The sequence below is a fragment of the Vibrio superstes genome, assembly GCF_003569005.1.
In the GTDB taxonomy this organism is placed as follows: domain Bacteria; phylum Pseudomonadota; class Gammaproteobacteria; order Enterobacterales; family Vibrionaceae; genus Vibrio; species Vibrio superstes.
On record NZ_BCUR01000001.1, the window covers coordinates 115,343 to 576,715 of the forward strand.

Annotated in this window: 362 protein-coding genes and 7 pseudogenes (2 of these 369 only partly in view); 126 read left to right on the forward strand and 243 right to left on the reverse strand. The window is 43.8% G+C overall.

The features are described from left to right. On the forward strand, positions 1-442 hold the 3' end of the coding sequence (locus tag D5I41_RS00520) for an ABC transporter ATP-binding protein (RefSeq protein WP_119007993.1). 1,151 nt of this gene lie to the left of the window's left edge; the window shows 442 of its 1,593 coding nt (coding positions 1,152-1,593); the start codon falls outside the window, past its left edge; its stop codon occupies positions 440-442. Between the two features lie 314 nt (positions 443-756). Continuing rightward, the gene (locus D5I41_RS00530; RefSeq protein ID WP_119007994.1) at positions 757-2,217 is read left to right on the forward strand and encodes a protein adenylyltransferase SelO; all 1,461 of its coding nucleotides are present in this window, start codon (positions 757-759) and stop codon (positions 2,215-2,217) included. A gap of 36 nt (positions 2,218-2,253) precedes the next feature. On the opposite strand, the gene D5I41_RS00535 is transcribed toward D5I41_RS00530, so the two are convergent. Both D5I41_RS00535 and D5I41_RS00540 read right to left on the reverse strand, forming a co-directional pair. After that, positions 2,254-2,634, reverse strand: a complete 381-nt coding sequence (locus D5I41_RS00535) for a hypothetical protein (protein WP_017028105.1) — start codon at positions 2,632-2,634, stop codon at positions 2,254-2,256. Positions 2,635-2,720: 86 nt separating this feature from the next. After that, positions 2,721-3,134, reverse strand: a complete 414-nt coding sequence (locus D5I41_RS00540; protein WP_017028104.1) for a glycine zipper family protein — start codon at positions 3,132-3,134, stop codon at positions 2,721-2,723. A 573-nt stretch (positions 3,135-3,707) separates the two neighbouring features. On the opposite strand from D5I41_RS00540, the gene D5I41_RS00545 reads away from it, so the two are divergent. Together D5I41_RS00545 and D5I41_RS00550 are read left to right on the forward strand one after the other, a co-directional pair. Further along, positions 3,708-4,130, forward strand: coding sequence for a hypothetical protein (locus D5I41_RS00545; protein ID WP_119007995.1), 423 nt, complete (start codon positions 3,708-3,710; stop codon positions 4,128-4,130). A 48-nt stretch (positions 4,131-4,178) separates the two neighbouring features. Further along, positions 4,179-4,436 carry a hypothetical protein gene (locus D5I41_RS00550; RefSeq protein ID WP_119007996.1) on the forward strand — a complete coding sequence of 86 codons (258 nt, stop codon included), beginning with the start codon at positions 4,179-4,181 and terminating at the stop codon, positions 4,434-4,436. Positions 4,437-4,462: 26 nt separating this feature from the next. Here the strand turns inward: D5I41_RS00550 and D5I41_RS00555 are convergent, their stop codons facing one another. The 3 genes from D5I41_RS00555 to D5I41_RS00565 all read right to left on the reverse strand — a co-directional run bounded on the left by D5I41_RS00555 (position 4,463) and on the right by D5I41_RS00565 (position 6,888). Next, complete coding sequence (locus D5I41_RS00555; RefSeq protein WP_119007997.1) at positions 4,463-6,166, reverse strand: SgrR family transcriptional regulator; 1,704 nt, start codon at positions 6,164-6,166, stop codon at positions 4,463-4,465. A 66-nt stretch (positions 6,167-6,232) separates the two neighbouring features. Then, the gene (locus tag D5I41_RS00560; protein ID WP_119007998.1) at positions 6,233-6,454 is read right to left on the reverse strand and encodes a DUF3389 family protein; all 222 of its coding nucleotides are present in this window, start codon (positions 6,452-6,454) and stop codon (positions 6,233-6,235) included. Next, positions 6,451-6,888 (reverse strand): hotdog fold thioesterase, encoded by a 438-nt coding sequence (locus tag D5I41_RS00565; RefSeq protein ID WP_119007999.1) that lies wholly within the window; start codon positions 6,886-6,888, stop codon positions 6,451-6,453. The genes D5I41_RS00560 and D5I41_RS00565 overlap by 4 nt, the downstream gene beginning before the upstream one ends. Positions 6,889-7,050: 162 nt before the next feature. Between D5I41_RS00565 and D5I41_RS00570 the strand changes: the two genes are divergently transcribed. Together D5I41_RS00570 and D5I41_RS00575 are read left to right on the forward strand one after the other, a co-directional pair. Next, positions 7,051-7,839, forward strand: a complete 789-nt coding sequence (locus D5I41_RS00570; RefSeq protein ID WP_119008000.1) for a M48 family metallopeptidase — start codon at positions 7,051-7,053, stop codon at positions 7,837-7,839. Positions 7,840-7,981: 142 nt separating this feature from the next. Continuing rightward, positions 7,982-8,554: a PhnA domain-containing protein gene (locus D5I41_RS00575; RefSeq protein WP_119008001.1), complete on the forward strand. Its 573-nt coding sequence runs from the start codon at positions 7,982-7,984 to the stop codon at positions 8,552-8,554. Positions 8,555-8,624: 70 nt separating this feature from the next. Here the strand turns inward: D5I41_RS00575 and D5I41_RS00580 are convergent, their stop codons facing one another. Beyond that, positions 8,625-10,352, reverse strand: coding sequence for a potassium/proton antiporter (locus tag D5I41_RS00580; RefSeq protein ID WP_119008002.1), 1,728 nt, complete (start codon positions 10,350-10,352; stop codon positions 8,625-8,627). Positions 10,353-10,600: 248 nt separating this feature from the next. On the opposite strand from D5I41_RS00580, the gene D5I41_RS00585 reads away from it, so the two are divergent. Then, positions 10,601-11,968, forward strand: coding sequence for an NfeD family protein (locus D5I41_RS00585; RefSeq protein WP_119008003.1), 1,368 nt, complete (start codon positions 10,601-10,603; stop codon positions 11,966-11,968). Positions 11,969-11,977: 9 nt separating this feature from the next. Continuing rightward, complete coding sequence (locus tag D5I41_RS00590; RefSeq protein ID WP_119008004.1) at positions 11,978-12,760, forward strand: slipin family protein; 783 nt, start codon at positions 11,978-11,980, stop codon at positions 12,758-12,760. A gap of 95 nt (positions 12,761-12,855) precedes the next feature. Here the strand turns inward: D5I41_RS00590 and D5I41_RS21165 are convergent, their stop codons facing one another. Further along, positions 12,856-13,062 (reverse strand): hypothetical protein, encoded by a 207-nt coding sequence (locus D5I41_RS21165; RefSeq protein ID WP_147094836.1) that lies wholly within the window; start codon positions 13,060-13,062, stop codon positions 12,856-12,858. Between the two features lie 355 nt (positions 13,063-13,417). Between D5I41_RS21165 and D5I41_RS00595 the strand changes: the two genes are divergently transcribed. Beyond that, positions 13,418-14,371, forward strand: coding sequence for an ATP-grasp domain-containing protein (locus tag D5I41_RS00595; RefSeq protein ID WP_119008005.1), 954 nt, complete (start codon positions 13,418-13,420; stop codon positions 14,369-14,371). A gap of 242 nt (positions 14,372-14,613) precedes the next feature. Here D5I41_RS00595 and D5I41_RS00600 read toward each other — a convergent pair whose 3' ends face one another. The 6 genes from D5I41_RS00600 to D5I41_RS00625 all read right to left on the reverse strand — a co-directional run bounded on the left by D5I41_RS00600 (position 14,614) and on the right by D5I41_RS00625 (position 20,987). Next, the gene (locus D5I41_RS00600) at positions 14,614-15,597 is read right to left on the reverse strand and encodes a helix-turn-helix domain-containing protein (RefSeq protein WP_119008006.1); all 984 of its coding nucleotides are present in this window, start codon (positions 15,595-15,597) and stop codon (positions 14,614-14,616) included. A 14-nt stretch (positions 15,598-15,611) separates the two neighbouring features. Continuing rightward, positions 15,612-16,532: a lipid kinase YegS gene (yegS, locus tag D5I41_RS00605; protein ID WP_119008007.1), complete on the reverse strand. Its 921-nt coding sequence runs from the start codon at positions 16,530-16,532 to the stop codon at positions 15,612-15,614. 115 nt (positions 16,533-16,647) lie between these two features. Next, the gene (gene mrtJ, locus D5I41_RS00610; protein WP_119008008.1) at positions 16,648-17,145 is read right to left on the reverse strand and encodes a JDVT-CTERM system glutamic-type intramembrane protease MrtJ; all 498 of its coding nucleotides are present in this window, start codon (positions 17,143-17,145) and stop codon (positions 16,648-16,650) included. A gap of 115 nt (positions 17,146-17,260) precedes the next feature. After that, a complete protein-coding gene (locus tag D5I41_RS00615) occupies positions 17,261-18,985 on the reverse strand; it encodes a choice-of-anchor F family protein (RefSeq protein WP_119008009.1) in 1,725 nt (574 codons plus the stop codon). Between the two features lie 430 nt (positions 18,986-19,415). Then, on the reverse strand, positions 19,416-20,519 hold the full coding sequence (locus D5I41_RS00620) for an NADH:flavin oxidoreductase (protein ID WP_119009199.1): 1,104 nt from the start codon (positions 20,517-20,519) through the stop codon (positions 19,416-19,418). Between the two features lie 213 nt (positions 20,520-20,732). Further along, positions 20,733-20,987, reverse strand: a complete 255-nt coding sequence (locus tag D5I41_RS00625; protein WP_186811091.1) for a DUF3297 family protein — start codon at positions 20,985-20,987, stop codon at positions 20,733-20,735. A 489-nt stretch (positions 20,988-21,476) separates the two neighbouring features. Between D5I41_RS00625 and D5I41_RS00630 the strand changes: the two genes are divergently transcribed. Beyond that, positions 21,477-22,073 carry a hypothetical protein gene (locus D5I41_RS00630; protein ID WP_119009201.1) on the forward strand — a complete coding sequence of 199 codons (597 nt, stop codon included), beginning with the start codon at positions 21,477-21,479 and terminating at the stop codon, positions 22,071-22,073. A gap of 161 nt (positions 22,074-22,234) precedes the next feature. Here the strand turns inward: D5I41_RS00630 and D5I41_RS00635 are convergent, their stop codons facing one another. From D5I41_RS00635 to D5I41_RS00675, 9 genes are all read right to left on the reverse strand, one after another. Beyond that, complete coding sequence (locus tag D5I41_RS00635; protein WP_119008010.1) at positions 22,235-22,978, reverse strand: alpha/beta fold hydrolase; 744 nt, start codon at positions 22,976-22,978, stop codon at positions 22,235-22,237. A 164-nt stretch (positions 22,979-23,142) separates the two neighbouring features. After that, positions 23,143-24,579, reverse strand: a complete 1,437-nt coding sequence (locus D5I41_RS00640; RefSeq protein WP_186811090.1) for a hypothetical protein — start codon at positions 24,577-24,579, stop codon at positions 23,143-23,145. Positions 24,580-24,721: 142 nt separating this feature from the next. Then, the gene (locus D5I41_RS00645) at positions 24,722-25,870 is read right to left on the reverse strand and encodes an iron-containing alcohol dehydrogenase (RefSeq protein WP_119008011.1); all 1,149 of its coding nucleotides are present in this window, start codon (positions 25,868-25,870) and stop codon (positions 24,722-24,724) included. A 107-nt stretch (positions 25,871-25,977) separates the two neighbouring features. Then, on the reverse strand, positions 25,978-26,874 hold the full coding sequence (locus D5I41_RS00650; RefSeq protein WP_208639132.1) for a sulfite exporter TauE/SafE family protein: 897 nt from the start codon (positions 26,872-26,874) through the stop codon (positions 25,978-25,980). Positions 26,875-26,938: 64 nt separating this feature from the next. Next, a complete protein-coding gene (hpfG, locus tag D5I41_RS00655) occupies positions 26,939-29,443 on the reverse strand; it encodes a (2S)-3-sulfopropanediol dehydratase (protein WP_119008012.1) in 2,505 nt (834 codons plus the stop codon). A gap of 157 nt (positions 29,444-29,600) precedes the next feature. After that, positions 29,601-30,545 carry a (2S)-3-sulfopropanediol dehydratase activating enzyme gene (hpfH, locus tag D5I41_RS00660; protein ID WP_119008013.1) on the reverse strand — a complete coding sequence of 315 codons (945 nt, stop codon included), beginning with the start codon at positions 30,543-30,545 and terminating at the stop codon, positions 29,601-29,603. Positions 30,546-31,183: 638 nt separating this feature from the next. Continuing rightward, complete coding sequence (locus tag D5I41_RS00665; protein ID WP_119008014.1) at positions 31,184-32,164, reverse strand: LacI family DNA-binding transcriptional regulator; 981 nt, start codon at positions 32,162-32,164, stop codon at positions 31,184-31,186. Between the two features lie 657 nt (positions 32,165-32,821). Next, on the reverse strand, positions 32,822-34,375 hold the full coding sequence (locus D5I41_RS00670) for an AbgT family transporter (RefSeq protein WP_119008015.1): 1,554 nt from the start codon (positions 34,373-34,375) through the stop codon (positions 32,822-32,824). Beyond that, entirely contained in the window at positions 34,375-35,550 is a 1,176-nt protein-coding gene (locus tag D5I41_RS00675) for a M20 metallopeptidase family protein (protein ID WP_235868833.1), read from the reverse strand. Before D5I41_RS00675 ends, D5I41_RS00670 begins: the two co-directional genes overlap by 1 nt. A 369-nt stretch (positions 35,551-35,919) precedes the next feature. On the opposite strand from D5I41_RS00675, the gene D5I41_RS00680 reads away from it, so the two are divergent. From D5I41_RS00680 to D5I41_RS00695, 4 genes are all read left to right on the forward strand, one after another. Beyond that, entirely contained in the window at positions 35,920-36,510 is a 591-nt protein-coding gene (locus D5I41_RS00680) for a YiiX/YebB-like N1pC/P60 family cysteine hydrolase (protein WP_119008017.1), read from the forward strand. 609 nt (positions 36,511-37,119) lie between these two features. Then, positions 37,120-38,112 (forward strand): porin, encoded by a 993-nt coding sequence (locus tag D5I41_RS00685; protein ID WP_119008018.1) that lies wholly within the window; start codon positions 37,120-37,122, stop codon positions 38,110-38,112. A gap of 355 nt (positions 38,113-38,467) precedes the next feature. Further along, the gene (locus D5I41_RS00690; RefSeq protein ID WP_119008019.1) at positions 38,468-39,721 is read left to right on the forward strand and encodes an aromatic amino acid transport family protein; all 1,254 of its coding nucleotides are present in this window, start codon (positions 38,468-38,470) and stop codon (positions 39,719-39,721) included. Between the two features lie 318 nt (positions 39,722-40,039). After that, complete coding sequence (locus tag D5I41_RS00695) at positions 40,040-41,401, forward strand: L-serine ammonia-lyase (protein WP_119008020.1); 1,362 nt, start codon at positions 40,040-40,042, stop codon at positions 41,399-41,401. 67 nt (positions 41,402-41,468) lie between these two features. On the opposite strand, the gene D5I41_RS00700 is transcribed toward D5I41_RS00695, so the two are convergent. The 4 genes from D5I41_RS00700 to D5I41_RS00715 form a co-directional block, all read right to left on the reverse strand. Further along, entirely contained in the window at positions 41,469-42,881 is a 1,413-nt protein-coding gene (locus tag D5I41_RS00700) for a lipid-binding SYLF domain-containing protein (protein WP_235868834.1), read from the reverse strand. Between the two features lie 398 nt (positions 42,882-43,279). Beyond that, entirely contained in the window at positions 43,280-44,041 is a 762-nt protein-coding gene (locus tag D5I41_RS00705) for a transporter substrate-binding domain-containing protein (RefSeq protein ID WP_119008022.1), read from the reverse strand. Between the two features lie 335 nt (positions 44,042-44,376). Then, positions 44,377-44,568 (reverse strand): hypothetical protein, encoded by a 192-nt coding sequence (locus D5I41_RS00710; protein WP_017028078.1) that lies wholly within the window; start codon positions 44,566-44,568, stop codon positions 44,377-44,379. A gap of 258 nt (positions 44,569-44,826) precedes the next feature. Continuing rightward, positions 44,827-46,542, reverse strand: coding sequence for a bifunctional metallophosphatase/5'-nucleotidase (locus tag D5I41_RS00715; RefSeq protein ID WP_119008023.1), 1,716 nt, complete (start codon positions 46,540-46,542; stop codon positions 44,827-44,829). Positions 46,543-46,765: 223 nt separating this feature from the next. Between D5I41_RS00715 and D5I41_RS00720 the strand changes: the two genes are divergently transcribed. After that, on the forward strand, positions 46,766-48,394 hold the full coding sequence (locus tag D5I41_RS00720) for an ATP-dependent endonuclease (RefSeq protein WP_119008024.1): 1,629 nt from the start codon (positions 46,766-46,768) through the stop codon (positions 48,392-48,394). A gap of 328 nt (positions 48,395-48,722) precedes the next feature. Further along, entirely contained in the window at positions 48,723-49,145 is a 423-nt protein-coding gene (locus tag D5I41_RS00725; protein ID WP_119008025.1) for a hypothetical protein, read from the forward strand. A gap of 94 nt (positions 49,146-49,239) precedes the next feature. Here D5I41_RS00725 and D5I41_RS00730 read toward each other — a convergent pair whose 3' ends face one another. Both D5I41_RS00730 and D5I41_RS00735 read right to left on the reverse strand, forming a co-directional pair. Further along, positions 49,240-49,809 (reverse strand): YceI family protein, encoded by a 570-nt coding sequence (locus D5I41_RS00730; protein WP_119008026.1) that lies wholly within the window; start codon positions 49,807-49,809, stop codon positions 49,240-49,242. Then, the gene (locus tag D5I41_RS00735; protein WP_162892806.1) at positions 49,806-50,354 is read right to left on the reverse strand and encodes a cytochrome b; all 549 of its coding nucleotides are present in this window, start codon (positions 50,352-50,354) and stop codon (positions 49,806-49,808) included. The genes D5I41_RS00730 and D5I41_RS00735 overlap by 4 nt, the downstream gene beginning before the upstream one ends. Positions 50,355-50,558: 204 nt before the next feature. On the opposite strand from D5I41_RS00735, the gene D5I41_RS00740 reads away from it, so the two are divergent. After that, entirely contained in the window at positions 50,559-51,200 is a 642-nt protein-coding gene (locus D5I41_RS00740; protein WP_119008028.1) for a hypothetical protein, read from the forward strand. Positions 51,201-51,206: 6 nt separating this feature from the next. Here the strand turns inward: D5I41_RS00740 and D5I41_RS00745 are convergent, their stop codons facing one another. The 3 genes from D5I41_RS00745 to D5I41_RS00755 form a co-directional block, all read right to left on the reverse strand. After that, positions 51,207-51,938, reverse strand: a complete 732-nt coding sequence (locus D5I41_RS00745) for a dienelactone hydrolase family protein (RefSeq protein ID WP_119008029.1) — start codon at positions 51,936-51,938, stop codon at positions 51,207-51,209. A 229-nt stretch (positions 51,939-52,167) separates the two neighbouring features. Next, positions 52,168-52,449, reverse strand: a complete 282-nt coding sequence (locus D5I41_RS00750; RefSeq protein WP_119008030.1) for a hypothetical protein — start codon at positions 52,447-52,449, stop codon at positions 52,168-52,170. Between the two features lie 19 nt (positions 52,450-52,468). Next, complete coding sequence (locus tag D5I41_RS00755) at positions 52,469-52,669, reverse strand: hypothetical protein (protein WP_119008031.1); 201 nt, start codon at positions 52,667-52,669, stop codon at positions 52,469-52,471. Between the two features lie 525 nt (positions 52,670-53,194). On the opposite strand from D5I41_RS00755, the gene D5I41_RS00760 reads away from it, so the two are divergent. The 3 genes from D5I41_RS00760 to D5I41_RS00770 all read left to right on the forward strand — a co-directional run bounded on the left by D5I41_RS00760 (position 53,195) and on the right by D5I41_RS00770 (position 57,495). Continuing rightward, positions 53,195-54,244 carry a helix-turn-helix transcriptional regulator gene (locus tag D5I41_RS00760; protein WP_235868835.1) on the forward strand — a complete coding sequence of 350 codons (1,050 nt, stop codon included), beginning with the start codon at positions 53,195-53,197 and terminating at the stop codon, positions 54,242-54,244. 189 nt (positions 54,245-54,433) lie between these two features. Further along, the gene (gene gltS, locus D5I41_RS00765; RefSeq protein ID WP_119008033.1) at positions 54,434-55,660 is read left to right on the forward strand and encodes a sodium/glutamate symporter; all 1,227 of its coding nucleotides are present in this window, start codon (positions 54,434-54,436) and stop codon (positions 55,658-55,660) included. A 227-nt stretch (positions 55,661-55,887) separates the two neighbouring features. After that, positions 55,888-57,495, forward strand: coding sequence for an ABC-F family ATPase (locus tag D5I41_RS00770; RefSeq protein WP_119008034.1), 1,608 nt, complete (start codon positions 55,888-55,890; stop codon positions 57,493-57,495). Positions 57,496-57,573: 78 nt separating this feature from the next. Here the strand turns inward: D5I41_RS00770 and D5I41_RS00775 are convergent, their stop codons facing one another. The 6 genes from D5I41_RS00775 to D5I41_RS00800 all read right to left on the reverse strand — a co-directional run bounded on the left by D5I41_RS00775 (position 57,574) and on the right by D5I41_RS00800 (position 63,775). Beyond that, positions 57,574-58,338 carry a hydratase gene (locus D5I41_RS00775; RefSeq protein WP_119008035.1) on the reverse strand — a complete coding sequence of 255 codons (765 nt, stop codon included), beginning with the start codon at positions 58,336-58,338 and terminating at the stop codon, positions 57,574-57,576. 175 nt (positions 58,339-58,513) lie between these two features. Then, a complete protein-coding gene (gene gnd / locus D5I41_RS00780; protein ID WP_102448643.1) occupies positions 58,514-59,962 on the reverse strand; it encodes a decarboxylating NADP(+)-dependent phosphogluconate dehydrogenase in 1,449 nt (482 codons plus the stop codon). A gap of 24 nt (positions 59,963-59,986) precedes the next feature. Then, on the reverse strand, positions 59,987-60,703 hold the full coding sequence (gene pgl, locus D5I41_RS00785; RefSeq protein ID WP_119008036.1) for a 6-phosphogluconolactonase: 717 nt from the start codon (positions 60,701-60,703) through the stop codon (positions 59,987-59,989). Continuing rightward, positions 60,700-62,202 carry a glucose-6-phosphate dehydrogenase gene (zwf, locus tag D5I41_RS00790; protein WP_162892766.1) on the reverse strand — a complete coding sequence of 501 codons (1,503 nt, stop codon included), beginning with the start codon at positions 62,200-62,202 and terminating at the stop codon, positions 60,700-60,702. Before zwf ends, pgl begins: the two co-directional genes overlap by 4 nt. Before the next feature lie 386 nt (positions 62,203-62,588). After that, positions 62,589-63,446 (reverse strand): glutathione-dependent disulfide-bond oxidoreductase, encoded by an 858-nt coding sequence (gene yghU / locus D5I41_RS00795; RefSeq protein ID WP_119008038.1) that lies wholly within the window; start codon positions 63,444-63,446, stop codon positions 62,589-62,591. Positions 63,447-63,544: 98 nt separating this feature from the next. Next, a complete protein-coding gene (locus tag D5I41_RS00800; protein ID WP_119008039.1) occupies positions 63,545-63,775 on the reverse strand; it encodes a DUF3820 family protein in 231 nt (76 codons plus the stop codon). A gap of 86 nt (positions 63,776-63,861) precedes the next feature. Here D5I41_RS00800 and D5I41_RS00805 point away from each other — a divergent pair, with 86 nt between their 5' ends. Continuing rightward, positions 63,862-64,797: a hypothetical protein gene (locus D5I41_RS00805; RefSeq protein WP_119008040.1), complete on the forward strand. Its 936-nt coding sequence runs from the start codon at positions 63,862-63,864 to the stop codon at positions 64,795-64,797. Between the two features lie 591 nt (positions 64,798-65,388). After that, the gene (locus tag D5I41_RS00815) at positions 65,389-66,324 is read left to right on the forward strand and encodes a universal stress protein (protein ID WP_119008042.1); all 936 of its coding nucleotides are present in this window, start codon (positions 65,389-65,391) and stop codon (positions 66,322-66,324) included. 36 nt (positions 66,325-66,360) lie between these two features. On the opposite strand, the gene mnhG is transcribed toward D5I41_RS00815, so the two are convergent. The 10 genes from mnhG to D5I41_RS00865 all read right to left on the reverse strand — a co-directional run bounded on the left by mnhG (position 66,361) and on the right by D5I41_RS00865 (position 75,653). After that, positions 66,361-66,657 (reverse strand): monovalent cation/H(+) antiporter subunit G, encoded by a 297-nt coding sequence (gene mnhG / locus D5I41_RS00820; RefSeq protein ID WP_119008043.1) that lies wholly within the window; start codon positions 66,655-66,657, stop codon positions 66,361-66,363. A gap of 18 nt (positions 66,658-66,675) precedes the next feature. Then, positions 66,676-66,954 carry a monovalent cation/H+ antiporter complex subunit F gene (locus tag D5I41_RS00825; protein WP_119008044.1) on the reverse strand — a complete coding sequence of 93 codons (279 nt, stop codon included), beginning with the start codon at positions 66,952-66,954 and terminating at the stop codon, positions 66,676-66,678. Beyond that, entirely contained in the window at positions 66,947-67,423 is a 477-nt protein-coding gene (locus D5I41_RS00830; protein ID WP_119008045.1) for a Na+/H+ antiporter subunit E, read from the reverse strand. Before D5I41_RS00830 ends, D5I41_RS00825 begins: the two co-directional genes overlap by 8 nt. After that, positions 67,420-68,916 carry a proton-conducting transporter transmembrane domain-containing protein gene (locus D5I41_RS00835; protein ID WP_119008046.1) on the reverse strand — a complete coding sequence of 499 codons (1,497 nt, stop codon included), beginning with the start codon at positions 68,914-68,916 and terminating at the stop codon, positions 67,420-67,422. The genes D5I41_RS00830 and D5I41_RS00835 overlap by 4 nt, the downstream gene beginning before the upstream one ends. Continuing rightward, the gene (locus tag D5I41_RS00840) at positions 68,913-69,266 is read right to left on the reverse strand and encodes a Na+/H+ antiporter subunit C (protein WP_119008047.1); all 354 of its coding nucleotides are present in this window, start codon (positions 69,264-69,266) and stop codon (positions 68,913-68,915) included. The genes D5I41_RS00835 and D5I41_RS00840 overlap by 4 nt, the downstream gene beginning before the upstream one ends. Beyond that, positions 69,266-71,929, reverse strand: coding sequence for a hydrogen gas-evolving membrane-bound hydrogenase subunit E (gene mbhE, locus D5I41_RS00845; protein ID WP_119008048.1), 2,664 nt, complete (start codon positions 71,927-71,929; stop codon positions 69,266-69,268). The genes D5I41_RS00840 and mbhE overlap by 1 nt, the downstream gene beginning before the upstream one ends. A gap of 106 nt (positions 71,930-72,035) precedes the next feature. Beyond that, positions 72,036-73,424 carry a sensor histidine kinase gene (locus tag D5I41_RS00850; RefSeq protein WP_119008049.1) on the reverse strand — a complete coding sequence of 463 codons (1,389 nt, stop codon included), beginning with the start codon at positions 73,422-73,424 and terminating at the stop codon, positions 72,036-72,038. Continuing rightward, positions 73,424-74,179: a response regulator transcription factor gene (locus D5I41_RS00855; RefSeq protein ID WP_119008050.1), complete on the reverse strand. Its 756-nt coding sequence runs from the start codon at positions 74,177-74,179 to the stop codon at positions 73,424-73,426. Before D5I41_RS00855 ends, D5I41_RS00850 begins: the two co-directional genes overlap by 1 nt. A gap of 63 nt (positions 74,180-74,242) precedes the next feature. After that, complete coding sequence (locus D5I41_RS00860) at positions 74,243-74,959, reverse strand: spondin domain-containing protein (protein ID WP_119008051.1); 717 nt, start codon at positions 74,957-74,959, stop codon at positions 74,243-74,245. A 10-nt stretch (positions 74,960-74,969) separates the two neighbouring features. Beyond that, positions 74,970-75,653, reverse strand: coding sequence for a spondin domain-containing protein (locus D5I41_RS00865; protein ID WP_119008052.1), 684 nt, complete (start codon positions 75,651-75,653; stop codon positions 74,970-74,972). Between the two features lie 167 nt (positions 75,654-75,820). On the opposite strand from D5I41_RS00865, the gene D5I41_RS00870 reads away from it, so the two are divergent. Next, positions 75,821-76,129: a DUF1272 domain-containing protein gene (locus D5I41_RS00870; protein WP_208639133.1), complete on the forward strand. Its 309-nt coding sequence runs from the start codon at positions 75,821-75,823 to the stop codon at positions 76,127-76,129. 38 nt (positions 76,130-76,167) lie between these two features. Here the strand turns inward: D5I41_RS00870 and D5I41_RS00875 are convergent, their stop codons facing one another. The 3 genes from D5I41_RS00875 to D5I41_RS00885 form a co-directional block, all read right to left on the reverse strand. Beyond that, on the reverse strand, positions 76,168-77,067 hold the full coding sequence (locus D5I41_RS00875; protein WP_119008054.1) for an EamA family transporter: 900 nt from the start codon (positions 77,065-77,067) through the stop codon (positions 76,168-76,170). Positions 77,068-77,341: 274 nt separating this feature from the next. Next, positions 77,342-78,373: an L-threonine 3-dehydrogenase gene (gene tdh, locus D5I41_RS00880; protein ID WP_119008055.1), complete on the reverse strand. Its 1,032-nt coding sequence runs from the start codon at positions 78,371-78,373 to the stop codon at positions 77,342-77,344. Then, the gene (locus D5I41_RS00885) at positions 78,373-79,569 is read right to left on the reverse strand and encodes a glycine C-acetyltransferase (RefSeq protein WP_119008056.1); all 1,197 of its coding nucleotides are present in this window, start codon (positions 79,567-79,569) and stop codon (positions 78,373-78,375) included. The genes tdh and D5I41_RS00885 overlap by 1 nt, the downstream gene beginning before the upstream one ends. Positions 79,570-79,731: 162 nt before the next feature. On the opposite strand from D5I41_RS00885, the gene D5I41_RS00890 reads away from it, so the two are divergent. The 3 genes and pseudogenes from D5I41_RS00890 to D5I41_RS00900 all read left to right on the forward strand — a co-directional run. Continuing rightward, complete coding sequence (locus D5I41_RS00890) at positions 79,732-80,673, forward strand: LysR family transcriptional regulator (RefSeq protein ID WP_119008057.1); 942 nt, start codon at positions 79,732-79,734, stop codon at positions 80,671-80,673. A gap of 114 nt (positions 80,674-80,787) precedes the next feature. After that, entirely contained in the window at positions 80,788-82,188 is a 1,401-nt protein-coding gene (locus D5I41_RS00895) for a glycoside hydrolase family 1 protein (protein WP_119008058.1), read from the forward strand. Between the two features lie 86 nt (positions 82,189-82,274). Further along, a pseudogene (locus D5I41_RS00900) lies at positions 82,275-82,496 on the forward strand (integrase core domain-containing protein); the annotation flags it as partial. 3 nt (positions 82,497-82,499) lie between these two features. Here D5I41_RS00900 and D5I41_RS00905 read toward each other — a convergent pair. Genes D5I41_RS00905 through D5I41_RS00915 form a run of 3 tightly spaced genes read right to left on the reverse strand, consistent with a single transcriptional unit; the run spans position 82,500 to position 86,186 of the window. After that, positions 82,500-83,576, reverse strand: coding sequence for an HlyD family secretion protein (locus tag D5I41_RS00905; protein ID WP_119008059.1), 1,077 nt, complete (start codon positions 83,574-83,576; stop codon positions 82,500-82,502). Beyond that, the gene (locus D5I41_RS00910; RefSeq protein WP_186811093.1) at positions 83,546-84,862 is read right to left on the reverse strand and encodes a glycosyltransferase family 2 protein; all 1,317 of its coding nucleotides are present in this window, start codon (positions 84,860-84,862) and stop codon (positions 83,546-83,548) included. The genes D5I41_RS00905 and D5I41_RS00910 overlap by 31 nt, the downstream gene beginning before the upstream one ends. After that, the gene (locus D5I41_RS00915; protein ID WP_119008061.1) at positions 84,855-86,186 is read right to left on the reverse strand and encodes a TackOD1 domain-containing metal-binding protein; all 1,332 of its coding nucleotides are present in this window, start codon (positions 86,184-86,186) and stop codon (positions 84,855-84,857) included. The genes D5I41_RS00910 and D5I41_RS00915 overlap by 8 nt, the downstream gene beginning before the upstream one ends. A gap of 190 nt (positions 86,187-86,376) precedes the next feature. Here D5I41_RS00915 and D5I41_RS00920 point away from each other — a divergent pair, with 190 nt between their 5' ends. Next, the gene (locus D5I41_RS00920; protein ID WP_119008062.1) at positions 86,377-86,697 is read left to right on the forward strand and encodes a heavy metal-binding domain-containing protein; all 321 of its coding nucleotides are present in this window, start codon (positions 86,377-86,379) and stop codon (positions 86,695-86,697) included. 6 nt (positions 86,698-86,703) lie between these two features. After that, positions 86,704-87,468 carry an ion transporter gene (locus D5I41_RS00925; protein WP_119008063.1) on the forward strand — a complete coding sequence of 255 codons (765 nt, stop codon included), beginning with the start codon at positions 86,704-86,706 and terminating at the stop codon, positions 87,466-87,468. Here D5I41_RS00925 and D5I41_RS00930 read toward each other — a convergent pair. Then, the gene (locus tag D5I41_RS00930; RefSeq protein ID WP_119008064.1) at positions 87,460-87,978 is read right to left on the reverse strand and encodes an NUDIX hydrolase; all 519 of its coding nucleotides are present in this window, start codon (positions 87,976-87,978) and stop codon (positions 87,460-87,462) included. The two genes, D5I41_RS00925 and D5I41_RS00930, sit on opposite strands and share 9 nt — an antisense overlap. A 127-nt stretch (positions 87,979-88,105) precedes the next feature. Here D5I41_RS00930 and D5I41_RS00935 point away from each other — a divergent pair, with 127 nt between their 5' ends. Next, positions 88,106-88,408, forward strand: a complete 303-nt coding sequence (locus D5I41_RS00935; protein WP_119008065.1) for a putative hemolysin — start codon at positions 88,106-88,108, stop codon at positions 88,406-88,408. Positions 88,409-88,477: 69 nt separating this feature from the next. Here the strand turns inward: D5I41_RS00935 and D5I41_RS00940 are convergent, their stop codons facing one another. Next, positions 88,478-88,876, reverse strand: coding sequence for an OsmC family protein (locus D5I41_RS00940; RefSeq protein WP_119008066.1), 399 nt, complete (start codon positions 88,874-88,876; stop codon positions 88,478-88,480). Between the two features lie 354 nt (positions 88,877-89,230). Here D5I41_RS00940 and D5I41_RS00945 point away from each other — a divergent pair, with 354 nt between their 5' ends. Further along, the gene (locus D5I41_RS00945; RefSeq protein WP_017029576.1) at positions 89,231-89,440 is read left to right on the forward strand and encodes a cold-shock protein; all 210 of its coding nucleotides are present in this window, start codon (positions 89,231-89,233) and stop codon (positions 89,438-89,440) included. A gap of 94 nt (positions 89,441-89,534) precedes the next feature. After that, positions 89,535-90,077 (forward strand): YaeQ family protein, encoded by a 543-nt coding sequence (locus D5I41_RS00950; RefSeq protein ID WP_017029577.1) that lies wholly within the window; start codon positions 89,535-89,537, stop codon positions 90,075-90,077. Positions 90,078-90,159: 82 nt separating this feature from the next. On the opposite strand, the gene D5I41_RS00955 is transcribed toward D5I41_RS00950, so the two are convergent. The 6 genes from D5I41_RS00955 to D5I41_RS00980 all read right to left on the reverse strand — a co-directional run bounded on the left by D5I41_RS00955 (position 90,160) and on the right by D5I41_RS00980 (position 95,655). After that, entirely contained in the window at positions 90,160-90,822 is a 663-nt protein-coding gene (locus D5I41_RS00955) for a potassium channel family protein (protein WP_119008067.1), read from the reverse strand. Beyond that, the gene (locus D5I41_RS00960; RefSeq protein WP_119008068.1) at positions 90,822-91,922 is read right to left on the reverse strand and encodes an AI-2E family transporter; all 1,101 of its coding nucleotides are present in this window, start codon (positions 91,920-91,922) and stop codon (positions 90,822-90,824) included. Before D5I41_RS00960 ends, D5I41_RS00955 begins: the two co-directional genes overlap by 1 nt. 224 nt (positions 91,923-92,146) lie before the next feature. After that, the gene (locus D5I41_RS00965; protein ID WP_119008069.1) at positions 92,147-93,472 is read right to left on the reverse strand and encodes an APC family permease; all 1,326 of its coding nucleotides are present in this window, start codon (positions 93,470-93,472) and stop codon (positions 92,147-92,149) included. 18 nt (positions 93,473-93,490) lie between these two features. Next, positions 93,491-94,369 carry an acetamidase/formamidase family protein gene (locus D5I41_RS00970; RefSeq protein ID WP_119008070.1) on the reverse strand — a complete coding sequence of 293 codons (879 nt, stop codon included), beginning with the start codon at positions 94,367-94,369 and terminating at the stop codon, positions 93,491-93,493. 384 nt (positions 94,370-94,753) lie between these two features. Beyond that, positions 94,754-95,032: a peptidylprolyl isomerase gene (locus D5I41_RS00975; RefSeq protein WP_065210762.1), complete on the reverse strand. Its 279-nt coding sequence runs from the start codon at positions 95,030-95,032 to the stop codon at positions 94,754-94,756. Between the two features lie 161 nt (positions 95,033-95,193). Then, positions 95,194-95,655 carry a TetR family transcriptional regulator gene (locus D5I41_RS00980; protein ID WP_119008071.1) on the reverse strand — a complete coding sequence of 154 codons (462 nt, stop codon included), beginning with the start codon at positions 95,653-95,655 and terminating at the stop codon, positions 95,194-95,196. A 216-nt stretch (positions 95,656-95,871) separates the two neighbouring features. Here D5I41_RS00980 and D5I41_RS00985 point away from each other — a divergent pair, with 216 nt between their 5' ends. Next, a complete protein-coding gene (locus tag D5I41_RS00985; RefSeq protein WP_017029585.1) occupies positions 95,872-96,171 on the forward strand; it encodes a DUF406 family protein in 300 nt (99 codons plus the stop codon). 67 nt (positions 96,172-96,238) lie between these two features. Here D5I41_RS00985 and D5I41_RS00990 read toward each other — a convergent pair whose 3' ends face one another. Beyond that, positions 96,239-97,369 (reverse strand): 1-acyl-sn-glycerol-3-phosphate acyltransferase, encoded by a 1,131-nt coding sequence (locus D5I41_RS00990; RefSeq protein WP_119008072.1) that lies wholly within the window; start codon positions 97,367-97,369, stop codon positions 96,239-96,241. Between the two features lie 185 nt (positions 97,370-97,554). Here D5I41_RS00990 and D5I41_RS00995 point away from each other — a divergent pair, with 185 nt between their 5' ends. After that, on the forward strand, positions 97,555-98,160 hold the full coding sequence (locus tag D5I41_RS00995) for a hypothetical protein (protein WP_235868836.1): 606 nt from the start codon (positions 97,555-97,557) through the stop codon (positions 98,158-98,160). A 43-nt stretch (positions 98,161-98,203) separates the two neighbouring features. Here the strand turns inward: D5I41_RS00995 and D5I41_RS01000 are convergent, their stop codons facing one another. After that, positions 98,204-98,638 carry a hypothetical protein gene (locus D5I41_RS01000; protein ID WP_119008074.1) on the reverse strand — a complete coding sequence of 145 codons (435 nt, stop codon included), beginning with the start codon at positions 98,636-98,638 and terminating at the stop codon, positions 98,204-98,206. 89 nt (positions 98,639-98,727) lie between these two features. Further along, a complete protein-coding gene (locus D5I41_RS01005) occupies positions 98,728-99,249 on the reverse strand; it encodes a nicotinate-nicotinamide nucleotide adenylyltransferase (protein ID WP_119008075.1) in 522 nt (173 codons plus the stop codon). Positions 99,250-99,344: 95 nt separating this feature from the next. Here D5I41_RS01005 and nadE point away from each other — a divergent pair, with 95 nt between their 5' ends. Beyond that, entirely contained in the window at positions 99,345-100,172 is an 828-nt protein-coding gene (nadE, locus tag D5I41_RS01010; protein ID WP_119008076.1) for an NAD(+) synthase, read from the forward strand. A 92-nt stretch (positions 100,173-100,264) separates the two neighbouring features. Here nadE and D5I41_RS01015 read toward each other — a convergent pair whose 3' ends face one another. Further along, positions 100,265-101,101, reverse strand: coding sequence for an MOSC domain-containing protein (locus tag D5I41_RS01015; protein WP_119008077.1), 837 nt, complete (start codon positions 101,099-101,101; stop codon positions 100,265-100,267). Between the two features lie 154 nt (positions 101,102-101,255). Here D5I41_RS01015 and pyrC point away from each other — a divergent pair, with 154 nt between their 5' ends. From pyrC to D5I41_RS01045, 6 genes are all read left to right on the forward strand, one after another. After that, on the forward strand, positions 101,256-102,287 hold the full coding sequence (pyrC, locus tag D5I41_RS01020) for a dihydroorotase (RefSeq protein ID WP_119008078.1): 1,032 nt from the start codon (positions 101,256-101,258) through the stop codon (positions 102,285-102,287). 209 nt (positions 102,288-102,496) lie between these two features. After that, the gene (locus tag D5I41_RS01025) at positions 102,497-103,123 is read left to right on the forward strand and encodes an SGNH/GDSL hydrolase family protein (RefSeq protein WP_119008079.1); all 627 of its coding nucleotides are present in this window, start codon (positions 102,497-102,499) and stop codon (positions 103,121-103,123) included. A gap of 390 nt (positions 103,124-103,513) precedes the next feature. Then, positions 103,514-104,581, forward strand: a complete 1,068-nt coding sequence (locus tag D5I41_RS01030; RefSeq protein ID WP_119008080.1) for an extracellular solute-binding protein — start codon at positions 103,514-103,516, stop codon at positions 104,579-104,581. 90 nt (positions 104,582-104,671) lie between these two features. Next, positions 104,672-105,787 (forward strand): ABC transporter ATP-binding protein, encoded by a 1,116-nt coding sequence (locus D5I41_RS01035; protein ID WP_119008081.1) that lies wholly within the window; start codon positions 104,672-104,674, stop codon positions 105,785-105,787. Beyond that, entirely contained in the window at positions 105,784-106,626 is an 843-nt protein-coding gene (locus D5I41_RS01040) for an ABC transporter permease (RefSeq protein ID WP_119008082.1), read from the forward strand. Before D5I41_RS01035 ends, D5I41_RS01040 begins: the two co-directional genes overlap by 4 nt. Before the next feature lie 8 nt (positions 106,627-106,634). Continuing rightward, positions 106,635-107,501 carry an ABC transporter permease gene (locus tag D5I41_RS01045; RefSeq protein WP_119008083.1) on the forward strand — a complete coding sequence of 289 codons (867 nt, stop codon included), beginning with the start codon at positions 106,635-106,637 and terminating at the stop codon, positions 107,499-107,501. A 373-nt stretch (positions 107,502-107,874) separates the two neighbouring features. Here D5I41_RS01045 and D5I41_RS01050 read toward each other — a convergent pair whose 3' ends face one another. Next, positions 107,875-109,473 carry a BCCT family transporter gene (locus tag D5I41_RS01050; RefSeq protein ID WP_119008084.1) on the reverse strand — a complete coding sequence of 533 codons (1,599 nt, stop codon included), beginning with the start codon at positions 109,471-109,473 and terminating at the stop codon, positions 107,875-107,877. A gap of 501 nt (positions 109,474-109,974) precedes the next feature. On the opposite strand from D5I41_RS01050, the gene D5I41_RS01055 reads away from it, so the two are divergent. After that, positions 109,975-110,373 carry a hypothetical protein gene (locus D5I41_RS01055; RefSeq protein WP_119008085.1) on the forward strand — a complete coding sequence of 133 codons (399 nt, stop codon included), beginning with the start codon at positions 109,975-109,977 and terminating at the stop codon, positions 110,371-110,373. A gap of 316 nt (positions 110,374-110,689) precedes the next feature. Here the strand turns inward: D5I41_RS01055 and D5I41_RS01060 are convergent, their stop codons facing one another. Continuing rightward, complete coding sequence (locus D5I41_RS01060) at positions 110,690-111,625, reverse strand: DMT family transporter (RefSeq protein ID WP_119008086.1); 936 nt, start codon at positions 111,623-111,625, stop codon at positions 110,690-110,692. Between the two features lie 91 nt (positions 111,626-111,716). On the opposite strand from D5I41_RS01060, the gene D5I41_RS01065 reads away from it, so the two are divergent. Then, entirely contained in the window at positions 111,717-112,733 is a 1,017-nt protein-coding gene (locus tag D5I41_RS01065; RefSeq protein WP_119008087.1) for a LysR substrate-binding domain-containing protein, read from the forward strand. 171 nt (positions 112,734-112,904) lie between these two features. On the opposite strand, the gene glpK is transcribed toward D5I41_RS01065, so the two are convergent. After that, positions 112,905-114,425, reverse strand: a complete 1,521-nt coding sequence (gene glpK, locus D5I41_RS01070) for a glycerol kinase GlpK (RefSeq protein WP_119008088.1) — start codon at positions 114,423-114,425, stop codon at positions 112,905-112,907. Between the two features lie 288 nt (positions 114,426-114,713). On the opposite strand from glpK, the gene glgC reads away from it, so the two are divergent. Then, positions 114,714-115,931, forward strand: coding sequence for a glucose-1-phosphate adenylyltransferase (gene glgC, locus D5I41_RS01075; RefSeq protein WP_119008089.1), 1,218 nt, complete (start codon positions 114,714-114,716; stop codon positions 115,929-115,931). A gap of 3 nt (positions 115,932-115,934) precedes the next feature. Here the strand turns inward: glgC and D5I41_RS01080 are convergent, their stop codons facing one another. Then, positions 115,935-116,288 carry a DUF3024 domain-containing protein gene (locus D5I41_RS01080; protein ID WP_119008090.1) on the reverse strand — a complete coding sequence of 118 codons (354 nt, stop codon included), beginning with the start codon at positions 116,286-116,288 and terminating at the stop codon, positions 115,935-115,937. A 148-nt stretch (positions 116,289-116,436) separates the two neighbouring features. Here D5I41_RS01080 and D5I41_RS01085 point away from each other — a divergent pair, with 148 nt between their 5' ends. Next, a complete protein-coding gene (locus D5I41_RS01085) occupies positions 116,437-117,261 on the forward strand; it encodes a phosphate ABC transporter substrate-binding protein (protein WP_119008091.1) in 825 nt (274 codons plus the stop codon). Between the two features lie 233 nt (positions 117,262-117,494). On the opposite strand, the gene D5I41_RS01090 is transcribed toward D5I41_RS01085, so the two are convergent. From D5I41_RS01090 to D5I41_RS01105, 4 genes are all read right to left on the reverse strand, one after another. Then, positions 117,495-118,181: a MaoC family dehydratase gene (locus D5I41_RS01090; protein WP_119008092.1), complete on the reverse strand. Its 687-nt coding sequence runs from the start codon at positions 118,179-118,181 to the stop codon at positions 117,495-117,497. Positions 118,182-118,337: 156 nt separating this feature from the next. Next, a complete protein-coding gene (locus tag D5I41_RS01095) occupies positions 118,338-119,030 on the reverse strand; it encodes a class I SAM-dependent methyltransferase (RefSeq protein WP_119008093.1) in 693 nt (230 codons plus the stop codon). Between the two features lie 4 nt (positions 119,031-119,034). Then, positions 119,035-121,395: a Lon protease family protein gene (locus tag D5I41_RS01100; protein WP_119008094.1), complete on the reverse strand. Its 2,361-nt coding sequence runs from the start codon at positions 121,393-121,395 to the stop codon at positions 119,035-119,037. A 232-nt stretch (positions 121,396-121,627) separates the two neighbouring features. Next, entirely contained in the window at positions 121,628-140,914 is a 19,287-nt protein-coding gene (locus D5I41_RS01105) for a retention module-containing protein (protein ID WP_119008095.1), read from the reverse strand. A 1,231-nt stretch (positions 140,915-142,145) separates the two neighbouring features. Here D5I41_RS01105 and D5I41_RS21340 point away from each other — a divergent pair. Further along, positions 142,146-142,373: a hypothetical protein gene (locus D5I41_RS21340; protein WP_017032370.1), complete on the forward strand. Its 228-nt coding sequence runs from the start codon at positions 142,146-142,148 to the stop codon at positions 142,371-142,373. 362 nt (positions 142,374-142,735) lie between these two features. Next, entirely contained in the window at positions 142,736-143,035 is a 300-nt protein-coding gene (locus D5I41_RS01115; protein WP_017032371.1) for an isoamylase early set domain-containing protein, read from the forward strand. A gap of 76 nt (positions 143,036-143,111) precedes the next feature. On the opposite strand, the gene D5I41_RS01120 is transcribed toward D5I41_RS01115, so the two are convergent. The 5 genes from D5I41_RS01120 to D5I41_RS01135 form a co-directional block, all read right to left on the reverse strand. Further along, positions 143,112-143,885, reverse strand: a complete 774-nt coding sequence (locus D5I41_RS01120) for a sulfite exporter TauE/SafE family protein (protein ID WP_119008096.1) — start codon at positions 143,883-143,885, stop codon at positions 143,112-143,114. Positions 143,886-143,915: 30 nt separating this feature from the next. Next, the gene (locus D5I41_RS01125; RefSeq protein ID WP_119008097.1) at positions 143,916-146,330 is read right to left on the reverse strand and encodes a beta-mannosidase; all 2,415 of its coding nucleotides are present in this window, start codon (positions 146,328-146,330) and stop codon (positions 143,916-143,918) included. Positions 146,331-146,567: 237 nt separating this feature from the next. After that, entirely contained in the window at positions 146,568-146,693 is a 126-nt protein-coding gene (locus D5I41_RS21480; protein WP_017029604.1) for a hypothetical protein, read from the reverse strand. Between the two features lie 105 nt (positions 146,694-146,798). Next, on the reverse strand, positions 146,799-148,115 hold the full coding sequence (locus D5I41_RS01130; protein WP_162892767.1) for a Na+/H+ antiporter NhaC family protein: 1,317 nt from the start codon (positions 148,113-148,115) through the stop codon (positions 146,799-146,801). Between the two features lie 1,124 nt (positions 148,116-149,239). Further along, the gene (locus D5I41_RS01135) at positions 149,240-150,223 is read right to left on the reverse strand and encodes a zinc-binding dehydrogenase (RefSeq protein ID WP_119008098.1); all 984 of its coding nucleotides are present in this window, start codon (positions 150,221-150,223) and stop codon (positions 149,240-149,242) included. Between the two features lie 105 nt (positions 150,224-150,328). On the opposite strand from D5I41_RS01135, the gene D5I41_RS01140 reads away from it, so the two are divergent. The 3 genes from D5I41_RS01140 (at position 150,329) to D5I41_RS01150 (ending at position 153,850) form a co-directional block, all read left to right on the forward strand. After that, positions 150,329-151,231, forward strand: coding sequence for a LysR family transcriptional regulator (locus D5I41_RS01140; RefSeq protein ID WP_119008099.1), 903 nt, complete (start codon positions 150,329-150,331; stop codon positions 151,229-151,231). An 87-nt stretch (positions 151,232-151,318) separates the two neighbouring features. Continuing rightward, the gene (locus tag D5I41_RS01145) at positions 151,319-152,521 is read left to right on the forward strand and encodes an OmpP1/FadL family transporter (RefSeq protein WP_119008100.1); all 1,203 of its coding nucleotides are present in this window, start codon (positions 151,319-151,321) and stop codon (positions 152,519-152,521) included. A gap of 372 nt (positions 152,522-152,893) precedes the next feature. Continuing rightward, positions 152,894-153,850 carry a LysR family transcriptional regulator gene (locus tag D5I41_RS01150; RefSeq protein ID WP_119008101.1) on the forward strand — a complete coding sequence of 319 codons (957 nt, stop codon included), beginning with the start codon at positions 152,894-152,896 and terminating at the stop codon, positions 153,848-153,850. Between the two features lie 9 nt (positions 153,851-153,859). Here the strand turns inward: D5I41_RS01150 and cra are convergent, their stop codons facing one another. Next, on the reverse strand, positions 153,860-154,849 hold the full coding sequence (gene cra / locus D5I41_RS01155) for a catabolite repressor/activator (protein ID WP_119008102.1): 990 nt from the start codon (positions 154,847-154,849) through the stop codon (positions 153,860-153,862). A gap of 292 nt (positions 154,850-155,141) precedes the next feature. Between cra and fruB the strand changes: the two genes are divergently transcribed. Genes fruB through fruA form a run of 3 tightly spaced genes read left to right on the forward strand, consistent with a single transcriptional unit; the run spans position 155,142 to position 158,978 of the window. Beyond that, positions 155,142-156,281 carry a fused PTS fructose transporter subunit IIA/HPr protein gene (gene fruB / locus D5I41_RS01160; protein WP_119008103.1) on the forward strand — a complete coding sequence of 380 codons (1,140 nt, stop codon included), beginning with the start codon at positions 155,142-155,144 and terminating at the stop codon, positions 156,279-156,281. A gap of 10 nt (positions 156,282-156,291) precedes the next feature. Further along, positions 156,292-157,242, forward strand: coding sequence for a 1-phosphofructokinase (gene pfkB / locus D5I41_RS01165; protein ID WP_119008104.1), 951 nt, complete (start codon positions 156,292-156,294; stop codon positions 157,240-157,242). Between the two features lie 11 nt (positions 157,243-157,253). Then, a complete protein-coding gene (gene fruA / locus D5I41_RS01170) occupies positions 157,254-158,978 on the forward strand; it encodes a PTS fructose transporter subunit IIBC (RefSeq protein WP_119008105.1) in 1,725 nt (574 codons plus the stop codon). A 76-nt stretch (positions 158,979-159,054) separates the two neighbouring features. Here the strand turns inward: fruA and D5I41_RS01175 are convergent, their stop codons facing one another. Both D5I41_RS01175 and D5I41_RS01180 read right to left on the reverse strand, forming a co-directional pair. Beyond that, positions 159,055-159,411, reverse strand: a complete 357-nt coding sequence (locus tag D5I41_RS01175; protein WP_119008106.1) for a hypothetical protein — start codon at positions 159,409-159,411, stop codon at positions 159,055-159,057. A gap of 57 nt (positions 159,412-159,468) precedes the next feature. After that, positions 159,469-161,316: a M3 family metallopeptidase gene (locus D5I41_RS01180; RefSeq protein ID WP_119008107.1), complete on the reverse strand. Its 1,848-nt coding sequence runs from the start codon at positions 161,314-161,316 to the stop codon at positions 159,469-159,471. An 824-nt stretch (positions 161,317-162,140) separates the two neighbouring features. On the opposite strand from D5I41_RS01180, the gene nfsA reads away from it, so the two are divergent. Both nfsA and D5I41_RS01190 read left to right on the forward strand, forming a co-directional pair. Continuing rightward, complete coding sequence (nfsA, locus tag D5I41_RS01185) at positions 162,141-162,863, forward strand: oxygen-insensitive NADPH nitroreductase (protein ID WP_119008108.1); 723 nt, start codon at positions 162,141-162,143, stop codon at positions 162,861-162,863. A gap of 1 nt (position 162,864) precedes the next feature. Next, positions 162,865-163,419, forward strand: a complete 555-nt coding sequence (locus tag D5I41_RS01190) for a DUF1415 domain-containing protein (protein WP_119008109.1) — start codon at positions 162,865-162,867, stop codon at positions 163,417-163,419. A gap of 66 nt (positions 163,420-163,485) precedes the next feature. On the opposite strand, the gene D5I41_RS01195 is transcribed toward D5I41_RS01190, so the two are convergent. From D5I41_RS01195 to D5I41_RS01225, 7 genes are all read right to left on the reverse strand, one after another. Beyond that, positions 163,486-163,791 carry a hypothetical protein gene (locus D5I41_RS01195; RefSeq protein ID WP_119008110.1) on the reverse strand — a complete coding sequence of 102 codons (306 nt, stop codon included), beginning with the start codon at positions 163,789-163,791 and terminating at the stop codon, positions 163,486-163,488. A gap of 1,453 nt (positions 163,792-165,244) precedes the next feature. Beyond that, positions 165,245-166,624, reverse strand: a complete 1,380-nt coding sequence (gene dbpA, locus D5I41_RS01200) for an ATP-dependent RNA helicase DbpA (RefSeq protein ID WP_119008111.1) — start codon at positions 166,622-166,624, stop codon at positions 165,245-165,247. 80 nt (positions 166,625-166,704) lie between these two features. Then, positions 166,705-167,886: a hypothetical protein gene (locus tag D5I41_RS01205; RefSeq protein ID WP_119008112.1), complete on the reverse strand. Its 1,182-nt coding sequence runs from the start codon at positions 167,884-167,886 to the stop codon at positions 166,705-166,707. A gap of 8 nt (positions 167,887-167,894) precedes the next feature. Further along, the gene (locus D5I41_RS01210; protein ID WP_119008113.1) at positions 167,895-168,614 is read right to left on the reverse strand and encodes an ABC transporter ATP-binding protein; all 720 of its coding nucleotides are present in this window, start codon (positions 168,612-168,614) and stop codon (positions 167,895-167,897) included. 11 nt (positions 168,615-168,625) lie between these two features. Further along, on the reverse strand, positions 168,626-169,843 hold the full coding sequence (locus D5I41_RS01215) for an ABC transporter permease (protein ID WP_119008114.1): 1,218 nt from the start codon (positions 169,841-169,843) through the stop codon (positions 168,626-168,628). Continuing rightward, a complete protein-coding gene (locus D5I41_RS01220; protein ID WP_119008115.1) occupies positions 169,833-171,062 on the reverse strand; it encodes an ABC transporter permease in 1,230 nt (409 codons plus the stop codon). Before D5I41_RS01220 ends, D5I41_RS01215 begins: the two co-directional genes overlap by 11 nt. A gap of 3 nt (positions 171,063-171,065) precedes the next feature. Beyond that, a complete protein-coding gene (locus D5I41_RS01225; RefSeq protein ID WP_119008116.1) occupies positions 171,066-171,851 on the reverse strand; it encodes an outer membrane lipoprotein-sorting protein in 786 nt (261 codons plus the stop codon). A 493-nt stretch (positions 171,852-172,344) separates the two neighbouring features. Between D5I41_RS01225 and D5I41_RS01230 the strand changes: the two genes are divergently transcribed. Together D5I41_RS01230 and D5I41_RS01235 are read left to right on the forward strand one after the other, a co-directional pair. Continuing rightward, the gene (locus tag D5I41_RS01230; RefSeq protein WP_119008117.1) at positions 172,345-173,286 is read left to right on the forward strand and encodes a porin; all 942 of its coding nucleotides are present in this window, start codon (positions 172,345-172,347) and stop codon (positions 173,284-173,286) included. 152 nt (positions 173,287-173,438) lie between these two features. Next, entirely contained in the window at positions 173,439-174,059 is a 621-nt protein-coding gene (locus tag D5I41_RS01235; RefSeq protein ID WP_119008118.1) for a glutaredoxin domain-containing protein, read from the forward strand. Between the two features lie 79 nt (positions 174,060-174,138). Here the strand turns inward: D5I41_RS01235 and D5I41_RS21485 are convergent, their stop codons facing one another. From D5I41_RS21485 to D5I41_RS01250, 4 genes are all read right to left on the reverse strand, one after another. After that, complete coding sequence (locus D5I41_RS21485; RefSeq protein ID WP_268978182.1) at positions 174,139-174,273, reverse strand: hypothetical protein; 135 nt, start codon at positions 174,271-174,273, stop codon at positions 174,139-174,141. Positions 174,274-174,565: 292 nt separating this feature from the next. Beyond that, positions 174,566-174,913 (reverse strand): hypothetical protein, encoded by a 348-nt coding sequence (locus tag D5I41_RS01240; protein WP_119008119.1) that lies wholly within the window; start codon positions 174,911-174,913, stop codon positions 174,566-174,568. A gap of 15 nt (positions 174,914-174,928) precedes the next feature. Continuing rightward, positions 174,929-176,269: a peptidoglycan DD-metalloendopeptidase family protein gene (locus D5I41_RS01245; RefSeq protein WP_119009204.1), complete on the reverse strand. Its 1,341-nt coding sequence runs from the start codon at positions 176,267-176,269 to the stop codon at positions 174,929-174,931. A gap of 168 nt (positions 176,270-176,437) precedes the next feature. Then, positions 176,438-177,067, reverse strand: a complete 630-nt coding sequence (locus tag D5I41_RS01250) for a hypothetical protein (protein ID WP_119008120.1) — start codon at positions 177,065-177,067, stop codon at positions 176,438-176,440. 377 nt (positions 177,068-177,444) lie between these two features. On the opposite strand from D5I41_RS01250, the gene D5I41_RS01255 reads away from it, so the two are divergent. Together D5I41_RS01255 and D5I41_RS01260 are read left to right on the forward strand one after the other, a co-directional pair. Beyond that, complete coding sequence (locus tag D5I41_RS01255) at positions 177,445-177,687, forward strand: hypothetical protein (RefSeq protein WP_119008121.1); 243 nt, start codon at positions 177,445-177,447, stop codon at positions 177,685-177,687. 299 nt (positions 177,688-177,986) lie between these two features. Next, positions 177,987-179,651: a mechanosensitive ion channel family protein gene (locus D5I41_RS01260; protein WP_119008122.1), complete on the forward strand. Its 1,665-nt coding sequence runs from the start codon at positions 177,987-177,989 to the stop codon at positions 179,649-179,651. A gap of 105 nt (positions 179,652-179,756) precedes the next feature. On the opposite strand, the gene D5I41_RS01265 is transcribed toward D5I41_RS01260, so the two are convergent. From D5I41_RS01265 to malE, 4 genes are all read right to left on the reverse strand, one after another. After that, complete coding sequence (locus D5I41_RS01265; RefSeq protein ID WP_119008123.1) at positions 179,757-180,809, reverse strand: DUF1254 domain-containing protein; 1,053 nt, start codon at positions 180,807-180,809, stop codon at positions 179,757-179,759. A gap of 342 nt (positions 180,810-181,151) precedes the next feature. Continuing rightward, positions 181,152-182,042 carry a maltose ABC transporter permease MalG gene (malG, locus tag D5I41_RS01270; RefSeq protein ID WP_119008124.1) on the reverse strand — a complete coding sequence of 297 codons (891 nt, stop codon included), beginning with the start codon at positions 182,040-182,042 and terminating at the stop codon, positions 181,152-181,154. Positions 182,043-182,053: 11 nt separating this feature from the next. Then, the gene (gene malF, locus D5I41_RS01275; RefSeq protein ID WP_119008125.1) at positions 182,054-183,646 is read right to left on the reverse strand and encodes a maltose ABC transporter permease MalF; all 1,593 of its coding nucleotides are present in this window, start codon (positions 183,644-183,646) and stop codon (positions 182,054-182,056) included. A gap of 70 nt (positions 183,647-183,716) precedes the next feature. Then, a complete protein-coding gene (gene malE, locus D5I41_RS01280) occupies positions 183,717-184,895 on the reverse strand; it encodes a maltose/maltodextrin ABC transporter substrate-binding protein MalE (protein WP_119008126.1) in 1,179 nt (392 codons plus the stop codon). 710 nt (positions 184,896-185,605) lie between these two features. Between malE and malK the strand changes: the two genes are divergently transcribed. After that, a complete protein-coding gene (gene malK / locus D5I41_RS01285; RefSeq protein ID WP_119008127.1) occupies positions 185,606-186,730 on the forward strand; it encodes a maltose/maltodextrin ABC transporter ATP-binding protein MalK in 1,125 nt (374 codons plus the stop codon). 53 nt (positions 186,731-186,783) lie between these two features. On the opposite strand, the gene D5I41_RS01290 is transcribed toward malK, so the two are convergent. From D5I41_RS01290 to D5I41_RS01340, 11 genes are all read right to left on the reverse strand, one after another. Next, positions 186,784-187,608 (reverse strand): spore coat protein U domain-containing protein, encoded by an 825-nt coding sequence (locus D5I41_RS01290; protein WP_119008128.1) that lies wholly within the window; start codon positions 187,606-187,608, stop codon positions 186,784-186,786. Beyond that, positions 187,605-190,028, reverse strand: a complete 2,424-nt coding sequence (locus D5I41_RS01295; protein ID WP_119008129.1) for a fimbria/pilus outer membrane usher protein — start codon at positions 190,026-190,028, stop codon at positions 187,605-187,607. The genes D5I41_RS01290 and D5I41_RS01295 overlap by 4 nt, the downstream gene beginning before the upstream one ends. Before the next feature lie 9 nt (positions 190,029-190,037). Next, entirely contained in the window at positions 190,038-190,721 is a 684-nt protein-coding gene (locus D5I41_RS01300; RefSeq protein WP_119008130.1) for a fimbrial biogenesis chaperone, read from the reverse strand. Positions 190,722-190,810: 89 nt separating this feature from the next. Next, positions 190,811-191,455 carry a hypothetical protein gene (locus D5I41_RS01305; RefSeq protein WP_119008131.1) on the reverse strand — a complete coding sequence of 215 codons (645 nt, stop codon included), beginning with the start codon at positions 191,453-191,455 and terminating at the stop codon, positions 190,811-190,813. Between the two features lie 90 nt (positions 191,456-191,545). Continuing rightward, on the reverse strand, positions 191,546-192,235 hold the full coding sequence (locus D5I41_RS01310; protein ID WP_119008132.1) for a helix-turn-helix transcriptional regulator: 690 nt from the start codon (positions 192,233-192,235) through the stop codon (positions 191,546-191,548). Between the two features lie 346 nt (positions 192,236-192,581). Continuing rightward, the gene (locus D5I41_RS01315) at positions 192,582-192,782 is read right to left on the reverse strand and encodes a restriction endonuclease subunit S (protein WP_119008133.1); all 201 of its coding nucleotides are present in this window, start codon (positions 192,780-192,782) and stop codon (positions 192,582-192,584) included. A 159-nt stretch (positions 192,783-192,941) separates the two neighbouring features. Further along, positions 192,942-193,691 carry a phosphate ABC transporter ATP-binding protein PstB gene (gene pstB / locus D5I41_RS01320; protein ID WP_102490256.1) on the reverse strand — a complete coding sequence of 250 codons (750 nt, stop codon included), beginning with the start codon at positions 193,689-193,691 and terminating at the stop codon, positions 192,942-192,944. Between the two features lie 43 nt (positions 193,692-193,734). Beyond that, on the reverse strand, positions 193,735-194,598 hold the full coding sequence (gene pstA / locus D5I41_RS01325; protein WP_119008134.1) for a phosphate ABC transporter permease PstA: 864 nt from the start codon (positions 194,596-194,598) through the stop codon (positions 193,735-193,737). A gap of 5 nt (positions 194,599-194,603) precedes the next feature. After that, positions 194,604-195,518 (reverse strand): phosphate ABC transporter permease subunit PstC, encoded by a 915-nt coding sequence (pstC, locus tag D5I41_RS01330; RefSeq protein ID WP_119008135.1) that lies wholly within the window; start codon positions 195,516-195,518, stop codon positions 194,604-194,606. 120 nt (positions 195,519-195,638) lie between these two features. After that, complete coding sequence (locus tag D5I41_RS01335; RefSeq protein ID WP_119008136.1) at positions 195,639-196,460, reverse strand: phosphate ABC transporter substrate-binding protein; 822 nt, start codon at positions 196,458-196,460, stop codon at positions 195,639-195,641. Between the two features lie 553 nt (positions 196,461-197,013). After that, on the reverse strand, positions 197,014-198,348 hold the full coding sequence (locus D5I41_RS01340) for a DEAD/DEAH box helicase (RefSeq protein ID WP_119008137.1): 1,335 nt from the start codon (positions 198,346-198,348) through the stop codon (positions 197,014-197,016). 265 nt (positions 198,349-198,613) lie between these two features. On the opposite strand from D5I41_RS01340, the gene D5I41_RS01345 reads away from it, so the two are divergent. Beyond that, on the forward strand, positions 198,614-198,898 hold the full coding sequence (locus D5I41_RS01345) for an Lpp/OprI family alanine-zipper lipoprotein (protein ID WP_119008138.1): 285 nt from the start codon (positions 198,614-198,616) through the stop codon (positions 198,896-198,898). 94 nt (positions 198,899-198,992) lie between these two features. On the opposite strand, the gene D5I41_RS01350 is transcribed toward D5I41_RS01345, so the two are convergent. From D5I41_RS01350 to D5I41_RS01360, 3 genes are read right to left on the reverse strand one after another with little or no spacing between them, the layout of a single operon-like run. Beyond that, positions 198,993-199,907, reverse strand: a complete 915-nt coding sequence (locus D5I41_RS01350) for a L,D-transpeptidase family protein (protein ID WP_119008139.1) — start codon at positions 199,905-199,907, stop codon at positions 198,993-198,995. Beyond that, positions 199,897-201,333 (reverse strand): deoxyribodipyrimidine photo-lyase, encoded by a 1,437-nt coding sequence (phrB, locus tag D5I41_RS01355; protein ID WP_119008140.1) that lies wholly within the window; start codon positions 201,331-201,333, stop codon positions 199,897-199,899. Before phrB ends, D5I41_RS01350 begins: the two co-directional genes overlap by 11 nt. Positions 201,334-201,345: 12 nt before the next feature. After that, on the reverse strand, positions 201,346-202,323 hold the full coding sequence (locus tag D5I41_RS01360; protein ID WP_119008141.1) for a YbgA family protein: 978 nt from the start codon (positions 202,321-202,323) through the stop codon (positions 201,346-201,348). A 155-nt stretch (positions 202,324-202,478) separates the two neighbouring features. Between D5I41_RS01360 and D5I41_RS01365 the strand changes: the two genes are divergently transcribed. Continuing rightward, positions 202,479-203,924, forward strand: a complete 1,446-nt coding sequence (locus D5I41_RS01365; protein ID WP_119008142.1) for an IS1 family transposase — start codon at positions 202,479-202,481, stop codon at positions 203,922-203,924. 25 nt (positions 203,925-203,949) lie between these two features. On the opposite strand, the gene D5I41_RS01370 is transcribed toward D5I41_RS01365, so the two are convergent. After that, positions 203,950-204,840 carry a DMT family transporter gene (locus tag D5I41_RS01370; RefSeq protein ID WP_119008143.1) on the reverse strand — a complete coding sequence of 297 codons (891 nt, stop codon included), beginning with the start codon at positions 204,838-204,840 and terminating at the stop codon, positions 203,950-203,952. 178 nt (positions 204,841-205,018) lie between these two features. Here D5I41_RS01370 and D5I41_RS01375 point away from each other — a divergent pair, with 178 nt between their 5' ends. Then, positions 205,019-205,405, forward strand: a complete 387-nt coding sequence (locus tag D5I41_RS01375) for a DUF3302 domain-containing protein (RefSeq protein ID WP_119008144.1) — start codon at positions 205,019-205,021, stop codon at positions 205,403-205,405. Further along, positions 205,405-206,535, forward strand: a complete 1,131-nt coding sequence (locus D5I41_RS01380) for an HlyD family secretion protein (protein ID WP_119008145.1) — start codon at positions 205,405-205,407, stop codon at positions 206,533-206,535. Before D5I41_RS01375 ends, D5I41_RS01380 begins: the two co-directional genes overlap by 1 nt. A gap of 816 nt (positions 206,536-207,351) precedes the next feature. Here D5I41_RS01380 and D5I41_RS01385 read toward each other — a convergent pair. From D5I41_RS01385 to D5I41_RS01395, 3 genes are read right to left on the reverse strand one after another with little or no spacing between them, the layout of a single operon-like run. Further along, positions 207,352-208,536 carry an MFS transporter gene (locus tag D5I41_RS01385; protein ID WP_119008146.1) on the reverse strand — a complete coding sequence of 395 codons (1,185 nt, stop codon included), beginning with the start codon at positions 208,534-208,536 and terminating at the stop codon, positions 207,352-207,354. Beyond that, positions 208,533-210,461, reverse strand: a complete 1,929-nt coding sequence (locus tag D5I41_RS01390) for a monovalent cation:proton antiporter-2 (CPA2) family protein (protein WP_119008147.1) — start codon at positions 210,459-210,461, stop codon at positions 208,533-208,535. Before D5I41_RS01390 ends, D5I41_RS01385 begins: the two co-directional genes overlap by 4 nt. Beyond that, entirely contained in the window at positions 210,458-211,078 is a 621-nt protein-coding gene (locus D5I41_RS01395; protein WP_186811133.1) for an NAD(P)H-dependent oxidoreductase, read from the reverse strand. The genes D5I41_RS01390 and D5I41_RS01395 overlap by 4 nt, the downstream gene beginning before the upstream one ends. Positions 211,079-211,442: 364 nt before the next feature. On the opposite strand from D5I41_RS01395, the gene nhaD reads away from it, so the two are divergent. Together nhaD and D5I41_RS01405 are read left to right on the forward strand one after the other, a co-directional pair. Next, positions 211,443-212,864, forward strand: a complete 1,422-nt coding sequence (gene nhaD, locus D5I41_RS01400; protein WP_119008149.1) for a sodium:proton antiporter NhaD — start codon at positions 211,443-211,445, stop codon at positions 212,862-212,864. Positions 212,865-212,953: 89 nt separating this feature from the next. Further along, positions 212,954-214,060: a M20/M25/M40 family metallo-hydrolase gene (locus D5I41_RS01405; protein WP_119008150.1), complete on the forward strand. Its 1,107-nt coding sequence runs from the start codon at positions 212,954-212,956 to the stop codon at positions 214,058-214,060. 644 nt (positions 214,061-214,704) lie between these two features. Here the strand turns inward: D5I41_RS01405 and D5I41_RS01410 are convergent. Further along, a complete protein-coding gene (locus tag D5I41_RS01410; RefSeq protein WP_119008151.1) occupies positions 214,705-215,724 on the reverse strand; it encodes an IS110 family RNA-guided transposase in 1,020 nt (339 codons plus the stop codon). Between the two features lie 709 nt (positions 215,725-216,433). On the opposite strand from D5I41_RS01410, the gene D5I41_RS01415 reads away from it, so the two are divergent. From D5I41_RS01415 to rsgA, 5 genes are read left to right on the forward strand one after another with little or no spacing between them, the layout of a single operon-like run. Then, the gene (locus D5I41_RS01415; RefSeq protein WP_119008152.1) at positions 216,434-217,348 is read left to right on the forward strand and encodes a polyprenyl-phosphate transporter; all 915 of its coding nucleotides are present in this window, start codon (positions 216,434-216,436) and stop codon (positions 217,346-217,348) included. Further along, entirely contained in the window at positions 217,348-217,785 is a 438-nt protein-coding gene (locus D5I41_RS01420) for a hypothetical protein (RefSeq protein WP_119008153.1), read from the forward strand. Before D5I41_RS01415 ends, D5I41_RS01420 begins: the two co-directional genes overlap by 1 nt. Beyond that, positions 217,782-218,387, forward strand: coding sequence for an SCO family protein (locus tag D5I41_RS01425; RefSeq protein WP_119008154.1), 606 nt, complete (start codon positions 217,782-217,784; stop codon positions 218,385-218,387). Before D5I41_RS01420 ends, D5I41_RS01425 begins: the two co-directional genes overlap by 4 nt. Beyond that, the gene (locus D5I41_RS01430; RefSeq protein WP_119008155.1) at positions 218,384-218,815 is read left to right on the forward strand and encodes a copper chaperone PCu(A)C; all 432 of its coding nucleotides are present in this window, start codon (positions 218,384-218,386) and stop codon (positions 218,813-218,815) included. The genes D5I41_RS01425 and D5I41_RS01430 overlap by 4 nt, the downstream gene beginning before the upstream one ends. Further along, positions 218,816-219,847 carry a ribosome small subunit-dependent GTPase A gene (rsgA, locus tag D5I41_RS01435; RefSeq protein ID WP_119008156.1) on the forward strand — a complete coding sequence of 344 codons (1,032 nt, stop codon included), beginning with the start codon at positions 218,816-218,818 and terminating at the stop codon, positions 219,845-219,847. 203 nt (positions 219,848-220,050) lie between these two features. Here the strand turns inward: rsgA and D5I41_RS01440 are convergent, their stop codons facing one another. Together D5I41_RS01440 and D5I41_RS01445 are read right to left on the reverse strand one after the other, a co-directional pair. Further along, complete coding sequence (locus D5I41_RS01440) at positions 220,051-221,433, reverse strand: alpha-amylase family protein (protein ID WP_119008157.1); 1,383 nt, start codon at positions 221,431-221,433, stop codon at positions 220,051-220,053. Positions 221,434-221,790: 357 nt separating this feature from the next. Continuing rightward, positions 221,791-222,210: a hypothetical protein gene (locus tag D5I41_RS01445; protein WP_119008158.1), complete on the reverse strand. Its 420-nt coding sequence runs from the start codon at positions 222,208-222,210 to the stop codon at positions 221,791-221,793. Between the two features lie 163 nt (positions 222,211-222,373). Between D5I41_RS01445 and D5I41_RS01450 the strand changes: the two genes are divergently transcribed. Further along, complete coding sequence (locus tag D5I41_RS01450) at positions 222,374-223,012, forward strand: D-Ala-D-Ala carboxypeptidase family metallohydrolase (RefSeq protein WP_119008159.1); 639 nt, start codon at positions 222,374-222,376, stop codon at positions 223,010-223,012. Between the two features lie 482 nt (positions 223,013-223,494). On the opposite strand, the gene queE is transcribed toward D5I41_RS01450, so the two are convergent. From queE to D5I41_RS01470, 4 genes are all read right to left on the reverse strand, one after another. After that, complete coding sequence (gene queE, locus D5I41_RS01455; protein WP_065599310.1) at positions 223,495-224,142, reverse strand: 7-carboxy-7-deazaguanine synthase QueE; 648 nt, start codon at positions 224,140-224,142, stop codon at positions 223,495-223,497. A 19-nt stretch (positions 224,143-224,161) separates the two neighbouring features. Then, positions 224,162-224,524: a 6-carboxytetrahydropterin synthase QueD gene (gene queD / locus D5I41_RS01460; protein ID WP_017031424.1), complete on the reverse strand. Its 363-nt coding sequence runs from the start codon at positions 224,522-224,524 to the stop codon at positions 224,162-224,164. 155 nt (positions 224,525-224,679) lie between these two features. Beyond that, on the reverse strand, positions 224,680-225,681 hold the full coding sequence (locus tag D5I41_RS01465; RefSeq protein WP_119008160.1) for a porin: 1,002 nt from the start codon (positions 225,679-225,681) through the stop codon (positions 224,680-224,682). A 660-nt stretch (positions 225,682-226,341) separates the two neighbouring features. Next, positions 226,342-226,920, reverse strand: coding sequence for a class I SAM-dependent DNA methyltransferase (locus D5I41_RS01470; RefSeq protein WP_119008161.1), 579 nt, complete (start codon positions 226,918-226,920; stop codon positions 226,342-226,344). Positions 226,921-227,094: 174 nt separating this feature from the next. Between D5I41_RS01470 and D5I41_RS01475 the strand changes: the two genes are divergently transcribed. The 3 genes and pseudogenes from D5I41_RS01475 to D5I41_RS01485 all read left to right on the forward strand — a co-directional run bounded on the left by D5I41_RS01475 (position 227,095) and on the right by D5I41_RS01485 (position 230,221). After that, positions 227,095-227,973, forward strand: coding sequence for a LysR family transcriptional regulator (locus D5I41_RS01475; protein WP_119008162.1), 879 nt, complete (start codon positions 227,095-227,097; stop codon positions 227,971-227,973). Between the two features lie 171 nt (positions 227,974-228,144). Then, positions 228,145-228,804, forward strand: a pseudogene (locus D5I41_RS01480) (cation efflux transmembrane domain-containing protein); the annotation flags it as partial. A gap of 232 nt (positions 228,805-229,036) precedes the next feature. Continuing rightward, positions 229,037-230,221 (forward strand): NnrS family protein, encoded by a 1,185-nt coding sequence (locus D5I41_RS01485; RefSeq protein ID WP_119008164.1) that lies wholly within the window; start codon positions 229,037-229,039, stop codon positions 230,219-230,221. A 35-nt stretch (positions 230,222-230,256) separates the two neighbouring features. Here the strand turns inward: D5I41_RS01485 and D5I41_RS01490 are convergent, their stop codons facing one another. The 8 genes from D5I41_RS01490 to D5I41_RS01525 all read right to left on the reverse strand — a co-directional run bounded on the left by D5I41_RS01490 (position 230,257) and on the right by D5I41_RS01525 (position 241,865). Then, entirely contained in the window at positions 230,257-231,126 is an 870-nt protein-coding gene (locus tag D5I41_RS01490) for an MBL fold metallo-hydrolase (RefSeq protein ID WP_119008165.1), read from the reverse strand. Between the two features lie 167 nt (positions 231,127-231,293). Continuing rightward, entirely contained in the window at positions 231,294-232,145 is an 852-nt protein-coding gene (locus D5I41_RS01495) for an alpha/beta hydrolase (protein ID WP_119008166.1), read from the reverse strand. 76 nt (positions 232,146-232,221) lie between these two features. Then, positions 232,222-232,737 (reverse strand): hypothetical protein, encoded by a 516-nt coding sequence (locus D5I41_RS01500; RefSeq protein ID WP_119008167.1) that lies wholly within the window; start codon positions 232,735-232,737, stop codon positions 232,222-232,224. Positions 232,738-232,769: 32 nt separating this feature from the next. Then, positions 232,770-233,144, reverse strand: coding sequence for an MAPEG family protein (locus D5I41_RS01505; RefSeq protein WP_119008168.1), 375 nt, complete (start codon positions 233,142-233,144; stop codon positions 232,770-232,772). A 97-nt stretch (positions 233,145-233,241) separates the two neighbouring features. Continuing rightward, positions 233,242-234,057, reverse strand: a complete 816-nt coding sequence (locus tag D5I41_RS01510) for a hypothetical protein (RefSeq protein WP_119008169.1) — start codon at positions 234,055-234,057, stop codon at positions 233,242-233,244. Between the two features lie 195 nt (positions 234,058-234,252). After that, positions 234,253-236,430, reverse strand: coding sequence for a 1,4-alpha-glucan branching protein GlgB (glgB, locus tag D5I41_RS01515; RefSeq protein WP_119008170.1), 2,178 nt, complete (start codon positions 236,428-236,430; stop codon positions 234,253-234,255). Between the two features lie 564 nt (positions 236,431-236,994). Next, positions 236,995-239,181 (reverse strand): 4-alpha-glucanotransferase, encoded by a 2,187-nt coding sequence (malQ, locus tag D5I41_RS01520; RefSeq protein WP_119008171.1) that lies wholly within the window; start codon positions 239,179-239,181, stop codon positions 236,995-236,997. Positions 239,182-239,411: 230 nt separating this feature from the next. Continuing rightward, positions 239,412-241,865: a glycogen/starch/alpha-glucan phosphorylase gene (locus D5I41_RS01525; RefSeq protein ID WP_119008172.1), complete on the reverse strand. Its 2,454-nt coding sequence runs from the start codon at positions 241,863-241,865 to the stop codon at positions 239,412-239,414. A 581-nt stretch (positions 241,866-242,446) separates the two neighbouring features. On the opposite strand from D5I41_RS01525, the gene malT reads away from it, so the two are divergent. After that, positions 242,447-245,152, forward strand: a complete 2,706-nt coding sequence (gene malT, locus D5I41_RS01530; RefSeq protein WP_119008173.1) for an HTH-type transcriptional regulator MalT — start codon at positions 242,447-242,449, stop codon at positions 245,150-245,152. A 112-nt stretch (positions 245,153-245,264) separates the two neighbouring features. Here malT and D5I41_RS01535 read toward each other — a convergent pair whose 3' ends face one another. Together D5I41_RS01535 and D5I41_RS01540 are read right to left on the reverse strand one after the other, a co-directional pair. Continuing rightward, positions 245,265-245,813, reverse strand: coding sequence for a sugar transferase (locus tag D5I41_RS01535; RefSeq protein ID WP_186811119.1), 549 nt, complete (start codon positions 245,811-245,813; stop codon positions 245,265-245,267). 25 nt (positions 245,814-245,838) lie between these two features. Beyond that, complete coding sequence (locus D5I41_RS01540) at positions 245,839-246,789, reverse strand: UDP-glucose 4-epimerase family protein (protein WP_119008174.1); 951 nt, start codon at positions 246,787-246,789, stop codon at positions 245,839-245,841. 119 nt (positions 246,790-246,908) lie between these two features. Here D5I41_RS01540 and D5I41_RS01545 point away from each other — a divergent pair, with 119 nt between their 5' ends. Then, complete coding sequence (locus tag D5I41_RS01545) at positions 246,909-248,771, forward strand: nucleoside-diphosphate sugar epimerase/dehydratase (protein WP_119008175.1); 1,863 nt, start codon at positions 246,909-246,911, stop codon at positions 248,769-248,771. 378 nt (positions 248,772-249,149) lie between these two features. Here the strand turns inward: D5I41_RS01545 and D5I41_RS01550 are convergent, their stop codons facing one another. Further along, positions 249,150-250,301: a glycosyltransferase family 4 protein gene (locus D5I41_RS01550; protein ID WP_119008176.1), complete on the reverse strand. Its 1,152-nt coding sequence runs from the start codon at positions 250,299-250,301 to the stop codon at positions 249,150-249,152. Between the two features lie 74 nt (positions 250,302-250,375). On the opposite strand from D5I41_RS01550, the gene D5I41_RS01555 reads away from it, so the two are divergent. After that, a complete protein-coding gene (locus D5I41_RS01555) occupies positions 250,376-251,461 on the forward strand; it encodes a CDP-glycerol glycerophosphotransferase family protein (RefSeq protein ID WP_119008177.1) in 1,086 nt (361 codons plus the stop codon). On the opposite strand, the gene D5I41_RS01560 is transcribed toward D5I41_RS01555, so the two are convergent. The 13 genes from D5I41_RS01560 to D5I41_RS01620 all read right to left on the reverse strand — a co-directional run bounded on the left by D5I41_RS01560 (position 251,456) and on the right by D5I41_RS01620 (position 268,886). Then, entirely contained in the window at positions 251,456-252,559 is a 1,104-nt protein-coding gene (locus tag D5I41_RS01560; protein ID WP_119008178.1) for a CDP-glycerol glycerophosphotransferase family protein, read from the reverse strand. The genes D5I41_RS01555 and D5I41_RS01560 overlap by 6 nt on opposite strands. Positions 252,560-252,561: 2 nt before the next feature. Next, the gene (gene tagD / locus D5I41_RS01565; RefSeq protein ID WP_119008179.1) at positions 252,562-252,957 is read right to left on the reverse strand and encodes a glycerol-3-phosphate cytidylyltransferase; all 396 of its coding nucleotides are present in this window, start codon (positions 252,955-252,957) and stop codon (positions 252,562-252,564) included. An 11-nt stretch (positions 252,958-252,968) separates the two neighbouring features. Continuing rightward, positions 252,969-253,760, reverse strand: coding sequence for a hypothetical protein (locus D5I41_RS01570; RefSeq protein WP_119008180.1), 792 nt, complete (start codon positions 253,758-253,760; stop codon positions 252,969-252,971). Continuing rightward, the gene (locus tag D5I41_RS01575; protein ID WP_147094857.1) at positions 253,747-255,489 is read right to left on the reverse strand and encodes a hypothetical protein; all 1,743 of its coding nucleotides are present in this window, start codon (positions 255,487-255,489) and stop codon (positions 253,747-253,749) included. The genes D5I41_RS01570 and D5I41_RS01575 overlap by 14 nt, the downstream gene beginning before the upstream one ends. Before the next feature lie 70 nt (positions 255,490-255,559). Then, entirely contained in the window at positions 255,560-256,678 is a 1,119-nt protein-coding gene (locus tag D5I41_RS01580; protein ID WP_119008182.1) for a CDP-glycerol glycerophosphotransferase family protein, read from the reverse strand. Positions 256,679-256,691: 13 nt separating this feature from the next. After that, positions 256,692-259,883 carry a hypothetical protein gene (locus D5I41_RS01585; protein WP_119008183.1) on the reverse strand — a complete coding sequence of 1,064 codons (3,192 nt, stop codon included), beginning with the start codon at positions 259,881-259,883 and terminating at the stop codon, positions 256,692-256,694. 93 nt (positions 259,884-259,976) lie between these two features. Beyond that, the gene (gene pseI / locus D5I41_RS01590) at positions 259,977-261,029 is read right to left on the reverse strand and encodes a pseudaminic acid synthase (RefSeq protein WP_119008184.1); all 1,053 of its coding nucleotides are present in this window, start codon (positions 261,027-261,029) and stop codon (positions 259,977-259,979) included. Next, positions 261,022-262,554, reverse strand: a complete 1,533-nt coding sequence (gene pseG / locus D5I41_RS01595) for a UDP-2,4-diacetamido-2,4,6-trideoxy-beta-L-altropyranose hydrolase (protein ID WP_119008185.1) — start codon at positions 262,552-262,554, stop codon at positions 261,022-261,024. Before pseG ends, pseI begins: the two co-directional genes overlap by 8 nt. 8 nt (positions 262,555-262,562) lie before the next feature. After that, entirely contained in the window at positions 262,563-263,243 is a 681-nt protein-coding gene (gene pseF / locus D5I41_RS01600) for a pseudaminic acid cytidylyltransferase (protein ID WP_119008186.1), read from the reverse strand. A 1-nt stretch (position 263,244) separates the two neighbouring features. Next, positions 263,245-264,405 carry a UDP-4-amino-4,6-dideoxy-N-acetyl-beta-L-altrosamine transaminase gene (gene pseC / locus D5I41_RS01605; protein ID WP_119008187.1) on the reverse strand — a complete coding sequence of 387 codons (1,161 nt, stop codon included), beginning with the start codon at positions 264,403-264,405 and terminating at the stop codon, positions 263,245-263,247. A 3-nt stretch (positions 264,406-264,408) separates the two neighbouring features. Continuing rightward, on the reverse strand, positions 264,409-265,422 hold the full coding sequence (gene pseB, locus D5I41_RS01610; protein WP_119008188.1) for a UDP-N-acetylglucosamine 4,6-dehydratase (inverting): 1,014 nt from the start codon (positions 265,420-265,422) through the stop codon (positions 264,409-264,411). Between the two features lie 525 nt (positions 265,423-265,947). Beyond that, on the reverse strand, positions 265,948-266,349 hold the full coding sequence (locus D5I41_RS01615; RefSeq protein WP_235868837.1) for a hypothetical protein: 402 nt from the start codon (positions 266,347-266,349) through the stop codon (positions 265,948-265,950). 215 nt (positions 266,350-266,564) lie between these two features. Then, complete coding sequence (locus D5I41_RS01620; protein WP_119008189.1) at positions 266,565-268,886, reverse strand: glycerophosphodiester phosphodiesterase family protein; 2,322 nt, start codon at positions 268,884-268,886, stop codon at positions 266,565-266,567. Positions 268,887-269,136: 250 nt separating this feature from the next. On the opposite strand from D5I41_RS01620, the gene D5I41_RS01625 reads away from it, so the two are divergent. Then, positions 269,137-269,892 carry a DeoR/GlpR family DNA-binding transcription regulator gene (locus D5I41_RS01625; protein WP_119008190.1) on the forward strand — a complete coding sequence of 252 codons (756 nt, stop codon included), beginning with the start codon at positions 269,137-269,139 and terminating at the stop codon, positions 269,890-269,892. A 227-nt stretch (positions 269,893-270,119) separates the two neighbouring features. Here the strand turns inward: D5I41_RS01625 and D5I41_RS01630 are convergent, their stop codons facing one another. From D5I41_RS01630 to D5I41_RS01660, 7 genes are all read right to left on the reverse strand, one after another. Beyond that, positions 270,120-271,334, reverse strand: a complete 1,215-nt coding sequence (locus D5I41_RS01630; protein ID WP_119008191.1) for a type II toxin-antitoxin system HipA family toxin — start codon at positions 271,332-271,334, stop codon at positions 270,120-270,122. Then, positions 271,334-271,597, reverse strand: a complete 264-nt coding sequence (locus D5I41_RS01635; protein ID WP_235868838.1) for a helix-turn-helix domain-containing protein — start codon at positions 271,595-271,597, stop codon at positions 271,334-271,336. Before D5I41_RS01635 ends, D5I41_RS01630 begins: the two co-directional genes overlap by 1 nt. 268 nt (positions 271,598-271,865) lie before the next feature. Further along, a complete protein-coding gene (locus D5I41_RS21490) occupies positions 271,866-271,988 on the reverse strand; it encodes a hypothetical protein (RefSeq protein WP_268978201.1) in 123 nt (40 codons plus the stop codon). Between the two features lie 699 nt (positions 271,989-272,687). After that, positions 272,688-273,944 carry a type II toxin-antitoxin system HipA family toxin gene (locus D5I41_RS01640; protein ID WP_119008193.1) on the reverse strand — a complete coding sequence of 419 codons (1,257 nt, stop codon included), beginning with the start codon at positions 273,942-273,944 and terminating at the stop codon, positions 272,688-272,690. Then, positions 273,941-274,255, reverse strand: a complete 315-nt coding sequence (locus D5I41_RS01645) for a helix-turn-helix domain-containing protein (protein ID WP_119008194.1) — start codon at positions 274,253-274,255, stop codon at positions 273,941-273,943. The genes D5I41_RS01640 and D5I41_RS01645 overlap by 4 nt, the downstream gene beginning before the upstream one ends. A 586-nt stretch (positions 274,256-274,841) precedes the next feature. Further along, on the reverse strand, positions 274,842-275,204 hold the full coding sequence (locus D5I41_RS01655; RefSeq protein WP_119008195.1) for a hypothetical protein: 363 nt from the start codon (positions 275,202-275,204) through the stop codon (positions 274,842-274,844). Positions 275,205-275,229: 25 nt separating this feature from the next. Then, positions 275,230-276,606 carry an ATP-binding protein gene (locus D5I41_RS01660; protein ID WP_235868839.1) on the reverse strand — a complete coding sequence of 459 codons (1,377 nt, stop codon included), beginning with the start codon at positions 276,604-276,606 and terminating at the stop codon, positions 275,230-275,232. 594 nt (positions 276,607-277,200) lie between these two features. Here D5I41_RS01660 and D5I41_RS01665 point away from each other — a divergent pair. From D5I41_RS01665 to D5I41_RS01680, 4 genes are read left to right on the forward strand one after another with little or no spacing between them, the layout of a single operon-like run. Further along, positions 277,201-280,836 (forward strand): ATP-binding protein, encoded by a 3,636-nt coding sequence (locus D5I41_RS01665; RefSeq protein WP_162892769.1) that lies wholly within the window; start codon positions 277,201-277,203, stop codon positions 280,834-280,836. Further along, positions 280,836-281,462 (forward strand): hypothetical protein, encoded by a 627-nt coding sequence (locus tag D5I41_RS01670; protein WP_119008197.1) that lies wholly within the window; start codon positions 280,836-280,838, stop codon positions 281,460-281,462. The genes D5I41_RS01665 and D5I41_RS01670 overlap by 1 nt, the downstream gene beginning before the upstream one ends. 2 nt (positions 281,463-281,464) lie before the next feature. Next, entirely contained in the window at positions 281,465-282,721 is a 1,257-nt protein-coding gene (locus D5I41_RS01675) for a hypothetical protein (protein ID WP_119008198.1), read from the forward strand. Further along, the gene (locus tag D5I41_RS01680; RefSeq protein WP_119008199.1) at positions 282,718-283,566 is read left to right on the forward strand and encodes a DUF7281 domain-containing protein; all 849 of its coding nucleotides are present in this window, start codon (positions 282,718-282,720) and stop codon (positions 283,564-283,566) included. Before D5I41_RS01675 ends, D5I41_RS01680 begins: the two co-directional genes overlap by 4 nt. Positions 283,567-284,152: 586 nt before the next feature. Here D5I41_RS01680 and D5I41_RS01690 read toward each other — a convergent pair. The 5 genes from D5I41_RS01690 to D5I41_RS01710 form a co-directional block, all read right to left on the reverse strand. After that, positions 284,153-284,662, reverse strand: coding sequence for a GNAT family N-acetyltransferase (locus D5I41_RS01690; protein WP_119008200.1), 510 nt, complete (start codon positions 284,660-284,662; stop codon positions 284,153-284,155). Next, on the reverse strand, positions 284,653-284,919 hold the full coding sequence (locus D5I41_RS01695; RefSeq protein WP_119008201.1) for a type II toxin-antitoxin system TacA family antitoxin: 267 nt from the start codon (positions 284,917-284,919) through the stop codon (positions 284,653-284,655). The genes D5I41_RS01690 and D5I41_RS01695 overlap by 10 nt, the downstream gene beginning before the upstream one ends. 292 nt (positions 284,920-285,211) lie before the next feature. Continuing rightward, on the reverse strand, positions 285,212-286,492 hold the full coding sequence (locus D5I41_RS01700; RefSeq protein WP_371860111.1) for a type II toxin-antitoxin system HipA family toxin: 1,281 nt from the start codon (positions 286,490-286,492) through the stop codon (positions 285,212-285,214). Between the two features lie 20 nt (positions 286,493-286,512). Continuing rightward, entirely contained in the window at positions 286,513-286,761 is a 249-nt protein-coding gene (hipB, locus tag D5I41_RS01705) for a type II toxin-antitoxin system antitoxin HipB (protein ID WP_119008203.1), read from the reverse strand. 550 nt (positions 286,762-287,311) lie between these two features. After that, complete coding sequence (locus D5I41_RS01710; RefSeq protein WP_147094856.1) at positions 287,312-288,754, reverse strand: hypothetical protein; 1,443 nt, start codon at positions 288,752-288,754, stop codon at positions 287,312-287,314. A gap of 1,529 nt (positions 288,755-290,283) precedes the next feature. Here D5I41_RS01710 and D5I41_RS01715 point away from each other — a divergent pair. Beyond that, a complete protein-coding gene (locus tag D5I41_RS01715) occupies positions 290,284-290,808 on the forward strand; it encodes a hypothetical protein (protein ID WP_119008205.1) in 525 nt (174 codons plus the stop codon). A gap of 189 nt (positions 290,809-290,997) precedes the next feature. On the opposite strand, the pseudogene D5I41_RS01720 reads toward D5I41_RS01715, so the two are convergent. The 5 genes and pseudogenes from D5I41_RS01720 to D5I41_RS01740 all read right to left on the reverse strand — a co-directional run. Further along, positions 290,998-291,156, reverse strand: a pseudogene (locus D5I41_RS01720) (GNAT family N-acetyltransferase); the annotation flags it as partial. 7 nt (positions 291,157-291,163) lie between these two features. Then, positions 291,164-291,373 carry a BrnA antitoxin family protein gene (locus D5I41_RS01725; protein WP_119008206.1) on the reverse strand — a complete coding sequence of 70 codons (210 nt, stop codon included), beginning with the start codon at positions 291,371-291,373 and terminating at the stop codon, positions 291,164-291,166. Beyond that, positions 291,366-291,662, reverse strand: coding sequence for a BrnT family toxin (locus D5I41_RS01730; protein WP_119008207.1), 297 nt, complete (start codon positions 291,660-291,662; stop codon positions 291,366-291,368). The genes D5I41_RS01725 and D5I41_RS01730 overlap by 8 nt, the downstream gene beginning before the upstream one ends. 151 nt (positions 291,663-291,813) lie before the next feature. Continuing rightward, positions 291,814-291,882 (reverse strand): annotated as a pseudogene (locus D5I41_RS01735) (GNAT family N-acetyltransferase); the annotation flags it as partial. Then, on the reverse strand, positions 291,879-292,151 hold the full coding sequence (locus D5I41_RS01740; protein WP_119008208.1) for a type II toxin-antitoxin system TacA family antitoxin: 273 nt from the start codon (positions 292,149-292,151) through the stop codon (positions 291,879-291,881). The gene D5I41_RS01740 and the pseudogene D5I41_RS01735, both read right to left, overlap by 4 nt. A gap of 421 nt (positions 292,152-292,572) precedes the next feature. Here D5I41_RS01740 and D5I41_RS01745 point away from each other — a divergent pair, with 421 nt between their 5' ends. From D5I41_RS01745 to D5I41_RS01765, 6 genes are all read left to right on the forward strand, one after another. Further along, positions 292,573-294,153 carry a site-specific integrase gene (locus D5I41_RS01745; RefSeq protein WP_119008209.1) on the forward strand — a complete coding sequence of 527 codons (1,581 nt, stop codon included), beginning with the start codon at positions 292,573-292,575 and terminating at the stop codon, positions 294,151-294,153. Beyond that, positions 294,143-297,016 carry a tyrosine-type recombinase/integrase gene (locus tag D5I41_RS01750; protein ID WP_119008210.1) on the forward strand — a complete coding sequence of 958 codons (2,874 nt, stop codon included), beginning with the start codon at positions 294,143-294,145 and terminating at the stop codon, positions 297,014-297,016. The genes D5I41_RS01745 and D5I41_RS01750 overlap by 11 nt, the downstream gene beginning before the upstream one ends. A gap of 10 nt (positions 297,017-297,026) precedes the next feature. Continuing rightward, entirely contained in the window at positions 297,027-298,250 is a 1,224-nt protein-coding gene (locus D5I41_RS01755) for a hypothetical protein (RefSeq protein ID WP_119009207.1), read from the forward strand. A gap of 240 nt (positions 298,251-298,490) precedes the next feature. Then, positions 298,491-299,654: a tyrosine-type recombinase/integrase gene (locus tag D5I41_RS01760; protein WP_119008211.1), complete on the forward strand. Its 1,164-nt coding sequence runs from the start codon at positions 298,491-298,493 to the stop codon at positions 299,652-299,654. A 241-nt stretch (positions 299,655-299,895) separates the two neighbouring features. Next, positions 299,896-300,051: a hypothetical protein gene (locus D5I41_RS21170; protein WP_162892771.1), complete on the forward strand. Its 156-nt coding sequence runs from the start codon at positions 299,896-299,898 to the stop codon at positions 300,049-300,051. A 244-nt stretch (positions 300,052-300,295) separates the two neighbouring features. After that, the gene (locus D5I41_RS01765) at positions 300,296-300,781 is read left to right on the forward strand and encodes a methylated-DNA--[protein]-cysteine S-methyltransferase (protein WP_119008212.1); all 486 of its coding nucleotides are present in this window, start codon (positions 300,296-300,298) and stop codon (positions 300,779-300,781) included. A 132-nt stretch (positions 300,782-300,913) separates the two neighbouring features. On the opposite strand, the gene D5I41_RS01770 is transcribed toward D5I41_RS01765, so the two are convergent. Next, positions 300,914-302,983, reverse strand: coding sequence for a YjbH domain-containing protein (locus D5I41_RS01770; protein ID WP_119008213.1), 2,070 nt, complete (start codon positions 302,981-302,983; stop codon positions 300,914-300,916). A 212-nt stretch (positions 302,984-303,195) separates the two neighbouring features. On the opposite strand from D5I41_RS01770, the pseudogene D5I41_RS21360 reads away from it, so the two are divergent. Further along, positions 303,196-303,459, forward strand: a pseudogene (locus D5I41_RS21360) (site-specific integrase); the annotation flags it as partial. A gap of 123 nt (positions 303,460-303,582) precedes the next feature. Here D5I41_RS21360 and galU read toward each other — a convergent pair. The 16 genes and pseudogenes from galU to D5I41_RS01855 form a co-directional block, all read right to left on the reverse strand. After that, on the reverse strand, positions 303,583-304,461 hold the full coding sequence (galU, locus tag D5I41_RS01780) for a UTP--glucose-1-phosphate uridylyltransferase GalU (protein ID WP_119008214.1): 879 nt from the start codon (positions 304,459-304,461) through the stop codon (positions 303,583-303,585). Positions 304,462-304,552: 91 nt separating this feature from the next. Next, positions 304,553-305,557, reverse strand: coding sequence for an NAD-dependent epimerase (locus tag D5I41_RS01785; RefSeq protein WP_119008215.1), 1,005 nt, complete (start codon positions 305,555-305,557; stop codon positions 304,553-304,555). Between the two features lie 9 nt (positions 305,558-305,566). Beyond that, positions 305,567-306,733: a nucleotide sugar dehydrogenase gene (locus D5I41_RS01790; RefSeq protein WP_119008216.1), complete on the reverse strand. Its 1,167-nt coding sequence runs from the start codon at positions 306,731-306,733 to the stop codon at positions 305,567-305,569. A gap of 125 nt (positions 306,734-306,858) precedes the next feature. Beyond that, complete coding sequence (wecA, locus tag D5I41_RS01795; RefSeq protein ID WP_119008217.1) at positions 306,859-307,956, reverse strand: UDP-N-acetylglucosamine--undecaprenyl-phosphate N-acetylglucosaminephosphotransferase; 1,098 nt, start codon at positions 307,954-307,956, stop codon at positions 306,859-306,861. Positions 307,957-309,334: 1,378 nt separating this feature from the next. Continuing rightward, positions 309,335-309,459, reverse strand: a pseudogene (locus tag D5I41_RS21615) (IS3 family transposase); the annotation flags it as partial. A 490-nt stretch (positions 309,460-309,949) separates the two neighbouring features. Beyond that, complete coding sequence (locus D5I41_RS01805; protein WP_119008218.1) at positions 309,950-311,071, reverse strand: glycosyltransferase; 1,122 nt, start codon at positions 311,069-311,071, stop codon at positions 309,950-309,952. Beyond that, complete coding sequence (locus tag D5I41_RS21560; RefSeq protein WP_162892772.1) at positions 311,065-312,039, reverse strand: acyltransferase family protein; 975 nt, start codon at positions 312,037-312,039, stop codon at positions 311,065-311,067. Before D5I41_RS21560 ends, D5I41_RS01805 begins: the two co-directional genes overlap by 7 nt. 2 nt (positions 312,040-312,041) lie before the next feature. Continuing rightward, positions 312,042-313,061 carry a hypothetical protein gene (locus tag D5I41_RS01815; RefSeq protein ID WP_147094855.1) on the reverse strand — a complete coding sequence of 340 codons (1,020 nt, stop codon included), beginning with the start codon at positions 313,059-313,061 and terminating at the stop codon, positions 312,042-312,044. A gap of 110 nt (positions 313,062-313,171) precedes the next feature. Beyond that, entirely contained in the window at positions 313,172-314,071 is a 900-nt protein-coding gene (locus D5I41_RS01820) for a glycosyltransferase (RefSeq protein WP_119008221.1), read from the reverse strand. Then, complete coding sequence (locus tag D5I41_RS01825) at positions 314,064-314,948, reverse strand: GT-D fold domain-containing glycosyltransferase (protein ID WP_119008222.1); 885 nt, start codon at positions 314,946-314,948, stop codon at positions 314,064-314,066. Before D5I41_RS01825 ends, D5I41_RS01820 begins: the two co-directional genes overlap by 8 nt. Further along, on the reverse strand, positions 314,941-316,197 hold the full coding sequence (locus D5I41_RS01830) for a flippase (RefSeq protein WP_119008223.1): 1,257 nt from the start codon (positions 316,195-316,197) through the stop codon (positions 314,941-314,943). The genes D5I41_RS01825 and D5I41_RS01830 overlap by 8 nt, the downstream gene beginning before the upstream one ends. Then, the gene (locus D5I41_RS01835) at positions 316,197-317,012 is read right to left on the reverse strand and encodes a glycosyltransferase (RefSeq protein ID WP_119008224.1); all 816 of its coding nucleotides are present in this window, start codon (positions 317,010-317,012) and stop codon (positions 316,197-316,199) included. Before D5I41_RS01835 ends, D5I41_RS01830 begins: the two co-directional genes overlap by 1 nt. Before the next feature lie 50 nt (positions 317,013-317,062). Further along, positions 317,063-318,076: an acyltransferase family protein gene (locus D5I41_RS21565; protein ID WP_119008225.1), complete on the reverse strand. Its 1,014-nt coding sequence runs from the start codon at positions 318,074-318,076 to the stop codon at positions 317,063-317,065. 495 nt (positions 318,077-318,571) lie between these two features. After that, positions 318,572-320,755, reverse strand: a complete 2,184-nt coding sequence (locus tag D5I41_RS01845) for a polysaccharide biosynthesis tyrosine autokinase (protein WP_119008226.1) — start codon at positions 320,753-320,755, stop codon at positions 318,572-318,574. Between the two features lie 71 nt (positions 320,756-320,826). After that, entirely contained in the window at positions 320,827-321,252 is a 426-nt protein-coding gene (locus D5I41_RS01850) for an arsenate reductase/protein-tyrosine-phosphatase family protein (RefSeq protein ID WP_119008227.1), read from the reverse strand. Positions 321,253-321,277: 25 nt separating this feature from the next. Further along, on the reverse strand, positions 321,278-322,555 hold the full coding sequence (locus tag D5I41_RS01855) for a polysaccharide export protein (RefSeq protein WP_119008228.1): 1,278 nt from the start codon (positions 322,553-322,555) through the stop codon (positions 321,278-321,280). Positions 322,556-323,565: 1,010 nt separating this feature from the next. On the opposite strand from D5I41_RS01855, the gene D5I41_RS01860 reads away from it, so the two are divergent. From D5I41_RS01860 to D5I41_RS01885, 6 genes are all read left to right on the forward strand, one after another. Further along, the gene (locus tag D5I41_RS01860) at positions 323,566-324,738 is read left to right on the forward strand and encodes an IS3 family transposase (protein ID WP_119008229.1); all 1,173 of its coding nucleotides are present in this window, start codon (positions 323,566-323,568) and stop codon (positions 324,736-324,738) included. 525 nt (positions 324,739-325,263) lie between these two features. Continuing rightward, positions 325,264-326,175, forward strand: coding sequence for a sulfate adenylyltransferase subunit CysD (gene cysD / locus D5I41_RS01865; protein WP_268978199.1), 912 nt, complete (start codon positions 325,264-325,266; stop codon positions 326,173-326,175). A gap of 428 nt (positions 326,176-326,603) precedes the next feature. Beyond that, entirely contained in the window at positions 326,604-328,019 is a 1,416-nt protein-coding gene (cysN, locus tag D5I41_RS01870) for a sulfate adenylyltransferase subunit CysN (protein WP_119008231.1), read from the forward strand. 3 nt (positions 328,020-328,022) lie between these two features. Beyond that, positions 328,023-329,756 (forward strand): SLC13 family permease, encoded by a 1,734-nt coding sequence (locus D5I41_RS01875; protein WP_119008232.1) that lies wholly within the window; start codon positions 328,023-328,025, stop codon positions 329,754-329,756. 283 nt (positions 329,757-330,039) lie between these two features. Continuing rightward, the gene (gene cysC / locus D5I41_RS01880) at positions 330,040-330,636 is read left to right on the forward strand and encodes an adenylyl-sulfate kinase (protein WP_119008233.1); all 597 of its coding nucleotides are present in this window, start codon (positions 330,040-330,042) and stop codon (positions 330,634-330,636) included. Next, on the forward strand, positions 330,629-331,606 hold the full coding sequence (locus tag D5I41_RS01885; RefSeq protein ID WP_119008234.1) for a DHH family phosphoesterase: 978 nt from the start codon (positions 330,629-330,631) through the stop codon (positions 331,604-331,606). The genes cysC and D5I41_RS01885 overlap by 8 nt, the downstream gene beginning before the upstream one ends. A 478-nt stretch (positions 331,607-332,084) precedes the next feature. On the opposite strand, the gene D5I41_RS01890 is transcribed toward D5I41_RS01885, so the two are convergent. Together D5I41_RS01890 and D5I41_RS01895 are read right to left on the reverse strand one after the other, a co-directional pair. Next, positions 332,085-333,737, reverse strand: coding sequence for an SWIM zinc finger family protein (locus tag D5I41_RS01890; protein WP_119008235.1), 1,653 nt, complete (start codon positions 333,735-333,737; stop codon positions 332,085-332,087). Positions 333,738-333,950: 213 nt separating this feature from the next. Beyond that, entirely contained in the window at positions 333,951-335,174 is a 1,224-nt protein-coding gene (locus D5I41_RS01895; RefSeq protein ID WP_119008236.1) for a sugar transferase, read from the reverse strand. Between the two features lie 210 nt (positions 335,175-335,384). Between D5I41_RS01895 and D5I41_RS01900 the strand changes: the two genes are divergently transcribed. Both D5I41_RS01900 and D5I41_RS21570 read left to right on the forward strand, forming a co-directional pair. After that, on the forward strand, positions 335,385-336,308 hold the full coding sequence (locus D5I41_RS01900) for a glycosyltransferase family 2 protein (protein ID WP_119008237.1): 924 nt from the start codon (positions 335,385-335,387) through the stop codon (positions 336,306-336,308). Positions 336,309-336,313: 5 nt separating this feature from the next. Continuing rightward, the gene (locus tag D5I41_RS21570; RefSeq protein ID WP_119008238.1) at positions 336,314-337,150 is read left to right on the forward strand and encodes a glycosyltransferase; all 837 of its coding nucleotides are present in this window, start codon (positions 336,314-336,316) and stop codon (positions 337,148-337,150) included. A gap of 52 nt (positions 337,151-337,202) precedes the next feature. Here D5I41_RS21570 and D5I41_RS01910 read toward each other — a convergent pair whose 3' ends face one another. From D5I41_RS01910 to D5I41_RS01940, 7 genes are all read right to left on the reverse strand, one after another. Next, the gene (locus tag D5I41_RS01910) at positions 337,203-338,108 is read right to left on the reverse strand and encodes a polysialyltransferase family glycosyltransferase (RefSeq protein ID WP_119008239.1); all 906 of its coding nucleotides are present in this window, start codon (positions 338,106-338,108) and stop codon (positions 337,203-337,205) included. Positions 338,109-338,142: 34 nt separating this feature from the next. Continuing rightward, complete coding sequence (locus tag D5I41_RS01915; RefSeq protein ID WP_119008240.1) at positions 338,143-339,405, reverse strand: oligosaccharide flippase family protein; 1,263 nt, start codon at positions 339,403-339,405, stop codon at positions 338,143-338,145. A gap of 28 nt (positions 339,406-339,433) precedes the next feature. Then, positions 339,434-339,997, reverse strand: a complete 564-nt coding sequence (gene rfbC, locus D5I41_RS01920; RefSeq protein WP_119008241.1) for a dTDP-4-dehydrorhamnose 3,5-epimerase — start codon at positions 339,995-339,997, stop codon at positions 339,434-339,436. Positions 339,998-339,999: 2 nt separating this feature from the next. Further along, entirely contained in the window at positions 340,000-340,914 is a 915-nt protein-coding gene (rfbD, locus tag D5I41_RS01925; RefSeq protein WP_307723781.1) for a dTDP-4-dehydrorhamnose reductase, read from the reverse strand. After that, on the reverse strand, positions 340,871-341,740 hold the full coding sequence (gene rfbA / locus D5I41_RS01930; RefSeq protein WP_119008243.1) for a glucose-1-phosphate thymidylyltransferase RfbA: 870 nt from the start codon (positions 341,738-341,740) through the stop codon (positions 340,871-340,873). Before rfbA ends, rfbD begins: the two co-directional genes overlap by 44 nt. A 4-nt stretch (positions 341,741-341,744) precedes the next feature. Then, complete coding sequence (rfbB, locus tag D5I41_RS01935) at positions 341,745-342,824, reverse strand: dTDP-glucose 4,6-dehydratase (RefSeq protein ID WP_119008244.1); 1,080 nt, start codon at positions 342,822-342,824, stop codon at positions 341,745-341,747. A gap of 280 nt (positions 342,825-343,104) precedes the next feature. Then, complete coding sequence (locus tag D5I41_RS01940) at positions 343,105-343,467, reverse strand: GIY-YIG nuclease family protein (RefSeq protein ID WP_119009208.1); 363 nt, start codon at positions 343,465-343,467, stop codon at positions 343,105-343,107. Positions 343,468-343,944: 477 nt separating this feature from the next. Here D5I41_RS01940 and D5I41_RS01945 point away from each other — a divergent pair, with 477 nt between their 5' ends. The 4 genes from D5I41_RS01945 to D5I41_RS01960 all read left to right on the forward strand — a co-directional run bounded on the left by D5I41_RS01945 (position 343,945) and on the right by D5I41_RS01960 (position 346,060). Beyond that, on the forward strand, positions 343,945-344,370 hold the full coding sequence (locus D5I41_RS01945) for a hypothetical protein (RefSeq protein ID WP_119008245.1): 426 nt from the start codon (positions 343,945-343,947) through the stop codon (positions 344,368-344,370). A gap of 11 nt (positions 344,371-344,381) precedes the next feature. Next, a complete protein-coding gene (locus D5I41_RS01950) occupies positions 344,382-344,687 on the forward strand; it encodes a hypothetical protein (RefSeq protein WP_119008246.1) in 306 nt (101 codons plus the stop codon). A gap of 2 nt (positions 344,688-344,689) precedes the next feature. Further along, on the forward strand, positions 344,690-344,992 hold the full coding sequence (locus D5I41_RS01955) for a hypothetical protein (protein WP_119008247.1): 303 nt from the start codon (positions 344,690-344,692) through the stop codon (positions 344,990-344,992). A 123-nt stretch (positions 344,993-345,115) separates the two neighbouring features. Then, a complete protein-coding gene (locus D5I41_RS01960) occupies positions 345,116-346,060 on the forward strand; it encodes a VirK/YbjX family protein (protein WP_119008248.1) in 945 nt (314 codons plus the stop codon). Positions 346,061-346,278: 218 nt separating this feature from the next. Here D5I41_RS01960 and D5I41_RS01965 read toward each other — a convergent pair whose 3' ends face one another. Together D5I41_RS01965 and D5I41_RS01970 are read right to left on the reverse strand one after the other, a co-directional pair. Beyond that, positions 346,279-346,563, reverse strand: coding sequence for a GIY-YIG nuclease family protein (locus D5I41_RS01965; RefSeq protein WP_119008249.1), 285 nt, complete (start codon positions 346,561-346,563; stop codon positions 346,279-346,281). Between the two features lie 357 nt (positions 346,564-346,920). Further along, positions 346,921-347,517, reverse strand: a complete 597-nt coding sequence (locus D5I41_RS01970; protein WP_119008250.1) for a nucleoside triphosphate pyrophosphohydrolase family protein — start codon at positions 347,515-347,517, stop codon at positions 346,921-346,923. A gap of 327 nt (positions 347,518-347,844) precedes the next feature. Between D5I41_RS01970 and D5I41_RS01975 the strand changes: the two genes are divergently transcribed. Both D5I41_RS01975 and D5I41_RS01980 read left to right on the forward strand, forming a co-directional pair. Beyond that, entirely contained in the window at positions 347,845-356,460 is an 8,616-nt protein-coding gene (locus tag D5I41_RS01975; RefSeq protein WP_119008251.1) for a VCBS domain-containing protein, read from the forward strand. A gap of 54 nt (positions 356,461-356,514) precedes the next feature. After that, positions 356,515-357,249, forward strand: coding sequence for a hypothetical protein (locus D5I41_RS01980; protein ID WP_119008252.1), 735 nt, complete (start codon positions 356,515-356,517; stop codon positions 357,247-357,249). Between the two features lie 603 nt (positions 357,250-357,852). On the opposite strand, the gene D5I41_RS01985 is transcribed toward D5I41_RS01980, so the two are convergent. Next, the gene (locus tag D5I41_RS01985; protein WP_119008253.1) at positions 357,853-360,636 is read right to left on the reverse strand and encodes a TrlF family AAA-like ATPase; all 2,784 of its coding nucleotides are present in this window, start codon (positions 360,634-360,636) and stop codon (positions 357,853-357,855) included. Between the two features lie 185 nt (positions 360,637-360,821). Continuing rightward, on the reverse strand, positions 360,822-361,151 hold the full coding sequence (locus D5I41_RS01990; protein ID WP_147094864.1) for a hypothetical protein: 330 nt from the start codon (positions 361,149-361,151) through the stop codon (positions 360,822-360,824). 187 nt (positions 361,152-361,338) lie between these two features. Here D5I41_RS01990 and D5I41_RS21330 point away from each other — a divergent pair, with 187 nt between their 5' ends. From D5I41_RS21330 to D5I41_RS02010, 5 genes are all read left to right on the forward strand, one after another. After that, positions 361,339-361,509 (forward strand): hypothetical protein, encoded by a 171-nt coding sequence (locus D5I41_RS21330; RefSeq protein ID WP_208639134.1) that lies wholly within the window; start codon positions 361,339-361,341, stop codon positions 361,507-361,509. Positions 361,510-361,747: 238 nt separating this feature from the next. Then, positions 361,748-362,116, forward strand: a complete 369-nt coding sequence (locus D5I41_RS01995; RefSeq protein WP_119008255.1) for a hypothetical protein — start codon at positions 361,748-361,750, stop codon at positions 362,114-362,116. A 141-nt stretch (positions 362,117-362,257) separates the two neighbouring features. After that, the gene (locus D5I41_RS02000) at positions 362,258-362,509 is read left to right on the forward strand and encodes a hypothetical protein (RefSeq protein ID WP_119008256.1); all 252 of its coding nucleotides are present in this window, start codon (positions 362,258-362,260) and stop codon (positions 362,507-362,509) included. After that, on the forward strand, positions 362,506-362,712 hold the full coding sequence (locus tag D5I41_RS02005) for a hypothetical protein (RefSeq protein ID WP_119008257.1): 207 nt from the start codon (positions 362,506-362,508) through the stop codon (positions 362,710-362,712). Before D5I41_RS02000 ends, D5I41_RS02005 begins: the two co-directional genes overlap by 4 nt. Next, a complete protein-coding gene (locus tag D5I41_RS02010) occupies positions 362,699-363,055 on the forward strand; it encodes a hypothetical protein (RefSeq protein ID WP_119008258.1) in 357 nt (118 codons plus the stop codon). The genes D5I41_RS02005 and D5I41_RS02010 overlap by 14 nt, the downstream gene beginning before the upstream one ends. Here the strand turns inward: D5I41_RS02010 and D5I41_RS21365 are convergent. The 17 genes and pseudogenes from D5I41_RS21365 to D5I41_RS02100 all read right to left on the reverse strand — a co-directional run. Further along, positions 363,055-363,789, reverse strand: a pseudogene (locus D5I41_RS21365) (IS3 family transposase); the annotation flags it as partial. The gene D5I41_RS02010 and the pseudogene D5I41_RS21365 sit on opposite strands and share 1 nt — an antisense overlap. Positions 363,790-364,019: 230 nt before the next feature. Next, entirely contained in the window at positions 364,020-364,409 is a 390-nt protein-coding gene (locus D5I41_RS02025) for a hypothetical protein (RefSeq protein ID WP_119008261.1), read from the reverse strand. 379 nt (positions 364,410-364,788) lie between these two features. After that, positions 364,789-366,954, reverse strand: a complete 2,166-nt coding sequence (locus tag D5I41_RS02030; protein WP_119008262.1) for an AAA family ATPase — start codon at positions 366,952-366,954, stop codon at positions 364,789-364,791. After that, on the reverse strand, positions 366,951-367,388 hold the full coding sequence (locus tag D5I41_RS02035) for a VPA1267 family protein (protein ID WP_119008263.1): 438 nt from the start codon (positions 367,386-367,388) through the stop codon (positions 366,951-366,953). Before D5I41_RS02035 ends, D5I41_RS02030 begins: the two co-directional genes overlap by 4 nt. Next, positions 367,388-368,065, reverse strand: coding sequence for a gamma-mobile-trio protein GmtX (gene gmtX / locus D5I41_RS02040; RefSeq protein WP_119008264.1), 678 nt, complete (start codon positions 368,063-368,065; stop codon positions 367,388-367,390). The genes D5I41_RS02035 and gmtX overlap by 1 nt, the downstream gene beginning before the upstream one ends. After that, positions 368,065-370,734, reverse strand: coding sequence for a gamma-mobile-trio integrase GmtZ (gene gmtZ / locus D5I41_RS02045; RefSeq protein ID WP_119008265.1), 2,670 nt, complete (start codon positions 370,732-370,734; stop codon positions 368,065-368,067). The genes gmtX and gmtZ overlap by 1 nt, the downstream gene beginning before the upstream one ends. Next, entirely contained in the window at positions 370,734-372,191 is a 1,458-nt protein-coding gene (gmtY, locus tag D5I41_RS02050) for a gamma-mobile-trio recombinase GmtY (protein WP_119008266.1), read from the reverse strand. Before gmtY ends, gmtZ begins: the two co-directional genes overlap by 1 nt. Before the next feature lie 164 nt (positions 372,192-372,355). Continuing rightward, positions 372,356-373,648 carry an HlyD family type I secretion periplasmic adaptor subunit gene (locus D5I41_RS02055; protein WP_119008267.1) on the reverse strand — a complete coding sequence of 431 codons (1,293 nt, stop codon included), beginning with the start codon at positions 373,646-373,648 and terminating at the stop codon, positions 372,356-372,358. Then, complete coding sequence (locus D5I41_RS02060; RefSeq protein WP_119008268.1) at positions 373,645-375,690, reverse strand: ABC transporter transmembrane domain-containing protein; 2,046 nt, start codon at positions 375,688-375,690, stop codon at positions 373,645-373,647. The genes D5I41_RS02055 and D5I41_RS02060 overlap by 4 nt, the downstream gene beginning before the upstream one ends. Further along, entirely contained in the window at positions 375,687-377,309 is a 1,623-nt protein-coding gene (locus D5I41_RS02065) for an ABC transporter transmembrane domain-containing protein (RefSeq protein ID WP_119008269.1), read from the reverse strand. Before D5I41_RS02065 ends, D5I41_RS02060 begins: the two co-directional genes overlap by 4 nt. Positions 377,310-377,621: 312 nt before the next feature. Beyond that, positions 377,622-393,023, reverse strand: coding sequence for a VCBS domain-containing protein (locus D5I41_RS02070; protein WP_119008270.1), 15,402 nt, complete (start codon positions 393,021-393,023; stop codon positions 377,622-377,624). 154 nt (positions 393,024-393,177) lie between these two features. Beyond that, complete coding sequence (locus D5I41_RS02075; protein WP_119008271.1) at positions 393,178-394,584, reverse strand: FAD-dependent oxidoreductase; 1,407 nt, start codon at positions 394,582-394,584, stop codon at positions 393,178-393,180. 389 nt (positions 394,585-394,973) lie between these two features. Continuing rightward, positions 394,974-395,678 carry a phosphonate utilization transcriptional regulator PhnR gene (gene phnR, locus D5I41_RS02080; protein WP_119008272.1) on the reverse strand — a complete coding sequence of 235 codons (705 nt, stop codon included), beginning with the start codon at positions 395,676-395,678 and terminating at the stop codon, positions 394,974-394,976. 64 nt (positions 395,679-395,742) lie between these two features. Further along, entirely contained in the window at positions 395,743-397,485 is a 1,743-nt protein-coding gene (locus D5I41_RS02085; RefSeq protein WP_119008273.1) for a putative 2-aminoethylphosphonate ABC transporter permease subunit, read from the reverse strand. Between the two features lie 2 nt (positions 397,486-397,487). Next, positions 397,488-398,609 (reverse strand): putative 2-aminoethylphosphonate ABC transporter ATP-binding protein, encoded by a 1,122-nt coding sequence (locus D5I41_RS02090; protein WP_119008274.1) that lies wholly within the window; start codon positions 398,607-398,609, stop codon positions 397,488-397,490. Between the two features lie 997 nt (positions 398,610-399,606). After that, positions 399,607-400,968 (reverse strand): (R)-1-hydroxy-2-aminoethylphosphonate ammonia-lyase, encoded by a 1,362-nt coding sequence (pbfA, locus tag D5I41_RS02095; protein WP_119008275.1) that lies wholly within the window; start codon positions 400,966-400,968, stop codon positions 399,607-399,609. Positions 400,969-401,035: 67 nt separating this feature from the next. Beyond that, positions 401,036-402,040, reverse strand: coding sequence for a putative 2-aminoethylphosphonate ABC transporter substrate-binding protein (locus D5I41_RS02100; protein WP_119008276.1), 1,005 nt, complete (start codon positions 402,038-402,040; stop codon positions 401,036-401,038). A 236-nt stretch (positions 402,041-402,276) separates the two neighbouring features. On the opposite strand from D5I41_RS02100, the gene phnW reads away from it, so the two are divergent. From phnW to D5I41_RS02120, 4 genes are all read left to right on the forward strand, one after another. Beyond that, the gene (gene phnW / locus D5I41_RS02105) at positions 402,277-403,380 is read left to right on the forward strand and encodes a 2-aminoethylphosphonate--pyruvate transaminase (RefSeq protein ID WP_119008277.1); all 1,104 of its coding nucleotides are present in this window, start codon (positions 402,277-402,279) and stop codon (positions 403,378-403,380) included. Next, entirely contained in the window at positions 403,380-404,780 is a 1,401-nt protein-coding gene (locus tag D5I41_RS02110) for an aspartate aminotransferase family protein (protein ID WP_119008278.1), read from the forward strand. Before phnW ends, D5I41_RS02110 begins: the two co-directional genes overlap by 1 nt. Then, a complete protein-coding gene (gene phnX / locus D5I41_RS02115) occupies positions 404,773-405,603 on the forward strand; it encodes a phosphonoacetaldehyde hydrolase (protein ID WP_119008279.1) in 831 nt (276 codons plus the stop codon). Before D5I41_RS02110 ends, phnX begins: the two co-directional genes overlap by 8 nt. 206 nt (positions 405,604-405,809) lie before the next feature. Further along, entirely contained in the window at positions 405,810-406,475 is a 666-nt protein-coding gene (locus D5I41_RS02120; RefSeq protein WP_119008280.1) for an HAD family hydrolase, read from the forward strand. Positions 406,476-406,560: 85 nt separating this feature from the next. On the opposite strand, the gene D5I41_RS02125 is transcribed toward D5I41_RS02120, so the two are convergent. Together D5I41_RS02125 and D5I41_RS02130 are read right to left on the reverse strand one after the other, a co-directional pair. Further along, the gene (locus D5I41_RS02125) at positions 406,561-407,769 is read right to left on the reverse strand and encodes an MFS transporter (RefSeq protein ID WP_119008281.1); all 1,209 of its coding nucleotides are present in this window, start codon (positions 407,767-407,769) and stop codon (positions 406,561-406,563) included. Between the two features lie 8 nt (positions 407,770-407,777). Further along, complete coding sequence (locus D5I41_RS02130; RefSeq protein WP_119008282.1) at positions 407,778-407,960, reverse strand: hypothetical protein; 183 nt, start codon at positions 407,958-407,960, stop codon at positions 407,778-407,780. Between the two features lie 163 nt (positions 407,961-408,123). Between D5I41_RS02130 and D5I41_RS02135 the strand changes: the two genes are divergently transcribed. From D5I41_RS02135 to D5I41_RS02155, 5 genes are all read left to right on the forward strand, one after another. Then, a complete protein-coding gene (locus D5I41_RS02135) occupies positions 408,124-408,414 on the forward strand; it encodes an ArsR/SmtB family transcription factor (protein WP_119008283.1) in 291 nt (96 codons plus the stop codon). 125 nt (positions 408,415-408,539) lie between these two features. Beyond that, positions 408,540-409,562, forward strand: a complete 1,023-nt coding sequence (locus tag D5I41_RS02140) for a permease (RefSeq protein WP_119008284.1) — start codon at positions 408,540-408,542, stop codon at positions 409,560-409,562. Positions 409,563-410,154: 592 nt separating this feature from the next. Continuing rightward, entirely contained in the window at positions 410,155-411,456 is a 1,302-nt protein-coding gene (locus D5I41_RS02145) for a carbohydrate porin (protein ID WP_119008285.1), read from the forward strand. Positions 411,457-411,758: 302 nt separating this feature from the next. Then, on the forward strand, positions 411,759-412,766 hold the full coding sequence (locus D5I41_RS02150) for a LacI family DNA-binding transcriptional regulator (protein ID WP_119008286.1): 1,008 nt from the start codon (positions 411,759-411,761) through the stop codon (positions 412,764-412,766). Between the two features lie 391 nt (positions 412,767-413,157). Then, positions 413,158-414,039 carry a DMT family transporter gene (locus D5I41_RS02155; protein ID WP_162892808.1) on the forward strand — a complete coding sequence of 294 codons (882 nt, stop codon included), beginning with the start codon at positions 413,158-413,160 and terminating at the stop codon, positions 414,037-414,039. A 32-nt stretch (positions 414,040-414,071) separates the two neighbouring features. Here the strand turns inward: D5I41_RS02155 and D5I41_RS02160 are convergent, their stop codons facing one another. Beyond that, positions 414,072-414,812 carry a FadR/GntR family transcriptional regulator gene (locus D5I41_RS02160; RefSeq protein ID WP_268978185.1) on the reverse strand — a complete coding sequence of 247 codons (741 nt, stop codon included), beginning with the start codon at positions 414,810-414,812 and terminating at the stop codon, positions 414,072-414,074. 198 nt (positions 414,813-415,010) lie between these two features. On the opposite strand from D5I41_RS02160, the gene D5I41_RS02165 reads away from it, so the two are divergent. The 3 genes from D5I41_RS02165 (at position 415,011) to D5I41_RS02175 (ending at position 418,454) form a co-directional block, all read left to right on the forward strand. Further along, positions 415,011-416,246, forward strand: coding sequence for a M20 family metallo-hydrolase (locus D5I41_RS02165; protein ID WP_119008288.1), 1,236 nt, complete (start codon positions 415,011-415,013; stop codon positions 416,244-416,246). Between the two features lie 71 nt (positions 416,247-416,317). Continuing rightward, positions 416,318-417,697, forward strand: coding sequence for a YfcC family protein (locus D5I41_RS02170; protein ID WP_371860124.1), 1,380 nt, complete (start codon positions 416,318-416,320; stop codon positions 417,695-417,697). A gap of 43 nt (positions 417,698-417,740) precedes the next feature. Beyond that, positions 417,741-418,454: a DUF1028 domain-containing protein gene (locus tag D5I41_RS02175; RefSeq protein ID WP_119008290.1), complete on the forward strand. Its 714-nt coding sequence runs from the start codon at positions 417,741-417,743 to the stop codon at positions 418,452-418,454. A gap of 22 nt (positions 418,455-418,476) precedes the next feature. Here the strand turns inward: D5I41_RS02175 and D5I41_RS02180 are convergent, their stop codons facing one another. The 13 genes from D5I41_RS02180 to D5I41_RS02240 form a co-directional block, all read right to left on the reverse strand. Further along, positions 418,477-419,319, reverse strand: a complete 843-nt coding sequence (locus D5I41_RS02180; protein WP_119008291.1) for a DUF5718 family protein — start codon at positions 419,317-419,319, stop codon at positions 418,477-418,479. Next, the gene (locus tag D5I41_RS02185; RefSeq protein WP_119008292.1) at positions 419,316-420,557 is read right to left on the reverse strand and encodes an allantoate amidohydrolase; all 1,242 of its coding nucleotides are present in this window, start codon (positions 420,555-420,557) and stop codon (positions 419,316-419,318) included. Before D5I41_RS02185 ends, D5I41_RS02180 begins: the two co-directional genes overlap by 4 nt. A 20-nt stretch (positions 420,558-420,577) precedes the next feature. Continuing rightward, positions 420,578-421,810, reverse strand: a complete 1,233-nt coding sequence (locus D5I41_RS02190; protein ID WP_119008293.1) for a pyridoxal-phosphate-dependent aminotransferase family protein — start codon at positions 421,808-421,810, stop codon at positions 420,578-420,580. Next, a complete protein-coding gene (locus D5I41_RS02195) occupies positions 421,807-423,378 on the reverse strand; it encodes a gamma-glutamyltransferase family protein (RefSeq protein WP_119008294.1) in 1,572 nt (523 codons plus the stop codon). The genes D5I41_RS02190 and D5I41_RS02195 overlap by 4 nt, the downstream gene beginning before the upstream one ends. Further along, positions 423,375-424,568 (reverse strand): amidase, encoded by a 1,194-nt coding sequence (locus tag D5I41_RS02200; RefSeq protein ID WP_119008295.1) that lies wholly within the window; start codon positions 424,566-424,568, stop codon positions 423,375-423,377. Before D5I41_RS02200 ends, D5I41_RS02195 begins: the two co-directional genes overlap by 4 nt. A 10-nt stretch (positions 424,569-424,578) precedes the next feature. Then, positions 424,579-425,580, reverse strand: coding sequence for a bile acid:sodium symporter family protein (locus D5I41_RS02205; protein WP_119008296.1), 1,002 nt, complete (start codon positions 425,578-425,580; stop codon positions 424,579-424,581). Positions 425,581-425,615: 35 nt separating this feature from the next. Beyond that, positions 425,616-426,434 (reverse strand): MurR/RpiR family transcriptional regulator, encoded by an 819-nt coding sequence (locus tag D5I41_RS02210; RefSeq protein WP_119008297.1) that lies wholly within the window; start codon positions 426,432-426,434, stop codon positions 425,616-425,618. A 27-nt stretch (positions 426,435-426,461) separates the two neighbouring features. After that, positions 426,462-427,190 carry an amino acid ABC transporter ATP-binding protein gene (locus D5I41_RS02215; protein WP_119008298.1) on the reverse strand — a complete coding sequence of 243 codons (729 nt, stop codon included), beginning with the start codon at positions 427,188-427,190 and terminating at the stop codon, positions 426,462-426,464. Beyond that, positions 427,177-427,827 carry an amino acid ABC transporter permease gene (locus D5I41_RS02220; protein WP_119008299.1) on the reverse strand — a complete coding sequence of 217 codons (651 nt, stop codon included), beginning with the start codon at positions 427,825-427,827 and terminating at the stop codon, positions 427,177-427,179. The genes D5I41_RS02215 and D5I41_RS02220 overlap by 14 nt, the downstream gene beginning before the upstream one ends. A 12-nt stretch (positions 427,828-427,839) precedes the next feature. Continuing rightward, a complete protein-coding gene (locus D5I41_RS02225; protein WP_119008300.1) occupies positions 427,840-428,508 on the reverse strand; it encodes an amino acid ABC transporter permease in 669 nt (222 codons plus the stop codon). Between the two features lie 13 nt (positions 428,509-428,521). Further along, a complete protein-coding gene (locus D5I41_RS02230) occupies positions 428,522-429,325 on the reverse strand; it encodes a transporter substrate-binding domain-containing protein (protein WP_119008301.1) in 804 nt (267 codons plus the stop codon). A 537-nt stretch (positions 429,326-429,862) separates the two neighbouring features. Then, positions 429,863-430,882: an IS110 family RNA-guided transposase gene (locus tag D5I41_RS02235; protein WP_119008151.1), complete on the reverse strand. Its 1,020-nt coding sequence runs from the start codon at positions 430,880-430,882 to the stop codon at positions 429,863-429,865. 391 nt (positions 430,883-431,273) lie between these two features. Further along, positions 431,274-431,786, reverse strand: coding sequence for an NUDIX hydrolase (locus D5I41_RS02240; RefSeq protein WP_119008302.1), 513 nt, complete (start codon positions 431,784-431,786; stop codon positions 431,274-431,276). A 528-nt stretch (positions 431,787-432,314) separates the two neighbouring features. Between D5I41_RS02240 and D5I41_RS02245 the strand changes: the two genes are divergently transcribed. Beyond that, the gene (locus D5I41_RS02245) at positions 432,315-433,685 is read left to right on the forward strand and encodes an L-serine ammonia-lyase (RefSeq protein ID WP_119008303.1); all 1,371 of its coding nucleotides are present in this window, start codon (positions 432,315-432,317) and stop codon (positions 433,683-433,685) included. A gap of 733 nt (positions 433,686-434,418) precedes the next feature. On the opposite strand, the gene speB is transcribed toward D5I41_RS02245, so the two are convergent. From speB to D5I41_RS02280, 7 genes are all read right to left on the reverse strand, one after another. Further along, the gene (speB, locus tag D5I41_RS02250) at positions 434,419-435,336 is read right to left on the reverse strand and encodes an agmatinase (RefSeq protein ID WP_119008304.1); all 918 of its coding nucleotides are present in this window, start codon (positions 435,334-435,336) and stop codon (positions 434,419-434,421) included. Beyond that, entirely contained in the window at positions 435,337-437,247 is a 1,911-nt protein-coding gene (gene speA / locus D5I41_RS02255; protein ID WP_162892774.1) for an arginine decarboxylase, read from the reverse strand. It lies immediately after the preceding gene. A 654-nt stretch (positions 437,248-437,901) separates the two neighbouring features. Next, on the reverse strand, positions 437,902-439,650 hold the full coding sequence (locus tag D5I41_RS02260; protein WP_119008305.1) for a formate--tetrahydrofolate ligase: 1,749 nt from the start codon (positions 439,648-439,650) through the stop codon (positions 437,902-437,904). Positions 439,651-439,808: 158 nt separating this feature from the next. Continuing rightward, positions 439,809-440,366: a hypothetical protein gene (locus D5I41_RS02265; protein WP_119008306.1), complete on the reverse strand. Its 558-nt coding sequence runs from the start codon at positions 440,364-440,366 to the stop codon at positions 439,809-439,811. 133 nt (positions 440,367-440,499) lie between these two features. Further along, a complete protein-coding gene (locus D5I41_RS02270) occupies positions 440,500-441,990 on the reverse strand; it encodes an L-fucose/L-arabinose isomerase family protein (protein WP_119008307.1) in 1,491 nt (496 codons plus the stop codon). Between the two features lie 12 nt (positions 441,991-442,002). Further along, positions 442,003-443,025, reverse strand: a complete 1,023-nt coding sequence (locus D5I41_RS02275) for an aldose epimerase family protein (RefSeq protein WP_119008308.1) — start codon at positions 443,023-443,025, stop codon at positions 442,003-442,005. Positions 443,026-443,192: 167 nt separating this feature from the next. After that, positions 443,193-444,593, reverse strand: a complete 1,401-nt coding sequence (locus D5I41_RS02280) for a glycoside-pentoside-hexuronide (GPH):cation symporter (protein ID WP_119008309.1) — start codon at positions 444,591-444,593, stop codon at positions 443,193-443,195. Between the two features lie 544 nt (positions 444,594-445,137). On the opposite strand from D5I41_RS02280, the gene D5I41_RS02285 reads away from it, so the two are divergent. After that, the gene (locus D5I41_RS02285; RefSeq protein WP_119009211.1) at positions 445,138-445,497 is read left to right on the forward strand and encodes a glutaredoxin family protein; all 360 of its coding nucleotides are present in this window, start codon (positions 445,138-445,140) and stop codon (positions 445,495-445,497) included. Between the two features lie 158 nt (positions 445,498-445,655). Here the strand turns inward: D5I41_RS02285 and D5I41_RS02290 are convergent, their stop codons facing one another. The 3 genes from D5I41_RS02290 to aptA are packed head-to-tail and all read right to left on the reverse strand — an operon-like array spanning position 445,656 to position 449,260. Further along, on the reverse strand, positions 445,656-446,405 hold the full coding sequence (locus D5I41_RS02290; RefSeq protein WP_119008310.1) for a type 1 glutamine amidotransferase: 750 nt from the start codon (positions 446,403-446,405) through the stop codon (positions 445,656-445,658). Between the two features lie 7 nt (positions 446,406-446,412). Beyond that, positions 446,413-447,909 (reverse strand): CoA-acylating methylmalonate-semialdehyde dehydrogenase, encoded by a 1,497-nt coding sequence (locus D5I41_RS02295; RefSeq protein ID WP_119008311.1) that lies wholly within the window; start codon positions 447,907-447,909, stop codon positions 446,413-446,415. Positions 447,910-447,913: 4 nt separating this feature from the next. Next, entirely contained in the window at positions 447,914-449,260 is a 1,347-nt protein-coding gene (aptA, locus tag D5I41_RS02300; protein ID WP_119008312.1) for an omega-aminotransferase AptA, read from the reverse strand. A 237-nt stretch (positions 449,261-449,497) separates the two neighbouring features. Here aptA and D5I41_RS02305 point away from each other — a divergent pair, with 237 nt between their 5' ends. Together D5I41_RS02305 and D5I41_RS02310 are read left to right on the forward strand one after the other, a co-directional pair. Further along, on the forward strand, positions 449,498-450,046 hold the full coding sequence (locus D5I41_RS02305) for a cupin domain-containing protein (protein ID WP_017031590.1): 549 nt from the start codon (positions 449,498-449,500) through the stop codon (positions 450,044-450,046). A 16-nt stretch (positions 450,047-450,062) separates the two neighbouring features. Beyond that, the gene (locus tag D5I41_RS02310; RefSeq protein ID WP_119008313.1) at positions 450,063-451,550 is read left to right on the forward strand and encodes an aldehyde dehydrogenase; all 1,488 of its coding nucleotides are present in this window, start codon (positions 450,063-450,065) and stop codon (positions 451,548-451,550) included. A gap of 216 nt (positions 451,551-451,766) precedes the next feature. On the opposite strand, the gene D5I41_RS02315 is transcribed toward D5I41_RS02310, so the two are convergent. The 8 genes from D5I41_RS02315 to D5I41_RS02350 form a co-directional block, all read right to left on the reverse strand. After that, complete coding sequence (locus tag D5I41_RS02315) at positions 451,767-452,147, reverse strand: hypothetical protein (protein ID WP_119008314.1); 381 nt, start codon at positions 452,145-452,147, stop codon at positions 451,767-451,769. 309 nt (positions 452,148-452,456) lie between these two features. After that, positions 452,457-452,999 carry a cupin domain-containing protein gene (locus tag D5I41_RS02320; protein WP_017031594.1) on the reverse strand — a complete coding sequence of 181 codons (543 nt, stop codon included), beginning with the start codon at positions 452,997-452,999 and terminating at the stop codon, positions 452,457-452,459. Between the two features lie 48 nt (positions 453,000-453,047). Further along, positions 453,048-453,890, reverse strand: a complete 843-nt coding sequence (locus D5I41_RS02325) for an ABC transporter permease subunit (RefSeq protein ID WP_119008315.1) — start codon at positions 453,888-453,890, stop codon at positions 453,048-453,050. Beyond that, positions 453,887-454,804 carry a putrescine ABC transporter permease PotH gene (potH, locus tag D5I41_RS02330; RefSeq protein ID WP_119008316.1) on the reverse strand — a complete coding sequence of 306 codons (918 nt, stop codon included), beginning with the start codon at positions 454,802-454,804 and terminating at the stop codon, positions 453,887-453,889. The genes D5I41_RS02325 and potH overlap by 4 nt, the downstream gene beginning before the upstream one ends. Continuing rightward, the gene (gene potG / locus D5I41_RS02335) at positions 454,801-455,943 is read right to left on the reverse strand and encodes a putrescine ABC transporter ATP-binding subunit PotG (RefSeq protein WP_119008317.1); all 1,143 of its coding nucleotides are present in this window, start codon (positions 455,941-455,943) and stop codon (positions 454,801-454,803) included. Before potG ends, potH begins: the two co-directional genes overlap by 4 nt. A gap of 56 nt (positions 455,944-455,999) precedes the next feature. Further along, on the reverse strand, positions 456,000-457,109 hold the full coding sequence (locus D5I41_RS02340; RefSeq protein WP_119008318.1) for an extracellular solute-binding protein: 1,110 nt from the start codon (positions 457,107-457,109) through the stop codon (positions 456,000-456,002). Positions 457,110-457,166: 57 nt separating this feature from the next. Continuing rightward, on the reverse strand, positions 457,167-458,531 hold the full coding sequence (locus tag D5I41_RS02345; protein ID WP_119008319.1) for an aspartate aminotransferase family protein: 1,365 nt from the start codon (positions 458,529-458,531) through the stop codon (positions 457,167-457,169). 60 nt (positions 458,532-458,591) lie between these two features. Next, positions 458,592-459,923: a glutamine synthetase family protein gene (locus D5I41_RS02350; RefSeq protein WP_119008320.1), complete on the reverse strand. Its 1,332-nt coding sequence runs from the start codon at positions 459,921-459,923 to the stop codon at positions 458,592-458,594. 235 nt (positions 459,924-460,158) lie between these two features. On the opposite strand from D5I41_RS02350, the gene D5I41_RS02355 reads away from it, so the two are divergent. Next, positions 460,159-461,373: the 5' portion of a glutamine synthetase family protein gene (locus D5I41_RS02355; protein ID WP_119009212.1), read on the forward strand. Its footprint extends 198 nt past the window's final position; 1,215 of the gene's 1,413 nt are visible here — the first part of the coding sequence; its start codon is at positions 460,159-460,161; the stop codon falls past the right edge of the window.

Consider the following 461,373-nt stretch of genomic DNA (forward strand, 5'->3'; position numbering starts at 1 on the left):
TATTGGTGAGGGGTTGCGAGTCCATCAAGACCTAACGGATAGTGAGATTGACGCTGAAATTTGTCGAGTAATGCAAGAGGTAGACCTCGACCAAGAAACGCGCCACCGATATCCCAATGAATTTTCTGGTGGACAAAGACAGCGCATCGCAATTGCTAGAGCATTAATCCTTAAGCCTGAATTTATCCTACTGGATGAACCAACGTCCTCTTTAGATCGCACTGTACAAGCACAGGTGTTAGACCTTCTCAAGCAGCTGCAACGAAAGTATGGTTTAACTTATCTGTTTATCAGTCATGACCTCAACGTTGTGCGTTCCCTGTGTCACGACACTATGGTGCTAAAAGCAGGACAAGTCGTAGAATACGGTGAAACAGAGCAAGTATTTAATGCCCCCAAGCACGACTACACACAACAATTAGTGACATTGTCACAGATGTAATCTGTCATATCCGAACGATTAGGGTCTGTTGATCTTTTGAGTTTATTTTTGTAGCGATTTGTTGGGTATTTACACAAGGCAGTCACTTTTAGGTGTGGTGGTTCCACATGAAAAGGGACTAACGCCGTAGAAATGCCCAACTAACGCTACCCGAAGGGCTCGGCAAGAAAGGCTCGGCTAGAAACCATTTACTCGTCGTTGAGCGTCTTTTGCTTAGATGACTAGGCGGCAAGCCCCTCGCCTTGATTAAATGGTTTCTAGTCGAGCAAAATTCAATCGCAAAAGGTCAACAGACCCTAAGGTTAACTCAATTTATGAAAAGCTTAGATCAGCTCGATTACTGCCATACTTACGCCGATCTAGGCCCTTCACTCTCAAGCAGAGTCAATCCAACACCGCTCAGCGGCTCGTATCTTATTCATACTAATCAGCGCCTCGCAAAACAATTAGGCATTGATATTGAGTCCGTCGGCGATGAGATACTGATACAGCTCCTGTCCGGACAAGGTATCCTTGAGTCTTGGTCACCCATAGCGATGAAGTACACTGGCCATCAATTTGGTCAATACAACCCAGATCTTGGTGACGGTAGAGGACTCTTGCTTACAGAGTTCATCAACGATAATGGTGAGAAGTGGGATTTTCATCTTAAAGGAAGTGGACAGACTCCCTATTCGCGAGGTGCAGACGGACGAGCGGTGATTCGTTCAAGTGTTAGAGAGTACCTAATCAGTGCGGCCATGGATGGACTGAGTATTCCTACCACTCAAGCCCTAGCTATCTCTGGCGCAAGCACACCGGTACGAAGAGAAGAGATCGAATCAGCGGCTACCCTACTGCGGATTGCCCCAAGCCATGTTCGATTTGGTCACTTTGAATATCTCTTTTATAGCGGACAGCACAGCGAGATAAAAGCATTAGCGGATTACATTATTCTCTGGCACATGCCTGAATTAAAGGACTCTGAGGATAAATACGCGGCCTTTTTCCAACAGGTCACCAAACGCACGGCAAGCATGATCGCTCATTGGCAAGCCTATGGCTTTTGTCATGGCGTAATGAACACCGATAACATGTCGATACTGGGCCTAACCTTCGACTATGGTCCCTTTGCCTTTCTCGATACCTATTTATCCAAGCACATCTGCAACCACAGTGATTACAGCGGTCGCTATGCCTTCCACCAGCAACCTGGGATTGGGCAGTGGAATCTATCCGCGCTCGGTTACGCCCTTTCATCGTTAATCGATAGCAAACAGATAGAGGCTTCTTTACAAGAATATTCTACACATATTCAAGCAGAGTACCGACGTTTGATGCGAGCACGCTTTGGATTAGACAGCGAACATGATAGCGACCCTGAGCTTATCAACTCGTGTTTAGAATTGATGGAAAAGCTAGGGCTAGATTTTAACTTTACGCTGAGAGTCTTATCTGAAACAGGTCCTGACAATTGGGCAGACATCGGGCTTGATAGCACATTAAATAAGCCCGAGTTCATTGCTTGGCTTAGAGAGTACCAACAACGTATAGCGCTAGATTATGGTAACGATCAACAGCGACAACATGCGATGCAAGGGGTCAACCCTAAATACATTTTGCGCACTCATCTGGCGCAAGAAGCCATTGAGCAGGTGGAAAATGGAGAGTTTGATATCTTAGAGACTTGGCTTACTGTGTTAGCAAACCCCTTTATTGAACACGTCTGCCCCACTCATTGGTCACTGCCACCAAGCAACGACCAAAAAGGCATTTGTCTAAGTTGTTCTTCTTAAACCTTGTTGAAATCGCAGTTATTTAACTGCATTTATTTAACTGCACTGGTCAATATATTGATTCATAACCTGCTTTTGGTACTTACCCATATCGCCCGAGTGATACGCGTTCGCTTGCTCCCAACCTAGCTGTCTTGCAACTTCTGACGTGGAGGAAATCAACGCCTCGCCATCACTAATACCTGGATTCAGAGCCAAAGTCGTCACAGTAGCTTGTTCGATATGTCTGAACATCCTGTCCTCATAGTGACTAATATTTGCTTCTTTTGCTAAAAAAGCGGCATAGCCTCCGCATCGAACTTGTTCGACAAATGTCTGTTGCGTAGGAGGTGGATTCACCGTAAGCGCCATCGCCTTTGTTGCGGTAAATAAAGCCAAAATAGAACTGACACAGCTCAAATAGATAAATTTTTTCATGGTTAAGTGGCCCTAGTTAACTTATAACGAAATGAACCCAGATAAACGGCTTATCAGGTTCATAAAACGATAATTAAAAGAAACAATTAGTTGAGAGCGGTATAACCACGCCCTGACATACAGTTACGGACCACTTCAGAGTAAGCCTCTTGGTTGCTCGCCTCTACCGCATTGCGCTTGCCTCGGTTTCCAAGAATACCAAGGGTCATGCCTACCGCAGCACCGGTTTTAGCCGCACTCGAGCCTGAATTGCCTGATACACTTCCCGCTACCGCACCCGCAGTTGCACCTCTAGCACCACGCTTAGCCGTTTCCTGCGCTACATTATCCGCCTCTTCTTGAGGCGCTTGAAGCCCCAGTCCTTCACAGTACACCATGTCTTCGCTGAAAAGATCAGAATCATATTGTCCTTGATCATAAACCAATCCATGGGCACTAACAGGAAGAGTAAACGCTGTGCTAAGTACACCAACTAACAGGGTTGCTCGAAGTTTTTTCATATCAAATGCTACTCAATTTGCCACACAAAAGATGGGACGTATTGTGTGGCAAACTCAGTTTTGTATATATAAAGCGAGCTTTAGTTGATTTATTCACTCAGCTTATGAAAGAAACCTTAAATTGAATACAAGATGTAAATCTGCGACTTCATTCGAATCACAATGCCGCGAATCGCATCCAGAAAGCTCATAAAAAACGCTGGTTTATCACCACTGATCCATGCTAAGCCTACAGGAATGTCATACTCCTCACTCTCATGAATCTTTAAGTTAAGCGCACAAAGTGATAGCCCAACTTAAATAGACATCTCATTATTAATCCCACCGTCAAACAAACTAAACACCATTGCGCAAAATGTGTATTGCGACCCTAATCCAATCTCTATAATTCATCGCATCTACACAGTGGTGATGAGCTCAAGGCGAGCTAATTAGAGGTGAGCAAACTGCACAGTCAATCCAGGATGATGAAACTGCATAAGTCTCATTTGATGAACAACACCATGAATTAAACGACCTGCACTGATTTAACAAATAAATCACTGCATATTAATCATCGTAATAGGAATCAAAATGAACGTTAATGCTATTGAAAAAAGTCTAATCGGTATTATCTCTGTTGCTATCGCAAGCCAGTGGGCTTGGGTACACATTCCAAGTGTAAAAGAAATCATCTTTGTGGGGCTACTGATGCAACTGTGTCTGAGCTTTTTCATCGGCCTTGAAGCGTGGAGTGCCAACAAGTGGAAACAAAAAGGCGATGCCAAGAAATACAAGATTGGTCGAGGAATTACGTCTTATATTTCCTTAGTTGGCGGTAAATTTGTCACCATGGGCATCATCGCCGTACTGTTTAAATCTGTAGCATTTACAGGCTGGGTTGGCGGGGTTGTCGCTTTCTTCGGCATTATCTTCCTCATTATGGGAATGGAAAAAGCATACGCTTTGCTCGTCGAGAAGTTAATCAACCCTATGGTAGAGCTGGACAGTAAATAACAGCAGAGTAACAGCGTAATACAACCTCAGTGACTTGAAGATGCTCTTATGAAAAAGAAATTGATGTTAGTTGCAATATTAACTTTGCTAGCGGGTACCGCAACCGCCTCGGAATGCAGAACCAGCACAGTAAAACGAGTAGCGGTTTGGACCGTTACTCTGCCCGTGCCGCTGAACACGGTTTGGACATGGCTGTACTTTACCGGCGAGGATCTTTATTGCTACGCCGTTGAAGAAGAAAACCAGAGCCACATAATCGAACTTAACCAAGAGTACATCAAAACTCTTGGTTATATGGATAAATAGCAAGCTCTATCCTCTGAACCAAGGACTTAAACTCTCTGTATCTCATTAGGTTGGTTTAGCTTTACCCACACCTTAGAAAAGTCGAACCATCCTAGCGCGTTACACTTCGCATTTTGTAGCGCTCCACAATGATCTCTACTCACCCCTAGCCAGCAGTGAAACATTGGTATAATCAATTGATTCTCCACCAAATAGCGACCTAACTCCCTTGCTGGGAATCTAGCATTAGGTTGCCCTTGCCACTCCTGAATTACTTGATGAATGTATTCAAATTGGTTATCGGTACTTAACTCATTGAGATTACTGTAGTCGAGTAGCCAGCCTTGTAAAGTGTCGTCCCTATGAGTGCCAATCCCCATAGGTTTAATCCAAAGGTCAACCGCATCAATGTCGTCAGGAATATGATCATAGCGTATGAACTGTACCGCGAGTCCATCTTGTTTAAGCAGCGATGCTATAGCCTTAGAAAGAGTTGGAAATACTGGATGTTCACTATGATAGGCGATACTGACCGTCTCTATTTGAGGTGGAGCTAACTGCCTTTGTGGCTTGCTGTGGTACCAGCCTGGTTTAAGACCATGTGCCGGTAGTAGCCCAAGCTCTACTATAGATTCTTGAGAAAGCTGAGCGAACAAATTAAAACTTGTGAGCTTAGAAGCAAAATACTCTTGCCACTGCTTGTCTCGACCGAGTCCACTGCGTTGGTTTACTGAAATATAGGTGCATCCTGGATCTAAGGCTACGTCGTCGTCCGTTCGCTGTGTCGGCATATTCGGTTGAGACAAGCTTGGATAGACAATACTTGAGTGAATCTCATCAATAACCCAAACCTCAACTCTATCAACCAATGGTCTAAAGCCAAAATAGCTATCAAAGGCCTCAAGAATCAATCTCTTGTCATCATTGACAGACACTCGGTAAGGGCCTGTTCCGCTCGGCAAACGGTCGAAATCTTCAATCTCTCCGCTGTTATACGGAAGCACCTTGGCTACCGTTTCGGCTAGTAACAAATCAAAATGATAATCCGCCCGACTAAGCTCTATATCAATGACCAATGGAGAAGGCGTGGTGACGTCTTGAATATGAGCAAACAATGGCAAGTTTGCCAACGACTTTAAATGCTCAACCACATGCTCAGTTTCAAGCAACTGACCATTATGGAAGCGAACTTTGGCCCTAAGATAAAAGCGCCAATGACTACCTTCAACATTGTCCCATGAATGGGCGAGATCTTGAGTCAGCTTATCGTTTTCATCCAGTTGTGTAAGACCGCTAAAGACTTGATGAATGATGTTTTGCTCTGAGCGTCGATGAGGCTTTCTCGGGTTTAGCATTGAAAGCTGACGATAATAAGGAAGGCTGAGAACCTGCTGTCCTTGTCTGTGCTGGACGCCTAGATAATCCTGAATCACTTGAGTTAAACGGTTTGCGTCTTGATTAAGAACTTGCAACGCCTGCCCTATACGGCCTTCTTCAAGATAACGTTTAGCTAGACCCTCCCCTACATCTTGTCGGTTCTGCTTGAAGATAAGCTGAGATTGCTTCCCTCGCCCTGCAGAAGGATGCCACTCAATCCATCCCTCTTCACTGAGCTTGTTCAGTACGATGCGCGCGTTTCGTCTAGTACAGAACAAAATCTCTGTGATGTCTTCTATACGCGTATCGCTATCTTCACCATTAAAGTGCTCAAATAGGGTTTCAAACTGAGTTCGAAGTCGCGGGCTACTCATAAAGAGGAAATTCCAGTCAATTAGAAAATTATCAATTTCCTCATTTTAGCACGAAGTGGAGAGTTTTTATGTTATCGCGATGCCGGTAACTTGCGAAATTTCTTCAATGATTTCAGTAGGAAGCTTAATAGAAAATCGGCTTTGGGCATCTAATATAACCAATACTTGCCCCATCAACTGAATTGCGTCAGTTTGTGCTTGGAAGGTTAAACGTTGCTCGCCATCCAGTCGAATCATGATCTCGTGGGCGTTAATGATGATTTTCCCCAATTCAAAATCTAGGGTCATACCTTGCCCTTCTTTTTCGGGTTTCGAACCATCACTGTATGACGGGAGATACACACCAGATTACCCTGCTCATCTCGAATCTCAATGGACCAAATATGTGTCGTGCGCCCCAAATGGATAGGTGTTGCGACTCCAGTAACAATGCCGCTGCGTACCGCCTTGAGATGATTCGCATTCACTTCAAGACCGACGCAATGGCTGTCCCCCTCGCAGCAGTGATACGCTGCATAAGAACCCAGCGACTCAGCTAAGACTACGGAAGCCCCTCCATGTAACAGTCCAAATGGCTGATGTGTATTGGGGCCAACGGACATGGTAGCGGTTAACGAATTACCAGACACCTCTGTATAAATAATGCCTAAATGCTCTATAAGGGTATTTTTTGACTGAGCATTAAGAGATTCTGGACTGATGTCGCGTTTCCATATCGTCATCGATGTCTTTTCCTTAGATTTTGATAGTTTCTGTTATCTTATTCTTTTTAAACACTTTAGTGTCTAATTTTTCCTGAATTGTAGGAAAATCTAACGACATCGACCACACTTGTTGTACATCAACAATCATGGTTAGCGCAAAGATAGAAAAGGATCCCTTCTATGCGACTAAAAACACTAATACTATCGTTGGCATCTGCAGCTTTCATTACCGCTTGCGCCACCTCCCCAACAGGACGCAATCAAGTGATCTTATTTTCAGATAACCAAATGTCTGAACTTGGTAGCCAATCATTTGAACAAATGAAATCGGAACTCACCATTAGTAAAGACGCCAAGACCAATGCTTACGTTCAGTGTGTCACTAATGCCATTTTAGAGCATGTTCCTATTCAAGGTAGTTTTAGCCAATGGGAAGTGGTCGTATTTGACAGTGAGCAGGTGAATGCCTTTGCCCTACCTGGTGGCAAAATCGGTGTTTATACCGGTCTATTGAACGTTGCGGTAAACCAGGACCAACTGGCCACTGTCATCGGTCACGAGATTGCGCACGTACTCGCCGATCACAGTAATGAGCGTATGTCTCACGCCCAACTTGCCAATACTGGGCTGCAAATTAGCAATGTGGCACTCAGTAATCAGGAATACAAAAATGAAATAATGGCCGCCATGGGAGTTGGCGTTCAGTACGGGGTTTTGTTGCCCTACGGCAGAACCCAAGAAAGCGAAGCAGACATCGTTGGATTGGAGTTAATGGCTAAAGCCGGGTTTGACCCCTACCAAAGTGTCGATTTATGGAAGAACATGGCCAAGGCTTCAGGGGGCAATCAACCGCCAGAGTTGCTATCAACTCACCCCTCTCACGACACCCGAATCAAAGACCTAACAGCAAAAGCAGCGTCTGAGCCTAAATTCACTGGACAAAAGCCCAACTGCTCAAGGCCAAGCTGAGTTTATTGTTCTAAAGTAAACAGATATGAACACGATGACATAGAAAACTTATTCTAAATCAACATTGATCGCGAACCGCTTTCATTACCGTGGCGAAATATGGATAATGACGCCAAATTACAAGAGATAACAAGGTTAATACATGTCTATTGAATCAACACTACGTCAACGCAGCGGCGACAAATGCGAGCTTTGTGGCGCAACTAATGATCTACAACCCTTTGCTGTTGCTCCTCACTCTCAAGCAACCGTAGACCACGGCGCACTGCTATGTGACACATGTCGCGCTCAAGTTGAAGACGCAGATCAGATGGACGTAAATCACTGGCGTTGTCTAAATGACAGTATGTGGAGCCAAGAGCCACCAGTACAAGTTCTAGCATGGCGTCAATTGACTCGTCTTACAGGCAAAGGCGAAGCTTGGGCTCAAGATCTTTTGGACATGATGTACATGGAAGAAGAGACTAAAACGTGGGCTGAAACTGGCATGGAAAACGACGGTAAAAAACACGTTGATTGCCATGGCGCACCACTAGCAAAAGGTGACACGGTCACCATAATCAAAGATCTTCCAGTAAAGGGGTCTTCAATGGTGGTTAAAATCGGCACCATGGTGAGAAACATTGGACTTGCGCAAGACGATCCAGAACTCTTTTCTGGTAAAGTTGAAGGTCAGTCTATGTGGCTTCGTTGCGAATTTTGCCGTAAGAAGTAGACAGTAAAGTAGATACAAATAAAAAGCGCTAGCCTATTGGTTAGCGCTTTTTTATTGCTTGGTTAGAAAACTATTCCACGTCGGGTTTTTCGTTATCTGGCAAACCCAAGCCGATTTTTGTCACTTTATGGTCTTTGACATCCGCCACTACCCAATGCAGTCCATACCAATCAAAGCTATCGCCGAGCACAGGGTATGCACCTAGTTTAAGCTCGACCAGTTCCTTTAGTGGCATATCGCCTTCCTCTTCTAAAACGGAAAGGCCATAGTAACCCGTTACATCACTCACGCGGCAGTTGATATCTAAGAAGAAATCACCAAAGAAGCGTGGAACAACCTCATCTTCTGGTGCCTCACTGAACAACAGGCTTAAAGCGTCGAGATCCTTGTCTTGTCCTAGCACACAAAGGGTATCATTGGCTTGTAAAACGGTACTTCCTGATGGGTGTAGCAACTCCTCATCACGAAATAGCGCCGTAATGCGTGTTCCTTCAGGCATAGTCAGTCGCTTTAAAGGCTCTCCCACACACCATTTTTCTTCTTTTAATCGGTAGACAAACATTTCCCACTCACTGGCGCGAAAAATCTCAATGCCACTTCTTGATATCGGCGTTGGCTTAGGAGGTAAAGTAACATCTGCCATTCGTGCCGCTTTCATCAAGGTCCCACCTTGTACGAGCAGAGATACCATCACCACGAAAAAGGCAATATTGAAGTACAGCTCGGCATTGGGAAGTCCTGCAACCATTGGGAAAACGGCTAAAATGATAGGCACCGCGCCCCTTAAACCAACCCAAGAAATGAATTTACGTTCTTTGCTAGTAAAGCTCTTAAATGGCATCAAGCCAATCCATACCGCTAGTGGTCTAGCAAACAAAATCATGCCGAACGCCAGCACCAGTGCTGGAACCATAATCTCTAGCAAAGTCGCTGGTTTCACCAGTAAACCTAACACCAAGAACATCACAATCTGACTCATCCAAGTCATGCCATCGAGCACGTTCAGTATCGAATGTCGGAAACTGGTCGGCTTATTACCAATTAGCAAACCCGTTAAATAGATAGATAAAATACCACTGCCACCTAGCTTGTTGGACAATGCAAACAAGGAGATACCACCTGCGACTACCAGAACCGAGTACAAGCCTTCGTGCAACTCTACTCTATTGATGAGTGCCCATAGCAGCCAACCGCCACCAAGGCCGACCAAGGCTCCTACTCCAAACTGCATACCAAAACTAGTGGCTAAGAATGACAAGCCAAGATCAGCTTCAGGATTACCAAGTACCGCAATCAGGGTGACCGTCAAGAAGACCGCCATTGGGTCGTTGGTACCAGACTCAATTTCTAAGGTAGAGCCTACTCGCTCGTTTAGACTTTGTCCCTTCAGCATAGAAAATACGGCAGCTGCATCCGTTGAGCCGACAATTGCTCCGACTAAAATACCTTGCAATAAGGTCAGATCGAATAACCACGCTGCCATTAAACCAGTAAAGGTTGAAGTCAGCGCTACGCCTATGGTTGCGAGTGACAATGAAGGCCAGAAGGCCACCTTGAAACTGGATACCTTGGTTCGCATGCCACCATCAAGAAGGATAATGGCCAATGCAAGATTGCTGATTAAATAAGTTAATGAGTGATCATTGAAATCAATCTGACCTGGCCCATCTTCACCCGCAAGCATACCGACAACCAAAAAAATAAGTAGAATCGGCACACCTAGCTTGGAAGATGCTCTGGTCAAAAGAACACTGAGTACTATAAGAACCGCTCCTGTTAAGAACAGGCTATCGATCATATTTACGTCCAATTGTTCCTCACTTTTCGTTACAGTTCATTGAGTAAAAATTATAACAAAGTAATTCTTATAGCTCTTTGCTATATTACGATGTGAAATATCTTGCAACAGTTCTATGCAAGGCTTTGCCCGATTACCGATGCAAACTATGTAAAATATCAAACTCTTCATCATTAATATCAAGGCTTACCCCACCCAGACTATACTTACTCTAGATGTTCATCAGATCCCTGTAAAAGGAGGACTGCATGAGATTACTTCTATTATGGCTTATGTCATTGCTATTGTTTGCTGGTCAAACTCTTGCAAGCACTATTTGGGTCATTCCAGTCAAAGGCCCCATCGGCCCTGCTGTCAGCGACTACCTCTCTCGAGAAATCCAACAAGCACATGTCAACGACGTTAGCCTAGTGATACTAAAAATGGATACCCCTGGCGGTCTAGACAGCGCTATGCGAGATATCATCCATTCAATCACCACATCATCCGTGCCAATCGCGACTTGGGTGGGGCCTTCTGGCGCAAGAGCGGCCAGCGCTGGAACCTATATCTTGTTAGCGAGCCACGTCGCAGCCATGGCTGAGGCTACGAATCTTGGCGCCGCCACTCCCGTCGCCTTAGGTGGTTCGCCCAAGCCGCCAGGCACCAGCGATGAGGCTGACAATTCAAGCTCTAACAAAACAAAAGATGGAACCAGTGATAAAAACCAGCAAGTCCCCGCCAAGACAGCTATGGAAAAGAAAGTAATTAATGATGCCAAGGCCTATATCAAGGGTCTTGCAAAACTTCATAACCGAAATGCCGAATGGGCCGAAAAGGCCGTCAGTGAAGCCGCCAGTCTTGATGCAATTGAAGCATTGGAACTCAATGTTATTGATTATGTGGTTAACACACCCAACGAACTTGTCGCCGCTATTGAGGGCATTACTGTTACTGTGAACAACCAACAAGTGACATTGTCACTATTGCCAGCAAACTATGAACAACGAATTCCTGATTGGCGCGCCGAAATGTTAGCGGTTATTACCAATCCCAATGTCGCTTATATCTTGATGCTCATCGGTATCTACGGCTTGTTGTTGGAGTTCTATAACCCTGGCATTGGTTTACCTGGGGTTCTGGGGGGCATTTGTCTGCTTTTAGCGATGTATTCGCTGCAGATGATGCCCGTCAACTATGCTGGTCTCGCCTTACTGTTACTTGGCATAGCCCTGATGATTGCAGAAGCATTTAACCCAAGCTTTGGAGTATTGGGGCTCGGTGGTGTGGTTGCATTTGTGCTTGGTTCGATATTTCTTATGGACAGTGACCTACCTAGCTTCCAGATAGCCATACCGTTGATCCTCGGTGTTGCCATATTTTCAGCGGCTCTGATCATCATCACCCTTGGCATGCTAATGAAGGTTAGAAATAGACGCGTGACCACAGGCCTTGAGACCTATCCAGGAAAAACGGCCATCGTCAGTGAAGACTTTATTAACGGAAAAGGCAGAGTCCAATTAGATGGAGCGCTCTGGCATGCTCTAGGTAATACAGAACTCAAACATGGAGATAAAGTCACCATCGAATCGATCAATGGACTGACCCTAACGGTGAGCCCAAGTGCCAAAAAATAGGAGGCGCGTATGCTTTACACAACAGCAGTCATTGTCGTTCTCGTTATTGCCTTAGCAACACAGGTCTTCAAGGTGTTAAGGGAGTACGAGCGAGGGGTGGTCTTTTTTCTTGGTCGATTCCAAGAGGTTAAAGGCCCTGGGCTAATCATTTTAATTCCCATCGTTCAGCAAATGGTACGCGTGGACCTGCGAACCATCGTATTGGATGTCCCAACGCAGGATCTTATTACCAAAGATAACGTCTCGGTACGAGTCAATGCCGTGGTCTATTTCCGTGTCGTTGACCCACAGATGGCCATCAATAATATCGAAAGCTACAGCGATGCCACCAGCCAGCTTTCACAAACCACGCTTCGCTCGGTTCTGGGCCAGCATGAGTTGGATGAGTTGTTGTCTGAGAGAGAAAGGCTTAATAAAGATCTTCAGGCCATACTCGACCAGCAAACCGATGATTGGGGCATTAAAATCGCGACCGTAGAGGTTAAGCATGTGGATCTGAATGAAAGCATGGTACGAGCCCTCGCCCGCCAGGCAGAGGCAGAGCGAAATCGCCGTGCAAAAATCATTCATGCTACCGGTGAGTTAGAGGCATCTAACAAGCTTAAAGAGGCCGCCGAAATGCTCAATAAAGCGCCAAACGCCTTACAACTTCGCTATATGCAAACGCTCACAGAGATCACTACGGATAAAACATCGACTATTGTGTTTCCAATGCCCATCAATCTAGTTGAAGCTGTGAATGACATCGCAAAGGCAATAAACAAAGAGAATGGAGACAAGGAGAAGGGATAAGCGCACTGACTGGCCTTTAAAAATTTTTTATCGTGTAAGTCTTTCTACAGGCACCTTGTTTATTTTAGGGTGCCTGTTCGTGATAAAGACCTAATCTATTTAGCGTCAACCATGCTAGCCAGATTCAGGTTTTCAGCCTCGATACGCTCAAGTATCTCATCTTCATGCTTCTGCTTTTCATGCATCGCATCTATTAACTTGCGATCGAGCTCAGCAAAATACCTATTTTCGTCTGCTCGGCCGTGTAAGCGTAGTTTTTCTGTAAAGTCCATGACAGTCACCTCTACAGTTTGTCCTAACACTATAATACCAATCGTAGTAAATAACTGCTCATTCTAGCTTGTTAAAACACTCGATAACGGCGTTAGAATTTTTGATTGTAGAATAACGACTTATCAAAAAGTTCTGCCTAGTTATCCAGCGTTTTTCCTACGCTATTTCTCACCACTTACTTACTGTGATTGGTATAAGTATAGTTGCTGGTAAGCGATCCTACTCTGGCATTCGAGCCAATTCCCCCTGTTCTCCAATCAAATTAATCGGTTATAAGTTAGTCCGATTTCTTATAGGCAACGGCGTTTTATCGCTAGCTTTCAATCTCAGAGTTGGCAATAGTTATTTGATTAGGAACAACACCAGTAAACACAAGGAACAGGTATGAAATCGATCTATATATTGCACGAGAATGAGGAATGGATTGTGCCTCTTCGTGAAGCATTCGATAAGTTGAATGTACCTGCCAAGGAATGGTTTGTTAACGAGGGTCATATTGAGTTTGATACCGTTCCAGAAGATGCGGTTTATTACAATCGAATGAGTGCATCATCACACACTCGCGATCATAGGTATGCCCCCGAATTAACGCGAGTTATTGATAAGTGGCTTGACCTTAATAACGCTACCGTAGTGAACGGAAATGGTGTGATAGATCTGGAGGTATGCAAGATATCTCAATATACCGCGTTGCAAAAAGTAGGGATCGCAACACCTAAGACTCAAGCGGTCGTCGGAGCTGATTTCATTGTTTCGGCTGCAGAGAAGTTTAATACTTGGCCCCTGATCATTAAGCCAAACCGTGGTGGTAAAGGACTGGGTGTTGAAAAGTTCAATTCACTAGACGATGTTAAGCTTGGCCTCAGACGACTCAAAGCAGATAGCCCGCTCGATGGTATTTGGCTACTACAAGAGTATGTAAAATCCACTGAACCTTACATTGTTCGCTGTGAGTATGTCGGCGGTAAGTTTCTATATGCGGTTAAGGTTTCAACTGAGGGTGGGTTTGAGCTATGCCCTGCAGATGGGTGTTCAATTGAAAATGCATTTTGCCCCGCTTTTGAAGACGATAAACCAGCGCCAGAAAAAGATAAGTTTGAAATCACCAATATCCTCGATGATTCACCGTTAATTAAGCTTCACGAGCAATTCCTAGCTGATAACCAAATCGATATCGCAGGAATAGAGGTAATCTGCGATCAGAATGGAAAGTGGTACTCCTATGATGTAAATACCAACACCAACTATAACTCTAAAGCTGAGATAAAAGCTGGCGTGCCAACATCTGGTATGGAAGCTATTGCTGACTATTTAGTGAAACTGGCTGAATCGTCGTAATCCTCGCCTTTGATGAAATGGCTTTTCGAACACTTCTAAGCCATTTCATCGAGCTTGTTCATCTAATACCAATCGTAGTAAATAACTGCTCATCCTAGCTTGTTAAAACACTCGATAACGGCGTTAGAATTTTTGATTGTAGAATAACGACTTATCAAAAATTTCTGCCTTGTTATCCAGCGTTTTTCCTACGCTATTTCTGACCTCTTACTTACTGTGATTGGTATAACGATTTTATCGAGCTAGTGTGTTTGACCTGGCGTTCTGCCGGTGACTCTTTTATACATTCGAATAAAAGAAGACGCGTTGCTGTAGCCTAAATGTGCTGCTAAATCTTCTATTTCAAACCTGCCCTTCTCGTATCTAAGGTCGAACAACTCAACGCAAAGAGTATTCGTAATCTCCTTAAGTGAGACTCCTTCTTTGCTTAGCCTATGTTGGATTGTTCGCTTTGGTATCCCAAATACGTCTGCGACCTCCGGAGTCGCCACATTACCAAACCCTATATAGGGTCTTATCCCTAGTTTCAGCTCTTCAGAAAAAGTCGTGGTTTGTAGAGGCCTAGGTGCGGTACTTTTAGTTCCTCTGGTCTTTTTGACCCTTTGCTGCAGGAACTCACTATCTAGTGCCAACATTGTATGGGGTTGAGAGATATACACCTGAGCATCGCCGACACCTAATAAGCTAGAAAGGCTCATGTTCGATTCATGTTGCAAATATAACGCCTTAACAAACCCTTTTTGCTGAGAAACATAACGTAAAAACGCACAAGTGATGGCAATGACAAACAACTCAGTCACTAATGAGTGTCGAGAATTATGGGTAAAATGGGTAAATTCACTGGCGCTGAGCGTATAGGTTACAAAGGTGTCACCATCGACCGCTATCTCAAACTTTGCGTTATCCGCGCCTGATTTTAACCAAGTTTTGAACCGCTCAAGTGACTCTAAAATTGTTTGATTTGCACTTGAAAGCTCGGCAGGCAAATATCGCACGATCTCCATACCCACCTTCTCATAAAAGTGAGTGATTTCTGATCGCTCTATATTATCTGCGATGACCAAAACTAGATGTGTGCAGGGAAACCTAGGATGTACTATCAAGTCTTCACGCTCTAATCTAGGAGCGAACAGTTTGAGAGCATCACTTACTCCTGGTAAATGCTTGTAATCGTGTCCGATAGAATACAAAGCCCTTGCGGTTTCGATATAAAATAGTTGTGTCATCTTGATACTTAGCTTTAGGCCTTATTTCGATTACGCAATATTGGAGTCGTGTCTGGGAGCACCAATTTAATACTACTAGGGAGTACTTTTATCGTCACATCTTGCGGTGACATTGGCTCCCCGTCTAAATTAACTGGCATAGACTGTTCGGAATGCCACTCAATCGTTTGAATACTGTGTCTATGCACAAATTGAGTAGAGGGGCCTTCCTGTAATTCTTGAAGCTCTTCGAGGACGATAGGAATATCGCTAGCAATGAAACCCTCGATATAGAACAGCTCAAACACTCCGTCATCAATATACGCCTGTGGAGCTAATGGCTGCCCGCCACCCGCGGTTCTGCCGTTGCATACAGCCCCAACCACCACATTCGCAAGTGTCGCTTTATCATCGTGAATGACTGTGCCAGGAAAGGGCTGAAAGTTTATAGCCTGAACTAGGCCAGACAGCGTATAAGCACCTCCTCCTAGAAAGTTCTTCAGTACAACCGGAGTCGTCGCTGTTACCTGAGCGCCAAACCCTGCCGTTGCAATATTCATGAAGTATTTTTCATTGGCTGAACCTGCATCAACCCAATAACTCTCTCCCGATATCGCCAAGTTAAGAGCATCAATAGGTTCTGATGGGATCTCACACGCTGTGGCAAAATCATTAGCCGTCCCTAGAGGCAAGACAGATAATTCTAAATGGTTAAGATCATGCTTAAGAACCGCACTGACCACTTCGTTGACTGTGCCATCGCCGCCTCCTACGATTAGCCGCTTAACACCTTGTTCGGCAGCCTCTCGCACCAGTCGCTCAACATCCCCCTCTTCCCATGTAGGACGAACTTGAAGGTCATACCCTTGCTCTCGGAGAGCATAAACCGCCTCTCTAACGCTCTCTAGACCGGCCTTTTTTCCATTAAGTATCAATCGAGTCAACATGTTAACCACTCCTTAGTCACTACCATAATCTAGCAGGTATAACGGGAGTAAGGTACAGCAAAGCAAGCAGACGGGGATGCGGATGGCTTAAAGTTTCCTCTGAACAGCCTGAGCACTTAATGGTTCAAAAGCTGTAACTGATTAAGATTGGGAGTAAAAAATACACTGCGTTGTAGAAGATATGCAGAACAATAGAGGGATAGACGCTGTTGTGTTTATCTCTAAAATATCCAAACAACAAGGACGGGAAAAATACACCTATAGACCAGATTGGAGCATGGCTAGATAAATGAAACGCAGTAAACAATAAGGAGCAGCAAAGGTTTGCTCTTGTGAAGCCAATCAGGTGCTTTCGCCCCCAATCCAACCTTAATAACCTGCCCTGCAATATACCCCTAAACAACAGTTCTTCAATTACAGGCGACACCAGCACGGCCACTAATAATGTCTGCAAAAATTGTTCTGCGTTTAAATCTGGGACATGATCAGAAAATAGTAACAGCCCAACAGCGATTCCAAACAGCCAAGCCGCTGTAAACTGTCGATCAGAAACCCATCGCCTATCACCTCGCAAAGCAAGTTCATCTAACACGCCAAATCTGCTCGGTTTTAGGTAGTGCATGAAGGCATAACCTCCCTTGTTGTTGCAAAAAGGCCGACACCTTTTTCTATTGAGGCCGGCTTGGTCATTTACCGATTCTGAAAATCCATCGCACGCCACGATGTTGAGTTAACAACTAGCTAGCTCGTGAACAGTGCTGGCGCCAGAAAATTTGGACCAGTGCAATGACAAATAGCAGTAACAATGTTGGATCTATCCGTCCGTTCTTACTTAAGGTACAGCCACCGCCACCTTCAGTAGCCGTTAAACCTATTGCTTCAGCAAAGCCATCAACCTCGCTCTCGCTAACCACATCATCTTCGACTTCAATGATTTCCTCAGCTTGCGTAGCCGCACCATAAGGCGGCTCATGACAACTTCCAAAGAATCCAGTGCACCACGCTGGAGGCGTTTGGTTAACAGATACAACAGGGATTAGTCTCACGGTGAATGTGCCACCAGGAATACCATTGCCTACCTTGATAATGTAATTGATACCTAGATTCAGTACATCCTCTATTTCACCCATTTCGTACAATCCGTTCGGGTTAGCCGCTAGCCAGTCTATTTCAGATTGGTCAATGACAGGGAATCCCTCATCATAGCTCCCACGCCAGTTGTTGCCATCCCACCAAGCCATTAAAGTAGGATCTGTCTCTGGATCATTATCGTCGTCAAAGAATACCGCACTTGGCTGCCATTTTGATGGAAGCCATTCCCCAAAAGGAAGCCCCTCAATAATGCCTAGGGTTTCATGGTAATGACTGTCTAACGCAGCGGTTGAATAAATCATATCCGAAGCCATTAGCTCTGGTAAGCCACCATCAGTCATAGGGTTCGGGTAACCCGCACACGCATCAATAGCTGTAGATACGCAGCCTTGCTGCACATCAAAGCCTGCTATACGCATATCAAAAAAGCCATTACTAGTGAAATGCTTATCCGGTGCACCAAACAGCCCATGAGAGAATGTAGCCAGTTTATCGCTTTCAAAGATATCTGAGCCATCATAAACAAGTTTATCGTGCCCGCCGGAAGCACCCTCTCCTTTTCCTAAGGAAAGATGAAGCACATTCGATATACCAGTCTCACTGGCCGATTTGAATTCGCCACCACGTCCTGTGCCCACGATGACTTTGTAACCGCTTAAACGTCTACCTGTGTAGTTGTTAATTTTACTAAAGACTTGATAGGAACGAAGTGCTATTTCAGCTTCAATATCCACCACTTCATCTTGCACATTGAACACAAGATCTATTCCATGACCATCGCCTTCGTCGATATCTTCCACAGAGGCCGGAAGCATGGCAACTTTAAAGCGTTTATGAGTCTGAAATGAACTAGAGCAGATAACAGGTTGAGGATGTGCTGAATCTAGGAAATTAGCATCTTCAATTTCAGAATTATCTGGACTCAAAAAGGAAGATCCAATAATGCAGTTCTGTGGCTTACCATGGGAGACCTCAGAATCACCCGTTACGATTTTTATCGCACTCGGCTCTCCGACTGGCCAGTCTTTGCCTGTAATGCGCGCCATGACCTGGCCTTCATCACCATTGACTAAGCTCTCAAAGTTATCACCATAGGTCATCAAACTGTAGATACCAGAGGCTTCGTTAAATGATCCAAACTCTAGACCATCTTCGTCTCGCAATATGACATCGACATTGTCTAGGTTCCAGCCACCGACACAAGCAGTTAGCTCTCCGGGTACTCCGCAGTCACCAATAAAGGCATCTGGTAACGTATCACTATTAGAGTTTTGTATTATCGCTGCATAGGCATTTGCAACGAAGAATAGACTTGAGAACGTCAAGCCCATTGCACCATAGGTGCTTCGCCCAATCCTTTCCTTGTTCATAATAGTCTCCACTATCGCTAGCTAGATAATCATCCATAGTGCGTAAGGAAAGGCTCTTTATAATTTAAGATAGGAGCAACCCCATCAGGCGTTAAATGCATTGATGACAACATCAAACTGGGCTGTTACTGCTTAGCATCTAGCGATTTTTCCGCTTGTGATAACAGTCAAGTTGAGGTGAACAATGTATTTAAGTGATTGGTATATTACCACTCCCTAATGCACCCTCACTTTAAATCTAGCAAAGGAAAATCATTACTAAAGTACGATAAAGGCATCGATTCCATTACCTAACCAAACCTTGATCTAACCCCGTATTTTGGCGAGGAAAACAACAGGATAGTGCAGCAACTTTTTCGCTACAGACACAAAAAACGGCTTGTAGTGTGTAGACTACAAGCCGTTGATTTCTGTTTTTATTACAGGGTTATCATCGCTGTTTCTTTCGGCGTTTAAATACCACGCAAAAATTACCTCGCTTAGTGCGGCATTTTGAGCAGCGCTCACAATCAACAGGTGCTCGGTCGCCCTCTGTCCAGCGCTTTATGAGTTGAGGCTCTGCCAGTAAAGGCCGAGAAACCGCAAAGAAGTCGATGCCAGTGTTGTTGGCTATGTTTTCAATCGCATCAAAGTCACTTAGACCGCCGACAGTAATCACTGGTACTTTGACGTCTTGGCTGATGACATCACCGTATTCGTGAAAGTAGCCCTCTTGTTGCAATGTGTAACCGTCAAACGACTCACCGACCATCTCGCTGGCTTTGCCATGAATATTCCCTGAAACAATAATGGCATCCACGCCAAGCTGTTCTAGCTTCTTACAGATAGCGCGAGTTTGTTCAAAACTTTGTCCGCCTTCAAAGAACTCGGTAGCGGTTAGCTTGATAAGAATTGGAAAGCCTTCCCCAACAAGATCACGTGTTCTTTGATAGATCTCAACCAAGAATCGCATACGATTTTCTAAGCTGCCACCATACTCATCGTCACGGCGGTTGTAATACGGGCTTAAGAACTGATTGATCAAGTAGGTATGGGCAGCATGAATCTCTACTCCATCAAAGCCGGATTTTTTCGCTCGCAGGCTCGCTTGCGCGAACGCGTCAACGATGAGGTTGATTTCGTCTTTGCTCATCGCTTTCCCTTGAGTATTGGTACCACGCTCTGGGATATCACTTGGGGCGAATATCACTCGCTCGCCGAGGTTATATGTGGTCTTAGTACCACCGTAAGCAATCTGTTTAACAATCTTGGCATCGTACTGATGAACAAGATCCGTTAGCTTCTTGTAGCCCTCAATAAACGAATCATTGTAGATACCCATCATTCCAGCATTTGGCTTTTCGTTTTCTACGATATTCGCATAGCCCGTTACGATAAGGCCCACATCACCTTTAGCTAGCTCTTCATAGATGTCATACAGCTTCTCGGTCATATAACCTTCTTCTGTCGCCATGTTTTCCCATGTTGCGCTACGCACAAAACGGTTTTTAAGGGTCATATTGCCAATCTGGGCTGGTGAAAACAAAATGCTCAAGGTCATTCCTCTAGTTTGAAACTGCCTTGAAGGCAGCGCTGAAAAGTGTGATCTAGATCGGATGACTGACTTTACTGATGAATTACAAACAAAACCTTAATCTAGATTAAGTTATACGCTGATGGGCAGGCTCTATGGGTAAGTTGAAAGTTAATGATAAAAAAACGGCCCATGAACGAATTCATGAGCCGTTTAGATTCATAAGGAAAAGCTTTACACGTAGTAAGCTTCAACTTCCCCTTTCAGGGTGATAAGGATCGGCTGACCACGACGATCTAGCGCTTTAGGAGAAGGGATTTTTACCCATCCTTCGCTAATACAGTATTCTTCTACATCGTTACGCTCTTTACCGTTAATGCGAATGCCGATGCGATGGTGAAAGCACTCTTCCACATAGTGAGGGCTACGAGGGTTACCTGAAAGGTGATCCGGAAGAGTTGGCTTTTCGTTAGTGTCGCTCATTTTCATGGCCTGAAATAGTAATTGTGTGGCTCATTGTAGACAAAGCCGGCCTTGCACTCAAGAAGCGTCTAACAAGCATGTCGACGACTGAATACCAGTTGAACAAACCTTGAGCTTATAGCGCTAGTTCAATAGAAGGTGCTTGTTGATGAGTCGATACAGGTTGTTTCTTTACCATCTGTGATACATACGAGCCTGAAGGTGGGTATACCTGCGTAGTAGTGTCTAAAGCACTCAAATGAACCAGTCTTAATACGTGTACTCGCTTGATCTGGCAACAAACGCTTAAGTTGCCAGTATCAAATAGGCCAGACAAGATACTCAACCAACTCAGTAGCTCAAGCCTTCTTATATTTTCTCGCCATGAGTTTGCATTCTGCTGACAGGAAAACGACCTAAAACTAAACCAAAACAAACACGCCCCTAACCGTCTGTAGGCTCAATATGTTTAACATTGCTGTTAATCGCGACACCTTTCGTTTCAAGGAAGATATTATGAATAAAACAGCATTTTTGTTGAGCTCAACGCTAATCGTCATTCAAGGTTGTACTAGTAACTCTGTTACAGAACCAGTAATTCAACCTACTAATGCTCAAGTACAAAACCAGAAGCCTACGTCATCTATAGATATAGCGAAATTTTCAGAAGAGAAGAGAGCTTGGCTTGCCAGCGAGGCGTGGAGTTATCACGGAAATGGACTGACAAGAAATATCGGTTGGAATGATCAAATGCAAAAGGGTGACCTAGACTTTGTGGCTAGCTACAATGCTGGACAAACCCAGTGTCAGGGAGAGATTTATATTGCAGGTCCTCTCTATGGCAACAGAATCAGCGGGATTTTAAATATCAATGGCCAAGACGTTCATTTCAAATACGTCAGTAAGGTCAATGATAAAGCCCGCCTTTATCAGCCAAAGAACCCCGCTGGATTAAGTTTCTTACTAGCCGAGTTTGAGAAAGGAAACCCTGTGGTTGTGAAATCCGATATCGGCGTATCTGCCACCTTCCCAAGTACCGATTTTAAAGAAGCTAAACAGGCCATTGATAGTGAGTGTCAGGCGAAGATACTGAGAGATAAAAACGCACTCTAGGTTGTATTTGATGTCAATTTGCCTCCTAAACTGGAGGCAAGACAATTTATACTGTGAGACTAATGTTCTCTTGGAGGATGAGACTTAAATCTAGAGTATTGATACCCAAATAACTGAGTTGACTATCAAGGTGATGGTATTAACTTAAATTAGCGTTATTGTTATTCCGTAACGCTATTGATAAAGTCACTCAGTATTAGATTAAATTGTTGTGGTTTTTCCAAATGCACATTGTGAGCACTGTTACTTACTACTGACAAAGAGCAATTTTCGATCTTTGTCCACAATTCATAAGGTTGCTTATCCCACTGATAACTTTTATCTGAATCGCCCCAAATAACGAGCGTTGGAGTTTTAATCATTTTTAGATACTTTTCACCACTCCACTCATACATTGCCTCGAGTCCGTTGACATAGCTTTCGAAGCTAACATTTTCGATTAATGATAATGACTTTCTTATCTCTTCTTTACTTTCATCTCTATCAACAAACCAACTATCAACAGCAGCATACATGGCATTCTTGTAAGTGTTGGGAGAAGACTTTCTAATACTCAAGAGCAGTGTTTCAAATCGACCGGGTAAAGTGCCATCTGGACCGGTCCCATATAAAATAAGGGACAGCAAACGGTTGGGTATTAGGTGTGCAATTTCCTGTACTATCATCCCCCCCATTGAGTGGCCTAGAAGGTGAAATTCTGTCAATCCTAGTTGATTGATTTGTTTTATTACATCCAATGCATACTCGTTAATACTCTTACACGCCACCTCACTTGACCTGCCACTAAATCCTTTTAGTGAGATTGGAAAAATATCATAATCGCACAATAATCCTTCGAGTTGGTAATCCCAATACTCTTTACCACTGAGGAATCCATGCACCAATATTAGGTTAGTTTTTTTCACACTATTAACTCACATTTTATATAACTAATTACGTTCAGAATAATAATTATTCGACTATGAAAAACTATTATGACAGGTATAAACAATAGAGGAGACACAATGTAGATAACATATTCTCTACATTGTACCTCTAGTATAATTGAATGTTAGTAGTTCACTTGAAATTAATTAGTGACTTTTTGATAGATGGGTTTTAATTCAGCAGTCTTTTCTTCATCAACTCTTTCAGGCTCAAGACTAGAATCAAAAGACTCAAGCTCCGCCGCAATCTCACTCTCGTGTCGATTACTTCTACCAAGGTTAACAAATAAGCAAAGAATAATACCAGCAGCCAATCCCCAAGCAGCGCCTTTCATCGCAATAACTGCTGCCATCACACCTGCAATACCCAGGTCATTCACTGTTTTAGACTTTGTCACACCAACTCGGAATGACACAAAACCCTGAATCAACAATGTTGCCGCTAATGCTATACCTAACACTGGCTTAACCAAGGTTACTATGGGTAGTAAGAAGTACCCTAACGTTGTTCCGTAGCGGTATGAGATAGCGCCACTATTAATAGAGCCCATCGTTTTTGGACCAAGTTTAAATCGTTCACATACAACCACTTGCATTGCGGCCGCCAGTGGTCCACACAAGGTGATTGTAGGCCCAAAGATACCCATTAATACATTGCGTGCGCCGAAAATAATATTTGAACGGTTAGCATTGAAATCAATGACTTCATCCGGACGTTTTTTGCTAGCATCATCTAGTAAACATTTGGCTTGAATAACATCACCAAACAAAATGACGTAAGTTGAAACAACAGCAGGCAAACCAATGATAAACATTTCTAGAGGTGGCAAACCTAAACCAAAGATAGTCCAATTATTAAATAGCTCACCAAAGGCCAATGTAGTGAAACCCCACTCAATCTGAGGCCATGGCACCTCACCCATGACAGGACCTACAATAAGTGCCAGCAAAATGATGGGCAAAGACCCTAAATCAGCTAATACTTTAGTAAATTTATTGAGGTTTCGCTGGCTTTTAAAATGACTAGAAAAAAGTAGGTAAAATCCAACACCGGTACAAATAATAATCGAAATTGGGGCCTGTTCAAAACGACCACCCTCGACCAATATGGAGTTAACTGCAGCAATACCGGCACCCATAATGATACCTGACTTCATTGCGTTTGGTACAATGGATGCGACCTTCTGCCCCAAGCCTGTTATCCCAAGTAAAATCGCAATGACACCTAATGATATTTGAAATGCAATCAGCGCTTGTACCCTTTCAACACCCATTGCAAATTGATTAAGATATAATATAACAATTGGAATGGCTGGTGTTATCCATCCAGGGATAATTGGATCACCCAGTAGTACATGCAGAAAGTAAAACATACCATTGATCACTACGATAGTCATCGCAACATCAAATGGCATACCTAGGTATTCTTGCAAGATAGGGATCATTCCCAAACAAACAGCACAAAGTAGCAACCCCTGCATGAAGTCAATTTTTTCAAATCCTACATGAATAAAGGGGATCCTGATTTTAAAGGGGCCAGCCGGAATATAAGGCTGCTCCTTTCCATATTCTCTTTTCATAAAAACAAACCCAAAATATATAATTAAATATATAGTCACTTAATTTGAAGTGTTGCTAGTAGCTAAATTCAGTAGCCATATATTTAATTACATCAATGTAACCCCTTGAATAATAGTGTTATTCAAGGGGTTAATTCTTTAATTAGATCGCTTGCTCATACAATTCGATCATATCTTCTAGAGAAGTCTCACGCGGATTACATAGCACGTTACCGCTCTTCATTGCATCTTTTGCCATTTCTTCTATCAGGTCTGCTTTTACACCAACCTCAGAGAGTGTTCTTGGAATGTTTAGATCATCATTCAGTTTCTGAATCTCTTCGATTAACATTTCTGGCGCGAAGTTTTCTACAGGCTCTTTACCTTGACGAATAAAGTTGTAGATCACCTCGTATCGGCCTTTATCTGCCACTGCATTAAATTTCATCACGGTAGGCAACAAGATTGAGTTAGCCACACCATGTGGAACGTGATAGAAAGCGCTCACTGGATGGCTCATTGCGTGTACATTACCCAAACGTGCCCAAGCGAACGCGATACCAGCAAAGTTACTACCTGTCATCATTGCACAAGCAGCGTCCTCATCTTCTCGATTCTCAACAAACTTACGTAGATTAGCACCGATCAACTCCATCGCTTTTTCAGCCATTGTATCGGTAAATGGCGATGCATTTTTTGATACATATGCTTCTATCGCATGAATCAGTGCATCAACACCACAAGCCGCTGCAATTGAAGCTGGAGCTGTCATGATAAGTTGAGGATCAAGAACTGCATATTTTGGTAGCGTTTCGTAGCTAACGATGGAAAATTTGTAGTTAATAGCCTCGTCAGTGATCACTGAAGATGCTGTTGCCTCGCTACCTGTGCCAGCGGTAGTCGGAATTGCAATCATAGGCACGATAGGACCAGGAACTTTATTCAGGCCTTCGTAGTCTTTAATGTCCCCGCCAAACTTGGCTAAAATACCTACAGTTTTCGCAACATCTAGAGGGCTTCCGCCACCTAGAGCAACGATACTTGTTGCACCACACTCTTTATAAAGCGCAGTAGCTTCATTAACGATAGTGATTGTTGGGTTGGGTTTAACATCTAAGTAAGAAGTGCACTTAATACCGCCTGCCTCGATGATATCTTGTACTTTCTTCACTACACCTATGCTTTCAAGGCCACGGTCAGAAATTAGAAATACATGGTCAGAATCATTATTTCTTAGGATTTCAGGTAGTTTACCTAAGCTGCCAATACCAAACTCAATGTTCTGTGGAATTTTAAAATTAAAGTCTTTCACGACATGTTCCTTTAGAAAACAAGTACAGCGCTGAACTGTACTTATTTCAGTTTAAAAGTGTTTATTTTTTATCAATAAACAGCGTAATTTATTCAGTTTAAAGTGATTTAGTTAGCTTGAAGCTTTGCAAAGTTTACTTTGCGCTTCTTCATTACATTCAGTGCGTAACTACCAATCACAAGCACGGCACCAACTAGTGATATCATTTTCATATCAGCAGTCCATGGGATATTACTTAGCAGCATATTTGCACCGATTAGAAGCAATACAACGTAAACGATACGAAGGAATTGTTCGCGGTTGATTTTTTCTAGGAAACGCATACCAAAGTAGAAACCAATACCAGCTAGAGGAAGACCAATCAGTAGTGCGCTGTTTAATTCTGTTGTGAATGCGCCATTTTGATGTTGGTTAAATAGGTTCCACGTGTTCAACACAACCCAAAGCATTGTCATTGTGTTGCGGAATTTTTTCTTGTCCTTTACCGCTTCTAACGTATAAACAGTGATTAGTGGACCACCAATATTAAATGCACCGTGAACAATGCCACCCAAGATCAAGCAGCCATAGCGGAAAATTCTTTTCGGTAAAGTGTCAGCTACATCTTCTTCGTCAGCATCTTTAATGATGAGAGGTTTAATTACATGTTTATGCAGGTTCATTACTGCAATTACGGTAACCATCGCGCCAATCAGGATTTTCGCTGTTTGTGGTGAGATTTGATAAAAAAGGTATTGGCCAATCAGAATACCAGGGGCACACAGTGCTACGATCTTAGCCAGATCCTTCCAAGAAATATCTTCTCTTCCTTTGATCGCAAGATAGTATAAGAAAGGAATAGTAATGGCTGTACCATAAGGTACTCCCATTGTCGTGCCCAGTAGGCCATTGGTCACTGCGGCTGCAATTACTGTACAACCAAAACCCGTTGTACCCTGCACAAAAAAGCCGATTACCTGCATTAGACCTACGAGTAAATAGTCTAATTTATAAATGAATTCCACGAAATTTCTCCAAACAGGTGGATAGCAAACTATCCACCAGATTTAATATTAATATTTAAATTGATTAGAAACGAAGTTCTGTACGGTCAATAAGATCATCTTGCAATGGCTTACCGAGCTCTACGAAATAAGCACTGTAACCAGCAACACGAACTAGCATGTCCTTGTATTGTTCAGGGTTCATTTGTGCAGCTCTCATTTTATCTGCACTCATAATGTTGAACTGAACATGCATGCCTTTCTTAGACATATACTCATCAATGAAGCTAACCAAGATATCTCGACCTTCGACGCCCGCTACCGCATCTTCAGGGAAACGAAGATTTAATAATGTGCCGTTTGTTGCTTTGCTGTGGTCTACTTTGGTGACTGAGTTTACAACCGCTGTTGGACCCGCAAAATCGTGTGAACCCCCAGCAGTATGAACCGGCCCCATATTATCTGAGATAGGCTCTTGGGCTTTGCGACCATCCAGAGATGCATTCATGAATAATCCCATACCCACGTTGGCGTTTACCGTATATACGCCTGGGCTAAATGCACCACCACGTGATGTTGGGCGACCAGCTATATTTTTGCAGTAACATTCAAACATGTATTTGAACAGTTCGTCTGCCTCATCTATGTCATTACCGTAGTGAGGGATCTTCGAACTGTTTACTAAGGCATAAAGCTTGTCATGTCCTTCCCAATTGTCTCGAAGTGCGTCCAGTAATTGTTTACCTGTATATGACTTATCTTCGAACATGAGTTTTTTGATTGTGGCTAGGGAGTCAGCACATGTTGCAATTCCAGCAGCCTGAGGACCAATGCCATTGTATTTGACGCCACCTGCAGTCATATCGCGACCGGACTCGATGCACCCATCAAAGTACGCAGAAATAAACGGTGTTGGTTTCAAAGTTGCATGAATCTTGTCAGTAATGTTTAAGCTACTGCAAAGTTGGTCGCACCAAAATTCAAATTGTTTCTCAACACTTTCTAGTACTTCGTCAAAAGATTGGTACGTTTCTAGACTACCAGTGTCCGGAGCTAACTGAAGCTCGGTGTTTGGACCCGCAACAAGACGCCCGTTATTGAGAACCATTTCCATCATTTTTGCAGCATTCACATAACCAGCATCTTGCCAGCCGTGCTCTTTACCTGGAATGGTTGGCTCCACACACCCGACAACAGCGTAGTCGCGTGCCTCTTCTAACGTTACACCTTTCAACTGCATTGCTTTAATAGCAGGAGTATCGTTAAACAATTTAGGGTGACCGTAACCTGCGCGAATACATTCCGTCGCTTTCACTTTTAACTCATGAGGCGTATTTTCATGCATGCGCACACAAACCCAAGGGTTCATCATGCGAGTATGAACTGATGCTTCAAGCAACAGCATAGTTAGGTCATTGGTCGCATCATTACCATCAGTATCAACGCCGCCAATAGTCAAGCTTTCACCACCAAAACCACGACCATTACGTACTTTTACAGTACCCTTGTCTTTCAGTTTTGTAGGGTTGTTCATCTTGACATAAAGCACTTCTAGTAGTTCTAGAATGAACTCTTTAGATGTACCATTCTTTTCAATGTCAGCTAGGTAAATTGGGTGTAGCCATTGGTCCATACGACCGTATGAAATCGAGTGACCGTTACCTTCAATTTGTGTCAGTGTGGTAGCAAAGTTAAACAACTGAATTGCTTGCCAGAATGTTTGTGGCACACCGCCTGCAATTTGATAACAGTTTTCTGCCATTGCTAGCAATTCTTGCTTTCTTGTTAAATCAGATTCCGATGCCGCCATCTCGATTGCCAAATCAGCGTAACGTGTTACATACTTCTTAGCCGCGTGCTGTGTAATCAGTGTTGCTTTGTAGTAATCACGCTTTGTTGCATAATCAGCATCTCTTTTCGATAGCTTCGACATAGCAACTTCGACTTGCTCAATAACACCATCAAAACCAAGTGTCATTAGTTTCGCGAAGTCCATGGCAAAGTGGCCAATACCCGCAAAGTGATAGTTATTCGTCTGGAAGATTTTCTCTCCCATATGAGAACCATTCTTTTGATCTTGGTCGAGCGTTGCAGTAATCATTTCGTTTACTGTCTTACCTTTCCAGTAAGCACAAAGCTCCAAAATTTCAGCACGCTCTTCTTCATTGCGGATGTAAAATTGGTCGTTCTCGCGTTCTTCGAACGGTGCATTGTTAATTTCATCAATGATCCAATCTACCGAAAACTCTGGGTAGATCGGTGATGCTTTAGCTGGTGCTGCAATCTCACCGAGAATTAAGTCTTCGTCATAAATGTATAGAGAAGTATTTAATAAAATATTCTCGAATGCATAAGCACTTTGAAGAATGCGAGTTTCAACTTCATGGTTCTTAAAAGCCTGAGTGACTAAACGTAGCCTTTCCACATCTACATCGTATGGGCGATCCAAAAATGTTTGACGCAAACGGTTAACTCGTGGATAAGGAGACCAATCATCATGTCCAACTTCATAACCTAGGCCGTATACTTTATCAAAAGTATCAACTCCCCTAGCATCGGTAACTTGCCCCTTTACAATAGTTTCTTCCATCTATTAATTCCTTATTTTTAAAATGCAATAGGGGAAACATGAGAATAAACCTAAGCAGAAGGCTCATATTTCCCCTATTACATCTTTAATATTTTTTAACTTAGTTTAATTTAAAAACGGAACATTTAGCTCTAATTGAAACAACTCAATATGATTTCTATTTTTCTTTAGTTCCGACAACGCAATGAATACCTCTAGATTTAAAATATTCGGCTATCTTGGTAATCCTAACTTGAAATTCCTCTCGGTCAAAAACTAGGCTCTCCATTTTATAATCTAGCCCTAGTGAGTGATATTTCTCTTCACCAAGACGCATGAAACTCAATAACTGCAAGGTTCTTACTTTGTTGCCCAGTTCATTGATTATGAAATCTGCTGTAGCCTCAATGTTTATTTCATCATCATTAACATTGGGGATAACCGGTATTCTTAAAATAAACTCTTTTTCTTGTTCAGAGAGCTTTTTTAGGTTAGCTAGAATTCGTTCATTATAAACACCGGTATGAGCCTTATGTTTATCGGAATCCATATGCTTAATGTCAGAGATAACTAGATCTGTATACTTCAGTATTTTTTCAATATGAGCCCACTTACCATAAAAGCTTGATTCTAAGCACGTATGTATATCTTCTGACTGACAAACACTAAAAAGGTCAGCAACAAAATCAGCTTGCCCAATTGGGTCCCCACCAGAAACAGTAACACCACCACCCGAACGTTGATAAAACCCCTTGTCCCTACGGATTATCTTCATACATTCATCAATAGACTTAGAGCTACCCCATTGTTTAATTGCATCTGATGGGCATTCTTCGTGACATTTCATACAGTTTGTACACTTGCTTCTGTCAATATCAGCAAGCTTATTATCAGAGAAGTTCAACATGCTTTTGTCTGGGCAGACATCAATACAAGCACCACATTTATCTTTGCCAATACACTTGCTTTTATACACTCCTGGCTGGGTGTAATGTTTGAAGCTTTCTGGGTTGCCACACCAGTCACAACGCAATGGGCACCCCTTTAAAAACAACTCTGTACGAATACCAGGGCCATCATCAATGGTGAATAGCTGTATATTAAATATGTTTGCCTGGTGCATCGAATTTAGCTCTTTTTTATACAGATTCATTGTGTTGAATACTTCATTGCATACGTATGCAATGAAATTTACTCTCTTCCAAAATGAATTTATTGATATAAATCATGATCAAATATCATCTTAACTAAGAAGGAATCACTATGAGACATTCATCACATTGATATAAATCGTACGTTATTTGTAATGACCACTGAAGAAATAGTTAAAAGTAGCGCTTAGTTGTATGCGCCATTGTTACAATGGTGGCGTGAATGCATATTTACACGTACCCATCATTAACATCAGTGATTTTAAGGGATGAGTTCGCCTATCTACGCTAAGGAATAATTATCTCTCTGAAAAAAATGGAATATTATTGATAACCTTAATATCGGCTGTATAACTGACATCATGATGTTGGATAAAGGTTATAAATGAGGACGAATGAAAAGAAAGAGTTTGCCGTCTCTAAAGTGAAACGGACAAACCCTGAGTACTAGTATTATTTTAGGACAAGCGCTTAGTCAAACTTGTGTCTATTGAGCAACTAGGATTGATTAAGGATGAGAATATTTAAAGTACCAAATAACAAGTAAACCAGGTTTAATCATTAGCCATTGTTTTATTACGGTGTTCTATAAAAAGCTTACTACTAGCGACTAAGACGAACGCTCTACAAGCGTACCTTTATAAAAAATATACTTACCTGTTTCTTCTTCACTTCCGCTAATCCTTTCAAAAAGATCTTCGACTGTGGACTTACAGATAACATCTGTAGGCGGTTTAATAGTAGATAGCTGGTATGAAGGCCAAGATGCCATAGGTATATCATCTACGCCAATAATTCGAATACCACTGTGATGGTGTATTTTTAAACCTTCTATGACACCAATCGCGATAATGTCATTGGCACAAAATACCGCATCTATTTTGTTAGTATCATTGACCAATTGATTGGCGGCCAACATACCAGAATCAATATCAAACGATGCCGATATTCTCACTGGCTCACTTAACCCTAACTCCATCGCTCGCTGACAAAAGCTTGACCACCGTTCTTCACAGGTCATTGAGCCTTTCTCACTACCAATAAACGATAAAGACGAGCAACCTTTTTCAAAAAAGTATTCTGCTACTTGTTTACCCGCATCACTATTGTCTAGACCAATACTATTTGCTTTGAAGTCATCGATATACCTATTGATAAAACTTAAATACACGCCATAACGCTCACATTGTTCAATAATATTACTTGTTAAACGACTGGTAGCGACAATTAAGCCATCGACTTGATATTCAAATGCCCTTTGAATGGCTGAATCGAGATCGCCATTAGAGATAGGACACAAGATTGCGTGTCCTCCTTGTCTTTGAACCTCTGATGCTAAGATACGCGCTTGTAAGTCGTACATAGGATTTGAACTGCTATCCAAAGCTATCGCAATAAGCCCAGATCGATTTGAAATTAAACTACGAGCCAGTGCATTCGGTTTATAACCCAATTTCGCTGCACCTTCTAATATAAAGGTTCGCTTCTGTTCGCTAATACTTGCCTTTGGATTGAAAGCGCGAGAAACCATCGATTGAGATACACCTAAGTATTTTGCAATATCATTTGAGGTCAGATTAGACTTCTTCATTCACTTTACCATTTGTACCTATTAATATTGTTTAACTTTATTTAAAGTTAAAATTAAATTAACAATCCTTGAGAGGCTTATAAATAACTGTTACTAAGTGCTACATCTTGTTAATTATAATAATTATCAATTTAGAAAGCATAAGTTGTTCATTTTACTGTATCTTTGCTTGAACGTACAATCTAGCTTCTATTGTTGGAAAATCCGAGTTTTTATGGATAAGTTACATAATGGTAACTGGTTGGAGGATTAGATTGTGTTTTTACGATCTAATCATAGCAATAGGCGATAGTTTCTATCCTCAAAGGTAGGAGTTGATACAAACAGCCCCGATTACCAATAAAGTTCAAATATAACTAACATTCGTGGCTACGTTTTTCCTTGAGAGTTGCTAGGGTTTGTTGACCTTTTGAGGTTGTTTTTATAGCGGTTTGTTGGGTATTAATACAAGGCTGCCGCTTTTAGGTGTGGCGGTTCCACATGAACAGTGACTAACGCGGTAGGAATGCCCAACAAAGCGCTACCCGAAGGGCTCGGCAAGAAAGGCTTGACCAGAAGCCGTTAACTCATCGTTGAGCGACTTTTGCTTAGATGACTAGGCGGCAAGTCCCTCGCCTTGAATCAATGGCTTCTGGTCGAGCAAAAGGTCAACAGACCCTAGTTAATATACATAGAAACACCAGGACCAACGTCCAATCCCAATCCTGTCCACAACAACAAAAATGCAGTCCAGAACACTAGGAATCCAATAGCAAGTGGCAACATAGTCGCCATCAATGTCCCAATTCTCAGGTCGGGTTTATAGCTTTGCATATAAACCAAAGCCACGCTGAAGTACGGTGACATAGGAGATATTATATTAGTTACGCTATCACCGATTCTAAACATTGCCAGCGTAAAGGCAGGCTCAATATTCAGTTGCATCAACATAGGTATGAAGATCGGTGCAAACAACGCGAATTGAGCGCTACCGCTTGTCATAAAGATATTACATATACAGGCAATTAATATGAATCCAATGATGAGTAAGTAACCATCAACACCTGCACTTTGTAAAAATTGAGCCCCTTCGTAAGCAACTAAGTTTCCTATCCCTGTCCATTTGAAATACGCAATGAACTGCGCAATAGCGAGGAAAAGGACTAATGTAGTAGCCAGAGTTTTTACAGACTCGGCCATCAAAGCTGGAATGTCCTCAACCTTAGATATTTTACCTACCGCCTTGCCATAGGTAATGCCTATACCAAGAAAATAGAAGAACATGAAAGGTACTAAGCTTTTAAGGAATGGCGATGGTATCAACCCCCCTTCCTCATTCCGCAGAGAAGAGGTTTCAGGAAGAACCAAAGCGGCAACAAACACCATATAACCTAAAGTAAACAGAACCACACGTTTGAGTCCTACTTTTTCTTCCTTAGTCATATTGATATCGGCGGTGGGCTTTTCTTTCACCATAGTAGACAGCGGATGTAGCTTATTGAGTCGAGGCTCAACAATTTTGTCGATGACCAAGGTACCCACTATCGCGAGCACAAATACTGACGAAGCCACAAAGTAATAGTTATCTACAGCACTTACATAAGCGTCAGGATCAATGATTCGAGCTGCATCCGTCGCAATCCCTGCAAATAGAGCATCTCCAACCGTAACAAATAGGCTAGCGTCAAAACCGGCTCCCGCGGCGGCATATGCGGCGGCAGCACCAGCGAGCGGGTTCCTACCTACTGAATGGAACACCATAGCCACTAATGGAATCAAAATTAGGTAGTTGGCATCAGAGGCAATCGACCCACAGATACCCGCTAGAAACACACAAAAAGTGAGCAAATGTCTAGGCGCTTTCGCAACCGTTTGAGTGAGTAACGTTGAAAGTAATCCAACTCGCTCAGCAAGCCCGATACCCAACATTACCGTAATGATCGTTCCAAGAGGCGGAAAATTTACAAAGTTCTTCACGAAGTTTGTAAACATATAGGCAATGCCTTCCCCTGAAAGCAGTGATTTTATAGGTGTTGCTTCAGCCGTTTTCGGGTTATATGTGTTTACCCCTAGGTAGTTGAAGATGGCAGAGATGAGCATTACCCCAACGGCCAAATATACAAAGAGTAGAAAGGGATGTGGTAACTTGTTACCCGTTCGTTCAACCCATGCGAGAAAACGATTGTCTTTTATCGTTTCAGGTTTTGTTGATATTTCTTTTACGTTCTCCATTAGTTTTCTCTCCCTAGATAAAATTTAGCCAAATCCATATAAACCTGCCTAGCAACAGCGATATTGTCATCGTTAAAGTCGTAATGTGGGTTGTGGAGGTATGCAGAATTCTCTCCATTGCCTATGAAGAAGTAACATCCCGGACGCTCAAGCAAGTAGAAGCTAAAATCCTCCGCACCCATGGTCGGCATATAATCAATCTCCAAGAGTTCATCTGCTGCAAAACTAGGCTCACAGGCTTTTAACAAGTCAGTTGTTTCATTACGATGATTCACTAGTGCAGGTATGGAAAGTTCAATATCGAATTGGTAAGAACAACTGAACTGAGAACACACGTGTCTCAAGGTGTTTTCAATCTCTTTTAGCAAAAATTCTTCTGTATCTTTGTGATCAGTACGTACGCTTAGCCAAAGCTCAGCACTTGAACTGATCACATTGATGGCCTCACCAGAATGAAATTTTGAAACGGTAATTGCTGCAGAATTGAGAGGGGATAATTTCCTAGAGATAATGGTTTGCACTTGAGTTACAAAACTGGCTCCGGTGATGATGGGATCATTGGTCAAGTGGGGCATTGCTGCGTGCCCTCCCTTGCCGAAAATCTTAACGCAAATACTCGTGTTCCCCCCCATTGCGGAGCCGGACTTAACAAACACTAGTCCTTGCTTAAATCCTGGACGATTATGATATCCAAAAATCTTATCTACAGTAGGGTTCTCCAAAACCCCATCATCAATCATAGCTTTCGCGCCAGCACCCCCCTCTTCAGCGGGTTGCATGATGATAACAATGTTCCCAACATAGGCTTTTTTGTTTGCTATTAAAGATTCAGCGGCACAAAGAAGACTCGCTGTATGACCATCATGACCACACGCATGCATTCTTCCTTCATTTTTAGATTTGTGTTCAAAATCATTAAGTTCATGAATAGGAAGCGCGTCTAGATCGGCACGAAATGCGATTGTAGGCCCAGGCCGTCCCGTATATAAAACCGCTTTGACTCCCGTTTTACCAAGGCCTCGCGTAACTTCATAACCTAGAGAAGATAAGTGGTCTGCGACTAATTCAGACGTGTCAAATTCTTCATATTTTAATTCTGGGTAACGATGAAGTTGTTTTCTTATATCAATATACTTATCTACATTCTCGTCCATATATAACGCATCTCTATTCATTAGTGTTAACCACCACACTAAACAAACGAGCAACATTTACCCGATTAAAATGTAACAATTTGCATATTTTTCAACAACAAGCAGCCCTAACCCACTGCTATTAAGCATTCTAGCCCTGGTCAGACAACTATGAAATTTAGTCTGTCATTAATACGACCAACCCTGTTCAGAGTATGATTCTGAGTTGTGTCTTTGGTTCTTGAGGGCATAGTACTGTCTGCAGACAAGCTTGAGGCATTGAGGTAAGTTTTCATGGGTAGACATAATACGGCTTCAATTTACGGACTTACGGACTTACGGGGCTCACTTTGCAGATTTGATTGCTACGCTTACTACTCTTGATCACGTAACCAGGTACAAGGAGTGTTCATGAAAGCTGGCGATCTAATATTTACCCAATTGGGTTCCCCTTCGAATGCAATATCATCAGTGACAGAGGGCTTTAAAGGTGCTCGCGTCAACCATGTAGGCATCATAGTAGACACCAATAAGGGCAAGTTTGTTTTGGAAGCGTTCGACCCTGAAGTCCGACTCACCAGTATCAGTGTTTATTTAAAGCGTTCTTGGTTTGGGACACCTAATCCGCGCTACATTGCAGCTAGGCTTAAAGAACAATACCAAAATTTAATACCAGCAGCGATTAAGTATGGCCTAAACCAAAGGGCCGTACCTTACGATGAACGCTATCTCACTGATGAAGATGCGCTTTATTGCAGCGAGCTTATCGTTGATATGTTTAAGAACGCCAATGATGGGGTTGAGTTCTTCCCAGAATCTCCTATGAGCTTCCGGGATACCGAAACTGGGGAATTACATGACTACTGGGTTCGTCACTACAACGAGCAATTCGGTATGCCTGTACCTACCGGAGAGCCGGGCTCAAACCCCGGGAATATGAGTAAAGACAGCAAACTTTATATCTATGACGTGGTGGGAGATATCAGTGGCTACGAACAATAGCAAACGACCACGAATAAAGTGCAAACCGTCATCCACTCCGACTGTAACGGTGCATACAGGGTGAAGGTAGAATTAGAGAAATAAAAAAGGCCCTATATTAGAGCCTTTTTAGTTTGATATTTTCTATATTCCTTATAGACAATGACAAATCCAATCTGAAGTAGTTTTATACTCAACCAAATCATTGAAATCCTCGTATTGTCATTTGTAATTATACACAATCTGTAACAAAAACACACGGAGTTGTTCACCTTAAACTCAACTCAAACAAAGATGATTGAATTTTGGTAACTTTTTAGATTATATTCACAGCACCAACCAATGAATTTTTATGCACACAACCTACCAACCACTCTCATAAAAACCACATTCATATTCGATAATTTTGTTTCTGGATTAACATTTAGATTCTAGGATTCTTACTCATATACAAACACTTAAGTAATCACAACCAAAATATATGAAACCTCAACCACCTGCCATCAATTCCTTATATTTCATTCAATATAAGTTTCTATTTATGCACCTTATATCGAACCGACAAAATATATAGGCTTTAGTTCCAGCACCAATTCAGAATTTTTGTGCTGGACACTAAAGGATATAGAAATGAAAAAATTGACTCTGACTGCTATCGCAGTTGCATCAGCATTCGCTGCATCAGCTAACGCTGCTGAAGTATACAAAGCAGACAACTTAGCTCTATCTCTAGGCGGCCGTGTTGAGGCTCGTAGTGAGTTCTCTGACCAAGGTAAAGACAATAAAGTAAACCAAAAGCAGCAAGAGCTTTCTCGTGCTCGTCTTAACTTTGAAGCGAAGACTCAAATCACTGAAGATGTTCATGCTCGTGGTTTTGTAGAAAAAGAGTTTACCAAAGACAACACAAACGATACTCGCTACCTTTACGTTGGCGTTGGTGACGAAAACACTGAACTGCAATACGGTAAAACAGATGGCTCTCTTGGTCTGATCACAGATTACACCGACATCCTAAATACCTACGGTTCAGAAGCATCCAGCAAATCTGCAACGGCTGACCGCGCAGATAACCAGCTACTTTATGTTGGCAATTATGGTGACTTAACAGTTAAAGCTAATGTGAACGGCGGCGGCGCGAAAGTATCTAAGTCATTCTTCGATAACAATGGTGTTGAGATTCCAGGTCAAAAGATCGATGCAACCATTGATAAAGGCTACGGTGCTGCAGCAAGCTATGACTTCGGCATGTTAAAAGCCGGTGCCGGTTATGCAAAAGAAACCTATGACGGCAATGCTAAGGATAGCGACAACGTATTAGTCGGTTTAGGCGCTGATGTAACAGATGCGCTGTACCTTGGTGCTCTTTACGTGAACGGTTCTCAGTTGGGTGATGATTTCCAAGGCTATGAGCTAGCAGGCTCTTACGACTTTACTGACAAGTTAACCCTTGCTTCTACATTCACAAGTGCAAACTTCGACTCAGAGAAAGAGGATCGTAACAGCGCGACTGTCGATCTAGGTTACCAGTTCACTAACTACTTCCTAACGTATGCTGGTGTGAGCAAGAAGTTCACCCAAGACGAAGAACTTAAAGGCATGTTAGGTGCAAAAGTTACTTTCTAAGAAAAAAAACGCTTAGTTAAACTTTAGCCATCTTTATGGAGCTCTCGATCAGGGCTCCATTTTTCTATGCACCTTATTGACTATCTCTTCTCGTTCTACTGTACACCCCTACAATATTCATCCTGTTTTTCCGCAAACGATTGCATAATTCAAAACCTCAATACCATTAGTTTTATTAATGATAAGACAAAAATAATCTATCGTGTAGCACGCGAAATTCGTGATCCAATCCAAATATATTCCCCCTACTTACGGTACTTCCTCAAGGATTGATTTTGATCACATTAAATATGTCGCCGTTGCAACACAATGCGCCCCGAAATCAATCACATCCCTTTTTTACGAGAATTATATAATGACAACTACGATTATCGCAGAACAAGTATCAGGGAAAACACGTAAATGGACTTATCAAGACATCACATGGTGTCTCTCTCTTTTTGGTACAGCTGTAGGTGCAGGCGTACTTTTCCTACCAATCAAAGCGGGCGCTGGTGGCTTTTGGCCATTAGTTATTCTAGCCCTAATTGCAGCACCTATGACATGGTTTGCTCATAAGAGCTTAGCTCGTTTTGTTCTTTCATCTAAGAACGAAAATGCGGACATTACCGACGTCGTTGAAGAACACTTTGGAAAGACTGGCGCAAACATTATTACCTTTGCCTACTTCTTTGCCATCTACCCAATTGTTCTAATTTACGGTGTGGGTATCACTAACACTGTCGATTCTTTCATGGTGAATCAACTTGGCATGGAATCTGTTCCTCGCTGGTTACTTTCTGGTGGTTTAATTGCTCTAATGACAGGTGGCGTGGTATTCGGTAAGGAACTGATGCTAAAAGCAACATCTGCAATGGTATATCCACTTGTACTTATCTTGCTGGCGCTATCGATTTACCTAATTCCAGACTGGAATACGTCAATGATGTCAGTGACTCCTGAATGGACCACACTGCCTTCTACTATTTGGTTGGCAATCCCAATCATTGTATTCTCTTTTAACCACAGCCCAATCATTAGCCAGTTCACTAAAGAACAGCGTAAAACCTACGGCGAAGATGCACACAAGAAAACGGACATGATCACTGGCGGCGCGTCAGCAATGCTGATGGGTTTCGTTATGTTCTTCGTATTCTCGGTAGTGTTGTCTCTATCTCCTGAGCAACTAGCGCAAGCACAAGCTGAGAACATCTCTGTACTTTCTTACCTAGCGAACGTTCATGCGTCGCCAATCATCTCTATATTGGGTCCAGTAATCGCGTTCGCAGCCATCACTTCAAGCTACTTTGGCCATTTCCTAGGTGCTCATGAGGGTTTGGTTGGTCTAGCTAAATCACGCTCAAACGCTTCTGCAAGTAAGATTGATAAGGTTGCTTTAAGCTTCATCGTACTAACTACTTGGATTGTCGCAATTATTAACCCTAGTATTCTTGGCATGATTGAAGCGATTGGCGCGCCAATGATTGCTGCAATTCTATTCATTATGCCTGTGTTTGCGATGTACAAAGTTCCAGCAATGAAAAAGCTAGCAACCACTAAAGCGGCTCGAATCTTCACGCTTATCTGCGGTATCGCAGCGATTACCTCTGCAACGTACGGCATCTTCTAATAAACCTTGATGCTCAATAGCCCTTAGCTTATGGCTAGGGGCCTGACTTTCATACACAAGTATTGATAGTCGAGCTAAATGTGATCTAACAAAGTGTATCCCTTATTAGATCACTACTTTGAATAAACGTCTTCCCCGAGTGCGTTTCTGGGCCGGCATTTCGGTCGGGGACCTTATCAGCAGAGCTGTGTAATCAGATTCCCGATAAAGGCATTCGGGAATGACGGAAATCCTAAAGTCTGATTTGGGTTCAAGAGACAGACTAGGGGCTTTTTATTCTGCTCTCCCCCTTTATTTCATAATAAGGCATGAATAATCATGATCAGTATTTTTGATATTTACAAAATTGGCGTTGGTCCTTCTAGTTCTCATACTGTAGGTCCTATGAAGGCTGGCTATGAATTCGTCGAAGAACTCAAGCACATGGCAATCTTACAGTCAGTCACCAAGGTAACGGTAGATGTCTATGGCTCACTATCATTAACAGGCAAAGGTCACCATACCGACATTGCTATTATCATGGGCCTTGCGGGTAACCTTCCGCAAACCGTTGATATAGATTCGATAGATGGATTTATCAAAAATGTGGAGCAAACAGGTAAGTTGGCTTTTGATGCTGGCAGTCACACCGTTGATTTTCCTGTCTCTGGTGGCATGAACTTCCACTCTGAAAACCTAGCGCTGCATGAAAACGGCATGCAGATCCATGCATGGGCTAACAATGAGCTTGTACATAGCAAAACCTACTACTCTATCGGTGGCGGATTTATTGTTGACGAAGCCTCTTTTGGCCAGTCTGAAGCGCTAACCGTTGAGGTCCCTTACCCTTTTGATTCGGCAACCTCGCTTGTTGCACAAGCGGTTGAAAGCGGACTTTCTATTAGTACCTTGGTACTTAAGAATGAGAAAGCGCTGCATTCAGATGAGGCTATCTCCAACTATCTAGCCGCTATCTGGCAGACTATGTCTGATGGCATCGAAAGAGGCATGAATACAGAGGGCGTATTACCTGGACCACTTCGTGTTCACCGCCGCGCACCTTGTCTTTACAAAAAGCTTTCCACTTCTGCCGGCACTAACGCAGACCCTATGGCTGTAGTAGATTGGATTAACTTGTTTGCATTTGCTGTCAATGAAGAAAACGCTGCGGGCGGTAGAGTGGTAACCGCCCCAACCAATGGGGCGTGTGGAATAGTTCCTGCTGTACTGGCTTACTACGATAAATTCATTCAACCAGTGACAGCAAAAGAGTATACCCGTTACTTCGCAGCTTCTGGTGCAATCGGTAGTTTGTACAAGCGTAACGCCTCTATCTCAGGGGCAGAAGTTGGTTGCCAAGGTGAAGTGGGCGTTGCATGTTCCATGGCCGCAGCAGGTTTAGCTGAGTTAATGGGCGGCAGTCCAGAGCAGGTTTGCATGGCAGCGGAAATCGGTATGGAACACAATCTTGGCTTAACATGCGATCCAGTTGCTGGACAAGTTCAAGTGCCATGTATAGAAAGAAACGGCATTGCCGCAGTGAAAGCAGTTAACTCTGCTCGTATGGCATTAGGTCGCACCTCTGCCGCTAGAGTCTCGCTTGATAAGGTTATCGAAACCATGCTTGAAACAGGAAAGGATATGAACGCTAAATACCGTGAGACCTCTCAAGGTGGATTAGCTATCAAGGTGCTTTGCTAAAAAGCATTTTTCAAATGGATATAATGGCCCAACCTTAGGTTGGGCCTTTGTTTATCTACTCTTTCCACTAGAAGCGATGCGTTAGAGAGGACACAAACTGGCGCTTATCCGATCCATTCTGCCCATACTCAGCTTGGATTGCCCACGAGCGATTGAAGTTATAGCTTGCTCCTACTAGGCCCATCCATTTGTCGATGTTTTCTTGTTCGATCTTGTAGTTGATGTGCTTATCATCTGGAAGACCACCATAATGCTCACCATATATGGTCAAGTTGCTGTCTAGATAACTAACACCTACATACACATCAACGCTACTCGTATCTTTCAGCGGAATCTGTTTACCAATTCGTGGGCTAACACTAATTACTAGCTCTTCTGCTCTCGCATTTTTCATATCAACGTAGCTAACGGAAACGGGTATGGCTAAGAAATAATCTTGCCACCCTGCAGCAAAAGTTGCTCCTATGGTGTAGTTCCAGCCATCTAAATCAACATCTAATGCATGTTTCCACCCATCAGTGTTACAAATTTCTGGCCTCAATGCTTCAGGTCGTTGACACATATCTAAGCCACCCACCAACGAGCCATCAGATTCAAATTCAACATGAGCCATACCGTTTACTTTTCCTACAGTGGCAAACACATTCATGAAAGGAAAGATCCAAGCATCGAGTTTCAGTTGAGGTGTTTGACTATGGGAATAGTTGTTATCAAACGATATAAACTCTACTGGCTGGGTAGCACCATTATTGATGCCGGAGAAGCCAGCCTCAAGATTCGAAATCGTCATATCTTGCTTAGTTTCGGCATAAAGGATGCTAATCCCAAATGGCAAAGGCAGGCTAAACCCTTGATCAACCACATCCTGAGCGAAGAATGGTAATGGCCTATCCCATTTCGGATTCGACTCATCACCGACTGACTCATGATTCGCAAATTTCGCATTACCCACCCCAGTTTCGGTCAGTTCTTCGTTTACCGATACCGACATCAAACGGGCACTGCCCACAGCTGAGGCACTAGACTCGAACACCAAATAAGTAGGAATCTCGCTGTCTTCTAAATAATAGACCTGCTCAGTCTCGATACCACTGGCGCTTATATTCCAGTCAGTCCCCCAAGAAGACTCGCTAAACCCCTCACTAAATTTTTCAAGGTTCTCAGGGGTATCAAGAACAGAGATCATTCTGTAGCTACTGAGGCCAATTCCAGCGCCTACATCGTAACGATACAGGTCAATGTAGGTGGTAGAGTCATCAACATTGCTATACACAGCACCTATACCTGTGCCTCCACCGACTAATGGCACCTTAATGTTCGACATTACACCCGTCGCATACCCTTCTGCTTGTTCTAGTTGAGCATGAATTTCTGGGTAGACCTCTGCCAGTTCTTCTATCAACTGCTCACTTTCATCATCGATTGATTGGCGGATCTCTTCTCTCTCTTCATAGGGGATCGAAGAGCTACAAGCCGTCATAAAAAATGCCATAAAACTGGTCAATAAGAAGGGAGTGCGCATAGAGTCATAAGCCAACGGGTTATAAAGTGCGCGAAGATTATCACGGTGAAGATGGCCAACCCATCACTCAGGCTTATACCGATCCTCACTCTTATTTAAGTATTCAATTGAGCCTAGTTATGAATTGAAGAGCGACACAAGAAAGATGCCTTTCAATGTAGAGTATTTCTTGCAACTACTATCATTGACATCAATGTGTCGAACGAAGAGACGGGGGTAAGGTTTTATCAGGAAAAATAGTTATCTAACATGAAAACGGTAGCTTGATAATGGCCATGTAACATTACCACCCACTACCGTTGTTATGTTCAGTTCCAGCTAATATGGAAACAAACTTATGGATATCTCACGCTAAACTATTTAAGGGCGTTCTTTTCCATCAGGTCTTCTTCAACACCTTTTAGTTTCATCTCATCCATGATGAAGTTGACAGTATTGAGAAGTCGTTGCTCCCCTTTAGGGATCAAGTAACCGAACTCGCTCTTAGTGAACGGGTCAGCACAACCTGATGCCTCTAAACGCTTATCAATGCTTTGATAATATAGAGCTTCTGGCGTCTCGGTGACCATCACATCTACCTTACCTTCTGCAACCGCTTCTGGTACATCTAGGTTATTTTCATAGGTGGTGAACTTAGCGCTAGTCAGGTGCTCTTTGGCAAACAGCTCGTTTGTACCACCAATGTTGTAGCCCACCTTGGTGCTGGCTTGGTTTGCCTCTTCTAGGGTATCGTATTTTTCTGCGTTGCCTTTAGCTACCAAAAAGCACTTGCCAAACGTCATGTAGCCTTGAGTCTGCTCAGCGTTCAACTGACGTTGCATCTTACGAGTAATACCACCCATAGCAACATCATACTTATCTTGCGCTAAACCATCCAATAGCTCTTTCCAGGTGGTCTCAACAAACTCAACCTTAACACCAAGCTGATTAGCCATATGCTTTGCCACATCAATATCGTAACCACTGAGTGTCTCGCCATCGTGGTAAGAGAATGGGCGATAGTCACCTGTAGTACCTACTCTTAGTACACCCTCTTTCTGGATATCATCTAGACGGTCAGCGTGTGCAACACCCACGGTCATCAGGCCCAGAGAGAGACCTAAGATTAGTGTTTTCATGAATTAGTCCTTCTTAACAACTGTAAGCCAGACTATACACTAAAAATAAAAATTAATTCCAGAGTATTTATTTACAAAACCAATATTTTCAACTAAGCAATTGAGTTTGCCGACTAAGAGTTCAATTTTGACTGTGCTAAGCACCGAGAAATCTCAAATAGAAATTATGATTCTGCATGAAAGCGGTAATTTGTGACAAGTAGTGTTTGGCAATGTCACCATACCATTCACTCTCGTCTATGCTTTCAACTACCGCTAATTTCCGAATAACCATAAAAAAGCCCTGCTCTCAAAGAGAGCAGGGCTTTCGAATAACGTGCAGTATGGCTAATCTATTAGCGCGTCATACCCAAATCTTTTTGCATGTGATCAGAAAGATCAGATGCATAGTAGGTTGTGGTAGTCTGACCTTTGCCGAAAAGAATATCAACAAGGTGCATCATCAATCCTTTGAAATCAATAGAATAGCTCTTTGCTTCCTGAGAGCTTGGTACTGCGACGGTGTTAAGATTCATTACTTGCGCCATGAGTGCCTCTTTAATTTCTGGTAAGTTTCAATAAGTTATGGCGCAAATATAGGCAAAATCAGCTTAAGAATAAAACGAGTAAAATTCAGCTTTCGGATTAGTTTTTCTAATTTTACAATACAATAACAAGTGCAAAAATCAACCTACAGAATAGATGCATAAATCCGCAATTTACGCATTATTCTATGAATATAAATTCCCACGGCCAATTGAAGGCTGTTTTTGTTTACAAAACAGTCACAATAAAAAAGTTAAAATTTATGTGGTTAGGCCTAATTTAATTTGTGTCTCAAACCGCAATGCTTCTCTTGATACAAACTCTAGGAAACAATCAGCCATCGACATCTCAGTCACCGTCCAATCGTCACGGCAGTTCAGTATCGCCGAATACCCTTCCTTACCCTTCATTGTGTAAGCTGAAGACGTGCCCCAATAGACTTGATCGTCGCGAATGTCTGTCCAGCCGCGAACCTCATCGTAGATCCTTAAGTTTTTTACACGCTGACCTTTTATCGCATCAATCACTACCTGATAATCCAACTGATAGGAATACGGGTAGCTCCCCGAACCTGTGCCACTTTCATCCACTGCGTTATCAATAGCCCCTTCCAGCACATCCTTGATATGACGTCCTTCAATGGAATAAACGCCAATGGGTACGATAAATGGCAGTAATTTACCGGCAATATCAGCCTTACTGATTGGCCCTGCATTTAAGGAGCAGCGCACACCACCCGCATTATGTATTGCAAAATCTATGCTGTGACCACGATGACGCATCGCATGGTAGAAAGACTCTGCAACTAACGAGCAGATCTCACTTGGCCCTTTTTCATCAGGGATCCTTACGTGCCGCAGCCCAGACTTAAGATGGCCTACAACACTCGTTTGCAGCGCATGCACCTCTGGTTTATAGGTTTCAGTCAATAGTTGATGTATCGCAGGGTCTTTTTTACAGCGCACGATATTAGGGTGAGACTGAAGATAGTCGAAGACTTGGTTATATTCGCCATCACAATCACAATCGCTCATCGTCGCATCAAGGCACAACCGACGGCCAATCAGAAGCTCATTTCGACCATCAAATGCAACGACCTTACCCGATTCATCAAAATCAATATCACAATGGCCGATGGCTTGTGCATGCAGACCTGCTTGCACAACGTAAGTGTTATTAACGCGTTTTCCGTACTCATCTCGGCACGGCAAGCCTAATTCGCTAAAATCACCCTGCAGTACGTGAGAATGCCCGCCAATAATCAGGCTAATACCCTCAACACTCTCAGCAAGCTTCAGATCGGCATCATAACCAAGGTGACTAAGCAGTATGATTTTGTTGATCCCTGATTCACGGATTTGTTCAACCGTGTTGATGGCCGTTTGCTTGGCATTGACGAACGGAGTGTCGGGATCAGGGTTTGCAATATCCATCATCTTATCTATAGATAAACCAAAGATAGCAATCTGCTCACCATCCACTTCGTGGATCAGCCACTTGGCGCTTTTAGATTGTGGTTGATATGAGTGTACGCTTGGGGTTTCGCTAAGTCTTAGGGGCTTGCTCTCCAGTTCATTGGAGAGATCCCAGTTGCCACACAATAAAGGGAAGTTGATTTCATTGGCAAACGTTGCAAGGGGACCGTTGCCCATGTCCAGTTCATGATTTCCCAATGTCATTGCGGTTAGGTTGAGTTGATTCAGCAGCCTTGAATTCGCTTCTCCCTTGAATAAAGAGAAATACAGTGTCCCTTGAAAGCAGTCACCTGCGTGCAAAAAAAGAAACTCTCGACCTGCTTGGTCGGATTGTTGTTTAAGCTCTTGCGAACGAGTTTTTATACGTGCGAATCCCCCTACGCTGACATAAGGGTTTAGCATTTGATTATTGATATTTAAAGACAGTTGTAGTGTTGTTGGCTCAAAATATGAGTGGGTATCGTTGATGTGAGCGACCCGTATCCTTGTCACTTTTTTCATTCTTTTCTTCATTCATTCATCTCTAGTTTCAAGGCTATTGTAGTCGGGCGAATATGACAAACCAATGACTATTTTTTCGAGCCTGTACAACCCTGTATCTTCGAGGCCTCTTTAGGTTCTAATTTCCCTAGAAGAACGCAAAATATCAATTAGTTAGAAACATGCGAAGCTTCGCAGTGCAAATCCGGTCTGTTTTCTATAATGAAAGAAAAAGGGGTAGATTATGCAATTAGAGCGGATCGAAATCTCTGGCTTTCGGGGCATAAGGCGTCTCTCTTTGCCTTTTGAACAACTGACAACCTTGATTGGAGAAAACACATGGGGTAAATCCTCCCTACTCGACGCCCTATCTGTTGCCTTACCCACTAATGCTGAGCCCTATCAATTTGAAATGCGCGATTTTCATGTAGATTACTCAATCTCACACCCTCAAACCCAGCATCTTCAGATAGTGCTAAAACTGCGCGCTAGCAGTAACAATGAGCCAAGGTCCGGTCGCTACCGCAAAATAAAGCCCGCATGGAATGAGCGCTCAAATGGACGATCTGAAATCATTTATCGGCTCAGCGCCACACTAGAGGGTACTAAAGTCACTACCCACTACGCCTTTTTAAATCGCGAGGGAATCCCAAAGCAGTTGCACCACACTACTAAGCTCGCAAAAGAATTGATGATTTTGCATCCCGTCATTCGATTGCGTGATTCAAGACGTTTTCAACGCCTTGAAAAGTCGCCTCAACCTGACTCTAAGATAGAACGTAGAATAAAGAATACCTGTCGACGACTGATTTCACACCCCGGCCTTATCAGTAAAGAAGAAATGAAAAGCAGCGTTAAGACCATGCACGACCTTGTTGATCACTACTTTTCCTATAAAACTCACTCAAGGCACGACCCTAGAGCACTGCGAGATGGGATTTTTACGTCCAGTGCAGGCAGCAAGATGTCGCTGAAGCAGTTTGTCGATCAAACCAAAGACCGACAAACTCGTTTGCTGTTAATGGGGCTGTTGAACAATTATCTGCAAGCAAAGGGAAACACAGAGCTACGACGCTGTGCAAGACCCTTACTGATCGTTGAAGACCCTGAGGGTCGGCTTCATCCAACTCACCTTGCTCGGGCTTGGGCATTACTGCAAATGATGCCGATGCAGAAGATACTCACCACCAATTCGGCTGTTTTACTAGGTGCAGTGCCTCTGCGAAGTATTAAACGATTAGTTCGAAAATCGGATCGCACTGAAGCTAAGTACATTCGCCCTGAGATGCTCTCTTCTGACGAGCTAAGACGTGTCGGATTCCATATACGCTTTCACCGCTCTAGCGCCTTGTTTGCAAGGTGCTGGTTACTAGTTGAAGGTGAAACAGAGGTCTGGCTATTTAACGAATTAGCCAAATTATGTGGCTATGATCTTGCCGCCGAGGGAGTACAAATCGTTGAGTTTGCTCAATCAGGGCTAAAATCGCTACTCAAAGTTGCCCGTGCGTTTGATATCGACTGGCATGTCGTGACAGATGGTGACGCCGCAGGTAAGAAATATGCAGCCTCTGTAAGAACAATGCTCCATGGCGAGCAAGAAAGGCACCGACTGACTGAGCTCCCTGATAAGGATATTGAGCACTACCTCTATAACAATGGATTTGAGAAGTTCTTTAGAGACATGGTGAAGATCCCATATGACCACCCTATCCCTGCAAAAAAAGTGATTGTTCGAGCACTTAAAAAACATGCAAAGCCAGACGTAGCTTTGGCCATTGTTGAATACTGTGAGACACATGGCGATGGCATAGTGCCACTGCTCATTCGCTGGACGCTCAAACGAGTGATCAGTATGGCTAATGGGAACACTTAACTTTTCTGAATAAACGAAGGAGTGATAACGCTCCAAAACGGTATTGTTTAATAGATCTATAAGTCGTGCTTATGAATTAACTAAATACAACCTTATATATCCTATTTTCTTTTCATATAAGATACGCCTAAATATTTTGAACGATGTGGGTTACACGGCGCTTGCGCCATGAAGAGCCGACGCAATGTTTATAAATTTAGGCAGACTTATACCAATCGTAGTAAATAGCACAATCGCTATCCATAGATAGTGATTACTTTCCATGAGAAAACATCTCTTACAACAGATTTACGATGCCTAAATTACCCATTTATATTGGAGCTAAACTATGAAAAAACTATTTACATTCATCGTACTTCTGTTTGTTTCTACTTCTGCACTGGCTGATTATCCTAGTTTTGCTGATTCTGCCAATGCGACAGCAGACGAAGTACAGGCCGTCAAAAACAACAATGAACCACACTCTGAACCTGCATACGTTGAAGCCGACTATGCCGAATCGGTTAGTAAAGCCAAGTCTGATTATGAACAACGTTTAGACTACCTAGAAAATACCGATTATGAAAAATTAGAGAAAAAAGCCACGCGCGGATCGGCAGGTTTTATTCTTGCGAGTGTGGCTACCCTGGCAGCCATTGGTAATCCGGGACTAGTTGCAGCAGGTGCTGCCGTTACTGTAGGTAGTGTGTTTTATGTAAAAGACACACACAAAGCTTTAAGCGACAAGCGCACATTAGGTCATGAATTATAATTACGCTTAGACAGAATCAATGAGCTCTCATTAATAAAAAAACCTCGCTTGACTGAATCAAGCGAGGTAAAAGAAAAGGTACAGATATTAAAAGTTACTTTTTCTTGCCTTCAACATGTAATTCCATATCTACATAACTTGAAGTACCCATAACTGGAATATTAAAGTCAGCCAATTCTAGGCGGGTTGTGCCCATAAAGCCAGCGCGTTCGCCGCCCCATGGGTCTTTACCTTGACCAATAAAGTTAGCGTCAATGGTAATTGGTTTAGTTTGACCATGCAGTGTCAAATCACCCATGATTTCTAGATTACCATCACCCTTGTCGACAACTTTAGTACTGTTAAATACAGCATCACTGTACTTAGACGCATCAATGAAGTCGCCACTTCGAATGTGCTTGTCACGCTCTGCATGGTTAGAGTCCAAGCTCGTTGTATCAACCTTCACTTCTACTGAAGAGGCTTCAACGTTCGCGGGATCATAGCTAAATTCACCAGAGAAGCGGTTAAAGCGTCCCTTAATGTAGCTATAACCAAGGTGACTTACCTTGAAGTTAATAGATGCATGCGCACCTTGGGTATCAATTACATAGTCTGCCGCGTTAGCGTACAGAGGTGTAGCCATCGCAAGTGCCAATCCTAGAGCAGCCGTTAATTTCTTCATTTTGAACCTCCTATCATTTTGCGTAGCGTATCGTCTTTATCTATAAAGTGATGTTTAAGTGCAGCTAAAGCATGGATAGCTGCCAATCCAATCAGGGCAAATGCCACATAATAATGTACTGTGCCAGCAAGGTCGGCTTGTCCTTCAAACAGCTTCCCTAGTCCTGGTACTTCGAACCAGTCAAATACAGAGATGCCTCTGCCATCTTCCGTCGATATCAAATAACCTGAAGCAAACAAAACAAACAGCAAAAGATACATGAAATGGTGTGCTGATTTGGCTGCTTTCACTTCAAAGGCATTGCCTTCAACTTTAGGTGCGCCTGTTATTGCCTTCCAAACGACACGAAAAATGGTTAACCCTGCGAGAATAATCCCTATTGATTTATGCCAGAACGGCGCGGTTTGATACCACTCACTATAGTAGTTCAGATCGACCATCCACCAGCCCACAGCAAACATTCCAATGACGGTTACAGCAGAAATCCAGTGAATAATGCGAGCGGTGCGATTATAGGTTTTCAACGTACTACTCCTTTGCTCCATAAGTAACTCAGTCACTTAACCGTTTCCTTTATTTAACAACTAGACTACAAGATAGAGCTAGTATGCGCGAACTAAATAAAACTACGATTGGTTGAATTTGACAGACTTATTCAAAGAATTTGAAGGAACTCTGCGATTTACTTAAGCTTACAATTTAAACTATAGTGAAATCATTGACATAATATCTAATAATCGGACGAAAATTTGCTCAAAGACATCGTTATTCAGGCTCTTAAAGCAGTTCAAAACGACTGTCTTTCCCTGTCAAAGCAGCACTACCCAACCGTGCACAATCGAGGAATAAGTAACAATCACTTAACCTCTCTGGTAGAACGTCGCCTGCAGGTAATTGCGACGCAGTTTGGCACTTCTCTATCAAGTCATTCAATTGAGCTAGGAACAAATGATGTTAGTGAAAACACAGCCTATCGCCGCATCACACTCCCCTATGGCAGTGTGTGGCTGTTTCCATATTCGATAAAAACTGCCAATAAGGTATTCAAGGGACAGCTTTCTAAAACCCTAAATCTGTGGAGAGAAGAATATGCCTATGCCATTCAACCGAATGATTGTGTGGTACTGGTGTGTGATCATTGGCTAAATCGAATTAACACCAGCCAACAACTTCTTGACTGGTGGCACAATCAATTGCCTGATGATTTTGCGATGTATGCTCAGCAAGGGATCCTGCTAGCGCAATCTTCAACACCAAAGCTTGATGATGTGATGCAATCCCTCAATCTTCAACCTTGCTATAAAGCTCACGCTCATCCTCTTAAAAAAGAAGAGGACGGATCTTCTGTGAAAAGATACGTCCAACTTTATGCAATATTTGAGTGTAAATGAGAGCTTCTACTTAGTCACTTCAGCCAAAACCTCATTAAATCTTACCCATGACTTCATATCTGCGTCTTCGCGGTATCGCTCTGACCCAAATACGGTAAAGGCATGAGGTGCACCGCCATAAGAAACCATCTCATGCTTGATGCCTGTTTTTTCTAGCTCATCAGCAAGCATGGCGAAGTCTTTCATAGTGATAGCGGTATCGGCTGTGCCGTGGAAGACAACAACGGGTGCTTTGGTCATTTTATAGCTTTGACCTTTTGGTGTAGTGAGTCCGCCATGGAAGGTAACGAAGGCTTTCGCATCTGCACCTGCACGAGCGGCTTCAAGTACTGCTGCGCCACCGAAGCAATAGCCCATTACAACCGTGTTATCACCGCCACCATTAAGCATCTCACCTTTTCGCTGGCTTTCCGCCATTAGCTTTTGCAGTTTCGCTCGATCTTTATAGAGTTCACCTGTGTGCTGCTTCTTGTCTTTTACTTCTGTTGGACGCACACCCTGCCCAAAAAGGTCGGCCGCAAACACGTTATAGCCTTGCTTGTTAAGCATTTCCGCTCGCTTGATCTCGTAGTCTGTTAGACCATCCCAATCGTGAACAAGCAATACCAGTGGCGCTGAATCTGAAACCTTAGACCAGTAGCCCTGATAAGCTTTACCATCTACTTCATAAACAACATCTTCACCGGCTACAGCACTAAAAGAACCGACTAATAACGCTGCAGTTAAAAAATGACGCATGACACCCTCTCCTTCCCTATGAGTTAAGTAGAGTGTAGTACGTAATTTTTAATAATAGGGATAATTTGGATTCGTATTTAGTTTAAAATCAGAGGCATAGATAACTCTATGTCAATGACCGGGGAGTCTGGTGTGAAACATTAGCCCGCCCCTTTTAGTTAGATATCTAAAATGATGCCTACACTAGGGCGATTCTTTAGTTATAGTACCGCGAGGGGTTTCTACTGAGTCATACCTTACATCTATTTCGAATAATATTTCTAACCACTTCTTGTCCTACTTCAGCACTTTTCCGTATCTCAAATTCTAGGTTTAGATCGCACAGATCACCGATAATTTCATCGTATCGGTTTTGCAACTCAACAATAACAACACTTAGCTCCGCTACTTCTATAGTCAGAGTATGAATGACTTCCATTGCTCTCTTGTGGCTATAGTATTGATCCATCGTCTGTTGTAGGTTTCGCTCTAATTCTTTATCACTCATTTTTTCGTATTTAGTTTGTTGCATTGTTCTTATGCATACCCTGTTATTTTGGTTCGTTTTGAAGTAGAGCAGAGATCTCAACGGGCCTAATTACACTGAGTGCCTCGAAATCCATCATGATTGTTTTAAAGCTTTGATCCGTAAATCCGTCCACCGATATTTCTGCTTGGACTGCGAATGATGCGATCATCACTACTGTAGAAGCGATGCCTGTTGCTATTGCTGATATGATTGACTTTCTCATGCTGTTTTACCTCTCGACGTTGCTGTTAACGCCTCGCCAATTACATCAGGTTAGCGTTTGCTCTTAGGTTTGCCTTGATCGATCTTGTGACAACATCGTCCCGAACTATTCACTGCCACTTAATTTTTCGATTCTTGACCCAATAGATTTTGCCCCGTTTTTTTGCAGGACAACACGGTTATCAGTTATTCGTTTGGGCAATCATCAGGAGAACGGCTTTTAGTCGCTTTGATTGCACCTATACGCTTAGCTATATATAAAATACAAGATCACGCAGTCACACCTCACAGGAGCAATAACCCTTTACTCAAGCCCCTCATTAACAATGCCGTTATCCTCTTTGCGCACTTTATGAACATTTCAGGTGTTATTAAAATTTGCGATAAGAACTAAGATTCTTTTCAAAAATGTTAGTGAATTCGTATATCATTGATAAATGGACAAAAGCATTGAATACGTCCAAGTTAATTGTGAAGTGGGAAACAACGTAATTATCATTTATTCACGCAGTTGAGAGCTATCGAATTGAAATCAAAAGCATTTAAACCAGCAATATCAGAAGAGTTTGATCAAGAAGAAGATTTTGCAACTGGATTTATTCCTCTGGTTAGAGCCGACGCTTTGAACGTTTTAGTCGTGGAATTTGAAAAAAGGGGGATAGATCTCACCGAGCCCCTTAAAGAGGCTAACATCAGTCGCGAGATGCTGAGCGACAATCAAAATATGATTGCCTCTAAACCAATAATGGTGCTTACAGAGCTGATCTATAAAAAAAGTGGTTTGTTTCCGTATGTCGAATCGATCAGGCACACCTTGAGAACAGTGTTGATACCTGAATTCGTTAAAACACTCCCAAAAAACCTAACCATTAGAGAGGTGCTTACCAATTTCAACCTTCTGATCCGGGACTCTATCCCAGCATCGTCACAGTTTTTAGAAGTGGATGAAACAACAGCATGGTTCAGTACAGCAAACAGAGAGCAAGGCGTAACGGACTGGCGAGAAATATTTACAGTTATGTACTGTGTCGAGCTCATGAGGTCTCTTACCAACAACGTCGAGTGGTTGCCTAAATCAGTCTCCTTAAGGCAATTTAAAACTGGAGATTTTGCTAGAAATATTCCTAGCAATGTGCAGCTACTTTTCTCTCAGAAACTAACCAAAGTCAGCATAGACCTGGAGTTACTCGAGCAAATCATCGATACCCCCTACCCTGAGCCTGAACCAAGAGAAATCGTTTGGCACAGCACCTTTACCGATACCTTATACACAGCGCTACAACCCTATGTGAATGAACAAAGCCTAAACATTGATATGGCTGCAAATCTATTTGAGATGAGCACAAGAACACTTCAAAGAAAACTACAACAAGAAAAAAACTCCTTTCGAGCCATTAAAAATAGCCTGATGTTTAACACGGCTTGCGAACTGATGAGCCGCAACCTTAGCCTTACCCAAGTCTCCGTTCAGCTTGGTTACGCAGACATTTCACACTTTTCTAGAGCCTTTAAACGATTCTCTAGTTTGACACCCAAGCTGTATCAAACCGCATTGATAAAAGATAGGGATAGTTGAAAAATTGAGCAAACACAGCCATTTAGTGCACCATTGGCACTAAATGGTAATTGAATTAACGGCTTTGTTGCGTATAATCCGCTCTCCTGATTTTTGGACTAACCTGTAACGATGTGTGTGCAACTTTCGTCTATAGTTATCCAATACTCGCCTCCACAGCGGCGTCTTGTCGTGCATTAAAGGAGTTATATGAATACTACTTATACTATTGGCAGCCTAGAATCGTTTTTAATTGCTATTTTCGTACTCTTTCTAGGCCAGTTCATTAACAGAAGGGTTCCCTTCTTAAAAAAATACAAAGTGCCAGAACCGATTGTTGGTGGCCTTATCATTGCTGTCATCATCACTGTTTTGCACTTTAACGGTATCAATCTAGATTTCACACTACCTCTAGAAAAAATACTAATGCTGATGTTCTTTACTACTGTGGGTCTATCCGCAAGCTACTCTCAACTGCTTAAAGGCGGTAAGAAGGTGTTCATCTTTTTAGGGGTGGCTTCCGTTTATATCATCATCCAGAATGCCATAGGTGTTAGCCTTGCCAGCATGATGGACTTAAATCCTTTGATGGGGCTGGTAGCAGGTTCAATCACCCTCTCCGGCGGTCACGGTACTGGCGCAGCTTGGGCTGCAACCTTCGAGGAGCTATACGGGCTGAAAACACTTGAGTTTGCAATGGCTTCTGCCACCTTTGGTTTAATCGTAGGTGGTTTGATTGGTGGACCTGTTGCTCAGCGCAGAATCAATAAACACAACTTGATTTCTGAGTACGGCGACGGCTCTCAGCACCATGAGAAATTTCCCGACGTCGTGACCTATAACGAAACTGAAGAAGATAAGGTAACCCCTCGTCGCGTCATTGAAACCATGTTTATGGTTTTGGTCTGCGTTGTGGGTGCGACTTACATCAAGGAATACACATCAGGTTTAGGTATCGGTTGGCTAAAGGGTATCCCCGACTTTGTATTTGCTCTGTTCCTTGGTGTTATCCTAACTAACATCTACGAATTTACCGGTGCATACAAGTTCAATACCGACACCGTTGATATCATCGGTACCGTATCATTAGCGCTGTTCCTAGCAATGGCGCTGATGAGCCTGAAATTGTGGGAGATCTTTGATCTTGCTATGCCACTGTTGGTCATTCTAGGCGTGCAAACCTGTGTGCTTGCGGTATTTGCCTACAACATCACCTTTAGGGTCATGGGCAGTAACTATGACGCCGCCATAATCACCGGCGGTCACTGTGGTTTTGGTATGGGTGCGACACCGACAGCGGTAATGAACATGGGTTCTCTAGTAAACCACTATGGGCCCTCTCCACAAGCCTTTATGGTAGTACCAATTGTGGGTGCGTTCTTCATCGATATCGTAAACTTATTGGTTCTACAGGGGTATATCGCCTTCTTAGGCTAAAAACTCTTCTGTTCTCCAATCTAAAGCCAACTTTTATAGTTGGCTTTATTTTTATCTATTCAAACCCTCATTGATTACGAGTGTTTCATCGTAATCATTTATGTGATCGCCATCTCACAACTGTCTTTTGTTGAATAAATCTGTATAATCCCCCGCCTCATAACTCCCTGTTTTGTCGCGTTCTCTGACCAAGCAGAATCCAATTTAAAATACTCAGGAATAGCTCTTTGATATCTACCGCAAACATCACAATGCAATTTGGCGCAGAACCGTTATTTGAAAACATCTCTGCTAAATTTGGTAACGGCAACCGTTATGGCCTTATTGGTGCTAATGGATGTGGTAAATCAACCTTCATGAAGATCTTGAGTGGCGCATTAACGCCAAGCTCAGGCAATGTCTCTATAACTCCTGGGTTGAAACTGGGTGTGCTAAGCCAAGACCAGTTCGCATTTGAACAATACAATGTGATTGATGTGGTTATCATGGGTGACCGCAAGCTTTGGGAAATTAAGCAAGAGCGCGACCGTATCTACTCTCTTCCAGAAATGAGTGGAGAAGACGGCATGAAAGTGGCCGAACTAGAAAGCGAATTTGCTGAGATGGACGGCTACACTGCAGAAAGCCGTGCTGGCGATATTCTCCTTCAAGCCGGTATCGAAGAAGAGTTTCACTTTGGTTTAATGCAGCAGGTTGCTCCTGGTTGGAAGTTGCGTGTACTACTAGCGCAGGCACTGTTTGCTAACCCAGATATCTTGCTGCTAGATGAGCCTACCAACAACTTGGATATTCACACCATCAACTGGCTGGGTGAAGAGCTAAATCAACGTAAGTGCACCATGATCATCATCTCGCACGATCGCCACTTTCTGAACTCTGTATGTACTCACATGGCCGATATCGACTATGGTGAGCTACGCATCTACCCAGGCAACTACGAATACTTCCTTGAGGCTTCTGGACTTATTCGTGAGCAGCTTTTATCAAGTAACGCTAAGAAAGCGGCAGAAATCAACGAACTACAAGACTTCGTAAACCGCTTTGGTGCAAACGCTTCTAAAGCAAAGCAGGCCAGTTCTCGCGCGAAAAAGATGGACAAGATCAAGCTGGATGAGGTTAAGTCATCAAGCCGTATTAGCCCGTCCATTGACTTTGGCGAAGGTAAGAAACTGCACCGTCAAGCGCTTGAATTACAAGACATTGGACACGCATTCGATGATGAGCTTCTGTTTGAAGCAGGTAACCTACTCCTTGAAGCTGGCAGTCGTCTTGCGGTTATTGGCGAGAATGGTGTTGGTAAGACGACCTTCTTACGCTGCCTAGTGAATGAACTAGAGCAAAAGCACGGCGTAGTTAAATGGTCAGAAAATGCCTCTATCGGCTACTGCCCGCAAGATAGCACTGCAGACTTCGACAATGACCTAACCATCTTTGATTGGATCTCTCAGTGGCGCACCGTTAAGCACGATGATCTTATGGTACGTGGCATTTTAGGGCGTCTACTGTTTACTGCTGATGACGCTAACAAGAAAGCGAAGAACTGTTCTGGTGGTGAGAAAAACCGTCTACTATTTGGCAAGCTGATGATGCAAGACATCAACGTGTTGATTATGGATGAACCCACAAACCACATGGACATGGAAGCCATCGAAGCGCTGAACTCTGCTCTTAAAGAGTACCAAGGCACACTTATCTTCGTTAGTCATGACCGTGAGTTCGTTTCTTCGCTAGCGACCTCTATCATCGATATTAAAGATAAGAAACTGGTGAACTTCCAAGGCACTTATGACGAGTACCTGGACCATCAAAAGAAAGAGCTAGCAGTTACCTTGTAACGCAAAGCTAGACAAGCACGCATTAAAAAAGCAGAAGCCCTAGGGCTTCTGCTTTTTTTCAACAAACAAAGTCTGAATTTACGCCTTAGCGTTAAATACCACTTCGTATTCACCAATACCGTCGTACTTGATGGTCGTTGGCTTATCAAATGCAACTTCTACGATGCCGCAGTAAGAGCCAGTGATAATAGTTTCGCCTGCTTTAAATTCAACGCCACGGCGAGTCATGAAGTTAATTAGCCAATAGATTGGGCTTTGTGCTGACTGGTTCGGGTGCTCACCGTCAAACGTTTGAACGTTATCACCTTGCGCTACGCTTACCGCTACTTTTGCAGCGTTGAATGCTTTTTCACGAGCAATTTCTGGACCTACGAATAGACCTTGGTTAACCATACAATCAGCCAGTTTCTCGTAGAATTCTGCATCGCTATCTGCAGCAAAACGCGCTTGCATAAGCTCTAGAGCCATATGACAAGAACCGATTGCATCGTTGATTTGATCTTCGGTGTACCCTTCTGGGTTAGCGGGTAGGTTTTTGCCTAGCGTAAAGCCAATTTCAGGTTCAATACGCGCTACGCCATTGTCAGCAAACAGCTCACAAGTGTCGCCTTGTAGCACGCTATCAGAAAAGATAGGCGCTACGATGTACTTGTCTTCAGATAGAGGGTTTAGACACTTCCAACCACCGACTTGACCGTTCTTAGCTTCAACCATTGCAGCCTGAACTTGCAGTGCGTCTTCAAGAGAAGTTGGACGAATGTTTTCAGCTAGACGTGGAGCTTTAGTGCCCGCTACGCGACGACCTAGTAGCTCAGAGGCAGCGTCATTAAAAAAGTTTGTCATATTGTATTACCTGTTTGTTATTTTAATTAATGATATAGGAAATCAAGTGCTCTGAATAGGCTACCTACGCCCCCTTGAACCCTCTTGAAACAAAAAAGGTGACTTGAAAACAAGTCACCTTCTCAACATCAATCTCAAATTGTGCGCTCTAAAAATAAGCGCTAAAGATTAAGGTTTAAACGTCGTACGTTGTAGACGCAGTGTCGCCGCCTGTACCTGTCCAGTTAGTGTGGAAGAATTCGCCACGCTCACGGTCGATACGCTCATAAGTGTGAGCACCGAAGTAGTCACGTTGAGCTTGCAGAAGGTTCGCTGGCAGACGTGCTGTAGTGTAACCATCAAGGAAAGACAGCGCTGAAGTCGTACAAGGCATTGGGATACCTACTTCTAGAGACTTAGCCGCAACCTTACGCCATGCACCTAGACAGTTCTCTAGGATTGCTTTGAAGTAAGGGTCTGAACCAAGGAATGCAATCTCAGGATCAGTATCAAACGCATCACGGATATTGCCAAGGAACGCAGAGCGAATAATACAACCGCCACGCCACATTAGTGCTACGTTACCGTAGTTTAGGTCCCAACCATTCTCATTTGACGCTTCACGCATCAGCATGAAACCTTGTGCGTAAGAGATGATCTTTGATGCTAGAAGGGCTTGACGAAGTGCATCAACCCACTCTTGCTTGTCACCTGTTACAGGCTCAACCGTCTTACCAAAAAGCTTCTCTGCCGCTACGCGCTGATCTTTCAGTGAAGACAGGCAGCGAGAGAATACTGATTCAGAGATAAGCGTTAGCGGAATGCCCAAGTCTAGAGCGTTGATACCCGTCCATTTACCTGTACCTTTTTGACCAGCGGTATCTAAAATCTTATCAACCAGTGGTGCGCCATCTTCGTCACGGTACTTTAGGATGTCAGCCGTGATTTCAACAAGGTAGCTATCTAGTTCTGTGGTGTTCCACTCAGCAAATACCTTCTGCATCTCGTCAGCAGACATGCCAAGGCCGTCTTGCATGAACTGGTATGCTTCACAGATAAGCTGCATGTCACCGTATTCGATGCCATTGTGTACCATTTTAACGAAGTGGCCTGCGCCATCGTTACCTACCCAATCACAACAAGGCTCGCCCTTGTCGGTTTTCGCAGAGATGCCTTGAAGAATAGGTTTCACCGCTTCCCATGCTTCTGGAGAGCCGCCTGGCATAATAGAAGGACCAAAACGAGCGCCCTCTTCACCACCAGATACACCAGTACCGATGAAATGAATGCCCTTCTCACGAAGGTAAGCAACACGGCGGTTAGTGTCCGGGTAGTTAGTGTTACCACCATCGATGATGATGTCACCCTTGTCTAGTAGAGGGATAAGTTGCTCAATAAAGCTATCTACAACATCGCCCGCACGAACCATAAGCATCACCTTACGCGGCGTTTCTAGCTTATCTACCATCTCTTGCAACGAGTATGCACCAACGATGTTAGTGTCCTTCGCTGGGCCTTCAAGGAACTGATCTACCTTCGCGGCAGTACGGTTGTGTGCAACAACTTTAAAACCGTGATCGTTCATGTTTAAGATAAGGTTTTGACCCATTACTGCGAGTCCAACTACACCAATATCACCTTTCATACACTCTCTCCTAATATTCTTATCTTAAGCAATCTTGCTTGCTGCATCTGAATCTAAAAACCACTCTGTTTCACCCGTAATGGAGTGAATCTTTGCCGCTGGATATGGCAACTCCTCAGCAGGAGTGTGGTAGATCTCGTTTACGATGTCGGTTTTGCCTGCGCCAAGCACCAAGTAGCTGATACGTTTTGCCGCTTGAAGTACTTGAGCTGACTTAGAAATACGCAACTGGCCCGATTCTGGGTGTGCAGCAACGATAGCCAGCTTTTCTTCACTGTAATCTGTTTGGCCAGGGAATAAAGAAGCGGTATGTCCATCCGCGCCCACACCTAGTAGGATCCAATCAAACACTGGAACACCGTTTTCTGAAGGGATAACTTCCAGCATTTCACTCGCAAAACGAACCGCTTCTTGCTCTGAGTCGTTTTCACCAAGAATACGATGAATGTTCTGCGCAGGGACGCCTACAGGCGTAAATAGCAATGCGTTAGCTTCACCAAAGTTACTTTCTGCATCATCAGGTGCTACACAGCGCTCGTCACCCCACCAGAAATGAAGGTTCTGCCATTGGATATCGCTAGCATAAGGCTGTGTTGCTAATAGTTTAAACAACATTTTCGGCGTGCTGCCACCAGACAAAGAGATATGCACTGCTCTGCCTAGTTGGCTAAATGCTTTTAGCTCCTGCGCAAGTTGTTCTACTACCTGTGCTGGAGTCTCAAAAATTTTAGTATTCATCATAACTCGCAATAATCTGTATCGGTTAAGTTCTTGCACGGATAGCGCCAAGCTCTATCATCACGCTCTAGCAGATCATGAGACTCTTTCGGTCCCCATGTACCACTAGCGTAACCAAACAAGGCTTGTGGGCGCTCTTTAAAGTCCAGAATAGGCTGGACATATTCCCAACATGTTTCGACTGCATCTGAACGCGCAAACAAGGTTGCGTCGCCATTTAATGCATCAAGCAACAAGCGCTCATAAGCTGTTAGCATATGGGCTTCATTCAGCGTCTTGTAGTGGAAGTTCATCTTCACTTCTTTGGCGTGGAAACCTGCACCCGGCTCTTTCAAACCAAAGCTGATTTGAATACCTTCATCCGGTTGAATACGGATAATAAGCTTATTCTCGGGAGCATCTTGACCAAACACTGGATGAGGCGTGTCTTTAAAGTGGATAACCACCTCGGTGACGCGCGTCGGAAGTCGCTTACCAGTACGCACGTAAAAAGGAACACCATTCCAACGGCTGTTGTTGATGTATGCCTTCAGTCCTATGTAGGTCTCTGTACGAGAGTCATCGGCAACACCGTTCTCATCACGATAGCTAGGTAGGAATTCGCCTCGTACTTCAGATTCTGTGTATTGCCCCAATACCAAATTTTTAGTCAGGTCATGCTCATCAAGTGGCTTGAGGCTTCGTAGTACCTTGACCACTTCGTCACGAATGGCGTCCGCGTCTATGCGAGGAGGTGACTCCATACCCACCATTGCTAACACTTGTAGCAAATGGTTTTGGAACATGTCGCGCACAGCGCCTGAGCCATCGTAGTATCCACCACGCTCTTCAACACCTAAGAACTCAGCACCGGTAATTTCTACATACTCGATGAAGTTTCGGTTCCAAAGAGGCTCAAACATGATATTCGAGAAACGGAACACCAGCAGATTTTGAACCGTTTCTTTTCCAAGATAGTGGTCAATTCGGTACAGCTGCGTTTCTTCAAAATGAGTGTGAATTTTCTTATCCAACTCTTTTGCAGAAGCAAGGTCATAGCCGAATGGTTTCTCAACGATCAAACGCTTCCAACCATCATCCTCTTTATTCAAGCCGTGCGCCGCAAGGCTTGCAGGGATCACTGAATAGAGACTCGGTGGTGTCGCTAAGTAGTAAAGAACGTTACGTTGTTCCAATTGGTAGTGAGCAGCAAGTTCATCTTGTCTCGCTACAAGCTTGGCGTAATCAGCAGTGTCTGAGGTATTGATCGCTTGGTAGTGCAGATGGTTCATGAACTCATCTAATACCACTTGTTCTGTTTGTTCGAATTCTTGAAGGGACTTCTTAATCTTCTCGCGGTAGCTTTCATCACTGTATTCAGTGCGACTTACGCCAAGAATGTAGAACGATTGGGGAAGTTGACCGCTTTGGTACAGTCGATATAACGCTGGGATTAGCTTACGGTAAGTTAAATCTCCAGAAGCACCAAAAATTACTATGCTGCTTTTATCAGGTATTACCATCATGTGTCCTTAAGTACCTTTAAGGGTTGCATACATCCATCACGTCGTCGGGGGAAACCGCGGCCGAATGGGTCAAAATGCACTATGAAAAGAATTCTACACCGAATGGGCTGAATTAAAATAACTTGTCACTTTCATAGGGCGACAAATTGTAAAAAATAGACAAAAAAAATCTCCGATAACTTTACGGAGATTGCCTTGTGTTACAGTCTAGCTATATATGAGCTCAATACAAACGTTTTTCATTCGTAACTTTAGTTTACCGCCCTACCTGTTCAATATCTGGACAGGAAAACTTGTCATCGAGTCTATCGCCATCATGAGAGACAAAAAGCCAATGGCAATCCACTGGCTCTGCTGGCATTCGTAGTTTAAAAACTAACACTCTAAGGTCGTAACTTTAGCACCTTATCAATATCTTCGGCGCTGTGACGCTCTGGGACTTGATCCCATTCTTCACCAAACGAACGGTTTACAACACGCCCACGCTTAAAGCCTTTGCGCTGCTCAAGTTGTTTTGCCCAACGAAGCACATTGGTATAGGTCTCAACCTGCAAGAACTCTGCAGCATCATAAAGATTACCCAAAACCAAATTGCCATACCATGGCCAAATCGCCATGTCTGCAATGGTGATCTCTTCGCCCGCGACAAAAGTATTATCCGCTAATTGTTTATCGAGCACATCCAACTGACGCTTGGCTTCCATCGAAAAGCGGTTAATTGGGTACTCTTGCTTTTCATCAGCGTAAGCATAGAAGTGTCCAAAGCCACCTCCTAGAAACGGCGCTGACCCTTGTGCCCAAAACAGCCAATTGAATGTTTGGGTTCTCTCTGGACCAGATTTAGGTAGGAAGCGATCAAACTTCTCTGCCAAATGAACAAGAATGGACGCTGATTCAAATACGTTGACGGGATCACTGCCAGATTTGTCGACTAATGCAGGGATTTTTGAATTTGGGTTTACACCCACAAAACCCGATGAGAATTGGTCTAGCTCACCGATGTTAATTAAGTAGGCATCGTATTCCGCATCTTTAATTCCTGCGGCTAGAAGCTCTTCAAATAAGATAGTGACTTTCTGGCCGTTAGGCGTCCCAAGCGAGTACAACTGAAATGCATGCTCACCGACTGGCAGGTCTCGCTCAAATCGTGCACCAGATTCAGGGCTGTTGATATTCGCCCACTTATTGCCACCCTCCGCATCATTGATCCAGATTTTTGGCGGTACATATTGTTCAGTCATAATATCTCCTTGAATTTGGCTTAGCCACTTAAATGAACGATCGCTCAATATAGATCATACTATGTCTACTCCTTCGAGAAGGCAAGAGTTTTCACACCCTAATACCTATCCTGATCGTCTTTCAATGGCTTCACCACTGAGTCCAACCCTTCGACTTTTAGCGCTAAACACAACTGCAGTAACTGCCCTAGTTCACCAGACGGCCACTCTGACTTATTTTGGAACCACAACAGGTACTCCTCGGGTAAGTCAATGAGCACCCTACCCGCAAACTTACCAAACGGCATTTTCATTCGAGCAAGCTTAAGTATATTTTCTTTTTCTAACATTTTTTAAAACCAAATCAAACACTTCATGACATTTATTGTTACATCTACGATAATAAGAATCAGTGACACAAACTAAAGGAACCAGTTTGCGCAGAGCCATTTTCATCACATTCCTACTCACAGGATTATCCGCCCCCTCTTTGGCTGAAGATACTGAAGAGATGTGCTTGAGCAAACCCGAGGACGATAGAGCCATCTCCAGAGCTTATCACTATCTAAACACCAAGTTTTGCCAGCCTGCTGTTTGGTTTGATGATTTCTTTGCTGATGAGCGTGTCACTGAGGATGCAAGAGCGGGCACCTCTGTGCGCTGGAAAAATGATTTTACTCAATTTGAAAATGACGGCTTTAAATACAATACCAGGATCGATGCCAAGTTTAACTTACCCAAAGTAACAAACCGCCTTAAATTGATCATCGAATCTGATGGCGAGGACGACTTGTTTGATCTTTTTCCTCGCAACGCGGAAGAAGTGGAGAATAGTATTGGTCTAAGGTATGACATCTATGCCAAGGGTTACAGCAGCTTTAATATTAAAGCTACCTTTAAGCCTAAGATTGAGGCTCGTTATCGCTTTACTTATCCTCTTGGAATCAACACCGTTAGTCGTATTACACAAAAACTCTACCAAGAAACAGAACTGACTGGAGAGTCCACTCAGTTTGATATCGACCAAGCCCTGTCCAAAAACTTCTTACTACGCTGGACTTCATTTGCCGAATTCAATCGTGATCACGCCGACGATACGAGTATCTGGGATTTAGGTACTGCCTTTGTGTTGTATCAATATCTCTCGAAGACTCAGGCCATCAACTATACCGTAAGTACCACAGGTACAGACTATCCGCGCTCATTCATTGACAATACTCTGATCGGTATGACCTATCGCCATAATGTTTTCTTTAAATGGTTCTATTACGAAGTGACACCTGAATACAACTGGTATAGAGAGTACGATCAAGGCTTTGAAGAAGAAGCGAGTATTCGTTTAAGATTAGAGATTCGCTTTGAAAACTTCTAGAGCAAGGTGAGCTTGTTCGGCTCACCTTGATAAATCATTGTTGTGGCAACTGAGGGGGCTGTCTCTGTTTGGATTCGCTCAAACACGATGGCTTCACTTTAGTCTCTGGTTTCACGCTATCGTAACCATTGAATCGACAATCACCTATTTCGTTTCGAGGACATACATGGATCCCACTTCGGGAAACCATTTCGCTGTAACATGATGGACATACTTTCATACTTCCTCCTTGCCAGTGTCGCCAAAGCCGTTCGAGCTAACGAAAGTAGATAATCTGTCGCCCTTTACGCTTCTGACTTGCCTATACTCACTTTGAGTAACTACCACTTTCGGGGTATGCGAATAATTTAGACCACACGATCATGGAAATGTTTTTAAAGAAATAAAGATCAAACAGAGATTTAGAGATAACTCCATAGTTATCAATGAGTAATTAAAAACACAAAGGGATCGGTTTTTCTAAGCTTAAAACCCAATTTGAATAGGACAAGGATCGACTTTAAACTTTACTATCAATAGTTCGATAAACAGTTAGGACAATACAAGACTCGGCACTTTAAACACTAATGCCTTATGCCCACGGAGGTGTATATGAAAAAGTTTAAGAATATTCTATTTGTTAGCCAAGGATTATCTAATCACAGTGACTCTATCGGCCAAGCGTTGAGACTTTCTTACAATAATCAAGCTCCGTTGAAAGGCATAATCTTTTGTCCTCCACTTCCAGTTAATCTTTCTCAGTATCAGTCCAGTTACGAGAACTCTCTCATTCATAATGTCAGCGAGCACATTAAAGACAGTAGAGAGACCCACAATATCCCCGAAGACGATGTTTCTTTCCCTCTAGAAGTTGTCAGTGGAGAGAAGCCCGCTATCAATATCATTCGTGCGGTGCATAAGGGCGAACACGATCTGCTTATTAAGGATGCAGAGCCATTAGATGACGATGGCGAAGGCTTCAAAGCCATAGACATGACACTACTTAGAAAATGTCCGTCTCCCGTGTGGCTAAACCGCGCTAGCAGCAAACCTAGAAACAAACGAAGAGTGGCTGTTGCCATTGACCCCGTTATCGCAAGCGACGAACACAGAGGGCTGTGTATGCGTCTGATGGAGTTATCACGCTCAATCGCAGATAGCTGTGACAGCCGATTGCACGTTTTATCCTGCTGGGAGTATCAACTAGAGCGCTATTTGGACAGCCATGCTTGGATCAAGATTGAAGATAAAGAGCTCAACGCTGAAATAGACAAAGCCAAAGTGGAACACAGCGCAGCCCTTGACCACCTTATCAAGGAGTCAGGCGTAAGCGGTGAGATTATAGTGCACCACTTACACGGTGTTCCTGATGATGTTATTCCGCATTGGGTAGACGAGCATGAAATTGACATTCTTGTTATGGGCACGCTAGCACGTACCGGAATTCCTGGATTTGTGATTGGCAATACCGCAGAGAATATTGTTCGCTCTGTCACGTGTTCTCTAGTTGCATTAAAACCAAAAGGTTTTGTGACACCATTTGTCTAATGGCCTTAACCTCACTTTCAAAGGGTAGCCTACGAGCTACTCTTTTTTTTGCCACATCTTATACCCACTTTGCTTCATCGCTTTGCCAAGTAAATGCGCTGCCACCGGTGCAGTCAGAAAGATAAACAACATGGTACCAATCACTCTTGATATCACCGTGATATCAGGGATAGCGAACGCTACAGCCAGCAAAAGCAACCCTAAGCCTACTGTCCCGGCCTTAGTGGCGGCATGCATTCTTGTAAAGAGATCAGGGAGCCTAAGTACCCCTAAACTTGCGACTAGTACAAACAAACCACCCAAGCACAGAAGTACACCAATCAACCATTCCATAACAATCCCCCCATAGCCTTACCCCTTCCCACTTTGCTTCGCTATTAGCCGAGCAAAGGCTATCGTGCCCAGAAACGCCACCAATCCAAGCGTTATGGCGATATCAAGAAGCGCCATCTGACCGCTATATAATGTGTACAAAGCAATAGAGCCAATGGTAATGAATGCGATCAGATCCAGTGCGACTACGCGGTCTGCTAACGTGGGGCCTATAGCCAAACGCACTACTGCCATAACAAAGCTTAAAAACAGGCAAAAGCTGCATATAACGATGCTGATCATCAGCCAATTATCCACGTGTCATCTCCAATATGCGTTTCTCCAATCCCTGCTTAATATCTCGTGAAACCTTTTCGTGGTCCGGTGCAAACATCGCATGGACAATAAGATGTTTTCTATCAGAGGAAACATCAAGGCTTAAGCTACCTGGAGTCAAAGAGACCATATTGGCTAGCAAAGTGATCTCTAAGTCAGTTGAAACGTCTAGTGGCACATAGACTATGTCTGGATCACTCAAGTGAGTCGGAGTGATAACGTCCCATGTTACCCGAATAACTGACACAAACATCTCGTATAAAAAGAACAGTAATAGGTTTAGCCCTGCTCGAAATCGCTTGAAATAGCTTGTTTTCAAACCAAATGGCTGGCTTAACGCCAAGGCTAGAAACCCTACGATAAAACCCAACACAAAGTCTGTGACATTGTAACTACCATTTAAAAGCATCCAGGCTAACGCCAAGAAAAGATTGAGAAATAAATAAATCACACGCCCTCCTCAAGTACCGCTTGTAGATACTCTGTGGGTTGCAACAATTGCTCTGATGCTTGCATCGCAAACTGGAAAAAAGGCTCAGCAAACAAGCCAATGATAAGGCTTAAGGTGGTAAGCGTTGCAATAGGAAGCAAGTAAGCCACGGGGATCTTAAGTGGCTTTTTTTCATTTATAGGTAAAGATGAATCTGGCTTCCAAAATGCCTCGCTCCAAATCTTGGTCATCGAATAGATAGTCAGCAATCCAACAAACAGTGCAACGCTTGCCAGCAGGTATAATTCGACGTCTATGCTCGCTTTTATGACCAAGAATTTCCCCCAAAAACCGGACAAAGGAGGGAACCCTGCTAATGAAAATGCGGGTACGATAAATAAAAATGAAAGCAAGGGTGAGCTTTTGTAAGCCCCTCCCAGTTTATTCAATTCGCTAGAGCCGTATGTGTACTGCAGGACCCCTCCAATTAGGAACAAGTTCGCCTTAACCAGAATATGGTGAATGACATAGAAGATTGCTCCTGCTATTGCTATCGGTGTAAAAATAGCCAACCCCATTAACATGTACCCGATCTGGCTAATAATATGAAAAGACAGGATTTTCTTTATATCGAACTGACTAGCAGCGCCCAAGACACCTGACAGCATAGTCAAGCCTGCCACCCAAATCAGCAAAGGTTGTAACCCACTGTCTACTAAAGGAAATATCAAGGTATAGATGCGTAAGAATACATAGACGCCCACCTTAGTAAGCAATGCTGCGAACAGAGCGACGACTGCGCTAGGTAAAGTATGGTATGACGCAGGTAGCCAAGAAAATAGCGGAAAAAGTGCTGACTTAATTGCGAAAGAAAACAGAAGTAAAACAGCCAGAACCCGTTGTAAATCAGGCTCAACCTCTGACATCTTAAAGTGGAGATCCGCTAAATTTAGGGTACCCGTCGCCCCATAAACAAGACCTATTGCGAGTAAGAATGCCAAGGTAGAGATCAGATTCAGCAACACATATTTTACGGCGCCGTCTATCTGCGCTTTTGAACCATCTAGCACCATAAGACCGAAAGAGCCGATCAACATCACCTCAAACCAAACATAAAGATTAAAAATATCTCCGGTTAGAAATGCCCCATAGACCCCTGATAAGAGCACATGGATTAAGCCGTGATACGAGCCATACGATGGCTTCTCCTTCAGATCCCCTATCGCGTAGACAACAACGACGAGTCCAATGATGGCCGTGATCATCACCAAAGAAACGGACAGTAAGTCAGCAACAAAAACAATACCAAAAGGTGCCATCCATTGACCAAAGGCCACCGCCGTAGGCCCAAAATTAATGATATCTAGCACCAACAACCCAGCAATAATCAACTGAGCCAATGCCCCTAAAACACTGACTGCGTTAACCAGATTTGTTCGGGTTCTAAAGAAAAACAGCAATACCGCGACTAGCAAAGAGCCAACGGTTGGAAGAGTCAGCCATAAAGAGGTCACTTATCGTCCTCCGAGGCTGTCATGTCATCAACATCGGCAGAACCTGTTTCCATGTAGGCTCGGTAGAAAAGTAGAAGCGCAAATACCAGTAATCCAAAACCGATAACAATCGCGGTTAAGATCAGCGCTTGAGGTAAAGGGTTTGCAAACCCATCAGCAGGCACTCGCCCATCGACCTCAATTAAAGGAAGCTCCCCCGGTGTTAGTCGTCCAGCGGTGAAGATAGCAAGATTGATGGCGCTACTGAGTAATATCAGCCCAAAGAGAATCCTCAATAAATGCCTTTCTAGCATTAGGTAAACGCCTATCGCAACAAAGATCCCAACGACAAAGCTCCACAATACCTCCATTAATCGAGCTCCTCATTTACGCGTAGCAACATGCCCATTACCCCCCCTATAACGGCCAGATATATGCCGATATCAAAAATAAAGGGGGTGCCTAGAGGGATGATCTCTTTCCACCAGAGTCCGGTTAAAAATGGTTGTTGAAACAGCAGAGCCAGTGCCCCTGCTCCGATGCTGACGGCGATGCCAAACACTGCGATGGTAAATGGTGGATAGTGAAGACGATTAACAACGTATTGAGGGGATTCTGCGAACATAAGCAACGCAAAGCCAATAACAGCAATGAGCGCGCCTATAAACCCGCCCCCGGGCGCATTGTGACCGCGAAGGAGCAAGTAGATAGAAAAGACCAGCATTAGCGCTGCCACAATGTGCGAGGTAGTCGCAAATATCAAAGACTGAATACGATGAGAATGATACTTGTGTGTCTTCAACAAACTCACAGCGGAGAGTCCCGCTACGACAACGACGACCACCTCTCCTAATGTGTCAATGGCGCGAAAGTCCACCAGAATGACATTCACTACATTCCTTCCAAATCCTCCTAGCAAGCTATTGTTTGCATAAAAGTCAGACACCGTACTCTCTAATGGTATCGAGGTTACTCTAACCAATATTGCGGTGACAGACACGCCAATAACAGTGGCGATAGCCATATGCAGTGCCTTTCGACGATGACTGTGTTTCTTTACCGAACCTATGGTTGGCATATGCTTGATCAGCAAGACCACAAATATCACCATGAGCGTTTCGACTAGCAATAAGGTTTTGGCTACATCTGGCGCGCTATAAAGCATGAACACCAGCGTCGTCATAAAGCCAACAATGCCTAGAGCTGCCACAGAGAGCAGTCTTGAGGTTGATATAGCGCATAGCAATGCCGACACCACTAGCGCAATCGCTAATGCAAACTCGTAGTATCTAACTTGTAGTAAGCCAGTCTTGATACCCTGCACCATAGGTAACGGGTCAACAACGAGAAGTAGAGCCAGTATAGAGAACGACAACAAAACGTAGCCGCTCAGGCTCTTATGTTGCAGCCATGAGGTTTGAACCGCTGCAAGTCTCAACATCGCGCCAACCAAGCGATCAAAGACCTTGTTGGCATCTGGAAATGGGACGCTATTGAATCGGTTTGAAATCGGCGTAATACCTCGATAAACAAGATAACCCAACACCAAGGTTACCCCGCTTAATAACAAGGGAATGTTGAAACCCTGCCAGAGCTTCACCCCTTGTAATTCCGTGCTAAGTGCAATCGCATTACTGCCCGGCACGATAAGGTGAGTGCTGAACCACTCCAGCCCGAATACAGGAACCGAAAGACTGGCTAGTGCTAGCAATAACGGCGGAATCCATAACCCAGCGTCCTTTTCCACAGGCTGAGTTTTAGTCTCGCTAGAGGGCGCGCCTAAGAACGGCTTTATGATCAAGGCCAGCGCTAATGCCACCATAATTGCATTGATAAACAATAGAACCACAACAATAGGTACGCCAAGCTCTAAGCCCGCTTTGTACATATATTCTTTGCTCAAAAAGCCCATAAATGGCGGCAATCCGGCTTTCGAAAACGCAGCCAAACCCGCGGCTACAAGGCTAAGACCTAACAGAGTTTTTAACCCGCTCAACACTCTCATGTCCCGTGTGCCCGTCGCTTTATCGATATTGCCAACCACCATAAACAGCGCCGCTTTATAAAACGAATGGGCAACCACAAACAAGATAGCGGCGGCTAGTGCAAGATCAGTTCCCACCGCCAGCAGCAAAGTGAGCTTGCCTAATGCGACATTAGTGCTGTAAGCCAGCATCATCTTGAGGTCGGTTTGTTTTAACGCTAGTAGTGCGCACCATATCGCTGTCACACTGCCAAATGTGCCTAAGGCATAAAACCAAACCTCACTGTCGCTATAAACTGGTGATACTCGCGCCAGTAGATATATGCCCGCTTTGACCATAGTTGCAGAATGAAGATACGCACTCACCGGTGTTGGAGCCGCCATTGCGTTAGGAAGCCAAAAATGGAAGGGAAACTGCGCAGATTTTGTGAAGGCACCTAACAGCACCAATACTAGCGAAGGTAAAAACAGAGAATGGTTCTGCATTTCACTGGCTTGCGCGATGATAGCGGTTAACTCATAACTACCCGCCATCTTGCCAAGCATTATCAAACCCGCAAGCAAAGCTAGACCACCAGCCCCTGTCACCAATAAAGACTGCAGCGCATTTTTACGTGACTTTGGATTCTCGTGATTAAAGCCAATCAACAGGTATGAGGTTAACGTGGTCAGTTCCCAGAATACGAATAGCAACAAGATGTTGTCACTGATAACCACGCCTAGCATGGCCAACATAAATAGGGTCAGGTAAAGATGGAAGGCAAAGCGAGAGGCTTTTCCACGCAAATATGACCAAGCGTATATTTGAATGAGTACCCCGACCCCACTGATCAGCAGAACAAATAGGAAAGATAAACCATCGAGATAGAAAGAAAGATTGATGCCCAGACTAGGAACCCAAGGAACACTCACACCCCTGCCTTGCTCTGAGCTGAATAGCACGAATGCTGCATACAGTATGAGCAATGGAAGTAATGCAAAACCTAATAATAGGGGCTGTCGACGATGATCACTTTCGTACAGCGGCTTAACTTTCGCATCTTGAGTCATTTGATCCTTACAATGCATATCAAGGGCATTTCGAGTCGCAGTACCGCTGAAACTGCACCCCAAAGCCAATTTACACGTTTCGCCGTTGTATAAAGTTTAGCCTTTCTTACACCAAAGGCACCAAACCTGTTGATGGCAAGGTGAAGCTCTGTTGATATTCATTGTCTGTTTGCTTTGTTTCAAGATAGCTGTGGTGAAGCATTAGGATTGACTGCACTATCTTAATACCAATGCCTAACGAGCCCCCTTGAGCATTAGGTTCAACATGGTTAGTAAATCTAAATCTGATATCAGCCTTATTGGTCGTAAGCTCTGCATGACAGCACACTGTTGAGTGTTTAGGGCTATGCCTTAGCGCATTTTCAAGCAAATTAGCCACCAAGCGCTCTAACAACACCTTGTCTCCTATAGTTTGCAGTTCAGGAGCAACATCCTGTTTCAGAATCACTTGCTTGCGGTCAAATTGACTCTGCATTAGCTGCGCACTTTGAGCAATCAAGGTAACGATGTCTACCGGATGGTATTCGTAGCTGAGCAACGGCGTTTCTTGCTTTGCCAATTGCAGCATAGAATGCAACTGATTGGAGAGTTTGTCGCAATTGCGGTAAGCCACCTCAATCAACGGGTCTTCTTTGTTCTGCAGTTTCCACGTTTCCAAATAACCTAATACGCTGGAAAGCGGCGTTTTGAGATCATGACTGAGCTGCAAAAGCATCTGCCTTTGATGCGATGATTGATATTCCAGCTGCAAAAACTGCTGCTGAATATGCTTTGCCATCAAGTGATAAGAGTCCGCAATAGGCGCAAGCTCCTTTACCTGATGCTTAAAGTCTGGCGTCAATTGAAAGTCATGCTCTGCCTGATATTGAAGTTGGTTAGTCACCCTTTGGATTGGATATAACAGGCTTTTCTCTACCAAGAGATACACGCCAAAAGCAAAACCAATAATAGATACTAGTACTAGGCCGGCCAAAGCAACATAGGGAGGATCAACCTGAGAGGCAGCAATAGCGCTGTGCTGAGTGCTACCTATGACCACGTAGAGATAGCCCATGATGGTCGCTCCCTCCTTGAGTGCAGACACCGAAAACACCTTGTTGTGTTCAGGATTTCTAGGGTCTTCTCCAAGAATGGGAAATGGTTCGTCGTTAAGGAACTGGGTGATAGGCTCTAGGTCAACGTAGCTTTGTAACTGTGCTCCCTCAGGAGCGGCATGGGTAGTAATGTTCCCTTTGGCGTCCAAAAAATAGATCTCAAAGTCTGGGCCGAGCAACATTAAGGTATGAAAAATGGATTTTAAGGCAACTGGATTGTAGTCCGAGCCGATCATCAGGGGATTGTCTTCTCGCATATGAGTGGCAAGTTGCTTATGCAAGCTCTGCTTGGTTCGAAGTTCTATGGTCTGTTTTTGCCAGTTGTAGGTGAACGCAATCAAGGCAACAGCCAAACAAAACCAAATACTGGTAAACACCATCAAGCGAGACTTAAAGCTCATCATTCGACTCCACCTGTTAGGGTCTGTTGATATGGCTGGAACTTATACCCGACGCCCCAAACGGTTTGAATAAAGCGATGCTCAGAGCCTGAGAGTTTGAGCTTTGTACGAAGGCGATTGATGGTGCTACAAACCGTATGATGGTAGCCAGAATGTTCGGTGTTCCACACATACCCGAGCAGCTCATCCTTGCTGTACACCCTGCCTGGTCTTGAGGCGAGAAACTTAAGCAGAGTGAACTCAGTAGCTGTTAGTGTTATGTCCCTATTATCCAGTGAGACTCGGTGAAGTTCTGGGGTTATTTTGAGTAGTCCGAAATTCATCGCAGTATCATCAGGCTCGGCTTGTGTGGGTTTTTCTGAAACCTGGCTTACTCGTCGTAAGATATTGCGCACTCTAGCTTGAAACTCTAGAACACTGAATGGCTTAGTAATGTAGTCATCAACACCCGCCTCTAACCCATCAACCTTGTCCATTTCACTGTCTCTGGCCGTTAGCATAAGCACTGGTGTCCAATTTTGCTCTTGCCTTAGTTTATGGCAGATATCTAAACCATCTCCATCAGGCAGTCCCCTATCAAGAATCAGCAAATCAAAGTTGAACTGTTGATTGAGCCTTAGCGCCTCATTACAACGAGCGACTCTAGTCACCGTGTGACCCTGAAACTTCAAATGCATCAGCACTAATTCGGCTAGATCATCGTCATCTTCGACTAATAGAATGTTCGCCATCAGATTCGTCGCTTGTGATTCCATGAAGCCTTCCCTACTCGTTTCTATCGCCCCTGAGCACTAGACCGCAGTAAGGAAGGATTACTTTCACTCGATTCGAGTGATGGTGATTTTTGCTCCCGGGTTTAGGAAGCGATGAGTCGCCACAAGAGCGGAACTTGCTAGACCATCATCACTCGTGATCACACCAGAATGAAAAGCCACCACATCGTCGTCATTGCGCGCAGCATTAAATCCTTCACCTCCACCAGCAGGGCCAGGGATGGTTGACGCAAGTTCGTCATTGAGCTCTGTACCTGCATCCCAAACGTTCATATTCATCTCAAAGCTTGCCCCTACCGCTAGGGTTTGTATGGATATCCCTGATTCGCCGACAAACGCGTCATTGGTATTAACGAACATCGACGCTACCGACACATACCCCGAGAGATCAGGATCAATGGTGATGGTTAACTCATCTGACATTCCCGGCATGACTAAGCCATTACCCGATAACCCCTGCTCAACATTGCTGTTGCTGTCCATCAGGGCGACAAGCTCTGCATTGCTACCTGCCTCTGCCATTTGCTCCAAAGGTAGCGATGCACTTTGGCCGACTTCAAACAGTGAAAAGTTGTCGTTGTGAGTCAATACTGCCAATGGTGACATGGGTTGATTGGCGCTTAGGTTAATCACAGAGACCGTATAGCGCTGGCTTTGAGTAGAAGCATCGCTCGCGGCGATTGCAGCAACATCGTTATCATCGTCGGAACATCCAGCCAGTACGCCCATAGAAAATGCGGCTAATAAGATTCGATTTTTCATTTTAGCCCCCTTACTTCACAACAATAGTGATGGTTGCAACTGGGTTTAACCAACGGTGTGAGCTACTATCAAGATCACTCTTACCACCTGCAGAATCAGCATCTCCCAGATTTCCTGGATGAACATGGACAACCGCATTGGTTACCGTAGTTTCAACGCCTATAGCGCCTGAACCAAAGGTGATAAAAGGCGGATTAGGCATATTGCTGGCTATCTCATCATTAGCTTCTGTGCCAGCGTCGTATCCGCTTAACGTCGCTTTATAAGTGCCCGATGTGGTTGGGATCTTCCAACTGTCAAGCCCTACAAACCCATCGTTGGTGGGCAAAAGCATCGCTGACAAGGACAAATACTCGAGATCGCCACTGTCTAAGGTAAAGCTAGTGCCGACTCCTGGGTCTAATATGCCTCCGGCAGGGTTTTCAATCACCACCCCACCAGCATTTCCAATAACGGTAGATAAACCCGAGATGTCTCCGCCTTCAGCCATGATTTCTACCTCCGTAGAAGCCGCTTGACCGGTTCTAAACATGAATAAATCAGAGCTGTGGGCCGCCACTATTAGCGGAGTAAAATAGATGCCCTTGGTGGCATTAGTTACTGTGATTTCAAGTTCCGCTGCATTGACACCAGCCGAGCCAAGTGCATATGCAACAGACGAAATAGCTAATCCAAGTTGAGTACGTTTTTTCATTTTGAATCCATCCTGTAATGACCTTGTTTTGGTATTAATAAGGATGAACCGCAGATCGTTCAGCAATGTCTCTGAAATCTCATAAAACTCTCACAAGTTTATAATCAGTTTCAATCAACACAGAGAGTGTCACCTATACTGCAAAGGGTAAGAATGAGGAAGACTTGATGCTTGAGATAAGACCCAATTGCGAACACTGCGACAAAGATTTACCCGCAGAATCGACGCAGGCTATGATTTGTAGCTACGAATGTACCTTTTGCAGAAATTGTGTAGAGGACGTTTTGTTTAACGTATGTCCTAACTGCGGTGGCGGTTTATGTTCAAGACCCATTCGCCCCGCCGAGGAAAGACGAGCTAAGCTCAGTACCTCTCACCAACCACCTTCAACAACAAGAGTTATGAGCAAATATTCGGAACAAGAAATGAGTGATTTTGCTAATAAATACAAGCATATTGCCCCAGAAAAACGTTAAAACTCTTTCTCGAAACACGATGCGTTTAAAAAGCAGCACTAGACAAGCGCAACCACTAGACCAGTGACAACTAATGAAACCCCTAGCCCTCGCACGAAAAACCAACGCTCATTTAAGATAGTGATCCCCAGTGCAAGCCCAAACACAATACTCACCTGTCGAAGCGCAACAATATAGCTGACGTTTTCCACCAAAGTCATTGAATACAAAACGATTCCGTAGGTCAGTCCCATCATTATTCCAGCAATGGATGAGCCCTTCCAATGACGCTTTGCATTTACGATTTCCGACTTGTTGTTTGTCAAAAAAAGCCAGCACAACAACACCGAAGATGTACCAAGAAACTGCATACCCAGATAGAAAATAGCGATCTGCTGTGAGCTTAATCCCGATGTTTCCAGCACTAACCAGTTAAGCGCTTCCTTGTCCAAAATGGAGTACAACGTCGTACCCATAGCGGCAATTACTGCCCACAGTACGCCAATATTTGCATACGCAGATAGGTTTAAATCTCGAAGATTTTTGAGAGGAACCAGTAAGCACCCTATCGTCAAGATACTAAAGCCTAGCCAAGCGTTACCTGATAGCGCCTGACCTATTATGAGCGTGCCGATGCCCACCAAGAGTACAGGTAAAGCACGCACAATCGGATACATCATGCCAACGTCACCATGCTCATAAGCTTTAATAACGCTCACCAAGTAAATAGCCTGTCCAATACAGCTGAAAACCAACAGTCCCAGAAAATCAGCAGAAATATTGGTAATACCAATTGCCCAGGCGCACCACGCAAGATAGGGTGAGAGCAAAATAAAGGGGGTTGATGATGCGACCAACGCAAAAGAATATCCCGAACCGGAACCAGATTTACCTAATACGTTCCAACCAGCATGAAGCAGCGCTGAAAAAACAACCAAAACAATCGCGATAATACTCAAAGCGCTTCCTAAATAGACAGTTTATCTATTTTACTAGTGGGGTCCATTACTCTAGGTAACCTAGGAAAAGACGGATTCTAACTAGCGATTGTGACTCTTCAATGACGTTACCTTTACAGCGTTTGCCTGGCAGTTTCGATCTAGGTCAAATAGAGATAGGCTTTGTATACGAGGCAATAAGTGAGGGTACGGATAAACGAAAAAGCCCTAAGGATCCTTAGGGCTTTAGAAAGACTGACACTCTGAATAGCTTAAGCTAGAGAGCTAAAACACGTTATTCCCAGTCAAGGATAACCTTACCAGACTGACCGCTACGCATAACGTCAAAGCCTTTTTGGAAGTCGTCTACCTTGTAGTGGTGAGTGATGATTGGCGATAGATCTAGGCCAGATTGAATCAATGAAGCCATCTTGTACCAAGTCTCGAACATCTCACGCCCGTAGATGCCCTTAATAACCAGCCCCTTAAAGATCACTTGGTTCCAATCAATACCCATGTCTGATGGTGGAATACCTAGTAGTGCAAGGCGACCGCCGTGATTCATGGTTTCTAGCATGGTGCTGAATGCAGCTTGAACGCCTGACATTTCAAGGCCTACATCGAAGCCCTCGGTCATGTTTAGCTCAGCCATCACATCTTTTAGGTTTTCTTTGGCAACGTTAACAGCGCGAGTAACACCCATTTGACGAGCAAGGTCTAGTCGGTATTCGTTCACATCAGTAATCACAACGTGGCGTGCACCAACGTGTTTTGCCACTGCTGCTGCCATGATACCAATTGGACCTGCACCTGTGATCAGTACGTCTTCACCCACAAGATCAAATGATAGTGCAGTGTGAACCGCGTTGCCGAACGGGTCAAAAATTGATGCTAGGTCATCAGAGATGCCTTCAGGGATCTTAAATGCGTTAAACGCAGGGATCACTAGGTACTCAGAGAATGAACCGGTGCGGTTAACACCCACACCGATAGTGTTACGACATAGGTGCGTACGACCACCGCGGCAGTTACGACAGTGACCACAAGTAATGTGACCCTCGCCAGAAACACGGTCACCCACTTCAAAGCCACGGACTTCTTGACCAATAGCAACCACCTCACCCACGTATTCGTGGCCGACTACCATAGGAACAGGAATGGTGTTTTGTGACCATTCGTCCCAGTTGTAGATGTGTACGTCAGTGCCACAGATAGCGGTCTTTTTGATCTTGATAAGCAGGTCGTTATGCCCCATTTCAGGCATATCGACTTCATTCATCCAGATGCCTTGTTCAGGCTTAAGTTTAGAAAGTGCTTTAATCTTCATTATTTGATCAACCCCATGTCGCGACCTACTTCGATGAATGCATCAATAGCACGGTCTAGTTGTTCACGAGTATGCGCCGCAGACATTTGCGTGCGAATGCGAGCTTGGCCTTTCGGTACTACTGGGAAAGAGAAACCAACAACGTAGATGCCTTTTGCTAGCGAACGCTCAGCAAACTCAGCGGCAACCTTTGCATCACCCAACATAATTGGAATGATCGCGTGGTCAGCACCACCCATAGTAAAGCCTGCATCTTCCATACGTGCACGGAAGTGTGCAGCGTTGTCCCAAAGGTGGGTGCGAAGATTGCCACTTTCTTGAAGAAGGTCTAGAACACGTAAAGAAGCCGAAACAATCGCTGGCGCTACAGAGTTAGAGAACAGGTACGGACGAGAACGCTGACGAAGCCAGTCAATCACTTCTTTCTTACCAGAAGTGTAGCCACCTGATGCGCCGCCCATAGCCTTACCTAGAGTACCTGTGATGATATCGATACGATCCATCACATTGTGGTAGTCGTGCGTACCTGCGCCTGTTTCACCCATAAAACCTACTGCGTGAGAGTCATCAACCATGACTAACGCTTCGTATTTATCGGCAAGGTCACAGATAGCAGGCAAGTTTGCTACAACTCCGTCCATTGAGAACACGCCGTCGGTAACAATCAGAGTATTACGCGCACCCGCTTCTTTGGCAGCGATGAGTTGCTGTTCTAGTTCTTGCATGTTGTTGTTTGCGTAGCGAAAGCGCATTGCCTTACACAAACGAACGCCATCAATAATCGACGCGTGGTTCAGCGCATCAGAGATGATGGCATCTTCTTTACCTAGAATGGTTTCAAACAGACCTGTGTTTGCATCAAAGCAAGAGGTGTAAAGAATCGTATCTTCCATTCCAAGGAATGCAGATAGCTTGTCTTCAAGTTGTTTGTGGATGTCTTGAGTACCGCAAATAAAGCGCACAGACGCCATACCAAAACCGTATTTATCCATACCTTGCTGAGCTGCTTTGATAAGCTCAGGGTGGTTAGCCAGACCTAAGTAGTTGTTTGCACAGAAGTTAAGTACATCTTCACCCGTAGAAATAGACACAGACGCTTTTTGTTGAGAAGTGATAACGCGCTCAGACTTGTACAAACCTTCAGTTTTTACTTCGTCGATTTGTTGTTGGATTTGGTTATAAAACGCAGAAGACATGATTCTTTGATCCTTTCAGTAAGGGGGAATGCCAAGCAAGATATCTAGCTTGCTCAGAGCAAAATCTTTTCCTGATTTACAGTGTAAAGAGATTCTAGTTCAAAGATGTTGGGAGTATAATGCCTTCTACGGAAAATCATTTGTGAATTGTAGGCACATATAATGAAAACCACTCAGCTTGTTGCCCTTTTGCCCGACCTTGCCACCTATACCTTAGTGGTTCAACAAGGTAACTTTACCAATGCTGCCAATAGCTTAGCTATGACCCCCTCCGCAGTGTCTAAGACGATCACTCGTCTTGAAAGCGCATTGGCGGTGAAGCTTATTGAACGTACCACTCGTACTCTTCGCATTACTGAAGAAGGTCAAAAGGTCTATGAACAAGCAATACAAATGCTTAGTGCCGCCGAGCAAGCTGTAGAACTGTCCACAAATAGCCACTCCCAAGCTCAGGGGAGCCTCTTAGTCTCTGCGCCAGAGGCCTTTCTTAGTGTTGTCTTGCAGCCCTTAATCATCGACTTTTTGAAAAAGTATCCTGATATTCAGATAAAGGCGCGCGCTATTGACGGTGCGATCGATATTCAAAAACAAGGCATTGATGTTGCCTTTAGGCTGTCAGAACAACCAGATGAACACTTAGTCCTTAAAGAGCTGGGTGAGACTCATTTGATCTTGTGCGCTTCTAAACCCTACTTAATGAAGCATGGCACACCAAAGCAACCCAGTGACCTGTTAGAGCACAACTGTTTGTATCTGGCGGAAACCGAACACGACAACATTTGGACATTTCATAAAGACGATAAATCTCAGTCAGTTACCGTATCTGGACGCTATGCCGTGAACCAAGCAAATCTTAGGTTTGAGGGCGTAAAAAGCCACCTAGGTATTGGGCTATTTCATGATTTTGTTGTCGCGAATGCCGTAGCTACAGGAGAAGTTGTACAAGTGCTTGAGGATTGGACACTCACCAGTAACTATCATGGCAATGTGCTCATGCAATACGCGCAAACCAAATACATGCCAGAGCGCCTTCGCTTGTTTATCGACTTTATTAGTCAGGCACTTTCCACTAGTACTCAATCACCCTTATCCTTTAAGTTTTAACGCGCTCAAAGGATAAAAATCTTTTGATATGAATTGAGCGGAAAAAGACTATATTCGGCTACGATTTACTATCTACAACTAAAATGACAATAACCATACTCATTGGAGCACACCATGATTCAGTTTCCCGAGCACTTTCTGTGGGGCGGCGCAATCGCTGCCAACCAAGTTGAAGGGTCATTCCTAGAAGATGGCAAAGGTCTATCAACATCAGACATGCTACCCAATGGCATCCTTAGCCCTCACCAAACAAGAGATGAGCGAGTGCCTGGGATCAAAGACTTGGCAATCGACTTTTACCATCGCTATCCAGAGGACATTGCCCTATTTAAAGAAATGGGCTTTACCTGTCTACGCTTATCCATTGCTTGGACGCGTATTTATCCAAATGGCGACGAAGCAGAGCCAAACGAAGTTGGCCTCGCCTATTACGATCGTATTTTTGACGAGTTAGCCAAACATAACATGACACCCTTCGTGACACTGTCACACTATGAAATGCCTTACCACTTGGTGGAAAAGTATAACGGTTGGGGCGATCGACGTGTCATTGCCTTCTTTGAAAGGTACGCTCGCACTGTATTCGAACGCTTTGGCTCTAAAGTAAAGCTATGGCTGACCTTCAATGAGATCAACATGTCGCTACATGCGCCATTTACTGGCGTTGGTCTTCAAGAACAAGCCTCTAAGCAAGAGATTTATCAAGCCATACACCATCAACTGGTCGCGAACGCAAAAGCCGTGAACCTGTGTCATGAAATTATTCCAGACGCTCAGATAGGTAACATGCTTTTGGGGGCGATTAATTACCCGTTTACTTGTAATCCAGATGATGTGATTGCTGCCATGCAGGAAAATAATCAGTGGTTATTCTTTGGCGACGTACAGACTCGCGGTAGATATCCCGGCTACATGCTTCGCTACTTCAGAGAAAACAGCATTGAGATAAAGATGCAGGCAGACGATCTCGATATCATTGCCTCTGCTAGCGTCGACTTCATTTCCTTTAGTTATTACGCCAGTGGTTGCGCCTCAGCAGACCCTATGCAAAAAGAGGTCGGCAATATCGTCGATAGTGTGCCTAACCCTCACCTTAAAAAGAGTGAATGGGGTTGGCTCATCGACCCTAAAGGATTGCGCATTCTTTTAAACCTACTTTACGATAGATATCAAAAGCCGTTGTTTATTGTGGAGAACGGCCTAGGTGCTATCGACACCCTAACGCCACAAGGTGAAATCATTGATGACTATCGGATTTCTTATCTCAATGACCATTTAGTACAAGCGCATGAAGCGATATTGGATGGTGTCGAGCTAATGGGCTTTACCTCTTGGGGGCCTATTGATTTGGTGGCGAACTCAACAGCAGAAATGAGTAAACGCTATGGCTATATTCACGTAGATAGAGACAATAATGGAGAGGGAACACTCGTGCGCACCAAAAAGAAAAGCTTCTATTGGTACAAAGACGTTATTACAAGCCGCGGAGCAACACTAAAGTCGCAAACCTCCTAAGCTAAGGTAAAAAATATCGAGGCTTGCTATGAAGTGGTCAAGTAAAACTGGCCCCTGTGGGGTCAGAGCAAGCTTGAGTGATGTTTGTTGGTACTTGCTGGGATAATGCTGCAGTGGAAAGGTTCCTTGGTAGCCTAAAGCATGATTGGCTATTTAAAGTGCATCACCCCACTCGAGAGCCTATGAAGAAAGATGTCGTCGCTTACATGAGGTATTACAACCTCGAAAGGCTGCATTCGGCAAACGATGATCAATCGTCAGTTAACTACGAAAAGTCTCTGCTTGGCGTAAACCAGAACAAATTATAAGAATCAAAAATAAACCTCTACCGGCATACCCTCTACCAGCTTGTATGATTCTGGTAGGCTTCCTATAAACTCAACCGATACTCGCATGAGCGCTTTTTTTCCCTCAAAGGGCTTAGCTAACTGTTCAGGTAACTTTGTGGCAAGTTGAACCGACGTACTCACCTCCGCTTTATAGTTTTCTCCATTAGGAAGTTTCACTTCAACAGGCTGTCCCATCTTAGCGCTGGATACATATTTCGGGTCAAGGTAGGCAATGACATGTGGTGTGGCATCCTTCCCTGCGATAGTCATAACGGTGTCAAGCTCGCCCACTTGCATACCTACCTTTCCTGCTACATCTAATATCGTCGAATCAAAAGGAGCTTTAACTTGAAGAGACTGTCGAAGCTCAACCTTAAAATTGAGCTCTTTTTCCAATACCCGAATGACATTTGCCACATCGCCTGTATATTTTTCCTTAGCTAAATTCAGCTCGGCTAGACGCAACTCTATCATTGAATTCGTAAGTTTACTTTCAGCAGCAGCGTAGTTACTCAATATTGCCGAGTAATCAGAGCTGACTTCACCTTTACTGTAGTAGGCATCAAATTTTCTCTTTATCGCTTCCATTTCATTTAACGTATTGCGTGACTGAGTTACCGCGCCTCTATAAAGCTTTAAGGTTGAATCATCTTCTTGTTTTAAAATCTGTCTTAATAGTTGAATCTCACGTTCTAGAAACAAGATTTCTGAATCTAACACCGGATCATTCAACTCGAACAGAACGATTCCCGCGGCTACATTGTCCCCGGTTTTAAAGTGAACTTTGTTGATTAGCCCTGATGTTTTGACGTTAAGATCCAACGAGTTGTAACTTACTACTGCTGGTGCCACAACAAATACTTGTTGTTTAACAATCCACCCTAAGCCGAAAAGTGCAGGGAATAAAACAATAGCCACCAACACAAACCACCTAATTCGGTAGCCTGTGCGTTTGGTACCACCATAAAGAACCTTTAGCCCTTTTTCTGTGGCAGGATTCTTTTTCTTATCGAGCATGAATTCAATTTTCAAAATCTTTTCCCCCTTTTCAGCACCCACCAAGGTGCCATACTCGACTCTTCATGAGAGCGCCTTATTAACTCATTAAATATGGAGAAGGCGGTGATCGACCGAGCAAACAATGCATATGATGGATAAGCAAGTAGCCAACCTATCAGATTGATATCTAGAGATTTTCTCTCTGAAATTAACACCCAATAAATAGAGAATTTAATAACGACTATGGCTAGGTAAACAAGATAGATCAGTATGAAAGCGGATATGGTAAAGACAATTGGGTACACAATTAATACATACATGCTGTACATCACGACCAGCACAGGTATCAGTACATTTTGCAGTACTCCATACACTAACGTGTAAAGAAATACCGGCCAGGTAAGTAGCTTCGGTGTCATGCCTTTCATATGTTTTCTGAAATACAAGAACAGCAAATCACCATCCCAACGAAGCCGCTGCAACGTAAAATCTCTTATTGTGCTAGGTGCATCGGTATGACCTATTGCGTGTGGGGTGAACGCCAATCGAATATTGGGATAACGAGCATGGTACTGTTTGAACCTAAAAGTAAGGTCGAGGTCTTCAGCGGTATGAGTATCCCAGCCTCCAACTCGTTTCAATACCGTTTTTCGAAATGCTCCAAAGGCTCCTGAAATATTATTCAAAAGCCCAAATTCTCGAGTTCCTGTTTTTCCCGCCTGCATGGACATCATATATTCCAACGCTTGCATACGCGTTAATAGGTTATCTTGCCAATTGCGAACCCTCAGAGCACCTCCACTAGCAACAACATTTTCGTTGTTAAACTGCTTTGCTATATTAAAAGCCATGTCGTTATCAAATGAAGTATCGCCATCGACGTTGATAACAATTTCATTCTTCGCTTTGTATAAGCCAGTGTTCAGCGTAGACACCCTGCCGCCGCGCTGCCATTTAGGCACGACTCTGACTAAACGGTCTTTTCTGTGCTGATGATGTTGCTGGGATTCCACAGCGGCAGCATAGGTATGTTGATTTTGCACCGCTCCATCAACTACAGCTAGGATTTCTATGTTTCCTGGATAAATTTGTTCCACTAATGTATCGATGGTTTTTTTGATTGCATCACCTTCACCATAACAAGTGATAACAATGCTTAAACTGGGCGCTCGATTTAGCTCTCTATGTTGGTTTCTCCAATACCATTTAAACACTCCAACAAGCATCATTAATATCAGAGGTAACTCAACCAAGATAATAAGAGGGAAGTAAGTAATGAGCACCTCTGTATGAGTCCAAATGCTCCCCCACATACTCCTTAAAACATAGACAACAGAATCAAGCATCCAGCTCACTCGCTTTAGCTTTGAACCAAGTGTTTGAATCATCGAACTCTTGGTCAGGCAGGTACCAATGCCTCACCCGCAGTCCTATTTCATTTGATTCGATCTTGTTAGCAAACTCTGACAACCGTTCACGAAGGATTTCTATGGAGTTCGTATCGCAAATCGGCAGGAAAACGAAAAGTACCTCTTCACTATATTGACAGCTAAGGTCTGTGGTTCTGAATAGTGACTCTAACTGTTCGGATAGTTGAGCCAAAAACTCAACATAAGCCACCTCTCCAAATTTTTGGATAAATTCCTCGATATTAATAATCTTCAAACCTATGAGAAGATCAGTGTGACTGTGACGAATGGATAGCTGGTTCTTCCAAGACACAACCGATTCAAAAAGAACAGGGTCAACTGTCCCTGATAAACGGAAGGAGACTTTTGATGGGGCCTGGTTAAGTAGAAAAAGATGCGCTCTATCACCACTCAAATAGTTGAAGTAAGTTTGGGTTATAAGCGACTCTACATTGTTTTTATGGCCGCAACTTAAACAACGAGCTATTACACGGGCTTCCGCAAATTCATTCTGGCAACTATTACACTGCATCAGCTCTAGAGGGCGGTCGTAATCCACGCCAATATGTTTCAATAAAGTATTGCAGTTAGGACACTGTAGGGCGTTGTGCTTAGCAAATGTTTTTGCGTCATCTACATGACCACAAGTAAAACAGTGTAAAGCATCATTTGAAACAGTATCGACAGAGCTACACGAAGGGCACGCATCGACATAATTCAAGTGTCCAGAATGACACTTCTGGCAATAGCGAACCCTATCAATACACTCTCCCTTTTCTAGTAACTCTTGCTCTACCTGTTTAAAAATATATCGAAATGGGGTGCGTTCTAATTGATAGTAAGCATCTATCAGAGGATAACGATAGATTGCTCTAGTGCCAGCATCTCTGATTGGTTTAAGTGCACGCCTTTCATCTAGCCACAAATATGCCAGTAATGTATCGCTAGGCTGCTCACTTAGGTAGCTGAGTTTTTCTGGAACACCTCGGATCTGGTCTGGTTCATACACTCCATCGCTCAAGTAAGGGCTTAATGTGCTAGCTTGCACTGAATACAAACGCCAGCTCCATCCAAACTCCGATCTGTGTATTTTTTTTAGTAGGGAGTCTTGCTCCAATGAAGGGACATTGATAAGACAGATAATCCCCCGCCTTGCCAATAACTGGTCTTCATCGGTTTCATACTCGACAGCCCAGCCCATAGGAGGAATCACAGCTTGAGCTTCGCCGAATATCACTAGAGTCTTATTTTCATCAGACACTCTTCACTCCTTGAAAAACAAAATCTTCATCCGTTAACGTGCAAGCTTGGATAGCCTATGATTAGCACACTATTTAATATATATTTCTGTTAAAGGATAGAACAATAAAACGCTGATATGCTTATAATTTCTTAATTTCATTCGGTATTTATGTACATTTGAGATAATTAACACCTAAAAGGAATAAAACATGCTAATGACCACTACACAATCCGTTGAAGGCAAACGTGTTCTCCGCTACCACGGCGTCATTGCGGGTGAAGCCATCTTAGGTGCAAACTTGTTTAAGGACATGTTTGCCGGCATTCGTGACATGGTCGGTGGTCGCTCTGGTACCTATGAAAAAGAGTTAGAACGCGCCCGCACTATCGCGATGCAAGAGTTAGAAGATAAAGCTCGTGAAATCGGTGCAAATGCGGTTATTGGCATCGATATAGACTACGAAGTACTAGGCAAAGACAACGGCATGTTGATGGTCAGTGCAAGTGGTACCGCTGTCACCATCGGCTAACTCAGTATGCCAAAGTCTGAAAGACACGACGCTAAGCACGAATTAGGGCCACTGCAGTTCGTCACCTTAATCCTTTCGGTGTATGTACTCATTGCACTGTTTGTGGAGAATGCCTTTACCCTAGATTCAGACACCTCTGAATTATTGGCAATGATAGATACCATGGTGTGCATGGTTTTCTTGGTGGACTTTTTTCAACGCTTCTACCGTGCGCCCAATAAACTGCAGTACATGAAATGGGGCTGGATCGACCTGCTATCGAGCATTCCGTTAGTCGATGCTCTACGTTATGGACGCTTTGTCCATTTGGTTCGGTTCTTACGCATTCTAAAAGCGGTTCGCTCTACCAAGCTCATCTTATACTACCTGTTTCGAAATAGGCGCTCTGGCACCTTCTCAATCGTCGCGAGCGTCTCGGTATTAGTGGTCATCTTTGGCGCTATTGGGATTCTGCAGTTTGAAAAAGGGCTGACAGACTCCAACATTCACTCAGCCGGAGACGCACTTTGGTGGTCTTTTGTGACCATTACTACCGTTGGCTATGGTGATTTCTACCCTGTGACGACACAAGGCAGATTGGTAGCAGCTATTTTGATGACCGCCGGTGTGGGTCTTTTTGGTACATTTACCGGTTTAGTGGCCAACTGGTTTATGACCGAGACGGAACAGGCTGATAGTAGTGAACGAACGGCAGTTAAAGCAGAGATCAAAGCCCTTCACACGAAGATTGATGAGCTAAAAGATCTCATCAAAGACCAAAAATCAAACTAGTTCTTTAGCAATAAGGTGCAGTAAGAAGGTTTCACGTTCAATGCTTAAACCCTTCTTCGCACTATTGGCTATTGTATGTTCATTGTGAGCAATAGCTTCATGGATATTGACCCACTTTGCCTGCATACCATTTTTGATCTCATAGTCTTCAAAGTTTGGCGCACCTAATTCTGGGTCGACGTGACAGGTATAGCAGTAGGAATGCATGTGCATCACATCCGCATCGTCTTTATACCAAGGACGAAACTCTTCAAACACACCAAACGGTTTGATGTTACGAATATTTTGCGCGCCTGTTTCTTCTTCTAGTTCACGTACTAAACCAGCAATCACATCTTCTCCCTCATCAATTCCGCCACCAGGCAATGAGTAATCGTGATAACGCTCGGTATATAGCAGCAGTATTTGATCGCCCATCAAAGCGATGGCTCGCGTTGCACGGCGCTGTATGATGGTTTTTTGATCGAGTTCGCTTAAATCAGGATGGATGTTCGTTTTTAAATGGCGCATGAGAATAACGGATAAATTGAATTTCCCAATATTTTAACATGTAACCAGAGGTTAACTATTGAATTAATTAAGATATCTCGTACACTGAAAAAGATAAGTCAAAACAAATAGTTCTTTGGAGCCAATAATGAAGAAAATCCTTCTTTTATCTGCAATGAGTGGCGCTGTGTTGCTAGCAGGTTGTGCAAGCGAACCAGACGAGTACACGGTAGAGGACTGGGATCCAATTACAAGTAAAGCGTCTATGTACTGTGTACAGGAAGACCATGAGATCCTGCGTGCCTCAGAGGAAGGTAAACGAGTCACTTACTGTGAGATCTCTGATGATGAGAAGCATGAGATCTGGGAGTACTACTACATGAATCATGAAGATGAACGTCCCGAGAATCAAAAGCAGAGTGAAGATGAAATGAGAAAAGCCTCAAACTAATTTCTCTAACGTCAGTTATAAAAATGCCCCGCTAACTTCCATTAGCGGGGCATTTTCTATTTTATCTGCTTATACAATTTCCCAAGAGTGCGTCATTTCCACACCCTTATCTAACATCAAGCAAACCGAGCAATACTTTTCTAAAGAGTCTTTCGCTACTTTAGCAACAATCTCAGGATCAAGGTCAACACCCGATACTTCAAAGTGAATGTTAATACTAGTGAAAAACTTAGGCGCTTCGTCACGACGAGAGCTACTCAGTTTCGCTACGCAACCCGTTACTTTTTGCTCTGCACTTTTTAGACCGTCTACCACGTCTACAGAACTACAACCGCCTGCTGCGATCAATACCATTTCCATCGGGCTTGGCGCTGTCTTGCCACCGCTGCCATCTAAAACCACTGAATGGCCAGATTGAGACTCACCGATAAACTTAAAATTATCTACCCAAGATACGGTTGCTTGCATAATCAAATCCTCTTTTAATTTCGCCTCATTCTACACGCTCATAGTGCGAACTCAACAATCGAAATGATGACGATGTCATGACATGTCGTGCAAGTTTAAGTTTCAGCATGAAAAACTTGAATACACCTAACAATTTTGAACAATGCATCCCTGACTATGCCATTGATATCATTGACTTATAGACTTCCGCAGATACACTGAATCAGGCAAGAGAAAGTTTTGCTTTTGAAGTTGTGCAGTACAGTTGGAGACTAGTCGCCGTTGTATTCACCATCGGTCAATGCAATCTGTTTTCAAGCACTTAGTATGGTCGGATTTGACCAAGTTTAGTTATATCGCAAAGGAAAATTGACAATGTCAAACACAGTTACTGGTACCGTAAAATGGTTCAACGAAACTAAAGGTTTCGGTTTTATTCAACAAGAAAACGGTCCAGACGTATTCGCTCACTTCTCTGCTATCCAAGGCGACGGTTTCCGTACTCTTGCTGAAGGCCAAAAAGTAGAGTTTGTTGTTACTACAGGTCAAAAAGGCCCGCAAGCAGAACAAATTCGCGCTGTATAATTGCGCCAAGTAAGCCAGTGCTTCACTGGCTTACTTTTCTCCTCTCAACTCTATATAATCAAACGCCTAAATCCTATTTTTTGGAACTCCCACTTTGGCGCTCAAACCCACTATTTATAAGTTTCGCGTAAACCTTGCCGACACTAATCGCAATCAATTTGATGACATTAATCTTACTGTAGCCAAGCACCCTTCTGAAAATGAAGTACGAATGCTGGTCCGCATCTTTGCATTTTGTCTAAATAACACCCCGAACCTAACCTTTACTAAAGGGTTGTCTGAGCAAGAAGAGCCTGATATTTGGGAGCTTTCTGATATTGGCGATATTGTCACTTGGATAGAGGTTGGCGAGCCGTCAACGGATCGAGTTAAGAAAGCGGCGCGCAAATCAAAGCAGACTCACTTCTATACCTTCAATGAAAACAAGTCCGATGTTTGGTTTAACAAAAATCAATCCGTGCTTCGCGAGTATGATGCGAGCATTACACAGTTTGACTTCGCTCCTATTGAAGAGCTAGTTTCAGGACTTGAACGAACCAACGATTTGAGCCTAATGATTTCGGGTAACAGCATGTTTGCCACTCTTGGCGATGTAAACACTGAAATCACCATTACAGAGTTGCAGGTTAAGTCTTAATACCAATCTGCTCGGTACAAATTAAAAGGGCCTGCGTTCGCAAAAGCGTTAGCAGGCCCTTATATTTTCCAGCTATTGGTCTCTATTTCTTTTCATTCACTTGGGTTAAACCAGCACTCACTAAGCTCGATACTAAGATTGCTAGGTAGAACACCCCTGCAATTGCCTCGAAATACGCGACAAAGCGAGTTAAAGGCTCGGTTGGCGCTATAACGCCGTAGCCCACAGAGGTCATAGTGATAAAGCTGAAGTAGATCATTCTAGAAAGGTTGTCTAGCCAAGGCCCATGTTCGATTCCATTAAAGCCCCCCTTCAGGACCTCTAACAGCAGCAGTTGCACGAACGCAAACCACAGCCCCATCATCAAATAGATACAGATTGAACCCACTATCTGATTTTTATCTATTTTCGGCGCGGTTAATACCAATTTGGTTGCATGCCTTAGATACTGTCCAATAAACAAAATCAAAGCACCTAGCGAAACAATAGCAAGATTCGCTGCTTCTAAAATAGAGGCCACCGAAGACAGCAACACAAGCACGATCAGAAAGCCTAACCAGCCCCGAACCCCCGTCTTCTTCTTTTCGATACCAAGAGTCGATGCCGACATACAAAACAACAAACCGACTAACACGATCCCCTGCCCTGTCTCAAAAAATTGTTCGAGAATTGCACAACCGAATAACAGTACAATCAAAGCGACAAACAGATGTAAAAAGTTATCGCGCTCGGACATCTTTGCCATTACTTACTCTCTTCTTCCACAGGTTCTGCTTCTAGCTGCTCTACATCAACCTCAGATTGAGCTAACCAAGCCACAAACAATCTATGAGTCACAGCAAGAACAACCGCACCTACAAACAAGCCAACGATTCCAGACATAGCCATACCACCGATAGCACCCAGCAGGATAACTAACATAGGGATATCTGTTCCACGTCCCATTAGCATAGGTTTAAGCACCGCATCACTGGCACTGACCAGAACACACCAAACCGTGAACACGCCTGCGACTAAGGTCGAATCAGTAGTCCAAGCGAAAATCAATGCAGGAATCAGCGCTAAGATTGGCGGAAGTTGAATAATCGCAACAATCAACACGGCCAGCATCCAAAGGCCCGCAAAAGGAATACCTGCAAAATAGAGACCGATACCCGCCATGATTGACTGGGTAACCGCAACGCCAATGACGCCTTGAACCACACTACGTACCGTCGCTACCGATAGCTTGGTAAATTGAGCGCCATACTCACCCGCTAGACGCACTGATACTTGCTGAAAAGACTTTTCACAAGCTTGAGCATTAGTCATAAAGATACCGGCAATTAATAGTGAAATCACAAACTGTAATACACTACCGCCGACACTACCAATGGCAGAGGCGACACTACCCAGAATACTCTTAATCTGTTCTGAATGCTGAAGCATTGCATTAGTTAAGTTTGATGAAAAGCCAAGCAAAGTTGAATAGAGCTTGTCACCTACCACAGGCCATGACTTAATGCTCTCAGAAGGTGGCTTAAGCTCTAACGTACCTTCTTGGATCTGCTGATAAACATCACCCGCGGTGCTAAATAAACTATCACCAATCAGATAAGCTGGAACCACCAACAAGATCACACCCGTGAGTGATAATAGCCAACTGGCCTTGCCTTGAGATAACCCCGTTTTATTTTGAATTCCCTTAACCAAAGGGAATAGTGCCGTTGCGATAATTGCGCCCCAGATAACAAGCAAAGCAAAAGGCCTTAATATTTGGAAACACCAAAAGAGAAGCATGCCGACGATAATTATCTTAATAAAGGCATCTATGGCTTGTCTGGAAAAATCTTGCGAAGAGTTCATGAAAAGTCCTTGTAATACAATCTACTAAAGGTAGTTTAGATGATTCTACAGGTTATATAGACATAACCATCATCTTTTTTGCATCAAACAAGAAAAACACCCGCAACATAGTCACAACAAATAAATGCAGCGCAAATGATAAGGCTCAGCAATAAGTTAAGGCTCTACAAACAAAAAAGCCGCTCACAAACTGAATGTGAGCGGCTTCCTTTTATAATTAATCTCTAATCCAGAGCTTCAATATTAATTGAAACACCGCGATACTTATTAATAGCGATAACAATGACGCCAACAACTAACCACGCCAATCCTAACATTTTTGCGCTTTGATCAAGCGCAATCCAAACATAAGAGAGTATAACGATGCCACAAAGCGGCGAGATACGTTCAATAAATACGTTTTGGCATTTGTTTTTGATGTTGCACCAAGATAAAACAGCAAGGTGAAGCAAGATAAAGCCTGTTAAAGCTCCAAAGTTTACAAAGGAAACAAATACGTCCAAGTGGTCCTCAAACAAGAACACTAGTACTGCCGATACCAGACCCGACATTGCAATCGCTACGTGTGGTGTCTTAAATCTTTCATTCAGTGTTGCAAGTGAGCGAGGCAAAACACCGTCGTTGGCCATGCCAAATATCACTCGTGACACCGCTGTTTGAGATGCCAGTGCATTGGTGATACCCCAAGATAGAGCCGTTAATAACGCACACGCTGTAGAGAGATAACCACCACCCACAATTTTTGCAATCACATACCATGCATTACCGCTATTCGCTTGAAAGACATCAGGGTTAGGTAAAACCCAAGCGGCAAAAACCACTTGTGCCAAGAACAGTACTACAGCAATACAAAGAGAAACAAAGGGAACATAATGAGTTTTTACGCCATCTTTCGCCTCTTCTGTTAACGTAGAAACACCATCAAAGCCCAAGAAAGACATCACAGCAATTGACACTGCGCTGAACACCATGCCCACAGTAAAATGCTCTTTCTGGAAGAAAGGCGCCATAGTGAAACCTTGGCTATCAGGAAACTCACCTGTCGATAATCCGCGATAAGCCATGACAACAAAAATACCAATCAAAAGCAGCATAAAGGCAAGGAAGACTTTATTAACCTTATCAGTAAAGTTGAGCCCCACAAATGCGGCAACGGTATTAAAACTGATAAATACCGCAGCCCAAACCAACGCTGGCACTGAGGGAACAATCTCATGCATTGCAATAGTTGCTACTATATACAGCAATGCTGGAATGATGATGTAATCGAGCAACATACACCAACCGCCAATAAAGCCGATGTTTGCGCCTAGTCCACGTTTGGCATACTCATACACAGAGCCTGCTTTTCGAAACTCTTTCATCATTCGGCCGTATGACAAGGCTGTAAATAGCATTCCAACAAAACCAGTTAGATAAACCATCCCCACCATGCCATGGCTGACATTGAATACGTCACCATAGATGCCAAATGGGGCGATGGGTACCATGAAGATCAGTGCGTAGATCAGTAGCCCACCAAAACTCATGTTCTTCTTTAATTGAGGCATATCCATATCTCCTTTAAATTATTTTAACCAGCTAAGATTGATGGTGACTTTGGCCGTTTTTAGAGGGTTAACAATCTGTGAAACGCCCAAGTCTGCACCGACACTCATCCATCGAGAGGCCACATGAGCCGTCATTTCATACTCTGTCATGAGGTATTGATGGGCTTTCTCTACAGCATGTGTTGCAGCCGCGTCCAGATCAGGGTCTGAGGCAATAAACGTAAACAAGTCTCCGTTTAACACCGCTGGAGTGGGTAAATTTGATTGCTTAAGTACTTCGACAGACAGAGTCACCTTTCCAGGGATTTCTATGCCCGTACCTGACAGCTCCCCATCGCCCATAGCAGCATGAAGATCGCCCAATGAGAGCAAGCCACCTTGGTGGTTCACGGGAAGGTAAACAACAGAGCCTTGCTTTATTTCCTTGGTATCCATGTTCCCGCCGTGTTCACCAGGGCTTCCACATGCAATAGCACCCTCTGCTGGCGCCGTACCTATGACACCTACCATTGGAGATAGCGGAACATTTAGATTCGGCGCTATTTCTGCACTGTTTCCATTGATGGTTACAGGGTGAACAACCGAAGCTGAAAGTTTATGAGAAAGGCTACCAAACAGTTCAGATGACACCATTGAGCCTTTATCGGCTAATTCAATTTCATGGATGGTGACAGCTAACACATCCCCCACTTCTGCCCCTTGTACAAATACAGGTCCTGTCGCTGGGTTTACTTTTGCAAAATCGATTTCTTCTAACACATAGCCTGCTCCTTCCATTTGATTTCTAAAACAATCAAAGGTGTCGACGGTAAAGCGTTGGCTCAGTTCGATATGAACTACTGGGGTGTTGTCTTTGCTCATCGCATAAACATAATGCTCGGTGCTGATATGGGTCATATTCAATTCCTGTCTGCTCTGTGCTTTTAAAAACGGGTAAAAGCTTTTGGAACATTCAGTCTAGTGAACCCCTGGTGTTATTGTATGATGAAATGATTGTTTGAATAAATGGAAGGAACTTAGGTGATGGGAGACAAAGACATTGAAGCATCAAGGTTTAATTCTTTCAAAAAATGAACCCAACCAAAATCAATATTTAGCAGGGCTATAAGACGTATCTAGCACCCAGTACTGCCCCGATAGCAAGAGCCCCTATGGAACTGGGTTCGATAAATAACTGAGTCTTAGTCTACCAATCCATTTTGCCTATTTTAGAAACAAAAACGGCAGAGCCAAAGCTCTGCCGTTTAAAAATAGAGTATCTAAGACTAGGGCCTGTTGACCCTAAGTTCTATAAAGCACTTTTACCACATGCCAACCAAATTTAGTCTTAACTAAATGCGGTACTAAGGTTTCACCAGTAAAACAGATTTTATCAAACTGAGGCACCATCTGACCTTTTTTAAACTCACCAAGGTCACCGCCTTTCTTACCTGATGGGCAGTTAGAGTATTTGCGCGCCAGGGTTTGAAACTTAGCGCCCTTCTTTAACTGTTTGATGATGTCTTCAGCTTGGTCTTTGTGTTTAACCAGGATATGTAGTGCGTGCGCGGTGCGTGCCATGGTGGTGTCTCGATATGTTCAATTTGGACGCATTATACAAAATATCGAGGCACTTGTTAGCCCCAAGTTTGCCAATGACATCGTTTGTTGCAAGGAGCAGAAGTTAAAGACCCTAGATCAAAAACGCTGAGCAGTTAACTCAGCGTTTTAATGAATCTTGTTTATTTGGCTAGCTGTATTATGGTGCGACCAAACAGCCATTCAAGCTCTTTCTCACTCTCTTCACCATACAATTCTTTTAGCATAACAAATAATCTATCGATGCCCTGCCTTGCAAACTCATGGGCACAATCAGAGGTAACAATGTGGTGGAACATCAAACGTAGAATTGCCAAGAACTGTGGCTTTTCAAGGGAGTCGATCCAGCTTTGTGAGAACCCTTGCAGGCCTGATTCTAAATTTAGGTGCTCTAAGAATAACTTATAGATTCGGCCATCTAAAGCCGTTGTGAAGTCAGTTTTCTTTGGAAAGTGATGACTAATGCCAGTTCGAGATACACCAGTCGCATGACTTAAAGTAGTGTATGACATCTTGTCATAGCCAATAGTCAATAATTGCTCAACGACTGCATCCATGATTTTGTTAATGGTGATTTCTGTATCTTCTTTACTGCGCTTTGGCATTACACCGACCTTTATGAATTGACTTATCTTGATTAAGTTAATACTCATATAGTTATAGCGTAGATTCAATATACGGAACCTTATTCTGACAATCTAATGACATAACTCAGTAACCAGTTTCAGTTCCTGAAATTAATAGTTACACCTCAATGGATTTTTGTAGATGTAGCTCACATAGCTATGTAAACTGAGGCCAACCGTTATAGGAGATAAACTATGTCAAAACTAATTAAAGAGCCTGAAGTATGTGAAGCATGTGGCGTTGCAGGCGAGATGGGTTTTATTATCAACGAAGGTGATGAAGTTTCAGAAGTCTCTTTGTTTGCTGCAAGCAAAGAAGCGGTAGAAGCTGAATTCACAAAATACCTAGAGCTTGCTAAGAACGTAAACGCAGCTGTCGAGCATGAAGTTGAAATTGAAGAAAAAGAACAATTTGAACTTCACGCTAAGCTTAAATTTGAAGTCAGTGCTGAAAAGCTAATCTTTGATCTTAAGAGCCGCTCTATTTCTCGCTAAGAGCATTCAAAATGAAAAAAGGTCGAACTCAGTTCGACCTTTTTATTTTCGCCCTTTCAAACTCGGCTTAAGCGACTTGCTCAGACTTATCTTTAGATAAGTTTCTTACTGGGTTTGCATAACCATCAATAAGGTACGCTTTAGCGCCCTCTTCCAGTTGAGCCAGTTTCGCCTCAAGCTTGTCTCTCGTTACTTGGTCAATACTGTCATCTTCAACACCAGCGGCAAGCAGATTAATAGGGAAAAGTTTGTAGTTATCATGAATTTGACGGTCTATTTCATCCGCCAATGCATCGGCATTATCAATATCGCTATTGATCACATCACCAAAGCTCACATTAATGCGACCTTTGTATCCTGTAATGCCTTTAACAATGCTATCGATGTCTTCAAACTCAGATTTCTTATATTCACCTAGGGTTGCTTTTTGATGCAACTCGTTGGCTTTGGCAATATCACACGGATCAATCTCATAAGAGATGGCCACAGGGACTATTTTAAGGGATTTAACGTATTCAGAGAACGATAGCTTACGCTTGCGTCCCTCTAATTGAATCATCTTAAGAATTGCTGGATCAGTGAAATCATTGCCATCTTTAGCGCGCCCTTCTTTTTGTGCGATCCAGATAGAGTTTCCTGTTTCCAATGAGTGCTTGATATAAGAAGACAAAAGCCCTAACGTCTTCATCATTTCACGTGGCCCTTTAGCAGAACGCTTAACGATGAAACTCTTATTGATCTTCATTAACTCTGTAGAGCACGGCTTACTTAACAGGTTATCACCAATCGCAATACGCATTGTCTGATGGTTTGTGTGGTGTAACCCATAGTTCACCAACGCCGGATCCATCGCAATATCACGGTGATTAGAGATAAACAGGTACGGTGTATTTTGGTCTAGCTTATCAAGTCCTTCAAAGTTGACGTCATCTGTCGTGCTGTCCAGTGCTTTCTGAAGGTATTTTTCTACTTCGACTTGCACTGCATCGATAGAGTTGAGTTTTCCCCAACGATTCTTTAGATACAGTTTCACCAGAGGAGACATGAGCGCCTGAAACCATTTCGCATGGTTGCTGAACTTTTGGTTCAGTATTGCTGAGATAAATTCTTCGTCATTAATTAGTCGCTGGATTGCTGGGGCAATCTCTTCATCGTTATAAGGGCGAATCTCTTGGTAAATATCGTTCTCGGTAGACATATTCTTCTTCATTCTCTAAAAATCACGCCGATTTTACGCACTTACGCGACAATTTACAGCTAGATCGTTGATGATTTTGTAAGGTCAGACCATATAACCATACCATCTTGTCTCTTTTATTACTTTATTAGGGCACCAGAAAGCGCTAACCTAATGAAAACCCTGCTCAACAGATGCTGAACGACATGCATTACGCTATACAATTTGAAGATAAACAGTTCGAATACCTGTCTCTTACCTCAAGAAAACCCACCCTAAAGCACCAACTCATTCATGTTGTTGAGGGTTTGGTCAGCGTTAGATTAGGTAAGATTGAATATGCTATTGCAGCCGGTGATACCTTTTGGCTTCCTGCAAACTGCTTGTCTGCTTTAAGCTACTTTCCTAATAGTCGATGCAAGGTTGTCGAAGCGTCACAACGTTTAAGCAAGCCCTTTCCGCATCAAGCAGGCTACGTGAAACCTAACACGCTAGTGTTATCGTTGCTCGACAAACTGTCTGAAGTATCTAGTCTTTCAGAGCATCAGCAGGTTCTGCTGACTGCATTGCAGTACGAATTGCTAGAAATGCACCCTAACCTACAAACCACCGCATTAAGCCACAAACTGAGCCACTGGGACAGCGCAGGTAAAGATCTATCCGCTGAATACCAGATGGTTATGAGAATAAAGGAAGCAGAGAAACTACGCCTATCAGGTAAAAAAGACGCTGCTATTGCTGAGGTTTTGTTTGCAGGGAACGAACAAGGCTACAAAATGGCTCGAATGGCTGTGCTGGGCGACACTCTCTAACGCAACTAAAAAGCGCCTTCATAAGGCGCTTTAAGAATGTCTCTTAAAATGGCACTTCCACTTGTACATGGAAGACATCTTCGTGACGCTCATGCCATTGGTAATCGAGTCGAACACGCGGCTCGTTTTTCTCTCCAATTCCGACACTCAATTGCACGCCGTGAGTTTTGATCCAATCTTCATATGACAGTTCGTCATCGTTGATGGTCATTTCGTAAGGACGAAATACCCCTAACCCGAAGAAGCTTTGATCTACTTGTTGAGTTAACAAAGGATCATCGACATTGTCCATCATCCAATCAGACCAGTAACCTAAGGTTGACGGTTCTTCTTTGATATTGGTAGAAACCAACAAATCGTCAACGATCTCGTCAACCGCTTCGATTAGGTTTTCACAAAGGGTAAGCGAAGAGTCAACAAGGACGAGAGAACGGGTAGGATCGCGATCAGACACACAGGCCTCAGAAGTTCCTGCCATAAAAGTGCCACATACTAGTGCTAGTGTTGTATGTATCCGCGTCACTGCGTTACCAATCCTTGTAAAACATAGTTTCTGTCATCCCAACGTTAAATATTGCTGTATAACTCCTGATTTTGCAATATTTTGACAACATTTTTACTTGTTAAGTGTTTGATTTCTTGACCTTGTGCAAGCTTTTCACGTATTTCCGTACTACGAATAGCCACTGTTTCCGGGCAAGCAAGCACATTCCAACGCTTCATTATTTCGTCCGCTTTATAAAATTTAGCAAAACTAAACAGGTTGTCTGGCCCCATAACAAACGTCAGCTCTGCATCAGGATTGTCTTGCTGTAGAGCGCTTAAAACCTGAAATGTAGTTACCCCACCCTGCTCTCTATTGAGACCTTCTTCGATACGTGACAGGGCGACATTGTCACAGGAAATATCTCCAATGAAGGCTTCAATCATAGAACATCGTACTGAGTAATCGAGCATTTGCTTGCCCCATGCATGGGCAATACTTGGCACCAATAACACTTGGTCAAAATGCGCTAAACGCTCTATAACACTCAGATGACCAAAGCTTGGTGGATTAAAGGCACTACCAAATACCGCTATTTTTTTCATGATCGCGTTTTCTCTAAGGGTTTGGAAATTGAGACAAAGTGGAATTTGCAATATGATACCAAAAGTTGCCTTTCGATATTTAGGACATTTAACTCATGGAACAAGAAATTCGCCAAGAGATGCGCGTACTACCAAGCATCGACGTTGACTTTGAGATTGAACGACGCGTTAACTTTATCAAACGTAAATTGCTGGAGTCAGGATGCAAGTCTGTGGTTCTTGGCATCAGTGGCGGTGTCGACTCCACTACCTGTGGTCGCCTAGCTCAACTCGCAGTAGACCAGCTCAACCAAGAAACTGACGACAACTATCAATTTATTGCAGTTCGTCTACCTTATGGCACACAAAAAGATGAAGATGAAGCTCAGCTTGCACTTTCTTTCATCAAGCCAACACACTCAGTATCAGTTAACATCGCTGATGGTGTAGATGGGCTACATGCAGCCACTGGCGTAGCACTGCAAGGAACGGGTCTAATGCCTGAATCGGCTGAGAAGATCGATTTCGTAAAGGGTAATGTGAAAGCTCGCGCTCGCATGATCGCTCAATACCAAATCGCAGGATATGTTGGCGGTCTGGTATTAGGTACTGACCACTCTGCTGAAAACATTACCGGTTTCTACACTAAATTTGGTGATGGTGCGTGTGACTTGGCGCCTCTGTTTGGTTTAAGCAAACGTCAAGTGCGTCAATTGGCCAACACACTGGGAGCTCCTGAATTGCTAGTGACTAAGACGCCAACCGCTGACTTAGAAGAGCTAGACCCACAAAAAGCGGACGAAGATGCGCTAAGCGTAAGCTACGATGACATCGATAACTTTTTGGAAGGCAAGCCTCTAGCGGAAGATGCAAAACAAACGCTGATTGATATCTATAAGCGCACTCAGCACAAGCGTGAGCCGATCCCGACCATCTACGATTAATAGCAATCGTAGCAAACGCAATTAAAGACAAAGGCACCGGAAGGTGCCTTTATTGTACCAATCACACTAAGTGAGTGATCAATTGGGTATTATCATGCATCAGCATCGGGATAGAGCACCGGAGTGCGAGTCTCTAATATACGTACCTCATCCCCTACTTCAATAATGCCCTCGTTCAAAGCAACGAGGTTCATACCAAAGTAGATTGCTCCTTTTTCATCAGCGCGGAATCGAGACAACGTAGCCGTAGGTTCTTTATCTGCCATTTTATCGCCCGTTACCGGATCGACCGAGGTGAGGATACATCGCTGACAGGTTGAGCCAACCTGAAATTCAACTTCACCAATGGCAATTCGCTCCCAACCATCTTCAGCAAAAGGCTCTACGCCATCGACGACTATGTTTGTTCTAAACTGGGACATGGTTTGTGGATGCGAGGCGCGGCGATTGAGCTCATCTAAAGAACCCTGAGAAATCACCAATAGCGGATAAGCATCAGCAAAGCTCACTCTTGTTCCTAACTTTTCTCGGAAACGATTAGACTCTTCACCGCAAAACAGCAGTTGAGCATCCGAACCAATAACCTTGGTAAACCAAGCGTTCGCTTTTTCGGTTGTAGTGTAAGCGAAGAAGCGGTCGTTCCAAATTTTGCACTCAAATTCATCACGACCAAAATCGCAGGTGGCAAGGTGGAGATTATTCACACCAGGGGCACTTAAAACGATACCGTCGGCTAGTAGAGTACTTTTAATGGTGACCATCTTTGGGAACTTACGAGCTGTCATCATTCTTCCAGCAAGATCGGTGACCACAAAGCGTCGATCGAAACTGATCCCCTCTAAGCCAACCCACGCTCTAGACTGCTCGATACCCGATGTCGATTTCACCGGAAATATATTAATGCCCGATAATTGCGCTTTATCCTTCACTTTATACCCCTAACTGTCTCTTTGTTAATGCAATCTGGTTGCATTTTCGCTATCATGCGCCCGCATTCAAGTAACCGTTTGCGTGGCATAGTCACCTTACCATAACCACGGTTTCTTCTTACACCTTTAGGAATATTTTGGCGGGAGCAAAACGATGACCAACTTAACTATTACACGTCCTGATGACTGGCATGTTCACCTTCGTGATGGCGATGTACTAAAAGATACCGTGCGCGATATTAGCCGCTACAATGGCCGTGCCTTGGTTATGCCAAATACCATTCCACCTACCACTAATACAGAGCAAGCTATCGCTTACCAAGCTCGTATCAACGAGCATAACCATAGCGATACCTTCCAACCTTTGATGTCTCTTTACCTAACAGATAACACCAGCAAAGAAGACATCCAAGAAGCAAAAGCATCTGGTCAAGTGGTTGCATGTAAGCTTTACCCTGCAGGCGCAACAACAAACTCAGACTCAGGCGTAACAGACGCAAAGAAGATTTACCCGGTTCTAGAAGAAATGGAGAAGCAAGGCCTCCTGCTTCTTATCCATGGTGAGGTAACCACTCACGATGTTGACATCTTCGACCGCGAAAAAGAGTTCCTAGATACTGTACTAGCGCCGATCGTTAATGACTTCCCGAACCTAAAGATTGTTTTAGAGCACATCACTACCGCTGATGCAGTAGAGTTTGTGAAGAACGCAAACGACAACGTAGCAGCAACGATTACAGCGCATCACTTGATGTATAACCGTAACCACATGCTGGTCGGCGGTATCCGTCCACACTTTTACTGCCTGCCAATCCTAAAGCGCAATACGCACCAAAAGGCCCTAGTTGAAGCAGCAACCAGTGGAAACAAGAAGTTCTTTATCGGTACTGACTCTGCCCCTCACGCAAAAGGCCGTAAAGAAACAGCGTGTGGATGTGCTGGTTCATACACAGCGCACGCTGCAGTAGAGCTTTATGCTGAGGTATTCGAAGCAGAAGGCAAGCTTGAAAATCTAGAAGCGTTTGCTAGCCATAACGGCCCTGATTTTTACAACCTTCCTCGCAATAGCGATAAAGTTACCCTGACTAAAGCTGAGTGGGCTGTGCCTGAAAACATGCCATTTGGCGGAGATATTGTCGTGCCAATTAAAGGTGGTGAGATGATGACTTGGAAAGTAGAAGCGTAAGCAGATACGATTCCAAACTAAATAAGTTTCTCAGGGTTGCCATGGCAACCCTTTTTCATTTTTGCCATAGAGTAAACATCATCATTTATTGCCGTCATTAATCCTACGCAAAGCTTGGCTGCCTATTAATCACCTTCGCTTGTCTTTGACAAACGTGCAGAACCTTGTCATAAAGTGAGCTTACCGTTGGTTAACTGATTGGAAAATAAATGAAAACGATTCTTTGTTTTGGTGATTCAAATACTTGGGGATATTCGCCAGATCTACCGCGTCGATACAATACGAATGAGCGCTGGACCATGCGATTGCAATCTGAACTTGGAACAAATTATCGTATTATCGAAGAAGGGTTAAACAGCCGAACTACCGTATTAGAAGACCCCTATGAGCCAGGTAAGAATGGGCTCCCGTATCTGCAGCCCTGTCTTGAGAGTCACCACCCCGATCTCGTTGTTATCATGCTCGGCACCAATGACCTAAAATCACGCTTTAACGTCACCGCCAGCGATATATCAAAGGGAGCAGCAAGACTGGTTCAACTAGTGCAGAACTTTCAGCATGATTTTATGGCTAAACCACCCGAGGTTTTACTGATTTCTCCTGCTCTTGTACTCGAATCCGACCCTTTTAAAGAGGGGTTTTTCGGTGCGGAAGTAAAATCAAAGAAACTCGGCCACTACTTTAAGCTTCGCTCACAAGAGCTCAATTGCCATTATCTTGATGCTGCTAAGATAGTCCATCCATGTCCTAAAGAAGGGATACATTGGCAAGCTGACCAACATAGCAAGCTCGCAAAAACCTTGGCGCTTTTGTTACCCACATTATTAAATGAGTAATATCAGAACTCGAACTGTGAAATACAGTTAAGCAGTTGCTCAACATTTAAAAGCCAATTTAAGAGCTCTGTCGATGTCCAGTATTGTCTCCCTTCACTAAGCATGGATCAGTAAACCATTACTCAAAGCACATTATCTACTGCTTAATAGGACGGGATTAGGCATGCAATCCTGTCCGGTCATCATCATTTCTCGTTGCTCAATCGCCAACAACGACAAGCATGTCACAATGTCACAAGCCTCCCGCTACTGAAGTGACCCCAGTATCATCTTTTGCGATCGTCTTTTTTGTGAAACCTGCTGTTCATATTTTGGTCATGTATTGATGACACAGTTTCAACGATACAAGAAAGACCAATCAAAACAACGCAGTTCAGTTAGGAACAGACTATGACCACTAAGCTACGCACACTTGCTACCCTTGCATTGACCAGCGCTATCTTTCCGGCAATGGCACAAGCGGATACCCTACGACTTCTCACTTGGGGAGGCTATGCCCCTGATGAGGTGGTTGATATGTTTGAAAAAGAGACAGGCATAGAGGTTAAGGTAACCACTTCTAATAACGAAGACATGATATCCAAACTTCGCGCTACCGGAGGTTCTGGTTTCGACCTGGCTCAGCCATCTCAAGACAGAATTGCGGGTGCTCAAGCCGAGTTCAATATCTATAAACCACTCGACTTATCTAGAATCAATGCCAAGCAATTCATTCCTTCAATGCTGGATTCAACGCAAGCCATCACCAGTTTAAATAACCAAACCTATGGCGTTCCTCATATTTGGGGAACCAGCGGGCTTGTGATTAATACCAAACAAGCGTCTAACGTTTCTGATTACGCTGACTTATGTAACACCGACTATCAAGGCAAGGTCAGCTACCGTCTTAAGCGCCCAACCTTGATTGCCTTTGCCTTTGCTATGGGAGAAGACCCTTTTGCGGCCTACGCCGATCAAGCTCAATATCAAGAAGTATTGAATAAGGTCGAAGCCAAGCTGATTGACTGTAAGAGCAATGTCAAAACCTACTGGAGTGGGTCTGATGCCTTGATGAACTTGCTACGAACCGAAGAAGTGGTCGCGAGTATGGCCTGGGATGCAGGCGGTTGGAAGCTCTCTCAAGAAAATCCAGACATCGAATACATTGCTCCTTCATCTGGCGCTCTAGGCTGGATTGATACCTTTGCACTGCCACGTAAAACGAAGAATGAAGCCGCTGCTTATCAGTGGATTAACTTTGTAATGCGCCCTGAAATAGCAGCAAAAATCACGGAATCTGCAGGCAACTTTACGGCATCTCAAGGTAGCGACGAGTACGTAAACCAAGACCTAAAGGCGTTATTCCAGAAGAGCTTCTCTAAAGTAGCGATTGATAACATCAAGTGGTATCCAGCTGTGCCTGCTGGGCTTGAGGAAATGGAAGGCATGACAATGGATCGCATCAAAGCCTCCAAATAATCAGGCCTAACGGCATGTAAGCTAGTAACGCCCCCTGCTCATTATTCTTGTAGCAGGGGCTTTGTTTTCTCAGAATATCGACAACCATTTATGCCCCAGCCCGACTACGTTCTACAATGCCATCAATTAGGCAAACAGTTTGCGGAGTTTACCGCGGTACACCCTCTTGATCTGAACATTCGAACCGGTGAGTTCTTCTCAATACTGGGGCCCTCAGGATGCGGAAAAACAACGCTATTGCGCATGCTAGCAGGGTTTGAATCCCCAACACACGGACGAATTACGCTCAACTCACACGATGTAACCGATACCCCGCCAAACAAGCGACCATTAAATATGGTGTTTCAGCACCTTGCACTGTTTCCGAATATGAGCGTAGCCGACAATATTGCATTCGGGCTAAAACAACGAGGTGAGCAAGCCGGACATATTAAGCGCAAGGTCCAGGATATTCTGCAGCGGGTGGACCTTAAAGGCAGTGAAACCAAGCAGACTCATCAATTGTCTGGAGGACAAAAGCAACGTGTCGCATTGGCGCGTTCATTAGTGCTAGAGCCCAAAGTTCTATTGCTGGATGAGCCCTTAGGAGCACTGGATCTAAAGCTTCGCGAACAGATGAAAATTGAACTCAAACACCTACAGAAATCCTTTGGCACTACCTTCATTTATATCACTCATGACCAAAGTGAAGCCTTAATGATGTCGGACCGGATTGCTGTGATGAATGCTGGCCACTTTGAACAAATGGGCACACCTAGCGAGCTATACATGCGGCCATCAACGCCCTTTGTGGCGGAATTTGTCGGTGAGAACAACCGCATCATAAGCCAAGTCGCAGACATTACACCTTCAACCCTAACCGTGGTCACTCAACAAAATACAACACTATCCCTGCCCCGCTCTTGTTGCCAAACGCCACTCACCACTGGCCAAACAATTCAGCTCTATCTTAGGCCAGAGGCTCTATCGATGAGCGATGATTCCAAAAAAGGTGACCCCTTATCCGGTCAACTTAAGGAGTTGTTATTTGATGGCGCGACAAGTGGCGCCATTGTCTCCACCGTTCTTGGTGAGCTTCGATTATCCATTACCCCTAGCCAACTGAACGAGTTGCAGTCAAAGCAAGGTATCGCAAGCGCTAATTCGACCACTGTGAATCTAAGGTGGGATCCAAACCAAGCCATTGGCCTAGGGATCGCCAAATGAAGAATAAGTGGATTCTCGGGTTATTTCTGACCCCCGCGTTGGTATGGTTATTCGCCTTGATAGTGATCCCACACCTTCAGTTGATAGAGTTGGCGTTTTCCGATAGAAGTGGCGGTTGGACACTCAAGCACTTTAACGTCTTTTTTCAACACAGCCTCTACTGGAATACCTTTGTCCGGACCGCTTGGATGTCAATATTGGCCACCCTATTGACCCTAGTGTTAGCTTTTCCAGTGGCTTATTACATTGCCAAAGTAGCCTCTGGCGCGAATAAGATCATCTTATTGATGGTCTGTATTCTTCCATTCTGGCTCAGCGAGTTGATCCGTGCTTATGGCTGGATGATCATTTTAAGAGAATCAGGGCTCTTGAGTAACGCATTGGTATGGGCCGGTTTAAGCGCTCAACGTATCGAGTTTTTGTACAACGATTACGCCATCATTATGGGGCTTGTTTATAATGGACTGCTCTTCATGGTGGTGCCTCTCGTCAGTGCTCTCGACAGCTTAGACGATAGTCATATTGAAGCGGCTTTCGATCTTGGAGCCAGTCGTTGGGTGGCGTTAAAAGATATCGTCATTCCTCACGCCCTACCCGGCATCGTTTCTGGGTGCATCATCGTGTTTATGCTTAGCTTGGGAAACTACCTGATACCCAACCTAATGGGGGGCAAAGATAGCCTGTGGTTCACTGAACAGATTTTTACGCAATTCATCACACGCTTTAACTGGGAACAGGGTTCTTCTCTTGGGTTACTGCTCTTGGTATTGTCATCAGTGATGGTATGGGTTGGATTAAAAATCAGTGGCCAATCCTTACAGTCCACCGTGGGGCGCTAGGAGCACATATGATCCCTTCCGTACCATTTAATCGTTCAAGAAAGGCGTTATATCAATGCTTTATTGCTCTATTTTTTATCTTTCTACTTCTACCACTCGCCGTGGTGATTGCGTTCTCTTTTCATGATGCAACCTACCCGTCGCTGCCTTGGAAAGGAGCCAGCACTGTTTGGTACTTAGGTGACGCCTCTCCTTACGTGGGGTTATTCAACGACAAGCGTTTGCTATCTAGCGTCATAACAAGTACTCAAGTCGCTTTAGGGGTAACCCTAGTCTCGACACTGTTAGGGCTTTGCAATGCACACTTGTTGGTACGATTTCAGTTTCGTTATAAAGAACTGCTGTCGGTACTGATGCTGGTCCCCTTGGTCATCCCCGGTGTTATTTTAGGCATCTCCATATTAGTTACATCTAGCTCGATAGCGAATAGCGTTGACGATCTCTTAGCTTGGGAATGGCAATGGGCGAGGCCTGGGCTGGTGTTAGTGGTGTTGGGTCAGGTTGCCTTTATTACGTCTATCACAACCCTGGTCATATTGGCTCGGTATCGACGCTTTGACTCTAGCTTAGAGGAAGCGGCCCTCAATCTGGGTGCCACACCCTGGCGTGCATTTCGGGCTGTTACCTTACCCTTCTTAAGCCCAACACTCATCAGTGCCGCTATCGTCGGTTTTTTGATGTCCTTCGAAAACTTTAACACCACATTGATGTTAGTAGGCTCCGACTCCCCTTTGACCGTCGAAATGTATCAACGAGTTCGAGAAGGCACGACTCCAGTTGTTAATGCTGTCTCTGTAGCACTAATGCTGGGATCTATCGTGCTTGCAAGCCTATATACCTGGTTACAATATAGGGCTCAAAAAACGAGGTTATGAATCACTATGACTAAGGTCACCGTTTAACCCAAACCCTATTGAGAGTTACCGCTATTACTTCTATTAAAGTGACTGTTATTGAAGTGACTGTTATTAAGGTGACTATCGGGTAGTACTGACACAGATATCTCGTTTCGTATCATCGCCTCAATTATGGCGACCGCCGAGGCAGACAGGGCCCAGTATACCAAGCCCATATTAAGGGTTGGGATGTGGGTTTATACCAATCACACTAAGTAAGTGGTCAAAAATGGCGTAGGAAAAAGAGGAGATAGTATCTATAGCTTGAAAAACGTCGAGTAGGTATTAATCAAAGATTGCATTCAAGGTCTAGCAAGCTTGCTAGACCTTCTTCATAAGATAGCGAAAAGAATCAGCTATGAGCTTCGGAAGTGTACATAAGTTGGAGTTCGGTTTTCATTCCCATGAGCAGGCTTACGCACATCGCTATTAGGAGAATAGTAAACGGCAATGCAGTAGAAATGGCTCCCGCTTGCAGTGCTTGGATCGACTCCGTACCACCAACCCAGAGCAGTACAGCAGCTATCGCACCTTGCAGCGCGGCCCAAAATGCTCGTTGAGTGACTGGGGTATCCACTTTGCCACCCGATGTTATGCTATCAATCACTAACGATGCAGAGTCGGAGGTTGTGACAAAAAACACCATAATTAGCACGATAGACAATAGAGATAGGATAGAGCTTAGAGGAAGTGCCTCATAAGCATAGAATAGTGATAAGGTGATATCTGAAAGACCGTTCTCCCCTAGTTCTCCTACATTATGAATAATTTGTTCAATCGCTATCCCACCGAACGCTGACATCCACACCCAAGTGATTAACGTAGGGATCAGAATAACAGCTGACAGAAACTCACGAATCGTTCTGCCTTTCGATACGCGCGCTATGAACATACCAACACAAGGTGAGACTGAGATCCACCACGCCCAGTAAAATACGGTCCAACCCTGCATCCATGACTCATCGACCCGTCCATGCGGATTACTTAATGGCAAAAATGACTCAACGTAGCTAATGAGTGCTGTGCCCATATAGCCAAAGAATACCGAACCGCTGGCAATAATCACGATTAACAAGAGTACAAATGCGGCAATGAGATTGATATTACTGAGTTGCTTAACACCGCCGTTTATACCGCGAATAACTGAAACAATAGCCAATGAAGACACGAACAATACGATGCCCAATTGCAGTTGTTCTGTTACCTCAAAACCAAATACATACCCCAAGCCACTTGCAGCCTGCTGTGCCCCCAATCCAAGTGAAGTCGCCAAGCCAAATAATGTTGCAAGAACCGCTAACACATCAATGACGTGACCGGGCCAACCCCACGTTCTATCTCCCAAGATTGGGTAGAAGACAGATCGAATGGAAAGAGGTAGACCTTTGTTATAAGCAAAAAAGGCCATTGATAAGCCGACAATTGCATAGATAGACCAAGGGTTCAGACCCCAGTGATACATAGTGGTACCAAACGCAGTGCGAATTGCTTGCTCACTATACGCTTCTACACCAAGTGGCGTTTCAAACCAGCCAGTAAAGTAGGCGACAGGCTCAGCAACACCCCAAAAAAGTAAGCCAATACCCATACCAGCGGCAAATAACATAGCCACCCAGGATAGATTAGAGTGTTCTGGTATCGCTTTTTGACCACCTAAACGAATTTTGCCAAATGGCGAGACCACAACACCTAAACAAAAGAGTAGAAAGAGGTTACTGGACCAGATAAATAGAGCATCAAAGGTGTTGATGATTTGCCATTTGATTCCATCTAATGATGCTTTGGCGGTTGCTGGATCGGTAACAAGTAATGCGATGAGGAAAAAAAGGACTAGACCGGCGCTAGCACCAAATACAGGATTATGTATATCAAAACCTAGTTTGTTAATGTTGTCCTGCCCAACTTCATAGTCGGTATTTTCTATGCTGTATTTGTCTGTAAATTGACTCATGAAACTCCAATTCTGTGCATCTGCACGCTAAAATGAGCGCGTACATTAACAAAATCAATGGGTCATAGGGAGCAATGCGACCTAGGTGTAAATTATTACTTACAATACAATAACCGCTTTCATGGTTAAGTGTAATCATCCACCCTGTTAAAGTAAGAGAATGTAACCTTAAGGTGCCCGACCCCTTAAGAAAGTGATCGCATGCCATAGTGTGCCGAGTCTCTTCCGGCTATTAGTCAGGGCTAAAATCCTTCAATTAAGCATACTCAATTCAGGTAAGAGAAGGTATTAGGGAGGCTCAAACACTTGTTATCACCGTATGTCCATACGGAGAAGACCCCTACTGCGTAAAAGGCCATGACACAAGCTTGATACTAATCTTCACCTAGATAATTTTGAGTCGATTAAATACGGCTAAAAATGTGTTGTACGGTTGTTCAATAGTCATCCATTAAACGTGCCGTTAATGTATTTGATACGAATCAATATGAAGGCATTATTATGAAAACTATAACTACTATCTTAGTTACTTCCCTGTTCTTAACTCCAATGGCAATGGCGGCTAGCCATGCACCAACCACAACCTTGTTATCGCCCGAATCGGCCTCATCATTGACGTCATTACATAGCACCGTGACCTATGATTCCCATGGGGGCCGCATTGCAATTGAGCACGTTTGTAATCAGTCTTCTAAACAGGACATTTACGACTCACACGGAGATCGAATTGATGAGGTTCAAGGCTGCAGCCATCAAAGCTTGAATGGTAATAATTATTCTTTTGTTAGCCCTGATGAAGAGAGAAATTCACACTTTTCCTGGAAAGACCCTGCTAATAAAACTGGGGGCGACTATGCATGGGTAAGCCCAGATGAAGCACGAAATGCACATTTTGCATAAACGGACGGTACGCAAAGCACTTCGTTCTAGAAAGAGAGACTGTGATAAGGTCAACTGTACATACGTTTGAATAAAATATACTCCTCGTCTTTAAACAAGCTGACATGGTTAAAAATCTCGGCTATCCATCAAACTGATAAAAATCTATTTGAATGGAGATCACAGACACGCCCGAGTTGACCGCTTACTTCTATTTTTTTGGCTCCGCTAACGAGTCTGATTCATGGTGAATAGCAACACTTACTCTCTAAGTTTTGCCAACTGCCGGTTGGGGGCAATCGCAGCGTTGCAGTCGGTTGATCATTGATGCTCAAGTTCAACTCTGCTGGAATCTCTTTAGCGGCATACTCAACTTCAATTTTAATCGCTTCGAAGAGAACGTTGTATATACGCTTGCGATTACAATCATGCTTATTCCGATAGTTTTCTGTTGAGAGAAGGCGTCTTCAAAGAACAGTATCTGCCAAACTGACGAGAACAAGAGATTCGTGTATATCAAAGGCGCAAGCTGTGAGCCACTATCCGCTAATTGATACGCTTTTGAACGGAAGATCTGCGTATTGATCACCAGCACTGCTAGCAATAAAACGAGAAACAACACATTCCAGTTCAATAGAGTGTGAAGATTCCAAAGCCCCTCCCCTTGAGATTGCCAACCCACCATTAATGTAATGGGAAGCATCATGGCGCTCGCAAATAGAAAGGTCCAGATATTAGTTTCTACTGGTTTCAGGGTGCTTTTTGATGCCTGATATAAGGTTAATTGTGATCCTGCGTTAAATAAACCTGCCAGTAAACCTAACACTAACTCTGCTTTAAGGTGAAACTGAGACAAATCACCCGCCATCAAGATAACCCCGATAAAGGTCAGCAATAGAGCGACTATTGTTGTTCGTTTTATACTCGCACCAAACCACATTTTTTCTAGCAAAGGAATGAACAATGGCCCAGTACTAAATAGCACGATACCCTCGACCAAAGACAGCGTTTGCAATGACATTAAAAAGCACCACTGAGAAGCAGCAATGCAAGCACCACGCACCAATAGAACCTTGAGCATCCCTCGTGGTAATGGGCTCAGTCGACGCGAAGTAAGAAAGAAGTATAAGAGCACACACGGCACAGCGAAACGAGTGAAACTGAGCAGTTCAATGGGAACAGCTTGCCCTAGATATTTGGATAATAAGCCTGTTACCGACAAACTGAATGTCGATAGCAGCATGAAGGATGTTGCTTTGATCAAGTCAGACATTGTGATCACCTCCTAATGTGACCATATTAGGAAAGTGACAGTCCAAAAAATAGCGAGTAATATTAACGAGACCTGTAAGGAAAACTTACCAATGACAAAGCTCGTTCCCTTAAAATCTATTTATGCATTTGTTGCCGTTGCTGAGACCGGCAGTATGACAGAAGCCGCAGGTATATTGTTTGTGAGCCATTCAGCGGTTAGTCAGGCGATCAAGTCACTCGAGTCGCAACTTAATAAACCCCTTTTTAGTCGAGTTGGTCGACGTGTTGTCCTCAATGCTGATGGTAAACGCTACTATCGAAAAGTGGCACCGGCACTAGAGCAGATTGTAAACGCAACCCAAGAGCTCATGCGTGTTACGAACGACAACCGACTAACACTGAACATGGTCAATTCACTCGCTATGCATTGGTGGATACCAAGAGTGCCGAGCTTTCAATCCTTCTCTCCTACTCTTGATGTAAGAATATCCACTTTAACTGGGCCCTTTGACTTAGAGCGTGAGGGGGTAGATATAGCTCTCGTTCATGGCGTCCCAAATGAATGGCAGGATTATCATTGTGAAAAATTAGGACGAGACGATCTAGTGCTGGTGTGCAGTCCTTTGTTACTAAAAGACCTTACTTTATCAATGAAAGAATTAGCTAAAGGCGTGTCACAGCCACAACGCCCAAACCCGTTTAATCCTATCCCTATAGAACAATTAAAACATTTGCTAGATTGCCAACCTGTAATTGGCGTGATCAATAGTCGAAGGCAACACGACTGGCAAGTATGGTGTGACAGTCACGATGTTGAGTTGCCTCATTTTCAGAGCCATCTTACCTTCAATATTTCCATACAGGCAGTGCAAGCCGCCACTCGCGCTTTAGGTATCTTGGTGACACACCGCCTGTTTGTAAAAGACGACATTAGCCATGGATTATTAATTGAACTAGGCAAGCCAGTGGCAAACCCGCACCAAGACTTTTATTTCGTTTGCGAGAAAAGCAAACTAAAACAAGAAAGTGTACTAAAGCTAAGATCATGGTTACAAAGTGAATTTTCTCAATCTGAAGCGGTTTTCAATGTAGAGGAAGTGGCCCCTCTAAGAGAGGGTTTACAATAAACGCTGTTCTGAAGGCTGCTATTCAATAAAGAAAGCAAGCCTGCATTAAAGATGAGAACGAAATCAAAGTATAGGAAGCAAGAACCGCAAAAGAGTAGTGCCAACTCAACGAATTGGCTTGCCTTTGTTCTTAGCTTTCGAACAAGAAAATAATCTAGCCCACCAAGAGGGTTATTCATCATCATCCTCGTGAAGATCACTCCACATTTGGGCGCATTTAATGGCTCGCTGCCACCCGGCATAACGCTTACGTCTTTTTGTCTCATCACACACGGGATTGTATCGGGTTTCTATCTCTGACTTGGCTTGTAGCTCTGAAAGATCTTTCCAGTACCCAACGGCCAAACCTGCGAGGAAGGCAGCACCTAGCGCCGTTACCTCAGTAATTTGTGGTCTTTGTACCTCGCAATCCAAGATATCTGACTGGAACTGCATCAAGAAGTTATTCCTTGAGGCGCCGCCATCAACTCGAAGCTCATGCATCTTAATATTTGCATCCGCCTGCATCGCCTGAATCACATCACAAGCTTGATAGGCAATGCTCTCTAGCGTAGCCCTAACGATATGCTCCGCACTGGTTCCGCGCGTTAAGCCAACCATAGTACCCCTTGCATAAGGGTCCCAATAAGGTGCGCCAAGCCCCGTAAACGCAGGGACCACATACACTCCCTCAGACGAGTCGACCTTGTTGGCAAAATACTCTGAATCCTTGGACTCGTTTAGCAGTCTTAGTTCATCTCTAAGCCACTGCACTGAAGCGCCCGCCATGAACACTGCCCCTTCTAGCGCATAGCAAGGTTCTCCCTGCGCATTGCATGCAAGCGTGGTAAGCAATCCATGATTTGAGTTTACCTTGGTTTGCCCTGTATTCATTAACAGGAAACAGCCTGTGCCGTAGGTGTTCTTTGCTTGCCCTGGTTCTACGCTGCAATGACCAAAGAGCGCCGCTTGCTGATCACCGGCTATACCCGCAACCGGGATCTTCAATCCTCCGTCTTCACCAATGCAGGTCTCCCCAAATAGACCAGAAGAGGGTTTAACCTCGGGTAGCATGGACCTAGGAATATCCAGCAAGTCTAAAATCTGCTCATCCCATTCAAGATTGTTGAGATTGAACATCATGGTGCGCGAGGCGTTGGTATGATCAGTGGCATGCACCTTACCGTGTGTGAGTTTCCACAATAACCAAGTATCAACCGTCCCAAATAACAGTTTTCCCTTGTCAGCAAGCTCCCTTGCTCCGGGAACATTATCCAGAATCCACTTTATCTTGGTCGCCGAGAAGTAAGGGTCTAGTACCAAGCCTGTGGCTTGCTGTATGTATTCCTCCCAGCCTTGTTCTTTATACTTTTCACACATTTGGCTTGTACGACGGCACTGCCAAACAATGGCGTTATAAACAGGCTTACCCGTCTCTTTATTCCACACAACAGTGGTTTCGCGCTGGTTGGTAATGCCTATCGCTGCAACTTGTTCCGCTTTAATAGACAGCTTGTCGAGTACATCGATGAGAGTAGATCGCTGTGATGAATAGATTTCCAAAGGGTCATGTTCTACCCAACCCGCTTCTGGGTAATACTGGGTGAACTCACGCTGTGAGGTCGCAACGATATTTGCTTGAGCATCAAAGACTACCGCTCTTGAGCTAGTAGTTCCTTGGTCTAGGGCAACAATGTAAGAGCCTGTGGCCATGGGGTTTCCTATCAATACTAAATAAATTAACTATAGATTGTGTTTCAACTGGGGGAATAATTAGGTTGGCACAAAAAGAGAATTGTTTGTGTGATTCATATTGGAACTTTATTAACCCACATCGACAGTTAATTGCACCAAAATTGATCGCGTGCACTAAATAGCTATTCATATTGGTGCATTAGTTGAATTTCACCAGTCAAAAGCTATAACAAACAAGGGCTTGTAATATGGCTTAGTTATTGCACATTACTAGTACCCCCATAAAAATAACAAGGAAGTGTCGCAATGCAAGATACATTAACCGTCATTTTGGCTGGTGGAATGGGCTCCCGCCTCGCACCGTTGACTCAAGATAGGGCAAAGCCTGCTGTGCCCTTTGGTGGAAAATATCGAATCATCGATTTCACCCTGAGTAACTGTCTGCACTCTGGACTCCGTCGCCTTCTCGTTCTCACCCAATACAAATCTCATTCACTACAAAAACACTTGCGTGATGGATGGTCGATCTTTAACCCTGAGCTAGGTGAATACATCACCGCTGTTCCCCCACAAATGCGCAAGGGAGAGACTTGGTACGAAGGCACTGCTGATGCTATCTATCAAAATCTATGGCTGCTCTCTCGCAGCGAAGCAAAGCATGTTGTCGTGCTGTCCGGCGACCACATCTATCGTATGGACTACAAACCCATGCTAAAACAACATAAAGAAACGGGCGCTGCGCTGACTATCGCGTGTATGGAGGTGCCTGTAGAAGAAGCCAGTGCATTTGGAGTAATGGATACTGCTCCCAACAATCAAATTATCTCCTTTTTAGAAAAGCCTTCCGATCCCCCTACTCTGGCTGATGACCCTACTAAAAGTTTGGCTTCGATGGGTATCTATATTTTTAGTATGGATGCACTCGTGGAAGCGCTAGAGCAAGACGCCGCTATTGCTACTTCTAGTCACGATTTTGGCCACGATATCATTCCAAAGCTGATTGATACTGAGGGCGTTTATGCACATCGCTTTGGCTGCGAAGAAGGACGAGTCTCTCAAGATGCGTATTGGAGAGATGTGGGTACTATCGACTCTTTCTATCAAGCCAACATGGATTTATTGGATCCCGTTCCGCCTATCGACCTCTATCAAGACGATTGGGGGATTCGCTCGTACGAGCGTCAACGTCCACCATCAAGAACCGTACCTTCGGTAACGGGTAACCAAGGCATCTCCATTAACTCTATTGTGGCGAATGGCGTTGTGATTAGCGGTGGTTCCGTTCAGCGCTCTATTTTGTCGTCTAATGTCAAAGTCGGTGACGGAGCGACCATAATTAACAGCATTCTGTTTGATGAGGTAAAAATCGGCGAACACTGTGAGTTACAGAACTGCATTATAGACAAACACGTTATTGTCCCTGATGGAACAAGGATTGGTTACGACCCTCAGCTCGATAGCGAGCGATTCACTATTTCAGAGCAAGGTATTGTTGTGGTACCTGAGGGCTATATCTTCGAATAACGGTTACCAAATCAGCCCTTGGGGATCTTGCTCTACTTCTTCAAATAACTGATGCAGTTGATTTCCAAGACGCTCAATTGAAGGGTGGGTATGCCACCCTTCAAACATTTCATATTGGTCTCTATGTGCGACCAAAAGCGTCCATTTCTCATCACGCAGAAGAATTTTCGCTACTAGATATCGATAGTCAGCATGTTTAGAGTCGAGTTTAAACTGAGAGTGATAAAACTGAATTCCGTTTTCAACCAATTTAAATTCCGCCTTCCCTAAATCGACACTCACACTATGGTTGCGTGAATGGCATGCATCAGAAGCAAATTTTACTAATTGGTGTAGCTCTAATTCAGATAACTCCATCTAATACCTCATCTTTTTTTATCCTGATCTTCTAAACTAGATAATACGGCATGAAGTGATGCAGATTCTCCATTTATGTCACAGTTCTGTAACACAACCGTCTTACTCTGTTGCGATAGATACAATTATAGTTTGAAGAAGGAAACTTATGTTTAGGGTGATTCTCACGGCACTGATGTGTCTGACACTTGGTACAGTTAAAGCAAATGCAGCACAAATCAACGTTAGCGGTTCAACTTCCGTTGCGCGTGTAATGGATATCTTAGCTGAGAATTTTAATAAGACTCATAGTGAAACGTTTATTGCAGTTCAAGGTGTGGGTTCTACAGCAGGTGTTGCGTTGGTGAGAAACGACGTAGCCGAAATCGGTATGAGTTCACGCATGCTAACTGAGCGTGAGTATAAAGATAACCTTGTGGTTAAACAGTTTGCTTACGATGGACTTGCAGTGGTGGTTAATCACCAAAATGCGGTACAAAACATCACTCGCGAGCAACTTTACAAGATCTACACCGGGAAAATCACCAACTGGAAGGAGTTAGGTGGGGACGACAGAGCAATTGCTGTGGTCACTCGTGAGGTATCTTCTGGTTCTCGTTATGCATTTGAAGACCAAATTGGTTTGTCTCGAGTTCTCAATGACCGTCGCGTATCAACAATTAGCCCTTCTGCACTTGTGGTTAGTACTAACAGCATGATGAAGACACTTATCAGTGACAATCAGCAAGCTATTGGCTTTATTAGCATGGGCTCTATCGATGCCTCTGTTAAGCCCCTCAATTTTGATGGCGTTGTTCCAAACTCAGTAAACCTACTGAACAAAGAATACGACCTAGCCCGTCCATTCCTGATCTTCTACCATCAAGATCTTGAAGACAAAGCGGCACTGAAGTTCGCTCAGTATGTGACTTCTAAAGAAGCGCGTTCAATCATTGAGAATCAAGGCTACACGCCTTATGAAGACAAAGATTAATACCAATCACAGTAAGTAAGAGGTCAGAAATAGCGTAGGAAAAACGCTGGATAGCAAGGCAGAACTTTTTGATAAGTCGTTATTCTACAATCAAAAATTCTAACGCCGTTATCGAGTGTTTTAACAAGCTAGGATGAGCAGTTATTTACTACGATTGGTATAAGATTAAACAACGCATATAAACGAAAGAGGCCAAGCTTAAAGCTTGGCCTCTTTCGTTTATATAGTATTAATTAGAAGTACAATCGAATCACAGACTCGGCGACACAAGCGGGCCTGCGAACACCTTCGATCTCAACCTTCAGCTCACGAGTGATTTCTAGCCCCTTCTGAATAGGAACCACTTTTACCAAACTACTACGAGCACGAATTTTGCTACCTACTCTGACTGGGTAAGGAAAGCGTACGCTGTTCATCCCCATATTGACCGTCACTTTCGCTGTAGGGAACAGCGGCTTATCTGGATCGACAGCATCAGATAAACGCGGTAATAGAGCTAGTGTTAAAAAGCCGTGGGCAATAGTCGTCTTAAATGGTGACTCTTGCTCTGCTCTATCAGGATCAGTGTGGATCCATTGCATGTCTTCAGTCACTTTACCAAACGCATCAACACGTTCTTGGTCAATGCTAAACCACTCGCCAATATGAAGCTCTTCACCAATTTTTGCAGAAAGCTCAATGTACAAAGCCTCTGCTTCCGGCTTCATTTCAATGGTGTCTTTAACTGGGTTTTCTACTTCTTCATTGACTGCAGGCTTATGAAAGTCTTTACCCCAAGAGCGGAAAAGGTGCTGTGCGTGCGCACGGTTCACCAACTCACTCCAATACTCTCGAAGTGAAGGGGACATCCTATCCATAAACTCCATATGGTGTCTCGTAAGATTGCCACGTTTGTGTTTAAGAATATCAACAACTTTCATGCATGCTCCAGTGAAGCTTTAAATAGCCATAACGCGCCAAGTTTGAACTAAATCACACTTTAACTCAACATGTGATTGTCCACTCAACAGTAAAATACCAATAAAAACTGCAATTTACCCCTAATTAAGTACATCTTTCATACAGCACTGAAATAATTATGAAACACATCTGATGTAAATGAAACTAGGATTTTTACTTAATCTTTCATAGGCTTCCGGATTAATTTCAGCGATCGCAGACGAAGGGGCTCCCTCCGAAACAGCAGAAACTAAAAAACTAGCCGAAAAGATAGAGCCAAACAAGTCCTGTAAACTTCTACGATAAAAGCTGACCTCGACAGGTTCGCCTATGGTATCCCATTCCTCAGTAATACGCTCAATAGCAAAATAGTTACCACTGGGAGAAGATTCAAAATCATTGACTGGATGGTGCGTAGAAAAAAGAAACTGACCACCAGGCTTCAATACACGCTTCACTTCTTTGAATAAAGAGACTAGGTCTTCTATGTAGTGAATCACCAATGGCGCAATCACCCAGTCATAAATGCCGTCTTCTTCCCTTGGCAAACCCTCACTAAGGTCTTGAGTATAGGCTTGAAACGGATTTGCATTAGCCTTGGTCAACTCAACCATCTCTTCAGATAAATCAAGACAAGTGACAACTCCCCCTCTCGCTTGAATCTCTTTTGCATGCTCTCCTGAGCCGCACCCTACATCCAATACCTTTTGACCCTGTTGAATATCTAACAAGGCTAAAATAGAAGGCCTTTCTAAAAGTGCGTTATAAATATTGTTCTGCACAACGCCCGCATACTCATCTGCGAACTTGGTATACATAGGATTACTCACCTGCTTATTTCCTTAATGAATTTAACTTAGCCTGCGCGATACCATAAATAGTATCAATAGGATAACTGCCTTCATCCGTGGCAATACCTGCGTCCTTACCTGTAAATAGTTTAATGGCTTCAGAGACATGCTCTATTGCCCAAATATGAAACTCGCCTTTTTCCACAGCTTCGACAATGTCAAAGCGCAGCATCAGATTTTGAATATTTGATTTTGGAATAATCACCCCTTGATCTGAGCTTCGTCCCTTTATTTTACACACATCAAAGAAGCCTTCGATTTTCTCATTAACTCCACCGATAGGTTGCGCCTCCCCAAACTGATTCATCGAACCAGTAATCGCGATATTTTGACGATTCGCTTGCTTGGAGAACGCCGAGACGACAGCACAGAACTCGGCCATACTGGCGCTATCACCATCAACGCCGCCATAAGATTGCTCAAAGGTGATATTGGTGGTCAGTGGGATCTTGGCCGTTTTACCAAATACGGAAGAAAGGTATGCCGTCAAAATCATCACACCCTTAGAGTGAATACTTCCTCCAAGGTCGACATTACGTTCGATGTCGATTACCTCACCACTACCGTAAGAGGTCGTCGCGGTAATGCGATTTGGCGCACCAAACATGTGATCGCTAGTGCTTAGTACAGATAAGGCGTTCACCTGCCCTACCGCTTCACCGTGTGTATGAATTAACGTCGTGCCATTAACGAAGGTTTCCATTACGCTTTCTTGCAATCGACTAACCCTAGACAGTTGATTTAACAATGCCTTTTCAACGTGGGTGCCTCGAATAATATTGGCTCTTGCGGATCTCGCTATGTAATTAGCTTCGCGAAGAAGATTGGCAATATTGGCAGAGTGCAATGAGATTTTGTTCTGATCACCTGCTCGTCTTGAGCTGTGTTCAATAATTCGCGCTATGGCTTTTTTATCACAATGCAGCAGCTTATTATCGTGAACAATGCTGGAAATAAAACGGGTGTAATGAAGCTCAGAGTCGGTATCACGCTTCATTTCATCTTCGAAATCTGCGGTGACTCTAAAAAGCTCCGCAAACTCTGGATCGTAGTGCTGCAATAGCTGATAGGTTCGATAATCCCCAAACAGAATTATTTTCACGTCGAGTGGGATCGGTTCAGGGTCAAGAGACACTGCGCCGGTCATGGTCACTTGCTTCTCAAGCGCCGTTAAGCTCAACTCCCGAGAACGAAGTGCACGCTTCAGGCCATCCCATACATAAGGTTGCTCTAACACCTTGACCGCATCCATTAATAGGACGCCACCGTTGGCTTTGTGTAAGGCTCCTGGACGAATGAGTGAGAAGTCCGTGAATACCGTGCCTTTAAAAGTCGCCGTTTCCACATAACCAAATAACGAATGATAGTTAGGGCTTTCCTCAACGATAATAGGTAGATCGTCTTTGGGTTGAGAGACCAAGACATTGACCTTATAGCGACGTGGCAGCTTCTTATCTAGCGATGCAGTTGCAATCTCGCCTTGCTCGTTACTCTCTTCAAGAAAGATTTCTACGTTTTCAACAATGTCTGCTTGCAGCTCTGCAAAATGCTGTTTTACTTCAGGGTGTTTCTTATATTTTGCCTTTAACTCTTTGATAAAGTGACCAATAACATCCAGTGTCACATCAGAATTTAGCTTTTGAATTTTGTCTGAGTATTGCTCTTCCCACTCAGTAAGGTCGCGGATAATGTGACGCAGTGAGATCTCAAGGGTATCAATGATCTTCTCAAAGTTTGCCTGGGTTTTCCTATCTAGCTGTTCAAAAGCTTCTTCCGTATACGGCTCCTCACCATCGAGAGCAACGAACTGGTAATCACCTTGAGTGGTAATAGAGAGGCTAATACTCTTCTCTTTTGCTTCTTTAGTAAGATGCTCCAAGGCGCTATTTTGTTTATTGGTTAACTGATTCTTTAGACGATCAGCTCGGGAAAAATACATCTCGTTATCGAACGCCAAGGGGATTGCCTTGAGCAGTTTGGTCATCAACTTCTCAATATCCACACGAAGGCTTTGCCCGACTCCACGCGGTAGCTTCAATACCTTAGGCACACGAATATCGTCAAAGTTAGCAACGTAGCACCAATCATAAAGCTCATGCAGATCAAAGGGATGGCGTTTTAGATAGCGCAGAATCATGGTGCGCTTACCCAGCCCATTTCGACCAATGGCGTAAATGTTGTAACCCTTTTCTCTTATAGACATAGCGAACTCAACCGCAGATTGTGCTCGCTCTTGTCCCACTATCTCATCAATAGGTGGGATATCTTTGGTGGATTTACATGGGAATGCGTCGAGATTAGCCTCTCGATAAAGCGCTTTAGACGATAGAGAAGATGTAGCCATAGTCACCTCAATGTGAAAAATGGTGAATAGAGAGATGGATTTACAAGTAATCGAATCTCTGGAGCGTGATATTTCTGGGACCTACAGACTGGGTATCCAATCCCTTGTGATGCAATCAGTACTTTCAGTGTAATACTGTTTTGAGAGAGTTAGTGTGACAAATAAAGCTATTGGCCGACAAGCGGCCAATAGTTAATCGATTTAGCGAAAAAACTTGTGGTTGATGCCTGTTTTAGCTGTCCCCACCATGCTTGAAGACCTGATTATCGAACATAGTGGTTAACAAGTCTTTATTAAGGTCACCGCCGTAATCCAGTTGGGTATTCAAACCCTTGACCAATATGGATTGCGTTTCTGTGTCGCTTGCGACTTCAATCTGAACATCATCGGTGTTTTCAACGACTGATGCTTTAAGCTCATCGCTATCAAGAGCTGCTAACAGCACATCCACATCATCAATGGTCGCTAGTTCTTCGAGAATGCTGGTAAGATCAATGCTGTCACCATCGCTGAGATTGAAGTCAGTGATAACATCTTCGACACCGTCATCCAGCAACTCCCAAACAAACAGGTCAGCGCCTTCTCCGCCGGTGAGAATATCATTACCCAAACCACCGATTAAGATATCATCACCGTCCCCACCAATGAGTTCATCATCAAAATCAGAACCTCTTAGAGTGGATGCTTGGTCTCCATCAACGACGACGCTAGCCTCTAATGCGCCAGAAGCATCAAGCTCATCACCATCTGCAGAAACTGTCACTGAATAGCTCACCGTAGCAGACTCTGCTGTAAGACTAGGGTCACTTTCTGTTGAGACAGCAACGACATCAAACCCTAGTTGCCCCACTCCAGGTATCACCAAAGGATCCACCACTACAACTGTCGCATCCATTAGCGCTTCTGAATCCAATATCCAAGTACCGGGATCAGAGCCTTGAGTCACACCTCCCGAGGTCGACAGCACTGTTAAGGTGCTATCTAAACCGCGAACCTCGATTGTTAGAGTCTCACTTGCATCAGACAGGGCTGCCATCAAACCAACAAGAGGAATGCCTCTAGACGCTAACGCCGCATCTGAGATGATGGTATTCAGACTGCGCTGATTCGCGCTATCAATCGTTAGCGTTGGAGCATTGGCCACCGGAGTAATCTTAATCTCAATCGTATCCTGATCTTGGCCATTAGTACCGCCTTCATCAAAGACACCATTATCATTGGTTGTGACGGTTAACTCAGCGCTATCCGTACCCTGTGGGTTGCTATAAAACACACCATCCGCAGCATCGGCTTCAGCCAACACGGCATTGACTTGATCTATTGGCCCTTTCAAGGTGACTGAGTTTGTACTGTTGGCGGTAATGGTCACAGAACCATTACTAGTAACAATATTAATCGTCCCAACATCAACATTGAGGACAACCTCTATATCGTCTCCTGCATTCGCACCGGTATAATCGACATCGCTCACCTGTATGCCTTCAACTTTGACACTACCGCCCTCCTCGACGGTTATCTCAGCCGGTGCAGTATTAACAGGCTCATCATTGACTGCTGAAACCTCAATATCGAATTGTTTAGTCGCGATTTCTTCACCACCGCTAAAGTTACCATTGTCATTCACGGTGACCGTGGCAGTGACAGTCCCAAAGGAATCTGTCTCAGGAGTAAAGTTGATACCGTTCGCCAGTGCATTGTTGATATCTGCAATTGTGCCAGAGATCTCTATGCTTCCCGCGGGTAATGTGGCTGTTTCAATAGTGATACCGAAGTCGGTTTCAACGTCACTCAAGAAGTTGAGCAAACCTGAATCCACTCCAACTGTCACGTTGTAAATAGCGGTAGGGTCATCCCCTTCATCGACATCCGAGACTTGAATATCAGTGATCAGAGTATCCGCATCCTCTAGTCCATCTTGGGTAAGGATGTCAGCAATCTCAGGTGTATCGTTTACTGGATCAACCGTAATCACAAAATCATCACTAGCGGTTTCTGGCTCATCTGGTGCACCAAAATTGCCCTGATCATCGACAGTGACTGTTACCGTCACATCCCCTTGATAATTCGCATCCGGGGTAAACAACAGGCCACTACTCAGCAGGGTGTTAATATCACCGATAGTACCCGTTAGAACCACCTGTCCATCAGTGATGTCGATAGTACCTAGGAAAGCATCCTTCGATACTTGGCTAAAGTCGAAATCGCCATTAGCGTCAGTCGCTATAGTCAGTACATAGTCAGCGGTCGGGTCATTAGACTCATCCACATCAGAGATCTGCAGGTCGGTAATAGAGAGCGTATTGTCTTCATCTACGTTTCTATTGCTGATACCTGCTAGCTCAGGGGTGTCATTAGTTGGCGTGACCTCAACCTCAAAGGTTGTCTGGTTGGTGTTTGGCTCTCCTACAACGCCTAGATTGCCATTATCATCCACCTCTACCGTTACGGTCGCTGTGCCGTTGTAGTCGGGCGCTGGTGTGAAGGTCACGCCAGAGGCAAGGAAGTTGTTAACCTGATCAACCGTACCATCAATAGTCACGCTCTGCGTACCTACGCCCGAGATAACCACGCCAAAGCTTACAGGGTCACCTATAAAGCTAAAGCTACCGATACCTGATGGAACAGAGATGGTTACCGTGTATGGCGCAGTAGGGTCATCCACTGTATCCACATCACTGATAACAATGTCGGTGATGTCCACCGAACCCTCTTCAGATACCGTGGTATCCGTAATTGGATCAATCAGTGGTTGATCATTTTCTGGCTCAACGTCGATAACGAAACTGCCCGAGTTATCGTTAGGTTCGCCTACGATACCTAGGTTGCCACCATCGTTGACCGTGATATCCACATTCACGTCGCCGTTGAAGTTTGCTTCTGGATTGAAGCGCACACCATCAGCAAGTGCTGCGTTAATCTGATCAACCGTACCTGTCACCGTAATCGAGGTAGATGGCGTATTTGGCGCTAAAGTGATGCCGAAATTAGCTTCTGCATCTGGACCAAAGTTCAGCAAGCCACTGTCTACCGTAATCGTGAAGGTATAGATAGAGGTTGGATCATCGGCGGTATCAGGGTCTGAAATGGATAAATTAGTAATATTGTACTCATTATCCTCCAGAGCAACTAAGTCGTTTACCCCGCCGAATACAGGCTGGTCGTTCACCTCTTCAATGGTGACATCCACCACCTGCACCACTTCTGGACCTAAGAACTCATTACCATTGAAGTTCTTGTCTACCGACTGAACCTTAATGGTTAACTGCGCTGGGTCCCAGTTAGATGAGTTGTTGTCCCCCGGATTGAACACTAATTTGTCGAGCTCTTGAGCATCCACATTCAGCGTCCAAGTGCCATTACCGTTGTCAGTAAACAAGGTGCCATCGGCCAGTTTGATCTCACCACCATCTGGCACGCCCTCTACCGTAATACGTAGGATTTCTGGTGCATTTTCTGTATAACCCGTACCAGCGCCATTTCCTGGCAATGAATAGTCGTTATCCACGATGTAGGCGTTGAGCAAGATATCTATATCTTCATTTTCAGTGCCTTCAACCGAATCAACAATGTCATTATCGACCTCATCACCTACGGGATTCACCACTAAGGAGAACTCAGCATTATGTTCTGTTGGAACACCTAACAGTTTTTCCTGAGTAAACACGATAATGCCAATATCAACCGTGCCACTGAAGTTTTCAGCGGGTGTAATTTCAATATTATCAAAAGAAATACTGGTGGCACTTGGATCGTTCAACTGTATAGTCCAGAAACCGTTACCGTTGTTCTTGATAACAAATCCATCTGCACCATCTTCATTTAGAGATTTAACCAAGAAGCCCTCAGGTACACCCGACAGACGGATAGAAATAAACTCTTCTGATCCATCCTGATCGACAAGAGACACTTTGAACGGGTCACCATTCACTTGATTCAGACTAATTTCCGTATCTTCATCACCTGTAATGACAATCCTATTAGAACGGTCGCCACCGGTTACAACAATAGGGTCAAGTACAGGGATAATCTCAAAGCTCACCTCACCACTGAACGGTTTACCTGGGTCCTCATCTGGCCCTTTGATATAGCCATCAGTCTCATCGAATATGGTTTTGTCGGTAATGGTTCCCGATACCGTGAGTGATACCGTGTTATCTCCATCGCCTTCCGGGAAGTGCTCCGCTGGTTGGAACTGAACATCCTTCAAAAAGTCATCCAGTGCCGTTGGGTTGCCCGAATCATAGGTCAGGGTCATAGAGGTCACTAGATTCCCATCGGGATCCACCAACCAACCCTCAGTCGGATCAGTCACAGAAATAGTAATGGACTGAACCGTTTCTACACCACGATTGTCATTAGAATCTCGGTCTGTTGAGGTCACACTCAGATCTAGATGAATAAGGCCATCTTCATATGCTATATCGGGCTGATAGACCTCGGTATCGGAGGTGTCCAAAGGATTCACTGGGAGCAAATCATCGTTAAGGCCACTTGTGCCTACCACAGTAACATCGATATTTTGGCGACTCTCTACCTCTGGTGAGATAGCGATTGGCACTTCAAGCTCAAAGCTCTTCTCATCACCAGACTCCGTATCTGTCGTCACTGCAGTGAACTTAAGCACCACATCACCGGCATAGTCATCCGGCGCAACAAGGAATAGTTGGTCAGTACCAGATATCGAACCATCAGCATTAACTTGAGCGAGATAGATGTACTCACCATTTACATAGTCAAAGTCAGCCCCTCGAATGACGAAGCCTGCTGGAAGATCGGAAGTCTTGAACACGATAGAGAGTTCATCAACAACGCCATCAAAGTTCTGCGCTTGGATGATACCCTTGCTAAGGATCTGGCTGCCTAGGTCAATATTACCTTGGTCTTCTACGCCCAGAACGATGTCATCAGCGTCGGTGTTTGCAATAATCTCGGCTGCTATGGTGTCGTTACCATTTACAGTTTCTGGGAAGGTGATGGTTACATCGGTTTCTTTAAATACGCGAGGACCATTACCCTCATCTTCATCACCACGATCGTACACCCGGGCAACGAAAGTTACGGTCAATTCAGAGAAGTTAGTATCACCATCGCCCGGAATCACCAAGCCATTGGGTGCAAGAATCTCGAAGCTATTCTCATCGGTAATAACCCAGGTGCCATCACCATTGTTCACCGCGCCAAGCACAATAAGTTGGTCAAGAATAGCTTGGTCTGTAGTGTTAAAATCAATAACCAAGTCTTCAACAATCTCAGATGGTTCATCCACAGGGATAGCCTCGTTATCTGAGATATCAAGGTCTTCCATATTGACGCTGTAGCGGCCGTCCTCGTTGTTGTTATTGTTAATGGTAAAGCTTATCCTGCCATCGGCATCAGCCGATATTTCAGTTAATGGCGTGCCAAGGTTGTCTTGGTTGAAGATGCCAATAGTCGCGTCTGACTCTACAACAGGGTTCACTATGACATCGATAGTACCGGTGATCTCTTTTAGAGCAATCCCCTCATTAGGGTCTTCTCCTTGGGTGAGCTCATAGTCTTTTTCGGTAATTTCAAGTGTCGCAGTTAACTCGAAGTTTGAACTGTCATCCTCTGGTGGCTTGATCTCAAGTACTGTTTCACCTGCCAGCAGTTTTAACAGACCGCTGTTGCGAATCACGTCACCGTTGCCATCAAGCACCTCTTCTAGGCCGATCTCGACAATCCAATCACCTTTAGCGCTATCGAAGAACGGCGTAAATTCGTCACCATCCACACGAATGATTGAACCTTCCGGCACGCCTTCGAGCCTTAGAAGTAGGATCTGTTCGTCCGCATCAGGGAAGTCAGAGCCCGTAGGCTGCCAGTTGATGGTAATAAACTCATCTTCATTACCCTCAGCTCTGCCTGTATAAGTGATCTCGGCATCGATCACAGGCTTCACCTTGATTTCGATGTTGCCTTCAAAGATCTCAGTATCACCATCGTTTTCGGTAATAACTATGGTGACATTAAGCTCAATATTCTCGGTTGAAGACTCTACTGGGCGCACGATAATACCAGAATCTATCCCTGCCTCAGTTAGGTTTGCCTGATAGATTGGCTGACCGTTATCGTCATAACCCACGAACACTAGGTCAATGGCGTTATTCTCTTCATCGATAAGCTCAACACCCTCAGGGATGTTAGAGATAAGCACGGTGACCGACTCTGAGTCATCCATAGGTGAATCGGCCAGTTCGCCCGACAGCACCTTAAAGTTGAGAGGTATATCTTGGTTCTCATCTACTGTGGTCGTGATACCCGTTCCAATACCTTGGTCATTGCGGATAACCTCCCACTGATCACCGACCCCTTCAACATCAATGAATGGGAAATCGGCCACACCTTTGAGATCAACCACGACCTGACGCGAGTCCAAAACGCGATCGTTAGTCACCTCAACAAGGGTGCCTCCGCCGTTCTGCTCGTCAGCAGGGTTTAGCACCATCGCAGTATCGCGAATAATGCCAGTTACAGTGAATTCGAAGTCCACATTACTGTGGATGAAAGGGACGAACTCAACAAACTCCAGCTGATCATACGGGATCTCATATACCCCAGGAGAGATCTCAACAATGGCGCTATCACCACTACCAATCCAATTAAGTGTGGCCGGATTGCCATTGCTGTCGACGAGGTTCGATACCTGAACAAACAGAGACTCAGAGCCATCCATGTCTTTGGATGCCGTCATATCAATGTGCTGATCGAGTGTAGTCGTCGTATCCTCATCGATAACGATACGAGTAACAGTCAGGTCGCCTTCATCAGCAACAGGATTAACATTCACAGTAAAGAAGCGCTCTTCTGAGCGAGCCTCTGGCACCTCTGCATTAGGATCACTTTCTGTTGTGATGGCCACGACTTTAAGTTGCAGTGACCCACTCCAATCTTCGGCTGGTGTGACCGTTACCTTGCCAATGTCGTCAGAAGAGATAATGTAGAAGCCGTTGGCGTCAGGTGTTTGCTCGACGCCATCAATTAACAGCATCTGGCCGACATCGGAAGTAAAGCTTACCTCATAGGTAATGGTCTCAGAGCCGTCGGCATCTTGGGTTTGAGCCAGAATTGCAAGGCTCGCTTCTTCGTCCTCACCAATGGTTACCTCATAGTTACCCTCAGATGGCTCCCAAGTAGCGGTATCGGCAATCGCTTTCACTTCAATGGTCAGGTCGCCGCTCAAAGTCTCGCTCACAGAGCCGTTGCGCACAACTTGGACATCAAACGAGTAGTTGTAGTCTGTCCCTTCACTGCCTTGATGACGCGCAGGTACAAAGAACAGGTTCTCTACCGACCAGTTCTCGTTATCCGCTGTGGAGGTGTCAAGAAGCGCCTTAGATAGCACTACCTCACCGCCATTGACTGGCAACAGAATGTAATTCGTACCATCGAAGTAATAGAAGTCACCCTCTGCAGGGTCGACATTCTTGATGGTGATATCGCCCAGTTCTTCGTTGTTATCAAAGTCGCCAGTATTCACGCCGATGTTCACCTTGATAGGTGCATCGCCTGCTGGAATATTATCTTGTGGGTTGGTATCCCCATCGGTGATAGTGCGGCCAGCATCCTCACTGCCACTCGCCTCTGATAGGGTGATCTGAGAGGTAATATCATCAACTGTGATGGTGATAGGTTTGGTATCGGTATCGTCATCGCTATCGGTTGCGGTTACGCTAACATCGAGACTAACGGACTCACCGTTTTGCTGCACATCATCGGCTGCGGTAAAGCGGATACGGCCATCCGGATGCACCTCAAGTACACCCATCAATAGGCTTGGGTCGACTGGACTCGCTGGATCACTGCCATCGCTATATAGATTAAAGCTTTGGAAGCCACCATCAGGGTCGATAGTTAGGTTGGTCGCACCGATAGTTATCTGAGTAAGCAGACCATCATCAGCGCCATCGGTATCTTGTCCACTCTGACGCAGAACATTGATGCTCGCTTGGTCATCCCCCTCTACCACAGAGATAGATTTACTCACTACCTCAGGCACATCATCCACGACATTCACAACTAGATTCTTAGTCGCTGAATCATCGCCATCCATGTCTTGTACGAATACTGGCAGGTTGATGCTTAGGGTATCCGCTGCATCTGCAATTGGATGGTCGATAGCTCGGATAAGCTCAAAATCAAACTTACCGAAGTCTGAACTGGTTAGGTCGTTGTTGATCTGGATAGAAAGGATATCCAACTGCTGACCATTGACGTTCGCCACGCCCATATAGCCACCAGCAACCGTGATAAAGGTAATCGCCACACCTTGATAGGTCAGCGGGAAAACCTGTGTCTGATTGCCGTTATCGACATAACTTGCAGTGATGTTATTCACGTCTACGTAGAACGCCTCAACATCATCAGTCCCTTTCAAGAAGGTCACTGTGGAGTTGCCACTTTCTTGGGTTCCGTCTGGATCATTACCACCCTGGATAGGAGGAACATCAGGCTGTTCTTGATCGATATTGCTCTCTTCAAGAGTGACTACTGGTACCGCATCAACCTCTGGGTCACGACCATCATCAATACGGATGTTCACATTCGCCGAGGTGATGTCACCATCACTATCTGTTGCGTCTACGGTTAGGCTTAAGTCATTAAAATCAGACGCATTGTTGTCTTGTTCAAGTGCCTGAACCTGTTCAATGGTATAGGTTCCATCTAGATTGACGGTAGCGATAAGAACGACATTACTTGGTTCGCCCGCGATATGTACCGTCAAGGTTGTACCATCGGCGCTCAGCAGCAGCTCAATACCTTGGTTGTTACTCACAAGGCTGGTCCAAGCCGGATCGGTAAGCACGCTTTGATTGAAACGTACTGTAGAAACCGCATCGATACCCTTAACCAAATCCACTGCGCCACTGACAGGATCAGCATTCACATCAAGGATGACGTTCTCATCCACGACCTCATTTTGATCTGTGGAGTTCGGGTCTGTACCATCAGTGATGACAAGGCTGATGTCCTTGGTCACGGTATCATTATCAGTATCGGTTGCCTCTACGGTCACGCCCAAGCGATTGGTATCGTCGGATGCAAACTGATCCAGTGGCAGTTTCTGCTCAAAACTAAAGTTGCCATCAATGTCGATGCTGCCCACTAAGACAACATCTTCATTGGCATCATCGGTCACTAAGGTGATGGTCTGACCATCTGCGCTGATGACCACCTTAGTGTCCATACCGTTAGAGGTCAGTGCGTCCCACACCGTTTGTTGAGTTGCAGTGAGTGAGAACACTACAGAATCGATAGCATCGACACCTGCAGTCAAGCCCACATTACCGGTGATCGGGAAGTCGACCGCGCCAATGATATTGTCTTCATTCCAAGCAAGTTCTATATCGTCATTGGTAAAGGTGAGGTCTTCACCATCGTTGATGCGAACCCTAGCGCTAGCTCTCGTAATGTCCCCATCGGTATCTTCAAGCTGGACACGGAACGACAGGTCTACCCTGTCGTTATTGTTGGTTTGATCGATAGCCTGAAGCTGCTCAACGGTGTAAGTGCCGTCAAAGTTACCGTCTCCGTCTACATTTAGGCGAACGGTCAATACTGGGGTGTTTGGCGCCTCATCCAGAGACAAGGTAATCAATGTGCCATTTTCAGTAATGGTGAACGAAGTGTCCTTTCCATTACTGGTGATGGCATTCAAGTTGTTGGTCTGGCCATTGGTTAGATTGAAACCAAAGCTTTCCAGCGCATCACTACCATCGGTCAGTCTCATATCGCCCGTGATTGGTAGATTTGCAGTACCAATATCATCATCACTGAAGGTAACACGGCGATTACTCAGACCAATGTTCGCACCATCCTCTACCTGTAGAGAAATACTATTGGTGGTCACATCGCCATCGCCATCGGTTGCAACGACATTGGTGGCAAGTCTGGAGATATCATCATTGGCTGTCTGGTCAATAGACTCGAACTGCTCGATCACATAGTTACCGTCGATATCCATGGACAGGGATAGAACCTGGGTGCCGTCGGCTAGTTCAAGTACCAGTGAACGCTCACCCTCTACTAAGGTTGTCGCCTCTCCATTACTGGTAATCGCCTCCCAAGCAGCGCGTTGATCAGCCGTCAATTCAAATTCAAGGCTTGCTAACTCATCAGGGCTGAGGGTCAGTCCAATATCGCCGGTAATTGGCTGAGAAACAGTGCCAACATCATTTTCATTCCAGCTTTCGACCTGATCCGTTGTCTGGATATCCGTACCATCATCAATGGTCACTGTGATACTTGAATTAGTGATGTCCCCATCGGTATCGGTGAAGATTACACCTACACTGAGATTGGATTGGTCCGTGCCACTGTTGTCTTGGTCGACGGCGATAAACTGCTCGAGTTTAAAGGTACCATCTATGTTTAGAGTCAATTGAAGCGCGATTGCGCCGTTATAGCGAACTACTAGTGACTGGTCGTTTTGCTCAAAGACCGTTGCTTCGCCATTAACGGTTATGCCCTGCCAAGCAGTAAGTTGGTCGGAAGATAGGTCAATCACTGCTGTAGCGATGGCGTCACTACCTTGATAGTTGAGATCACCCTCATACTGATAACCCAATTGGCCTATCTCATCTTCGCTCCAGGACACATCGGCTGGATCGGTTGTTATGACAGTACCGTCAGTAATCGTAATATCAATATTAGAAGGTGGGCGGTTTGTAATAGGATCAACATTGTCATCGCCATCGGTGTCTTCAACAACAACGTCAAACACTAAATTAACTTGATCGGTATTGTCTTGATCTATTGGTAATGTCTGATTGATGCTGTAGGAGCCGTCGCTACCAAGCGTAACCACTAGCACATCTTGACCCGATTGACTGACAATTATCTGCGTGTCTGAAACTGACACTTCGGTTGCTTGGTCGTTACTGGTTAAGTTCTCTAGTGCACTGAGTTGATCTGCAGTCAGTTCAAATCGAATACTCGCGATATCATCACTACCAACCGTCAAGTTCAGGTCTGAAAATATCGGGAATATCGAACTTAAATCGTCTTCACTCCATACCTGAGAGTCGCTTTCTATCGTCGGATCATCACCGTCAGAAATAGTCAGTGCAATAATCCCCTCAACAGGGCCACTGGTCATATCACTGTCATCGACCAGCACAGGAATGTCTAACAACAAGGTTTCCAGTGTTTCATGATCTAGTGCTTGATACTGAGTGACTCGATAATTCCCCTCTAGACCAAGAATCTCGACCTCTAATACCTTGTTTAATGGATCGCTACCTATGTAGACCGTGAGCAATGTATTACCGTTCGACAGTACTAATGTGGTTTCTTGATCGTTGCTAACTAAACCAGTCCATTCGATTGCGTTGAGCACCTCGGGGTCTATTTCTACAGATTCGACCTCATCGGTACCAACAACAATATCAAAGCTTTCATAGAAACTCTGCTCTCCGGAGATCTCAACAATATCAATCATACCGTCGATGACAATAGGGTCCGCTCCATCAAAGATATTTAGCTTGAGTGAACCGATATCAAAATCACCGTCCGTATCGGTAACTACAACACCTACCTCAAGTGATAAGGGCCCATCTAGCGGTTGGTCAACGGCATCACTTTCAGTAATGGTGTAACTACCATCAGAATTTATTTTAACGTTTAAAACAACTTGCGATGTATCGCCTGATTTATAAACCGTAACCTCATTGGACGTGATGATTAGATCTGTCTCTTGCCCATCACTCGTTATTGAATTCCAAGGTGAATCTATTGGAATCGGCGCAAGCTCAACGCTGTCAATATTATCAACGCCTTGCGTAATGGTCATAGTGCCTGTAAAGCTTGAACCATCTGTCACTTCGACAAAGTTCACTATTGAGTCTGAAATTTGAGGATCGGCGCCGTCTGTGATTTTGAGGATAATATCAGCGGTAGCAGTATCGTCATCAAAATCGGTCGCAATCACACCAGCCACCAGCTCATTAATATTGGAGAGCACATCCTGATCGAGTGGCAGATTTTGCGTTAGGGTGAAGGTTCCATCAGAATTGATGACTAACTCTAACGCAACCGCATTGGAATCACTTGCGAGCGCTACTGTGATGGTATTGCTAGCGACGGTGACTGTTGTCGCTGCATCGTTGCTGGTTAAAGCGCTCCAAGTGGCATCAGTGGCAACGGCAGGGTCAAACTCATAGCTCTCAATGGAATCACTATTTGGCGTAAATACGATAGCGCCGTTAGTAACTGTCGGCAGTCCCTCTTCCTTAATATTAACGTTGGCATCGGCGCCAGTTGGTGGAATGGCATCGTTAATGGTGATGTTAATATTGGCTGTGCCAGAGTCACCATCGGTATCCTTAGCAAGTACAGGCAGCACTAGGTCGTTGATGTCGGTGCCATCCGCCTGCTCTATCGGTCTGTGCTGGGTAATGTCGTAATTGCCATCGTTATCGATAGTGACGGTCAATACAGGAGCTTCGGAGTCATTTGCCGTGACGGTTAGCGTCTTGCCGTCATCAGAAAGCTCGACAGTTACCGACTCGCCCTCACTCATTAATCCAGTCCAGGCGCTATCTGCTAGTACCGCAGGATCAAACTCTATGCTTTGAATATCATCACTGCCAGCAGTGAAAGAGATCGTACCGTCTGCTGTAACCTCACCCGTGGTTTCGGTCCACTCCACATCACTATCTACACCCGATGGGTCATCGCCATCAGTTACGTTCACCGTGATAGTGGCTGAGGTTGTATCTAGGTCACTGTCGGTCACATCTACTGGAATCAGCAATTTATTTAGATTGCTGACGACGTCTTGGTCTAGAGGCTCACGCAGGTCGATGGTGTAGGTACCATCGATATTTACAATCACCTGCATCACGATAGTGCCGTCTTCAAGTGAGACAGTTAGCGTGTCATTGATGCCGGTTTGATTAGTAGAAGACAAGACAACATCGGTGTCCTCACCATTGCTCGTTAAGCCTAGCCATGGGCTTGCCATATCAAGCACTGAGTTATTGATAGCAATTGAGGTAACCGCATCACTGCCCTCGGTCAGCGCTAGATCGCCTTCAAACGGCTGCTTTGTCAGGTCGCCAATATCATTTTCGAAGATATCTGCAACATCATTGGTCAGGCTTGGATCGCTGCCATCGTCAACGCCAAAGCTGATGCCAGTGCGAGTCTCATCACCGTCGGTATCGGTGATCACAACACCAACATCAAGAACGAGTTCATCAGGATTGATTGGGTCATCGTCATCTTGATCGATGGCTGCAAACTGATTAATGCTGTAGGTGCCATCAGGGTTGAGTACCAACTCTAGAACAGGGTCGCCAGTTAGGGTGTTCACAGTAACCGTATTGCCAGTCACCACAACATCCGTTTCCTCACCATTACTGGTGATTGCCTCCCAAACGGCTAATTGATCATCAGAAAGCTCTACTTGAACGCTCTGTATCGCATCACTACCCTGATAGTTAAGGTCTCCTGTAACAGGTAGAACTGTGCCATCACCAATGCTGTCCTCGTTCCAGCCCTCATCTCCCGGAGTGATATCAAATTCATTGCCATCGTTGATGGTGATATCTATCGTTGTCGAGACTACGTCACCATCAGTATCGGTGACTTCCACACCCACCTGAAGCTCATTCAGATCATCAGTTTGATCCAGAGCTTCTAGCTGCGTAAGGGTGTAATTACCAGAGATATCAATGGTAAGAGTCAGAACGGGAGTACCGTCTGTAAGTTGAACCGTTATGCCATTGGCGGTAAGCACCAATTGAGTCGTTTCACCATTGCTGGTCAGTGCTTCCCAATCAGCTCTCTGTGCATCGGTGAGGGTAAATTCAACAGATTTGGTCGCATCGCTGCCCTCAACCAAACCAATAGAACCAGTATCAGTAGCTGTGCCGTCATCAACATCGTCTTCATCTAATTCAATATCAGGTGCCGTCAAAGTGGCATTGTCACCATCGGTGATCTTAATGTTGATGTTGGCAGAACTTGAATCGCCATCGAAGTCGGTACCGATTACAGGCACTAGCAAATCGTTGATGTCATCATCTGATAGCTGATCTAAGCCATCATTCTGTACGACCGTGTAGGTGCCGTTATCGTTAAGCGTCACAACCAGCACATCAGTTGTCGCTGTAGAAAGGGTTAAGATCTTACCTGTGGCATCCAAACTTAGGCTCGTTGTTTCGCCATTACTGGTTAACGCCTCCCAAGTTGCATCATTCAATACCGCAGCGTCAATCACAATGGTCTCAACCGCATCAGAGCCTGGCGAAAACAAGATGGTGCCGCCGTTAGATTGGTTAGCATCCCCCGTTTCCGTATATTCAACCGTGCTGGTTTCAGCTATTGGCGCCACGTTATCCAGAATATTAATGGTAATATTAGCTGTGCCTGTATCCATCTCTGAATCACTGGCCACAACTGGCAGGATAAGCTTGGTTAGATCACTACTGTCTTGCTCAATAGGTTGAGACTGAACAACGTCATAATTGCCATCATTGTCAATAGTAACGCGAAGTACTTCAGCGCCAGAGTTAGAGGTCACTATTAGGGTCTTAGAGTCGGCCAACTCTAGGGTTACGCCTTCACCGTTTGTGATCAATCCGAGCCAAGTTGCATCATTAAGCACCGCGGGGTCGAAGGAGATATCCGCGATCTCCTCACTACCAGGCGTAAACACCACCTGCCCGTCAGCAGAAACTACCCCTGTAGTCTCTTGCAGTGTCACCTCATCGCCAACACCGCTAGGATCATCACCATCGTTGATTGTGATGACCACATTGGCATTGTTAAAGTCACCGTCCGCGTCATTTGCGGTTACAGGTAACGTGAGCTCAATAGAGTCGCCGTTTAGTTGGTCGATAGGACCTAGCTGTGTGATGCTAAAGGTGCCATCGAGATTGACTTGAATCTCAAGGATTGGAGCATCGTTATCTGAACGGGTAACAATCAAAGTATCAAATACATCGGTTTGCAGAACTGAACTGAGTTCAAGCTCTACCGAGACACCATTACTGGTCAATCCTGTCCACTGGCTATCTGAAAGAACACTGTTATCGATAACCACAGACTCAACCAGATCGCTACCTTTCACTAGATTAAGACTGCCCGTCTCCGGCATATAATCAGGCGCACCAATATCATTCTCGTCCAAGGTTGCCGTGGTATCGGTAATGCTTGGGTCATCACCATCGGTAATGGGCATCGAGATGGTAGTTGGCGTTACGTCACCGTCGGTATCGGTGGCGTCCACCTGAAGGGTCAGGTCATTGATATTGCTGGTTGTGTCTTGCTCTAGAGCCTTGAGTTGCTCGATAGAGTACGAACCGTCGAAGTTTATGGTTGCGCGCAGAACAATTGCGCTCTCATCGCCAGCAATGTGAACAATCAGTACCGTGCCATCATCGCTCAGTTTCAGCTCTGTTGCTTGGTTGTCTGAGGTTAGCGCCAGCCACGCGGCATCGTCTAGCACATCGCCATTGAACTCAACCGTTGCGATAGCATCCACACCCTGACTCAGGACAATATCGCCTGTTTCATTGGATGGGATATCGTTCTCGTTAAGAGGTGTAATAACGTTACCTGGGCGGCTCGGATCCATACCATCATTGACGGTTACACTAATAACCGCAGTATCAAAATCACCGTCGGCATCAGTTGCGGTAATCGTTGCGGACAACAGGTTTTGGTTATCTAACGGCTGATCTAGCGGTAGGAATTGGGTGATGGAATAGTTGCCATCAAGACCGATATCAAAGCGCAGCACCTCAGTGCCATCGGCCAGGGTCAACACTAGACTGCCGTCTGTAACAGTGAGCGTGGTTACTTGGCCATTACTGGTTAGCGCTTCCCACCCGGCTTCTTCATCAGAAGTCAGCGTCACATCCATAGACTCGATGATATCGCTGCCTACACTTAGGCTAACTGAACCGGTTTCAGCCATTGGATTATCAGTCGCATCATCAAACAGCTCCACAGAGCTATCCGCAATAACAGGATCATTACCATCAATAATGTTGATGGTGATATCTTCACTCACTGGGTCGTTATCGGTATCGGTAACAACGACTGGAAGCGTTAATGTTAGGGTGTCGCTGCTGTTATGCTCAAGGGCTTGATACTGAGTGACCGTGTAACTGCCATTTAGGTTCACCTCTGCTTGCAGCACAATATTCGTCGGATCGCCAGCAATGTGCACAATCAGCACATTGTCTGTCACCAAGACTTCGGTATCTTGATTATTGCTAACAAGGCCCGTCCATGCGCTATCAGCCTCAACTGCAGCCTTATCAAACACCACGGTATCGACATTATCACTGCCCATAGCCACAGACACAGTACCAGAAACAGATACCTCGGCACCGGTTTCATTAATATCAGGCGCAGTGCTCGGTACTAGGCTTGGGTTATCACCATCAGTGATGTTTACATTGATCTCAGTATTGATCACGTCACCATCAGTGTCGGTCAAATCAACCTGTAAACTCAATAGAAGCTCTTCAAGCACAGAATGGTCGAGTGCTTGGAATTGGGTAACTCGGAAATTACCGTCAAAGTCTAGAAGTTCGACCTCCAGCACTACATCGGCACTGTTTCCTGCAACAAACACCGACAGCAAGGTGCCATCTGAACTGAGTGAAAGCTCGAGCACTTGGTCATTACTGATAAGACCTGTCCAATCAGCATCGGTCAGCACAGCACTGTTAAACACAATAGTCTCGATTGCATCCGCGCCTTGCTGTATCTCAAAGCTATCTAAGAAGGTTTGCTCCGTGGCTTTCTCAACAAACTCTACAGTTGCATCACCGACTGTAGGGTTTTCACCATCGAGTATGGTGATGGTGATATCGGCATTGGTGAAGTCGTCATCGGTATCGGTAACCACAACAGGCAAGGTTAGAATGATATCTTGTGAATCTTCATCCTGGTCGATGGATTCGAATTGCCTGATCAGATATCGACCACCGATGCCTATGGTGATTTCTAGAACCGGCACTTCAACCGGTGGCAGTGAGTCTGGCTCGATATAGAAAACCGTCAGAACATTATCGTCTAGACGCAATTCGGTATCTAAACCGTTAGACTTAATGCCAGTCCAAACTGGATCTGATTCAACAGCGGGGTCAAACACCACGCTTGCAATATCATCCGAGCCCTTTTCAATTCTGATCGTTCCTGCAGCATTGCGAACCGCGTCTTCCAACTCAGTAAAGGTGACGCTTGAATCTGAGGCTGATGGGTCTGTCCCATCAGTGACCCTGATAGTAATCACTTCACTACCTGTATCGCCATCGAAGTCGGTGGCAATCACGGTAATTGGCAATTCAAGGAAGTTATCGAGTGGCTGATCGAGTGCCGCATTTTGCACTACGGTATAGGAGCCATCAGTGTTGATGGTCACCGTCATCACCACTTCACTTGGTTCACCAACGGTAGAAACTGTTAATACGGTATTGTTGTTGCTTAATGAAACGGTCACAGGCGTATCGTTAGAGGTCAGTCCATTCCAAATAGGATCCGTTTCAGTGGATGAAGCAAACTGCACCGTTTCTATGGCATCACTGAAGATCGTGAAATCAATCTGACCATCGATAGTCTGGCCTACATCGCCTGTTTCTTGGTACTCAACTTCACTCGCAGCACCTTCAGGGCTGATATTGTCGCGTATGACTAGGTTGATGTTCTCAGTGACTGAATCGCCATCGGTATCTGTTGCTGTGGTTGGGATAACCAAACGCAGGATTTCACTGTCCTGCTCAATCGCACGATATTGAGTCAAGGTGTACTCGCCACTGTCGTCGATAACAACCTGTAGAACCGGATCACCTCCGAGGGTTTCAACCAAGATGGTTTTACTATCTTCTGAAACCGTGACTCGAGTGATTTGACCATTACTAATGATGCTTGTCCAAGCCCTGTCACTGACAACACTTTGCTCAAACGAAATATCGGCGATATTGTCACTGCCCTTGGTGAACTCTATGGTACGAGTCTCGGTTTGTTCACCAACAGCTTCGATGTAGTCGAGCAAGCTTGGTATGCCCGTTGGGTCATCCCCATCTTCAATAATAACGGTGACCACAGATGGAGTACTATCACCATCGTAATCCACCACATCAACAGGAACGAATAACTCATTTATGTTAGACGCCAAATCTTGATCAAGTGGTTGCCCCAAGGTGGCTATATAAGTGCCGTCAATGGCTACGACGACTTCCAGCACTATAACACTAGGATCATCAGCCAGTGTCACTACAATTTTGTCTAGGTTAGATGAGGTACCTTCTTGTGTGTCGGAGCTGAGAGTTAAGCTTGTTGCCATGCCATTTGATGTTAATGACAGCCATGCAGGGTCGCTTAGAATAGACTCATTAATTGTTAAGAATTGGGCTGTATCACTGCCCAAGGCGAGCCCAGTATCACCACCAGCCGCATTTGTCCCAGGCTCTGATTTCTCACTGATGGTAGTGGTGCTTGTGGTAGTCGCTGAATCAAAATTAGGGTTAATCCCATCTGCGACTACTGTAGTAAATGAGATGGGTTCGACTAGCTCGAATCCATTGGAGTCTTTACCGGTAATATCAAATCCGATGTTTAGCTTGTCATCGGAGATTGAAATGTACTCGCCATTAAAATCGATATGATCAATGGGACCTGAAATTACTGTGGTAACGACAAGGTCTATGCCACTTTCTAGCTGATTAGGGGTGATAGTAATCGAAAGTACTTCCTCACCGCCCACTGAACCCACAATCGCATTAGCTGTTGAATCGTATATGAAGGTCACAGCCTCACCAGCCGAGGTGATGTTAGCATTAAGCTCGGCAAGGACTTGGTCTACATCCAGCGGTGCAACCTCAAAACTGGAGGCATCCAACGCGAATGTAGCTTGTTCTATGAAAAAAGAACCAGTGACAGTTTGTGGGTAAGTGCTTTGAGATAGGGAGCCTTCAACAAGAGCCGTAGCGATACTCCCTCCACCCTCGGCAAAACTTATGTTTATACCATCGTCATCTATCGGCGGTAACTCATGTAAGAATGGGTCGGTTTGAAATTGAGTTTCGGGGTGGGTTTCAATGTAGTTCATTTCGACGGAAACAAATCCGTCATTGGCTGCATGCTCAGCGTTAACGTTTTTTCCGGCAGCTGCGGCCTCTAAAGCTTCAGACGGGTCTTCTCCGTTCAAGATAGCTTGTTGCACTAGCGCGATGTCTTGCTCGGTGTACTGCGCTTGTTCTTGCTCAAGTTGTAATGCGACATCTGTTTGAGATGAAGCTAACTGACTCGCTTCTTCTGGGCTAACACTCGCGACACACACTGCGCAATTTTGGTCAAAAATCTCAGCCTTATCGCCATACTGAACCATCACTTTGGCATTTTCGCCAATTAAAAGTACGTCACCTTTTTGTAGGGTGTCGCCTTTCTTGATCTCTCTTGCGGCGCTTGACGCATTTATGACAACAGCCTTGCCGTGAGTCTCTACCACAGATACATCTGTGATCAGTACTTGCTCTTCCATAGCCTACATCCTTGCTTCCGCCTCGACGATCCTTAATCAAGGCAGTACTACTAACATTAAAACATCGAAAACACGGTTCTTTTTCACCTTCATAACATCTTAGCAACTTACCGTCAATTTGGAACCTTTTTCACCTATGTTAGAAGGCAAAAATTGTGTTACAAATTTATTTCTACGAAAAACGGTTGCATCTTGGTCTGTATTCATCAAACGGCTTTTAAATTAGTGAGTTATATACTTCGTAAAAAGTAAGGAAGTTACAATAAAAGAGCCTTAAACAACACGAAAGAGCACACTATATTAGGGTTTAGAAAATCAATGACGGTTTCTAGGCTTTTTCATTTCGGTGATTTTTCTCCTCTATCTCTTCTTAATCCGTTTTATTTTATCGAATCACTGACTTATACGACTCTAATGTTTCCTTTCGAAGAATCACCATCAAAATGCAGGTAAACAAAATATTATGCTGAGAATGTCAGTATTATCATTATTGGTAGGCGATGAGGTTATTGTCGATTTGATCACAAAAATAGGTTGAACTCGTCAATATCGCAGACTAGCGATTTATGCACGAAAACAAGTTAACTTAATGAAAAGCAATGACATTACAGCAATTGAATACATCGTAAAGTGCAAGATGGGTATCGAATAAAAAAGGTAACGGTCTCGGAATGTACAATTTTTATCAAAAGGGAATTTAGTTTTAGACACGCTCTGTTTTAGATTTTGGATCGCGTGTCGTTGCACAGCAAATTTTAGCAAATCCATCGTTCATTACCCACCTTTTGTAATGAACAACGAGCAAAACCGCTTAAGATTTAGACACTGCTCCTTGAGTATTATTGAGGATGTTTTACCTCTAATAACCAGCCATCCACGAAAGCTATCGTTCAATTGTTACCAGAAAATCCAAAGAACCATCGTATCTCTACTGTGACGACTAAAATCTTTGATGCATAAATACTCATTCAAAATGAGTTAAGTTATTTTATACGAGAGTAAACGTTTACAATACAAACAGCTCACTATTTACACACCCCCTACAGAGTAATATTCTGCTTATTTTACAATAGACAAAACCACCATCCATTCTGTAACAGGGCACGTCTTATATGAAGTGAAATGTATCGCATCCTTCTTTTGATCAAGCTCAAAAATTGAACGAATCACTATATACTACCAAAGTAGTAGGAGTTACACTGTTGCTGTCTTGACAATGGGAGGTTTAGACATGAATAAAGACTCATTCGGCATTTGCATAAATAGTGCGATGTTAAAGAAAAATGAGCGAACAACGTTCACCCATGTTCGAGCATATCAAGCTACCGAGTCTGAGTTGGACTTAAGAGTGTTACTTGCTATCCCCCAGATCACCGGGAAAGATCTTTTAAATACCATTCAGCATTCGAGAGACTTAATATGGCGCGCTACATATCAATGTAACGCAGAATACGAGTAAACAAGTACGCTACATTTGTCATAGTAAAAAAAGAGAAAAGCCCGCCAACATTATCCATTGTTTGCGGGCTTTTTGTTGGTCGAATAAAGCTGAGCAGATCCAGGGCAATTGATGTGAAACATACCCCTATGTTTAAAGGGCTTTAACATATCAACTATTTTTCTCAGTGATGACTTAGCTTGTAATTTATCAACGTAATAGTCTCTATCCCTATTACAAATACATACATTTTTTTTAGAACAGAGCAACTTATTGATAAGAGTCTTAAAATTTAGTTATAAAATTACAAAATTACTTGCAGTTCATATTTTAATCGCTGAAAATTAAAATAGCGTTGGATTACATATATAAGGAATATAGCCGTGCTTAAAAAACGATTTTTCAAAACCAAAGACGAAGTTGAAGTAACTTTTGAGTGGCCAAAGACAGAAGAGCAATCAATCTCTGTTGCCGGTGACTTCACTGATTGGCAACCTGTTGCGATGAAGTACAACAAAACCAAGAAAGCATTCAACTTTAAAACTCGCTTCCCTAAAAATGAACAATTTCAATTTCGCTACCTAATCGATGGCGAAGTATGGGAAAACGACCCTAAAGCAGATGATTATGTACCAAACGATTGTGGTACAGATAACAGCTTGGTTTCTACAGCAGAAGCTTAATTGTTGGCACCGTAAAGCAATACACAAAGGCTCGGTCATATGACCGAGCCTTTTTCGTGTGTGATATCAAAACAACCTATAGATAAGTGCTATAGAAGAAATAGACTGTTATGGAAACGCTGATCGCGATGACAGTATTCTTTACCCATATCTGTGGAAGCCTACGTGAAATATGCGCCGCATAGTAACCTCCAACCAAAGTACCAACCAAGACCACTAGCGTCGCGTGCCAATCAATAGCCCCTTGAACAATAAAAATAACAATAGCCGTTAACGACACACCGCATGAGATTAGCAGCTTCACGCCGTTCATAACGTTGATGTCACGATAGCCAGCGATGACCAGAAAGCTGAGTGATATGATCCCAAGACCTGCATTAAAGAAACCACCATAAGTGGCAACCACCAGCAAACCAGCCCAAACCAAAACCTGCCCTATCTGAGAAGCATGTTTATAGCGACTCGCAGTAGCCTGCAATAGTTGATTGAATCTAGGTCCGATAATAAATAGCACAGTCGCAAACAGCAAAAGCCACGGAACTACCTTTAAAAACGTATTCTCTTCGACGGTCATCAATGACCAAGCCCCTAGCCCTCCCCCTAACACGCTAAACAGTATTATCTTGGGTAGGTTTTGCCTGTCTTTGGCAATGTCTTCTTTGAACGCGTACGCGCCACTTAGGTATCCAGCAGTGGATGCGAGGGTATTGCTGGCATTAGCCATTACCGGAGGGACACCACTTAACATTAGCGCAGGAAAGGTGACAAAGCTCCCCCCTCCCGCGATGGAGTTCATCACGCCGCCAATCACGCCTGCGATAAACAATAAAACCAGCTCCAATATTCCCACTTAACATCCCTTAGGCAATGACTACACACTTTAATAGCTGTTCGATAGGTCGTACACTTGCAGGCTTTCCAGCATCAATGCCTGGTCTTCTCCGATATAGCGTACCCTCTTGTGTTCATTAGGTAGTAGGGTAAAGCTAGAGTCAGAGAAGCGCCCTGCTCCATCATGCTCTAAATGCACGAAAAAGGCCGGCATATCTGTTGATAGCAAAATAGAATCTCCATCCACTTCAACCTGTATATTGGCATGCTGCAGATTTAGAGACTTGAATCTAGGGGACGTAAACCAAGTGTTCTGATTTACTTCACTCTCTGTCTCTATGCTCACATGGAAAAAGCTGTTGTGTTGGTCATTTTTCCACTCCGCCTTTGGCAGTTGCCACGCAACAATATTTTGGTCGGCCAGAAGGTTGAGATCGAGAGACCATTCGCCAAGTACCTCACCATGCCAGTCAACTCGAACAACACGTCCTGTGACTTGTTTATTCTCGCGACTGTTGTTACTTAAATGCATTGTAATTGCGTCTTCGGTCTCCACAAATGGGCAATATACCGGAGAATAAAAGCGCTTGGCGTGATAGTGCAGTTGCTTCCAGCGCCCTGAGTATTCAATACTAGACCAAGAACTTACTGGCCAATTATCATTCAATTGCCAGTACAACATCCCACGACAAACTGGGCTTTGAGCGCGCCAATACTCACACCCCGTCTTGATAGCAATCGCCTGCTGCACTTGACTAAGATACAACATCTGCTCAAACCCCTGAGGGAAGCGAAAATAACGTGTAAACATCTCTGTGATAATGCTATTACCACTGTCATTTTTCTGATGGCTTTCAAATGTCGGTGAAGTAACATTCCAATCGCTCTCAGGCACAAAAGTTTTGACCTCAGCAAACGACGGCCACGACTGGAATCCAAATTCAGAGCAGAAGCGAGGCTTGATGGCAAGATAGGCATCAAAAGAGCCACCTGAGTGCCACACATCCCAAAAATGCATATCCCCTCGATTGTCTTCGTGCCATGCATCACCAAAGTCAAGCCCTCCATTGCAGGGCGAACTTGGCCAAAAACAGCGAGATGGATCTTCTATTGCAATGATCTCATGTAACTTACGGTTGAAGCGGTCATAGTTAACCGCGTACTTATCGCGATTGTTTCGTGATTCTTCGTACCAGTTTAACGCGCCGATTACCTCATTATCTCCGCACCAAATAGCAATGCAGGTATGGTCTCGAAGCCTTTGGATCTGATCGCGTATTTCAGGCTCTACGTCAGCGATAAACTCTGGCGTTGACGGGTACAAAGAACAGGCAAACATCATATCTTGCCACACTAAAAGACCTAGCTCATCGCACAAGTCATAGAAATAATCAGATTCATACTGGCCACCACCCCAAACTCGAATCATATTCATATTGGCATCAACAGCACTCTGCAGAAGCATTTCATAACGCTCTGCAGTCTGCTTGGACGGCATCGCATCCACAGGGATCCAGTTTGCCCCTTTGGCCATAATAGGAAAGCCGTTAACCCTAAACTCCATCGCCGAACCAATGCTATCGGATTCGTTATTAAGTTCTAAGCGACGCAGTCCAACCCGTTTATTAATCTCCTGTTCATCAACGCTCACGCGAAGTTGATATAGAGGCTGATCACCATAACCTACAGGCCACCACAGCTTGGGCGACGCTTCATAAAATCGCGCAGTCGTTTTGCCTTCTGCCGAAGATATTATGGTCGTGCTTTGAGAGCCAAAACTAATCTCAATAGGTACTCCCGCTACCGTCTGATGAGCAACGGTTATCAAGACTTCAACGCTGCCATCAGCTAACCAGTTTTGATCTGTCTGAACCTGCTCTAAACGAAGTGTGTTAATCAGTTGAATCTGTATGGAGTCATAAATGCCTGATACCACTAAACAGATACCCCAATCCCAGCCAGAATGGCACTGCGTCTTTCGGATAAGATTCATGTGGGGCAGCTGATTATTTGCGCCCATAGAGGAAGGAATAGGAAAAGGCAGCTGTTCCGCTCTGCGTTTCGCTTCTGTATCCACCCTAGAAAAATAGACCTGTATTCGATTTTCGCCTTCCATTAGAAACGGCTTCAGGTCAATTCGATGAATTCGAAACATGTTGCTAGTAGTAAAGACGGTTTCACCATTGACCACAAATGTCGCTAAGGTATCGACTCGACTTACGAGTAGATCTAAAGACTGGCATGCTAGTTGCTGTGCTGAAACGTCAAAAGTCCGCTCAATGACCCACTCACACTCAGCCACCCACTGCACGTCTTTTTCATTTATCCCATGGTAAGGATTATCGATAATCTCAGCATTCATCAGGGCATGATAATTATCACCTGGTATTGTGATTGGAACTGAAATTTCCGGCCGTTGGGGAGATGAAAGAGACCAGTCTCCATCTAGGATAATCGTTGACATTCAAGGTCCTCAGTAACTGTATTTGAAATCAGAGAGTGACCGCAGTCTATCGCGTTTATATCATCGAAGATGTTGTTTTTATGAAAGAAAATATGATGTTGTGAAGCGTGCCACGTTTGTTTTACTCGCTAGAATTGAAAGGGGTTAGAGCGTCACAATCCTAATAAAAAACGTCCATAAATGGACGCTTATTCGTGAACAGACTTTTCAGATTCTAATGGTTTTGATTGGAATGTTTTAGAAAGACAATACATCAATCATAAAGTCGAAGAAACCAATCATATCCTCTGTGAAAAACGTACCAATAAGGACAAATGTACTACTTACTATCAGCGTTTTTTCTAGAGTTGTTAATTGAGGCATTCCTTTCTCCACTGCTCGAGTACGATAAGAGCCACTTTATTTACATGACTCTTATTGTGCTGAATTACTTGAGGTCTGTTGACGGCTTTATTGTCTATTTCTAGATTAACGCTTACCTATGATAATGGTCAATGCTGCTGCAATCGCCAAGAAGAAACAATAATATGAATTAGCTACCACCGCCAGTGGCGATAGGCCAAAGATAGAGCCTAATAATAAAATCTGAGCGCCGTACGGTAATACGCCTTGAATAACGCAAGAGTAGATATCTAACAGACTTGCGCTTCGTTTCGCGGGTACCTGGTTCTCTTGTGCTAATTCTTTGGCCACACCACCAGCAACAATAATGGATACCGTGTTATTAGCAGTACAAAGGTTGGTTAAACTCACCACCGAAGCAATTCCTATCTCCGCTCCGCGTTGACTGTTCTTGTGACCACGGATCATTCGACTCACTCGGTCGGTAATGTACGCCAAGCCGCCTTGCTGCTTCATTAACGCACTGATACCGCCAATCAACATCGACAATAGGAATATCTCCTGCATATTACCAAAGCCTGTGTAGATATCACTTGCAAAGCCGCTCATGGTATAGTCAGTCGCAGATACAAATCCAATGGCTCCTGCTAGCACTATACCTAAACTCAGTACCACAAACACATTCACACCTGATACCGCCAATACTAAAATGGTCAGATAAGGTATCACCTTAATCCAATCTACCGCTTCAACACTCGGTACTTGTGATGCCTTACTATTAATTCCAAACAGCACCAGTGCGAACAGCGCCGCAGGCAAAGCAATACGGATGTTTTCTTTGAACTTATCGCGCATCTGACAGCCTTGCGAGCGAGTGGCCGCAATGGTGGTATCAGAAATAATCGATAGGTTGTCACCAAACATAGCTCCGCTCAATACGACACCCGCAGTCAGTGCCACATCCATATCAGCAGCATTGGCAATACCAAGAGCCACAGGCGCAACAGCAGCAATAGTACCCATGGAGGTCCCCATCGAGGTAGCAATGAATGCTGAGATAATGAATATGCCTGGCAAGATAAGCGCTGTTGGGATCATTGCCAATCCCAGGTTTACCGTCGCTTCCACACCGCCGGTAGCACTCGCTACAGCGGCAAAAGCACCGGCTAGCAAGTAGATAACACACATAGCAATAATGTCAGTATGCCCAACACCTCGCAGAAACTGTTCAATCGCGGTATTCAGCTTGTCTTTGCTTAACACAATACCCAACACAACAGCAGGTAATGCCGCTACCGGCGCAGGCAATTGATAAAACGCCATCTCCACTTCTTGAAGTGTCATGTAGACACCCGTGCCAATGAAAAGCGCGAGGAATAAAAACAGAGGTAATAGCGCCTTAAAAGAAGGCGATACAGAGTTAGAAGGAGTAGCGTCAGACATGTTACAAAGATCACAAAAACAAAAGAGCGCGTAGACTAGTGGCATACAGTTTTATTGTCAACGTCTAGACGTCTAAACCCCCACAATTCCTAATTAGTTTGTTGGATCTTGAAATCATTAATGATACGGCTCGTTTTATGAAAGAGATTCCCGCTAAAAGCCAGCGGGAATGCGGTCTTTAATACGACCATAAAGTAGTTATCATCACCCGCACAGCCAAAACGTACCGTCATCCTCGAAGTCTTTAATCGAGGATCTTAGTGAGTTGTGAGTGTGAAGATGATAAAAGGCAAGGGATGTTATCAGCGAGTTGGTCACCATCTAAGATTCTGGATAGTTGCACATCACCGCACTACCGCACCGTCATGCCCGAAGTGTTTTCCGGGCTGGCGCACCAGTCGGGCATCTGCTATGCCAAGTAACTCGCAATCAAAGTACCTAGGCCTCCAATAGAAGCACTCGGAGTGCAACGAACTTTTGTCATGCCCGAAGTGTTTTCCGAGCGGGCTTACCAGTCGGGCATCTACTACACCAAGTAACTCGTAAAGGAAGTACCTAGACCTCCGATAACAGCGCTCGGAGGTGACGAGCTTTTGTCATGCCCGAGTGTTTTCCGATCTGGCGCACCAGTCGGGCATCTGCTATACCGAGTAACTCCCAATAAAAGTACCTAGACCTCCGATAGAAGCACTCGGAGGTGACGAGTTTTTGTCATGCCCGAAGTGTTTTCCGAGCTGGCGTGCCAGTCGGGCATCTGCTATACCAAGTAACTCGTAAAGGAAGTACCTAGACCTCCGATAAAAGCATTCGGAGGTGACGAGCTTTTGTCATGCCCGAGTGTTTTCCGAGCTGGCGTACCAGTCGGGCATCTGCTATGCCAAGTAACTCGCAAAGAAAGTACCTAGACCTCCGATAACAGCACTCGGAGGTGACGGACTTTTGTCATGCCCTAAGTGTTTTAACGAGCTTTGTCATGCCCGAAGTCTCTTATCGGGCATCTGCTGTACCAAGTAACTCGCAATAAAAGTGCCTAGACCTCCGATAAAAGTGCTCGGAGGTGACGAACTTTTGTCATGCCCGAAGTGTTTTCCGAGCTGGCGTACCAGTTGGGCATCTTCGGTCACTTAAAACGTGACTACAACCTTCCCTACCGTTCTCTGCTCTCTAATTTTTGTTAGTGCATCGCCCGCTTCATCTAAAGAGATGATTTGTAGTTGAGGTATGGTAATTTCACCTTGCTCTAAAAGCAGGTTAAACGCATTTCCTGCGCTGACAATGGCGTTACGACCTCGGCGATGATTGACATGTCCAGACCCTAGGCTTAGTTGATGAAAACTTAACCCTCTCAGAAAAGCATTCTCGTACGCTTCGGGGCGAACAACCTGCACTAGTTCTACCATTTGACCTTGATAGCCTAATACCTTACTGCACAAGATATCGTTGTCTCCTCCCACACAATCAAGGGCGACTTCGACGCCTTTGCCTTGCATAATTTCATCAACCTTCGCGACAACATCCGATTCAAGGTAGTCAATGCAATGCGTGGCACCCAGCTCTTCAACAAACGCATGATTCTTAGCTGAGCAGGTAGTAATAATCGTCGGCACTTTATAATGTTTCGCTAGTTGGATCGCAAAGCTGCCCACTCCGCCTGAACCACCTGCGATGAAAATAGAGTCTCGTTTGGCAATATCCAGCTTATCTACCAACGCGCACCATGCTGTCCAGCCTGCACAAGGGGTTGCTGCAGCGACTGCAGAATCCGTATCAGGATGCTCAATTAAAGTGCGAGAGTCTTGCACGGCATATTCGGCAAACCCGCCTTGAGTTCGGCGCATATTACCGTGGTACAGCACTCTGTCGCCTACGCTCCATTCAATGACTTTATCTCCGACCTCGACTATCTCTCCGGCTACATCGAGACCACCTACAAAATCGTCGTTCATGTTTTCAACCATACCTTTCCATAAATGCACCTTGGCATCCACAGGATTAAGAGCAACCGCATCGACCTTTACCACCACATCCCAACCCGTCTCTATCTGAGGCATAGAGAGTAGCTTGAGGATGAATTGATCACGGCTAGCATTGTATGTGAGCGCTTTCATTCAAATTTCCTTTTAAATTACCTGTCTAGCACTAAGTTTATCTTGCATTAACTGCATGTAAAATTATGATTTATAAATAACTCAATAAAGAATATTTATAACAATATGTTGAACCCTACCTGGCTTAAAACCTTCAAAACCTTAGTCGAAGTCAACCATTTCACCCGCACTGCGGAAGCACTCTTCATGACTCAACCTGGGGTTACTCAACATATACAAAAACTAGAACAAGCCTGCGGTACTCCTCTACTGATCAAGAAAGGCAAAAGCTTTGAGCTTACAGAGCAAGGCCATATCGTTTACAAATACGCCTGCGATCTCATGGAGCAGCAGCAGAACCTGCTCAATACCCTACAAACTGATGACCCGTATAGCGGTAGTATCAAACTTGCGTGCTCTGGCGCACTGGCACAATGGTTATTTCCCAAATTTATTGCACTGCAGGCCGAGCATCAAAACCTAAAGGTAAAATTTGAGGCGGCACCTAACAAACGCATTTGTGAATACGTGCAACAGGGACACTCACTATTCGGTCTGGTCACCCAAGTTCCCAATCAAGCGGAGTTTGAGGTCACTAGAATAGGTACAGAGTCACTTTGCTTGGTATTACCAAAGAAACATTCCAAATCCAGCCTCAATAGCGAGGTTTTACAACAACTTGGATTGGTTGATCACCCAGATGGGCAGCAGTATCTCGCCAAGTATTTAGAAGAATGTGGGAACAAAGAACTAGCTGACATTTCTATTCGCGAGCTGAAGCGCATTACTTACATCAATCAGCTGAGTCAGATCTTGTACCCCGTGGCACAAGGCATAGGTTTCACCGTTTTACCCTTGAGTGCTGTTCTTTCTTCTCCCTTTTACCCAGAACTCTATATCCACGAGCCAAATACAAATGTCGAAGATGAGCTGTACCTAATATCAAAGAAAGATCGACCGCTACCTAGTCGATACCACCAATTTATTACCCTAATCCAAGACTCAATTAACGAATCAAAATCCACTTGAGTAATATCTGAAATAAATTTTTGTCATTACTCAACATAACACTGCCCCTATATCCTATTAGAAGTTTCTCATTTCAGGGTTGGTGTTATGTCGTTTGCTCGTTTTCGCTGCAATCATATTTCTATCGCAATAGGTCTTGCTGTTGCGTCTTCTACCGCCAGTGCCAGTGGTATTTTTCTCGCTGAAGCAAGCTACGCTAATATGGGCACCGGTGGTGCAGGCGATGGCGTTTATACTGGTAATGCAGCTGCGATATGGACCAATCCAGCAACACTAAGCTTTATGGACGAAGAGCGTCACACTATCAATGCGACAGTGTTGAATTTGGATATGGAGTATAACGATTCAGGAAACCGTGAAGGTGCTGACTCGAATAAGACCATGCCTGTTATTAGCTATTTTAGTAACCATCATATTAACGATCAGTGGGCATACGGCATTGCATTTTCAAGTCGCGGTGGTGCTGCGCTCGACTATGGTTACGAGTGGGCGGGTGCGAATCAATTGACCGACGTAGCTCTCATTACGTATCAGTTCAATCCATCAGTCGCCTATCGAATCAATGATAACGTTTCTATCGCTGCAGGCTTGCAACTAGACTATGCACTGATCAATGCGAACACAAAAGCGATAGAGCTAGAGACCTCAGATAGCTTCGCTTACGGCTATAATCTTGGCCTCATGTTTGATGTTTCTGAACAAACAAAGGTCGGCATATCCTATCGCTCTCAACTTGAACATGAGTTTTCCGGTGATTCAAACCTATACACCAGTGACAGAGTATTGAATGGAACCTATGGTGCGCCTTTAATCACCCCAGCAACGGTTGACATTAGCGCCAGTTACAAAATTAACAGTAACGTGACACTCATGACCTCTATTCAATGGCATGATTGGAGTAAGTGGCAAGATACCATTGTTGATTTGAACTATGGTGGCCAAGGTACTGCGTATGAAATTCCACGAGGATTTGAAGATGTATGGCACTTTGGTTTCGGTGGTGAATACAAGCTTCGTAATAACTGGAAAGTAAAGGCGGGCTACTCATACGAAACATCACCATTAGACGACGCATCGACACAATCTCCTGACCTACCTGTTGGTGAGCAGCACAGGTACTCTATTGGTTTATCTAAAACTTGGGATGAGAACACGCTGGATATCTATTATCAGTATGCAGATTTCGGCGAAATGGATATCGCGCAAAACAATAACCCTGACAATATCAAAATGCTCAATGGTCAGTTTATTGGACAAGTCCACTTCGTAGGACTCGGCTACACCTTTTAATCATACTTCGAAAGAGTGGCTTGATAGCCACTCTCATAACTTTAAATCGACGGACTAAAACAACCCCACGGATGGAGCAACGACTAACAGAAGGTAACAAATTTGTACTTCATCAAAGCTCCTAACCCTCAAGATATACAAACCCTGCTCACTCTACCTATCTATTCTCTAGAAAGACTTTTCAGCCGCCTACCCTGCGAAAGCAAAGAGCGCTTAATTCGTGCCATGTTAGAAGAAAAACTAACTTAATGATTAATTTACAGTTTTAGCTACAAAATTTCGTACCAAGACTGCTTTTTGTGAGAATTCCATCTATAGTAATATTCGTCTAAAAGTTTTTACTCTTAAACTAATATAACTTGAGTGTATAACATGAAATCTCTTGAACAGCAGTTGTCTCGACTGGACTTGAACCTACTGGTCTCATTAAGCGTTTTATTGAAAGAAAAGAATGTTTCCAGAGCAGCAGAAGTGCTTTATCTGTCGCAACCGGCTATGAGTCGTACCTTAAAAAGGCTTAGAGATGTGTTTGATGATCCTCTTTTTTATAGAGAATCGGCGGGGCTGCAACCCACAGAGAAAGCACTTACCCTTCAAGAGCCGCTAAGCGAAATATTGCTATCGGTAAACAAGCTGATTGATAGCACTCAATTTTCACCGCAAAGCTGTGACCAAACCTTCCGTATTTCACTCCCCCCTTTGATGAGTCGTCAGTTGTCTGTACCACTGATCAAAGAGCTCATGCGTATTGCACCCAACGCCAGTCTACTTGAGTATCCCGCAGCACTCGATCCAACAACCTTACTCAAAGACCGCGCTGTAGACTTCTCTATACATATTGAACAGCCAGGTAATAGCCAAGAGTTTCCCTGTGAGTTAATAGGTAGTACCCATGCCGTATTCTATGGCATTTCAGGTCACCCTTTGTCGAATAAAAGTGACACTACACTACAAGATTGTCTCAAATATCAGTTTGTCGATCTCATCCTAGACTTGAGGTCAGTGTCAGGATCTCACAACCCTATTGATTCTTACTTAGAAAACAAAGGATTGAAGCGGGATATTGTGTTTAAAAGTGGCCAACTCAATACACTGATAGATGCGATGCAAGGCTCAGACAAACTGCTTATTTCTACGCATACTTTGCGAAGTGTTGATGACTTCAAGCAACGACTCGATCCTGTATTTGAGATCAAAGGAGATCCCAAAATGGATATCAAGGTGTACTTGGTGGAGCATAAGCGCACATTAAACAGTGCAGCGCATCAATGGCTCAAACAACTGATCTTAGATACCTTGCGCGATAAGGCATTCCCAGCTGAGTATTGATCACTGTTTTTAGGAACGTTTATTACGAACCTTCAATGCCCTCTCAATAAATTCCACTCCCGGTTCATAGCGTTTAGCACTAGCATTCAATGCCAGTGCTAACGCACTATCTGCGATCTCTTCGAAGCGCTGTGCCATGGTGTTCACTTTTAATGGAATAAAATCTAACAAGCGGTTATCACCAAAGGTTGCTATTTGTATACGCTGAACAAGCTCTGCATCTGGCAACACAACATCTAATACGCCCTCAAGCAAAGTATATGACGTGCACACAATCGCATCAGGAAGGCAATCGAGAGTGACCCACTCTTGCACAAGACGTCGTCCTTCATCTGCCGAAAAATGCTCGCCATAGGCCAACCTCAAATCGATACCTTTATTCTTAATCGCAGCTTCTAAACCCAGTTGACGATCTCTAGATACTGGCAAGTTAGGCAAAGCGCCTATTAAGCCAACACTCTTCACTTCACTGCTTAGGATAGACGTTGTCAGTTTCAAGGCTGCCTCAAAGTCTTCACTCACCACACAACTGAACACCTCATCATCTAACGGGCGATCGAGCGCAATCACTGGCGTACCTTTTTGCAGTAGTAATTGATAATACTCATTGGCATCAGGCATGGATGTTGCCACAAACAAAGCATCAATCCTGCGACTCACAAGCGCTTCTGCCAAGGCCTGTTCAGTTTTAGGGTCATCATCAGAGCAACCAATGAGGATCTGGTAACCCGCTTGTCGCGAGTTTTGCTCTAATAGTTTTGCAAGCCGTGCATAACTTGCGTTCTCTAGATCAGGAATGATCAAGCCAAAAGAGCGGCTGCTACCAGCTCTCAAGGAAGAAGCAGCATGATCTGGACGGAAGTTGTGCTCATCAACCACAGCCATTACTTTCTGCTGTGTTTTCTCGCTGATGCGATACTTTTTGGCCTTACCATTGATCACATAGCTTGCAGTCGTTTTTGATACACCAGCCAGTTTAGCTATCTCTTCTAAAGTCATTCATGATCCTAATGATTTGTGCACTTGATCATAGTTATCCAGATCAATGCTTTCTTTTTATTGAACTATAAGCTGAATCGGTTAACTATAAAAGCTGAAACGGTTAAGCATGATTAAAATTGCTGATGACTACCACTATTTTGAAGCATTAGTATAGATATATAGAGTTGAACCAAGGATTTCATCGGTTGCACAATCGATTGAAATTTTTATTTGCTGATTTGCTGAACCGATTTAGCATCAATATAAAGCACGACTTGAGAGTGCGATTTTACATAGAACTGAGGCGGATATGCTCACAATAAATGAAAATGATATTAGGTTGCAGCAAAGTGCAGCGGATAAAACAGCGGCTATTCAAGAAATCGCAAAAAGCCTAACCAATAAAAACCTTGTCGACTCGGGCTATCTGGAAGGAATGCTTAACCGTGAGTCACAGAACTCTACATTTTTAGGCAATGGCATCGCCATTCCTCATGGCACTGTAGACACTCGTTCACTGGTTCACAATACCGGTGTCTCTGTGCATCATTTCCCCGAGGGGGTTGATTGGGGCGACGGCAATACGGTTTACCTAGCCATTGGTATTGCTGCTAAATCTGATGAGCACCTTGGTATCCTAAAGCAACTCACTAAGGTTCTCTCCGCTGACAGCGTTGAAAATAAGCTTAAGCAGGCTGAAAATGCTCAGCAGATCATTGCCTTGCTTAATGGCGAAGTTCAGCTAAAAGCAGACTTTGATGCCTCGCTAATTCAGTTGAACTTCCCTGCGAGCGACATGTTGCAAATGGCTGCAGTTGCAGGTGGTCTACTTAAAAACACTGGATGTGTTGAAAACGAATTTGTTGCTGATCTAGTGACCAAATCCCCTACTCCCCTAGGTCAAGGTTTATGGCTAGTAGCAAGTGACAAAGGCGTTAAGCGTACAGCTATGTCGTTTGTTACCACATCAAACCAATGTGAGTTTGAGGGAGAAGTCGTTAAAGGACTGGTTGCCTTTTCTGCCAACAGCAATGTGCATCAGTCCATGCTCAACATCCTTGTGGACGCTGTCTCATCAGGTCGACAAAATGAACTTTTACAAGCGTCCGCAGAAAGCCTGATGACTTTATTTACAGGTGAAGAATCGCCTGTTTCTTCAGACACCAAGCCTTCAGATAATTGCGCTGTATTCACCATCAAAAATGCTCATGGTTTGCATGCTAGACCAGGCGCAATGTTAGTCGCTGAAGCCAAAAAGTTTGAATCTAAGATCACTGTTTGTAACCTAGATGGTGAGGCAAAGCCCGTTAACGCGAAAAGCCTAATGAAGGTCATTGCCATGGGCGTGAAACATGGTCATCAACTTCAATTTGCTGCCGAAGGCAAAGACGCAAAAGAAGCGCTTGATAGCATCGGCAAAGCCATTGAATCTGGCCTTGGCGAGGGATGAGGAATTAACTATGACAACAACGAAAGTAGTAACCGTAACCCTTAACCCGGCATTAGATCTCACAGGTAGCTTGGAGTCGCTAAATCAAGGCTCTGTAAGCTTGGTTAAGTCAGGCACATTGCATGCTGCAGGTAAAGGCGTAAACGTCGCCAAGGTACTTAGTGAGCTGGGCGCAGAGGTCACGGTCACAGGTTTTCTAGGAAAGGATAATCCTGAGCTGTTCATCCAGCTTTTTAATGATATCAACGCGCGTGATGCCTTCGTTCAAGTAGAAGGGGCAACCCGCATCAACGTGAAGCTTGTTGAGGATAGTGGCAAGGTCAGTGATATTAACTTTCCTGGCGTACAAGTCACTCAAGGCGATATTGACCGCTTTGAAGAGACTCTCTTTGAGCTTGCTAAAGACCACGATTATTTTGTGATAGCGGGCAGCCTTCCTCAAGGTGTCAGCCCTGAACTGTGCGCATCTTGGGTCAAAAGACTCCATTCAATGGACAAGAAGGTGCTGTTCGACAGCAGTCGCGCAGCTTTGTCTGCAGGCCTCGAGGCACAGCCTTGGCTGATCAAGCCGAACGATGAAGAGTTAGCTGACTTTGTTGGAAGATCACTGAATAACGCAAACGAGTGCCAACAAGCGGCCCTTGAACTGGCTAATAAAGGCATCGAAAACATTGTTGTGAGTATGGGAGCACAAGGTGTGATGTGGCTTAACCAAGGTCAATGGTTATTCTCAAAGCCACCAAAAATGGAAGTTGTGAGCACCGTTGGTGCCGGTGACACCTTAGTCGCGGGTCTATGTTGGGGGCATATGCAAGGCTTGGAAAAAGAAACGCTACTGCGCTTTGCTACCGCCTTATCAGCCTTAGCGGTATCGCAAATCGGAGTCGGTATCCCAAGCCAAACACGGCTTGAACAGACCATTAGTCAGGTCAATGTACAACAAACAATAATATCAAAATAAAGGACTGCCCTATGAACATTGCAATTATCACAGCCTGCCCAAGTGGTGTCGCGAACAGCATCATTGCTGCAGGCCTTTTAGACAAAGCCGCTAAAGCGCTACACCTTGATGCAAAAATCGAATGCCAATCTAAGGTCATTGAAGGCTATGTCCTTAGCAAGCAAGATATAGATGACGCTGAAATTGTCATCATCGCTTCAGACACAGCGATCGATACATCACGCCTTGTGAACAAAAATGTCTTTCAAGGCAATATCAAAGATGCGGTTAAAAATGCGAGTGCGTTTATCGAACACGCTCAACAACATGCCGTAACACTAACCAGTGACGCTGTATCCACTGGCAGTATCGAGTCTTCTGATAGCAAGAAGATAGTCGCGATCACCGCCTGCCCTACGGGTGTCGCACATACCTTTATGGCTGCTGAAGCCCTCGAAGACGAAGCTGTTCGTCAGGGCCACCAAATCAAGGTTGAAACCCGAGGTTCTGTTGGTGCTAAAAACCAGCTCACAGAGCAAGACATTGAACAAGCGGATCTTGTGATCATAGCGGCAGACATTGATGTGCCACTGGATCGCTTTAACGGTAAACTGCTTTACCGCACCAAGACAGGGCCCGCCCTTAAGAAAACCAAGCAAGAAATGGACAAAGCCTTTTTGGAGGCAACGCCTTATCAAGCTACAGGAGGCGCTTCTGCCGAGGTCTCTACAGAAAGCAAAGGCGTGTATCAGCACCTTATGACTGGCGTGTCACACATGTTACCCGTGGTGGTAGCAGGTGGTCTTATCATTGCGCTGAGTTTCGTATTTGGTATCGAGGCATTTAAGCAAGAGGGGACATTAGCGGCGGCCTTGATGAGTATTGGTGGCGGCTCCGCCTTTGCTCTGATGATCCCTGTTCTTGCAGGCTATATCGCTTTCTCAATTGCCGATCGCCCTGGATTGGCTCCGGGCCTTGTGGGCGGCATGCTAGCCAGCACACTTGGTGCTGGTTTCCTTGGGGGGATCGCGGCAGGTTTTATCGCAGGTTACAGTGCCAAGTTTATTGCTGATAAACTGTCTTTGCCGCAATCAATGGAGGCACTCAAGCCAATCCTGATCATTCCATTTGTTGCGACTCTTTTCACTGGCCTGGTCATGATCTATGTGGTGGGCAGCCCAGTAGCCGCAACGATGAGCGGTCTTGAGAACTTCCTAAATACCATGGGGGCAGGTAACGCCGTTATGCTAGGTATTCTGCTAGGCGCAATGATGTGCTTTGACCTAGGCGGTCCAGTAAACAAAGCAGCCTATGCCTTTGGTGTTGGCCTACTCGCTTCACAACAATATGCGCCTATGGCAGCTATCATGGCGGCAGGTATGGTACCTGCACTCGGTATGGGACTGGCAACCTTTTTAGCGAAAAGCAAATTTGAAGCCAGTGCGCGTGAAGCAGGCAAAGCATCATTTGTATTAGGCTTGTGCTTTATCTCTGAAGGCGCAATTCCATTTGCGGCCAAAGATCCAATGCGCGTGATACCTTCTTGTATGGCTGGCGGCGCTTTAACGGGTGCGCTTTCTATGCTGTTCGGTGCCGAGCTGTTAGCACCACACGGTGGATTGTTTGTTCTGCTTATTCCTAATGCCATCTCTCCTGTATTGATGTACTTGGTTGCGATTGCCGCAGGTACCGCCGTTACCGGATTTAGCTATGCGTTCTTGAAAAAACGCGACGAGCAAGTTTTAGCATCTGCGTAAACTCATCTAAAGGTTAAAAGGCCAGATTCGCTGATGAAACGAATCTGGCCTTTTTTACTTTCTACTTATTCGAGATCTACTGTTCAGTTTCAAGCCAGCTCTCGATGACCTCTCTAGCCTCAAAACACTCTCCCTGTAGCGTTTGTGTATGCGCATCAAAAGGCTGGCCGATAAACGTTGTGCGAATCATTTTCCCTGTTGCCAGTTCAATATGAGTGCTTACCCTACCCTGAAAATTCTGCAATAACGCAAAATCATTGCTCACGAATACCAGTTGGCTTGAGTAGTAGAGGAAATAGTCTGGCGTAGAGCTAAGCTTGCAGGTCAATGTTAGCTGTTCGTTTGCCATTGCTTCAAAAGCCATTACATTCAAAGACAGGGCACTCACTATTAAAAGAGAGGACAGCTTACTGATTCGACAAGCATGGCTCATGAAAGGCTCCCGTTCACCTTAATACTGATAAGTATAGATAAACAGGAGCACTCTCAATTAACGTCCATAGTATTCAACAATATACTGCTCAAAATCGTGGCACATTTGCTCATCACTTAGCTCGTTGTTCGCGAGCTCTTTATCACCATCCACAATGCTGATTTTTGCATTAAGAGAGTGAACGCAAGCTCGAGGCCTGTTTGCAAGCACAGAGATTTTATCCTGCTCTATCTGCCATGCCTGTTCAGACGTCAAATTACATTCGTCAGCAAGGTATTTGGCATTAAATCCCTCGCCCGTTAGCTGAATTATGGTTTGGTTGTGATTGACCGCATTGCCTTGATGCCAGTAATGCTCTTCTAGCAAAGGCCCTATCTCAGGATTATCCGTTAGGTACCCAAACTTATTAGTGAAATAAGCTCTGGTTTGATATACCGCCATATGTGCCAACAGGTAACCTTGATAGGCACAAGCCGACTCATCCGATAGTAAGTGAGGTATTGCCATTAGCGGTCTTGGGCTGCACTCCAGACCTAGGATGTTTTTCTCCATTTCACGCGCTAATCGAGTGATGTTTTCAGGCGTGAGTTCTTCATCCGCTAATTGGTACAAGGCTCGTTCAAAATACGGCACCACTAGAATGCTGCGCTCAGTATAGGCTTTGAAAGGCTGCTTACTTTCTATCATCGCTTTTATCACTGAATCGGGAATGGCCACGCCATTTTCGTCCAATGCATAGAGCTTTAGCCAGTCACCATCTTCTAAGAGGCTGTCACAAAACATTGATTGTGTTTCTGCATAGGCCATTGATGTCGGAGCAAACTCTTGAGAAAAGCACGGAGCATTCATCTTCACGTTGGCAAAGTGTGCAGCGTGTCCGCCCTCATGGAACAAGGTGTTAATGCCATCGTAGCCACTGCCTACCTGATCGGGTTTAGCGTTACTAGTGAAGTTAACCTTAGCGGGTACCCATTGTGAGTTGTCGTAAAACGATGGGATAGGTCCATGGCAAAATCCATTAGGGTATTTGCCTTTGCGATCGAGCAAATCTAGGGTCAGCTCCGCATTAGAATAGTTGATATTCAATCGACCAAACGATTCAATCCATCGGCGCAACGATTGTGAAAATGGTACATACGGGTCAAGATCACGCATTGCGTCACCCGAAAAAGAGTACACAAAATTGTGACCTTCAAGGGCTTGCTGTCCTTTATCACTTGCCAATTGTTTAAGACTACTCAAGTTACTTTCGCGAGTTCGTTGTTCAAAATCATCCAGTATGGTGAACAATTCTGTTGTGGTCATTTGCTCTGTTTTCACAATCGAATAGTCAAAGAAATTGTCATATCCCAATGAGCGAGCGAATTGATTGCGCAGTTTAACTAGGTCCAAAAGTCCATTCACCAGTAACCATTGCTCAAGATCTAGCATAGCCTGATGCGATGACTTTCTAACCGACTCATTATCGCTAGTACGGATATTGGCAGCAAGTACGGGAAGTGACCCTTCTTGCTTATTGCCTTGTGCATCAATAAAGATTTGGGTGTGCTGCTGTTTCCTTTCAAATAGCTCAGACTCAAATTTAATTAAATCAGCCTTCAACTCTCGCGCTTCACGAGTAGGCAAAGCATGAGCTTTAAACGTAGCAAGCCATCCCTCAAGCCCAGCCTTAACGACATCAGCCTTATCGTTTAATGGCGTCGATTGAAGCTTTTCCAGTTGCAGTTGTATTTCTGAGAGTCTATCGGCATTGCTTAAAAATTGGTTCCAGTGGGTTTCAGCTTGAGCCGAACCCGCTTGATCGTTTGAGATGCCCATATAGGTTTCCCAGAATAGATCCTCTTTTTGGCGATGGACCGCCAAATATTCTTTGTTCAACGAGTCTAGATATTGATGTGGATGCATGCGTTTTCTCATTCCCTTGAGTGATCATTAAAGGTAAGTTCTATAGAAAATAGTGTAACCATATAGAATAGATATGGATACTAGTTGCGGGTAATAAAGCCTGCCTCATCAATCAGTTTACTGCAAAAATACAGATGCTCCCTAATGTCTATAGGCTCTGTAAGAGATCTCTCACAACAGTGTGGGAATAAAGTGTTTTTTAGTATAGACACCTTCCTGTGATTTCACGTAACCCATTGTTATTATTCTAAATAACTTATTTTCAACAATGATCGTTCAGTTATTTTTTATCGTATAAGCTCGTACACCGTTGATAAGAATCACCAGTACAGTAATATGTTTCTTGTCGACAGGGAGTTGGCAGGAAAGGAAAACCTAAAGGACTGGGTATCTTCAGGAAGAAGATTCGATTACTAGGAAGTAGTCAACACGGAAGTAGAGCCTTAGGATAGGCGAAAGATTCAACACTGGACGTTGAGTTCAAGGACACCGTCAGGAAGACGATGCAAAAGGATTGGGTTAATGGACTTAGCCTGAGCAAGGATAGTATTAGGGAATGTGTTTGTAGCGGGATTGCTGCGTTTAAAAATTTGCCCCACCAGCTTGCTGTGTGGGGCTTCTTTTTATCCACTACTCTCTTATACCAATCGTACTCAATAACTACTTGTCGAAAAATCCTGCCTTGTTCTTGAGTATTTTCCCTACGCTAATTCTGAGCACTTACTTAGTGTGATTGATATTACCTCCCACTCCTCAATAAGTTACTTTTCTCTGTTACTCATTATTGTTACTCTGAAATCCAACGATTTCGCATGGAAAGCAAGATGAATAGCACCATCAACACTCTACTCAGCCACCGTTCAATTCGCTCTTTTACCGAGCAGCCAATAGACTCTAGCCTTCTCGACACTATTCTTAACTGTGGCCTAGCGGCGTCCAGCTCTAGTTTTATTCAGTGTGTGTCGGTTGTTCGCGTTTCAACTGCTGAAAACAGATCAAAACTTGCCGAATATGCAGGGGGGCAACCCTATGTGGAAAGCTGCTCGGAATTTCTAGTCTTTTGTGCGGATTACAATCGCCACCAGCAAATTCATCCTGAAGCCCAGTTAGGGTTTACCGAACAAACTCTGATTGGCTCTATCGATGCCGCAATGATGGCGCAAAACTGCTTAACTGCAGCGGAATCTCTTGGCCTTGGTGGGGTTTACATTGGTGGTCTGCGAAATAACCCGCATAAGGTAACGGAGCTTCTAGCCCTTCCTAAACATGTCATTCCTCTGTTTGGGCTTTGTTTAGGCTATCCAAACCAAAACCCAGAAACCAAGCCACGCTTACCTAAGTCTATTGTCGTGCATCAAGAACATTATCAGCCAATAAGCTTGGATGAATTGGCACAATATGATGCGCACATTCAAGATTATTACGCGACGCGTACAGACAACAAAAAAGCGGTTTCATGGTCAACACAGATCACCCAGACACTCAGCAAGGAAGCACGCCCATTTATGCATGACTTTCTGCAGAAACAGGGATTCAACACAAAATAATATGAGTATGAATATACAGCAGGTTGAAAAAGAAACTCAGGATTGGCTTGAGCAAGTGGTCATAGGCCTGAACTTATGCCCTTTTGCGCATAAACCAAATAAGAACAAGCAAATAAAGATTGCGGTAACAGAAGCCACCTCAGAAGAGGCACTTCTAGAGTTTATCTTGTTAGAATTGCGAGAGTTGGACAGCAAAGAGCCCAAAGAACTTGAGACCACATTGGTGGTCGCCCCAGCAATGCTTGAAGATTTTATGGATTATAACTTCTTCTTAGATTGGGTTGATGCGTTGTTGAAGCAAGAAGAGTATGAAGGGATCTATCAAGTAGCCAGCTTTCATCCTGATTACTGTTTCGGTGGCACAGAGCCAGAAGATGCGGAAAACCTCACCAACCGCTCGCCTTATCCCACTATCCACTTGATCCGTGAAGAATCTATGGAAAGGGTTTTAAAGCACTATCCTGATCCTGAAGCGATTCCAGACAATAATATTGCGAGAGTGGAAGGTTTGACTGCTGAAGAGAAAGCGAAACTCTTCCCGTATTTGATTAGGTAGTCAGAAGTAAAGCTTTAACAAAAAGGTATGGATTCGCCAATATAACGACATCCATACCCCAAAAGTTTACTGATTCAACAAGCTTCTTAGCTGCGCAACCTCACCCTCAGGCAGGTTGAAGGGCGTATTATTCAATACGCACTTTACCGTCACTTCCGCTGGAGCATGTCTGCTCCCTTTTGTAGATAAGAACTTATAGACTTTTCCGTTGCGATCAAATAACCCTTGGCAATAGGTGTGAGTCTTTCTATATGGCATTAGCTTCAGAGGTGGATTTTGCTCTGAAGGCACTGTTACAGCAGCCCTTGCCTTTGTGCTGGCACTCATCGCATCGGTTTCAATATTAGTCTTCAAGTCATTATGTGTAGACATAGGTGCTCCTAGAAAAAAACATCCATGCTTATTTTGTCCTGTGGAAATCTATCAGCCATTGCGGCTGCTCCAAGGGAAGGCCTTGGACTCACCTAAAATAACCTGTTCAACAAACGCACAGAAATGATTTTGATATATCTCTGTTATTCTTTGAGCTTATATCATTGGTCAAAGATACCTACGCATCTGCGTTGTTCATCTTTGCTGAGTCATACACTTGATAGATGCCCCACTGGTACGCCAACTCGGAAAACACTTCGAGCATGACGAGGTTCAGCTCTGTCATCTCCGAGCGCTCCTATCGGAGATCTAGTGATTCCAGTACGAAGCAAACAGGATGGAAAGATGCCCCACTGGTACGCCAGCCCGGAAAACACTTTGGGCATGACGAGGTTCGACTCTTGTCATCTCCGAACGCTCCTATCGGAGATCTAGTGATTGCGTTACGAGGCAAACAGCATGCAAAGATGCTCGACTAGTACGCCAGCTCGGAAAACACTTCGAGCATGACGAAGTTCGACTCTGTCATCTCCGAGTGCTCCTATCGGAGATCTAGTGATTCCAGTACGAAGCAAACAGGATGGAAAGATGCCCAACTGGTACGCCAGCCCGGAAAACACTTTGGGCATGACGAGGTTCGACTCTTGTCATCTCCGAGTGCTCCTATCGGAGATCTGGTGATTGCGGTACGAGGCAAACAGCATGCAAAGATGCTCGACTGGTACGCCAACTCGGAAAACACTTCGAGCATTCAATGCCGTCATCTCCGAGCGCTCCTATCGGAGATCTAGTGATTGAGCTCAAATAGTAAGCGATGAGAAGTGCATGTTGCTTCAACAAACAAGTAACTATGAAATGAAGTTCGTCTGTCCACATTTAGAGCATATATACTTTCGTTTGTTTCTTTTTAAGAACAACTTCTCAACCAGGCTTCTCCTTTCTCTGAAGTATGGGAGTTGAGCAGCGCAATTTTTGCAACGATGTACCATTTGCATAACCTTTCTATAGATCCTATGAATAAAACAGTAAGTAATTTATATTAAAATTTTATGTAAATGAAGTTTATGGCACAGTGTTCACTATAAAAAATAGTAATTGAATATTAATAAAATCATACCTTTACTATTTTTAGTACGATATTCGATAAAATAACAAGCAATTGATGAATCATCAGGCAGGAGTATATTTTGCGTACATAAGCATTTCTTTAACTATCTTGCACTGAATTAAAATCCAGAAAACTGATTGAAGTAGCCAGCCACCAATAAGGTATCACATACGCATAAAGTAAACCACATGTTCTTAGCGAAAAGCAGAAAGTCATCGTACTAAGCAAGAATAAAAACGAGAGAAGATAAAATCTAGAAGGTTAGAAAATACTAGCAGAAGAGATATAAGCAATAATAAAAAGCCCCATCAGCTCAATGTAAACTAATGGGGCCAAACTTAACGATTAAGAAAGAATACGGGCTCTAAACTTACGGCCTTTCATTTTGCCGTTTTCGATCTTCTTGTGTGCAACCTTAGCCAATGACTTATCGACAGCTACGTAAGCACGCATATCAAATAGGTTGATTTTACCTACCATTTTACCGTCAATGCCATTTTGACCCGTTAAGGCACCAAGAATGTCCCCTGCTCTCACTTTTTGCTTCTTACCACCAGAAATTTCGATGGTCACCATGGTTGGTTGAAGCGGTGTATTGTTTGAGGTCTGTGGAAGCGCTTCTGGTTCGATGGCAATATCCATGTATTCATCGATCATGGCAACGCGGTGATGCTCTTTGTCATTGAAAAGACTGCACGCAACCCCTTTACTGCCTGCACGGCCAGTACGACCGATACGGTGAACGTGCACTTCAGGATCACGAGATAGCTGATAGTTAATGACCGCATCCAGGTTCTCTACATCAAGTCCACGTGCTGCTACGTCTGTGGCAACAAGAATCGAGATGCTCTTATTTGAAAACTGAACCAGCGTTTGGTTGCGCTCACGTTGCTCTAGGTCACCGTGCAGGTCAATAACGCTAAAGCCCTTATAATGAAGCTCATCGGCTACTTCTTGAACTTCTCGCTTGGTATTACAGAAGATCACCGCAGACTCAGGTTGGTGCGTCAGCAACAATGTTTCCAATGCTTGCATACGCTGCTCATTATCATCTACTTTGTAGAAGTGTTGAGAAATAGTGCTTTGCTCATGGGTAGACTCAACCTTAACTAATTGTGGGTCTTGCATAATGCGAGCCGCAACCTGCTGAATTTTTTCAGGGAATGTGGCACTAAATAGCAAAGTCTGGCGCTGTTTCGGCGCTTCAGCAACAATCGCATCTAAAGCATCCTGAAAGCCCATGTCTAACATTCTGTCAGCTTCATCCAACACTAGAGTATTCAGCTCTGCTAGATTGATACGACCTCTTTCCAAGTGATCAAGAATGCGACCAGGTGTACCTACCAAAATGTGTGCACCGTGCTCCAAAGAGCCAATTTGAGGCCCCATAGGCACACCACCACATAAAGTGAGTACTTTTATATTGTGAATAGTACGTGCCAGTTTTCGGATTTCTTTTGCTACTTGGTCAGCCAACTCACGAGTTGGGCACAATACCAATGACTGCACGCGAAATCGCTTCACATTCAGGTTGGTCAAAAGGCTTAGACCAAACGCTGCTGTTTTACCTGATCCAGTTTTGCCCTGACCAATGACGTCTTTACCATTTAACATCAGTGGCAAGCTTTGCGCCTGTATAGGCGTCATCTCGGAATACTCCATCGACGCCAAATTATCAAGCAATGGCTGAGATAAAGGTAACTTAGAAAATTTATTGTCGCTCAAGGGAGATTCCTTTTATGGATTAGGTAAGTAGCGCTGTTTCAAGGGTGACGACCCTAAAGGGTAGACACACTAATTGCAAGTTAAAAGTTCCACCCTAGATTAGCAAAGATCAGGGTATTCGGTGTTTGGCCAAATAAGCTGTCACTGGCACCATCAAAACGTTGCGCTACTAGCACTAATTGCCAATCATTCGATAGCGAAGAGGTACTAGAAACACCAAGATAAAAAGAGTCATCATCGTAGTAAGAACCCGAGAATACAATGCGGTTCAGCGGCGTAATCTCAAACCCTAGATCTGCATAAGCAGTAAATTCGGTAAAGCTCAAAGTTCGTGCAGTTAAGGGTAGATTAAGAAAGACGATAGCGTTTTGTACGTCTTGAGGCTCAGTGATATGTAGCAGTGCCACCGTGCTCATCCAGTTTCTGGCACCTGAGAAGTTATATCCAAGCTCTACACTAGAAACCACGGATGTCGTTAGCGGCTGTAAATTGCCATCCGCTGTTTGCCATTCATCCTTAGTGGGGCTAAATAGCGTACTTTCGGCCTTCAACGAAGCACCCGCAAGGTCAGTAGCAAGCCCTGCCCCTATGACAAAATCAAGGTTAGCCTTTCCAACAATGACCTGGGCATCCCAGTTCGCCACATTAAACAGGTAGCGTGCAGAGTAACTGTGCAACTCACTATCTTCTGAAGGGCTAAATGCGAGATTTAGCTCACTGGCGTAGCCTAGCTTTCTGGTCAAATAAAGTGCATCTGTGCCAGGTCGTTCGGGATAGTCCACATCGTATATAGAGTAAGAATTAAAGATATCGTTGGGATTCCAAATGGTATTCATACCCCAATTGATACGAAACCGCCCCACTCTCCCCTGATAATTGTCGCTATGCCAATCTGCATAAAGCCGATCAAATTGAGAGTTGGCGAAAAAATCGCTGCCCTCACCCCAATTAAACGTGAGGTCTAGATAGCCTGGGTCGAACCCAATGACTTCACGATATAACTCACTTTGCGCTGAGTCCCCCCAGAACAAACGATTTCGAACGCTAGCATTAAAGCGTAATTGGCTACTAAAGCGATACTCAAAATCCAACCGATTATGGACTTGGTGATCAAAGAGATCCTCTCCGCCATCAATAAGTGTGCCTGTCATCATATAGTTAACATAACCCGACAACTCCCAGTCTTTCTCTGGTTCTAACCCTGGAATTTGCGCCTGCAATAAAAGTGGCAACAAGAGTAAGGAGACGATGAAGACACGCATGGCTTTGCTCACTCAGCCATTGGAATCAAATGGGGACGATAATCGGGATTTAAGCTGTCTTCGGTCACTGCGCCGTCATCAATCACTATCACCCTAGCGGCTCGCGAGATAACCCTTGGATCGTGAGTTGAGAAGATAAACGTCGTGCCCTCAGATTCATTGAGTTGCTGCATAATATCCAGTAGATCGGCGGTGCTTTTCGCATCAAGGTTGGCGGTGGGCTCGTCTGCCATTACGAATTTAGGATTAGGTGCTAATGCCCTTGCCACTGCGACCCTCTGTTGCTGCCCGCCGGATAACTGAGAGGGTCTCTTATGCAAATGACTGCCCAAACCCACTCTCTCTAGTAACTTACTGGCACGAGCCCTACTCTCTGACGCTGTTGCCCCTTGCAGTTGCATAATGAACTCGACGTTCTCCAGTGCAGTCAGCACCGGCAGTAAGCTGTAGTCCTGAAAAATGAATCCCACTTGGTCACGGCGAAATTGAATCTTCTCTTTCTCACTCAAACTGGTAATAACAAGATCATCTATCTTTACTTCACCTTTTGTTGGCGTATCCAACCCCCCTAACATATTGAGTAAGGTTGTCTTGCCCGATCCTGAAGGCCCCATCACCGCAACAAACTCTCCTTGCTCGATGGATAAATCCACTTTCTTAAGAGCATCCACTGGAAAGTCAGTGTTCGGGTTGTAGATTTTCGTTAACTTACGCACTTTGATCGTCATGGCTCGCTCGCTCAATGTTTATCATTCATTGCTTGGATTGGACTTTGCTTAATAATTTGCCTAGCTGGATACAAGGCTGAAAGCACGCTCACCAACAAAACGGAAAATGCTAAAGTAATGTATTGGGAAGACGTCACTTGTGGGTAGAACACGGTATCGATACCAAACTCAGCAAGCCCTTCGGATGCAATGCTGAGATCAATGCCTGTTGTTTGTAAAATATCGGTAATACCAAGCGCCAGAAGCACGCCAACACCTGCGCCAGTGAGCCCTAAAAAGACCGCCTCTAATACGATCAACCCTCTTACTTTCTCTGGCGCCATTCCGACCGCCATCAGCACGCCAAACTCCTGTGTGCGCTCAAATACCGACATGAGCATAATATTAATGATCCCAAGCCCCATAGCTGCCACAAAGATAACAAGGAGCAGATAGTTAAAGGATTGCATGCTCGATATGAGCGTCTTTAAGTAAGGTTGCAGAGTCTGCCAGTCTTCTACACTCACCTCGGCGTTTAGCAGATCAGAAAGCCTAATCGCCAATGCAGGGGCGAGTTGATAGTCCTCCATGGCAATCGCTATTTCGTGGATACCAGAGACTCCCGTGAACTCAGTGAGGTCGGACTTTCTGACAAACACGCTATTGTCATCAAACGAGGCGCTAGGGCTAATAAAAATCCCTTTAACCCGAAAAGCACCACCGGTCACCTCACCATGAGTGTCGCTAAAGGTCAGTACAACCTTAGACCCAAGCTTCAGTTTCAATCTATCAGCCAGTTTGTTTGAAAGTACGATAGGGCTTCGTCCTTCTGCGCTAAGCCATTGCCCCGCTACAAGCTTGTCTTTTATGGGCGTAACTTGCGCTTCTTGCTCTGGTAATACACCCAATATCCTTATCCCTCGATTGGCCCTGGCTGATGCGATCATTCCAGTAACTATATGTCTTTCGCTATAGCCTGTGACAGCACTCTCACCACCTATCAACGCCTGTATGGACTCTGTATCGTTTATAACGAGATTGACATCAGGTTCTAGGGAGTAATCTGGGTGGTGAATTTGAATCGCATTGGTTTGCCATTGAATCGCGTTGCCTAACATATTGGTCATCAAACCCGACATGAAGCCAATCATTAAAATTACGCTAAGTACGCCAATGACAATTGCTAATAATATGGTTGAAGTACGAAGTGGGGTTCGCCATAGGTTTCTCCAGGCTAGCTTAATGAGCATGGAACCCTCCCTTGAGTCCAGAAACCGCATCGAGCCTCATCACCCTCCACATTGGATACACCAAACAAATCATGGTTATAGCCGCCACTATGACGATTTGCTCTTGAAACAAAGCAGGGTCTAGCGAAACGGGCATCACGGGCTCATATCCCATGTCCAACATCGCCTGGGCCATCTCGCCGGCTAAGCGTATTGGTTGATGGAAGAAATAAAGGAGTAAAGGCGAAGCTGTCAATACCCCTACCGCAATACCTAACAAACCAATCATGCTGGATTCAATAACGATTAACCGAAGTAACTGAGCTCGAGCCATGCCGGTGGCAAGCATCACAGAGAATTCTCTCAAACGCTCTAGAGTCATCATTAGCAAGGTGGCAAACAGAGCAAAGCCAACAACAATGTACAATAAATACATCATAACGAGGCCTCCTACTCTATCTAAGACAATACTTTGTTCAAGCTCTGGGGATAGATCTCGCCAATCACGTATGGATACGCCCTCGGGATAAGCATCACTGAGTTGTTGTATAACGAAGGGCAATTTAGAAAGGTCGCTCAACCCAATAACCCATGAGGTCACCTGATTTCCCGCGCTAAACAGCTTTTGAGCATCAATCAGCGAAAGATACACCTGCTGGTTGTTCATCTCCTTTATGGGGTAATGAACAATGCCTTTGATCTCGAAAAGCCCTGCCGCCATTTGCCCGTGATGGCCTTGTCCATAAAAGACAATATCATCTCCAACCGTGAGTCCAAGATACTGGGCGACACCCTCGCCAACTATCACGCCAGTGGCGTCCTCTGACCAATACTCTCCCTTAATAATGCGCTCGCTCAGATTGGAATAGGTATCCTCTAAACTTGGGTTAATTCCTGAAAGCATTACGCCCTTTGAACGCTGGTCGCTGGCCGCCAATATAAAGCTATCTATACGAGGCAATAGGTAATCAATAGCGTCAACTTGACGGATATCAGAGATAAACTCATCTGAAGCGGGCAATAGCTCATCAATGCTATTGTTCTCTTTGTACTCAGGATTTTGCAATTGAACAACACCCGTACCCATCTTAGCGCTATTTAAGATATTGTGGGTGTACTGCCCTTCTTGGAAGGCTCGCATGACCAGCGACAAAAATAGCGTCAACGCAATCGCGGACGCCGTTAGAATGGTCCTACGTTTTTGACGCCAGATATTCCGCCATGCTAAGCGCAATAACATGCGTTAATCTCTCAATGCGCGCATTTGACTCTGAGAGAAAAATGCGTCATCAATATCAAAATCAAACTGGGCGGCGTGAATCTTTATTTCAGTCTGATGTCCCTCTTTATCCGCAGGTATCATGGACATTCTCGAGGCGACATTGCGGCCTCCCATGGGCTTGATATCAAAGGTTTTCATCGTGTTGACGAGTTCTGCAAATTCATCGTAAAACTCTACCTTACGCTGTAATAAATTATCCTTTGATATCCACAATCGAACTTTGTCCCATACCACCGGAGCATCCGGTTTTGCACTAGCATCAATGACGTAGCACTCTACGCCGTCGAACTCTTCACTGCCAGTAAACGCATGTTGATAGTCCACCACGATAGAACTTTGGTTAATTAAGTCATCATTAGTAAAATCAGAGCCCATCCAAGATTGTCCTAACATTGATGGCGCTATTTTTATGACTTTTTCAATGCTGGGAATCCAGTTCCACATTTCATTGTGACGCTTGAGTGAGGCACTGCCTTTATCTTTCGCTGGTGCGGTGACGAGTACCAAGGATAAATCTAAGCCCTTACTCCAGGATTTCATACTCATACTCCGAGTCCAGGTCGGGCGAGTGATGGTCATCGTCATTTCGCTGTATCCAGATTCACCTCGCATTTGTTGATCGGATAATCTAACCACTTCAGAGGCGGACATTGTATTTGCAATGACAGGCACGGAAGGAAAAAGTAGTACCAACCATAAACCTAATAACGGTAGCAAAACTCTTTTACTAGAGTCTCCGAAGCGCATATTCTTTCCCCAAGATCCTTGTTGGTGATAGATAAAGTAAATACCAATTTCTCAGGCTACGCTCTGACCCCGCTCATGAACTGTTCAATACACCAAAACCAATGCGTGATGGAGATCACAAATGCCCTCAATTACTTGAACTGAAACAGTTTTTTCTCTGTGGAATAAATGCCTACACGTTTTCACATCAAAAAATGTCCGACATTCCAATCTGATATCGCAACACAATTTTCTCTAGTTGTTTAATTTCAAAGACTTAACATTACAGCGTCCCATATACGCACCATTGCGCTCACAGTTTTACTTGTAAAAACAATAGGTTAAATTCCAATCAATTAATAAAACTGCCATGAATTCGTAACCTAGTCGTCATTTTTGAGTCATTAGACATTCATATTTGGAATCTAAATTAGTCGCAAATCAAACGGGCAAACGGCCTAGATAATTAACTTCTGAGTGCGAACTCATTTTAAACACTATAGGAAATTCCAAAATGAAAAAGGCAGCGTTAACTACTGCGATTCTTGCTGTAATGGCTTCTGGTTCTGCAGCAGCAGCAACAGTTTACAAGGACGACACTTCTGAGCTGAAAATCGGTGGTCGTGCGGAAGCTCGTTTCAACATTTCTGACAATAACAAATCGGCTGATGACAGCGCTTTTGCAGACAAATCTCGTGCTCGTCTAAACATCGTCGGCAAATCTCAAATCAACGATAGTTTGTACGGCTTTGGTAAATACGAAGCAGAGTTCGATACTGATTCAAAGATCACAAACCGTTACGCGTTTGCAGGTCTTGGTACTAACTTCGGTGAGTTCTCTTACGGTAAGCAAGACTCTGCTCAGGTAATGCTGACAGACATCACAGATACCATGGCAACGTTCGGTGCAGATTCTGCCGACATCGTTGATGGAAACAAAGACAAGCGTGCTAACAACTTTTTATACGCTGGTGAGTTTGGTGGTTTCGATATCCAAGCTAACTACCTAGCAAACGACGAGAAAGATACAGACAGCTACGGCATCGCTGCTATGTACGGTTTCGATTTTGGTCTTGACCTAGGTCTAGGTTACGTTGGTCAAACTAACGGTGACGATGATGACAGCCAGATCAACTTTGCTGCTCAATACACTATTGCTGACTTCACTGTTGGTGGCTTCTACGGTCTAGGTTCAGTTGCAGACGAAGACGTTAACGCGTTTGAAATCTCAGCACTATACAAGCTAAACCAGTGGACATTTGTTGCGGTTTATAACTACAACGACGTAGATACTGCTATCAAGCAAGTTATTACTGGTCTAGATGAAGTAGACAACTTCGCTATCGAAGCTGTGTACAAGTTCAACGGCAACCTACGTACTTACGCAGGCTACAAGTTTGAGCAAGTTGACAACCAAGATGACCAAATCCAAGCGGGTATCCGTTACGATTTCTAATCCGACCTTCAGTTAACTCTGACAAGTCCTTTTGGCCGAGCTTTATGCTCGGTCTTTTTGTTTCTGATAAAAAATGAAACTTATCTGAAAGATTTTCCTTAACAATATGTTCTACTGTAATAAGAGACGCATATCGCACAAGGAAACGCATGATGAGCAAGCCAATCAAAATCACTCTATATCGCTGGGCCGGAAGCTGGGGACCGTTCAAGGTCAATATCCCTTGTGGCGAGTGCACATTAACGAAAGACATCCTAAAAGATACCTTTAAAAATGAGCTTGCTGATGTAGACGTGGAGCTTGAGGTAAAGGATTGGTTGAGTCATTGGTGGGAACCTTTGAAACTCGGTGCATGGCACGCCCCGATTTTAGTCGTCGAAGGTAAGGTAATCAGTCAAGGTGAAGCGTTAAACCGAGGCGTTTTAGTACAATCTGTGATAGCTGAGTGGACAAAGCGCGACGATTTACAAGGCAATATTGTGTATGGTAAAGCGACCTGCCCATATTGCGTAAAAGCCAAAGAAATGCTCGACCAAGCAGGCGTTCCCTACATCTATCATGATGTAGTCAAAGACAGTGCGGCGCTTTATAGAATGATCCCTGAGGTTAAGGCTCACATCGGCCAAAAAACTCCAGTGACGGTTCCTCAGATATGGATGAATGGCAACTATATCGGTGGCGCCGATAACCTGGAAAAGTGGCTACCTACTAAGGAAAACACTGTCATTCCTAATAATGTCGTCGATATACCCGCTAGAGCCGGTAATGACTGAGAAACCCAAAAACTAAAAAAGGCGCTGATAGATAACTATCAGCGCCTTTTTTCAATTCCGTTTGCGTTTTTGGTAACGCTTACTTCGCTAGTCTCTTCATCAGCTTTTTAAACATTGAAGGTTTACGACGAACAATAGCGCTATCAAACTGAGATTCAATTGCTTTACGCGCAAGCTGTTGGCCAATTAGCATACCACCAAAATCATTGTTCATATTCCCACCCAAAATGTAATTAAATTTCTTTTCTGGGGTAATTGTAGCGCTGAATGAGACAAAAACAAGACATTCATCACATAAATATGTAATTTATTTTCATTACCGATTGAATTTCAACCGAAATTTAAAGATAAAGTGACATACGAAACCTAATAGCTATTAATAATCAATAACTTAAGGATTTTACATCGTCATCCTTAATATTGTACTAAATTTACACAAGTAGGCTATAAGACAAAAAAAATCCGCCTAAGAGGCGGATTCTTCTTAATGAGTATTTGTCTTATGATCAACTGCGCTTTGGTTGCTGATACGTTTTACCCGCTAGTTGGTAGGCGTCACGTTGCTTAACATCAAAGTAAGCATCAAAGAACCAAGCGACAAAACGGATCACGTGCTCATCTGTATTCATGATGTGCTCTACAAATTCTTGCAGGTCATCACCTTCTTGTTGTGTAGTCACATGATATACACGTTGCTCACCATCAACCTCAGCAACTGCAAACTGCCCCTTAAGTGATAGCGCAACCTCAGAGACTTCTTCATACTCACACTCTTGCAATAGCAAAAGGGCAGAAGGAAGATCAGCACATTGGCTGGCTGATTTTACGAGTTGCTCAAACTCATTCTGGTTCATTCAAATTTACCTAGATTAAAGTGATTCTTGTTGCTTATTATTCTGCGGATCATTTTGACTCGCAAGCAATACTTCTTGTTCCTTCATCATTTGCAGTAAAGCATCTCGATTTGCTGCAAATTTAGCCATTTCCGCCTTTGGCACAGATTCCGCCATCGGTATATTTGCGGTCATTGCATTCACAGGACGGTTTCGAATCAGCAACTCGTAATGAAGGTGCGGTCCTGTCACTCGGCCAGTGGCGCCAGATAAACCAATCTGTTGCCCTCTTTTCACCTGTTGTCCTTTCTTGACTTGAATACGGCTGAGATGGAGGTAACGCGTTTTATACGTCGAACCATGCTCAAGTACGATGTATTTGCCGGCATAAGGGTGATTACGAACCATAATCACTTTACCGTCACCCGCAGCCATTATAGGTGTACCGACACCTACACCAAAATCAGTGCCATTGTGCGGCGATACTCTGCCGGTCACTGGATGAAGTCTATGAGGATTAAAACCCGAAGTAATTCTATGGCTTTTAACTGGGTAGCGCATAAAGGCACGTTGTAGGCTCTCACCATTTTCGTCGTAATACTGCCCATCTGTATGTAGATATGCACTAATGACTCGGCCTTGATTGAAGATGTTAATCGCCTCTATCTCGCGGCTACCTGTTTCTTTACCATCTACCGTTTGCACTTTATGAACGATAGAAAACTTGTCACCCGCGCGCAGGTCACGCGTGAAACTCATCTTGTCTTTCAAAAGGTCAGTAACTTCTCGTATCTCATTGATGTTCATCCCCAACTGATTCGCCGATTGAGAAAAACTGCCATGAACATTGCCAACTAAAGCCGCTGTTTTCCATTCTCCTTCAATAGACACATCTTTGAAGGTATAGGCTTCATCATCGACACGAGTAAACTGCACCTTATCGGCTGGGTTAAATTCCAGCTCCATCTTATCTAATGCACCAGATGCTTCGTCTATCCAAAACGTCAATTTATCGCCAGGACGCAATGTATCAAGGGACAGGTGGTTTAAATCTTCTTCCATGATGCTAAGAAGACTTTTATACGAAACACCCAATTTGGCAAAGATAACACTTAGGTTATCGCCTTTTTTAATGGTGTAACTGTAGGTAGGTCTAGCCTCTATTGCACCACTATTTTCAGCTGATTCGACAGCAGGCATTGCTGTGCTTTCTATATTGAGATCTACAAATTTACGCTCACCTTGAGACTGTGACCATACTGCACTAACGCCAAAAATTAATGGCAAAATCAACAGGGCCTTTTTGAGTCTTGACCGAGATTGTTGACTAAGTTGATTAAGCTTGAACACCAAGTTACCTACTAAAATAATCTGTATGAACACGAAAACATTAAGCATGTTGTCATGTTCACTATCTATAAATGACGAGCTTTGAAGCTCAAACTAAACGTCTATCTTCCTAAATGGGCAAGTAGCACGGCCTTGGTAATCGTGTTTTGATGAATCCATTCCGTAGATAGTTAAACAACACATACCCACAAAAGTTCAATCTCTTTGTTCGAACAGGTGCGTTCCAACGATGGAGAACTTTTTACTTATCAGCTCATTAGGCTCATCTGACATGGCTTGCTCCAGTGCATGTTGCTTGAAGCTAAGATTGACTGCCCCCCCTTCAAGGGATAAAGATTTAATCTCAATTCGATCGCCAAGGAACAGCTCTTGTATGACTGAGAAATGTTCTCCTTGTTTTTGATATACACCAAGGTAATAAAACGCACCACTACCAGAAGTTGTTACAATAGAAGGCACGAGCCAAAGCGTTGGATGCAATCCATCTTGCTTCACCTCGCATATCCAGTGCGTATCAAGTAACAACTTCCCATAAACTTGATTGTAAGAGTAATCAGACTCATACAAGTAAGGATCCGCAGAACCACGGCGAAATAACAGGCTAGAACGAATGCTCACATCTACCATTGCGCCAGGCTTGACCATTATGGTTCTAGGTAGATTAAAACCCGTTTTCTCACACTGACTTTCCAAAACCACATATTCTGGTTGGCCAAAATCAATCCCATCCCTATAGTGACGCTTGGCGTGAGCGTTTGTTATTCCTACTGATAAACTCGCTGCTAGCACCGAGCAAACCGTAACAAACTTTATAATGTTCGACATATAACTAAACTAACCTAATCCCTGTCCTGAGCTATCCGTATGTGCACATTACTGTGAGCCGCGTATTCTAACAGGCTATACGGGGTTTTATAACTGACTTTTGTCAATCTTTGATTGCATAGCAAAACGCGCTTAAACGCTTGGCGTGCCTAGCCTCTCTAAGTTATTGTCATACGGTGAAATACTCTTATTTATCACCGCACCGGCTTCTTTCGAACAACCCTCTCAATTCATCATTTGAAATGATTTAAATATTTCTGAAACCTTACTGTAATCATTTATTCATTTTTTTCTGTTTAAATTCATCAGCAAAATCTCAAATTCAAAGCTGTGATTGTGGGTACCTGTTGCAAGCTAATGCAAAACTAAGAGACAAAATGGAAGATCTAAAACTAGGAATTGATGTCATTAGAGACCAGAAATCGGTCGAATATCACTGGGTTAGAACAATGTATGTGGAAGGCTATTCTGAACAACAAATCGATCACTATATCAATCAATGTTTTGGGGGTGATTCTGTATTTGCACACCTATTTAGAAAAGTCGCTTTGCATCAAGAAAGTGTGTATGTATTGATGCAGCACTTAGGTCACGCCCCATCAAATATTGAAAACATCTAATCCGCTTTAGTGGAGATGCTCACCATCAGGCATCTCCATTGCCATAACTCATCACTGTTTAAAAGAATAGATAACCCTTTTGCCGATTCACCCATCATCAGTTCCTTAGCCTCTGTGCACCATACCTACGAGCAAATCAGCCCCACCCCCTATGTTGTGACAAGTTATGAGACCCAACTTATGCAACCTTCATCAGACGATGTGCAACATATTGCCCTCATTCGATGCAGAGTTATGTATTACACTCATATATAACAACAGCTTAAACAAAGACTGACTTAGGTCTTTTCGAGAGAACTATGGGCATATTTTCTTACCGACACCGAATACTCGTTACGATAGCACTGTTTGCAATGACCTTTGCTTTGAGTTCGTATAGCTTTGCACAAGACCAAACTAAGCCGCCTACACGTTCAGAACAAGAACTAAAAAAAATCAATAAAGAGCTAAACGAGCTCACTGATACTCTGGCTATATCCAGTGGAGAAACAACAGATGCATTGCAACTTAAGCTGTTTCAAAAGAATGAACAACTACGAGCATTATTAGCGACTGCGGTAGGCCAAGATTCTCTCCCCAAACAAGAACTGATCAGTCAGATCGAGCTACAAAAGAAATATTCAAAGGGGGCGACCGATTATCTAGAAGATAAAATCAAAGAACTTAACCTCAAGATTGACGCTGCGAACAATGAAGAACGTTTGTCTTTGATCAATGAGTATCAAGAACTGCAGCACTACCTCAACACAGTGATCAAATCCAGTTGGCAAAATATTACCTGGCTACAAAGACTGGGCCTAGATGACAGCGACCGTGAAGAGCAATTAAGAGTAGGTATAGTGCACCGCCTGCGTTTGACCTCTGCTTCAGTTGAGTATTTTAGCCAGCAAATTGGAGTCATTGGTAAGCAACTCTCGGTCAGCCCAGAATCGGAAAAGGCAGGTTTGCAACTTAGTCAGTTAGTGGTAAAGCAACGCATGACCATCGCAATCGAGAGTTTGAGCACGCTAATAACTGTTGCAGACCAACTTGACATCGATACCTCAGAGCACAAACGTCTACTGTTTGAAGTTACCGGCAGCATTACTCAAGACCTACTTGACGGCAAAGTGATCCTGACAATTCTGTCTCACTGGTCTACCTCTGCTTTGGAGTGGTTCAGTACCACCGCACCACAACACCTATTTCAACTGTTTATCTTCGTTCTTCTTATATTCATTACCAGAATCGTGGTGAAGTTAGTCCGACAAGTCATCAAGAAAACGGTATCAACCAAAAACTTAAATATCTCGCATTTAATGCAAGACTTCTTTATTGGCATATCCGGAAACATAGTGTGGATCATTGGCATTATGATCGCTCTGTCACAGTTAGGGCTTAATCTCGCCCCTGTGTTAACTGGGTTTGGTATCGCCGGAGTCATTATTGGTTTTGCTCTTCAAGATACGCTTTCAAATTTTGCAGCCGGTATGATGTTGCTTATCTATCGACCTTTCGATGTCGGTGATTTTGTATTCGCTGGGGGTGTAGATGGCAAGGTAAGTCACATGAGCTTAGTCAACACTACCATCAAAACATTTGATAACCAGATCATCATTATTCCTAACGGGAAGATCTGGGGGGACGTAATAAAAAACGTAACCCACGAACGTCTACGACGAGTAGATATGGTGTTTGGTATTGGTTATGCCGATGATTTGCTAAAGGCCGAAAGAATCCTAACAGAAATCGTTGCCTCCCATCCCGCCACTCTAAAAACCCCAGAGCCAAACATTCGTGTTCATACCCTCAACACTTCATCGGTAGATTTCATCGTACGACCCTGGGTAAAAACCGATGATTATTGGGATGTCTATTGGGATATAACGAAAGAGGTAAAATTGACCTTTGACCGAGAAGGGATTTCGATCCCTTTTCCACAACAAGATGTGCATTTGCACATGGTGGAAAAATCAGAGTCTTAACCGTAGGGCGCTTATTGAAGGGTTTATCAATAGTATCAAAATAATCCTTTGAGCATAAAAAAGGCCCTGCGATGCAGAGCCTATTTCTAAATCTTGTTGTAGATGTTACGCTTTTTTAATCGCAGTAATGATCGCATCTTTCTCAGATTTAATCACTGCCTCTGTTGCACCGTAGTGACGTGTAGTGATAGTGAAGTCTTGACCATTAGTATCGATATTGTTGATCGCATCTTGACCACAATTGAAAGAAACGGTAACGGTTTTGTCTGAATTCACTTCCCAAGAATGTGAGTTTTGAGCTTTAGCTCCATCAATTAGGTATTTTTCCATGTCATATGCAGTAATCGAGGTGAAGAATCGGTTTTCAGGGTCTTCGAAGGTTGTTGTATAACACGCTGAACCATTGATTACTGGAGAGTTCACGTATTTGTTGCCTTCTAGAGCAACAGGTGATGCCCCGCCCCAACCAGCGGCGTTCTCAAGGTTCCACTGGGTTAGATCTGTTACTTGCTCTGGAGTACGAGGGAAGGTGTAGGTAAATACGCCTTCTTTCTCAACGATGCCATCGACGACACGCTTACGTTCCCCAACTTGCTTTTCTACAGCGTTGAAGTCGTAGTTTGGGATTTGGTAGTCAGTTGCAAAGTTGAACTTAGAGGTATCAACCTTCGCTAGACCTTCACGTGATTTTTCTAGACCATTTTCTACACCAGAACGGTAGATTAGGAATGCCGTACTTGAGTCAGTCACTGGAACAGTATGCACTCCATCGTCAACGATTAGGTATTCACCGTGACCGTTTTCAGTGACAACCTGAACCGACATGTAAGTGTCACCTGTATCAGGGATGTCGAATGTGACCTGGCCGTCTACTGCCTTAACGATAGCGACGCCGTAGAGAGTGTCATCGTTCATTTGTACAGTCGGTGCTTTGTCGCCACGTGGCGGTAGGTTTTGAAGCACTGCGAATTGTTGGTTCGCTTTACCTGCAGCCATCCAGTTGCGATACATACGAGCAGTTTCAGCATGCGCAAAGTTCTCTTTTGTTACCTTTAGAGTTTCAACTTGAGCTGTGATTGTTGGTTCACTATCAAATGCAGAGCAAGCCATAATCGAAGAGGTAGCTATCGCTATTACAGTCAGTTTTAATGCTTTCATATGTTCTCTCAATCCAGAATAAATGTATGTCAATTTAATATTAAAAAGTGAGTACCGATAACCACTTACATTGTTAATCAGGTATTCACTGAAGATATGAAAATAATAGATTTATTCGCAGAGTAAGTTAAATGACTCTTTTTAATACCCACTATAATAACCGTGCATTATGCATGAAAGTGGATATACATTATTCGCTAGTCGGGTAATAGAGCAGAGATATATCGCAAAACGAGCTTCTCCCACTTCTGAGCTGAGGATTTAATAAGAAAGTAGCTTTACTGAGAACATAAAAAAGGGGAGCAAGAAGCTCCCCTAATCATTTAATCGCACTAAAGTAGATTAACCTTTAACACCACCGGCAGTTAGACCGCCAACCAACCAGCGCTGTGCTAGTAGGAATACGATAGTGATTGGCAATGCCGATAGTACAGCAGCTGCAGCGAAGTCACCCCACAGATAGTTTTGAGGGTATAGGTATTGCTGCATACCTACCGCTAGGGTGTACGAGTTAACATCTGATAGTAGTAGAGACGCTACCGGTACTTCACCCACTACTGCGATGAACGACAGAATGAATACTACCGCTAAGATTGGCACTGATAGTGGCAACAGAACCAAACGGAATGCCTGCCAAGGTGTCGCGCCATCTAGTGCTGCCGCTTCTTCAAGAGAATTATCAATGGTTTCAAAGTAACCCTTAATAGTCCATACGTGCAGCGCAATACCACCTAGGTAAGAGAAGATCAAACCGCCGTGTGTATTCAAGCCTAGGAACGGTATGTACTGACCTAGTTTGTCAAACAACGCATAGATAGCGACTAACGCAAGTACCGCTGGGAACATCTGGAAGATCATCATCGCTTTCAAGATGGTGCTCTTACCTTTAAAGCGCATGCGAGCAAACGCGTAAGCTGAGGTAGTAGATAGAACAACGATAAGAATCGAAGAAATACCTGCTACTTTTACCGAGTTCCACAACCAAGTTAATACTGGGAATGGAGGCGGTGTTACTGTGCCGTCTGCGTTGGTTACAGAGAAACCTAACGCCAGTTTCCAGTGCTCCAGTGATGGGTTTTCTGGAATAAGACTACCCGTTGCAAAGTTACCCTCACGAAATGAGATCGCTATGATCATCAACAGTGGGAAAATTATTAGGGACAAGAATGCCCATAGAGCAATATGTGTTGCCCAAACACGGTATTTAAGGTTTTGACCTTGTACCATTGCCATTGTATTGCTCCTTAATCTTGAGACAGCTTAGTGAAACGAAGGTTTAGTAGTGCCATACCACCTACCAATAGGAAGATAAGCGTTGCGATTGCACTTGCTAGACCGAAGTCTTGACCGCCACTACCTTCAAACGCGATGCGGTAGGTGTAGCTTACGAGTAGGTCGGTGTAACCTGCTGGCTCAGATGTGCCAATCATGTTTGGACCACCGTTGGTCAATAGCTGAATCATTACGAAGTTGTTGAAGTTAAACGCAAAGCTCGCAATAAGTAGCGGTGTCATTGGTTTAATCATCAGCGGCACAGTAATGTGGAAGAAGTTCTTTATTGGACCTGCTCCGTCAATGGCTGATGCTTCATATAGATCTTCTGGAATCGCTTTGAGTAGGCCCATACATAGGATCATCATGTAAGGGAAGCCAAGCCAGGTGTTTACTATCATCACCATGCTCTTCGCCAAGAACGGGTCTGAGAACCAGTTAGGAGAGATGCCGAAGATTTGGTTAAGTACCAAGTTTATTTCACCAAAGCTTTGGTTAAACAAACCCTTAAAGATCAATATTGAGATAAACGCGGGTACCGCATAAGGTAGAATCAATAGTACTCGGTATAGACCTCGACCTTTTAACTCTTCCCACTGTACAACACTCGCCAGTACCAAGCCGATAACAAGAGTGAAAATAACGGTTAGAACTGCGAATACAACTGTCCAAATAAAGATAGAGATGAACGGCTCTTTGATACCGTCGTCTTTCCAGACTCGCTCAAAGTTGTGTGTACCAATACCTACCACAAAACCTGGAGAAACAGTGTTTCCAACGAATTGACCGTCTGCGTCAACAGGTTGATAGAAGCCAACTTCCATATTCGGCTTAAATAGCTCACCTGTTTCATTATTCTTCAGGGTTTCTTTGTCCCAAGTGCCATCAACCATGTGTTTTTCAAACAGTGGTTGAACACCAGCAAACTTACGCAAACCGCTCATGCGAACTTCTTCGCCATCAGGCTTGATAAAGTCGATCTTGCTTATTATTGGACGAGCTTTAATGATGCTCTTAATCGGCTCTACATCACCAGAAATAGAGTTTTCACCGACCGCTACAAGTTCAAGTTCTGTACCTTCAACGTCTTTTGTTAGAGTAAATTCTCGCGTTGCTAAGGTAAATTCACCATCGGTGACGGTAACAATGTGTCCACCAGCGGTTTTAATAAGTTTGAATGGGTAACTCTCGCCGCTTTGGAAAGTGCGGTTTTCTAAAACGGATTGAGTGCGCTCTAAAGTGAGCTGATTCTTCGCACTGTAGTTAGTGAAAGCTAAGTTAACTGTGTACGCCAATGGAAAAAGAATGAATAAAATCATCCCAGCAACACCAGGATAAATATAACGGTGTGCGTACGTTTTCTTGCTACCAAAGATGTATAGCGCTAACGCGGTTAAAATCAGTGTAAGAAGGGCAAAGGCCGTTTCCCCACGAGCATACATTAGAACGGTTGCATAACCGTTTACAATTCCGACTAAGCCAAGAGTTGCCCATTTCAATACTGACTTTGTATTGTTGGCAACGGAAGGCGTCTCAACAGAACCAGAAGATTGAACTGTCTGCATAAAAAGAACCTACTAGCGAATAAATAAAAATACAAAAACTAAGGAGGGGTCACCCCCTCCTTAAAGGGTGTTACTTAACCATTTGCGCTTTAGCGTCAGCTAGAGCAGCGTCAACTGTTTGACGACCATCAACAACGTTGATGATAGCGTTCTTAGTTGAACCCCAGTATGCGTTCATCTGAGGGATGTTTGGCATGATTTCGCCGTTTTCAGCACTTGCCATTGTTGCTGCGATGCGAGGATCAGACTCTAGTTCTTTTTGGAAAGATTTAAGAGCAACAGCACCAAGTGGCTTGTCATCGTTTACTTTACGTAGACCATCGTTAGTCAGTAGGTAGTTCTCTAGGAACTCAACTGCTAGGTCTTTGTTTGGTGAAGCAGTGCTGATACCAGCAGTTAGAACACCAACAAATGGAGACGATGCTTGGCCTTCAAACGTTGGAATTGTTGTTACGCCGTAGTTCACTTTGTTGTCGTAACCGCCCCATGCCCATGGGCCGTTGATAGTTAGAGCTACTTCGCCTTTAGCAAATGAAGAATCTGCAATTGAGTAATCCATGTCTGCAGAGATTACTTTCGTATCTACTAGAGACTTGATGAAGTTCATTGCATCTTTCACGCCTTGCTTATCGATACCCACATCTTTTACATCGTAACCAGTATCAGTGTGCTTGAATGCATAACCACCGTTCGCTGCCATTAGTGGCCATGTGAAGTACGGTTCTTTTAGGTTCCACATGATTGCTTTCTTGCCATCTTTAGCAAGCTCAGCGTCAAGTGCTGCGATTTCTTCCCAAGTTTTTGGTGGGTTAGGCACTAGGTCTTTGTTGTAGATAAGAGCAAGTGCTTCGATAGCGACAGGATAACCGATAGTCTTGCCTTCAAAGTTAACTGCATCCCATGCGAAGTCAACAATGCCTTCTTTCACTTCTTTTGAAGGTTTGATTTCAGCAAGAAGACCTGCTTCAGCGTAACCACCAAAACGGTCGTGTGCCCAGAAGATGATATCTGGACCGTCGCCTGTAGCAGCTACTTGTGGGAAACGAGACTCTAAGCCATCTGGGTGAGCAACAGTTACTTTAATACCAGTGTCTTCTTCGAAGCGTTTACCTACTTCAGCAAGACCGTTGTAACCTTTATCACCATTGATCCAGATAGTAAGTTGACCTTCTTCGATTGCTGCGTGTGCACCAAACGAACCAAGAGCAACTAGTGTGCCAAGTGCCACTGTGCTTAGGGCTTTTTTCATGAGTTTATTCCTTTTTTATTATTGACGTAGGGCTATCAACTATTATTCCTGAGAGCCAAATTTCATCATCTATCATCCGCTAGTACCCTTAACTCATCATCATCCTGAGTACTACGCCCTATACAACCTAGCGCATTTTCGTGATCTCGCTCGCTCATCAGTAGTGACTCATATCACATAACCTAATTTCCTGTGATTTAGGTCACCAGAAAGAGGACGATAAAAGTGATATTGATCAGTTTGCCGCTCTACTCCACCCCTCCCCCTCCTCCCCCGCTACTCCCCCTACAAAAAATCTCATCAGGAGGATGTAGCCAGGTATAAAATTGCACAAACTAGCAACATCCGAGATATGGATGGTAAGAACCCTTTTCTAACGAGATTTGTTAGATTTACATTTCAGGATAAGCTAATAGTTACTTTGGTGATGTGCGTGATGAAGTTCATGACGGGGAACACGCCCAAAGTACGGGGGATATTAGCGGAATTTCGAAATGGGCAGGTGGTGTTACCAAAATAGTCTGATGTCTATTAGCTCTGGGGGGAGCTTCTGATATTAGAGTTTTGTGTTCACCACCTTTTTTCTTTCCTTTTCTCTAATAGAAAATTTTGCAAAATTACTTCTGTTTCCTATTTTTAGTGCTCATGGAATAATCGATAACCATAAATGAGTGCTAAGTTGTAAAAATTAAAATTGAGGATCAACTCAAATGACTAGTGTCACGTTAAAAAATGTTTGTAAATCCTATGGTGACGTAAAAATCTCAAAGAACGTCGATCTAGACATTAAAGAAGGCGAATTTGTAGTATTCGTAGGGCCGTCAGGTTGTGGTAAATCTACCCTTCTACGCTGTATTGCGGGTCTAGAAGACATTACTTCTGGTGATCTTTACATTGGTGAGCAGCGCATGAACGACATCGAGCCTTCGAAGCGCGGTGTGGGCATGGTATTCCAATCATACGCTCTATATCCTCACCTTAACCTATATGACAACATGTCATTTGGTATGAAACTGGCTAAAGCAGACAAAGCTGAAACAGAAAAGCGCGTTAAACACGCAGCAGACATCCTTCAGCTAACTCACCTACTGGATCGCCAACCTAAGGCACTTTCTGGTGGTCAACGTCAGCGTGTTGCAATCGGCCGTACACTAGTTTCTCAGCCTCAAGTTTTCCTTCTTGATGAGCCTCTTTCTAACCTTGATGCCGCACTTCGCGTACAAATGCGTAGTGAAATCACTAAACTTCAACGCCAACTTGGCTGTACCATGATCTACGTAACACACGATCAGGTTGAAGCAATGACGATGGCTGATAAGATTGTGGTTCTTGACGGCGGTTACGTATCTCAGGTAGGTAAGCCTCTAGATCTATACCACTACCCACACAACCGCTTTGTAGCAGGTTTCATCGGCTCTCCTAAGATGAACTTCATCAGTGTTCACGCGCTTGAAGCTACAGCCGAATATGTGAAAGTTGAGCTAGAAAACAAAGTAGCCTTCAACATTCCTGTAGACGGTACCACCGTAAATGTTGGCGACCGCATGTCTTTGGGTATCCGTCCTGAGCATCTACTGATGTCTGATTCTTCAGAAGCAACCATCGAAGGTGAAGTGACTATCGTTGAAAAACTGGGTCAAGAGACTCAAGTTTACCTATCGGTAGAAAGTGCTGACACAGACATCAACTTCCGTCAACCAGACACACTACAAGTTGAACCAGGCGACAAATACGCTATCGGTATCGACCCTAAACGTTGTCACCTATTCCACGATGATGGCCGCGCATGTCGCCGTCTACATCAAGAAGTAGGTGCGGATATTCCTGAAGCGTAATTGCTTTAAGATGTTTAGAACTGAAAATCCCTCGATAGTATCGAGGGATTTTTTTATGGTCGGGCGGTGGCGGTGATGGTGATGGTGTCGCTATAAGAGCCCGCTCTTGCTTGACTCGTATCTCCAATCCTAACCTTTAACTGTTTGCTCGTAGATTTTCCATAGCCAACCCTTGGCAATATCACGGCGTTGTTAAATTCAACTTTTTTATTGTTGAGGTAGAGACTGTATGGCACGTAACTATTTTGCAGCTTTTTATGCTTCAATTTTTTATTGTCAGCATCAAAGAGTAATCCTACATTTGTGTTGGCACGAAAATACAGGTTCAATGTTTTTACTTGATTCGTTTTAAGTGTGCCAAAGTTCACGATCGTACGCTTCGTGCCTTTACCATTAACCTTAAGTTCTACAAAAGGAGCAACTCGTATCTGTGCTCTTTCAGAAATAGCTTTAATGCCATCAACCCCAACTATAGAAAAGTTAAGCTGTGAAGTGTAGGTACCTGGGTTACTACTTAATGTATTCGGAACCTCTAACCATAACTTCGTCTGCTCTCCTAAAGAGAGAGGATAAATCACCCCTTTATTAGTTATAAATCCGGTATTAGAGCCTGAAGCATCTGAAATCCATCCTTTTAATAAGGCATTATTACTCTGTAGCTGTACGCCCTGATGGACTGTGGAGCGGATGTACACACCTTGTGGGTTGCACTCTCTCAAGGTTTTTGATGCTTGAATAAATATCGGTATGCGTGCCTTTTCCCCCACGAAAGAAATGCTTGAATTCTCAACCTTAACATTCCAGCGTCCATTACAAGTCTCAGCTATTGCTAAATTACTTACCAGTAGAGTCACTACGAGAGCTACAAACCTAATCATGGTTGTCTCCCTTTTACAGTCAACTTAATTGGTTCTAGATAAACTAGATTGCTCTCGGCATCCTCAATTATCAATTCACCAACAAAATAAGGACGTCCTCGCATCTCAACACGGTAACGTCCTGCCTGCATTCCATCCAACGCAAAGCGCCCTGCTTTGTTAGTGAAAAATGCTTTTTCTTCTGTTTCTAAAACAATAACTCCATTTCTTAATGATATAGGTTTGCCGTTCTCATCCCACATTTGTCCTATTACAGTTTTGGATGCTTCTGAACCTACTCTAATTGTATGTCCAGTATAAGTACCGGCTGTAAACTCATAGCTATCTGGACCGTAATCGTAGCCCAGTGGAGCGTCAGGAACATCTAAATACAGCGTTGATGTTCCGTGTGCACCATAAATAGGAACTAAACCAGATAGGCTTTGTGAAGCGATTGATTCTGGTTCATCCTCCGACACTCCGTTAATTAAGACAGGAGCTTCCAAAGTTTCATCGACTTTTACAATTACTGCGGGGCCACGATAGCTTCTTCCCCAGGCAACATCTGTGTCCATAACCGAAACTGCGGTACTGAACCTTGCCGATACGGCCTGATTTTTTTCATCATTTAAATCATCGAGCTCGGCTTGATATTCAAGTTCTGTCGTGAAACGGTTCGCAACATAGTCAGCGCGAACGGAATAGTTCTGGTCATCTTCACCTGCATCTGCAATTAATTCATAACCATATCCCCCAGGGGTTGATTGGGAGAATTTAGAAAATGTACCGCGAACCCTGTTTGTCCGTGTTTGGTACTCAGCACTTGCCGAATAAAAATCTAACGAAGAATACCAATCCCATCGTGCGACAAAGTAGTAGGAGGTTTCACCAACAGATGTACTTTCATCATACTCATACTCGATACTGCTCGTAAAAGTAAAATCTAATGGTGCCCAAGTTATGTCCAAGGCTCCGAAATAAGAGCTTTCATCTGAATCTTGATCCAAAAACCAACTACCGCGAAGCGTGTAATCAATACTTGAAGTTACGTAATATCTATAGTTCCCCAGCAACCGCATGCCAGATATTAAATCTCCACCAACGATCCATGGCGTTGCTCTATAATCAGAAAATGCCTCATAAGACACTCTCAGATTAGGGCTCGAGTAACCGTAGTTTCCAAATATGCTGTGCTCGTAGTCAATGCTCGCTATACTACCGAACTCGTCTTGATCCTGGTATGCCAGCCCACTGAAACGACTACCAATATTACCGAATGGCGCGCCCAAATTAACAACACCGCCAATTATTTGACCGTCTGGATGGTACGCTGAATTAAGGCCAACAGTTAAGTGATCCGTAAGTCCATATTCATAGAACCCTTGTGCAACATACTGTTCTTCATCGTATTCATATTCAGTATCGATAATGTTAGATATAGCGCCTACGTATAATGAAAAATCGCTAATGCCTCTTCGCAATAAACGTGTATTAAAAAATTGGCTGTAATTGATGACTTCACGTTGTCCGGATTGATACTGAATTTCGATTCTAATATCGTTACTACCTTGGTCTAAAGGCAAATCCTCTAGTTGGTATCGGCCTGGAGAAAGCCTGAGATCAGTAAAATAGATGTCATTTATGTAGATATAGACATTTGCGCTCTCTCTCAAGTAAATAGATTGAGAGCCTCCGTTTTGTATATTTCTTTCTGGCTGAAGGCTGGACCATAATCGTTCTATAGCAAACCCTCCCAAATTCACTGATGGGATATGCCCCGATGTCAAAGTACTTACATCTCCAAGCGAGAATCTAACTGGGTACCTTGGCCTATCAATGAACATTTTGACATCCCCCCTATAGGCTCGAGAGTCACTTTCAAATGACTCTGAATCTATTCCTTCTACGTATCCAGCCGCTTCGAAATTAACACCAAAAGCTCCACCAAGGTTTCCGGTCGCTATCCACTCTCCAAGCCATCGATTGGCTGCATTACTGTCATCATCTACTACATAATCATTGGTAAAGTTAAACACATTGTGCCAAGCAAAAAATGCCGATTCTGAATACACCTTATCTTTATAAGCACCGTCAAAATCTATTAAATTTTCATTCGTTGCATCTGCTTGCAACTGAATATCCAAACTTAAATCATTCGAATTAAATTTTAGCCATACCCCGAGTTTGTTTAACTCTTTGTTTGTTATCTTCTGAGACCCATACTTCCCTATTTCTTGACGTATATTTGGTGAAACCACGCGACTCAAAACTTTGTTAATTTCATTGGCTGGAACCCCTTTTAGTGACTCACCATCAGTGAAGACATTAACCTCTCCTACAACCTTGTCGTCATAGTAAACAGGCATGGGAAACAACCACTCTTGATTTGCAAGAAGTAGTTCACTAAAAAGAACACAAATAAGTAGCAAATATGCTTTCATAGCAATGAACTAATAAGGACCTATAATCTTTACCTTCTTAGAATCTACTACTTGCTTAGGCAGTTTTATTTTTTGGGTTCGACTTGGGAGTAAATACCCTGCTGTTTCCACGTTCAAGTCAGCCCAACCTAATGACTCTGATAACAAACCACTAGAGAATTCAAAACGAGTAAGGTTCAAGTCATACACGCATGAACTAGGGTTATTTATTATTAAGCTACCATTTGAAATAGATGATGTGACTTCTGGTTTACAGTTCATAGGTGATACAAAAATCATGGTCGAAAAATTAACCATAAACTGTACTGACCCACTGCCTTCTTCGGAGTCATCACTCGTTTTTATTTGTTCAAAAATCACTCTATAAACAATCGTTTGAGGTATTAAAGCATCCCCAAGGTATCTCACCCTAAAACGCTGACTGGCTTGTGCAGCAATCTTAGATTGAGGAGGCAGTATCAAGAAATCATCATCGGATTCATTCAACACTTCATTTCCTAAACTATCGAAACTAACTTGGTATACAACCGCTTGAAGGATAATTTCCTGCGAGCCAGTATTAGAAATTTCGTAGCTACCTTGAGAGGCTTTACCTGCAACCTCAAAAGTTTGGAACATTGGTGATACTTGATACGCCGATACATTAAATGAAACCATTAAAAACAATAGAATGTGTGCACAAAACCTCTTCATTGAAACGTCCCTCCATATCCCTACGGAAAAGTGGGCACACGTGCCCACATAAATTTAGAACTCAATGCTAGAAAGCTTTTGCTAGGCCATTAAAGTGGCATACCACTCACGGTTAAGGTCAAAACATCTCTATATCGCCCTGCTGTTTTACCATTAACAGCACCTAGGTTTTTAACTTTTAACATCGTTGCTGAATTAACTGCTACTCCGCCTTCATCAAACATCCAAACAAACGACTTCTCAGTACCACCAGTGTCAGCTTTGAAAACATCGATACCACCCACATCTACGTCGTAATTGATATAGGTATTCTCTACGTCAATATTCTTCAATGCACCGTTAGCAGAAGCAATTTTTAAGTAAACTGATCCCGTATTACAGCTTGCTGAAAAGTTACCTACTTCGACATCATCAATGCTGCCACCACGGGCAAGTTGACGAGATCTAAACAGTCTAATATCCGTTGCCGATGGCAATGAAATATCACAGATACAAGGTATGCGACCTTTCAATACTATTTGAGTTGACTCGGTACATTTTGGACCACATTCATAATTACTGTGATCATCATCGTCATCATCGTCATGGTGATGGCCATTCCCCTGCCCTTGATGGTAATCATGCCCCTGCCCTTGATCATTATCGTGTCTATCACCTTCACCTGTCGCTAGCACACTTCCACTCATGCCTAGCGTCAGCAAGCTGACTAATGCTGCTAACCAAAAACTCTTCATCTTCAATCCCTCGCTAAGTTTTACTTTTAACCACGTTGCGAGGAAAGCTTAGTGTTGCTTATTGGTTTCTACGTCACCCTATATGGTGAATTAAGCTCCATTCATAGGGTGATTTTTGGGTGAATTTGAGGTTTGTTGGACTGCCCGTGCGATCAATTCAGCTCTTGAGTGCACATTGACCTTTCTCATCACACTGGATGCGTGTGTTTTTACCGTATTAATGCTGACATTAACCGACTCTGCGATCTGAGGATTGTTCAACCCTTTCAAAATCATAAGACAGATATTTTTCTCTTTTGGAGTCAAGGAATGAACCAGTGCAAAATCATCTGCGGCTACATGAGGGTCAAACTCATTGGCCACGTAAGCCTTAGCTAGCTTGCTTAAATCTTGTCGGCTGTACCAAAGCTCGCCAAGACTCACTGCCTCCACCGCAGGGGCTAACTGCTCTAAGCAGCGCCTTTTCATAACAACCCCTGAGAATCCATTCAGAATCCAATCTCCCAATTGAAATCCTAACTCTTCTACGTTAACCGCAAGCCAGTCGCCCTCTTCATGGACGGGATTTACGCCGTTCCTTACCGGGTTACTTACCGTTTGAGTGTCAATCAAGTAAATACTGCGTTGGTTATCGGGCTTCTTTGGGCAGAAGCAATCACTCACGCTAGGAAATGAAGTAAACCGCGTTGATGTAAAATGTTGTTTCAATATCGCTGTAGATGCGTTAGCAAATTCGTCCGAGCGTGTCACCACATAGCCACAAGCATATGAAAGAGACATAGTTCCTCCCTAAACGTCCCTAGTTCAAACGGAGATATACTAAATATTTAGGAAAGGCTGGTCCCTATTGAGTAATAGGAGTTATAGAAAGCCTCTGCAATTCCGTTTCAAGGCATCTTAAAGGTAGGAGTTTATTGATGTAAATCAATATGTAAAAGGGTGCTTCACCAGAGCATACGAAGAAGATCTAACTAAGCTATTGATACTTCACAAAGTATTTACTGTGTGTTTTTTAGACGATTTTGACATATATACGACTATTCTTATCTTTACTATGAATATAAAATAGCACGTATAAAAAAACCGAGCCTCATAGCTCGGTTTTTACACACTCATCAGACCAACTCTAATGAATTGGCGCGTCTGATTTTGCGTAGAACTTAGCAAAATGCTTTTCGAGCGCTTCTTGTGTTAGCTCTCCAGTTTCTTCTAGCTTTTTCAGCTCCGCAACGATTTGCTTTTGTTCTTCAATCGAAGGAAGTTGCTCTTCTGGCTGCTCTTCGGCTTGTTCTGCCATATCTGCTAGCTCTTTCTCGAAATCACTCACAATTATTACCTCATATCTAAACTGACCTGAGTGTACTCAGCTGAGATTGTCAGGTCAATCCAATGATGGAACCTATAAACGCAAAAAGGCCCCTCTTGCAAAGAGGGGCAAAAATCCATCGCTTATTATTATAGTTAATTCCGTTTCTAAACAGTGCTATTAACCGAAGTCACCGTTTACATAACCCTGAGTGCGATCATCTCGTGGGTTACTGAAGATTACTTGTGTTTCGTCGTGCTCTACCAACTCACCCATTAGGAAGAATGCGGTGCGGTCAGAGATACGACGTGCTTGTTGCATTGAGTGCGTTACGATAACAATGGTGTAATCTTTCTTTAGATCTTCCATTAACTCTTCGATTTTATGCGTTGCAATTGGGTCAAGTGCTGATGTTGGCTCATCCATTAGGATGACATCGGGTTCCATTGCAATAGTACGTGCAATACATAGACGCTGTTGCTGACCACCAGACAAACCAAATGCGTGTGATTTTAGGCGATCTTTCACCTCATCCCACAACGCAGCACCACGTAGTGACTTTTCTACCACCATATCGATATGCTTTTTGTCTTTAATTCCCTGAGCGCGAAGACCGTATGCTACGTTCTCGTAGATGCTCATTGGGAATGGGTTAGGCTTTTGAAATACCATGCCCACTTTAATGCGAAGGTCCGCTACGTCGATGTTACCGTAGATATCTTGACCGTCCATTTCAACAAGGCCGGTGATTTTCACACCTTCAATCAGGTCGTTCATGCGGTTTAGACAACGTAAAAGCGTTGATTTACCACAGCCTGATGGGCCAATCAGAGCCGTTACTTGGCGCAACGGAATCGGTAGGTTAATGCTTTTCAGCGCTTTATTGTCGCCGTAGTAAAGATCTAGGTTTTCGATAGTAAATTTGTTCATTTTTCAGTATCTCTTAAATTCTTTTTAGTCTATCTAGCAACAATTAGTAAGTAGCTTTGTTAAAGCGGCTAGCGATTAGCTTGGTTAACATGTTGATCAGTAGTACCACTACGATAAGTACAGTCGCTGTACCGTAGGCTTGGTTCCACTCGTCGATAGTAAATAGCTCAGTTGTTAACTTGTATAGGTGAACGGTCAGCGTACGGCCTGAATCGAATAGAGACTCAGGAATACGTGCAACCATACCCGCTGTCAAGAATACAGGTGCTGATTCACCGATAACACGACCAATACTCAAGATAACAGACGTCAAAATACCTGGTGTTGCACTTGGCAAAATTAAGCGCCAGATAGTGTAAATTTTTGACGAACCTAATGCATATGAACCTTCACGGTAAGTTTGAGGCACAGCCATCAATGCTTCTTCAGTAGCGCGGATGATCACCGGCAAAATCAGAATACTTAGCGTTAGTGCACCAGATAGAATTGAGAAGCCCAATCCCAAAATGGTCACAAAGAAGGTCATACCAAATAGACCAAAGATAATTGACGGGATACCCGCCAGTGATTCAGTACAAAAACGAATCACTTTAACGAATTTACTACCCACTTTTGCATATTCAGTGAGGTAGATAGCCGTCATGATACCCAATGGAGCCGCTATAGAAATTGAAGCGATAACCATGTAGATCGTAGAGACGATCATTGGGAAAATACCCTGAGAGTCACCGGTACGAGAATAATCGCCAGTGACGAAGTCCCAGTCTACAAACTGCAATCCATTAGACAGAATGTACCAAATAACCCAGAACAAAAAGCCTACAGTTAGACCCGCTGACAACCATACAAACAGTTTAAGCATGTTGTCTTTGCGCTGGCGAGCTTGTTTTAGTTTTACTGTATCCATTTTTCTTATCTCGCTTTTTGACGGTTAAGGTACAAAAGCGCACCGTTTAACATCATGATGAAGACCAGAAGCACCACACCAGTTGCGTAAAGCGCGCTAGCGTGAACGCCACTTGCGTAAGACATTTCGATAGCGATGTTCGCAGTTAGAGTACGTGCGGCATCTAGCAGGCCTTCCGGCATTGCTGGAGCGTTACCCATAACCATGATGATTGCCATTGTCTCACCAAGTGCACGACCAATGCCTAGAATCACACCCGTCATAATACCTGAGCGAGCAGCAGGCACGAGAAGCTTAAAGATGGTGTAAATCTTTGAAGCACCTAGCGCAAGAGAGCCTTCTTTATATGCGCGAGGCACAGCACGGATAGAGGTTTCAGATACAGTAATTACCGTTGGAAGAATCATCACACCCAGAACAATGATACCCGCAAGGATTGTGTTACCTGCAGGAACATCAAAGATATCTTGAATAAGTGGAACAATGATAACCAGGCCAAAGAAGCCATAAACCACAGATGGGATACCGGCTAACAGTTCGATAGCTGGACGAATAAGGTCAGCAACTCGCTTTGGTGCAATCTCAGCAATGAAGATAGCGGTTAGTACGCCGACTGGAACACCAAACAAAACTGCACCCAGTGTTGATACCAAAGAGGCAACAATCATGGTTGCAACGCCGTATAGCGCTGGTGGCAACCAGTTTTGACCTAGAACGATGCCAGAAACACCTGCTTGCTGGAATGCTGGAATACTTTCTTTAAAAATAAAGTAAGCAATGATGGCAAGTGAAACGATACCGATAACAGCACTGGATAAGAACAGGCCATGGAAGATTCGTTCTCTCCAATCTACGCCGCGATCTTCTCTAATTGAAGGGCCGCCAGCGATAGCAGAAGTCTGAACACTCTGATTTTTCATAGAAAAATTCACTATTAATTGCGATGGTAAAATCTAATGTGCACTAAACCCAGTCATTAACATGGGGTGCAAGTAAAAGCTCAGCCTTCACAGGCTGAGCAAATATTAAAATCGTTGGTATTAGTTTACTGTGATGTAGCCTTTCTTAGCTGCAATGCCTTGAGCTTCGTCACCAACCATCCAATCTAGGAATTGTTGAGTTTCAGCTGTTGGCGCGCCATCTTTGTAAAGTACTAGGAATGGACGAGCAACTTTGTAAGAACCGTTTTGTACGTTCGCTACAGTTGCAGCCGCACCGTCGATAGCTAGAGGTTGAACAGTCTCGTCAACAGTACCTAGAGAGATGTAACCGATAGCGTATGGGTTGTTTGCTACAGATACTTTAAGAGCACCGTTACCGTTTGCAACTTGAGCACGCTGAGAAATCGCTGATACCTTCATACCAGATACTTCCATTTTAAGGCTCATGATGTCTTCGAATGCACCGCGAGTACCAGAAGCTGTGTCACGAGTGATTGCTACGATAGGCTTGTCGTCACCACCAACTTGGTTCCAGTTTGAAATTTCACCTTTGTAGATTGCAGTGATTTGCTCAGCAGTAAGCGCTTGAACAGAGTTGTTAGGGTTAACTACAACTGCGATACCGTCACGAGCGATAACCAATTCTTTCAGGTCGTCAGATTTTTCTTCAGTTTTTAGGTCACGAGAAGAGATACCTAAATCAGCAGAACCGTCTTTAGCAGCACGAACACCAGCAGAAGAGCCTGGCGCTTGGATTTCGATAAATACTGGTTCACCCTTGTTCATGTAGGTTTCAGCAAAAACTTCAACCAGTGGAGCAGCACTGTTAGAGCCAACAACAGAAATAGTTTCTTTTGCTGTTGCAGTGTTCATAGATAGTGCGCCTAGAAGTGCTACTGCACCGATAACTGTCTTTTTCATCTGTTTATCCTTAATGGGAATCAATTTCACGACATTCATATTGTCGTGGGTTTGTTTAATCGACGAGGGACACTTTAAGCGTCTTTTATGACACTTATGTTTCAGAACCTTGAAAGGTAAATGACAATTATCGATTATTTATAAGGTGCATATGCAACGATTCTGATACGTAGAATTGAACGGCGCTCAGTGCTTGGAGGCTAGATTGGTCAGCCAAACTTAGGAGGCCACCAGCTTATACCCAACAAGACAAACCCATTAATAACAACAAGATACAAGAATAATGCGACAGAAAGCTTGTATGGTTTAGCGACTAATTATTAGCTAATTTGCAAGCTCTCATCTTAAAAGTCAGCGGAAATGAATAGTGATATTGAGCAAATAGACATCAGTTACACGTCATGAAACTGTCACAATTAAATACAAATTTAAAGAAATTTACCGTACAGCTTTCGAGGCAATTGAACATAGTCGGGTTGATTGCGCTATTAGCTAACTTCCAGACATAAAAAAGCGAAGCACTATGGCTTCGCTTTTTTATCATTATGCTGGATCAATCGTCACTATCAACTTTAGGCGGAGTCTTTTTCTTAGGAATAAACACCGCGTCACCCACAGCCACATTAGTATGGAAGGTTTTATCGCGCTTAACTGACTTCTTCGCCACTTTCTTCTGCGCTGTCGCTTTCTTAACGGGTTTACCACCCTTGCCTTTGAACGCAGGCTTCTTAGGTTTCAAACCTTTGAATTTACCTTTTAAGCCCTCAAGCACATCAAAAGAGAGATCTTGCTGAAGGAAGCTTTCAACACGCTTGAAGCTGTCCCAGTCTTTAGGCCCTACCAGAGAGTGAGCCATGCCTTTATTGCCTGCACGACCTGTACGGCCAACACGGTGTACATACTCTTCAGTGTGCTTTGGCATATCAAAGTTGATAACGTGGGATACGTTGGCAATATCGATGCCGCGAGATGCGATATCGGTAGTCACTAATATTTTAAACACCGTGCGTTCAAATTGACTCATGATGGTATTACGCTGAGTCTGAGTGAGTCCGCCACTCAATGCTACAGCCTTGAGGTTGTTCTTATTCAGTTCTGCCGTTAAACGCTCTGTATCCGAGCGAGTTGCGGTAAAGATCATCACCTGATTGTAATCTGCTTCTTCTATTAAACGGTGAAGAATGGCTTCTTTATGGTCAAGGTGATCACAGAGGTAAAATTTCTGTTCAATATCGGTGTGGTGCGCGTTAGCACTGTCGATAGAAATACGCTTTGGATTATTTAGCATCTCCATCGCCATATCGTGCACTTCAGCATGATCTAGAGTTGCAGAAAACATCAGTGTTTGACGACGACGGTGCTTTGCAAGATTGTGAATGCGACGCAGCTCTGGCGCAAAACCAAGATCTAGCATTCTATCGGCTTCATCCAATACCAAGGTATCTAATCCATCGAGGAAAAGAGAGCGATGCTCAAGGTGATCAGCTAAACGTCCTGGGGTGGCAACGATGAAGCGAGGGTATTTACGCAATGCTTTTACTTGGTCATTGAAGTTTTCACCACCAACGATAAGCGTAGCGGTATAAGAAAGACCACCTAGCATAGTGCGCAATTCGCCATACACTTGTCGCGCCAATTCACGTGTCGGCGCTAAGATAACACCACGTGGATCTTTTGCTGAGAATGCTTTGCTTTTAAGAGCCTTGTGTAGCATTGGCAAAACAAACGCTAATGTTTTACCCGAACCGGTCTTAGACGATGCCAACAGGTCTTTGCCTGCCAGCGCAACAGGAATGGCCTGCTGTTGAATTTCGGTCGCACTCTTAAATGAGTAGTGATCCAAATTCTTCATTAAACGATTGTCTAAACCTAATTCTCTAAACTTCAAAGTGCTCTCCTAAACGGGGTTAGTATGCTTCTCACCTGCCCTAGGTTAGTAATAGAGAAAGCATGCTATAAAAAAATCCGGCTAATAATACCCTAGTTGGCGACTTAGATCACAAAAATATCTCATTATCACAAGACTAATAAAAACCATTTTGAAGATAATTACCTAATTTATATAAATTATTCGAACATATTTTATTCAACGTCTACACTAAGAAAGCCAGCGGTAATTATGGCTTTACTAAAAAAGAAATCAGGGAGTTCGTATGAATAATAAATTTTTACTCATAGCAGGGGTTAGCTCAGTTTTATTATTGGCTGGTTGTGCTTCAGGTCCAGATGAAGAAACCACGGCTAAAATGGCAGACCAGGACGCTAGAGTATCTCAGCTAGAACAAGATGTGGCAGCATTGAAAGCAGCTCACGAAAAAGACGCAGCAATGCATGACCAGTCTGCAATGGAAGCTAAAGAGGCCGCAATGGCCGCTCAAGAAGAAGCAGCTCGTGCAAACGAACGCCTAGATAATATCGCTCAGTCTTACACCAAGTAGTCTCACTACACACTAAATTTCAAAGCCAGCTTAATTGCTGGCTTTTTTATGTCTGTCACTTTTAGTTCTTAGAATCTAGTTAAAAATAACATCATTATTCAAATGAGCCGTCATACACCATAGTCGGCATTCCGGTTTGAATTTGAATGACGCCATTAACTCTTGAATAAGCTTCTTGATAAGTGTCCAACCATATTTGCAGTTCCAGTGGCCAATCAAATGACTGTTTGCTTCCGTTCCTCGCCGTTAAGGGTTCATGTGATTCGACAAAGACACTATGATCTGGCTCTACCGCCATTTTAATAGGCTGGTTGACAATCTCTACACGAGTTCTTCGCTCTACTTGCGCAAATAGCCACTCAATGTCTGAAGGCTCCATTCGAATGCAGCCACTACTTACCCGAAGTCCAATACCAAAGTCTTTGTTAGTACCATGGATTAAATACTGTCCAGAGCCATAGCTAAGACGCATCGCATATTCGCCTAGTGGGTTGTCTGGCCCTGCTGGCACTTTATCAGGAAGCTCAATGCCCTCTTCTTCGTAAGCCATTCTTATGGATTTAGGGGGAGTCCAAGTCGGGCCTTCAATCATCGCACTAATAGACGTCACCATTTGCGGTGTCTCTCGACCAATACGGCCAATGCCCACCGGAAATACATGCACATGTACTCCATCGGGATCGTAATAATAAAGACGGAGCTCAGCGAGATTAATGACAATGCCTTCACGTTTTGCGGTCGGCAAGATAAAACGATTAGGGATTGTTAACACCTCACCATCTTCAGGAAGGAAAGGATCAATACCTCGGTTGGCTGCAATAAGGCTTAACAAACCCACATCATACTCGTTGGCAAGTCGGGCAAAGGTTTCTCCCTTTGTCACTTGGTGACGCTGTAACTTACCAACCACATAACTTCCATCTGTTGGTAACTTGAAAGTCGCCGCTTGTGCGCCTGATAAACAGAAAAACGTCCAGACAACTACCTGTACTACAAATCTAACTACCATTGCCCTTAGCATCCTTATACATCTGCAAAGCTTTTTCTCTTTGCTGTTTATGGTCAACTATAGGTTGAGGATAGTCCAAACTTGCGAAATCGGTCCATAACCAGGGACAATGCACGTATTTGGTTGGAACGTCTTTTAGTTCAGGAAGCCACCGCTTAACAAAGCTGCCATCGGCGTCGAATTTTTGTCCCTGAGAGATGGGGTTGAAGATCCTAAAGTATGGTTGTGCATCACAGCCGGTAGAGGCTGACCACTGCCACCCTCCATTGTTTGCCGCAAAGTCGCCGTCCACTAATCGGTTCATAAAGTAGGCTTCACCATCATGCCAATCCAGTAGCAAATCTTTAGTCAGAAAACTGGCCACTACCATGCGAAGACGATTATGCATCCAACCAGTTTCATTGAGTTGCTTCATCGCAGCATCGACAATCGGATAACCTGTTTCACCTCGTTGCCATTTCCCTAGGTGTGCGTTCTCTCCTTGCCAACGTAAATTATCACTCCAAGGGACAAACGCCCTGCCCTTACATAACTTTGGCTCAAAGTAGATCAGATGTTGGTAAAACTCTCTCCAAATCAACTCGCTTAACCAAGTTTGCTCCCCGATATCTAATTGCTCGGGGTGGCGACCATTTAACAGCCGCGCCACACACTGCCTGACAGATAGCATACCCAGCGCCAAATAAGGCGAAAGTTGGCTCGTGCCATCAATAGCAGGAAAGTCTCTGTCTTGTTGGTAATCCGAGGCCCTTTCGATGGCAAAGCGCCTAAGCTCTGCAATTACAGACTTGGTGTCACTATGCCACTTAGAGCTATCTACAACCGGGTAACTCAGATCTAAGCTGACCAGCATGTTTTCATCAAATAACGCATTGCGTTCTAAGGTCTTAGGTTTGTGCACCAAGCTTTGTTCGATGCAAAAGCGCTGTAACCAGGTTTTTTTAAAGGGAGTAAAGACTTTAAAGTAGCTCCCCTCCTTGTTGAGTAAGGTGCCGGGAGTGAAAATACATTTATCAGCGAGCAACGAAAACTCAACCTGCCTAGCAGACAATGCCTTTTGCGTAGCCTCATCACGCATTACTTCGTTATATTCATACTCAGCGTTAGCAAAGACGTGTTCTATGTTGAAACGGGCACACAGCTGCGTCAGTAACGAAGGGCATTCATTAAAGCTGTCCACTGTCTCGACATGTAAGTCGATATTGAGCGTTTTAAGTTCTTCCGAAAGCGACACCAAACGCCGACCAATAAGATCCGCCTGCATCGGTGACAGGTTATGTTGATTCCACTGCTCCGGTGTTACAACAAACAGGGCCATAAGGCCCTGATTATCGTGTTGAGAGTCGCTGACATCGCGTATGGCTTGAATCAACGCAGTGTTATCAAGTGTTCGTAAGTCCTTACGAAACCACACTAAACCTCTCATGCGCTCCCCCTATCACAAACTGTAACGTAGGCGCAGTTCTTGCGGGTGTGGGTCAAGAAACTTTTGGTTCTGCAAATACTCGTCTGGGTAGAGTGAAAGGTAATGTTTTATGAGCGTCAACACGCTTAGCAGGGGCAGTAATCCTTCACGGTATTCATCAATCACCTTGCGAAGCTCCTGTTTCTCTTGTGAAGATAGCCACTTCTTAAAGTACCCTTGGATATGCATCAAAACGTTAGAGTTATTTTTACGACTGGCACGATTAGTCAGTGCATCCATAAACTTCAAACGATATAACTGATAAAACTCTTCAGGTTCATAATCAGCAACGCTTGCCACTAACTGCCCTAACTCTTTGTAAGAATTGGGGTGATGTGCCATCAAGGTTAACTTGTAGCGAGAGTGGAACGCTACAATTTTTCCAGATGTAGGTTGATCTCCCATACAGTCATAGAAGTCTCTTAAGCCAAATACCCTTGATATGAAGTTTTCTTTAAGCACAGGGTCATTAAGTCGGCCATCTTCTTCCACAGGTAACCAAGGCATTTCCTTCATTAGAATTTCGGTATACATGCCTATGCCTTCTTTCGAGGCGCCGCCTTTGGAGTAAACCTTAACTCGCTCCATGCCACAGGTTGGCGACTTCGCACAAACAATGTAACCGCACAACTCTTGGCCCTTAAGCTCTTCTACCTTGTTATTTGAGTAGGTAAGCATCCCATCGGTATAGTCTTTGGTCGCATCTTTTGTTTCAACCAGCGCAATGCGCTCTTCATTGGTCACCAGTCTAATAGTTGGGCGAGGCACGCTCATTCCCATACCCACTTCTGGACAAACGGGCACGAATTCGAAGAAGGGAGCAAGCTCTTTAGTAACAAACTTGCTGATCTTATGACCGCTATCGAAGCGGACTTTTTCACCTAAAACACAAGCACTTATGCCGATCTGAATATGTGTATTTTCTGATGTTTCTATGAATGCATCTGTCATCTTCATTCCTTGAGTTCCGACTGAGAGTCTAAGTATTAACTTACCATTAAATATTACGCAACAAATAGAGCAGACGAGCACTTCTAATTAAAAAAATGTCTGCAGAACAAAAAATTAGGTAAAATCAATTTAATCCTCCGAATCTAGTATTGCCCGTGTCTGATAGCCTATCTCCACAATTACTTGCGCTTAACTTCTGCAAAAATCCATTATGTGCTGATTTTGGCTCTCTAAATGCTGCTAATTACTCATTTTCACTTAGTACCAATAACCCCCAAATTGCCTGCGTTAGCTGTCACTCTATTTCTCCAATCATTTCGCCTACAGAGTTAAACGAAGAAGTAACAGCACAACTTGAACACATGAATTTGGGGCTAACGGCATGCACTAATAAGCAATGTGAGAACGTAGGTTTAAACGTTCAGTTACACCCTAGCCGTTACTATGCTTTTGGATTTAGCGGAGACAAACAACGCTATCGTTGCAAGAGTTGCCAAAAGACTATCGTCGATAGGTTTTCAGTAAAAAATCCAAACTTGAAGATCCACGTGACAATTTTAGCGCTATTGTTAACCGGATTTAGCCTCAAAGAAATTGCAGCCAAACTAAAGATTCAGGCCAAAACGTTAAATGATCACATCAAATCTATGGCGACTATTTGCCGCCAGAAATCATCGGTGTTTGATCATCATTGGCACAATAAGGGACAAAACTTTCACTTGGGTAGTGATTGGAGCTTTTTACAACCTAAAAGCCACAATGGTGTATTGTGGGTATGCACTGCTGACCTTGATTCTCGCTACATTGCCCTGCAGTCTCTAAACCTGAGCGAGCAAGAAAACATCTCGGGTCACCGTTTCATAGGTAGTGACTTCCTAGCAAGCATCAATACAGCGCCACTCCCCCCCAAAAGTAACACTTTGCAAGATATCCTAGGATCATTGAGCACAGGGCATCAGGAGCGTAGTCATCGCAATAATCCTTTACATAACCAAACTCAGCTCAATTACCCTGCTAAATCTAGCTTAGTCTCCCCTATCTATTGCACTGCAGCGCATTATCTACGGCTAAACCATTCACTGGGGAATAAAGAGCAAGTGGTCATCAGTATGAGCTTTGAGCCCATGCTAGCGGATGCAGCCATGCTAAGCTTCAATGCGATGCGCCAAAAGCAATCACTTGACCTCCTGTATCAACTGGATGATGAGAATTGGACAGAAGGTAAAACAGGTAGCAAACCTCAAACCTTCAGGTTTGAAGACTCAGAGGTGCCTTGGTCACTCTCGGAACAGTGGCACTTGAGAGGTAAAGCGGATCAGCGCGCAATGTGTCAGCTGGTAGAGAGTAACCTCACCCAAAAACAGGCGCACCAACTTCCTAAATTGTCTCCGGTTACCCATTATATGGATCGTTTTCATGCCATGTTCAAAAGCAGTGTTAATGAACCAAGAAGAAAAAGGCGTCCTGAAGGATTGTTGCCATTGCTTGATATCTATCGAGCATGGAACAATTTATGTCACCAAGAAAAACCAGGTGAAACGCCAGCCGTAAACGCCGGCATATCAGAAAAACCATTGTCGCTTGATCAACTACTGCAGTGATTAGGGTCTGTTGACCCCAGTCTTACTAGCCCATCAGCAACATGGCAATGCCACCAACGGCCACTAGGGTGCCTACAATCGAGCGCCTGGAGATAGCTAAGCCCTTAATCTTGTAGATAACCAGCATAAACAAGGGGCTCGTAGCGATAAGAGTTTGTGCTATCGCTGGATTCGCATGCTTAAGAGCCACCTGCTGCAACCACAGCGCCAAGAACGTGCCTACTGCAATTGCCGCTAACAGGTAATATTTGTCCGTTTTTCCCATACCTTTTCCTAGTTTGAAAAGGCCAGTAAAAGGCTTACGCTCCACAAACGGAATGATCATTGCGACGGCTAAAACGCCAATCGATAATCGAAGTAAGGCTCCGACTAACGGGTCTATATCCCCTGCCACCAATGCAAAGTGCGAGATCACAACGCCACTGGCTTGACATACGCTGGCCAATAGACCAAAACCGATGCCAGATTTAGATACGCTTCCCCTATTTGCGGAAGGCTGAAGTACGACGGATGTCACCGCTATTGTTGTAACGATAACGCCAAGCCAGTTAAAAATACTAAGACCTAAACCTAAGAACACTAACGCGAGCAATCCTGACAATGGAGGTGCCAATGACTCCAAAAGCAATGTATTGTTCGGTCCAATCCGCTTCAACGACGCAAAATAAGCGCTGTCCCCGATAGCAATGCCAATAACCCCTGAGACACCCAGTATTAAAGCGTGTTGTTTTGAGATCTCTATACTCGCTTGCGGCAAAAATGGCAGAACTACCAACATCATTGCTGAAGCTACTACGCCCTTAATGATGTTCAGCTGTAGGGCACTAAATCGATGGCTAAACTGACCATAAATCCAAGTTGCAATAGCCCAGACAATAGCCGCACCTATCGCCGCTATCTCTCCTATGAAATTCAATATTTAGCCTCTATTTAGATAATGACTTGCATAGATAACTGATTAGCTCAATACCCATACAAAATTAACAATACGTCACATGGAAAAAGTCCATGTAATCAATAAACTAGTTGTATTTACACACATTAACGGGGAAAATGAAATAACAATATTCGAACAAGCATTACAAGGATGAAACATGTTTCTCGATTACGTTGCTCTTGGCCTGTTAATATTCGTTGCCCTTGTTATTTTCTACGGCATCATTGTCATCCACGATATTCCCTACGAAATAGCGCATAAACGCAACCATCCTCACCAAGATGCCATCCATGTCACTGGCTGGATCAGCCTTTTCACCCTGCATGCTTTATGGCCATTTCTCTGGATATGGGCCACGTTATGGCGTGAAGATAGAGGCTGGGGTATGACTCAAATAAAACAAGAACAATCTGATCTTCACCATGATATTACTCAGCTAAATCAAAAGGTTCAGGATTTAACAGAGCAAGTTGCACAACTTAAACAGTCGCAACCTCAACAGCAAACTAGTGCTAAGCCGACTCAAAGTGAGGGAGATGCGTAATGGATCTACTACTGATACTCACCTACACCGCTTTTTGTGTCGCTGTCTTCAAAATATTCAAGATTCCCTTAAATAAGTGGTCGGTTCCTACAGCCGTATTGGGTGGGGTTATATTGATTGGTACTCTAATTCTACTAATGAACTACAACCACCCTTTCACACAGATTGGTCGACAAGTCTATAACACCACCCCTATTGTACCCACAGTTCGTGGTCACGTAGTCGAGGTGAATGTTAAGCCTGACACCTTTATAGTGAAAGACGAACCTTTATTCACCATCGAATCAGAACCCTACAAAGCAAAACTTTTGGGTAAAAAAGCCGACTTAGCTGCCGCAGAGCAAGCGGTATTTCAGTTAGAATCAGAATACAAGGCAGCACAATCTGAGGTTCACCGAGCTCGAGCTGAGCGCGATAGAGTAAAAAGAGAGTTTAATCGCTACTACGCTGGCTTTAAGAAAGGCGCATTCACAGCTCAACAAGTTGACACTCGCCGACAAAATCTCAAGGGTGCAGAAGCGGATCTTGAAGCAGAAATCGCAATGGAGAACAGTGCTCGTGTCGCCTACGAGTCTGAAGTCGATGGTGAAAACACGACAGTGGCTCGCCTGAAAGCCGAAGTAGCTCAAGCACAGTTCAATCTCGATGAAACAGTGGTGAGAGCGCCAACAAATGGCTATGTAACACAGCTGATCCTTCGCCCTGGTCAAATGGCAGTACCATTGCCACTGGCACCATCAATGGTGTTTATTCATGCTGAAGAGTACGACTACATCGGTGCATTTCGTCAAAATTCGTTGCAACGATTAAAGCCTGGCTTTGAAGCTGAGTTCTTGTTCCCAAGCCTTCCTGGTAAGGTTTTCAAAGGAGAGGTGGTCAACGTTATACCAGCAATGGCAGAAGGTGAAGTACAAGCCTCAGGAAAATTGCTAGGAACAAAATCACTCGATGCTGCTGGACGTGCTTTGGTGAAGTTACGTATCACTGACGATATTTCACAATACCACCTACCGCTAGGTACATCCGTACAGATTGCCGTATATTCCGACAGCTTCCACCATGTTTCTATCATGCGTAAGATTCTAATTCGTATGAAGAGCTGGCAGAACTATTTATATTTGGATCATTAAGCCAGTCTTATCCTCTGACTTTCTTGCACTACCGATAACAGACGTTATGACTGACATCTGTTATCGGCAAGCTCCCCTAGCGCTCCAAAACTCCCGCTAACAGCTTACGAGAAAGATAGTGCTAACCGCTAGCCCTCTCAGCTATCAAGTAGCTGACGAGCTAAAGTCATCAGAACCAACATCGTCATTGCCGAGGTTTCTTATCGACAATCTTCCCTAACGCTCCAAGACTCCCGCTAACAGCTTACGTGAATGACAGTGCTTACCGCTAGCCCTCTCAGCTATCAAGTAGCTGACGAGCTAAAGTCATTAGAACCAACACCGTCATTGCCGAGGTTTCTTATCGGAAATCTTCCCTAACGCTCCAAGACTCCCGCTAACAGCTTACGTGAATGACAGTGCTTACCGCTAGCCCTCTCAGCTATCAAGTAGCTGACGAGATAAAGTCATCAGAACCAACATCGTCATTGCCGAGGTTTCTTATCGGCAATCTTCCCTAACGCTCCAAGACTCCCGCTAACAGCTTACGTGAATGACAGTGCTTACCGCTAGCCCTCTCAGCTATCAAGTAGCTGACGAGCTAAAGTCATTAGAACCAACACCGTCATTGCCGAAGTCTCTTATCGGCAATCTAAATGTTTGTGCGTTAGATGACTCTAGGGACTATTGGTGTTTGCTGTCAATTTAGATGCCGTGATTGCCTAGGTCTTTTCTGGGACCGTATCATTTGCACTTTTCAGCCCCCCAAAAACCATCCGTTGATGACACAAGGGGTACTCAATGTGAGCAAAAGGCCGGCTATGTTGCAACCAGCCATTACACCCTACCCCAACTAAAGAGCCTAACCTCATTACCTTCAGTAGGTTTCGCTGGGATATTTAGCGACAAAATAAGAGACACGGCAGCCATTACAGCGCCAATCACAAACACTAATGCGGGAGAACTCAACCAAATCACCCCAAAGGTCACAGGGATGACTACAGCTGCGATATGATTGATGGTAAAGCTAACGCCAGCGGTAGAGGCCATATCAGCAGGATCTGCAATCTTTTGGAAGTAAGTTTTGATCGCGAGCGCCAAAGCAAAGAACAAGTGATCGATGATATAGAGAGCGGCCGCCCACTCCGCGGATTGCACAAAGGCATAACCTAGGAAGACCCCAATCAAGCCAACGTATTCAAATACCAGTGCCTTGCGCTCGCCTACTACCCCAATAAAGCGACCAATTTTCTTCGCAAACAAGAAGTTAAATAGATAGTTAACCAAAAATAGTAGCGTGACATCGGCTGCTGAATAGCCAAATTTCTCAACCATCAAGAACCCTGCAAACACGGTGAATATCTGCCTACGCGCACCACTCATGAAGGTTAGAGCGTAATACAGCCAGTAGCGCTTTCTTAATACCAGTTTCTTGTTCTGTACTGTATCCGTTTTAAATTGCGGAAAGCCGATGGTCATCAGTGCTACTAACACTAGGGCAGCGCCGCCCGTTATGGCATACACCACTATGTAATCGAGCTTTATCACCTCTAGCATAACCCACAAGGCGCCATACGTGATGAGCGAGGCAAGCGCACCAATGGAGATCATCTTGCCGAGCATCTCCGGCGCTTCATCTTTAGATAACCATTGCAGCGACAGGGATTGTTTTAAGGTTTCAAAGTAGTGGAATCCTGTCGACATCAATAAAGTCGTCAACAACAAGCCCGTTACACTTGGGAAGAAGCCAGTTAGAAACGTGCCCAGACTCAGCATAAACAGCGACACCAACATGAACTTTTGCTCTCTAATGAACAAAAGCACAAACACCACAGTAAACGCTAAGAACCCAGGGATTTCACGAACGCTTTGCAGTAAGCCTATATCTGCACCATCAAAGTTGGCACGCTCAATAACAAAGTTGTTAAGTAGTGCCATCCAACTTGAAAAAGCGACTGGCACCACAATTGAAATCAGGATTAAAAAGTTTTGTGGTGTTTGCCACGATTTATGCTTTGTCACTCGGCTGGGTCCTTAAATTGGTCTGCATAGCCTTTTGGTGGCGGAGTCCAACCCCGTTCACTTCGAGTATGATTGTCGCTACGATCTGAATCCATCGCGTCGCGTATCTTATCCTCTAACTCGACAAAAAGCTTGATGAAGTTATTGTCATAACGCTCACCCTCAGAGTCATCTACCCAAGCATGGTAAAGCTTATCTGAACTCTCTTTCTCCACTTTGATATAAGAAGTTCGTTGTTGCTCAATCTGGAATGGATGAAAGCCCATGCAGCGTAGTGCAACCGTGCCCACCTCCAGAGCTGAATGGAAGGTCTCGCTTTCGATATGATTCGCGCCCGCCTGACGTAGCTGATAAGAATGACCACGATCAAATGCTCTAGCAATCACTTTTACATGTGGATAGGTATGTCTGACGTATTTTACTAACTCGAGAGAGGCCTCTTCGTTGTCGATAGCGACGACCAAAGCCTTGGCGTGTTCAATACCTGCGGTATGCAATAAATCAGGCTTGGTTGCATCACCAAAGTAGGTTTTTATCCCTATTTTTCTTAGGTTAGCCACCTGAGTTGCCTGATGATCGAGCACTACAGTTTCCACACCATTGTTCACCAACAAACGATTCACAATCTGACCAAAACGACCCACACCAGCAATAATTACCGTACCCTGCTCATCTATAACGTCGTCTTCTTCGTCCTGGTTGCTCGCCTTCTCATACTTAGGGATGATGACCTTGTCATAGTAGATAAATAACGCAGGAGTTAAGAACATAGACAGGGCGACCACCAGCGATAATGTTGTTGCAATATCCGTCGGTATGACGTGGTTCTGAACGGTAAAACTGAGAAGCACAAAACCAAACTCACCTGCCTGAGCTAGGCTCAACGCAAACAACCAACGATTGCACCCTTTTATCTTGAACACTATAGCTAAGCACCACAGCACCAAGCCCTTGAGTAGCATGAGTCCTAGCGTTAGGCCAATGATGACAAAGAAGTCATTTAGCAGTACCGAAAAGTCGATACCCGCTCCCACAGTAATAAAGAATAAACCCAGCAATAAGCCCTTAAACGGCTCTATATTCGATTCTAATTCATGTCTAAATTCACTGTTAGCCAATACAACGCCCGCAAGGAAGGTACCCAGCGCAGGAGAAAGACCCACCAGTCCCATCAGCGCGGCAATACCTATCACTAGCATCAAAGCCGTAGCAGTAAAAATTTCGCGAAGCCCAGAAGCTGCCACAAACCGAAACAGTGGGCGACTGGCAAAATGACCGCCAACCACGACGATTGCAATGGAAGCCGTAATAACCAATCCGTATGCCCATCCTGGTAGCCCTGCGACCAAGCTTAGCTCTGGGTGATGATCTGAGCTTTCAGCAACCGTTGTTTGTGCCAGTTCCACCAATTCAGGTAGGGCTAATAAAGGAATAAACGCCAACATTGGGATCACTGCGATATCTTGGAACAGCAATACCGAGAAGGCATTTTGTCCGCCCTCAGTCTTGGTGAGTCCTTTTTCGTTAAAGGTTTGCAAGACGATTGCGGTAGAAGAAAGAGAGAAAATAAGCCCGATAGCGAAGGCAATTTGCCACTGCATGCCAAGGATTAGAGCAATCCCCATCACTATGCCTGCAGTTCCGACGACTTGAATGCCACCCAACCCCATTAGACGGTTACGCATATTCCAAAGCATCTTGGGTTCAAGCTCCAAACCCACTAGGAATAACATCATCACCACGCCAAATTCAGCAAAGTGCTGGATAGTTGTCGTTTCTTCACCAACGAGTCCTGCAACTGGACCAATGATAACCCCTGCAATTAGGTACCCTAGTACTGAACCTAGCCCTAAGCGCTTGGCAATTGGAACAGCAATAACGGCTGCAATCAGATAGATAAACGCTTGTAAAAAGTAACCTGTCATGACTGCACTCCTTTAATCACGGCTTCCAGGTTGCCGCTAATTTGGGGTAAAGACGTTGCGAGATTTTCATCAACTCGTCCTTCCACTAACGCCTCAAGCAATTGCTTCCAGCTTTTGACATGTTCTTTAACTCTGCCTTCTTCTAGCGCCGTTCGCGAACCGAACAAAACAAACGGAGCCCAATAGTTCATGCCCGTTAACGCAGCGGTTTGCTCTATCGGGTGCAGCAATTCTCGAATGGTGTAATGGTTATAACCGTCCGTTTGGTAAGCATCTTCCTTGCCCCCCGCAGTAATAGCGCAGAAAAACTGTTTACCTTGTATCGCGGTACCTTCATGTCCGTAGGCAAAGCCATACTCAAGGACTAAATCTTGCCACTCTTTGAGGATTGAAGGCGTGGAGTACCAATACAAAGGAAACTGAAAAATGATGATGTCATGGTCCAACAAACGCTGTTGTTCCCGCTCTATATCAATGTCGTATTTAGGGTACTCACTATAGAGGTCAACGCAGGTGATACCCGGAACCTTTTTTGCAGCCTTAAATAAGGCAATATTAACCTCTGAACGAGATTGAGAAGGATGGGCAAATAACAACAAAACCCTTTTGTTAGTCAATGGGGAGTCTTGACTGCTTGCTTGTTCACTCATTAGTAATCCTTTAAATTTCTTGCAGTTAGCCTGTTAAAACTAATAGTAAAACATCGGTTTCACAAGTGATTCGAAAAAACAAAAACCACTTCGCCCACTGCATTTTTGCAACTCAAACCACCCCTCAAATTAACAAAGTTATTTCATCCGCCTTGCCAAAGGGTGATCTAATTCAAGCTATTGTTTTCATTTCAGGTTTAGGCTAGGTGGGTCTGGTTATCTTTGTTACTTGGCTTTGTTTAACAATCAGTTAAATCTAGTCAATCAACAAGGAATACTGTTTAAGTTAATTAATCATCTGCAAGGAGTCGCAGTGAAGTCTTTCTCGTCTATGTTGTGCGTGGCGCTAATTTCTCTTTTAGTCTCCCCTGTTGCCTTTTCTTCCACTAGCCATGTTATGCCCGACTTAACCCAATCAGGTGTTGGGTATGCTGCTCTCGTTATCTTTGCATTGGCCTATTGCCTCGTAATGGGCGAAGAAGTCCTAAAGCTCAGAAAATCTAAACCTGTATTGCTTGCTGCCGGGCTTATCTGGATTTTGATCGGATTTACCTTCCAGCGCTTGGGGCAAATGGATGTAGCTAAATCCGCAATCGATCACAACCTACTTGAGTACTCAGAGCTACTGCTGTTCTTGCTGGTTGCTATGACTTACATCAGCGCAATGGAAGAGCGTCGCCTGTTTGATGCCTTGCAAGCTTGGATGGTAGGTAAAGGCTTCAACCTGCGTTCCTTATTCTGGATAACGGGTATTCTTTCATTCTTTATTTCTCCTATCGCCGATAACCTGACTACCGCATTATTGATGTGCGCCGTAGTGATGAAGGTCGGTGGATCCAACTATAAGTTCATCAACATAGCCTGTGTCAATATTGTCATTGCAGCAAACGCAGGTGGTGCGTTTAGTCCCTTTGGTGATATTACAACCTTGATGGTGTGGCAGGCAGGTCACGTTGAATTTATGCAGTTCCTGACTCTATTTGCTCCTTCTGTGGTCAACTACATAGTGCCAGCTGTGATCATGTCATTCTTTGTACCAAAAACGAGTCCAGATGCGGTACATGAGTATGTTGAACTTAAGCGTGGTGCCAAACGCATTGTCGCCTTATTCATCTTAACTATTGCAACAGCCGTTGCTTTCCATGGTTTACTGCACTTCCCACCGGTTATCGGTATGATGATGGGACTGGCTTACCTGCAATTCTTTGGTTTCTACCTGCGCAAGACACTGCCGCGTTCTCTAGCTAAAAAGCGAGCTGTCGCAGAAGCTCATCACGACAAAGCGGCTCTAAAGCGCCTTGGTTCTGTGGTTCCATTTGATGTATTTAGACGAGTTTCTCATGCCGAGTGGGACACCCTACTGTTTTTCTATGGCGTCGTAATGTGTGTGGGCGGCTTAAGTTTGCTTGGCTATCTAGGGCTAGTGTCTGAAATCATGTACACCCAGTGGGATCCTATTTGGGCAAACGTCATGGTCGGAATACTGTCCGCGATTGTCGATAACATTCCCGTTATGTTTGCCATTTTGACCATGCAACCGGAGCTATCCATGGGCAACTGGTTGTTGGTTACCCTAACCGCTGGTGTGGGAGGCAGTTTGTTGTCTATAGGCTCGGCCGCAGGCGTTGCATTAATGGGTGCCGCCCATGGTAAATATACCTTCTTTGGTCACCTAAAATGGATGCCGATCATTGCCCTTGGTTATGCTGCAAGTATCGCCACTCACCTATGGGTTAATGGTCATCTATTCTGAAATCGGACGCAAAATTGATCTGCGTCAAAGGCGTGTAGCACGCAATATGTGTAACTATCCGCTTCATGAATAGATAAAGAAGTAATTCCATGACACAAGTAGATCAAAATCGTTTAGTAGATAACTTCCTACAACTGGTAAAAATTGACAGCGAATCAGGCAACGAAAAAGAAGTCGCCATTGAAATCGAATCTCAGCTTCAGCAACTAGGCTTTGACGTAGAGCGTCTTGCAGTGCCTGAAACCCTGTCAAATGGCTTTAACATTTACGCTAAATTACCAGGCAAACTAGACGGTAGCATCGTACTAAGCTGTCACATGGATACGGTAACACCAGGCAACGGCATTGAGCCAGTAATCAAAGACGGCATCATTAGCTCTGCGGGTGACACGATTCTTGGTGGTGATGACAAGTCTGGCATTGCTGCAATCATCGAAGCAATCAAAACCCTTCAAGAAAACAACGTTGAACATAAGACCATCGAGATCGCGTTCACTGTATTTGAAGAAGGTGGTTTACACGGCTCTAAGCAATTCGATTGCAGCAAGATCGAATCTGAAATGGGTATTGTTTTAGACTCAGGCGGCCCTATCGGCACCATCATTGCTGTAGCTCCGGGTCAGCAAAACCTTAAAGTAAACATCACAGGTAAACCAGCTCACGCAGGCTTAGCGCCAGAGCAAGGTATCAACGCCTTAACGGTTGCCTCTGATGCCATTGCCAACATGAACCTGTCTCGTATAGACGAAGAAACCACAGCCAATATCGGTGTTGTTAAAGGTGGCCAAGCGACCAACATCGTCATGCCAAGCCTGTACATCGAAGCAGAAGCACGCTCTCTTGACGAAGAAAAACTGGCAAAACAAGTGGCTCATATGGTTGAAACCTTTGAAGCGGCGGCGAACAAACATGGCGCCGAGGTCGATATCGTTTCAACCCGCGCATACAACCCGTTCCAGATCCCTGAATCACACCCTCACATCCAAACGGTAAAAGAAGTATTCACGCAACTGGACATCGAGCCAATCGTAACCTCTACAGGTGGCGGTAGTGATGCCAATATCTTTGCTGAGAAAGGCCTAACCATCGTTAACCTATCTACAGGTATGGCTAAGGTACACACAACTGAAGAGTACATCGCTATCGAAGATATGCGTAAGATTTCTCAGTTCTTGATGAGTTACTTAGCCAAGTAAACTTTTAGCTAACCGTTTGAGCTACAAACGGTTAGCTTTACTCATCGCCTTCACACGTCATCCGTTCATTTCCACGCACTCCCAGTGGTAATCGAAGGCATCTGGCCTCTCCTCATAGATACCCGATAAAACACCTCGGGTATGACGGCCTGCAAGCCCAGCAATTCCGATACCTTTCTAATACTTCTATGCTTGTCCATATTTAACCCGTCATTCCCGCGCGCTCCTAGTGGGAATCGAAGGCATCAGGTCTCTTCTCATAGATACCCGATATAACATCTCGGGTATGACGGCCTGCAAGCCCAGCAATTCGAATACCTTTCTAATACTTCTATGCTTGTCCATATTTAACCCGTCATATATGGACCCACCCAGTTTGCAAGTCATTTTACATTCTTGGTTATTGAGTCATTGTCGTTCATATATTCGGCCTGTTTACTGAGCTCTATCGTGCTCATGGCCTTGATGTAATCTGCACCCAATGCTCTTTATCATTCCCACGGCTTCTGATGAGCCAATGACGGTGTCAGAGTTTCACTGGGGCGGGATGACCGCTAACCATCGATGTAAAATGTATCGCAACTGACGATGAGTGTTGTTTAACTGGTTAATTCCCTACTGTTTAGAGCGTTAGCATTATCAAGTTATGCTTCTTTAAGTTGGTACGGTTTGTTGTGTGTAATCACAGCCCAGACAATGCGTGCCAACTTATTCGCTAACGCTACACAGGCTTTGTTAAAGCTTTTCTCATGCTTCAGCTTAGTTGCCCAGACGCTCACCTTGTCTTCTTTCCTATCTGCATATTGGAGTACACTCCTCGCTCCGTGTATCAGAAGCGCTCTGAGTACGACGTTACCTTTCTTGGTGATGCCATACAGTTGAGATTTCCCTCCAGTTGAGAACTGTCTCGGAACCAGACCACACCAAGCAGAGAAGTGTCGACCACTCTTAAACTGTGTCCCTTTCCCAATGGCTGCATACAACGCTAGCGCGGTGATAGGTCCGATACCCACGACACTTTGCGCTATCTGACAGACATAATTTTCTTTAGCAAAAGCCTTTAGCTTGCTCTCGACCTGTTCAATACGGTCGTTTAAGGACAAGAACTCCTGGTACAGTTCATTGAACAAATCTCTAGCGACCCAGGTCAGTTCGTTACCTGGGTCTTCTAAGAACTCTGGAACGGACCTACGCAAGGCTGAGATACCTCGATTCATACAGAGCCCATACTCAAGCAGTAATCCTCGTATCTGGTTCATTAGTTGAGTGCGTTGCTTAATCAAGCGTTGCCTAATACGCAGGTACATTTGAGCGTCTTGTTGGTCAATGGTTTTTATCGGTACAAACGTCATATTGTCACGTTGTGCGGCTTCCGCTATCGCTTCTGCGTCGTTGTAGTCATTCTTATTTTTACGACGATATGAAGTGACATGTTGCGGAGGGACGAGTTTAACCTCATGCCCAAGCTTGATGAGCTCCCGAGCCAAGTGATTAGAGGCACCACAGGCTTCAATGGCAATTGTTTGAGGAGCTAACTTAGCAAAGTATGAGAGTGTAGCCGCGCGCTTAAGCTGCTTCTTATATGTGATTTTTCCGCGTGATGTGACGAACACTGCATGAAAAACATTCTTGGCAATATCTAATCCGACCGTTACATTTGTCATGTGGACCTACCCTTATTTAGATGCTTGTTTGTTCAACTTCATCTTGGCGCATTGTGACGCCGTGTAAAGGGTGGGTCCATTTCATTATTCCCACACGCTCCTAGCGGGAATCGAAGGCATCAGGTCTCTCCTCATAGATACCCGATAAAACACTTCGGGTATGACGATCTGTAAACTGAGTTATCCTGATGCTTAACATGTCATTCCCACGCGCTCTTAGTGGGAATCGAAGGCATCTGGTCTCATAGATACCCGATAACACATCTCGGGTATGACGATCTGTAAACCGAGTTATCCTGATGCTTAACCCGTCATTCCCACGCGCTCCTAGTGGGAATCGAAGGCATCTGGTCTTTCCTCATAGATACCCGATAAAACACCTCGGGTATGACGATCTGTAAACCGAGTTATCCTGATGCTTACCCCGTCATTCCCACGCGCTCCTAGTGGGAATCGAAGGCATCTGGTCTCTTCTCATAGATACCCGATAACACACCTCGGGTATGACGGTCTGTAAACCGAGTTATCCTGATGCTTAACATGTCATTCCCACGCGCTCTTAGTGGGAATCTAATGCGAAAACTAGTTGGCTCTGAAAGCTAGAATACTCAGAAAGCAGCCCACGGATATTCACACAATATCGTTTCCCCTACCTTTTATTTCCCTTACAATACAATCATCAATGGACTTGGCTTCAAAAACTAACTTTATGAATTACTTCACCAACTTCCTTAAGGGAATGGCTATGGGTGCAGCTGACGTTGTTCCCGGTGTTTCTGGCGGTACCATCGCATTCATTACTGGCATCTACGATACCTTGCTAGAGAGTATCCGCCGTGTAAATCCATCGCTAATTGGCGTGCTTCGTTCAAAAGGACTCAAAGGCGCATTCGACCACATCAATGGCTTCTTCTTACTGTCCCTGTTTGGGGGCATTTTTACCAGTATATTGACCCTAGCTAAGCTCATCTCTTGGTTATTAGTTACCCACCCAATTCCACTGTGGTCTTTTTTCTTTGGTCTGATCTTAGTATCGGTCTGGCATATCATGCGTCAAATTGAATCTTTTGATCTGATGAAGTGGGTCGGCTTTGCTCTGGGTATTGCACTCGCATTTGCTATTACTGTACTCAACCCTTTAAACCTCGAGCCAACGATCATCAACATCGTGCTGTCAGGCTCCATCGCCATCTGTGCAATGATTTTACCGGGAATATCCGGCAGCTTTATTTTGCTATTGATAGGTATGTACGGTCCGGTTATTGGTGCCGTTAAAGGCTTGGACATTGGATTTCTGATGTTATTTATGAGTGGTTGCTTGTGTGGCTTGCTGAGCTTTTCACACCTACTGTCATGGCTTCTCAGGCGCTTCAGAGACATTACCCTTATGTTCTTGGTTGGCCTAATGGTGGGCACATTGCCAAAGATTTGGCCTTGGAAAGAGACGCTTACATGGCGCACTAACTCCAGCGGCGAGCAAGTACCATTACTGCAAGAAAACCTCATGCCTCACAATTTTGAGTCGATTACTGGTACACCATCACAAACTGCGATAGCAGTGGTAATGATGTTGGTTGCGATTGGACTAGTATTGGCTTTAGAGAAATTTGCTGAAGACAAATAATGAACAACATTTTCAAAGGCCTAGCTTTCATACTTGCTCTTGGGTTAGGCTTTTTTGCTAAGGATATCTATCAAATAGTTCAGATATCCTTAGCCAATAATGAACTGAAATCTGATATTGAATACTGCCAACTATCCACCACCGTCTGCACTATAAATGATATAAACATAGTGCTGGAGCAAGATGTTGTTTCACCGATGCAGCCCACCTCTATTGAGGTAAGCTGGCCAAATAACAACGATGAACAACTATGGATAGAACTTGAGGGCAAAGAAATGTCCATGGGTGTGGCAAAGTTTGTACTCAGCAATCAAGGTAATGGCACGTTTTCTGGTTCTTTATTACTGCCTGTTTGCCATAGCGATGCTATGACATGGATAGGTTCTATCCAATCTTCAAACGGAACACTTCCCATCTCAGTAAGGATGCAAAGATGAGCAAAAGCTGGACACTCACCATGATTGTCGCAGTTGCCTTAGGTTTCGGGGTTAAGTCATATTTAGATGCCCAAGACCAAAAGCAAGTCAACCAACAAAGCGAACGAGCAGCGCATCCTTTAGTGACAGGAGCTAATGGAGAGCAAAAGGCGTTATTTAATCCAGACGATCCGCGTATCAATGTGGTCTATTTTGGCTTCACTCGCTGTCCCGATGTTTGCCCTACTTCTCTCGCTATGCTCAGCGCTGCTTTACATCAAGTGCCCAAAGAAGTACTCGCTAAGATACGTCCCATCTTAATCACTTTAGATCCCGAGCGAGACTCTGGTGATGATGTCCATCAATACGCGCAATATTTTCACGAGAATTTCGAGGGCTACCACGCCGATCCTGAAACATTAGAGGCCTTGGCAAATAAGTACGGCGTTATCTATATCAAAACAGAACTTGAAGATTCTGCTCTCGAATATACCGTTGATCACAGCTCATATTTTTACTTTCTCGCACCTGATGGTACGGAAATGACCAAGGTGCAACACACTCTTACCCCAGCGCCACTGGTTAAAGCTATTAATGACATCACAATGGAGATGCAACCATGAAAACTCGCCTTCTTACTTTCATCCTAGTGCTACTTTCCCCTTTTGCGCATGCCAACAATGTTGCAACAGTTTCAGGTGCCTACGCTAAAGAAACCCCGCCGACCTCGACCACTAGCGCTATATTTTTAACCATTAACAATCCAGGTGCAGAGAAACGTGCTCTTATATCAGCAAAAACGCCTATTGCTGAAGTCACCGAGTTACATACTCACGCAATGCAAGATGGCGTGATGAAAATGCGTAAGTTAGATAAGATTGAGCTTCCCGGAAAAAGCGACACTGAACTAAAGCCACATGGCTTGCATATCATGCTGTTTGGTATCAAAGAGCCGTTGAAAGAAGGCATGGTTATTCCTCTTACGCTTACTTTTGATACAGGTCGTATGCTAAACCTATCAGTACCTGTCAAAAAAATGATGATGCACTAAATGAACCTACAAAACCTTGGCTGGCAACCGTTCTTTCAGCAACAACTGACTCTTGATGATTATGAAGACGCGGTTGTTGCTCGCATCTCTGCCCACCATCGCTCTGGCTATCAGCTCATTACGGAAAAAGGTGAAGTGTCACTGCCAATGCATGACTCTTTGCCATCAATGACCGTCGGAGATTGGGTGCTACTCGATCATGAACAGCAATTTCAAAGACGTTTAGAAAGAAGCTCAGTGTTTTCTAGAAAGGCCGCCGGTTCCAAGGTTGCAGAACAATACATTGCAGCAAACATAGACACGGTATTTATCGTGATGTCGTTAAATGATGACTTTAACCTCAGCCGCATTGAGCGCTATCTCGCGTTAACCAATGAAGCGCAAGTTGAGGCGGTGATTGTATTAACCAAAACCGACCTTTGCGACGATGCAGAGGCTCTAAAGCAACAGGTTCAATCTCTAGACCCAATGCTAATGATAGAAGCAGTCAATGCACTAGAGTTTGATAGCGCTCAGTCACTAACTGCGTGGTGTAAGACAGGAAAAACCGTCGCCTTCCTCGGTTCTTCTGGGGTTGGTAAGTCCACTCTGGTCAACACCTTACTGCAAACAGAAGCGCAGAAAACGGGCTCCATTCGCGAAGATGACAGTAAAGGCCGACACACCACCACAGGTCGAACTATCCATCAAATGCCGAGTGGCGGGGTACTCTTAGATACCCCTGGAATGCGTGAGTTGCAACTGGCAAATGTAGCCCAAGGCATAAGCGAAACCTTCTCTGATGTAGAAGAGATCGCTTCTCAGTGCCGCTTCTTTGATTGCTCACACCAAAACGAACCGGGTTGTGCGATTCAAAAGGCTCTGCAGTCAGGTGAGCTAGATGATCGTCGCTTGAACAACTACCTAAAACTGCAAAGAGAGCAAGCCCGTAACAGCGCATCTCTTGCAGAGCTACGCTCCCATGATAAGCAATTGGGTAAGATGTATCGTTCACACCAGAGTGAAGCTAGGAATCGCAAAAATAAATCTTAGTGTCAGCTTTCAGCAGTAAGTTGTTTAAACACAGTCATCCTTGAGCGCTTTCTGGGCCAGCACTCTGGTCGAGGATCTATACGCAGAAGAGGTTCCCGCTAACTACATGCGGGAACGACGGTTTATTTAGCTGATAGCTTGACGCTATCAGCTATCAGCTATCAGCTATCAGCTATCAGCTAAAAAGTGTGAAGCTTTATCTATTAACTCGCTTCACCAACCAAACAGCAGTACCCTTTCGCAGGAATATCTAACTCTAAATATCCATCAACCGGAAAGATGCCCTGCTCTTGAACGATATCGAACATTGGCTGATCCCAACGGATACGAATCGACTTCACCGTATCAGCCTTGTTAATGGCTACTATGCCCCGTTCTCCACGACTGAACAGTAGATGATCATCACTGGCTTCCAATACCACCATACGGGCACTGTGGACGTAATTGTGGAAGTCGATTAGCGTCTTCATACGCGGATCTTGCCACGCATTCATCCAACGAGGATTACCTTCACAGTCAAGAATGCCACTGGTATTTAGGTCGGTATAGACCAACGGCACACCACCATCACGGCAAAGAATGTAGCAATAGCCCAACCATTCATGCTCTTCTGGCATAATCAAACCTTGGAACACATCATTGTTTGGAATATCGTGGGTAATTGCGAAGGTGATAGCACGCTGGCGCTTCAACGCTTCACCAAAGTTATAGGGATCTATCAGCGCTGACATTCGTCCCTTTGGTTGGAATGCTTGCAATACCGTGTTAAATAAAGGGAAATCGTAGGCGCCCAGCTTAGTTTTCTTTAAGTAAGGCTTTAAGAAAAGCTCATACTCTTGCTTGGTTGCACCACCATCAGTAATGATCTCACCAAAAATGTGCACACCTTCCGTGATCTCTTTTGTCCACACTTTACGCAGCTGCTCAATGGAGATATGTTTTGCAGCGTCAATGCGGAAACCCTTCACTCCCATTGCTTTCATTGCCAACAGGTACGCTTGCTGTTGCTCAATCACATGCTCACAATCACGCAGGGTAGGCAAGCCAGGATCGTGAGGCCCACCAGTGATGCGACCATTCTGTACTTGCCATTGATCCTGCCAATCCTCTATACCAAACGCTTCAACGAAGTCGTTTTCAGTAAATAGTGGTTTGCTCAAGTCTCCGAATAATTTCAAAGACTCATAGTGTTCTGGATCCTTAGCATAATCCTCTAGCTCTTGTTGGCTAGGGTATTGCAGCTCTGAGCGCAAGTACGATTCGTTTGCCATGTGATTAAACACCACATCAATATACACGCGAATACCATAGTCATTTAAACAGGTCATCATTGTCTGAAAATCCAGGGTATTACCCAGTTCATTGTCAATGATTCGATAATCTTGTGGCTGATAGCGCTGCCACCAAGCGGTGCCTTTCTCATGTTTCAACGACTTCATTGGCGGTGAAACTAAAACTGTTTTATAGCCTAATTGGCTTATCTGCTGAGCCTTCTCAGCAATCTCTCGATACGGCCAGTCAAATGCATGCAAAATAACATCAGTGGCTAGTGTTAAATCTTTATCTTGAATAATGGGGTTTTTCATAAAACACCTTTTACAGCTTAGGCTGCTATTTCAGCCAATACCGATACCCTACAAGATGCATGCCATATCAAGAATCATCCTAGTTCGTATAATCATAGGGTGAATGAATGATTCAACAGGGTGTAGGCATAATCCCGCGCTAGCTAATTGAGTATGAGGCAAGGGCTTAGTTGGCATAATAATCTGATTTATTACTAATCTAAGGAATGATAAGGCAGTATAACGCCTACAAGTTAGATGATAGTATTGCAGATAGATGGCAATTATTAGACAAGGCGGATTAGAGTAGTTACTTAATATTACAAACACATTTAAGGTGATTTGACCTTGGTCTCATATGGGGAGGCTCCAAGCAAATTACTTCCAAGGCGCTTTTAAAGTCGGTTTCTTGTTACGAGGTTCAGTGGCGGGTTTGCCCCCTAGTTTCAATCCAAGATAAAACATCTGCGCGGTGAATTCATCAGTCCCATCAGCGATACATATCTTTTCAAATAGTCTATCCGCTACGTCCTTTTGCTGCGCTGGTATGTGCTCACAACGAAGCAATTGGTAAATTGCATCATGAGCCAGTGACGCCCGCATGTTTCTTGAGGTATCCACTACAGGCCCAGAAGGACCATCCCAAGCATAGCCAGAACGCACAGTAAGCCAACCATCTAAACTGAGACCGATAAACTCCATATCTATATTCTGCTGCGGAAAAATGTCCACTTTAATAATGAAATCTTCGGCTAACTGATACTTGTACCCTGCTCGATAAAAAATATGTTCCGACATTGTGGTTCACCGCTGTTCAAATAAACATCAATCACTCTCTTGGTTACAAAAATAGATAGCGATAGGTCAACGGTCAAACCTACACGCCTCGATAAATTGTGATTTCCATCGAATATTTAATTAGCGTCTATACTGGGAACACTAAATGCAAAGGAGAACTCACATGTTTCGTCTTGCTACCCTACTCTTCATTAGTCTTAGCTTTAGCGTATCTTCGAACGAACTACTCAAGCTATACGAATCTGAAAATGAACTGGAATACAGCGACTTAGTGATAGATGTTAAAGGTTACAAAGTGCCAACTCGGGCGGCATTTCGGGGCTGGATACTGATGAATCAAGCACAAGAACCAGTGAAAGAAATAGCCGACCAACTGATAGCGGCTGGCATTACGGAAGTTCCATTAAAAACAATGCCTATGCACTTGATACTTTTACAAGGAACAAACTGGGCTTTGAATGGGACTTCTGTATTCACACTGCCTGATAGCAAGCAAGTGCCTAGCATGGTTAGAACGGTGAAGTTCATTCAAGACCATGTCGAACCTGTCCTAGGGCCTTTAGTACCCGTTTCAGGCGATAGAGATCAATATTACAACGAAACCTCTGGTGGCGCTTCTCGCAGTCAACATTTGAATTTCTGCGCTCTTGATTTAGTCCCTATAAATGACATAAGTCGAGAGGAACTACAGAAAAAATTATGGGGTATTTACAATAAAGTGGGTAAAGAGAACAACATGGGTATGGGTCTATACTCAGGAGTACGCTTTCATATCGATACTTGCGGGTACAGAAATTGGTGATATGCAGCGGTTAGCCTCAAGCTGCAAGCTACCAGACAAAGAAACGTACAGTTATTGCTCTTAAAAAACCGTTATTCCCGCAAGCTCTTAGCGGGAATCTCTTCAACCTAAAGACCCCCGACCAGAGTGCTGCCCCAGAAAAGCGCTAAAGGATGACGGTGTTTAAACAACTTACAGCTGAAAGCTTGAAGCTAATAGCTAAAAAAACGTCATTCCCGCAGGCTCTTAGCGGGAATCTCTTCAACCTAAAGACCCCCAACCAGAGTGCTGCCCCAGAAAAGCGCTAGAGGATGACTGTGTTTAAACAACTTACAGCTGAAAGCTAAAAAAGTCATTCCCGCAGGCTCTTAGCGGGAATCTCTTCAACCTAAAGATCTCCGACCAGAGTGCTGGCCCAGAAAAGCCCTCGGGCATGGCGGATATCCTAAAGTCGGAGTTGTAATCAATAGACAGCTGAAAGCTCGAAGCTAAAAACTGTCAACTTAAGCAATATCCAAATACTTATGCGTTTGCACCGACAAACGCCAGTTGTTGGCGATACATGTATCGATACACAGCTTTGTCGCTCTAGGTTTTTGGCTAATAGGTTGCAGTAAAACTTCTACGCCATCTTGGAGTGTACTGACTTCGAGCAACGCTTTGAGATCATCAATGTCTGACTCTTTACCCACTGGGTGCTTAACCTCGTTGGCACGAGACATTGCGCTTGGTTCAATCGGAAGCTTGCCTTTCATACCAATTTTTGGTGAAACCGTCACCCAAGTGTTTGGGGTCGCCAGTACTTCAAAAGTACCACTGGTTTCAATTTGGCAACGGTAGCCGTTTGCTTCTAGCTCTGTCGTCAAAGGCAATAAGTCATACTGGCATGGCTCACCGCCGGTAATGACCACGTGTTTGGCCGAGTATTGCTCAAGGCAATAGGCCACCAGCGCAGATTCACTCGTACTACACCAACGCTCATCATCGCCTTGTTTTAGTAGAACCGTTTTAAAATCTGTTTCGTCTTCTAGGTTCACATCCCAGGTTTGTTTGGTGTCACACCAAGCACAGCCCACAGGACATCCTTGCAGACGAATAAAGATAGAAGGCACTCCAGTAAAGAAGCCCTCTCCTTGTATGGTTTCAAACATCTCATTGATTTTAAGCACGTTATTCACCCGTGTAGATACAGCCAGCAGTACAGGTTTCTTTGATTTCAACCTTGCTTAGAAGTGGCAGTAACGGCTTAGTTTGCTCAAATACCCATTTAGCCAGCACTTCACTGGTTGGGTTTTCAAGGCCTTCGATATCATTAAGGTAATGATGATCAAGGCGATCGTAGATTGGTTTAAACTTCTCTTTTACATCACTAAAGTCGATAATCCAGCCCGTATGAGCGTCCACTTCACCTTTAAGGTAAAGGCGAACCAAGAATGAGTGTCCATGCAGACGACCACACTTATGTCCCTCAGGTACGTGAGGTAATTTATGGGCGGCTTCAAACATAAACTCTTTGTAGATTTCGGTAGTCATAGTGTTCTTCTGTACGTTGGGCCTAAACAGACCTAAAAGAGAAAGGCACGGATTGTAGCAAGTTTAGTCCAAACCCCCAACGAAAACTGAAGTTGCACCCAAAAGAAAAGGCAGAGCTTTCGCTCTGCCTTGGTTAGGTATTCTATAAAAGAGAATTATAGATAGTATCGAACACCTAGAGCGTATAGATCATCATCACTTGAGACGTCATCACCTAAGTCAAGTTGGTAACCTGCGTAACCAACAAATGCTGGAGTGAAGTTATATTCTACCTGCAGTGCCATTTGGCTAATAATAGTAATGCTACTGTCATCATCTTCATGAGACTCATAGTTTAGGGAGAAGTTAAGGCTATTTGCTAGAGCAAACGCTGCGATAGCTTCGACACTAGTAGAGTCATACGCCCCTGCACCACCAAGAGCATTTCGGAACGAATCACCCATCTCATAAACAGCAGCTACAAACAAGCCATCGCCATATGTGCCGTATTTCGCTGAAATTAGGTTACCCATCGCGTCATCATTCGAACCGCTAACTGAACCAGTGGTGAAAGCGTAACCTACGAAGATGCCACCTAGATCAAAAGACAAGCCTAATTGACCGCGATTACCATAGTCTGTGCCACCTTCACTGTTATCGCCCTGCCAACCAGCACCTAGATTGAAGTCAATGTTATCTCCAAAATTGAAGGTTTTACGATATGAGATCATTCGCTCTGCACGTCCAGTACCTAGCTCATAACCATTAACATATAAAAAATCATTGGCAAACGCGATTGGCATATCTGCGATGCCACCGATATCGTAATAAGGCGACCATTGAGTACCACCAACACCGCGGCCCCATGTGTCATGCGTGACACCAATGTAACCCAAACGAGTAGAAAATGAGTTGTCACCACCTTCTAGAGTGTTTACGCTCCATTCGCCTTTTACATCGGCGGCCCAGCCGTGACCTAGGTCTTGGGTTGCATTAATGTTGATACGAGGAGAGATTGATTGAACTTCTACTTCATCATCCGCGTCATTACCGATACCCATCGAAATGTGTCCACCAATAGAGAACGTTGAACCACCGCTGTTATACAATTCCACCGCATAAGCTTGACCACTAAATGCGATGCCCGCAATTACACTTGCTAATACTGTCTTTTTCATAATGTCTTTCCATTTACCTATGTGTATAAAAGTTGTGCTAAAAACACTGTAAATGTCGTACGACTTAATCGACTTATTTTTTATTATTTGCAAATTGCTATTCGCTCATTTGCTAAAAGCAACTTACAGAGAAGGTATATATCCTTGTTCCTCTGTTTAGTCATAAACCACTAATTAGTGGTCTAGTCCTACAAATCACCTTTTGTAACAGCGTAGTAATGATTTTTTAATAAACCAAATAAAAAGCGTGCCTAGATCACATTATAAATAACTTACAGGCTATTTAATGCTCAGAACGTGAGTATTGCTGGTCTTTGGGAGGTTAATGACAACTTTCAGCTTTCATTATTGGAGTGCTTATTTCAATTGGAAATAGATAGATTGATCAATGAAGGTTTCCATTGATATATAGGAGATTTTAAATAATGAATTATTTTTCACACTAAGTTATGTCGAACTAATTCGTTAGGTGTGTAGATGAGTGTAATTAGATGTTAAATAAAAACCACAGATGCGAGAAGACTCACTTCTGTCGATAAGCAATGCTGAAATGATTATTCACGATGAATAATCTACCCCTAAAGTGAGAGACATTTAAACCCAGCTAAATATTCGTTGCTTAATCCTATGAGGCTTGAGCAACGTAACTGGGTTCTCTATTTACTTGTAGGCTACACCCATTAAAACAGGCATCGTTGTGCCATCTTTCATCTCGACCTCAAAAGGAATGGAGATTTCGATATCACTAAAGCCAGCTTGATGGAGTATGGAGTGCGCCGACTCTTGCGTCAGCCCCTCTGACTCATCTTCATTCAACCAATCCCAATGTACAAATATCCCTTGCTCATCAAGTAGTGAATAGATAATAGTCGCCGCTTCCTTGAAGTCCGGAATAAAGCCACAGACTGATGAGGCAATAACAAGGTCGAATTGTTTTCTAAATGCAGGGTGCTGAGCCACCAATCCACGAGTGAGCTCGTCAACTACCGGTTCTACATTTACTAAGGTTTTCTTGTCGAGTTCTTCTATCATGGCTTCAGAAGCGTCTAGAGCAACCACACTGCGCGCTAACGGCGCTACTCTTTGGCTCAATAAGCCAGTACCACAACCAAAATCTAATACATTTGCGCCTTTCATTGAGTGAAGCGCTTGAAGCTCTGCGAAAACTAGATCTGAGAATTGAGCAGTTGCTGGGTCTTTCTCCCACTCAGCAGCATAATCATCCCAATTGTGCACCATCTGACTATCCATCCTAAAGTTTGTTGCCTACGCTGAGTAAAGCAAATCTTGGTAAAAAAAGATACAAAATTGCATTTAATACAAAGAGATATTGGGCTTAGATCATGTGTCGCTTGATTTTTCAGCACCCAATCAGTTAATTTTGAAAGCCTACACATTCACAAATGAGTACAAATGAACCTTTCCCATATAGAAGCCTTTGTTCAAGTTGCCCAACATGGCTCCGTATCAGAAGCCGCAAGGCAACTCGATTGCAATCGTACCAAGCTCTCAATGGCTATCAAAGCCCTGGAGAAAGAATTAGACACGAAACTTTATATTCGCAGTGGCAACAATCTTGAGCTATCGGAAGCGGGCAAAGCCATTTACAAAAACTGCGAATCACTGCTAGTGACAGCATCACGTATCAAACAAACGTGCAAACATATCCGCGGCGATTTTACTGCAGAAGTTAGGATCGCGCGAGATGACGCTATACCAGACGATACATGGCAAGAGCTCTCTCTTCGTCTCAACAATAAGTATCCTGCAACCACTTTTAATATTGTTCTCGCATCGAGTGGCGATCTCTCAAACCTAGTAGAAACTAAACAAGTCGATTTTGCCTTTGGCGTAGATTACGAACGCGTAGATGACCCTAGGATTGAGTACACTCCTATTGCCAAAATCAGAATGATGTCAGTATGCAATTCCGATCACCCCCTCAGTAAACAGCGCCGTGTATCCGATGAACAATTACGTAACGCAATGCAGGTTACACTGGCTTACCTCAACGAAAAAGATAACCCTGAACTATTGCCCTTTTCCCTCAAACATATCGGATTTTCAAGCTTCGATTACATCCTCAGTACCATTCGCACAGAAGGTGCATGGGGGGTTCTTCCCGAACCACTCATTCGTCATCTATTAAGAGATGAAACGTTATCAGTCATTAAGCACACTTACGGGCTCACCCAAGAAGAGTTCTGTATGTTCTCCTCTACAGGTATGGAAGCACATCCTGGTATGGTTTGGCTCTGCGATAAGCTCAGTGACTACTTGTTTGATTTCTAGCCCCAGTGGGTGTCAATATTTCTGACGCCACTACAACAGCGTAACTACCTGATATTAATCATTAATTTCTCTTCCGTTCGAGTGACAACCTTGACCTAAGCAAACTTTGATTGAAAGCTTCCTGCCACTCGCAAACAATGAGCACAGTTAGTTTGTTTCAAAAGGTTCATCATGAGTGGTAAAGAACGTTCCTCAGAACGCCGCATTTTAGTTTATTCAGCCCTGTTAACGCTTGGCTTTGCCGTAAGTGGCATTGTCTTGGGTAATTGGGTTGGTTCTATGGTCATTATTTTTGATGGTGCGTATTCTCTTATCAGTTTAGCGTTAACTTTATTGTCACTGCTTGCAGTAACGCTAATGGCACGCCCAAGCAGTAATCGTTTTCCACATGGATTGGCCGCTCTTGAACCTATCGTCATCGCTATTAAAGCCGCAGTTATTTTAGGTTTAGTTTGTATCTCTATCTATTCTGCTATTAACTCAGTTATTGATGGTGGCCGTGAAATCGACACCTCAATTGCAACCTTATTCGGCCTTGTTAACGTGATCGGCTGTGCCTTCGGATGGGTAATGCTCGCAAAGAAAAACAAAGACATTGGTTCCGGACTTATCGCCGCAGAAGTAAAGCAATGGCAAATGGATACCCTGATCAGTGTGGCGGTACTTCTTGGCTTTGTTACTGCATGGTTGATGCTTCAAACCTCACTGAGCGCATACGCGGCATACGCTGACCCTGTGATGATGTTATTAATGGCCGGATACTTCATAAAAGTTCCTGCGGTCATGCTTAAAGACGCGATATCTGAGTTACTGCAGATGTCTGCAAATAAGACTCACAGAGAAGAAATTAAAGTAGAAAGTTGAAAGCGTTCAAATGTAGGCTTAAACAAAGTCATGACCAGCGCTTTATCGGAGGTCTATAGGCGGTAGAGATTCCGAGATATTCTAGCTAGAACCTAATCTCGAGGGCTAAAGACTGTCAGCTGTTAGCCTCATCTATACTTGCATTATTCCCCACTCTAATTTAAAGTTGCATTTAAATTGCAACTTTAAGGTTTTGGCTATGCTAAACATCACAGATAAAGCAAAAGAAGAAGCGATCACACCACTGCTTCGACTTGGCTTTCGTCCCTTCTTCTTACTTGGCGCCCTGTACGCATTTATTGCGGTTCCTGTTTGGATCTACGCGTTCCAAAACGGGCAGCCTGAAGCATTAGGTGCCCCTGCCCTTTGGTGGCACGCTCATGAGATGTTGTTTGGTTTTGCTATGGCTATCGTTGCAGGGTTTGTACTCACCGCAGTACAAAACTGGACTGGGGTTAACGGTACCAAAGGTACTCGACTCGGTCTTATTGTAGCGCTTTGGTTAGCCCCACGAATCCTCTTTTGGACGCCTGCACCGTTTTGGCTTATCTCTGTGGTAGAAAGCTTGTTCTTATTAGCCGTTGCTTATGAGGTCGGAACTCGCGTATTCAAATCCAAGGGGTGGCGAAACTTATTCTTTGTTCCTTTATTTGCCTTAGCCATCTTTGCGAACTTCGCCAGTTACGCGACCATCACAGGCGTTGTACCCTTTACTTCAAGCGCTGTATGGCAAGCGATGCTTTGGTGGTTCATGTTGCTGCTGTCAGTTATGGGCGGGCGAGTGATCCCATTCTTCACCTCTCGCAAATTCAACTTTGATAAGCCGCAGCCTTTATTATGGCTGGAAGTAGCAGGTAATCTTCCTCTGGTTCTACTGTTTATTTTAAGCTTTTTTCCACTGACCTTAAGCCAACTGGAAACACCACTATTTATTTGGGCAGGCGTATTTCAATTAGTGAAGGTGATAAGATGGAAGCCTTGGAAGACTATCAGTGAGCCCTTGGTTTGGGCCCTACATGCTTCCTACGCCTGTATACCTGCGTATTTATTGTTAAAAGGGCTAACGACTAACGCATGGCTTGCCCACACCTCTTTGCACCTGTTTGCTATTGGCGCTCTTTCCGGGCTTATATTGGCCATGATAGCGCGTGTCACCATGGGACATACCGGGCGTAATATTTATCAAGGGCCTAAGATGGGGGTTGCGTTTGCCGCATTGATACTGTCGGCCTTAGTCAGAAGCGTAGGTGTCGGCCTATACCCTGAATACACAATGCAACTGCTTGATGTGGCTACTGTACTGTGGATGCTAAGTTTTGGTCTGTACCTACTTAAGTTTGCCAAAATGCTCGCCACAGCAAGGGCGGATGGTCATCCAGGTTAAGCGCTTTAATCTGAGCTTTTACCGCGCTCAGGCACTCATTTCTTAAACACATTTAACGGAGTCTTCAAATAGGAGACTCCGTTGTTTTCGGGCTCAGGAAAGCGTCCACCGCGAATATTAATCTGTACTGCTGGCAATAGTAAGGCAGGCATGGCTAACGTCGCATCGCGCTGTTGTCGCATCGCTATAAAATCATACTTCGCACTTCCATCATGCACATGAATGTTACTCTGCTTTTGCTCTGCAACCGTCGTTTTGTATAAGCATTCCCTGCCGTTCGGCCCATAGTCATGACACATATACAGCTCGGTTTCTGGTGGCAACTCAAGTATCTTCTGTATTGATGCGTACAATATCTCAGCATCACCACCAGGAAAGTCACAACGTGCCGTACCCATATCAGGCATAAAGATCGTATCACCAACAAACGCAGCAGAGTCGTTTACGACAAAAGTAACGCACGATGGTGTATGACCCGGTGTATGCATTACACGAATGTTCGACGCGCCCAATGGTATAGCTTCATCATCTGCCAACAGAAGATCAAATTGACTGCCATCTGCAACAAACTCTTCTAAGCCAAAAACTTGTTTAAACGTCGACTGCACCGTGGTTATTTCTCTCCCCGTCGCCATTGCCGCACCACTGCGCTCCCTAACGTAGCTGGCCGCGCTTAAGTGATCAGCATGCACGTGTGTCTCCAGTATCCATTGTAGCTTTACATTTTGTTGTTCAGCGTACCTGAGGATACCATCGACAGAGACTGTCGATGTGACCCCTGCTGCTGCATCGTAATCAAGCACAGAGTCAATGATTGCGCTCGATTTTGTAGCGTTATCAGTAACAAGATAGCTATAAGTATTTGAACTATCATGAAAAAAACTTGTGATGGAAACTGGGTTCATTGCGCTCGCCTTTATATTAACAAATGCTAATTAAAGCCTAGAAGGTGCTGGTTATTTCGCAAAGGTCTAATTAAGAACATTTAGGAATAACGGGGAATGCTAGATATGTCAGTAAGAGAAGCAAGTGCCACCATGAATGGCGGCACCTGTGAAGAGCAGAGAAATAACTAAAGGCTCGCTAATTTAACAAAGCTATCTTTGACTGGATCGCTCTTCATAATACGACCATGGCCAAGACCTTTGGTGGTAATCAAGGTCACTTTTTCCATCTCATCTGCGGCGCGCTTTGACACCTCAAAACTGGTGAATCGGTCACCTTTGTCATGCACGATAACCGTTGCATGCTGTCGAAGTTTAAGTTTGCCATACGGGTCAATAGTGTGAATTGGGTAATGATACTCGCTGCTCACCTCTTCGACGACTTCTTCAAACAGCTTCATCGAATAACCGGAGCGCTTAACGCTCCCAAGCAGGTTTTCAAGATATTCAAGCACCGGAGCAATCAACAATAATGGGCAATCAATGGCCTTGTGATGTTTACACTCCACAGTTGAGGCCGTACCCATGCTGTGAGCAATGATCCCATCGACTTTGCCGACACTGTCCAAGATAGCTTCTAACCCTTGCACAAAAGCCGGAATGTGCCCGTAAGCACCCCCACTTGTACCATGCGCTGGCTGATCATAAGCCAAAGCGGTAAAGCCAGATTGGGCCATGAATTCCATTAAAGGGAAAAACTGGTTGGCAGTCCCTGACCACCCATGGTTGAGTACCCAGAGTGGCCCCGTACCTAAGGTATAAGTGGTTAGGTCGCCATGCGCGGATTTAACCACACCTTTGATCATACCCTTAGGTTCTGGATTCTTAGGTTTACTGCGAACCGGAGTGAGCAACAGCTGTCTTGCAATTTTGCGAGCATGCTTAGGTGCAACCTTATGGTGTACACGAGTACCCACATTAACTAAAGAACGGCGTAGGTTAAATTTCTTAGAGGTGTTGAAGTAGATCTTATCGCTCATGTTCGTCCGTGAATCGCTAGTGTAGAGTCGTTACTCTAACATAGGCAGGCAAATGACTGAAAACTTGATTTGGTCGCTAATCTTTTCGTCTTAGGTCACGCGCTAATATTAGTGCTAAACCAAAAATCTGCAAAAACAGCGCTATGTTCTTGTAACGGCTAATGTGCATATCGTTTTGTGAGGTCATTTCTAGCAATGAAATGTTGTTGAGATAGTACTTATCAATGAGGTTGCGCTGCTCATTTTGCTCGCGCTCTAGCATCAGTGACAGGGTTTGTAGATTATTGATGGAGAGCTCTGGCACAGGTTTACCTGTCCAAACCTCAATCTGCTTTGCCAGCTCTGCATTTACAGCTTGATTACTGTCATTGTGGCCAAGCACCACCAGCAATGTTTCCTTTTTTCGTTCAAGGTTTTCAACTCTGTTCCAAGCTAACTGTATGGAACGTAGATTATTGTTTTGTCCTTCATACAGAGCTGCATTTTTTCGTGCTAAATCATCCAGTATTTGGCTAGAAATCACTATTGCGAGCACATTAAGGAGCAGCCCTAAGAAAACCAGCAACCAAGCCGGTGGCCAACCAATTTTCATTTCTCTGCTCCTTAAGAACAATCATCCCATCGTTACGAAAGTGCCTGCACTACGTTCAATGCTGCAAGCAGTCCAATAACCCCAAACGTGCTCATCATCCCAAACACACGGCCCTTCATTTTTCGATTCAATACCGCTAAGCCGTGGGATAAACGCCCTACCACCAGCAGCACGCCTAAAATATGAATCGCCCATTCCGGGGCGCCATTAAACTCGGCAAGCATCAATAACAATAGCCCAATAGGAATATATTCGGTGGCATTACTGTGGGCACCGCGTGCTACCGTTAAGTCATCCACTTGTCCGTCAGCATGAGATACCCGATGTTTTCGGCGCTGTTTAATCACTTGAACAGACAGGTAACATATCCAAACGGCTAAGATGCCCGCATACAAAGAGGTGATCATAAGACTCCGTTTTCAAATTGGTAATAAGTGTGATCATCGAAGAGCGAAGACAGTTCTTCCGATAAAAGAAAGCCCGGAATTAACCGAGCGTGCGTTTCTAATAGATATAACTCACATAAAATAAACCACCGGACATATCTTGTCGCATGGCAAAATCGTCATCTTTATCGACAGAGAAATTGAGTGACGTAGAAGTAAAACCGACGCCAGTCGCAAACGAGTCGGTAATGCTATATTCAGCGGAGATTATGAAATCAAGAAAGTAGCCACTGTAATCATCTATTTTCAAGCTAAAGTAATCTACCGAACCAATCACCTTCCAATCTTCAGCCAATTGGTAGTCCAAACGAAATCCGATAACAGGTAAGGGCGCAATAAGATCAACACTTGATCCTGTTTTCTTTATGCCATTATTGGAACCGCCCTGGACTTTCACTCCGGTACTCAATCCGACATCGAAATCCATAGCATGCACACCAAGGGATACAGAAAGTTCAACATCTTGATTGTGATAAAACGAGTAGGCATAGTTAATTTTGTAGATATCAATATCGGAGTATGAATCGACAAACGCACCAACCTTATACTCTTGTCCATCCCAAATAATATCGCGTGTTAGCTCATTACTTCCATCACTACGTAAACTGAGATAGGCAAATTCAATTCGGTGATAGTTAGTAAAACGGTAGTAGCCATCAATCTTAAAGTTCTTGTTTTCAGTGTCGAGATTGAGGTCATCCTGAAGATTAATTTTAGATCCTACCAAACCTTCTTTCGTTGCCGCCACAATAGTGTCGGTTTGCCATATCCAAAACATGCCTAAGTTGATCTTGAGTCTTTCATCCAACTCTTGTTGTTCTGCGCAAACCACAGAAGAAAACAAGGCAAACAATGCCAACAAACTGTGTTTCATAACGTCCCTTTAAAGCGCACAAAGCATCCTGCTTTGCCAAAGAAAAAACAAATATTTACATAAGGTTAGTATAAAAAACTCAATTAATAACTGACCGACTCTGAATTATAGACAATAAAAAACCCCAAACAGAATAACCGGTTGGGGTTTAGTTCGTTCATCAATTTAGCCCATGCTTGATAGGCTAAGTCGATGTTATTTTACTTTCTTATAGAACACAGTCGATAGCGGTGGCAATACCATGTGAACAGATTGTTCTAAGCCTTGGCTTGCAACGCTTTCTGTTTCTAGTGTTGCCGGTACTGCAACGTTTGCGCCGTTGTACTTCGCATCATCGGTGTTAAGCAGCAGTTCATACTCAGCTTCACCAGGGATGCCTAAGCGGAATTCTTGTTGAGGTACAGGTGTAAAGTTCGATACAACCAACACACGTTCGCCGTTCTCATCAATACGCTCATGAGCAAGAACACTTGCTTCTGCTTCATCTTGCAGACGCCACTCGAAGCCTCTTGGATCATAATCAAGATCATGAAGAGCCGACTCTTGCTTGTACAACTTGTTCAAATCACGCGTTAGGTTTAAAACACCTTGATGACGTTCATAATCCAACAAGAACCATTGCAGTTGGTCATCATGATCCCACTCGGCTGTTTGGCCGAATTCAGCGCCCATGAAGTTTAACTTTTTACCCGGCTGTGCGTACATGTAACCCATGTAAGCGCGCAGGTTAGCGGTTTTTTGCCACTCATCACCTGGCATCTTGTCGTGAATCGCACCCTTACCATATACGACTTCATCGTGAGACAAAGACAGTACGTAGTTTTCACTGTGCGCATACATCAACGGGAATGTAATGGTGTTGTGGTGGTATTTACGATGGATAGGATCTTGCTGAATGTAAGACAAGCTGTCGTGCATCCAACCCATGTTCCACTTAAAGCCAAAGCCTAAACCGCCCAAGAATGTTGGTGCCGAAACGCCAGGAAATGCCGTAGACTCTTCCGCAATGGTCATTGCGTTCGGGAAGTGCTTGTACACTTCTTCATTCATCCACTTCAAGGTAGCGATCGCATCGTAGTTCTCGTTGCCACCGTCTTGGTTCGGAATCCACTGATCGTGGCTACGTGAGTAATCCAAGTACAACATTGAAGCAACTGCATCCACACGGATACCATCAATGTGGTAGTGCTCAAACCAGAACAGTGCGTTCGATACCATGAAACGACGAACATGCTCACGACCTAAGTCATAGATGAACGAATTCCAATCTTGGTGCCAACCGCGACGCGGGTCTGGGTCGTGGTACAGAGGTGTACCATCAAAATTGGCCAAACCGTGATCATCTGACGGGTAATGTGCTGGAACCCAGTCAAGCACAACGCCAAGACCGGCTTGGTGACACTGATCTACAAAGAATTTGAAGTCATCAGGCGAACCAAAGCGACTGGTTGGTGCAAATAGACCAATCGGCTGATAGCCCCAAGAACCGTAGAACGGGTGCTCAGAAATCGGCATAAGCTCTACGTGAGAGTAGCCAAGATCCACGAGGTACGGGATCAATTCTGCAGCCAGTTCACGGTAGTTTAAGAACTCACCTTCTGCATTGCGCTTCCAAGAACCAGCATGAAGCTCATAGAAAGACAGCGCTTCTTTACGCTTTTCCGTCACCGGACGCGTTTGCCATGCACTATCTTGCCATTGGTATTTGTTCTGATCGTAAGTCACAGAAGCAAAAGAAGGATATTGCTCGTGCTGGAAGCCCCACGGATCTTGCTTGTGTGGCAAGCTTTCGCCATGTGGTCCTTTTAATTCGTACTTGTATTGAGAGCCTTCTGCTAACTCAGGGATGAATAGACCCCAAATACCGTAATCAAGGCGCTGCATTGGGTGGCGACGGCCGTCCCAATCATTGAAGTTACCAATGATGCTTACTGCTTGCGCATGCGGTGCATAAACAAGGAAACGAGTACCAGAAATCGTCTTACCATCACGCTCTAGCGTAACGAACTGAGATCCCATATGCTTGTACATCTCTTTAGGAGTGTGCAAGTTGTCGAACTCTTCATATAGAGAGTGATATTGGTATGGGTCGTCGATGATCTGCTCAACGTCACCCCAATGAACCGCTAATTTATAGTGAGTAAAGGTCAGATCACGCTCTTCAGTAAGAACAAACGCATCCATCTCGTCACGCACTAGTTCGATACGCTTGTCACCCAGGATAACCTCTACACGGCTTGCGCCTGGCATCCAAACGGTAAGATAACGACCTTTTTCTCTAACAAATGGGCCTAATACTGAAAATGGGTCAGTAAGTGCTGCTTGACTCAACTTGTGATAAGCAGTTTTAAATTTGTCCTGAGGCTTCTCCACGCCCAATCTCCTTCGATAATTAATTCTTATTTATAATTTTTATCAGTGAGAGCACCCTGCCCTCACCCTAGCCGTTTTTATGTTGTCAGCGATACTATGCCGCTAAGCTAATTGTTCAGATTACCATACTTATTTGACGGTATGTTGAAAGTTGTAATGTTGATCTACAAGCTACAAGCTACAAGCTACAAGCTACAAGCTACAAGCTACAAGCTACAAGCTACAAGCTACAAGCTACAAGCTAGAGCATAAAAACATCGTCATGCTGGAAAGCAACGCTTATCCAGCATCTTAGAGCGCACGCTCAATGCAAAAACACATGTCATCCTGAACTCGATCAGGATCTTAGATAATGCCAATCGCAAAATTACGCACTGCCTGAGGTACTGGATAAGCTTCGCTTTCCAGTATGACGGCGAACTAGCACTGCTTGTAAAAGTGCCATCACCAGATACAAAAATGCCCGCTGAAGTGCGGGCATTTCAGTTCGCTGTGAACTGTAACAAAATTACGAAAATGAAAGTTTGAGCCGTGACTAAGTTTTCGGCATCAAACAGTCAATTATCATTTTTTGGAAGCTTGATCACGAACTTCTGTTAAACGTTTTGCTATATGATTAACGGCTTCACGACCAAACATCTCTTCAAGGTTCACAGACAGTTTACGACGCCAGTTTGGATACTCTTCAACAGTACCAGGGATGTTCACTGGTTTTTCCATTTCTAGCCAATCTTCTAGCTGTACGCTTAGTAGAGTAGAAGAACCGGCTGCAACGTGCAGTTGTAGGCCTTCAGCAAGGAAGCGATCCATAGGAACCCACTCTGCGTTTTCGCCAATGCCTGTCGACAAGAACTGTGGGTTATTTTCACGAATTGTGTTCAAAATACCCTGCTTACACTCTAAGCGATCGTCAAATAGACCTGCAAGCTGCTCTTCATTTGGATACAAGCCTAGCTCAGCACCCAGTTTCAGATCATCACAGTGCCAGAAGCCGCGTAGCGTTGGCATATCGTGAGTACATAGCGCTGACATTGATTGCTCTGTGTAATCCGTTGGCTTGATGAAGCTACCATCTTCGTGGTTTTCGAAGAAGAAGATCTTGTACGAGTGAACACCTGCGTCACGCAAGATATCAACGATTTCATCAGGCACAGTACCCAAGTCTTCACCGATCACTGAACACTGGAAACGATGAGATTCTAGTGCAAGGATTGCTAGCATGTCTTCGACTGGGTAGTACATGTACGCACCCTTGGTCGCGTTCTCACCCTTCGGAATCCACCAAAGGCGTAGAAGACCCAATACATGGTCAATACGCAGTGCACCACAGTGCTTCATGTTGGCGCGCAAAAGCTTAACATATGCATCGTAGCCAGTTTCTTGCAACACCTGTGGGTTCAGCGGTGGCAGACCCCAGTTTTGACCAAGAGGACCTAGCACATCCGGCGGAGCGCCGATGCTTGCATCTAGGATCAAGTTGCCGTCGTCAGCCCATGTTTCAGAGCCAGAATCCGCAACACCTACTGCAAGGTCACGATACAGACCAAGGCTCATACCCTTCTCTTCTGCTAGAGCTTGAGCTTCGTTGATCTGTGTATCTGCAATCCACTGCAGGTACATGTACAGCTCAACCAAGTCTTTATGATCTTTTATAAACTTCTGAGAGCCTGCGCTATCAAAGCGGCGGTACTTCTCAGGGAATACAGGCCAGCCCCACATGTGTTCATCGGCATCACGCAGTGTTTTGTGCATTGCATCAAACGCTGCTTGATGAAGCAGGCTTTCTCCGCCTTCTTCAACAAAGCTCAAGAACGCTTGTGCACGCTCAGTGTTTTTGTCTAGGTGACGAGATTTAAACTCAGCAAATAGAAGAGGCAATACCGCCATCTTCAGATCAGACACTTCGCTGTAGTTTACGTGCTGAATCTCACGCGCTTTTTGCAGACGCTGTTGGAACTCAGCGCTACCTACCTTCTGCTGCGCTTCCACACTTAGCGCAAACTCAGGTACTGAACTCACATCAATGTACATGATGTTCAACCAGCGGCGAGAAGATGGGCTATAAGGACTAGCGCCTTCTGGGTTTGCAGGGAACAGTGAGTGGATTGGGTTTAGACCCACAAAATCACCGCCACGAGCAGCGATATCACCCACTAGTTGTTTCAGATCGCCAAAGTCACCGATACCCCAGTTGTGAGGAGTACGCAGGGTGTAAAGCTGGATGCTTGGGCCCCACAGTTTTTTGCCGTTTTCAATATCACTTTGTTTGAAGCACGCCTTTGGCGTAACGATCAGTGTCATCTCATAAGGGGCTTTACGACGCTTACGAGTCACGATCAGTTTGTGGTAACCCCACTTAATTTCAGCAGGTAATGCAAAGACCAGTGGGCCACCCTCTTTGCGCTCATCTCTTACGATTTGAGACTGCAGGTAGCCTTCAAGGACTTCACCTTGCTCTGTTTCTAAACGCCATGCAAACTCGCTTTCACGAGCGCTAACGCCTAGGTTTAGTTCCACTTCTACTGGCTCGTCATCACGAACCACCAGCACTGGCGCTAATACTTCTTTCTTGTGCATTTTCTCTGCTGATTTAAGCAGTGCTTCGTCACTACTCGTATCGTAACCTAGAGCTGCAAGTAAGCGTTCAATGGTTTCATCTTCAACGCTTGCTTGGTCTCCCCAAGCACTGACATAGCTATCGGCAATACGAGCCATTTCAGCGACTTTTTTTAGTGCGGATTGTTCTTTCATCGCTCTCTCCGAAGACGAAACACGCCTTCAAACAAAATAATATTTTTATAAAAAGCTGTCAGCTTTAAGCTTCAAGCTATCAGAGGTATCGTCATCCTGATGAAAATCAGGATCTTAGGAAGCACATTAATAAGCCCTGTACTTCCCAAGCTCCTGGGTATTTGATATTCAAATTACAGGATGACGGCGTAATTCAAGGGTGAGACATATTTCTCACCCTCAGTTTTTGATTAACGCTTAACTGGTTCTAGTTTCCAGATGTTGTTCACGTAGTCACGAATTGAGCGGTCAGAACTGAACTTACCAACTAAAGCAGTGTTCAAGATCGCTTTCTTCGCCCAACCCGCTTGGTCTTTGTATTGCTCGCCCATATCTTCGTGTGCTTTCACGTAAGATGCGAAATCTGCAAGACATAGGTACGGGTCGCCGCCGTCTAGTAGGCTATCGAATGTTGCACGTAGCTTACCTGGTTCACCTGGAGTGAACTCTTCACCTAGTAGAAGGTCCATAGACGCTTTCAGCAGGTGGTCAGCATTGTAGTAGTCAAACGGGTTGTAACCGCGAGCACGAGTCTCGTTCACACCGTCAACGTCTAGACCGAAGATGTAGATGTTTTCATCACCCACTTCTTCACGGATTTCAACGTTAGCACCGTCCATCGTACCGATAGTTAGTGCGCCGTTAAGAGCCATCTTCATGTTACCTGTACCTGATGCTTCTTTACCTGCAGTAGAGATTTGCTCAGATACGTCAGATGCAGGGATGATGATCTCTGCAAGGCTCACGCGGTAATCCGGCATGAATACCACTTTTAGCTTGTTGCCGATGCGCGGATCGTTGTTGACCTTCTCTGCAATCTTGTTGATTGCGTAGATGATCTCTTTCGCTAGGTGGTAGCCCGGAGCCGCTTTCGCTGCAAAGAACACAACACGAGGTGCCATATCAAACTCAGGATCGTTCAATAGACGGTGGTACAAAGACAAGATGTGCAGCATGTTTAAGTGCTGACGCTTGTATTCGTGCAGGCGCTTGATTTGAACGTCAAAGATTGCATTGGTATCAAGCTCGATATCCATGTTCTCTTTAACCCAATCAGCAAGGCGTTGCTTGTTCTCTTTCTTAATCGCCATGTACTCTTTCTGGAACTTCTTGTCTTCTGCGAATTTCGCGATGTCAGACAGTTGCTCCAGATTAGCTGGCCATTGGTCACCAATCTTCTCTGTAATAAGAGTTGATAGACCAGGGTTACAGAACTTCAACCAGCGACGTGGAGTCACACCGTTTGTTACGTTGTGTAGACGCGTTGGGTATAGCTCATTGAACTCAGGGAACAGGTCTTTCTTAACCAATGCAGAGTGAAGTGCTGCTACGCCGTTAACTGCGTAAGAACCAACAACACATAGGTTTGCCATGCGAACCATGCGGTGGAAACCTTCTTGGATGATAGAAAGCTTACGTTGCTTCTCTACATCGCCAGGCCACTTCGCGCGAACTTCCATTAGGAATTCGTGGTTAATGCGGTAGATGATTTCCATGTGACGAGGAAGCAGACGCTGAATTAGCGACTCAGACCAAGTCTCAAGTGCTTCTGGAAGCAATGTGTGGTTTGTGTAAGCGAAGGTCTTAGTTGAAATAGACCATGCTTTTTCCCAGCCGAAGCCTTTCTCATCAACAAGGATACGCATCAGTTCAGGGATAGCGATTGTTGGGTGAGTATCGTTCAGCTGAATTGTTTCGTACTTAGGAAGATCAACCAGTGCATGACCAGCAGCTTCGTGACGACGCAAGATATCGCGGATAGATGCAGCAGAGTGGAAGTACTGTTGCATTAGACGCAGTGTCTTACCTTTTTCGTGGTTGTCGTTCGGGTAAAGTACTTTAGTAATGTTGCCCGCATCGATGAGTGAGTGCTGAGCTTCAAAGTAATCGCCGTTGTTAAAGCTTTCTAGAGAGAAAGGTGCGATTGCTTGACATTCCCACAAACGAAGTGGGTAAACCGTATTTGACTCGTAACCTACGATTGGCAAATCCCAAGGCATTGCGCGAACAGACATACCTGGAACCCAGCGACGTTTCTCTTCGCCATTTTCCATTACTGTTTCAACGTGACCGTAGAAACCAATTTCTTGAGCAATCTCAGGACGTACTAGTTCCCAAGGGTAGCCTTCAATACCACGCCATGCATCAGGTGCTTCTTGCTGTGCGCCTTCTTTGAATGATTGCTTAAATAGGCCGTATTCGTAGTGAAGACCGTAACCTACTGTTGGGAATTCTTGAGCGGCACATGAATCCATGAAACATGCTGCCAAGCGACCTAGACCACCGTTACCTAGTGACGGGTCGCGCTCTTCTTCAAGAAGGTCTGTTAGGTTAAAGCCTAGCTCGCCCATTGCGTCAGTTACGTTCTCGTAAAGACCCATGCTGATCAAGTTGTTGCCCGTTAGACGGCCAATCAAGAATTCTAGTGAAAGATAGTTAACGCTTTTTGCGTTTTTGATTTTTTCGTCTGATTCAGTTTGAAGCAGGTCAAGGGTAGTGAATTCAGCTAGGGCCTGGCCCATTGCTAGATACCATTGACGGGTAGATGCATTCTCTTCAGTCGTAGCGTAAGTAGAAGTAAGGTGTTTCTTAACGCTTGCTTGGAATTGTTTTTTGTCGAACTTTTTTTGTTGAGCTGGTTTCATAAAGGAACTCTCATCGTTTAGTAATTTCCATCTGTGGCCATCATCCTTCAACCCTGACAATGCTTCATCCTCCTACTAAGAGGGATGATTAGGAGGAGGATTTGGGGCGTAGGGGGGTAGAGAGAAATGAGTTGTTGAGCTAGATCCCACAATAAGGGGGTGACCCCATACAACGCGAGACAATGATCACACTAGAGTGCAATTAAGCATTCATGTGCAAGATATAAATGGGAGCTAAGTAATTTTCTGTATTATTGAAAACGTGAAATCAGTCACGCGAAAACTCGGCTTCCTTGTATGATTTTTCCGACAATCCTGTGCAGGTGCGACCGTGCTACCCTTTGAAAACTAGGGCATAGTCGATCCACATCACAAATCTAAGGCGTAGAAAGCAGAAATAGAGGACACCTAAACTAAATCAAAGCAGGATCGGAGAAAAGAAAGAATAATCGCCCTAGAGATGCCCGACCGGAATGCCGGCCCAGCGGAATGCCGGCCCAGAAAAGCACTCGGGGAACTAACAACGTCATCCCCGAACGCTTTTATCGGGGAACTAATAAAGAACAAATAGGTAAGTAACCATGTGGATCCCATCAAAACTGACTCGCCCTGGACGCCTTCACAACGCTATCGTACGTCCTCGTGTTTTGGATTTACTCCAGCAAGCACCTTTCTACAAGTTAGTATTACTTCGCTCTCCAGCAGGTTACGGAAAAACCACAATGGCGGCACAATGGCTGTCAGATAAGGCTCACGTAGGTTGGTACAACCTAGACGAGAGTGATAATGACAGCTATCGCTTTATTAATTACTTTATTCAGGCGCTGAACAAGGCCACGGATAATGCGTGCACTAACTCTCAAGCGCTAATAGATAAGAGACAATACTCATCCCTACACTCCCTGTTTGGTGAAATCTTTGGCGAACTAACCAACAACGTTCACGAAACCTATTTAGTGCTAGATGATTACCACTTCATTAACAATGAAGAGATCCACGAGGCCATGCGTTTCTTTATCAAGCACATGCCTGATAATCTCACCGTCGTTGTCACCAGTCGCTCTAACCCGCCATTAGGTACTGCAAACCTTCGTGTTCGCGATTTAATGATCGAAATTGATGATGATTTATTGGCATTTGATAAAGAAGAGACCACTCGCTTCTTTAATATGCGCATGAAGGAAGAGATTGACGAGACGACTGCTGATGACCTGCGCACCTACGCAGAGGGCTGGCCATCAGCGATGCAGTTGATTGCCGTACAAGCTCTGCAACAAAATAAGCCTATTCAGCAATCACTGCAAAATATCAGTGAGTTTAATCACACCCACTTGTGGGATTACCTTGCCGAAGAGGTGTTTGATTTCGTTGATACCGACACCAAAGAATTCCTGATGCAATGTTCGGTATTAGACAACTTTAGTGATCAACTAATCATAGATGTGACGGGGCGCGAAGATGCGCTTAGCATGCTAGAAAACCTGAACAAATACGGCTTGTTTCTCAGCACAGCATCAAGTGAAAATAACTGGTATCGTTTCCACAATTTATTCAGTGAATTTTTAACTCACCAAAGGCACACATACCTGCCTCAACAAGAAGTGGCACTGCAAACTGCAGCCGCTCAATCATGGCTTCAACACGACCGTCCTATTCAAGCACTCGTCCATGCCCAGCGCGCAAAAGACTCAGAATTGTGTGCGAGCATCATGCAAGAGCACGGTTGGAAGATGTTTAACAGCGGCGAATTGACCACGCTAGAGAAAGCCATCGCAGAGCTAGATACGGATCAGCTATACAAAACAGCAAAGCTACCGCTACTAAGAGCTTGGCTTGCTCAAAGCCAACACAGATTTAATACCGTTGGCGATCTATTAGCAGAAGCTAAGCTTGAGCTAGATAAACGCAACATTGCCCTATCCATTAAAGAGCAAGGCCAAGTAAGAGCACTCAGGGCACAAGTTGCGATCAACCAAGGTAAACCAGAAGAAGCGCTTCGATTAGCCGAGTTAGCACTGAGTCAGATAGACAACAATGACTTTAGGAGTCGTATTGTAGGCACCTCAGTCATCGGTGAGGTCAATCACGTGTTAGGTCGCTTAGATCGCGCCCTACCTATGATGCAACAAACTGAGAAACTGGCTCGTCAATATCAGGTATTTCACCACGTACTATGGGCATTGATTCAGCAAAGCGAAATACTAATAGCGCAGGGATACATTCAAGCGGCGTATGAACTGCAAGATCACGCGTTTAAAGTCATCGAAGAACACCATTTTCAACAAGTTCCTCTACATGAGCACTTGTTAAGAACCCGCGCCCAAATCCAGTGGTGCTGGAACCGCTTAGATGATGCAGAGCTTTCTGCCTATAAAGGCATCGACGTATTGGCTAACCAGCCAAGTGGTCACCTACACGGCTACTCAATGTTAGTACGTGTGGCGCTAGGCAGAGGCGAGCTTGATAAGGCCGGCCGTTTTGTGAAAAACATCGAAGCACTGCTCGCAGAGTCAAACTACCACATCGATTGGTCAGCGAATGCATCGTTCTCGCAAATTTTGTACTGGCAAGCCAGCAAAGACACTACCGCAATCCATAACTGGCTCATTCAAACAGAAACGCCAACCGATGCCACCAACCACTTTAACCAGCTACAGCTTCGCAATATCGCTCGCGCACAAATCGCCTGCGACATGCAAACGGAAGCCGAAGACACTATCGCATTCCTACAAGAGCAAGCTAACTCACACGGCTTGGTGACCGACATTAATCGCAATTTGATTGTAGAGGCAGTTCTAAACATCAAGTTAGACAACGAAATTACAGCCAGTGAAAAGCTAAAACAAGCACTAAGCATGACCAACCAAACAGGCATGCTAGGCAATTTCATCGTCGATGGAGCAACCATCAACAAGCTTCTAGAAAAACTAGTCAACAAAGGACACCTTGGCGACCTAGAACGCCACCGCGCCCTGCAGTTGCTAAAAGAAATAGGCAACAAACAACGCAGCCGCGCCGTCCACTTCGATGAAGAATTCGTCAATCAACTGGTCAATCATCCAAATATCCCAGAACTGATCCGCACCAGTCCCCTCACCCAGCGTGAATGGCAGGTACTAAATCTCATCTATTCAGGGTTTAGTAATGAACAGATTGCTCAAGAGTTGGATGTTGCAGGAACGACGATCAAGACGCACATTCGGAACTTGTATCAAAAACTGAATATTGCGAACAGAAAAGAAGCGATTGAGACGGCTGAAAATTTGTTACGGTTAATGGGGTACTAACCATCATGTCCAAGACACTGTGATATTGAATTTCTAGTTAAGCAGGAATACAAAAAAAAATGTCATCCCGGAGAATTCTACGAATTTCTCCGGGACCTTAGAGGTTAATTATCTAAACCCTATCTCCAGCACCCTTCCCCAGCACTGTTTGAACTATATACTTGAAATAATTACCAAGAGACATTGTGTCGATCATCTTAGCATCCCACTGTGCCAACAATTCGGGAGTAGACATATCAATCTCATTCACTTGAGCAAGTCCTGTGATTCCGGGTCTTACTGAAAATACATTCAGAGCCTCTCTAGCATCAACCATTTCTTGTTGATTTGATAAACACGGTCTAGGCCCTACCAAACTCATTTCACCCTTAAGCACATTCCATAACTGGGGCAATTCATCGATTTTGGTTTTACGCAAAAATCCACCTAATTTAGTGACAGTACTTGCACCTACAAGATGTGTAGCAACCGAAGCGGTATCAACTGGCATAGTTCTAAATTTTATCAGTACAAACTCTTTTTGGTCCTTACCTACCCTAAGCTGTCTGAAAATGGGAGAGCCTGTGTCGAAATAACCGATAATCCAAATCACGATTAAAACTGGCCACAAGAAAAGTAGGCCAAGCAAAGAGAACACAAAATCCAATATGCGAATCAACAATTTACCATTCCTTTATCTATATACGTTACGACTTGTTTGCTAAGTATGCGTCTACGGTTTCCTGGATGCCTCGTTCAAACGGCACAGGCGGAGTCCAATCTAGTGCACGCTTTGTACTTGAAAGGTCAACTTGAAGGCTACTGCAAAGCCGTTGCCCTACATCTTTTTTCCCTAATACAGATGATGCAAACTTAAGCCATGTTTCTGGGATTGGTATCATTCGATTTGGCTTTTTCATACTGTGAGCTACTTGTTTTAAAAGCTCAGAAGTTGACACATCATTGTCATCGGAAACCATAAACACATTGCCTGCTGCTCTAGGGTTAGAACAACAAATCAGCATTAAGTCGACCAAATTGTCCAAATGCACCATACTACGTTTATTATTTATAGCACCCAAAGGCAACGGGATACCTTTGTCAATCCATTGAAGGAGCGAATGAAAATTTGCTTTTACACCTGGACCATAAACGAGTGGAGGACGAATTATCACTACTTCCAATCCTGTCTCCTCTGCAACTTTTCGCAAGCCAACCTCTGCATCCCATTTACTCGCTCCGTAAGCGTCTGCAGGTTTAGGCGCAATTTCTGGCAGAAATTTCTGACCTTCTAGTGTAGATTCGCCATTTACTTTAATCGAGCTCAGAAAGACAAATCGTTTAACGCCCTGCTCTGCAGCTTGCCGTGCTAAATTGATGGTTCCTAAAGCGTTCACTTCATGATAATGGGCACGAGATTGTGCCTTTGTTTCGTTCATCTGATGCACACGCGCTGCACAATGAACAATGCAGTCAATTTGTTTGAAGGCTCCAGACCAATCAGTTTTCGAATCAATCCCTGTGACAGTAAAGTCTTTCGTTATTCTATCAGTGCATATCGAACGGTACTGCGCTGTCACATCGTGACCAATACATTTTGCCATTTGACAGAATCGGTGCCCAACAAAACCACTAGCGCCTGTTACAAAAACTCTCAAAATTCCATCTCTATCAGGGACTAACGCCCATTACTGTTTAAAAGGTTCTAGTATAAACCGTAGAAGGAAATTACAATAACAATGAATCTAAAAATGTATCTAGCGAGCAATACTTCTCAATGCGTAATCCTTATAGCTTTCTCCTGTCAGCCGATCGTCAACACAAACGTATCATCACCGTTTGTTATGACATTGTAGCGATTGTCCTCTCACTTTATTTATCTATCGCAGTCCGTCTAGGAGTCTTTTATGTACCGTTAGGCCTAGATGAACTTGCTACCATAGTAGTTACATTATTGACGACCATATTTTGTTTTATGAAGCTTGGTATGTATCGAGCCGTATTGAGATATATGATGGTACCAGCCCTTGGCAATATCTTCTTGGGTGTTCTTATTTCAACGGTATCTCTCGCACTATCCGGTTTTTTCATTCAGTCTTTTATCCCTCGCAGTGTCCCATTTATTTATGCTGGTATAGCTATTCTTTCGCTAGGGGGGCCTAGAATACTAATTAGAACCCTATTCCATCATTATTACCGTAGAAAAAAACCGAATGTTCTCATTTATGGCGCAGGAGCTACTGGACGAAACCTAGCTTCCTCGTTAATTCAAGGTGATGAATACCATCCTGTTGCAATTATTGATGATGATAGGAGTAAGGATGGGAACATTATCTATGGTTTGAGAGTACATCACAGTAGCGACTTTCAACGCTTAGCTTCATTATACCAGCCCCAAAAATTGCTTTTAGCGATAAACAACATATCACAAGGTAAGAGATTAAGGCTCTTAGACGAACTGTCACATTGGCCAATTGAAGTACAATCAGTACCATCACTAGAAGAAATAGCCTCGGGTAAAGGTTCTCCTACAGAAGTCCGTGATTTAGATGTAGCAGATCTTTTAGGCCGTGCGCCTGTTGCTCCAGTTCAAGATCTGATGTCCAAAAATATTTTGGACAAAGTAGTTATGGTTACTGGCGCTGGTGGCTCTATAGGCGCCGAACTTTGTCGACAGATCATTTCACAAAAACCAAAAGTACTAGTACTATTTGAACTAAATGAGTTCAATCTTTACACTATAGATCAAGAGCTTAAATCATCAATTAATAGGTTAAAACTCGATTGTAAACTCGTGACTTGTCTAGGATCAGTACAAAATGAAAATCGCTTAGTCAACATTATGAAATCAAACGGCGTTGATACTATCTATCATGCGGCAGCTTATAAACATGTACCTTTAGTTGAGGATAATATAATAGAAGGCATAAGGAATAACGTATTCGGAACGCTTTCTTGTGCTAATGCAGCTATTGAAACAGGTGTAGGTAATTTCACACTAATATCGACTGATAAAGCTGTTAGACCTACCAATGTAATGGGTGCGAGTAAACGACTTGCCGAACTGGTGCTTCAAGCATTGGCTGGAGAAAATAGTGCGACCACTTTTAATATGGTTCGGTTTGGAAATGTTTTGGATTCTTCTGGGTCAGTCGTTCCTTTGTTTAAAAGCCAAGTGCGTAAAGGCGGACCTGTCACCGTAACTCATCCTGACATTATACGTTACTTTATGCTGATCCCTGAAGCAGCACAACTTGTAATTCAAGCAAGTGCAATGGGCAAAAACGGGCAAGTATTCGTTCTGGATATGGGCGATCCTGTTAAAATTTTAGATCTTGCTCGACGTATGATCAAATTAATGGGCATGCATGCATATGTTAAAGATCAAGATGATGAAGGTGACGTTGAAATTCAATTTACCGGCCTTAGGCCTGGTGAGAAATTATACGAAGAGTTACTAATTGGAAGTAATGTTGAAGGGACTTGTCACCCAAAAATAATGAGTGCTATTGAAGAACAACTTACTTTATCTGAACTTGAAATTTCACTTGATCATTTAGATAAATCCTGTCATCAATACAATACAGATATAATTAAAGAGATCTTATGTAGATTACCGTTAAACTATAAAGAAGAGTAAATTCTCAATGATACAAGTTTCTGTCTATTTACTTTTGTAATAACTGTAAATGAGACAACCTTGTTTAACTATTAGTTCAATAAGTGTAGTAATGTTTTATAAGTATTTTTTGACTACTCCATCAAGTTCTAAACACTACTTCACTTATATATGTACATTCAGCACCCTCAATTTCAGATAAAAATTCCGATGCTAAGTGCAAGTTGTTTGATAACCTTAATAATTTGTTCTTCCGTGTATCACTTTTTCATTTAGAGAACTCCATACGTTTGCTGTAGTTAAAAAATCTCGTCGAAGTCATACTGTTAAATCATGGGGAAAGATCACGGCCTTAAGTCAAGTCAAGTCAAGTCAAGTCAAAATATTCTCAACCTCGAGCTATTTACTATACTGCTTATATATGTGTAAAAATTTAGAAATGACCATATTATCGCTGTAAACTGTACGGACTTCATGCAACAGTTTGTTAGCATAATGTTGGTAAGTACAAGGGTCAGATATAATATCGCAAATACATGCTCGCCATTCTTCAGCATCCATTGGAGATAGTAGCCTTCCATTGACTCCATCCGTAAGCAGTTCATTACAACCACTCACATTTGAGGCGATCACAATGCGCCCTGTGGCACCGCCTTCGATTAAAATTCGAGGAATCCCTTCACCGTAACGTGTAGGTAACGCTACGACATCTACCTTGTTCAAAACGGAAGCCATTGCATCTCCATTAACGGAGCCAAGCCACTTAATTGTCCCCTCATTCGATAACTGTTCTACTTCTTCGTAGGAGTATGCATTTCGCGACGATAAATCAAATAACCCCGCAACCCAAAGTTCAACGACAATATCAGAGTCCTGGAGTCTTTTCACCGCTGATATAAGGGTATCTAAGCCTTTATCCTTAAGAAGTCGAGCAGCAAACAACACGGAAAGTTTCTTGTTTGTTCTTAGGTTATCCAACGGTTTAGAAGTAGGGTAAAACCTAGATGTATCGACACCGGCCCCCCCGATATGAATCAATGCCTGATTTCGTCCAATCTCAGAACGCTTGAATATGTTAAGATCTTGTTTGTTCTCAAAAATGAAAGCACCTTTATTTGCCTGACCCACTAAATAGTAGAGCCCGATGATCAATGGTCTAAGTACCCTAAAACGATAAGAATTACTAGAAAAAACTGCACCTAAGCCAGTTATACTTTTTATTGAAGGTACCTTTAATAGACCAGAAACTAGACCACCGTATATAGAAGGCTTAATTGTAATACAATGGACTAGATCAGGTTCATGACGTTTCAAGAGTCTGTATAGTGTGAAAACCGTACGTATTTCATGAAATGGGTTTAACCCGCTTCTAGAAAAATCTACATCCAAACACGTAAAGCCAAGCGATTCAAAATATTCTTGGTTTTTTACACTAGTAAAATGAGTTGCTACCGTAATACGATAGCCATTCCTTTGAGCGGCCACAGCTCGATTCAACCAATGAAGCTTGAAATACCAATCAACGTTGATAACGTAAATAATTTTTTTCATATTTCCTATTGAATATTCTAGTTGAACCAAGCAAGCTTAAACGATTATTTGGTTAAATGTAACATAGTAACTATATGCACACTATCTACCGACACAAAATACTACGTTTCGCTATACAGTTGTCACTAGCGATAGCTCTTTTTCCTTTAAAGTTAGTTTTTAGTATCGTACCAAAAAGAAAAGACCAATGGGTTATCGGGCACAACCATGGGTTTTGCGATAACGCGAGGCTTATCGCCCGTGAAATCACAAGATCCTATCCCGATATAAAAGTCATATGGTTAAAATCCGACCCAAATCATGTTGTTGATGCTAACATTGAAAGTTACACCAAGTATTCATTGATGGGTATCTATTACCAGTTGACATCCAGAGTTTTCATCGTTTCAACTGGCTTAAATGACATAGGACGTTTAACGCCATATTACGGGTGCCACTACTTTAATCTCTGGCATGGTTGGCCAATTAAAAAAATTGGGCTTGACTCCAAAGAAACTAGTCCCACAGCCAATGATAAAATAAACAAAATCTATAGAAGTCTATACTCATACTCTAACCAACGATATAGTGCTTTTTTTTGTCACAATGAACAGCAAGCTATCATGTTTCAACAAGCATTTGGGGTAGACAAAACAAAAACCCTAATCACTGGTTGGCCTCGACTCGAAAGAAAACAATCAACTAAAACCTCACATATGACCTTTGCGCCGACCTGGCACCCCAACAATGTCATTACACATAACTTGATCAAAATTGTCATCGACAAATTTAAACAGCAATCCAAAATAAAAAAACTGAACATCTGCCTTCATCCATTTGACAGAAAAATGTTAGATTATCTAAACGCTAACTATACAACAAAATCCATTAGTTTCGACTGCGGCGATACTATGGAAAAGATACAAAAATCGGAACTTGTAATCACCGATTTTTCGAGTGTTGCGGTAGATGCCGCAGTAACTTACAACTGTAAAGTAATTTTATTCTATAACGATATTGAAATGTATTGTAGTGAAAGAGGTATATATGAAAATCTATCAAACTTGATGTCAAACGAACTTGACTTTACAAACACCTTAACTAAGGAAGATTTTAAAGTATACCCTTCTAATGTAAACTGTTCAGAGCGAATCATTTTTCATATTAAAGCTTACTTATAAAAGTATTTTCAAAAGTTCATCGGAAGATGAAATAGCTTTAGTCCCATGGTATTTATCATAAAACTGAGTTTGTTTTTTCGATATTGATTTGCTTTTAATACGTTCGTCAATACTCAAAATTAGTTCGTTAAACGCATATAGCGGTTTGCATGGAATAGATTCCATAAAATCAAAGATAAATCCATGTTCTTTGGTATAATTATCAATATCAGGAGTATAGATTATTATAGGCCTATTTAATAACAAGTAATCTACCCAAATACTTGAGTAGTCCGTTACTAGCAAATCCGTATGCCTCAAAAGTAGCATTGGATTTCTAAAATCAGACACATCAATAACGTTTTGCATTTTCAACAAGCGGTTTTCATCTGAAAAAGATGAAAACTTATGGCTTCTTACCAGAAACACTATGTTATTTTCAAGTAAGTATTTCTCTAGTGTTACCAGCTCGACTTCATCAAACAGCATTGGATCATTTTTAATATGACTATCTCCACGGTATGTGGGAGCGAACAAAATTGATTTATCATACTCCTGAACAATCGATTCAATGACATCATTTTCACTATATAGATCTATATCTTCCAGTTCTGTACGTTGACAAGTGAGGTAGTCGTTTCGGGGCAAACCAAAGGTAGTAACGTTAAAATATGGTACATTTAAAGCAGAACAAAGCAACAATGCGTCGTAACTTGAAGCTGATACTACTAAGTCTGTAATTTTAGATTGTTCTATCAGAAATTTCTTATCAAACCTTTCTACTGACAAAAATCGAATTTTCTTTATAGGACTGCCATGCCAGACGTTTACATTTATATGCCTGCCTGATCTTAAGCCTGAAGGAATGCTATGATCGAAAATAATTGTTTTAGATCTAGCCAATCGCCATATACTTTTGAGAATAATTAAGACACTGTTCGGGTTTATGTCGTTTCCATCGACAACAACTATTTCAGTTCTGTGACGTAGTTTCGCATACAATACCTGTTGATTAGTATCCCAACTTGTTCGAGGTGTAATGTAAAAGCACACTTGATTCTTTTTGGGTAACAGAAGATCAAAGACGGACAGTACAACGTTGAACATAACCTTGAGCATAATTATTTAAACTTATTGATGATTTCTTTTTTTCTTTCTGTTGTGGAAACACCTTCTGTTCGTGGCAGATACACGACCTCGCAATACTCTTTTAAGAAATCAAATTTACCTTTCCAATCTTCACCGATAACGAATACATCTATATCGTTTTCTATAACATCCTTGACTTTTTGCTCCCAAGACGTCTCTGCGATAACTTCATCTACATACTTAATAGCATGTACAATTTCAGCCCTTTCGTAATAAGGTTGTGCACATACTTTACTTTTAGATTCCAAATTGAACTCATCAGTTGATATTGCTACTGTCAGATGACCTCCTAAAGCTTTGGCTCTCCTTAGTATATTCAAGTGCCCTATATGAAATAGATCAAATGTACCATATGTTAATATTTTCATTGTACTCGTCCTTAAAGAAAGTAAGTTCGTAGTTTAATCTGACAGTTAAAAAATGACTTCAAGGCACCAAAACCTAGTCTAGAAAGAATAAGCATTAATACGGCGAAGATTACAGAAATTTCTAAATTCAATATAACTGCAATTATACCGACAAATGACAGGAAGAAAATAAAAACACCCGAAATGTTGATAAATTGCTTACTATCAATGCCAAGCTTCGTCATTAATCTGGGCGAATGTGTAGAAAATGCCCATTGTTCAACAATTATTATATATATTGTTACAATGAATAAATAATACAAAGCATAATAATAATTAACAACAAATAAAGTAAAAATAACCGTACTAACTAATAAAACATCAGCCAAAACCTGACAGAAAGGCCCATATGTTTTTAGTATTACGGGGCGTTGTAAAACTCGCTCACGAATGTAGTAGTTTTTTATTTCTAAATGATTTTTTTGTTTGTTTACTAACTTAACTTTTAAAATACTCACAACAACACTAAAAATATAAAGAAAAGCAATAATTGCAAGCATTCCACCAATGTATAAATCACGACCAACAGACTGTTCCATTTCATGAAGTACTTCAATATTTTTAGAACCGGACAAGACAAACAACATTTTTAACGGTATGAACATTACAACCATATTAATGAATTTACTGGAAAATACCAATAAAGCAATCTTAATGAGTGGGATGCTCGTTTGGACTCTAAACATTCTAAACATATGAGGCATCATGCGAAAAAAATCTGCTGTTCTTCTGTTATTTTCCTTGAAGCGATTAATTAAGCCCATAGTTTGCCTCTATTTCATCTGCGATTCTATCAACCAAATCCTTCTTAGTCAGATTAGTCATATTGTTTATATATTTGATATTTTTGAACCAAAGATCCTCGTTGTTTGCCACAACACGCGAGCTTAGAGCATGATGATTAGTCAATGCATAAGTATCTACGCCCGACAATCCAGCTAACTCAAACACAGTCGTCGCGGCGGAAATCACAACATCAAGATTTTGCATGATATATAAAACTGTTGAAAAGTCATTAAATTGATCGATGTCTAACGTAACAAACTCACTACCGGGCGCTAATATGATGTCTTTCATTTCTGACGAACAATCATCATATTGAAGATTCACAAAAATTGTATCTTTAAGTTCAAAAATAGGTGATAATTCACGAGTTGAATAATAATGTTCATTTCGACCTGTCGTTTCTATTGTACTTCGCCAACTAATTCCGATCAATCTCTTGCCTTGAAGCCTAAGATTCGCAATTTCGTTTTGAATTTCTTTGTTTACTAAGTTAGCAGACAACTTAATGCTAGTTCTTTTATTATCTTTGAGATATTGACTAAATATATCACTGATAATATCAGTTAATATAGTTACCTTATCAAATCTAGCTAATTGACTATAAATAGCATTATCCATTAGGTGGTGCAGCTTAGCGTCCGGAAGTTTATTATACTTAGTTGCATTTCTCTCATCGACCCTGCGAGTTCTATCAACAGGATAAAAACGTATCTTAGGAAATAGCTCACTAAACAGTTCAAACAGCCTAGGCTCACAGGCAATGGTAATATTGGAGTTAACTTGGCTTAGAATATGGTATAAGCCAGAAAACCTGATTTCATCTCCAGGTCCCCAGCTAGCAAAAACAATAGGGGATTTAGCTCTTGATATTTGTTCTAAAGACTGAGTATATCTTTGATCAAACCTTACGTACATTACCTGTGATAAACGCTGTCGTTTATAGGTTCTATATGCCTTTATTAGATCACCTTTAGCAAACCAAAAATGTCTTTCGAGTTTATTATTAATTGCATTTGGATTGATCAATTTCGATATAGTCGACTTTAAGGGAGCATGAATTCTATCTGCTTCGAAAAATACTTTTTCAGCTGTTTCAAAACATCTTTCTCGTGTATATGCATCATATATACGCTCATACGATTTTATCGATAATATATTAGATTGAGTACTCTGATAAACATCAATAACACGTTTTGAGTTTCCAAGTAGTGAATAAACTTCTAATATTTCTTCATTATTTAGACAAGCAGTAAAGTATGGCTTTTCAATCAGTTTATTTAGATATGGCTGTTCATCAAACTTTGCTAACACATAACAAAAAGTAAGAGCTTTTAATTGCGGAGAATGAAGCGCCTTCTTTCTTAGATATGACAGTATCTCTTGCTTATCATGGTACTCACTAATAACTATTGACGTAGTGATATCATTGATGGCTATGGGATGTAAATTTACAGCTTCGCCAATATAATATTTAGAATCATCACTTCCTTTGACGATCAACGCTGCCCAACTATAATACTTACTCTTTTTTTCTTCTTCTACCCAAAGAGAATGAGAGTTCAACAGTTTAATATAATCCGAATATTGACGTTTTCGATACAATCGGTTTAATTTTTTGAATACTTTTTCTTTCCTTTTCTCTTCTTCATCTTTGACTCTAGAAAGAGGGGAACCAAATAATTTGTTGTTCCCTTGGTATTCCAACACTATTTTCCTAAAATAGGAACTAGAGTAGAATAAGCTAAGGGTTAACTTAAGGATATAATTCTTAATTAATCTACGCATTAGCTTTCAAAATATGCTCTACAAATCTCTTAGTGTTCGAAGCATCCTTATATTTGAAAAACATAGGCGATGGAACTGACTGGGCATTTCCATCGACATTTATCATACTCTCTAACGACATCAATAAGCTCGAAAAGTCTGTTGATATTTCTCCAGTCAGAACTGTTTTTAAAGGGTAAATCATGCCACGGTCGCCTCCGTACTCAGCTTCGTCAAATAAATACAAGCAAATGTTACTAGATATTAATGAGTAGTCTAACCACACACTAGAGAAATCGGTTATTAATGTATGTGTATGCTTTAGCACTGTGTTTGTAATTAAATAATGTTCTAAATTTACTAACAGTCCATTTTCCTCAAGTATCGGCATAGCCTGTAACTTACTGAATTTATGTGGTCGAATGCCGAGAACTGCATTATTTTCTTTTAAAAACTTACTCAATAATAATTCTTCATCTTTTGAAAATGCATTAATTTCATTATACTCTTTCCAAGTACCTCGATAAGTAGGCATCCAAGATACCAACTTCCTACCAGATAAAGTATTAACCAACTCTTCCTCTTGAGGGTCGGTAAACCACTCTAATCCACGCAAACCTAATAAGTCAGCTCTAGGCAAACCTGATAATATACATTTAGATGGTGGTAAGTTAAAACATGAGGCCATCACAGCTCTATCGAGGTTTGAAGAGCAAACGAGCCCATCTAAATTATTAGATTCAAAATCCAAAAATGCATCGGTAAAACGACCTTTATCAAGATGACGAATTGTTTTTAGTGGGATACCATGCCAAACATTATAAATCTCACGTTTCTTATTTGTCAAAAATCTAGGAATCGCATGATCAACAATTACATAGTAACTTGTAAAAAAGTCGAACAGACACCTGACTAATTGGAGAGTACTACGTTTCCTTTTTCCTTTGTAAGTTATTAACTTAATTTCAGGATAGTAGCAATTCAAATATTCTTTTACACATACTAAATTGGCGTCTAGAACACCCGTAGAGGCATATAAAACTACCTTTTTTTTGGATTTAGGAAAAAATGGGTCAATAACTAATCGGATTATACTAAAAATCCTATTTATGTTTTTCTTCTTAATTTTCATAGTAATTATATATTTAACTCTGAGTCGAAGTGTTATGTAGTATTTTCTTCAATGCATACTCCATATGAGCGTCATCTAGTTCAACTAGATTTCTTAATTTTTCTTCATGCCAGATCGGTATACCAACAGGATCATTAAGTAATTGACGCCGCGCATACTGGTTGGGAATTGCAGTTTCATGGTGCCCCATATAACTAACATAAGCCATAGCTCGATACTTCAATTTTTCATCGATAACCAAGTTTTGGGTATCTAGTAATTTTGATGCATAATCATTTCTATCTTTTGGATAGATTAGTTCTAAATGATAATCGAATAGACCAAAGTGACCACACATCATTACCGGAACTCCTAAACTAGTAAGCTCCATTGAAGAGGTACCATTCCACAAAACAGCGAGGTCGACTATCTGCGCAATCTCATATGTATTAAAACTCTCATGATCAAGAAATATAACATTATCAGGTAGAGACTGAGGAATTAAATCTCTTAGATATTGACCAATTTTCATTGCAATTTCTACTTTTAATTCATGCGGATGCGGTTTAATTAGCACTAACAATTCTGGAGATGACTGAGCAATTTCAATTGTATGGTTTAACCAATCTTTGAAACCAGAATGGGCAGGTCCCCCATCAAATGGTACAGCAGAATCAAAAACTATTTTCCCAAAACAGCATACTGTCTTCTTACCTTGATCTCTATGCTTGCGTATTTTTGTTATCAGTTCGTTACATACAGGAGTCTGTGAGAAATTTCTATTAACCTTGATTAATGCGTTGACTTTGTCAACAATATCTTTATTTTCTGGATTTAATGCCAACCAACTCTCGAATTTATTTTTTTCCGGCAAGAAAGCAGCTCTTATCTTTGGATTAAAAGATTGATTAACGATGCCAAAGCACTTCGAATAATTTGTAGAAAAATTAGAATAATAATTTTCGTAGGCAGCACCAATCGCTACGAAATTCATGTATTCAGAGTTCTTAGATAATATATAATCTCGAATGCAAGAATAAGGTGCTAAGTGCGAATTTCCACCAATAAATATTAATTTCTTTTTATTATTCCGTGCATAAGTATATACCCTATCCAAATAGGTAAGAAGAATTGATGCTCGTCTAACTCTAGTAATAAACTGCACTTGGTTAATATCTAAATTGTAGTCCACATCATAAGTACGACTTGAACATGCAGATGCTTCATAAAATCCGTGAAAGTAATTTACACCTTTAGACGATATGATTTTCTCTTCAATATTAACATTAAAAATATCGATATATTCTATTGTTTGTAACAACCAATCTGCATTAAATTCCCGATTGATCTTATCCAATTGATCGTCGATATCTTTAGTTTTTATTGAAAAAGCATTCAACAAAGACGTGAACTGAATCGAACTCGCATTGATCCAAGGAAATAACGCGAAAAATTGAGTTTTCGAATTCATACAACCGAGCGAAATGTCAATAATAATGGTATCTTGCTTTGTACTTTCATTCTCTGTTGCTAACAGTATTTTATTGCTAGTAGATATATGTCGAATAGTGTCAGCTCTGCTTTTCTGGTTAGAATATAAACTAAATGATTTCTTGGTTTTAATTCCGTTAGCTAAAACAGCGCCGTTAATATTACCACGTTGCAGAAGCAACACAAATTTCTGATAATCACTAATATAAGTATCAAGCAAAATTTCGTCATCTTTCGAGGTCAAAAATTTCTGTTTTTTCTTTCGAGTTAAAAGTACTTTTTCTCGCAATTCAAGTTCACTAGGTTCGACATTACTAGCGTACTGGTTGATGTGAAAATCATGTTGTACTTCAAAGTGGTTTTTCGATAAATAGTTTTCCCAATGACTATTATACTGTTCAAAAAACACACCTAAAGCGATGAAATCTTTCTTAATGGATAAATGTAATTTATCTAAATTTCTAATTGGATAAGGAGGTAGATTTTCAAAAAGAAATTTCACAAGTTGATCGTTTCTGTTTTCAATTAAAAGGCTTATTAAAACTGAAATATTCCGTATAGAAAGATTAGAGGCTTCAATTAGTTTACGCACCTGAACCTCGTTAATAAATCCATAGTCAACGATTCTTCCGCTCAACCTACGAGTAACAACTTGAACAGCAGTGAAGAAATCGTAAAAACCATCTGTCTTCAATAAATATTCAATATAATATCTCATAGATATAGATAATATTCTATTCAATGTATCTAACTTGCAATTAATAATTAGAGGTTCAGAAATCAGGTACAAAGCACTTGTTAATTCACAGTGATTTATGTATAAAGAATAATTATCTACAAATTTGTCTTCATTCTCTTTCGTCGGGCTTGATATGAATTCAATTAGTGATGCTAACAAAAGAGATGTTCTGCTTTTGTACGTTTCTGTAAGTTTCAATAAACTCTTGTGCTCTAAGTTATCTTCGATTAACTGGTCTGGTACAGTTAACACAAAGGAGTACAATAGATTATCAATCAAGTAATCTTCGTAAGGAACTAGTTTATTTTCAAATAGAGATATTGCCAGTTTTGGTAATATAACTTCCTGTTTTTTATTATCACTTGACAATAATTCAACATTTCCATTTATCATTTTGTATGTAACGAAGGAGAGTTTATCATCTGTAAAAACTGATGAAACTTTAGAGACAATGTTAATACTTGGAATATATTTATCAACTAATACATAGTTTAGTTTACCATCGATGAACTTACTAATTGCTTTATATTTCTTTCGATTAATCCCGATTACTTTCAGGTAAACGCGTGAATATTTATCAAGTTTAAGCCTATTATCCTCGATAAATTTTAAATTCTTCGCTCTAACTTCTAGAAATATTGTATTTGTATAATCATCGAGTAAAAAATAATTTCGCTTTGAAGTGATATTTATAATTTCCCTGATCGAATCTTGACTTAAATTGATACTTTCAGAACTGTTTATAAATAAAGTATTATTGTCGAAAAAACCATTTTCACCCAGTATTGGACTTGGTGACTTTACTATATACTTTTTTGATAGACTATTTTTAAATAAAACTAAAAGCAAAAATAATGGATAGTACAATTTTGAAGACAACGTATGTATCTCACGTATATCACTTAAATTATCTTTTCCAAAATACAATTCGACACCGAACACACTAAATATTGTAATGTTCTTGAATTTTTTAAGCTTCAAAAGTAAACGTTTCATTAAGTTATATCCCGACAATAATGCATTAGAGTGTAAATGATTTTTATCCAAATGTTAAAGTGTGTGTTTTATAAAAAATCTAATATATAACATTTAATTATTTATATATTCAGCTTTCATTGGGCTTCCACGATACAACTTACTATTCGACTTTTTTCCTATAATCTCATCATAGTATTTAGGAGCTAAGCCAAATCCCGGTCTAATACTTCTTACATTATCAGAAGTGAACTTTTCACCTTCAGCAATATCTTTGACTATGTAAAGAGAACGACGGAATTTCACATTTCCCTTTTCAGCTTCGGTACGTTCATAGTTTACATACCCCATTGATTGCCAAGCTGTTTTAGTATCTTTACACAACTGCGCTAATTCTTTTGGTTCAAGCGAGAAACTATCATCAGCTCCTCCCCCATTTCTGTCTAGAGTGACATGCTTTTCAATTAAACAAGCCCCTAGAACAACAGAAGCAACGGCCGTAGCATTGTCAATAGTATGATCAGAGAGACCTGATAACACGTCGAATCGTTCAGATATGTCCGCGATAGTACGTAGGTTGTATTGCTCTGCAGGTGCTGGGTAGCCACTAACACAATGTAAGACGATTAACTGTTCACACCCATTACTTCTAGCGCAATCTACAGCTTCTTGTATTTCCACTTTATTCGCCATGCCCGTTGACATGATCATTGGTTTACCGGTTTTGGCAACTCGAGCAATCAGTGGTAAGTCTATTAACTCAAAAGACGCTATTTTGTAAGCGGGTGCGTTCAGGTTTTCTAACAGATCAACAGCCGTAAAATCAAAAGGTGAGCTGAAAATAGTGATATCTAACTCTTTTGCTTTTTCAAATAAGAGTTCGTGCCATTCCCATGGCATATGTGCGCCTTTATAGAGCTCATACAGCGTCTGCCCATCCCACAATCCACCGTGTATCTGGAACTCCTCAGAATCACAATCCATAGTAATAGTTTCATGGGTATACGATTGAAGCTTTATCGCATCAGCCCCCGCTTTCTTGGCTTCTTCCATAATCTTATAAGCACGGTTAATGTCACCATTATGATTCGCTGACAGTTCTGCAATGATATAGGGCGCGTAGTCCGGGCCAATTTTTCGACCGTCAATAGTGATGTATTTATTCATGTTCTTCTCTAATTAGTGGATAACGTACAAATGAGTCTGGTGAAGTTTGATTGTAGTTCGCCGATCGAAAAAGACGTTGCGATGCGCTGTTCGTTTCCAATACTGTAGCATGGATGGTCATATCTGGATGAAGAAGGTCTACATTCGCTAATGCTTGCTTGGCATAGCCTTTTCCAAAGCATTCTGGCTGGATAAATATCGAAATTAGGTATGTTCCATTAGTCTGTTTATCCAAGCGAATGGCACCGATATTGGAGCGTGCTGAAAGTGACTCTATCATATAAAAATAGTCATTGGCGGCGGCGAGCTTAGCCCTCATCCAAGCTTGGTGACTGTTCCATTTCGGAATTTCTGGGTTCAGTGCATATTTTCTCGTTTCAGGTAAAGCCTGCCAGTCATACACTTGCCGAATATTGGCATGGGTTGCCGGACGCAATAATATCGAGTTTTTCTTCCCATCAAACAAGCTATGAATACTTTGGACTACTCTAAACACCCCTAAACCATCGCACAACTTCAAGTTAGCTACACGGAAACTAGGCCATTCATTCAATACTCTTTGATACGCACTACCCAAATCATTACTAATATCAGATAGATTCACTTGAATCGCAGCATTGGCATTAACAAGTTGCTCTGTCACCGTTTTTTGGTTGTCTGCTAATGGAATAATAATGTTAGGTAGACCTAAACAAGCCCTCTCCCAAGAAGTCGTACCCGGAGCACCAATCGCTATATCGTGCTGTGTCATTAGCTCAGCCATATTATCCACAAAATCAATATGCCTTACCCAGTGACTATTTACACTGCAAAACGCTTTAACACTCTGATAATTGGGTGCTTTCGGGCCCAACAACACGGTAACAAATGGTCTATTATCGACAATGCTCGCCAATTCGTTTAGTACTTTCAACGTTGCATTGGGTTGATCAATGCCACCCATGCTCACTAATACAAGTGGCTTTGATTTATCAGGTGATGATTGAATCGCATGTGCGCGATACTGAACAAAGTTACGGTTCAACAAAGCAAAGTCGCAGCCTGTTAGAATGAGTCTGTCTAGTCCAGGCACATAATACTCAGAAGGATCTCGTAATAAAGTTTGGTCTAGGATTATATCCGCTTTATGAGAGCGCAATAAATCATCTATTGCAAATACTTTGCACACGAGTTGCTCTTTACAATACTCTTCCCACTCAGCATTGATACCATAGTGATCTACTATCACTAGTTCAGCGTGTTCGCATTTTGACACAAAGCTTTTTACATCTTCTTTCCAAGGCACTTGCAACCATGCTACATAGTCGGCACTGCTCTTAGGAACCGACCACTCTGTGGGCACAACGAGCTCTTTGACCTCAAAGCCTTTACTTCGAACAAAGTCGATTAAGTCACCTTGCTGAGGTCGACATGCAAAACTAATTTGGCTTCCTTGCTCTTTGAGCATAGAAGCTAATACTAAGCATCGCATTACATGTCCGCTACCAATATGAATCGAAGAGTCTACTCGAAAAACGACCTTCATAATGACCTCTACAGAACACTAAACAGTGACTCAGCTAATTCCCAATCTTCCGGAGTATCGATGTCTTGAACACGCTTTCTTGGTAGTAGAATCGCTTTAGAGTGCTCAGCAAAAATCGCTTTTCCCGCAAGAAACGAGGATGGTTTCCCCCAATAGAACTGCCCCGCATCATGATAGGCTTCTTCAAGATCTTGGGAGCGAGTATTGGTAAACTCAGGAGAAAACATCGCGACAAACCCATTTTTATCTACGGATATTGCACGCTGAATGGCAAAAGGAAAGCTGGTCGCGCTGAAAGCATACTCAACATTCTTCGAAGAGAGCGCTTCTAACCCTTGCTGGATATATTTAGGCAATATGAAGGGGGCTGTTGCATAGATACAACACACATTGTCAATATTGAGCTTCTGATCCAAACACCATTTTATTGCATGCTGCATGACATCCATGGTGGTTGCAAAGTCATCGGCAATATTCTTGGGGCGTAAAAAAGGCACTTCAGCGCCACATTTAATCGCTACATCTGCAATTTCTTGGTCATCCGTAGAAACAATCACTTTATCGAAACAACCCGAATTAAGAGCTGCTTCAATTGAATAAGCAATCATCGGCTTACCATGGAAAGGTTTAATGTTTTTACGTGGGATACGCTTACTCCCCCCACGAGCAGGGATTATCGCAATATTCATACTATCCCTGCAATACCTTAGTTAATACTGAACCCACTTCATCTTGTTGTTCAACAGTCATTGCGTGAAACAATGGCAACGAAATTGCTTCTTGATAATAATGCTCAGAAGCTGGGAAATCACCCAAGTGGAAACCAAGTTTTTGATAATAGGGTTGCGTATGCACTGGAATATAATGCAAATTCACGCCGATACCATTAGCTCTTAATTCTTCGAAGACTTGCTTATGCGTTTTCTCTATCTTACGTAACTGCAAACGAATCACGTACAGATGTAAACCTGAATAGGTGTCCGGTAGTTGGTACGGTAAGGTAATTGGGAGACCATTTAGCAACTCGTTGTAACGCTCAGCTAATACATGTCTTGCTGCGACAAATTCACTAAGGCGTGACATTTGAGACACACCCAGCGCTGCCTGCAGCTCAGTCATTCTGTAGTTATAACCCAGCTCAATCTGTTGGTAATACCAACCACCATCCGACTCACCGACCATTAAGCTAGGGTCTCGAGTAATTCCGTGACTTCTAAAGAGATCCATTTGTGTTGCTAAATGCAAATCATTGGTCAATGCAGCGCCACCCTCAGCCGTTGTCACTATTTTTACTGGATGAAAACTGAACACCGTGATATCCGAATACTGACATGAACCGATTGCCTTGTCGCCGTAACGACCACCGATTGCATGCGATGCGTCTTCAATCACTTTGAAGTTATACTCCTTGGCTAAACGGCCAATGGCTTTCATGTCACAGGGCTGACCACATAGGTGAACCGCAACCAATACCTTAGGCAATCGGCCTTGTGCCTTAGCGACGATCAACTTTTCTTCTAACTTAATTGGGCAAAGGTTGTAAGTCGCAGCATCAATATCGACAAAGTCGACCTCTGCACCGCAATACAGACCGCAATTACTTGAGGCGACAAAAGTGATTGGAGTAGTCCATAATAAATCTCCGTCGCCTAACCCCAAGGCCAAACAAGCAATATGCAAGGCTGACGTTGCACTATTAACTGCAATTGCATGCTTTGCACCAGTGAAGTCGGTTAAAGACTTTTCAAACGCCGGCACTTTAGGGCCTTGTGTTAAAAAGTCTGATTTTAAAACGTTAATCACTGCATCAATGTCTTGCTGCGAAATCTCTTGTTTGCCGTAGGGGATCATTTTCTATGCCTTAAACTCTGGATCAACATGGTCAACAATCAGTTGACGTAAGCCTTCTACCGTTTCCCACTCTGTATTTGTGCCAGAGTTATATTTAAAACCAAAAGGAACCTTTTCTGCTTTGTGGTGAGCTATATAATCCGTTTCAGTATACGTAAACGAAACAGACGGCAGAATGGCGTAGTATGGGCCCAAATCAATCGTATTCAGTGAGTCAGTATCCGTTATCATTTCTTCATGCAGTTTCTCACCAGGACGAATACCCACATCGCGAGTTTCACACTCTGGAGCGACGGCTTGTGCAATGTCCAATATTTTGTAAGAAGGAATTTTAGGAATGAATATCTCACCGCCCAGGTGATTGTCCAAAGCGAACATGACGAGATTCACACCGTCTTGCAGGGAAATATTAAAGCGAGTCATTTCTTTATGTGTGATCGGCAAGACACCATCTTTGCGTTTTTCTAAAAAGAATGGAATGACCGAACCACGTGAACCCATCACATTACCGTAGCGAACAACACTGAAACGAATATCTTTTGAGCCACGAATATTATTAGCAGCCGCAAATAATTTATCCGAAGCTAATTTGGTGGCTCCATATAAATTGATAGGTGCACATGCTTTGTCCGTAGAAAGAGCAACAACGTCTTTTACACCGCAAGCCAACGCTGCATGAATTACGTTCTCTGCGCCATCAATATTTGTACGGATACATTCTGTTGGGTTGTATTCAGCGGTATCTACCTGCTTGATAGCAGCCGCATGGATAATCACATCAACGCCTTCACAAGCTTGCGTCATACGTTCTTTGTCACGAACGTCACCGATAAAAAATCTTAACTGAGGGAAATCGTAAGCTGGATATTTTTGTTTAATTACCGACTGTTTTAATTCATCACGTGAATAGATAATAATCTTCTTAACATTTGGGTAGCGCTCAAGGATTGTCTTGATAAACTGCTTACCAAATGAACCAGTGCCACCGGTAATTAAAACTGTCTTATTGTTTAGCATTTGTACTTTCCATTTCAGTCATTTATAACAAGTATATTTCGATTTAGCGTGGATAACAAGTTGCTCATCAATTGATATTGTTTGGCTACTAACCGATGGATTTCTCTTGTGTAAAACATGAACTACACAGTCGAATTAATGTTCTCTTTTCACTCGCTAAAATCACTATAAACACCACGTTTGAGGTAACACTTGTTAATTACTCATACTAATTTTAACCGTGAGGTTCACCTACTCACTAGAAGTTTCTGTTAACTCCAAGATTCGTTCTTCGAAATCTACTCAATGGTTAGGGGTATTAGAAGCCATTTAAAGAATAGCCTTAAGCACTTGATTACTATGAAGATAACGCTAGTAACCGATAATGGCTGAGACAGTATTAAGGCTAATATGGCCTTTTTGAGACAGTCTTCTTAAGTTTGCGCAGGCCGTCACGCTACACCTCAACGCTTATTCTAATCACAAGATGATGCGAATAGACTAACTAATCGCATCATCTTCTATTTACTAATATCTAGGCTCGCCTTACTCGTACACCACTTCATCCAAATAACGCAAATACGCGTTTCTTAGACGTACTGAGTTATTCTCAAAGTAGTTCGGGCTTAAGCGCGCTCTGTTAAAGTACTGCCTATCAAGGTTGTGATAGTTATTCGCTGTTTGACCAAGCCCCGTATTCAACTGATTTTGCGACTCCCCAACGCGCGTCTGCACGCCAAAGTTCCGCTCGCTCACGCCGCGTACGGTCAAGTAATCAGGCTTCATACCGCGCCATACCGTGATAGGTATCGATACATTCAGGGTAACAAACTGCTCTGATTCGCTGTTTAGGTAAGAGGCGTCCAATCGCGTATCACCCAGCCAGTGACTGGTGGTGGCTCTGACGCCTTGATCGCCGCCCCAAAACTCGCCACCTTCCACTTGCATCTGCCAGTTCCACTGTGCAACCGACAAGCGATAGTGAGCGAGTAATCTAACAAACTTAATAATGATTAGGATGAGTTACTTTATTCAAATAAGCATGAGTAGTTGAGTTCCTGCCTGGTAACCCGATCAGTTGAAACCAAAAAGCGGCGTTCCTAAGAAAGCCGCTGTAAAACATAGAATGACCGCATCAAATTAAATTAGGGGCGAAACCCGCATTAATTGACATTAATAATTACCGGCTGAGAGTAAATAAGATAAAACTCTCCTGTCTCCTGCTTATGCATGACTAGCACTTCAGCCTGTCCTGAAGACAAGAATCTTAATTCCCCTTCATCGGATTGTTCGTATTGAGCAGTGTTCTGCGTGACAAGAAACGCTCTCGCTGTATCAGATTGTTCAACTCCCTTCTGGTCTCTCAATACCACACCAACTTCTAAGGTGTTGCCTACATCAATGGATACTTGGTCGCTTAATGCCTTAGCGGACACTACTTTGTCACTTGACCACTGAGCATAATCCGTTGTTAGGCCATGAATACCCCATAGATAGTGTTTATTCAGATCTGCTTGTGAACGGTATGTCCAAGGCCACAGAGTCATACCACGGTGCTTAGCGATACCGATCGTGTCCTCTGACAAAGCTGCATAGGACGGATTATACGTTGTGGACAGCGGCTGAACCTTCTTCAGCATGTTAACTAGTGTTCTTTCAGAGTCTCTATCTTCACTGTGAGAAATCAGCAAGACTACAGGAATTTCCGGCATCACTTCTGCCATTCTTTGAGTTTGTTGTTCACTGAACGCGATGACAATCAGCTGATCAGCAACATCATACGCTTTGGTGAGTTTAGCGATTTCATCCACAATCAAAGGATTTGCACTTTTAATCTCTAAGAAGTGCGTCATTTTCGCGTTTTTGAATTCACTAAAGAACTCTTCTAACGTTGGTATCTTCATCGACGATGGATTGCCATCTAAATCAAGAATGCTCAGCGCACGAAGCTCATCCAATGTCATCTCTTCAACGTTGCCACTGCCATCCGTGGTTCTATCGACGGTCGTATCATGCATTACCACAACATGATTATCAGCCGAGAGGTACACATCATACTCGTTGCCATCAACGCCAAGCTCAAGGGCTTTGACTGCACTCTCAAGTGTATTTTCAGGAAGCAGAGAAGGTACGCCGCGATGGCCGATGATCAGAGGCTTGCGGATCAGTGAGTTTGGTGCAAACATGCTCATAAGGTCAGCTAGTTCATCGGTATTCTCGGTGACTAAACCATGAGCACCGGTCGTCAATAAACTTGCCATGGTACTTTCACCGTCATGCTCTATCCAAATGGTTAGCAAACGACGTTGCAAATAGTCCATAAGCTCTGGCGTCACAGCCGATTGAGGCAATACCACAATGCGAGACTTCGATGCCGTCACCTTAGAAACGATGTTGTGCCAAGACTCAATATCCGTACCGATTTCACCCTCTGAAATCTTGAGTGCAGAGCGAACATTCACATTGTGATTTCTTAGTTCCGTAAGATCTTGAGATTCAGAAGACACAAACGTTAAGTCGATAGACTTGTACATATCCAGAACCGAAGAGAGTCTTTCTAGATCAACGCCAGCAGAAATTTCTAGAACAGGAATAATATTGAGTTCAGCCTCAAGTAACTGCTCAAGAGTCGAAAGATAATCCCCACCTACAGAGTACACGTGCAATGAGTCATCCAATTTTAGATAAGCGTTAGAGCCGCTGAAACTGTTCAAACTCTCTAGCGAACTAAACTCGGTACCTACCACCGTTGGGGCCATGGCAATGTGCGTATCAGGCTCATCGACAGTATAGAGCTGCTCAAGCTTGGGTAGCGCTTCATGTTGTTCGGTAATCTTAATATCTTGGATTTTAAGAACAGCGCCAGCGGCTTGAAGAGCGATGTTACCCATGACAGGCAAAATAGTATTGTCGTGCATTATCTGACCATTTAAGATCTGCTGAACACGGTTACCATGTGTCGTGATCTCAGCGGTGTATATCTGCTCAGGGTTAATGTCTTGGGTAAATGCCTTAGTATCGAGAATATCCCACTTGTCTTCATAGCGCGCTGCCAATTCAGTACCGTTGCTGCTGGTTGCTGCCTGACGGATTGCCATTTGATAATATGAGTTTGAACCCACATCACGGTATCGGAATCCCGCCCAGCGAGAAGCGGTGTTTGCTTCAGGAATCGTAAAGTTCACAGTCACTTTGTAGTTGCCGTATCCTGAAAGCTCTTGAGGAAGCTCAACCGCCGTTGCCGTATAATTATCAATCCTACCATCGACGTACAAATAACCGTCTTCCACGTAGGCTTCACCAAGGTTAGTAACTAAGTCCCAACCGTCCGGTAGCATGCCATTTTCAACATTTTCAAAATTCTCAGTAAGAATAATGTTATCGCCTACATCCGGCACGTCTGGTTTATTGTCATTCTTATCGCTACTACACGCGACGAGTGATACGGTTGCGACTAAACCAAATACCCATTTATAACTGTTCATTGACTGTCTCCTTGTTTAGATGGAGGCATACTATGGGTTAGAAATGAATGTTCGATTGCGCCCAAGTGAACATTAAAGGCGATATAATGAATTTTTGTTCAATATAATATTGTTTAATTTACAGTCAGTTACAACTAAAACCCCATACAACTCAAGGCTTGTTATTTCTCTTTCATACTCTTTCATACTCTTTCATACTCTTTCAATATATTCATTTGGGTTTAGTTTGAACGTATTGTGAGAAATTGACATGAACAGGAAACAAAAGATTCTGCAGTTGTTGCATTCGAAAGGATCGCTCACAACCGGTGAGATCTCTGCGCTCTTTAACCTCACCCCTCAAACGATTTGTAGAGACATCAATGCACTCTGCGCAGAAGGAAAAGCACGGCGAATACACGGTGGTATTACCTTGCCTGCTACTGCCGATAACAGTCACTTCACTCAAAGAATAAGAAGCAACGCCAACGGTAAGTTAGCCGCTGCTAAAGTCGCTGCCAAACTGATTTCAGCAGGCCAAACCATCTTCTTTGGCTACGGTTCAACGACAGCGATGATCGCAGGTGAAGTGGACTCTGCACTGCACTTCAAAGCGATCACTAATAATCTTAACGTGGCGATCGCGCTGGAAAACAGTAATTCAGAAGTGTGGCTCGCCGGGGGCTTAGTGCGTAACAAACAGCGGGACGTAACCGGCTATAGCACGGCAAGCTTTCTTAATCGCTTTCGAGCCGATATTGCGTTTTGCGGTATAGGATCCATAAACCACCGTGGCGAGTTACTTGAGTTTAACTATGAAGAAGCCGAACTCACTCGTCTCATTTTGAGTAACTCAAAACAGCGAATCATCGTTGCAGACCAAACAAAGTTGGAGCGGCATGCCTCTGTTTTTTGCACCAAAATCAGTGATATTGATGCCCTTGTTATCGATTCGGCATCAACGTATTTGAAAGAGATGTGCCATTCAAATGAAGTGAAGCTCATGCTTGGTAGCACAGTAAGTTGACTTCTCAAAGCAGTAGCGTAATGTCATTACCAATTCGATCATGATTGAATCGTTTAAGCGTTGTGATTAATGCGTTCAGCCAATTTCACTATTCTCTGTGCGTTCAACGCACTGACTCCAACGATAACCCCCTCTGGCATGGCTATCAACAGTATGGTTGTCATCGCCTCTCCATATAATCATCAATCGTCTCAATTTAGACACTCGCACTTTCAACACTTAGATGATTACTCAAACTTAAGTTTTCGGTCATGGCGGTATGACTTAGTGGAGTACCTACGTTTAAGCGAGTTTGATAGATGCTTTTCAATCGAGTCCTTCATTCCATCAAGAATCCTAATCTCCTCGGACTGAGTGAGGAAGTCAGAGATCAAGTCCCCCATTTCCTCAATGATGTATTTGCGATCTCTTATATTAAATGTTCTGCTCTCTCCAAGCTTTAACAAGTGTTCTCGATCTGGGAAAACCTTACTGTTAGCCATTTTGAGCGCCATCTTATTATCGATAGAGTCATAAATGAGTGTGTGAGTAATATCGAATGGGGGCGAAACTCGGACATTCTTCATTTTTTTATCGTATTGCAGGGCAAAATTCTTGAGGTGAGCATCGCCATTGCCAATTAAGCAGTTGAATACGATGTACCGATACATTCTCTCAACTTCTGCCATATCATTAGTGTAGAGGTGCGTTGCCTTCAATAAGGTCTCATAACTACTCGTGTACTTGGAATCCGGATCATTTGGCTTCTTAAGAAGTGTTGTGAAATCCTCATACCCCAATTTCTTCCCCTGTTTATCAGAATCGAACCGCTCTACAACAAAGGTTTCTAGAGAGTCAGAAAGATAAGTTTTAGGTGGCTCTAAACCACAAAACCTAGCCGCCTCCATGCAAACGTACTCATTTACCGTCAATAAGGTAAACTCCCTATCGAAGGATTTTACAATCAAATCCTTTTGCTCGATGGTTCTGTCTATCTTAACGGGAACGCTTACCTTAGGTTGAACTCCCGCCAATGAATTGCGGAGGTAATATTTTTCTAAAAGTTGAGGGAAAAGCGGTTCTTTACTGCTGTAGGTCAGGATATCTTGCAGGCTAACCGATTCAATATTTGGCAGTTCAAAATCACCTTTGTAAGACAACATACCGATTCCGTTGTCACCTTGCAGTGCCAGCAGATACATATCATTAACCTTCGCATATCTTGCTAACTTCTCAGCAATGAATCGGCGGTTGAATCCTTCTGGAAGATTTTGTGCAAAAATAGGGTGAAGTGAACCAGATGAATAACTGTCTAGCGCCTTCTTAGTCATGGTCAGTGAAACGTAACGCTCTTCTTGGGTTGGAGTGTATATATGGGTAGAGCCATGCGTTAGTAAACCAAGTTCATCACCTTGTGCCAACACAGACAACTTAGTGACTTTTTGGGGTAATGATATGCTCACTAATCTTCATCCTCTGAGAACAAATCTTCAATATCATCCCAATCGGGCAATGTGTGTTCTTTGGCTACAACATCAAATTGCAAGTCAACCGCATCCAGCAATCGTTCGAAGATGTCAAACGAACCAGTGAACCGACCGTTCTCAATTTCAGATATGGTTGTTTTGTTGATACGCGTTAATTCAGATAGCTGAAGCTGGGTTAGCTGCCTATCTTTCCTTTGTTGTTTGATTTTTCGACCTATTTGCTCACGATTTGCCATCATTTACTCGAACTAAATTAGCTATATAGCTAACATTGTAAGATAGAATGATTATATTAGCTATATAGCTAACATTCTAAAAGTTACTCAGAACAGTCATAGTTCCCACAGACATGACATAAGGTTGGGTTGGTTGCTGATCAGAGCACACCAATGTCAAATCAAAGAGGTGACTAGGTTACGACCAAGAGTACGCAATCGCTGTAAATTTATAGCGGAATTCGAGTAGAAGGCGTTAGCCACCTAGAAGTGCTGTATTTTATACAACGCACTAAATTTCAGGCATACCTAGCCCAGTAAACTTGTTGAGCGCTTTGATCATCACGTAAGTTTCTCCCTCTTGTGCATTGTTCTGCGCAAGCTTAATGCCCCAAAAGAATGCTTTTCTATTCATCTACGAAACAAAATTTCAGCCGCAAAAACACCCTACGTCTCCCCATAGACATCAAGTTTTATTGAGCACATATCTGACTCTCTGATTAGTTTATACACCTCTTACAACAAGGCCTTAAATACTGACTGAGACACATTATTAACAGATCAACCGTCTCAAAAAAGGAGCTCACTTTCGTGATAGACCGATATGTTTCTGATATAAAGTAATAAAATATAGGATTACGAGGATCAAAACGAAAGTTAGGGGAACTAAAACGGTGTCAAGAAACTAAAGCAAACCAATGATTTAATTGAACTTATATGATTCACCTAAAATTGGGGGGAGGAACTTTTCCTTTGAAGTCGTCATTTTTAGATTGTTTAGATTAATTCTCAAGAACCTGAGTGATGCGAATCCATCGGATAATATAATCACCACATGATGTGAATAGAAGTTCTAATCTCATCACACAGCCCCGCTGTTTAAGAGGCACTCTCATCGTAAATAAAGTGCCCCAAATCCGGCCTCGTTCGCTATTTCAGAGGATTTTCAGGTAACAAGGATTGGCTGAAAACGGCAACCGCCAAAATGAAAGCATCTTCCCTAGTGAGTTAAGCTGTGTGTTTCCCCGCAGGGCAATACACCCCTTAGAGATAAAGCTCCTCATCATCCTTTCCCCTACTCTGGATTTTCGGTGAGCATTTTACTCACATGGCACTAAAGTATCTTAAAATCTTGATTCAGTTGGGACCAGAGCCTTCTGAGTGCCACCTTATGTTCATCCAGCATGGGTAATGTTTCGAGCGCTTCAGGCCAATACTTACGTGCTTTCTCGAGAACATCCAGAAGATGAGGCTTTATCGCTATCCAAGGGGCACCGGTTTTTTCAGCCCACAACTTGAAGTCATCCAGAGAAATATCAAACCAATTCTTGGTGCCTGATAGGTTGAGGGCAAGACTGTCACCTACTATATAGGGCGACGTAAATACCACATCATAGAGTGGTGACAAACTGGGAGACCTCTGATCAGGGTATATCAACGTCCAGTTTTTCAAATGCGCGTCTCCATTTCCCAACATAATATTGATGAGAAGACGTCTTGCGAATTGTTGGATGTCCTTCAGACGTTGATCGCTGTATTGATAAACTACCCTGCCAAGTTGCTCGTAATTGACACGTTGATATTTATCTGCAGGATACAAACCAAATACCTGAGCAAAGTCCTCGGTGTGGATACGCCCATTATCACTTCGATCAAAGCGTTTAATCCCATACGCGTATTGCTCATCAGGCAACTTAATGCTCGGCATCCCATCCAGTTCTGTTATTTCAATCAACCGCACTTCGGATACCTCAGCCCCCACCATCTCAGCGAGTTTCATACAGCTAAACTCATTCGACGGAACACCACGATGAATCGTTGAAGGTGTCTTGATGATCCACATATCCCCAGATAACTCTTGATCTATGTGGTAGCGTCCATCTCTGTAAGATGACGAAAACTTCATCTGTACCCCGGCAAGAGAGAACTTACTATTCGCATGCCTCACATTGATCTGTTGAGGCTCAGTCGATAATCGTTGCTCTAACGCCCATTTGGGAACATCACCTGCAGCTATTGGCGTTGCAATAATCGCCCCGGGTAAGTTCGCCCCCATATACGCTAAGATCGAAAATTCATTGTTGCTATGACACTGAAGTGCACGAGCAGTGAGCTCTCTCAGTGCCCCCTCGGGGAGCAGATTTGACAACACTGGTGGGACTTTATCTGTTCGAATTTGTGATTTATTCAGATAATCTGAATCAAATAATTGCCGAAGGGTAAATACAGGGCGGATTTGCGGAGATATCGCGATAAAGTCAGGATCGAAGGCAAGGATGTTTTTCCCACCAGCATAATGCGCGATGACACCCACACGATTGCCGTGTAGATGAATGGCAAGGCCTTCCACTTTCTCTAGTGGTTTGTTCATACCTCGTCCTCAGAGTTGAACCAAAAGCTAAGATCATCAGAGTCGTCCTTGAACTCATCGTTCTTTTCAAGGTTACCAGGCGCCTCGCTAAGGTCAGAGGCGAGCTTTTTATTCCTAGGAGTGATCGAAAGCTCTAAGTCTAGTCCTTCCAAAACCCTTAGTAAGGTCGACAGTCTCACGTCACTACCAGATTCGATACGCTGATACTGCTGCTGCTTCATACCGATGCGCATGTACATGTCTTTTTGTTCAATCCCCAACGTTTTACGTTGTGCAACAAGTCGCTCCGCTATGTCATCAATCGTCTTCATTTAACCTCTGAACAACTAAAATGTTGTATACTAAACATGTAACAACATAATAGTTGTTTATGTGGGTGTGTACAAGTTTACAGTTGTTTACAACACGATAGCAGCTTTACTGCCGTACTTAGTACAGAATTCTTTGCAGAGGTAGTCCACACCTGCGCCTAAGTTTGCCACACAAGCAGCTCAATTTGGATGGACAACGAACGTGTTCCTCATGGCGGTAGATTTGTTACCAAAGTCCTAGATGTAATTTAGCGATATCTAAAAAAGTAACGAGGTAAGATTTTGCTGATTTCATACTTCTTGCCTTTCGTTGCTTTCAATCCCATCGCCAGCTTTAGTTTTCTGAGGGTACTCTGCTCATCCGTCCTCTCACCTGCCCGATAAAGGACACCAAACACATACTCAATAGGTCACACTGTCCCTTAAATAGTCATTCTTGGTCTAAACATGACCTTTAAATCCATAAAAACCTTGTTCTATGCACCTTAGAGCTCTAAATAAATGTTCTATAGGACATTAAAGGTCACCCTAAAGGTCACACCATGACAACCACCATTACACAACTATTCGCATATCGCTCTTAATATCAGTCTCTGTTTTTCGTCTCACCCATTAATGCAGCTCGAATTTGCGTCGCAACCGCATCAGGACATTTATTGTATTCCGCATTTATTTGCTCAAATTGACCAAGATTAAAGCAACTAGCGTACATGCCTAGCGACTCACCTGTTAGAGTTTCAAGCGGGATCATAACCCAGCCTACAATATCAAATTCGGCTTCGTGCCAATTGAGTCGTTCACCGTGACGTTTTCTCTTTCTCTTCACCTCATTGAGCTCTCTTGACCTTTGCATGAGTTCAACAACAAATCTCAGCGACATCTTATTTTTTACCGCTGTACGATATAGCCCAGATACTCTTTGTTTATAACGTTTACTTGCGTAGCGCATTGTTTATTCCTAGTGTTGTGAACCACTATTGTTGGAGCAACTGATACTCTTCCATCACCTCAACCAAGTTATCGAGAGAAAAACCACGATATTCGATCTCGTAATCTTTCAAATTAAGCTTCTTCAAAAGACCATGAGACTTTTCGATCAACTTTGCCTCGCTATAGCGCTTCTGCTGTCTTTTGACTTCAGCAATGAGCACTTTCTTGTCTAAGTCATTGATAGCGACAATATCGATTTCATTATGGCCCTTAGCATCCCAATAACCCCCTAGCTTTCCAAACTGTTTTGATTCAACCAGAATAGCCGTATATAAGCTCTCGAGCTCAAGACCTGAGTACACTACGAAATCACGATCGATGTACCGTCTAATGTATTCATAGTTCTCCATCTCTACCGCACTTTTATTGGCATGGATGAACCTAAACCAAAAGTTTAAAAATGGGTCAGAAATCGCATAACGAATATCTCTAGAGTTCGGTTTAGAACTGATAGGACGTTTTTTCGAGATAACATCGAACACCTCATCAAGTTTCTCAAGATGGACGCCAACGCTTAGATCCAAGAAATTTTCAATACGAGCACGACTTGTATGGCCTTTTGATATCGCACCCAATATATCGAAATAGATTCGATGCTCTGAACCAAAATCTTCAACTAGCCTATGGGTACCTTCTTTAATCAGCGGCGAAAACTCGGAGATCACCGATTCAAACAGGTCATCGCTCTCGGCAGAAAAACGCACTAGCCATTCAAGGTACTTGGGAATCCCTCCCGATAGACACCACCAACGCAACATATTCTCAGCATCAAATCGATTATGATCTTTCATGACTTCTGCGATAAAAGAAGGTTGCAAAGGTTGGATTTTAAAGAAGCGATCATCGCGGTTAAACAGAGGCTCGTCTTTACCTTTAAAGATCCTAGTCATCATGCTGTATAGCGAGCCACAACATACAAGATGCATCATCGACTCTCTTTTATTGGTATCCCAAAGGTTTTGAATATCAGAAAACAGAGCTGGATTCACGATATCGATGTCTTGGAACTCGTCAATAATGACAGTAAGAGGTGTCGTTTTTGTGTAATCCAACAGAAAATCAATGATATCTCTCAGAGACTGCGGCTGGAAAAATTTGATACCAAGTTCGTTGCTGATGATCTCAGCGAATTCAGCCACCAAGGAACTTTCACTTTTTCTGCTGATGAACAGATACAGAAACCGAGTGTGCTCTTGATGAAAAGCCTCATTGAGCAAACGCGTTTTACCTACACGCCTTCTCCCTACCATTACACTAAGTTGGCCCTTTGATTCGGCTATTTGCTGTGAAACAGTCTGTAGTGCTTTCAACTCTTTCTTACGATTGTAGAATTTCTTCATGGGTTGCCATTGTGACATCATACCTTTCTTATAAGATAAGTTAGCAACCACTCAATGTAAACAAAGTTACTGTAATTATTATTACAGTAACTTTGTTTACATTAGTTTAGAGGTGATCTACCGCTAATCAGAATACCTTTACAAAATACATCTTACTCAATCGTCAACGTATAGCCTTCGCTTTCATCTCCAACAAAGAATAGTCAATCCAGACCTATTGAGGCGTTTCTTGAGGAACATAAAATTTGTTCAAGACTATGACTCCTCGACAGCAAACTTTAGCCCGCAAATTAACACGTCTGAGTTGTATTGTTGCTAATGTAGCAAAACATGAATTAGTTAAAGTTTGGAAAAAGTAACACAACATCAGGGGACAGGTTTTGTTGATCATAGAGTGAAGCAAAGCTGAGCCGGATCAACTGTTTTTGTGAGGCTTCAAGTGCTTATTAATTTTACCCATTCAACTTTCTGATGACGTCTGTCATTCTATAAAGTGCCGTTCAGATGTTTCACTATGAATTTTTAGAGACTACTTTTGTCGCTTTTATGTGCTATTGGTATTTCTCTGAAATTAATATCGCTCAACCTACTCGTACTGTATTTAAAGGACACGCCATGACCCCGGGCCTTAAAAGAATAATCACAATCAACAGCAAACCTCACGGGCACCTACTCAGCGAGTTTGACTTTAACGGTGCCACACGAGTCACCGGTTCAAACGGTGCAGGAAAAACAAGTCTACTCAAGCTCATTCCATTCTTTTTTGGAGCAGACAGAAAAAGCATAATTGGTGGAGCCGCTCACCCATTCACCAAGTGGTATCTACCCAACACCAACAGCTATATTATCTTCGAGTACGTGACCAATCGAGCTCAACTGGCTCATGTGATTATTACCAAAGAGCCGAACAAAGCCGGTGAAATGTCCTATCGGTTCGTTGACGGACCATTCATCAACTCAGTCATCATCAAAGACTCAGAGGGCGGACTGTCTCAGGCAATCCCTTCCAATGAACTTGTTCAAAGCTTACTTGATCACTCACTGAGTTACAGCAAAGCAATCACAAGCATCAGCACCTATCGAAGCATCATTCAAAACCTTAATAGCAGTTCTTGGCCTCGCGAGTTTACACCTTACTCTCTATGCTCAGGCACTCGTAACATTAAGCATGTCGAGAAGATCTCCATCGCGTTATTACAGGGTGAATTTAGCATGGAGAACAGCAAACGACTGCTGATTGAAATTATCGGTATGCAGGACAATGACATCAAACTGGGCATCAACCTTGAACAAGTTGAATCCTGGTGTAATGACTACCAAGGCATCACCTCATTTACAAAATACGAGCAAGATTTTGTCGATGTTGTGAGGAACAACAATGTCATTATTGCCAACTCAACCTATCTATTTGAGGCAAGGAAAGAGTTTGCAGGCCGCAGTGAAATCATTAAGTCTGAGGTCTTACCCCAACTTACTGCCGAGAAAAACCGCATAGAGACTGAGCGCGAAAAAGCACTGTCTGAACTTAAGGAGTTACACGCCAAAGAGATTGAAATCCAATCAACCGGTAACATTCAAGCTCGTGCTCTGACCCTAACCCTCTCAGACAATGATAAACAGAAAAATGACTATATCGACCAGGGCATGGCCGAGATAGCAACAGATTTTGCGAGTCTGCCTAAGAAGCGCGAAGAGCTTAAGCATCGACAGAGCCACTTTAAGAAACTAGAAATTGAGATCGATAATATCGATGACTACTTCACCAAAAGCGAGATGGCCCTATCCAGCACTAAGCAAACCACCATCAATGATATCGAGAACGACCTCCGAGACAAAGAGCGCGCTTATGAATCCGAAAAAGCGACTCTGGTTTATACGCATAACGCCGAGAAAGAGAAGCTTAATAAAGTAGCGTCAGAGAGGTCGGATGGCATCACAAAGAGCAAAGAGGCGCTATTGAGCTTGCGGGGTTCCTTACACTCAAGTAAAGAAAACCCCACTGCTGACGAGAAGCTAATTCAAGAACTTGAAAAGCTTGAAGGACTAAAGGCTGACAGCCAACAAGCTTTTTCGAGCCATCAAAAAGACCTCATTTCGGTTGGTAAACAAAAGGCCAAAGAGCGCTCTGAGACAGATTCGCTACTCACCCAAATTGCAAAAGCAAATAAATCAATAGAGTCTTTAGAATCGGAGATTGACCGTCTCAGTAAACTGCTCGACCCTTCCTCAGAAACTCTAGTCTCATTCCTGAATGAACATTCACCCAACTGGGAACAAAAACCTATTGGGAAAATTCTTAATCCAGATATTTTGCTTGATACAGGTATGAATCCAGAACTGCGCCAGGAGTCTGATTTGCTCTTTGGGATCGGTATTGAAACAGGCCACCTACCCCCTTCAAGCTTTGCAACTGTAGAAATGCAGGAAACACTCACTAAGCTAATTCGCGAGTGTGACAGGCTCATAGAAGAACGTGACAACCTAAATACCAGTGCCATCAAGCTGAAAAAGGCATTAGGGGAAACCCGTAATCGTCTTTCGCAGATCCAAACAGCGTGTGATCAGTCTGAGAAAGACATTGAGTTACACACCCAGAATATTGAAAGCAAGAAGGTTGAGATCGCACAAAGCAGAGACCAGAACCGTATTGCAGCTGAAAAAGCATTCTCAGACAACGAAGTAGCCATAAAGCAGATCGAGACTGAGCTTTCCGAAATCGCATCTCAATTGAGAGGCGATCTCGAGGCAGCAAATAGCATTCATTTGGAGCTCAAATCTGATTTAGAGACCACCTTTGGCCAAGAGAAAGAGACGCTACTAGCTCAAAAACAGTCAGCCATCGTCACTTATGACAACAGCCTTACGTTATTAGAAAAAGAAGTCAAAGCAAGACGTGACAAAGCCGGTATTAGCGATGAATTATTTAATGAGTACAAGCAAGAAATCAAGACATTAGAAGTCAAAATCGAGACCTTAGAAAGCTCAGAGGATGACATTCGAAACTATCACGTATGGCAACGTGCTCAAAAAAATGTCATTGCGGAGCAGCGCCAAGACCTGAAAACCCTCAATGAAACGTTGCAGACTTCGGAGCACACCAGTGTAAAACTTCAGTCTAAAATCACCAAAGTAAGAAGTGAATTCAAATCCCAACTTGATGAGATAAAGGCCCAAGAGAAATCTGAAGACACTAACTTGAATCGTTTTGAAAGTTGCATCCAAAAAATTGACCTGCAACTTGTAGAAAGCGACCTTGGCGATCTCGAATTCAGTTTCTCCGGTGACTACACCACACTCGTGCACTCCACCTTAGCTAAGCTAGAGGACATTCGGACCCTAAAAACCACTCGCAGTCAGCAAATTCGTAAGCTTGAAGAAATCACTCGTTCATGGGGAACAGGGGAACTGCTTACTTTCTGGCAATCTTCAATCGCCTCAAATGAGCTGGACTCAGACAACAGTAAGATTGCGGTATTGAATCGGATCATAAGAGAGGTTCTCCCTACGGTTACTCAAACGGTCATCACTCAAAGCATGAATATCGGCTCTATGATTTCTAACTTCCGCGATGGCCTTAAAACTATAGAGCGACTGATTAAAGCCGAGGGTCGCCGTATTACAAATGAGGTTCGCAAGTTCAATGACTTTGAAATCATCGACTCAATTGAAATCACCATCAACTCAACTCTAAAGCGCTTGGCCGGTTGGCAAGATATTGACGATTTCGCCGAGATTTTTAGCGAGTATGACAGCACAGCCAAACAACACTTACCACCGCTAAAATTCTACCGAGCACTGCAGACGGCTAGTACGCATATCGCTCATTCAAATAACCATGACATTGCTGATCTATTTGAAATTCAGTTCGATATTACGGAGAACGGGACCGCCAAAATCGCTCGCACCAATCATGAGATGAAGCATCTTAGCTCTAACGGTACCAACCTATTGATCCAAACATTGCTTTACACTGCGATGATCAACAGTCAGCGCACCGAGAACAACGTGAGTGTTTGTTTCCCTATTGATGAAGCCGACAAATTAGCCAGCCAAAATCTAGAAAAGTTGGTAGCACTACTGCGTGAGTCGAACATCAATATGGTCGCCGCGATGCCGAATGGCACCCCACAAACCACCAGCTTATTCGATAATCTCTACCAAATTAGTAAGCGCGGGATCATCACTAATAAGCCCTCACCCACTGAGTTGCAAAAGGCTATCTTAAAAACACAATCTAGCGAGGTGATGTAATGAATCTGGCGAACACTTTACAACTTCTTTTGTCTGGCACACACATCTGCCAATGGGGTCACCCACGAGCCCATAGCTACATCATCAATGATCGCCAGAATGTTGAGCTTGGATTGGGCTTTCACGACTTGCGACTCATTGAAAGCGAACGAAGCGGAGCCTTCTATGCCGTCTATAAGAAGATCAACGCTCAAACATCAGCGGCCATCCGAAAACAGCAGAGTGAGATTCATAGCGCGATACGTCCAATTGTGGGGTTGATGTCACTGATAAGTGAAACCACAGGCACCGACTCTATCATTTCAGCGGGGCATGAGATCATCCCAGCTAAACTCTCAACCTACATCACCAACTCAAGCTCTAGCCAAGAAAAGCTATCGACCATCTGCAAACACCCATCGGTAAAGCAGAGGAAAAAACTCATCAGCACAATCGATGATAAAGTCCGCTCTGTGTTTGACTTTCTAACCAGAACCGGACTGATCACCCTTAGCCATAAGGAAAGAGAGATCTATGTTGTTACGGGCAAAATTGATTATGTCTACGCTGTCTTAGAGTTTCTTGATGAACGATACGATGTGGTCGCCAAAGCTGAAGTAAAGCCTACTCAGCAGGGGTTATTTTAGTTATGGATACCTCAAGACATCACGGCGGTATTGAAGAGTTATTGCGGCTCATACACAGTGCTCGCAATACACTAATCACAACCTTTAACGAGAAAAGTATTCAGGGGTCGCCTGATAATTCAGGCGATATTCTGAAACTGGTTCAAGCACGAGCATTGATTCGGACTCGTGAGGGCTATCGAATTAACCCCAAACTGGCGGCGTTCATCCACCATTATTTAGATACCGAAACCTCTCGTTACCTAAACACTGAGCACGCCGCTCGGATACCTCAAATACGCGAATTGGCAACAGAGTACCTGGACGCTAAATATCAGAGCAACGGGTACAACAAACGCTCTGAAACCGCACTGCTTGAAGAACTTGAAGCCATTGTTTATGAGCTAATCACCGACCTTATTGACGCGAAAAGTCGACTTCACTCTCGTGTGGTACAAGATTTTGGCTACGCGCAAACATTAGAAGCCAAAGCGATTGAGAACCAAAGAACACTAACGCAGGCCAATGAGCTTGTTCTATCTCTCAAAGAATTCACTACATCGATGCTGACTGAGATTGCTGCCGATGACCGTAAACTCACCGAGTTACTTTGTCTTGAGTTACCCAAGCGAATTGCAGAATGTCAGGCCGATCTAGAGTTAACCATCGACAAACTGCGCTCACACCTACTCACCTTTAGGGTAAAGCAAAGGGATAAAAAACTCGTCCATGCGTTTGATGCTTTTTTTACAACAGAACATGCTTTTGCGCTCGATATAGACGACGCTTTCTCCGAGGTGGCTTGTGAGAAGACGATTGATGCCAAACACTTCCTTATCACACCAGTACCCATTTACGCCTATGCGAACCTCACCGATTATGCGCTTGAGGATACCCTAGACTCAATTGCTCAACAGGTACTAGAAACGCCAATTGAATTTGATATCCCACAGACCGAGACTAGCATTGCCGGACCGCAAGATCTCACTAGTAAAGTAGAACCAGAACAAAGTGACCCACTCAACGATGCTTGCGATTCGTTACTGGCACATTGCATCCTCAATAATGAAGAAATATCCGCAACGGAATACTTTGACCTGCACATTCGCCACTCGCTTGATATCAGCAAGGACGCATGGCTGTTCATGCTTCTGAGTTACTACAATTCTTTAACTGAGGAGCACGCTAACTTAGTGGGATGTACACCGATAGGCGATCACTACCTCAAAAACAAGCAGGGTAACCTTCATATCACCGACATAGCGATCCGCCCATTATGATCACAACATCTCTAACCAAACGAGATCTCAACCGCCTCAATACATTAAAGAAACACCAAAATGGTTGCACTCTTCAGCGCACCGGCATCTTTAAGACACTGCATGAAGATTTAGGTATTGGTAACGCGACTGGGGCCAAACTCATACTGTCACGAACTGATGTCAATCGGATACGGGAACTTTATCTTCAGCACAGCAACATTGATGTCTTTGAGGACATCGATTTGACGACGCGCACCAAGACCACTCAACACTTTCAAAATGAGAAGCTATCTTCGCACCAAGTAAAATCCACCTTTTTGTCCGTATACCCGTTAGCCCAAAAGACATTCAAACTAAACGAACAACAGATAGTGGTACCAAAGGGAGCGTTTATCTCCATTCCGCTAGAGCATATTTCAAGCGCTCACACCTCCACCTTCATATTGGTCGAGAACTTCGAAACCTTTATTGACCTAAAGAAAGCCAATTTTGACTTTGACTCTTTTCCAGCAGACACTCTAGTTGCCTACAGAGGTGATAAAGATTTTGGTATCGTCATGTCCCAAATCAAGCAAGCCCTGCCAACCTGCCATCTTGTCGGATTCTTTGATTGTGATCCCCAAGGGTTTAGCATGGCTCGCGCTTCCAAATGTGACTCTATACTGGCACCAAACACCGACCTAGCTACATTTAAGCGTCTTGGACAGACAGACTTATTTGATCGCCAGTACGCCACGCTCAAAGATGACGGGGTTTTCGGTAAAGTGTATGAGCTAATGATTGAAGGCCAATGCGGAGTCGTCCAAGAGGCATTGATTCAACACCAGGTTCCTTTGCATCTCGCCCCGATAAGGAGGCCTTAGAGGACTGATGCAAAATTCAATGGAGACCTAAGGTCATATCAAATTCCATAAATCGTTTAGCCTTAAACGGCTAATTTTCAATTATTAGCCAAAAGTGGCTAAATTTGCATTTCGGATTTGCACGGAAAGTAAATCAGCGCACTGACTCGAACACACAAATTAATAAAATCACCTAATGATGCGAATAAGAGTTCTGTTCGCATCATTTCCCAGCTTAACTTCTCGCGCTTCTCACCTTTTGAAGCTGTGTTCATCACACCACTTTTAAAGCACCTTAAAATCTTAATTCAATTGAGACCAGCGCTTTCTGAGCGCCATCTTATGTTCATCCTGCATGGGTAATGTTTCGAGCGCTTCAGGCCAATACATTCGGGATTTCTCGAGAACATCTAAAATATGGGGCTTTATCGCAATCTAAGGGGCACCGGCTTTTTCAGCCCATCACTTGAAATCATCCAAAGTAATATCAAACCAATTCTTGGTGCCTGACAAATTAAGGGCCAGAATAGGACGTACAATTGCCTTCATCTTGCGAAATCTAAGACCTTTTCCTTAGCTCCTCTTTCTCGAATATATTTACGATTGACTACTTTTTAAACGTGAGTGATTTCATTAAATCGCTAATTCTCGCCATCAACACCAACCTATTGATGCTCGACTCTTTAAAGCCAAATTTTGTATAAAAAGACTGTGCTTCATCGTCCAAAGCATGGACTAAGATACCTGCCCCACCAACCACTTCCATTGCCGCCACAGAGCGCAAAATACAATCTTTGAGCATGCCAACAGCAATATGCTTACCCTGATATTTCAAATCAACGGCAAGCCTCGCTAGAACCACCATTGGAATTGGATCTGGGCTATTTAGCCTTAATGCACTAAAAGCAATATTTCTTGATACCGAGCCCATAGCAATAGCGTAGTAACCCACTACAACGTCTGTTTCGGAATCGATGACGACATAAGTTTTCGCACTACCCCGTTTATGACTTTTTAGCGCTTGTTTCTTAAGCCAAAGATCTAAAGACTCAACACCACAACTGAAAGAACTGGTGAGATCACTACTGGTTAGTAAGCGAGGACTGATCAATCCCAAGGCGACTTCCTTTCGAATAATTCTCTGATGCCGTCAAGAGTTTTAGCTGGTTCATCAAGCGCTTTTTCAAAAGCGTCAAACGCCTCTTGCTCCAATTTGAAATCTTTCTGATCCGCCAATATTTTTTGAGCTTCATTCAAAGCAGCTTGCTGAATAAATACAGTTCTGTCCACTTTCTGTATGTTTGCCGCTGCGTCAATAACATCACGGACAGAAGGAAGTACTCGCATATTGATTGGAGCTGATTTGGTAGCCATAACAATTACCTGTGTATATCTATTACATACACAACTATATCTCCCCAATCTGTATAGTCAATAGATACACGGATTGTATTGTGTCTTCGACGCAATATTCACTAGCGGACTGTTGGTTCAAAGAAACCTTTACGTCCATAGCTCGAAGGCTTATACAGGTGTAATGGCGGCAAACAATTGGGCTGTTAGCCGACTTAAACACTGAGTCTAGAAAACCTTATAGAGCGCTCAATGACATAGAGAAAACACACCCCACCATCGGAGCGGCAGTCATAACTAAATCGCTAAGTCGCTAAATCTTCTTAACTATTTTCTCAGTATTCTCGAAAATTGAGTTTGCGATATGCTCAGGAAAGCCCTCGGGCAATGCAGCACTTACTTGTAACATAGCCTTCGGTAAGTCATCTTTCATTCCATCAAGTATTTCTTGCATAGTGTCTTGACTAAAGTTGACAGCTTTAGCAGTATCTAAAAAGTGACGAGGTAAGATTTTGCTGATCTCATACTTCTTGCCTTTCATTGCTTTCAACCCCATCGCCAGCTTTAGCTTTCTGATATTGAGTCCTTTTCCTCCCAGTAGTGGGTAAGCTGACAAAATATCGTAGAATGGAGTGAGTCTATAGCTTCCTCCTCTATCAATATGGATAGAAAAGTTCTTAGCGTGTCCATCTGTCGCTCCAATGAGCCATTGAAAGACTTGAAACCTCATGAAGTTATATCTATCTGCTATGGCATTGCTTGACCCCATTAACAACTCCATGATCTGAGTTATCTCTGGGCCGCCTTGAGATTCATATTTAATGGATGATGGCATACCAAATACTTGGCACATATCTTCCTGAGGCAAGCGCAGTAATCCTGCTTTATCTTTTGTCCAGCGCCTGTCAAAACGTTCTACTGCTAAAGCTTTAACGCCACCGGTTTTAATTATATGTACGTTGGGAACTGCGAACCCCAGAGCTCTAGCTAGCTCAATACAAAGGTACTCGTTTTCTACGCTATCTTTGAGATCGAGTGTCGCGTTCGCTTGCTGGATCTCTCCAATAGGCAGTTTGATGATGTGGGTCGTCGGTGTGTTACCTTTCGGTATACACCATTGCCCATCCACGAATAGTAGAGCCGTTTTCTCTTGAGCACCTGCTACTGAGATTCTAAAATCTTCCTCTTCCTCAATCATGCCGAGCGGAATATCAGACTTGTATGCAGAAAGAACCGTTTCTAGTTTTTTTTCATTGAGAACTTCGTAGCTAAGTGGTTCTTTTTTAGAAGGAAGTTCTGGAGGAAGCAAAGCAATTGCACCAACACTGTCTTTTCCTATTTCTTTCAAGAGATCAAAGGGTTGTTTGGATGACGCTTTGTACCTTGCAACGATTCTATCTCTGACTTGAGGACTGTCTGGCAAGAGATTGTCAAAATAGTTTATAACTGCATCGGAAGTGATGGCTGGTAATTGAAGTTTTAAAGACAATGAAATTGGTCGAGTCACCGCATTGCCCAACCAGTTTTTATCATATTGAAAACTGTGAGCACCATTCTTGTGTTTCTCTAGAGTACCAACAAGTTCACCATTCATGTATGCGATTAGCTTCTGCATTACCAGTTCTCATCATCATTTTCATTTAACGAAGCTACCTGTGATTTTTCTTGGATACTCAATGTTAGATCCATTGCCTGGGCAAGCTTAAAGAAGGTAGAAAGTGTTGTTTTATTAGGGTTGTTTTCGAAGTTCGAGATCGTTGCTTGTTTGATACCCACTTTTTTTGCTAGTTCTGATTGTGTCCATCCATTCTTCTGACGTATCAGTAAAATTGTATCTGCTAATTGTTTTGGACTATATATCATTTGTTCCAGCTCTCTATAGAGTTAAGGTACACCTTCAAGATATTTGATTATCCCTTGGTGAGGATAGTTAAAAGTATATCCCCACATGAGGATAAAGTCCATATCATCCCCACCAAGGGATAGATTATGATTTATCCTTTTATGGGGATACTGAGTACCTTAAAGTAGGGAACATGAGGAGTTAAGGAAAAGCGGTATCTAGTGAAATACCCCGTTATACGTTTAATACTGGCATTAGCCATAGAGTTAATAAACTCTGGTAGTTCTTCCGGTTTGAGGGATACCATTCTTATCTGAATAAAACCTCCCTAGCATACAGGTGGTTATGACATTTTGGGCAGGTAGATTGTCCTGGCAGTGAAGCTTGCCATTGGCAGTTACATATAGTTATTGAAAAAATAGTGACTGCAATGAAATTTGCAGTCGTGCGAGAGTATTGCTAGGAGAACAAGCTGTTTCCATCATAGGGCTTCTTATACTTAAAGTGACAGAATAGTGCCGTTTTAACTCACTGTTCTGGTTAATTCAGATCCGCCACTCTTTCTTTTGGTTACTTAAATGACTCTGGGTTTGACTTTAGCGCAGCTTCGACGCCTTCGTTGTCAATATGCCAACTGGCACCATCAAATGAACAAAACAATGCCAAGAGAGCGCTGTATTTGTCCCTATCCCAGCCTTGGTTACAGCAGGTATGTCGCTCATAAATTACTTTCTTCGTTCTGTTCTGGCATACATGGCAATATTGCGATAAAGCCGTTTTCCAAGGGTCAATGTATTCAAAGCCGATATCCAACTCTGCACAGCGACGTTTGATTAATCGCTCTAATGCTCCATGCCCATGTTTACCGATTGCTTTACCCAGTCGGCTTTTTTGCCAACCTTTGTACCAGACCTTTTCAATCTTCAAGTATGAACTGTCGCTAAGTATTAAGTTGGCTAATTCACCCTGATTCGTTTTACGCCCAGCCGCGAGTTTTCGGCTTAGTCTGGCTTTACGATTGGATAGCTTCTTGTAGTTATTGCTGAAATTCTTCATCCGTTTTCCTTTAAGTGGACGATTCACTTCAACAGTTTTTCTCCCCTTGCGTTTAGAACCTATCTCAAAGCATTCAGGGTTACTGGCCATCCTTGAGCGACTCATTTTTCGCTCAATGGCTGATAGTTCAGCTTGTAACATAGCAACGCCTTTACATGCTATCGGTAATGGGTGCAACTTCGCTTCTCTAGCAGATGCAATCGCGATAGAATGCGAATTAACGTCAATACCTTTAGGTGTTTTACTCTTGGAGTTATCAAGAAGCTCAGGTCGTTTGTACGGAGTACCTTCAAAGCATACCTGGAGAACAAAAGCCGTGTTTCGACCATAGGTTTTTCTTAGAATGCGACAAAACTTGATCCGATGTTGTAAGGCATGTTGCTCGTATAAGGATTTGCCCTCTTTGCTTGCATACATAACATGAAAAGTTAACGCAGAGTGCTTTGCCGCAACATTTGCTCTGCATGCATTCCAGTTTACTGTTGATGTTTCGGGATCAAACAAAATCCCTTGTTGGTGGTTAAGTGACTCAATTGAATTGACCATACCAAATCGTTTGAAATGTGGCCTATAGAGGCTCCGTCCTTTTTTGTTTTTCTTGCCGTAGTTTAAAAGATACTTATCTATGCTTTTCATAACCCTTGCGGCGATTGCTTTCGCCGACTGGCTATCAATATGCTGATAAATGTGTGGTGCAGCTTTGCGATGTTTAGCTGCAACAGGGTTAAGAGAGTACTTCTGCAGACCATACTTCTCTCTGAGTGTTGTGTATAGCTTTGCAGCCTCCTGCTTTGTGGCTTTTTGTTCCTCACTGTCTTTGGTGTATGTGTAAGCTTTTCTTGATAAGCTGCGAGCAGTCTTGTAATCATCATCTAAAAGCATCAAATCAACACGCTTCAATGCATCGGTTAAGCAAGCATTATATAGTTGCTGAGCCGCATTAAATCGTGAGTTCAATTCTTTTCTAACTACCCTATTTACGTAAATAGGAAAGTTATGGGTAAACGTAGGTGTTGTACTTTTAGGCATAATACAAATCAATAATCACAATCAGGTTCACAGTCCAAGCAACGAGTGGCTAACCTATTCAGCTAAAGAACTAAGAGTTACCTCAACCGAATCATCCAAGCACGCAGGGGCTAACCTGAAGACAAATGATAATGTGATCATGTGCACACGAATCATCCAAGCACGCAGGGGCTAACCTCTAAACGTAAGCATTTGAATAGTAGAACTAAAAAACAACCTCTCAAATCTACCAACAAATTTGGACTCAAGCCCTCACTCAGTTAACCTAATTTGTGCCTATCAGCCTCTCAATACATTAAAAAAATAATGTAAGCCTCGGCTGATATATTCTTGCGACACCCTCTGCCGATTTTACCTTGAAGCACAAAAGCTAGAGCGGTTTATGGCGATCCACAAATCGGGTGTTAAATAAAGCATGGGCGCAAAACAGCCTGATCCTAACCATCGAGAGAACTCTGTTCTCTCTCCCACATTAAAAAGCATGGCTGATATAATGGGGTTACGCACACTTTTTACTCAAATAATTGAAGCATCTTAAAGCACTCGTTATCTGATACTTTCGCTACTACCCCAGTCACTGTAAGGCTTTGATGTGCATAACCAATGGATATACAACTCAATTTTACTTGAACATCCTTTGTGAGTTTTCACCTAAACTAGATTCAAGTGTTGCCGTTCTGGGATAAAAACGGCGCATAGGCAGCTAATAGCGAGCGTTAGTTTCAAACTAAAAATTCACTTGATACGTTGGGAAAACTCCACAATCCGCTCCGCATTCAACGCGCTCACCTCAACTACCAAAAACGGAATAGATATAAAAAGAATCGCCGTCATACCTACCCCTCAGTCACAATCAGAGAACCTTCAAATTATAGCTCGCCAGTTTTCGATTAGGGTAGATAGATTGAGCACCCAACCAAAGGCATCTCACTAGCAATAGATAAACTGGCAACTAAACCACATCTGAACACTCTAGAGCCACCCTGTGCCAATCAGCTTCGCTTTCTGATAGTGATGCCATTACCTAGCCTTTACTTGAAATCGATGAACTGACGCTTTCGCATCCTGCAACTGTTCTCCCACAAGAACAACCAACTTGCAGTTATTCCCTCTAGCTCATCGCATATCTTTACTGGGGTTCAATTATCGTCAGCTTAAAATCGACAGACCTACGATAATTTAGTAAAGGTGCAGACACTAACACGTCGTTCTCTAGTGAGCATGATCCAAAAGAAGCTGTGACTTGGGTAGTGAACACGCTACTAACTCTAACGCTTTAAAAGTACCATTCTCTGGGTGTTTCTATCTCGGCCAATGTATTCAGCATCGTCATCTTAATTCGTGGCACCCACAACCTTTCCACACCATATACCGATAAAAACAATTAGTTAGCGTAAATTTTGGAAAATATAAACCTGAGTTAAGCTAAAGGTGTCTATCACCATTGTGGAGGTTCTATGACCAACATTAGATCAAGCTTAGCGAACCGTGATGCACGTAAAAGCTGGAAAAGATTTCTCACTGTTTTGCCTATGTACACCCCCCTTAAGGGCGATCTGCTCACCATGGCTGCATTAGACCTGTCGCTCAGTCCCAACCCCTTAACTTATAGCGAATTGACGACCAAGAGCTCACTAGGGTTTAACACTTTGGCTCAACAAGAAAAATTAATGATCGTTGCCGGCAAACTCTGGCATTTGTGGAAAACCGACCCTGATGTGATTACTGCGCTCGAGCAATACACCGACGTATGTTTACACCAATCCACGGGGAAATTAAATGACTCTCTACTCCACCATAAGGTGCGCGGGTTTGGGCTATTGAAGTACTACTTCTGTATTGTGCAAATCGGGGTTTTCGAGGATAAAAGTGATGTCTGGGAACGTCATTGTTTACTCGCCCGTTACCGTTTATGGGGCGAGTATTTGAAAACCATTTATCCCAACATGGATTATCATTACAGCTTGAAAGGGGTGAATTAAAAGATCGCAAAAATGGTCTTTTAGATCGACCTTACATAGCTAAATACGATAAACAGGTACATTAGTAAGGTTTAACATGGCAACGATAAGACCCATTCTTGCCGATAACTCTACAAGCATGACTGAGCTAAAGAAAAACCGATGCCTGTAAAAATAGGGTGAAACCTTAAACACTTGTTTATTCGTAACCTATTGACCAAAGATCTGTTTTACCGTTTTCATTGGCAAAAACATACGAATACGTCCGTTATGCTCACACAAAACTTCAAAGCCGAACTTCGTATAGAAGGCCTGAGCTGAATCTGTAAGGCAGTCCACTACAATAGCACCTGCCCTCATATGATGATTGTAGTGGCTACTGCCAATCCATCTTCAACTCTTTATGTTTAGACGCACAATCTTTCAAATAGAGATTCATTAAGTTCTGGTAAGGAACTCCATTCTTGTCTGAAAGCTCTTTGAAATAACTAATAACATCTTCATCTAATCTTATCGTTATCTGCTTCTTTGACTTTTTCACATAAGGGTTAGCTACTGAGTTAGTAAAATCATACTGTTCACGCATAACGGCAATCCTCATATTGTTTTCGTTCTCGTTTCTCTGCTTTTCTGGCTGATATGATTCTGATTTTCTCATCCTCTCCACGATAGCAATGACAAACAACCAAAGTGTTGTATTCCTCACTTACGCCTAAAATTATGAAACGCTCTTCACCAAGTGAACCGTCTGGATCTGGAATAACACGGGCAAACTCATCATAAAAAACAGACTGAGCCTCATGAAAGGTAACACCGTGTTTTCTTCTGTTCGTTTCAGCTTTATTGGGATCCCATTGGAAATTTAAGTAAGACATACCACAACCATAACTACAACGTAATTACATTGTAGTAGAAAAAAAAGGAAATAGAAACCGAAGCAACTAATGAGGTGTTCATTATTCCTATTATGGTATTTGACCTAGGGTAAGCGTACACCGAAGTATTTTGACCTATTATATCTGCAGAAGCAGGTATACCGCAGTTGAACCGGTTTCTATCATGTTTAGCTTTATCTAGAAGCACCGAGTTCATCATTGTATTTTGTTCTCGTACCGATCAGACGCTGCTTTCAACTTGGCATTCGATTTGGCAGGGCGATCTAAGGCATCCATCAACAACATCGCGTTAGCCTGACTCAGTTTTAAAGCCTGTTCACGTTCGATCACTTGCTTAGCTTTTTCAATTGCGGCACTCAATACAAAGGCGTTGATACTGGGCATACCGGCTACTGCCGCAGCCTTGGTCAGAAAATTCTGAGTATCGACATCTACCTGAACGGTAATACGAGGTGTAATAGATGCCATAGCATTTCCCTATTGTGTCAAAGTGGCGTATTAAGATTACCACCTTAAACTCGATAGCAAGCAAGGCAATTCGGCACCCATTTTAATTTACACTATTCCAAAAAGCCGTTTATATCTCTTAATTTCAAGTCAATTCCTCAGTACTTTCTTGGGCAGATTATCAAAAATCCGCAGATAGTTTAAATCGGTCTAAAAATTATTTTTATATAACTAAGTTAAACTCTCTACAACTCGCTTATTCAAATTGCTATAAAGCCCCACCCAACGAGGCTTCACAACCTAATCAATATTCCAAACCTCCCTCTTTACCCCCGATTTCGGAAATCCAGAACCCACTGATATTTTGGTATTAGGCCTTGCTCAAAGACTGTCCGTCTTTGGAGCAAATGCCTAATCCAATCAGCTAACCAAGGAGGGTGTCATGGGTAGACACACTGCACAACAGAAACGAAACCGTGCGAATAACAGTGGCGGGGTTGCGCCTGATGCGCAGCTTATCGCGACAACTCTGGCGATTGCGCTGCATCGTATTCATCGCAAAGGTGATTCAGAGACCGTTCGCAAACGCAAAGTCGCGTGCTTTCTTATTTGGTGGATGACGCATGAGTTGTTAGACATAGAGCCGCTAGGTAACTTGCCTAGGCTCAAGCGCATTACTGGCAACTCAGAATGCCAAGCCCATGCTCTCAGACCGGTGCGCATGAACAACATCAGTTGGGTTGAGTATGCTAAAGCCTATCCGGTCAAAGGCGGTATTGAATATCTTTGGCAACCCATACCTGATGCGTTCATTTCTTTGTTTACTGACGCTCTGCCCTCCGGTTCTTCTGCGCCTTTGCTGACGGAAAAGCAGCACAAGGCGCTTTGTGAAGACCTCGGTCGTAAATGGAAAACGCTGGGTAAGCTGTCGTCTCAGTCTCGCGTGAGAAAAGATCGCTTGTTTCGCTATTGGCTACATATGGGGCAGAGCGACCCGAAGCTTTCCACCATTGCCAAAAGCGTGATGCTACCACGTCATCAAGACCATCATCACAGTGCCAAGGCTTACCAAAGAGAAAGCAGTGACAAAATACGCTTCAAGATATTTGAGGCACACAATCACTATGTGAAGCGCTTGGTGGATGCTATCCGTTTGCATGGACTGAAAGGTTACTTCCCTTTCCCGTTCGAACAACGTGTCAAGCGTCCTCAATACCTGACGCAATCAGGGCGTATTCCGCAACTCAAGAGACAGCAACAAAACGGGACCTACACCCATGTGCCTACTGAGCCGATTTACGTCGGTTCAGACCGAGCGCTGTCTGTTGATGAAGTCAGACAGTTTTTTCACTCACTGTCTGATGCGGTGCGCGAGGCACACTGCGATACCTGGACGAGGGAGTCACTCAGACACTATTACAATCTGCGCACCTATCAAATCACGTATCAGTTTTTAATACTGACCGGCGTGAGACCCACGCACGCCATTTCCATAGAGGCGAGCCAGTGTTTTGATTGTCGCCATGCCATGGTGCGCGACAAAGGCCGCTATCGCACCGTCTGGCTGTGTGACTTCTTTTCTCATGCGTTAAAGGAATACCTTGCGCTTCAGCACATCATTACCGTGCATCTGTCTTTGAAACCCAAGACCAACTCACTGTGGTACTTGCTGGATGAGGATTTCAACGCATTAAACCTCAATGCGAAAACGCTTCGCACTTCCATGCCGTCTTTCTCTGCCAATCCCAATGTCGTGCCTTACCAGCTTCGTCATTCCTTTGCACAAATGGCACTGACGGCCAATTTCCCTGCCCTTTCCACACAGCAGATTGACCGCCTAATGGGACACAGCGAGTTTGGGGAGCATCTCGGACGCGAGCAAACCTTTCCCGCGACCACAGAGGCGGCTCAAGCGCACTTGAACCAAATCGCGAGCCTTGTTGGTTTGGATGCGCCGAATACCTTTAGAAGCACCTTTTTACCTCAAAGTACACTGACCAAGGAGGCTCAACATGACGTCTAACAACTTAACCGCTGCTGATATTCAAGGTTACCTGCATGAGATGGGGCTATCGCCTTTAGCCAAGGAGCATTATGACGCTGTCATTATGCTCATTGCTGAGGACAGTCAAAACCGAAGAGTATTGACCGATGAATCGCTCGAGCGCATTCGATCGCACATTAAAACCATCCCTAGTGGTCGCCAACGCAAGCTAAAGGGTGCACTCGACCATACTCTTCTCTATTTACAAAACGCCTGTCAGTGGCAATTACCTGAGCAAAAATCGAGAGTCTATCGCGACCATATGGAAAGCTGGTTGGTTCAAATCATGAAGCACGCCCACTTAGGTGGGGCGCTGTATGGCGAATATAAGAAACAAGACTGGGTGTCCAAAGGCAAAACACTGTCGCCTTATGAGATCATTACTCTGCTCAGTATGGAAGTCGCACCTCTATCGATGGCTCACTGGATAGACATACTCAAGCGTCCTGATTCCATTGACGTGTTTGAAGACAGACTCACACTTAAAGTCCATCACCCGCTCAAGCACACAAAACAACTGCCGAGCTTTACACGCTACTCTCTCACGCCAACGGCCTGTTATGCGCTGCATCACTACTACAAACAGACCAGTAAAGGGAAAAGATGTATTCGTGAAGCGCGCTTGCTGGAGTCCATTAATGATGAAGCCAACAAGCTTCATGTTGTACACCCGCTTTTGGCTCGACTTTATCCAAAGCCCATTACCGCCAGAGAGTGGCATCTTGCGATCCAGTCGGTCTGGCATTGTCAGTATGGTTATCCGCCTGAATTGCTATCAGACTTGGTTCAGCCCACTCGACACTTCGCATTCAAACCTGTTGTGGTCAGTGACACTCATACCCGAAAAGGCCTTCGTAAATGCTTTGAGCTGCCCCAGATTGAGCGTCAACCAAAAGCCCAAACGAGCGTAAAAACTTACTGGCCTCACCTTGCACTGCTCAAGCGCCTTGCCAGTGAACCAAGAACCGTGCTTAAAACGGCGCTGTCCAATGAGGAGGATCTTGAATGGCCAATAGATAACGTTCTGCCACCCCTATTGCATCTCTTCATCAAAGATCTGATTGTGCATGGCGGTATTAAGGTTAAAATGCTCAGCGATGCCTCCCTAGTCAAATACACGGGCATCTACACTAAACTGCCAAGCCCGCTGTCGTATCTCGATGCCAGTGATCCCGTTAAGCTTGATGCATGGGCGAAACAGGCCTTTGAAACACAAGAGAGTGAAGCACACCAATGGCTGGTGTATAACTTCCTTCGCTTTCTTTCTCACCTTGCGCTTACTGACCATTTAGATATTCATCAGTTTGAGTGCCCCACTCTGCCGATGAATGTAGATGCGTACAGACTCAGCACCGAACAGGTGCATTATGCGGTGCATACATTGGTAAACACCAACAAGGGCACGTCACTGCAGCGCCTATTTAGCGCCGTCGCACTGCTTCTTGGTTACTACGGCGCACTTCGCCGTGGAGAGATTGTTCGCCTTCGTATTCAGGATGTCGTTGTCATCTCTACCCGCAAGCACCAATTTCGTCTGCATATTACTGAAACAGTTGAGGGCAAAACCAAGAACGGTCAGTCTCGCTATGTACATGTGGTGATGCCAAGCGCCTCGGCTAACCTATTAGTCGCGCTGCTTAAAATCAAGCAAACCTGTCCTAAAGACGCGCCCCTGCTTGGTTTTATTGGAGAGTCATCAAGCTCGCGACAGCTTCACTATCTCTATCCAGTGACACAAGTTTTAAAGGCGCTGTATGGCAACCAGGTTCGCTTCCATCATTTGCGTCATTCGGGTGCCCATTTACTGTATCTACAAGGATTAAGTCTAGCGTGCGAGTTTCATGACCACTCAACGCCCGATCTGTACACCGAATTAATGCTAACCAAAGAGGTGTGCGAAGCACGCTTCGAGTTCTGGCTTCAAAATAATGACTTTTCACAGATGAACGACGGTATTTTACTCGATGTGATTGGCGAGCAGCTTGGACATTCTCACTACGCCACCACTCGTCTGAGCTATCTGCATGGCATTGAGTGGCTACCCGAGTTCTTTACACCCAAGCGTGAGTATTCAATTAAGCAACTGCGCACCCTTATCGGTAAGCACAGAACCCACTTTTTACTGTCCTTGCCAAGCATAGCCAAGCGACTGCCTGCAAATACCAAGCTGAATGCTACAACCACCATCACGCTCAGTGACGCTGAGCTCACTGATGAGTTTCTCTTAACTTCAATCGGTAACGCTCTGCCCCGTCACTACGTGCCCAGCTTGCCTCTCATCGATACGTTCGATGACAATCGCCTGTTCGACATTTGGCTGAACACACTCCATTACAACCATGTGAAAACACATAAACCGAGCGCTCGCTCAAAAGCCGTGCCCACGTTTAACTGGCAAACGCCAATGCTCATTGACACTTTGATGAACAAGGGTGTGAGCTTTGAGGCGGTCAGTGACTTCTGGTACATGACAGGTAAACATCGAGACTTTGGATTATCTAAGAGACAACGCAATGCGCTTCAATGTCTTGGGCCTATCGATGTGCTTGATGAGCGCTCTTTTTCAGTGAGCTTTGCCTGTAATCACTTTAATGCCGAGGCGTTTGAGGCTTTATTTCGCTCTCGCTTATTTCAATGCTTCGAGGTGTCGTTTTTGCTTGAGCAGAACCGCAAGCAAAGTCCAACAAGAAAGCTTGAACTCATCAAGACGTACTACGCCAAAAAAGGAGAGCACATTACCGTTAATACCATTGCCACAGGAGCGAGCCGTTTTACCGCGGTGTTTCGCTTCATCCCTGACAGTCCATTGCTGTTTCACACCCTTATCGATTACCTAAAGTGAGATGACCACTATGCTGACCATTCATTACCACTATCATGCGCACCTTAGCGCCTTTGCAGACTCTCTCGATAGCAAATCGACTGAAAATGAAGTGACGTTTGTCGTTGAGCGCAAGAAAAACACCCTCACTCTCATTTCAGGCAATGAAGCACGCTTTCATATTCTCACGATTCAACTTGATGAGGATTGCTCACTCAAGACAGGTAAGTTCAGTATCAATGCGAGTTGGTTGAAGCTCTGTTTAGAAAATCCAGTGCAAGGCCGAAATGGCGAGTCCATTTACTTTCATGTGAATTACGATAATAAAAGACTGCCTAGATTGAGCTGGCAACCGGAAAGTGGTACGTGGCGAGATGGGAACGCTAAGCCTGCCAACGAGACTCACCTTCAGCTGCTGACCAAAATACACTCGACAGGGTTTGAACCGCTGTCTACATGCTGGCTTCAAAGCATTCAGCGTCACACCAATTCACATCCAAAACTGTCACTCTTTAGACTCAATCAACAAGAGGAAAAGTTGGAGATTGTGGCTGATCATACGCTGCACAGTTACGACTTCCCCTATCAAAATAACCCACGCATCGACCTTAAGCTGGATGCGAACGGTTTGAATACTCTAAGCGTACTGTGTCAGAACACTTTATCTCACAGTATTCATGTCTATGCCGATGATGAAAGTGCGATCTTTTCTGATGAGGTAATGACCATCGGACTGGCGCTTAACTTTATCGATGCCGACATTGATGCCAAGCCTATCCACTATGAGGTTGAAACGCAGTTTAGCCTTCATGTTAGCGGACTTTGCAATGAACTCGCCTCGCACCACAAAGTCGATACGCTGAAACTCCTCAACAGCACGTTTTTGTATGTCTGCCCTACCGGTGTGTTAGTTAGTGGTGCGAGTGAAGATGAACGATGCTCCAAACTCTTTGAGTCCAAGGTATTACCTTCAAAGCAACCCTTGTTGTATACCCTGACTTCTACCGAATTTAAGAATGCCATCACGCAGTTTAAAAAGCTCGGTTCAAAGGAGATGTATCTACAAGTGCTTATCGCCCCTGACGGCTCACGAGTGCTCGGATTGTACAAACACACCGAATCAGAGTTTCCTTACTCAACCGTGGGTATTGAACTCTATTCTGAGGGACTAGAGGAAATGATTGTAGAGATTGAATACCACAACACCATTGAACCTGCGCAAGGTGACCTTTTTAGTCGTTGTGCCAAGTCATAGCTAAAACAAGCGTTTAGGGTCGATTTTGGAAACTAAAATCGTGGGTTAGGCTATGAGTATCAGCAAGAAAGGAAGGATTAGAGGAGGTATAGCTTAGAAACAAAACATGCAGTTGGAGAGAAGTGGCTGCAACCACTTCCCTCCGCACCGGCTGCACTGGACTTAAACCGTTCCCAGCCGATGGACAGATTCTATCGAATCCCATCGGTTAAGGGTATCACTTGATTGATGGAGGCCAACATGGCTCACATACGCATTCGCCCTAATGGGCGTATTCAGTTCGATATTCACATCTTTGGTGTGCGCTTTCGTGAAGGCACGAAGATGCTAGCAACCCCGAAGAACCTCAACAAAGCCAAAGCGACGTTAAAGCGCATCAATGCGGAAATCGCGCTTGGCACCTTTGAGTACCGTGACTACTTTCCAGACAGTAAAAAAGTGAAACGCTTTGAGGAGTTGCAACGCGCCAAACACCCCGACCGCTTGTATCCGTATTTCGATGATTTCGCGACCCAGTGGTATCAGCGCCAACTGTCCAAATGGAAAAACAGCTACAAAGGCACAGTACGAAATAATCTAGAGCGTTATTTGGTTCCTGAATTTGGGAATACCTTGGTCAATGAAGTTACCCTCTCGCAAGTGGAATTCTTTCGTCAGTCGTTGATGGAAGACTTAAAACCTGATGGCAGCAGACGCCTGACCAACAAGCGCATCAATAATATTCTCTGGCCACTGGTTGCCATCGTCAGTTTGGCATCCGATGAGTTTAAATTTGAGTACCCGCTGCGTCGCTACAAATCGCTCAAAGAAGAAAAAGCCAACTCCAAGCCATTAACGGTTGAGGAAGTAAAACGCTTCTTAGATGCCGTCGATACCAAGTGGCGAGACTACTTTATTCTTCGCTTTTGGACCGGAATGAGAAGTTGTGAGGTGCATGCGCTCAGATGGGAGCAGATCGATTTTGAGCATCGCTTGATTCGCATCCGCTACAACTATGTCAATGGCGAATTGTGTGATGTAAAAACCCCCAAATCAAGACGCGACTTGAAGATGTGCAACACCTTGTTTGAAGCGTTGAAACGTCTTCACTCAAAGGAGAGTAGCGCGGAAGATTTTGTGTTTATCAGTGAAAAAGGACGCCCCCTTGATACGCATGGGGTCAGCACCAAGTTGTGGTATCCGACGCTGAAGAAAGCCGGGCTTGTTAAGAGACGTGCTTATGAGACTCGCCATACGGCGGCGGTGCTTCATATCGCGGCGCTTGAAAATCCATTGTATATTTCGCAGATGCTGGGGCACAGTGACACAAGACTTCTGTTTGATGTGTACGCGCCCTATGTCGCCAATGCTTCAGGGCAAGATGGCAAAGCCTTTGATACCTTGATGAATGGGCTTATCCCGTGAAGACGCCTTGTCCTAAAACTGAAAGTGTTTAGATAATCCATCGCTAGCAGGGCGCAACTGCGGTTCGTAGTCTTTAGAACCGCATAATAGGCTTCGTGCATAGTCAGGAGAAAACCAATACTCCTGACTATGCTATGTTCCTCACGGCGTAACAAGGATCACGGAGGAGCACCACAATAGAGCGTACAATTGCCTTCACAATGCCAAACACTATCTGTCTCCATCGTTTGGCAATACTTTAATGAGCGAGATTATTCTTTCGCAGGTGGCGTTCTTTCTTCAGTCTTTAATGAAAGACTTAAAACCCGATGGCAGCAGACGCCTGACAAACAAGCGCATCAATAATATTCTCTATCCACTGGTGACCATCGTGAGTTTGGCATCAGATGATGCTTAGTTTGAATATCCGCTTCATCGCTATAAGGCGCTTAAAGAAGATAAGCAAAATGAAAGACCTGACCGTTTTGGTTTGGAAGCTTCAAACCAAATATTGAGTAGCAGCCCCATAGTGAGTCAGTTAACATCGTTCTGGTTTCGGTCACAGAAACAGTTTATTTTTGGACCCTGGGGCTAACTCGTCATCATGCCACTCATAAATCACTGACACAAAAACAATAGTCCTTAGTAACTAGGAAGATGAAATGGAATCCACTACTTTCAACATGCTCTATGACTCTCCCATCGGCAAGATGATCATAATCAGCAATGGCGAAGCGATTATTGAAATAGACCATGTAAACACCGAACTTGAAATTACAGAAAATCCCGATGAGCTATGCCTTAAAGCCTCTCACCAACTAGACGAGTACTTTGCCGGTGACCGCAGAAGCTTTGACTTGCCACTACAATCAAAACAAGGCACTGAGTTTCAGCGCAAGGCGTGGACCGCTTTAACAACTATCCCTTATGGAGAAACCATCAGCTATGGTGAGCAAGCAAAAAGAATGGATAACCCAAAAGCCGTAAGGGCGGTCGGTGGTGCTAACGGTAAAAATCCATTTAGCATTGTCGTTCCGTGCCATAGAGTCATTGGCGCAAATGGAACATTAACCGGCTACACCGGTGGTATGAATCGCAAAGAGTGGTTACTGAACTTCGAGAGCTCCGTATTAAAACAGCACAAATAAGCTTTTTGTTTTAAGATTCCCAATATGGGTAGTATGTATCAAACACGCCTTCCTCTTTACGCGGACAGTGATGTTTTTGAATGACTCAATCACATCACCACCTACGTTAAGCCCTAATAAACTACAACCCAATTACTCATACACCACTTCGTCCAAGTAACGAAGATACGCATTTCTTAAACGTATGGAGTTATTCTCAAAGTAATTCTGGTTGAGCCTTGCTCTGTTAAAGTATTGTCTGTCTAGGTTGTGGTAATTGTTGGCCGTTTGCCCTAATCCCGTGTTTAGCTGATTGTGTGTTTCACCCACGCGGGTTTGCACACCAAAGTTCCATTCGCTAACTCCGCGTACGGTTAAGTAATCCGGATTCATACCACGCCATACGGTGAAGGGTATTGATACGTTTAAGGTGACAAATTGTTCTGATTCACTGTTCAGATACGAGGCATCCAAACGCGTGTCGCCTAGCCAGTGGCTTGTTGTGGCTCGAACACCCTGGTCGCCGCCCCAAAACTCACCGCCTTCCACTTGCATCTGCCAGTTCCACTGTGCAACAGATAAGCGATAATGGGCTAATAAAGGCGTACGAGCATCAATATCAATACTGTCTTTAGCTTCAAAGTAACCGACTTCAAAACCTACATTGTGCATACCGCTTTGGCTGTACCACTGCGTTTCATTTTGACCACCGTAATAGTCACTGCGAACCAAACCCGCACTGAACAAGGTCATGGTATCCAGAGGTAAACGGAAGGCTTGGTGCACCAAAGCACGGTCGATTCCGTTTTCTAGTGCATCATCTTCATAGACACCATCATCATAATCGTCACTGTTAGCGATAGGCAGGACGTGTCTCACGTCGATCGCGCCCCCTTTCCAAAGTGGCGTGTACAGGTTCGTACCCAAACCAACGGAGTAATCAAACACACCGTATTCTGTAGCGACGGCGTAATTCATGACGGGTGAGAAAATAAGCTCACTGTAGGCAAACCCGTCGTTGGTGGTTTCATAACGCCAAGCGGTTTGTTCCATTTTGGAGGGTAGATCATGGCTGACAAATTGCGTCTCACCACACTCTCCACCATGTTGAAGAAAATCTCTGTAACAGTTGAGTTCCGTGTTAATGGCCAGCATCGGGATCTTATTTTGAACCAAGATCAACTCTACTTTTTGTGCGTTGTTCGCAGCACCAGGCAGTTCAGAGAACACGCCCTCGCCTGCGTGAGCCGAAATGATGCCTAGTGCAACACCCACCCCATCGAGCGTATTGTGTTGGTAACGTTTGTTTTCCAGAGCAACGACCAAGGTATCAAGATTTGAACCAACACGAATATTAACAAACCCTTCTTGCTCAAGTTTGCCAATCAACTGAGTCAGACTGCTTGCCTCGTTTTTAGCCAACTGTGCATCTATTTGTGATTGAGAGTCTGGCTTTATGTCAGAGTATTTTTTACGGGTGAAGGTATCACCAAAGAAGGGAACCGAAGCACTGACGCCCCACAAAGTTTGATCTTGATTATCGTGCCCTGAATACAGTTGATACTGCGCGGCAACTTGCGCCCCGTAGGGCAACATATCTCTTGGGGTCATCAAACGTACTGTTGCATTGAATTCTTGCGCGTCGTACTCCCCAGCCAATTGCACAAAATCAAAAGGTTGCCATTCAGCACCGCCAAACGGACCATCAAGTATGCCTAGACTCAGATCGGATTGACCGTAACCCCCACTTAGACGCAAGTTGAATGCTTCAATTTCTGTATCGGCAACCACAAAGTACGCATCAAAGTTACTCGCAGCCCCCCCAATATCTTGGGCTCCAAAGGCAAGGTTGAATCCAGTAAGATCTTCTAGATAAGGAAGTTGAAATTTTGCCGAAGCGGAAAGATCACGTATGCCGCAATCTGACTCGAAGTAGATATTGCAGTTATACGTTTGAGTCACGATTCGACCACCCACTTCCAGATGAGGAAGGACGCCGGCATTCACATACCAACTGTCAAGTTCTGCAATGCTGCCACGATAAGGTACGCCTTGACCAAACGAAGCGGCGCCTCTACCCGTTGCTAGGGTTTGTGCGTTGGGTGTAAATATCAGGCCACTAAAGCCTTGCTGGGAAGGAAGAATGTCCACACTGGCTATTGATGCGCCACTGTGGATAAGAAACGAGCACGCAATCAAGCGTCGTAAAGTGAATTTGTACAAAAGAACATCCGTATTCTAACTGCAACTACTATAAAACCACCATAACCAATTGATAATGTTAAAACAATGTACTTTTCGTTAAAAGTATCCATAATCCAAGAAGTTGTGCTCACTACCACCTTTAATAACTGTTCTAATTGAAACATTAGTAACTTGATGTGCATTGCTAACTGCCCCTCTTAGTAGCATGAACCAACAACGCCAAAGACAATCCTGTAGATACGCACTGGATAAGCAAAAAGATTTGGTATCCAACCCTTAAAAAAGCAGGGCTAGCCAAACGTCGTGCGTATGACACACGACATACTGCTGCGGTTCTTCACAGCGCGGTACTCGGGAACCCACTGTACATATCTCAAATGTTAGGACACAACGATACACGTCTACTGTTTGATGTATATGCGCCCTATGTAGGTAATGCTTCAAGGCAAGATGGCAAAGCTTTTGATAATTTAATGAACAAAAGCATCCCATAACAAAAAACGCCTTCTAGTTAAGAACTAGAAGGCGTTTTGATTCACTAAAAAGCTATTCTAAAAACCGCAGTGGCTCGTTAAGCTTAGCTTCAACAGCAACCGGTTAACGCACTCACATCTTAACTAAGCCACTGGCTCTTTATGGGTCGAGTGTTTACCTAGCTCTTTTGCTTGCTTATCTTTCGAGTACACTTTCTCAAAGCAGTAATTAGTCGCTTCAATGTAACCTTCTACGCTGCCGCAATCAAAACGCTTGCCTTTAAACTTATACGCCAGTACACAGCCTGATTGAGCTTGTTTTAACAAGGCATCGGTAATTTGGATTTCTCCGCCTTTTCCAGGTTCGGTGTTTTCGATCAGCTCAAAAATATCAGGCGTTAGAATATAACGACCAATAATGGCAAGATTACTAGGCGCAGTGCCTTGTTCTGGCTTTTCTACCATGTCATCAACACGAATGATGTTATCTTTAATCATCTCACCTTTGATAACACCGTATTTATGGGTTTCGTCTTCAGGTACTTCTTGAACCGCAACGATAGAACAGCGGAATTGTTTATAAAGTGCGGCCATTTGGCTTAGCACGCCTTCCTGTTCATTCACACAAAGATCATCAGCCAAAACCACAGCAAAAGGTTTATCACCAACAAGCTCACGTCCAGTAAGAATCGCATGCCCCAAGCCTTTCATTTCACGTTGACGAATATAAGTGAAATCTGCCGAGTCTATGGTGTGTCTAATGTTGTCTAGCAACTCTTCTTTGTTGGTACCCTGAATTTGGTGCTCTAGTTCGTAGTTCTTATCAAAGTGGTCCATCAATGAGTGCTTACCACGGCCAGTGACGATGCACATACTAGTCATACCCGCTTCAATTGCTTCTTCAACGCCGTATTCAATAAGAGGCTTATTTACAACGGGCATCATTTCTTTAGGCATGGATTTTGTTGCAGGTAAAAACCGGGTGCCGTAGCCAGCGGCAGGAAATAGACAATGTTTAATCATTTTTATTCTCAATATCTATCAATATAAGTAGAGGGATACAAAAATGAGCCGTCACTTAATCAGCGTATTACGTGACGGCCCAGTTTAAGCTTTATTTATTATAAAACTCGCGATACCACTGAACGAATTCAGCAACCCCAGCCTTGACGGTTACTTGAGGCTTATAGCCCGTAACTTCAAACAAGTCTTGGGTGTCTGCATAGGTTTGATACACATCGCCTGGTTGCATTTCACGGAAGTTCTTTTTCGCTTCAATGCCCAGTTCATCTTCAATCGCTTTCACAAAGTCCATCAAGTTAATTGGAGAGCCGTGACCAATGTTGTATACCGAATAAGGAGCAGAACTGGTTGCAGGAGAGCCCTCCTCCACTGTCCAATCACTTTGGCGAGCAGGTACAACATCAGCAATACGCACGATACCTTCAACGATATCATCAACGTGGGTGAAATCACGCCACATATCACCATTATTGTTTATATCGATAGTATCACCATCAAGTATCTTCTTAGTGAAGATAAACGGCGCCATGTCAGGACGACCCCATGAGCCATACACTGTAAAGAAGCGCAATCCGGTGGTTGGGATGTCGTATAAATGAGAGTAGCTATGCGCCATCAACTCATTTGACTTCTTAGTCGCAGCATACAGTGACACAGGGTGATCCACTGAATCAGCTGTTGAGAATGGCGTTTTAGCATTAAGTCCATATACCGAGCTTGAGGAAGCGTAGACAAGATGCTTCACCTTGTTGTGACGACACCCTTCAAGAATATTCAAATGCCCTACTAGGTTTGAGTCTGCGTAAGCATGAGGGTTCTCAATCGAATACCTAACACCTGCTTGCGCCGCTAAATGTATCACTTGGTCAAACTGCTCGGTTTCGAATAGTTTTGCTACAGCTTCGCGATCGGCAATATCAAGCTCTACTAAATTGAAGTTCGAGTGCTTAATTCGCTCTAAACGGGCAAATTTAAGGTTTACATCGTAGTAGTCGTTGATATTGTCCACACCAACAACCGAATAACCTTTTGCAGTCAGTTGCTCTACCACAGCACTACCAATAAAGCCTGCAGCACCCGTGACTAAATATTTCATATAAACCTCTTAATCCGAACCAAATAGATCGCGTGTATAAACTTTACTTTCCACATCTGACAATTCTTCTACCATGCGGTTAGACACGATCACATCCGACATTGCTTTAAACTCTTCAAGATCTTTAATGACGGCAGAGTGAAAGAACTCTGCTTCATCAAGAACAGGCTCATACACGACTACTTCAACACCTTTTGCTTTAAGTCGCTTCATGATGCCCTGAATCGAAGACGCGCGGAAATTATCCGAACCGGCTTTCATAATCAGACGATAGATACCAATGCGCTGTGGATTGCGCTTAAGGATAGAGTCAGCTACAAAGTCTTTACGCGTGGTGTTGGCATCCACAATGGCACCAATAATATTGTTTGGCACTTCCGCATAGTTTGCGCGAAGCTGTTTGGTATCCTTAGGTAAGCAGTAACCGCCGTAACCAAACGATGGGTTGTTATAATGGTTGCCAATGCGCGGATCTAATCCCACGCCTCCGATAATTTGGCGAGCATCCAGACCGTGTGCTTCAGCGTAAGAATCTAGCTCGTTAAAGTACGCGACACGAAGCGCAAGATAGGTGTTAGAGAACAGTTTTACCGCTTCCGCTTCAGTAGAGTCGGTAAACAGCACCTCGATATTGTCTTTTAGTGCACCTTCCACCAATAAATTAGCAAAAACTTCAGCGCGCTCGGAGCGCTCACCAACGATAATACGAGAAGGGTGCAGATTGTCATACAGTGCACGTCCTTCACGCAAAAACTCAGGAGAGAAGATAAGGTTTTCACATCCCAGTTCTTGCTTAATACGTGCGGTATAGCCCACAGGTACCGTAGATTTAATCACCATCACTGCCGACGGGTTAATTTGCATGACTTGCTTAATCACTGCTTCTACTGATGAAGTATTAAAATAATTAGTTTCTACGTCGTAGTCCGTAGGTGTTGCAATCACGACGTAATCAGCATCTCGATAGGCCAGTTCTGCATTGAGTGTTGCAGTAAAATGAAGTGGCTTGTTCGCCAAAAAATCTTCAATTTCAGTATCGACTATCGGTGATTGTTTGCTGTTGAGTAATCTAACTTTCTCTTCGATGATATCAACGGCAACAACTTCATGATGCTGCGCAAGCAACATCGCATTAGACAGACCCACATAGCCCGTACCTGCAATAGCAATTTTCATAGTATTCTCGTATAAATTAAAGCTTTGGAATGAGTTTTACACTGGAACCCAAAGAGGAAAAATGAGGGTTTAAAAGTGTCAAATTGAGCCTATTTAAACAAGCCCATCCTGTACACAGCGTCTCTTTACGCCTTTTCTTCAACCACAGATGGCTCTATTTTCTTCCACTTTCGAACAATCTTTGCCATTTTAAATGAATGCGTCATCCAGTAGGTGTGAAACAGGAAACATCCTACAATGGTGTAGAACATGATGTATTCAGGAACATTAAAATATTCGCCTAGTAAGCCAACAGTGGAATAACTCACCTGTACTAAACAAATCAACACTAAAGATTCTCTAGGACTAAAGCCTATACGCTGCATTATGTGGTGGAAGTGTTCACGGTCGGGATGAAAGGGGGAATGGCCTTTTCGAATACGTCGAATCATGATTGCCATCATATCAATCAAAGGAACTGCAATTAACCATAATGCCGTTACAGGGCGAATCACATAGTCACCGGCTTGACCTTGGCTTCCGCCAATTAGCACCCAAATCACAATAAAGCCTATCATCATACTACCGGCATCGCCCATGAACACTTTGCGCACCTTGCCAAAATACCCTAAGTTAAACAGCACAAACGGGACCAAGATAACTACAAGTACTGCAGCAAAGTAACTCATTTGATATAAGTCATGCGTGTAAAAAATCACTCCCAATGAAGTAAATACAACAATAGTCAGCCCGCCTAATAGTCCATCGATACCATCTACCATATTAAAGGCATTGATCGCTCCTATCACCGCAAACAACGTAACTACCACGTCCACATATGGAGGAAACGCCCAAACGCCAAAGCCTAACGCATTGCCGATGTGTGTCAAGGTCATGTCGGTATAATGAATCATCACCAAAGTGAGCACAGCTTGAATGCCCATGCGCAATTTGAAGCTAATATCGAAACGGTCGTCCGCAACGCCAATTAAAACCAATACCGTTAAACACCCAGCAACCAATTCTGGATACATCAAGTGACCTGCATTCACGTATATAAAGTAGAGCACGGAAATGCAAATGGAGATACCACCAACCAAAGGCACGCTCCCAGAATGAAGCTTTCGTGCATTGGGTTTATCAACCAAGCCTATCGCGTACCCTACCTTCCGCATACAGTAGAGCACAGCAAGCGACAAGAAAAAGAACATCGATAGCTCGATCACGTAATCAAAAAATGACATAGAGTTTTGCCTATTAAAATTATTAAAGCCAACTGAATTAAAATATTATTGTGATGAAGGGATTAAGAGCCCTTCAAAAGGTATGTTTGGAACTGAAATTTAACAGATAAAAATAGCTAGGATTAGTTGGAATTCAAAACTCCCAATATACACTTATTGTTAAACTGGTCTTGTCATCAGTTTTCTAGCGAACTGACATTCTACCGATGGACAAAATCTGGATACGAACCGAATACGGCAAGTAATACATACAAAAGGTTAGATAAGCCTATGAATTACCGTGGAATAAATATCACTACAGCCCAGTAACTCCCACAGACATATCATTGAATAAAGAAGAACGTGTTAATAGCGATTGTTAACTATCGGACTTACAGTTGAGTAATGAACACTAAAGTAATCAGCGATCTGTTATAACGTATAACCTCCGCTTGCATAAGCCGTTTCTATCGCTTCATTACGCGTTGATGAATCCGAATCGTATTCGACTAATGTTTTTGGTGTGCCTCGTCGCTGTTTGAGAGGCACTCCCTAAAGTCTTCAAGCAACTCATTTTGCAATAATTGATATTTCGCTATGAATGCTTCGTTACCAAGACTTGATGACTCGGGTTAGGCCAAGCAGCAACTTCAACGCCTTGCGCCACAAATGTTTTATAGCACTCAATCGCTGTGTGTCTGTCATCAGAAAATTGCAGCAACAACGCATCGGTTGATAACCAGTGTGGAAAAATGGTTCGACCTATCATCGAATGCCAACTTGACCATAACCGCTCATCAGGTGAATTAACCAGTTTTGCTCGCACTGGAGATATCGGAATAACTCGAGAAGGAGGGTCTCTTTGTCACCCAATATCGATGTGTAACGTCTTTGAAAGAGATATCCTACGCGCTAGTGCTTGCGATTCATCCGCTGAGTAAACACACCATTTAATTGATGCATCCCTTTACTGGATTAGTATCGTGTGTTTCCTGGGAATGATTACTCATCACGCAATAGGCATATATCACCCCGTTCACACACTTCGTCAGAACGGTTAAGAACAGGGTAAAATCGTCGTCCTCTAAGAAAATCCAGTTACTTTCATTACCACGAGCCGTTCCATGATATAAAAAGCCAGAAACTCTAATCTTAATTGTCTATTCATTGTACCCAAACAAAACAGTGAATAAGAAATATTTACTATCGTTTTATCTAAGCCAAAACTTGCAACCAATTAATCTATTCCTCGCCCCTATTCTCAACATCCCATACTCTAAATCATCCCCTGCAAGGTGAAAGACAGACTCACTATGGTTATGTCTTGAACAACACATTATTCGTCATGAATAAGAACTAACGTAAGAGATTGGAGGAAATATGTACGCTATCAATGCTGTTCCAAGCCTCTGAAGAAGCGCTTAGTAGGCCGTTATCAAAGTAGTTTCCTTTGCGCGATAAGCTTTACTTTATCTGATAACTCCATAAAGTCTGACGGTACTTTCGGCTACTATAATGCGTTCCTATTTTTCAAAAAGTAATAAATTTCACGTGCTATATACCTCTTTAAGCACCGTATCGCTACCATTTTTGATAGCTCATCTGCGATCCGTTTTTCTAAATCTCGGATTTAAATCTGTTCTGGCGTTAACGATGAGGCCTTTGGAGTGGTGCCTATCCGCTCATGTTTGAGTTGCCTTACACGCTTGTCCATGGGCGGTTTGCTCACATTCATCGCTTTAGTAGCTTAATCAGCTGAGTACACCTGTTCAACAACTAGTTTCGTTACTTCAAGTTTAAATCCTGGGTTGAAAATTCTAATAGTACATTTTAACATAGTTCCAGCTGTCGTATACAAGGCGCACTTTAACACCTCTAATCAGTTGGACAAATTAACTATGCCACTATAGATAAATAACCAGCATAAGCTAATCTAAATGAAGAAAATTAATAATAGGGGATTTTAATACAATAATGGGGATATTATAGCAACCTAAACCAACACCTAAAAATACTAGGGTTGATAATGTATCTTTCTCCACTTTGATATAATCGCCTCACTACTATATTTACCAGCATTCTTTGTTACATTATCAGAAAGTAGTAATCTAAGGCTTTCATTATCACAGAAAGCGGCGAGTGCTAAACTTAGATGATCGACTCCACTTTCTTCCGACGATTGCTCTATCAAAATACCATTTTGACAAATTAACAATCCATTGATAGCACCTTGAAAGTAGCTTCCACCATTAAGGTACTCTCTAGCTCCTGTACTGAAATCAGTACAAATAACTGGCAGGGCGAATTTACTTGATTCCAAAAAGGTCAATGGAAAACCCTCATAATCTGAAGCCATAACTAATGCTGAACTTTTACCGTAGAACTCAATAGGGTCCTTGTGACCGTGAAAAAGTATACGATCCTCCATACCTAGTGACTGAACCAAGTTGACCAAATTTTCGAGTTCTGGCCCATCACCCACTATATCTAAACAAGAATCAGCACTATTTTCCTTAAGGAACGATGAAAAAGCTTTTATGATTAGATCTACGTTCTTTAGTGTGACAAGACGGCCTACGAATAGGAATCTAATCTCAGAACACAATGAGGTTTTTTTAAAATCTTTTAAGTCAATCTTTCTTGTTAAATTTGGTATGAAAGTCGTTTCTTTATCAAACAACTGGTCTAAAATAATCTTCTGTTCATTGCTCACACAAACGATCACTTCAAACTTGCGTATACAAGCGACGACAAGTTTTGCGTACAAGTGTCTAGAACCAGTACTATCGCATAAATAATGTTTCAAGTTCGTATGGACCCAAGATACAAACTTAATGTCATTACCAAAAATAATACTATACAAAAATCCAAATATAGATGGCAGAAAGTGATTACAAATAATTGTCTTTTTTCTCTGATCATGACATGCTTTATTCAGCTTTTTCAATTTTTTCAGCACACCAAAGAACGCTAGAGGTAATGATAAGATGAATTTCAACTTATTACCTGAAAAGTCAATATAGTCATCAAGAAATATTACTTCATTAGAATCTATTAATTCAGAATTTTCATACAGCTCCAATGCTGCATTATTCGAGCCACCAACATCTTTCCTCTCCGAAAATATAATTAACATCTACGATAAACCCTACATTTTATAAAATTTGTAACTTTAACTTCAACCAAATTGTGCACTATGTATGATAACAAACAGACGAGGATTAATGTTATTATTATCGAGACGTAGATGGATACATAGGTGGATAAGTGAATTATCAATGAATAACCTATATTTTGGTGCAACAAATAGAGAGGGTAGGATATTTTACCAAAAAAGGAAAAAACAGATACCATTACATTTCGGGGCGTCGAAACCCTCGATAACAAACTATATTGAAAAAGAAAAAATATAACAAAAACAAAAATTGATTCACTAATTTTAAAAGTAAAAAAAATCAAGAGCATCGGAAACAAAACCGGAAATATACTCCTATACCTTTGACTATATTCACTCCCTACTCCCAATAAAAACAAACTTGCGTAACCATGAAGTGTCAAAATATTCAGCACTCCATTACTATCAAAAAAGTTAAATTTCATTGATATAGTTACTAAAGAAACCGCAAATAATGTCACGTACAAATACTTAAGGGAGCCAACCATTAACAAAACAGCAATAATAAAATAAAAGAAAAGTTCGACTTGTAAAGTCCAATATACTCCATCGACATCAGGTACCTGAATTAAGTGATGGAACATTAACAAGTTCAGAACAAACTCATTAAACGACACCTCTCTACCTGGTAAACCTAAGAACCCAACTAAAAGAAAAGTAATTGTTACGCACACCCAATATGTTGGATAAAGTCTGATGAATCTGTTTATTGCAAAATTAATAGTAGATCTATTTATGCTGCTTCTATATATCAGATAACCACTAATAATAAAAAACAAATGAACACCTAAGTAAAGGTTATTAGTGATTATATTTGACGCTTGTGATCCATATAATTCATCAAAGCGTGTAAAATAATGATATAGCACGACTGACAAGGCGGCTATCCCTCTAAAACAGTCTAAATAAATAAGTCTATTTTTAAACAAAACTAATCCTTCAATACCAAATCTTCATGGTTTTCGAACGCGGACAAAAGCGCCAATGCATACCCCATATAAAAGTAAAAGTAATGCGCAAACACTCTTGCGTTGATAAATCCAATAAGAATAAACGGCATTACAACAAACAGAAACAAATACCTGTTCTTTGACGATATTAAGAGGATAAAACATACGAAAATAGATGTTCCGGCAACACCGCCAAAAAAAACTAATGTGAAATAATGTGTATGGCCAACAAAGCCGCTAAATCTATTAAATATTAACTCTGGATTTCCAAAAGTATTACCCAATATAAGTGTAGGAAAGTCTATATGCGAGACGTAAACTATCGTATTGTTAAGAATCTCAAATTTACTTTCAAAACTAAAATCACTCCTTAATAACTCTAGCGCATGAAACAACCCTAATGCAAATACAAAGGAGGAAATAAACAGAGAAATAACCTTGCTATATAAAGAACTATTTAAATACAAAAACAATAGAACAATCACACCAGCTAGTATTATAGATGCACGTGACAAAGACAATACACAGAACGTTACTAAAAGAGCTGTAAACATATAAAACTCTTTACGAGACACCAGTTGTGGTAAAATCTGCCTGCAATATAGGACTAACCCAAGTAAAAATAAACTATGGAGTCCCACACCATTAGAATTAAGGTACATTAAGCTACTAGATTTATATGGGTAGAACGAATCAGACATATCTACACTGTCTAAATCAGACGCTACTGCTTGCCCTAATGTATATGGATGCGTAAATCGATAGAACGCTTCATAACTAAAAGCCAAAATTGAAACAAACAGTAATATACGAAAGTACTTGCTATGAATTTCTCTACTCGTATTGCTAAATATTATATAGGCTATAGCGAAATTGAGTATATTCAAAATTTCTAAGCTAGAACCTAATCCATTAAACAAAAGATTAGGAATAAAGAAATAACCGAATAGAACTAATGAAAGTAACACTGGAATAAAGTCTATTCTTTTATTGATATTCATTAACATTCCAATAGCGGAAATCGCTATCAGAATAAAATATGGTTTACCAATACCGGGCAGTACAATATATGCACCAGAAGATAAAGCGGCTGCGACTAAGATCGCATTATTTACAGCGCTTGAATTGTTCGAGCTATACATTTTCTAATAAACATTTTTGTTATAAAAATTCCATCCATGTCTTTGGATAAAACTAGTCCCTTAAATATCTTTTTAATTATTTCTAGTTTTTCCAAAAGACTTGTTTGCGAACCATTTTGATGGCCATCACATAAATAGTTGAAGAATTCTACCTCCTCATCTGATAAGTTAGGTACGTAGTATTGGATTAAAATAGTACGAGCCTCTCTCGCAAATAATATTTGGTCCTTTCGACGTTTACTTGTCACATTATCATTGGACACTCTATATTTCAGTAAAACTTCATCAGTGTTAGCCATTTTTGCATTATTAATGGCTAAATCCACCCAAAGTCTATAGTCTTGTGCCACGCTATAAGAAGAATTGTAACTTTGATCTTCCAGTATTTCACTTCTGATTATTACACTTGGATGAACAAAACTAGGCTCAAATACCAGTTTAGATTTGATCTTTTTATCATCTAGTGGGTGAGTAATCAAACCCGAACGTTCACCAATTACTTGCACGTAGGAACCCAAGACATCTATATCCGGGTTAGCTTCCATTATTCCGAATAGCTTTTCAAATCTCCCCAATATACATATATCATCACTATCCATTCTAACTATATATTTCGCATCACAATAAGATATTGCTATATTCAACGCAGTTGCAAGCCCGCTATTCTTGGTTTTTATAATTTTCCAGCTTTCTTCACTACAATATGCGCTAGCTATTTCGTAAGACGAATCCGTGGATCCATCATCTATTATCACTACTTGAGTAGAAATAGTATCAACAATTGAATTTCTTATACTATCCAAACTTTCGACTAAGTATTTTTCATCGTTGTAAATACTCAGAATAATCGCCAAATTATACTTAGACATATTCCTTTGGGTTCCTCTCTGAAAGGTCGTACAAAACACTCATTGCATCTTCTGAGTTATCACTAGCTACGGTTCGACTATCCGCCTCATTTACATTTTTATTTTCTATAGCAACTTTTTTTTCAGCTCTCTTTAACAACCACTCATACTCAATATCAAAGTGTCCGATATCAATAGCGTGAATACCTTTTTTTGCTAAGTCATAAGCCAACACTGTGGCTGTAGGTCCCAAAGCTATGAGCACAAGGTCAAAATCTACCGAGTACTCGAGAGTTTTTTCCAGAACCAAAGTGTAATCATCAAACGCGTTTTTATTTCTACAAATAATTCGCTCAACAGACTGGCAATCCTTAAACAAATCGTTACCGACTCCCAAACGGGTACCATTACCTTCAACTACTAGAACACGCTTATCTTTCCAAATATCAAAAGCTTCATTTAATAGCTGATCGAGATTATGTCTTAAATATGATGGTGTAGACATATAAAATCTAGTGAAATTTGCATCACCAAATTTGCAATTCCTCTTCACATCATATAGTTTGCGTAGTAATTCTTTATTTTTCCCTACACAGTATATCCAAAAAATCTTGTTTTTAAATTTATAATCTTTCAGAGAAGAAAATGAGCCCGGGATGCAACAAATATGACCAACCTCATTTGATAATAATACCTCTTGTAGCCTTTCTGCTAACTTTTTGTTTTTTTCTTGAAAGCCTATACTTCCACCATTCATAATTAAGAATTCGCCATCTCCAAATCTAGATATGCTCCTGCTTTTACTTAGAATAATTGTTTCTTTCTTCGTCAAAATATTAAGTTGATATTTTAATTTAAAAATAATGTAACTTAAAGTAAAGCTAAAAAGCCTAGTCATCTTGTGCACGGTTATTTCCTTTTATGACTTCCATTAAGAAGTCTCTATGTACAGGTTTAAAAAATAAATAGATAAAATTTGCAATAAAATAACTAAAAACAGTAGTTGCCGCAGCCGCAACTAACCCATAGATTGGGATAAACACCACACCAAGTAATACATTGAATAGTGCAGCAGTAGCTGTTTTTTCCAACTCACATTTAAAGTCACCAATTAATATAAGATATCTTCCGGTTAAAGGGCCAAGATAAACAAATGGAATGGCAAACACTAGGATTAAACTGATTTCAAATCCTGAAGAGTACTCATCAGAAAAAATAATAAAGAATACTTTCTCACCAAGTAGGTAGATTGAAAATATTATTACAGTAGATAGTATTAGCAAGGAACATACCAATTTTCTGAACAAAGATATAAAAGCCCTGTAGTCATGATTGTAACTGAAAGACAATTTACTGAAATACACACTAATGATTAACGTGCCAACAAAATAAAAGGGAGTTACAACTTTCATTGCGGCAGAATAAACTCCTACTTCTTGTGAACCAAAGTAATGGTCTATTAATAATATATCCATCTGAGTGAATAATCCGACTACCACTGTACTAAGAATCAGCGGTGATACTTTCTTGGCTAATACCAAAGTTGATAGTGTTGGTCTTATTTTATAGTTATGCTTTGTGCTTTTACCAAACGTAAATAAAGAAAATGCGCTTCTAATAATTTGTTCTAAAAGATATGTAAATGCGATAAGTTCGACGCTATGTCCGTATAATACTAATGCCACACGTATAGTACTAATGATTAGCAAGTTAACAATTTCAAATTTAGCTGATAGTCCAACCTTACCTGTGCCTTCAAAAAAATCTTGATACACGTTTAGCGAAAATACAACTTTAGAGAACGCAATAAAGGCCAAGAGAAGTAATTGGTCGTATTTATTTTGAACAGTATAGATGACTGTTAATAGAATAATAAAAAATATACTTCCTATCACTCTTATTGAAAATATATCATCTAAGCGCTTAACCAATAACCTTGACGTGGTAGTCGTAGCAACAGTTTTTGCGATAAAGGTGCCTAACCCAAAAGTAGTGAGGAACCCAAGTACTGTAGTAAGACTAATAGCGTAGGCGATTTGACCTTGACTTTCTGGTCCGAGATAATTAATAACGTATATTCCAACTGAAAGGTTAGATATTATAGTTATTAACTTTAATAGTAGTTGCCAGAATACTTGCTTAAACATTATCGGTGATACTTATACAGATATTTTAATACGAATTCAGGAGCACAATGAAATGGAATACGCAAGAAAACAAGTATTAGGTTTTTAAACGAAACTTGCTTAGACTGAACCATATATTTCAATCTTATAAGTAATTCTGATTTGGCTTTCCCAAAACTAATACGCCTACCGATAGTTGACTCACTCAATCTATAGTCTAATAGAACTTGGGGGATGTTAGCAAACCGAAAACCCTTGGATAAGAGGTCTAGCCAAAGCGCCATGTCCTCAGTCATTAATGTGTTAATAGGGTACCTAATATTATTGTTAAACACCGTGGCTCTGAACATAACTGTTGGGTGAACAAAAGGACACCTTACAACACTAAATGACCGTAGCTCCTCATGTACTAGTGGCAACTTTTTCACGTCTAAACTATATGAAGATCCGAATTCTTTACAGTAAGTCCCGACTACATCAATATCATGGTTGGTCTCTAGAAAATTTACCTGTTCCGATATTCGATTCTCTCTGGATAAGTCATCTGAATCCATTCTTGCTATATAGTCATGTGAACCTTTTTCAATAATATAGTCAATTAGAGTGTTCAATCCTTGGGCCAGACCTACATTTTCTTTATTGTATATAATCGTTACATATTTCTTTACTTCTAGTTCATTTAAATATAAAAGTACATCGCTATCAATATCACCATCTACAAAAATAAACAATTCACAAAACTTATAATCTTGATTCAGAACACTTTTCATTGCTGGCTTAATATATTCTATCAAGTCGCCCTTGTATACACTGCAAATAACTGCTACTTTTTTCATAATTAGTTTCTTATTTATGTTTGTCTTTTTCTTTTAATTGTCATTATTACTTAAATACCCAATAATGTTCTTGAGTAAGATTTTGTATATCTTTTTACAGAAATACATACAACCAGACTGGATAGCAATGTCAATATTAATACAGACCAGTATGATATTAATATATGGTCAGGTAGATATCTCTCGAAGATAAAATTGTATATAACTATAAAGTAATAATGAATAAAAAAGATTCCAAATGAATACTTAGCCAATATATCTAGGGATTTAAATTCTTTTTTTGACTTTTCAAAACTCATCAAAACAGTTAGAAAGAAAAAAATTGTGAAAATCTTTTGAATTTCACTGAAGTTAATTAGGCTTTCTGGGTACTCAACTTTAAAATACACAAAAATAATAGATGGGAGAAAGGAAATACAAGCGATCAATCTCGAATGTAAAAATATCCATTTCTCGTTTCTTTTACAAAATATCCCTAGCATCCATATACCAAGGTAGTGAATGAAGTTACTGTAACCCCAATCTCCTCTTGTAGTTAATACAGTAACAAACAGTGATATAAACAGTACTGGATGAAAATATTTACTCTCAGAGATCATTTTAATAAATGGGGACATAACAAAAAAGCAGATTATCATTGGAATAAACCAAAGAGGATAATTTACTGCACCACCTTTCAAATAATGCCAAATAAATCCGTTTTCTTGAAAAGGACTTAAAATATTAACTTTAAAATCTGAACTTGAATAATCTATGCTATGTATTCCAACAGAAGCCAAAAACATAATACCAATTAAAGTAGACGTAATAATGACTATATATGGTGTTACTACGTTCTTTAATTTCACAATAAGGTATTTTCTAAACTCGTACCTATCGATAAGGTGCCAAAAAAGATATGCTGCTATAAATATGAATAAAGCAGTCCCATTTTGAAAGTATGCTTGCCAATAATGGAAATAATTATTAGTCATTAAATTATTTATCGGCATGTGTGTGAGGACAACAAATAGTATAGCAATACCCCGAAACCAATTTATTGAGTGTAAAAAGTTGCTTTTCATTATTTAGTTAATACCTTTGTTATATTTTATATCGAATTATTGATAGTCTTAGTACTATATTAATTCTGACTCTCAGTATATTTTAATAGTCTTCTTAAAGTAGGTGAATACTACTAGTTCGCCTCTATTTTCCAATCCAGAAACTCATAGTAATATAATTTCATTATCACCGTGTACACATTGGAACTATGTTAGACCAATATATTATTTATACTTCGGGTTTAACGAACGATTTTACGTACCGATTCTTAGCCCACTTAGATAAAACTGAGACACTTTTCATTCATTTTGAGACAGTACATTGCGGATAATCCCTTGTAAAACCTTGGTTTAGCTACTTTTGCAAAAAGTGCCCCAATAGGTCGTTATAAAGGGCAATATTTGTCTAGATAAGCGTAATGCTCGATCTTTATTGAAAAGCTAGCTAAGCAAACTCCCGAACAACTACTTTGTAATCTCCGGGATGACAGCCTCTTGCCTAGACGTTACTGCAACCTACTCACTCTTGTAAGCGTAGTTATAGTAGCCGTAGGTGTAGTAGCTAGAAGCGGTCTTCTCTACTGCGTTGAGAATAACACCCTTGGTTTCTACGCCGGCTTGCTCTAATCGGTCGCTAGAGACTTCAATCTCTTTAAGTGCGGTCTTAGCAAAGCGAGTTACCATTAAGGTGGTACCTGCTTGACGGCCAACAATCGCGGCATCGGTTACAGCCAGTACCGGCGGGGTATCAATGATTACGATGTCGTAGTTTTCACTAGCCCAAGCACATAACTCTTCAAATCGCGGGTGCATTAGCAATTCTGATGGGTTTGGCGGTGTCTTACCTTTGCTAATAAAGTGCATGTTTTCAACTTGATCGATATTGATCACTTCTTCAGCACTTTTATCATTCACCAGGTAATCCGATAAACCAAAGTCGTTATTGAGCTTAACACCCTTGCCAATATGACCTTTGCGCATGTCGGCATCAATCAATAATACTTTTTGACCAGCGCTAGCAATAATCGCGGCAAAGTTTGCTGAAACAAACGACTTACCGATTGCTGGTGATGGGCCTGTAATCATAATGATGTTGTTCTTCGCTTCCATCATTGCAAAGTGCAGGCTGGTTCTCAGAGAGCGGAAGGCTTCTACTGACAAGTCAGCCGGATTGACAAAGGCCAACAAGGATTCTTCAGCAGTAAGCAGTTTTTTCTTAGCTTTGTTCTTTTCTTGAATTTTAACGATTTTTTCTTGCTGCTCAGATCTTGGGATCGTCGCATAAACCGGTAAACCCAATTCTTCAATCTGGTCTGGATTTTCAACGCCGCGATGGAACGCTGCTCGAAGCAGAACAAATGCAACACTCAACATACCGCCAAGCAGTGTGGCTAAAACAGCAATTAGAGGTTTTTTCGGTTTAACCGGCGCACTGTACGATTCAGCTCCATCCAAGATACGCACGTTACCGACGGTGCTTGCTTTAACAATGGCAAGCTCTTGGGATTTGTTCAGTAACTGCAGGTAAATTTGCTGGTTTACTTCGACATCACGGGTTAGGCGCAATACAGCACGCTGAGTTTTAGGTAATTTTTTGATTTGCCCTTCAAGTCTGCGTTTTTGCTCTTCTAGTGTTTTGCGTTTCTCTAGAACGGCGATATAAGCAGGGTGCTCCTTAGTAAACCGCTGTGCTAGTTCGCTTTCTTTAAAGGTGAGTTCGTTCAGCTGAGCTTCAAGCTCTACCATCACTTTAAGTGTAGACTGCGCTTCTAATCCCAGGTCAACAGACTCATTATCTTGACGATACTGGTTAAGGGCATCTTCATTTACGGTCAATTGAGCCTTGATCTCAGGAAGCTTATTTTGCAGGAATTCTAAACTGTTTTCTGCTTCTGCCGCGTTACGATCCACGTTCTGCAGAAAGTAGTTATTTGCAATATCATTCAATAAATCGATGATTTGCTCTTGGTTCTCACCCTCAAACCCGAATGACAGGATCCCCGATTGCTTGCCGCGTTCTGACACCGATAGGGAGCCACTCAGCCACTGTATTGCGTCCAGCTTTGAGCGCTTGCCTAGGCTGAATTCTTGGCCATCTTTACCAATCAACTGTGAAATGAACAGTGAATACTCACCATTAGCAGAGCGTGCTAGTTCGTCAGCCTTACCCTTTAGAATCACCTTATCTTCTGAATCAGTAAGCGTGAATGCACCAGAGGCAGAATCATCTATGATGATTTGATAGCCACCCGTTAATGCATAATCAGGAATATCGAAACGTTCGACTTTGATAAACGCTTCTTCGCCCATGCGCTTGGCAAGACCTTTACCTATGACAGGTAAATAGTTTGGTGAAGCCACGGTAGTCAGATTGAACTTATCGACGGTTTTTCCCAGCACCATACGAGATTTGATGATTTCGATCTCAGTGGCCGCTTGTGATTCCTGAGCAAACATATCGCCCATGCTTTCACTGAGTACTGGCATACCTGTCGATTTTTGTTCTACCTGTATTAGCGCATCTGCTTTGTAGATGGGGGTGGCCAACAGTGCGTAGGTCACACCGGCTACAGCAAAAACGAATGTGGTAAAGATGATGATCCATTTACCATCTAACAAGAGACCAAGTAATTTTCCTAGGTCTATTACATCTGGCTGGCTAGGTTGCTGAGTGCGATTAGAACGATTGTTTTCGGTCATAGTATTTATAAGGTTCTGGGGGTTGTGTTCAAACTGGTAGCTATCAGCTTCAAGCTGTCAGCTCTGAGGTTTCAGAGTCGCTTTATCCACTCTTTTGCTGACTTATCGATAAGCTCATAGACATGCTCGAATGCTTCATAGCTTTTCTTGTACGGATCAGGGATCTCTTTACTTAGCCAGTGGCCGTAAAGCATCGTTTTGCCACGAGCCGCTGGCGCTATCTTAGTGATAGAATCAATGTGTCCTTTTTCCATCACTAAGATCAAATCGCTTTCGGCGATCATCGCGCTTGTGATTTGCCTTGCTATGTGACCGGATAGGTCACAATCATGCTTCTCTGATACCGTTACTGAAAAAGGATCAGCGGGCTTATCCACCAAGGCGCCCAAGCCTGCTGAAGTTACTTTCTTGGCTGGCAACGCTTGTTTTAGTAGCTCTTCACCGATAGGGCTTCGGCAGATATTGCCGATGCAGACGACTAAAATATGGTCAAACATTCATTCACTTCACTATTTTAGTGGGTTACCAGTTACGGACACGGTTAACAAATTCACTGCCGTCATTTAACGCTGTGATGGTTGGCAATAGCTGGCGAACAACACGGTTGTATTGCTCAATTGGCGCTGCGGTTACATACACCACATCGTACGGTTCAAGTTCAAACTCGGTTCCAGTCACAAGCGCCGTCGCATCGCTGATATCTAGCTGATATACGTTAGCGATAATCTTCTCTGGACGAGGTGTTTTGCCTTGTGCCGCGAGCTCTTGTCTCTCAGCTTCTAGCTTTTGTTTTTCTTCTTTGGTCAGAGACTCGTCACGAACCTGCGCTAGATACTCTTCATGTTGCTTATCACGCTGGCCACTACGGAAAACAAATACGCCGGTCGCATTAGCTGCCAATTCATTAATACCGCCCACTTCACTTAGTGCTTCAGTAAGCGTCATTCCTGAACGATCAATCTTCATTAGTTTTGGACTTTGCACTTCACCTAGCACGAATACTTTCTGCGCGTCATTGCGAGGTACATGGATGATATCGCCCTGTTGTAACAATCGGTTCTCGGTGAGATCGCCATTTTGCATCAAGTCGTGAAGAGACAGGGTTTCTGCTTTGCCATCACGAGTTAAGGTCACATTGCGCCAGTCTGCGTCTGTTGTTAAGCCACCAGCTTGGTTGATTGCATCTAGGAAGGTAAGAGGCACGTTGGTAAGAGGTTGATAACCAGGTTGACGAATTTCACCAGTTACATACGCTTTCTGCGAGCGGAAGCCTGCGATATTGACATCAACTTGAGGGCTTTCAATATATCGAGCTAAACGTGTTGAGATATCTTTACGTACTTCGGTAACTGTTTTACCCGCCACCTTCACAAATCCAATGTAAGGATAAAAGATGGTGCCATCTGCATGAACCCAATGCCCTGCTTCTTGCGCGCTACGGTAAGAACCGGCTGGAATGGTCAGCTCTGGGTGATCCCAAATGGTGATATTCAAGATATCGCCTTGGCCAATTACATACTCATAGCCGGCAATTTGAGCATCAAGCGCTGGGTTACTGCGAGAATGGGCTTCCACATCGAAATACGACGAGTAACGGCTAACAAAAGATGGAGACAAAGGATAAACGTTAACCACATTAACTGGTGTTTCGGCAAGTTCTTGCTCAGACATTTGAGATTCGTCTGGCGTAGTTTGATAAATGTTTTTGTCGCCAAGGTCTACACTCGATCCCGGCATGGTACAACCAGTGATGGTGAGGCAAGTTGCTAATGGCAATACTAATTTAAGATTAAGTTTCATTATAATTTAATTGAAGCCGACTTTGATATCGAGAGAGGATTAGGACGTATTTTACAGTAAAACTACTAATTTGGGTACGCTACCGCCCAGAGGATTATTCGAAATTCCACGATTCGGTGCTTTTCGTTCTAGTAGTGAACAGTCAAATTGTCTGTAATGTGAGGCCACATTTACTGCGCGAGATTAAACGTTGTTGCGTAGCTAAAAACTATGATCTACAACAAGTTACACTCATTATATATGCATCGCATAGTATAAGAATCCATTAATTCATTCAATGAATTAAATAGCCATTAGACTAATATTTTTATAGCAAACCCATAACGTACAAGGAGCTATTTAGGCGAAATAGAACTGCCCCTTGCTTTAATACAAGGGCAATTATAGAAAACATCCCCTATGTTTGCGACGTTTAGTCTAATGTATTGGCGTAAAATGACATACGTACTTTACAGTACGATGAACAGCTTACTTTCAGTAACACTTTAGGGCTAGTATTTTTACTCTAAAAACGGACTTACATCAAAAATATCTGCAAAGTTTAAAATAATTTATTAACCGTGTTGCTTATTCGTTGGATGTTAGACGGTGGGGTCGATTATTTTAAATTATCTACTATCGATAAGTCAGATAGATGACTCCTTCTTCCTGATAAAGAATGCATCACTCCGTGATATAAAAAGGCTTATTCTTGTCATTTGTGTCTTTCTCTTCGTTTTGTCACTCGCATAACCTCTCTCTCCCATCGTTCTCGTCATACTGATCACTCTCGTCATACTGATCACATCCGTCGATACTGGCCGCATCCGCCGTTGCTGGTCACGCAAGTCATTCCCGCATCTTTTAGCGGGAACCTTATATCGCACTCTCTGAAGATTGCCGATAAGAGACCTCGGCAATGGCGGAGGTTGGGCTGAAAGCCTCAAGCTGTTAGCTAAAAACTAGCAGCTGGCAGCTGGCAACTGATATGACCTCAATAAAGTAGACACCTAATTTAAGGATTAGGTGTCATGCAAGTAAAACAAAGACGAATATTTTCCAACGAGTTTAAAAGAAACGCTGTTCAAACGTCACTAGAGTCTCCGGATACAGTAAACTCAATCGCAAAGTCATTAGGAATACATCCTGCTGTTTTGAGTAAATGGAGATGCGAATTGACATCAGCTAAGCAAACTTCAAACCCAATTAAGAACGAGGGCCCAGAGTCTTCTTTTGCTGAACTAGAACGAGAAGTGGCTCGTCTTAAAAAGCAACTTGAAAGGGCTGAAATGGAGAATGATATGTTAAAAAAAGGCGAAGGCCTACTTCGACAGTCGAAAAGAATAAAATTTGAATTTATAGCTAAGCACCATAGTGCCAAGCGACCGATTAAATGGCTTTGCCATCTCTTTGAAGTCTCTCGTTCAGGGTATTATAAATGGCTGAACAGCGAACCTAGTGAGCGGTCTGTAGAGAATCGTTCATTATCTGATTTTCTCAAGGCTACCAGCGACGAACAACACTGTATTCCTGGTTATCGGAAGCTTTGGAAGCTCGCGATAGAAAACAGCTTTGTGTGCAGTAAAGCGAAGGTCCAACGCTTATTGCAAGCTATGGGCTATCGCTCTCGAGCTTGTAAACGTAGCTTTGGTCGTGCAGCAAGCAAATCAAATGCCATTAGCGCTTTTAATCTGCTGAATCGAGAGTTTAACGTCGCCGACCCTAATCGTGTTTGGGTATCCGATATTACTCAGGTTAGGTGTCTGGATGGTTGGCAGTATTTGTGTGTAGTTCTTGATTTATACTCAAGAAAAGTCGTTGGTTGGGGTACGAGCAAAATAAACAATGCTGATTTAGTCATAAAGACACTTAATCGAGCATGGAAGATCAGAAAGCCGGACGGTAACAAATTACTATTTCATTCAGATCAAGGAACCCAATATACAGCTGAAAATACATTGCTTTGGCATCACAAACGGAACATTACCGTGAGTATGTCTAGGAAAGGAAACTGTTGGGATAATGCGTGTGCAGAGAGCTTCTTTGCACAGTACAAAAAAGAGTGGATGAGTAATCTTGGTGAAATATCACGTCAGCAAATGACAACCCAAAGTCGACTTTATATCGTAAATTATTATAATTCAGTAAGAAAGCATGGGACACTCGATGGAGTTAGTCCCAATGTTTTTGAACTAATAAATTAAAACCCCGTGTCTACTTTTACGGGGTCATATCAGATGTTGGGCTGAAAGCCTCAAGCTGTTAGCTAAAAACTAGCAACTGACAGCTAAAACCAACAACTAAAAACTAAGAAATGTCATTCCCGCATGCTCTTAGCGGGAATCTTACAACCCACTCTCTGAAGATTGCCGATAAAAGACCTCGGCGATGACAGAGGTTGGGATAAAGGATGATAGGTACGTGGCGCTTAGGATGCTGTGTCCTAGGAGTAGAGAGTAACCTATATGAAATCCAGTATGTTTAGATACAACTATCCCTATAAAACTTTTGGTTATAACTATTGTCTTTTTATGCTTTGAATGAAAACCGAAACAAGACACATTCGGTGTAGAATTAACTAATTGAATTCATTGAATTAAATACAAGAACCACCTTGTTAGCTCCTCCCTTAGTCCTTACCTGACTATCTTAGATGGTTTGATTATGAGCCAAGGCTACAGAATGTTGTTAGGTTTCTAGCACACCGAAACAACAGGGATAGACATTCGATTATGGATACGGCTCGACTTACCCACTTAAAAGCACTTGAAGCGGAATCGATTCAAATCTTCCGCGAAGTGACCGCTGAATTTGAAAACCCAGTGATGCTTTACTCTATTGGTAAAGACTCTTCCGTTCTGCTTCACCTTGCACGTAAAGCCTTTTATCCGGGCAAAGTGCCCTTCCCTTTATTGCATGTTGATACCAACTGGAAGTTCAAGCAGATGATCGAATTTCGTGATGAGTTAGCGGACAAATACGAACTCGACTTAATTGTCCACAAAAATCAGCGTGGGTTGGACATGAATATCAGTCCATTTACCCATGGCAGTGCTAAACACACAGACATAATGAAGACCGAAGCACTGAAGCAAGCCTTAGATCAGCACGGATTCGATGCTGCATTTGGTGGTGCTCGCCGTGATGAGGAAAAATCACGAGCTAAAGAACGAGTTTATTCTTTCCGAGATGAAAATCATCGCTGGGACCCAAAAAATCAGCGCCCTGAGTTGTGGCAAGTCTATAACGCTCGCGTAGACAAAGGCGAAAGTATTCGAGTCTTTCCATTATCAAACTGGACTGAACTGGATATCTGGCAATACATCTATTTAGAAAACATCGACATGGTGCCTTTGTATTTTGCTCAGGAACGTCCCGTCGTCGAGCGTGATGGTACTCTGATCATGGTGGATGACGAGCGTATGCCTCTTGAGCCTGGAGAAGTACCCGAAATGAAGAAAGTACGGTTCAGAACCCTTGGATGTTATCCATTAACGGGGGCTATTGAGTCGCAAGCCGAGACTCTTCCTGAAATCATTCAAGAGATGCTTCTCACTGCCACTTCTGAGCGCCAAGGTCGTGTTATAGACAATGATTCATCCGGTTCTATGGAGAAGAAAAAGATGGAAGGGTATTTCTAAGCGCTGCGGGCTTTGAAATAACCAGCTGAAGCGGGCAACAATATCAAGTTCTGTTGAATAAGCAGCGTCATTCCTGATAAACCGTCATTCCCGCGGAGGCGGGAATCTGGTGAGTACTGTGCTAATAGATCCCCGATAGGAGCACTCGGGGATGACGAAACGGAGCGCTTGGTGATGACCGGCCAATTCCTTAGGGATGATAGGAACACTTTATGCCGGCGGGATGTTGAGTGACTCAATCAATAAGACAAACATCATCCTCAAGAAGCGTCATTCCCGCGCAGGCGGGAATCTGATGAGTACTGTGCTAATAGATCCCCGATAGGAGTACTCGGGGATGACGAAACTGAGCACCCAGGGATGACGATTACTTTAACCACTGATTACTGGATAAATTATCCGAAAAACTTAGCTTACATGGAGAGAACATGAACACAATTTCAGATTTGCTTTCAGTTGATGTGGAAGCGTATTTAAAACAACATGAAAACAAGGATCTGCTGCGTTTTATCACCTGTGGCAGTGTCGATGATGGTAAGTCTACTTTGATTGGTCGCTTGCTGTACGACAACCAAATGATTTTTGAAGATCAGCTTTCGGCAATTCAAAAAGACTCGAAGAAGTACAACACCACTGACCAAGAGTTTGATTTGGCGCTGTTGGTGGATGGCTTGCAGTCTGAGCGTGAGCAAGGCATTACTATTGATGTGGCTTATCGCTATTTTACAACGGATCAACGAAAGTTCATTATTGCTGATACTCCAGGGCACGAGCAATACACTCGAAACATGGCAACCGGTGCCTCTACTTCCGATCTCGCGATTATTCTAATTGATGCCCGTCACGGCGTTCAAACTCAAACACGACGTCACTCTTTCATTTGTTCGTTACTCGGTATTAAGCACGCCATTATTGCGGTAAACAAAATGGATACGGTGGATTATAGCCAGCAAAGATACCAAGATATTAAGAAAGAATACCGCGAGTTTGCAAACGAGTTGAATTTTGACAGCATTCAGTTTGTTCCTGTCTCTGCTTTGCATGGCGATAATGTGGTATTCCCAAGCAAGAACATGAGTTGGTACCCTGGTTCAACGCTAATGCGCTTGCTCAACTCTGCCAAAACCAATAAAGGCAAACAGGAAGGTGAGTTTAGGTTCCCTGTACAGTATGTAAATCGCCCTAACTTAGATTTCCGTGGATTTTGTGGCACGGTAGTTTCTGGAGAGATTCGTGTTGGCGATCGTATCCAAGTGCTGCCCTCTGGCAAAGAAAGCAAAGTAAAATCTATCGTTACTTTTGATGGTGACCTGACCTCTTCATATGCAGGGCAAGCGGTTACGCTCACGTTAGAAGATGAAGTCGATATCAGTCGCGGAGACGTTCTCGTTCGCCCAGATCAGCAACCTCATTACTCCAATGCCGTTACTGCTAACGTGGTTTGGATGAATGAAGATGCGTTGCAACTTAACCGTGAGTATCTGATCAAAGTAGGCACTAAAACCGTTACCGGTCAGGTGTTGAAGATTGAGCATCGTGTTGATGTGAATAGCATGCAGAAGCTAGAGGCTAGCCAATTAAACCTGAACGAAATTGGCCTATGTCACCTCAATCTCAATGAGAAAGTAGTTTTTGACGCCTATGACAGTAACCGTATCACCGGGGCGTTCATTATCATCGACCGATTGAGTAACGCGACGGTTGGCGCAGGGATGATCGAAGGTGCTCTAGAAAATAAAAATCAGCCTAGTCATGATTATTCTGAGTTTGAGCTCGAATTGAATCAACTGGTTCGCAAGCACTTCCCACATTGGGATGCTAAAGACTTGCTTAGCAAGGGCTAACCAATGGGCATCAGCTTGCAAAGTAGCATTGTATTGGTGGTATTTATTACCACCATTATTGCGCTGATTCGTTTTCAAAAGCATCCAGCTCGTGTGTTTGGTTTAGCCTTACTCACGCTTTTCTCTTTGGATTTAGTCTCTAGCGAACAAGTCATCAATGCAGGCTCTAACCAGGGCCTGTTGACTCTAATATTGCTAATGCTGTGCTCCATCGCCCTTGAAAAAACTCGTGTATTGCGGATTATGGCGCAGTACGTCATTCGCCCAAGTTACGGCAAAACCTTTGCTCGTTTGTTTGGCTTTACGGTGGTGTTTTCAGCCTTTTTGAATAACACAGCTGTCGTATCGAGTTTGTTGTCTCCAATACGCAATAATCCACACCATAGTGCCACTAAGTTGCTCCTACCATTATCGTATGCAGCGATCTTAGGAGGCACTTTAACGCTTATTGGCACCTCGACTAATTTAATTGTTAACAGTCTTCTTATAGATACGGACTTACCGCCACTGGCATTTTTTGATTTCACTGCTGTTGGGTTATGTGTGGTTGTAGCTTGTGGATTGATGTTGACACTATTGGTGAGGTTCCTGCCTAACAACGAAACCAATACGCCCGTTAGCGATAGTTATTTTATCGAGGCGAGCGTTTCCGCTGGCTCCGCTTTGATTGGTAAAGACATCAATCAGAATGGTTTACGTCATATGGAGTCACTGTTTCTGATAGAAATGGAGCGTGACGGAAATATTATTAGCCCAGTGTCTCCAACCGAAGTGTTGCAAAGCAACGACCGACTGTTTTTTAACGGTGATGTATCTAAAGTCTCACAGCTAAAACATTATAATGGATTGGAGATATTTGCCGATAAAGAAGGTTTGGCCTCTCACAGCTTTGTTGAAGCAATACTGCTACCGCAAAGCCGATTAGTAAATCGCTCACTAAAAGAATGTAATTTCAGGCAAACCTTTAATGCCGGTGTTGTTGCAATCAAGCGCAATGGTGTTCGATTGTCTGGCAAACTCGGTGAAGTAAAGCTCAAAGCCGGCGACTATTTAGTACTGACGGCTGGAGAACCGCCTTCGCTAGCACCTAGCTTTCAGAAGCATTTTATTTTGCTTAGCGATATCGCCGTAGAAAACAAGATACAAGGGATCGGCGAAAAGGCTACCTTGTTTGGATTTGTGGTTGCACTACTTACCGCATCGCTTGGTTTGGTGTCACTGTTTAAGGCTATGCTGTTATTATTTGGTGTATTGCTATGCTTTGGTGTGCTCACCGTTAACGACGTTACCCAGCGTTTTCCGTATCACATCTGGCTTATCATCACCTCGGCGATAGTGATGTCGTTTGCCATTCAAAATAGCGGATTGTTTGAACATCTAGAATATTTATTGACGCAGAATAACGTCACAGTGAGCCCGCACTTAGCTTTAGTGTTTGTGTTTCTCGCTACATTACTGCTGACAGAATTAGTCACCAATAACGCAGCCGCGGCAGTGACCTTCCCCATAGCCTACTCACTAGCCCTAAGTTTAGATGCAAACCCTATTGCATTTGTAATGGCCGTTGCCTTTGGTGCAAGCGCCAGCTTTATTAGCCCGTATGGATATCAAACCAATTTGATGGTGTTTAATGCTGGGCAATACAAGCTATCCGACTTTGTGAAAATAGGTGCACCAATCAGTGTGATTTATAGTTTTACTGCGATATTCGCGATTGAACACTTTTTTGGGCTGTAGGGAATAGCCGTTGGTTGCTAGTTGTAAGCTGGTAGCTCTAAGTAATTTACCGTCATTCCCGCGGAGGCGGGAATCTGGTGTATTGTAGGGGTACTATAGATCCCCGATAAAAAACTTCGGGGATGACGGGAGTGAGCACTGGGCACTGGGCACTAGGCACTAGGCACTGGAAGGACTATATACATAGTTGCCACCGCCCCAAGCGTCATTCCCGCGAATGCGGGAATCTGGTATACACCGATAGCAAGCAAATAAATCTGATTTTATAAGGAAGTAAACAATAATGGGAAACCAAAACATCGTTTGGCATCAGGCTTCAGTGACTAGGGAGCAACGCCAACAACTCAAAGGTCACAAATCGGCTGTGCTTTGGTTCACAGGCCTCAGTGGATCAGGCAAATCAACAATCGCGAATGCCGTGGAGCTGAAACTCAACCAGCTTTCGGTACATAGCTATCTGTTAGACGGCGACAATGTACGCCATGGCCTCAACCAAGACCTTGGTTTTTCCGACGAAGATCGTATCGAAAACATCAGACGTATTGGAGAAGTTGCCAAGCTGTTTGTCGACTCTGGCAGCCTAGTGCTCACCGCCTTTATATCTCCTTTTATTTCAGATAGAGAACAAGTACGAGCACTTTTACCAGAGAGTGAGTTTATAGAGGTGTTCGTAGATACGCCGATAGAAACTTGTGAGCTACGTGACCCTAAGGGTTTATACAAAAAAGCTCGTACCGGCGAAATCAAACACTTTACGGGTATTACATCAGACTATGAAGCGCCACTAACACCCGAAATCCACCTAAATACCGCTCAACATTCAATTGAACAAAGTGCCGAGCAAGTGATTGAGTACCTAAGAGAACATGCCTATGTCTAAACGCCCTAAGCATTATGACGTATTTAACGGAGATGCCGATGGGATTTGCGCTCTGTTGCAACTCAGGCTGAAGACTCCGAAAAATTCGACGCTTATCACCGGGGTTAAACGAGATATTCAACTGCTACAACAAGTCGTCGATCAACAAGATGTTGGCTCAGTCACTGTGCTAGATATCTCTATGGAAAAGAACCTGTGCGCCTTGCAGTCTTTGGTAAAAAGAAAGGTGGATATATTCTACTGTGACCACCATAGAACAGGACGAGCCCCAATATCACCCCATCTAAAATCTCTCTTAGATACCTCGTCAGATGTTTGTACTAGCCTGCTTATCAACCTACTCCTCAATAACTCTCACTATCTATGGGCTTGTGTTGGCGCCTTTGGTGACAACCTATCAGAAGAAGCAACTGCGTTAGCCTTAGAACACGGCGTAGCCCATGAGGACATTGATTTCCTCAAGCAGCTAGGAACACTGATCAATTACAACGGTTACGGTGGTTCGATTGACGATCTTCACTTTCACCCCAAAGCCTTATTTGAGTCGCTATTAAAATCCCCAAACCCGTTACGCCTAAGAGATAAAACCGATGGTGTTTATCACCAGTTAAAGGCAGGGTTTGATCGCGACTGGAATGACGTTAAATCAATTCAAGCAACCTACTCTACTGAACATATAGAGATATATAAACTTCCGAGCCAAGCATGGGCAAGGCGCATAAGTGGCACATATGGAAATTGGCTTGCTAACGAGCTCCCAAATAAAGCCATTGCTGTTTTAACCGCAAATCCATGTGATAAGTCTTATACGGTCAGTGTGAGAAGTCCACTAGTAAATAGAGAAGGTGCTGATGATGTATGTGCACAGTTTCCTAAGGGTGGAGGTAGGACAGGCGCAGCAGGGATCAATGAGTTGCCTGAAGAAATGGTTGAGCTGTTTGTTAAAAAGATGGAAGAGCAGTTTGGTTAGTGGCGAGGTGTTTTCCGGGCTGGCGTACCAGTCGGAGACCTGTTCAACCGCTTCACTACTTAGATCCTCGACCGGAGTGCCGGCCCAGAAAAGCACTCGAGGATGGCTTGAACTTGCAGTTTCATTTACTTCCACTACACATAGCAATCTTAATTATAAGCAGATACACAATTTAAATTACAGGCTCCACCGTCGTCTCCGAGGTGTTTTATCGGAGACCTCTTCAACTGCTGAACTACTTAGATCCTCGATAGAAAAACTCGAGGATGACTGGAACTCCCAGTTTCGCTTCACTTCCGCAGTACATAGCTATCCTGGTAAGCATGAAGAAACTCAAAACAACACCGTCGTCTCCGAGGGCTCTTCCGGGCTGGCGTACCAGTCGGAGACCTCTTCAACCACTGAACTACTTAATGCCGGCCACCGGTGTGCCGGCCCAGAAAAGCACTCGAGGATGATTGGAACTCCCCGTTTCTCTTTATTTTTGAGGAATGTAATAGTCTTCTCTCGCATGAAGAAGCTTAATAAAAAGGGTTTTACGCTTGTGCAATTGCTCAAGACTCGCTTTGTACTCGATGAACACGTCAAGTGCCCTAGCGTTAGACTTAATCTGCTGGTAAATCTTATCTAGTCTTTTATCTGCCCAGTGGTAATTGGTTTTGGTACCCCGTTGGATATCCTTAGTAATACTCTTGTCCAGCAAGCTTAACGCATAGTCAGTTTCATCAATTAGCAATGCTAAACCCAGCTTTTCTGCAGCTGGAGTTTCATAGTTTTGGCCGATGTATTGTTTGCCTTTTTCTGGCTGTGAAAAGTGTAGATAAAACAAAATAAGCACCTGCTCTATCGCAAACTCTATAGCACTATTCGTGGCTAAATCGAGACAACGCAGAAGTGATTGTTCAATCTCATCTTGCTTATGGGATAAGTTTACATGCAATAGTTCACTGCTATTTAGCAACCGTTGCCAGCCCTCACTGGTGGGTTTGGACACAAAGTTCGCCATCGCTTTTTGCCAAGCGTGTTTTACGTCACCTGAAGCATGCAGAACTTGTAATTCCATTTCATTCCAACGTTGCTGGTCAAAACCGTCAGAGATTTTATGCTTCGCACGCAGTAACCAATCTTCAGCGTCTAGCTCTTCATCATGTTTGAGACAGATTTGAGCCAGTTGTAAATAGTCACTGCAATCTTTTGCTAAAAGCGCTTTATACTTAACTTCTTCTTGCCATGACGTTGCTCCATCTATCAATATGCGAAGCAGTAATCGTCGGCTTTCTTCAGTTAACTTTACGTTTGACTCTAGTTTGCATAGACATAAGGAAAGGCACAAATCACGAGTTTGGGTATCACTCTCGATAGCTTCCTGTAACACCTCTGCATACATTTCACTGCTCTTAATGAGCTCATTGACCAACCATTTCGCTTTTTGATGGTTGTCCCAAGTGATTTCACAATAACTCTGCCTAAATCCTTCCCTAATAGAGTGCTCTAGCTCAAGACGATACCCATAAGAGTCGTCGACATGATATAAGACCAAACCCAAGCGATTCACCAGTGTCCCAAAAAACTCTAACCTAGCCTCAGGCTCTAGAGATTTTGCAACTTCCAAAGGTGCTTGAAGTTGCTCTGTCGCGTTTTGAAAGTAATTAGCAACCTTTCGATAATCCCATATACTCCGTTTCGGTAGGGCTTTGGTGATGAATTTTTTGAGTTCTTTCTCGGACGGGGGGTTTAGCGAAAGCTCCATCTTCTGATGCCAAATATCTCGTAGCGTTTCATCTTGTTCTATCATTTCAACCAAGGAATGAAGCAACTCGGCTTTTGATTTTTTGATTAGCCAACTCTCAAGGCTAGGAAGATTCTGAGATGAACCCTGTTCATGAGCTATTGCCAGCGCAACCATATGTTTGCATATGGCTTGATAGTCAGCTGCAGGGCAAGTGCAAGTCCCATACAGATGAGCGCCACCATCTAGCGCAACACTATATCGATGCGTACCCAGCACTTCACCCACTACTGTTGAGCCCTTGATCTGCACATTGATTACCTTGCCTTTATTAGCAAGAGCCACGCCGCGCTTATATGTTTTGTCTTCTATTGCTGACTTGATTCGTTCTACTAACAACAAGAGATGTGTTTCCTAGGTTGAGGGGTGTCTAGATAGATTAATCTGGTTCAGGTGGTCGAGTATTTCGGTCATACTCTGCCGAGAGGGTTAACAGCATGTTGCTTGTAACAAATCCTGCTCTTCGCATACAGAGTAACAGGCTCCCAAGGGTATTGATCAGCAGCATAGTGCCCTTTTCATCTGACTTTAGATACGTTTAAGAAGCTGGAAGCTCTAGACACCTTTTCTAAACAGAACGACCTTAATCGTCTTCAATAAAATATAGATATCAAGGTTTACATTTAAATTTTTGATGTAATACAGATCGAAACCAAGCTTTCTTGAGGTTGCTTCATGTGAGTCGGTATAACCTTGCTCTATCTGTGCCCAGCCAGTAATTCCTGGCTTTACCGTGTGGCGATAGCTATAAAAAGGGATGTTATCCTGGAATGATTTTGCCAACCCTGGTTGCTCCGGTCTTGGACCGATAATCGACATTTCGCCTTTGAGTACATTAAATAGTTGGGGGATTTCGTCAAGGCGGCTTTTTCTCAAAAAGTGACCTAATTTATTTACCCTATGCAGCTCACTAGTAGCAAAAAACTCATCAGGATCATCACTAGAACACATTGTGCGAAATTTATACATGGTGAAAATTTTACCTCGATAACCCATGCGTTTCTGTCTGTATAAAATAGGTTCATCGATACAGTCAAGCTTGATCACTAAAGCTGTCAGTGCTGCAAGAGATAACGAAATTGGCGTAGAAATAATCACCAATAGCGAGTCTAGCAAATACTTGACCTTAATATAGGTGGGACTAGGGCTAAACAGAGTAATACTTACTGGATTAAGATTTTCAGTGTTAACCTGCCTAGAGAGTCTCTCTATCAATAAGTCAGCATGGTAAATCGGGATATCATGCAAACTACATTCCGCTAATAGTCTAGAATCATTCTGATTCAGTGGCTTATGGAAGTCCGATACAGCTCCTAACTTAATATCATTGGCCTGTGTTGTATCAGTTGTATCTACTAATTTAATACTTGAGAAAGATGCGAAACGCAGTGGATCCGCCGAGCTAAATCGATGAAGAGTTAACTTCATATGTTTAACTTGAAAGAACCGAAATATGATGAGCCAAGCAAAAGTAAACCCAAAACCAGACAGCAAAACCGGTCTTGAGTAATCAATACGCATAAAAGCAATAACGGCAATATGCACACAATAACAACCAAGCAATATTGCTAGCACAGGATACTGTTTGCGCTTCAGTATTGACGGTTTTGGTGGAGGGATCAGCAACAAACTAACATAAAAGCAGACTACAACTCCAATAGAGCTGTTCATAATACTAGCCTGTGGTTCGGCATAAACAATCCCGCCCCAGACTTGAATGACTATGGCAACGATGACTATTGCTAAACTGTGTATAATTGAGTTTTTACTAAAGCGCATCTTCCTTGAATAACTCGAAACTACTGATAGTAATAGTGTAATGAGTTAAACTAACCTTTGATAGTTATTTTGTGACAAAGATGTCACAAAACGTCAGCTTTTAAGTAGGTATCATATCCATACGAACTAGCTAGCTATTCCACCTCATAGCTCAGCTTGTTACTATAAGTCCAGTTGTTGCTGAGTTTTGCAAAAGGAATCGCAAACAAAATGAAGAACATAGATGTCGTAATGGCGACATATAATGGAGAAGCGTACTTAGCTGAGCAACTTCAGAGTATTATTGATTGTAAAGGCTTCGATGAACACATTAATCGAATAATCATCTCAGATGATGGCTCGGATGATAGAACCTTAGAAATTGCACGCCAGTTCAATTGTGATCGCATCGAGATCCACATAAATCAAGGGACTAAAGGTGTTATTGGTAATTTTAATAACGCCGTTGCGCATTCAACTGCCGATTATGTCATCTTCAGTGACCAAGATGATGTTTGGTGTGGCAACAAAATACATGTCCTCTATGAGGGGATAACACATCTTGAAAAATCTAAGCATAATACTTGCTTATTTTTCACCGACCTTGAATTAGTTAACTATAACTTAGAATCGATAAACCACTCGTTTTGGGATGCGCAAAACTTAGATCCTAGATTGGTTGAAAGTTTTAGTTCCATTTCTATGCAAAATGTCACACCAGGGTGTGCATTAGTAGTAAATCGCTCTCTACTTAAAATAACTTATCCTTGTCCAAGTGACGTGGTGATGCATGATTGGTGGTTACTTCTGAATGCCCGGCTGTTCGGCCATATTGGTTACTCCCGCGAAGTAACCATGAAATATCGACAACACGCCACTAATACTATTGGTACAACTAAACCTCTAAGCTATCTGCATATGAAAAGAGTTCTTTCCCGAAATAGTTGTACCTTTACCAAAATCCTGAACCAACTCTCATATCTTGCTGAGCGCTTACCTAAGGATCACCCTGACGCTCCGCTATTAAATGTATTAAGCAAAATAAAAACACTTAGCATTTCAAAAAGACTTAAACTGTTACACGCAATAAGAAGCCCTTATCTCTCTTTCGAGCGCTCAAGTGCTCTGTTTTTTCGGATTATGTTATTGAAATAAAGTCTATGCTATCGATTTCTATTGTTACTTATAAAAACTCTATTGACGAAATAAAAAACTGTCTTTCACCTATCCTCAACTGCGCGAGCATTGATACCATATGTATATATGATAATAGCGAAACGTCACCAGTGAAAAGTGAAGATGTTATAAAACTTGGTACGAATATAATCTATTATTCTGACAAAAGAAATCTTGGTTATGGATATGGACACAATCATGCATTTGAACTGTGTCAAACAAGAAAATCCTCTAAATACCACCTAGTGATGAACCTTGATGTTCAAGTAGATAGAAATACGCTGTTAATCCTTATAGAGTACATGGATAGATCCCCGAAAACTCTACATTGTATGCCAAAAGTACTTAATCCAGACCATAGCATCCAACATACTTGTAAATTAATACCTAGCCCACTAAATCTCATTCTCCGAAGATTCGCTCCTAGCATGTTGAAAGTACTTCTAAATCAGAGTTCATATGAACTTCATGACTATAACTTTAATTATGTGCTGAACTGCCCTTATCTTTCCGGCTGTTTTATGTTTCTGCGTTCGAATACTTTCCGTGATGTAGGAAAATTCGATACTCGTTTTTTTATGTATCCTGAAGATATTGACCTTACTCGCCGTTTGCATACCATTGGAAAAACTGAATGTTATCCTTTTGTATCCATTATTCATCAGCATGAAAAAGCATCATATAATTCATGGCGTATGACATGGGTACACATAAGATCAATGATTAAGTATTTCAATAAATGGGGGTGGTTCATTGACATAGATCGGAATATATATAATTCAAATTTAAAGAGGACTATTAGTAAACACCGCAATATATAATTTATATTATGGATCATTATCCGAATGTTTAATAAAACCAGCATATTGAAATTTATAATATATCAACTCCAAATTTATTGAATAGATCTCGAATAATAAAGTCATTATTTAAAGTCGGATCTTCTGGTAAGACTGCCCTACATATTATATTAGGATACTCTCTTTTTATATTTATCAATGCTGTACTATGATATGAGTACACTATTTTTGGTTTTAGTTTTAAAATTAACTCCTCAGCAGTAAGTTCACTTCCCTTAACTAAAGTAAAACGTTTATTTAATGGAATTGATGCTTTCGTTTGTGCTGGATGCAATTTCACAAAAATCTCATGATCTTCAATTAAATTTAATTCACTTTCAATTTTATTTCGTCTATCTCTAAAATTTTCATTATAACAATGTGAAATATCTTGATCTAGAAATAAAACACATTTATTTAAGTTCAAATAATGCCTTGAATAATTAATAGGCATCTTGGTTCTAACATCGGTCATTACTATTTTTGGGCTATAAAAGTAACCCTTGTTTAGGTTGTGCCTATTAGGTATCAGAAGATTACTTATCACTTTGAATTCATAAAAAAGATAAAATGACCTTCTTTTCAATAAATTAACATTAACATTAACATTATTTATTTCAGGAAGATAATAGTTAGCTAAACCATCCTCAATCAATATTATCTCATTAACCTTAGATGAATAATAGAACCAATTTGATATATGATTATAAGGATGCGATAAATAAACTTTCCCTATTTTTTTTCTGAAAATAAATATGTATAGCCTAATAGCGAAAAACGCAACAATACCTCTTATGTCACCACCAAATATAATATCCTTGCTTCTCCCAACAATATTTCTATTCGACAGATTAATAATGAGCAAGCGCTCATCTATAACACTTAATATCCGCTCAATTGATAGTGATTGCATTGGTGTAAAAACTATGGCTATATTCATATTATAAGACATCTTTTAAAATCATTTATAATTATCAACGTACCCTATTTTTTTCAAAAGCCCAAGGCATATCAATAAACTTTGAGGATGCGTACCATACTAGAATGAACTGAATAAATCTAGATATGACAAATGACCAGGAAACTGCCATCAAACCATAGTTTTCTATAAAGGCTAAGATTAAAACAATATTAATAGTTCCGCTAAATATAGTAATCAAAGAAAGAATTCCGGTTCTCTTTGAATAGAATAAATAATTAGTAACTATCAAATACATGCCGCTAAATATTTGACCTACAAAAAGAAGCCCAACGTATTTACATGACTCTATATATTTATCTCCGGCCAGTATCAACAATAATTTTGGACTTATAAAATAAGAAAAAACAGCTATAACTACTAATGAAATAAATGCACAGTAGGTATACTTTACAACTTTCAACTTATCTGAATGTTTACTACTATTGAGGTTATTGTACAACCAGGGAATACATGCCTTATTCAATGCGTCAAATACAAGGACTAATCCCATACTAACCTGAAAAGCAACAAGATAAATACCTGCACTTTCTAACCCCATTTTGTTACTAATTATTAACCTATCTACTGCAGAAAGTAAAAACATGCCAAAGACATGAGGAATCAAGGGTACACCAAATGATAATGCTCTTATAATATCTTCATATCTTGGCAGTTTGTATTTTATTAAGTCATCGACTTTAATAAAATACAAACAAATACCGAGAATAATCAAACTTGATATTAACTGTGATATGACTCTTCCTTCTGACCCTTGATTCATCAGCACTACAAACACTATCGAAAGGAGCATATTAAACATGCTATTAGTGACCTGTGTGATTGCATATGGCGTTGATTGCTCCCTTATTTGCCATTGCCCCAACCGAAAACCTAGTACATAATTCACTGAAGCTATAACAATAGCATATGCAATCCATTCATTGTTAATATCCACCCAATCATTTAGACTAGACCAAAATAATAGCAATGCAGATGCAACGATAAAAACACTAATAAAAAAAATATTAAAACAAGCAGTATTATATAGTTTATTATCCTCATGACTGCCTTCTTCATAGAAATTTCTATTAGCTGCGCCTATCGTATTTATCCCTATAAATGCACTTAAACCAATAATTAACGACTGAAAAACTGCCAACTCACCAAATTCAGCCACACTAAGCTTTCGTGTAAAGATAGACAACAGAACAAAAGGAGCCAATGCACTGATGCTATTACCCATAGTATAAATTATGGAGTTTTTTATTAAGCTCATATATCAGATAAACAAAGTGAAAATTTGTCTACATAAATGAAACGTTGCATAATACCTCATTCATAGTTAACGCTTTATCATCTTTAATAGAAATATTAATATGCTCCATAACCATAACTGGCCATTCAATACCAATATCGGGATCATTCCAAGCTATACACACTTCTGCATTTTGGGCATAGTAATCTGTACACTTATAAACGAACTCCGCCTCTTCGCTTGTAACATAAAAACCATGGGCAAAGCCTGCTGGAATCCATAGCTGTCGCTTGTTTTCTGCTGATAGGTATTCTCCTACCCAATGCCCAAAGGTTGGTGAGTTTTTTCTTAGGTCAACAGCCACATCAAACACTTCTCCTGATACGACCCGCACTAATTTTCCTTGTGTGTTTTCCGTTTGAATGTGGAGGCCACGTAAGGTCCCATGTTTTGATTTAGAGTGGTTGTCTTGAACAAACCGTGTCGATTTTCCCGTTACCTGCTCTTCAAATCTTTCTTGGTGCCAAGTCTCCATGAAAAAACCTCTATCATCTCCATGAACCGTTGGTTCTATTAATTTTACATCAGCAATAGCGGTATCTATGACCTTCATTGTTACTCCATATACTTACTAATATCGTTCAGTGCGCTTTTCCAGTCGCTAGGCTTTATACTGAACGTTTGGTAGATCTTGTCACAACACAGGCAAGAGTTACTGGGCCTCTTGGCTTTTGTTGGGTATTGAGAAGTGGCAATTCCTTTAATTTCAATCCTACCAGTAATATCATTTTTGATTGCTTGTTTAAAAACGGTGTCTGCAAAACCTCGCCAAGTTACTGCTGGTGTACCTGTGAAGTGATACAAGCCATAACCTAAACTTCCATTCTCCAGTGAATCAATAATAGAGAGTAGAGCACCGGCGAGATCTCCGGCATACGTAGGACCTCCGAACTGATCATCTACTATCGATAACTCTTGGTGGGTTGAGCCAAGCCTTAGCATTGTTTTTACGAAATTGCTTCCATATTCACTGAAGACCCATGAAGTACGAACAATAATATGTTTCGAATGCGATTCAGCAATGGCTAATTCCCCTTCTAGCTTACTCTTTCCGTAAACACTTAAAGGCTCAGGAGTATCAAACTCAATATAAGGCTCATTTTTTCTTCCTGAATACACATAGTCTGTAGAAATGTGCAGTATAACCGCATTAAATTTCTGAGATCCAAGAGCCAAATTACGAGCACCATCTCGATTAATAGAAAAGCACTTACTTGGTTCATCTTCCGCTTTATCTACCAAAGTGTAAGCAGCTGCATTTATTACATACTTGGGCTTAATATCCTGAAGTGTTTTTAATACAGCGTTACGATCTGTAATGTCGAGTTGTCTCTTATTTAGAGCAACCACTTCCCAGTTTGCTGGCATCCGTTCCACTAAGCTACGTCCAACCTGGCCGTCACAGCCAGTCACTAAAACTCGCAACTTATACCTCTTTTGCAATTCTAGCCAAGTATTGGCCGTAATCATTCTTGGCCATTGGCTTTGACAACTCCAAAACCTGCTCTCTAGTAAGCCAACCATGCCTTAGTGAAATTTCTTCCAAACAAGCGACCTTAAGGCCTTGCACGTTCTCTACTGTTTGTACAAAAGACGATGCTTCATGCAAACTCTCGTGAGTTCCGGTATCAAGCCAAGCAAAGCCACGTCCTAATATTTCCACCTTCAAGCTACCATCTTGAAGGTATAAGTCATTAATATCTGTGATTTCTAACTCGCCTCTAGCTGAAGGTTTGATCTTCTTGGCAAACTCAACCACGCGATTGTCGTAAAAATACAGGCCAGTAACAGCACAATTAGATTTAGGATTACTCGGTTTTTCCTCAATTGAAATAGCTTTGTTTTGATCATCAAATTCCACCACACCAAATCGTTCAGGATCCTTCACTTGATATCCAAATATCGTCGCGCCTCTTTCCCTACCAAAGGCATTTTGCAATGCTTCGGTAAACCTTTGACCATAAAAGATATTATCACCCAGTATCAAACAGCAGTTTTCATCTTCTATAAAATCCTCTGCAATGACAAATGCTTGAGCTATACCTTCTGGTTTAGCTTGGACTTCATACGTCAGTGTTATCCCAAAATCTGAGCCATCACCTAATAGGCGCTTAAAGTTATCTTTGTCTTCTGGCGTGGTAATAATCAAAACATCGCGAATACCCGCTAACATCAGAACTGATAATGGGTAGTAAATCATTGGTTTGTTATATAGCGGTAAAAGCTGCTTTGAAACGCCTCGTGTTAATGGATACAAACGAGTTCCAGAGCCACCAGCGAGTACTATTCCTTTCATACTGTTACTTCCCTTGCCCTAAACGCTCTCGAGAGTATGAACCATCTAAAACTCGGCTCCACCACTTTTCATTATTCAAATACCACATCACAGTTTTTCTAAGGCCAGATTCGAAGGTCTCTTTGGGCTTCCACCCCAGTTCTCGTTCAATTTTAGAGGCATCAATAGCATAACGAAGATCGTGACCTGGTCGGTCTTCAACAAAAGTAACCAATGAACGAAAACCTGAGGTTTTCCAGTTGGTATTACTTTGAGTGATTGAGGGACCTATATCCTCTAAAAGGTCACAAATGCTGTGAACCACTTCAATATTCGTTTTTTCGTTGTGACCACCTACATTGTACGTTTCACCGATCTGGCCTTGTGTCGCCACTAAATGTAAAGCCCGAGCATGATCCTCTACATACAACCAATCTCGCACTTGCATTCCGTTTCCATAGACAGGTAATGACTTTCCTTCCAACGCATTAAGTATCATTAAAGGAATCAGCTTCTCAGGGAAATGAAAGGCTCCATAGTTGTTCGAACAGTTTGTAACTAGAGTTGGTAATCCATAGGTTCTCAGCCACGCCCTAACAAGGTGGTCGCTTGAGGCTTTCGAAGCAGAATATGGACTTGACGGGAGGTAAGGTGTCGTTTCTGTAAACTGCTCTTGTGGGTTCTCAAGATCACCGTACACCTCATCTGTAGAGATATGATGAAACCTGAAATTATCTTTCTTGGATTTCTCGAGGCAATTCCAGTAGTTCCGTGCCGATTCTAGTAGCGTATATGTCCCTATTATGTTTGTCTGAATAAAGTCAGCGGGGCCATCAATAGAGCGATCTACATGTGATTCAGCAGCCAAGTGCATTACTACATCTGGTTGGTGCTGAGAAAACACTCGGTCTAATTCTGCCCTATCACAGATATCAACCTGCTCGAAGGTATATCTCGGGTGATCTTCACAACCAGCAAGCGATTCTAAATTACCCGCGTAGGTAAGCTTATCAACATTGACTAGGGAGTCTGGAGTATTATCTATGATATGGCGTATTACAGCAGAACCAATAAAGCCTGCTCCGCCTGTGATCAGAAATTTCAATCAATAATCCTTTTGTCGAAATTTTAATGTGTTTAATTATAAATACTTCTAAGTGATCATATTCACAAAAAACAACAGGTACATCCATTCATTGTGCAGAAGTAAAGAGAGTTTTTTAGGGTAATGCGGGGAAGGTCAAATAAATTGAGAATAACTTTATCTGTATTAGAACTATCTAGACATACTGAGAACATGAAGTTCCTATTGTAGAAGGCGCTTGTATCGTCAATACGCTAATTGCCCCCTTTAATAGAGGGCTTCAAAAACAATTATCTAATATCTAAAGAAAATAAAACAAATCATCCCACTTAGGGTTATTCGTTGTGATCAACTTCCTTAAATCTATCTCAGGGAGCATTGTTAGCTCTTGCTCCCTAGTACGTGCATCTATGACATTGTCATATTGTTCTAAATACACCAGTTTTTGTTCGAAGATGGTTAGCCCTAAGTGATCAGTGGTTCTCTTTTTGTGTAACCAAACCTTTGATTGTAGGTTCTCTGTTTGTCCAATATAAAGCAATGCGTCATTGACTGAGCTAAGTATGTAGACGCTGAATTGCTGAGTGACGGAATAGATGTGCTTTAAGACCGGGTTTGTATTTTCTTCGAATTGAGGTTGAGCTGCTGCAGGTTGAGTTTTCACGTGGAAGTCCTTTTCTGTTGCTAGGACTTTGAGGCTAGGAATAATAAGCAAAAACTCGAATTTCTCCACTGTATGCTTGGAGCTATTTCGAGCAATCTCATACTTTCTGGCATGCGTGACACTCTTTGGGTTCAGATCTACCCAAGTCCCTTCAGTACAAACTAATCAATACTGTGAACTCCACTAAAAACCAATAGCACACATAACCCCAACAACACCCAATTTCCTACCTAGCCTTCCCATTATATTGAAAAGTATAAAACACCTTACCATCACCCAGATGAATACATCACCTAATCTGATCTACACCTAACTAGCTAGTTTTAAAGCACTTTCCAAAAACGCACACTAACTTCTCATGATAAGCACTATTTGTCATACAAATCAGTTGTTACATTTAACAGCACGCAAGTCATTCCATCGCTATCTACAGCCATTTATGATGCGCGCCATTTGCATTCAAACAGGAAACGCTTGATGAAATGTTTAAAAATCGCATTGCTGGGGCTAGGAGTTGCTTCTTTAAGTGCCTGCTCGCAATTGCACCACGTACAACTTAGCGACATCGACCAAACTCAGGGAGAGTTAACACCTGTCAGTATCAAGGTCAACGAGATTGGTTTTGATGCTTCTGAGACAGCGCGAATCGCCTCTGATATGGCGTCGAGTGAGAAAGACTCAGAGAATCTGCAGCTTGTTGCAACCGTTCTTGCCTTGATGAATATGGGACCATCTACCGGAAACCCAGTCTATAACGACCACTATGCGGACCAGGTCATGCGTCAGATTGACACGCAATGTCCAAGCCACAACCTTACCGGTCTTACCTCTGTACGCGAATCAACCAGTTTCGGCACCGTAAGTGGCGAAGTTGTTCGTGTCGACGGTTACTGCATTAACTAGGAAATCTATACATGTTCAAGAAAACACTTTTATTAGCTATTGCAGCTGCATCCCTTTCTGGCTGTGTAGGCCTAAACACTGTGTCTTTAACTTCTGTTCCAGCACAGCGTGACCAAGCAATTAATGCCTCCGCATCTGATTGGAACTTTATTGGTATCAATTTCAATAACGATATCGTTGATGAAGCTGTTGCCAACCTTAAGCAGCAATGCACTGACGGTAAAATTGAAGGCGTGATGACTAAGCATCAAACGACGGCTTATGTCTTGTTCTTCAAGCGAGAAATCATCGCGACTGGATATTGTAATAAGGCGTAATGATGAAGAAGCTGATTTTATTATTACCTTTCTTGTTGACCGCTTGTAGTAGCAGTATTCACATGTCTCAAGTAACTCGAGACCAAAATGTGCAACTACAAAGCCCTCATACGCTTGAGGTTGAAACCGCGCAAACTGTCGTCATGGGTTTTGCCTTTGATACTGACTATGTTGATGACGCTTATGCTCAAGTATTTGAACAATGTCCGTCAGGCGCATCAATGGTGAACGTGGAATACCTCACCGACCACGGGTTCTTACATTGGACAAACCGAATCCGAATCAAAGCCCTCTGCGAAAAATAATCTCACAAGTAGATTAGCGTACTAAATACCCACACAATATGTATTTAGTACGCATAACTACTAGCACAACGACTCTTTGAGTTACGCACCCGATTTTAGTCATGATTAACTAGGGAAGTCACTATGATTACTGACCAACAAACAGCTGTGGTTCCAGAAAACGAACTCGATCTTTTTGCTTACCCATCAGAAAATTCCTTTAAGAGTATCTGGCTAAAATCGCGCTTCTTTGTATTGAGTAAGGTATACAAGTCTACTTTTGCCCATATAAAAGCACTGACAGGTAACTCTCTTTTTCATACCGCGGTTGAAAGCAAGCCTCGTATACTCGAAAAAGCGCTGAAACCATACCTATATGTTGATATCAAGCCTATGCAAAGAATGCGTCATATTGAAGAGCATTTCTCTTTGTTATCAGACACTTTTGGTAACTCGATAGAAGGTGCTTTCAAGGAAGATGGCTTAACTCTGCTGTCTTTAGAAGATTCAAAGGGTAGTTCATACAGCATCATCTTGTTTGATGGCGAAATGCGTGAAGGCTCTTTAGGTCTACGAATCATCAACGACCTGGGCCAAACCATCTATTCCATTACCTTTAATCTATCCACCAGCCCAGTTAAGACCATGCATATTGGTGCGTTAAAGGGCCCAAGTGAGCAGATAGAAGATCGTAACCAGGTGATTAAAACACTGACTCGCTCATTCCACGGTCTTCGCCCTAAGGCGCTAATGGTGGAATTGGCTCTGATATTTGGTAAATCCATTGGAGTACAAGAATTTGTAGGTGTATCTAACAAAGGGCATATCTATCAAGCACTTCGCTACAAAGGCTCAAAGAACAAAGCGGTCACCTTTGATTACGATGAATTGTGGGCAGAGTACGGCGCTGTACAATGTGATAAGTATCGCTATGACATTCCAGCTTTTCCTGAACGCAAAGACCCATCAGCGTTGAAGAAGAATAAGCGTCGTTTGTACACTAAACGTTATGCATGGCTTGATGAGTTAGAGTTAGACTTAAGCAACAAGATTAACGCTCTCAAGACCGAAACAATAGAGTTAGGGTGAAGCTAAGATCCTGACCTTCGTCAGGATGACATGGATGATGTACTGGCCACCAATATGAGGTGCTCAGTAATCATCAGCTTCACCACCACAACGTCATGCTGGAAAGTACGCAGTACTTATCCAGTATCTTAGTGAGTACATATCAATATATAAAGCGCTATCTAAGTTCCTGACTTTCGTTAGCATGATGTGCAGAGTGTGCTCATTCACACAGTTTTCTACAAACCATCATATAGATCGTTCCACTTAGGGTTCTTTGACTCAATTAAAGCTTCCTTCCACGCTCTTCTCCAGCATTTCAAGCGTTTCTCTCTTTCTATCGCGTGCTCCATATCGTCGTGAACTTCAAAATAGACTAATCGAGTGACATGATAACGTAATGTGAAACCTGGCAAGAGATGCCTTTTGTGTTGCCACACCCTTCCCTTTAGATTGCTTGTTACACCTATGTATAAAACATTCCGATTGATAGAACTAAGGATATAAACGCTTGGTTGCTTCACTTTTTGCTCTCAATTAGATTGAATATCTGAATACTAGAGCGTTGAGTCTTTTATGGCTGGGCTTTGAATGAAATGTTCGAGCTGTCTCGGTTTAGATAATACTAGTCATACATTAAGTGGGTTGTTGAAGCTGGGTTGATTCTAAGATCCTGACTGTTGTCAGGATGACGTGGTATGTTTGGTACTCATTGGCGCAGTAAATGGTGCACGTAGTAGTTACTCACGTCGGCACCTCTACGCCGTCATACTGGAAAGTACACAGTACTTGTCCAGTACCTTGGAGACTGCCGTTGGTGAGATTCAGTTAACTCTAAGATCCTGACCTTCGTCAGGATGACGTCGTAGTTCGAAGATGTTCTATTGGCCAACAAAACTCAAATCAACCGCTTGGTAATATTTGTTTTTAAGGATCTTCCCTTCCTTAATCATCACGCCATCAGTTGCAACAGAGTCTTGGTTGCAGAACACAATGTACTTGTCGTTCTTTAGTTTATAACCAGCACTAACGCCTTTTGCTGAATACACTTCGACGGTTTCTTTCGCCTGCTGCTCATCAAGTGCAGCTTTACTCATGTTACTCGCGTGTACTGCATCCCAACATTGCTCAAATGGGATATCTAGAGTTTTTGCCACATTCAAAAGGACATCTACTTGGCGAGCAATCGTAGTGTCATTTAACGCTTCGTGGCCTGCGTGAACAGCGCGGCCTACTGCAACGTATACCGTGTCGGTAATCGCATCGGCTTGGTCTTCTTTGTTGGTGGCGCGGGCCAGTTCGGTTAGCTCTTCGATCATTAGGTTTGAATGCAAATGACACAGCTTGTCGCTTTCGATTCCGGTATTAATAGGCAGATTGAATAATTGACGAAATTCAACAATGTCTTGATAAAGCTTATTCCAAAGCGATGGAGTTAATTGAGTAAACGTCGAGAAGAATTCTTTGTGTGCAGTCACGGGCATTTCCAAATTAGGTAGCAGTTAACAATCCAATAGCTGAAAGTTACTTCAGCTGTCTCCTTACAGCATTAAAGCTTGGCAAGACTACCATACTCATTTCAATAAGGCTCTTGCAACTATTCGCCGATTGTATTCGCTAAACAAGAGGAATCTTTCAAAGAATCATTAAGTTACAGCAATGTAAATAACAAGATGCTATTTGCTAACCTCAGTCAGACAGCTATCACCCTGTTTTAGTTGACTTTAATTACTGCTGATTAATGGAAATTAACATAAATATCCATTAAGTTAAGATAATAAATAAAAGTTGCATTGGTGATGTTAATGAGCGGTAAAAACAAGCAAAAAAAAGACGGCGAAACAGTAATTAAAAATTCAGAGACAAAAGCTGCGCACAAGGATTTGTCGGCAAAAACGGGTAACTCCAAAAGAACAGTAAAAAAAGAACGTGAAACCAAGAAAAAACAAATCTATATTCCGTTAGGTTTTACCCTATCACTTGTTCTTCCTAGCTTTAGAAAAGCGGAAGCAGACGAGGCTGACAGCTCATCAGCAATTGCTCCGGTTGAATCTCATTCCAAAACCAGTAACACCATCCTTCAACCGGCGACCGCAACAGAGCACAAGATTTCTGCATCATCACCAGTGCAGCAGAACATCATGCCAACGGCTGATTTGCAAGATAACCATTCAAACCATTCTCAAGCGCATTCTTCTAACTACTCTCATCATCCCGTTATATCACACCCCTTTATGAATGTAGGTTATGAGGTGGCGACTACTCATGCTCCCGATCTTCAGGGTTACCAAACAAGCACACCCAACCAATCAACAGCAAACATAGTCTCTTATAGAGAAGAAACTCTAACGGGTAAGTATGGGACGCTGACTGTCGGACCTGACGGGCATTATGCCTTTAATCTCAATCCAAAGTCGCCCGCCTTTATTCTTCTGCAAGGTCATGAAGTAGGTACAGATTCATTCGTGATTCATTTGTCGAATGGCCTACAGCAAACCATTACTGTTCCTGTGTCAGGCAACAACGAAGCAGCCCAGTTTAGTGGCGATTTAACAGGGGCAGTGACAGAGGATCTCAATGTCAGCTCTAATGGGCTGATCACCACTCAAGGTACATTGTCTGTTAGTGATCAAGACCATGACCAAGACACTTTAGTTGCCGTTAATCACCAAGCAACCAAGTATGGTGAGTTCTCCATCGATGAGTCTGGGCATTGGCAGTATCAGGTTAACAATGCCAGCAATACCGTGCAGGCACTCAGTTCTGGTCAAATGCTTCAAGAAACCATCACTGTGCATTCTGTTGATGGTACAGAGCAACAAATTGTCGTGACGATCAATGGACAAGACGATAGTGCTGTTATCTCAGGTAACGATTTAGGCCATGTTATTGAGGATAAACAAACACAGGTGTCAGGCAAACTTGACGTTATCGACCCAGATGCGAGCCAGCAACATTTTCAAGGTGGTGATTTGGCCGGTACTTTGGGCACGCTACACCTTCAAGACAACGGTGCATGGACCTACGATCTCGATAACACCAACCCTAAAGTGCAAGCCCTAGGCCAAAATGGAACGGCTACCGATATTATTACCGTTCAGTCTGCTGATGGGACGACTCATAAAGTCACCATTACTGTAAACGGCACCAATGACAAAGCAATAGTTGCAGGTGCAGATACCGGTGCGGTGACGGAAGAATCGCAACTGAAAACATCAGGCACCCTCACAGTAACCGATGTGGACACAGGTGAAGCTCACTTTTCCAATACCGACATTGCCGGTAGCTTGGGTACCTTGCATCTGACTGACTCGGGTGCGTGGACCTACGATCTTGATAACACCAACCCTAAAGTGCAAGCCCTAGGCCAAAATGGAACGGCTACCGATATTATTACCGTTCAGTCCGCTGATGGGACGACTCATAAAGTGTCTATCACAGTCAATGGCAGTAACGATCGTCCCGTAATTTCTGGAGTATCAAGTGGTTCAGTCATCGAGCAAGGAAACAACACACTAGGAACTCCTGACACATCAGGCGTTTTAACCGCTACCGATATTGATAAACCCGACACCATAACATGGGCTGTCAACCAACCTCATGGGCAGTTTGGGACACTATCCATTGATCAGCATGGTCACTGGCATTACCAATTAGACAACTCTACGGGCAGTGAGGCGGATAAGTTAGCTGCAGGAGAGCATCGGTCAGAATCATTCTGGGTTACTGCTACCGATAGTGCAGGAGCATCAGTTCCACAAAAAATCGTTATCGATGTGCAAGGTAGTAATGACAAACCCGTGGTCAGTGCTTGGACACAGCTTCCAGCAGGAAAAGAAGATCAGCCAGTAACCATAAAAGCGTCTGATCTACTAACGCATACGAGCGATGTTGATACTACAGATACTTTGCATGTGAGTAACTTACAAGCCACCCATGGTAGCCTCACAGACAACAAGGATGGTACCTACACTTTCACACCAGATAAAGATTTCAATGGTGAAATTCGACTCACATATGATGTGGTTGATGGGCACGGAGGTAGCGTTATTACTCAAGCGAAATTTGATCTCACAGCCACTCCCGATAAGGCGATTATCACCGATGCAGAAACCAATGCCGATTTACGTTGCGTTACAGAGGATCGTGGCTACATAGATACCCACTACCAGTTACATTACGACGGAAAGCTAAACATACGAGATGCTGATACAGGTGAAGCGCAGTTTGACCCAAATATTGGATCACAAACCTATCAAGGTATCGGCTATGACACTAAGTTAGGTGGACATGTAGTGCTCATGCCCGACGGCCACTACACCTATACGCTCGACAACCGAAATATACAAAACTTAGCGCAAGGTGAGGTGAAGCACGATTCTGCGGTAATACGGTCGGTAGATGGCACCACACATACCATAGAGCTAACGGTTCATGGTACTAACGACACACCTATCATTAATGCTCAATCTCATTCTGTTACGGAAGGAGGTAGTGTCCTACAGGGGCAAATGGTCGGTTATGACGTAGATACTGGCGCATCATTGACTTATAACGCACCGCAAGTCGATGGTCTAGTCGTTAACCCAGATGGAACCTATAGCTTCAACCCTAACCATTCTAGTTATCAGTCTTTAGCTTCGGGCATCACAAAAACACTCACTATTCCTGTAACAGTCACCGATGAGCATAACGCGAGCAGTACCCAAAATCTCTCAATCACAATCACCGGGGTGAATAACTCTGCAACGGTAAGTGGCGTCGACACCGGTGATGTTAATGAAGGCTATGGCACTTTTGGAGATAGGTCTCCAGATTATGCTCAAGCTGGCATGGCAAAAATAGGGCAAGGTGCATTAACAGCCGATGGCAAGTTGGATATTGTTGATCCGGATACTGGTGAATCTCAGTTTGACTCTAAAGGCGGAGCTTGGAATAACTCCTATCACGGGCAATATGGGCATTTACTATTAAATACTGATGGCACTTGGCATTACGATGTCCCCGTAGGCAGTGTTGATTGGGTTGGTAATCGTAAAACAACAGTCGGCACTACCATAGATAAACTCGGCGAAGGGCAGACGCTCACCGATACAATAACCATTCAATCTAAAGATGGCACCACTCACGACATAGTGATTACCATACATGGCGACAACGATCGTCCTTATTGCTCTTCTGAAGTACAACTCAGTTCAGGAAAAGAAGACTTAATTCAGACCATTACTTCCACTGAACTGTTGGCAAATACCGTCGATGTGGATGCCAATGACTTGGGCATGCTCACCATTGCAAACTTGCACGCCGATCACGGTTCAATTAAAGACAACCACGATGGAACGTTCACCTTCACTCCAAGCCATAACTACAATGGAAGCGTCCACTTCACTTATGATGTAAAAGACGCTCATGGTGGTACTACACACACTGGTGCAAATACTACTCTCGTAGCGACCCCAGACAAAGCCATTATTTCTGAAGTAACCACTGAAAGTGTTATTGAAGATGGGCCACATGCAACTCACAACAACGGCACAACAACAGAATTAGCTAACGGACAACTACAAGTTATCGATCCAGATAGCGGTGAAGATAAGTTCCAATACAGCCAGTTTGGTGAGACTCGTATTCACGACCCATTTGGCGGCATGCTTCGAATTGATAGCGCGGGTAATTGGGGTTATAGCGTCGACAACGCGGCTCTTCAACACCTAGCACAAGGGCAAGTTGAAACAGTCACCTATCGCGTACACAGCTTTGATGGTACCGCCTACGACCTAAACATCGATGTCATCGGTACCAACGACGCACCGACAGTCACCAAAGTGGTTCTCAGCAACGGCACGGAAGATACACACTATCAAATGCAGGCAAGTCAGTTCGGATTCACCGACGTCGATACAGGCGATACGCTACACTCAATCGCTATCACTGACCTGCCACCAACGGCTCAAGGTAAGTTTGTACTCGATGGACACGACATCACTGCAGGTCAAAGTATTACGACCGCGGATATTGCTAAGCTTCAGTTCATCCCCACTCCAGATTTTAACGGCGATGTTCAATTTAAGTTCACGGTTAATGACGGACATGTCGACTCACAAGAAGCAACGAACACACTGCATATTGATGCGGTTAGCGATGCTGCACAGTTCACAGGCCGCGATACTGGAGATGTTCATGAAGGACATACCTATACGGCACCAGACGGTACAATGTCTGGCGGCAGTGTCGATGATCGTTCACCAGATCATATGCATGGAAACATCGGTAAATTATGGAACGATGAAATACACACTGATGGTCACCTGAACATTGTTGATCCAGACTCCGGTGAAAGCCACGCTCAAACAGGCACATACCAAGGTACACACGGACATGTCATACTTCAGAGTAACGGAGATTGGAGCTATTACGCTTCCATAGGCCAAGACGCAACGGGTAGAAAAATTGATCATCTCGGTCAAGGTGAATCGATAACGGATACTGTTACCGTCAAATCGGCTGATGGCACCACTCACGATATTCATATCACCATTCATGGCGACAATGACCGCCCGTACTGCTCTTCAGAAGTTCAGCTCAACAGCGGAAAAGAGGATCTCTCAAAAACCATCACAACAACGGAGTTACTTGCAAATACTGTCGATGTTGATACTAACGATGTAGGGCAACTCTCTATCGCGAACCTGCATGCGGATCACGGCACTCTCGTCGACAACAAAGATGGTACATTTACCTTCACTCCAGACCATAATTACAACGGTCAAGTACACTTCACTTATGACGTTAAAGATGCGCATGGTGGGGTTACTCACACCGGTGCTTCTTCTACACTGTTACCGAGCAATGATGCCGCGACTTTGCCTACTGCTCAGGCCACGACTTCTGTAACCGAAGACCATCTAAAATCAGGTACTAGCAGCAATGAATTATGGTCAGGCTGGAAAAACCTTGATATTCAGGATATAGACTCGCCATCAGAGGCTAAGGTCACCCAGATAGAGGTCAACGGTGTTAAGCATACTGTCCCTGCGGATTTTGCTATGAACCTAGCAGGCACCCACGGAACCTTTAACTTTACACACTCAACCGATGGCCACAATAAGTGGAGTTATAGCGCAGACAATAGTCATACCGAGATTCAAGGATTGAGTCATGGAGAATCGCTAACAGATACGATCACACTAATCACTGCTGACGGTACTCGAATCCCCCTTACTGCTAAAATTTTGGGTACCGATGACCATGTGGTAATTGATACTCCGGATGCGTTGACTGCCGCACTTGGCACTGCCGTTGAAGATAAAGTTACCTCAATTTCAGGTACCCTACTCGCCCACGACTCTGACAGCAAAGATTCGGTCACATTTACCACTGGTGATTCTGCGGGTTCATACGGAACGCTGCATGTTGATAGCAATGGACAATGGCATTACGACCTAGACCATTCAAAAGCAAATGCTCTACAACAAGGTGAAACCAAAGCAGAAGGCTTTGATATCACAGCGATATCTACTGACGGCTCAACTGCAACCAAACATATTGAAGTGCTAGTTCAAGGGACTAATGACAAGGCAACGATATCCGTCACCTCAAATCCCGATGTGCATGAAGATAGCTCTTCAACGCCTGTTGAGATCATATCAGGTAAAGTGAGTGCCCTCGATCCTGACCACGACCAATCTGCATTCTCAACGGATGTTGGCAAACGCCATGATCCATTTAACAGTGGCGTTCACGGTGGTCTTCACATTTCCAAAGATGGCTCTTGGACTTATACCGTTAACAACAGTCAAATTCAGCAACTAGCCGCAGGGCAAGAAGAGCATGTCCTTTACAACGTGCATACTGTTGGTGGTGATGATCATATTATCGATATTAAGATTGTAGGCACCAACGATAGACCAACGATATCTGCCACTACACTCGCTCACGGCACAGAGAATGTGCACTACCAAATGCAATCTAGCCAATTCGGTTTTACCGACATCGACACTGGCGACACGCTGCACTCGATTTCCATTACCGATCTCCCACCAGCAACTCAAGGTAAGTTTGTACTTGATGGAAACAACATTACATCAGGCCAGAGTATTACGGCCACTGACATTACTAAACTGCAATTTATTCCTGCACATGGGTTTAGTGGTGATGTTCATTTTAAATTCACGGTGAATGATTGGCATGAAGATTCATTGTCAGCAAGCAATACCATCACCATTGATTCTGTAAATCATGATCCTATTGCTTCACCTTTAACCGACACAGTTAAAGAAGATGCATCCTCCAATCACCCATTAGACCTGCTGCAAGGTGCTACCGATGCTGATGGTGATACTTTATCGATAGCAAACCTTTCCTTCCAGATAGATGGAGGGACAACGACTTCGGCACTACCCGCAGGAATATCCCTAGCTTCAGATGGGCACACCCTTGTAGTTAATGCTCACCACCAAGCGTTCCAACATCTTGGTGTCAATCAATCTGAAACCATTGTTGTGAGTTACACAGTTAAAGATGGGCAAGGTGGCACAGTGCCACAAACAGCAACATTGACCGTTACCGGCACTAACGATGCTCCATCATTACAAGTACACCAAATCACACATGTTACAGGTACATTGACGGGTAACGATATAGACGGCGACGCGCTTGCCTACTCCGCAAGCTCATTGACAGGTCAATTCGGTTCCCTAACCTTAGACACCACCAGTGGCCATTATGTATATACTCCAGATGCACAGCCCCACGGTTTAACCTATGACCCATCTAATAACAATTATTCAGGGCAAGATACCTTTGAGGTTAAAGTCTCAGATGGTCATAGCGGAGAAAGCAGCAAATTCATCACATTTGGAGTAGTCGCATCAGTTGCTGCACCGCTAACTAGCACTGGTCAGCCAACAATATCGACGTCAGTGCCACATGCACCAAGCATCACAAACACACAACCGCCTCATACAACAAGTACCAACTCACAGAATGCTGTATCACTCGAACTATCGCCATCCAGCGACTCGGGCCAACAAGGTGATTTGATTACGTCCGATAACACTCCAACAGTAAATGGGCATGCACTAATACCATTCTCTCAAGTTGACATTATTGAAAGCGGCAAAGTTATCGCGACTACTCATGCAGACGCAAATGGCGATTATCATGTCGACCTGCCAGGGCTAAATGACGCAACCCACACCCTTATCGCTTCTGCTACTGATCCTTTATCTGCCTCTACTCAACAGTCTCAACCACTGGCAGTGGTCATTGATACGGTAGCTACCTTGTCTGTTGATCCGATCAGTGGCGACAATATGCTAACGGGATCTGAGCACACACAAAGTTTTAGTGTCAGTGGGGCTGTGACTGGGGTTGAGGATGGACAAGCTATACACGTGCAGATTGAACACCACACTTACCAAGGTCAAGTTTCTGGCGGTAAATGGCACGTATCCATCCCAACGACTGAAGCCCAAGCATTAACAGGGGGTATACACAATATTGCTGTTTCTGTAACGGATAAAGCCGGCAACCACGCTACGATGGACAGTCCTCTGTTTGTGAGTGATGGTTCTATAGCTCCACCCATACCCACCATTGCCACACCACATATTTCCGGTGGGGGCGGCATAGGTAGTCACTTGACAGGTAATCTCGTAGCCCCCCCATTACTCCAACAATTACATCCACAAACTGGTTCTGGCTGGGGAATTTTGGCACCTAATGGTATGGTTGTGACTCGCCTACAAGGGCAATATGGAGCCTTAGTCATCGACCCAAAAACAGGTCATGTAGATTATCAATACAGCTCTGCGCCAACTCCTGGACAAAAAGCCTCAGGTGGATCACACTGGGCCGGAAGTGGCACCCATGAACAGCACCATGATGTATTCCAGATCATGTACCACGACACTCACTCATCAAATGTCGATGTAAAGGTAAACCTCGATGTCACTTACATACATGGGCACAGTGGGCAAAATCAGGCCTCAACGCATCTTGTTGGTATGTCAGTCACACCTGTTGCCCCAACTGTTCAACATGACGAACCAGATTCTGCGCCAGAAGTTATTGAGGTCACACTATATGCTGACGATGACAGCACACATCATGACCTAATGGCTGGGTTAACTGCACTTGCGGACGATCACAGCTCAGCAGGAAGCAATCCATATACCGATATTGTGGGTCTTCACGATGCACCACAAACTGATGCCTCGGCAGCGCCTGCGCCAGAGCCTGCCCCTGATTTAGATCTATTATTCAATCAGGCCGATGATCTTGCGCATCAGCATCCGGTTGATGCTTTCATCGATAATAATGGTGAGGAGCACAAACCTGATGACCATCACGTACTGGATGACGAGCATATACAACAAGATCTACCTGACGTGATGGATTTACCTGATCACCACCATTAATAGCTAGGTGTATAATTAACTAAAGATGTAGATTGTTCTAAACAAGGAATAATTATGAAGACGGTATTTAAGTTAGCGGTTGTTGCATCGTCTGTGTTGCTTGCAGCCTGCGGCGGAAGCGATAGTGATAACTCACCATCACTGAATGATTTTGACGTTGATTTTCAATCGTTTAACTATGTTAGCACTGGAGTTAGCTTAGAGGCAGAATACAATGTAGAGCCGTTCTCTCAAGAGGTTACTTTATTTGATGGCTCTGTGTACGGCATAGTTACAAACACAAGCTTGCTAATTCAATATGAAGGTGAGGAGTTGCCTTCTTACAAGGTAGAAGTGGCACTTAAGGACGCAAATACCGATACAGTATTGGACGAGCAAGACCTAAATGTAAGCTCTACTAGCGATGATAAATTAGTTTTTGCAATTGGCGATCAGAATAATGCGATAAGTGATCCACCGCGCTTGGTTATCTTAGATGAACCCGATGATGAGGTTGCTGATGGCAACGTTGCATTGTATGTAATGAATTTGAGAGATACCTCTTCTACTGCGACCGCATACAGTATCAAGATTGATGGAACAGAGATTTATAGTGGCTTGACTCAGGGGGCATTATCTCCGGTTATTGAAGTGGCAGAAAATACGGATGTATTGATTACGGTAACCGATAATAATGGGTCCCAAGATTGTAATATTACGAACGTTAACTGGAGCACTGATGATGAGTGGATCGTAGTTTTTGATAAAGCTAGTTTGAACCAGTGTTATGCTCCTAAAGCTATAGATTAACCTTAAGGCGGAGTGGAGATACAGTTTTTACGCTCGTCGTCCCCGAAGTGGTTTATCGGGGACCTTTTCAGCTACATTTCATAGAAGTAGATTCCCGATAAAAACTCTCGGGAATGACGCATATTTTCGAGTTGGTTCGATAAACCCGTCGTTCCCGAAGTTTTTTATGGGGACCTTATCAATCAGAAAAACAGCGCTTTAAAGAGTATACAGTAAAAAATATGTCTATTTGCGTGTGAGTGAGTGACAACCCTTTACTGGCAATGCTTCTTGCGAGTCTATAAAGCGTACATACTATGTATAATGGTGTGTACGCTTTTTTATCCCTGAAGGCTTAGCAAGGCGATGGTCTCACTGCGTGAAGACCATCACCCTGCCAAAAGGGTATTTAAGGGAATGATGGTAAAGTAAAATAATAAAGCCACTCCTGACGCTCGCACAGCTCACTACTCGCTAGGCATTTATGATTTTTCTTGACCATCCGCTGAAACACGTTTTTGGACAAAAGTTTGTCAGTGATTTTGCTAAATTAGCTTTTCACGGATTATCAAAAGTATGGCAAAACCTCTAATCGAGTGGCCAACTTCTCGCTTCTGTCAGCCACTATATTAAACGCTTATATCTATTGTTAAAGGCCGTGGTTCCACCTTCCATAATCCTACAGATAGTTTCACGCATTTCACTGTCCTGTATCGAGCCTTTATTCTTAATAAAGCACTGATTATTAAAGTCAAGTGCATGTACCATCTCAGCATCACCGTTTACCACGATGTTGGGGTTGTGTGTGACCATGATTATCTGGCGCTTGCTCTTAGTTGCCTTAATTTGAGACACTATCAAGTCATATATTAAAGAGTTATCCAAATCGTCTTCTGGTTGATCGATAAAAAGTGGCTTCTCGCTATGCGCCAATAAGAAAGCCAGCATTGCAGCTGCTCTTTGACCTGCTGAGCCTTGGGTTATTGGAGTGAAGTTTTTCCCGTCCCCTGTGCGGCTATACTCAACGTCCAAACCATCCTCTGGGAACCAGTACAAGAGAGAGTCAGCAAAGTCTTGATGCTGAGTATTCATATTCACCAGTTTGTTCCTGAATCTGGCGGAGAATGCCTGCTTATCTGCTCCAGTAGATACTTTGTAAAGCAAGCTTTGTATATCAAAAATGGCTCTATCACGATCCTCTTGATTTGGAAGCTTAGCCGCATTCAAAAAAGACGAAACAACACCTTGTTTACCGTTTTCGCCCTTTATGTAAATATCCGATGCGAACTCAGTTTTAGCTGAAAGCAAATCTCGAAATGCATGTTCCATGACCATAGCGCTGCAACCATATGGTCTTACAGAGATCTTCACATAGTGGTTATCAGAAAGCACTTCTTGAAGAAATAGTTTTCTACGCTCTGTTTGCTTAAGTCTTTGCTGCCTTATCTCTTTAAGATCCTCGTTAGCCAGTTTAACTTTTTCTTGAAGCTGCTGTTGTGCATTCATTGCCCTAACTAACTTATCAGCTAACTCCTTCTCAGATTGAACAAGTTGGCCATACTCTTTTAGGTTATTGATCCCTTCGCTCTGTAGTTGAAGCTGTAAATCAGTATATTGTTTTACGGCTTGGTCAAACTTTGCCTTCCAATTACTACTTATTAAAACGGCCTCTATGTCATTAACACTTGTCTGTAGTCCTTCAATAGAATCTTTTATGGCATTTTTTGTTTTACCAACAGCAGTATCTAGAGAGTTAGTAAAAGCTTGAATGTCTGCGTCAAAGTCTGAAGGTGTCGCAATAGTGGAGACTATTTCCTCGTGCAAGAAAAATCCGCTTAATCTATTTATCAAATCCCATGTTTCAGATTTCTTGGTCTCAAATAGTTGTTTCTGTTTCTGAAACTTGTTGTATTCAGTAAGAATTTTCTGATGATTACTCTGTGAGAGCTTTTGAATTTTTGCTCTTATGTCTTGTAGTTGCCTCTTGAATGCTGGTATCTGATCAGCAACTTGTTTCAAACTCCTAGCCTCAGCTCTCTTTGCGCAGAACTTCAATTGGGCCGTTTGAAGTTCATCATGGTCAATATTTGCCGAACGATCTATTAACTCAAGTAACGGCTGCTTATTTTCACCAACCAGAGTTGCTATTTGTCCCTGGCTATAAAGGTCAATAGGGAATCGGTCTTTGGTAATTTCCTGGTCTTGACTTTTTTTCCAATCACACCCGTCTTCCTCAAAAACTGTCGTTTCGTTAGTGACTTGCGACCAAATTAGACGATAACGCTTACCCAACCGCCTATAAATTAGCTCTACTTCAGTATCTTCCTTAAGAGCTCCAAAATCGTCCTTTGATTTTGGTACTTGCATGAATTTGGAATATGTCTGGTATGGCGTAGTATCTTCATCTAGCTCAGACTGTTTCCCTGATACAGCTCGTAGAGAGTGCGTAATAGTAGACTTACCAGTACCTCTTCCTCCTACAATCGCATTTGAATAAGGGCTAAATGAGAGCGACGAAGGAAGTCTCCCTTGCCCCATATATCGAGCATCTTTAACTTGTATCGACTCAATGAAGTTATCAGGTGTTTCATATGGCTTGAATTGAATTAGGTCATCAAACCGTTTGATAGAGAACTCTTGGCCATCTATCAAAGCAAGTTTTAAAGATGCGAGCGTAGGGGTTTCCATTTTGACCCAAGTGTATCGACTACCTGGTTTATCATTCCCACGAAAACCATGACTATCAGATCCAACAACTTCTGATAAGTTAAGTCTGCTTTGAATATAGCTCTGCGGCTTATCAACTTCAGTATCGACAACTTCAATGGCGCTAAGTAATCCTGTTTCGAATATTTTACGAAGATACCTATCGTTAGCTACGGGTGACTGTGATTCATTCTTGGTTTGTAGAAGACCGTTATCTCGATCTGCGTGTGCCGCTATAGGAATGCAGTCAAATTCAGGCAGGGTTATAACTTCGTTAAGAACTCGCAGTAAACTCATAGAACCTGAGCTGCTGTGGTCACCACAATCTCCTCTGTAACCAGCGGAGGTAATGAACTGTTCGATTTTCTTTTGACTAGTACCTGGCGCGAATACAACTATTAAATGAAACTCATCCTCGGTTGTAAGTTCGACCCCAGGGAACACAGTTATATCTCTGAACCCTTCAGGCAGATTAACTTTCATTTCTTCGTATGTGCTTTGCAGGGCATCCACCCAACCAGCTCCGTTATGATCTGTTACTGCAACGCAATCAATCCCCTCCGCCATGTACTTTAAAAGCCAATCTTGGGGAGATAAATTATGATCGTACTTCGCCCACATTGAGTCTGTTGATTTAGGAGTATGCGTATGGAAATCGAACTTGTACCACTTAGCTCCCGGATATGGCCACGCACTAGTCATTTATTTTCCTTGTGTAGTGGCAAATTGAAATTGGCCACTTTGTTATATGAAATCACTTTATCAGCACAAGAATAACTAGGTCAAATAGCTGTCTCTGTAAATGAGATTTTCGATTATGGACAGATACTTACGAGAAAATCCCTATTCTGCCTAACCAGGAAACGAAGCCCAATTATCTTGTAGACTTAAATCGTGAAGAAGAAGTCGATTTCTTTGATTGTGAATACTAGCTGCTTAGTTTCATTGTCCACTTTCAGACCAATTGTTGCACTGTTAAGCTCTTCACTGCATTGAGCTGACTCGAGTATTTGAGGCATATTGGCTTTGATAGTTTTAAATTGATGATTGAGCATGGCGATGACTTTCTGCGAATTTATAACAGCATTTATAGGAGAGCCATTTGCTGTAACTCCACATCCTGGGTTCATATACTCTGTGCCGTCATTAACGATTATATTGGCGTTAGCATGCTTGTTTCTTAAAGTTTTGTACTCAGCCTCGGTTAACTTTTGCATTCCAGAGTCCATCCTGAAAGCTGACATTCGATCTGCCCAGTTTTCATGCATAACTTCTATTAAATCTAAATCACACCAAGAGCGGTGATTGAAAAGGCTAGGTATGCCTGAAACTCAGTACATCGTTTAAGAATTAGGCAACAATGGACCGGGCATGTCTTCTATCTGAATTAAGCAACAAAGCCCATTGTTCGCTGAGAACTTCACACAGAAGAATAAGAAGAGTGCATTTAGTAACTCTTGGAGTTCTACCAAACTGAAAACTAAAGGTATTGCAGACGAGCAGTTCCTTGCCTCTTGCGATGAGTTACTGGCCACAGTGAACGGTCTTCTTAAGAAGCTTAAGCTTAAGGTGTAGCACATAAAGAAAAAGCTCCATACCGAGAGTGGAAAGGAGCTTAATCAAATAGGAGAGAACCACATCTCCTCAACTAACCTCCCCCGATTATAACCTAATACCAACCTTAATAGAATTTCGGTAATTCCTTTGGAAGGCCGACCTACCTAGGTATTCTTCCTGCGTACTTAGTTAAACCTAACTATGTCTGCAACTGTAAATGTCCAACTTAACCATTATATTTATAACCGAGAGAAATATGAACTTCATTCATCAAGTAATTCGAGTCATCGTTATGGCTCTTCTGGGTCTTAATATCCTTACCACTGCACTTAGTTTTCATACTCTTGATACGGCAATGAACTGGGTCGCAACTGGACTAGCTTTTGTCTGGATGCTTGGCTCTCTGTACCTAGTGCTGACCAATGAAGGAGATGTCATCAAGGAGGAGACTTGGAATAACTGGAAGATGCTGACCCTAGTTGCGGTGATTGCTAACGTTGGGATGGTGGTGATTATCCCTCACATCAGTGGGGACCAAATCATTATGGCTCTGGCTCCATTCCTAATCATTAATGCCTTAACCTTCACGGCTGTCAGTGGTCGATACAATCGCTGTAAAGCATAACCAACCTTACAACTAACATCAAAGTCCTTAACTCGTGGACTCTCTTTAATCCGAGATAGAATTAAATGAACCTTAAATCTATTGCAGTTAATGCACTAATGACTGTCCTAGCTGTGACCCTCATCTCTAGCGCTCAAGCTAATGAGACTAGCATATGATGAGACAGCAGACATCCACTGCAGTGCATTCGCTGAGTTGGCAGGTCTTAAGATTCACGAGTATAAGTTACCCGTCAATGAGATAAGCAAAGAATCCTATATGTTTCAGGCAGGATTTGCGATGGGTTATGCACGAAGCTCCGCCCTTATGTACACAGTCATGAAGCTGAATAACAAAGAGCATTGGACCAATCGTGAGGTAGCATTCACCATCTATCAAAGATATTGCCGATGACTACTCCATATAAAGCTAAGGACCTCAGTTATGGGACTACGGTCAATCGTGCAGTAGATGCTATCACTTATGGAGAGCTTGGCGCTAAGCCTTCTGAGTTCGTAAAGATATGCCCTAAAGCCTTGCTTGAGGTGCACCATACGTTAATCAGCCTTGAGCGCAAGCTTAGCCAAATCAAAGAGGTGTGCAATGCAAAGAGTTAGACTAGAAGCTCAGATCAAAGCGAGACAGAAAAGCTTAGACTTCCTTGTTGGTGAGCGTTTAGAGCATCTTAAGCGCAAGCCAAATGTAGACGCTCACTATGACCCTATCTATGGTGAAGATGGCCTACTGAGGCAGTGGAGAAGAGAGCTTGCAAAGATTGCTAACAAGGTCCACAAGGCTGAGAAGCTACGAGACCGAGCCAAGTATGAGCTGACTCAGTTTGATGCTCCACCTCCGCCAAAGAAAAACCGTAAAGCTTGGCCCTCTCAGGAGGTAAGAAGCTCCTATACAGACAGTGGGTGCAATGCCTTTCTAGGCCGTGTATGTCGCTGTCACCTTTAACCAACTATACGACGAGAGTACAGATCCATGACGATAGCCAAATACATCCATCCTTCTCCGGTTTTCAGATAGGTGACATCGCCAGCCCAAAACTGAACAGGGGCTGCTGGGTTAAAGTTCTGATTCAACAAGTTGTCTGCGGCAGCGTCACTGTGCTTGCGCTTGGTTGTCACCTTGTAGCCGACTCGCTGAGTCACTCTCAAACCTAATTTGTTCATAACGTTGCGGACGCGGTAACGCCCAACAGCGAAGCCTTCCTCACGTAGCTTCTTCACCATATCCCCGATTACCAAGACTCTGTCTACTTTTTTCGAAAAGCACCTTGGTGCGACGATATAAATTCAGAGTCTCAGCCGTAATTACTTCAGCGGGCCGATTAAGCCAATGGTAATATGCTGAGCGACTTACTCTCATCACTTTACACAAATGAAATATCGGGTATCTTTCCGGTTCAGCCTTGATGAAGTTAAACTTTATTTCATTTCTTTCGCGAAGAAGGCTGACGCCTTTTTTTAAATTTCTTTCTCCATGCGCAACTCCTTGACTTCTTTGCGAAGCCGTTTTAGTTCATCACGCTCATCATCAGAAAGCTCAATACCCTCTAGTTGGGCTTCGATTTTTGCCTTCCACTCATATAGAACCGTTGTCGTTACACCGACGGCTTCGGCAACCTGAGGAACGGTATAGCCTTGCTCTCGCACCAATGCTACAGCTTCTTCTTTAAATTCTTTAGGCTAGCGCTTGTAAGCTCTTTTCTAAGTCATGTATCACCTCATTGATCTGACATATATTGTCTCTCAATTTAATGTCAGTTCCATTAGACCAGAACATTAGATCATTAGTTAGGTGCGGAATGCGTTTAAATCAACCAGTCCTCTGAAGGCACTAATTTAATTCACACAACACGAGAATGTTAGTGCGCCGAACCCTTTGTAATAATTTTTTGGGGGTCAATTTGGAATCGCTAGTACCAACCGTCCCAACAACCTTGCCTTTGGAACATAGAAGCAAGCTCTAAAGCTCTTTCTCTTCCTTTTCCTTGTTGCTCTACACCATGTAAATACCCCTTGACATATCCATTCTCTCCAGTCCATGCAAGTACAAGAGTGATTGCTTTTTGAGCATTTTGCTCACCCGAAACAGTGGTAACACTATCTATGTTGTTAAGAACTAACACCTCAAGTTCGGAAGCTATTTTTGCTTTACCTTCATACAACAATGCAGCGTGACAAACGCCGAGTTCCTGATACGTTTTTCCATGGAATGTGTCTTCGGGCGGCACGTATTGTAAAGAAGCGGAAGTTGAAAAAGGTAGAGCGCAAAGCGATCCGAATAGAATAAATTTGGTTTTCATATTTAGGTAGTTCCTAAGTCGATTGGGGTAACATCCTTCAAAGGATTAGTGACTTTTCTTGGTTTTAAGCAATCAAATCTACCATGCTTCGAGTTTCATCATTGCGATCCACGCTAGTATCAATCCACACCTAACGAGAATGAGTATTGGTACTTCCTTGTCGATGAAGATTAAGAGGGGCACGATGGCTAGACTTTGCATGATTGAGTAACTGCGAATGTGAAAAGCGTTCCTCACTGTTATTTTCGGACTGGCTATGGAATGAAATAGTTATTTTAGGTAGCCATTTCATAAAGAAAAATAAAGCAAACTAGTTTCAATACCTCAACATGACTTATGAGTTGGAACTCGAAATGGGGCATAAACGAGTTTGAAATTGCTACCCCAGAAGTTCTTTCAGGTAACTGTTCCGCTTATGAGAGTGGCTAGGTGCTTCGGTGATCTGCTTCATATCATCACTACTACCAACGATATGGATTTCACTTTCAGCTCTCGTGATTGCCGTATAGAGCCATGCTCTATCTACTATTCTACCGTTTTGCAGAGCGATGATTATGCGTGGAAACTGTGACCCTTGAGCTTTATGTAGGGTGATTGCGTAACCCAACTCCATGCAGTCGAGAACGGATTGTGTTATCTCGACCTTTTCACCTGTATCTAGTGTCACTTCACCGTAATTATCAGCAGAAGGTTTGGCGTTGGTTAGCATACCAAGTGAGCCGTTCTGAATGCCTTTGTCGTAGTGATTCTGCGTAAATAACACCGCATCATTCATGCGAAGCGGCAAAAAGAACTTATCACCATTGATTTCGAACTCAAGGCTAGTGCTATCTGGGTTAACGGCTTGTTGGGTGAGTTTATTGATTTCTGATACGAGTGCCTTGGTTGGAGCCATGACGCGACTGTTTTCAGGACACTGTTGGTAAAGCTCACAACAGACTTTGGCAATGTCTGTTTTACTGGTTTCGTGAAAGTGTATTGCTCCCGTGCTTAATCGATCAGGCATCACACCTTGATTGATGAGCTTTGAGTATTCGGGGATACCCGTTGCACCTTCCTGTCTCTTGACGATATCTAACTTCGTATTAGCCACCGTTTTTGCTTCAACGATGTCTGCCAACACTTTGCCACAACCGATGGGTGGAAGTTGGTCGGGGTCGCCAGTGAATATCAATCGTACAGAGGGGTGAATGTGATTCACAAGACGATACATGGTTGGCAAGTCAATCATGCTCGCTTCATCAATCACCAGTAGGTGATTGGGCTTATCGACACTGGGTTCTACGGGGTCTTCACGCAGCAATTTGGCAATGGTTGAGGTAACAAAACCGATGGACTCATGAAGTCTCATTGCAGCACGACCGCTGAGCGCAACGGCGTGTATTTCAAATCCAAGTTGATGATATGCCCTGAGAGCCGTTCTGAGTACCGTTGTCTTGCCTGTTCCTGCACCGCCCGTAATACAGCTTACCGAATTATCCAGACACGTTGTTACGGCTTCGATTTGCTTAGGAGTTAATTCGTAGGGAAGCTCCGCAACCGCAGAGCAATACGCAGCATTGGCGTTTTCATCAAACAAGTCATTTCGCTTAATCAGTGTATTTAGCCGTTTGGCAACGACACTTTCCATCAGAAGTTGCGCAGTTGGATGGTAGGCTCCTGTGTCGGGATTTAAAATATACTGAGCTTTATCATGACCTGATTGGAACGCCTGAGTGACCAGTGTTTTATCTTTCAATAGTTTGTTGAGGTAAGGGCGCACATTGGCATGAGTGGTATAGGTGTGACCTTTTTCAATCTCCTTGCGAATCGCCATTTCCAGAGCAGCGCTGAGCCTTCTTGGGTCATCCTTCGCAACATCGCTCTTAAAACCCGTTACCTTGATAATATCTTCAATGGCACTGAACGAAAGACCAAAGCCCATCAAAGCATAAGGATTATCCTTAATTACCTCTATGGAGGCTTCACCGTGATGCTTGAGCAGCCGTTGCTGCACACTGGAGGGGATGTTGTGCTCGCTCATCCAGTTGCAATGTGCCAGATTTTTATATTTGGCGTAGCCCTTAAAGAGCGCTTCCACCGAATCCTCACTCAGAATCGATGTCAGACGCTTTCTGGTCTCTGGGGTGTCATTTCTCAGTGTGGCATGGAAGTCTTTACTCAAGAGCTGCCAGAGCGCCCTAGCTTTGCTTTCGCCAATACCCTTGAAGTCACGTTCTCTGGCGATAAAGCGTATCAGTTGCTCACCTGTTTCGGGTAAAGTGCATTCAATATGCTTGGGTGATTCATAAGTGTGCTGCTGCATTACATAATCACCCATCTCCATATTTTCTATCTGGCGAGCGCCTTTGACTGACCAATGCTGACCCAGCGTTGGAAGCACAGGGATGCTATCGGGGTCGGCTTTGATGGTGACGTAATACTTTCCACTATTGGTTTTGTAAGAGTCTTTCGCCAGCGGTACACCGCTGAATATCACCATCTTGGTCGAGCGATAAGGGATACTGGTGACACGTATTTGGTCTTCATGCAAAGCGGCATTCATCGTGGCATCAACCCCATTTCGGATAAGGTTTCAGATAGCTCACCAAAGCGCTCAAGTCGCTTTTCAAGCTCCCTGACCTTAGCTTTCAATTCAATGTTCTCAGCTTCTAATGACGACACCCGCTTGGAATCGAGCAGCTTTCGATTTGCTGTGTTGTCGTAGGCTTGAGGTTTGCCCTCATTCTTCTTGGCAGCATCGGTCAACGGTGGCAGGACACCTTTACCGCGCAACTCATCTTCTAAGGCTTTGAGTGCTTTCTTAAGGGCAGGATTTTGGTTTAACGCCGATTTACCGCAGCCGATACCCTTTGCCACTTCAATGCGATTAAGCTGACCTCTGAACACGATTTGTTTAAACTCATCGTCCGTCTGTGTGGCTGTCCAGACCTCAAATGCCTCAAGGTTTTGTTGCGCTTTCTGCTGCCCACTTGCCATTAGTCATCTACCTCACCCAATAGCTTGCGAAGCCCTGTGACAAAGCCTCTAGGGAAAACTTCGCTGTTGTATTCCATGTCTTTTATCTGACCCGCCTGAGTAGTTTGCCAGTCGTTCTTTTCCATACATTCATCAGAAATGGCATACGCTAAGGCTTTTTTCTCTGATTCGGTGAGTACGCCTGATAGGGATGGCAGCACTTCCACGCTTGGTTCTGCGGTGGTGTCAAACTGGCGCACAGGGCGTTTGTCGATGGTAATGTTGGCGTGTTGCTTGAGTAAGTTGACCTCTTTGCGGTAGCGGTTACGTTCGGCAATGATTTGACCAAACAAGGCGCGTACCGCAGGGTCAGGGATACGCTCTAGCAGTTTATTATCCGCAGGGATGGATTTAGACCGTGACGTGTTGGATAACGGTTTTTTGATGCTGGTATTGTACTTTGCCGCCCATGCTTCGATGAGCGTTCGGTAGTGCTTGTTACGGGTAGCACGCAAAGCCTCATACGCCAATCCGCCATTTTCAGCAGACACTCGACCAATTTGGGTAATGGAGAAGTCGCGCTGACCTGATTCTGCATAGGCTTTCAGCGTGTCGTTGAGCTTATCGAGGCTTTGCTGGGTGCGAGGCACTTTGCCCTCTTTTAAGTCAGCCAGAATGACATCAATATCGAGTTCCATTACTCCTCCAATAAGTTCGGTAGTGCGATGCCATCTAGATTAATGACTTTATCAGTCAGAGCATTAACACCCTGAGAGAGCAGCTTGTTATCGGTCAGGTATTCACCCGCTTCGATGTAGCTCGCCACCTTGCGGTAGCCTTCGAGCTTGTCGTCAGGGTCGGCTATTTTTGCCATTTGGCGCAGCATCGCATTAGCCGCGATAAGTTGTTGTTTGTCGTCCATTTCCATGAAAATCGGCTCAAAGCCTTTTTTCATCAGCACACGGCTAAGCTTGCGAGAACGCTTTTCTATGGCAGGGGTTTTACGCAGCTCATCCTGCAAATCAGGGTAGAATTCAGCGTCATCACAAAGCAGCGATAAGTGCAGCAGTTCTGAATCGGTTTCGATAAACTTCAAGGCATGGCTGACATCGTGCTCAGAGCCAACCGCAATCAGTTTATCTTTGGTGTCATCCTCATTTCTGGCTTCTTCGACACGAATGATTTTCTGAATCAGCTCAAAACACGCTATCCAGTCTTTGGCGTATTCATCGGCTTCGACTTGCTGTTTTTCATAGCGGCGCTGTAGGGCTTGCAGTTCATCATGTTTGATGAACGGCTTTCCTTGCTCTTCACAAAAGAACTGTTCATCTTTGAGGGCTTCCAGTTCACCCTCAATTTCCACCGATAGGTTTGCTGCTTGATGTGCTTTGTAGCTCAGTTGATTGAAGTGGGCATTGAGCGCAGGAAGATAACGAGCTTCGGTAATAAACCAGCGGCAACGAATGCAGTTTTCAGCGCCATGAGGCACGCTGCCATAAACGCGGTTAAATGCGGCTTCTGCATCCTTGAGCAGCTCACCACCATTCCAACAACCCCCAAGCGTGCTGACTTCATCTGATTTGACGGTGTTGCCCCCGACCAAACACAGACCACACGAACGTTCTTCCCAGCCTATCGGGTTACGGTTAACCAATGCCACCTGAATGCTGTCATCGTTGTGATACACCATCTTGCATTGGATTTGCTCCATCGAGGCATCTTTAAGGAAGTTGCGCACCGATTGTTTGGATTTGGCATCCAATTCACCATGTGCTTCATCCATCTTCTCTGCCATCACAGACGGGGTAATTTTGTTGTAGTAGATGGTCATCAACAGGCGCGTATGCCCCGCCAATAGCTTAGAAATCACAGGCAGTGGCAGTTGGGTATCCATCGTATACGCCGTGATGAGTGAGACACGCAAACTGTGTAAGGGAAAGAGTGTGGCTTGTTTAGAATTTACTGGTGTACCCTCTCGGTAATCCACAACCAGTTTCAAACGCTCGCCGTTATCAAGAGTATCGCCTAGCTCCAAGAGCTGATTTTCCAGCTTTAGTAAAAGTTTATACCAGAATCCTTTGAGTCCAGCGCCTAATTGAATTGGCTTATGCTTATCTTCACCCTTTGCTGACGCATCACGAAACAGAAACGCAATTTCACCCATGCTTTCTAGCTGTCTGTCCGATTTCTTCCCCTGAGTGTGCTTGCGTAGCAGTGTGGTACAGTCGGTGGGCTTTGCTATCGGATTATACTTTTCTTGCCAGTTGCGCAGTTTTTCTAGCCAGTACAGCACTTCTTCGTTCTGCCAAGGGATGATGTAGCCACGCTCCAACTCGCCTTTGTTTTGGTCGGCGGTCTTGTTGGTGTTGATATATAGACCTGTTGAATACAGCCCTGTCATGGTGTCGTGAATGCGGCGGAAGATGCCTTTCCCGAACGGGCGTTTTTCGCTACCAAGTGCAAAATCATGTAGGGTGTTCACCACCCATTGCCCTTGCTCATAGCGCCAAGTATCCGCTTCTCCACTGTCGAGCATACGCACCTGATAGGTACGCAGCGGTAGGTGGAGTTTCATGAAAATCACCATCGCTTTGACAGGCGACCAGAGTTGGTGAAGGGTGATTTTATTACCTTTGCGAGTCACTTCTTTAGTGCGCCACACGCAATCAGGGTCGGACTTATCAATCAACTCAGGCTCCACTTCAAACCAATCACCATCACCACCTCTTACCCCTTGACCTGATTGCTGCTGCGCCCATTTCCAGTGCTTGAAATGGCGGTACTGATAGGCAGGCAGCAAGGATTCATCGTCCTTGAGATTTTGCTCAATGACGGTGAGTTCAGTTTTATCAGGCAACGGACAGAGGATTTGGCGTAAGTCCTGAATGTAGCGATACGGTAAGGGGTTGCGCACGGTTTCCGTAGTATTACTTTGTACTTTAATTTTACTGAGCGGGTTTTGAACCAGTGGCACAAGGCTGCCATTGTCATCTTTCTCGGATAACACTTTTGCAATAACAAAATTGATGAAGTCACAAGGATAGTTCACGCCTTTTTGGATAAAAGTAGATCCATTCTGTGTTTTCTTTACCACGGCCTTCAATTCTTCACTAGAACATCGATGACCGTTGTAACCCGTAAAGAACAGTTCAATATTACTAATTGCATATGGCGCACATTCAGAAAGGTAGCATTCAAAGAAGCGACTTAAAGCATCACGTTTATTGCCTACACCTATCGTTTGCGTCGCCATCCACTCTGCAGCCAATTCCTGCCATTGTTGCCACTCCGCACCAAGCGTGGTGAGCATCCAAGAGAAGGCTAAATCCGATGAGCGTCCGTCCTGTTTTTTGGTTGTTTTCGCCATTACTTACCTCTCAATTTTGGATGTTTGCCAGTGAAGTACCCCTGCGGGTCGATGTCGTCAAAGCCGTGTTCAACCAGTGCTTTCCAGTCGAGCGCTTTGACTTTGGATTCAGGGTTTGCCAGTTGCAGTGTGGCTTGAGTGAGTTCGTCGGAAACTTCTTGCTGACTGGAACCAGTGTAAGGAATTTGTGAATCCAATCTTTTGTGGTGAAGACACTTCTTTCGAATTAATGGGTCAACCTTTGCTCGCTTGAGGCGTCTGCCGTAATTATGTCTATGTCCATGTGGATCTAAGCCTTCTGCCTTAGTCGGCTCTAAACCTATGCGCTTCAAGCCGTTGGCGTAGTTATCATGAAAAGCGTTGATGGTGTAAGGATTGCCTAATGCGCTGTGATGAAACGAAATAAACGCGTAAGGGTGATGACACTCAATGCTGGCGCGGTACTTTTGATAGTTTTTCCAAAGTGACATAAACACTTTGCCGTAGTCGGTTGGGAACCACTGAACCTGTATGTAGTTATCTTTATGGTCAACCACACGGTTTTTCCAACCAAGATGAGCGGTGCCTTTCATGCGCTGGCGAGGGATACGCGCATACTTTTCTTTTAAGTACGTCTCTCTATTTTGATTTTTAGAACGAACTTCAGGGTCATTTGGCGCTTTGCCATCGACTTCATTGTAAATTCGAACGATTGCACTATCTGGGTTATAGGGATCTTCAAACACATCTGTGACCCAAAGGGTTAAAGCCTCGCTTTCGCGTAGTCCGCCACCGTGCATGAGCAGGAGTATTAACTTATCCCTGAGTGCCACTCGCGGGTCGCTCGCGCCACCGATGCCATTTATATAAAAGTCTTCCCAATGCTTTTCAGGAAAGGCGATAGCGTCATCTTCGGTTTTAGTGAGTGGTGTGCGCCCCTTAATGGTTCGCGCCTTACGGATGGTTTTATTGACGGTTTTATCTTCGATATGACCGAGGAAATCATTTTGGTTTTTTCTATACCATGCAGCGTAATTCAATCGCTGCTCATGAGGTGTGGCATCACGCAAGGGATTCATCGGTGCAGTGCCTTGCTTGTCTGCCAACCAATCGGTGAATGCCGTCAGTCGGTGAATGTGCTTATTCACGTTACTGGTTGAACTTGGCACCCAATACAAACCTGATGGGTCAAGTCCATCTTCACCAATCGTTCCTGTGTACAACCGTTTAGAAAAAGTCTGGAAGAGCAACTTCGGATCGTCAAACAACCCTCTATTTGCTTCCATATAATCCAGCAACAAAGACACCGCTTGAAGAAATCCATTCATGACGGAGTTACTCACCCCGTCCGCCTCTAGCTTGAGTAGGTAATCCGTGACCGTACCTAACTCTCCTTGCTCAGTTAGCAAGATAGGCAGTTGGCTTTTGATGCCCGTATTGTCCTCTACAATCGTTGCTCTAACTTTTACTGATGACAAACTAACCTTCCGTGTACACACTGAACATATAATACACTGTAGTCCTAGTTATTTATTCGGTCAATAAAAAGGCAGATTTCTCTGCCTTAATACACAATATACACCCTTTAAGTTACTATATATAACATATGGCGCTGTTTTTATTTACTCTAACTAAATGAAATCTACCTTTCCCCAAACGCCCGACTTACATTGGTATAGATCGGCTTCCATAGATATTGGAAGACGGTCTTCTCACCTGTGGTGATATCTACCTCTCCTGTCATGCCCGGCAAGATGGTAAATTGCTCTGGATTGTCTCGGAAATACGCTTTTTCTACATCAACGGTTACGTCATAGTAAATCTCACCACGCTCAGTTTGACTAGTGGTTGGAGAAATATTAATAACGGTTCCCTTAAGTGCGCCAAATCGAGAGTAATCAAACGCATCTACCTTCACACGAGCTGACTGGCCAACGGAAACAAAACCAATATCTCTTGGAGAGAGTTTGGCTTTAAAGCGCGCTTTACCCTCCACAGGGACAATCTCAACGATAGTACCTGCAGGTTGAATAACGCCCCCTTTCTTAGTGGTTGGCAGGCTTTGTATCAACCCTTTTACCGGCGAAGTCACTAACGTATTACTTACCTTGGCTTCGCCAGAACGTAGTCTCGCACGTAAAGCAGATAATTCATCAACCGCTTTAGAGCGCTCTTTACTGGCCTCTAACTTAGCTTCAGCGAGTAATTGGTCAATCTTCAAGACGGTTGATTCCGCTTGGTTTATGAGAACGGCTTTCTTACCCTTATCCTGCTCGACTTCAGCTTCTATAGAGGCAATGGTTTGTCTCATTTCCAATACACGGATCTTGGAGATGCTTCCCGATTTTAAGCCTTTTTCCAAAATGGCCAGTTCGTTTTGAGATGCTCGTAGCTGACGAATCGCAGCAGGCAGTTCACGGTCAATACTCTTTAGCTGTCCTGCAATCTGTTCACTTTCTTTCTCTAGCACGATTCGTTTTTGAAAATACAGTTGCTTGGCCGCAGCAAGTTGTGCACGTTGCTCTGCTACCACTGCAGGGTATGATTCTTCGTACTCTGAGTAGTTTGGATCTCGCTCTTCTATTAACGCTGTTAATCGCTCAATAGTGAGTTTTAATGATGCTTGTTGCGCCTTCAACTCATCGAGAGCAGACGCTTGAAACGTATCATCAAATTCGACAATAGAGTCTCCAACTTCAACTAAGTCGCCTCTTTTGACGAAAACGGTTTTAAGTTTGCCGCCTAACTCACTTTGTATAACTTGACGCTCACCTTCTGGAATTACCGCACCTTTGGCTTTGGCAATTTCATCTACCTTGGTAAGTACCGACCAAGTTGCAAACGCAGCCACACAAATAGCGATTAATAATGTGCTGTAACCAAGAAGACGCTTAATCGCTCCAGATTCAATTAACTCTACGTGGTTCTCATTCATGAAGACACCCCCATTGTCGTCGGCGGTTGCGCCCCTTCTTCTTGCGCTTCGGGCACTGGTCCTGCGTAGACTAAGTTGCCTCCATCAAGAATGACCACCTGATCAGCCATACCAATCATGTCTTTGTCATGCGTCGTCAGTACCACGGTTGCCGCGCCTCGTTTTGATAGAATCCACTCTTTCATTTCGACAGCCGGATTATCCAGCAGGTACATAGGAAAGTCATGCAGTCTAAATTTTGCATCAATAAGAATTTCAGTCACCACACCAACCACATCATTATTGACCAAGGTCATTAGCTGAGTATTGATACCTTCAGATAAAGATAATAACCACTCTTCACCACCGGCAGCCACAATACTTGCCACTACCTCTTCATCAGTACAAGCTCGACTGTCTGCTATAAATTCTTTTATCGAAAGTACAGGGAGCACTCTTCTCGCAGGCATATAACCAAGCCACTGACGGTACAACAGCGGGTCATACTGAGAAAGATTGCTGCCATTCACTTTTACTGAACCATTTTGAGTGGGAACCAGTGCAGAAATCACTTCTAATAAAGAGGTTTTCCCTGACGCCATAGGGCCAGTAACTACGATAAGTTGGCCAGGCTCTATAGAAAAGCTTATCCCTGATAATGCTGGTTTTTGCTGGCTTGGGTAACGCAGAGTAACTTGATCTAACTCGATTGTTGGCGGTTTATCCGCAAGCGGTTGATGCTGGTAGATAAAGTCGCCTTCTACCATTTGTGAAAGCGCAAAGTTCACTTGCTGCTTTGCACCAGTCACTTGTTTAAAGCGTCCGGAGCTATTAGCCAGCATTTGAGCCGGCCCGGTTACTCGAGAGATAAGCATCATACTGGCAATGAGACCACCAGCTGTCATGACCTCATTGAAAATCAAGTCAATTCCCAAAGCGATAACCGCTAAGGTACTGAGCAAACCTACCGCATAGTAAATAGAAGTGTACTTAGCTTGGTGAGCCACATGCTCAAAGCTATTTTTGGATGCTAGATAATTGGCCTTCTTGAAACGCTTCAACCAATGCCCTAAATATCCTGTGCTTCTCAAAAATGTCAGCTTAGTATTGATCTCCATAAGCAGGCTATTTCTTGAAGTGCCTGCAATAGTTTGTCTGTTCGATTTTTGTGCAATACGTTTTTGGCTGCGTAATGCCAGTAAGAAATACACGAGCAAAGCGATAATGGGAACAACAACAATCCAACCACCCAAGAATCCAATTGCCACAATAAACAATAAAACAAACGGAGCATCAAAAAGCGCACCACCCAAAGGTCCTTGTGCGACCCCTTTTAAACTTTCTGCGTTGGTCAGTCTTGCCATCAAACTAGAACCATTTGTTAAACGGTTTTGAGCAAGCGGCGTGGCAAGAACTTTGTTGATAATTGCCTCGGATATTTCCCTGCTAATGCGATTCGAAATTGTCGAAAGAAGCTGGCTACGAAGCACCTTCAAAGACAGAATCATACCAAACAGCAATGCAGCCCCTATGCCTATGCCAAGTACTTCATGCCCAGCATCACCGGCTATCACATGGTCATAAACTGACATAGTGACAAATGGAATCATCAAGGCGAATAAATTGGCTAGAAAGCTAATAGTTAACAACTTTGGAATAAGCGGACGATATTGATTTAGTTGATTCCCCATCCAGTCCGGTGAATGCTTTTCTTCAGGGTATCCCGTGATCACAACAAACAATGAGTCAATTGCTGCCTTAGGTCTTGTTGCTTCAACAAACTCTTGACCTTCAAACTCTTGATACCCGCTTAAAGAATAACGGCCGATGGTCGCTTGTTCTTTTTGGATCTGAAGCACCGCTATATGCTCTTGCTTTCCGATCCCTTTGTTGCTTCCCAATACCTGAAACGGAATAGCAAGACGCTCTAATAAAGTGAGTAAATCATCTAGCGATTCTACGTCATTTTGCTGTTGCCATTGTTTACAGAAATGCTGGTGATTAGTGTCAGCATCGATCGATTGAAGTAAGCCTAATACGCTCTGTGATAAAGTATAAATCATTGGTTATTCTCCACTTTACTTGGAGAAACACGCTTAGTAGCAAGCTCCAATATTTCAGGGTTTCGACTATTAATGATGAAGCTTCTGCCATTTTTTGAGTAATACTGAATTACTTTGATCAATTGAGAAATAGACTCTAGGTCTAGGTCTTGCTCTGGACAATCTAACAACACCAGCGATGTAGGTTTGGCAAGTTGCGCTGTGATAGCAACAAGCTTAATACTGCCATCGCTTAGGTTATTACCTATCTGCATACCGACCTTAGTCTCAACACCATTTGGTAAATCAGCAATAATTCTTTGCAACCCTATCGCTTTTGCTATGGTTTGCGCCGCTTCGTTATTGTTAGAATCAAAGCCACTTAAATTGTCTAGCAAAGAACCAGAAACAATCTGCGGCTGTCTGACCACCGCACTAATTTGTGATAGATGATTATGAGCCTCTTCACTGAGCACGACTTCATTCCAAGCAATCAATCCGGAATCGACGTTCTCGACCCCCGCTACTGCCGCCAACAGATAACTATTCACAAGAGTGTCTGATTCGAGCACCACTACATCACCAGGCATTACATCAAAAGAATATTCATAAGGCGTGCTGAGTAACGAAATCTTCACTTCATCGAGTTGTAACTTCTGCAGTGGTTCTAAGTAAGTGCGATTAGATAGAGACTCTGTATGATCAATAGCGTTGAGCAATTTAGAAACAGCTTCATTCGACGCTTTAAAGGTACTGTACTTTAAACGAAGTCCCATGAGTGCGCTCATGGGTGCGACTGCACGACCAGATAATATAGAACACGCTGCTAGCCCTCCCGTGGTTAGCGTACCCGCTAATACATCTAAACTGCCCACCAAAACAATCGCGACCGATGTACCCAGTGCGGCTACTTGGATAGCTTCTTGTGCTATGCTCGTCTGCCGCTCTGCTTCAGAACTGGCAAGCCAACGTTTTTGGTTGAGTTTTCGAAAGAAGTGAAAGATTTTAGCTTCGTTTGCTTGTGCCTTAATGGTCTCGATCTTTGAGAAAATAGAGACCACTAAGTCACTGCGGTCCAGTTCAGTATTGGCCGCATTTTGCGCATGGGTATTAGAGCGATGGGAAAAAACCCACACTAGAGTTGCTGTGATGGCCCATACGATGATAGGGATGATCACTAGGTTTCCACCAACGTAGTAGACCAAACCTAAAAAGATCAACACGAACGGTACATCTATCAAGCCACTGACAAATCCACCCGAGTAAAAGTCTTTAATTTGACTAATTCCTTTAAAGCCCTCTTGTAAAGTACCTGGATGTAGGGCCCTAACTTGCTTAAAGGAAATGCTATCTAGCTTATGAACCAATATTTCATAAGAACTGCGCTCTGTATTCGTGGCCGCAGCACCTAACAGCCAAGTACGGACAAAGCGTAGAAAGGCGTCTAGCACTATCGCAACGCTCGCTCCTGCTAAAAGTAGCGTGGCAGTACCATAAGCTTCGTTAGGTAGAATTCTGTCGTAGATCTGCAAGACAACCAATGGAATGGCTAAAGACAAAATATTAATAAGTAGTGATGGCGCCAATACTTCTTTAATTGTTTGTCTTTTTCTTGCGCTGGTATCGAAAAAGGAATCCATTTAAGTTCTTACACTCCCTGTAAGCGGTGTTTCATTAAAAATTGTATAATTAATCAATAGTTACATTAAAAAGATAACAAGTTTAGTCTAGTCTCTTTGACGCGTATTTCACGCACTAAATAACCCTAATTATCATTTTCTGTCTAATGCACTATTAATGGTGATGATCGGCCATGGGATACCCAAACGCTTTTGCCGAGCTATGTTGTATCCCACAAGCAACGATCAAAGACGGTGACTTTCCAACAGGATCGGCAATGAGCCATGGGTCGATATCGATTCTGACACTGTGACGAATCTTCGAGCACTTTTCTACGCATGATTCTCCGTCCAATCGTAATGAACAATCATCGAATGGTCATGCTGAAGAAGGTCATCATGATGTTTGTGATGGTCATCGGCAGAGTTTGTTTCCGCGCCATCAGCATCAGCAACAATTAAACCATGCTCATCCAATACTGGTGCTTTGTCAGAATTCAAAACCAAATCTAGGTCTTGGGGTAATGCTTGATCGCCCGATTGATGCTGAGGCTCATTAATACCTAACTGATCTAGGTACGCTTGTGCGCCTGTATGAGGTGCATGGTTTGATGCTAAGGCTTCAAGAGTCACCGTCTCCACTGGCGCATCTAGCATTGGTTCGTCAGCAGTAGGTGGCGGTGGTGCAGGTTGAGACGGTAACGTATCAACATGCAGTGATGCCGTAGCCGGTACATTGCCTCCATTGCCGTCTTCAACGTTGTAGCTAAATTGGATGTCGCCAGTAAAGCCTTTATCAGGTGTGACAGTCCAAGTACCGTCATGATTATCAGTCACTTTTGCATGCTGCGCAGTTAGTTGAGAGATCATCAAATCAGCATCTGTATTATCGGGATCGGTTACACTCGCCAACAATGCAGCCTTCACTAACGTTACTGGCGAATCTTGAGTGATATTTCCCAAAGGAACACTCCCTGAAACAGTTGGCGCATCATTTTCACCCGTAATAGTAACGTGCACATCATATTCGGTCCCATCCTTGGTGTGTACTGTCAAAGTATCTACCAAAGTATCACCAACATTTAGAGCTTTCACCGCAGGGTTTTGCTTATCAGTTAAGGTGTAACCCCAGTGGCCGTGCTCATCGATACCCAAAGTACCGTATGTACCATGTAGTCCAGTTTCTGCTAGGAAGCCTTGTTCGCTTGCTCCATCTGGATCTTGCACTGATAGCTCTGCAGCAGCCGTGCCACTTAGTGAGCTCTCACTAACCATGCCTTGGCTTACTTCAGTTATCACTGGTTTATCATTCACAGCCGCCAAGTGCATGGTTGCAGACTGTGCTACTGAGCCACCATTACCATCTTGTATTTGATAGCTAAACACTACTGGGCCATGGTAGTTGGCCTCAGGTGTATAAACCCAATGACCGCTTTGTTCGCTAACACTGCCATGATCCACGGTTAAACCACTGATATCTAAATTGTCTCCATCTGCATCGCTGGCACCTTGTAGCAAATCAGCATCCACAATTTGGATTCCAACTTGGTCTTCATCACCAGCAGGCAAAGTCACTATGTGAGCAACTACTGGTACGTCATTTATTGACACCAATTGCATAGTTGCAGTTTGTGCTACCGAGCCACCATTACCATCTTGTACTTGGTAACTAAATACTACTGGACCATGATAGTTCGCTTGTGGCGTAAAGTTCCAATGATCACCCACTTTGGTAACTGTGCCGTGGTCAGCCGTAACAGTGCCAACAGACAGGCTATCACCCTCTACATCACTCGCTCCTTGTAATAGTTGAGCTTGAGTGATCTGAATACCTGTTTCATCTTCATCAGCGTTAGCAAGTGTTACTACACTGCTGACAGTTGGTGCATCGTTAGCACCATGAATGGTTACAGTGACATCATGCGCGGTGCCATCTTTTGCCATTACAGTAAAGGTTTCAGTTAGTGTTGCACCTGCTGCTAATGCCTTAATCGCATGGTTATTATTGGCCGCGTTATAACTCCAGTGACCATTGGTTTTTAGATTAAAGGTGCCGTATGTGCCTTGCTGGGGTTGAGCTTGGAACTTAGCCTCTCCATGATCTGGATCTACAACTGTTAATATGCCACTAGTATGTAGTTCGCCATTACTGTTCACATTTAACCCTGAAGTCACTGCTTCATGGGTATCGCCAGCTATAACAGCCGTGTCATTAGTACCTTTTACTGTGATAACAACGTTATGAGTAGTTCCATCAGCCGATTGCACTGGGATGGTATCGGTTTGGGTATCACCTTGGGTTAAAGATTGCGCCTTAGCTGCGTCTAAATCATAGTGCCATTGGCCATACGTACTTAGATGCAGCGTGCCAAATGTTCCAACAATATCACCTGATTGGAAGTGATCTTCACCATTGTCTATGTCGGCAACACTTAGTGTGCCAGATGCTGATATTGTACCGTCTTCGGTAACCGCACCAGTGACACCTCCGCTGATAGTTGCTGCTTCATTTACTCCGGAGAGGGTCACGGACACAGTATGTGATGTGCCATCCTTAGAATATACTGTAAAGCTTTCCGTAACGTGCTGCCCATCAGGAATCGCTTTTACTGCATCCGGGGTGTCAACGTGATATTGCCAGTTACCATCTTTATCAATCTCTACATGACCGTAAGGAGTTTGTTGCAAGCCTGTACCTGCAGTGGTGTTGTCCGGTTGGATATGAGCATCAGCTTTAAAGCTTGCTTCATCGTGGTCTTTATCTGTTACTTGAAGTTGCTGCTGAGCGGTTGCAAAAGTATCAGATAGAGTTGGACTATCAACTACCGTTACACTATCTGGGCCTTTAATTTCAGCCGCATCATTAGTACCAGTAACAACAATCTCAATATCTTTAGGAACACTAACTCCATTATGATTATCTGTAGCGACGACATGCGCTACAACTGTCACCTGTTCTCCTGCTTTCAAATAGTCATAACTACCATGAGTTGCATCAAACGTGTAGTGACCATTTGCATCTAACACAAAACCATCTGGTAAAGTCTCTCCGGGCTGCGGGCCGAAAGTAATAGTACCCGCATCATTGTCAATATCATGTGCCTTTAGGTCACCAGCTATGCCATTCGATTTCCCTTCATTAATGCTTACCGCTGTAACGCCTTCTATGACTGGTGCATTATTCTTGCCAACTAAAGTAACTACAATTTCCTGAGTAGCAGTTCCATCAATTGAAGTGACTGTGAAATGCTCTTCAATCTGTTCATTTTCATGAAGTTGCTGCGCATCTCTACGATTATTATCAACCGTGTAAGTCCAATCGCCGCCCTTAGTGATCATCAAAGTACCGTAATGAGGGCCTGGTCCAGTCGGTGTCAAAGGAGATTTAGGGACTTCGAATCCATTTTCACCTTTGTCAACGTCATGAACTTGAAGTGTCCCTGTTGCAGTAGTTAATTGGGCAGGGGAATTTGCTAAAGGGTCTAACCCAAGCTGTTCTGTAACGCTATCTGAAACTGTAGATGTTGCCGTTCCTGTCGCATGACCTGAAATGGTAGCTCCGTCATTGGTACCCTGTATATCTACCGTCAAATCGTAGGTTGTCTTGTCTGGTGCTCCGTCTCTAGTATGCAGAGTAAAGCTTTCTTGGAACACATCACCGTCACCCAACGCTTGAACATCTTTGGCGTAGTTCTTCATCAAGTGATATTGCCAGTTTCCGTCTCGATCGATCTCTAGATAACCATACTTACCAGCTATGTGACTGTTCGCAACAAAGTGTCCTTCTCCGGTATCTGCATCGGTAATTTGCAAATGGCCAGAAGCAATCTGTTCAGCATTAAGCCCGGCGGCATCCTCTTTTACATGCTCTTTAGTTGGATCAGTTGTTACGTCTTTGAAGGTTGGAATATCATTCACGGGATTTACTGTAATCTCGACAACTCCGTTAGTTGATAGATGTGGGCCATTGTTTGCATCTACGAGACTATCTGTAACCGTGTACTCCAATTCAACTTTGCCATTAAAATTGGTTGCAGGAGTAAATGTATAACCTCCTTGACCATCATGAGTTAGCGTTCCTTGACTAGGATCCTTCAAGTGAACATTTGATAATGACAGATGTTCGCTGGCGCCATCTGTAGCGAAATCGGGGTCTTTTACTACGCCGGAGTCACCTTTCATACCTGAGCCTATGATGTCTTGCTCAGTAAATTTGATTGCCGTATCTTCATCAGTAACACGAGTGAGTTTAGTAACCGTTGGCTTATCGTTTACCGAATCTACATGCAGCGTTGCTGTAACTGTTGTTGATGCAAGCCCATCGGTAATTTCATAGGTAAACACCACATCCCCATGGAAGTCTTGGTCAGGGATAAACTTATAGTTCCCATGCCCAAAATCTTGGAATTTACCGTGAGATTGACCTGTTTGCTGAATGTTTGTTACATATAGCTTGTCGCCATCAGCATCTTGAGCGTTGGCTAAACCGACTAGGTCTAAGCCTTGTCCTGAATGTGAACCAGATACAGGCGTGGAATGCAGGTTAACAGCCTGATCTTCATCTGAATGTTGAAGATCTACTTTTGAGTCAGCCGTTGGTGCGGCATTTCTTCCATGAACAGTGAAATGCACAGGTGTATCAACCACACCACCATGACCATCATTTACCTGAACCCAAGCAGTTACGTCCTTAGTTTGACCTGGAGCTAATCCTTTTATTAAAGGATCACTATTGGAAGGCTGATAGGTGTAGTGCCCATCGCTAGTAATACTAAAGCCTTGCAATGCAGGGTGACCACTCGAAGGAGCGACACCAAATGTGAGATGATCACCATCAACATCCTTGGCTTCAATTTCACCCTTAATCTGCATTGTGTCCACTTCAACGATATGGTTAGTTTGCCAATCGGGTAAAATTTGGGAGTTGGAACCGCTAAGATCACTCACTTGTACATGAGTTTCTCCAGTAATCACAGGTTTATCATTGGTACCATGGATTGTCATGGTAATGACCTGTGAGCCGCCGTGATTACTGGTAATCGTAAAGGTCTCTTGAAGCTTTTCGCCCTCAGCGAGTTGGTTAATTGGATCGCTGTCACCATCATGTTTGTATAGATGATATGTCCAGTGCCCTGGATCGCTAGCGCTAGTCCCAGGGACTACAGTAGCGTAACCATACCCATTACTGCCCTCAATGTGGTTTGAACCAGTGACACCGTGCGGGTTTTCATTCGGGCTATTAGCGGTAACGTGACCTTCACGTGAATCTGGTGCACCTGACCCAGTTTTTGTTGATTCACCCTCCTCCGTAACTTCGCCGGCAATATCACCATGGATAACGTCGACAGGTTGTTGTGGTGGTACCACAACGTTTTGGTTTTGATGGCTATGATGAGGATTAGGGTGATTCGTATTAACCTGAGCATGTTGGTCAACATGCACAATCATATGACCAGTCGCTGTTTCTCGCCCATCTGTTACCGTATATGAGATAGTAACGTTTTTACCACCTGTATGACCGAGGGCAGTCTGCGAAGGATAGAAGGTATAACCGCCTTGGCCATCTTCTTCAATATGGCCAAGTGATTTATCGAGGACAGTTACTTCGGTATGCTGAGTACCGACTTTAAGTACATGTAAAATATCACCGTCTGGATCTGTAGCCGTTTTTATCAATAGGTCTTGATCAAAGCTCAAATGATTTTCACCATGATGTATCTGACCCACAGGCAAAGGGCTACTTATTACTGGTGCATCATTAGTGCCTGTAACAATCAACGAAACGGGTTTGGTTGTCGTTGCTGTCCCATCAGTGACTGTCAAATCAAAAGTTAAAGTCTGAACCTCACCTTCTTTCAAGTGATTGTAAGCAGGAGAGGCTGTATAGAATGAGTAAGAACCATCGGCATTAACAATCAAGCCATCAGGGGGATTCTTGCAACTAAATGCAAGATGATCGCCTGCATCAGGGTCAATAGCTTTGAAAGAACCCGTTACTTGAGTAATCGGATCACCCTGATTTGACTCAGTGGCTCTGATAGGTGCAGCTAATGTTATCTGTGGTGCCTGGTTTGTACCGGTAATATCTATATCGATATCTTTAGTCGTTCCATCTTTGGCTGTAACTGTAACCGTTTCAGTCAGGTGTTGGCCTCCTCCGAGAGCTAAAACTGCAGGATCTTTAAGATTTAGGTGATATTCTAAATGACCTAACTTATCTATGGTTGCAAAGCCATAGGTGCCTCGTATAGTACTGGTAGTTTGAAATTGCTGCTCTTGCCAGTCAGGATCAGTGATGCCTAACTGAGCTGCAGCAATATCATGCCCAGTTTCCGCAGTTACACCAATGCCACCTTGCGGAGCAGTAATTATCGCTGCATCACCCACCGGAGTTACCTTGATATGGGCTGTACCGGAATAAGAACCAGACTGAGTGCCACTTTGACCAAACGCCGAAGTACCAGCATCGGTATAATCAAACGTCAGGCCAACCAGTTTTTCATATCCATTAGGACCAGCGTGACGTGTATTAAAGTCTTGTGCAGGAGTGAATGTCCAAGTGCCATTTTGGTTGTCAACCAATTTACCCGCGTTTGAGTCTGTTAAATGAAGGTTACTAACGACTAACTTAGCACTGGTATCGTCAATATCATTAAGAAGACCACGAAGTTGATCTTCAGTGATAATTAGATCGCCAGAGTCTTCGGCTACTTTAGCTACTAAGCTGTGAACTTGTGCAGGGGCATCGTTGACTGGAATCACGTTAATGGGCCAACCAGTCACTTGTGTGGTGATATCGTGACCTTGCCCATCGACTCTACCATCAGTAACTGTATAACCGATGTGGACTGTACCGTGATAATTCGCATCAGGTACGAACTCATAGTTCCCGTTACCGTGATCAATAATATGCCCATGACCATCTTCAACGTGCACATTGAACAGCGCCAATGGATCACCATCAGGATCCCTGACGTTCTGGTTATGGTCGCCAAGCAGATCAGTAGCGGTGAATTTGAGATTTGTGTCTTCATTAGTCACTAGAGCTGGCATCTGACGTACTACTGGCTTGTCTTCCTGTCCATGAATAATGAAATGCAGTGACTTGTGAACAACACCACCATTGTGGTCATCGACTTCGGTTTGGACATCGAGCTTGCCCTGTTCACCAATTTGAAGCCCTTGATACTTTTCAGCACCAGCGTTTAGCGTGAAGGTTCCATCATCATGTATTTCGAAACCGGCGCGGAGTAAGTCTGAACGAGTTAACTGCTCAACATGTTTACCCTGAGCATCTTGGTAGGTATAAGTGCCTATGACTCTTACCGTGTGTGAGTCACTTCTATCAACATCAGTGAAGTGTACTGTTCCTGATAGCTTTTGATCCTCTTCTAGGTGGAGGTTATCTCCGAAATTAGTGTGTGTTTTCAGTAAATCTCGATGTGGATTGGCAGCACTTGTGCCAACTTGATTCGTTAAATCTGTTATCTCTACACTCTTAAGTACAGGACGATCATTGGTACCTACTATGTTCAGATGTACGGTCTGCTTAGTACTTCCTTTTTGAGGGTCTTCAACGATTACATCAACATCGACTCCTTTTATTTCACCAGCAGCCAAATAATCGAGTGCTTTAACACCAGTCCTAATTTCAATCTTGCCGTCGCTGTCGATCGACATCCACCCAGGATGACCATGTCCAAGTCGATAAGTATGAGTGGTATCATCAACATCCACTAATTTAGGTAATCTAATATGTTGTCTACCCGTACCTTCTGAGAAATACTGGGGACTGTAGGCCGCAAGCACAGGATCATCGTTCGTCCCGTGCACGGTAACAGTAACTTCTTGCTCAACAGGTTTACCCAAAGAATCAGTAACTAATACCATGAAGGTCTCGGTAGGGGTTTGACCGCTTTGAAGCTTCTGTGTATCCGGACCTGAATTATCTAACTGGTAGTTCCAGTGACCATTCTGATCAATGGTGAAGGTGCCATACTTGCCAACGCGGGTCTCCGTACCTGTAGTTGCACCATCAACAGACCAGGTCAATGTACCGTCGTTGTTGTCAAGATCAGTAGCAGTAAGATCACCTGCAATGCTTGGAGTACCGGCATTGGCATTAGCCGTGCCACCGGCCTCAGTAACGGCTCCAGTGTGCGTCCCCTTAATCACAGGAACATCATTCGAACCAGTTACTGTGATCTCTACGCTGTGTTTGACCGGAGTACCCGAAGAGTCAGTGTCGGTAACTTCAAACACCTCTTTGACCACTTCACCTTGTTGAAGCCTATCTGCTGCATGACCTCGAGTATTATCTAGACGATAAGTCCAGCGCCCAGTTTGAGGGTCTATAGCCAATGAGCCATACGTGCCTTGTCCATTAGTCACAGCCCAGTGTGCAGGATCTCCCTTGTCAGTCTCTGTTGCAGTCAAGGTGCCTGAGACACTTGGAGTACCAATTTCAGCTTCCGGATGACGGTGAGAGTCAGGATGAGAACCCGCCTCGACTACACCACCTGAATCTCCGGTATCAGCAATGACAGGCAGGTCGTTGGTACCATCTATGGTAATCACTACCTTATGCTCTGTGCCATCGGCACTATGAACTGTGATTGTGTCGGTTAACGAGTCGGTTGCTTTTAGTTCTTGTATGGCAGTCTGGGAATTATCCGCTTTATAGTGCCAGTTACCATTAGCATCAAGCGTAAGCGAACCATATAAACCTTGAACTGTGCCCGCTTTGAAGTGGTCTTCACCATTGTCTACATCATGAACCATCAATACTCCGCTGGTATAAAGTAGATTCTGATGCTGAGAATCGATTGCCTCTTCTTTCACTCTGCCAGTATCCTGACCCGTGATCTCAGCCTGATCATTGCTACCAGTTACATCGATTGTCACTTGGTGGTCAACAGTAAGGCCCGTTTTATCTGTAACGCGAACGGTGAAGGATTCTGTCACCTGCTGCCCCTGAATCAAAGCTTGGGTAACAGAACGGTCATTATCCAATGTATAGGCCCATTGACCACTTGTATCAACACTCAGATGTCCGTATACACCATCGCCGGCGGCATGACCAGTTAATGGACTTACTATGCTCCAAGTTTGAGAGTCGCCCGCATCAATGTCAGTTGCTGTAAGATGTCCACTAGCGCTTTCAGTACCTGAGATTTTTTGACCACTAAATTTAGAGCCCTTCTCTATCACTGCACTAGAATCGCTATCATGACCAGTCACAGAGATCACTGGTGCGTCTTTGGTACCAGTTATTGTCACTTGCACCTTATGCGCAGTACCATCGAGCGAATGAACAGTAAAGGTATCCGTATGGGTTACCCCCTCTTGCAAAGTCTGGACTCTGTGTTCGTTATCAACCGAATAAGTCCATTTACCTGAACTATCTAGTGTTAATCCACCCCAAGTATCAGAACCTTGAGTGATAGAATCAGCATCGGTTTTAAATGCTGATTCTCCAGCATCAATATCTCGAATTGTTAGCTGTCCACTGGTTTCAAGAGTAGGACTAGTCGCATCCTCTTTAACACCTCCGGTAGAAGAACCACCTATGGTAGGTATGTCATTTTTACCATTGATGGTGATAGTGATATCTTGGTGCGCCGTGCCATCTTTAGACGTCACCGTCACCACTTCCGTTAATGTGTCACCCACACCCAACGCTTGGATGTCGTGATGTTGGTTATTCGCGGTAAACGTCCAGTTGCCGTTCTCATCAATTACTACCGTGCCGTGCGCACTGTGCAACGTCTGAGGCTTGAAGAACGACTCACCCGTGTCTAGGTCGGCTATGTCTAATTTCCCCGCAACACTCAACGTTGGGCTAGTCGCATCCTCTGTTACCAAAGCAGTAGACTTCCCGGTGATTTTAGGCACGTCATTGACACCTTGCACGGTCACCGTCAGTTGTTGCGTCGCCGTACCATCCTGTGACGTGACGGTCGCTGTCTCTGTCAATGTACTGTGTGCACCCAGTGATTGAATGGCCGCTTGCGTATTATCCGCAGTGAACGTCCAATGACCATCCGCGTCTATTTGGAATTCGCCGTGTGCACTCTTCATTGTTTGTGGTTGGAAGTGCGACTCGCCCGTGTCCACATCGCGAATGATTAAGTCACCATTGGTGCTCAATGTCTGCGCATCAGTATCTTCCGTCACACCACCTTTAGCACCTCCACTGATGCTCGGCACATCATTGTTACCATTGATGGTGACGGTAATATCTTGGGTCGCAGTACCATCTTTGGATGTCACAGTGACCACTTCCGTTAACGTATCTCCTGCACCCAACGCTTGTATGTCATGATGCTGATTGTTCGCAGTAAAAACCCAATTACCGTTTTCATCGATAACCACTGAACCATGAGGACTATGCAACGTCTGAGGTTTGAAGAATGACTCGCCCGTATCCACATCATCAATATCCAACTTGCCCGTCACTTTCAGAGTCGGGTTCGTTGCATCCTCTTTGATTGAAGCGGTCGACTTGCCTGTGATGGCCGGTACATCATTCACACCCTGCACCACCACCGTCAACTGCTGCGTAGCCGTGCCATCTTGAGACACCACCGTTGCCGTTTCCGTCAGCGTGCTATGTGCACCTAAAGATTGAATAGCCGTTTGTGTGTTATCCGCAGTAAACGTCCAATGACCGTCCGCGTCTATTTGGAATTCGCCGTGTGCACTCTTCACTGTTTGTGGTTGGAAGTGCGACTCGCCCGTGTCCACATCGCGTATGATTAAGTCACCGTTGGTGGTTAATGTTTGTGGGTCAGCGTCTTCTGTGACAGTCCCTTTCGACACACCACTGATGGTCGGAACGTCGTTGTTACCATTGATGGTGATAGTGATATCTTGGTGCGCTGTGCCATCTTTAGACGTCACCGTCACCACTTCCGTCAATGTGTCACCCACACCCAACGCTTGGATGTCGTGATGTTGGTTATTCGCGGTAAACGTCCAGTTGCCGTTCTCATCAATTACTACCGTGCCGTGCGCACTGTGCAACGTCTGAGGTTTGAAGAATGACTCGCCCGTATCCACATCATCAATATCCAACTTGCCCGTCACTTTCAGAGTCGGGTTCGTTGCATCCTCTTTGATTGAAGCGGTCGACTTGCCTGTGATGGCCGGTACATCATTCACACCCTGCACCACCACCGTCAACTGCTGCGTAGCCGTGCCATCTTGAGACACCACCGTTGCCGTTTCCGTCAGCGTGCTATGTGCACCTAAAGATTGAATAGCCTTTTGTGTGTTATCCGCAGTGAACGTCCAATGACCGTCCGCGTCTATTTGGAATTCGCCGTGTGCACTCTTCACTGTTTGTGGTTGGAAGTGCGACTCGCCCGTATCCACATCGCGTATGATTAAATCACCATTAGTGGTTAATGTTTGTGGGTCAGCGTCTTCTGTGACAGTCCCTTTCGACACACCACTGATGCTCGGCACATCATTGTTACCATTGATGGTAACGGTAATATCTTGGGTCGCAGTACCATCTTTGGATGTCACCGTGACCACTTCCGTTAACGTATCTCCTGCACCCAACGCTTGGATGTCGTGATGTTGGTTATTCGCGGTAAACGTCCAGTTGCCATTCTCATCAATTACTACCGTGCCGTGCGTACTGTGCAACGTCTGAGGCTTGAAGAACGACTCTCCCGTGTCCACATCATCAATATCCAACTTGCCCGTCACTTTCAGAGTCGGGTTCGTTGCATCCTCTTTGATTGAAGCGGTCGACTTGCCTGTGATGGCCGGTACATCATTCGCACCCTGCACCACCACCGTCAACTGCTGCGTAGCCGTGCCATCTTGAGACACCACCGTTGCCGTTTCCGTCAGCGTGCTATGTGCACCTAAAGATTGAATAGCCTTTTGTGTGTTATCCGCAGTGAACGTCCAATGACCGTCCGCGTCTATTTGGAATTCGCCGTGTGCACTCTTCACTGTTTGTGGTTGGAAGTGCGACTCGCCCGTATCCACATCGCGTATGATTAAATCACCATTAGTGGTTAATGTTTGTGGGTCAGCGTCTTCTGTGACAGTCCCTTTCGACACACCACTGATGCTCGGCACATCATTGTTACCATTGATGGTAACGGTAATATCTTGGGTCGCAGTACCATCTTTGGATGTCACCGTGACCACTTCCGTTAACGTATCTCCTGCACCCAACGCTTGGATGTCGTGATGTTGGTTATTCGCGGTAAACGTCCAGTTGCCATTCTCATCAATTACTACCGTGCCGTGCGTACTGTGCAACGTCTGAGGCTTGAAGAACGACTCTCCCGTGTCCACATCATCAATATCCAACTTGCCCGTCACTTTCAGAGTCGGGTTCGTTGCATCCTCTTTGATTGAAGCGGTCGACTTGCCTGTGATGGCCGGTACATCATTCGCACCCTGCACCACCACCGTCAACTGCTGCGTAGCCGTGCCATCTTGAGACACCACCGTTGCCGTTTCCGTCAGCGTGCCATGTGCACCTAAAGATTGAATAGCCGTTTGTGTGTTATCCGTAGTAAACGTCCAATGACCGTCCGCGTCTATTTGGAATTCGCCGTGTGCACTCTTCACTGTTTGTGGTTGGAAGTGCGACTCGCCCGTGTCCACATCGCGAATGATTAAGTCACCATTGGTGCTCAATGTCTGCGCATCAGCATCTTCCGTCACACCACCTTTAGCTCCTCCACTGATGCTCGGCACATCATTGTTACCATTGATGGTGACGGTAATATCTTGGGTCGCAGTACCATCTTTGGATGTCACCGTGACCACTTCCGTTAACGTATCTCCTGCACCCAACGCTTGGATGTCGTGATGTTGGTTATTCGCGGTAAACGTCCAGTTGCCATTCTCATCAATTACTACCGTGCCGTGCGTACTGTGCAACGTCTGAGGCTTGAAGAACGACTCTCCCGTGTCCACATCATCAATATCCAACTTACCCGTCACTTTCAGAGTCGGGTTCATTGCATCCTCTTTGATTGAAGCGGTCGACTTGCCTGTGATGGCCGGTACATCATTCACACCCTGCACCACCACCGTCAACTGCTGCGTAACCGTGCCATCTTGAGGCACCACCGTTGCCGTTTCCGTCAGCGTGCTATGTGCACCTAAAGATTGAATAGCCTTTTGTGTGTTATCCGCAGTGAACGTCCAATGACCGTCCGCATCTATCTGGAATTTGCCGTGTGCACTCTTCACTGTTTGTGGTTGGAAGTGCGACTCGCCCGTATCCACATCGCGTATGATTAAGTCACCATTGGTGCTTAATGTTTGTGGGGCAGCGTCTTCTGTGACAACCCCTTTCGACACACCACTGATGACCGGAACGTCGTTGTTACCATTGATGGTGATAGTGATATCTTGGTGCGCCGTGCCATCTTTAGATGTCACCGTCACCACTTCCGTTAACGTATCTCCTGCACCCAACGCTTGGATGTCGTGATGTTGGTTATTCGCGGTAAACGTCCAGTTGCCATTCTCATCAATTACTACCGTGCCGTGCGTACTGTGCAACGTCTGAGGCTTGAAGAACGACTCTCCCGTGTCCACATCATCAATATCCAACTTACCCGTCACTTTCAGAGTCGGGTTCATTGCATCTTCTTTGATTGAAGCGGTCGACTTGCCTGTGATGGCTGGTACATCATTCACACCCTGCACCACCACCGTCAACTGCTGCGTAACCGTGCCATCTTGAGACACCACCGTTGCCGTTTCCGTCAGCGTGCCATGTGCACCTAAAGATTGAATAGCCGTTTGTGTGTTATCCGCAGTAAACGTCCAATGACCGTCCGCGTCTATTTGGAATTCGCCGTGTGCACTCTTCACTATTTGTGGTTGGAAGTGCGACTCGCCCGTGTCCACATCGCGAATGATTAAGTCACCATTGGTGGTTAATGTTTGTGGGTCAGCGTCTTCTGTGACAACCCCTTTCGACACACCACTGATGGCCGGAACGTCATTGTTACCATTGATAGTGATTGTAATGTCTTGATGCGCCGTGCCATCTTTAGACGTCACCGTCACCACTTCCGTCAATGTGTCACCCACACCCAACGCTTGGATGTCATGATGTTGGTTATTCGCGGTAAACGTCCAGTTGCCGTTCTCATCAATTACTACCGTGCCGTGCGTACTGTGCAACGTCTGAGGCTTAAAGAACGACTCTCCTGTATCGACATCGTCTATGTCCAACTTGCCTGAAACTGATAGAACTGGATCTGTCATATCTTCAGTTACAGTAGCGGTCGACTTTCCAGTAATAACAGGAATATCGTTAGTGCCTGTCACAACGATTCGAACTTGCTGGGAAGATGCCGCACCGTGCTCATCTGTCACTGTTACCATCATTGTTTCGATGTGCTTTTCACCCTGAACCATGTTTTGATGCTTGGTGTTGTCTAGCGTGTAAGTCCAGGCTCCCGTAGTTTTGTCTAAGCCAAATGAACCATATGCTCCAGTTAATTTATCGGGTGTGTAGGTAATTACTGCTCCATTATCAACATCTGTAGCAATCACGGAACCGCTAGCACTCAGATCTCCATCCTCAACAACAGAACCTGTTTGAAACGGGCTTGTAATAACAGGCTTATCATTGGTACCAGCAACCTCAACGGTTACCTGTTGAGTAGTCTTCGCACCATGCTCATCGGCCACAGTGACCAGCATGGTTTCAGTGTGATGCTCACCCTCGGCAAGCGCCTGGTTGCCCTGATTATCTAGGGTATAAACCCACTTACCACTGGCTGAATCTAGAGTGAATTGACCGTATTGACCCTGAGTATTATCCGGGGTGTAAGTCAGTACCGCACCATGATCCACATCCGATGCCGTGACCTGACCGTTGACGAAGAGTACATCGTCTTCTTTGGTCGCTTCATGCTGAACTTGGCTAGTGATTACTGGGATATCATTGGTGCCTTGTACCGTCACCGTTATATCTTGATGAACGGAGACATTGGCAGCGCTGGTAATGGTGACGTGCAGTATCTCGGTATGCGTTTCACCTTGCGCCAGGTTCTGGTGATGGCTGTTATCTAGGGAATAACTCCACTCACCGGTGTCTTTGTTTAAGGTAAACTCACCGTACTGACCATGAAGGTTGTCTGGCGTAAACGTCAGTGGTGCACCCACTTGAGCACTGTGAGCATCGATGGTGCCAGAAGTGTTTACGCTTGTATCCTCAACTACAGTGCCTGTTTCAGGCAAGCCTACAACCGGCGGTGTCATAAATGAGTAGTCTTTATGACCACCTGAATGGGAAACAATCTGAGGTACGGGTGTGGTGGTGAGGTTGCCAAAGTTTTGAGTTGACTGGCCAGTTAAAGGGGTGACTGGTTTGCCGTAATGATGTGGCTGAGAAAAAGAATGATTACCTGTGTTTTCAGTTTGATGCTGTGGCTCATAAAAACCACCAGCAATATAAGGTGCAGGTTCTTGATGAACGGCTTGGCTACTCGTTGTTTCGAGTGGGGTGTATTCTTGATTGTTCGATGTACTCACATATTCTGTGTGCGAAATATCAGAATCAAGTCTATCCGCTAAAGCTTTACCTCCAAAATGATACGAGGGCAAAATAAGCGCTACTGAACGAGGCACATAAGTGGTTGGAATAGAGAATTGGCGAGTCTTCTTTGTTCGATATTGCTGATTCTGTTTTTTAGAATCTTCAGCAACTCGCTTAGTTTTGTCTTCATTTTCCATCAAATATACCGCCCGTAATCATCTGTAAACAAAAATATGTTCTAGCATTAACGGCATACTGTATAAAAAAAGGGACTGATATACAGTCCCCTTTTTTACAAACTAATATTTACACATATGAAAATAAGCGCTATCAGACGGTGTAAATAGCCATCTATACCTTATCTGCCTTACCTGCAGGACCCGCCAATTTGGACAAGAGTTTGTCTAATACAAATGGCTTTCGTTCATTGTCTTCGGCTGATTCCTTGCGACGCACCGCATCACGAACCATCATGGCGCCAAGCCAACGAGCAGGCTCTGGAGGGAAATAACCTCGCGGCCCACCGGTTAATGCGCAATTTGAGTAGTCGTTATTCTCTGCAAGCACCATCGAAGATAGGATTTTTCCACCAATGCGCGTCTGAGCGACACCATTTCCGGAATACCCAAGTCCATAAAATACATTGTCTTGTTTATTGATGTTCCCGAAGAAAGGAAAGCCTGTAGTAGAGCGATCTGAACCACCCGTCCAGTTTGCTGTTATCTGTTCACGACCAATGTTTGGAAATAAGTTATCAAAGGCATTATTGAGCAATCCAAGATACTTGGTAGGCTGATTAAACATAGGATCAACCTGGTTATTAAACGAGAACTGGTTGCCTCCTTTACCTAGCATCAAGCGTCCATCTACCGTATCTCGGTAATAGTGAACAAAGATACGCGAATCCACCACAGTGACACCCTCAGCCAGTTTCGATTTCTTCAACAGCTCTGGTACAGGTTTAGTGATCACCATGTCTGAAGACACCACTACAATGCTGTTCTTAAACGCCTTAAACTTCTCAACCATCCAGGCGTTCAAGGCAAGTACAACCTGCTGTGCTCTTATTGAGCCTTGCTTGGTGATCACGGTGACGGGTTGACCATATTTCAGCTCTAGCATCTCGCTGTTCTCAAAGATCTCTACGCCGAGCTCAAGAGCCACCTTGCGCAGGCCTCGTGCCAACAAAGCTGGCTGAACACTGCCTGCCGCCTCAGAGTAATACCCCTCGACATGCCTAGCCGATCCTGTGTTGTCATTGAGCTCTTGTTCATCGGTTTCACGCCAGCTATTGATACCGAGCCTATCTAACTTTTCAACGGTAGGGCTCATAGAGCCACGTTGAGCTGTGTTAGTGGCTGTGTAATACGTGCCATTGCGACGCAGGCCAGCATTAATATCGTGTTCTTGACAAAACGCTTCAATCTCAAATACGACATGCTCAGACTCCTCGACCAGAAACTTAGCCTGTTTCTCACCGAACATCTTCACCATTGATGGGTACTTAGTCGCCCAAGTGAGCAGACAGCCACCATTCACCCCTGATGCACCAGAGCCACAGAAGCTTTTCTCAAGGATCACCACCTTTTTATTTGGTGACTTTTGCTTAAGCATGATTGCTGTCCAAAGGCCGGTATAGCCACCGCCTACAATGCAGATATCGGCTTCAATGTCCCGTTGTAGTGGCGTTGGTTCTGCCCAGTTTTCTTTCTGTTTTGCTTCTGCTATCCAATGACAAGGATGAGTTTTTCCACTCATGACACACCTACTTAGTGTTGTATTTTTAAACAAAATGCCAAAATTTAGGCGCAAAAAACTAACCCAGTGCATTTGTCTGGGTTAGAGATAGTTGGTATTGATTGATAGTGCTTGGCCGTCACCTTGACGAAAGTCTGGATCTTAGTAAGCGTGCAACGCCGGTCCTGTACTTCCTAAGATCCCGGATAAGTTCTTCGAACTTTCCGGGATGACGTGTGGTGACGTACTCTTGCTATCTATGGCGGCCCTGTTACGTATTACCCACATACCTTCCGTCATCCTGACGAAAGTCAGGATCTTAGAAAACGTACAACGCCAGCTCAGGACTTCCTAAGATCCCAGATAAGTTCTTTGAACTTTCCGGGATGACGTGTGGTGACGTACTCAACTCACCTTTCTAATTTGGCCAATGACTCGATGCTGATGGCATCGTGACGCCAGTACTCCAAGTCACAGTCAATAAGGTTACCGTCTTGGTCGTAGTTAAGACGCTCAACCAGCATTGCTGGGCTACCTGCAGTGGCTCTTAGTGCTTGGGCCATATTCCCTAGCAAGGAGGTGGTGCTAACGCGATAGCGAGTCTGGCAATAAACCAAGCCAAATTGTTCGCGGTAGAGATCGGTCAAGGATTGAGTCAGATCGTTCTCTAGCAAGGTTGGTACTAATTCTGGGCGAATATAGTTGGTCACGTACACCACAGGGCGATCTTCGAGATAGCGCACACGCTCAACGTGGAACACGTCAGAGAAGGGTGGCAGATCTAGAAGCTCGGATGCTTGCTTAGTCGCGAGAATGCTTCGCGCACTGACTAACTCCGTCTTTGGAATACGATTTTGTTGTTTCGCCATGTTGATGAAGTTGAGTGTCTGCGTTGGGTCATAACGCAGTGGCATTGGTGAGATAAACCAACCGCGACGATCCTCTCTGTAGATCTTTCCCTCAGCCTCGAGTAGAGATAAAGCCTCACGCAAAGTGACTCGAGTGGTATCAAACGACTCTGCCAGCTTACGCTCCGAAGGGAGTTTTTGCCTCGGGGCAAGCTGCCCCGACTCAATCTGTTCAACAATAACGTCTTTTATTTTAACGTACTGCACTTACGTTCCTTAATCTTAATAGTTCTACAATCGTTATAATTAGCGAATCATTATTGTGATTGTATTAGCGTTTGCGCCAAGCTTGGGTGCGTTTACCCAGAATCTTGTCTAGACCAATGTGTACCAGTTTAGCAGTCGCCGCCGAGATCATAATCATGACTGCCATTGCTGCTGCCGCACCCGTTTGACCAGTGTCATCCATATTCAACACCGACACAGAGGCTGGAATCGTATTGGTTGAATACAAGAATACTACCGCTGAGGTCGTGGTCAACGCATTGATAAATAGGTATGCAGCAATGTCGAGAATCGCAGGCATACAAACAGGTAAGGTCACCTTAAAAAACAGCTTATACTGAGGCAACTTCACTGATGCCGCTGTAGATTCGATCTCTGCGGGGATCTGCTTCAATGCCGTTGTGGCTGTCATGTGACCAACTGTGTAGTAGTGAACCACAGTATTGACGACCAAGAAGGCCATTGTGCCATAAAGCATGTTCAGTGGGTTATTTAGGTCATTGAAATAAAAGATATAACCCAAACCAAGCACCATACCTGGAACCGCCATAGGCACCACACTCAACATTTGCAACACCTGGCGCAGTGGACCAAATGCACGGCCTTTTTCGATGCAGTAAGCACCAATAAAGATCACCACGGTACCAATCAGTGCCGTCCAACCGGCTAGGGTCAGCGAGTTAAAGTATGGGCTCCAACCGTAGGTACTCAGCTCACTAAAGTTGTAATTATTTAGAGTAAGCGCTTTGTTCCAAGGCCAGAACGTGACTAGTGAACCATAAACCGCCATACCTAATACAGTCAGTACCGTTAGGCTAATCAAGGTGCAATAAACAAGACAAAAAGAGTCACGTACCTTATTGGGCTTCGGCTCGTAAGCGACTGAGCGAGTATCAAATAAGTTCTTCTGCTTCTTCTGTACCCAACGATCTACCGCAAACGCAAGCAAAGCAGGCATAAGAAGTAAGATACTGGTGACGGCACCCATGGAGAAGTTTTGCTGGCCTACTACCTGCTTAAAGATGTCGGTCGCCAGTACGTTGTAACTGCCACCGATGACCTTAGGTACGCCAAAATCACACACTACCAGGGTAAATACCACGATAAGGGCGCTGATCAAGCCATATTTGGCTGCTGGCAATGTAACAACAAAGAAGGTTTTAATTGGTGAGGTCTTCAGTGCTCTCGCTGCTTCATACAGTCTTGCATCCGAGGTACGAAGCGAAGTAGTCAGTATCATCAACGCATGCGGGAAACACCAGAATACTAAGCCCATGGTGATACCAATCAAGCCATAAACCGACGCACCGCCCAGCATCTCCTTCGCCACACCCTGATTACCAAAAAGGAAGATCAAACTGATCGCAGGAAGCAGAGACGGAGCCAAGATTGGCGCCGTACCCAGCACCTGAAACAGTGTCTTAAAGGGCATGCACGAACGAGTTAAGGCAAAGGCATAACCAAACGCAAGTAAGCCGACAATGATTGTCACCAAGAAACCCACGGTCAAGGTATTGGTCAGCGAGTACCACAAGCTTGGTGATGAGAAATAGGTAACAAAGTTGGCAAGGCCCACAAACTCACCGTCTGAGTTTTGCACACTCTTGGTCAGCATTGCCCACATTGGCATGATGATAAACAGCCACATAAACACAAAGAGAACCGCTAGGATCCCTGCAAGCGTCAGGTTGTCACGGCTTAACTTCTTGGTCCAAAAGGTCCAGATATTCGCCGTTGGTATCTTGCCATTCTCAGACAATGGGTTGTTGTTCATAACGTCGGTCTTCATGATTAAGCGGCCTTACTCTTTGCCGTTTTTGGCAGTGGAAAAGCATGCATATGCTTGGTCACTAGGCTTAGATGGCGAATTTCGTCGAGCTTAAGCGCCAGTTTACGTGCTTCTCGTACCGGCACATCAACCCCCACTAGAGGCAGTTCCGGATGACCATAGATGCGACAATCAACACGAACATAAGCCCCTTGGAATTCAAGCATCTCAATCTTAACCGTCAGTGAATTAAGGTCACTGTCAGTGAAGAACAGACTCTCAGGACGCAAAGCCAGTTCAAATGTCTCGTTGCTGCCACCTTCAACCACTTCTTTTTGCATGAAGTCAGCACATTCAACGTTAATGACATGGTCATGAATACGAACCTGAGTATCGTTAATCTTTGTTGCTTCAAAGAAATTCATGCTACCGACAAACTCAGCTACGAAACGTGTTGCTGGCTTCTCGTAGATCTCTTGAGGGGCACCCACTTGCTCAATCACGCCATGATTCATGACCACAATACGATCAGCCATGGATAGTGCCTCTTCTTGGTCGTGTGTCACCATGATGGTGGTAATACCTAGCTTACGTTGAAGCTGACAGATCTCTTCACGAAGGTGAGTTCGTACCTTTGCATCCAAAGCCGACAAGGGTTCATCAAGCAGAAGTAAACCGGGTGACAGTGCCAGTGCTCGGGCAAGGGCAACACGTTGCTGCTGACCACCAGACAATTGTGCAGGGAACTTTTTGGCAGACGTTGGTAGCCCAATTGTTTCAAGCCATTGCTCTACTTGCTCTTGGGCTTGTGCCTTAGAAGAACCTTGATTGCGAAGTCCAATGGCGATGTTGTCTGCCACAGTTAGGTTCGGAAATAGGGCATAAGACTGGAACACGATACCAAAGTCACGCTTCTCTGGTGGTAAGAAGGTAATGTCTTTATCGCCTTGCATGATCTGCCCATAAGTTGGCAGGTCTAGACCGGCAATGCCACGTAGCAAGGTTGTTTTACCGCAGCCAGATGGGCCAAGGAAACAGACGAACTCGCCTTTATTAATTGAAAGCGAGATATCTTGCAATGCAGTGAACTGACCGAATTGCTTCACTACATTATTAATTTCTAGATAGGTTTGGTTGGTATTCATAACACTCTCCAAATGGTATATACCAAAGATAAATTGAGAGTATGACAAATTGATTAAGCTAATGTAGAGAAACGATGACAGTATAGTTTTTGACGCATCGACCGATAGATTTTGCACCTAGGTCTAGCTGTATGAATTCATTATGCTGTTGGTTCTGAGCTAAGTGACTAACCCGCACCTTTCTCAGGCCTATTATTCACCCTTTGGAATCACACCAACATGTTAAGAATAACCATCTCCCCGGCAGTCGATGGTCACATTGTAGAGTATTAAACCCCCGTCACCCCGGTGAACTCTTAGCCGGGGTCTTCTGCCCCCAAATCCCACCAGATCCCGGACATTTGCGCTGCAAATTCCGGGATGACGACTGTGGGTGATGACTGTTTTGAGCAATGACAAATACAGACAGTGGCCACTAAAAACAATAGCTACACTCCCTCAATATCAAAAACTACCGTCACCCCGGCAGGCTTTTAGCCGGGGTCTTCTGCCCTCGACACCCACCAGATCCCGGATATTTGCGCTGCAAATTCCGGGATGACGACTTTGGATGATAAACGCTTTGAGCAATGACCAATACAGACGGTGGCCGCTACAAACAATAGTCACATCCCACAATATCAAAAACCACCGTCACCCCGGCGGGCTTTTAGCCGGGGTCTTCCACCCTCGACACTCACCAGCTCCCGGATATTTGCGCTGCAAATTCCGGGATGACGGATTGAGGTGGTGGCGGCTTTAGGTGATGAACTCTTTGGGGGATGACCGATGCTAACGATGGCCACTACAAACAATAGCCACACTCAGCAATATCAAAACACACCGTCACCCCGGTGGGCTCTTAGCCGGGGTCTTCTACCCTCGATACCCACCAGATCCCGGATATTTGCGCTGCAAATTCCGGGATGACGACTTTTGGTGATAACGGCTTTGGGCAATGGCCGACGCTAACGATGGTCACACTCTACAATGTTAAAAGTCGCCATTTTCACTCTCGCTATTCAGGCTCTTCCATCACAAACCGAACCGCTTCTTCAATGGTATCCAGAATAAATTGTGCATCTTTATCCGTTATCACGAGCGATGGGCGCAGGGTAATGACACTTTTTTCAATCAACTTGAACGCCAAGCCTCGCTCCATACAGCGGTACATAATGCGTTCGGCTTCATCGACACCTCGTTGCTGAGTACTTTGTTTTGACAAAATCTCTACGCCAATGTGAAGGCCAATCCCATCAACCATGCCGACAATAGGATAAGTGTGTTGCAGTTTTTTGAATCCATCCATTAAAAGCTCGCCTAATCTGCGTGAGTTTTCAACAAGTTGATGCTGCTCAATGTATTCAATAGTGGCAAGGCCAGCTGCGCCACACAATCCATTCTTTTCATGGGTGTAATGTCCAATGGCTTGAGTCTCTAAAACATTGAATTTTTCTTTGGTCACTATGCCTGCAAATGGCATTAGACCACCTCCCAAGGATTTGCCCAGTACCAGGACATCGGGAGTCACATAATGCTCGCTGGCAAACATCTTACCGGTACGACCAAAGCCCTCAATGATCTCATCAAAGATCAGCAAGGCGCCGTGTTTATCACACAAGTCTTTTACTTGTTGCCAAAAATACTGAGTGGGCATGTTCGGTGTCGCGCTGATCGGTTCTCCGACAACACACGCGATGTCTCCTTCCTTTTCAAACAAGATCTCCATCTGGCGCAGGATTTCGTTATCAACTCGCCTTGAGTCAGTAAAACCCCATGCGTTATTTTGATAATTTGGAAATTCAACGTGCAATGCACCCGGTACCATAGGGCCAAGACCTTGCTTAAATAAGCGCTCCCCTCCTAGGCTTGCAGACTGAAATCCATTGCCGTGATAAGAGTCCCAGAACGAGATGGTTTTCCACTTCCCGGTGTAGGATTTTGCCAAAGAGACCGCGAGCTCTATTGCCTCAGAACCACCCGGACAAAAGGAAACGCGATCTAGCTCTTTCGGCGTTACCTCTATTAGCTTTTCTGCTAGAGCAACAATATTGGTGTTGGTATAGCGGCGAGAGGTAAAGGTGTTCTTGTCACGAAGAGCCTCAACCACCTTTTCACAGACGTAATCATTATTAAAGCCCGCAGCATGCACACCGTTTCCGTGACAATCTAGGTACTTATTTCCCTCAAAGTCATAGATATAAGCACCATCAGATTTGGCGATGGCATTCATCACTGGAGTGCTTAGGCTCTGGTGAAGGAAGGCATTTTTGTCTCTTTCGATTAACTCAGTTGCCTGCACACTAAGTGCATCTTGTTGATAGTCTTTGCGACGCTCGGATAGGTTAATGTCGCCTTGCTCTCGGCTGATCTCTTGCATTGAATTTTTCCCATAAAAAAGCCTGCCAAAATGGCAGGCTTAACAATACTAAAACCTTAGTGGTTCATTATTTTGCTTCAGACTTACCGTCAAATTTGTCAGACCAAGTCTTAAGAACGTCTGCGCGTTCGTTACCCATGCGAGCAAAGTCCATGTTCGCCATGTTTTGTTGAACGTTAGGGAAGTTAGAAACGACCGCTTCAACGTCTTTATGACCCACTACTGGGTACATCTCAACGTACAACTCGTTCGCTTCTTTAGAGATAGACCAGTCAACCACACGTTGCGCTGCATCAGATGCCTTAACTAGACCAACGGCTTCCGATTCCCAACCGATACCGGCTGGAGTAATCACATCTAGCGGTGCACCTTGAGTCTTCAGCTTAGCGCCGCGACTTGCCATGGAAATACCGATTGCAACCTCACCCATACCCGCTTGAACACATGGCTTAGAACCAGAGTGCGTGTAGTGTGCGATGTTTTGGTGAAGCTGAGCCATGTAGTCCCAGCCCTTGTCTTCGCCCATGTTTTGTAGCCATGCAGAAACCTGCATGTAGCCAGTGCCCGAAGACGCTGGGTTTGGCATTGCAATGTGGCCTTGGTATACCGGCTTCGCTAGGTCTTCCCAAGACGTTGGCTTAGGTAGGTCAAGCTGCTTAGCCACTACTTCGTTGAAGCAAACTGCGTTGAAGAACGCATCATTACCGTACCAAGCCTGAGTGCTTTGTGGGTCGTTTAGTTCAGCGTGTAGGTTCTCTAGGCCCTTTGGTGTGTATGGCTTAAGAATGCCCTCTTCCTTTAGAAGCGCCATAGAAGAACCCGCTAGGCCCCATACCACTTCTGCTTGAGGGTTGTTTTTCTCAGCCAGAAGCTTAGCGGTCATGATGCCCGTTGAATCACGAACCCAGTTAATTGCTACATCTGGGTTAGCCTTCTCAAAAGCATTCTTGTACTTAGCTAGGATGTCAGCTTCAAACGCGGTGTAAACCGTCACTTCTGTCGCTGCAAATGCATTGGTTGCCATCATAGCTACTAGTGCAGCCAAAGAACTTTTTACAAAACGGTTTTTCATCTTCCCTTATCTCCAAAATTGTGGTCTGTACCAGATAACGAGATAAAGATTAGAAGCTGAGTATTACGATTAAATGAACATAAAATTGCAGTTTTGTGGCTTAAACTTCCCCTCACCTGTCAAAAAACCGCCAATGTGAAACTTTTATGAAATGGCAAATTGGCTATTTACGAACCAAAAACAGTCCTGCTAAAGTCTCTTCAAAATTTGGTATAGTCCACAATTGAGATATTGAGATGAAAAACGAATACCTTTTGCTAACACCAGGCCCACTATCGACATCAGAAACCGTTCGCCAAGCGATGCTTAAAGACTGGTGTACATGGGATGACGACTACAACAAAGAAATCGTTGAAGTCATTCGCTCCAAGCTAGTAGCTCTAGCAACAAATCGTCCCGGCTACACAAGCGTATTGATGCAAGGTAGCGGCACAGCTTCCGTTGAGGCCACGATAGGCAGTGCCATTGCACAAGACGGTAAATTGCTGGTTGTCGATAATGGTGCTTACGGAGCACGTATGGCACAAATCGCGGACTATCTAAACATTGCTTCAACCACGATAGCTCCAGGAGAGACGTCTCAGCCCTCACTTGAAGCCGTCGAAAAGACGCTACAAGAAGACAAGGCCATCACACACGTTGCGGTCGTACACTGTGAGACAACAACCGGAATGCTCAACCCTATCCAAGAGGTTGCGGCACTGGCTAAACGCTATAACAAGGTAGTGATTCTGGATGCTATGTCGAGCTTTGGTGGTATTCAAATGGACATCGCTGACCTTGATGTGGACTTTATGATCAGTTCAGCAAACAAGTGTATCCAAGGCGTACCCGGCTTCGGTTTTGTTATCGCAAAACTCTCTGAGCTTGAGAAGTGCAAGGGACTCGCTCGCTCTCTAAGCCTAGATCTTTATGACCAATGGCATTGCATGGAGAACAATCATGGCAAGTGGCGCTTCACCTCTCCAACCCATACCGTCCGTGCCTTCTATCAGGCACTCCTAGAACTGGAACAAGAAGGCGGTATTGAGGCTCGTGAAGCTCGCTATACCAAGAACCAGCGCACTCTCGTTCAAGGTATGCGCAAGCTAGGTTTCGAACCCCTGCTTAATGAAGCCTTGCACTCACCTATCATCACCTCTTTCTATTCTCCTGCGCACAGCGACTACCAGTTCAAGGCATTCTATGACCGCCTAAAAGAACAAGGGTTTGTAATTTATCCTGGTAAGGTCTCGAACGCAGACTGTTTCCGTATCGGTAATATCGGTGAGGTATACCCAAGTGATATCGAGCGTCTTATCGAAGCGGTAGAAAAAGCAATGTACTGGGAAATCAAATAATGAACCAGGCTGAAACAACAAATCAAAACCAAGTAAAGCCAACCCATTTTCGCAGTGAGGGTGATGTTAACACCACACCGGCGCGCATAAAGTGGAATGAGTCTCTGCAACATGAGCCAACCCAAGCCCTATTAAAAAGGGATTCAGAGGTGTTTTTGCATCAAGCTATGTCTACGCCATGCTTAGACTCTCTGGAAGCCGCCGACGGAATCTTCATTCAGGATACACACGGCAAGCGCTACATGGATTTTCATGGCAACAATGTCCACCAGCTTGGTTACGGCCACCCTGCTGTGCTGAATGCCATCAGTAAGCAACTTGCTGAATTGCCATTCTCACCACGCCGATTTACCAATGAAACAGCGGTAGCCTGCGCAGAGAAGCTGACCGAGATCTGTGGCGGTGACCTCAATCGCGTGCTGTTTGCACCCGGTGGTACCTCTGTCGTAGGTATGGCGCTTAAGCTTGCTCGTCATGTCACCAAGAACTTTAAGGTCGTCTCTTTGTGGGACTCTTTCCACGGTGCTTCTCTGGATGCCATTTCTGTTGGCGGTGAGGCCTGTTTCCGCGAGGGAATGGGCCCACTTTTAGCCGGCGTTGAGCGTATTCCGCCAGCAGTATCCTACCGAGGCGCACTGCCCTCTCAAGATGGTAGCGATGTTCACTACGCGGATTACCTTGAGTACGTGATTGAAAAAGAGGGTGGCATTGGCGCCTTCATCGCTGAAGGCGTGCGAAACACCGATGTTCAGGTGCCAAGTAAGGCGTATTGGCAGCGCGTTCGCGAGATCTGTGACAAACACAACGTCATGCTGATCATCGATGATATCCCCAATGGTATGGGTCGCAGTGGCGAGTGGTTTACCTATCAAGCGTTTGATATCGAGCCGGATATCCTATGTATCGGTAAAGGCCTTGGCGGTGGCGTAGTGCCTATTGCAGCTATGGTAACCAAGGACAAATACAACACGGCCGCTCAAGTATCACTGGGTCACTACACCCATGAGAAAAGCCCAATTGGCTGTGCTGCTGCCCTTGCAACCATGCAAACCATAGAACAAGAGGATGTTCTTCAGAAGGTACGTAACGACAGCGAATTTGTCCGAGGTGAGCTCGAACGAATGAAGCAGACTTACTCCATTATCGGCGATGTTCGCGGTATTGGTCTTTTATGGGGTGTTGAACTGGTTACCAACCACATCACTAAAGAGCGAGCATTCGACGAGGCTGAAGCTGTGCTTTATCAATGCTTGAACGATGGACTGAGCTTTAAGGTTTCTCAAGGTAATGTCGCTCAACTGAGTCCCCCACTAATTATTAGCCGTGAACAATTGATTACGGCTCTACACATTTTTGAAAACGCAATCGCGAAGGTATGTAAGGATTTTAACTATGTCTAACTCAACTCTTTCTCGTTCAGAGATCCAAGCCGTTATCTTTGACTGGGCTGGCACTATTGTCGATTTTGGCTCTTTTGCTCCAACCAGTATCTTTGTTGAAGCATTCAAGCGTGAATTTGACTTTGACCTGAGCCTAGAAGAGGCTCGCGAGCCTATGGGCCTTGGCAAGTGGGACCATATCCAAGCTGTTGGCCAGATCCCTGCAGTTAAGGCTCGCTGGATTGAACGCTTTGGTCGTGAGATGAACTCAGACGATATTGACAGCATCTACCAAACCTTTATGCCTTTGCAAAAGGCTAAAGTATCCGATCATGCAGCCCCTATCCCGCATGCGCTAGATGTGGTTAATGGCCTAAAAGAAAAAGGCATCAAGATCGGTTCTTGCTCTGGCTACCCGCGTCAGGTGATGGATGTATTAGTCGAGTCTGCAAAAGAGTACGGTTACAACCCAGATTGCGTTGTCGCAACCGATGATCTGCCACAAGGCGGCCGCCCTGCTCCATTTATGGCGCTAAAAAATGTCATCGAGCTTGGCGTTACGGACGTTCGTTCTTGCATTAAAGTCGATGATGCCGGTCCTGGTATCGACGAGGGTCATAACGCAGGAATGTGGACTGTCGGTTTGTTGCTTTCCGGTAACGAGGCAGGGCTTACTCTGCAAGAATATCTAGATGCCGATGAGGTGACGCTACAAGCTGCTCGTGAAAAAGCGCGCACTAAGCTTGAGAAAACTAACCCTCATTACCTGATTGATACCATCGCAGATATGCCTCAGGTTATCGCTGACATTGAGCGCCGACTGCAAAACGGTGAACGCCCATAATTCACACAGAGCTTAGACAAATATCAAACATAGCCTTTGAGCTTAGGCCTAATGATGAATGAGTTTGCATGCTATTTCGAAGGTATCAGCAAACTTCATTAAAGCTTAAAGTAACAAGGGTATAGTGGTCCCGACCAGTGTCATATTGGTCGGGATTTTCTGTCTATACGTATTGGCAGACGAACACAATTATTGGAAATTAATAAATGACGCAATCCATCCATGTTTTTGACCTCGACGAGACCTTAATTGCTGGTGACAGCGCCGTGCTATGGCATGAATACCTAGTTGAAAAGGGGGTGATCTCAGACCCTGACTTTCTGCAAGAAGACGCTCGTCAAATGGAACTCTACGCAGCAGGCACTCAAGACATGGGGGACTATCTCGATTTTGCCATGCTACCACTTCTAGAGGTGCCGAAAATCAAGCTCGAGTCATTGGCAAGTCACTTCGTCACAGAGCGTATCCTTCCCATCTTTTACCCTGAAGCAAAGAGTTTGCTAGAAGAGATAGACCAAACTGGAGAGCCTCGCGTGCTTATCTCAGCGACGGTTGATTACCTAGTACAGGTAGTGGCGACAGCCCTAGGTTTTAAAACGGCTTTTGGCATCGAACTCGAGCAAGAAAACGGCTTCTTCAAAGGAAACATGATTGGTATCCCCACCTTTAGAGAAGGCAAGGTTAAGAAGTTTGAGCATTGGCTTACGCAGAACCCTGAACTCACTCAACACAAGGTAGAGTTCTATTCAGATTCTATAAACGATAAGCCTATGTGTGTTCGAGCAGATTCCGCCTTTGCGGTGAATCCCTGTGCTCAGTTGGAAATTGAAGCCAATTCGAATGGCTGGAAGATCTTGAGTTGGAGACTCTAGCAAGAATTAAAAATCAGCTAACAGCTAACAGCTAACAGCTAACAAATTATAGGCACCATCGAGTTCATCGATGATGCCCTATCTATTAATGCTGAGCGACTAAGCGCTCGACTGGCTTCGCATTAATAGGCAGATGGATCACTGCAGCTACTAACGCAAGCGCCACCGTAGACCACCAGATAGGTTCATAACTACCATAGTAGTCGTAGATACGACCGCCTGCCCAAGCGCCCAGAAAGCTACCAATCTGGTGACTAAAGAAGACTAGACCATATAAGGTTGATAAGTAACGTGCCCCAAAGATCTGGCGAACTAAGCCAGAGGTTAAAGGCACTGTACCTAGCCACACGAATCCAATCGCTGCGCCAAAAATAGTCGCACTAATATTGGTTATAGGCAAAGCCACAAAGCCCGCAATCACTGCCGCACGCAACAAGTACAATACAAAAGATACATGGCGCTTATCAAAGCGATCGGCCATCATTCCCCAAAAATAAGAACCGAAGATATTGAAGATCCCCACATACGCCAATGCCATTGCGGCACTAGAAGCCGGCAGGTTCTTATCCGCTAAATAACTTGGTAAATGAGTGGCGATAAACATGACATGAAAACCACACACAAAAAAGCCTGCATGAATCAGCCAGTAAGACCTACTTTTAAACGCCTCACCTAGGGCTTGTTTTAAGGTTTGCTCCTCATGCGTATCCGATTCAGTTACTTGCGCTTTCTTGTTGCTTTTCATGAATACCGCGAAGGCAATAATCAAGGAACACAGTAACGCAAAGACTTGCAACGCACCTTGCCAACCGACATTGGCCAGCAGTGCTTGAGCACCAGGGATCATGGCAAACATACCAAACGAACCCGCAGCTGTGGTCAGGCCAAATGCCTTGGCTGCATGCTGGGCCGGTACGACTTTGGCAACCGCACCCAAGATAATAACGTAACTGGTTGCGCTCAGGCCCAATCCGACTAAAGCACCTAAAGAGAAATAGACCACTACATGAGAAGTTGTAATAGAAGTAAGTAGTAGACCTAAAGCATACGCGCCGGCGCCTAACATAATGATGCGCTTGGAGCCCCATTTGTCCGCAGCCATCCCGATAAACGGCTGGAACATGCCAAACAAGAGATTCTGCAATGCGATCGCTAAGCTAAAAAATTCACGGCCCGTGTCGAAGTAATTGCTTACTGGCATCATAAAGATACCGAAAGACTGACGTATACCAAGGCTAACGATTAATATGCCAATTCCTAGCCACACTAGTGGTGGAAATCTAAAAATACTCATTCGTGTTCCTAATGATTATGTTGATGGTGATGCATGTGTGAATCAGATTGCTCGTGGCTATGGCACCCTGCAGCCATAGCATGCTCGGAAAAAGCATCTAATAAGGGTTGGCAGTGATGCAGTGCTATCAAGCTGATGACTAGAGCAAGAGTCCAGCGAGTAAGCTCAGCAAGTAATGATTGTGAAAACATGTTCTTATGTCGTTTAGATTGAGGGCCCGAATAGTATAGAGGGGAGTTCCATGACACAAATGACAAAATGTGATTTAAATTATGCGTATTTTGCATGTATTATCGGTTAACGTATCACTCACTTCGTGTTTCCACTATTATGGAAATGAAATCGGAGGAAACTATGCAATTAGAACAAGTCGCAAAGGCACTAAAAGAACTCGGCCACCCAACGAGGCTGTGTATCTATCAGTTGGTCGTTCGCGCAGGCCATAAGGGCATTCCCGTAGGCGATGTTCAACAGAGTCTGGATATCCCAGGTTCTACCCTATCTCATCATATATCCAACCTTACTTCTGCCAATTTAATTGAGCAGCGCCGTGAGGGGCGTACCCTATTTTGCGTTGCTCAATACGAAAACCTACAAACAGTCATCGACTTTCTGCAAAAAGAATGTTGCATCGACGAGTGTTAACTTCTTTGAATTCAATGCGTTAATTCTCAACAAGCAAATATTTCGATAAAAGTCGAAATATTTGCTTGCATAAAATCTCCTCAAGCCTATAATTCGACTATTCCAGAAATATAGAGAAAAAGATTATGAACCCTGAATTAGTCACAATGTTTAAAGAAGCAGGAAACATGTTCCTGTTTTTAGCCGCTGAGCTAACCATATTATTTTTAGCAATCAGCTATTTCGTTGGTGTATTACAGGAATACATCACCCCAGCAAAAATTCAGTCCATACTGAGTTCAAAGAACGGTAAAGGTTATGTAGTGGCGGCACTACTTGGCTCTATTACTCCATTCTGCTCTTGCTCAACCATTCCTTTCTTGAAAGGTCTTCTTAGAGCACGTGCAGGCTTTGGCCCTATGATGGTATTCCTGTTTGCCAGTCCACTACTTAACCCTGTCATTATTGGTCTGTTTGTAGTGACCTTTAGCTTGAAAGTAGCCGTTTTCTACTTCTTGATTGCGATGACTGTTTCTGTAGTCGCTGGCTTCTTGCTAGAGAAATTAGGCTTTGAGCGCTTTGTAAAACCAGAAGCTTATGAAGCAGTTGAAACCTCAGGTTGTGGCTCAGCGAAAAGCTCTTGCTCAGCAACCCCAGAGCAAAAACCAGTTGCAACTAGCTGCTGTGACAGCGCTAAAGAGCCAGAAGTAAAAGTGACCACGCAATGTGATGGCACATTAGCAGCAACTACTGTTGAACCAAGCCGTTGGGTACGCATTTGGCACTCAACTTGGAAAGACTTTAAACAAGTACTTCCTTACCTATTGCTAGGTATCTTTATTGGCTCATTCATCTACGGTTTCATTCCAACAGACCTAATCGCGAAATACGCAGGTGAAGGTAAATGGTATGCAATTCCAGTAGCAGCAGTGATCGGTATTCCTCTTTACATCCGGGCTGAGGCGGTAATCCCACTAAGTGCGGCACTGGTTCAAAAAGGGATGGCGTTAGGATCAGTAATGGCATTAATCATAGGTAGTGCAGGTGCAAGCTTAACAGAGGTTATCTTACTTAAATCACTGTTCAAGGCTCCAATGATTGCAGCTTTCTTAACAGTAATCCTTGGCATGGCAATTGGTGCAGGCTTCCTATACAACTTCATGTTCTAAAAGAAACGGCCAAGCCATTACACTTTCTTGTAATAATCATAAAGGAGCTCAACATGAGCTCCTTTATTTTGTTGAGGATTAACTTAAAGAAGCGCCATAGGAATAGCCAAAAGGTATGTTTAGCTAGCGAACTTTTGTCCAAAAGTGTCACAAGTGATAATTAAAGGAAGTAACATCCCTTGATTGTTATTTGGCCCCATGCTCTTGTAAGCACGCGGCACTTAATGGAGGATTAATTTGGGAAGTTACGAATCAGTTTGTAGCAAATGCTGCTGTTATTTGCTTATTTTCTGAGAACGTCCGTGATGTAATGTTTTATGCTCGTGAAACGTTACACGATTTACGATGCAAACGAATTGTTTCAGTTACATACTTTAGTGATGCAGATCGTATATTTTAGTGCGCAAAATATTTCCCTTCGAAATTCTGCAACCAAGTAGTTGAAAATAAAGCACTTATTCTTAAGTTTGTTTTTTGACCATAAAAAGAAAATTCGCTGTGAAGCCCTTCAATATTTTCTTTTGTTTCAAACCCTATAATTTTTCTGCCCCCAAAACACATTCCAAATAAAATAATAAATCGGAAAATTATAATGAAACAATTTAAGTACTTACCTGTCTCTTTGGCGGTAACCGCAACGTTATCTGCAGCGCCTTCTCTCGCTGACGCAGAATTAGAGGAATTAAAACAACGCTTAGCGATTCTAGAAGAAAAACAAACTTCAGAGTACGTAGATGATCAGCAACCACAAGTACTATCTTCAGAGAGCGAAGTCCCGTTAGGAGTTGTATTTACCGGTTATGCTCGTTATGGCATGGCGTATGGAGCTGATGATGCAACACTTGTATCGACAGATGGTTCCTTGAACAGCAATGCAACCGGTCGTCTAGGCAACGAAGGAAACGGTGGAGAGTTCCAGTTTGGTAAATTCTTCCAAAACGATAGTGGTGCTATCTGGGATGTACAGGTAATGCTAGAACATTGGCAAGGTGATGCTGATGGTGACGCTATAGGTCTGAAAAAATTCTATGCTGGTGCGACGAACTTATTTGAATCTCAGCAAGATTTGTATGTTTGGGCTGGTCGTGACTTTCATCAACGTCCTGCAACAGACCTAAACGATTATTTTTGGATGATGCACGATGGCCAAGGTGGTGGTTTCTATAACCTTGATCTTGGTGGCGTGATGTTTGATATGTCTGTGGTCGGTCAGGTTGATGGAGCTTCAACTAACGATAATGGGCGCTACGCGGTGACTTCTAAGCTTCATAGCATGTCTTTGGGCGCGGCTGATTTCAGCTTATTCGCGAACTACGGTTTTACGTCAGAAGATGATCTCGAAAATACAACGGAGAAAGGTTGGACAGTCGATGCGGCAAACAGTGCTTACCAACTTGCTGGTCAAGTAAGCATGTACGATCAGAACTTTATTGTGCGTTACTCAAACAATGCATTAGACAGTGTTTTTGATCTTGCTGAAGATCAAACGGCACTTTTGTTCAGTTTTGATGGCAGATATTCAGTAACTAACCAAGTCGGTATCGAATACCTAGCCGCGTACCAGACAATCGAAGGGAAAGATGTTGATGATCGTGCAAACGCTAACATTATCGTACGCCCAACCTATGCATGGAATGATACACATTCTACTTGGCTAGAGATGGGCTACAGCGTTGTTGAATTTGATGACTATGATGCAACAAACTCCTCTTGGAAAACGACCCTGTCTCAAAATATTGCATTTGGCGATATGGGGACCGCACGCCCAATGCTTCGTTTCTACGCAACCGTTGGTAACTCGGACAACGAGCATACAGTCAATGATTATGATCCAACCTATGTTAGAGATGAAGACACTGTGACTGTTGGTGCAATGTTTGAAGCTTGGTGGTAATACATCATTGATGGCATGTAGAATTAAAAAATAATGTATTGCCTCTATTGATTACGAACTAAAAAGTGGCCATGACGAGACTCGTCATAGCCACTTTTTGTTTCGGATGACGGACATTAGATCCCCTTGATTAACTGTTACATTTTCTTACTTTGGGGGGAATGAACTTGTGGTGATTTAATCAGTCATATTCACTATTAGCGCGCGCGAACTGTGGTTTAATCGATTGGATCATTAGTCACTTAGGAATAAAAGCGCCTTAACAATGGATGCGTTTTCAATTTGACTGAGATTAAGATTTTATGGCGACAATTAGAGATGTTTCAAAGCGAGCTGGCGTATCTGCGGCAACGGTTTCCAGAGTAATCAATGGTAACGGTCGTGTATGTCATGACAAAAAGCTTAAAGTTGAAAAAGCGATAAAAGAACTCGACTATAAGCGAGGGTTTACTAATTTTTCCCATCGTTTGAATCGTAATGGAAGTATTGGCATTGTTGTCCCTGAGTTGGGCGGGCCAATCTATTCAAAGCTTTTTCAATCAGTAGAACAAGGTTTTCGTCAGTTTGGCTATCATATCGTCGCGACCTCGGGAACCGATAATACGGACAAACAAAGAGAATCCGTAGAGTACCTTTTGAGTCGTCGCGTCGACGCAATAATATTAGGTAACTTAGAAGTAGATGATGAATTTTTAATGGAACTTGATGAACGTGGAGTCCCATTGGTTATTCTGAATCGCTATGTTCCAGAGCTTGCTGATAGTTGTATTAGCGTTGATCATCAATTTGGCGGACGCACGGCTACACAGTATCTGTTGAATCACGGCCATAGTCACATCGCATGCATCCCAGGCCCGCAATATAAAGCTGGAGCCAGAGCTAGATTCCAAGGCTATAAAGACGCTTTGGCTGAAGCTAATATTGAGTACGTTAATGAACTAGTGTGCGAGGGGGATTACGTTGAGGCCTCCGGTGCAAAGGCCATGGAAAGAATAATAAACAGAGAAAAACCATTTACCGCAGTATTTGCCTCAAATGACCGTATGGCGTTTGGTGCAATGCAAACGTTGCGAAAACATAATATTTCAGTGCCTGAACAAGTCTCTTTAGTGGGCTTTGATAACTGGGATTTCAATCGATATATCAGCCCAGGCTTAACTACGGTCCACATGCCCATTGAACAAATGGCGACAGAAGCGGTTCAACTCGTGATGCAAAAGCTGAACAAAATGCCTTCTAGTGTTGAGTCTAATCTCATACCTAAACTTATTATCAGGGACTCTGTACAGTTGGTAGCGACAGACAACTAACGCCAAATTCGAGCTAATCGGTATCGGTCTTTTTTGGCTCTTCGACGTTTAGTGTCGATTTATAAGTTAAGGGGACGTCAGGTCGAAGATCGCTCTAGAATAAATAATTGTTCCAGAAAAAGGACCTCAGATACCCCCGAATTCAACTCCATATTAAAGCGTTCATATAAATAAATTCACAGCAAAAATCTAGGCTGCCTTGTCCAAACAACTTTACTATCTATTGCGTTAAAACAAATGCATCATTCTGGCCTGGAGCAAGAACCGCAGTAAGTATGATGTTTGAGTTAGACATTTTTAAGACTCTAACTTTCATCAGCATGACGCTGTGGGTATTGTCATCCAGTTGTGGCACTGTAGGATGGTTGGAAGCATAAATTTTAACTCAGGGATGAACGTGAGCTGGATACTCTTTACCTTTATTGCCGCCTTTAGTCAGTCATGGCGTAACGCCTTTCAAAGCCAGCTTAGTAAGACACTAAATGTGACGGGAGTTACCCTAGCCCGCTTTCTTTGGGCAAGTCCCCTTGCACTCATTTACCTTGTTTCGCTCTATCAATGGCAGCCGGTAGAGCTACCAACCTTCTCCGGGCAGTCTTGGTTCTTTTTGATTGGTGCATCCGTTATGCAGATCATTGCCACCGCACTTATGGTGGTGCTGTTTAAGCAGAAGAACTTTGCCATTGGTGCAGGGCTGGCTAAATCAGAGGCACCCGTTTCTGCATTTTTAGGGGTATTATTTTTTGGTACTAGCTTGACGCTACTTGGCTGGGTTGGGGTGTTAGTCGGTGGTGTTGCCGTGCTAATTCTCAGCTGCCCGCAAGGGTTTAGAAGCATCTCATTGAACACTGCGGCCTTAGGTTTAGCCTGTAGTAGCGCCTTTGCCTTAACCTCACTTTGGATTAGAGAGGCTAGCCTTAGCCTGCAATTGCCGTTTCCTCACCGAGCAGCTTGGGTGTTGTTTATCGTCATATTAATGCAGACCGTCATCTTAACTGCCTATTTACTCGTCAAGGACCGACAAACTCTAAAGCAGATGATGAGCAAACCAAAACTGGTGATCATGACCAGCGTGGCAAGCTTTGTCGGGTCTTTTGGGTGGTTTAGTGCTATGTCTCTACAAGCTGTGCCTTATGTCAAAACACTGGGTCAGGTCGAAATATTCTTCACCTTGCTTGTGTCCTATTTCTACCTAAAAGAGAGTATTCCTAAAAAGGATATATTCGCTCTCGTCTTGGTTGGTATTGCTGCAGGCCTTGTTATGTGGCAATAGGTTTCAAACCAAAGTAACGAATAGACTAAGCACTAAGACTCCTGCATAAACCGGCGGGTCATCTGTACTTCTTGTTGCTCCATAAACTCCATCGCAGATTGCATGTGACGTTTCATGATCAAGCCTGCTTTTTCGCCATTCCCTACTTGTAGGGCGCTCAAGAGTTCAAGATGGCTGTCTAGTCCATTTTTCCACAACTGATAGTTTTTAGGTTGGTACAGACGTTTATAAATGGTTAAGTCTGAAAGCATTTGTGCTGTGAAACGAATCACTAGTTTTAGCAATTCGTTGTTCGAGTAATCTGCCAGCATTCTATGAAACTCTAATGATTCAATGTGGTGCTGGCGTTCTTGCTCAGTATCTTCTGGAGGCAGTGCGTATTTTTGGATTTGCTGACGCAGATTTGCTAGCTGTTCCTTACTCAGGGTACCCGCTAAATCCTCCACCAGCGCTGGCTCCAATGCTATCCGCATTTGATAGAGATCTTTAATAGAAGTCTCTTTGAAAAACAGATAGTTACTGAGTATTACATTGATCCTAGATTCAGGTACTTCATTAACAAACGCACCGCCTTTTGGACCTGTCTTGGTAGCAATCAAGCCCTGAGCCTCAAGCATTCTCATGCTCTCTCGAACCGTACTCTTTGAGGCATCAAAATACTCAATCATCTCCACTTCGCTCGGCAAGCGATCACCTGGCAATAATTTGTGTTCCATTATCCAGTCTTTTATCGCTAAAGCGACCCGCTCGGTTCGGCGTGTTTTATTCGTCAATGCCCCAGTTCCTGTAGCGTTTTTTTGTTTGATTTACAGCAGTTTACCCTACTGAATTCCTGTGTTGTATCCGTGTATGACAAAAAACATCAAACGAGTGAATTTTAAGCATAGATTGCATTTATCATGATAAATAGGTAGTTTATTGATTAATTATCATGATAAACCGCATAATTACTACCACACAAGGAACGAAAAGTGACCATAGAATCAACCTCTCAATTAGCGTGGCAATGGCTTGAAGAATTAGCTCAATGCAGTGAAACCGCTGAACCAGATCGTGAAGGCGTCACTCGCTTGTGTGCAACGAAAGAGCACACTCAAGCACTCGAACTCCTAACAGGTTACATGCAGCAATCTGGGATGACGACCCACATCAACAACGCAGGTAATTTGATTGGTCGCTACTCAAGTCAGACTCCAAATGCTAAGACTCTAATCTTTGGTTCCCATCAAGATACCGTGCCTAATGGTGGTAAATACGATGGTATTCTCGGTGTGGTTTTGCCTATAGCCTTGGTGCATTATTTCAACCAACAAGGTACTCAGCTACCATACAATATCGATGTCATCGCCTTTAGTGATGAAGAAGGGACTCGTTTCCAATCAACCTTGCTTGGCTCTAAAGCTATTGCTGGTACGTTTGAGCCTTCAATGCTAGATAGCACGGATCGAGATGGAGTTTCATTGCAACAAGCATTAACTGATTTTGGTTGTCAGCCAGAGCTAATTCATGATGATGCCTACAGCAAAGAAGACGTCATTGGCTTTGTTGAGGTACATATCGAGCAAGGGCCTCAGTTAGAATCCGCAGGTCTTCCTGTTGGCGTTGTTTCAGCAATCACAGGTATTGAACGCCACACTCTTAGTATTGTTGGCAAGGCTGGGCATGCCGGTACAGTCCCAATGAACGCACGACAAGATGCACTGGTGGGAGCCGCTCAAGTAATCTCCTCATTTGATGCGCTTTGTAAGAGCGACAAAGATCTCGTGGGCGTGGTTGGTAAGATAAGTAACTTCCCAAATGGAGTGAATGTCATCCCTCAGCAGACAGACATCACCATAGAATTACGCTCTCCTATTGATAGTAAGCGCGTTCAAGCTAGAGAGCAGTTACTCTCACAAATTGATACCACACTGAACGCACTAAACCTGAATTACACACATTCACAAACCTACGAACAACAAGCAGTAACCTGCTCAGAGGAACTGTCTCAGCGCTTAGTTCAATCGATTGAATCCTGTGGCATTGCAAGCAAGGTAATGTTCAGTGGTGCTGGACATGATGGTTTAGCCATGTGCGAACTGACCGATATCGCCATGCTATTTGTGCGCTGTAAGGATGGCGTCAGCCATCACCCAGACGAGTCAATTCTGCAACAAGACCTATTGGTCTCGCTTCAAGTTCTGGAGCATTTTTGCCAATCAGTTTAATTATTCGCGTTTAACTTTAAGGCTAGGCCTTCAGTTTCAACTACTGTTTATGGAGATATTGGGACATGGAAATGACCAAAGAAAACACTCAAGCTAATCATCAACCGTGGTATCGAACGATGCCAGACCCTATGGTACTGATATTTGGTATCTTAGTGGCGACCTTCCTGCTGACCTATTTGGTACCCGCAGGAACGTTTGAGCGCATCATTATTGATGGAAGAACGACAGTCGTTCCTGGGTCGTTTCATGTTATTGAAAATGCGCCAAGCCTGCACGTATTTGATATCTTTGTAGCAATCCCACAAGGCCTCATCAGTGCAGCACCCTACCTATTCATTGTATTTATTGCCGGTGGCCTGTTTCATATTTTGCAGCGCTCTGGTGCACTAGAAAATGCGATTGGTGTAGCTGTTAATAAAGTTGGGGTTAAAAACCGTAACCTTATCATCACTGTAGGTACCTTTATCTATGGCTTCTTCGGTGTTGCTGTAGGCTTTGAAAACAATATTGCCTTAGTGCCGGTCGCAGTACTTATCGCCTCGGCGGTTGGGTACTCTCGTCTGGTAGGAACAGCCATGGCTGTAGGCGGTATTGGTATTGGCTTTGCGCTATCCCCAATCAATCCATACACCATTGGTGTGGCTCAAGGTATTGCAGAACTGCCTATTTTTTCTGGCGCAGGGCTTCGTACCATACTAGTTCTATCATCTCTTGCTCTTCTTTCTTATTACATCTGCACCAGAGTCGCCAAGATGGACGAAGAAAGCGCCGACACTGGCCTGTCTAAAGACCTTTCAGAGTACAGCATGACGGGGCGAAATAAGTTAACCCTAGCAGCCTTCTTAATTGGCCTAGGTGTGATGCTATATGGAGTGTTCGCCAATGGTTGGTACATCAATGAAATAGCAGGTTTGTTCTTGTTAATGGCCATCAGCATAGGTGCCATCAATGGCCTAGGTGCGAATGGTATTGTTAAGCAAATGATGGAGGGTGCGTCTGGTGTCACCTCTGGTGCATTAGTTATCGGTGTAGCGGCTTCTATTCAAGTAATTCTAAACGATGCTCAGATCATCGATACGATAGTTCATAGCTTAAGCTCATTAATCCAAGACATGCCTATCGCTATCTCAGCGATTGTCGCTAGTGTGGTTCAGGGCGTTATCAACCTATTCATCCCTGGTGGTTCAGGCCAAGCAATGGTGACCATGCCAATCTTGGTACCTGTTGCTGATTTAACCGGCATGAGTCGCCAACTTATGATCACCGCTTTCCAGGTAGGTGATGGCCTAACAAACCTTATTGTTCCTACCTCTGGTGGTACTCTTGCGATGCTTGCGTTAGGTGGTGTTTCTTACGAACGCTGGCTAAAAGCCATCCTTCCTTTCATGTTGTTTGTCTATGCATTGTGCTGGGTAGCACTCTTCATTGGCCAGCTCATCGGTTACTAATTTGGAGTCAGCGGGGGAGATAACTCCCCTGCTTAATGTTTAAATGACAATCTCGCTAATACACTTCAATCCACAACTCGGGTTATCAGCCTCTATTACCGCAACGGGAGGCCCCAGTGTTGGCGGATACGTAAATCACTCTTGGCGGAGTTTAGGCGCTTGTGTCACTCAAGGCCTTTTTACGAACCCTTGGTATCCAGAGTTCGTTAAACAACAACTCGAAAACGGGAGCAGTGCCAAAAGCCTGATTGCTCAGATTCGTGAACTTGATAGTGAAAGTGCCAAGCGTCAATGCATGGTCATTGATAACCAAGGCAAGATAGCCTCGCTAGATGGGGAAGAAAATATCCCCTATGTCGGACATATGGGTACTTTGCACACGGGCGTTGCTGGCAACATGTTAGAAAGTCGTGCCGTGATTGAGCAGTTTTATACCCACTTTATCAAACAAGCCTGTGTGAACTCAGGAGATGTACTGGCAAGCGATGCACATCCGAGCTATCAAGAGAGCTATCAACAACAGCTCCCGCACATTCTAATCGATTCATTGTCCAGTGCGCTCGAGGCTGGGGGAGATAAGCGAGGCACATTTTCTGCTTCAATGAGAATTGAATCTCTTGATCAGGCTCCAATTGATATTCGCGTCGACTGGACCGACGGAGACATCATTCAAGATATGAGAAAGGTGCTATCACGGGTTCAAGCACCTTCATTTCAAGAGTTTTTGTCTCAGCTTCCGTCTAGCATCCAGATCTAGCCGATCAATCAAAGCGATATGCTCACCCAGTTGTCGCTTTGACTTCCTGAATTAAGCCAACAATATCGTCACCCGAAAAGAGTGAACCATTCTCTAAATCAGTGCGAATCCCTTCAAGGGTATGGCTTTTATCGCTATAGAGAACAACGGCCGTTTTATCGCTGGGTTTAAGATGATGAGCCTCTCCAAGTTCAGTGTATCTCACCGCTCCCACGGCAACATACATACATCTTGGGTATTCAGACTCTTTCAGTAAAGTCTGAATATCATGCATTGCACCCTCGTCTCTCTGTGCTTCGATTTGTCTCTCAATCCACTGGATTAGTTCGTGGTAAAAAACGGTATAGTCCGTGATTGATGTGTCGCGTCCATTTAAACCCCAAGTGCCCTCTGAATAATGAAAACCACACAATCGGTAGTGCTCTATGCCGCTGCCTTCATCGAAGCTATCTATACCAATCTCAGAGCTGGCTAGCCCTTTAGATGCGCTTCCCCAGTTCTTCTTTTGAGCCAGCTTCACAGCCTGACAGTTTCGATAAGTGGCATCATTAATCACAGTCATTGCCAGGGGCGTCAGCTTCTGCACTCGCCCACCGTCCCCATAAACAACCTCAAAGCGCACGGCTAATTCCGCTTCCATCTGCACCCTTGCATCACCGTTTTTTGGTAGCAATAAGGTGTCCGATGAATAAGGGTCTAATGACAAATAGTCATCGCTCGCTTTAGGTAAGAAAAAGGGAAACAGAGCACGAGGCTTATCCGCACCATCACTAATATCAAGCGCTGTGATCTCTCCAGTTTGATCGAGATGACCTGCGCTGTTACCTGCAATCCCAAAGCCCGAAATAGTTAACCTACTGTTCATGTTGAGCTCACTGTATCTTGAGATGAAACGCGTTTGATCATCTCAACCAAGCACTCCAAGGCAACGCCAACATCGTGTTCATTGACTTGCTCTCTTGGGTTATGACTGATGCCCTTTTCACAGCGTACAAACAAAATGCCAATGTCGGTAATATTGGCCATAACCATGGCATCGTGCCCGGCACCACTGGCTAGAAAACTCGCCGGTGTCCCCGTTTGTATTTCTACAACCTCTGCCCATTGTTGCTGTAGCTTAGAATCACAGGGAACAGCTTGGGCTTGATAGGTTAGCTCATGGCTAAGTTGTAGCTCTCTTCGATGAGCAATAGCTTCAAGTTGGCTAAACAGTTCAGTGCATGCTTGCTCCAAGTCTTGTTGCACCGCACTTCGAATATCCAGTGAAAAATTCACCTCACCGGGAATCACATTCACAGCACTTGGTTTCACCTCGCACTTACCGACCGTCGCAACCACATTGTATTTGAGGCCGTATGCTTCAATCGCGCTTATCATCTCAGCAACGCCACACAAGGCATCAAGGCGTAATTCATGAGGCACAGTGCCAGCATGTCCTGCCATGCCCTTAACCGCAATCTGAAAGCGCTTTGCACCCGCGATGCCTGTTACTACACCTACGGCTTGATTCGCGTCTTCAAGCACTGGTCCTTGCTCGATATGAACCTCTAAATACGCCTTCACTTCTTCAGGAGAGCGAGCATCCTGCCCTGCAAGCTCTGGTGATAATCCAAAGTCCAGCATCGCCTCACCCATAGCCACATTGTTGTCATCTTTGATGTCCAACCAAGCTGGCTGAAAACACCCTGCCACCGAGCTCGATCCGATAAGGGTTGTGTTAAAGCGCACTCCCTCCTCATCGGCAAACGCGACTAGGTCAACATGATAAGGCAACTCAATGTCTTGCAATTGGCGTAAAGCTTCTAACCCCAACAAAATACCCAGATTGCCATCGTATTTTCCTGCATTGACCACGGTGTCGCTGTGCGAGCCAATGACTAGGGTTGGTTGCGTTGGATTACTGGCCAGCTTCCTTCCCCATTGATTGCCAACGCTGTCTTGCCAAACCTCCAAGCCCGCCTCTGTCATCCAGTCAGCGAGTTGTTGATGGGCCTGTTTGTGCTCTGGAGTCAGGTAAGCCCGAGTCAGTCCATTTTCCATTGCGCTAAAGCTGGCTAATTGGTCAGCCTTTTGTAGAATTGTTCCGCCGCTACCTTGCGTCATTAATCAAGACCCTTCTTGGATTAGTCAGTGTAAAAGTCCATCGCAGCAACCACAGCTTGCCCAGGAATAATTTTTGCTCTGTGCTTGATCAAGATAGATTCCAGTGCGGCTAAGGTGGACAGCACACATTCTTGTCTGGCATTAAAACCCATGGTGCCAATACGCCAGATCTTTCCATGTAGAGGGCCAAACGAGGTGCCTATCTCAATACCAAAGCAATGCAGTAACTCTTGACGAACCGCTTCACCATCTAGGCCTTGCGGAATATAAACACCCACCACGTTATTCATCTTATATTGAGGGTTACCGAATAGCTCTAAACCCATAGCGCGCAAGCCAGAGGCCATGGCATCACCCGCTTTCTTATGGCGAGCAACCACTTGATCGACACCCTCCTCCAAGAACAATCGAGCACACTCTCGAGCTGCATACAGCATGCTGGTTGCTTCAGTGTGGTGATTAAGACGCTCTGGCCCCCAATAATCCATCACCATTGCTAGATCGAAGTAATTGGACTGAATCATAGCCTCATCACCCGCCACATGATGTTCAGCACGGATACCCGCTTCTATGTGTTTGCGGCGATTAATCACCTCAGCACAGCGATCGCTTAGGGTAATAGGGGCGCTACCTGATGGCCCACCTAAACATTTTTGTAATCCCACCGATACGGCATCAAGGTGCCACTCATCGGCTTTAAGCTCATTGCCCGCAACAGATGCGGTTGCATCACAATAGAAAAGCACATCATGGCGCTGACAAATCTCGCCCATTTCCTTGAGGGGTTGGTTCATTGTGGTTGAAGTATCACCCTGAACCGTTGCGAGTAACTTAGGCTGAAATTCCTTGATAGCTTGCTCAATCTGCTCGGGTTGACACACCTCGCCCCATTCAACATCAATTGTTTTCACCTTAGCCCCAACCCGCTGAGCGATTTCACACAACAGGTGACCGAAACGACCAATTACAGGGATGAGTACCTTGTCTCCTGGCTGCAATACAGACACTAGAACCGCCTCAATACCCGAGCGAGCGGTCCCGTCCACCAGCATGGTTTGCTGATTCTGGGTTTGAAAGACACCGCGATAGAGCGCTTGTACTTGGTTCATGTAGTTGGTCATTGCAGGGTCGTACTGACCAATCAAAGACGCTGATAGTGCCTGATGCACACGTGGATAGGCATTGATTGGGCCTGGTCCCATTAACAGTCGTTGAGGTGGATTAAGGGTTTCAAAAAGCGTGTTATTGGTCATGATTGTTCTCCAAGTAAATAGGTGCCGTCGCTACGGGGATCGCTGGTTGCAGACGCATCGCCAGTGGGGTGCTGCACAATCGCTCCGGCGTGTCCCATCAATTCATTTTGATCAGCTACTGCTGTGATTTCATGCCCTAATTGAGTCAGGGCAGTTGCATGCTCGTCATAGAGTGTTTCTTCTAGTCTCAAGTTGGTGGTTGAGTCACCCCAGGTTCGCCCTAAAAGCCATCTCGGTTGCGCCACTGATTCGCCGAGACTGACATCTTGATACAGGTATCGGCTGAACAAACAGGCCTGAGTCTGAGGTTGCCCCTCTCCACCCATGGTGCCATACACCATTCGGCGACCGTCATTCAGTTCTGCGTAGGCTGGGTTTAAGGTATGAAACGGCTTTTTGCCCGGCAGTAGTGCATTATGGTGGTTGCTATCGAGCGAGAAGCTCTTGCTGCGGATGTTCCATAGAACACCGGTTTGTGGCAGAACCACACCAGAGCCAAACTCCCAGTAAATGCTTTGGATAAAGCTCACCATAGTGCCGTATTGGTCAGTCGCTCCCATCCAGATGGTATCGCCAGGTTCAGCTATGTGAGGCCAAGGCTTTGCTGATGTCATTGATACATCGGATACACACCTCTCAATCACCTCATCGCTAAGCCAAGATTGCAAAGGCTTCTCCAGATAGACCTCGTCTGTGACAACCTGGTCTCGAATAATGAATGCCTGTTTGGTTGCCTCTACTAGCAAATGTATATGGTCGATCTCTAGTGTTGCTTTGCTAACAAGTCGGTCATAGATGGCCAAGATCAACAATGAAGCAACCCCCTGAGTGGGTGCGCCGAAATTGAACAACTTTCCCTTCGAAATGCTTGTGGTAAGCGCTGACAAAACCCGAGCCTGATGTGCATGAAAATCCTGCAAGCTAATTGGACTGCCCGCCTTTTGCAGGTCTGAGGCCATCTTTTGCGCAATCTCACCTCGATAAAAATCGTCTAAGCCGTTGTTGGCTAAGGTGGTCAGCGTGCTTGCGAGTGCTGAATTGGTTATCGTGTCACCCACACTAAGCGGCTCTCCTTGGTTTAGGTAGAGTTCAGAGAAATGAGCATCTTCGCCCAAGCGAGTCAGGGTTTTCTCACTGGCGTTCACTAGGCTTTGAGTCACCTCAATGCCCTTACTTGCAGCATCAATAGCAGGAGCGAGTAATTGAGTTAACGCTTGCTCCCCTCCATTTAGCTTTAGGGCCTCTTGCCAACCCGAGACTGTCCCCGCCATTGTGATGGCCGCTGTTGCGCCGCTGTCCGGTAGCTCATCACTGAGCTTGCGATAGTGGTCTGGATCGGCTGATAAACTGGCAGCGCCGCAAGCATCAATGGCCACCGGAGCCTCGCCTTTCTTGCAGATAAGCCAAAACCCATCTCCACCAATGCTGTTCATGTGTGGGTACTGCACAGACACCATGGCGGCGGCAGCAACCATGGCTTCACTCGCAGTACCACCAGCGTCTAGGATCGCTTGTCCTGCTTGAGCGGCCTTTGCATGGGGCGCTGTAAATGCGCTTTGAAAACTCATACTGACCTCTCTTCAAGTAACACTTTTGCCGTAGCGATTAATTGAGATTCGCTGTTCGGCAATCCCATTAAAGAGACACCAACTGGGCCTTCATTTAAGTCAGTCATAGGAAGGTGCAACTGTGGCAAACCCGCTAAACCTGCAATAGAGGTCAAGCCCATGAGTTCGGTGCGATATGTCGCTAAAGAATCATCATCGATCTCTAGTTTCGGGGGGCCGGCCGGCGTTGTCGGTATTAACCATAATCCGTTCGAAGCCTTGATTGCGTTAGTGAGTGCTTGAGTAAAGCGTGCTTGTTCACTCTTCGCTGATAGGTAGTCATCTTTCGATAAAGAGCGGGCCCATTTCACACGCTCAAGTATCCTTGGGTCTAACGTGTCGCCATACTCGATGAGCCATTGATCGTGTTTTTCAATGATCTCAAAGCCTTGGACCGTTCTAAAGATCAGACTCAGTGCGGACAGGCTAAGCCCCATTTCATCCAAGAAGCCAACGGATTGAATGCTAATGCCCGCATGATCGCACCATTTATCTAACTGAGCTCGACGCTCTGCACTCAGAATGCCGGCTAAGTCCTGGTCTAGATACAGGGTTTCAACTGGAGTGGATTGCGGTAAATCAGTAGTCAGAGATTGGAAAACCGAAGCCAATACATGGAGTTCACGACTGAATATCCCTACGGTATCAAAGCTCTTTGACAGCTCGAAACAATGTTCTAAGTCTAATTGACCCAAGCTAGGTCTTAAACCAAACAGTCCACAATAACTGGCTGGCACCCGCACAGATCCGCCAGTGTCGGTACCAATAGAGAAGTCGGCATGCCCAAGAGCAACTGCGACGGCACTGCCACTCGATGAGCCACCCGGAATCGAATCGGGCGCCAATGGGTTGATCGGTGTTCCATAGTGAACATTGTCACCGTTAAGGCTATACGCAAGCTCATCGGTTTGCACTCGGCCAACACACTCTGCACCCTTAGACAGCAATGCCTGAATGACTGGAGACGTGTGCGCAGCCTTTGAGTGTGTGTCTAACCATTTAGGGTTTCCTGCGCCGGTGACATAACCCTCAACGTCGAATAGGTCTTTGAAAACAAAGCGATAATCGCTTAGGTCACCCTGGTTAGTTGGCGCTAATAGGTCTGGCCCCTGCAGACAATAAATACTGGGGTCACGTTCATTCATACTCATACCCACCCCACTACTTAGTTACAGCGACGAGATCGTCTTGATGGTTCTTTGCGTAACGATTGGCCATCACTGCGCAGTAGAAAATCTGAATCGGGTGATAGAGCATGATAGGTAATAAAATCATGCCCAGAGATGGGTCTGAACCAAAGATAACCGCGGCCATAGGAACGCCGGCGGCCAAGGTTTTCTTGGTGCCACAGAACACGGCAGCAACTTCATCCTCATGATTGAATTTGCTCTTGCGTGCTCCCCACTGAAACAGATGAATCATCACCATCAATACCAACACACAAATAGCGATAGTGGTGGCCAGCATACCTATAGAGAAGGTGTGCCAGATACCATTAGCGACCGAGTCACAAAACGCATTGTAGACAATCAGTAGAATCACGTACTTATCGACCTTGTTCACCACAGCCTTGTGCTTTTCAGCAAAGCTCAGTAGCAAGGGGCGAGCCAATTGTCCGGCAAGCATCGGCAGTAGCAATAGCTTTGCAATCGAGATCACCGAGTCCATCAGATTGAGCTCTGCACCTTCAAAGCCCATAAACAGCTGAATCAAGAATGGCGTAATCAGAACGCCAATAATGCTGGATAAAGAGGCATTAAAAATCGCCCCTGGCACATTACCCTTACCAACACTGGTCATAGCCACTGACGAAGAGACCGTACTTGGCAAGACAAACAAGTAACAGAATCCAAATGCCAATGCTGCTGGCATATAGGCAAGGAACACGTCACCAAATATCACCCAAAGTAGAGGGTAGAAAACAAAGGTCGCTGATTGGATAAATAGGTGCAGGCGCCAGTTACTTAGGCCCGCCTTGATCGCACTTGGCGCCAATCCAAGACCGTGTAAGAAGAAGACAATCGCAACCCCAATACCGGTTAGTTTATCTAGATGAATAATGCCGCCGGTTTTTCCCACATCGGCTGTCAAAGTAGCCAGTGCGATTGCTAGCACCATTCCCACTAGAAACCATTCTTTCTTAATTTTACTGATTATGTTCATTGCTGTTTTTCTTCTAAATTATGATTGTTTCGACGCTATTCAAGTTCATCGAGTTGCGAATAATGAGTGGTAATTTTTCCGCTTACCTTCACCGCTTCTGAGCCTAGGTAGCGATAGGCCTTGTTCACCAGATAGGAGATCAGACTCATGGGCGCGGCATAGCTATCTAACGGGTTTTGATTGTTCATATGGCAGATCAAGTAGTGCGACACACAGGGAATGTATTTTTGCCCCGATTGGTCAGTGATGAGCAACGTCTCAACACCATTTAACTGCTCGAGGATTTGAGCAAAATGATTCACCCTTCTGCGGATGCCAATCACAATCACAAAGTCTTCTTCGTTGATAGAAGCAATGTCCTCACCTATGGTCTGCCCTGGAACCGGTAATAACTCAACATTGCCTCTGGCCTGCATAAGTTGTTGTCTGAAATGCAGCGCTAGGGGGTAGCTGTTTCGATAACCAATGATCTTGATGCGCTTAGCTGTAGACAGTTTTTGTATGATCTCAGAGAGGTCCATTTCTCCAAGCTGTGCCCAGAGTTGCTCTAATGAACGTAACTCCTGCTGCAGCTCCCTATCTTCCATCGGTGCCGTGATAACCGGTGTGCCCTTGTCTCGTTCATCAAGGAGTTCATTGCGCAAAGCCGTGTGATCCTCATAACCCAATTTGCGAATGAATCGACTCACGCTTGCCTTGGATACCTCGCACGCCTCTGCAATCTCATTCGTCGACAGCATCAATACCTTTTCAGGATTAAGCTGAAGGTAATCGGCTAACCTGCGATTACTCTTGGTCAACTCAGAGTAATGTCGAGTGATTCTCTCGCTCAATGGGTTGCTAATTGGGCTCATAGCAGACTCCTAACAATTGAAACAATATTATCGAACGGCTGATAAGAAGTTTTGCAACTCAGGCGTTTGAGGATTAGCGAACACCTGCGTGCTTTCGCCCGACTCCCAAACCTTGCCTTCATTCATGAACACGACTTTGTCCCCAACATCACGAGCAAAATTCATCTCATGGGTCACTAGGATTAGTGTCATTCCTTCCGCTTTCAGTTGCTCTAGAACCTTGAGTACCTCGCCAACCAACTCAGGATCCAGTGCCGATGTGATCTCATCACACAGCAATACCTTGGGTGACATCGCTAATGAGCGAGCAATGGCAACACGTTGCTGCTGTCCGCCCGATAGGTTACTTGGATAAGCATCAAATTTATCCGCCAGTCCCACCTTATCCAAAAGCTCTTTCGCTATTTCTTTGCACTCCTCTGGGGTCTTTTTTAAGACCAACTTAGGAGCAAGCATGACATTCTCGCCCACCGTTTTGTGAGGAAACAGGTTGAAGCTTTGAAACACCATGCCCACGCTACGGCTCAGTAGCCTTAGCTTATAGTCATCATCCTCAACAGCTTGGCTATCAACGATGATCACGCCATCTTCATAAGTCTCTAGACCGTTCATACAGCGCAATAGCGTACTTTTACCAGAACCACTGCGGCCAATAATAGAGATCACCTCACCGGCTTTGATCTTAAGGTCAACACCCTTTAAAACATGGTTTTCGCCATAGTATTTATGGACTTTTTCTACACTAACGAGTGACATGATTTTTGTTCTCCAGGTGACGTGCTAATAAAGATAATGGGAAGCAGATAACGAAGTAGAGCAATGCGACAAAGGCAAATACCTTGAAGGGTTGGAAGGTGGCATTGTTCAGCATGGTTCCAGCCTTGGTCAGTTCGACAAAACCGATAATCGAAGCCAGGGCCGTACCCTTAACAATCTGCACAGAGAACCCAACCGTAGGTGCAATGGCCATACGCATTGCTTGTGGCGCAATAATGTGGCGCATGCTTTGCAGATAAGTAAGACCAAGCGTACGACACGCCTCCCACTGCCCCTTTGGCAGGGCTTCAATGCAGCCACGCCAGATATCGTGGAAAAAGGCACTACTAAAAAGAGTAAGAGACAAGATAGCCGCAGACCAAGCACTTACCTCAACCCCTATCAGTGATAAACCGAAGAAGGTTAAAAACAACTGCATCAACAGCGGAGTACCCTGAAAGATCTCTACATAAACTTGGATAATGCGCGTAATGACGATGTTTTTAGTGCTACGCAAAAAGGTCAGTGCCGCCCCAAGTAAGCCACCGCCAACGAAGGCAATCAAAGACAAGAGTATGGTCCAACGGGCCGCCATCATTAGATTGCGCAAAATATCCCAATCAGAAAATTCCATCATGTTTGGGGTCTCCTATAACGACGGGTTTTTAAAGCTTGCCTGCTTCACCATGGCAAACACTTGACGCATTAGCATGGATAACAGCAAATAAATCAGAGCCGTAATCAAGTACGCTTCGAAACTTAGGAAGCTCCTTGATTGGGCAAAGTTGGCAGCAAAGGTCAGCTCTTCAACCGAAATCTGCGAGACGACCGCCGAGCCCAACATCACGATGATGCATTGGCTGGTGATGGCAGGATAAACACGCTGATAGGCCGGTGGAAGAATGATATGCATAAAGGTTTGGCGGTTGGTTAAACCTAAGACTCGACCCGCTTCCCATTGCCCCTTTGGAGCGGCTTCAATACCTGAACGGATAATCTCTGCACTGTATGCGCCTAAATTAACGACCATAGCAATGGAACCAGCTTGCCAAGCGGTGAGCTTTAAGCCAATCGCTGGCAAACCAAAGAAGATAAAAAACAGTTGCACGATAAAGGGGGTGTTACGAATCAGCTCTACATAACTGGCACACAACCAACGCATTGAACGGTATTTATTGATGCGTCCCGCAGCGCAAAGTGTCCCCAACAGCAAACCACCAATCGTAGAGATGATCGTAAGCTGAATGGTTGCCCAAGCCCCTGATAGGAGCTGGGGAACATAAGGAGTGAGGCCTGCTATATCTAGTTGATAGCTCATAGTGACTTCCTAGTTAAGCGCCAAGAGATGCAGGGAATGGTGCTTTTAGCCACTTCTGAGAGATGTCTTCTAATGCACCCTCTGATTTTGCTTGCTTGATCAGTGTATTGATCTCATCAAGTAGCTCAGTGTCACCCTTCTTAATACCGATGAAACAAGGTGAGTCTTTCAGCATGAACTTAACTTGAGGTGCCTTGCTAGGATTACGGTTAGCAATCTCAGTGACCACCAAGTTACCCGTTGCGATCAAGCTAACCTGACCTGAAAGGTAAGCTGATAGCGTTGCATTGTTGTCTTCGTAACGCTTCAACGTCGTGTTCTTTGGCACTATCTTGCTCAGTTCGATATCTTCAACAGAACCGCGTGTCACACCAACGGTTTTGCCCGCTAGCTCCTCTGGCGAAGAGGCAGTTTCTGCATCACTACCGAACACACCAAGGAAGAAAGGTGCGTAGGCATCAGTAAAATCAATTGCACGTTCGCGCTCTGGGTTTTTACCTAAGCTAGAAATCACCAAATCAACCTTACGGGTTTGCAGGTAAGGGATGCGGTTTGCGCTAGTCACTGGTACCAACTCAAGCTTCACCTTCATCTGCTCTGCAAGATACTGAGCCATGTCGATATCGTAACCCTGAGGCTGGAGGTTAATGTTTACCGAACCAAATGGAGGAAAGTCTTGTGGTACTGCCACCTTTAACACACCACTCTCTTTAATAGCGTCTAATTGATTAGCGCTAGCCACGTGTGCACTCAGTAACAAAGAGGCGGTTAAAACGGTTTTTAGTACAGTCTTAATTACGTTCGTAAATACGTTCATATAGTATTTCCCTATAAAGAAATGAAACAATTGGAACAACTGATAATTCTTTTGCAACGAACGTGCCAAAAATGAAAAATACCTATTGAGGCTAGGTAATCCAAGCCTTGAGAGTATTTTTAGGTAAAGGTAGGTTTATAGATATGAAACCGAAAATGCTTTATTTGGTGCAATGCTTGCGCCATAACGACGCAACGGAGGGGTTGCCACTAAGTGTCGGTTAGCACACAGGCAAATAAACAACACTGTCATATATGGACCCACCCAGTTTGCAAGTCATTTTACATTCTTGGTTATTGAGTCATTGTCGTTCATATATTCGGCCTGTTTACTGAGCTCTATCGTGCTCATGGCCTTGATGTAATCTGCACCCAATGCTCTTTATCATTCCCACGGCTTCTGATGAGCCAATGACGGTGTCAGAGTTTCACTGGGGCGGGATGACCGCTAACCATCGATGTAAAATGTATCGCAACTGACGATGAGTGTTGTTTAACTGGTTAATTCCCTACTGTTTAGAGCGTTAGCATTATCAAGTTATGCTTCTTTAAGTTGGTACGGTTTGTTGTGTGTAATCACAGCCCAGACAATGCGTGCCAACTTATTCGCTAACGCTACACAGGCTTTGTTAAAGCTTTTCTCATGCTTCAGCTTAGTTGCCCAGACGCTCACCTTGTCTTCTTTCCTATCTGCATATTGGAGTACACTCCTCGCTCCGTGTATCAGAAGCGCTCTGAGTACGACGTTACCTTTCTTGGTGATGCCATACAGTTGAGATTTCCCTCCAGTTGAGAACTGTCTCGGAACCAGACCACACCAAGCAGAGAAGTGTCGACCACTCTTAAACTGTGTCCCTTTCCCAATGGCTGCATACAACGCTAGCGCGGTGATAGGTCCGATACCCACGACACTTTGCGCTATCTGACAGACATAATTTTCTTTAGCAAAAGCCTTTAGCTTGCTCTCGACCTGTTCAATACGGTCGTTTAAGGACAAGAACTCCTGGTACAGTTCATTGAACAAATCTCTAGCGACCCAGGTCAGTTCGTTACCTGGGTCTTCTAAGAACTCTGGAACGGACCTACGCAAGGCTGAGATACCTCGATTCATACAGAGCCCATACTCAAGCAGTAATCCTCGTATCTGGTTCATTAGTTGAGTGCGTTGCTTAATCAAGCGTTGCCTAATACGCAGGTACATTTGAGCGTCTTGTTGGTCAATGGTTTTTATCGGTACAAACGTCATATTGTCACGTTGTGCGGCTTCCGCTATCGCTTCTGCGTCGTTGTAGTCATTCTTATTTTTACGACGATATGAAGTGACATGTTGCGGAGGGACGAGTTTAACCTCATGCCCAAGCTTGATGAGCTCCCGAGCCAAGTGATTAGAGGCACCACAGGCTTCAATGGCAATTGTTTGAGGAGCTAACTTAGCAAAGTATGAGAGTGTAGCCGCGCGCTTAAGCTGCTTCTTATATGTGATTTTTCCGCGTGATGTGACGAACACTGCATGAAAAACATTCTTGGCAATATCTAATCCGACCGTTACATTTGTCATGTGGACCTACCCTTATTTAGATGCTTGTTTGTTCAACTTCATCTTGGCGCATTGTGACGCCGTGTAAAGGGTGGGTCCATTTCATTATTCCCGCAGGTTTTTAGCGGGAATCTACGGCAATTCAGATGCCCGATAAGAGCACTCGGGCATGACGTATTTGTGTTCTGGCATGAGGCACTTAGGTTCGGGTAAGAGTTGCTTGTATGAGGCATGAGGCAGTTGTGTTCAGTATGAGGTGCAAGTACTCAAGAATGACGTATGTTGGCGCACAGGCGAATACACAACACAGTCATTCCCGCAGTTGTTAGCGGGAATCTTAGGGTAATTCAGATGCCCGATAGAAGCACACGGGCATGACACATTTATAGATTGGGCTCCACTTAAAACACCATTAAGCCAAATGAGCTCTTAGTGCTGACACAGCCTGCTTGGTCGACTCAAACGCAAACCCATTTAAGTCTATGTCGGTTAAAGGCATCCAACTCAGGCTTTCAACATCATCATCAGCCACAATTTGAGCCTCATCATCAAGGGTCACGATGAACACCATATCGCAGGTTGTATAGACGACCTCTTTATAAGGGTAAACATTCGGAAAGGAAGTAAGGTATTCAAATGATTTGGGTTCTACGCCAATCTCTTCTTTCAACTCACGATTTAACGCCGTTTCTGCACTTTCGTGAGGATCCACATATCCACCCGGCAAGTCACATTGCCCTTTACCCGGTTCACGTGAACGAGTAGCGACTAGCAACATGGTTTCTGATTGAGCGTTTTGTTTGATAACCGCAGCCATCACAGCAGCCGCCATATTTTGAAAGAAGGTAAAGTCGCACTCACTGCAGTTAAACTGATTTTTAATCGTGGCTAAGCTCTTAACTCCGCACTTAGGGCAATAAAGCATGATAATGAATCTTTAATATGATGAGGATTGTCATCACTTTATCATCGATGAATGACAGAAAGAATGCTCATCTCCTGCCAATACCGCAAGCAGATACAGTAGAGTTTTCGACCTAACCTTGCTCCATCAAAACTTATTATCAAAATGTGACGAGAAAGATAAGTACCTTCGCTGTGTTTAGTGTAATCTTGCCCGCATTAACAGTCGCAACCATGAAACTATCGCCATCGACATTGGGTGGCATACTGTCCATGGCGCAGGCATTAAACAAGGCCAACGAGAAGAACAGCGCTATTGGCAGTATACTTAGGGTAATTACTGTCTTTATCTCATCGTTCGTTTGAACCTTGTTTACAGCACTTCGAGACCGCTGAAACTTTGATGGCAGGTAAGCACATCAATGATGTTGGGGCATGATGCCCCTTCGCAAAAGGACTTCACCAGACAGCAAGCGCACTTGATTAGAGTAACCAGTGCTTTGTTATTCCAAATAGGCTTTAAGCCGTATTGTCGTTATAGGTAAAGAATATGTATTCAATTTTTGATATCTACAAAATAGGTGTCGGTCCTTCTAGCTCTCATACCAACGGTCCTATGCTTGCTGGGTATCACTTTACTCAACTTATTCAGCAAGATGTCGCTAAGGTGACGCGCATTCAGGTGGATTTGTATGGCTCATTATCTTTAACAGGTAAAGGTCACCACACGGATCGTGCTTCTATTCTAGGCCTGCTTGGTAATCGTCCGGATACCATCAAAATCTCTAGCGCAAATGCAGAGATGCGCGCTGCAATCAATGACGGAAAGTTCAACATCTCAGGCGATCACTTGATCGACTTTGATTACGACAAAGATATCCTGTTTCACACCAGCAACCTACCACTGCATGAAAATGGAATGACCGTTTCAGCCTTTGATGCAAATGGTGAACGAATTGGTTTTGAAACCTATTACTCCATTGGTGGCGGGTTCATTGCCACTGAAGATGAGCTTCAACACGGCAAGAAAACCTCAAACGTATCGGTTGAGTTCCCATTTGGCAGTGCTGATGAGATGCTGGCTCAAGCCGAGAAAAACGGTTTAAGCCTTGGCGGAATGGTGCTCAGAAACGAGCTTGCCTTCCAAGATATGTCCGTTATCGATGCTAAAGCAGATAAGATTTGGAAGGTAATGCGCCTATGTATGGAACGTGGCTTTGAAACCGAAGGCATTCTCGATGGCGGCCTAAACGTAACCCGCAGAGCCCCCAACCTACTTAAAAAACTAGAAGCCAATGCCTTGGTTGAGAACGACCCAATGGAGATCTTGGATTGGATTAACCTGTTTGCGTTTGCTGTAAGTGAAGAGAACGCGGCTGGTGGTCAGGTCGTTACCTCGCCAACCAATGGCGCGGCTGGTGTTATCCCTGCAGTGCTCATGTACTACAACCGCTTTATCAAAGAACTAGATACCAAGCAGCTTAAAGACTTTATGGCGGTGTCTGGTGCTATCGGCATTTTGTACAAGACTAATGCGTCTATCTCAGGTGCTGAAGTAGGCTGTCAGGGTGAGGTTGGTGTTTCGTCCTCTATGGCTGCAGCAGGCTTAACAGCGCTACGTGGCGGTAGTAACGAACAGATCTGTATTGCCGCTGAAATTGCTATGGAGCATTCACTTGGCATGACCTGTGACCCAATCGGCGGACTGGTTCAGGTACCTTGTATCGAACGCAACGCTATGGGCGCAATGAAGGCGATCAATGCCTCTCGCATGGCTCTTAAACGTTCTAGTAAGTGTCTGATTTCTTTGGATGATGTTATCGATACCATGTATCAGACAGGTAAAGATATGAACAAGAAGTATCGAGAAACCTCTCTTGGTGGTTTGGCGATGATTCACTTGGCGCCACCATGTGAATAAGCGCTACGCGATAGCATTTTGTAAGTAATGGAAGGCATGTTAGGTTGGCTAACATGCCTTTTTTAGTGATGCACCAAATTCGGATCCAAACCGTGTTATCACCGACCCCCGTCATCCTAGAGTGGTCCCCTTGCCTGCACTCCGGTGGCCGGCACTCCGGTCGAGGTTCTCCGTGGCAGAGTTACGTAGAACAAGCACAACAGATGCCCGATAAAAACTTCGGGCATGACGTGCTCTGGAGGATAGGTCTGTCACTTGTAAACACCGCCAATTCTCAAGCGCTCCTCTGAGCCGGCATTCCGATAGCCGGCATTCCGGTCGAGGTTCTCCGTGGCAGAGTTACGTAGAACAAGCACAACAGATGCCCGATAAAAACTTCGGGCATGACGTGCTCTGGAGAATAGGTCTGTCACTTGTAAACACCGCCAATTCTCAAGCGCTCCTCTGAGCCGGCATTCCGGTGGCAGGCATTCCGGTGGCCGGCACTCCGGTCGACGTTCTCCGTGACGGACTTACGAATAACAAGCACAACAGATGCCCGATAAAAAACTTCGGGCATGACGGCATTTCGGATGCGAACGACGGGGCTGACCGTGTCATCTCCGAGTGCTCCTATCGGAGATCTAGGTGTTTACTTAGGCGGAACAAATGCTCAACTGCAGATCCATAAGCAAAAAAAGGGAAAGCCCTAAGGCTTTCCCTCTCCCAAAAACAAGGCCATCAATAAAACAAATTATCGATTAGACGCCCAAGCGTACATCAACTCTAGCGCTACTGTTGCACCTGCCAGAGCGGTTAGGTCTGCATGATCGTATGCTGGAGAGACTTCCACCACATCCATGCCAACGATATTCACTCCAGCCAAGCCGCGTAGAATCTTTAGCACCTTGTCTGAGTTCAATCCGCCACACACAGGCGTTCCTGTGCCTGGAGCAAATGCTGGGTCTAAGCAGTCAATATCGAAGGTAACGTACACGGGCTTATCACCAATCACCTTTCGAATTTGAGCAACAATCTCATCGGCATTTTGATCATTGGCCTGCATAGCATTGATGACATTGAAACCATGGCCTAGCTGCTCATACTCTGTGCGAATACCTATCTGCACTGAGTGCTCAGTAGAGATAAGGCCTTCGTTCGGTGCATGATAAAACATGGTGCCGTGGTCATACGCACTGCCATGCGCATAAGTATCCGTATGAGCATCAAAGTGAATCAATGCCATCTCGCCATAGTGCTTGGCGTATGCGCGCAGTATTGGCAAAGTAATAAAGTGGTCGCCACCTAGTGCCAGCATGGTTTTGCCACTTTTCAGGATTTCATCGGTGGCGGCCTCTAAACGAGTGGTAAAGTCTTCTGCATCACCACTATCAAACACCAAATCACCAGCATCAATAACCTTAGCGCGTTCAAAGACATTAAAACTCCAAGGGAACTTTTTTCCTTCCCACGCTAGGTTAACCGATGCCCTACGTATCGCATCAGGCCCCATGCGTGCACCGGGTCTGCCCGAAGTGGCCAAGTCTAAAGGCACCCCTAATACCACTAGATCAGCCTCTGCAGACACAGGATCGCGCAGATAAGGTCGACGCATAAAACTCATTGAGTTTGAGTAAAGCGAATAATCAGTTTTAGTAAACAAATCATCCATTTAGAAATCCTCTAAGTAGGTATAACCCATTAGGCCACCCTCTAATTCTTCCAACACCTGCTGTTGCTCATCAGCGTGTACGCGTTGAGCGACTAAATCACGATAGTTGTCGCGGATCTTGTCTACATCGATATGAACATAGCGCATCATGTCTTCAACACTATCCCCTTCATCGATGCGCTCAATGACCGATTCTCCGTGTTCATTCACTGTCACAACAGCGCTGTGGGTATCACCAAACAGGTTGTGCATATCACCCAATATCTCTTGATACGCTCCCACTAAGAAGAAGCCCATCAAGTAAGGTTTGTCCTTATCCCAAGCCGGTACTGGCAAGGTTTTTTCAATGCCTTGACCTTCAACGTACTGTTCAATCGCGCCGTCTGAATCACAGGTAATGTCTAACATGACCGCACGGCGATCTTCCACGTTCTCAAGTCCTGATAGAGGCAGAACAGGAAACACCTGATCGATACCCCACGCATCCGGTAGAGATTGGAATAGCGAGAAGTTAACAAAGAACTTATCCGCTAATCGCTCGCTCAACTCATCCAATATTGGACGATGGAAGCGGTTTTTGTTACTCATCTGACGGCTCAATTCGAAATAGATTCGAAGTGAAAGCTGCTCAGCCCAAGCTCGTTGCTCTAGGTTTAAAACCCCTGTTGCAAACTGAGAATGCACTTCAGCCAAGTCACTCTGAGTATCATTGTAGATCTCGATTAAAGCACGCGCGTCACTGCCATCTTGTAGGCTTTCCCAGTTACGCCACATGTTTTGCAGTAGCGTTGGAGCAAGTTGCTGTGGAGCATCAACCGCTTCAGGGTAGTACGCCTCAGTGCCGATCACGTTGGTAATCAATACCGCGTGGTGAGCGGTTAGAGAGCGACCAGATTCTGAGATAATTGTCGGAACCGGTTGCTCATACTGCTGACATACATCGCCTACCGTACTCACAATGTTACGCGCGTACTCAATCAAGCCGTAGTTCATCGAGCTTGAAGATTGGCTGCGTGTACCGTCGTAGTCCACCGCTAAACCACCTCCGATATCGAAGTACTGGATGCCTGCGCCCATAGCTCGCAATTCACAGTAAAAACGAGCTGATTCATTCACACCGTTGCGGATATCACGGATGTTCGCCATCTGTGAACCAAGGTGGAAGTGAACCAGTTGCAATGCACCTAGCTGTTGTTCTTTCTTCAAACGCTCAATAACTGAAAGCACTTGAGAAGCGGCCAAGCCAAATTTAGATTTCTCGCCACCGCTTGATTGCCACTTACCCGCACCTTGAGATGCAAGGCGAATACGCAAACCAAGGCGAGGTGTCACACCTAAGTCTTTTGCTTCTTTAAGTACTAGGTCTAGCTCGGACAGTTTCTCAAGTACGATGAAAACCTTATGGCCTAGCTTCTCGCCAATCAGTGCTAAGCGGATGTACTCACGGTCTTTGTAACCGTTACAGACAATCACTGAACTCGCCTTTTGCGCCAAAGCTAATACTGCGAGTAATTCAGGCTTACTGCCTGCTTCTAACCCCAACTGCTTGGTTTCAAGCTGTGCTTGGCTCTCTAAGATCTCATCGACCACTTCTTTTTGCTGGTTGACCTTAATTGGGTAAACCAACAAGTAATTATTTGAGTATTGGTATTCTGCTATGGCTTGGTTAAACGCCTGACAGATACCATGCACACGTTGATGCAAAATTTGTGGAAATCGCACCAATACTGGCAGGTTTAACTGCTTGCTCTCGAGTTGAGAGACAATATTGCTCAGTGGTACTTGATGAGCGTTATCGCTACGAGGTGATACATACACCTCACCTTGATTGTCGATACCGTAGAAGCCTTGGCTCCAGTAATGAACGTTGTAATCCGCACGCACACGGTCAAGTTTGGAAAGATTTTCCACATCAAATCTCACAATGACAGAAGGAAGAACACATGACTCAAAACAACCTGAGCCAAGAACCAACACGGCTTTAATTGGTTTCCGTGTGGGGCGCATTAACGGATAAAAACGTCTTGAGATCTAACAAATTAATTTTGTCGTGAAGATAAAGAGAAAGTGAAGCTGGGACTTGGTGGTTAAAGAACTAGGTTAAAACCTGAGTTGTCGACTGGATCCCCGATAGGAGCATTCGGGGATGACGCTTACGAGTAAGATACGAACATTTGAGGACGTAATTTAGAAGGGATAGTTCCCTACAATCGTCGTTCCCGCATTCTGTTAGCGGGAACCTGAGACATGATTAGATCCCCGATAGGACCATTCGGGGATGACGCTTACGAGCAAGATACGCACAATTGGAGATGTAATTTAGAAGGGATAGTTCTCCCTACAATCGTCGTTCCCGCATGTTGTTAGCGGGAACCTTAGGCACGATGAGATCCCCGATAGGACCATTCGGGGATGACGCTTACAAGCAAGGTACGCACAATTGGAGATGTAATTTAGAAGGGATAGTTCTCCCCACAACCGTCGTTCCCGCATGTTGTTAGCGGGAATCTGGTAGATGGAGAGGGTCTCTGCAGGAGCATTCGTGGGGGTTACATTACTTTGAGCTTAACTCAACCCAGTAATATTCCCATCTTCATCAATATCAAGATTCATGAAGGCTGGCTTGTCTGGTAGGCCTGGCATGGTCATTACGTTGCCGCATAGGGCGTAGATGAAGCCTGCGCCGGCACATAGCCTAAGCTCACGAACGGGCACGTCAAACAGTGTTGGTGCGCCTTTAATGCTGCCATCGGTAGAGATGGACATCGGGGTCTTGGCCATACAGATAGCTAGGTTGTCATACCCAAGTGCTTTGTATTGGGCAAGTTGCGCTTTTGCCTTGTCGCTCAGTGTGACCGAAGTTGCACCATAACCCAGCTCAGTGATGGCCATGATCTTCTCTTCCAGCGTCTGAGACATCTGATATAGAGGCTTAAATTGAGTTGGGGTATGACATTGCTCGACGACCTTAGACGCAAGCTCTGTTGCCCCCAATCCGCCTTGAGCAAAGGCCTCACAAACCGCAACCTCAACAGAGTAAGGTAGTGCCTCAACCATCTGCTTTAACTTGTTTAATTCTTCTTCGCTGTCTTGCGGGAAACGGTTAATCGCGACTACAGCCGGTACGCCGTATTTCACTACATTCTCAATGTGCCATCTCAAGTTAGCGAAGCCTGCTTCCAGTGCTGCGCTGTCTTTATCAAACATACTGTCTGGAATAGGCTGGCCAGGTCTTAGGTTGTATAAACCCGAGTTTGCCTTCAGGCCACGAAGGGTTGCCACAATCACGGCACAATCTGGAGACTTACCTGAGGCTTGAGCCTTGATGTTGCATGCTTTTTCAAAGCCCATATCAGAACCAAAACCACCCTCTGTCACGGTGAAGTCGGCCAGTTTGGTTGCGATGTTATCTGCAATAATCGAAGAGTTGCCATGAGCGATATTAGCAAATGGTCCCGCATGAATCAGGGTTGGAATACCCTCTAGGGTCTGCATCATGGTTGGCTCGATAGCCTCACGCATGCTCACCGTCATAGCGCCGGCTACACCAAGGTCTTCGGTAGTAACAGCCTTACCATCGAGGTTGTAACCAATCACTATCTTACCGATACGACGGCGCAGGTCTTGAAGGTCGCTTGCTAATGCCAACACGGCCATGAGTTCAGAGGCGGCAGAGATGTCAAAACCGTCTTCACGCTCAAAACCGTTAATGGTCTTGCCTTCATCATTGATGCCGACAGTGATCTTGCGCAATGCACGATCGTTGTGATCAATCACACGCTTCCAGACGATACTCGCACGGTCAATACGAACCGCTGTTAAACCCGTACGCGCTTCATAGTCTTCATAGCCATTACGTTGTTCATGATAGATACGAGCATCGATGGCCGCAGAGGCAAGGTTATGGGCTGCCGTCACGGCATGAATGTCACCCGTAAGGTGCAAGTTAAGCTCTTCCATAGGAGCAACCTGAGAATAACCGCCACCAGCAGCGCCTCCTTTCACACCAAACACAGGTCCCATAGAGGGCTGTCTGATGCATGCCATGACTGATTGTCCAACCTTAAATAGCCCTTGAGCTAGGCCGATTGCTGTTACTGTTTTACCTTCACCAAGGGGCGTTGGAGTTATCGCCGTCACCACCACCAACTTGCCGGTTTTCTTGTTCTCTAGACGCTTAAGCGCCTTCAGACAAACCTTGGCTTTGTGTTGGCCATGGGTTTGAATCTCATCTGCATGCAAGCCGACGGCAGTGGCGACATCAGCAATAGGGCGTAATGGAGTAGAGCGTGAGATTTCAATGTCCGACAGCATGGCTTCCTCTGGGGGATATAAGAGACAATCTGATTTTGGCGGGGATAATAAAGAAATCTGAGGATAAGTAAAGTGCAAACGATTGCGTCGTGTAAAAATCGAACATTCCAATTTTGAAAAGAAAAGGGGTTAATGCTGAAATAGCACGAAAACTACTTTTATTTGAACACCTTAGCAATTCGACTCCAGATCCCTGCCTTTTTATCAGCAAATTCTTTCAAAGTGTTGCTGCTTGCGTAGAAGGATTCGTTCCATTCACAACGTAGCTGGTCGGCAGACAATGAGCTAAAAGACGCAATCAGTTCACCCGCCTCAGAGGCATAATCGTTGGCCAGAGAGTAATCCATCTTTAATTGCCCCTGTACATATAACCAAAGATGCATGGTTAGCCAAAACTCCAATACGAGGGGAGACTTAAAGGCCTTAGCGTGTTGACTCTCCAATGACTCATCGATAACCTGCTGCATGGCTAACAAGCTCTTTTGTTGTGAGCGCAATTGATGCAACAACCTTTCATGGTGCAAGGTAAATACACCTAGCAACAGTTTCAGGTCTGAGTGCTCTGTGTGCTTTAGCTTTGAGCGCTCAAACAAGGGAGAGAGCTTCTCACACAGTTGTTCTAGTTGCGCTGACTCAACAGTTAGCGAGGTGGCTTTAGTAGGAAGGGAGAAGCCCATTGCTTGTACAGCATTCAATAAAGCGTTAGGTGAGGCCATGAAAAATCAACTGTTACGTGAAAACGCTAACCTTACCCTATCCTCTCGCCTCTGCCTATATCCCCTGCGGGATTTGACTGTCCATTCAATACTAGAGGCAATAAAAAAGGCCTCACTAGAGGCCCTTCCAAGATTAACCTAAGAAGACACTTGGTATCTCATTGGGGTAACGCTCATAACTCGGCTGGTTGTAATCAATGTCTGATACACCGATCAAATCAAGCACTTGATAAAGCGTCTTCCCGACATGCCCAAACGCAATGCCTGCATGGTGAGGATAACGTTTTTGAATCAAAACATGACGATAGAAGCGTTGCATTTCAGGGATAGCAAACACAGCAATTGAGCCAAATGACTCAGGGTCGATATCAAGGATGTCACCTTGTGCCACATAAGAACGAAGCTTGGTATCTGCTGTAGATTGAAGACGGAACAGTGTCACCTCTCCTGCCTTAATTTGCCCCTCTAGCGTTCCGCGAGTGATATCCGGCTCTTGTCCTGGCTCCATCAAGCTGTGCATGATCTTTTGAAAACGCAATTGTGAGTTTTTCATGCAACTTGGCGCTGTATTGCCACAGTGAAAGCCCATAAACAGATCTTTGTCTGTGTACTCTCCCATTTTCTCGCCAGCCTTTTCCACCATATCCGTTGGCACTGTGTTATTAATATCCAATAGCGTAGCAGGTTGATTGGTCGCACAAGTGATCATGTATTCAGACAAGGCACCGTAGATATCCACCTCGCAGGCAACAGGAATGCCACGTTCTGCCAAGCGAGCATTGACGTAACAAGGAACAAAACCGAAGAATTTTTCAAAGGATGGCCAGCACTTGTTAGCAAAAATACCAAAGTGAGACGCACCCAAGTGTTCTTTATGGAAGGTCAGTAGCGCGACTTCATATTGTGCTAACTTTGGCAGTAAATCAGGATAAGGATTGTTGTCACCCAACTCTTGCTCCATCTCCGCCACTATACCTGGGATATCAGCGTGCCCTTCTGCTGCTTGATACCTATCAAGAAGGTCTAACTCACTGTTTTCCATCACCTCAACGCCAAGATCAAACAAGGCCTTAATCGGTGCATTACACGCCACAAAATCATGAGGTCGAGGTCCAAAGCTGAATATCTTGAGTCCTTTAAGACCAAGGATGGTACGAGCCACGGGCACAAAGTCGCCAATCATGGATGCCACTTCTTCTGGCGTGCCTACCGGATACTCAGGGATATGAGGACGAATATTACGTAGGTTTGCACTGTATGACGCATTGAGCATCCCGCAGTATGCATCGCCCCGATCGTTACTCAGACAAGCAGCCGACTCTTCGGCTGCCGCAACAAACATCACCGGCCCATCAAAGCGCTGTGCCATCTGTGTGAGTGGACCTTCAGGCCCAAAGTTACCTAAGTAGATCACTAAAGAGTTAATGCCTTTCTCTTCCGCCTCTTGAAACGCTTTCACCATGTCATTTTCATTCTCAATGATGGTGTCTAGTTGCACGATTTCAGTGTCTTGACGATCACAGTGTTGTGCCACATTTTGTCTACGCTGTTCTGAAAGAGAAAGAGGGAAACAGTCACGACTTACCGCAACAATACCCATTTTAACTTGAGGAATATTAATCATAATTATCTCTATTTAATCTTTTGTCGTTAATACTTTATAAATTACGTTATGCTGATAATGCTTATTCGGTCCGTAAATACAATCTTGTTTATTCGCCATATTTATTTGATTTGGATAGCATTGCGTCTCTAAACAAAGACCAGCGTGTTTGTTATATATTTTTGAATTTCTACCTGACTCATTATTTAAAAAGTTCCCACTATAAAACTGCATGCCTATTTGATCTGTGGCTACCTGAAGCTCTATTCCAGTATTCTTTTCATAAACCCTTGCCACTGGCTTCATTTCTGTTGAATCAAAACACCAACAGTGGTCATAGCCATCTGCGTTTTCTAGTTGCTCGTTGGCGTCAGACAACCCTTGTCTTATGGTCACTCCCTTACGCAAATCGAAAGGGGTGTCCTCAACCGGAGCCTTGAATAATGGGATAGATAAGGCATCAACATGCAGGTATTCATTGCCTTCAATCTGGATGTGATGGTCGAGCACGTCCTCAGTTTGACCAAGATTAAAATAGGTATGCTGAGTCATATTGATCGGCGTTAAAGCGCGAGGTATGGCCTGATAGTTAATACTTAACGCATTCTCTTCTGACAAATGGTATTTGACCTTAAACTCTATATCACAAGGGTAGCCAGCCTGACCGCTTCGAACCATTGTCGTGAGTATTAAGGTTGCATCATCGATACACTCAGCATTCCAGTGCTTGGTACCAATGCCAGCAGATGCGCCATGCAAGTGATTACTGCCCTCGTTACATTCCAATTGATAGTCAACGTTATCAATAGAGAAACGGCCGTTGGCAATCCTGTTCGCCCACGGCCCGACAAGGCAACCTAAGTAACACTTGCCTAATAAGTATTGCTCTGGGGTATCGTAACCCAAGACAATGTTCTGTCTTTCGCCTTTATTATCATGGGTATAAAAGTTGACAATCAGACCACCAAGCTCTGATATATCGACTTGCGTACCATTATTATTTACCAGAGAAAATAGTTTATATTCTCCCCAATCAGATACCTTAATGCCTTTCATCTTAAAACCTTACTAACAAGCTAATAAAATAATTGTGCTCTATTTCAAGAAGTGTTTCTATTATGTTTTTTAAGAATTAGATTAAGAAAAAATGTATTTGTGAGCTTTGTGCAGATATAAAAAAAGCCTCCCTTAGGGAGGCTGTTTTTTGTCGATTATATTATTACCTATTGGCTAAGTTGAACCTTAAGTCCTGCCTCTGAAACCTCAATCTCTTGTGCCGGTTTTTTGGCATCTAACTCTAACAGTGCTTTGATCTGTTTTAGTTTTTGCTGGTCAAGCTTATAGAACATCATGAATACTGCCAATGATGCGAACATGATTCCTGGAACCACGGTAAATAGAAGATTAATCGAGTTTACCGCTTCTGCAGTTTGCACCTCAGCGCCACCAACATACCCCGACCACGCTAAGATCCAACCCACAGCTGCGCCACCTAACGCAATACCTAGCTTGATAGCGAACAAGTTAGTTGAGAATACCATGCCACTTAGGGAGCGGTTGCTACGAGTTTTCTCATAGTCGACAACATCTGACATCATGCTCCACAAAATAGGAGTGGTCGCGGTTTGGACAAGGGCAAGCACAATAGTGATAGCAAAGATCATGGTGATATTGGTTGGATCAACCATATACATGAGCATAGAAATCAGACCGGAAATGATGATCAATATGCGATACACCGTTGGTTTGTTGTATTTACCAAACAGGGGTGATGACAACATTGCGCCGCCGATTGCCGCTAGCATACCCGCCACCATGAACATAGTGGCAAGATCACCGCGCCCCATCACTGTGTTGACATAGTACATAGTGGTAGCGCCCTTAAGCACCACACCGGTTAACAATACAATGTTGACGATGAAGAGTACGCGCCACTGGTCATTGGCCAGCAGTAGTTTTAGATCTGCCCATACCGATTGCTTCTCTTCAATTTCTGGAACGTAACGCTCTTTGGTATTAGCAAAACTCACGAAGAACAATGCAATCGCAATCATGCCCATAACAGCCATTGCGCCTAGATACCCTTTTTGTAAGTCACCATCGCCAATGATACCCACTAGAGGCAGTGCCACGGTGGCTACCACTAGACCACCCGCGGTGCTTAGAGCAAAGCGATAGGATTGCAGTGAAGTGCGCTCTTCTGAGTCATTAGACATGGCATTGGCCATTGCACAATAAGGAACGTTAATCGCGGTGTACATTAGCGTCAGGAAGATGTACGACGCGTACGCATAAACGATTTTACCCGTTTCACCGAAGCTAGGTGTATAAAACGCAAACATACACGCAATACCAAACGGAACAGCCATCCACAGTAGGTATGGACGATAGCGACCGTGCTTTGATTTAGTGCGATCGACAATAGAACCCATCAGCGGGTCAGTAACGGCATCAATAAATCGAACCAACAGAAACATGGTGCCCATGTGAGCGGGAGACAGGCCATAAACATCGGTGTAGAAATAGGCAAGGAAAAGCATCACTGTCTGCCAGACAAAGTTACAGCCTGTATCACCTAGACCATAAGCAACCTTCTCTCGTACGGATAGCTTGATTGTATTCATTAATATTCTCCGGGGTGCAAATTAATTGCCTTTCATTCTTATGGTTATCATTCCATTGTTCATTTCCCCAAACTAGCAAGTGTCTTATGTTATTTGATTTATGTGATAAGCCTCGAAAACCTCGAACAAAGAATAAAAATAAAGCCATATAAATCAATCGCTTATAATAATTTCATTTTTGAGCAAGGAATTATTGGCGTTCTGTGGAGTAATACACACTTAGGAGATTGATCAATGAGGTAAGCAAAAATAACAATTGATAATTGAACAGAAGAAACAGTCAAAAAGTGAAATATCACTAATTATTCTCAACAACAAAACCTGTGGTAACAAGGCATTAACCCATCACTTACACACCCAATTTTGGACTTTATACACCCATTCTCCATTGAGGGGCTGATTCTCCCATGCTTTTAGTGTCCTTGATGCTCAGTTTCAAGCTGTGCTTTATGTTGCAGCAATGCGGTATGTAAATTGACTCTGTTAACGAATTGATAGAGCATTGAGACTTATTCTCAAAATCATGGAACCAGAAAAGACCACAATGAAAATTATCAGGATTGTTCTAGGAAAGATTATCTTGCTACTCAACTTTATCTTCACACCTCGCGGAGTCAAAAGGTCTGAAGAAGCACAGCAACTAGCCAATGCAAAAGCCAATGATTTAACTCTTTATCAGTTTGATGCGTGCCCGTTTTGCGTGAAGGTTCGCCGCGAAATGAAGCGTCAATCAGTCAATGTCGCGCTTAAAGACGCAAAGGGTGACGAAGTCGCTCGTGAGGAGCTGCTGGCCGGTGGAGGCCGAGTTAAGGTGCCATGTCTTAAGATCACACAGCAAGGCACAGAGACCTGGATGTATGAATCAAAAGACATTGTCGCTTACTTACAAAAAGAGTTTGCATAACATTGATACTCCGAGCGTTCGAGTCAACTTTAAAGAAATCTGGCATCGAGCGCTCTATTAAGTCTTTCATGCACAATGTCTCTAGGGTCTGTTGACCTTGAAATATCGTCGTAAACCAATCTTCTAGTACTCATCAAGGGATTATTCGATAAGCTATTTTACAAAATTTCCATTGGATTCGTTCGATGCTCAATCGCTTTATCATGCTTAGCCATTACAAAGAAATTATCTATCCAATGTAATATCAATGCCGAATCTTGCGGCAGAGCAAGTTCTATAAAGGCTTGTTGGTAATACTGCGGCGTAATCAAATGCTTGCGTTTCTCCACTAATTTTTCAGTAAAGCTGACACCAAACTCAGGATGCCCCTGTACGGTCAATACATGGTTGTCTTTAACCAACATAAAGTTAGGACAAAATTCATTACTTGCGATCACTTTGACGCCGCGAGGCACCGTTGTCACCTGATCTTGGTGACTCACCAGCAGTCGGGCGTTATCAACGGATAAGTTCATCCATTTTTTCTGAGCCGTGATTTTCACCTCATAGCTTCCCAGACCCCAGCCTTTCTCTGACTTTTGCACCGTGCCACCTAAGGCACGAGCAATCAATTGATGGCCGAAACATATGCCAACAAGGGGGCGCCTGAGCACCTCACAGCGAATGATCCAATCAACAAGTTTTAGAATCCAGGGATGATCATCGTACGCATTATTCACACTACCAGTAATAATAAACCCATCACATTCATCGTGATGAGGCAGTTCTCCTTTGGTTGCGTCATAGTTCTGAAATGCGAACTCATTATTAACCTCGAAAAGCGAAGCCTCAATCATGTCTGCATACTGGCCATGATCATCCGACAATGGTGAGTCAACATGACCGCACGTTAATATCCCTATCTTCATTGTTCACCTACTTCATTGTTGGCATTACAAATTCACTTTCTCGTTGTCCCTTCGGCCAGCGAGCAGTAACTGTCTTCATTCGGGTGTAGAAGCGGACCCCATCATTGCCATGGACATTTAAAGGACCAAATATTGAACGTTTCCAACCCCCAAAGCTGTGGAAAGCCATTGGTACTGGGATAGGCACATTTACCCCTACCATACCAATTTCAACTTTCTCCGAGAAATCACGGGCCGTATCACCATCTCGGGTATAAATAGCGGTCCCATTACCAAACTCATGCTGATTAATTAGCTGCAGAGCCTCTTGGTAATCTTTAGCTCGAACAACGCAGAGCACAGGACCAAATATTTCTTCGTTGTAAATCGTCATATCAGAGGTGACGTTGTCAAAAAGAGTGCCCCCAACAAAATAACCAGGCGTCGAGGCATTAATATCACGGCCATCCACAACCAAGGTCGCTCCTTGGTCCACACCGGATTGAATATACTCTTTCACCTTGTTCATGTGCGGTTCGCTGACAAGTGGCCCCATTTCATTTTCTGGGGAAACCCCGAGACCTGGACCAACTCGCAGGGTTTGGACTTTCTCTTTCAGCGAAGTAACCAAACGGTCTGCTGTTTCATCACCCACCGCTACCGCAACTGAAATCGCCATACAGCGTTCACCAGCGGCTCCATAAGCGGCTCCCATAAGGGCGTTTGTGGCTCCTTCGAGATCGGCATCAGGCATAACCACTAAGTGATTTTTTGCGCCACCCAGTGCTTGTACGCGTTTTCCGTTAGCACTGCCTTTGCTATATATCGCCTCCGCGATCGGCGTCGAGCCAACGAAGCTTACTGCGGCAACATCAGGGGCCTCCAAAAGGGCATCAACCACTTCTTTGTCACCCTGTATCACATTGAATACGCCATCAGGAAGGCCCGCTTGCTTCAACATATCCGCTAGCATCAAGGACACACTAGGGTCTTTTTCTGAAGGTTTTAGAATAAAGCTGTTACCACAAGCCAGTGACACCGGAATCATCCAAAGTGGCACCATTACAGGGAAGTTGAATGGTGTAATACCTACGCACACCCCTACAGGTTGCATCATGGAGTAACTGTCAATCTCACGACCAACATTCAGCGAATGTTCACCTTTCAAAAGGTGCGGGATCCCACAAGCAAACTCCACCACTTCTAAACCACGGGTTAATTCGCCCAAAGCATCACTGTGCACTTTACCGTGCTCTGTGGAAATTAAAGTTGCCAACTCATCGGCATTTTCCTCAAGCAAGGCTTTAAAACGAAACATCACGCGCGCACGTTGTAGCGGTGGCGTATCTTGCCATGCTTGTTGTGCCTGTTTGGCTACATCGGCAGCCGCCAATGCCTCTTCGGCGCTAGATAACTGTACCTGTCCTCTAAGCTCGCCATTGGCAGGGTCAAACAAGTCAGCGGTTCGCCCACTGTTACTTGCTACCGTTTGTCCGTTAATAAAATTGGATACCAAAACTGACATAGTCTTATTCCTTGTAATCAATATTTTGTAAAACGTCTGCTATCAGAGTAAATAGATCGTCGATATGCTGTTTCTCGATAATAAGCGGAGGCGACAGCGCGATAATATCGCCAGTCACTCGAATGAGTGCGCCTTTTTCAAAGCACTTAGTGAAAACTTGGTACGCTCGTGAACCCGGTTTACCGGCTATCCCTTCAAGCTCAATGCCGGCAATCAAACCGTAGTTACGCAGGTCTTTCACGTGAGGCAGACCTTTTAAGCTATGAACGGCTTGTTCCCAGTAATCGGCAAGATCGGTAGCACGGGTATAAAGGTTTTCATTGCGATAAATATTGAGGGTTGCCAGTCCCGCGGCAGCAGCTACCGGATGCCCAGAATAGGTATAGCCATGAAAGAGTTCTATAGCTTGACTGTCTGGTGCAACCATCGCTTGGTGAATCTCATCACTCACAAAGACGGCCCCCATTGGAATCGCGCCGTTAGTCAATCCCTTCGCCGAGGTAATGATATCGGGCTTAACATCAAATTCTTGCGCGGCAAAAGGGCTACCTATACGACCAAATCCGGTAATCACCTCATCAAAGATCAACAAAATGCCGTGTTGCGTGCAAATTTCTCGAAGACGCTTTAGATAGCCTTTTGGTGGCAAAATAACGCCCGTAGAGCCGGCAATAGGCTCAACGATAACCGCAGCAATGTTGCTGGCATCATGCAAAGTGACGATATTGTTGAGGCTTTCAGCCCACCCTGGATCGTAATCTGGTAAGCCTTTACTGAATCCGCTGTTTTCAATGCTTAGCGTATGTGGGAGATGATCAACGCCAGTTAATAAGCTTCCAAATGCCTTTCGATTATTAACAATGCCACCTACCGATATGCCGCCAAACCCTACGCCGTGGTAGCCACGCTCTCGGCCAATAAGACGAGTACGAGTCCCTTGCCCAATGCATCTTTGATACGCCAGCGCGATCTTCAAGGCAGTATCTACCGACTCTGAACCTGAATTAGTAAAAAACACCTTAGATAGACCTGAAGGGGCAATTTCTGCTAAAGACTCAGCGAACTCGAACGGTAGCGGGTGTCCCATTTGGAATGTTGGCGCAAAATCAAGACTGTGAATTTGATTAGCCACCGCCTCGCTAATTTCTCTTCGACCATGACCCGCATTACAACACCACAACCCAGCCGTACCATCGAGGATCTTGCGTTTATCTTCAGATGTGTAATACATCCCTTCAGCAGAGACTAGCATTCGTGGTGAAGCCTTAAACTGCGAATTAGCCGTAAACGGCATCCAGAATGCATCCATATTTGCTGAACTATTGGTATCTTGCTTGTTTATCCCTTGCATTGTGCACTCCAACTAAGAATGTTGAATTAACATTGTTTCTTTTACTAAACACCGCAAAACACTCAAACCTCAATATGTAAATACAATGTTATTAAATAATGAACAAAATTGACTATAGAACGTTTTATTTAGCTCTTCAATGATTGAATTATAAACACTTGCTGGTTTTTTGTGTTTAGTGAGCTAGGATTGTGTTTAGTTTACTAATCACAGTAGAAGAGTTGGAGATTGTGCCCAATGGATACGGAAATAGGACCACGATTTAAAACCTTGAGAGAGCAAGCCGGTCTATCGCAACGAGAACTCGCTAAGAGAGCCGGTGTCACCAATGGCTTTATCTCACAAATAGAAAGCAATGCGGTTAGCCCTTCTGTTGCGTCACTGAGTAAGTTGCTCAGTAAGATCCCCTCATCCATGGCTGATTTTTTTGCCATCGATGAGCCAATGCCAGAGCAGTTCTTTACGCGTAAAGAAGAACAACCCGAAATAGGAAGAGGAAAGATCAGCTATCGCCAAGTTGGGCATTACCATGAAGGTAGGCATATTGGCATGCTAAGAGAGACGCTAGCACCCGGTGCAGATACCGGTGAAGAAATGTTGAATCATGAAGGACAAGAGTGCGGTGTCATCGTGGAAGGAGAATTAGAGCTTACCGTTGATAACGAAGTAACCGTGCTGCGCAAAGGTGATAGCTACTATTTTGACAGCATGCGTGCGCACCGATTTAGGAATACCACAAACTACGACTGCGTTATCGTCAGCGCAAATTCACCCGCCAGTTTTTAAGGAAAAAGGTAAACTTATGAACACTATTACTTGGCATGCTAAGGCCGAAGCCCTTAGTTTTCGTACTCAAGCATTTATTAACGGAGAATTTGTTAACTCCGTTTCTGGCGATACGTTTGAAATCATTAACCCTGCTACCGGACGCCTGCTTGCTCATGTTGCCCGTTGTGAGGAATCAGATGTTAACCTTGCGGTCGATGCGGCTCGTAATGCATTTGAAAGCCGTGTTTGGAGCGGATTAACTCCTGCCGATCGCAAAGAGATTCTCCTTAACTACGCTAAGCTCATTGACGAACACAAGGAGGATTTTGCCTTGTTAGAATCCTTAGACATGGGCAAACCCATTTCAGACGCTATGGGCTATGATGCCCCAGCGACGGCTCGCTGTATTCAATGGAACGCGGAAGCCATTGATAAAGTGTACGACGAAGTCGCACCTGTCACGGAAGGCGCACTGGCGCTGGTGACTAGAGAAGCCTTAGGCGTGGTTGCCGCTATTGTGCCTTGGAACTTCCCGACAGTCATGGCATCGTGGAAAATCGGTCCAGCCCTTGCCACTGGTAACTCAGTGATAGTAAAGCCTTCGGAAAAGTCCCCTCTTACCGCCATTTTGCTGGCAGACTTGGCTAAGCAGGCGGGTATTCCAGATGGCGTATTTCAAGTTCTTCCAGGCTTTGGTCATGAGGCAGGACAAGCACTTGCTCTGCACAATGATGTTGATTGCATTACCTTTACAGGCTCAACAGCCGTAGGTAAAAAGCTTCTCAGTTTCGCGGGTGAATCAAACCTTAAGCGTGCATTTATGGAGTGCGGCGGGAAAAGCCCTCATATCGTCCATCATGATGTTAAGGATATAGAGAAAGCGGCTGCTACAGCGGCTTCAGCCATCTGTTATAACCAAGGCGAAGTGTGTACAGCAGGGTCTCGTCTACTGGTTCACTCTTCCATCAAAGATGAGTTCATCGAACTGGTTAAAAAACACATGGCCAATTGGCAACCCGCAGATCCTCTTGAAAGCGATACTCGAGTGGGGGCCATTGTTGATGCAGCCCAGTATGAGCGAGTCTTAAACTACATCAATATAGGTCAGTCTGAAGGCGCTACATTGGCATTTGGTGGTAACACCGCGATGAATCATACCGACGGCTTCTTTATTCAACCCGCTTTATTTACCGACGTCACACCCGATATGCGCATTTATAAAGAGGAAATCTTCGGCCCTGTTTTGTGTGTGACTAGCTTTGATTCCATAAATGAAGCCATAACGCTCGCCAATGACAGCGAGTACGGTTTGGCAGCGGGTATTTGGACGTCAGATATGTCTACCGCCATTAAGTGCTCACGTGCTTTACGAGCAGGAACCGTCTTTGTGAACAACTGGGATGGTGGTGATATGACAATGCCATTTGGCGGCTATAAACAAAGTGGTAACGGTCGAGATAAGTCACTGCATGCCTTGCACAAATACACTGAAGTAAAATCAACTTGGATAGAGTTGGACTAACAATAAAAGCCTAGCGTGATGAGCTACAAGCCATTGCGTTTTCCTGTTGCTTTAAACTAGCGAACGCACTCAGACGCCTTAATGTATAGTCCCTTCAGACTCATTGAGGCGTTTTTCTGGGACCGGTATTTGTTCTATGGGGTACTCTTCGGCCGAAACTTCAACACGTTTCTGGACACTTTTGAGTTAGAATTAGCACGTAGCCATTCGACCGACTCAAGGAATGTAAAGTGCTTTACCACTCACTGTTTGTTCTGAAACAGGGATTAGGTATTGATAGTCTGTTCCTTGCCCACCTAGTATTACGGAATTATTGCTACCAGTTGTTTCAAGTAGCACACCATTCGCTCCTACTTTTGCTGCTTGGTTTTTAAGTTCCTCAACGGCGTAATTAAGAGAATCCTGCTTTGTTATTCCGGCATCACTTGAAGCATTAATAATCGCAATTGTTTCATACGATTCGGGATAGTCTGAGTATAAGCGTACTTGCTCGGGCGAAATAGCTTCTCGAGGCTCCCCAACAATAATTGAAGATCCTGAGGCACAACCAAAAAGCGCAAGGGTGCAAATGAGAAGAAAGGTTTTTAAGACGTTCATATGGGCTAGTCAGTTACAAAATTTAGCCAGAATTATACGTGACAGGAAAAAGCTTGGTAATACAAATAACTCGAAATCTTGATGTGGGTATGATCATATACAACTCGACTAGTTTAGCCAAAAATAAGTCAAATAACACACTCATTTAGATCCCTAAGTCAGCCTCGCAACACAGAAAGGGGCAGAAATGAGTCAGCGATGATCGTGCTAGCACACAATTGGACAATTTTGAGTTAGTACCCCCATATGATTCTGAGTAACTTCGAATTTCAATAGATAAGTTTAGTCAGCGTAAAACGGGTCAGTTATCTAGAAGGTTGGCGGAGTCGCGGCACTGATCAGTTCACACTCGACCTTACCTCTATTGCGGAATCGATGCGGTTTACGTGTTTCAAAGTAGTAAGAATCGCCAGCTTTCAAGACACGAGTGTGACTACCCACAGTGATTTCAATTTCGCCACGAATGATAACCCCACCCTCTTCACCATCATGCTCAATAAAGTCGGTACCGGTATCTGAACCTGGAGGATAGATCTCTCTAAGTACAGCCAGTTGACGCCCTTCGCGCTTTGCGCCCACCAGCAGCATTTTAATTTTGCCATCGCCAAGGTCAGCCATCTGTTCGGCCGTAAAAAAAATATCGTCTTTCGGTTCTACGTCTAACGTAAAAAACTCTCCCATCGAAATAGGTATAGCGTCTAGGATCTTCTTCAATGATCCTACCGAGGGGTTCACTAGGTTCTGTTCTATCTGGGAAATCATGGAGTTGGTGACACCACTTCGCTTTGCAAGCTCCCGTTGGGACATTCCTCGCATAGTACGAATTGTTTTTAATTGTTTCCCTACATCCATGTTTTTCTCCCAGAAAGAATCAAGTACCGAGCACCCTGAAGGCATTTTCTATTGCTGACTCATCTTCATCTCAAGCAGCCTACGCTTTTCAGCCCTTGCCATCACCCACCAAGCGATAAATGTGGCACAGGAGACCGCTAATATAGTTAACGTTGCCAACGCGTTGATTTTTGGGCTGACTCCTAAACGTACACTGGAGAATACCACCATTGGTAATGTTGTTGCGCTCGGACCAGAGACAAAACTGGCAATAACTAAATCATCGAGAGACAAGGTAAAGGCCAGAAGCCAACCGGCAAGGATCGCAGGAGCAATCGACGGCAGGGTAATTTGGAAGAATACTTTCCATGGTGGCGCGCCCAAATCCATCGCAGCCTCTTCAACTGAACGGTCCACCTCTTGCAATCGTGAACTCACGACAACCGTCACATAAGCGGTACAGAAAGTGACGTGTGCAATCCAGATGGTCAACATTCCCCGTTGGCTGAACAGGTCAAAAACTTGCCCCATGGCGATAAACAGTAGCAATAAAGAAAGACCGGTAATCACCTCTGGCATCACAAGCGGAGCCGTAATCATAAACGCAAAGCCTGTCTCACCTCTAAATTTACCAAAACGACTCACCACAAAAGCGGCAATAGTGCCAAGCACTACAGCGGCGCTGGCTGATAAGAAGCCAATGATCAAACTAAGCTTTACTCCGCCCATCAGTAGATCGTCTTCTAGCAATTCGAAATACCATTTGAACGAGAAGCCCGACCAAACCGTTACAAGGCGGTTTTCATTAAATGAGAAAATAATCAGAATAAAAATTGGCAAATATAAAAAGGTAAAACCTGCTGCAAGAATTGCCCATTTTAACTTACTTTTGTAGACCGGAATGTCGTTCATCCTTGGGCCTCCAGTTCACGTTTTTGATAGCGATGGAACCATAAAATCGGCAACATCAGAATGAGTAGCATCACAATTGCCACAGCCGATGCAACGGGCCAATCCCTATTATTAAAGAACTCTTGCCACAACACCTTGCCTATTAATACCGTATCGGGTCCACCGAGTAACTCAGGGATAACAAATTCACCCACCGCTGGGATAAACACCAGCATTGAGCCCGCGATAATTCCCGCTTTCGTTAGCGGCACGAGAATAGTAAAGAGTGTGGTGATAGGTTTAGCACCTAGATCGCTGGCCGCTTCTAACAAAGAATAATCAACGCGCATTAACGCAGTATAAAGCGGTAATACCATAAACGGCAGATAGGTATAAATGATACCGATATACACAGCGGTATCGGTGTGGAGTATTTTAAGTGGCTCATCGATCGCACCTGCAGCCAGCAGGACATTGTTCAGCAATCCATTATTTTTGAGAATGCCTATCCAAGCGTAAACGCGTATTAGAAAACTGGTCCATGAGGGCAGAATTATTAGCATTAACAGGACATTACGCGTTGATGGCTTTGAATGCACAATCGCCCATGCAATGGGAAACCCGATAATCAAGCACAGAAGTGTCGATACCAGTGCTATTCGAATTGACTGTAGATACGAAGACACATAAAGATCATCTTCAATAAGGTATTGATAGCTTCCTACATTCAGCAGCAATTGTAATTGTTGTTCGGCGTAACTTATCAGCTCTGAATAAGGGGGAATAGAGATTTGAGCTTCTGCAAAACTGATCTTGAAAACAATTAAGAATGGCAACAAGAAAAATAGGAGTAGCCAACCGTAAGGGATCGCAAGGAGTAAGCATTTGGGCGTTGGTATAACACGCCAAATATTGAGTTTTGCTCGTTTCTTCATAATTTTAACACCACGCAGCTGTCCATATCCCAGCAAAGGTTGACTCGCTGCTCCCATGTGGGCATGCCTTTTCTCACGCGGCTGGTATTTTGAAGCGTCGCTGTAACCAGTTTACCCGAGTCCAATCTCACATGATAAATGGACTGATTGCCCATATACGCAATATCTTCCACCACCCCGCTACACGAATTTGTTGCGTGACGTGTGTGCTCACAAAGGGTCATTTTTTCTGGTCGGACGGCAATCATGACAGGGATGCCTGGTGCTCCTGAGATACCGTGATTAATAGTGATGGCGTTAGGTAGGTCAGGCGTTCTTACGGTCGATTTATCGCTAAGGTTGGTTTCTAACACACCCTCGAAGATATTGACCGAACCGATAAACTTGGCGGAAAATTTGGAGTTAGGATGCTCGTAAATAGCTTCCGGCGAACCGATTTGAACAAACTGTCCTTTATTCATGATTGCAATACGGCTGGCCATTGTCATCGCTTCTTCTTGGTCGTGGGTCACCATCACACAGGTCACACCTACACTCTCCAAGATGTCGACCACTTCAAGCTGCATTTTTTCACGAAGGTTCTTATCAAGCGCGCCCATAGGTTCGTCTAACAGTAAGAGTTTGGGTTTCTTCGCTAAGCTTCGAGCTAGCGCTACGCGTTGTTTCTGACCCCCCGATAGCTGGTGTGGCTTACGTTTGGCGAAATCTGTCATTCTAACCAGTTCAAGCATATGCTTGACCGTACTCGCCCTTTCCTGACTAGGCATTCCGTCCTGTTCTAAGCCATATGCAATGTTCTTTTCAACCGTCATATGCGGGAACAAAGCATAAGATTGAAACATCATATTTACAGGACGTTTATAAGGTGGGATTTCTGCCAAATCCTGTCCATCTAGAATAATTTGCCCGGCACTTGGTTGCTCAAACCCCGCGAGCATTCTCAATAAAGTCGATTTTCCGCAACCCGATGCGCCTAGTAACGCAAACAGCTCCCCTTGATTGATGGTTAAATCAATATTATCTACCGCTGGATAGCCATCAAATTCCTTGGTTAAACCTCGAATCTCTAGAAGTGGTTTTGGCGGTACAGGTTCAACATGTTCATGGCTGAGTTTGGTATCGAGTGACATCAATGTCATGGTAATCTCCAAGCAAAAATGGCGACTCAAAGAGAGTCGCCAACATAGGTATTGATTTAGTTCTTAAGGAAGTCCGTCCAAGCACGGGTCATAGCACGAGATGTTTTATGGGGTAACATCTTGGAGCTATACAATTTTGCTTGCGCTTCTTCCGTTGGATAAATACCTGGGTCATTCAAGATATCAGCGTCAATAAACTCACGCGATGGCGGGTTAGGATTCGCATACCAAACGTAGTTACTCACTTCTGCAATTACTTCAGGGCGAAGTAAATAGTTAATGAACAAGTGCGCATTTTGCGGATGCTTTGCTTCTTTTGGGATTGCCATCAAGTCAAACCAAGCAAGAGCGCCCTCTTTTGGAATTGAATACGCTACCTCTACACCATTATCCGCTTCCGCTGCTCGGTCAGCCGCTTGCAATACGTCACCAGACCAGCCAATCGCGACACAGATATCACCATTGGCAAGATCGTTAATGTACTGCGAAGAGTGGAAGTAAGTGACATAAGGACGAACTTCTTTCAGTAACGCTAACGCATCTTTTTTGTAATCGTTAGGATCGGCACTGTTTGGATCTTTCCCTATGTAATTCAAAGCAGCCGCCATGATTTCCGTTGGAGCATTTAAGAAACCCACGCCACATTTAGACAGCTTCTCCATGTTCTCTGGCTTGAATACCAAATCCCAGCTATCAACAGGAGCGTCAGCACCTAAGACTTCTGTAACTTTCTCAACGTTATAGCCAATACCAGTCGTACCCCAAAGGTAAGGAACAGAATAGGCGTTATCTGGGTCAACTGTTTCGGCCAAGATCCCCATCAGTTTAGGGTCTAAGTTCTTGTAATTCGTCAGCTGAGATTTATCTAGCTTTTGGAACGCACCTGCTTTCGCTTGGCGTCCCAGAAAGTCATTACTTGGTACAACCAAGTCAAACCCTGTGTTTCCTGACAAAATTTTCGCTTCTAACACTTCATTCGAGTCAAAAACATCGTAAACCACCTTAATGCCAGTCTCGTCTTCAAACTTTTTGATCGTATCTTCCGCGATATAATCAGACCAGTTGTAGATGTTGAGCACCTTTTCCTCAGCAGCGTAGGATGTGATAGAGCTAAGTCCTATCGTCATCCCTAACGCGACACTAAAGTATGCTTTAATTTTCTCCATTTGGATCTCCGTTCCTGTTTGCTCTTGTTTAATACCTTTGGGTATAACTCTCGTCGGCTACAGCGAAACGTCGGCGAGCGTGTTATCTAACGCTATTTTTGTTTTTTCAATAAATTCATCGATTTCATCACGAGTGATGATCAGCGGTGGTGAACAAATCATGGTGTCGCCAACGGCGCGAAGTACAACTCCCGCAGAGAAGCAGTGTTCACGACATCTTGTTCCGACATCGAGATCCTTGTGATAGCGTTCGTTTGTAGCCTTATCTTTGACTAACTCAATTGCTCCTACTAACCCTTTCGTTCTCGCTTCGGCGACCATTGGGTGATCCAATAGCTCATTCCAGCGAGAAGCAAAATAAGGCGCGATGTCTTCGCGAACTCGACTCACAATGTTGTGTTTTTGCATCTCTTTGATGTTGGCAATGGCAACAGCGCATGCTGCAGGGTGACCAGAATAAGTAAAACCATGAGCAAATTCGGTATCGGCATCAGTGAGAACCTTGGCAACATGCTCCCTAACCATGACGCCACCAAGTGGCAGGTAACCTGACGTAATACCTTTCGCCATGCACATTAGATCAGGCTTAATGTCGAACGTTTGGCTCGCAAACCACTCCCCCGTTCGGCCAAACCCACAGATAACTTCATCGACAATAAGCAAGATCTCATACTTATCACAGATGCACTGAATCTCAGGCCAGTAACTCTCTGGGGGAATAATCACCCCACCCGCACCTTGGATAGGCTCGGCAATGAAAGCGGCAACATTGTCTTCGCCTACTTCCAAGATCTTGGCTTCCAGTTGCTGAGCACGCTCTAAACCAAATTCATTGGCATCGACTCCTTGGCCTTCGCCAAAGTGATACGGCTGATCAATATGAACAATATTTGGAAGTGGTAATCCTCCCTGAGCATGCATAAACGCCATGCCACCAAGGCTGGCACCTGCCATCGTGCTGCCGTGATAAGCGTTGTTACGACTGATGATGGTTTGCTTGTTAGGTTTGCCCAAGCTTGACCAGTAATGACGAACCATCCGCACAACCGTGTCGTTACACTCCGAGCCAGACCCTGTAAAGAACACGTGATTCATTCCTTCAGGAGCCACTTCAGCAAGCAGCGTTGACAACTCTACCGCCGGTGGATGCGTAGTTTGGAAAAACAAATTGTAGTAAGGCAACTCCTGAAGCTGCTTTGTTGCCGCGTCGATAAGCGGTTGGCAGTTGTACCCCATATTTACGCACCACAATCCCGCCATCCCATCTAGGATTTTGTTATTGTCTTCGTCGTAGATATAGATACCTTCAGCTCGAGTAATTACTCGTGAGCCTTTGTCATTGAGTGCTTTAAAGTTGGTAAATGGGTGCAAGCAATGCGCGCTATCTTGTTCAATCCATTTAGACCCAGTTTGTTGTGACATAACTTAATTCCATTTCTCGTGGTATTAACCGGTTTGCTTTTCTCTATAGCGTTACCTGTGTTAAACGTTCAATAGTAAGAACTCTCTTTCCCAAGAACTAATGACTTGGAAGTAGGTTCGGTATTCCTTACGCTTGATTGCCACGTAAGCCGATACGAATCGATCGCCTAAAATCTCTCTCAATTCATCACAGTTTTCTAGCAAGCCCAGAGCATCTTCTAGGTTATGGGGAAGTGAATACGGCTCAGTGGTCATGTCACCGGTACTTTTCTCTGTTGGTGCCAGTTTTTCTTTCATGCCTAAGTAGCCACATGCTAGCGTCAGCGCCATTGCTAAATAAGGATTCGCATCCGCTCCCGCATAGCGGTTTTCAAGTCGACGAGCTTCTTTATCAGAATTTGGCACACGTAATCCAACAGTGCGGTTGTCTTCTCCCCACGCCACGTTAGTCGGTGCGGAATCACCAAAGACTAAACGACGGTAGGAGTTCACATTAGGAGCAAAGAAGGCGATAGCTGCGGGGGTATATTTCTGCATTCCGGCGATATAGTTCAGGAAGAGGTCACTGTTACTGCCATCTGCATTTGAAAATAGGTTCTTACCGTTTTTATCCACCAAGCTTTGATGAATATGCATTGAACTGCCCGGCTCATCTTCCATGGGTTTTGCCATAAAGGTGGCATAAACATCATGGCGCAATGCTGCTTCACGCATAGTACGCTTAAATAGGAACACCTGATCGGCGCGATCTAAAGGTTCCCCATGGTCAAAGTTCAGCTCCATTTGAGCCGCACCAGACTCGTGAACCAAGGTATCCACGTCTAGTTCTTGCGCTTCACAGTAGTCGTACATATCTTCGAAGATAGGATCAAACTCGTTCACTGCATCAATACTAAATGACTGACGTGCCGTTTCTGGTCGGCCGTTACGGCCAATTGGCGGCTCTAATGGGTAGTCCCAATCGAGGTTTTTCTTTACTAGGAAAAATTCTAATTCTGGTGCCACTACTGGCTGCCAACCTTCTTTCTCGTAAAGACTTAATACTCTGCGCAGGACAGCGCGAGGTGAAATATCAACGGGATCGCCATCTACGGTATAACAATCATGAATAACCTGGGCGGTTGGCTCTTTAGTCCAGGGTACAAAGCGTATAGTATTTTGGTCTGGCTCCAGAGTCATATCCTTCTCAGTCAGATCAATCATACTTTCATCATCTGGCCAATCACCGGTTACTGTCTGGAAAAAAACCACTTCGGGAAGACGCATTCCTCCTTCTCGAAGAAATTTTTTCGCAGGCATGATTTTGCCACGAGCGTTGCCTGTAATGTCTGGGATCAGACACTCAACTTCAGTAATACGGTTCTTCTCTATCCATTCCCTAATCGTTTCCATAAATCCTTCTTTTCGTTATTTTCTCAACGAATTTATCGATAAGCTCTATTTAGAATTGACAGTAAACTGTACGATTGTCAAACAAATATGTTAATTATTATGGTGCTTTTGAGGTGTATATTAACATTTTAGATACATATCTGTTGTCTTTTACTAAACATTAAGTCTATGGTTTAAAAGCAACCAACAGGACAAAAAAACAACGAATTGCATGCCAGTTGAGGATATGTTGGAAATGAGTGGAGGAACCACAGTGGGAACAAGTCAACTTTCGAATAGTACTGATAACATCGAACAAATTCAGGTGAGCCATCAAAAGCTCACCATTGAACGATTTATTGAACAGCACCCTGATGTGACAACGTTAGACTTGATCCTGTTTGATATGAATGGTGTTGTCAGAGGAAAGCGTGTTCCGCTCTCTCAGCTCAATAAAGTATTGGAACAAGGTATCTGCTTGCCCGCTTCTGTCTTCGCATTGGATATTTGCGGAGAAACCGTAGAGGAAACTGGTCTTGGTTTTGAAAAAGGCGACGGCGACAGAATATGCCGCATGGTAACGAGTTCACTTACCACTACTCCTTGGCAGGAAAACAGCGCGCAAGCTATCGTGACCATGTTTGAACCAACCTCCAATCAACCCTTTTTCGCCGACCCTCGCCATGTGCTAGAGGTGCAACTGGATAAATTCGCATCTAAGGGATTGAAGCCCTGTATTGCTGTAGAACTCGAGTTCTACCTGCAAGATCTGGAGCATGACGAAGCCGGTAACCCTCAGCCGCCACTGATGCCTATTAGTGGTGAAAGGATGACTCAAACGCAAGTCTATTCTCTGGAAGAGCTTGATGAATTTAAATCGTTTCTAGATGAGATAATCGAGACCTGCAACGAGCAGAATATTCCAGCAGAAAACATTACCGCTGAATATGCGCCTGGACAATTCGAAGTTAATCTAAAACACACCAATGACGTCCTTTTGGCGTGCGATCAAGCCATGCTGCTCAAACGAGTGGTGCGAGCCGTTGCCAAAAAACACGGTTTTTACGCCAACTTTATGGCGAAGCCTTATACCGAATATGCCGGAAATGGCTGTCATGTGCACATCAGTCTTCAGGATGAACTTGGCACGAATATTTTTGGTGAGAATGAAGAAGTGTTATTGAATGCCGTCGCGGGAGTGCTTGCTCACCTTGAGGATAGCATGGCCATCTTTGCACCAAACGCTAACTCTTATCGCAGACTTCAACCTAATATGTTTGTGCCCCTTCATTCTACTTGGGGCTGGGACAATCGCACTGTCGCAGTGCGGATCCCCGCTAGTGGAGAGATAGACAAGCGTATCGAGCATCGTCTATCAGGCGCTGATGTTAACCCTTACCTAACTGTCGCCGTGTTGCTTGCCTCAATACTCGACGGTATTGAAAATAAACTGACCCCACCACCGCCAATT

Excerpts from the sequence above, each read along its gene's own strand:
- D5I41_RS00975 (WP_065210762.1), bottom strand. The coding sequence starts at position 95,032 with ATGGCACGCACCGCGCACGCACTACATATCCTGGTTAAACACAAAGAC.
- phnX (WP_119008279.1), top strand. The coding sequence starts at position 404,773 with ATGTCTAACTCAACTCTTTCTCGTTCAGAGATCCAAGCCGTTATCTTT.
- D5I41_RS01980 (WP_119008252.1), top strand. The coding sequence starts at position 356,515 with ATGAAGACGGTATTTAAGTTAGCGGTTGTTGCATCGTCTGTGTTGCTT.
- D5I41_RS01495 (WP_119008166.1), bottom strand. The coding sequence starts at position 232,145 with ATGAGCGATAAGATCTACTTCAACACCTCTAAGAAATTTAACCTACGC.
- D5I41_RS02110 (WP_119008278.1), top strand. The coding sequence starts at position 403,380 with ATGAACCAGGCTGAAACAACAAATCAAAACCAAGTAAAGCCAACCCAT.
- D5I41_RS01645 (WP_119008194.1), bottom strand. The coding sequence starts at position 274,255 with ATGAAGACGATTGATGACATAGCGGAGCGACTTGTTGCACAACGTAAA.
- D5I41_RS02285 (WP_119009211.1), top strand. The coding sequence starts at position 445,138 with ATGAAAATTATCAGGATTGTTCTAGGAAAGATTATCTTGCTACTCAAC.
- D5I41_RS00920 (WP_119008062.1), top strand. The coding sequence starts at position 86,377 with ATGCTAATGACCACTACACAATCCGTTGAAGGCAAACGTGTTCTCCGC.
- wecA (WP_119008217.1), bottom strand. The coding sequence starts at position 307,956 with ATGTCATTTTTTGATTACGTGATCGAGCTATCGATGTTCTTTTTCTTG.
- D5I41_RS00725 (WP_119008025.1), top strand. The coding sequence starts at position 48,723 with ATGAAAAAACTATTTACATTCATCGTACTTCTGTTTGTTTCTACTTCT.
- D5I41_RS01215 (WP_119008114.1), bottom strand. The coding sequence starts at position 169,843 with ATGCTCATTAAGCTAGCCTGGAGAAACCTATGGCGAACCCCACTTCGT.
- D5I41_RS00850 (WP_119008049.1), bottom strand. The coding sequence starts at position 73,424 with ATGAGCTTTAAGTCTCGCTTGATGGTGTTTACCAGTATTTGGTTTTGT.
- D5I41_RS02120 (WP_119008280.1), top strand. The coding sequence starts at position 405,810 with ATGACGCAATCCATCCATGTTTTTGACCTCGACGAGACCTTAATTGCT.
- D5I41_RS01345 (WP_119008138.1), top strand. The coding sequence starts at position 198,614 with ATGAATAATAAATTTTTACTCATAGCAGGGGTTAGCTCAGTTTTATTA.
- D5I41_RS01050 (WP_119008084.1), bottom strand. The coding sequence starts at position 109,473 with ATGAGTCAATTTACAGACAAATACAGCATAGAAAATACCGACTATGAA.
- D5I41_RS21485 (WP_268978182.1), bottom strand. The coding sequence starts at position 174,273 with ATGAACAATGATTTTGGTGGTATGCTAATTGGCCAACAGCTTGCGCGT.
- D5I41_RS00590 (WP_119008004.1), top strand. The coding sequence starts at position 11,978 with ATGCTTTACACAACAGCAGTCATTGTCGTTCTCGTTATTGCCTTAGCA.
- D5I41_RS00675 (WP_235868833.1), bottom strand. The coding sequence starts at position 35,550 with ATGAATAGAGATGCGTTATATATGGACGAGAATGTAGATAAGTATATT.
- D5I41_RS02265 (WP_119008306.1), bottom strand. The coding sequence starts at position 440,366 with ATGGCCTCACCTAACGCTTTATTGAATGCTGTACAAGCAATGGGCTTC.
- D5I41_RS01785 (WP_119008215.1), bottom strand. The coding sequence starts at position 305,557 with ATGAAATATTTAGTCACGGGTGCTGCAGGCTTTATTGGTAGTGCTGTG.
- D5I41_RS01190 (WP_119008109.1), top strand. The coding sequence starts at position 162,865 with ATGAGTATGAATATACAGCAGGTTGAAAAAGAAACTCAGGATTGGCTT.
- D5I41_RS02345 (WP_119008319.1), bottom strand. The coding sequence starts at position 458,531 with ATGTCACAACAAACTGGGTCTAAATGGATTGAACAAGATAGCGCGCAT.
- D5I41_RS02065 (WP_119008269.1), bottom strand. The coding sequence starts at position 377,309 with ATGGATTCCTTTTTCGATACCAGCGCAAGAAAAAGACAAACAATTAAA.
- D5I41_RS01105 (WP_119008095.1), bottom strand. The coding sequence starts at position 140,914 with ATGGAAGAGCAAGTACTGATCACAGATGTATCTGTGGTAGAGACTCAC.
- D5I41_RS02325 (WP_119008315.1), bottom strand. The coding sequence starts at position 453,890 with ATGAACGACATTCCGGTCTACAAAAGTAAGTTAAAATGGGCAATTCTT.
- queE (WP_065599310.1), bottom strand. The coding sequence starts at position 224,142 with ATGTTTGAAACCATACAAGGAGAGGGCTTCTTTACTGGAGTGCCTTCT.
- D5I41_RS02295 (WP_119008311.1), bottom strand. The coding sequence starts at position 447,909 with ATGTCAGTTTTGGTATCCAATTTTATTAACGGACAAACGGTAGCAAGT.
- D5I41_RS01470 (WP_119008161.1), bottom strand. The coding sequence starts at position 226,920 with ATGGTGCACAATTGGGATGATTATGCTGCTGAGTGGGAGAAAGACCCA.
- D5I41_RS00750 (WP_119008030.1), bottom strand. The coding sequence starts at position 52,449 with ATGCAACAAACTAAATACGAAAAAATGAGTGATAAAGAATTAGAGCGA.
- D5I41_RS02280 (WP_119008309.1), bottom strand. The coding sequence starts at position 444,593 with ATGAATACAATCAAGCTATCCGTACGAGAGAAGGTTGCTTATGGTCTA.
- pseF (WP_119008186.1), bottom strand. The coding sequence starts at position 263,243 with ATGAATATTGCGATAATCCCTGCTCGTGGGGGGAGTAAGCGTATCCCA.
- D5I41_RS01390 (WP_119008147.1), bottom strand. The coding sequence starts at position 210,461 with ATGACAGGTTACTTTTTACAAGCGTTTATCTATCTGATTGCAGCCGTT.
- D5I41_RS02220 (WP_119008299.1), bottom strand. The coding sequence starts at position 427,827 with ATGATGGAATTTTCTGATTGGGATATTTTGCGCAATCTAATGATGGCG.
- D5I41_RS01350 (WP_119008139.1), bottom strand. The coding sequence starts at position 199,907 with ATGGTAGTTAGATTTGTAGTACAGGTAGTTGTCTGGACGTTTTTCTGT.
- D5I41_RS01100 (WP_119008094.1), bottom strand. The coding sequence starts at position 121,395 with ATGGCTACATCTTCTCTATCGTCTAAAGCGCTTTATCGAGAGGCTAAT.
- D5I41_RS02205 (WP_119008296.1), bottom strand. The coding sequence starts at position 425,580 with ATGAACATAATCAGTAAAATTAAGAAAGAATGGTTTCTAGTGGGAATG.
- D5I41_RS00665 (WP_119008014.1), bottom strand. The coding sequence starts at position 32,164 with ATGAAGAAGTCTAATCTGACCTCAAATGATATTGCAAAATACTTAGGT.
- D5I41_RS00865 (WP_119008052.1), bottom strand. The coding sequence starts at position 75,653 with ATGAAAAAACGTACTCAACTTGGATTAGCTATTTCGTCTGTTGCATAT.
- D5I41_RS02275 (WP_119008308.1), bottom strand. The coding sequence starts at position 443,025 with ATGAAAGGCATTAAGGTATCTGATTGGGGAGAATATAAACTATTTTCT.
- D5I41_RS01955 (WP_119008247.1), top strand. The coding sequence starts at position 344,690 with ATGAAGAAGCTGATTTTATTATTACCTTTCTTGTTGACCGCTTGTAGT.
- D5I41_RS02090 (WP_119008274.1), bottom strand. The coding sequence starts at position 398,609 with ATGAATACCAACCAAACCTATCTAGAAATTAATAATGTAGTGAAGCAA.
- D5I41_RS00890 (WP_119008057.1), top strand. The coding sequence starts at position 79,732 with ATGAAAACCACTCAGCTTGTTGCCCTTTTGCCCGACCTTGCCACCTAT.
- rfbC (WP_119008241.1), bottom strand. The coding sequence starts at position 339,997 with ATGAAGGTCATAGATACCGCTATTGCTGATGTAAAATTAATAGAACCA.
- fruA (WP_119008105.1), top strand. The coding sequence starts at position 157,254 with ATGAACATTGCAATTATCACAGCCTGCCCAAGTGGTGTCGCGAACAGC.
- D5I41_RS02320 (WP_017031594.1), bottom strand. The coding sequence starts at position 452,999 with ATGGATGTAGGGAAACAATTAAAAACAATTCGTACTATGCGAGGAATG.
- D5I41_RS00545 (WP_119007995.1), top strand. The coding sequence starts at position 3,708 with ATGAACGTTAATGCTATTGAAAAAAGTCTAATCGGTATTATCTCTGTT.
- D5I41_RS01765 (WP_119008212.1), top strand. The coding sequence starts at position 300,296 with ATGGAATCCACTACTTTCAACATGCTCTATGACTCTCCCATCGGCAAG.
- D5I41_RS01745 (WP_119008209.1), top strand. The coding sequence starts at position 292,573 with ATGGGTAGACACACTGCACAACAGAAACGAAACCGTGCGAATAACAGT.
- D5I41_RS00840 (WP_119008047.1), bottom strand. The coding sequence starts at position 69,266 with ATGGAGGTATTGTGGAGCTTTGTCGTTGGGATCTTTGTTGCGATAGGC.
- D5I41_RS01825 (WP_119008222.1), bottom strand. The coding sequence starts at position 314,948 with ATGACTAGGCTTTTTAGCTTTACTTTAAGTTACATTATTTTTAAATTA.
- D5I41_RS21570 (WP_119008238.1), top strand. The coding sequence starts at position 336,314 with ATGCTATCGATTTCTATTGTTACTTATAAAAACTCTATTGACGAAATA.
- pstA (WP_119008134.1), bottom strand. The coding sequence starts at position 194,598 with ATGGATACAGTAAAACTAAAACAAGCTCGCCAGCGCAAAGACAACATG.
- D5I41_RS00870 (WP_208639133.1), top strand. The coding sequence starts at position 75,821 with ATGCTTGAGATAAGACCCAATTGCGAACACTGCGACAAAGATTTACCC.
- malE (WP_119008126.1), bottom strand. The coding sequence starts at position 184,895 with ATGAAAAAAGCCCTAAGCACAGTGGCACTTGGCACACTAGTTGCTCTT.
- phnW (WP_119008277.1), top strand. The coding sequence starts at position 402,277 with ATGAAAAACGAATACCTTTTGCTAACACCAGGCCCACTATCGACATCA.
- speB (WP_119008304.1), bottom strand. The coding sequence starts at position 435,336 with ATGGATGATTTGTTTACTAAAACTGATTATTCGCTTTACTCAAACTCA.
- D5I41_RS01210 (WP_119008113.1), bottom strand. The coding sequence starts at position 168,614 with ATGACGATCAAAGTGCGTAAGTTAACGAAAATCTACAACCCGAACACT.
- D5I41_RS00965 (WP_119008069.1), bottom strand. The coding sequence starts at position 93,472 with ATGCCTCAATTAAAGAAGAACATGAGTTTTGGTGGGCTACTGATCTAC.
- D5I41_RS00535 (WP_017028105.1), bottom strand. The coding sequence starts at position 2,634 with ATGAAAAAATTTATCTATTTGAGCTGTGTCAGTTCTATTTTGGCTTTA.
- nfsA (WP_119008108.1), top strand. The coding sequence starts at position 162,141 with ATGAATAGCACCATCAACACTCTACTCAGCCACCGTTCAATTCGCTCT.
- D5I41_RS01995 (WP_119008255.1), top strand. The coding sequence starts at position 361,748 with ATGAACTTCATTCATCAAGTAATTCGAGTCATCGTTATGGCTCTTCTG.
- D5I41_RS00775 (WP_119008035.1), bottom strand. The coding sequence starts at position 58,338 with ATGACAAACTTTTTTAATGACGCTGCCTCTGAGCTACTAGGTCGTCGC.
- D5I41_RS00640 (WP_186811090.1), bottom strand. The coding sequence starts at position 24,579 with ATGAAAAGAGAATATGGAAAGGAGCAGCCTTATATTCCGGCTGGCCCC.
- D5I41_RS01225 (WP_119008116.1), bottom strand. The coding sequence starts at position 171,851 with ATGCGCTTCGGAGACTCTAGTAAAAGAGTTTTGCTACCGTTATTAGGT.
- D5I41_RS01580 (WP_119008182.1), bottom strand. The coding sequence starts at position 256,678 with ATGAAAATTAAGAAGAAAAACATAAATAGGATTTTTAGTATAATCCGA.
- D5I41_RS01895 (WP_119008236.1), bottom strand. The coding sequence starts at position 335,174 with ATGCGCTTTAGTAAAAACTCAATTATACACAGTTTAGCAATAGTCATC.
- D5I41_RS00600 (WP_119008006.1), bottom strand. The coding sequence starts at position 15,597 with ATGACACAACTATTTTATATCGAAACCGCAAGGGCTTTGTATTCTATC.
- D5I41_RS01145 (WP_119008100.1), top strand. The coding sequence starts at position 151,319 with ATGTCGTTTGCTCGTTTTCGCTGCAATCATATTTCTATCGCAATAGGT.
- D5I41_RS01430 (WP_119008155.1), top strand. The coding sequence starts at position 218,384 with ATGAAAACTCGCCTTCTTACTTTCATCCTAGTGCTACTTTCCCCTTTT.
- D5I41_RS01835 (WP_119008224.1), bottom strand. The coding sequence starts at position 317,012 with ATGAAAAAAGTAGCAGTTATTTGCAGTGTATACAAGGGCGACTTGATA.
- D5I41_RS21490 (WP_268978201.1), bottom strand. The coding sequence starts at position 271,988 with ATGAATAGAAAAGCATTCTTTTGGGGCATTAAGCTTGCGCAGAACAAT.
- D5I41_RS02145 (WP_119008285.1), top strand. The coding sequence starts at position 410,155 with ATGAAACAATTTAAGTACTTACCTGTCTCTTTGGCGGTAACCGCAACG.
- D5I41_RS00755 (WP_119008031.1), bottom strand. The coding sequence starts at position 52,669 with ATGAGAAAGTCAATCATATCAGCAATAGCAACAGGCATCGCTTCTACA.
- malK (WP_119008127.1), top strand. The coding sequence starts at position 185,606 with ATGACTAGTGTCACGTTAAAAAATGTTTGTAAATCCTATGGTGACGTA.
- D5I41_RS01760 (WP_119008211.1), top strand. The coding sequence starts at position 298,491 with ATGGCTCACATACGCATTCGCCCTAATGGGCGTATTCAGTTCGATATT.
- galU (WP_119008214.1), bottom strand. The coding sequence starts at position 304,461 with ATGATTAAACATTGTCTATTTCCTGCCGCTGGCTACGGCACCCGGTTT.
- pseG (WP_119008185.1), bottom strand. The coding sequence starts at position 262,554 with ATGAAGGTCGTTTTTCGAGTAGACTCTTCGATTCATATTGGTAGCGGA.
- D5I41_RS01040 (WP_119008082.1), top strand. The coding sequence starts at position 105,784 with ATGAAGAATAAGTGGATTCTCGGGTTATTTCTGACCCCCGCGTTGGTA.
- D5I41_RS00555 (WP_119007997.1), bottom strand. The coding sequence starts at position 6,166 with ATGAGTAGCCCGCGACTTCGAACTCAGTTTGAAACCCTATTTGAGCAC.
- D5I41_RS02340 (WP_119008318.1), bottom strand. The coding sequence starts at position 457,109 with ATGGAGAAAATTAAAGCATACTTTAGTGTCGCGTTAGGGATGACGATA.
- D5I41_RS01265 (WP_119008123.1), bottom strand. The coding sequence starts at position 180,809 with ATGAAAGCATTAAAACTGACTGTAATAGCGATAGCTACCTCTTCGATT.
- D5I41_RS00935 (WP_119008065.1), top strand. The coding sequence starts at position 88,106 with ATGAAGAAAATCCTTCTTTTATCTGCAATGAGTGGCGCTGTGTTGCTA.
- D5I41_RS01680 (WP_119008199.1), top strand. The coding sequence starts at position 282,718 with ATGATCACAACATCTCTAACCAAACGAGATCTCAACCGCCTCAATACA.
- D5I41_RS00960 (WP_119008068.1), bottom strand. The coding sequence starts at position 91,922 with ATGAACTCTTCGCAAGATTTTTCCAGACAAGCCATAGATGCCTTTATT.
- D5I41_RS01620 (WP_119008189.1), bottom strand. The coding sequence starts at position 268,886 with ATGAACAGTTATAAATGGGTATTTGGTTTAGTCGCAACCGTATCACTC.
- D5I41_RS01175 (WP_119008106.1), bottom strand. The coding sequence starts at position 159,411 with ATGAGCCATGCTTGTCGAATCAGTAAGCTGTCCTCTCTTTTAATAGTG.
- D5I41_RS00995 (WP_235868836.1), top strand. The coding sequence starts at position 97,555 with ATGCATTACGCTATACAATTTGAAGATAAACAGTTCGAATACCTGTCT.
- D5I41_RS01005 (WP_119008075.1), bottom strand. The coding sequence starts at position 99,249 with ATGAAAAAAATAGCGGTATTTGGTAGTGCCTTTAATCCACCAAGCTTT.
- D5I41_RS02025 (WP_119008261.1), bottom strand. The coding sequence starts at position 364,409 with ATGAAAACCAAATTTATTCTATTCGGATCGCTTTGCGCTCTACCTTTT.
- D5I41_RS02185 (WP_119008292.1), bottom strand. The coding sequence starts at position 420,557 with ATGACGCAAGGTAGCGGCGGAACAATTCTACAAAAGGCTGACCAATTA.
- cysC (WP_119008233.1), top strand. The coding sequence starts at position 330,040 with ATGGGAAACCAAAACATCGTTTGGCATCAGGCTTCAGTGACTAGGGAG.
- aptA (WP_119008312.1), bottom strand. The coding sequence starts at position 449,260 with ATGCAAGGGATAAACAAGCAAGATACCAATAGTTCAGCAAATATGGAT.
- D5I41_RS02290 (WP_119008310.1), bottom strand. The coding sequence starts at position 446,405 with ATGAAGATAGGGATATTAACGTGCGGTCATGTTGACTCACCATTGTCG.
- D5I41_RS01640 (WP_119008193.1), bottom strand. The coding sequence starts at position 273,944 with ATGAACAAACCACTAGAGAAAGTGGAAGGCCTTGCCATTCATCTACAC.
- D5I41_RS01090 (WP_119008092.1), bottom strand. The coding sequence starts at position 118,181 with ATGAAAGTTGTTGATATTCTTAAACACAAACGTGGCAATCTTACGAGA.
- nadE (WP_119008076.1), top strand. The coding sequence starts at position 99,345 with ATGGAACAAGAAATTCGCCAAGAGATGCGCGTACTACCAAGCATCGAC.
- D5I41_RS02215 (WP_119008298.1), bottom strand. The coding sequence starts at position 427,190 with ATGTCACTCGTTAGTGTAGAAAAAGTCCATAAATACTATGGCGAAAAC.
- cysN (WP_119008231.1), top strand. The coding sequence starts at position 326,604 with ATGAACACAATTTCAGATTTGCTTTCAGTTGATGTGGAAGCGTATTTA.
- D5I41_RS01420 (WP_119008153.1), top strand. The coding sequence starts at position 217,348 with ATGAACAACATTTTCAAAGGCCTAGCTTTCATACTTGCTCTTGGGTTA.
- D5I41_RS01230 (WP_119008117.1), top strand. The coding sequence starts at position 172,345 with ATGAAAAAGGCAGCGTTAACTACTGCGATTCTTGCTGTAATGGCTTCT.
- hpfH (WP_119008013.1), bottom strand. The coding sequence starts at position 30,545 with ATGCACCAGGCAAACATATTTAATATACAGCTATTCACCATTGATGAT.
- potH (WP_119008316.1), bottom strand. The coding sequence starts at position 454,804 with ATGAAGAAACGAGCAAAACTCAATATTTGGCGTGTTATACCAACGCCC.
- D5I41_RS00925 (WP_119008063.1), top strand. The coding sequence starts at position 86,704 with ATGCCAAAGTCTGAAAGACACGACGCTAAGCACGAATTAGGGCCACTG.
- D5I41_RS00855 (WP_119008050.1), bottom strand. The coding sequence starts at position 74,179 with ATGGAATCACAAGCGACGAATCTGATGGCGAACATTCTATTAGTCGAA.
- D5I41_RS02245 (WP_119008303.1), top strand. The coding sequence starts at position 432,315 with ATGTATTCAATTTTTGATATCTACAAAATAGGTGTCGGTCCTTCTAGC.
- D5I41_RS00895 (WP_119008058.1), top strand. The coding sequence starts at position 80,788 with ATGATTCAGTTTCCCGAGCACTTTCTGTGGGGCGGCGCAATCGCTGCC.
- D5I41_RS00690 (WP_119008019.1), top strand. The coding sequence starts at position 38,468 with ATGACAACTACGATTATCGCAGAACAAGTATCAGGGAAAACACGTAAA.
- D5I41_RS00980 (WP_119008071.1), bottom strand. The coding sequence starts at position 95,655 with ATGCCAAAGCGCAGTAAAGAAGATACAGAAATCACCATTAACAAAATC.
- D5I41_RS01660 (WP_235868839.1), bottom strand. The coding sequence starts at position 276,606 with ATGATGTCACAATGGCAACCCATGAAGAAATTCTACAATCGTAAGAAA.
- D5I41_RS01045 (WP_119008083.1), top strand. The coding sequence starts at position 106,635 with ATGATCCCTTCCGTACCATTTAATCGTTCAAGAAAGGCGTTATATCAA.
- D5I41_RS01130 (WP_162892767.1), bottom strand. The coding sequence starts at position 148,115 with ATGTCTGACGCTACTCCTTCTAACTCTGTATCGCCTTCTTTTAAGGCG.
- D5I41_RS01900 (WP_119008237.1), top strand. The coding sequence starts at position 335,385 with ATGAAGAACATAGATGTCGTAATGGCGACATATAATGGAGAAGCGTAC.
- D5I41_RS01440 (WP_119008157.1), bottom strand. The coding sequence starts at position 221,433 with ATGAAAAACCCCATTATTCAAGATAAAGATTTAACACTAGCCACTGAT.
- D5I41_RS01570 (WP_119008180.1), bottom strand. The coding sequence starts at position 253,760 with ATGGGCTTAATTAATCGCTTCAAGGAAAATAACAGAAGAACAGCAGAT.
- pseB (WP_119008188.1), bottom strand. The coding sequence starts at position 265,422 with ATGCTAAACAATAAGACAGTTTTAATTACCGGTGGCACTGGTTCATTT.
- D5I41_RS21340 (WP_017032370.1), top strand. The coding sequence starts at position 142,146 with ATGAATAAAGACTCATTCGGCATTTGCATAAATAGTGCGATGTTAAAG.
- D5I41_RS00930 (WP_119008064.1), bottom strand. The coding sequence starts at position 87,978 with ATGCGCCATTTAAAAACGAACATCCATCCTGATTTAAGCGAACTCGAT.
- D5I41_RS02210 (WP_119008297.1), bottom strand. The coding sequence starts at position 426,434 with ATGAGCCCAATTAGCAACCCATTGAGCGAGAGAATCACTCGACATTAC.
- D5I41_RS01450 (WP_119008159.1), top strand. The coding sequence starts at position 222,374 with ATGTTTCGTCTTGCTACCCTACTCTTCATTAGTCTTAGCTTTAGCGTA.
- D5I41_RS21565 (WP_119008225.1), bottom strand. The coding sequence starts at position 318,076 with ATGAAAAGCAACTTTTTACACTCAATAAATTGGTTTCGGGGTATTGCT.
- D5I41_RS00985 (WP_017029585.1), top strand. The coding sequence starts at position 95,872 with ATGTCAAAACTAATTAAAGAGCCTGAAGTATGTGAAGCATGTGGCGTT.
- D5I41_RS01060 (WP_119008086.1), bottom strand. The coding sequence starts at position 111,625 with ATGTCTGACTTGATCAAAGCAACATCCTTCATGCTGCTATCGACATTC.
- D5I41_RS02350 (WP_119008320.1), bottom strand. The coding sequence starts at position 459,923 with ATGGAAACGATTAGGGAATGGATAGAGAAGAACCGTATTACTGAAGTT.
- D5I41_RS01695 (WP_119008201.1), bottom strand. The coding sequence starts at position 284,919 with ATGGCTACCAAATCAGCTCCAATCAATATGCGAGTACTTCCTTCTGTC.
- D5I41_RS00990 (WP_119008072.1), bottom strand. The coding sequence starts at position 97,369 with ATGTCTACCGAGAACGATATTTACCAAGAGATTCGCCCTTATAACGAT.
- D5I41_RS01380 (WP_119008145.1), top strand. The coding sequence starts at position 205,405 with ATGGATCTACTACTGATACTCACCTACACCGCTTTTTGTGTCGCTGTC.
- hpfG (WP_119008012.1), bottom strand. The coding sequence starts at position 29,443 with ATGGAAGAAACTATTGTAAAGGGGCAAGTTACCGATGCTAGGGGAGTT.
- malT (WP_119008173.1), top strand. The coding sequence starts at position 242,447 with ATGTGGATCCCATCAAAACTGACTCGCCCTGGACGCCTTCACAACGCT.
- D5I41_RS02175 (WP_119008290.1), top strand. The coding sequence starts at position 417,741 with ATGACAATCTCGCTAATACACTTCAATCCACAACTCGGGTTATCAGCC.
- D5I41_RS00710 (WP_017028078.1), bottom strand. The coding sequence starts at position 44,568 with ATGGCGCAAGTAATGAATCTTAACACCGTCGCAGTACCAAGCTCTCAG.
- D5I41_RS01140 (WP_119008099.1), top strand. The coding sequence starts at position 150,329 with ATGTTGAACCCTACCTGGCTTAAAACCTTCAAAACCTTAGTCGAAGTC.
- D5I41_RS02030 (WP_119008262.1), bottom strand. The coding sequence starts at position 366,954 with ATGAATGCCGCTTTGCATGAAGACCAAATACGTGTCACCAGTATCCCT.
- glpK (WP_119008088.1), bottom strand. The coding sequence starts at position 114,425 with ATGGCCACAGGCTCTTACATTGTTGCCCTAGACCAAGGAACTACTAGC.
- D5I41_RS01150 (WP_119008101.1), top strand. The coding sequence starts at position 152,894 with ATGAAATCTCTTGAACAGCAGTTGTCTCGACTGGACTTGAACCTACTG.
- D5I41_RS02310 (WP_119008313.1), top strand. The coding sequence starts at position 450,063 with ATGAACACTATTACTTGGCATGCTAAGGCCGAAGCCCTTAGTTTTCGT.
- D5I41_RS01000 (WP_119008074.1), bottom strand. The coding sequence starts at position 98,638 with ATGGCAGGAACTTCTGAGGCCTGTGTGTCTGATCGCGATCCTACCCGT.
- D5I41_RS01405 (WP_119008150.1), top strand. The coding sequence starts at position 212,954 with ATGACACAAGTAGATCAAAATCGTTTAGTAGATAACTTCCTACAACTG.
- D5I41_RS01910 (WP_119008239.1), bottom strand. The coding sequence starts at position 338,108 with ATGAATATAGCCATAGTTTTTACACCAATGCAATCACTATCAATTGAG.
- D5I41_RS01510 (WP_119008169.1), bottom strand. The coding sequence starts at position 234,057 with ATGAAACACAGTTTGTTGGCATTGTTTGCCTTGTTTTCTTCTGTGGTT.
- D5I41_RS01730 (WP_119008207.1), bottom strand. The coding sequence starts at position 291,662 with ATGTCTTACTTAAATTTCCAATGGGATCCCAATAAAGCTGAAACGAAC.
- D5I41_RS21480 (WP_017029604.1), bottom strand. The coding sequence starts at position 146,693 with ATGCCTCAATTAACAACTCTAGAAAAAACGCTGATAGTAAGTAGTACA.
- D5I41_RS02240 (WP_119008302.1), bottom strand. The coding sequence starts at position 431,786 with ATGCTTTATTGCCCTAAGTGCGGAGTTAAGAGCTTAGCCACGATTAAA.
- D5I41_RS00955 (WP_119008067.1), bottom strand. The coding sequence starts at position 90,822 with ATGGCAAAGATGTCCGAGCGCGATAACTTTTTACATCTGTTTGTCGCT.
- D5I41_RS01080 (WP_119008090.1), bottom strand. The coding sequence starts at position 116,288 with ATGGAGTTATCTGAATTAGAGCTACACCAATTAGTAAAATTTGCTTCT.
- D5I41_RS01410 (WP_119008151.1), bottom strand. The coding sequence starts at position 215,724 with ATGACAAATGTAACGGTCGGATTAGATATTGCCAAGAATGTTTTTCAT.
- D5I41_RS01485 (WP_119008164.1), top strand. The coding sequence starts at position 229,037 with ATGCTAAACATCACAGATAAAGCAAAAGAAGAAGCGATCACACCACTG.
- D5I41_RS01635 (WP_235868838.1), bottom strand. The coding sequence starts at position 271,597 with ATGATGGCAAATCGTGAGCAAATAGGTCGAAAAATCAAACAACAAAGG.
- D5I41_RS01180 (WP_119008107.1), bottom strand. The coding sequence starts at position 161,316 with ATGCATCCACATCAATATCTAGACTCGTTGAACAAAGAATATTTGGCG.
- D5I41_RS01670 (WP_119008197.1), top strand. The coding sequence starts at position 280,836 with ATGAATCTGGCGAACACTTTACAACTTCTTTTGTCTGGCACACACATC.
- D5I41_RS02155 (WP_162892808.1), top strand. The coding sequence starts at position 413,158 with ATGAACGTGAGCTGGATACTCTTTACCTTTATTGCCGCCTTTAGTCAG.
- D5I41_RS01845 (WP_119008226.1), bottom strand. The coding sequence starts at position 320,755 with ATGACCGAAAACAATCGTTCTAATCGCACTCAGCAACCTAGCCAGCCA.
- malG (WP_119008124.1), bottom strand. The coding sequence starts at position 182,042 with ATGGCAATGGTACAAGGTCAAAACCTTAAATACCGTGTTTGGGCAACA.
- D5I41_RS01255 (WP_119008121.1), top strand. The coding sequence starts at position 177,445 with ATGGAAGATCTAAAACTAGGAATTGATGTCATTAGAGACCAGAAATCG.
- pfkB (WP_119008104.1), top strand. The coding sequence starts at position 156,292 with ATGACAACAACGAAAGTAGTAACCGTAACCCTTAACCCGGCATTAGAT.
- D5I41_RS01240 (WP_119008119.1), bottom strand. The coding sequence starts at position 174,913 with ATGAACCAGAATGAGTTTGAGCAACTCGTAAAATCAGCCAGCCAATGT.
- D5I41_RS00815 (WP_119008042.1), top strand. The coding sequence starts at position 65,389 with ATGAAAAAGTTTAAGAATATTCTATTTGTTAGCCAAGGATTATCTAAT.
- D5I41_RS01755 (WP_119009207.1), top strand. The coding sequence starts at position 297,027 with ATGCTGACCATTCATTACCACTATCATGCGCACCTTAGCGCCTTTGCA.
- D5I41_RS01220 (WP_119008115.1), bottom strand. The coding sequence starts at position 171,062 with ATGTTATTGCGCTTAGCATGGCGGAATATCTGGCGTCAAAAACGTAGG.
- D5I41_RS02230 (WP_119008301.1), bottom strand. The coding sequence starts at position 429,325 with ATGAACGTATTTACGAACGTAATTAAGACTGTACTAAAAACCGTTTTA.
- D5I41_RS00670 (WP_119008015.1), bottom strand. The coding sequence starts at position 34,375 with ATGGAGAACGTAAAAGAAATATCAACAAAACCTGAAACGATAAAAGAC.
- D5I41_RS00560 (WP_119007998.1), bottom strand. The coding sequence starts at position 6,454 with ATGACCCTAGATTTTGAATTGGGGAAAATCATCATTAACGCCCACGAG.
- D5I41_RS01560 (WP_119008178.1), bottom strand. The coding sequence starts at position 252,559 with ATGCTCAAGGTTATGTTCAACGTTGTACTGTCCGTCTTTGATCTTCTG.
- D5I41_RS00970 (WP_119008070.1), bottom strand. The coding sequence starts at position 94,369 with ATGACCCATATCAGCACCGAGCATTATGTTTATGCGATGAGCAAAGAC.
- pseC (WP_119008187.1), bottom strand. The coding sequence starts at position 264,405 with ATGATCCCCTACGGCAAACAAGAGATTTCGCAGCAAGACATTGATGCA.
- hipB (WP_119008203.1), bottom strand. The coding sequence starts at position 286,761 with ATGATATATAGTCCAAAACAATTAGCAGATACAATTTTACTGATACGT.
- D5I41_RS02125 (WP_119008281.1), bottom strand. The coding sequence starts at position 407,769 with ATGAGTATTTTTAGATTTCCACCACTAGTGTGGCTAGGAATTGGCATA.
- tagD (WP_119008179.1), bottom strand. The coding sequence starts at position 252,957 with ATGAAAATATTAACATATGGTACATTTGATCTATTTCATATAGGGCAC.
- fruB (WP_119008103.1), top strand. The coding sequence starts at position 155,142 with ATGCTCACAATAAATGAAAATGATATTAGGTTGCAGCAAAGTGCAGCG.
- D5I41_RS00705 (WP_119008022.1), bottom strand. The coding sequence starts at position 44,041 with ATGAAAACACTAATCTTAGGTCTCTCTCTGGGCCTGATGACCGTGGGT.
- D5I41_RS02315 (WP_119008314.1), bottom strand. The coding sequence starts at position 452,147 with ATGAACGTCTTAAAAACCTTTCTTCTCATTTGCACCCTTGCGCTTTTT.
- phrB (WP_119008140.1), bottom strand. The coding sequence starts at position 201,333 with ATGAGAGGTTTAGTGTGGTTTCGTAAGGACTTACGAACACTTGATAAC.
- D5I41_RS00550 (WP_119007996.1), top strand. The coding sequence starts at position 4,179 with ATGAAAAAGAAATTGATGTTAGTTGCAATATTAACTTTGCTAGCGGGT.
- mrtJ (WP_119008008.1), bottom strand. The coding sequence starts at position 17,145 with ATGCACTACCTAAAACCGAGCAGATTTGGCGTGTTAGATGAACTTGCT.
- D5I41_RS02195 (WP_119008294.1), bottom strand. The coding sequence starts at position 423,378 with ATGAGTTTTCAAAGCGCATTTACAGCGCCCCATGCAAAGGCCGCTCAA.
- D5I41_RS00530 (WP_119007994.1), top strand. The coding sequence starts at position 757 with ATGAAAAGCTTAGATCAGCTCGATTACTGCCATACTTACGCCGATCTA.
- D5I41_RS00570 (WP_119008000.1), top strand. The coding sequence starts at position 7,051 with ATGCGACTAAAAACACTAATACTATCGTTGGCATCTGCAGCTTTCATT.
- D5I41_RS00745 (WP_119008029.1), bottom strand. The coding sequence starts at position 51,938 with ATGCGTCATTTTTTAACTGCAGCGTTATTAGTCGGTTCTTTTAGTGCT.
- D5I41_RS00800 (WP_119008039.1), bottom strand. The coding sequence starts at position 63,775 with ATGTTAGAAAAAGAAAATATACTTAAGCTTGCTCGAATGAAAATGCCG.
- D5I41_RS01030 (WP_119008080.1), top strand. The coding sequence starts at position 103,514 with ATGACCACTAAGCTACGCACACTTGCTACCCTTGCATTGACCAGCGCT.
- D5I41_RS02270 (WP_119008307.1), bottom strand. The coding sequence starts at position 441,990 with ATGATTAATATTCCTCAAGTTAAAATGGGTATTGTTGCGGTAAGTCGT.
- D5I41_RS01550 (WP_119008176.1), bottom strand. The coding sequence starts at position 250,301 with ATGAAAAAAATTATTTACGTTATCAACGTTGATTGGTATTTCAAGCTT.
- D5I41_RS01555 (WP_119008177.1), top strand. The coding sequence starts at position 250,376 with ATGCACACTATCTACCGACACAAAATACTACGTTTCGCTATACAGTTG.
- queD (WP_017031424.1), bottom strand. The coding sequence starts at position 224,524 with ATGACTACCGAAATCTACAAAGAGTTTATGTTTGAAGCCGCCCATAAA.
- pbfA (WP_119008275.1), bottom strand. The coding sequence starts at position 400,968 with ATGCAAGAGATCAGCCGAGAGCAAGGCGACATTAACCTATCCGAGCGT.
- D5I41_RS01375 (WP_119008144.1), top strand. The coding sequence starts at position 205,019 with ATGTTTCTCGATTACGTTGCTCTTGGCCTGTTAATATTCGTTGCCCTT.
- D5I41_RS01990 (WP_147094864.1), bottom strand. The coding sequence starts at position 361,151 with ATGCAAAAGTTAACCGAGGCTGAGTACAAAACTTTAAGAAACAAGCAT.
- nhaD (WP_119008149.1), top strand. The coding sequence starts at position 211,443 with ATGTTGTGCGTGGCGCTAATTTCTCTTTTAGTCTCCCCTGTTGCCTTT.
- malF (WP_119008125.1), bottom strand. The coding sequence starts at position 183,646 with ATGCAGACAGTTCAATCTTCTGGTTCTGTTGAGACGCCTTCCGTTGCC.
- D5I41_RS02135 (WP_119008283.1), top strand. The coding sequence starts at position 408,124 with ATGCAATTAGAACAAGTCGCAAAGGCACTAAAAGAACTCGGCCACCCA.
- D5I41_RS01665 (WP_162892769.1), top strand. The coding sequence starts at position 277,201 with ATGACCCCGGGCCTTAAAAGAATAATCACAATCAACAGCAAACCTCAC.
- D5I41_RS01915 (WP_119008240.1), bottom strand. The coding sequence starts at position 339,405 with ATGAGCTTAATAAAAAACTCCATAATTTATACTATGGGTAATAGCATC.
- D5I41_RS02225 (WP_119008300.1), bottom strand. The coding sequence starts at position 428,508 with ATGAGCTATCAACTAGATATAGCAGGCCTCACTCCTTATGTTCCCCAG.
- D5I41_RS00885 (WP_119008056.1), bottom strand. The coding sequence starts at position 79,569 with ATGTCTTCTGCGTTTTATAACCAAATCCAACAACAAATCGACGAAGTA.
- D5I41_RS01085 (WP_119008091.1), top strand. The coding sequence starts at position 116,437 with ATGTTTAGGGTGATTCTCACGGCACTGATGTGTCTGACACTTGGTACA.
- D5I41_RS01790 (WP_119008216.1), bottom strand. The coding sequence starts at position 306,733 with ATGAAAATTGCTATTGCAGGTACGGGCTATGTGGGTCTGTCTAATGCG.
- D5I41_RS01065 (WP_119008087.1), top strand. The coding sequence starts at position 111,717 with ATGACAAAGCTCGTTCCCTTAAAATCTATTTATGCATTTGTTGCCGTT.
- D5I41_RS00685 (WP_119008018.1), top strand. The coding sequence starts at position 37,120 with ATGAAAAAATTGACTCTGACTGCTATCGCAGTTGCATCAGCATTCGCT.
- D5I41_RS01725 (WP_119008206.1), bottom strand. The coding sequence starts at position 291,373 with ATGCGTGAACAGTATGATTTTACTAACTCAGTAGCTAACCCTTATGTG.
- pstC (WP_119008135.1), bottom strand. The coding sequence starts at position 195,518 with ATGAAAAATCAGAGTGTTCAGACTTCTGCTATCGCTGGCGGCCCTTCA.
- mnhG (WP_119008043.1), bottom strand. The coding sequence starts at position 66,657 with ATGGAATGGTTGATTGGTGTACTTCTGTGCTTGGGTGGTTTGTTTGTA.
- D5I41_RS00630 (WP_119009201.1), top strand. The coding sequence starts at position 21,477 with ATGAATAAAACAGCATTTTTGTTGAGCTCAACGCTAATCGTCATTCAA.
- malQ (WP_119008171.1), bottom strand. The coding sequence starts at position 239,181 with ATGAAAGAACAATCCGCACTAAAAAAAGTCGCTGAAATGGCTCGTATT.
- D5I41_RS02130 (WP_119008282.1), bottom strand. The coding sequence starts at position 407,960 with ATGTTTTCACAATCATTACTTGCTGAGCTTACTCGCTGGACTCTTGCT.
- D5I41_RS00735 (WP_162892806.1), bottom strand. The coding sequence starts at position 50,354 with ATGGAGCAAAGGAGTAGTACGTTGAAAACCTATAATCGCACCGCTCGC.
- D5I41_RS01500 (WP_119008167.1), bottom strand. The coding sequence starts at position 232,737 with ATGAAAATTGGTTGGCCACCGGCTTGGTTGCTGGTTTTCTTAGGGCTG.
- D5I41_RS02260 (WP_119008305.1), bottom strand. The coding sequence starts at position 439,650 with ATGCTGTCGGACATTGAAATCTCACGCTCTACTCCATTACGCCCTATT.
- D5I41_RS00625 (WP_186811091.1), bottom strand. The coding sequence starts at position 20,987 with ATGAAAATGAGCGACACTAACGAAAAGCCAACTCTTCCGGATCACCTT.
- D5I41_RS02100 (WP_119008276.1), bottom strand. The coding sequence starts at position 402,040 with ATGAAAAACCGTTTTGTAAAAAGTTCTTTGGCTGCACTAGTAGCTATG.
- D5I41_RS02055 (WP_119008267.1), bottom strand. The coding sequence starts at position 373,648 with ATGAATGAGAACCACGTAGAGTTAATTGAATCTGGAGCGATTAAGCGT.
- gmtZ (WP_119008265.1), bottom strand. The coding sequence starts at position 370,734 with ATGGCGAAAACAACCAAAAAACAGGACGGACGCTCATCGGATTTAGCC.
- D5I41_RS00680 (WP_119008017.1), top strand. The coding sequence starts at position 35,920 with ATGAAAGCTGGCGATCTAATATTTACCCAATTGGGTTCCCCTTCGAAT.
- D5I41_RS02235 (WP_119008151.1), bottom strand. The coding sequence starts at position 430,882 with ATGACAAATGTAACGGTCGGATTAGATATTGCCAAGAATGTTTTTCAT.
- D5I41_RS02170 (WP_371860124.1), top strand. The coding sequence starts at position 416,318 with ATGACCAAAGAAAACACTCAAGCTAATCATCAACCGTGGTATCGAACG.
- D5I41_RS01960 (WP_119008248.1), top strand. The coding sequence starts at position 345,116 with ATGATTACTGACCAACAAACAGCTGTGGTTCCAGAAAACGAACTCGAT.
- D5I41_RS01415 (WP_119008152.1), top strand. The coding sequence starts at position 216,434 with ATGAATTACTTCACCAACTTCCTTAAGGGAATGGCTATGGGTGCAGCT.
- D5I41_RS02060 (WP_119008268.1), bottom strand. The coding sequence starts at position 375,690 with ATGATTTATACTTTATCACAGAGCGTATTAGGCTTACTTCAATCGATC.
- D5I41_RS00700 (WP_235868834.1), bottom strand. The coding sequence starts at position 42,881 with ATGACGGCTTGTAGCTCTTCGATCCCCTATGAAGAGAGAGAAGAGATC.
- D5I41_RS01945 (WP_119008245.1), top strand. The coding sequence starts at position 343,945 with ATGAAATGTTTAAAAATCGCATTGCTGGGGCTAGGAGTTGCTTCTTTA.
- D5I41_RS01360 (WP_119008141.1), bottom strand. The coding sequence starts at position 202,323 with ATGACAGATGCATTCATAGAAACATCAGAAAATACACATATTCAGATC.
- D5I41_RS01985 (WP_119008253.1), bottom strand. The coding sequence starts at position 360,636 with ATGACTAGTGCGTGGCCATATCCGGGAGCTAAGTGGTACAAGTTCGAT.
- D5I41_RS01740 (WP_119008208.1), bottom strand. The coding sequence starts at position 292,151 with ATGGCATCTATTACACCTCGTATTACCGTTCAGGTAGATGTCGATACT.
- pseI (WP_119008184.1), bottom strand. The coding sequence starts at position 261,029 with ATGAATAAATACATCACTATTGACGGTCGAAAAATTGGCCCGGACTAC.
- D5I41_RS02000 (WP_119008256.1), top strand. The coding sequence starts at position 362,258 with ATGAGACTAGCATATGATGAGACAGCAGACATCCACTGCAGTGCATTC.
- D5I41_RS01250 (WP_119008120.1), bottom strand. The coding sequence starts at position 177,067 with ATGTCGAACATTATAAAGTTTGTTACGGTTTGCTCGGTGCTAGCAGCG.
- rfbD (WP_307723781.1), bottom strand. The coding sequence starts at position 340,914 with ATGATTACGGCCAATACTTGGCTAGAATTGCAAAAGAGGTATAAGTTG.
- D5I41_RS01860 (WP_119008229.1), top strand. The coding sequence starts at position 323,566 with ATGCAAGTAAAACAAAGACGAATATTTTCCAACGAGTTTAAAAGAAAC.
- D5I41_RS00540 (WP_017028104.1), bottom strand. The coding sequence starts at position 3,134 with ATGAAAAAACTTCGAGCAACCCTGTTAGTTGGTGTACTTAGCACAGCG.
- D5I41_RS01820 (WP_119008221.1), bottom strand. The coding sequence starts at position 314,071 with ATGTCTAAGTATAATTTGGCGATTATTCTGAGTATTTACAACGATGAA.
- mbhE (WP_119008048.1), bottom strand. The coding sequence starts at position 71,929 with ATGACTCAAGATGCGAAAGTTAAGCCGCTGTACGAAAGTGATCATCGT.
- D5I41_RS01675 (WP_119008198.1), top strand. The coding sequence starts at position 281,465 with ATGGATACCTCAAGACATCACGGCGGTATTGAAGAGTTATTGCGGCTC.
- potG (WP_119008317.1), bottom strand. The coding sequence starts at position 455,943 with ATGACATTGATGTCACTCGATACCAAACTCAGCCATGAACATGTTGAA.
- D5I41_RS01855 (WP_119008228.1), bottom strand. The coding sequence starts at position 322,555 with ATGAAACTTAATCTTAAATTAGTATTGCCATTAGCAACTTGCCTCACC.
- D5I41_RS02035 (WP_119008263.1), bottom strand. The coding sequence starts at position 367,388 with ATGGCAAGTGGGCAGCAGAAAGCGCAACAAAACCTTGAGGCATTTGAG.
- D5I41_RS02010 (WP_119008258.1), top strand. The coding sequence starts at position 362,699 with ATGCAAAGAGTTAGACTAGAAGCTCAGATCAAAGCGAGACAGAAAAGC.
- D5I41_RS01305 (WP_119008131.1), bottom strand. The coding sequence starts at position 191,455 with ATGAAGAGTTTTTGGTTAGCAGCATTAGTCAGCTTGCTGACGCTAGGC.
- D5I41_RS00615 (WP_119008009.1), bottom strand. The coding sequence starts at position 18,985 with ATGAACAAGGAAAGGATTGGGCGAAGCACCTATGGTGCAATGGGCTTG.
- D5I41_RS00945 (WP_017029576.1), top strand. The coding sequence starts at position 89,231 with ATGTCAAACACAGTTACTGGTACCGTAAAATGGTTCAACGAAACTAAA.
- D5I41_RS02070 (WP_119008270.1), bottom strand. The coding sequence starts at position 393,023 with ATGGAAAATGAAGACAAAACTAAGCGAGTTGCTGAAGATTCTAAAAAA.
- D5I41_RS00585 (WP_119008003.1), top strand. The coding sequence starts at position 10,601 with ATGAGATTACTTCTATTATGGCTTATGTCATTGCTATTGTTTGCTGGT.
- D5I41_RS01625 (WP_119008190.1), top strand. The coding sequence starts at position 269,137 with ATGAACAGGAAACAAAAGATTCTGCAGTTGTTGCATTCGAAAGGATCG.
- D5I41_RS01475 (WP_119008162.1), top strand. The coding sequence starts at position 227,095 with ATGAACCTTTCCCATATAGAAGCCTTTGTTCAAGTTGCCCAACATGGC.
- D5I41_RS01615 (WP_235868837.1), bottom strand. The coding sequence starts at position 266,349 with ATGCAAGTGGAAGGTGGCGAGTTTTGGGGCGGCGATCAAGGCGTCAGA.
- D5I41_RS00940 (WP_119008066.1), bottom strand. The coding sequence starts at position 88,876 with ATGCAAGCAACCGTATCTTGGGTAGATAATTTTAAGTTTATCGGTGAG.
- D5I41_RS00575 (WP_119008001.1), top strand. The coding sequence starts at position 7,982 with ATGTCTATTGAATCAACACTACGTCAACGCAGCGGCGACAAATGCGAG.
- D5I41_RS01300 (WP_119008130.1), bottom strand. The coding sequence starts at position 190,721 with ATGAAGAGGTTTTGTGCACACATTCTATTGTTTTTAATGGTTTCATTT.
- D5I41_RS01290 (WP_119008128.1), bottom strand. The coding sequence starts at position 187,608 with ATGATTAGGTTTGTAGCTCTCGTAGTGACTCTACTGGTAAGTAATTTA.
- D5I41_RS01445 (WP_119008158.1), bottom strand. The coding sequence starts at position 222,210 with ATGTCGGAACATATTTTTTATCGAGCAGGGTACAAGTATCAGTTAGCC.
- D5I41_RS01335 (WP_119008136.1), bottom strand. The coding sequence starts at position 196,460 with ATGAAAAAGACAGTTATCGGTGCAGTAGCACTTCTAGGCGCACTATCT.
- yghU (WP_119008038.1), bottom strand. The coding sequence starts at position 63,446 with ATGACTGAACAATATGTACCGCCAAAAATCTGGATCAATGATGCGGAG.
- D5I41_RS01055 (WP_119008085.1), top strand. The coding sequence starts at position 109,975 with ATGAAAACTATAACTACTATCTTAGTTACTTCCCTGTTCTTAACTCCA.
- D5I41_RS00695 (WP_119008020.1), top strand. The coding sequence starts at position 40,040 with ATGATCAGTATTTTTGATATTTACAAAATTGGCGTTGGTCCTTCTAGT.
- D5I41_RS02085 (WP_119008273.1), bottom strand. The coding sequence starts at position 397,485 with ATGAAGACCGACGTTATGAACAACAACCCATTGTCTGAGAATGGCAAG.
- D5I41_RS02150 (WP_119008286.1), top strand. The coding sequence starts at position 411,759 with ATGGCGACAATTAGAGATGTTTCAAAGCGAGCTGGCGTATCTGCGGCA.
- D5I41_RS01025 (WP_119008079.1), top strand. The coding sequence starts at position 102,497 with ATGAAAACGATTCTTTGTTTTGGTGATTCAAATACTTGGGGATATTCG.
- D5I41_RS01125 (WP_119008097.1), bottom strand. The coding sequence starts at position 146,330 with ATGTCAACGATTATCCTAGATGGAGACTGGTCTCTTTCATCTCCCCAA.
- D5I41_RS01505 (WP_119008168.1), bottom strand. The coding sequence starts at position 233,144 with ATGATCACCTCTTTGTATGCGGGCATCTTAGCCGTTTGGATATGTTAC.
- pstB (WP_102490256.1), bottom strand. The coding sequence starts at position 193,691 with ATGAACAAATTTACTATCGAAAACCTAGATCTTTACTACGGCGACAAT.
- D5I41_RS01715 (WP_119008205.1), top strand. The coding sequence starts at position 290,284 with ATGACCAACATTAGATCAAGCTTAGCGAACCGTGATGCACGTAAAAGC.
- D5I41_RS02200 (WP_119008295.1), bottom strand. The coding sequence starts at position 424,568 with ATGAGTATGAATGAACGTGACCCCAGTATTTATTGTCTGCAGGGGCCA.
- D5I41_RS01235 (WP_119008118.1), top strand. The coding sequence starts at position 173,439 with ATGAGCAAGCCAATCAAAATCACTCTATATCGCTGGGCCGGAAGCTGG.
- D5I41_RS01805 (WP_119008218.1), bottom strand. The coding sequence starts at position 311,071 with ATGTTAATTATATTTTCGGAGAGGAAAGATGTTGGTGGCTCGAATAAT.
- D5I41_RS01545 (WP_119008175.1), top strand. The coding sequence starts at position 246,909 with ATGCGTAATCCTTATAGCTTTCTCCTGTCAGCCGATCGTCAACACAAA.
- D5I41_RS01525 (WP_119008172.1), bottom strand. The coding sequence starts at position 241,865 with ATGAAACCAGCTCAACAAAAAAAGTTCGACAAAAAACAATTCCAAGCA.
- D5I41_RS01310 (WP_119008132.1), bottom strand. The coding sequence starts at position 192,235 with ATGTCTCTTTCATATGCTTGTGGCTATGTGGTGACACGCTCGGACGAA.
- D5I41_RS01885 (WP_119008234.1), top strand. The coding sequence starts at position 330,629 with ATGTCTAAACGCCCTAAGCATTATGACGTATTTAACGGAGATGCCGAT.
- pgl (WP_119008036.1), bottom strand. The coding sequence starts at position 60,703 with ATGATGAATACTAAAATTTTTGAGACTCCAGCACAGGTAGTAGAACAA.
- D5I41_RS00580 (WP_119008002.1), bottom strand. The coding sequence starts at position 10,352 with ATGATCGATAGCCTGTTCTTAACAGGAGCGGTTCTTATAGTACTCAGT.
- D5I41_RS01585 (WP_119008183.1), bottom strand. The coding sequence starts at position 259,883 with ATGAAACGTTTACTTTTGAAGCTTAAAAAATTCAAGAACATTACAATA.
- D5I41_RS01135 (WP_119008098.1), bottom strand. The coding sequence starts at position 150,223 with ATGAAAGCGCTCACATACAATGCTAGCCGTGATCAATTCATCCTCAAG.
- D5I41_RS01700 (WP_371860111.1), bottom strand. The coding sequence starts at position 286,492 with ATGAATGGTGAACTTGTTGGTACTCTAGAGAAACACAAGAATGGTGCT.
- D5I41_RS01465 (WP_119008160.1), bottom strand. The coding sequence starts at position 225,681 with ATGAAAAAGACAGTATTAGCAAGTGTAATTGCGGGCATCGCATTTAGT.
- D5I41_RS01750 (WP_119008210.1), top strand. The coding sequence starts at position 294,143 with ATGACGTCTAACAACTTAACCGCTGCTGATATTCAAGGTTACCTGCAT.
- rfbA (WP_119008243.1), bottom strand. The coding sequence starts at position 341,740 with ATGAAAGGAATAGTACTCGCTGGTGGCTCTGGAACTCGTTTGTATCCA.
- D5I41_RS01295 (WP_119008129.1), bottom strand. The coding sequence starts at position 190,028 with ATGAAAGCATATTTGCTACTTATTTGTGTTCTTTTTAGTGAACTACTT.
- D5I41_RS02140 (WP_119008284.1), top strand. The coding sequence starts at position 408,540 with ATGAACCCTGAATTAGTCACAATGTTTAAAGAAGCAGGAAACATGTTC.
- pyrC (WP_119008078.1), top strand. The coding sequence starts at position 101,256 with ATGACCAACTTAACTATTACACGTCCTGATGACTGGCATGTTCACCTT.
- D5I41_RS00860 (WP_119008051.1), bottom strand. The coding sequence starts at position 74,959 with ATGAAAAATCGAATCTTATTAGCCGCATTTTCTATGGGCGTACTGGCT.
- D5I41_RS01490 (WP_119008165.1), bottom strand. The coding sequence starts at position 231,126 with ATGAACCCAGTTTCCATCACAAGTTTTTTTCATGATAGTTCAAATACT.
- D5I41_RS02305 (WP_017031590.1), top strand. The coding sequence starts at position 449,498 with ATGGATACGGAAATAGGACCACGATTTAAAACCTTGAGAGAGCAAGCC.
- D5I41_RS01425 (WP_119008154.1), top strand. The coding sequence starts at position 217,782 with ATGAGCAAAAGCTGGACACTCACCATGATTGTCGCAGTTGCCTTAGGT.
- D5I41_RS01830 (WP_119008223.1), bottom strand. The coding sequence starts at position 316,197 with ATGTTTAAGCAAGTATTCTGGCAACTACTATTAAAGTTAATAACTATA.
- D5I41_RS01655 (WP_119008195.1), bottom strand. The coding sequence starts at position 275,204 with ATGCGCTACGCAAGTAAACGTTATAAACAAAGAGTATCTGGGCTATAT.
- D5I41_RS00595 (WP_119008005.1), top strand. The coding sequence starts at position 13,418 with ATGAAATCGATCTATATATTGCACGAGAATGAGGAATGGATTGTGCCT.
- gmtX (WP_119008264.1), bottom strand. The coding sequence starts at position 368,065 with ATGGAACTCGATATTGATGTCATTCTGGCTGACTTAAAAGAGGGCAAA.
- rsgA (WP_119008156.1), top strand. The coding sequence starts at position 218,816 with ATGAACCTACAAAACCTTGGCTGGCAACCGTTCTTTCAGCAACAACTG.
- D5I41_RS00565 (WP_119007999.1), bottom strand. The coding sequence starts at position 6,888 with ATGACGATATGGAAACGCGACATCAGTCCAGAATCTCTTAATGCTCAG.
- gltS (WP_119008033.1), top strand. The coding sequence starts at position 54,434 with ATGAATACTACTTATACTATTGGCAGCCTAGAATCGTTTTTAATTGCT.
- D5I41_RS02180 (WP_119008291.1), bottom strand. The coding sequence starts at position 419,319 with ATGAACAGTAGGTTAACTATTTCGGGCTTTGGGATTGCAGGTAACAGC.
- D5I41_RS01260 (WP_119008122.1), top strand. The coding sequence starts at position 177,987 with ATGGGCATATTTTCTTACCGACACCGAATACTCGTTACGATAGCACTG.
- D5I41_RS00720 (WP_119008024.1), top strand. The coding sequence starts at position 46,766 with ATGCAATTAGAGCGGATCGAAATCTCTGGCTTTCGGGGCATAAGGCGT.
- D5I41_RS01850 (WP_119008227.1), bottom strand. The coding sequence starts at position 321,252 with ATGTTTGACCATATTTTAGTCGTCTGCATCGGCAATATCTGCCGAAGC.
- D5I41_RS02190 (WP_119008293.1), bottom strand. The coding sequence starts at position 421,810 with ATGACCAATAACACGCTTTTTGAAACCCTTAATCCACCTCAACGACTG.
- gnd (WP_102448643.1), bottom strand. The coding sequence starts at position 59,962 with ATGAAAGGTGATATTGGTGTAGTTGGACTCGCAGTAATGGGTCAAAAC.
- D5I41_RS01875 (WP_119008232.1), top strand. The coding sequence starts at position 328,023 with ATGGGCATCAGCTTGCAAAGTAGCATTGTATTGGTGGTATTTATTACC.
- D5I41_RS01815 (WP_147094855.1), bottom strand. The coding sequence starts at position 313,061 with ATGAATATCAATAAAAGAATAGACTTTATTCCAGTGTTACTTTCATTA.
- D5I41_RS21170 (WP_162892771.1), top strand. The coding sequence starts at position 299,896 with ATGAGCGAGATTATTCTTTCGCAGGTGGCGTTCTTTCTTCAGTCTTTA.
- D5I41_RS01195 (WP_119008110.1), bottom strand. The coding sequence starts at position 163,791 with ATGTCTACACATAATGACTTGAAGACTAATATTGAAACCGATGCGATG.
- cra (WP_119008102.1), bottom strand. The coding sequence starts at position 154,849 with ATGACTTTAGAAGAGATAGCTAAACTGGCTGGTGTATCAAAAACGACT.
- D5I41_RS02005 (WP_119008257.1), top strand. The coding sequence starts at position 362,506 with ATGACTACTCCATATAAAGCTAAGGACCTCAGTTATGGGACTACGGTC.
- D5I41_RS00910 (WP_186811093.1), bottom strand. The coding sequence starts at position 84,862 with ATGCTTGATTCTGTTGTCTATGTTTTAAGGAGTATGTGGGGGAGCATT.
- glgC (WP_119008089.1), top strand. The coding sequence starts at position 114,714 with ATGCAAGATACATTAACCGTCATTTTGGCTGGTGGAATGGGCTCCCGC.
- zwf (WP_162892766.1), bottom strand. The coding sequence starts at position 62,202 with ATGGTAATACCTGATAAAAGCAGCATAGTAATTTTTGGTGCTTCTGGA.
- D5I41_RS01035 (WP_119008081.1), top strand. The coding sequence starts at position 104,672 with ATGCCCCAGCCCGACTACGTTCTACAATGCCATCAATTAGGCAAACAG.
- D5I41_RS00730 (WP_119008026.1), bottom strand. The coding sequence starts at position 49,809 with ATGAAGAAATTAACGGCTGCTCTAGGATTGGCACTTGCGATGGCTACA.
- D5I41_RS00715 (WP_119008023.1), bottom strand. The coding sequence starts at position 46,542 with ATGAAAAAAGTGACAAGGATACGGGTCGCTCACATCAACGATACCCAC.
- D5I41_RS02075 (WP_119008271.1), bottom strand. The coding sequence starts at position 394,584 with ATGAGTGGAAAAACTCATCCTTGTCATTGGATAGCAGAAGCAAAACAG.
- D5I41_RS01975 (WP_119008251.1), top strand. The coding sequence starts at position 347,845 with ATGAGCGGTAAAAACAAGCAAAAAAAAGACGGCGAAACAGTAATTAAA.
- D5I41_RS01205 (WP_119008112.1), bottom strand. The coding sequence starts at position 167,886 with ATGCGTGTCTTCATCGTCTCCTTACTCTTGTTGCCACTTTTATTGCAG.
- D5I41_RS01950 (WP_119008246.1), top strand. The coding sequence starts at position 344,382 with ATGTTCAAGAAAACACTTTTATTAGCTATTGCAGCTGCATCCCTTTCT.
- tdh (WP_119008055.1), bottom strand. The coding sequence starts at position 78,373 with ATGAAGATTAAAGCACTTTCTAAACTTAAGCCTGAACAAGGCATCTGG.